The following is a 456,011-nucleotide window of genomic DNA, read 5'->3' on the forward strand; positions in this document are numbered from 1 at the left end:
TTGGCATTTGACAAGTGCACGCTGTTGAGTTCTCAAGGATCGGACGCACCTCCCACTCAGCTTCACAGCCTCGCCAGAAGGGCAACTTCACAATCGTAGCCACACCCTCTCACCCAAGTCAAATCGACTGGGCCGCAATCTCGCCGGCGCAAGCAGAAGCTCACACCAGCTCCATTCGGAGTGGCTGACCCCATGCAACCCGAGGGTTACAACATCGAAACGCAACCGAAGTTGGTGTTTTGAAGGGGGTTGTTCTCCGCTTGAGGGGGGTAAAGCCTTCCGGCTCTTCCGCGTCCCTGTGGGGCGAACAAGTAATAACTTACGCGCCAGATGAACATCGGGCAAATCTGAACTACCCCCCGGGCGTGTCGCACTCAGCCGGGTTGCACGCACCGGTGGCCGACGAGAAAACGAAGTGCTGATCGCGGCGAGAAAGAGCCGCAATGCGCCTCAGTCTCGCCCACCTGGGGGACCCAAAATGAGCAGAACTGCGAAGACCGTGACCACGCCTACGACAAGCAGCAATCCGAGAATCCATGGCTTGCGCAAGAACCAGCGCATCAGGCGATCGTGCCACGCAGCATCCCTTGGGTCATCCGTCTCTTCCCTTCGCCAGGCGCCCTCGAGTCGGCCGGTGCGATGCAGCCACAGCTCAGCCGGGATGGTTGCATACGGGATGATCGTGCTGACGATTGCGATCGCCGTCGCGCCAGCCTTCCAACGCTGATTCTTCGCGACGAGTACGGCCGTCACTCCGTAGGCAAGAAAGACGAAGCCGTGGATGCCGCCGCCAATCGACACTGCCCACGCCCAGTCGACGGTTGCTCGCAGGATCAACCCCGTGATGAGCAAGGTCCATGAGATCGCTTCGGCGATGGCAAGGGTACGAAAAAGGGTCAGGGGCGTGCGGAACACGTCTCTCCTTGGGTAGGGGGGAATCATTCGAGCCAACGAGCGACGCCGCGGTATGCGGCGTCGCTCATTGTGGTTACTGCTGTTCGGCCTGCGCCGCTTCTTGTTGCTGCTGCACCTGCGCACGCACCTCATCCATATCCAGTCCGCGCACTCCAGCAATCAGCTCATCGAGCTGAGGCGCAGGAAGAGCTCCGGGCTGGGAGAAGACCACAATTCCACCGCGGAACACCATCAGCGTCGGGATTGATGTGATCTGAAAAGCCGAAGCAAGCTCCCGCTCTGCTTCAGTGTCGATCTTTCCGAACGAAATGTCGGGGTTTGCTTCAGAGGCGGCTTCGAAGACCGGTGCGAACTGCCGGCACGGGCCGCACCATTCCGCCCAGAAGTCCAAGAAGACAATCTCGTTATCGGCGACGACGCTTGCGAGGTCGTTTGCGGTGATTTCGGTAGTGGCCATGGCTCGTGCCTCCTGGATCGTCGGTGCGCCACCGCGAAATACGGCGCCGCGTTACTCACTAGTCTGCCGTCTTTGATGCCACCGCGCCCCGGCGCCGCAGATCCGACGACCACAACCACAGCTGTGCGCAGCACAGCCGAGGCCCCGCCCACTACCGTGGAGTCGTGACTCTTTCGCTGGACGACCTTCGACGGTGGCCCGATCTTGAGGGGCCAGACCTGCAAGCGTCGGACGCCGCTGACCGGTTGCTTCTTGACGAATCCGAACACGCCCGCCGCGCCTCGAGCGCGACGGACATCGTCGTTATCGGCGACAACTATGGTGCGCTCACTCTCCGCACCGCGAGCGACAGCTTCCCCGCGGAGGGGCAAAAGATTCGAGTGCATCAAGATGCACTCACTGGCGAACGCGCGCTGGCGGCAAATGCAGCGCGCCTGGGTCTCGACGCGACTTTCACTTCCGGGCCGCTCGGCCCTGATCTTGTGCGTGGCGCGAAACTGGTTCTATTGCGCTTGCCCCGGTCGCTGGAAGCACTGCATGATATCGCGGGTGTGATCGCGATGGATGCTGCGCCTGACGTCGTCGTCTTTGCTGGCGGCCGCATCAAACACATGACTGTCGCCATGAACGATGTGCTTCGTGACCACTTCACAACGGTCGATGTGACCCATGCTCGGCAGAAGTCTCGGGTGCTCATCGCTCGTGGTCCGCACTCTGGCCGCGCGCCGTTGCCACAACAAGCTACGCACGGTGCTCTTGTGGTCTGCGCTTTCGGCGGGGCATTCGCGGGCACCTCTATCGACATCGGCACCCGGCTGCTGCTCGAGCATCTGCCGACCGCACTCCCCCACGACGGGACCGTGATCGACCTTGCCTGCGGCACGGGCATCGTGGCTACGACGCTTGCGAGGCGAACTCCGCCCCGAAAGGTGATCGCATGTGATCAATCCGCCATCGCGGTGTCGTCCGCGCGCGCGACCGCCCAAGCGAACGGCGTTGGCGACACCGTGACTGTCGTGCAAGACGACATGCTGGCGAGCCAACCGGATGCCGCAGCATCCCTTATTGCGCTCAATCCCCCGTTTCATGTGGGGGCCGCCATCTCAGAAGAAATAGCGCCACGAATGTTCGCCGACGCGGCGCGAGTGTTGCAACCGGGCGGCGAGCTGTACACAGTGTGGAACTCCGCGCTGAAGTACCGCGCATCTCTGGAGCGTCTCGTCGGCCCTACCCGTCAGCTGGCCCGAAACGCCAAATTCACGGTGACAGTCTCGACGAAGCGTTAGTCACGCTCGTTCAACGCGGGGTGCGCGTCGACCAGTATGCCCACGCGACGAGCACCGGCTGAAAGAACAATCGCACCAGGCGTTTGCGGTCTGAATCCAAGCTGAATCCATCGCGCCGCTTGGTGTACTGCTCGATATTGCCGGGAAACACCGCGACAAAAAAGCCTGCGAGAATCACGCCCAGCCTGCTGCGCGATGCAGGAAGCACTACCAGTGACGCACCCAACATCACCTCGACAACGCCAGAAGCCACGACAACCGCGTCTTTGTCGAGCGGAGTCGCCTCGGTCGTCCAGTCAGGCACCTGAGCTTGGAACTCTTTGCGTGCCCAAAACATGTGGCTCAGTCCAGCAAAAACCATTGCTGCGGCCAGCGTCCATCGTGCGATTGTCCTCATAGCAAGAGCGAACCACAAAAGTGACGTGGTCGGGGTAATCGGTGTCGATGCGCTAGTGGGCAATCCGCATGCCACCTCAGTCGGCGGTTAGTCGAAAAGCAAGAGATCGCTGGTGGGATGCTCGACGGAGACGCGGAAGTCGAGCTTTGGACCCGTGCGGGACACATCAAGGTCAAGCTGCTGAAGGGCGCCGACATGCGTCGGATCGACAGCCTTCAGGCAAAAGAGAACCCCCGAAGGCGACAAGCCCTCGGGGGTTCTTCTTGCGCTGCTAGAAGTCCCAGTCGTCGTCTTCGGTCGCTTCGGCCTTGCCGATGACGTACGACGAACCTGAGCCACTGAAGAAGTCGTGGTTCTCGTCGGAGTTCGGCGACAACGCCGACAGGATCGCCGGGTTGACGTCTGTCGTAGCCGCGGGGAACATCGCCTCATATCCGAGGTTCATGAGGGCCTTGTTGGCGTTGTAGTGCAAGAACTTCTTGACGTCTTCGGTGAGGCCGACCCCGTCGTAGAGGTCTTGCGTGTACTGAATCTCGTTGTCGTAAAGCTCATACAACAGCGAGAACGTGTAGTCCTTGATCTCGTCGCGCTCAGCCTGCGACACCTTCTCGAGTCCCTTTTGGAACTTGTAGCCGATGTAGTAGCCGTGCACAGCCTCATCGCGGATGATGAGGCGAATCAGGTCGGCGGTGTTGGTGAGCTTGGCGCGCGATGACCAGTGCATCGGCAGGTAGAAACCCGAGTAGAACAGAAAGCTCTCAAGGAGCGTCGAAGCGACCTTGCGCTTGAGCGGATTGTCGCCCTGGTAGTAGTCCATGACAATCTGAGCCTTCTTCTGAAGGTTCGGGTTCTCCACCGACCAGCGGAATGCCTCGTCAATCTCTTTCGTCGAGCACAACGTCGAGAAGATCGACGAGTAGCTCTTCGCGTGCACCGACTCCATGAACGCGATGTTTGTGTACACAGCTTCTTCATGCTGAGTGATCGCGTCAGGAATGAGCGAAACCGCGCCCACGGTGCCCTGAATCGTGTCGAGCAAAGTCAACCCGGTGAACACCCGCATGGTGAGCAACTGCTCTTCGGGCGTAAGGGTGTTCCACGATTGGATGTCGTTGGACAGTGGAATCTTCTCAGGCAACCAGAAGTTGTTGACGAGTCGGTTCCAGACCTCTACGTCTTTGTCATCTTCGATGCGGTTCCAGTTGATGGCCTGGACGTGCTTCAGGAGCTGAAGCTTTTCGGTCATGTCAGTTCTCTCTTGCAGACTTATGGATGAATGAGTGCTGGATCACAGCATGCAGCTGACGCACTCGGTCATGTCGGTGCCCTCGAGGGCCATCTGCCGCAGGCGGATGTAGTAGATCGTCTTGATGCCCTTGCGCCATGCGTAGATCTGAGCCTTGTTGATGTCACGCGTAGTGGCGGTGTCTTTGAAGAACAGCGTCAGCGAGAGCCCCTGGTCGACGTGCTGCGTGGCCGCGGCATAGGTGTCGATGACCTTCTCATAGCCGATTTCGTAGGCGTCCTGGTAGTACTCCAGGTTCTCGTTCGTCATGAACGCCGCCGGGTAGTACACGCGACCGAGCTTGCCTTCCTTGCGGATCTCGATCTTCGACGCGATCGGGTGGATTGAGCTCGTCGAGTTGTTGATGTAGGAGATCGAGCCGGTCGGGGGCACCGCCTGCAGGTTCTGGTTGTAGATTCCGTACTGCTGGATCGATGCCTTCAGCGCTACCCAGTCTTCTTGCGTCGGGATGTGCTTGCCCGAGAACAGCTCAGTGACTTTATCGGTCTCGGGAACCCACGCACGGTCGATGTACTTGTCGAAGAACTCGCCGCTCGCGTAGGTCGAGTCTTCAAATCCGTCGAATGCGTGGCCCTTTTCGATCGCGAGTTTGTTCGATGCCCGAAGGGCGTGGAACAGCACCGTGTAGAAGTAGATGTTCGTGAAGTCGATGCCTTCTTCTGAACCGTAGAACACGTGCTCGCGGGCGAGGTACCCGTGCAGGTTCATTTGGCCCAAGCCGATGGCGTGCGAACGGTCGTTTCCGTCTTCGATCGAACGCACTGATGCGATGTGGCTCTGCTCGCTGACCGCGCTCAGCGCACGGATAGCGGTTTCGACCGTCTGACCGAGGTCATCAGCATCCATCGACAAAGCGATATTCATTGAACCGAGGTTGCACGAGATGTCTTTGCCGATCTCTTTGTAAGAGAGGTCTTCGTTGTACGTCGTGGGCGTGTTCACCTGCAGGATTTCACTGCAGAGGTTCGACATGTTGATGCGGCCCTTGATCGGGTTGGCCTTGTTCACCGTGTCTTCGAACATGATGTAGGGGTAGCCCGACTCGAACTGAATCTCCGCGAGGGTCTGGAAGAACTCGCGCGCGTTGATCTTGGTCTTCTTGATGCGCGGATCATCGACCATCTCGCGGTACTTCTCGGTAACCGAGATGTCGCCGAACGGAATGCCGTAGACCTTCTCGACGTCGTAGGGCGAGAAGAGGTACATGTCTTCGCCATTCTTGGCGAGCTCGAACGTGATGTCGGGGATGACGACACCGAGCGAGAGCGTTTTGATGCGGATCTTCTCGTCAGCGTTCTCGCGCTTGGTGTCGAGGAAGCGGAAGATATCGGGGTGGTGCGCGTTGAGATACACGGCACCTGCGCCCTGGCGAGCGCCGAGCTGATTGGCGTAGCTGAAGCTGTCTTCGAGAAGCTTCATCACGGGAATGATGCCCGATGACTGGTTCTCGATCTGCTTGATCGGTGCGCCCGACTCGCGGATGTTCGACAGCAGCAGGGCGACGCCGCCGCCGCGCTTTGACAGCTGCAGGGCGGAGTTAATGCCGCGAGCGATCGATTCCATGTTGTCTTCGATACGCAGCAGGAAGCAGGAAACGAGTTCACCGCGCTGTGCCTTGCCCGAGTTGAGGAAGGTGGGCGTTGCCGGCTGAAAACGACCCGAGATGATCTCTTCGACCAGGTCGTGCGCGAGCTTCTCGTTGCCGTCAGCGAGGCCTAGAGCGGTCATCACGACACGGTCTTCAAAGCGCTCGAGGTAACGCTTGCCGTCGAAAGTCTTGAGCGTGTAGCTGGTGTAGTACTTGAAGGCGCCGAGGAAGGTCTCAAAGCGGAACTTCTTCGAGTACGCGAAGTTGTTGAGCTCTTGGATGAAGTCGAGCGAGTACTTCTCGATGATGGTGGGCTCGTAGTACTCCTTCTCTACGAGGTAGTCCAGACGCTCTTTGAGTGAGTGGAAGAACACGGTGTTCTGGTTGACGTGCTGCAGGAAGTACTCCCGCGCGGCACGCTTGTCTGCTTCGAACTGGATCTTGCCATCCGCGTCGTACAGATTGAGCATCGCGTTAAGGGCGTGATAGTCCATTCCCTCGAATCGCGCCTCAGTCTTGAATGTCGATTCGGTCACCACTGTGTCTGCCATCGTTCTAATCCCTCGCTCACACGTTCTACGTCTTCAGGCGTGCCAAATACTTCGAGCCGATACAAGTGCGGCACATTGCACTTGCGGCTGATGATCGTGCCAGCGAGCGCGAAATGCTCGCCAAAGTTGGTATTTCCCGCCGAGATAACGCCTCGGATCATGTCTCGATTGCGCTCGTCATTGAGGAATCGAATGACCTGTTTGGGAACGGCACCCTTCTCAACTCCCCGCCCTTGACCTCCGCCATACGTGGGGGTGATCAGGATGTACGGTTCATCGACGACGAGAGCCGGATCCGTTGAATGCAACGGGATCCGAACCGCTCGTGCGCCGAGCTTCTCCACGAAGCGTGCCGTGTTGCCCGACAGGCTGGAGAAGAAGACGACGAGCGGCGCCGCGGCTGCCCGGCTGGCAACCGCGTGACGCTCTGCGATCACGGTTGCCATGAGCGTCAGGCGAGGCGCGAAGCCAGCTCGTCGATTTTGTCGGGACGGAAGCCCGACCAGTGGTCTTCATCAGTGATGACGACAGGTGCCTGGAGGTATCCCAGAGCCTTGACCTGCTCGAGTGCTGCCGCGTCTTCTGACAGGTCGAGAATGTTGTACTCGATCCCCTTTGAATCCAGCGCACGGTATGTCGCGTTGCACTGCACGCATGCAGGCTTTGTGTAAACGGTAATCGCCATTGTGACCCCGTTCTCCCCTCAAATCTAATGTTCGTTCCGGCAGGCCCCCACCGGGAGTCCAATACTACATATGGGTACCGACATTCGATAGCACCACAAGGACTAGTAGTTACATCAATGTCATTTTCCACCGTTCTCCCCATGTACAACACAGGTTTTCCACCGATTCATCCACAGGCGCGCTGAGAGTCCGGTGTGCAAAAAGTCCCAGAATCACGCCGCAGTTGGGCGAGTCGAATTGATCTGTCCACAGGCAAGAAGAGTTAGCGATCCTCAGACAGGCAATCTGCCTGTGGACAACGTTTTGGGCGTGTCGCGGCGCGTCGCCAGATCGGGTCTCGGCGAAGCACGCTGAGACCACCATCGTGGCGCTAACGTAGTCAGGTGTCGCGCTACGGGGAACTGCTGAAGACGCCGGGCGTCGGGCGCATCATGGCCGCCCAGCTCACGGCTCGGTTTCCCAACGGAATGACCAGCCTCGCCGTCCTGCTGCATATCGAGCAGGTGACTGGCTCGTACGGTGCGGCGGGGCTTGTATTGGCGGCCACTTCTGTGGGGCAGGCGGTCGCGGGCCCTGTCACGAGCCGCTGGATGGGCGTGTGGGGCATGAGACGGGTGCTCACGGTGACGACCATCATCTGTGCCGCTGCGATCACTGCCATAGCGCTCGTTCACATGGTGGTCGCCGGCTACATGCTGGTCGGCTTGGTCGCTGGGCTCTCCACTCCCCCAGTGCAGTCCGCCGTGCGCACCATCTACCCCAAGATGGTGACGTCAAAACAGCTCACTCCCCTCTTCTCGTTGGATGCTTCGCTGCAAGAGCTGATCTGGGTGCTCGCACCGGTGGTCATCACCGTCGTAGCCACCCAGGTCGGCACGGTGCAAGCGCTCATCCTGATCGTTGCCATCTTGATCGGCGGCTGCGCCTGGTTCATCCTTTCGCCAGAAGTCGGACGTGTGCGCATCCCCCGAAGTCGTCGCCGACTCGGCAGAGTATTGCTGAAGCCACCCGTCATGCTCGCCACGGTGGTGGGGTTTCTTCTGATCGGCGCCTGTGCCGCGGTGGAAGCGGGCGTTGTCGCCACATTCGGTCACGACGGCATCGAAGCGGGCATCGTGCTGGCTCTGTTCGCCGTCGGCAGCCTGGCCGGAGGACTGAGCTTTGGGCATCTTCCCATCGGCCCCTGGGCGATGGCACGCCGATTCGCAATCGTCACCATCGGAATGACACTGGCGATGTTCTCACTCGACGTGTGGTGGATGAGCGGCACGCTGATCATCGCCGGCGCCGGAATCGCCCCCGCCTTTGCCGTGCTCTTCGCGATGACGTCGGTGAGCGTCAAATTCAGCGAGACCGCCGAGGCCTATGGCTGGATCGGCACCGGTCAGCTGATCGGCGCCGCAGCGGGCTCCGCTGTGGCAGGTTTCCTCATCGATGGCGTGGGCCCCGAAGGGGCGATCGCCGCCGCGGCCGGCTTCGCAGCCCTCGGCACGATCGTCGCCATTGTGTTTGTGCGCGGTTTTCCCGATCTGCGCGGACGAGACTCCACCCCGATACCTGATACCGAACCGGTGCAGACCATTACCTGAGCGTGATCGAGCGCAAGCGCGGCTTCTATGCTGTAGTCGTGCCCGCTCCCGTCGTTCTTCCTCGTCTGTCATGGGGATCTGCCCGTAGCCCCCGTCGCGCTCTGATGATTCATGGCCTCGGCTCAAACGGCGCTCTGATGTGGCGCTTTGGCACTGCGCTGGCCGAAGCGGGCTGGTATGCCCAGGCGGTCGACCTTCGCGGTCATGGCACGGCGCCGCGAGTGTTGGACTACTCCATCGCCGCTTACGCCGCGGATCTCGCCGAAACGTGCCCTGCACGCGGCGGCTCTTGGGATCTGGTCATCGGGCATTCGCTTGGTGGATCGACAGCCACGGTGGTGGCAGCATCCGACCCCTCGTGGACTAAGCAGCTAGTGCTCATCGACCCGGCGATACACCTCTTGCCCCACGACCGACAGACCGTGCGCAACAGCCAGGAGCAATCGTTCGCAGACCCCACGCGCGAGGCGGTGCGCGCTGAGCATCCGCACTGGCATGAGCATGACGTCGAGTTGAAAGCCCAATCGGCGCAACAGGTGAGTCGGTGGGCGGTGGAGCAAACCAGCGAGCAGAATTCGCCATGGGATGTTCGGGATGCTGCTGCGCGGCTGACTACTCCGACTCACGTGATCGGCGCAGACCCGAAGGTCTACTCGATCTTCACGGGCGAACTCGCTGCCGAAGTGCTCGCGGCGAATCCGCGTATCACCATGTCGATCGTGCCGGGGTCGGGCCACTCGCCGCATCGCGACAAGCCGGAAGCCACGATCGCGGCGTTACACCTCGCGTTGCGCGAGCGCTGACACCTACAACGGCGTCTGCCTTTTCGCGAGTTTCCTCGTCTGCCCGTGCCGCAGGAGGGCACAATGAGAAGGGTGAGCTCCGAATCTTTCGATCCGTCCGTGTACCTGCCAGATGAGCTGCTCGAGCGTATTCGCCAGCGAGCGGCTATCCACGATCGAGAGAACACCTTTCCCCAAGATGACTTATTGGAGCTGAAAGCCGCCGGGTATCTTTCCCTGCTCGTCCCCGCGGCCCTCGGGGGCGCTGGGCTGAGCCTTGCCGAGGTCTCGCGCTTGCAGCAGCGGCTGGCGGGCGCCGCACCGGCAACCGCGCTCGCAATCAACATGCACCTGGTGTGGACCGGCGTGGCGAAAGTGCTGGCAGATCGCGACATCAGCACGTTGCAGTTCGTGCAGGAGCGCGCCGTGGCCGGCGAGGTGTTCGGCTTCGGAATCAGCGAGGCAGGCAACGATCTGGTCTTGTTTGGCAGCAATACCGAGGCCACTCCTGATACAGACGGCTCATACGCCTTTTCCGGCACCAAGATCTTCACGTCACTCGCTCCGGTCTGGACGCATCTGGGAGTCCACGGCCTCGACACGTCCGAGCCCGACGACCCGCGAATGGTCTACGCGTTCATACCCCGCTCCGAAGAAGCTGCCGGTCGCGTGGTTGTGCGCGATGACTGGAATACGCTCGGCATGCGCGGCACACAGTCGCGCACGACCGAGCTTCACGGTGCAGTCGCGCCCGCCGACCGCGTCGTGCGACGGATCGCCCCTGGCCCTAACCCCGACGCGATCGTGTTTGGGATCTTCAGCGTGTTTGAGCTGTTCTTAGCGTCGGTTTATACCGGCATTGCGCGACGTGCGCTCGATGTCGCTGTGACCACCGCGGGAGAACGTCAATCGAAAAAGACCGGCAAATCGTATAGCCAAGACCCCGACATTCGGTGGCGGATCGCCAACATGGCGCTCGCCTACGACGCGCTGCCGCCACAGATCGAAGCTCTCTGCAACGATGTGGAAGCAGCGGCAGATCACGGGCCGAAATGGTTCTCGATGTTGAGCGGGGTGAAGCACCGCGCAGTGACCGCGGCAAAGGGGATCGTCGACGACGCGGTGCTCGTCGCTGGCGGCTCTTCGTATTTCGCAGCAGCCGAGCTGAGCCGGCTCTATCGAGACGTGCTTGCCGGGCTCTTTCACCCGTCAGATCCCGAGTCTGCACATTCGACAGCGGCCGCCGCATGGCTCGGTCCGGTGCAGGAGTAGCCCGGATCACTTCTTAGCGAGTGCGTCCCAGTCGATCTCAATGCAATGCGGATCTGACACCGAGACCCGCGCGGGCAGCACCGCCCCAACTTCGGGCCAGAATTGTCGCGAGGTGACCACCTCGGTGGTGACGCGAGTCGCGGGTACACCCTCAGCCGAGGCAACCACGTCAAGCTGACACGCTTGGTAGCGCGCGCGCCCGACCGGTTCTGACACCGAGATGACCAAAACGCTGCCTCTGACTGCGTCGGCCAGCGGATCGCGCACCAGCTTCTCGAGTTGGTGCGCCATCTCGTCGAACTCATCCATCTTTCGAGCCTAGCCCGACGAACACCGCCGCTACGCATGCGAGGATGACGCCATGGCACGGACACCGACCGAACTCCTGACACCTGCCGACCAGCAGCGTCGACATTCCCTTCGTCGCATGAAGGCTGTGGCGCTAGGCGCACTGCTTTTCATGGCGCTGGTGTTCGTCGTCTCTTTCGCATTCGAACAGGATGTGCCGGCGCTGGCATACGTTCGCGCGGCAGCCGAGGGCGGAATGGTGGGAGCGCTCGCCGATTGGTTCGCGGTGACGGCACTTTTTCGGCATCCACTCGGCATCCCGATTCCTCACACCGCAATCATTCCCAGCCGAAAAGACGAGATCGGTCAGACGCTCGGCGACTTCGTCGAAACAGAGTTTCTCCGCGGCGATGTGGTGCGAGACAAGCTCGAGAAGAGCGCGATCGCGGCGCGACTGGGCGAATGGCTCGCCGTGCCCGAGCATGCGGAGCGCATTGCAGCCGAGGGGTCGGTGATGGCCTCTAGCGTGCTGCAAGCCCTCAGCGACGACGATGTGCAGGGCATCATCGAAGACCTTGCGCGCGAACACCTGATCGACCCGGAGTGGGGTCCGCCTCTCGGCGATTGGCTGAATCGAATTGTGACGGCAGATGCGCACCGTAGCGCCGTTGATCTCGGACTCGACACCATCGCCACGTGGTTGGAAGCGAACCACACCTCCTTCACCGGTCTGTTCTCGCGTCGTCTTCCGGGCTGGGTGCCCTCGCTTGCGCACCGGTTCGTCGACGATGCCGTCTACAACGAGGCAATCAAGTTCGTCGCCGCTGTGCAGGCCGATCCGCACCACCCGGCTCGTGTTGCCATCGATGGCTATCTGGCGAGGCTGGCCGACAACCTGCAGCACGACCCGACAACGATCGGTCGGCTCGAAGATGCCAAGGTGTCAGTCTTCGACAGCCCGCGAGTGCGCCAGCTTGCAGGCGACGCCTGGAACACCGCCAAAACGGGCCTACTCACCTCGATGGCAGATCCCCAAAGCGCCCTTCGGCAGCGCGCGGCGGCGGCACTGAGCGAGATCGGCGAACGATTGACGACGGATGCAGCGCTACAGCGTCGCGTCGATGGGTGGGTCATCGACGCAGCCGTCTTCCTGGTGGATCGCTACCGCCATGACATCGCCTCGATCATCACTGACACGGTGGAGCGGTGGGATGCCGACGAGACCACCGAGAAGATCGAACTGATGGTTGGGCGCGACCTGCAGTACATCCGTTTGAACGGCACGATTGTGGGCGCGCTTGCGGGGCTTGCGATCTACACCATCGCTCACGCCTTCTTCCGCTGACACATTGAAAAATCACCCGTGCGTTAGGTGAGCATGGCGAGTAGCCTGGGCGCGTGGCCGCCGACCATCTTCTTTTCAGCTACGGGACGCTTTCGCGTCCCGAGATTCAGCTTGACACGTTCGGCCGACTGCTCGCGGGCGAACCTGACGCGCTTCCCGGATACACGATGGACTACGCACGAATCGACGACCACCGACTCGTTGATATCTCAGGGCAATCGATTCACGCGGTTGCGCGCCCGACGGGCAACTCTCTCGACAAGGTCGTGGGACGAGCGCTTCGACTCACCGAAGACGAGGTAGACGCCTGCGACGAATACGAAGTCGCTCTGTTTCGCCGCATTCAGGTGCGTCTGGCGAGTGGTCGCGAGGCGTGGGCCTACGTGTCGTCGTGACAGCACGACATCAAGGCGTAGCGATAGCGTCGAGAGCGTGACTCTTTCACGCGATGAACTCTGGCCTCGGGCGGGTCTGTGGGCGAGCTTCGATGACGCTCCAGGCCCGTGGGATGCCGCACTGTTGGGCGCTCCGGCTTTTCGAACGTCGCTCTCGCCCACGGGTGCCCACGCCACGCCAGCCGCGGTGCGTGACGCACTGCAGCGCTACAGTCCGACTCTCATGGGCAACCCGCCGGTTGATCTGAACGAAGTACTGCGGATCGCCGATGCAGGTGATGTGAGCTCGCCCGACGGCCCCGACGGTGAAGCTGCGCTTCGCGAACGGGTGCGCGAGCTTCAACGCCGCACGGAACTTATCATCGCTCTCGGCGGCGACAACTCCATCACCTATGCGGTGGCGCAGGGCGCAGATGCCCACGGACTCATAACCCTGGATGCCCACTTCGATCTACGCGACGGGGAATCGAACGGTTCGCCGGTGCGCCGCCTAGTAGAAGACGGGCTCGACCCGCACCGCATCGTGCAGATCGGCATTGCCGATTTTGCCAACTCTGCCGCATACGCGCGCCGAGCCGCCGAGCTCGGTATTGCCGTGATCACCCTGGACGACGTGCGTCGAGAAGGCATCGAAGCGGTGGTCGCGAGAGGGCTAGAGGTCGCGGGCAGCGCCAGTGGCAGAATCCACCTCGACATCGACGTCGATGTCTGCGACCGCTCCGTCGCGCCGGGTTGTCCGGCATCGGTGCCTGGCGGGCTCGCCGCATGGGAGCTGCGCACGGCCGTACGAGCGATCGCAAGCGATGCGCGCGTCGTCAGCGCCGACATCGTCGAAGTGGATGCGACAGCAGACGCCACCGACGCACGCACGGTGCGCCTCGCCGCGCTGTGTGTGCTCGAATTGCTCGCAGGAAAGGCAGCGCAAAAATGATTCAGCTCGCGCTCGTACGTCATGCCAAATCGGACTGGGGTAGCCCCGAACTCGATGACCACGACCGGCCCCTCAACGATCGCGGCCGAAGCGATGCTCCCAGCATGGCGTCCAAGTACGCGCGCGAGCGCTTCACACCCGACGTGATCCTGTCGAGCACCGCACTTCGCGCCTGCACGACCGCCGGCTTTTTCGCCGAGGCATTGGGCATGAGCCTCGAGCTTCAGGAACAGCTCTACGGCGCACCTGCCTCGCTATTGCTCACCGCCGCCGCGAAGAGCGGCCACTGCTCGGTGATGGTCGTCGCGCATGACCCGGGAATGAGCGTGCTCGCCAGCCATCTCTCGGGAGAGCGCATCCAAGCCATGCCCACGTGCGCGGTCGCCACTTTCGCGTGGGATGAAGACGACTGGAGCGCGGTAGACGCCCTCGAGCCGGTGAACTGGTCATTCAACACCCCGCGATAGCACGCGTGCCGCGCCTTGCCAACGCCCCAGCTAGAGCGTGATGCCCCCTCGCCACACTTGCGAGATGAGCGGCACGCCGGGCCGGTAGGCCAGGTGCACGCGGGTCGGCGCATTGAGAACAACGATGTCAGCGCGCGCGCCTGGTGAGAGATGACCCACGTCGTTGCGCCGCAGTGCACGGGCGCCGCCGGCGGTCGCGGCCCATACCGCTTCAGCCGGGGTCATGCCCATCTCGCGCACAGCGAGCGCGATCATGAGCGGCATAGAACTGGTGAAGTTCGACCCCGGGTTGCAGTCGCTCGCCAGCGCCACCGTGACGCCCGCGTCGATCAGCCGCCGCGCATCGGGGTAAGGCTGTCGTGTCGAGAATTCCACGCCGGGAAGCAAAGTGGCCACCGTGTCGCTGCTGGCGAGGGCGGCGATGTCGGCATCAGAGAGATATGTGCAGTGATCGACGGATGCGGCGGCTACCGATACCGCCAATGCCACACCGTCGCCGTGGCCAAGCTGATTGCCATGAACGCGCGGAAGCAGACCTTCGGCGATTCCGGCCTCAAGGATGCGCCGCGACTCTTCGAGGGTGAATGCGCCCCGTTCGCAGAACACATCGACCCAGCGGGAGTGCGGCGCACACGCGCGCAGCATCTCGCCGGTGACCAGCTCGACGTACTCTTCGGGGCGTTCGGCATACTCGTCCGGCACGACGTGCGCACCGAGAAAGGTCACTTCAGAGGTGACCTCAGCAGCGAGGCGTGCCATGCGCGTCTCGTCGGCAACGGTGAGTCCGTAGCCGGTCTTGATCTCGAACGCCGTGGTTCCCTGTGCGTGCAACTCAGCGACGAGCGCGGCGAGCCTGTCGCGCAGTTCGTCATCGCTGGCATCTCGCGTCGCCGCGACCGTGCGACGGATGCCGCCCGCGGCATACGGGGTGCCTGTCATGCGCGCCTCGAACTCGTCGGCGCGATCGCCGCCGAAGATCAGGTGGGTGTGGCTATCGACGAAACCGGGGATGACCGCTCGTCGGGCAGCATCCACCACTTCGTCGGCCGCGGGAGCGTCGGCGGCCGCACCGATCCAGGCGATAGCAGCGCCGTCGATGAGCATAGCGGCGTCGCTGAGGGTGCCGCAGGCGTCGCCCGGCGTCGCGACGTTGGTCGTCAGCTCTGCGATGTTGGTGATCAGCGTGGTGGTCATCAGAGCATCGGAACGTTCAGCCCGCGTTCGCGCGCCACCTCGCGCGCACGGTCGTACCCGGCGTCAACGTGCCGCATGACACCCGTGCCGGGATCGTTGGTCAGCACGCGCGCGATCTTCTCTGCGGCGAGCGCCGTGCCGTCAGCGACCGTGACCTGCCCCGCATGAATCGATCGGCCGATGCCGACTCCCCCGCCGTGGTGAATCGATACCCAGCTCGCGCCGCTTGAGGTGTTGAGCAGCGCGTTGAGCAGCGGCCAGTCGGCGATGGCGTCTGAGCCATCGGCCATGGCCTCGGTCTCGCGGTAGGGGCTCGCCACGGATCCAGCATCCAGGTGATCACGGCCGATCACAATAGGACCAGTCAGTTCGCCCGACGCGACCATCTCGTTGAACTTCAATCCTGCGAGGTGACGCTCTTTGTAGCCAAGCCAACAGATGCGTGCGGGCAAACCTTCGAAGTGAACGGTGTCGGCTGCTTTTTCCAGCCATCGGACCAGACCCGCGTTATCGGGGAACAGCGCTTTGACCGCATCATCGGTCTTGCGGATGTCTTCGGGGTCGCCTGAGAGCGCCACCCAGCGGAAGGGTCCCCGTCCCTCAGCGAATTGCGGGCGGATGTAGGCGGGCACGAAGCCGGGGAACGCGAACGCACGGTCAAAGCCGCCGAGCTGCGCTTCGGCACGGATCGAGTTGCCGTAGTCGAAGACCTCCGCACCCGCGTCTTGAAAGCCCACCATTGCCGAAACGTGAGCTGCCATCGATTCACGAGCCCGCACGGTGAAGCCTTCGGGGTCGCGCTCTGCCTCGGCGCGCCACTTTTCGTGGCTGATACCGACCGGCAAGTACGCGAGCGGATCGTGCGCGCTGGTCTGGTCGGTGACGACGTCAATCGGCACGCCGCGACTCAGCAGCTCAGGAAAGACCTCGGCCGCGTTGCCGACGACTCCGACAGAGAGTGCCTCGCCGGCGTCTTTGGCGGCGAGGACGAGGGTGAGCGCTTCATCGAGGTCGGTGGTGTATCGGTCGAGGTAGCCGTGGTCGACACGCCGCTTCAGCCGTGACTCGTCGACGTCAACGATCAGCGCCGCGCCGCCGTTGAGTGTGACGGCGAGTGGCTGGGCGCCGCCCATGCCGCCGCACCCAGCGGTAAGCGTGAGCGTGGAGGTGAGGTCTTCGCGTCCGAGAGCGCGAGCGACGGCGGCAAAGGTCTCGTAGGTTCCCTGCAGAATGCCCTGCGTGCCGATGTAGATCCATGACCCGGCGGTCATCTGGCCATACATCGTGAGGCCGAGCTCTTCGAGCTTGCGAAATTCGGGCCAGGTTGCCCAGTCGCCGACGAGGTTCGAGTTGGCGATAAGCACTCGCGGCGCCCATTCGTGCGTGCGAAATACGCCCACGGGCTTGCCGGACTGCACCAGCAGCGTCTCGTCGGGCTCCAACTCGTCGAGGGTGCGCACGATCGCGTCATACGCTTCCCAGCTGCGGGCGGCCTTGCCCGTTCCTCCGTACACGACGAGGTTTTCTGGGTGCTCAGCGACCTCGGGGTCGAGGTTGTTCATCAGCATGCGCTTGGCAGCTTCGGCGCCCCAGCTCTTGGCGGTGCGCTCCGCACCGCGGGCGGCCCGGATCGTGCGGGAGTCGGTGTTCATCGGTTCTCCTTGGGTTGAGTGGGAAGGGCGCCATAGGCGGCCTCGGCAACGGCACCCGAGAGAACAAGACCGGTTACGGCTTCCAGCTCGGGGCTGAGAAAGCGGTCGGGGCCGGGGCCTGCGGCAACGGTGCGCACGAGATTACGCACAGCACCGGTCGCAGGGCTGGGCTGCAGCGGCGAGCGCAGGTCGATCGCGCGTGCTCCGGTGAGCACCTCGATAGCGAGCACTCGAGACAGCCCATCGATGCCACGGCGAAGCTTGCGCGCGGCGGCCCATCCCATCGAGACATGGTCTTCTTGCATCGCTGATGACGGGATCGAATCCACCGAAGCGGGAGCGGCGAGGCGCTTGAGCTCCGAGACGATGCCGGCCGCCGCATATTGCGCGATCATCAGTCCCGAGTCGACGCCGACTTCATGTGCGAGAAATGGCGGCAGACCGTGGCTGCGGGTGGGATCGAGTGCACGGTCGGTGCGCCGCTCCGAGATCGAGGCGACATCTGCCACCGCAATCGCGAGAAAGTCGAGCACGTAGGCGACCGGCGCGCCGTGGAAGTTTCCGTTCGACTCAACGCGACCGTCCAAGGTGATCACGGGGTTGTCCACGGCAGAGGCAAGCTCACGCGAGGCGACCATTGCCGCGTGGTCGGCAGTGTCACGGGCGGCACCGTGCACCTGCGGCGAGCAGCGAAGCGAGTAAGCGTCTTGCACCCTGGTGCACGTGCTCGGGTCGCGGTGTGACTGGACGATGCCCGAGCCGGCCAGTAGGTCTCGCAGGTGAGCAGCCGATACCGATTGGCCATACTGCGGGCGAAGTGCCTGCAGATCTGCGGCGAACACCGCTTCAGTACCCAGCTGGCTCTCGACCGACATCGCCGCAGAGACGTCAGCGGTATCGAGCAGCACGCGCAGGTCGTGCAGGGCGAGCAGCAGCATCCCGAGCATTCCATCGGTGCCGTTGATGAGGGCGAGCCCCTCTTTTTCGCGCAGCACTAGCGGCGTGATTCCCGCCTGAGCAAGGGCGATGGATGCTGATACCTCGGCGCCGCTCGCATCGCGCACCGAACCCTCGCCGAGCGCGGCAAGAGCCACGTGCGACAGCGGCGCAAGGTCGCCCGAACAACCGAGCGAACCATACTCTCGGACAATCGGGGTGACACCGGCGTTGAGCATGGCGGCATAGGTCTCAACGACAACGGGGCGCACCCCGGTGTGCCCGCTGGCGAGGGTCTGCAGACGCAGCAGCTGGAGTGCCCGAACGACCTCTCGCTCTACCTCCTGACCGGTGCCGGCGGCGTGGGAGCGAATCAGGCTCGCCTGCAGCTGGTGCCGACGCTCGGGTGCGATGAACGTGGTGGCCAGAGCGCCGAAGCCCGTCGAGATGCCGTAGTGCGGCTGGGGGTCATCAGCGAGTTGCTCGACGAGCATGCGACTGCTCGACACTCGAGCCATCGCGGCGCTATCGAGTTCAACCTTCGCTCCATGGCGGGCCACCGCGACCACCTCTTCAGCGCGCAGCGGCGACGCTCCTACGAGAACGGTGAGATCGGTGTCGGTGGTCATAGGACGATTCCACACCGCGCCGGTCGTGTTTCACCGTGCTTCGTGGCATCCTGTGTCTGGGATGCCAGACAAAACAGCACGCGTACAAGTACCCGCCGCAGACCAGACACTGCGCATACTCGGCCTGCTCGCGCGGCAACGCGGCCCGATCGCAGCCAGCATGATCGCCACGCAGCTCGAGATTCCGCGCTCGAGCGTCTACCACCTGCTCGCCACGCTGGAAGAGCACGGGTTCGTGGTTCATATCGCCTCCGAACGTCGTTGGGGCCTCGGCACGGCAGCGTTCGAATTGGCCGGAGGCTACACCCGCCAGCAGCCGCTTGCGAGGCTCGGCAGAACGCTCATCGCCACACTCGCTGACCGCACCGGCGAGAGCGCTCACCTCGCGGTGATGACGGGACGGAATGTTCTCTACATCGTCGAGGAACGCGCACCCCGCAGGCCAGCGCTTATCACCGATGTCGGCGTGCGCTTGCCTGCCCACCTCACCGCCACCGGGCGCGCGATGCTGGCGGGGCTACCCCGCGAGCAGGTGCGGGCACTTTATCCCGACACCGCATCTTTCGCCGATCGCACGGGGCGAGGACCGCGAACGCCCCGCGAACTTCGGGAACTGCTGCGTGTCACGCGCAAGCAGGACTACGCCACGGAAGACGGTGAAGTCACGCTCGGATTGCGTTCGGTGGGGGTTGTCGTGACGAACCACACCGCCTGGCCGATCGCGGCGATCGCGGTGACATACCCAGAAGACACCACGAAAGACGCCGCAGCGCTGGCGAGCATCATCCGCATCTCGGCCGACGAGCTGAGCCGACGCATTCGTTGACGCTCAGGCGACGATGGCGACGGTTCCGGCCGTGAGAGCGACGAGCTCGTCGAACGTCAGGGGAAACAGTGTGTGGGGGGTGCCGCCTGCCGCCCAGATCTCAGCGTGCTGAGCGAGATCCTCATCCACGATCGTGGTCAGCTGCGTGGGGTGCCCTGTCGGCGCGACGCCGCCGATTGCCTGACCCGTCGCTTCCCTCACTTGCGCGGCGCTCGCCCGATCGATCGAAGCGCGCCCCAGCCTCTTGGCGAGCGCCACCGTGTCGACGCGATGAGCACCGCTGGTCATCACGAGCAACGGCTCGCCGTCTGAAATGAAAACGAGACTGTTGGCGATAGCACCCACTTCGATCTCGAGCGCTGCGGCTGCTGCGGCGGCGGTCGCAGCCGCATCGGGGAGCATCACGATCTGGCCGGTGATCCCGGCCTCGGTCAGTCGATCGGCCACGATTCTGCTGCGTGCGGGAAGCTCGGCGGTCATGGCCTCCAGCCTATTGGCGCTCAGGAGCGATGACGACTCAGCACAGCCTCCTTGCTGGCGTGCACGGCCGCAGTGCGCGAAGCTGAAGAGGTGCGACAGCTCATGCACGCTCTCACTCGCTATCCCGTCATCACGATGACGGCGATCGTCGCGGTCGTCGTGCTTGTTCTCGGCATCGCGGGACTGGCTGAGACGAGTCGTTGGTTCGCCACCATCTACGTCTCGGCGATCATCGTATGGACGCTCGTGGGCATGGTGCGCGACGTGCTACGCGGCCACCTCGGCCTCGATGTGTTGGCCGTAATCGCGATGATCGCCACGCTGGCCGTCGGCGAATATGTGGCATCGCTGATCATCGTGCTGATGCTGTCGGGCGGCGAAGCGCTCGAAGACTACGCCGCGCGCCGCGCGAAGAAAGAGCTGACGTCGCTGCTTGATCGGGCACCTCAGATCGCACATATCGTCGGCAGTGCAGACGCGTCTGGTTCGGATGCCATCACCGACGTCGCAGCCGACGACGTGCAGGTCGGCGATGTGCTGCTGGTGCGCCCATCAGAAGTGGTGCCAGCAGATGCCGTACTGGTGACTGACACAGCGTCTTTCGACGAATCGTCGTTGACCGGTGAAAGCATGCCGGTGACGCATGTCGCTGGAGAAGAAGTGCTCTCGGGAGCCCTCAACGGATCACAGGCTGTGCGTGTTCGCGCCATCCGCCGCAGCGCCGACAGCCAGTATCAGCAGATCGTTGCGCTGGTTCGTGAGGCACAAGAGTCACGTGCTCCGGTCGTGCGCCTTGCCGATCGTTTCGCTATTCCGTTCACCGCGGTGTCTCTGATCATCGCGGGCGCCGCATGGGCGATCTCGGGTGATCCGTCACGCTTCGCCGAGGTTTTGGTTCTCGCCACTCCATGCCCTTTACTCATCGCTGCCCCGGTTGCTTTCTTGGGAGGACTCTCTCGCGCCGCCAAAGCCGGCATCATCATCAAGAGCGGCGCGGTGATCGAACAGCTTGCGGGGGTGCGCTCGGCCGCGTTCGATAAAACCGGGACGTTGACCCAGGGCCGGCCGGCGCTCGTCGCGGTGCACACGCCCGACGAGTTCGACGACGATGAGGTGCTGCAACTGGCGGCGTCTGCCGAGCAGTACTCGAGTCACGTGCTCGCAGAAGGCATCCGCAACGCCGCGAGCGCACGAGGCCTCGCCCTGTCGACAGGTGCGAGCGCCAACGAGGTCGCCACCAACGGGGTCTCTGCGCTGATCGGCTCGCACACCGTGGTCGTCGGCAAACTCGTTTACATCACATCACTGGCACCCGATGCGCACACGATTGATCTTGCCCCCGGCCAGGCGGCAGCCTCTGTCGCCATCGATGGCCGCTTCGCCGGTGTGCTTGTGCTTGCCGACGATCCGAGGCCCGAATCGCGAGCGGTCATCAACTGGCTGCGCGAGCACGGGATCGAACGCGTCGCGATGCTCACCGGCGATGCTCAATCGACCGCCGACGCGGTGGCGCGCGAAGTCGGCATCACCGAGGTGCGCGCCGATCTGCTGCCCGGTGAGAAGGTGCAGCTGGCAACGCACATGCAACCGCGCCCGGTGCTTATGGTGGGCGATGGAGTGAATGACGCTCCGGTGCTCGCCGCTGCAGATGTCGGGATTGCGATGGGGGCCAAGGGCGCGACCGCTGCGGGTGATGCAGCAGACGCGGTGATCCTCAAAGACTCGCTGGCGAAAGTCGCCGATGCCGTGGCGATCGGATCGCACACGTTGCGCGTGGCGTTCACCGCGATCTGGATCGGCATCGCCATCAGCATCGCGCTCATGCTCGTCGCAACGACCGGCGTCATTCCCGCGGTCGTTGGCGCGCTGGTGCAAGAGCTCGTCGACCTGGCCACCATCCTTTATGCGCTACGGGCACTCAGCGGTCCGACCAGCGGGCTGGATGAGGCTTCCCAGAGCGATCCAGCAGCCACGGCGGTGCCGGAACGTCTCTAAGTCCCGATCCGCTTCCCATCAGCGCACGTTCTGCAATGACGGCGCGGCGAGTTGCTCGGGACCGGTCGGTTGCTGAGCAGTCGGTTGCTCCTCGCGCGAGGCTGTGGGGTCCGACGCGCTCACGCCCATTTTGCCGCCGAAGACGAAACGACGCTGCACCTGGTAGCTGGTGATGAACAGGACCGTCTCGGTGATGATCTTGGCCACGATCAGACTCATGCCCAGTTCGGTGAGCGCACTCATCCACACGAGGTTTGACGCGAGCAGCGCGATCGCAAGAATCGCATAGCGCGTCGCGTGTCTGCCCGCGTGCGGGCGACCTCGTTGCGCGAAGACGAACCGGCGGTTCACCAAAAAGTTTGCGGTGGCGCTCAACACTCGCGCCCCAACGATCGACACCGCGAGCCAGCTGCCGAGCCACGGCGACAGCAATGCGGCAAAGATCAGCAGTGCGACAGTATCGATCGCGAACGCAATCAGCGAAGAGCCCGCAAACAACAACATCGGCAGGGTGACGCGCAGCGAATCAGCAACCGGTCGAAAATGGCTCGACTCGTTCTGCTCGAGATACACCGTCTCGATGGCGATCTCACGGGCGCGGTAGCCTGCGCCACGCAAGCGCAACAGCATCTCGGTCTCGTATTCGAAGCGGTCGCCGGGCACTTCGAGAAGCCACGGCAGCATGTCGCTGGGCAAACCACGAAGGCCGGTCTGGGTGTCGGATGCTGACCAGCCAGCCGCCACCCGGAACAGTCCGCGCGACACATCGTTGCCCACGCGGCTGCGCAGCGGCACATCGCCGACGAAGTCGCGACAGCCGAGCAGAAGCGTGCTCTCGCCTGCCGCTCGGTCGACACGGAGCCCGTCTGCGACGCGCAGAATGTCAGCCACGGTGTGTTGCCCGTCGGCGTCGGCGGTGATCACATCATGACCCGGCCACTGTTCGAGCACGTCACGAAAGCCCGTTTTCATGGCCGCGCCCTTGCCACGGTTGTGGGCGCAGTGCACCACGTGGGCACCGGCGCGGCGCACTTCGTCGAACACCGAGGCGAACGCCGGGCCGCTGCCGTCGTCGACGACAAGCACGTCGAGCGTGACGTCGCTTTCGCGCAGCTGCCGGGTGAGTGGCGCGAGTTGGGCGCCGGGCTCGAACGCAGGAATGAGAACGATCATCGTGATGCCGTCGCTTTCTCAGTAGGCGACATAAAGAATGTCGCTGGTCGCTCGTTCGCCGTCGTTTGACGGCTGATTGATCACTTCTGAGTTGAAGTACATGGTTGAAGACCCGCCACCGTCGAGGTTGTAGGCGGTTTCTGCGCCGAGTCCGGTCATGATCTCGGCAAGCTCGGTGAGCGTTGCTCCGCGGCTGTAGCCGGGGTCGCGTCCATCGACGACGACGAACACGTAGTGGTTGTCGTCGAGGACGCCCACGGCAGTGCGTGGCTGCTCACCTTGGATGGAGTGGTTGCCGACGTTGGTGTCGATCTCGACGTCTTCGATGCCATCCACGACGTCACCGTCTTCGACGATTGCGGGCCCGAACGACAGTGTGTTCCACACGCCCGCGTCAAGCAGCTCCTGCGCAGTCGTGGTGGTTTCGTCATATACCTCGACGTGCCCATCGGTATAGAAAGCCAAACCCTCGCGCGCGCCCTCATCACGGTAGGCAACCCCGTTGCGCACCACGATCCCGGTGTCACGAAATCCGTAGTAATCGCCGTTGATGGCCAAGACAGCGTCATGCTCTTCGGCGATCTCGCTCGTCGTTTCGATGATGTTCTCACCGAACTGGTCTTTTGCGAACGCCGATCGCAGCTGGGTCGCATCCGATACGACGACGTCGGCAACGTAATAAGTCAGTGTGTCGTCACCCGAACCGGTGACGACCGTCGAGATCGTGATCTCAGAGTCACCGTCGGTGTACGAGGTGTCGGTGAGCACCGCGGACTCGCTGTCGCTGACATCGGCAACCGCTTCGGTGTCTACCGTGGAGTTTTCCGCTTCGTACGCCGAGACATCCGCAATCTCAACGTGCTCGATGAGAAAGCGATCCGCTGCCCACGCGACGGTGCCACCCACGCTGAGGACAACGACCAGGCCCCCAGCGACGAGCCCGTTGCGCAACCGCTTGCGTTGCGGCGCGCGGCGCTGGCGCCGTGTGCTGTGAACGGTATCGGTTGAAGTATCCATGCTTCATGGATACGCACCGGCCCTATGCCGTTTCTCGCAGCAGCTTGTGGATTCTCAGTGAGCCTTCCCGCTCAGCGCATCGACGGCAATCGAGATGCCACCTCGTCAAGCACCGCTCGATCGCCCGCATACAGACCGTGTGCACGGGGCCAATGAGTGACAACGTCGGTGAACCCGCGCTGCGCGGCTCGGCCGACGGCATCTTCGAAGGCTGCGACGCTAGAGAGGCTGTAGCGCGGGTCGGAATCCAGCAGCAACGTGCGCTGAATGCTCGCCGGGTCTCTGCCGGCGGTGACACACGCGTCGTCGAGGCGACGCGACAAATCACCCACGTGCGCCCACCACGCGTCGTCGTCTTCGATGGTGCCGGCTGTTGTGACCCAGCCGTCACCGGCGCGCGCGGCAAACGCAAGCGCCTTGGGTCCCTCTGCGGCGAGATGCAACGGCATCCGTGGCAGCTGTGCAGGCGCACCCACCATGCGCGCATCGACGGCGGAGTACCAGGTGCCGTCGCGCGAGAAGCCTGAAGCCGATGACTCGCTTTGCTCGAACCGCAGCAGCTCGTCGAGCATTTCGGTGAACTCGATGAAACGCGCGAGCCGATCGCGCGGCGTCAACTGCGCCCCGCCCAGTACGCGAGCGTCAAAACCCGTGCCACCCGACCCCAGCCCGAGCAGCAGGCGTCCGCTCGCGATCTGGTCGACGGTGGCGATGTCTTTCGCGAACGGCACCGGATGCCGATAGTTGGGCGATGCCACAAACGTGCCCAGCTTGATGCGCTCGGTGACCATAGCGGCAGCCGTCAGCGTGGGGATAGTCGCGTGCCAGCGCTCGCTGGCAAGCCCACGCCACGAGAGATGGTCGTAGGTCCACGCGTGGTCGAAGCCGTACTCTTCAGCGCCACGCCACAGCGCCGCCGCGGCCGGCCAGTCCTCTTGCGGCAAGATGCAGATTCCGAAGCGCATCCTCGGAGTCTAGAGGTCCCCTCTCACACGAATCATCGCCGCGGCATCCAGTTTCCGAATCTTTGAAACTGTGGCCCAAAACGACTCGTGCAATGGCAGGATGGGCCTCACCCGGCAACGTCGTCGGACCCGCAATGTCGCGGTGAGCAAGCGAAGGAGATGCCTCGTGTTCGAGAGCCCCCTGTCTGAAGTCAGCATTCCCGATGAGAGCGTGTTCGACTACCTGTTCGGCTCTCTGACCGACGACGAGGCGGCGACGACCGCGCTGGTTGATCCGGCGACCGGCGCTGAGACCAGCTACGGTGCACTGCGCGAGCAGATTGTGGCGTTCGCCGGCGCAATCGCCGCGCGCGGCGTTGCGCCAGGCACCGTTGTCGCACTGCTGTGCCCCAACGTGCCCGCGTTCGCCACCGTGTTCCATGGCATTCTGCGCGCTGGCGCGACGGTAACCACCATCAACTCCCTGTACACGGCTGGTGAGATTGAGAAGCAGCTGAAAGATGCCGAGGCTACTTGGCTGATCACCGTCAGTCCGCTGCTCGTGGGTGCCAAGCAGGCGGCCGCGGCGGCTGGCATCGCCAATGAGAACCTCATCGTGCTTGACGGCGCAGACGGCCACCCCGACCTGCGCGAACTTCTCACCTCGGGCGCGGCCGCTCCACAAGTCAACATCGACGCGGCGACCCAAGTCGCGGTGCTGCCCTACTCGTCGGGAACGACCGGCATTCCGAAGGGCGTGATGCTCACCCACCGCAACCTGGTGGCCAATGTGCAGCAGTGCCGCTCGGGCATCGATCTGCAAGCGAGCGATCGGGTGTTGGCCGTGCTGCCGTTCTTCCACATTTATGGCATGACGGTGCTGCTCAATCTCGCGTTGCGCCAGCGCGCCAGTCTCGTCACGATGCCCAAGTTCGACCTGGTCGAGTTTCTCACCAACATTCAGAAGTACTCGTGCACCTACCTCTACATCGCGCCGCCGATCGCGGTCGCGCTGGCGAAACATCCCGTCGTCGATCAGTTCGACATCTCGAGCGTGCACACCATCTTCTCGGGCGCGGCTCCTCTCGACGGTGACACCGCGAATGCTGCGGGCCGCCGCATTGGTGCGCGCATGATGCAGGGCTATGGCATGAGTGAGCTCAGCCCCGTCTCACACGCCATGCCGTCGGACCGCGATGACATTCCGGTCAGTTCGGTGGGAGTGCTGTTGCCCAACCAGCAGTGCAAGCTCGTCGACACAGAGAGCGGAAACGAGATCACCGAGTTCGAGTCCGACGGCAAGACGCTGCCGGGCGAGATCTGGGTGAAGGGCCCGAACGTGATGCTCGGCTATCTCAACAAGCCGGATGCCACCGCGGAGATGCTCGACTCCGACGGGTTCTTGCACACCGGAGATATCGGGGTGTACCACGAGGGCGGCTACTTCTCGATTGTCGACCGGGTGAAGGAGCTCATCAAGTACAAGGGCTACCAGATCGCGCCTGCTGAGCTTGAGGCGCTGCTGCTCGGGCACCCCAAGGTGATGGATGCTGCGGTGATCGGTGTACTCGACGATGACAAGCAGGAGATTCCGAAGGCATTCATTGTCGCGGCGCCAGAGTCGGGGCTGACCGAAGACGAGGTGATGGCGTTCGTTGCCGAGAACGTCGCCCCGCACAAGAAGATTCGTCGGGTCGAGTTCATCGAAACGGTTCCGAAGTCGACGGCCGGCAAGATTCTGCGCAAAGACCTGCGCGCCCGCGAAACGGCGAGCGCCTAGCCGCGACGGGCGGAATGAGCGATCACGTGGCGGGCCATTCGTCCGCCACTTTTCGCGTTCACCCCGCGTGATGCCAGACAGCGTCGGCGACGTCAGGCTCTTCGACGGTGCGGCCGTGGAGCACCTGGAGAGCCATGCGCACCTCTTCGAGGCGGCCCTCGACAGCAAGCTCACGAATGCGCACCGACGGCGAGTGCAACAGCACACCGGCGAAGTGACGCAGCGCAGATTCGACCTCTTCGCTTGCGCCCCGCTTATGCGCGCGGGCGATCTCGTTGTCGAGAACTCCCAGCACCTCTTGGCGCAGAGCGGTGATTGCCGGACCCGCCAAACGGTCGGCGGTGAACTCCGTGGCGGCGTCGCCCACGAGCGCCCGAGCGTCGTCGTGAGCGCGGAACTGCTCGAGCGGGGCGTGCAGGCGGATGGTCTCAAGGTCGAGCAGGTCGACACCGTCTACCTGGCCGACGTCGGGATCGACGTTGCGGGGCAGACCGAGGTCGATGACCAGCACGCGCCTGCCCGGCACGAATGCGTCAGCGTGCACAACAGCATCTGTGGTGCAGGTGATGACGATGTCGGCGAGCGCCGCTGCCTCGGCGAAGTCTTCACGCGGGGCGAGCGCGTAGCGAGCGGCGAAGGCAGCGGCCCGTCCGCTCGGCGAGAACACCCCGATGTTGATTGCGCCGCGTGCGCGCACCGCGTCGACAGTCACTGCCGCGTACTTTCCGGTGCCGACGACGAGCACGTTTGCCTGCGACCAGTCCGCGACCCGTGTAGAGGCCATTTCGAGCGCGAGACGCACCAGCGAACGGTGCTTGCCGCGCAAGCCGATGCGGTTTCTTACGCCGCGGCTGGTGTGCGTGGCCTTCTGGAACAGGCTTTCGAGTTCGCCGCTCGTGGTGCCTTCTTCACGCGCGGCATCGAGTGCGCGGCGCACCTGACCCGAGATCTCGTCTTCGCCGACGACGATCGATTCGAGCCCGCTGGTCACGGCGAAAAGGTGCGCGACAGCGTCTGACCCGTGGTGAACCTCAAGCGAGGCGCGAAGGTGGTCAACGGGAATGTCGCTGGCCGTGGCCATAGCGTCAACAACCGACTCGACCGCGACCACGTCGGCGCCCGTGAGCGGTTCTTCGATGTCGAGGTAGGCCTCGAAACGGTTGCACGTGGCGAGCACGACGGCACCCGCGACAAAAAGCTCGTCGTCGACGAGCGCGCGAGTAGCTTGGGGCGCCCCGATTGAGAGACGTTCCAAAATGTCTAGGCTCGCGTTGCGATGATTCGCGGTAAGACAAAGGAGCACAAGCATAATGTTAACCCTGTGTCTCTTCATTCTGCCCATCCCGCCGTAGTTCGTCGCAATACTCCCCCGTCATTGATTCGAGCGTTCCGCGGCGAACGCCCCGAGGTGACTCCGGTGTGGTTCATGCGCCAAGCAGGCCGATCGCTGCCGGAGTATCGGGAGTTGCGCGTGGGCACCGACATGCTCGATGCCTGCCTGACTCCCGAGCTCGCGAGCGAGATCACCCTGCAGCCGGTGCGCCGTCACGGAGTTGACGCCGGCATCTTCTTCAGCGACATCGTCATTCCGGTGCGCCTCGCAGGAGTCGGGGTGCAGATCGTAGCCGGGCGCGGTCCCGTGCTAGAGCACGCTGTTCGCAGCGCTGCCGACGTGGCCAATCTTCCTCCGCTTGATCCCACCGCTCTGGATCCGATTCGCGAGGCGGTCGCGCTCACCGTGGCCCAACTGGGTGACACCCCGCTCATTGGTTTCGCCGGTGCGCCGTACACCCTCGCGTCTTACCTCGTCGAGGGCGGTCCCTCTAAAGAGCAGCTCATCACACGCTCGATGATGCACTCCGACCCCGAATCATGGGCAGCGCTGCTGACCTGGTGCGCCCAGATCACGGGCGTATTCCTGGCCGCTCAGATTGAAGCGGGCGCGTCGGCGGGGCAGCTCTTCGACTCGTGGGCGGGTTCGCTGAGCGTTGCTGACTACACCGAGCGTGTGGCGCCGTATTCGTCACTCGCACTCGAACCGGTGCGCGCCCTTGACGTGCCTCTCGTGCACTTCGGCGTCGGAACGGGACCCTTGCTGCCCGCTATGAAAGCCGTCGGCGTCGACGTGATGGGAGTCGACTGGCGCGTGCCTCTCGACGATGCTTCTCAGCGTCTGGGGGGCGACGTGCCACTGCAGGGAAACATCGACCCGGCCCTGCTGACGGCGCCTTGGTCGGTGCTTGAGGCACACGTGCGCGACGTGCTCGATCGCGGCCGCGCCGCCCCGGCCCACGTCGTGAACCTCGGTCACGGCGTGCCGCCCGACACTGACCCGACTGTGCTGACGCGCATTGTGGAGTTCGTTCACTCGTATGAGTGAGTTCTCGGTCGTCGGCGGTGGCGTTGCGGGTCTCGTCGCGGCCCGCCGGCTGGCCGCGCTGGGTGCGACCGTCACCGTGTGCGAAGCCTCCGATCGTCTGGGCGGCACCGTGTCTGCGCACGAGGTCGGCGGCATCAGACTCGATGCGGGAGCGGAAAGCTTCGCGGTGCGAGGGGGCGCCGTCAGCGCGCTGGCCCACGAACTCGGGCTCGCCGACGACATCGTGTCACCGCGCCCAGGCCCGGCGTGGCTGCAACGCGCAAATGACACCGCGATTCCGCTTCCGGCGACGAGCCTGTTGGGTGTTCCCGGCGACCTACTTGCCGATGACGTGGTCTCGATCATTGGGATGGATGCTGCCACCCGCGCCGCTGCACTCGATCAGGCCGATATGCAATCCCCCCGCGCTGACATGGCGCTGGGACGGCTCGTCCGTGAGCGCATGGGCGATGCCGTGTTGACGGGGCTAGTGGCACCAGTGGTGCGAGGCGTTCACTCGATTCACCCCGACGACCTTCCGATCGATCGCGCGCACCCACGCCTTCGCGACGCGCTCGCTGATACCGGTTCGCTGGCCGCAGCAGTCACACAACTGCGCGCCGCGGCGCCGCCCGGGTCAGCGGTCGCGGGAATCCGCGGCGGCATCAACCGTCTGGTCACAGCGCTCACCGACGATCTCACCGCGCGTGGCGTGCAAATCGTGCTCAACCACCGGGTGACCGATCTCGTTTCACTGCCGGGCAGAGTGATCGTCGCATCGCCGGGCTTTTCGGCCACAGACGTTGCGAGGCCTGGTACGGCCGGGCGAGAGGTCACGCTCATCACGCTCGTCGTTGATCAGCCCGAGCTCGACGCTGCACCGAGGGGCAGCGGCCTGCTCGTCGCCGACGGCGCTGATGTGTCTGCGCGCGCTCTCACCCACGCAACAGCGAAATGGGAATGGCTGCAAAAAGCTGCGGCCGGGCGCCACGTGCTACGGCTTTCTTTCGACGCCCCACCCCCCGACGGAGTGGACACTGCGCGCCGCGACGCTGAGTCACTGCTGGGCGTCGCGATCCCCGACATCATCGACTCTGCCGTCGTCACCTGGACTCGTCCCATGCCGGCGACAGCGCCCGCTGGCATGACCGTGGTGGGCGAAACGGTCGCGGGTTCTGGGCTCGCCGGAATCGTCGCGCATGCAGAGCGCACTGCGTGCCAGATGATTCCGGCTCGCGGTTAGCCAGATGGTCAAATAGCGGCGAGGATAGATGCATGAGCAATGCGTCTGACCCGGCTGTCACCCCCGCAGCCACTGAAACCATCGGCTACACCCTCTGGGCAGTGTTTGCCCGAGATGGCGCCCACGCCGCACTCGAGAACGACCTTGCCGCGGCGGTCGCCGAGGTCGAAGCAATGGGCGTCACCGTGCGCGGTTGGTACGACGTGTCGGGCCTTCGTGCCGATGCCGATCTGATGGTGTGGCTGCACGGCGCCGAGCCCGAGGTATTGCAGTCCGCGCTTCGCATCCTGCGCAGGGCGCAGCCCCTCTCGTCGCTGCTGCCGGTGTGGAACGCCATGGGCGTGCACCGTGACGCTGAGTTCACGGCCAGCCACCTACCGGCGTTCATGCGCGGCAAAGACCCCGAAGCGTGGGTCACCGTCTACCCGTTCGTGCGCTCGTACGACTGGTACATCTTGCCCGACGACGAGCGGCGCGCAATGCTCGCCGACCATGGGCGCAAGGGTTCGGAGTACCGCCAGGTGCTCGCCAACACCGTTGCGTCTTTCGCTCTCGGCGACTACGAGTGGATTCTCGCCCTGGAAGCTCCTGAACTCGTCGATCTGGTCGATCTCATGCGCCACCTGCGCCAGACCGAAGCACGACGCCACGTGCGCGAGGAGGTGCCCTTCTTCACGGGCCGTCGCATCAGCATCCCAGAGATCAACGAGGTGCTTTCTTGAGCGCCGTTGTACTGCGAATCGGCACCCGAGGCAGCGCGCTCGCGCTTACGCAGACCGGAATGGTCGCCGACGATCTCAGCGCCGCCACCGGAGCGAAGACCGAACTGGTGACCATCACCACCGCGGGCGACCGCTCGAAAGAGCCGCTGTCTCGCGCGGGCGGGGTCGGGCTGTTCACCGGCGCACTGCGCGATGCTCTTCTTGCGGGCGAGTGCGACCTCATCGTGCACTCGCTGAAAGATCTGCCCACCGCCCCGCACGACCAGTTGACGATCGCCGCGATCACCACGCGCGTTGACCCCCGCGACGCCGTGTGCGCGCGCGACGGTCTCACCCTCGACACGCTGCCGCAGGGTGCGCGCGTCGGAACCGGCTCACCACGCCGCATGGCCCAACTCAAAGCAAAACGTCCCGACCTCGAGGTGATCGACATTCGCGGCAACGTCGATACCCGCCTTGCCCGGGTCACCGAAGGCGACCTTGATGCCGTTGTTCTGGCCGCCGCAGGGCTCGAGCGTCTCGGCCGCAAAGAGGTCATCACCGAATATCTCGACGCCGACGCGTGGCCGACCGCTCCCGGTCAGGGTGCGCTGGCAGTTGAGGTGCGAAACGGCGAAGAGCACCTCGTGGAGGCTCTCGATCACCCCGAGACCCGCGCTGCTGTGGAAGCGGAACGCTACGTTCTTGCGGCCCTCGAAGCCGGGTGCTCAGCGCCCGTGGGTGCGCGCGCTGTCGTCGACGCTGGGCTGCTGCTGCTCTCGGTCAGTGTGTACAGCCTCGACGGCGCCACCGTGCTCACCTCGTCGCACGGCGCCGTCTGGCCCGATGAATCAGCATCCCGTGATGTCGCCGATGGTGTGGCCCACGAGCTTCTCGCCGCGGGCGCAGCGGAGCTGACGGGAGCATCGTCATGATCGAACGTCCTCGTCGGCTGCGTTCAAGCCCCGCGATGCGGCGGCTGGTGAGCGAAACACGCCTGCACCCGGCTGACCTCGTGTTGCCGATGTTTGTGCGCGAGGGCGCGAGCGAGCCCGTCGCGATCTCGTCGATGCCGGGTGTCGTGCAGCACACCACCGAGTCGCTGCGCCCGGCGATCGCCGAGGCTGCCGCCGCTGGTGTGGGCGGAATCATGCTGTTCGGGGTTCCCGAGCACAAAGATGCCACCGGTTCTGGTGCGACCGACCCGAACGGAATTTTGAACGTCGCCACGAGAATTGCGGTCGCCGAAGCCGGTGACGCGCTCGTCGTGCAGACCGATCTGTGCCTCGACGAGTTCACCGATCACGGTCACTGCGGAGTGCTCGACGCGAGTGGGTACGTCGACAACGATGCCACCAACCAGCGCTACCGCGAGATGGCGGTGGCACAGGCCGAGGCCGGCTCGCAGCTGCTCGGCCTGAGCGGAATGATGGACGGTCAGGTCGCCGAAGTACGCGATGAATTGGATGCCGCCGGCTACGCCAATCTCGCTCTGCTCGGCTACGCCGCCAAGTACGCCTCCGCCTTCTATGGACCCTTCCGTGAGGCCGTGCAGTCGTCTCTCGAAGGCGACCGCCGCAGTTACCAGCTTGACCCCGGGAACCGTCGCGAAGGACTGCGCGAGATCGATCTTGATGTGGCCGAAGGCGCTGACATCGTGATGGTGAAGCCCGCGATGAGCTACCTCGATGTGTTGGCCGACGCGGCCGCATCCAGCCCGGTGCCCGTGTGGGCATATCAAGTCTCTGGCGAGTACGCGATGATCGAGGCCGCCGCGGCAAACGGCTGGATTGATCGGCGCCGTGCGATTGAAGAATCGGTGGTGAGCATCCGCCGTGCGGGTGCCGATGCAGTGTTGACCTATTGGGCAGTGGAACTAGCGGGATGGATCCGATGAGCACGAACGCGACAGAATTTGATCGCGCTCGCGCGGCTATGCCGGGCGGAGTGAACTCCCCCGTGCGCGCCTTCGGCTCTGTGGGCACGACGCCACGCTTCTTTGTTTCAGCGTCGGGGCCTCGCGTCACCGACGTCGAAGGACGCGACTATGTCGACCTGGTGGGCTCGTGGGGTCCTGCGATTCTCGGGCACGCACACCCCGCCGTGGTGAAGGCAGTTCAGGATGCTGCGACCCTCGGCCTGGGCTTCGGGGCGTCGACTCCGGGCGAGACGGAACTGGCTGAGCTCGTTGAAGCGCGCATCGCGCGTGACTGCATGCGCCCGATTGAGAAGCTTCGCCTCGTGTCGACAGGCACCGAGGCAACGATGACCGCGATTCGTCTTGCGCGCGGCGCCACGGGTCGGGATCTGATCGTCAAATTCGCCGGCCACTATCACGGTCACTCGGACGGCCTGCTGGCCGAAGCAGGTTCGGGAGTGGCAACACTCGCGATGCCGGGCTCTGCGGGCGTGCCCGCGCCCATCGCCGCTCAGACACTCGTCGTGCCCTACAACGACCTCGACGCGCTGCGTGAGGTCTTCGCAGCTCGCGGTGATGACATTGCCGCGATCATCGTCGAGGCGGCACCCGCGAACATGGGCATTGTGCCGCCCGCGCTCGGTTTCAATGCGCAGATCGCTGACCTTGCGCACGAGAACGGCTCGCTGCTCATTCTCGACGAGGTGCTTACGGGATTCCGCGTCGGCCCTGCCGGCTGGTACGGCATTGATCCGGTGTCGTTCACCCCCGACCTCATCACGTTCGGCAAGGTGATCGGCGGCGGACTCCCCCTCGCAGCTCTGGGTGGGTCTGCGGCGATCATGGATTTGCTCGCTCCCCTCGGCCCGGTGTACCAGGCGGGCACGCTCAGCGGCAATCCGCTGGCCGTGGCCGCAGGGCTTGCGACGTTGCAGCACCTCGACGCGAGCGCGTACGAACGAATCGACGCGGCATCTCACACGATCGCTGATGCGGCAGCATCCGCCCTCGCCGCCGAAGGCGTCGCCCACGTGGTGCAACGCTCAGGCAACCTGTTCTCGATTCAGTTCACCGACACGGCGCCAACTGACTACGACACCGTGAAGGCACAAGACGCGTTCCGCTACCCACCGTTCTTCCGAGCGATGCTCGAACAGGGCGTCTCGCTGCCGCCGTCGGTGTTCGAGGCGTGGTTTGCCTCAGCCGCCCACGACGACACCGCGGTGGGTCAAATCATCGACGCACTTCCCGCTGCCGCGAAGGCCGCGGCCGCCGCTACCGTCTGAGCAACGCCGAGCCACCAGCACATGAATAAAGCCTCCGCCATGCGGAGGCTTTATTCATTCGGTGGACCTGAGGGGACTCGAACCCCTGACCCCCTCGATGCGAACGAGGTGCGCTACCAGCTGCGCCACAGGCCCTGAACCTCAAGAAGATTATCACGCTCGCATGAGGCCTTGAATCCGTTCGGACGCTATTGCCCCGCCGCGCGCTTGCTCAGCAAATCACGCACGTGAGCCTCAATCTCAGCGTCGTCCACGTAGCCCATCCGCGAGTATTCGCTCGGCGCGTGGGCGGCATGAGCAGTGCGGGCGACAGCAATCGACGGTGGCCGCTGCGCCTCTGCGCGCTGGCGAAGATCTTCTTCGAGCGCGGCTTGCTTCAGCGCGGTGCGTGCCGCCTCAGCATCGAGCATTGATGCCGCCTGCGAACCCGCAGAGGCGGTCAGCGGCCTAGGCATGGTGCGCGGTGCCCACTGACGCTGCGGAGCGGTCTCAAGCGCAACATCTTGCAATGACACGGCGGGGCGCGCGGCAGCATCCATGGTTCGGGTGACTTCGCGAGCGCCCACGCGAGACATCCGCTGCAGCAAGAGTGCTGCGGTGCCGGCGAGTGAGAGACCTGCCCAAAGGAGCAACTGCGAGCCGGTCATCACGACCTGAACCGCACCCCACGCGGCAACTCCGACCGCCACGAGGCTGATCGACGTCAGTGCAAGGCGAAAACGTCGACGTGCACGCGCTTGCCGGGCACGAGGAGTCTGCGATGCGGCAATACGCTGCAGACGAGCTTCTTCAAGTTCGATCCTGGCCTGTTCGAGCGCCGACTGCTCACGCTGAGCAGACGCACGCTTGGCCAATCGCTGCTGAGCGGCCGCCGTGCGAGCGTTGAGTTCGAGACGTACTTCTTCGGGCGTCTCGCTGGTCTCGGCGAGAATGCGCAATGCCTGGTTCAGCCGCACTGCGTTGCGCTCCGCCGCGTCGTATTGACGGCGACCGTACCAAGACGGCACCAGGTAGACGAGCCACAAGAGCACGGCAACGAGAACGATGACTCCTCCGCCTAATACCTGCCCACCCATGATCTAAACCGTAGGCGACGGCGCAGCGTAGTCGTGGCAACCTGGCGCGTGTCGTTTTAAGGCTGCACCAGGTCTGAAGGCGGTATGGCTGCCACGTCCTGCGGCACCTGGCCTGAAACCCATCGATTGAGCACCCCACCAGGCACATCTTCACGCACCAGCGCAAAGCAGTAGTGGTCGCGCCAGTCGCCGTTGATGTGAATGAATCGCCGCCGCAGCCCCTCATAGCGGAAGCCCAACTTTTCGACCACGCGCAGACTGGCCACGTTCTCGGGGCGGATGCAGATCTCCATGCGGTGCAGGCGCATCTCGTTGAAGCAAATGTCGGTCGCCATCGCGACGGCGGCCGGTGTGATGCCCTTGCCCGCGAATCTCTGACTCACCCAGTAGCCAATCGTCGCTGAGCTAAGCGAACCGCGAGCGATGCCCCATACGTTCAGCTGGCCGGCGATTTCCCCGTTGTGCTCCATGACAAAGGGGATGCCTGAGCCTTCACGGTACTGCTGCAGCAGGCGCTTTACGCCCAGGCGCATGTCGAACGACACTGCCCCGTCGGGATTGGTTGCTTCCCACGGACGCAACCACTGTCGGTTCGACAGCAGCTCTTGCTGCAGCACGCGGGCATCACGCGAGCGAACCAGGCGAATCGAGACTGGTCCGTGAGCGCGGGGTGCTGTCAGATCCACAACGACCCCTTCGACAGCGCGGCGCTAGAGCGTGGCCGCGAACTCCTTGAACCAGGGTCGCAGCTCGGGGCCGAGATCTTCACGATCTGAGGCGAGCTGCACGATGGCTTTGATGTAGTCCACTCTATCGCCGGTGTCATAGCGACGCCCGCCGAACACGACGCCGTACACGCCGGGGCCCTCGGGGTCTGCTGCCATCTCTTCAAGAGCATCGGTGAGCTGAATCTCGCCGCCCTTGCCCGGTTCGGTGTGCTCGAGAATGTCGAAGATCGATGCGGGCAAGACGTAGCGACCGATAATCGCGAGGTTCGAGGGCGCGTCTTCTTTCGCGGGCTTTTCGACGAGGCCCTTGACCTTGACGAAGCCTTCGGTGTCGGTCGATTCGACGTCGGCGGCACCGTAAAGGTGAATCGCGTCGGGGTCGACCTCCATCAGCGCGATGATGGCTGCACCGGTGCGCGCCTGCTGCTCAAGCATGGTGGTGAGCAGCACGTCGCGCTCATCGATGAGATCGTCACCCAGAAGAACTGCAAAAGGCGAATCTCCGACGTGTGCCTTGGCGCGCAACACCGCGTGACCAAGACCCTTGGGCTCACCCTGACGGACGAAGTGGATGTCAGCGAGATCGCTCGAGTGCTGAACCTTCTGCAGCTTCGCGTGGTCGCCCTTCTTCTCAAGGGTTCGCTCAAGCTCGGGCACCGAGTCGAAGTGGTTTGAAAGGTTGTTCTTGTTGCGACCGATGATGATCAGAATGTCATCGATTCCAGCCTGTGTCGCCTCTTCCACCACGTACTGAATAGCGGGCTTGTCAACAACGGGAAGCATTTCCTTCGGCATCGCCTTGGTGGCGGGCAAGAAACGTGTTCCCAGGCCAGCTGCTGGAATAACTGCCTTGAATCGCGGTGAAGTCATAGATAACACTCTATCGATTTCAGAAGACGCTCATGTTTCCTGCGCAACACTTCGCCACCTAACTTCGCCACCTAATCGGGCACTTAGCCACAGCGTTTAGACTCAGGGCATGTCTGATGCCATCGCCGATGCGAAGCGCGCGTTGCGTGCCGAGCTTCGCGAGCGCCGCCATCTGCTCTCAGAAGCCGCGCTCGAGACGGCGGGCACGGGAATACGCGAACAGCTAGACGCTCTCGTCGAAAGACTCGAGGTGCGCTCGATGTCGTGTTACCTGTCGATTCAGACGGAGCCTGACACGCGCGAGTTCGTGGTGGAAGCGGTTCGGCGCGGCATCCGGGTGCTTCTGCCCGTCACCCGCGCGGACGGCCTGCTTGACTGGGCTGTCGCCACCGACGACGGCGACGTCGCCGAGGGGCTTTTCGGCCTGACAGAGCCAACTGGCGAGCTGCTCGGACCGATCGCGGTCAACGACGTCGACCTGCTGGTGATTCCCGCCGCGGCGGTCGACGCCTCGGGTATGCGCCTCGGGTGGGGGCGCGGCTACTTCGACAAGACGCTTGGCTCGATGGAGGGTTGCCCGCCGGTCTATGCCGTCGTCTTCGACACTGAAGTGCTCGACGAAGTACCCCAAGACCTCCACGATCAGCCAGTAACCGGAGTCGTCACACCGACCCGCACACTTACCCTCGCGCCCGCAGCGCGCTAACCGCCCGAAAGAAGCCATGCCTACATACGCCTACGCCTGCAAAGAATGCGGCCACAAATTCGACGCGGTGCAGTCTTTTGCCGACGCCACCCTCACTCAATGCCCCGAGTGTGGCGGCGCGCTGCGCAAGCAGTACGGTTCGATCGGCGTGACCTTCAACGGATCGGGCTTTTACCGCACGGACTCGCGAGCAGGAGCGTCAAAGTCGTCGGATGCTGCCGCCAAGCCCGCGGCGACCCCGGCGAAGTCGGAGTCGAAGCCGACTACCACAACGACCACACCGGCAAGCAACACGAACTGACCGGCAGCACTGCTGACGTTACGAGCGAAAGGTTCACTCATGATCAAGGGATTCAAAGAGTTCATCACCCGCGGAAACGTGATCGATCTCGCTGTTGCCGTCGTCATCGGCGCTGCATTCACCGCCGTTGTGAACGCGATTGTCGCGAGCATCGTCACCCCGCTGATTGAGATCGTGTGGCAGCCCGACGAAGAGGGCGTCGCGGGCTTTGAAGTTCCCGACCTGTATGGCGGAACCGTCACGTTCCCTGTCGGCGACCTGATCAACGCCATCATCAGTTTTCTCGCCGTCGCGATTGTGGTCTATTTCGTCTTCGTGGTGCCGATGAACAAGTTCAAAGAGCGCGCCGCCGCCGAGGCCGGGGTTGCCGAAGAAGAGGCAGCTGACATCCCCACCGAGCAGGAACTGCTCATCCAGATCCGCGACCTGCTCGCGAAGGACGACACACCCGCAAAGTCCTGACTCAGTAGTGCGGCGGAACGTCGCGGCGCAACTGATCGTCGTTGGGCCCCCGCGGGGCGGTGGATGCTGCTGAGTCGCCGGGTGCATCGCGTGCGCGCTCATCGCCGGGCACGGGTTCTGCTGTGGTGCCTGGTGCGGGGGTCAGCTTCGCACGGCGAGTTCCCGGCACACGGGTGATGCGCTGCCGATCATCATTCGAAGGCATCGATGGGCTGCGTGTCATTTTCTGCCCGAGGCGTTTCGGGTGCGACGCCGAGCAGCGTAGCGATACGCGATGCCACGCCCGCCGGGTCGGTGTACAGATCGAAGGAGTGCACGCGCACGTAGTGCCAACCGAGCCGGCGCAGAATCTGCGGGCGCAGTCGCAACGATTCACGCAGCGACTCCCCCACCGTTTCAGGGTCGCTCTCGACCACGACCGCCTTGCCAGCGTGCTGGGCGACGAGCGGCAACAGTCCGCGGTAGTCAACGTCAACCGCGAGACCCAGACGGCGCAGTTCGCGCGCGAGCGCGAGCGTGAGCGGATCGGCCAGGTCTTCAAGGCGGGCGTGGCGTGACCGCGCGGCGATATTGCCGAGAATCGACATCAGCGTCGCTGCGCCGTGCTCGAGTCGTCCGTCATCGAAGGCGGAAGGCCTAATCGACGAGATGATCACCATCGAACGGCGAGCACGCGTCATTCCCACGGTCAGCAGTCGTTCCCCGTCGGGCGTCGACAGGTCGCCGAAGTCACTCAGCACTCGCCCGTGCTTGGTCAGGCCGAAACCGAGCGAGAAGATGACACGGTCACGGCTCTCTGCGACAGATTCTTCGAGGGTGAGGACGGCAAGCGGCTCGGCTGTTTCGCGCGACACAAAACCGGCGACATCACTGCGGCCCGCGAATGCCTTTTCGACAGCGGCCCGCACACGCTCGGCGTGACGCCTGCTGGCGGTGACAACCATCAGCGACTCGTTGCCACGGTTCACCGCGTGCTCAACCACAAGGGTGACGACTCGCGCCACTTCAGCGTTGGGGCTTTCCACCGCGCCGCTGACAGGATCAGGCGCACCAGTGCCGCCCTCGACGTAGTCGACGGTGAGGCTGCCACGGCCGAGATATGACCCCGCCCACGGGTAAGAAACCAGCTCGCCACCATAGAAGGCATCGTTGACCAGTTCGGCGAGGTCTTCGCCTCCCGCCCGGTAGCTGCGCGTCAGAGTCTCAACGGGCAGCAGCTCTGCGAGCCGCTCGAACACGCTCACCGAGTCGAACGGGGTCGCCGGTTCAAGATCATCCTGAGCGGATCCCGCGGCAACGCGGAACGGCGTCGGCTTCTGCGTCACCGGATCGCCGAAAACGACGATCTGCCCCGCGCGCTTGAGCGCGGGGGTCGCTTCCGCCAGGCACAGCGAAGTGGCGTCGGCGATGATGACGACATCAAACTTCTCGGTGGCTGGCAGCGCGGGCACTTCGTAGGGTGAGGCCAGCCAGACCGGTGCGAGGGTGCGCAGCAGTGTGGGCGCCACGTCGTGGAGAACCGCCGGCGTGGCGTTGCCTGCTTTCAACGCGGATTTCAGTGCGGATGCTTCGTGTGCCTGATCAACAATGCCGATCCGCCACTGAGTGGCGAGTTGGCTCGCGAGCATGTGGCCAGAAGCTGCCGCGTGCGCCTCATCAACGAGGCGGAAGTCGCGTTCGAGTCGGTCGACGACGGCGGTGTTCGCACCGAGCAGAGCCCGATCGGTGCGCAGCAGGTGCTCAAGGGCGGACTGCCACCACGCGAACTCGAGCTCGTCGGCCACGCGATCTTCGGGAACGTGCCGCACCGATAGTTCTTGCAGCAGCGGGCCAAGACCGAGCGCGGCAAGGTCGCTGCGCAGAGTGGCGCGCTCGACCAGGTTGTCAAAGACGTCTGACTCGGCGGCAAGGGCAGCGAGTGTTCGCACCAGTTCAGCGACCGGCAACGCTGCCAAGCGGTCCGAGCCGCTGCGGCCGACGATCGCGTCAAGCTCAGCCAGATCAGCACCCACACGCTGCCAGGCAACCTGGGTGTCGGCCAGACCGGTGGGAACCTCGGGCACCACTCCAGCATCCACATAGCGCTGCCATTCAGTGCGCTGATGCTGAATGCGCACAAGGGCTTCGTGCATATCGGGCACGTGCACGCCGGGACGAATGTATTCGCGCGACAGACGACGAAGACGACGACGATTCGCACTGCTCATCGAGGGAGAGTCACGCCGCGGTCCGTGCGCCAGAATCAGTTCGCCGAGCGGGCGCTCAAAAACTGTGAGGCTGAACCGGTCGAGCGAGTCGCGAATGCCCTGCAGCAACGTCAGGTAAGCGCCCATATCGGCGACCGTGTCGAACGGCCGCATGTGGGTGCGGGAGATCAACGCGTAGCCGCGCTCGAGCAACGAGGGAACTTCACTTCGGTGCAGTTTTCCTGCCAGCGCGTGGGCTGCCCGTGCTTGCTCGGTGGTCTCGAAAGTGACGCCGTACCAGGGCGAGTCGTGTGGTCCGAAGCGGAACTCCCCCAGTCGGGCAGTCGCCGCCAGCGTGTCGGCCGCAGCAGTGCGGGCGTTTGCGAGCTTTTCCAGCGTGTCGATCTCAAAACGAGCCGGAGTCGACGGCGGGTTTGGCCGCCGGGCGAGCTGGGCGAGCGCACGCAGAATGTCAAGAACTGAAACGCCGAGGCTGGGATGCTGCGCCGTTACCGAGCCGCGATAGTCACGGAGCACTCCACGTAGCCGCACCAGCGCATCGTCGATGTCGGCGACCTTTGGCGCCTGCGCCTTCTCGTTGCGGCCAATCGCGCGAATCAGGTCGCGCTGCAGGTGTGCTGGCGAGACGGCCAGCCCGGGCAGACCGATGCCAGAAAGACGGTGCCGCACGCCCTCGAGGGTCGATCGGCGAGCGCTCACGACGAGCACGCGCTTGCCGTCGCGCACGAGAGCGCCCACGGCGTTGATAACCGTTTGCGTGCCGCCGGTGCCCGGCAGCGTGTGTACAGCCATCGATTGGCCGGCAATGATGCGACCCAAAACGCGCTCTTGCTCAGAATCAGCGTCAAGTAGCAGGGTGTCGGCAGCGGGTGGACGTTCGTCGAGTGGCGCGACCTCGGGCACATCACGCACCATGGTGAGCATTTCGCGGTCGTCGGGGTGACCGGCGAGCGCGTTGAGAATCGGGTGGTCGAGATCGCCGGCGTCACGTGACATCGCTGCGGCAACATCGACGAAGCACGACACGAGCAGCCGCGGTGCGACAACAAAGCTGTGGATCGAGCGGGTGAGCGCCCGAATGTGGTCGATGACGGGCTGCGGCTTGAAGATCCCGTCGTCATAGGCGAGCGCGGCAAGCGCACCGCCATCGATGTCGATGCCGAAGTGCACGCGCATGGCACGCACGAGTTCGGGGTTGACGAAGAACTTTCCCTGCAGTGCGAGTTCGAAATCTGACAGGTGGCGCCGAATGGCGAGCGGGCGCAGCAGCACGGGTGCCGTGCACTTCATACCGCCGATGCTCCACGACGCGAGCCCGACGCCCAGTCGCACAGATTCCAGACCACGTGTGGTGCGCAGCTCCACGTTCTTCGCCGTGATGCGCTCCGCCGCCAGGCGTGCGTTGCGCAGGGCTACCTCGTCACGGAAGAGCCCAGAAAGCAGTGTGGAGCGCCCAGTGATGAACTGCGGCAGGCTGCCGGGGTGCGCTTTGGTGATCTCAATCGCCGAATCCTGCGTGTCAGAGAAATGCAGCAGAGTGGAGCGTCCACCGAGCTCCGCGGACTCGTCACGCAGGCGATCGCGTTCAGACGCCGCGATATGCACCACGGTTGCATCGGGGTCGGCAACGCCAAGGTCGCTTGGGGTCACCAAATGCCCGACTCCCGCGCCTTTTGCGCCGGCCACGACGCTCTCTTCTGCTCGCCACACACGAGCCAGACTAGGCGCGACACGCGGAACCTACTTGCAGTGAGGGCGAGTTTCGCGGTATTGGATGCCCTATCGTCATCCCTCCCTCCCCAATGTCACCATTTGTCGCGTCGCTACCGTTGCCGCCGCGGTTCAGCGGCTGCGTGGTGCACACAGCAAAATGAACACATGACATCGCCCGAAACGCCCCGCTACCGGGTTTGCCCGTCCCCCATCGGCGACATCGTCATCGTCGAGCGCGAGGGCAGTCTCGTGACCGTTCACCCCTTCGACGGCCCGGTCTATGCCGAGGTGGCGCGGCTGTCGATGTGGCTACGAGCGGCGGTGCAGCAGCATCCCGAGAGCGAAACCGGTGTGATCAGCGACACCATCGTTCAACTCGAGGAGTACTTTGCCGGCGATCGCGAGGGTTTCGATCTGCCACTTGACTGGAGCACGGTGCAAGGGTTCACGCGTGATGCGCTGCAGGCGGTGTGTGAGATTCCCTATGGCGAAACGGCTGGCTATGGCGAAGTGGCCATTGCCGCGGGCAGCCCGCGTGCCGCTCGGGCGGTGGGCACCGCCTGCGCACACACGCCGTTTTCGATTGTGGTTCCGGTGCATCGAGTAGTGCGCTCTGACGGTTCGCTCGGAGAATACGGCGGACACCCCGAGGTCAAGAAGTACCTGATAGATCTCGAGCGGGGAACCAGCGCGTAGGCCGCCGCTTCGCTTGAGAACGAGACGGCCCGGGCGGATTGCTCCACCCGGGCCGTCATCCCCCTGATTCTGCCTAGTGCTCCGTAGCGTTCTCTGCCCCATAACCGGTGAGCGAACGTACGTCCATCTCAGCCGCCTTCTTCGGATCCTCTGCCTTCTTCGAGGTGACCGATCCGAGCCAGCCGAGGAAGAACCCGAGCAGGATCGACACGATTCCAGGGTTGTTCAGCGGCCAGATTGCGGTTCCGACATCTGTGAAGACGCTGGTGGGCGTGCCCCAGAAGACCGGCGAGAGAACGATCAGAATGATCGCAGAGCTGAGCCCGCCGTACATGCTCCACACTGCGCCGCGCGTGGTGAACTTGCGCCAGAACAGCGAGTAGAGGATGGTCGGCAGGTTGGCCGATGCGGCCACAGCGAACGCGAGCGCGACAAGGAACGCCACGTTCTGTCCTTGCACGCCGATGCCGCCGAGAACGGCGAGCACACCGATCACGATCACCGTGCGACGGGCAACCTTGACTTCGCCGTCGGCGGGCACGTTGTTCTTCTTCCACACGTTCGCGTAGATGTCGTGAGCAAACGACGCTGCCGCCGTGATGGTGAGTCCGGCGACCACCGCGAGGATCGTCGCGAACGCCACCGCCGAGATGAAGCCCAGCAACAGCGGACCACCGAGTTCGAAGGCGAGCAACGGCGCCGCGGAGTTGACCCCTCCGGGCGCGGACTTGATCACGTCAGAGCCCACAAGCGATGCAGCGCCGTAGCCCAGAACAAGCGTGAGCAGGTAGAACATGCCGATGAGCCAGATGGCCCACACGACCGAGCGTCGCGCTTCTTTCGCGGTCGGAACCGTGTAAAAGCGCATCAGCACGTGCGGCAGACCCGCGGTGCCGAGCACGAGGGCAAGTGCCAGCGAGATGAAGTCCCACGGGTTCGAGCCGTACTGCACGCCCGGTCCGAGAATCGCGTCTTTCGGGTCGGTGACAGAGGCAGCGACCGCGCTCTCGAGCAGCGTATTGAGACTGAAGCCGTTGATGGCCAGCACCCAGATCGTCATGACGATCGCGCCACCGATCAGCAGGAACGCCTTGACGATCTGCACCCACGTGGTGCCCTTCATGCCACCGATCAGCACGTAGACGATCATCAAAACGCCGACCACGGCCACCACGATCGACTGACCGAGTTCATCATTGATGCCGAGCAACAGTGACACCAGACCACCGGCACCCGCCATCTGCGCGAGCAGGTAGAAGAAGCAGACGGCCAAGGTGGTGAGAGCCGCTGCCATGCGCACCGGGCCCTGTTTAAGGCGGAACGACAGCACATCGGCCATGGTGAACTTGCCGGTGTTGCGCATGAGCTCTGCCACCAGCAGCAGTGCCACCAGCCACGCGACCAAGAAGCCGATCGAGTACAAGAAGCCGTCATAGCCGTTGATGGCGATGGCACCGACGATACCCAGGAATGACGCCGCTGAGAGGTAGTCGCCGGCGATCGCGAACCCGTTCTGCGGGCCGGTGAACGAGCGTCCGGCTGCGTAGTAATCGGCGGCCGTCTTGTTGTTGCGGCTGGCGCGAATGACGATGAACAGCGTGATCGCGACGAAGGCGCCGAAGATCGAGATGTTCAGGATTGGGTTGTTCTCTACCGTCTCGGCAGAGGCCTGGATGCTGCTCAGTACGACGTTCACTTGCTCGCCTCCTGCGCTTCAAGCTCGCCGCGGATCTCGCTCGAGAGTGGATCGAGCTTGCGGTTGGCGAATGCGACGTAGGTCATCGTGATCACAAACGTCGTGACGAACTGACCGAGGCCGAGGAGCAGACCCAGGGTGATGTCGCCCGAGACGCGCTGCGCCATGAAGTCGGGCGCAAACGAAGACAGCAGCACATACGCGAAGTACCAGAGCAAGAACGCGACCGCCATCGGAAAGACGAAGCTGCGGTGCCGCTTCTTCAACTCGACAAACTGCGGTGACTGTTCAACTGCGACGTAATCGATGCTGCCGGGCGGGGCTGATTCGGTGTCTGACATGTGGCCTCCTTGCCTCATGGTCAAGCGCGGCATTGCGCTCAGGGATACCGGGTCAGAAGCAAAAACGACGTGCCCGGTGGTATGGTCGACGCTACGAAAGCGGCACCGTTGCCGTTACCCCCGGAAGTAGGTAATGCGTGTGAGCACGCAATCTTCGATCGAGAACGCTCCTCACCTCGTTGATAACGCGGTGAGCGAGTTGGCACGTCGCACCCGGTTTCCCGTCGCCTTCGGTGGCCTCGAAACAGCGGGGGCTATTCACGTGACATCGGTGTTCGGCGCTCGCACCAAGAACCTCGAAGGTCTTGTCGTGCGCGCAGCGCGCGGATTGGGCGGTAAAGCGTTCGTCGAGCATCGTCCGCGCCTCGCGATGGACTACCGCTCTTCGCGCTCGATCACCCACGACTACGACACGAATGTGCTGGGTGAGGGCATCGCCACGCTGTTCGCCGTTCCCCTGATGGTGCAGGGCCGCGCGCGAGGCGTGCTCTACTGCGGGTCGTGGGGGCAGTCATCGGTCGGTGACATCGTCGCCAAGCCCGCTCTCGACGTCGCCCACGAGCTTGCCACCGAGTTGCGCATCTGCGAAGAAGTGCAGCGCCGCATCGGCGGTGTGCCTGCCGCGAGCGCGTCGGGCTACCCCGAAGTCGACATGTCTGCGTCAGTGCGTGAAGAGCTGCGACAGAGCTATGCCGAGCTGCGGCGCATCGGCGCCTCGGTCGCAGACAGCGGTGTGCGCGCCCAGCTCGCTCAGCTCGAGACCCGCCTGGCTGCGCTGTCGTCGGAATGCCCGAGCACCGCGTCAGTGTCAACGGTGCGCCTATCGCCTCGCGAAATCGATGTGCTCTCTTGCGTGGCAGTCGGTGCCACCAACTCAGAGATCGGCACCAGCTTGGGTTTAAAAGAAGCCACGGTGAAGTCGTACTTGCAGACCGCCATGTCGAAATTGGATGCGACGACGCGCCACTCTGCGGTCGCAAACGCTCGCATCGCGGGCATTCTGCCCTGAGCATTTCGGGCATATCGAACCGCGAACCTCAGTATCGCGTGTGAGAACGCCCGTATATGCACCGCAGGGTTGCGTCCATCGGGTTTTCTCGGAATCGTGGCCGGTCCGCAGTCCGCAACAGAAGGAGAAAGCCATGCTCACCCTTACCCCGACGGCGGCCGAGGCCGTAAAGAACATCGTGTCGCGCGTTCCGCAGATCGATGATGGCGGCGTTCGCATTCGCGACACGGGTGGCGAATCCGGTTTCGAACTGAGCGTCACGCCCACGCCTGAAACCGAAGACACCGTTGTTGTCACTGACGGCGCCCGCGTCTTTCTTGACTCGAAGGCCGCTGTTGCCTTGGACGATCGAGTGCTAGACGCGGAACTTGCCGGCGACGGTTCGGTGCGTTTCGCGCTCTCTGCTGCATAGCAGCCGTAGTTCTTGAGAAAGAGGGGTCCCGCCTGCGGGGCCCCTTTTTCGCGCGTGGCTGACGTTTTTCGCGCGTGAATAACGCCAGACACTACCTCTGTCAAGTGGGTGTGATGCGCGCGCGGCGGCTGTGACGCTGGAGCACATGGGCAAGTTCATCTATGACGGAACCCTGAAGGTGGACTTCGATGACCGCACGCTGGCACACCTTCAGATGGTGATTGGAACCAAGCTGCGTCGAGGCGAAGCGTTTCACTTCACGTGGAAAGACGACACGAGTCTCGGCAATGGCCGAACCTCAGTGTGGATGCATCCGCGATGTTCGCTGATCTACAAGTATTACGGCAGTCGCCGCCCGACGCTGAATCCGCGCTGGGTTGACGCGCTCGCGTTCACCGCTAACTCACCAAGCGGGCTCTACCTCGTGCCTGAACCGACCAGTTCTGATGAAAAGGAGCCAGGACCAACATGAAACGCATCGAAATCGTCTATGGCGGCGAACGCTTCAGCATTGGCGACCGCGACCTGGAGACGTTGAAGCAAGAGATCCGCGCGGGCCTCGCGACCGGTCACCACTGGCTGGTTGTGAATGATGGCGAGGGCGACTTTCGCAGTGCCTACCTGTCGATCAGCCCCGGCGTTCCGCTCGCGTTGATCCCGGTTCCCCAGCAAGAGCCGTCGGGCGACACAGAAGAGTGGGATGGACTCGGCACGGTGCCGACAACCGAGCTGTAGCCCGCCGTTGCGGCGGTGTCAACCCCCATACTGATTTCGGGCGCCACCTGCACTATGTCGATATGAAAACTCACACAGTGCACCAACTTCGACTCGAACCTCTCGGTGAGGGCAGTTGGCGGCTGTGCGATCACTCGCTCTCACCGAATGATCCAGGCTGCTTGATCGCCTATGTCGAGCAGCTGCGCGATGGCCCCTACGAGATCACCTGGGTGGCAATTGCCCGGCACCGCGAGATCTATGACTCTGTCACCGATGTACTTCGAGCAGCGAGCGCGTTGCTGAATGCTTCGGGAACCAGCGGTCCGCACAAGCCCGCTCCGATTCCCCACCGCCCGCCCCTTCTTACGCGATGACACGCGCCGCGGGGAGCCTCGCTCCCGAGGAACCTGACAGGCCTATTCCCATCGATGAAGAGTTTTGGGATGAGGCCGACGACTTTGAAGAGTCGCTACTGCGCGAGATGATTCGCACCGGTCGTATCACTCGCGCAACACCCGGCGGTGGATGAGCAACGGTCGATAAGCGGCGGGCTCGGGTAGCATCCGATCATGACCGACGAGCACCCTGACCTCATGACCGTCGCCGACGTGGCTGTTCGATTCGGCGTCTCAGAGTCGACCGTGCGCGTCTGGCTTACCCACCGTGATGCCGGCGCGACGGGCGGCGTACCGTCGGTGTTGCCGGCTCCCCTGGCGCGCGGTGTGGTGTGGATGACCTCTGAGATCGAAGCGATCGCCCCCATCGTCGAAGCACGAAGCCGCAAGGGCGGACGACCGCGCACTAAAGTTCAGCCCGAGAACGCGTCGCCCGAAAACACCGCGCACGAAACCACCGCGCACGAAGACACCGCGCGCACGGAGTGATCGCGCTCAGCCGGGGCTCTCGGTGACCTGAGTCTGCTCGTCGAGGTCGTCAGGGCTCAGCTGAGCGTTCTTGAACGCATCGGTGAGCGGTAGCCGCAGCTCAAGATCTGTGCCGCGACAGATTTCGACGGCGCCGGACTCGATGGTGAAATCGATCACGTGCCCGCCGTGCGTGTGCGCATCATCGACGTAGTGCACGTGGCCGCCGGGAACACTGATGCCGCGCTCATAGAGCGGAGTGCGAAATCCTGCCAGGGTGCCGGTGGTATCGGCGAAGGTAAGGGCAGGAATGTCGCGCACGGCCTCTCGCATTCCGACATACGGCTTGGTCTGTTTGACGACCGTGCGGGTTTCCACCTCAGAGAACCGTCCGCGCACACGCACCGCGAACAAGTAGTTTGCGGTGCCGACGGCCGACTCGATCATCGCGACGACTTCGTCTCTGGTCATTGCGTGATCGATCGGCAGCGTGATCTCGGGGGTGAACTCGGTGATCACCGCGAACGGGGTGAGCTCGGCAGCATCCACTTCAGAGACCGTGCCATCTGCGCGAAGTCGATAGCAGATGCCGTCGAGCACCAGCATTTCGCCATCAAGCCCGTTGAACGTGCCAAGCCCGAAGTCACCGTGTTCAAGCAGCTCCCCCACACTGAGGTTGCCGTCGTAGACGCCGTCGAGCAATGCGCTCAACAGACTCGCTTGAAAAACCTTGTGCCTGAGCATTGGTCACCCGTCAGTTCGTGTGACCAACACTCTAGGCAATCAGCTCATCAGATCTGCTCAATGTCGTTCGGAATCCAGGTCTTGTCGAACCACGAGCCCAACGGGCCGTAGAGACGAAGAATGCCGTACCAGCTCTTCGACGGAATGGTCTGAATCCAGTTTCCACCGTGCTCGTTGGGCCGCTCGGGACCGAAGTAGAGGTCGATCGAGCCGTCTTCGTTGTAGACGAGTTCGTCACGGTCCTTCTCGCTGCTGCGGCTGGGAAGCGCCTGGCCTGTCTGCAGCTCCGAGCGGGTCTGCGGGTCGTAGGCGATGACCGACCAGAAATCCTTGGCAGGAATGCCGGCGGGCAAAGTGAGTCGATATGTCTTGTCGCCCTGCAGGTAGTTTCCTGCTGAGTCGTGCTCCGCCAGCGCGTACTGCGAGCCGACACCGACCATCTCGAGTGCCATCGCCGGAGTGTTGAGTGTGGCCTGGTAGAAAAACAGCGTGCGGGCGTCCATGTTGCGGCCGCCGCGGCCGTCTTTGTCAAGCCAGCGGTAGTCGCCACCGACGAAGCCGGTCTTCCACTTGCGGTCGTCGTAGTAGTAGGCACGCGGGTCGCCGGTTTTGAAGCAGATCGCTCGGGCGGTGGCGTTTCCGACCGCCGCGGCCTCTGTCAGCAGGCCCACCATGCGCTCATCGGGTGCGAAGGGGTGGTCTTTGTGGATGCCGATGGCAGCGAGCAGTCCCCGAGTTTCTGGGTCAATCAGCTCGATAGGCTCACGCGTGATCACGTCAGCAACTTCTTCGTAGAACGAGCGATCGTTGGCGTGGATGGTGTTGAACTCTTTGCCCGAGATCGAGATGAACTCCATCGCGGGGCGTGCGCCCGCCGCGTTGAGCGGGTAGATCTTGACGCCACCCTCGAACATCGCCTTCGCCGCGTCGGTCTTGCCGTCGACGAGAAACCCGCGCAGTGCCAACAGGTTTGTGTAGCTTCGCGAGTGCGACACGTAGTAGCCGTCGGGAATGTCACCCTCGTATCCCGGAGGAACGAGCAGATAGCTGCCACCTGCTCCGCGGTCGGGTCCTGGTGCACCCATGTCGGTCACAAACCGGAACCATGCGTCGTTGACCGTGCCAGGACCGCAGCCCGGCGGGATCTCGACGACGGTGGGTCCGTCACGGTGCAGATCGAGCATGGCGAGCGCATACACCGTGTCGGTGTTGCCCGTCAGAAAGAGTGGGGTCGAATCGAGCAGCTGATCGGCGATCGCCATCTTGTGCGCTGCATCGCAGCCGATCTCTGCGAGGCCCGCACGCAGGCCCTCGAGCGATGCTGCCGGAATGCTCTGCAAGAACACTTCGACGCCGCGGGCGAAGTCGAGCTGGTCGAAGACCTTTGCAGCGGTGTCTTCGCTGGGAAAACCGTCAGTGAACTCGAGGGTGCCGATGCGGGTCTCGACCCGGTCGGGCGTCATGATCTTGCTCGGAATCGGCGTGTTGTAACCGGCAGGAACGTCTGCTGAAGTGCTCATGCTTTCACGCTAGCGGCGGCGGCGCCTGCGATCGTCACATTGTTGGGGTGAAACTCCCCCGCTCGCGACATCAGCCCTTGCGCTGCGTGACCTTGTAGACCTCCCCCTGCTGGTCGTAGGTCGTCCATTCACCGACCGGTTCGCCCGCTTCGAAGTAACCGGAGCGCTTGATAGTGCCGTCGAGGCGATACCACTCCCAGTACCCCACTGGCTGACCACTCTCTGTCTTGCCCTTTGACCAGCGGGTGACCCCGTTGGCGTGGTATTTGATCGTGTAGCCGTCGACGATTTCGGTCTTCTTCGCATCGCTCACCAGTCCATTCTCGCCCGGCGCAGCGAAGTAGCGCGAAGACAACGGGTGGGATGCTGCACGCGTCAGCATCCCACCCGTTGTCTCTTGCGTATTACTTGGGGTCGACCGTGATCAGCGATGCACCGGGCTCGACCGTTCCTTCGGTGACCGGGACGACCTCGCCGAAGTCATCGGCGTTGAGCACGATGACGGGCGTGACCATCGGATAGCCAGCCTTTTCGATGACGGATCGGTCGAAGGTCACCAGCGGGGTGCCGAGTTCGATGCGGTCGCCGTTCTTGACCTTCACGTCGAAGCCTTCACCCTTGAGGTTGACCGTGTCGATGCCCACGTGGATGAGCACTTCGAGCCCGCCATCGAGCACGAGGCCGAACGCGTGACCGGTTGGCTGCGCGGCGGCGACGGTTCCTGCTCCGGGCGAGTAGACGGTGTCGCCAGAGGGCTCGATCGCAGCGCCCGGCCCCATCACTCCGCCGGCGAAGACGGGGTCAGGAACTTCGCTGAGCGGCACCACGCGACCCGCGAGCGGGGCGGCGATGTCGAGCGCGATCCGCTCCGCAACCGCGGTGGCCGTGGCGACCGTGGCGACTGCGGCTGCCGGTGCAGCATCCGATGCGTCAATGACGCGCGGTTCAGCCGCTTCAACCGATGCGGGCGAGACCTTCTCAGCCGCGGCTTCTGCCTCGGCAGCGTCGCGGGCTACTTCGAACTCCGCCTGCTGCTCTGGCGTGCGGAAGTTCGAGCCGATCACGAGGAACATCGACGTGAAGAACGCACCGGCGATTGCGATCGCGTAGAGCCCGATCGGGTTGAACGCGGGGATCGTCAGCAGCGAGGTGAACACGAACGCCTGTGTGGTGATGCCGTTCTCGAGTCCGAGAACGAGACTGCCGACGCCGATGATCAGGCCGCCGACGAAGCAGCCGACGAGGAGGCGTGGATAGATGCGCTTGAACCGCAGATGGATTCCGTAGAGCGACGGTTCTGAAATACCTCCGAGCAAGCCGGCGGCGAGCGCACCGGTCGAGGTCTGCCTCATCTGGTGGTCGCGGTGGCGAATGGCGAGTACGAGCACACCAGCAGTGGCGCCGAAGCAGGCGAAGTTCCATGCGCCCATCGGGCCCTGGATGTAGTCGTAGCCGAGGGTCTGGATGTTCAGCAGCATGACCGCGTTGATGGGCCAGTGCAGGCCGAGCGGCACCATGAACGGGTATGCGAGCGGAATGACGATTGCGAAGATGAACGGTGAGAAGCTGTTGATCGCGGCGAGCAGGTTGGCGAGCGCGGCACCGGCGTAGACACCGATCGGGCCGATGATAAACGCGGTCATCGGGATCATCACCAGCATGGCAAGGAACGGCACGAAGATCAGCTGCAGGTTCGGCGGGATGATCTTGCGCAGGCCCTTATAGACCAGGCCCAGCACAGCCGCCATGAGTAGCGGCGGGAACACCTGCGAGCTGTAGTCGAATACGGTGAGCGGGAACCCGAAGATCGGCACGATCGTCACGTCAACCCCGAATACCACGGTCGGCTCGACGCCATCACCGAGGGCAAGGAAGCCCGGGAGCATCAGCACGGCCATGATGGCGAAGCCCACCCAAGGGTCTGCGCCGATCTTCTTCGAGGCGTTGTAGGCGACCATCAGCGGCAAGAAAATGAACACACATTGCCACATGAGGTTGATGAAGGCCCACGACGGATCGAGGGTCACACCGGGTGAGTTCCAGTCAGGAATGACGTCGAGCGTGGCCATGAGGGCCATGAAGGTGATGAAGAACGAGGCGCCGAGCAGTGCGCCGAGCACCGGGCGGAACGAGTCGGAGAGGAACTCGAAGAACGAGTCGATCCAGGCGACCTTGCCGCGCACGCCCTTCGAGCGTTCACGTTCTTTGATCGATGCGATGTCGTCGCCGCCGCCGTCCGAAGGCGCTGCGCCCCCATCGATGTCGGGGAGCGCTTTGATGTCGTTGTAGACAGATTGCACAGCGCCACCGATGACGACCTGAAAACGGTTGCCCGCTTGCGGCACCGCGCCCATTACGCCGGGGATTGCTTCCACCGCGTTTTGGTCGACTTTGCCCGAGTCGACGAGCTGAAATCTGAGTCGTGTTGCGCAGTGTGTGAGGCTCTCGATGTTGCCCGAGCCGCCGACACCTTTAACGATGTCGGCTGCGGTGCTGTCTGCCATGTCGATCTCCTCGGATGGATCAGTTTCAGATCTGTGGGGTGGCTGCAGTGCAGAGTGATGCCCGCATCGCTCGTGATCGTATCGCTCCGGTCGACGGAACACTACGAAATTGTGGACGAACAGGGATGTTGTCGGATCTGCGGTTGCCGGTAGGCCGGTTCCGTCCCGCGGTCAAGCCCGTTGTTGACCGAATAGAAGAAGTGGATGCTGATGTATACCCACAAGCAGAGGAGGACGCATGGCTACTGAACCGAGCGACGAGAAGATGCCCGCTGACGCAGAGCAGGTCGACGCAGAGCAGGCCGATACAGAGTCGACTAACGCAGAATCGACTAACACAGAATCGACTAACGCAGAATCGACTAACGCAGAGTCGGCCGACGAGATGCCCGCCGACGAAGACGTGCAAGAGCCCAGCACCGAGAAGGAGCCTGGCGACGAACCCAAGGCGGAGAAGCCCAGCCAGCCCGAGCCCAGTCACCAGGCAGTAGGTATTGGCGTCGTGGGGGCACCGCTCGTGGAGCCTGAGGAGCCAGCGGAGCCAGAGGCGCCCGTCGACGAGGATTGAAAGCTGCCGTCAGAACGGCTCGGGATCGAACTGTTAGAACGGCGCGGGGTCACATTCAGCGTCGGTGGCGAAGTGCACACCGCTCGACGAATGGTCGGGATAGACGCGGCCGGTGGGACTGGTCCACTCCATGATTCCGTCGGGCTTTTGCGTGACCCGCCACGGGGTGTGATGTTTCAGGGTGTGATGGCGCCGACACAGATGCGCAAGGTTCGAGACAGCGGTCTTTCCGCCATGCGCCCAGTCGACGGTGTGATCGACATCGCTGCGTGCGGTGGATTGCCTGCATCCGGGGAATCGACAGTGTTGGTCACGAACTGCCAGGAGTCTTCGCATCTTCTTCGTCGGTTGGTATCGGTCAACGGCGAGAACCGCGGCGGAGATCGGATGGGTGAGTATTCGGTCCCATGCGGGGGCGTGTCTCGCGAGTTCGCGCGCGGTGTCTGGGTCGATTGGCCCGTGACCGGCAAGAGCGATCGAGTCGAACGGGTCATCGACCGGTGAATCCAACAGGGTGAGAACCGGAACGGTGACTTGCACGGTAGCGCGGATGCTGCCAAGCCCTGTGTCGCGGGTGCCGATGTGCGCAACAGGGTCAGAAGCGAGGAGGAGGTCGGCGAGAAGGTCAGCGCGGATCGCGTCGAGGCTGCGGCGCGCGCTGCGGAGTTCATCGACGTAAGCCGTTGCACGTTGCACTCCACCCGCGGATGCCTCTTTCGTCGCAGCATGCGCAGCTTCTTGCTTCGCAGCGTGCGTAGCTTCTTGCTTCGTAGCGTGCGTAGCTTCTTGCTTCGCAAGGCGTGCAGCATCGCGTGCGTCGCGAATCGCCTGCGCATCGGCGTCAGCCACCTCGCGTGCCATCTGGGTGAGGCGGTCGTGGATACCGTGGATGATGACCGCCGGCCCCGTCACCTGCAACTCGGCCATGCCGTCGTCAAGATCACGCACCTGCACCGCCCGAGATACAGCCGCCGCGACGTGGCGTTCGCGGATCGTCTCGTTCAGAAACCACTGCGCACGCCGCTTCGCGACCGGGCGCAACCGGGTCACCGTCTCGGCTTCGGCGTACGGCAGAATGCTCGATTCGTACTCCGCGATCAACTCTGGTTCAGTGATGCGGTCGCCGGCTTCAACGATCGCCTTCGCGTGTGCCAAAGTGACACGCCCCGCCGCAAGCGCAGTGGTGGTTTCGGGAAACACCTCGACCATGCGCTCTGATTCACCGATCTGTCGTTGCACGGTGCGGTCAGAAACTCGCAATGCGGCAGCCAGTTCTGCCGCCACACTGCGGTGTGCGAAATCTGCGTCAGATTGGGAGGCTTCAGCATCCGCCCACTCTTTTGCAATCGCCCCCGCCTCGGCGAGCGCACGAGCCTCGCGTGCCTGCAGCCCCGCGATCTGGCGTCGAATCTCGACCACGTCGCGCACCACCGAAGCGAGGCGTGCGGTTGCTCGCTCAGCGGGAGCAGCAGCGGTGCGGGACATACCGCAATGATGACAGGGGCCTCGGACATTTGTTCGAATGTCGATGTGGGTTGGTTGAGATTGGGCGCGAGAATGCCGCGCCAGCGGCGAGCAACGCGAACGCCGCTTCTCACACCAACCCTCACCGGGCAGCATCCGAGCGGGGCGATACACCCCAGTCGCGATGCTTGCTAGGCAGTTCGGCGCCGACCGACCGCGATTGTGATTGCCGCACCGAGCAGCAGCAGCACAGTGGCTGCGAGTAGAGCCGAAGTCGGATTCACTCCCGACTCTGCCAGTGAAGCCGCCGCTGTGTCATCGACGCCCGACACATTCGTCGAGTCGACCGCTGCAGCGCTGGTGTCGGTCTCGGTATCGCCCTGCTCAGAAGCGTCAACTGGTGTTGATGTCGCGGGCGATGAGATCGCGACCGAGTATTCGACGGTGTCGTCTGGTGCTGTTCCATTGCTCGCCGTAATTGCGAAAACGAACGTTCCGGCTGCTGTCGGGGTTCCTGAGATCACACCGCTTGTCGGGTTCAACGTGGTGCCAGTCGGCAGCGTTCCGCTGGCGCTGTAGGTCGGTGCGGGTGTGCCCGACGCGACGATCGTGTGCGCGTAGGGTGTGCCAGTCTCGCCTTCACCCGGAGCGTCAGAAGTGATCTCTGGGCTCGTCGCCTCGACCGGCGTGGTGGTGTCGCAGGTTTCATCGACGCTGATCACGTTCGTGTCGAGAGTGACAGCACCGTTGAGCGCGAGAAGGCGCCCGTCGATGGTTGCGCCGGTGTTGGCTGTGATCGAGGTGTAGGCCAGCACAGTGCCGACAAAGGTCGCGTTAGTGCCGAGGGTTGCCGAGCTGCCCACCTGCCAGAACACGTTGCAGACACTCGCCCCGCCAGTAACGGTGATTTCTGAATTGGATGCTGCGAGCAAGGTTGACGCGGCTTGAAAGATCCAGACCGATTCGGCGGTGCCTTCAAGTACAAGCGAGCCGTTCAGCGAGATCGCGCCACCCGAATACACGCCCGGTGTGAGTGAAAGACCGTTGAGCTCGTCGCCGCTGAGCGGGGTGGGCGTCTGGCTGGCTGCATCGTTGTATGCGACGAGGGCGTCTGCTTGAGCTTGGGTCGCCACAGCGGTGGTTGCTTCAGTGACTCCGTTGACAATGCCGGGCGGAAAGCCGGTGATCGAGGTTCCCGGGCTGACACCGAGGTTTCCGTTGATCACGGTCGGGCCCGTGTTGGTGACGGCAGAGGCGCCAAGAACACCGAATGGTGCGGCGGTTCCGAGATCAAGCTCGGTGGCGGCGTAAGCGGCTGTGCTCGGGACGAGGGCCACGGCGAGCATTGCGGCAATAATGGCGGCGGAGAAGCGGACTTTTGAGGATGCCTTGAACAAGGTCGATCCCTTCCTGATAGGAGGGGCATCCAAGGTCAACGTGTTCAACAGCGTATGCGCCTAGGGCATGTCTACCAGTGAATCGTCTTGACCAGCCATTTCGTGACCTGATCGACGCAGAAGAGCGGGTCGCTGTAGTTGGCGGCACGTCAAACGAGGCGTTGCACCTCAGTCATTGTTCCGGCAATGCGTCGAGGCCGTCGCGTCGTTCAGACGAGGCGTTCCACCGAAGTATGCGCTTCCCGGTGCGCCATCAGCTGTATCGCTGCACAGCGACCCGAATGGCATCAGCATGCTCGTAAATCTCATCTAGCGTCGTCAGCGGGTGCCGTGTTTCGACCTTCGCCTCGTCAAGAAGGCCCAGGTACTTTAGCTTCCCGTTGAAGTGGAGCCGCGCAATTGGCTTTCGGTTGTTGTCATCGAGCAAGACCGCGAAATAGCTCTTCGCATCGCGTTGCGTTATTCGTTGAGGTTTCACCTCTCCGCACGCGATCGCCTTCACAATCTGATACCCCTCAAGTTCTTCGAGAGTGGTCTCGATTTCTGTATCACGATCAAGGTCTTCGGCAACCACGGGCTCACTCGTGACTGTCTCACTGTCGACCTGTGCAGTCGCTGCCCCCAGCGCACTCTTGAGTCTGTCGTTCACGCTTTCGGTGAGAAACTGCTTCGAGGCCTTGCCCACAAGCGATGTGAATTGTGCTCGAACTTTCTGCGTGAAAGCTCCTTCGTACACACGAGCGGTGAAGAACTTGATCCACTCATCCGACGGCTCCTTAAATTGAGCCGCAATCTCGCGTTTGAGGGCTCCGAGATACTTCAGCTCTTCCGCGGCGTTAATTATCGATTCAAGGTCGAAGGTGTCTCTGCTCAGTTTCTGGATTTCAGGGATGAGTGTCTCGTCGATGTCGAGCAGATCGAGCACGAGGAAAGGTTTCGAGTCCATACGATTCGGCGCGTCAAGATCGGTGTAGAACTGCCAGACGACACCGTTGGTGAGCACAGCGAGTCGCGCGTTTGTGACCGCGAAATAGCGGTACAGCTGAGATGCATGCTCGAGCGACAATTTGCCGAGCGAAGCTTTGCACTCGATTAAGATCTGCACCTCACCATTGCGCACAATCGCGTAGTCGACCTTTTCGCCCTTTTTGGTACCGACATCTGCAGTGAACTCCGGGACCACTTCGAGTGGGTCAAATACGTCGTAGCCGAGAATCGTCGAGATGAAAGGCATGACGAAAGCATTCTTCGTGGCCTCTTCGGTTCCAATTGCCGAAGCCTGGTTCTCTACTTTTGTTGCCAGCGCTGCGAGGCGGTCCGCAAACTCCATCGTTTCCCCCATTGTTCATTCAATGTGCGCGAATGAATGCGAGCGTATCGGAATACACGCGCGACATTCCTAGGTGCGCGACGAGTTCACCCGCTGCTTCCCCCGGAGAAGTCGTCGGGTGCGGAACCTCCCGCGGGAGCGAGCGCACGAATCATGTCTTTCAGTTCCGCGACTTCGCTACGTAGCGCTTCGACCTGCTGCTCGGTCGCAGCAACAGCGTTCTCTTCAACTTCTGCACGGCCTGCAACCTTCTCGACGATCCACGAGGCAAGCGTGGCCGTCACTACCCGGACGAGCGCAATGCCGCCGACCATCAGACCCGCTGCGACGAATCGCCCGTTGACGGTAAGCGGAAAACAGTCACCATAACCGACGGTGGTGATCGTTACGAAGGCCCACCATGTGTTCGACGAAACCCGAATGCCAGTTTGTGGATATGGCCCGGTCGCGTCCGACTCCCGCTACACAGCGCGGCCCACGGAGTGTTCGCCGAATCCGCGGTCTCGCCGGCAATAGGCTGCTGTGGAACCGGGGAGGGCATGTGAAGAAGCAGATTAACGTCGTGGGCGCTGTCATTGTCAGAGACGACGAAGTACTTTGTGCGCAGCGGGGACCCGCAGGCAGCCTTGCTGGAATGTGGGAATTCCCAGGCGGAAAGATCGAACCCGGGGAGACTGCCCACGACGCGCTGCAACGTGAGATCGTCGAAGAGCTCGAATGCGAGGTCGCCGTCGGCGACGAAGTCACGACGACCCGACACGAGTACGAATTTGGCATCGTCACGCTGACAACGTTCTACTGCAAGTTGGTAGCGGGCACACCGAGATTGACGGAGCACGCGGAAGTACGGTGGCTTGCGCCGGGCGCGCTGCACGCCCTCGACTGGGCGCCGGCCGATATCCCCGCCGTCAAGCGCATTGTGGCTGACCTCTCACATGCCAGTTGACTACCCTTGGGCCGCCGCACTCCGACCGGACATCGAGTACGGCTATCTCAATCGATCGATCGACGCGCCGAAACAGCTGAATCCTCAGGTCGTGCTGAACGATGACTCTGCGACAATGCTCCGAACTATTCGCGAAGAGTTGCGGCACTGCGAGAGTTTCAGCTTCTCCGTAGCTTTCGTGTCTCCTCGCGCCATCGCGTTGCTCAAGCAGGAGCTAGTCGACTATTCGGGCTCGGGAACGATCATTACGTCCAACTATCTCGGGTTCAATTCACCGGCGGCATTCGCTGAGCTGTTGAACCTTCAGACCATCGGCATTAGCACGCGACTCCATCCCTCAAAGGCCTTTCACCCAAAAGGTTATATTTTCGGCCATCGCGACCGCCTGACGGGAATTCTCGGAAGTTCCAATCTCACGGAGAACGCCCTCGTGCGGAACCATGAATGGAACCTCAAGGTCTCGGCTACGCGAGACAGCGATCTTGGAACGCAGTTCGTGCAACTCACCGACTCGCAGTGGCAAGAATCGATACCGCTCTCGGCAGAGTGGATCGAGGATTACTCCCGCACCTACTCGCCGCCATCGGGACCACGAACCACAGCTATGCCGGACCCTGACGGCGCATCGATCGGTGCAGACGCCCCAACGCCCGTCGATGATGCATCACCTCAGACAAAAGCCGTTCCAAGATCCGCCCTTTTGGTGCCCAATGACATGCAGCGGGATGCTCTGATCGCCATCGATGAGATGCGTCGCGATGGAAAGCGAAAGGCCGTCGTCATTTCGGCGACGGGAACAGGTAAGACCATCTTGTCGGCACTCGACGTGCGCGCAGTCAACCCTCGAAGGATGTTGTTCGTCGTGCACCGCGAGCAAATTCTTGATCGCGCCATCCAGGAGTTTCAACACGTTCTCGGGGCGCCAACGTCAGACTTCGGAAAGCTGACCGGGAGCCGCAAGGAGCGCGACCGGCGGTATCTCTTCGCCACGATTCAGACGCTCTCCCAACCCGACGTTCTCGCGTCCTTCACGCGAGACGAGTTCGACTATGTCCTGATCGACGAGGTGCACCGTGCCGGCGCGAAGTCATACGGCCGCGTGTTGGACTACCTATCGCCAGAGTTTCTTCTCGGGATGACCGCTACGCCCGAGCGCCCTGACGCGTTCAATATCTTCGAGCTCTTCGATTTCAACGTTCCGTACGAGATTCGCCTGAACCGTGCCCTTGAGGACGACATGCTCGTGCCCTTCCACTACTACGGCGTCGCGGACGCCACCTATGAAGACGGCAGCACCACCTCGAAGGACACGGATCTCTCGTATCTGAGCTCCCAGGTGCGGGTGGAACACATTCTCAATGCGATCAAGGTCTACGGACAGGCGGGGCTTAAAGCGCGCGGCCTCATCTTCTGCAGCCGCAAGGATGAGGCTCATTCGTTGAGTGCGAAACTGAATACCTCTTCCATTCGCGGGCATCAGTTGCGCACGATTGCTCTGACAGGCGACGACTCCATCGAGCACCGGGAGCGAGTCGTTCACCAGCTTGAAACTGGCGAACTGGACTACGTCCTGACAGTGGACATTTTCAACGAGGGAGTGGACATTCCCTCTGTCAACCAGGTGATCATGCTTCGGCAGACGCAGTCGAGCATTGTCTTCGTTCAGCAGCTGGGACGTGGACTGCGGAAGCATCCTGGCAAGGAATACCTCGTCGTCATCGATTTCATCGGGAACTACACAAACAACTACCTCATCCCAATTGCACTGTTCGGTGACGACTCGTTGAACAAAGAATCGCTGCGCAAGAATCTCATCGCTGCTGAAGAGACCGGCGTCATCGCGGGTCTCTCAAGTGTCCGATTTGACCGCATATCTCAGGAGCGAGTGCTTCGCTCAATCGTCGACACAGACATCAGCAGCAGACAGCGGTTGAAGGCTGCGATCGAGCTACTTCGAAATCGCCTGGGCAAGATGCCGATGCTGCACGACTTCCTCCGGTTTGAGTCAGTCGATCCGGTCATCCTCGCAACAGATGCCGACAACTACCCCACCTTGCTCGAGAAGCTGTTCAAGGTGAGCCCCGCTCTGTCCGATCGCGAGCTTTCCGCACTCACTTTTCTGTCGAAGGAAGCGCTCGCAGCAAAGCGTCCTCACGAGTTGCTCCTCCTGCGGTCTCTACTGGCTGATGGCGCACGGTCGCGCGAGCAAATTCAAAGCTCGTTCCAGGAAGCCGGGGTCTTGTCCTCCGCAAGGCACGTGAGCAGCGCTATCCGCACGTTGACTCTGGAATTTCACAACGAAGCAGAACGCCGCAAGTACAAGCATCCAATCGCAGAGTCCAACGCTGCCGGCAAAGTCGTGCTTGCTGATGCATTCCGCGCCGCCTACTCAGGCTCCCCCAAATTTAGGGAATCGGTCGATGACATCGTCGAGACGGGCCTTGACCTGATTCGAGACCGCTATCAGGCAGACAAGCCGTTCACAGCAGGTCGCCAGTACTCCCGAAAGGATGCTTGTCGGTTGCTGTGCTGGGAGAGCAGCGGTGCTGCCTCCACGATCTACGGCTACAAAGTTGATCAGCAGACCGCAACATGCCCGATTTTCGTTACGTACGACAAGGCCTCCGACGTATCCTCGAGTACTGCGTACGAAGACAAGCTGCTCGACCGTCAAACGATGGAGTGGTTCTCGAAGAGCAAAAGAAACCTCGCAAGCCCAGACGTTGCACCGATCGCCGCGAACAAAGTTCGGACATTCGTGTTTTCAAAGAAGCAAGACGCCGATGGTGCAGGTCACTATTTCCTGGGCGAAGCTACCGCCTCCAACGCAGAAGAAACGCGGATGCTCGACGGCCTATCGGTCGTTCGAATGCACCTTCGTTTTGACGCGCCGATTGACCACGCGGTGTACGACTACTTCCATCCCGCAGTCATGAACTAGCGGAGCACCGGAAAGGCGTCGCCTGCGCGTACACCGACTGCTTCCGCAATGTATTTGCGCAGCTCAGGATCGCAGACATAGATGTATGTGCCGCGTATTCCGCGCGTCAGTAGGACTCCGTAAATGTTGCGGATGAATTCGAGCAAGTCCTCATCGGAGTAGGAAATGCCGCGCTTCTTGTTGTTCTCTTTGCCCTTGGCATCACGGTATGAGGTGCGGTCGATGAACAGGCGACGCGTCGCGGGGTCATAACGCAAGTCGTTGCCGATGATGACGCCAGCGTAGTTGAGGTCGTATCCCTGCACAGTGTGGATGGAGCCGACCTCTTGGATCGAGCCTGCGGAGTTGATCCAGTCTTTCGCTTGGCTGTTCCAGCGCAGCTGCAGCCCCTCGATTTCGATATCAAACGCTTCTTTGTCGCGACTACTCTTCCACTCCCACGCGTATCCAGCGACCAGCCGCGCGAGGCCATGCTCGACGTTTCTGTCGAGAATCTCGCGCCGCATTTCAGAAAGGTCATCGAACACCCGCAGGTCGTACTCACCGAAGTCCGGTCGAGCTACTGCACCGAGCTCGCCTCGGAGCATCGCCCGCACGAACGCCACATAGTCGGTGCCCGCGCGCACGCGCATTTGAGTCACCAAGGGATGGTGCCGATGCGCTGCACGAGCATCGCTAACAAGCCTGCGCATGATCGTTTGGGGAAGGTCCGCTGGCCGCACCGTCTGCTCAGCATCCAACAGATAGATCTGGTGTGTGCTCTGCGCACGAATCCAATCAAGTTGAGTCTTCGATGGATCGTCGACGCCAAACAGTTTCTCGTTGATTGTCACGAAACGCTTGTTGTTCACGCCGGACGATTGGTTCGCTCGCTGGTTCAACCTGTGCGTCTCATCCACAACGAGCACGTCCCACGGCTCATCGGAAGCCCCGACATCGAAAGGCGTGAGGATCTGCGCCTCCGCAAGCTTCGGAGTCTTCTTGAATACGCGCTTGATCGACTCTCGCAGCGATTGTTGCGGCACGACGAATCCAATCCGCAGGCCGCTAAGGAGTTCACGATTCTCAGGCACAAAGAACTCAGCGAACATCGAGTCAGGCTCGACCTCATCGGCATCGTCATGGTCACGTATGTCGGCCAGCATTTTCATCAAATAGATGGCGACGATGGTCTTGCCTGTCCCCGGATTCCCCTCGATCACGCTCGTCGACGGCGCGCCGGTTGCGAGAGCTTCAAGCAGACCCTCCACGATGCCATCCACCGAAATCGCTTGTTCTCGCGTGAGTACTTTGAACGGCGAGAGCTTGAAAAGGTCACTGTTCTCTATTTCGGGGATGCTGCGTTGAAAGACTCCATCGGCGCGTAGCTTCTCGAATATCTCGCGGAATCCCTCACGGTAAACATTGCGCTCGTAGTAGCCGGAGTCGGTGACCCCCGCGAGGACGTTCATCACCGTGTACTGGCCGTCCCCCGCGAGCCACCGGATGAGGTGCGACTCCAGATCTAGGCATGCAGATTTATTGAAGGTCTCATCCATCACGACACGCACCCGACGAAAGCTGTTTCGCTTTTCGTCGTTCGCGAGGTGATTGTGGATGCGCGTTGCTGCCTGGATCGTTTCACCGACATACACGGCTGCTGTGCCCGGTACGGCCGCTCCGTCCAGCACATACACAACGGGCCAGTTCCGACGGCGTTCATCCTGCGCAGCCCATCGATCGACTCCTGGCTTGGTGAAATCAAACCGCTCGATCTCAGAGGGCGTCATACCTTGTGCTCCGCCCCTTCGTGCTTTCGACGGGATACTTTTCTTTGGTAACAGCCAGCTTCTCAAGCACGATGTCGTCTAGGTCAACGCCTAAGCGTTCGGCGAGAATCGTGCAGTAGGTCACCACATCTGCGAGCTCGGCTCGAACATGCTCCGGATCAGCGTCGTCGCTCCATTGGAAGCACTCCAGCAACTCGCCGGCCTCAATAGAAATGCTCTTCGCGAGGTTGGCTGGGGTATGGAACTGAGCCTAGTCTCGCTCTCGCACGAACTCCGTCAAGGCTTCCCGAACGCGCTCACTCGTCACAGTTGCGACCGTATCAGCTTGCGCCTTGCCAATTCAGTGCTCGCACTTGGGCGCGCCGCTTCGACTCCGCAGTTTCAAAATGCGCCGGCACCTGGCGTCAACGGTTGGATTCGCGCGCGCGGCGGCGAGTTAGATGACCGAATCGTGCAACTGATCTTTTAACTCGACCAGAAGAATCGCGTACCGATCCGGATTTGATTCCGGGACTTCGAGGCAGCCGCCTTACCGCTCGCACGCCCATCCATCGCCGTCTCGGTCTAGGCCATAAATATCGGTGCCAACCACCCGAGCAACGCCATCGAAATACGCTGGACCATTTCCGCTGCCCCAGGCGCAGTCGACGTCGCTGGAAACTGGCACGCATGCCTCGGCATAATTCGAATCGCAGTCCGACGCAGCAGGCGCCGCCGGGGCCGCCGGGGCCGCCGGGGCCTCGTAAGTACCGATCACAGTGACCTCCGTGACCGGATCGACGGTCACGACTTCAGCCTTAAGCTCTCGACCAGTTTCGACACCGTCAACCTGCGTAATCACGTAGGTGAGTGCGCGCTCTCCTAGTTGGCCGGCAACAGAGATAGACGATTGACCTCGCGGGAGGGTCGCGTCTTCGACGGACGTCTTCTCGAATGCAATAGCTTCGGTGACGACTTCCTCATGCGTCGTCGTCACAGGGGTTGGACTCGGGGTCGCCGTTGGTGTCGGCGAAGGCGTCCGTTTCGCGGTTGGCGTGGCAGCAGCCGTGCCGGTGTCCGTTCTCTCCGAACCTGCGAACCGAGAAGACCCGGCCGCCGCCGGGCTCTCCGTTTGATTGGCGAGCGCAGCCGCCGACACGCCCCCGGTGATAAGAAAGAGCGCCGCCGCACCGGCGGTAACCCCGAGAGCAGCGCGACGAGATTTGAGACGCAACCAAGTGCGCGACCCCTTGCTCAGTCCAAAGATTCCAGTGATCGTCACCACTAGCGCGATCGGTGCGATGACTGGGGAAAGCAGAAGTATCGGCACAAACATTAAGAGCCCGATCAGCACCCAACCCCAGATGGGCAACCGACGCCGACTCGCGGCGGGCTCAACTGTGAGTAGAGGCTCTTCCCAGACAGATCCGTCCCGGGCTACCCCAGCGGACCAATGTGCGCCGTCCCACCATCTCAACCTGCTGTGGTCGGCCGGATCCGGGAACCACCCGGGCTGCGAGTTCGACATTGATCTCCCCAATAGATTTCTAAGATGAGAACACTCTAATGAGAAGCGTCTCCCTTCACCCATTCCTCTAACGCTCAGCGCGCACGATGATTGGGCATGTCCCAATACCGAGGCCACGCGCAGGCGAGGAACGAGGTTGGTTCACCACGGCAGAATGCCCGAAGCACGCGAGCGAGCCAGCCCGCGGCGCTGCACATGACCTGCGCCACGCGGCCGTACCGGTCGCGATACCGATGTCGAGGCACGGAATGTCAGTGCTCAATCTGAGAGCCGAGAGCGAGAGCCGAGAGCCGAGAGCTCACGAATTATGACCAAAACAGGTCACGTCTCCGAAAAAATCCCTGGTCAAAGTTAAAAAACGACTGTGCCCCTGGAGGGACTCGAACCCCCAACCGTTTCCTTAGGACGGAACTGCTCTTCCATTGAGCTACAGAGGCTGGCGGCATCCAGTCTATCCGCACGTCCCCGGCCGGCCACACGCGACCGGCGAGCGCTACCGGTGCTGATCTACCAGAATCTGGTTGCCATCCGGGTCGACGATCACGAAACTCGCCGGGCCCGAATCGGGGGCATCGATCGTGCTCTCGAACGCAACATCACGCTCGGCGAGCGTCTTCTGCAGCTCACGAATATCGGTGAACGAATCGACCTCGTTGCCCACCGCATCCCACCCCGGATTGAAAGTCAGAATGTTCTTGGGAAACATGCCTTGAAACAGTCCGATCGTCGCGTTGCCGTTGTGCAGCACCAACCAGTTCTGTGACTGATCACCACCGACCTGCTCGAACCCGAGCTTCTCGTAGAACGCTCGTGATGCCGCGATGTCTTGTACGGCCAGGCTGACCGAGAACTTGCCGAGATCCATGTTGTCTCCTCTGTGACACAGCCAGACTGCTAGCCACGGGCGAGCGCGTCAACCTCGACAAATGGCCGGGGCGCGCAAAAAACCGTCCCCCGCGTGGAACACGCAGGGGACGGAAACACTCGGCAGGTCACCAGAGCCAGGTCTTGTCTCCGACGATCTCGCGCCACTTCGGAGCGAGGCTGAAGAGCTGACCGTAGACACCGAAGAACACGATTGCCATGACGGTGATGTCAGTGATGTGGCTGTCCATGATCGGGTTATTGGCCCCGGTCAGCGTCAGCGGGAACTTGGCGAGATACATGAAGAACAGCATCGCGGCACCAGCGATCGTGCCGATGCGAACGCCGATTCCAAGCATCAGCGCGACACCGACGCCGAGCAGGCCAGCCATGAAGATCACATTGACGATCGGGTTGCCTGCGATCGCGGCGAAGACGCTCGCAAGGGGGCTTTCAGTTGCGCCGGACAGGTAACCCAGTGTCGGGTTTCCTCCATTGATCCATGCGCGTTCGGCGGGCGTCGCGAAACCCAGACCGAACATCTTGTCGACAAAGGCCCAGAAGAAGTAGAACCCCATCAGAATGCGAGCGACCGCGATGGCAATCGCGAGGCCAGTGCGGGTTGCGACCGGAGCGTCAGCAGCTCGTGCACCGGGCAGGACGGGGGCGGCAGTGGGGGCGGACATGATGTCGACCTTTCTTTGTTAGGTTGCGTCGGATCCGGTGTGGCTGTCGCCTTCGGATGCCTCAAGTTTCGCGCAAACTGTGAGCAACCTGCGAAAAGTCCGTGCGAATCCTCAATGTGGTCTGACCACATGCCCTGCGATTTGTCGACACCCTACGAACAGGCCGATTTCTCGCTCCAAAATGCGTCTCTACGGTGGCGAACCGAGATCGATTGTGGGGTTTGGTACGCTGCCGCGTTCACCGGAAGTCCCGCGACTGGTGCTTCACACCCACTCGCAGATCTTCGAACCGGTCAGCCAGCAGATTCGTGACGCCCTCGACCGACCGCTCGAGAATTCCCCTCACGATCAGCGCCGGCGAATCACGCACCACCCGGCGATAGCGATTCCACACCCCGGTCGAGCAGATCACATTGACCAGCCCATGCTCGTCTTCGAGGTTCAAAAAGGTGACGCCCGCTGCCGTCGCCGGCCGCTGCCGGTGAGTGACAAGCCCAGCCACCTCAACGCGCCGCCCGGTCTCATGCGAACGCAAGCCCCGCGACGTGATCACACCTCGTGCATCGAGCCCTGAGCGGTAGTGCGTGAGCGGGTGATCATCCGTCGAGATGCCGGTCGCCCACAGATCCGCCGATAGCTGCTCATAACTGGTCTGATCGGCAAACAGCGGCGGTTGCACCGACACCAGCGAATCAGGCAGAAACTGCGCACGATCCTGCGCGGCAGCACCCGCCAGCCAGATCGCCTCACGACGAGTGAGCCCCAAGCACTCGAAGGCTCCGGCAGTGGCGAGCGCCTCGATCTGCGCCTCGGTTACATCGGTGCGCCGCACCAGATCACGCAGATCGACGAAGTCGCCCTCTGCCTCGCGCGACGCGACGATGCGTTGGGCGACCTTCGCACCGATCCCCTTCACCGCGGCAAGTCCCAACCGCACCGCGAAGTTGCCGTCACGGCGATGCGCGACATATTCATCTGGCGCATCGATGTCGAACAGACCCACCGGAGGTTGCAGGCGCTGCGCACACGCATCCAATCCCGTGGGTTCTTGCCCGGCGAGCGCATTCTCGTCCAGCGCTTCGAGCACCGGCTCCACGCCCGACCGAAGCAGATCAGGCCGGCGCACCTCCACGCCGTGGCGACGGGCATCAGCCACGAGCGATGCGGGCGAATAGAAACCCATTGGTTGAGCGCGCAGCAGCCCGGCGAGAAACGCTCCCGGGTAGTGCAACTTGATCCACGACGACGCGTACACGAGCAGCGCGAACGACAGCGAGTGCGACTCGGCGAACCCGAAGTTCGCGAACGCCTGAATCTTGGCGTAGATCGCGTCGGCTGCCTCGCCGACCAAACCGTGGCCCGCCATGCCCTCATACAGCTTGATCTTCAGCGAGTCGATGCGCTCCACCCCGCGCTTGGAGCCCATGGCGCGGCGCAAGAGATCAGCATCCTCACCCGTCAGCCCACCAATCGCCATGCCCATCTGCATGAGCTGCTCTTGAAACACCGGAATGCCCAGGGTGCGCTCGAGCACCGGCTTGAGCTTCGGGTGCGCATAGGTCACCTCTTCAAGACCCAACTTGCGCTTCACAAACGGATGCACCGCCCCACCCTGAATGGGCCCGGGGCGAATCAGCGCGATCTCGATCACCAGGTCGTAGAAGCGACGCGGCTGCAGCCGGGGCAGCAACCCCATCTGCGCGCGCGATTCGACTTGAAACACCCCGATCGAATCAGCACGGCAGAGCATGTCATAGACCGCGGCTTCTTCTTTCGGCAGGGTCGATAGCTCCCACCGCTCCCCCGTCGCGGCATGAATCATGTCGAAGCAGTACTGCAGCGCAGCGAGCATTCCGAGCCCCAGCAGGTCGAACTTCACCAGGCCCATCCAGGCGGCATCGTCTTTGTCCCACTGAATGACCGTGCGGTTGTCCATGCGGGCGTGCTCAATCGGCACCACCTCGCCCACAGGACGATCGGTGAGCACCATGCCACCCGAGTGGATACCGAGGTGTCGCGGTGCCTTCAGTAGCTCACTCGCGAACTCGATCACCTGCGCGGGGATGTTGTGCGAGGGCGATGGTTCAAGCGAAGCCCCCCATCCTTCGATCTGCTTCGACCAGGCGTCTTGCTGGCCCGGCGAATGGCCGAGCGCTTTCGCCATATCGCGCACCGCGTTCTTGGGCCGGTACTGGATCACGTTCGACACCTGCGCCGCGCGTTCGCGTCCATAGGTTTGGTACACCCACTGGATGATCTCTTCGCGGCGATCTGAGTCGAAGTCAACATCGATGTCGGGCTCTTCTTCACGCAGCGATGACAGAAACCGCTCGAACGGCAACTCGTAGGCGATTGCATCAACGGCAGTGATATCGAGCAGATAGCAGATGGCACTGTTGGCGGCAGAGCCACGGCCTTGGCAGAGGATGCCGCGCCGCCTGGCCTCTTGCACGATGCCGTGCACGATCAAGAAGTAGCCTGGAAAGTCCTTCATCTCGATCACGCCGAGCTCTTTGTCGATGCGGGCCCGGTTGTCTTCGGTGAGGTCGGGATATTTGCGCGGCACCGCCTCCCATACCAGGTGTCGCAACCAGCTCATCGGCGTGTGCCCGGCGGGCACATCGAGTTTCGGCAGCGCAGGTTTGGCGCGCCGAAGCGGAAACGCCAGCTCATCGGCGAGCGAAACAGTGCGCACCACGGCATCAGGATGCCGCACAAACCGCTCGGCCATTTCGGCACCAGAGCGCAGATGCGCGCTCGCGTGCGCGGGCAACCAGCCATCGAGTTCGTCGAGCCCTCGATTGGCGCGCACCGCGGCCACCGCAGCCGCGAGCAGCTGCCGCTCGGGAACGGCGTAGTGCACGTTGTTGGTGGCCACCGTGGCCAGACCGCGCGCTCTCGCGAGCGACACCAGCATGTCGTTGTGACGGCTGTCGAGTGGGCTGCCGTGGTCGATGAGTTCGACATAGACTCCGTCAGGCCCGAACAACGCCACCAGCTCGTCGAGCTCGCGTGCCGCGGCATCAACCCCCTCATCGGCGAGCGCGCGCCGCACCGCACCCTTGCGGCAACCGGTGAGCACTGCCCAATGATCACGCCCCTGCGACGATAACTCGTCGAGGTTATAGAGCGGCCTGCCCTTCTCTTCGCCCTGCAGCTGCCCGTGCGTGATGGCCTTGGCCAGCCGGTGATACCCCTCTTCGCCTCGGGCCAGCACCAGCAGGTGCGAGCCCACCGGGTCAGCTTCGCCCTTCTGCGGCGCGGGAAGCCCCAGCGACAGCTCGGCGCCGAACACGGTATTCAGCTGCAGTGATTCGGCGGCCTCGGCGAACCGCACAATGCCATAGAAACCGTCGTGGTCGGTGATCGCCAGTGCGTGCAGCCCGAGCCGCTCTGCCTCTTCGGCAAGGTCTTCGGGTGACGATGCCCCGTCGAGAAACGAGAACGACGAATGTGCGTGCAACTCGGCATAGGGCACCGTGTCTTCTGGGCGCTCAATCGTCGGCGGCACGTAGGGGCCGCGCTTGCGCGACCACGCCGGGCTGTCTCCGCCATCGGCGCCCGCGGGTGCGCCCCCTGGCCGCTGCCGATCGCTGAGCAGCCGCTCCATCTCTGACCACGAAACCGCGGGGTTGTTGAAGCCCATCAGCGCCACCGCCGCATCGCGCACTTACTCAGAGCGCACCGCCGCATCGCGCACTCAGCCAGAGCTCGCCGCCCACCCGAGACGTCAGTCATAGCGCGCCTCGGCCGTCCACGAACCGCGGTCGCATACGAGCAGCCAGCCGGTGCCGTCAGCATCCACCACTTGAAAGCGGTGCGCGCGGCGGGTGCGCGCGGCATCCCACCCTCGCTCCACCACCGGCCACGGCCCCGCCCACTCGGCGATCGCACGCTTGCGCCGGCCCTCGATGAGCAGCCCGGGCACCGCCGACATGGTGCCGCGCTCATCAACCTCGACGAGGTAGCCACCGAGTGAGGTCACCTCGACCGCGTGCGACTCGGGGAACACCGTCGCCGGCAGCGGATCAGGCAGGCTGCCCGGCCACGGCCTGGCGCGTTCTTTAGTCACCACTGTGCGATCACCCCAGGGCACCAGCACCTGGCGTTCTGCTAACCAGCGCCCGCCGCCCACCGCGGGAATCAGCACCCCACGGTGCCCCAGCATCGCCTGCACGCGAGAGAGCGCATGGTGCACGCGTTCTTCTGGTCCGGTGCCGAAAATAGCGGGGCGATGGTGCGAGGCAGCATCCACTGCTTCAGGAGAGATGCGCACCAGCGCCACCCCACTGCGCAGCCGTCCCTCGTCTTCGCCTAACTGCCAGCGCACCCGGTCAACGACCGCGGCCGCGTCAAACGATGCCGGGTGCAACCACACCCGTTCGCTGCGCTCACCCCGGTCTCCCAGAAGCTCCACCCGCAGCTCGGTGCACACCAGATCTGCCGCACCGATGCCCCCGATGAACTCTTCGGCAGTGATGCGCATGCCGAACGCCACCTGCTCAGCGATCTCAAGCGGCGGCTCGAACGCCACTTCACGGTGCAGCTCGGGCGGAGGCGTGCGGGGTTCGATCGCGCGTGAGTCGCTGCCCCCGGCGAGCGCGTGCAGCCGAAGACCCCGGTCGCCGAACCGCTCGCGCACCCGGTCTTCACTCATCGCCGCGAACTGCCCCAGGGTGTGCACGCCCAGCCGTGCCAGCAACCCGACCAGATCGGTGCCCGTTGCCGTCGCGCCCCGCGTGGCGCGCGGCGCCGCACTCAGCTCTGACATACCGCCGAGCACCCGCACTGGCAATGGTGCCAAGAACTGCGCGGACTCGCCCGTCAACACGATGCAGGTGGAATCCGCCGGCCGCGTGAGCCGTGCCGCCTGCTCGGCAGTGAACGGACCATCGGCGATGCCGGCGCGCACTCCCTCAAGGCCGCGCTCTCGCAACGCTTCTTGCAGCACCTTCGCCGCCTCTGCCTCGCCGCCGTAATATCGCGCGGGCCCCCGCACGCGCAGCGCGCACATTCCGGGGCGAATGATCTGCACCCCTGGCGCTTGCTCTTCGATGCTCGACACCACCGGCGAGAATGCTCGCTGATCACGCGCCGCATCGCTGGCAACCACGACAAGCCGCGGGCATCGGGCCTGCGCATCGCGGCGACGTTGGCCACGTTTTACGCCGTCGGCACGCGCTGCTGCGGAGCACGCGACCACGAGGTTGTTCTCAACGACCGCGATCGGGCGTTCAAGGTTCATCGGGTCTGGCCCATCGAGAGAAAGAGCCGTCACCGGCCAATCCGGAAACCACAGCACCAGGGTTCGCACCGCGGCCACCTCAGCCCACCGCCCGAATCGGTGCGGGAGCCATGTCGCGCGCTCTGTCATGCCACGACGAGACGGTCGCGGTTTCGGGTGCCGACACGATCGTGCCGTCAAGGTTCGGCAACATCATTGTGCGCCGCCGAGGCACTGGCCACCGTTTGCTCGATGAGGTGACCGTCAGCGTGCGCGTTGCGAGGTAGCCGTGGCCTTTACCCAGGCCTTCCCACCGCGCATCGCTCACCGCGAGCGTCGCCTCTGCCTGCGGCCAGGGGCCCTGCACGAGCATGACTCCCCCGCGGTCGCGCAGTCTCGCGCTCAACCGCGAGATCTCGGCGTTGCCCGCCCGCGAGAGCGGACGCACCGCCACCACGGGCAACACCTCAGCCAGCGTCGCCGCGACAGCAATCCACCGTTTGCCGGGCTCAGGCACCAGCACCAGCCGCTCCAGCTCTACTCCCAGCCGCTCTGCCGCCTCGATGCCGACCTCAGGCATGCCGATGACCCCGCACCACGAACCGTCTTGAGACGGCCGCGCGAGCAGCCCGAACAGCAGCGACGTGGCCCCGCTCAGCGAATAGACGCCGCCGGGCATCAGCCCGCCACCGGGAAGCAGCTCTGACAGCACCGGATGCACGGGCAACACCGGCGCATCCAGTTTTCTACCCTGCACACGCTCAAGTTGGGCGCGCAGAGACGCAAGATCTGCCTTCTCTGCACGTTCGCGCATGATCGCCGCCATTCAGTGATGATAGAACAGATGTTCTAATCTATCTACGTTCACGACAACGCTAAAACCACCCTCCGACATCAAAAGCCGAAGAATAAGAAGCTATGTTCTAGATTACGCTGATCCCGCGAGCATGTCGGCAGTGGTCGCGATGCGCGCAAACCCGCCACCCTGCAGGGTTACCGCGGTCGACGCCATCAGCTCGGCCGCCGTGCGGGTGACAACGCCCAGCCCAGGAATGTTCTCGCTGAGGTCGAAGGTGCGCGTCGCATCCAACACCACCGTGACTTCATAGCCGAGATTGCCTGCCATACGCGCGGTGGTCTCCACACACATGTTCGTCTGGATGCCACACACCACCAGCTCGCTGATGCCGCGCGCACTCAACCACTCGTGAAGATCGGGGTCACCATAAAACGCCGAGTTGACGTTCTTCGTGACAAAGAGCGCAGGCTCGACAGCGGCCACACCCGACACCAGAGCATTACCAGGCGATTCAGGATGCAGCGGCGATCCTGCCGCGCGAGAATCATGGCGCACGACCACGATCTCTTCACTCGAGGCCTGCCAGGCCTTCACCAGTGCTTCGACGTTCGCCTCGCACTCGGGGTTCGTTGTCTTGCCCCAGAACGACAGGTCATCAAAAGCGCGTTGCATGTCAATCACGATGAGTGCTCGGGTCATGTATCCATCATGACCACGCGACACAGACGCCGCACGCGTTCGCGCCTAAAATGGCAGGAAGATGCCTGATGCCCGCACTTCTGAACCGCCGTTTTCAGGCAACGCCGTGGAATATCTGTCTGCCGACCTTGTCGCGCGCCGATTCAATCCCCTGGTGCGCGCTGCGCGCTACGTCGCTGCGTTCGCACTCTCTGCCTTCGGCTTTGGCGGCGAAAGCGCGCTCCCCGGCTTCGAACTTGTTGTCATCAGGCTCGAAACAGGGGCTGAAGTGCTGCGCATTCCGGTGGGACAGTTCGAAGAGGCCACTCACGTGCTCGCCAATGTGCGTGATGACCTCTCGCGCCTGACGGTAGAGCAGTTCGTGCGCGAATGGCGTCACATCGACGCGTGAGTGGCGACTAGGCCGCAAGCTCCAGGTAGGGCTCCCAGCTGGGATCGGTGCGGTCAGTGCCGCGCACCGTCCACTGCGTGCCGCGCGGCGGGCGAGGAATGATGCGCAACGACCAATTCATCTCTTGCGGTGTGCGATCGCCCTTGACGTTGTTGCAGCGCAGGCAACACGCGACCAGGTTCTCCCAGGTGTCTGCTCCCCCGCGTGAGCGCGGCAGCACGTGGTCGATGGTCGAGGCCGACTTGCTGCAGTATGCACAGCGCTGACTGTCGCGGCGCAGTACGCCGCGTCTGGTCACCGGGATATTTCGTGCCCCGGGTACGCGCACATATCTGGTCAAAATGATCACCGCGGGGCGGTCATACGCCTGCTGTGTTCCCTTGATCGGATTGTCATCGACGTGCTCGATAACGGCGGCCTTCTCGTTCATTACGAGCACAATGGCCCGTTTGAACGACACAACAGCAAGGGGCTCATAGCCCGCATTCAGCACCAGAGTGCGCATTCATCATCCTCTCGAACGGCCGAGACGGCTTCTCGGCTCTTTCGACATGCAGACGTTCTTCTCATGCGCAGGGGTACAAAAAAGGCGCTGTCTTATAGACAGCGCCAGTGATCCACGGTCAACCCGTGGCAGTCGATCGTACGATGCCGAAGAACAAGACGGCCGAGCGCATCCATGGTTCGGATGCGTGGTGTCGTGCTCATCGGCTTCCCTCCGCGTGTATTGAGCGTCGGGTTCAGGGTAACCCACGTGTGCGAACAGCAGGCGAATGCGACCCTAAGGAATGCGAAAGGCGTGTCGCAGCAAATGCTGTGACACGCCTTTCGTGAAAAGAACTAGCTGGCGTTTGCCTGCAGCCACGCCCACGGGTCGACAACCGAACCACCGATGTGCACCTCGAAGTGCAGGTGGTTTGCGGTCGAGCTTCCGGTGCTTCCCACCAGTCCGATGAGCTGACCGGCAGAGACAGTCTGACCTGACGACACCTGACGACTGCCGTACGTCATGTGACCGTAAAGGGTCGACACGGTCTGGCCGTTGATGACGTGGTCGATGGTGACGGCAACGCCGTAGCCACCGTAGCTTTCTTGCGAGACGCGCACGACGCCGTCTGCGGCGGCATAGAGCGGCTCACCCGCATCAGCCAGCAGGTCAACGCCCTGGTGGTAACCGGAGTCCCACAGGCCGCGGCCGAGGGTGAAGTTAACAATGGGCCAGCGCACTTCGCCGCTACCGGGTGAAACCATCGTGACGTCGACGGCAGGTTCCTCAGTCGTGACGCTGGTGGTTGTTGCAACAACGCGGGCTCGGGCGGCTGCAGCGGCCTCAGCAGCAGCCTTGGCTGCGGCGGCTTCTTCTTCCGCTTTCTTCTCGGCGATCTCTTCTTCTGTGGTCGCGGAGTAGCTGTCGCGAGCCAGATCGTCGCCAGAGACGTCGGAGGCGACCACGAGCGACTGTGCGTCTTCGACGGCCATCTGCTGCACAGTGACGGCCTCTGCGTCAGGGCGCACCGCGGCAAAGGCGGGCAGCGCGACCGTCGCGACGAGGCCACCAACCATCGTCAACACAACAAGACTGCGAAGCGGTTTTGCGATTCGTCCGCCAGCGGTCGCGGCGGGACGGGTGCGTGGCTTAGCGGGGACTACTGCCTGCGAGCGGACCGTCATGCTGCGACGGGAGCGCGTGCGTCGCGGGGTCAGCGAAGCATCCTGCTCTTGCTCGCCCGCGGGCGATTCGTTCTGGTCAGCCAAATTATCCTCCGGCGCCTCTACGCCGGAGCGCTGACTCGTCGGCAATCCGTGTCGGGGCACGATCTGCGGTTGCACCGTACGAACGACGAGCCAGGGAGGCAATTCGTGCGGGGTCCTATGGCGGGCTTCTCACCTGGTGGACTCTACGAGGCTACCCGAAGGTAACGAATATGTCACGCTCAGCTGACGCTCTCGCCCTGCCTTCTCAGAAACCGGACTATTCAGCGACCAAGAAGACGTGCGAGGCAAGCTCAATTGGCAGCTCGAGACCCTCGGTGTTGCCGTCCATCTCGACCAGCACATAGCCCTCGTTGTAGCGGAAGCTGCCGTGCGCGCCGGGCATCACGCCGGCCGATTTGAGCTGCTGCAGAAGCTCGGGGTCGACCTGTGCTGGTTCGGCGAGACGGCGGACGGTACCGGTGATCGGACCGCCAACGGCGTTCATTTGGCGCACCAAGCCCACAACTCCCTGCTCAAAGGTGGCCGAAGGCACATCGCCGAGCTGGTCAAGGCCGGGAATCGGGTTGCCGTAGGGCGACTCGGTCGGGTGCCCGAGCAGTTCGACGAGACGACGCTCAACCTGCTCGCTCATCACGTGCTCCCAGCGGCAGGCCTCGTCGTGCACATAGGCCCAGTCCAAGCCGATGACGTCAGAGAGCAGCCGCTCAGCCAGACGGTGCTTGCGCATCACATCGACGGCCTTTTGCCGGCCAGCATCGGTGAGCTGCAGGCTGCGGTCATCTGAGACAACGACGAGCCCATCACGTTCCATGCGACCCACGGTCTGCGAAACGGTGGGACCTGAGTGCCCGAGGCGTTCTGAGATGCGCGCGCGAAGCGGGATGATGTTCTCTTCTTCAAGCTCGAGAATCGTGCGCAAGTACATCTCGGTGGTGTCGATGAGATCTGTCATGTTGCGGGGTCCTCGCCTGTCGAAAGGGGCACAGCAAGACTATCGAATCCCACAGACACGGGATTGCCGCCGGGCCCACACGTCACACTCGCGACACGGACAGCAACAGCACTCCCCCTCTTGCCTAGACTTAGCCCATGCCCCAGGTTGAGTTGCCCCGTGAACTGCTGCCCACCGATGGACGTTTCGGCTGCGGCCCTTCGAAAGTGCGCGCCGCGCAGCTCGAAGCGCTTGCGACCCGCGGCGCGACGCTGTTCGGCACTTCGCACCGCCAGGCCCCCATCAAGAATCTCGTCGGCTCGACCCGCGAGGGGCTTGCTGAGCTGTTTCGGATTCCTGAGGGATACGAGATTATCCTCGGCAACGGTGGTTCAACCGCGTTTTGGGATGCTGCCGCCTTCGGCCTGATCAACACTCGCGCACAGAACCTCGTTTCGGGCGAGTTCGGTGGAAAGTTCGCCGCAGCCGCCGGCGCCCCGTGGCTCGAAGCTCCCGATGTGCGCAAGGCCGAGCCTGGCAGCCGCGCATCGGCTGAAGTCGTCGCTGGTGTTGACGTCTACGCATGGCCGCACAACGAAACCTCGACCGGAGTCGCTTCTCCGGTCACTCGTGTGAACGGTGATGCGGGCGCGCTGACCGTGATCGACGCGACGAGCGCCGCGGGCGGCATCGACTTCGACGTCACCCAGGCCGACGTCTACTACTTCGCCCCGCAGAAGAACCTCGGCTCAGACGGTGGACTCTGGTACGCCGCCGTGTCGCCCGCTGCCATTGAGCGGATCGAGCAGATCGCTGCATCCGGTCGCTACATTCCTGAGTTCCTCAGCCTCAAAAACGCGGTCGACAACTCGCGTCTCAACCAGACGCTGAACACCCCGGCCGTGTCAACGCTGTTCCTGCTTGACGAGCAAGTGCGCTGGATTCTCGACAACGGCGGCCTCAGCTGGGCGGCTTCGCGCACGGCAGAGTCGTCGCAGGCGCTGTACACCTGGGCTGAGCAGTCGAATGTGGCAACGCCCTTCGTCGCGAACCCGGCCGATCGCTCTCCCGTCGTGGTCACGATCGATTTCGATGAATCGGTGGATGCTGCGGCTATCGCAAAGACGCTGCGCGCAAACGGCATCGTCGACACCGAGCCCTACCGAAAGCTCGGACGCAATCAGCTGCGCGTGGCCACCTTCGTGTCGATCGAGCCCGAAGACGTGCGCAAACTGATCAGCAGCATCGACTACATCATCGAGCGCTTCTAAGCAGCGCGAGCGGCAGTCGCCTCAGTCTTCGTCGGAGGCTGAGGCGACTTCTTCGTTGTCGCCTGAGACGGAAGCAGCCTCGTCGTCCGAGTCGTCCTCAGCGGAGTCGTCTTCGTCGGACTCGTCGTCGTCGGAGTCTTCATCGGACTCAGCATCATCCTCGTCCGAGTCATCCTCGTCCGAGTCATCCTCGTCGTCGGAGTCATCCTCGTCGTCCGAGTCATCCTCAGCAGAGTCGTGCTCGTCGGAGTCTTCGCCCTCGGATCGGTCAGCATCCTCGTCGAGTTCGTCAATGTCGACACCGTCGAGATCGCCCGAGTGCAGAATCGGTGAACCGTCGTTGTCGAAGTCAGCAGCATCCAAATCATCGATGTCGTCGTCAAGATCTGCATCTTCGGACTCATCAATGCCCTCAGCGTCATCGCCCGCGGGCGCTTCTTCGGCGAGCGCTTCTTGAGCGGCGTGGTATTCCGCCAGGCGTACCGCCCACGGCACCCATTCGGGCGCCACCAGGGCACCGTCGCTCGGCAGAAGCTCGACCTCAAGCACAGTAGGCTCGGCGCCTTCAACCCGCGCAAGACTGACCGTCCACAACCAGCCCGGGTACCCGGGCATGCGGTTACGGAAGCGAAGTGAAACGACACCGTCTGATTCGACGCGATAGTCGGCGGGCTCGCCGATAGTCGACGCCGCGGTGATCTCGCTGAGTGCAGCGATCGCCAGATTGTGAGCTGTCAGCAGCGCCTGATCGGGCTCGATCGGCGCGGCTGGCGTGGACTCAGACTCAGGCGTCAAGTTCATCCGCGACCTTGCGCAGCACTGCTACGACGGTTTTAGCGTGGTTGCCGCTGGGGTAACGGCCATGACGCAGATCGCCGCCGATGTTGTCGAGCAACTTCACGAGGTCTTCGACGATGACCGCCATGTCGTCAGCGGGCTTGCGTGACCGCTTCGACATGCTCACCGGAGCCTCGATCAGACGCACCGAAAGTGCCTGCAGACCGCGCTTGCCATCGGCAACGCCGAACTCAAGTCGCGTGCCGGGCTTGGGGGCCGCGGCACCTGCGGGAAGGGCAGTGGCGTGCAGGAAGACGTCCTGGCCATCATCGGTGGCGATGAAGCCGAACCCCTTCTCCTCGTCGTAGAACCTAACCTTGCCGGTGGGCATGGAAACCTCGCTGTAGCTGTTGCCCACGCGTGGCGGGCATAACGGATTGCGGGATCAACGGATCCCTCTACAAGACTAGGGCACGCACGGCGCGCGGTAGGCTATTGCGGATGAGCGAGCGCACCCCCGAGAACGATGTTCCGATCCGCAAGGTGGATCGGATCCTGGCATTCATGTCGCTGGGACTCATCGTCCTGTCGATCTTGTCGTTTCTCGCGGTGATGATCGGAAGCTCCGCGGGTGCGAATATGTCGACGCCGCTGTGGAATGCCGTGGGCATTGTCGTGATCGTCGCGCCCATCATTGCGTTCGTGCTGTTGCTGACGGTGCTCATCTCGAGCTTCGTGCGGAGGGCTCGGGCGAACCGAGGCGACTAGATGGTTTCTAACGAGCGAGGTCTCGCGACGTGGTTGGCCGCCCGCGACGACGCTCAGCTCGCCCAGACGCTCGCCGCGCGCGATGTTTCCCCGCACGCTTCGTGGGACAACTTCTTCGACGCTGCTGAGGCGATGCTTGATGCGGCGGCAATCGATCGCGCGCTGACGAGCCTGCACCGAAACGCGCTGTCTCATCTTGCCAACGGCGATGACGCCGAGTCGCAGCCGCATCTCGAGTTGCTCGCGCTCGTTGATGACACGGGCAGCCCATACGCAGCGGTCACCGCGCGCGTAGAAGCGCTGTCCGCCACGCAGCCCGATGCATTTCACCGCATCGCCCCGACCGAATCCTTCACCCCCGCCGATGCACAGCAGACGGCAGCGGCCGCTGAGCGCGCCTTTGAAGCGACAGGTTCTCTTGCCGACGTGCTGCTGGCATGCCTGCACTCCCCTATCACCCGGACGGGTGCGGGCAGCGTCAGCGCTGCCGATCGAAAGCGCCTGCTCGATTCCGGCGCAATCCGTTCGCAAGAAGACCTCGACGAGATTCTGACCGCCGCCGCTGCGGGTGGGCTCGCCTACGCTCACGATCGAGTGTGGACGGTAACGACCCGCGGCGAAGAGTGGCTTGAAGCGACCACCGTCAGCCGCTGGTCTGACATCGCCAGCGGCATTCGCTCGTCGTTGCCCGCGGGTCTGCGCACCGCAGCCGGCGGTTTCGCCGACTTCGCAGACTGGCCCGCACTGCACCCTCTCGACACCGACTGGCCCGCGCGTGCCGCGCAGTACCGACGTATTGCTGAGCGGTGGGGTTTTGTCGACGCCTCTGGCGCCGTTCCCTCCTGGACGATTGCACTGCGCGAAGGCCGTCCGCTCGACCCTGATGAGTTGGCGCAACATCTGGTGGCTGAAATCGATCGGGTGTATCTGCAGGCCGACCTCACAGCCATAGCGCCAGGCCCGTTGCATCCTGCCCTTGATCTTCGACTGCGCTCGATCGCCGAACGCGAATCGCGCGCGCAAGCGTCGACCTATCGCTTTACGGTCGACTCGCTCGGGGCGGGAATGACCGAGGGCGAGAGCGCGGTATCAATTCGTCAATTTCTGACGGAACTCTCGCTCACCGGCATTCCGCAGCCCCTCGAGTATCTGATTGAGAGCACCGCCAGCCGTCATGGACTCGTGCGCGTGCGTGACGATCACGCGAGCGACCGTACTCGGATCGAGAGCACCGACCGGGCGCTCCTTGAGACGATCGCCATCGATCAAGCACTGCGCCCGCTAGGTCTGCTGCCCGACGCCGACGCACTGAGCTCGCGCGTGGCCCGCGATGCGGTGTATTGGTCGCTGGCCGACGCACGCTACCCCGTCGTTGCGGTGAACAGCGACGGAACCCCCGAACCGGTGCGCCGGCGATCAGTGGGTGCCCCCGCAGAGCCAGCCACTGCGGCCCTCGACGTCTATGCCCGCCTCATCGAAACGTTGCGTAGCGGGCACGGCACCGAGGGCGAAGCGGGCTGGCTAGAGCGAGAGCTCGAGCAGGCGGTGCGTCTGCGCGGCGAAATCGAGGTCACCGTGCGCATGCCCGATGGCGCGGAACGCACGCTGACTCTTGAAGCCACCGGGCTCGGCGGTGGCCGCTTGCGGGGCCGCGACCGCGCCGCCGACATCGAACGCACCCTGCCGGTCTCAAGCATCGTCAATGTCGTCCCACTGACTCGTTGACGGCCTCGATACCCTGCCTCGGCGACCGGCGCTTCATTCCGTACCGGTAGACTGACCCGTTATGGCTGATGGCCCCCTGATCGTTCAAAGCGACCGCACTGTTCTGCTCGAAGTCGCGCATCCCGACGCTGAAAGCGCCCGCCACGAATTGGCGATCTTCGCTGAGCTCGAACGCGCCCCCGAACACATCCACACCTACCGTGTCACCCGTCTGGGGCTGTGGAACGCGCGCGCCGCGGGCCACGACGCCGAAGACATGATGGCCACGCTCGAGAGGTGGTCGAAGTTTCCGGTGCCTCCCTCGGTGTCGATTGACATCCGCGAAACGGTCGGCCGTTACGGCCGCCTCGTCATCGAACGAAACGATGACGGCGAGCTCGTGCTGAAGTCCACCGACTCTGCGGTGCTGGCAGAAGTGTCGCGCAACAAGCGCATCGGACCGCTGCTGATCGGTCACCCCACCCCCGACACCTACATCGTCGACGCATGGGCACGCGGGCAGATCAAGCAAGAGCTGCTCAAGATCGGCTGGCCCGCCGAGGACCTCGCTGGCTACACCCCCGGCACACCTCATCCCATCGAGCTCGATGAAGATGGCTGGTCGCTGCGCCCCTACCAGCGGCACGCGGTCGACATCTTCGCAGAGGGCGGCTCTGGAGTGGTCGTACTCCCCTGCGGCGCCGGCAAGACGCTCGTCGGGGCGGCAGCGATGGCCGAAACCAAGACCACCACTCTGATCCTCGTCACCAACACTGTGAGTGCGCGCCAGTGGCGCGATGAGCTGATCAAACGCACGTCGCTCACTGCCGACGAGATCGGTGAATACTCGGGACAGCTCAAAGAGGTGAAGCCGGTCACGATCGCGACCTACCAGATCCTCACCGCCAAGCGAAAAGGTCAGTACGCCCACCTCGCATTGCTGGATGCGCTCGATTGGGGGCTCATCGTCTACGACGAAGTGCACCTGCTGCCCGCACCCGTGTTCAAACTCACCGCCGACCTGCAGGCGCGTCGCAGGCTGGGACTTACCGCGACACTCGTGCGCGAAGACGGCCGCGAGGGCGACGTGTTCAGCCTGATCGGGCCGAAGCGCTTCGACGCACCCTGGAAAGAGATCGAAGCGCAGGGCTTCATCTCGCCAGCCGTCTGCTACGAGGTGCGCGTCGACCTTCCCTCAGGCGAGCGACTCGAATACGCAGCCGCGGCCGATGACGAGCGCTATCGCCTCGCTGCCACCGCGCCCGCGAAGATCGATGTCGTCAAGCGCCTCGTCGAACGGCACAGCGACGAGCGCATTCTGGTGATCGGTCAGTATCTCGACCAGATCGAGGTTCTTGCCGAGGCGCTCAACGCCCCGAAAATCACCGGCTCCACCCCCATCGATGAGCGTGAAGAGCTGTACCAGGCATTCCGCGTCGGCGAGATCTCGCTGCTCGTCGTCTCGAAGGTCGCGAACTTCTCCATCGACCTGCCAGAAGCATCCGTTGCCATTCAGGTCTCGGGCTCGTTCGGCTCACGCCAAGAAGAGGCCCAGCGGCTGGGCCGCCTGTTGCGACCGAAGCAGACCAGCAAGACCGCCAGCTTCTACACGCTCATTGCGCGCGACACCGTCGATCAGGATTTCGCTCAGAACCGGCAGCGTTTTTTGGCCGAGCAGGGGTACGCCTACACGATTTTGGATGCCGATCGGGTGGATGCTGCTTAGCAGCATCCACCAACTTCTCAAGGCTTTCCGCACGATATCCAGGCAGTCCATCAAGAACATCGCCATAATGAAGGCATGACTGCACCGCGAATCCTCGTAGTTGATGACGAGCCGAACATCCGCGACCTGCTCATGACGAGCCTCAAGTTCGCGGGTTACCAGGTCAGGGTCGTCGCAAATGGCGCCCAGACCATCTCGGCTGTCTTGGAGGAGGAGCCCGATCTCATCGTGCTCGACGTCATGCTGCCCGACATGAATGGCTTCAGTGTCACCAAGCGCCTTCGCGGCGCCGGTTACACCGCACCGATCCTGTTTCTGACGGCAAAAGACGAAGTCGAAGACAAGATCGCGGGCCTCAACGCGGGCGGTGACGACTATGTGACCAAACCGTTCAGCCTCGATGAGATCGTGGCGCGTATTCAGGCGATTCTGCGCCGCACCATGCAGGCCGACGAAGAGTCGATTATTCGCGCCGGCGAGCTCACGATGGATCAAGACACGCACGACGTGCGTGTCGGCGAGGTGTCGATCGACCTCAGCCCCACCGAGTTCAAGCTGTTGCGCTATCTGATGCTCAACCCGAACCGCGTGCTGTCGAAGGCTCAGATTCTTGACCACGTGTGGGAGTACGACTTCAACGGCGACGCAGGAATCGTCGAAAGCTACATCTCATACCTGCGCCGCAAGATCGATCCGCACTCGTCTGAAGCTCTCATCCAGACCAAGCGTGGTTTCGGCTACATGCTGAAGGCGGGCAAAACCGCCTGATCTGGCGGATTAGTGTGCGGTGCCCGCTGTGAGTAATAAGCCCGATGCGGTCACCCATTGGTGGCGCGGCATCAGCCTGCGCGCGAAGGTGACGGGAGTCACCGTCATGCTTTTGGCCGTGGGCCTATTCGCCGCGGGCATCGGCACCATGGCGTTTCTTCGTACGACGCTGATCGCAAGCGTCGACACGCAGGTGGCCGCTCTTGCGCGCACCGACGTGGGCGCGCCGCTGATGAACTTCGATATCGACGCCGACGGCAACTTTCAGGCATCGAGGAAAGACCAGGCACCCGCGACCGACTACTTCGTCGCGGTTTATGAGCCTGATGACGGACTGCTCGAAGCCACCGCTGGCGGCCGCGGCGCACCACCGCCGGACTTTCCGACCACCTACCCGCTCGACCGCGCGATTTCAAACGAGCTTCGCATCGTCAGCCTGATCTCCGAAGATGGTGAGGCTGAGTACCGCGCGACCGTGACGCTGCAGCCGTACGGCAACGGCTCGCTGTATTACACGCAGATGGTGGCGGTGCCCCTTGCAACCGTCAACCGCACGATCGCGTCATTCTTGGGCATTTACACTGTGCTGGCGCTCATGACGATCATCGGCGGTGCCCTGCTCACTCGATTCTTGGTGACACTCACCTTCCGCAGTCTCGGTGAGGTCGAATCCACCGCCGATGCGATTGCCGCCGGTGACTTCAGCCAGAGGATGACGCACGTCGAATCGGCCACCACCGAAGTCGGGCGCCTCAAGACCGCGATCAATGCGATGTTGGGTCGAGTGGATGCTGCAATTTCGCAGCGTGATTCGACCGTGCAGCAGATGCGACGCTTTATCGGCGATGCCAGCCACGAGCTGCGCACTCCTCTAGTCACCGTGCGCGGCTATGCCGAGCTCTACCGCATGGGCGCGGTGCACGGCGAAGAAGAAGTCGCCAAATCGATGGACCGTATCGAGAAAGAAGCGGTCCGCATGGGACTGCTGGTCGAAGACCTGCTTGCGCTCGCCCGCCTCGACGAGCGACGAGACGTCGTGATCGCACCCGTTGATCTGCGCCCAATCGCTCGGGACGCGGCCCTCGATGTGCGCGCCGCCTCACCACAGCGCCCGGTAACAGTGGTCGACACCACGCTTGAGACCGCCGCGATCCCCGTCGCGACCTCTTCCACCGACCCTGCGCCTACACGTTCGACTCGCACTGGCACCACCCGCACGTCGAAGCACGGTGGCGGTTCATCGTCGCGAGGAGCATCGTTTTCGTTACTCAGGCGCAAGCCGAAGCCAGTGCCGGCGGTGCCCGTAGTTGGCGAGGGACCTGCGCTGCCGACTCCTGCCGCTGAGACCGAGCCGATTGTCACCGCGTCTGCCTCGCGCCTGGAGCCCATCGTCGAAGGTGATGAAAACCGAATTCGCCAGGTCGTGACGAACCTTCTGGGCAACGCGCGTCGTTTCTCAGCCACAGACTCTCCCATCGAGCTGCGCGTCGGCGTCAACGCGCTGGCCCGCACGGGATGGGTCGAGATCGTCGACCATGGTGACGGCATTCCTGACCAGATCAAAGACAAGATCTTCCAGCGATTCTGGCGTGCTGACACCTCCCGCGCTCGAGAGACCGGTGGTACTGGGCTCGGCCTATCGATCGTGTCGTCGATCGTCGATGCGCTTCACGGCACCGTGGGCGTCTTCGATACGGAGGGCGGCGGCGCCACCTTCCGCGTGGAGTTCCCACTGGTGCAAAAGCGCGATGTCTCTGAGCACCTGCTGCTTGAAACGCAACCCATCGAGCGGCCCTCGGCCACCAACAGCTGACCGTTCCTCCACACGCGTCGCCCGGGCGTGCTTGTGCACACTCGGGCTCACCGCGAGGCAGGCGCGGGCCACATCGCCATAGCTTGGTGCGCACGCAGGCCAGGCACTTCCGCCGGCCGAAGGTTCAGAGGAGGACCCATGGCCGTATTCTCCGTCGACAGCGACGCCGTTCTCGCCACCACCGCCGCAGTGCGGGGAACCGTCGACAGGCTGAGCGCCGAATCAAACGCCATGCTCGCTCAGCTCACCCAGCTGCAATCTACGTGGACAGGGTCTGCTTCCGTGGCATTTCATGGTGTCGTCGAACAGTGGCGCGCGACGCAGCGCCAGGTCGAAGAGTCACTTGCCAGCATCAACGCTTCGCTCGCGGCGGCAGGTAGGCAGTACGCCGACGCTGAGATGGCGACCACCAGTCTGTTTCGGTGATCTGATTCGGTGGAGTACCCGATCATCCGCCGATTCAACGAGAAAGGCCCCCGACACCTTCGCAGGTGTCGGGGGCCTCTCTCGTAGATGACTTAGAAGTCCATGCCACCCGTGGGGTCGCCTGCCGGAGCAGCAACCTTCTCGGGCTTGTCGGCGACAACGGCCTCGGTGGTGAGGAAGAGACCAGCGATCGATGCTGCGTTCTGCAGCGCCGAGCGCGTCACCTTCACCGGGTCGTTGATACCAGCAGCGAGCATGTCGACGTATTCGCCAGTTGCAGCGTTCAGGCCGTGACCCGAAGGCAGGTTGCGAACCTTCTCGGCGACAACACCGGGCTCAAGGCCAGCGTTCAGCGCGATCTGCTTGAGCGGAGCGTCGATGGCGACCCGCACGATGTTCGCGCCGGTTGCCTCGTCACCCTCAAGCTGAAGGCCCTCGAATGCGGTCTTGCCAGCCTGGATGAGTGCAACGCCACCACCGGCGATGATGCCCTCTTCGACGGCTGCCTTCGCGTTGCGCACAGCATCTTCGATGCGGTGCTTGCGCTCCTTGAGCTCGACCTCGGTTGCGGCACCAGCCTTGATGACTGCAACGCCACCAGCAAGCTTCGCGAGGCGCTCCTGGAGCTTCTCGCGGTCGTAGTCGCTGTCGGTGTTCTCGATCTCACGACGGATCTGCGTAACGCGGCCTTCAATCTGCTCCGCGTCACCCGAACCTTCGATGATGGTCGTCTCGTCCTTGGTGATGATGACCTTGCGGGCACGACCAAGCAGATCGAGGGTGGCGTTCTCAAGCTTGAGTCCGACCTCCTCGGTGATGACCTGTCCACCGGTGAGGGTGGCGATGTCCTGCAGCTGAGCCTTGCGGCGGTCACCGAAGCCAGGAGCCTTGACGGCAACCGACTTGAAGATGCCACGGATCTTGTTGAGCACGAGAGTTGCGAGTGCTTCGCCCTCGACGTCCTCAGCGATGATCAAGAGTTCCTTGCCATCCTGGATGACCTTGTCGACGATCGGCAGAAGGTCCTTGATGTTCGAGATCTTCTGGTTTGCGATCAGGATGTACGGGTCTTCGAAGACCGCTTCCTGACGCTCCGGGTCGGTAACGAAGTAGGGGTTCAGGTAACCCTTGTCGAAGCGCATACCCTCGGTGAGCTCAAGCTCGGTGCCGAAGGTGTTGGACTCCTCAACGGTGACCACGCCTTCCTTGCCGACCTTGTCGATCGCCTCAGCGATCAGGGCGCCGATCTCAGCGTCGCCGGCCGAGATGGACGCGGTGGCAGCGATCTCCTCCTTGGTCTCAACCTCCTTGGCGTCGGCGAGAAGCTGAGCGGTGATGGCCTGAACGGCCTTCTCGATGCCCTTCTTGAGCGAGATCGGGTCTGCGCCGGCTGCGACGTTGCGCAGACCTTCGCGAACGAGCGCCTGCGCAAGAACGGTAGCGGTGGTGGTGCCGTCGCCAGCGACGTCGTCAGTCTTCTTGGCGACCTCCTTGACGAGCTCGGCACCAATCTTTTCGAACGGGTCGTCCAGTTCGATCTCCTTGGCGATGGACACGCCATCGTTGGTGATCGTGGGGGCGCCCCACTTCTTTTCAAGCACGACGTTGCGACCGCGCGGGCCGAGCGTCACCTTGACGGCGTCGGCCAGAATGTTGAGGCCGCGCTCGAGGCCACGGCGGGCCTCCTCGTCGAAAGCGATGATCTTTGCCATGTGTGTGTCGTCCCTCCCGGACGTTGGGCTTGCATTATTGGCACTCTACGAATGCGAGTGCTAAGCCATTCTGGCACTCGACCCCATCGAGTGCAAGCCACGCACGCGGTGTCGTGACACACAGAAACGCCGATACCTTTCGGTACCGGCGTTTCTCAAGTCGTTGCCGCTCGTCAGATGACGCGGACCGCCTCAGCCTGGGGCCCCTTCTGGCCAGAACCGACGGTGAATTCGACGGCCTGCCCCTCTTCGAGCACCCGGAAGCCGCTCATATCGATATTCGAATAGTGAACGAAAACGTCCTGTCCGTCGGTGACGGTGATGAATCCGAATCCTTTTTCAGCGTTGAACCATTTGACGGTGCCCTGAGCCATGCGATCTCCTGTGTGTGGTGCGACAGGATTATCGTATTGAGCGTTCGGCCGCGACCAACGCCAGATCGGCATCTGTTGACACGCGCGCACCAAAGTATTTACGCGGGCGAAACACATCGCCACGCGCACACGCGAGCCGACTAGGGCGTGGGCGTCGCGGTATCGGATGAGGTGCGGTCCGCACCGATAACGACGGTGAGTTGCTGCTCATCTGCTGTCGCGGGTTGGTAGACGTCGGTCTGCGCGACCGCTGCACCGCCAATGACATTCGCTAGGCCCAAAGCTGCCGCTTCGTCTTCGTCGTTCAAGTAGTAGACCGTCGTCTCGGCGAAGTCTTGTGAACCGGCTTCGCTCGCGGTGACCATCTCATCAGCCCATCCCGCGGCGACGACAACGTCTTTGAGCTGGGTCGCAAGGCCGCTCTCGGGCGTTGCGTTCAGGATCACCACATCGAATGACGTGTCGACTACCGCTTCAACCTCAGGGGTTGGCTCAACAGTCGCTGTTGGTTCGGGTGCACCCAGCTCGATTCGGCCGGAGGCGATCAGCGTGCCGAAAATACCGACAGTGATCAGCACGATCGTGGCAAGTGCCGCCCAGAGCAGAACGACCCACCCGCGCATGTGCGGGTTTTCCGCGCGGTGCGCGCCAATGCGTCCCGACTCGGGGAGGTCGTCGAAGCGATCCTTCGGCACAGACGTTTTCGGCACCAGAGAATGCTACCTGCCCACGTTATGAAGGCGTGTATCGCGTTGCCTGCGCAGTCGCTTCACCAGCATCGGGTCGAACTCCTGAGCGGGCACGGTATCGATGAGTCGTCCGAGCAGCTGATAGTAGCGAGCGGGCGATAGGGCAAGTTCCGCTCGAATCGCCTCTTCTTTCGCTCCCACATGCCGATGCCACTCACGCTCGAATTCGAGGATGGCGCGTTCGCGGTCAGTCAGGGGCACGCCACAACGCTAACGCGCAGCATGCCCCTCGTCCGCCCGCCACTCCACGTAGCCGCCAAGGGGATCCACATTCGCGATCGCTTCACCATTGCGCGAGAGAACGAATCGGTCCCACGAGCCGTCGAGAGCCGAATTGGCGAGCCGCGAGTAGAGGCTCGGCGGATCGATGCTGATCCATTCCGCATCCATCGCTCGAACCGCCTCGACAAGCCTCTCGCGGCCAGCGTGGGCGATATGTGGCAGCACACCAGGGGTCGTCACCACGAGCGTGGCGTCGTTCGGAGCCGACGCGACGGCCGTCTGCAACACCTCCGCATCTGTCGCATCCCCCGTGTCGATGATGAGACTCTCTCGTGCGGCAATATCGAGCGCGCCTGAGATCCTCTCGGATCGGCCGACCTCTCCCGGCCAGACGAGCGCCGCGAGGAAACCACGGTCATCGGGAAGCGACGCGTCGAGCGGTTGCAGGTCAATGCCACGACGCCAAACGATCTCTGGCAGTCGCAGCGATGGTTGACCGACGAGTTCGCAATCAAGCACCACTGTCGAGGCTCCTGCGCGAGGGTCGAGCTGTGCGAGGGCACCGTATCGATATGAGTAGCGGTCAGGCACGAGGCACAGTCCCGCGCTCGCACCGATCTCAAGCAGCGCGATAGGCCCTTCGATGACACTCAGTGCGGGCAGCAGTGCCGCACAGCGGAGCGGCTCATTTGTCTGCAAGCTGCGCCGAGATGCCTCGGTGACGAATGCTTCGGCGTGCTCTCGCAGCCACCGTGACCACTCGCCGAATGTGGACTCTGGAGCGCCGAGCATGCGGGCAACGGCGAAGACCAGCGGGGGCTGACGGTGCGTTGGCGCCAAACGCGCGATAGTGCGAGCAGCCGCACCACCCGCCGCGACACCCTTCGCCCACTCTTCATAGACCGCCGAGCGGCCGGGGGCCTCATCGCGCGCGAAGCGGCCGTACCGCGCCACGACGGTTTGTTCCGCAGACTCCGCTGATTCAGGCACTCCCCTATTCTCGTGGCGAATGCACAGCGCCCACGGAACATACGCGCACACCGTGCGGTTGAATGGACAAAGACCCAAGGAGGACTCATGAACTACGCCGTCAACAAGACTGACGCAGAGTGGCGCGCTGAACTCACCAAGGAGCAGTACGAAGTATTGCGCAAGGCGGGAACAGAGCGCGCGTGGACGGGCGAGCTTCTCGATGAAAGCCGCTCAGGCTTCTACACCTGTGCCGCGTGCAACGCGGAACTGTTCAAGAGCGGCACCAAGTTCGACTCCCACTGCGGGTGGCCGAGCTTCTACGAATCGGTGCGCCCCGACGCCGTCGAACTGCTCGAAGACAACGCCCACGGCATGCAGCGCACCGAGGTGCGGTGTGCGAACTGCGGCTCACACCTCGGCCACGTGTTTCCCGACGGATTCGGCACCCCCACGGGCGACCGTTACTGCATGAACTCGCTGTCGCTGAACTTCACCCCGGAAGCTTCTTAGTGAGCGACAGCGCGCCCGAGCGGGCAACCCCGGCGCTCGAAGCAGTCCGCGCTCGTCGCTCGTGGTCGAAAGTCACCGAATACGCGCCCACGCGCGCTGAGCTCGAGCCGCTGGTGAGTGCAGCCGGACGCGTCGCCGACCATTCGTCGATGCGACCATGGCGGCTGATCGAGTTGCGCGGCGCCGACCGTGACCGGCTCGGCAAAGCCATCAACAAGGCCGAGGGCCGCAAAGGCGCGTCAACCAAACCGTTGCGAGCACCTTTGCTGATCGCCGTCGTGGCGACGTACCGCAAGAGCGACAAGGTTCCGCGGTGGGAACAACAGGCCGTCGCCTCGGGCGTTGCCCACATGCTCAGTCTGTTGCTCGACGAAGCGGGCTGGGGCGTGCTGTGGCGCACCGGTCACTACACCCGCTCGAAAGCTGTTGCCAAGCTGCACGGTCTCGAGTCGAACGAAGAGTTGCTCGGCTGGCTCTACGTCGGTGGAAAGCCAGCGCGCGCTCGCATCGGTCGCCGCAAGCCGATTGAAGCGCGCAAGCATCTCTCGCGTCTGCCCAAGCCGAAGTCAAAGTCGAAGTCCCCGAAGAAGCAGTGAGGCTCTAGGAGCGTCGCAGCCGCCACGGTGCCGCCGCAACGACCACTGACAGCAGCGCGATGGCGACGATCACTATCTGAGTGAGCAATGGCGGGCTTGATGCCGCTGGCCAGATGGCATCCAGGGTCACGGCCGTGACAAGCAGCCCGACCACCGAGCCGAGTCCAAGCAACAGCACACCCGTGTGCTGTACGAGCGCTGCAGATAAGAAAATGTAGATGACGCCGAGCGCGCCGCCGGCATAGATCCATGCGTCAGGGGGAAACGTCTCGGGCATGCCGACGATGGCAACGTCGATCACTGCTGCGATAGCTAGAAACGTTGTGCCGCCGGCAAAGTTGACCAGGGTCGCCGTCAGCGGCGTGCCCACCTGCTGACGCAGACGGCCGTTGGTGGCTTGCTGCCAGGCGATACCGGCACCGGCAAAGAACGGCAGAATCAGCATCCACACCGGAATGCCTTGCACCGTGTCGCCCACGAACACCGAACCCACGGCAACGAGAGCGATCCCCGCCCCGATCACTCGCGGCATTGTCACGGCAACCACGCCACCGGGACCATAGCCGGTGCGGTCCAAGACGAGGCCGTTTACGGTTTGCCCGGCGACCATTCCGACGGTGAACAGACCCACACCGATGATGCCCACCGCCAGGCCTTGGGTGGCAACGGCGAAGGCCCCGGCGGCGCCGCCCAGCAGCATCCACCACGGAATCGTCGCGGCGCGCACACCGGCAATGAGGCGGCCCACTCCCCTGCGACCGGCGGGAAACAACGCGCTCAGCACGATCAGAATAATGAGCCCGGAGCCGAAGGAAATGACCGCGGCGACGAAGCCGTCGCCCAACGCGACGCCGAGCTGCCCGTTAACGCGCGCTTGCATGGCGGTGAGCACGCCCACACTGATCGCACCGCAAATCGCTACCCAAGCGGGCAGGATCCGCGGATGCTTCATCATTGAGCCGACTACGGGACTTGAACCCGTAACCCCCATATTACAAGTATGGTGCGCTACCAATTGCGCCAAGTCGGCAGAAAGACCATCTTACCGATTCGCGGGGATGGTGCTGTGCATTAAGAGCTCGGCGTCGGTGTTGGGGTCGGCGTCGGCGCTTCTTCGTAGTACGTGTCGCTCGCGATCGTCAGCACAAATTGCGCAAATTCTTTCGGGTCGGTGAGCTCTCCCACGTAGGGCTCACCGTTGACAAGCACCATAGGTGTTCCGGTCAACGCGAGACCATCTGTGTCGGGAATCTCCTGGAGCGCACGCTCGGTCGCGTCTTTTGCCCAGGCCGAGTAGTCCTGGTCTTCAATGCAGGCGCGCACAACTTTGGGGTTCTCCGCGCCGGTCGCAATCGCGAGCGCTGCGAGATCTTCATTGGCCATTCCGTCTGAATCCATCTCGGGCTGCTGCGCGAGCAAGGCGTTCGTGAAAGCGAAGAACGAATCAGGTGCATATGTGCCCACGCATGCGGCTGCGCCGGCAGCGCGCTGCGAGTACTTGGTGCCGTTCGACTTCGAAGTCAGCATCGCAACCGGATAGTACGTCACGGTCGCGGCTTCTTCAGTGACCCAGTTCGAAAGCTGTTGAACATTTGCAAGCTGGAAGTCACGAGCCCCGGCTGCGAGGTAGTCGACGTACACCCGCACTTCAATTGCGGGCAGATCGACGGCAGTCTCCGATGCCTCAGGAGTAGCCGTCGCCTCAGCGTCGTCTGTTTCTTCGACTTCTTCATCTGCGGTCACGCCGTCTTCGGCAGAAGCCAATCCGACGCCTTGTACACCGGTCACGGCAAAGCCATCGTCGGTGGCATTGGCGGGCTTGAGTGTCGGTTTGGATGCTTCAGAAGACACCGTCATCGTGATCGCCATTGCGCCAGCCACCACAACGGCGATGGCGGCAACCGCTATCGCCGACGCGCGAATCAGGCGTGATCGCGACTGGCGTGCACGAACCTGCTGCGCCTTTTCGCGGACCGCATCGCGGCGCTCGCTAGGTGCGGAAGCGTTCGGTGTCTCGTCGCTCGACATGGAACCTCTCGGTGCTGACGTGGCAGAAAATGGCGTGGACTCCGGGGGAAGGCCGTTGACGATGCTAACCAGGCAGTCTGGGAAATGACCAGACAGAGGCTCCACTTATGCCGTGCCATGGGGAGCTTTGCGAACGCCGTGTCATACTAGATGAGCGCCCAATGGCGGGCGTGTGGGAGTTCCCACATCCATCACTACGGATCGTCCGGCACGTACCTGCCGGTGAAGGAGAAGAAAACATGGCGACAGTCACGTTCGATAACGCCTCGCGCGTCTACCCCGGCGGCACCCGTGCCGCTGTCGACAAGCTGAACCTTGAGGTTGCAGACGGCGAGTTCCTCGTACTCGTTGGCCCCTCGGGTTGCGGCAAGTCCACGTCTTTGCGCATGCTCGCTGGCCTCGAAGAGGTCAACTCGGGCCGCATCATGATCGGCGACCGCGACGTCACCGATGTTCCCCCCAAGGATCGCGACATCGCGATGGTCTTCCAGAACTACGCGCTGTACCCGCACATGACGGTTGCTGAGAACATGGGCTTCGCGCTCAAGATCGCTGGTGTCAACAAAGACGAGCGTGCTGCTCGCGTGCTCGAAGCCGCAAAGTTGCTCGATCTTGAGGACTACCTCACCCGCAAGCCGAAGGCACTCTCGGGCGGTCAGCGTCAGCGTGTTGCCATGGGTCGCGCAATTGTTCGTCAGCCGCAGGTGTTCCTCATGGACGAGCCGCTGTCGAACCTTGACGCCAAGCTCCGTGTGCAGACCCGTACCCAGATCGCGTCGCTTCAGCGTCGCCTTGGTGTCACCACCGTCTACGTCACACACGACCAGACTGAGGCACTCACCATGGGTGACCGCATCGCGGTGCTCAAGGATGGCCTGCTGCAGCAGGTCGGCACGCCGCGCGACCTGTACGAGAAGCCCAACAACGTGTTTGTTGCTGGCTTCATCGGTTCGCCCGCGATGAACCTGTTCACCTCGAACCTTGCTGAAGGTGGCGTCGAATTCGGCACTGAGATCGTTCCGCTCGACCGCGACACGGTCGGCCGCGCGAACGGCAGCCAGGTCACCATCGGTGTTCGCCCCGAAGACATCGTCGTCGGCCCCGCCGACGGCAAGGGCCTCTCGGTGACCGTCGACCTCGTCGAAGAACTGGGTGCTGACGGCTACCTCTACGGTCACGCTGATGTCGCTGGCACGCGCACGGACTTCGTTGCTCGTGTCGACGGCCGCAACCACCCGAACGCGGGCGAGAAGGTTACCCTCGCGGCGACCGCAGGTCACGTGCACGCATTCGACGCTGAGACCGGCGAGCGTCTCAACGACAAGGCAATCGCTGCGGCGTAAGCATCGCCATCAGCAACGGCGCGGCGGGATCACTCCCACCGCGCCGTTGCTCATTCCCGGGAGAGTTGAATGTCTGAGGCATTGAGCATTACAGCGAGCAGAGTTGACCCTGCGTTGCTTGAGTTGCCATGGTCGACCCCGCTGGCTGAGTGGCCATCCAGCCATATCGTTTTTCTCCCCAAGGGCATTTCACGACACCTTGTGAGGTTCGCGAACCTCTCGGGTCGTGTGGTTGCGATCAAAGAGACCACCGAAGCAATGGCACGCCGCGAGTACGACATGCTGGGCAATCTCGATCGCCTCGATGTTCCCTGTGTGAACCGCATTGCCGTGATCGCCGGACGCACCGATGCGTCAGGCCAGCAGCTGCCGGCGGCCCTGGTCACCGAGCACCTCAAGTTCTCGCTCCCCTATCGCGCCCTGTTCACCCAGATCTTGCGTCCCGATACGGCCACGCGCCTCGTCGATGCCCTCGCGGCGCTGCTCGTGCATCTGCACAACATCGGATTCTTTTGGGGCGATGTCTCGCTGTCCAACACTCTGTTCCGGCGCGACGCGGGCGCGTTCGCCGCCTACTTGGTGGATGCTGAGACCGGCGAACTGCATGAGAGTGGTCTGACGCCCGGGCAACGAGCCCATGACCTCGACGTTGCACGCACGAATATCGCTGGCGAGATCATGGACCTCGAGGCTGGTGGCAGGCTCGAAGGCGGCGTCGATGCGATCTCAATCGCCGACGGCATCATGTCGTCCTATCACGCACTCTGGGCGGCGCTCACCGACAAAGAGACATTCCGAGCCGATGAGTCATGGCGACTCACCGAACGGGTGCGCCGACTTAACGATTTGGGCTTTGACATCGGCGAGATGTCGATCGAAACCAAGTCCGACGGCACGAAGGTATCGATCCAGCCGAAGGTCGTCGACGCCGGTCACCATCAGCGTCGCCTCATTCGGCTCACCGGTCTCGATGTCGAAGAGAACCAAGCCCGCCGACTGCTGAACGACCTCGACGAGTTTCGCGCGCGCAGTTCGCGCTTCTCTGAAGATGAAGAGATGGCTGCACACGAGTGGATCACTCGTGTGTTCGAGCCAGTTGTGAAGTCGATCCCGTGGGATCTGCGCTCCAAACTCGAACCCGCTGAGGTGTTCCACCAGGTGCTTGAGCACCGCTGGTACGTGTCACAGCGCACCGGACGCTCGGTGCCTCTCGCTGAGGTGCTCTCGAGCTACATCGATGACGTGCTGCGTCACCGCCGCGACGAAGCTACCCTGATGGCGCCGCTGACCGAAACTCTGTCGTTGCCGATCATCACAGACACGCACGCGATCATCGATGAAGACGACGGCGTCGACTGGCGAGACCTGGTCTAGTTCAGCCAGGAGTCTGTTACTGCGGAGTCTCGTGTCGCGCGAGTGCTTTAGTACCCGACGCTGAAACGCTCGCGCGAGTGCTTCGGCTGTTCGACCTCGTCGATCACGGCAACCGCGAGGTCGGCGCCCGAGAGAGACGACTCTCCGGCAGCATCCGTCACGATCACATCGCCACCGTCGCGGTAGCTACCCGTGCGCTCTCCAGGGTTCCACGCACCGAAGCCCCCGGCGGGGTGCACATAGAACCAATCGCGAGCGGCAGGGCCCGCTTGCAAGTCTTCGAGCACGCCGATGGCTTCAAGAGCCTCGGGCTTGTACTCGTCGCTGAAAGACTCTTGGTCAACAAGGCGCTCACCGCCAGGAGCGATAAGGCTGCCACCGGCGCCGCCGATCACCCCGAGACGAACCGCGCGGGGCAACTCGGCGGCCAGCTCGGCGAGGTTCACGCGCAGTCGCCCAAGCATGGCGCCACGGGCCGCCACCGCAGAAATCACCACGTCGACGCCTTCGAGCTCGTTGACGAGCCACGGCACGTCGAGCAGTGTGCCCTCGAGATAGGTGGCGCCAGCCACGCGCTCTGACGGCAGCGAGCGTGCCACCGAGACCACGGTATGGCCTCGACTCACCGCTTCGGCCACGATATGACCGCCTGCGTAGCCAGTTCCTCCGATGACCGCGATGCGTGCCATGCCGCGCCCTACTTCGTGAGCTCTGAACGCATCGTTGACACCTGGTACAGGGCCACAGATGCGGCGATCCCGGCGTTCAACGACTCGGTCGCACCCGAGATGGGAATCGAGACAATCTGGTCGCAGGTTTCGGTGACCAGACGCGAGAGCCCCTTGCCTTCGGAGCCCACGACGATCACAACCGGTCGGTCAGCAAGCCCCAGAGCGGGCAATGAGACGTCACCGTCACCGTCAAGACCAAGGATGAACACTCCCTGCTTCTTGAACTCCTTGAGCGTGGTCGTCAGGTTCGGCGCAAGAGCAACCGGCGTGCGTGCAGCGGCACCGGCACTGGTTTTCCATGCAGCGGAGTTCACGCTCGCCGAACGGCGCTGTGGCACGATCACGCCGTGTCCGCCGAAGGCGGCCGTCGAGCGGATGATCGCACCGAGGTTTCGCGGATCGGTAATGCCATCGAGAGCGACGAGCAGCGGAACCTGGTCTCTATCGATGATCTGCTCGAGCAGATCTTGCGGGTGCGCGTACTCGTAGGGCGGCACCTTGAGCGCCACTCCCTGGTGCACGCCATCGAACCCGGCCATGCGGTCAAGCTCGGGGCGGGTAACCTCAAGCACGGGGATGCTGCGGTTCGTCGCCAGCGAGAGCATCTCTTTCACGCGGTCATCCATCTCGACGCGCTGCGCGATGTAGAACGCGCTCGCGGGGATCTTCGCGCGAAGAGCCTCAAGCACCGAATTACGACCGGTCACCGTTTCGGTGTCGTCTTCTTTCTTCGCCGAGCGCTGACGTGATCCACTCTGGCCGGAAGGCTTCGGCTTGCCGCCAGCTGCCGCGTAGCGATCCGCAGCAGCCTTGCGCTTGCCGGCAGGATGCCATGCGCGGTCTTCGGCCTTGGGCGTCGGCCCGCGACCTTCGAGCGACCGCTTGTTCTTGCCGCCGGTGCCCTTAGTAGGGCCTTTCTTATTGCCCTTGCTTGCGCCGGGGCGTCCTTGCTTAGCCATCGAGACTCCAATGTGTTCCGTTTGCGCTGTCTTCCAGCGAGATTCCTGCCGCGGCGATCGCATCGCGGATGCGATCGGCCCCAGCCCAGTCTTTGTTTGCCCGCGCCTCGGCGCGTTGCGTGATCATCGTCTGCACGAGCGTGTCGAGCGCAGTCGCTTCAGCTGTGCCATTCGTCGCGGCCCATTGAGCATTCAATGGGTTGAGTCCGAGAATCTGAAGCATCTCATGCACCTGCACTGCCAACGCGTGAGCCGTGGCGGTGTCGCCCGAGTCGAAAGCTGAGTTGCCTGCGCGCACAGCCTCGTGCACGCAGGCGAGCGCCTGGGGCACACTCAGATCGTCGTCCATCGCGACAGCGAATGCCTCGGGGAGCGCTGGCGCGGCAGCGTCATCGAGCACAGCAACGCGACGGGCGCGTTCGAGGAACGTGCGCAGTCGTTCGAGCGCAGCATCCGCTTCTTCAAAAGTCTTGTCTGAAATGTCGAGGCTCGAGCGGTAATGGGCGGCGGCAAGCGCGTATCGCACCACCAGCGGATCGTGAGCAGCGAGCAGATCGCCCGCGAGCACGAAGTTGAACAGCGACTTCGACATCTTCTGCCCGTCAACAGTGACGAGACCGTTGTGCACCCAGTAGCGCGCGAACGCATCGCCGGCCGCCGTCGATTGGGCGAGCTCGTTCTCATGGTGAGGAAAGCGCAAGTCAAGGCCACCGCCGTGAATGTCGAACTCCGCGCCGAGGTAGCGTCGCGCCATTGCCGAGCACTCAATGTGCCAGCCGGGACGGCCGCTCCCCCATGGCGAGCTCCAGACAGCCGAAGCGGGCTCTTCGGGTTTACTGCTCTTCCACAGCGCAAAGTCTTGCGGATTGCGCTTGCCCCGCGCATCCGCGTCGCTGGCAGGCTCCATCGCATCGAGTGATTGGCGCGTGAGCTCACCGTAGGCGGGCCACGAACGCACGTCGAAATACACGTCGCCCGACACCGCGTAGGCGTGACCCGCGTCGATCAGTCGTTGAATGAGCTCGTGCATCTGAGCTATCGACGCCGTGGCTCGTGGTTCGTAGGTCGGCGCCTGAACGCCGATCGCCTCGTAGGCATGAGTGAACTCACGTTCCATGCGGTACGCGAGAGCCCACCACGGCTCACTGTCGGTGGCATTGGCCAGCACCTTGTCATCAATGTCTGTCACGTTGCGCACAAACGTCACTCGCGTATAGCGATACGCAAGCCAACGGCGAAGGATGTCAAAGCCCAGCGCGCCACGCAGATGACCGATGTGAGGACCCGACTGCACCGTCGGTCCGCAGACATAGATTGTGATGTTTTCGGGGTCGATGGGTACGAAATCGCGCAATGCCTGCGCCTTGGTGTCATAGAGCCGTACCGTCACCGCACCAGCCTACCCGCGGGGCCTGTGTCAACACCCGGAGCGACCAGCCGGTAAAACTATATGGTGCCCTATGTTCTCGCCGTTCTTGCCGCTGCCCTGCTATTCGGCACCACCGGCACGGCGCAGGCGCTCGGGCCTGACAGCGCCACGCCTCTTGCACTGGGGGTGATGCGAATGGTGTTCGGCGGTACCGGCCTTGCTCTGATCGCCTTCACCCTGGCAGCGCGAATGTCGAGGCGGCGAGTAGATGCAGCGCCGCGTCCGCGTCTCGGCGCTCGACCCCTCTCGCTCATGCTCCTGACCGGTGTATGTCTTGCGCTCTACCAACCGCTGTTCTTTCTCGGCACCGAGCGCAATGGCGTCGCCATCGGCACCGTGATCGCACTGGGCTCGGCTCCGATTCTCGCCGGGTTGTTGGAGTGGGCGCTCACCCGGCGCATGCCGTCGTTCACCTGGGTCTCGGCCACGGTGCTGGCAACTGTCGGCGTGGCGATGCTCGGAGTCGGTGGCGAATCGGGCACCGTCGGCACCGACCCTGCCGGTCTCGCCAGCTCGGTCGCCGCCGGCGCATGCTTCGCCGTGATCGCTAATTCGCAGCGCACGCTGCTTGACGCTGGATGGGACCCTTTCACAGTCGTCGGGGCGATGGGAGCAAGCTCTGCCGCGCTGTCGGTGCTGTGCGTGCCATTCGTTGATCTGGAGTGGCTGAGAACGCCGAGTGGCCTATTCATGGCGCTCTGGGTGGGGCTGGCAGCAATCTCCGTCGCTTATGTGCTCTTCACGTGGGGGCTGAGCGGTTTGACGGCGGCCACCGCCGCCACATTGACCCTTGGCGAGCCCCTCACTGCGACGATTCTCGGCATCACCGTGTTGGGAGAACAGCTGTCGCCGCTCGCCATTGTGGGCCTCATGATTCTCACCGGCGGCTTGGCACTGCTCGCGTGGGGCTCACGAACACAGCGCGACCCTGGTCCATACGCCGTGGAAGGTTGAGCGTCGCAGCTGAGCCAAAGAGCCCTGCTGCGCCGTTACGGGTGCTGAGCCTGTTTACGCCGGAACAATGAGTGCGACGGCGAACGCCGAGACGCCTTCGCCGTGGCCCGTGAAACCGAGCCCGTCAGTCGTGGTTGCCGTGACTGACACGGGCGCGCCGCCGAGAGCCGCCGACAGCACTGCTTGCGCGTCTACACGGCGCGCCGAAAACCGGGGGCGATTCGCTTGCACCTGCACCGAGACGTTCCCGATCCGCCAGCCAGCTTCAACCAGCAGCGCGCGGGTGCGGCTCAGAAACGCTTCGGCGTGTGCACCTGCATATTCGGGATAGTCGGTTCCGAAATGGGTGCCGATATCACCGAGACCTGCCGCGGCGAGCAGTGCATCGACGATTGCATGCGCAACAGCATCGCCATCGGAATGACCAGACAGAGCCCGCTCGCCAGGCCATTCCAACCCGGCAAGCCAAAGGTTGCCTTCACCACCGAACGCGTGCACATCGGTGCCGACGCCCACTCGTGGGATGACGTGCAGGTCGTTCATGACCCGATCAGGCTGTTCGATAGCAGATGGCGTGATGAGGCTCTGAGCGCGTTCCAGGTCGTCACGGGTGGTGATCTTGAACGAACGCGCATCGCCAGCGACCGTTGCTACCCGGTGGCCGGCCTCGGCAACGAGCGCTGCGTCATCGGTGAACTCGGCGGTCGCCGCGTGGTACGCGGCGTCGAGTACATCGCGACGGAACCCTTGCGGAGTTTGCGCCGCCGCGAGATGCGAACGATCGACGTGCCCGGTAATCGTAGATTCGTCGACACGCTTGATGGTGTCGACGACGGGCAGCACCGGGATCACTGCGACAGCACCCGCGTCGATCTCGGCGATCACTCGTTCAAACACTGCCGGGGGCGTGAGTGCCCTGGCGGCATCGTGCACAAGAACGATGTCGATATCAGCCCACAGCGCGGCGAGCCCTGCGGCCACAGACCCCTGTCTGGTGGGGCCACCGACCACGACGGAAGTGACATCCGCCTTGTCTGGCGCCACAGCCAGAGCGTCGGTAAGGGCGTCACCCGAGCGCGATTCGGGTGCAACGATCACGACCTGCGCGTTCGGCGCGCCAAAAACGCCATGAAGGCAGTGCCAGAGAATGCTGTGGCTGTCGATTCCGACAAACGCCTTCGGAGCACCAGCTCCCAGACGCGTGCCAGAACCGGCAGCGACGACGATGACAGCGACGCGCGGTACGGGTGTAATGCTCACCCGAGAAATCTAGCTTGCGAGAACCTCGTCGAGCAGAACACTGGCTTTTTCTTCGTCAGTCTTCTCTGCAAGAGCGAGCTCCGAGATGAGAATCTGCTTCGCCTTGGCGAGCATTCGCTTCTCGCCAGCGGAGAGTCCGCGATCTTGATCGCGACGCCACAGGTCACGAACGACCTCGCTGACCTTGATGACGTCGCCCGAGGCGAGCTTCTCAAGGTTTGCCTTGTATCGACGCGACCAGTTGGTCGGTTCTTCAGTGAACGGCGCACGCAACACATCGAAAACCTGGTCAAGGCCTTCTTTGCCAATGACATCGCGAACGCCGACCAAATCGACGTTCTCTGCAGGAACCTCAATAATCAGGTCACCCTGGGTGACGTTGAGCTTCAGATATTTCTTCGTCTCACCCCGGATGATCCGGTCTTTGACCTCGATGATCGTTGCTGCACCGTGGTGGGGGTAAACGACCGTCTCGCCAACCTCAAAAAGCATGGAGTTATGTCCCTTCGGCAACCTCCAGGATAACACAGGCAACATACGCTAAGGTACGCCGCCTACTCGCACACACCCCTTCTGCAGCGCGAGATGCCATGCCGACACCACGGGCGTTACGCGGAGACCATAGAATGCAAGAGTCGTTGTCACCCGCACTTGGAGGATCCGTGAAATCGCGCCTCATCGCGTCGCTCGCCGTAGGCGCTGCCCTCGTTGTCACTACAACGGGCTGCAGCATGATCGCTCCGCAGGCGACCACTATTCAATACGCCGCCGCAGAGGGCGTGAACGTTCCGGACTCCGGACCGATTGAGGTACGAAACGCCTTCATCGTTGCTACCGATGACGGCTCAGAGGGAAACTTCATCGCCGCGCTCATCAATGACACCGACCTTTCGCACACGTTGAGCATTCAGCTGGGTGAAGGCGCGACGAAGATCACCGAAACCGTGCGCGTTCCCGCACGCACCACCCTGAGTCTTGGTGCCGATGATGAGCCGCTGTTGCTCACCGATCTCGATGCGCTTCCTGGCACCGTCGTTCTTGGCTACTTCGAATCAGATGGCACCGGAAGCCCCATCGTCGATGTTCCCGTTCTTGACGGAGAGCTCGACTACCTCGCACCTCTGGTTCCGTAGCTAGACAGCCTCAGAACAACAATCGCGCCCCGTGATGATCACGGGGCGCGATTCGTTTTTGGTTCAGTCTTCGAAACGGTAGCCCAGGCCGCGGACGGTCACGAGCTTGGCCGGTACGGCGGGGTCTGCCTCAATGCGTGAACGGATCCGCTTGATGTGCACGTCAAGTGTCTTGGTGTCGCCGAAGTAGTCACTCCCCCACACCCGGTCAATCAGCTGACCGCGAGTGAGCACCCTCCCGGAATTGCGCATCAGCACCTCGAGCAGTTCGAATTCCTTCAGCGGCATGCTGATCTCGTTGCCCGCGACAGTCACCGAGTGCCGGTCGATGTCGAGCACCACGCGACCACCGTCAAGCACCCGATCCTCGAGGTCAGAATCAGGCACAGCCAATCGCCGCAGGACCGCGCGCATGCGAGCGAGAAGCTCCCGCGCCGAGTACGGCTTGGTCATGTAATCGTCGGCGCCCAGCTCAAGGCCCACCACGATGTCAACCTCGGAGTCCTTGGCGGTGAGCATGATGATCGGCACCGCAGAGGTGGTGCGAATCTGCCGGCAGACTTCGGTTCCAGGCATTCCGGGCAACATCAGGTCGAGCAAGACGATGTCGGCGCCGTCGGCGTTGTACGCAGCCAATGCGGCGGGACCGTCCTCCGCGATCTCGACTTCGTAGCCCTCACGTCTGAGCAGGTAGGCGAGCGGGTCGGACAGATCTGGTTCGTCCTCGACGATTAAGACGCGGGTCATTTGATGTCTCCATTCGTGGGACGTGCGGTGGCCTCGCCACCCTTGTCCTTCTTGTTCTTTTTTTTCTTCTTGCGCTGCTTCGGGGCTTCGTGATCAGGCGCGGCGATCTGCGGCAGCCGGATCGTGAACGTCGATCCCCGCCCAGGTCGAGACCAGAGTGCGACTTCACCACCGTGCAGTTGGATCGCGTGCTTGACGATGGCGAGCCCGAGCCCGCTGCCGCCCGTGCGCCGAGCGCGTGCGGGATCAGCACGGTAGAAGCGCTCAAAGACACGCGCCTGGTCCCCTTCAGCGATGCCGATGCCACGGTCTGTGATCGCAACCTCAACCACGTTCTCGACGGCCTTCACGCCCACACCAACACTCGAGTCTCGCGAGGAGTACACAATTGCGTTGGAAATGAGATTCGCGACAGCTTCGCTGAGGATCTGCGGATCGCCACGCACGTACAACCCGCGCTCGCCGCCACGCGTAATCTTGATGCCCGCAGCTTCTGCCTGCAACGCGTGCGCTTCAATCGCGCCCGCGACAACTTCGTCGACCGACACGTCACGTTGAGCGTTGATCACGTCGCCCGATTGAAGGCGCGAGAGACTCATGATTCGCGCGGTGAGGTTCGACAAGCGCCCCGCCTCAGCAAGAAGCCGCGTAGCGAAAACCCGCACCTGTGGCGGGTCGTCAGCAGCAGACTCAATCGCTTCCGCTAGCAAGCTCACGGCGCCGACCGGAGTCTTCAGCTCATGGCTGGTGTTCGCGACAAAATCGCGCCTCATCTGTTCCACGCGCTCGTTCTCTGTGATGTCGCGCATCACCAGCAACGTCAGCCGTGTTGAAATTCGCGTCGCACGAACGACGACAAGTCTGGGTTCTGCGGGCAACGCTCCCTTACGGATGCGCAATGTCTCGGTCGTCGCGGTGTCGACGGTGCGAACGTTGCGAACAACCTGCCGCAATTCGTCGTTGGCGAGAATCTCCCCTTCTTCCAACCCGAAGGGCACGGCCGGCCGAGATGCTGCCACGATTCGCATTGAAGAGTCGACGACTACTGCCGCATCATCGATAGCGTGCAAGACAGACGAGACGCCGTCAGGAACGTCCACGGAAACAGCTGCGAGAGCTCGGTCGCGGGCGCGGAGTGATGCGACAATGACGGCTGCCACAGATCCGCCGATGAAGATTCCCGCAAGAAGCGCGACCAACGCCAGTTGCGTTTCGTTCATTCTCACAGCGTATGGTGCCTGGAGGTGTGTGCACGTGAAAACGTCCCGTCACCGGTGTGACCGGGCTACTATTCACCGCGGCAGCACCATTCGTTAACCTTCGCGCGCCAGAATCACTGGCGTCGCGCGGGCGGATGCCTGCCAAAGATCATGAGAGGTGCATCAGATGCGCGAAGTATTCCATCAGTCGCTCGAAGACGTCCAAGACCGGATCGTCGAAATTTCAGAACTCGTTACCGTTGCCATCGACAAGGCGACGCGAGCCTTCGGCACCAGCGACGTAACTCTCGCTGAAGAAGTGATCGAAGCCGACGCGATCATCGACGAGAAAGCAATCGCGCTCGACGAGCTCGCCATTGAGATTCTCGCCCGCCAGCAGCCTGTCGCACGCGATCTGCGCGTCGTGGTGAGCGCATTGCGCACGAGCGCATCGCTAGAGCGCATGGGCGACATCGCCGAGCACATCGCACAGCTGACGCGCATGCGATTCCCTGAACGCGCCATCCCGAAGGGCCTCAAGGGCACCTTCCGGAAGATGGGCGAGCACGACGTCGAGGTCGCCCGCGCACTCACCGAGCTGCTGCGCACGCGTGACCTGTCGCTCATCGAGAAGTTGCGCGATGCCGACGACAAACTCGATGAACTGCACGCCTCGGTGTTCGAAAAGGTGTTGAGCGACAGCTGGCGGGGTGAGGCTGGCGCCACGGTCGATGCGACCTTGGCGAGCCGCTACCACGAGCGTTTCGCTGACCACGCGGTCTCGGTAGCGAAGAAGGTCGCCTACCTGACCACCGGAGACTGGGTCGTTACAACCGACACGATCGACATCGTCGTTGCTTCCGGCGCACAGCAGACCAACGCTGACTCGGTCGATGTGCTCGAAGTCGGCGACGTCGTCGAGGTCACCGATATCGACACCACTACTCAGCCGTAGCGGCTAGACATACGAAGAGAGCGGATGCCCTAGGGCATCCGCTCTCTTCGTATGTGCAACCAGGCGCTATTTGCCCTGGTTAGCCACGGCTGCAGCGCCAGCGGCAGCGGCCTCGGGGTCAAGGTACTCGCCCGGACCAAGCGGGTTGAGGTCTTCGTCGAGGCGGTAGACGAGCGGAATTCCGGTCGGAATGTTCAGCTCTGCAATGTCGTCATCGCTGATGCCGTCGAGGTGCTTGACCAATCCGCGTAGCGAGTTGCCGTGCGCGGTCACCATCACGGTCTTTCCTGCCTTGAGGTCGGGAACGATGTCACTCGACCAGTAGGGCAGCAAACGATCGATGACAAGCTTCAACGACTCGGTGTGGGGAATGTCACCGTCGATGCCCGCGTAGCGGGGATCGTTCACCTGGCTGAACTCTGAGTCAGCATCAAGCTCGGGCGGCGGCACGTCGAACGAACGACGCCACAGCATGAACTGTTCCTGGCCGAACTCTTCGAGCGTTTGCGCTTTGTCTTTTCCCTGGAGCGCGCCGTAGTGGCGCTCGTTCAGGCGCCAGGAGCGCTTGACGGGAATCCACAGTCGGTCGGCCGTATCGAGTGCGAGGTTGGCGGTTTGAATCGCGCGGCTCAGCAGCGAGGTGTGCAGGACATCAGGCAGGATGCCAGCTGCGGCGAGCAGTTCGCCGCCGCGGGCAGCTTCAGCTTTGCCCTTCTCAGTAAGGCGGACGTCGACCCAACCGGTGAAGAGGTTGAGTTCGTTCCACTCGCTCTGGCCGTGGCGGAGGAGGATCAGCGTATGCGGGGCGGTCATGTGCCCAATGATATCGGCTTGGGTCTCATCCATAGTTCTGCACACCATCGACCCTCATCCCCTCGACGACACGTCGTTCTACAAACGCGGCACAGCCTCACGCGCTTCGTTCGGGTTCACCCCAGCAGCAACCAGAAGATCGACCACAATCGGCCGAAGAGAGGCGATGAGGTTCTGATCCCCCAAAGATGCATCGGGGGCGAGCGTGCGCGGGTCAAGGTGCGCCGCTACGGCGAACAGTTGTGCGCGCGCCTCGGGTTCAACCGAGATGTCGGTCAGCGAGGCGCTGACGACGGCTGCACCCCGAAAAATGTCGCTCACCAGATCTGCGGCGAGCGGCCGCGCAAGCGCATCGTCTGACAAATAGACCGCACGGCGCGCCACCACCCGCAGCGTTCTCACGACGAGGTCCAAAGAGCTGTAAATGCGGGACTGCCTTTCGAGTTCGAATCGGCGGCGGCGCGTGAAGGGTGAGATCCGCGAGATCGCAAGCCCCGACTCGAGAGACTCTCCCCAGTTCTCCATCACCGGCTGCAGCCCGCGGGCCTTTTCCAGCGCGCGGGCCGCACGCATGCGGTCGCCACGACGCAGCGCCTGACTGAGGGTAGCTGCAGCATCCTGAACTGCCGCGAATGCTGCGGCGCCGTCGCGCAACGTCGCGCGCAAGGGATTGCGTGGAATGAGAGACGTCACCAAGACGGCGGCGATGCCGCCAATGAGCCCATCGAGCAGCCGCACGAACGGCACCCCGACCGGCAGAGCCATGACGATAATCGCCTGAATGGCTGCTGCGATCGCGAAGCTCGCCTTCGGCGAGATGAAACGAGCCACGATGAGCGCGACAGCCACCGACAGCCCAAGCTGCCACACACCAGAGCCTGCGAGGATCAACAGCAACTCTGCTACGAGAATGCCCACGAGCATTCCCACAATCGTCTCAACCACGCGGATCGGGCGAGCATCACGCACCAGCCCGAGGCTCGACACGGTCACAGTGGCTGCCAGAAGCGGGGTGGGGTGCCCCAGCACCTCGGACGCAAACCAATATGCGCAAGACGCTGCCACCACGATCTGTGTAATCGCGATGGCAGAGTCGCGTACGCGCCGCAATCCCGGTCGCGGGTCAAAGCGTGAATGCCAGCGGGTGGGGATTGTCGTCGTCTGCGGATCAGTCATCGACGGTGCCTAGCGGCGACGAAGCATCCGCCTCAATCATGTGGCGCGAGCACGCCGCGAGAGACGTGGCATACGAGGCACACCCGCGGTAGCTCCCGCCTCGGGCGGCACAATGATCTCTTGCGCGGCAGTAATCGCGCCGTTGTCGGTCTCTACGAGAAGAACTTCTTCGATCGGCGTCGTGCGCTTCACCAGCGCCAGAGCGATGGGCCCTTCTTCGTAGTGCAGCGCCACCGACGTGATGGATCCCACCACGGTTTCATCCTTCAGCACGTCTGCCCCCACGGTCGGCAGTGTGCTGCCGCTGCCATCGAGCTGCAACGCGACAAGGCGGCGAGGCGGATGACCGAGGTTATGGACCTTCGCCACGGTTTCTTGCCCGCGGTAGCAGCCCTTGCTCAAGTGCACCGCGGTTCGCAACCAGTCCACTTCGTGCGGAAGCGTCCGCTCGTCGGTTTCCATCGACCAGCGCGGCCGCCAAGCAGCTATGCGAAGCGCATCCGCCGCAGCAAGACCCGAGATCTCAAGATCGCCTGCCGCTGCAGCATCGGCAAGCCTCTTCGCTTCACCGTGAGTTGCGATCACTTCGACCCAGTCTCGGGCTGATCCAGGATGCGGATCGGCAACAGCGTAGGCCCAGCCTCCCACCGAGACGGTGGGCCACGGGTCGACCCACACCAGAGACACTCCCGCAGGCTCCGCCGCGGTGACGAGCTGCGCTCCTGACCTCGAGGCGCCAAAGACGCAGTACTCGTCACTCGCGTCGCGCACCTCAACCCGCAGCCGGAATCGCATGCGGGTGAGCCATGATGCCAGCGCCTGTGCACCACTTCGTTCGACGATGAGCCACGCTGTAACGCCGTCGTCGATTACCGACGCCGCGTGCTCGATATGACCGTGCGGGTCAAGAACGAGCAGTTCGCTGCTCGTTCCGGGAGCAAGTGCAGTGAGAGCCTGCGAAGTCAACGAATCAAGCCATGACAGCCGGTCTTCGCCCGATACCGCCAAGACCTTGCGATCGGCGAGCGGGGCAATCGACGTACCGCGAGCGAGTGAGCGTTGCTCGCCCAGCGGATTGCCCAGATGAACGAGCCCGCGCTCGTCAGCTACCGCCCCCGCGAGAGTGTGGAACACAGCGTCCATCACTCGAGCCGCGCAAGCCGCGCGGAGGCATGAGAGCTGAGCTCTTTTCCGAGAGCGGCGATGTCCCATGCCCACAGAAGGTGACCGTCTACGAGGCCATACATACGAGTTGCCGCGCCATAGGGTTTCGCACCCTCCGGGCGCACGATCGCGTCGGTTGCGATATCAACGCGAGGACCGGCGATCTGGCCGAGATACAACTCGCTTACGCCGTTGGAATGCACCAGCGAGACTTCGATGTCGAATGCTCCCGCATCGTTGCGAAGCTTCTCGATGTCGTCGACCGTGCGCACGAGGGGCGAGCCCAACGGGCTGAGCAGCGCGGGCCCCGCGTCGGAGTCCTCGGCGGGAAGCGCCAAGCGCCAATAGCCGACTTCAGAAACCAGCGAGGTGTGAGCGTCATCATCTCCGTGCAGCCACGCTGAGGCGGAGTAGTTCAAGAAGCTGCCACCATCGTGGCTGAAGCTCACCCGGTGGGTGAACTCACCCGCGAAATGGTGGTTCTCGGTCTCGTAGTCGATGACGCCGGTACCTTCCCAGACGCCGATCAGCCAAGAAAGCGGAGCCAGCTCGGCGGGAAGGTCAGTGGGCAAATCCAGCATCGCGCAGCCTTGCTCTAGCGCTGGCCGCGATACAGGTTCTTCAGCACGACGATCGAGACGAAGGCGATCGCAAGTGATGCGAGGCCCAGAAGTCCGACGAAGAACAATTCGAGCGCAACGAGATCCATGTGACTACCTTATCCGGGAACGACTTCTGCGAGCGCGAATCCCAAACTGATCACTCCGAGAACGAGCAGTGATCCGACCATGCTGCCGGCTACTCGAAGGATGAATCCGTCAGCGCGGCCAATCATGAGTTGCACGACGAAGGAGAGCATGAGGCAACCGCCGAGCGCCACTGCAAGCCATGCAGCACGCCAGTCAGCACCCACGAAGATGCCGATGACTACACCTGCAACCGCCGCCGCAAGCCACACGACCGCAATGGAGCCGAGAGATTGCCGCTGCGCGAGTTCTGGTTGGGACACATCACCATTGTGACGCACGTCGGCCACACGTGCACGAATCCCTAGAGGTAGGGGCGCGGGTGAACCCAAGATGAGCGTGCGTGTGAACATTCGCCGCCACGCTCTACACTGGGAGCACGGCGCGAGACCGGGCCGGAAAGGCACTCCTTTGGCACAGCTCCTTGTTTTGAGCTCCACGCACGGCGGCAGTCCAGTATTGCCGTCGCTGGAGCTGCTGAGCCATCGTGTTCGCCAGATTCCGGCGGAACCCGCCCAGCTCGTCAACGCTCCGAGCTCAGACATCATCTTTGTTGACGCGCGCGTTGACCTCGTCGGGGCCAAATCGCTCTGCAAGATTCTGAACACGACGGGCCTGGACGCTCCACTGCTGCTCATAGTCACCGAAGGCGGGCTCACGGCAGTTTCCCCTGACTGGGGCGTAGATGACGTCATTCTCGTCACTGCCGGACCCGCTGAAGTTGACGCACGTATTCGCCTCGCTATCGGCCGTCAATCGGCTGAGCAGGTTTCCACACGCATCCAAACCTCGGGGATCACGATCGACGAATCGTCGTACTCCGCCAAGGTTCACGGCAAACCGCTAGATCTCACCTACAAGGAGTTTCAGCTCCTTCACTTCTTCGCCACGCACCCGTCGCGGGTATTCACACGAGAGCAGTTGCTCAGCGAGGTCTGGGGCTACGACTATTTCGGCGGTACCCGCACGGTTGATGTGCACGTGCGTCGGCTGCGTGCCAAACTCGGTGATCTTGAGCAGTTGATCGGAACTGTGAGAAACGTCGGATATCGCTTCAACGTCTACGAAGAAGACCAAGTTCCCTCGCCGCGCGAGCGCTCAGAAGCCTAGGTCTGCAACCGTCAAACCGTGGTTCGTTCACGTGCGCGTCACCTGCGACTGCAATGATGAGTGGATGATCGAAAATGAGCCACTCGACGCTGGACTCGGCGGAGACGACGACGACGACTTCGACGTAACTGAGGAGTTTGACGCCCAGCTTCCTGAGCAGCGTTATCTTGACCGCGAGCTCAGCTGGCTTGCGTTCAACCAGCGCGTTCTTGAACTGGCTGAAGACCCAGCGGTACCGGCGCTCGAACGCGCGAACTTCCTCGCGATCTTCGCGAGCAACCTCGATGAGTTCTTCATGGTGCGCGTCGCTGGCCTGAAGCGCCGCATCTTGACCGGGTTGGCTGTTCCGACCAATGTCGGCCGTGCTCCCGCAGACGCTCTCGCTGATATCTCGACCGAAGCACACCGGCTGCAGCTGCGCCATGCGGACGTCTGGATGAACGAAGTGCGTCCCGCGCTCGCCGAATCGGGAATCGAGTTGGTCAAGTACGACTCGCTGAGCGACGACGACAAGACAACGATCTACGACTACTTCCACGCCCAGGTTTTCCCGGTCTTGATGCCGTTGGCCGTGGATCCCGCGCACCCGTTCCCCTACATCTCAGGCCTGTCACTGAACCTCGCCATCCGTATTCGCAATGCGCGCACCGGACGCCAGGAGTTCGCACGACTCAAAGTTCCCGCGATGCTCCCGCGCTTCGTGCCGTTGCCGTCACTCGATGGCCGGCTGCGCTACATGTCGATGGAAGACGTGATCTCCACCCATCTCGACGACCTGTTCCCGGGAATGGAGGTGCTCGATCACCACGCGTTCCGTCTGACCCGCAACGAAGACGTCGTCATCGAAGAAGACGAGTCCGAGAACCTGATCCAAGCGCTTGAAGCCGAGTTGCTTCGTCGCCGGTTCGGGCCGCCGATCCGCCTCGAGATCACCGACGACATGGACGATGTGACGCTGGATCTTCTGCTCAAGGAGCTTGAGATCACAGCGCAAGAGGTTTACCGCCTCACCGGTCCGCTTGACCTTCGGGGTCTTTTTGACCTGGGCCGCATTGACCGCCCTGACCTGCGTTACAAGCCGCATGTGCCCACAACACACCTGGCTTTCCAGCCGGGCGACAACAACGAGCGTCCCGATATCTTCGGCGCTATTCGCAAGAACGACGTGCTCGTGCACCACCCCTACGAGTCATTTGCAACGAGCGTGCAGGCATTTCTTGAACACGCGGCCAAAGACCCGCACGTGCTCGCAATCAAGCAGACGCTCTACCGCACTTCGGGCGACAGCCCAATCGTTGAAGCGCTGATCAACGCGGCCGAGGCGGGCAAACAAGTACTTGCCCTCGTAGAGATCAAGGCCAGGTTTGACGAAGCGGCCAACATCGTGTGGGCGCGCAAGCTCGAGAAAGCTGGCGTTCACGTGGTCTACGGGCTCGTGGGGCTCAAGACCCACTGCAAGCTCGCCCACGTCATTCGGGAAGAGAACGGCGTTCTTCGCAGCTACAGTCACATCGGCACGGGCAACTACAACCCCAAAACCAGCCGCATCTATGAAGATTTCGGACTGTTCACGGCCGATGATCAGGTCGGCCGCGATCTCACGCGTCTGTTCAACGAGCTCAGCGGCTACGCCATCGAGAAGAAGTTCAAGCGCCTTCTCGTCGCCCCGCTGCACCTGCGCAAAGGTCTGTTGCGGCTCATCGAAAAAGAGCGACAGAACGCGCTCGCGGGCAAAAAAGCCCGCGTGCGCATCAAGGTGAACTCCATGGTCGATGAACAGATCATCGATGCGCTCTACCGCGCCAGCCAAGCCGGCGTCTCGGTTGAGGTATGGGTGCGTGGCATCTGCTCGCTGCGGCCCGGCGTTGAGGGCATGAGCGAAAAGATCATCGTGCGCAGCATCTTGGGCCGGTATCTGGAGCACTCCCGCATCTTCTCGTTCGAGAACGACGGCGATCCGATTACCTACATCGGCAGCGCCGACATGATGCACCGCAACCTTGACCGCCGCGTCGAGGCGCTCGTTAAAGTCGTTGCTCCCGCACATCTGAAAGAGCTCCGTGACCTCTTCGATCTCGCGATGAGCGATGGCACCAGTTCTTGGCATCTTGGTGCTGACGGTGAATGGGTGCGACACTCTTTGGATGCTGAAGGCAAAGCGCTCGTCGACATTCAGGATCGCACCATGACCAACGTGCAGCGGCGACGCCGTGCACGGGCGGTGCGATGACCGACACAGCGGTATACGCTGCGGGCGGGGTGGTGTGGCGGCTTGTTGACGGCAAGCTGTATGTGCTGCTCATTCACCGGACGAAGTACCGTGATGTCACTCTGCCGAAGGGCAAGGTCGACCCCGGCGAGATGCTCGCCGAAACCGCCGTGCGCGAAATCTTCGAAGAGACCGGCATTCGTGTCGCGCTCGGCGTTCCAATCGGAGTGTCGCGCTACCACCTGCCCAGCAAGCGGCTCAAGATCGTGCACTACTGGGCGACAGAAGCCAGTGAAACCGCGGTGCGCGCCTCGGCCTTCGTGCCCAACCGCGAGATCGCGGCGATCGAGTGGGTCAGTTCGAAGAAGGCGCTCGGCCGCCTAAGTTACCCCGTCGACGTCGAGATCCTCGAGAACTTCCTCCACCTCGTCGATGACGGCGTCCTGGAGACCTTCCCGGTGGTCGTGTTGCGCCACGGACACGCAGTGTCGCGCAGCGACTGGGATGGCGAGGATTCAGACCGCCCGCTCAACCCCCGCGGCAAGAGCGAGGCGAAGACGATCGTCGGACCGCTTCTGGCTTTTGGCGCTGCCAAGATCGTCACCAGCAACGCCGTGCGATGCGCGAAGACCGTTGCCCCGTTGGCGAAGGCACTCGACCGCAAGGCAGAGAAGACCGAACTGCTCAGCCAAGCGGCGTGGGGGCGAGGCAAGGCCGATGTGAGAACGGTGATCGGTGAACGGGTGCGAGCACGCACGCCCGCGGTGATCTGCAGCCACCGCCCCGTGTTGCCCGAGATTCTGAGCGAGATCGCACTAGCGACCGGCACCCTTCCGGGCTCTTATCTCTCGAGCGCCGCGACGCTGGATCCGGCAGCTTTCTCTGTGGTGCACATATCGGCGCGCAACCCCGGTTCGGGCATTATCGCGATCGAAACTCACTCGCCCAAGGAGTAGGTCAGATGCCACCGCCCGGAGGACTGCAGATCCGCTGGGAGCGCGTTCCGCCCACCGAATCGCGCCGCGAGGTCGCATGGTCGCTGATTCGACGGACCGTGGGCGGCAGCATCCTGATCTCCAATCCTTGCGCGCGCTGCGGCGAACCTCATGGAGCCGTTCAGCTCTCAGACCCGCTCATGAACGCCAGCGTGTCATATGCCGGCGACTACGCCATTGTCGCGGTCGCGACCGGTGCTTTCGATGGCTTCGCGATCGATGCAGAACTGCGCGAGAGCGCGCTGCGGGATGACGTCGGATTCCAGGGCGTATTGCGCGACGACACCACCGCGACGATCAACGAGTGGGTGCGAGTCGAGGCCGCGCTGAAGGCAGACGGGCGCGGCCTGCGAGTAGATCCGGCCAGAGTTTCGCTCGAAGAACTCTCACCGCGACGGTGGACGGCGCACGTACCCGACAGACCAGCGATCAGCGGCTGGGATGTTGACGGCCCCGCTGGGGTGGTGATGGCTGCGGCCTACGCGCTCAGCGCGGCAACGCGGGAAGTGCGGTCTGATCCAGCCACGGTGTGAGCAGCTCGTTCGCTGATTCTCCGAGCGTGGCGCTCACGTGACGCCTAAAGTCTGCCGTCGAGACTGACTCTTCCGCGTGGGTGCCCGCCCACGCGCGCAACATCGCAAAGAAAGCCTGGTCGCCGACTGCGAGCCGCAGTGCATGCAGGGTCACCGCGCCTCGCTTGTAGACGCGGTCATCGAACATGAGTTCTGGACCAGGATCAGCCAACACAATGTCTTGCGCTGATCCCGCGAGCTTTCCGTAATAGTGGCGAACTTTCGAGCGCACCGAAGGACCACCCGACGCTTCGGACCACAGCCACTCTGCGTAGCAGGCGAAGCCCTCGTTGAGCCAGATGTCACGCCAGTGCCCGACGCCGACGCTATTGCCGAACCACTGGTGGGCAAGCTCGTGCGCGACGAGACGCTCACTGACACTGTCAAGGTGGTTGGAGCCGAACACGGCCATCCCTTGCGCCTCGAGAGGAATCTCTAACTCATCGGCGGTCACGACCAGCGTGCATGCGTCTTGCGGGTACGCGCCGAACATCTCGGTGAACACCGAGAGCATTCGTGGAACCGGAGTAAATGCGCTGTCGACAGCTGATCGCAGCGCGGGCGGGTTCACGATGGTGACGTTCGCGGGGGTGTCGGTAGCTTCTCGAGCCATCGAACGCGTCTCGTAGCGTCCGAAATGCAAGGCCGTCAGATAGGTAGCTGTTGGCACTTTCGAGGTGAAAGTGTGAGCCACCATTTGGCCTCGGCGCTCGGTGCTCACCGGAACGCCCGTCGACACTGCGGTATAGCCCGCATCGGTGGCCACCGTGATGGTGTAGCGGGCGCGGTCGTCGGGCCGATCGTTGCAGGGAAACCAGGTGCCCGCACCAATCGGCTGCGAGGCGACCAGGGCCCCATCTTCAAGCTCTTCGAACCCAAGAGCGCCCCACCTGGTGCGCCGAGGTGCCGGTGAGCCGCCATAGGTAACGTCGACAGAGAACCGCTCCCCCGGTTGCATCTGGCGCGGCAGCGTTACCCGCAGCTTTCGCGGACCTTGCTTGTGGGCGGTTCGGCGGTCGCCATCCGCGCGAACCTTGGTCGCGCGCAACCCAATCAGATCGAGGGCGATCGATGACGTGGCAGTGGCAGCCACGGCGTTGATAGTCGCCCGCGCGTCGAGCCGATTCGTTCGCACCCGGTAGGTGACGTCCAGCTCGTACGACTCCACGTCGTACGAACGATCGCCGCTGCTCGGGGTGTACTCGTCAGCGTCAGTCACGATGTCGACTGGTACGAACGCACCTTGACCGCGCGCCACGGTCCGATTGGGTTTCCGCTCCATCGAGAACCGACAGGCACAGTCTCACCGCGCATCACGAGCGAGGCCGGGCCGACTGTCGCATTCGCACCAACCGTCGCCCCTGGAAGAACCACGCTGTGCGGCCCCAGGGTTGCGCCTTGCTCGAGTTCCACAGAATCCATACTCATGATTCGATCATGGAAGAGGTGTGTCTGCACAACGCAGCCGCGGTTCACGGTCGATCCGTCGCCGAGGGTGACCAGATCTGGTTCAGGAAGCCAGTAGCTCTCACACCAGACGCCGCGACCGATCTTCGAGCCCAGCGTGCGCAACCAGACGGCGAGCGCGGGGGTTCCCGACGCCGCGCGCGCAAACCACGGTGCTGCCACCATCTCGGTGAACGTATCTGATACCTCGGTGCGCCATACAAAACTTGACCACAGCGGCTGCTCGCCCGCTCGGATCACACCGACAATCACCCACTTCGCGAGGGTTGAGACACCTGCCGCGACCGCGCCGGCAATCAGCATCACAATTCCCGACAGCAAGATAGTCCACACGCCACCAACGCTCTGCCACAGGGCGGCGAGAGCGAAGATCACGAGCAGTCCGATCGCGCACGTCACGATAACGGGCACAATGCGCCCGAGTTCCCACAGCGCCCGCGCAATGCGCAAGCCAGCAGTAGGACGGTAGGTGCGGCTCTGGTCACCCTCAGCGTTGAGCCTGCGCAAGCGCACGGCCGGAGAACCGAGCCATGACGAGCCTGGCTTCGCTTTCGCCGGCGCAGCCGAGAGCACAGCAACGAGCCCGTCGCGCGGCACACGGTGCCCAGGGGCCGCCATGCCCGAGTTTCCGAGGAACGCGCGCTTGCCGATGCGAACCGGTCCGAGGCGCAGCCAGCCGCCTCGCAGCTCATACGAGCCGACCATGGTGTCATCGGCGAGGAATGCCCCGTCGTCGATTCGCGTCATCGAGGGAATGAGCAGAACAGTGGATGCTTCAACACTCCGCCCGACACGCGCGCCGAGCATTCTCAGCCACACCGGCGTGAACAGGCTCGAGTACAGCGGGAACAAGACGCCACGCGCTGAATCAAGCAGACGTTCGATGGTCCACGCTTGCCAGCCGACGCGACTTCGCACGGGATGCATGCCCGCGTGGAGCCCGATCGACAACAACCGGACCGCGAGCACAACCGCCCCGGCAAACACGAGTCCCACGGTCAGCACAGCGGGAATGAGCCAGATGAAGGCGGCCCCGAGAGCTGACGAGAGATCGGCTGCTCCCTGAATTCCCAGTGCAAGAACCAGCGCCCCCACGGCGAACGAGAACAACGGGAGCACTGCCAGGGCAAGCGAAGACGCTGCGTAAGCCCACAACCATCGCCGAGGAGCGGGCGCGCGTTCGGTGGGCCACTCGGAGTTGACACCTCCCACTCGCACGGCCGGTGAACCTGCCCACGACTGGTCGGCGCGCACTCGTCCGAAGACGGCTGATCCCGGTGCTACCTCGGCGCGTTGGCCGATGCGGGTTCCCGGCGCCAGCGTGCTGCGCGCTCCGATGGTTGCATTTGCGCCGATACGCACCTGACCGATGCGCACGACGTCGCCGTCAATCCACGTGCCGGTGAGATCTACCTCCGGCTCCACCGCGGCGCCATCACCGATCTCGAGCATGCCGGTGATCGGCGGCAGCGTGTGCATGTCGACACCCTTGCCGATCTTCGCGCCGAGGGCGCGCGCATAGGAGAGCACCCAAGGTGCACCTGCGAGCCCGACAGCGTCAATCTGATCGGCAATCTGCTCGGCTAGCCAGAGTCGAAGGTGAACCGAACCACCGCGCGGATAATCTCCGGGGCGAACGCCGGCGAGAAGGATTCGAGCGCTGAGCGCGGCGATGCCCATTCGCCCGAACGGAGTAGCGAACACGAGGAGGCCGAGCAGCAGTGCCCACCACTCGACGGCCGGCAATGCATCGAAGCCTGGGAACAGGCGCAGTATCGCGCTGGCTGTCAACAGATAGAGCAGCCATCTCACCCCGGAAAGAATGAACAGCGGCACACCCAAGAGGGTTTGCACCCATTGGGTCGAGCGGGGCGTCGGCAGCGGCTTGTGATATTCCCCAGAAGCTTCTTCGGCGAGCGGCCCCAGCGCTTTGGCCATCGTGCTCAACCGTGGCACGTCGTAGACGTCAGCGACGGAGAACTCCGGAACTCTCGCGCGGATACGCGAGACGAGCTGTGCGGCCGCAAGTGATCCGCCACCCAAGTCGAAGAAGTCCGCTCTGCGACTGGGCACGGCAAGCCCGAGCACTGTCTGCCACTGCTCCGCCAGCCAGGTCTCAGTGGGCGATAGTCCTTCAATGGGCGAATCTACGCCGGGCAGCGGCCACGGAAGCGCGGCTCGGTCTACTTTGCCCGAGGTGCGCACCGGCAACTCGTCAACGATCGCAAGCAGCGGCACAATCGCGGCGGGCAGCTTCTCAGAGAGCAGGGCCCGCGCGTGCGAAGTGTCGAAGTCGGTGCCGACCTCATTGGCGACGAGGTAGCCCACCAGCACGGGCACACCCGCACCAGTGGTGCGCACGGCTGCGGCCGCGGCAGTGACGCCGGGTAGATCCTGAAGCGCGTTCTCGACCTCACCGAGCTCGATGCGGCGGCCACCGACTTTCACCTGGTCATCGGCGCGGCCGACGAAGAGCAGCCCTTCGGCCTCATAGCGAACGAGGTCGCCGGAGCGGTAGGCGCGGTCCCAGCCCAACGCGGGCATGGGCGCGTACTTTTCTGCGTCTTTGGCGGGATCGAGGTAGCGGGCGAGTCCGACGCCGCCGATAATGAGCTCGCCAGTTTCGCCTTCTGCGACCCGGCGCCCTTCAGCATCCACCACTGCCAAGACCCAGCCGTTGAGAGGAAGCCCAATGCGCACCGGCCCGGCGCCGAGCGGTGCGGCACACGCCACGACTGTCGCTTCGGTCGGTCCGTAGGTGTTCCACACCTCACGGCCATCAGCCGCGAGGCGAGCAGCAAGCTCGGGCGGGCACGCTTCGCCGCCGAAGATCAACAGTCGAACGTTCTCAATCGCGTCTTCAGGCCACATCGCTGCCAGCGTGGGAACCGTCGATACCACCGTGATGCCCTGGCGAATCAGCCACGGGGCGAGGTCAGCGCCAGAGCGAACGAGCGATCGTGGCGCGGGCACCAGGCACGCACCGTGTCGCCAGGCGAGCCACATCTCTTCACACGATGCGTCGAAAGCAACCGAGAGCCCTGCAAGCACACGATCCTGTGGACCAAGAGGCTCGGGCTGCAAAAAGAGCTGCGCTTCAGCATCGACGAAAGCGGCAGCCGAACGATGCGAGACGGCCACGCCCTTGGGCACTCCGGTAGAACCCGAAGTGAAAATGATCCAAGCATCGTCGGTGAGATCAGGCGGCGGCACTGTGACGATGGCGTGCGTGCTCGGGTGGGCGGCCGCGCCCTCGAACAGCCCCGACCCTGACAAAGGCTCGGCGGCTGCCGCAGGCGTGTAGATACCCGGGTCATTGATGATCCCGACGACGTCTGCCTCTCCGAACACCAGTCGGGCGCGCTCATCGGGGTCATCGACGTCGACCGGCACGTAAGCGGCGCCAGCGGCGAGGATAGCCAGAATCGACACGTACAGCTCTTTGGAGCCGGACGCCACACGCACACCGACCCGGTCACCACGACGCACCCCTGCTTCATGCAGCGCTGCCGCGGTTTGACCCACGCGGGCCATCAGTTCGCGGTAACTCAGCGCTCCCGAACCGTCATCAATTGCAGATGCTTCGGGATGCAGCTTGGTGGTCTCGCGAAGAATGTCAACGAGCGTGCGTTCGGGCGGGGTTCGCGGCGAACCATCCAGCTCGAGCTGAATGTTGCCCTCCGGGATCAACTCAGGAGAGGAGTTCAACGAGCTGCGCCTTCAACAGGCGTGAGTATCCGGTCTTTCCTTCTTCGCGCGCGCGCTGGCGCAGCGCGACCACCGTGAGGGCGGTCAGGTCGGTTGAGTCAGCTTCATCAGCCGACTCGACCTCATCTGCACTAGAGGACTCACCCGGTGCCGAGGGTTCCGCCGAGTCAGCTGGCTTGGCCGGAGTCGTACCCAGTTCAGCATCCAAGTTCGACTGAGCGTCGACAGACTCTTTCTCAGCCCGAGCAGCGGCTTTTTCAGCCTTGGCTGCTTCTTTCTTCAATGCCTTCGCTTCGCGCGCTTGTGACGCTGCTACTTCAGCCATCTGCCGAGCTTCTTCGGCGGCGCGATCAGCCTTGGCGCGCAGACGCACCTTCTTCTCGGCCTTCTCGAGCGCGCGCGCAGTGGCCTTGACCAGTGCATCCGTCGCGCGAGAGGCACGCTTAGCCACCTTCGCGGGGTGCTTGCGAACGGCCTTCTTCGATACGTCCGCGGCTTCGCGTGCGTCTTCTACAAGCTCACGCAACTGTTTGGCGGATTTCTTCGGCAACTGCTTCGCTACCTTCTTGCCCTGCTTAGCCGCTGCTGCGGCCTCATCGATCGCTTCGAGCGCCTTGCGCTCGGCCTTCGTTGTCTTAGCCATGGCCACAGACCATACAGCCCAAAGGTAAACAGAACGCGTAAATGTTGCTCGATGACGCGGAACGTTTTCCTGCATCGAGCCCGGAACCACGCAGATGTCGGTGCGCCGTTCACTTGCCGTTTACCAACGACCCCCACTCTCTTAAGGGTTCACGCCTACGTTTCAGTGCGTGCCCCGCACCGGGCATTTCCCGAAGCCCGAATTCTCGGGCCTCTTATCCCTGACACGTGAAGGATTCACATAGTGAAGATCTCCCGCATCGCCCAGGTGGGCGCTGTAGCTGCCATCGCAGCTCTTACCCTTGCTGGCTGCGCCGCTAACGAAGACACCTCGTCGGACAGCACCGACGACTCAATGGGCCTGTCCGGCACGCTTTCGGCTACCGGAGCCTCGTCGCAGACGGCCGCTCAGGAAGCATGGGTCGCCACCTTCCAGACCGCAAACCCTGACGTGACCGTCAACTACGAGCCCACCGGTTCGGGCACCGGTCGCGAGAACTTCATCGCCGGCGCGAGCAACTTCATCGGCTCTGACCGTGCGTTCAACGATGAAGAGGTCGCCGCTGGCGGCTTCGGCGCATGTGCAGAAGACGGCGCCGCAGGCATCGTCGAGCTGCCGCTTTACATCTCGCCCGTCGCTGTTGCCTTCAACATCGAGGGTGTCGACAGCCTCAACATGTCGGCAGACGTCGTTGCCGGCGTCTTCGCTGGCACGATCACCAACTGGAGCGACGACGCAATCGCGGCAGAGAACGACGGAGTCGACCTTCCCGACCTCGCTATCTCGCCCGTACACCGCTCGGACGACTCGGGCACCACCGAGACCTTCACCTCCTACCTCGAGGCTGCAGCCCCGAGCGTCTGGGAGTGGGAAGCTGACGGCGAGTGGCCGCTTGACTCGGGCGAAGCCGCACAGGGCACCTCGGGTGTTGTCGCCGCGACAACCGGTGGAAACGGCACAGTCACGTACGCAGATGCATCGCAGGTCGGCGACCTCGGAACCGTCGCAGTCGGCGTCGGTGGCGAGTTCGTTCCCTACTCGGCTGAGGCTGCCGCGATGATCGTTGACTCGGCACCGCAGGTCGAGGGCCGCGGCGAGGGTGACCTCGCACTCGACGTGGATTACTCCACCGAAGAGGCTGGCGTCTACCCCATCGCTCTCGTGAGCTACCTCATCGGCTGCGTCGAGTACGAAGATGCAGACACGGCAGAGCTCGTCTCTTCGTACTTCAGCTACATCGCCAGCCCCGAGGGCCAGGAAGACGCAGCAGCGAACGCTGGCTCGGCTCCGATATCTGACGAGCTGCGCACCGAGGTTGAGGCGGCGATCGCACTGATCGGCTGAGACTTCTCTCTCTGACACCTTGCCCCGCTCGCAGTCAACAGACCACGAGCGGGGCAAGGTTCAGCAGGGGAACGGGAACACCTGATACCCGAGCTTCTGCTGAGCCTTACCGCCCGACACAAAGGACACATGAATGGCGACTACGACTGACACCGTCAGGCCCGTGGCAAGCAAACGCAAAGTGCCCCGGCGACCGGGTGACCTCGCGTTCTCTGGCACCGCACTGGCGGCGGGAATCACGATCCTGGTCGTTTTGGCCGCGGTCGCAATCTTCCTCGCCATCGAGAGCATCCCTGCCTTCACGGGGGAGCCTGCCGAAAACCCGATCCTCAAAGGTGAATCCTTCTGGGCCTACGTCGGCCCGCTCGTGTTCGGAACAATCTGGGCATCGCTGCTGGCGTTGCTGATGGCGGCTCCGCTTGCTATCGGCATCGCACTCTTCATCTCGCACTACGCCCCGAAGCGGATTGCTTCGTTCCTCGGCTACATCATCGACCTGCTTGCGGCGGTTCCTTCGGTGGTCTTCGGTTTGTGGGGTGGCGTTACATTCGCCGGGATGGTGCAGCCGTTCTACGCCTGGCTCAACGAGTACTTCTCGTGGATCCCCCTCTTCAGCGGTCAGGTTTCAGCCACTGGGCGCACGATCCTCACCGCAGCCATGGTCTTGGCGATCATGGTGCTGCCGATCATGACGGCTATCTGCCGAGAGATATTCCTGCAGACTCCGAAGCTGCACGAAGAAGCAGCGCTCGCGCTCGGCGCCACGCGCTGGGAGATGATCCGCATGGCTGTGCTGCCTTTCGCGCGTGGTGGCATGGTGTCGTCCGCCATGCTCGCACTCGGTCGAGCGCTCGGCGAAACGATGGCGGTCACGATGGTCTTGTCAGTGTCTGGTGTGGTTACTTTCGAGCTGCTCACCGCAACGAACCCCACGACGATTCCCGCGAACATTGCGCTGTCCTTCCCTGAGGCATATGGCGACGGCGTGAGCGTGCTCATCGCCACAGGTTTGGTCTTGTTCGTTCTCACCTTCGCCGTCAACGCACTGGCGCGTTGGATTGTCAGCCGCCGTTCGGAATTCTCGGGAGCCAACTGATGTCGACTACCACATCCCCTCCGGTGAGGGTCAACGCCCTCACCAGCGGCAAGCTGCCCCGCTCCGTGCCGTGGCTCATGTTGGCCGGCTCGATGGTCATCATGTTCATCGTGTTCGCGGTCCTGAACCTCGGTCAGCCGATCGGCGACTTCAATATCGTCGCCGCGGTGTTCCTCGGCGCTGTGCTGTTCGTGTTCACCATCGGATTCGTCTCTAGAACCGTCGAAGGCGGGCGCAAAGCGGCCGACCGTGTTGTCACCGCAGTCGTGTCAGCGGCGTTCATCGTCGCGCTGCTCCCCCTGATCTCATTGCTGTACACGGTGGTCTCCCAGGGCCTCGCACGTTTTGACATCGACTTCTTCTCGATGAGCATGCGCAACGTCGTGGGCGCAGGAGGCGGCGCGGTACACGCGATCTATGGAACGCTGCTCATCACTGCGGCAACCACGCTGATTTCGGTGCCCATCGGCCTGATGACCTCGATCTACCTGGTCGAGTACTCACGCGGTGGCCGGCTCGCCAAATCGATCACCTTCTTCGTCGATGTGATGACGGGCATTCCCTCGATCGTTGCGGGTCTGTTCGCCTACTCCGCATTCGCGCTGTTCTTCGGCCCCGGCATCTCAATGGGAATCATGGGCGCTATCGCGCTCAGCGTGTTGATGATTCCGGTGGTCGTACGCTCGTCCGAAGAAATGCTGCGACTCGTGCCCAACGAGTTGCGTGAAGCGGCGTATGCCCTCGGTGTGCCGAAGTGGCTCACCATCGTCAAGGTCGTACTGCCGACGTCGATCGCCGGTATCACCACCGGCGTCATGCTGGCCATCGCCCGCGTCATTGGCGAAACAGCCCCGCTGCTCGTCACCGCTGGCTATACCCAGAGCCTCAACCTCAACCTGTTTGAGGGCGACATGATGACGTTGCCGGTGTATGTGTACAACCAGTACGCAAACCAGGGCACCAGCCCTGACGACGCCGTCGCCCGTGCCTGGGCAGGCGCGCTTACCCTCATCCTCATCGTCATGGTGTTGAACCTCGCGGCCCGTATGATCGCGAAGATCTTCTCGCCCAAGACCGGCCGCCGCTAGCCCGCGCTGGCGCAATCCAAAGAAAGAGCCCTTGTGTCTAAGAGCATTGAAGTCAACGACCTCAACGTCTACTACGGTGACTTCCTCGCCGTAGAGGGAGTGTCGCTGTCGATCGAGCCGCGCTCGGTCACCGCATTCATCGGCCCCTCCGGCTGCGGAAAGTCCACATTCCTTCGCACGCTTAACCGCATGCACGAAGTCATTCCGGGCGCCTACGTCGAGGGAGAAGTACTTCTCGACGGAGACGACCTCTACGGCCCGGGTGTTGACCCGGTGGCGGTGCGCCGCGATGTCGGCATGGTGTTCCAGCGTCCCAACCCGTTCCCGACGATGTCGATTCGCGACAACGTTTTGGCCGGAGTGAAGCTCAACAACAAGCGCATGTCGAAGTCGAACGCCGACTCGTTGGTAGAAGAGTCGTTGCGCGGCGCCAACCTTTGGAACGAGGTCAAGGACCGCCTCGATCGTCCGGGCTCGGGCCTCTCCGGCGGTCAACAGCAGCGTCTGTGCATCGCGCGTGCAATCGCCGTGTCACCCGACGTGCTGCTGATGGACGAACCGTGCTCGGCGCTCGACCCGATTTCGACCTACGCGATCGAAGAGCTGATCGGCGAGCTGAAGAACGACTACACGATCGTGATCGTGACGCACAACATGCAGCAGGCATCGCGTGTCTCGGACCGCACCGCCTTCTTCAACATCGCTGGCACCGGAAAGCCCGGCAAGCTGATCGAGTACAACGACACCAAGTCGATCTTCACCACGCCTGAGGTTCAGGCGACCGAGGACTACGTTTCGGGTCGCTTCGGCTGATCCGCCTCTGATTCCACTTCAACCGGTCGTCGCCTTCGTGCGGCGGCCGGTTGTTCGTTTCCGAACGCTCGTCGACGGGCGCGCTCGTGCTAGTCGCGCGGACTCAGCAGGTATTCGTTGATGGATGCTGTCAGCTCCCGGTCGACGGGAACCTCCTCGCCATCGATTGACGTGATGGGCGCGGCAAGTCGAACGCTTGAGAGTAACCAAGCGGCATCCGCTTCTGCCATGAGCGACACCGGCACGACCTCATAGCCAGTCTTGAAACCCTGCGCGTCGAGATGCTCGAACAGACTCAGCTGAGTAGTTCCGTGCAGAATTCCGCCGTTCGGCGCCGGCGTCACAAATCGTCCGTGAACGCGCAGCACGAGCGACGCGGTCGGCGCTTCGAGCACGAACCCATCTGAGGTCACGAAGATCGCATCGTCCGCACCGCGACGCTTGGCCTCGCGCAGCGCCGCCATGTTCACCGCGTACGAGAGCGTTTTCGCTCCCAGCAGCAGCCAGGGCGCGCGTCTCGGAACATCGAGAGCGTAGCCGCGGTCCAGCGTGACGACGCGCACGCCGTCAGCACGCGGCAGGGCGAAGTCCGGTGCTGAGCCAGAGGTGACCCAGGCGGTAGGCGCGGGGCCATGCTCGACGCCGCGGCTTAGGATGAGCTTGATCACGCCCTCTCCCCTGCGCGGGGTGTGCTCGGCTGCCGCGATGACCGCTTGGCGCCACTGCTCACGGTGCGGCACTGGCAGATCGCAAATCTTGGCAGAGTGCGCGAGCCGGTCAAGATGCGCGTCCACTTCTTGCGGGTGGCCGTCGACGACACCCACCGATTCGAAGATTCCATCACCGCGCTGCGTGCTGAGCTCTCCGACGCTGAGAGCTGGCGCTGTGGGGTCGATGACGGTAAAAGTATCGGCAAAAGCGGTTTGAGAGCTGTCGGATGCTGCGGGCTCAATCACCAGCGCGAAGTGCCAAGTCATGCCCTGAGCCTACGCCGCGAGTGCATGTCACAGCCGCATTGCGCTGCATCCGGGAATGAAACTCCTGGAGGCACTTGTTACACTATTTCAGCCGGGCCGCAGTAACCCCGGGCTCCAAATTTTGCCGCTTAGAGCGGCCTCGCGCCGAGAGGCGTTTCTGCGGCCCGGTACTTCTTTGCCCGCTGCAGGCCCGACGGCACTTCTTCAGTTCAGAGCCTCGCGGCGCCACAGCGCCGCACAAGCCGCTAGGTCGCCCGCATACGTCGAGAGTCGTAGCGCGCGAGTGGTGAAGCCGGAGGAGCGGTCAGGCTCGGTCGACTCGTAGTCATCGGCGAGATGTGTAGACCCAGCGGCCTCGACCCTGCAGAAAGCGGCATCGCGCTCGAGGGCGACCGCAAAGTCTCCCTGGAACAGTCCGCGCAGAATCGTATTGATCAGCGCGACGAGTTCTGCCGGCCCCGCGGGTGCCGGTGCCCCGGCGACGACGGAATCCACAGAGTCCAGCGCGTGACGGCCTCGCTCGTAGAGCAACGCGGCCGAGTGTGGGTCATCGTGGATCATCAACTGCAACAGGTACAACCGCCACAGCGCACCGGGCAGTGACTTCGCAGGCGACCGTGACCACAACTCAGCAACGTCATCGATTCCATGCTCGCCGGTGAATGCGATCAACCGTTCGACAACGGCATCGTCGGGCTCCGCTCTGACCCTCGCTACGAGCGCGTGCGCGGTTGAATGCGCAACCCGCGACACCTCGGCGGGGTCTTCCGCGGCAAACAGCCGATCGAAGGTCTCGGCCGGGCGTTTGACCGGTTTGTGAAAGTCGCGGGAGTCATCAGTCATCCGCTACAGATTACCGTCCAGCGATGCGAGGGGCGTCGGACTCAGCGCTCAGGCTGTGGCGATGACGATGATCGGATCAGTGGTGGGTTCACCCGTGGGTGAGCCGCCCTCTTCTTCGATGGTGACCGCAATGACATCGCCGGGCTGCATGGTGCCTTCAAATTGCGCAGTCGCTGAGTTGTCGTTGCCTGCGTCAAAGGTGCCGGCGGCAATCGGTGGCTCATCGCCTCGAATAAACCACAGCTCGAACGCCTGATCTTCTGAAATCGAAGGCAGCCCGTCAGAGACGAGAACAACTTCGCCCACGGACTCCGACCAGTGCACGGTTGCCACGCCTCCGTCGGCGACCTCGACTGATGCCTCCTGAGCGTCGGGAGCGTCTTCAATCTGCTCTAGCGCGACGACGGCCGGCGACGGTCCAATCATCTCGCCGATCGTCGCGGCGCCTAGACCGAGGGCGACGAGGAACACCAGAGATGCAGCGAGCCCGAACAATCCTCGAGTCCAGTTGCGGCGCTCAATGGCCTGAACCGTTGTTGTCGTAGGCGCGGGCTCGACAAATATCGTGTCGATCTCGGCATCCGCTTCGTCTAACGACGGTTCTTCCGCGTTCGCGGCTGATGGCTTCGCCTCGCCCTGCGGGGTAGCGGCAATCTGTGCGAGCAGCGCTGCACGCACGCTCGCGGGCGGCGAAGTTGCTTCGACACCACCCGCCAGCTCGGCGACAGTCTCGACGTCATCGTCGAGAAGCCTCTCCCATTCGGGATGCTGCTCACGTGCGTCATTGAAAATCTTTGCGTCTTCGGGCGACAGCGCTCCTAAGGCGTAGCCCGCTGCAAGTTCAGCGAATTCGTTCTCGTTCATGCCGTCACCCCCATTTCAGTTCGTAGTCGCGATAGTCCATCGCGCATTCTTGTTTTGATCGTGCCCAGTGGTGCACCGACGAGCGCGGAAATCTCGCTCTGGCTGTAACCACCGAAGTACGCGAGCGTGATCGCCTCGCGCTGCGGGTCAGGAAGTGTCGCCAATGCGGTCGTCACTTTCTCCCCCTCAATACGCAGTTCAACCTGCTCAGATACTCCATCGTGAGCGACATCAAGATCGCGCACTCCAACCCGCACATCGCGGTCGCTGCTCGCTTGTGACGAGCGCACCCGATCTACGGCCCTTCGGTGAGCGATCGTGAGAACCCACGATCTGCCTTGACCCTTATTCGGAACGAACTTAGAAGCGGATTGCCACACCTCAAGGAAAACCTCTTGTAGCACTTCCTCGCTCTGCGATCGATCTACAAGAACTCGCAAGATAAGACCGAACACGCGCGCCGAGAGCATGTCGTACACGCGCGCGAACGCGCCTTGGTCTCCCGAGGAGATCTGTTGCAGCAACTCTCCTATGTGGTCAACAGAATCGGCGCCGCCCTCGGGCACATCGACTCCATCAATAACCATGAGTACCAGCATGCCGCACGTCGCGTGAATCCCAGGTTTTTGGGACCGACGAAACACCGACTTGACAATTTCCAATCCGATTGCGGCGCTCCTCCGAATGCCTATTTGTAACCGCCCAAGCGGATGCAAGCCCCACCGGGCACCTGTAGATCACGGTCCACTCGGACCCCATAGAGGAGGAACTCATGTCACGCATCACCAAGAAGCGCGTCTCAGCAGGACTCGCACTCGCCCTTGCTGCATCGTTTGCATTGAGCGCATGCTCTGCAGCATCCACCGAAACCGAGTCGGATGAGCCCGACACCACGATGAGCGAAGAAGCTGAAGAGCCCATGGCTGATGAGTCCATGGACATGGACCCGGCCGCGTATTTGGTCGGTACGGGATGCGCAGACTACGCAGCCGCAGTTCCGGATGGTGACGGATCGGTCGCCGGTATGGCGCAAGACCCGGTAGCGGTCGCAGCATCCAATAACCCGCTCCTTACCACCCTGACCGCAGCTGTCAGCGGCGGACTCAACCCCGACGTCGATCTGGTTGACACGCTCAACGGCGACGAGTTCACCGTCTTCGCACCCGTCGACGAGGCATTTGCCGCAATCGATGCCGACACCATCGAGTCACTCAAGACCGACTCCGAGACGCTGACCGCGATCTTGACCTACCACGTTATTCCCGGCCAGATTCTGCCTGAGGACCTTCCTGGCACCCACACCACCGTGCAGGGAACCGACGTTGAGGTCACCGGCAGCGGCGACGACCTGACGGTCAACGGCGCAACTGTCATCTGCGGTGGCGTTCAGACGGCCAACGCAACTGTCTACCTGCTTGACACGGTGCTTCTCCCGTAAGCCTGGGCACCCGATCTCGGGCGGTGGGGCCGCCGTCTCCGTGTCATGCGGAGACGGCGGCCCCTCCCTATGTGCACGGGCACTGCTCATCTCAAAGTAGGCTTATACAACAAGGGCCTCTAGCTCAGTCGGTAGAGCATCGGACTTTTAATCCGTTGGTCGTGGGTTCGAGCCCCACGGGGCCCACCAACACCGCAGTACTCCCACTCAGTATTTGCGGTGTTTCACACTTAGCCGTCCGCAGTCGGACACATCTGAACAGGCAATCTCGTGCGCTTCACGACGAGATGCCCCATTCGAGACGCGGGAATTTCTGTCGAGGCACTTTGCGCAGATATGATGTAGAGAGGGGAGCATAGTGCACCGCACTCCAAGCCGTTTCGGCAACGCAATCGTTGCTGTGCGCCTTACCCCGCAAACCGACGGGGAGAACGCAGACGTGTACAACGCCACCAGCAGAGAGCCAGCTATGTCTGTGCACCTTGCGGGCGTATCGCGCGTTCGATCTGACTATTCACGACCACAAATCGATGGTCATTCGCAGGCTACCGCGCTCCAAATCATTCGAAAATGTTGACGCTCGGCGGGGCATTTCAGCATGTGTGGGCGTCGGTTCTCGCAGTGTCAATGCCGCTCACCGCGTTTTTAGGCGGCGTAAGCACCGAAGTCCCGTCCATCACTGACAGCGCGGTTGCCATCGAGGTCGTTCATCACACCACGTCGACAGATTGCATCAACGACATCGACGAGCTCGAGATCATCGGCGGAGTCGGCTTTGACGAGCAACGCGCGACGACCGGGACGGACGTGCCTCTTGCGAAACCCGTGGTGCTCGTGCACGGCTGGGCAGACAGCGGAGCGGTCTTCGAACAGGAAGTGGAATGGGTTGGCACGGATCTGACGACTGCCGTGGGTGCCGCCGAGCAGGCGTCTATCGTCGACCGTCTCAGTGAGCTCGATGGCGTGAGCCTCTTTTCCTTCGACTACAGCGAACAATCTGCGCAATGGGTGGCAGGGCAGAGCGGGCTCGATCTCATGCGCGCAATCGACTGCCTGTACACGCTGTCTCACCAATCGGTCACCGTCGTCGCTCACTCCATGGGCGGTCTGGCACTGCGGTTCGCCCTAGACGGGCAAGACGACCGCGGAGAGATGGTCGACCACGTCATCACGCTCGGTACCCCGAACACCGGGTCTGACGTCGCCGCTACGTTGGCGACCCCCGTAGAAACGGTGATGGACGTGCTGCGACAGCCCACCAGCAACGTCCTGCTGTGGATGGGCGTCAAAACGATCGACTCCTGTGTCGACGCAAACTACCAAGACTCATGGGACACCTGTGGTTGGCAATCAGACGTCTTACGGCCTGCGATCGGCATGTTTGGCCAAGCAGGGAAGGCGCTCCGCACAAACTCAAGTGAACTCGCGCAGCTCGCACCTTGGCCGTCAAATGTCGAGGTCACGGCGGTCGCCGTCGAACAAGAACTCGACCTGACCAGCCTGCTGCCGTCAACCATCGCCAGCTCCCTTCCAGTGACCGCAATCGCGGCGGCCAGCGGGCTGAACGTTCTCTCTATGGGCGATCAGCTCGTGTCAGTTGCATCGGCTACAGACCAAGCGACCGACAGTGAAGTGTTCCGTTGTGGCGAACCCGTTGATATCGACGAGCTCGTGCCGGTGCTCTTCGCGAATCCTTGCTTCCACGGAACGATGACCCGGAACCTGCAAGTGGTGAACTTCGTAGTGTCCGCAGTCGACGCTACCGAGAGGCTCACGAGCGAGAACATTGCCTCGATCGACTACTCAGTTCGCACAGGCGCAATAGCGACTGCAAGTCGTGTTCGTTCCGTGAGCACGTCCGTGGCGGAGCAGGCCCCGACAGTGAGCGCGATGGGTGTCACTGATCCGGATGCGGCCTTGCTGGCCGTGACAGGTTAGGCCCCTGCCACGGCGCAGCTACGGTCACGCGTAACCCGGCGTTGGCTAGATCTCGGAGCTGCCCGACTCGTCGAGCTCTGCCCCCGCGTGAGCAAGTTCAGCAAGAGCCGCCTCACTTGAGGCTGGAGCCACGCCTGCGACGAGGTCAGTGAAAATGCGAACGCGACGGCCATGCTCAATCGCGTCAATCGCAGACGCGCGTACACAGTGATCAGTCGCGAGACCAGTCACGTCTACAGAAAGCACACCGTGTTCATCGAGCAGCGCTGCCACTGACTGCCCTTCGTCTGTCGTGCCTTCGAACAGTGAATACGCGGGAACGCCCTGCCCCTTCTTGACATGATGGCTGACCGCGCTGAAGTCGAACCCTGGGTCGTACTCCGCCCCGAACGACTCCGCAACGCAGTGCACTGGCCAGGTGTCAACGAAGTCAGGAGCCTCGCTGATATGACCGCCATTGTCGCTGTCAGGGTCATGCCAGTCGCGTGACGCGATGATCAGCGCGTATTCCCCTGCGTGCTCACCGAGGTAGTCGCTGATCCGCTGCGCGACCGCATCCCCGCCGACTACGGCCAGCGCACCACCCTCGGTGAAGTCGTTTTGGACATCGACAATGAACAGTGCTCGACTCATGACTCGAGGGTACGCCGGTACTCGTCTCGTGTCAGGGTGTGACCGTCATCTGCGATCAGATCAGGGTCGGTGGATGCCGGAATCACCGTCTCAGCCGACTCTTGAGTCTCAACGCCATGACGCCACAGTTTCGAGGGCCACCAGATCGCGCGCCCGATGTCATAAGACAGAGCCGGCACGAGGAAGGAGCGCACCACGAAGGTGTCGAGGAGCACCCCGAAGGCGACGATGAATGCCAGCTGGGCGAGGAACAGGATTGGGATCACTCCCAGCGCGGCAAAGGTTGCTGCCAGCACCAGTCCGGCCGAAGTGATGACACCTCCGGTCGCGACCAAACCACGCAAGATGCCGCGTCTGGTGCCGTGCACGAGCGACTCTTCTCGCACTCGCGACATCAAGAAGATGTTGTAGTCCACACCGAGCGCAACGAGGAACACGAAGCCGTAAAGCGGAACAGCGGGGTCTCCGCCCGGGAAGTTGAACACGTTGTTGAAGACAAGCGCGCTCACGCCCAGGGCGGTGCCGAACGAAAGGATGACGGTGGCAATCAGGATCACCGGCGCCAAGATCGATCGCAGCAACAGCATGAGGATGAGCAAAATCACCACGAGAATCACCGGAATGATGAGGGTGCGGTCTCGAATCGAGGTGTCATTGCTATCAATGTCGGTGGCTGTCTCGCCGCCCACAAACGCCGTGCCAGCGCCCAGTTGCTCGTCGAAGTCCGCGCGCAGCTCTCGCACGGTGTCTTCCGCGTCAAGCGAGTCGGAAGCGTCGGTCAACGTGCCGGTAACGAGGACGTCACCGTCGGCGACAGTCGGCGCGGGCGCTTCCGTTCCGGGAGGCCCGATGGCGGTGAATACCGCTTCGCCGTCTTCGATGGTGACCTGAACGGAGCCGGTTGGTGAGTCGTCACTCGAAAGCGCGATCGAATCGATGCCAGAGGTGTTTTCCATGATGTCGACGGTCTCGACGATGTCATCCTCGGGAACCACCACATAGACAGGGCTGCCCGATCCTGCCGGAAAGTGCTCCGCAAGCGCATCTTGACCGTCACGTGCCTGACTTTCGCCGAGTACAAGGTCGCTGGACGGCACGCCGTCTGCTTGAAGCTGTGTCACTCCGACAGCACCGCCGACAAGCACGATCGTGCATACGATCCATACCGCGCGAGCGTGGCGCGCGACAAAGCGTGCCTGACGCGGCCACAGCCCCTTCACCGGTTGGCTAAGGTCATCTGGAATTTCAGCGACGCCGTGCTTGGGGATGAATGGCCAGAACGCCACGCGGCCGAACAGCGCCAGGAGGGCAGGTAGGAAGGTCAGCGCCGAGAGCATCGAGAATGCGATTCCGATGGAGGCGATCGGGCCAAGCGCGCGGTTTGTCGCAAGGTCGGAGAGCAACAAGCACAGCAGACCCGCGATCACCGTTCCGCCTGAAGCCAGAATGGGCTCAAATGAGCCACGCCACGCCTGCGTGGTTGCAGCCCAGCGACGCTCACCGCGAGCGATCGACTCTCTGAAACGAGCGACGTATAGCAGCGCGTAATCAGTCGCCGCACCGATCACCAGAATGAACAAAATCCCCTGCACCTGACCGTTCAGCACGACCACACCGGCGTAGGCCAGCCACCACACTGTCAGCAGCGCCACGCAGAGTGCGAACAGGGATGTCATCAGCACCAGAATCGGCAACAGCGGGGAGCGATAGACGATGATGAGAATGACAAAGACGGCCAGAAGGGCAACTCCCAACAGCAGTCCATCAATGCCGAGGAATGCGGCACTGAGATCAGCGGTGAAGCCGGCCGGCCCTGTCACCCATCCTTCGAGGTCCGACGGGAGCTCTGCCTCGAGCAACTCGCGCATCTCGACGACGATGTCGCCGACATCACCGTCTGCATCGATGGGCATGAATATCTGAACTGCCTCGCCGTCGTCCGAGACTACGGGCGGCGACACCCCGTCACTCACTCCGTCGAGGTCGGCAATGTCGTCAGCAAGCGTCTGCATGTCGGCCAGCTGGTCTTCGGAGAGTTCGCTGTCGCTCGCGACCACCACGAGGGCCGGGATGCTGTCATCGCCGAGAAAGTCAGGAAGGCGTTCGTTGACCTGTGTTGCGTCAGCACTCTCGGGCAAGAATGAGGATCGATCGTTTGACGACACCTCATCGACCTTGCCGAAGTACATGCCACCAACAGATCCGCCCACCAACCACACGAGAACGAGAAGTGCGGGAATGGCCACTCGTAGCCATCGGGTGGGCTGCTTGCTCGCGTGATGTGGCATTTGCATAGTCGCTAGCTTATCTAGCGAAATCGATGCTCGCGACCACCTTTATGCTGAGAGTCGATGTTTTCTGCCTCTCTCGCCCTACTTGGCGCTCTTTTTTATGGTTCCGCTGATTTTCTGGGTGGACTAGCGGCCCGTCGACTTCGATCGATAGTCGTCACGGCAATCGCGGCAGCATCCGGGCTCATGGCTTTCGCGGTGGTGCAGCTCTTCGTAGGCGGAGCATGGACCGCCTCGGACGTCGGATGGGGTATCGCGGCAGGAGTGGTGGGCGTCGTGGCGCTGATGCTTCTCTATGCCTGCCTGGCCATCGGTCCGATGAGCATCCTCTCGCCGTTGACCGCCGTAGTCTCTGCCATTGCGCCGATGCTCTTTGGCCTCTTTGCCAAAGGCGAGACGCTGTCTGTCGTGGGCTATCTCGGGCTTGCGGTCGTCCTCGTGGCTGTCGTACTGGTGGGTTTCATCCCGGGCGAAAAGACCGTGCGCCCCTCAATTCGCGGTGTCGTGATGGCAGTGGGTTCGGGCCTGGCTATCGGCGGATTCTTGATCATCATCGATCAGACCAGTGCTGAGAGCGGGCTTATCCCTCTTATCGTCGGACGCGCCACTAACACCCTCATCACGGGCGTCATCATCGCGGCTATCGTCGTCATGGCGGTGCGCAGGGGCAATAGAGCTTCGAGCGCGCTCGATGCAAGCGGTTTCGCCGTCGGCGGCACCCCCACTGGCCACGTCGATCTGGAGCACGCCACCGGGCCGATCGCAATCGCGATCACACGACGCAACGCCGTCTTGCTCGCGGTGGGGTGCGGTGTGCTCGATGCCACGGCGAACGCCCTTATCTTGTTGGGCTTGCGCGTGGGCGACCTCACAGTGGTCTCGGCGCTTACCGCGCTCTACCCTGCCGGAACCATTCTGCTCGCTGCCGTCGTGCTGCGCGAGCGAGTCGCGCCGGTGCAGTGGGTCGGACTCGCGCTCGCGCTGACCGCTGGCGGGATGCTGGCACTCGCGTAGCCGACGCTCGGGTCTCAACGCTCGGTGCTCAACGCTCGGTGGTCAACCTCTTGCGAAGAGAATGATCCCCGAAGCAACCAGCGCCAGCATGCCGAAGCTGATCAGGCCAAGAGCGAGTAAGAGCACACCACGCACGATGGGTGAGCCCCTCGTGAGTCGCACGTGGCCCGTGGTGCCGCGCCTGTAGAACACATCCGCTTCGTCTTTGCCCGCGAGAGCGTGATCGAGATCGTGAGAAAGGTGTGCCGACCCTACTCCCCCATCAGCATCGAACCATCTAGCGATTCGACCACCGGGCGAGTCTTCGAGTAGTGCGCGAACCGGCAGCCAGGTGCCGTCAGCGAGATACAGCACCACCGCAACCAGTGCCAGCAGAGCACCGAGTCCGAACCCTGCCCATCCGAATATCTCAAGAACGGCGTCGAGGGTGCGATCCGACACTGCCACACCACCGTTCTGCGGATATAGGGAAGGCCCGCACAAGGCGGGCCTTCGGTATCTGAGCCACCTGAGAGAATCGAACTCTCGACCTATTCATTACGAGTGAATCGCTCTGCCATCTGAGCTAAGGCGGCGAACATCCCCGAAGCGATGCACGATCATCAATCCTACAGGCTACTGTGACGCGGCGCGAACTGATAACGGGCCGTTACTCGCAACGCAGCCCGTCTTCGGGTGGCGTGCCGTCGATCAGATAGGTCTCGATCGCACCGTCGACACACGCGTTGCCCTTGTTGTATCCGGAGTGCCCCTCGCCTACGCGCGTGACCAGCACGCCTGACGACAGTTGCTCGGCAAGCGCAACGGACCACTCATACGGGGTTGCCGGGTCGTTCGTCGTGCCCACAACAACAATGGGCGCAGCACCGTCAGCCGAGATAGGTTCGCGCACACCTGACGGCGGATAGGGCCATTCGTCGCATCCATCGGGTCCGCTCCAATAGGGAGCGACTGTCGGCGCTTCGGCCTCGAGAAGCGCCTGTGAAGCGGCCTCATCTTCCGGAGTGGAGTCGTTCGGATAGTCCAGGCAGTTGTAGGCGCTGAACGCTTCTGTCTGATTGTCGAGATACACCCCGCCTGAGCGGTTGTAGTAGAAGTCAGCCAGGGTAAATGCCAGCTCAGGATCGCCCGCGAGGGTGTCGGTCAACGCCGCAGTCAAGTATGGCCAGCTGTCTTCGGAATACAGCGCGGCGATGATCGCGGTCAGCAGCGTGTCTGCTCCCAGCAAGCGCCCGTCTGCGCCTTGTTGAGGGAACCGATCGGCTCCTGCCAACAGCGTGCCGAGGTCAGCCATCCCTTGGTCGACGGTGCCGCGGAACGGGCAGTCGCTTCCTTCGATACAGTCCGCCATGTACGCACGCAGTGCTGACTCGAATCCGACGCCCTGAGTCGTGCCCACCTCAAGTCCCGAGACTGAAGGGTCAATAGCAGCATCGAGAACGAGCCGCCCGACACGTTCCGGGAACAGTTTCGCGTACGTAGCACCCAAGAAAGTGCCGTACGAGTAGCCGAGATAGTACAGCTCGCTATCGCCGAGAACGCCCCGCAACAGATCCATATCGCGCGCTGACTGGTCAGTGGTGATGTACGGCAAGATGCCGTCGCTGTTTGCTTCGCAGGCTGCTGCGAACTCCGCGCTGCCAGCGAGCAACTCGTCACTCCACGCGTCGGATCCGCGCGAGTTCTCGGGAATGTCAAAGAGATAGGAATCCATGTTGGCAGTGTCTGTGAAGCACGTCACTGCCGTGGATTCGCCGACGCCACGAGGGTCGAAGCCGATCACGTCGAAATTCTGGCGCACGTCTTCACCCACGGCGTAGCTGATCGAATCGCGAATGAACCCGAGACCACTCGCACCTGGTCCACCCGGATTGGTCAGCAACGATCCGATGGCTTCACCACCGGTCGCACGACTACGAATAATCGCCAGCTCGATCTCGCCGAGACCGGGATTTTCCCAGTCCAGCGGCGCGGTAACGATCGCGCACTCCATGGCGGTTTCACAAGAGTCCCATTCAAGCGTCTGCTCATAGAAGGGCAACAGATCTTCGGCGATGCCGTCGGTTTCGGGTGTCGGGCTCGCCGACGACTGGGGTTGCTCAGCGGGAATCTGCGAGTACAAGCATCCTGAAAGGACGAGCGAAGCGGACAGCAGTCCGGCAAAAGCGGCGAGAACACGCCGAGGAGTTCGAGCAACCATCGAGGTCACGGGATCCTTCCGTTCGAAACGGTAACGAGCATGCTCTCAAGCGCCAGCAGCGGCGCAGCGTTCTGCTCGATATTGCGCCGAGTTTCGGCAATACGGTCCACAAGCACCAGCGTGCGCTCGGGCTGCCATGCTGTCGCGAGCGCGCGCAGATCTGGCTCAAGTTCTCGGTTGATCAATTCTCGATCATTGCCGAACTGAATCATCAGCACGTCGCGGTACATCGACTCAAGATCGGTGAGCACACGATCAATGCCATCGCGAAGGCTGCGCGTGCCGCGCCGCTTCTGATCGTCTTGGAGCGCCGAGACCTGCGACCGCACCGCTGGCGGCACTGCTTGGCCCTCGGCGATGCCGAGGGTTCGCAACAGCGCGGCGCGTTCGTCTTCGTCGCGTTCAGTCGTGAGCGCCTTCGCGTCTTCTGTCGCTGCCTGCACGATCCGACCAGCGACATCAACAGCGTCTCCGACGCTGCGCACGTGCAATACCGCACGTAATGTCTCGTCTCGCCTCGCCCGCGAGGCGTCGTCTGTCGCCAAGCGTTGCGCCATGCCGATGTGCCGCTGTGCGTGCCGGGCAGACTGCTCTGCCACCGCATAGTCGATGCCGGAGCGCTCGGTAATCAGCCGGGCGACATCAGTCACGTCGGGCTCGCGAAGGCGCAGCGTGCGCACTCGCGAGCGGATCGTGGGAAGCAAATCTGCATCACTCGGTGCGCAGAGCACCCAGACGGTGCGCTCGGGCGGCTCTTCGAGCGCTTTCAGCAGAACATTGGAGGTTCGCTCGGCCATGCGATCAGCGTCTTCCATCACGATCACGCGATAGCGGCCCAACGAGGGAGAAAAGTACGAACGCTCCACGAGCGCTCGCGCGTCTTTGATCGAAATGATCACGCCCTCAGTGCGCAACGCCGCGAGGTCAGGATGTGTGCCGGCGAGCACCTGCCGCATCACGTGGGTATCGCCGGGCTCTGCGATCAACGCCGCGGCGAATGCGTAGGCGAGCGTAGAGCGCCCAGAGCCCGGCGGTCCGGTAATGAGCCAAGCGTGGGTCATCGAACTGGGGTCGGATGCTGCTGCTTGCAGCGTTGACACTGCGACATCTTGGCCCCATACGTTGCCCCAGGGCAACGTATTGAGGTCGGCCTCAGCCGATGCCGTGGCATCCATACGGCCCAGCCTAATGCGGGGCGCGGACGTCACCGATGAGCGTACTCACTCGATCGCGGACGGCCGCGGTCAGTTCGCTTGCTGGCAGGGTGGCGTCCAACACCAGAAACCGCTCAGGCTCAGCCTCGGCGAGAGCAAGGAATGCTGTGCGCACGCGCGTGTGGAAGTCGAGCTTCTCGGCTTCAAGTCGATCAAACGGTTTGTCATCCGCATCTAGCCGCTCGCGCGCGCGGACTGGATCGAGGTCGAGGAGCACCGTCACATCGGGCAGCGCGTCATCCGCGGCCCAAAGTGACAAGTTGCGCACCTCGTTCGGGTCGAGCACTCGGCCCGCGCCTTGGTAGGCGACGGATGAGTCTAAATAGCGGTCTTGGATGACCACCTCACCCCGAGAAAGCGCAGGCCGCACCAAAGTTTCGATATGGTGCGCGCGATCAGCGGCGTATAACAGGGCCTCCGCGCGTGGCGCCACGTCACCACGGTGGTGAAGAACGATGTCGCGAATCAGGTTGCCGACTTCAGTGCCACCAGGCTCGCGAGTTCGCAACACGGTTCGACCCTGCGACTGTAGCCATTCTTCGAGAAGAGTCGACTGCGTGGTCTTTCCCGCGCCGTCCCCACCCTCGAACGTGATCCACAGTCCTCGGGGCGCGCTCGAGGTCACTTCGCTTCCGGGGCCTTCTTAGCGGGCGCCCGCTTTGCCGTGGTCTTAGTCGCAGCGGTCTTCGTAGCAGCCGATTTTGCTGCGGTTGACTTCGATGCGGTGCTCTTTGCAGCAGCGGTTTTCGTAGCGGTTGCTTTCGTGGGAGCTGATTTCTTTGCAGGTGCCTTCTTCGCGGGTGCCTTCTTTGCCGGCGCCTTGCGAGTAGTCGTGCGCTTCTGAGCAGGACCCTTCGCGCGCTTGTCAGCAAGCATTTGTACGGCGATCTCGTAGGTGATGTCGTCGGGAGTCTGGCCCCGAGGAATAGTCACGTTGGTCACGCCGTCAGTGACATACGGTCCGAACCGGCCGTCTTTCACCTTGATCGGCTTCTCGCTCACCGGGTCTGCTTCGAACTCCTTCAGCGCACTGGCTGCCGCGCGTGCACCGTACTTCGGTTGCGCATATACCGCGAGCGCTTCTTCGAGGGTGATGTCGAAGAGCTGTTGCTCGTTCTGCAACGTTCGCGAATCGGTGCCCTTTTTGAGATACGGGCCGTAGCGACCGTTTTGAGCTGTGATCGGCGTTTCGGTCTCAGGGTCGATTCCGACCGTGCGGGGAAGATCGAGCAGACGAAGTGCGGTCTCAAGATCGACAGTATCCACCGACATCGATTTGAACAGCGACGCCGTGCGCGGCTTCGGAGCGGCGGTCTTCTTAGCACCACGCTTGGGTTTTTCTACGGGCGCCGCCTCGACGACTTCGCCAGTTGCTTCGTCGACAGACTCTTCCGCAGGCGGGTCCACTTCTTGCACATAGGGACCGAACCGGCCGTCCTTCACGACAACGAGCTTGTGAGTCTCTGGGTTCTCACCCAGCACTCGATCGCCCGCGACAGGAGCGTCGATGAGTTCCTGCGCCTTGGCCACAGTGAGCTCATCTGGTGCGAGGTCTTCAGGAATGTTGATTCGTCGCGGGTCACCCTCGGGGTTTTCAGCGTTGGGGATCTCTAGATACGCACCGTATTTGCCGAACCGAAGGGTCGCCACGCCGCCGATCGGTGTCGAGTTAAGCGCACGGGCATCGATTTCGCCCAGATTCTCGACGATGTTGCGCAGACCGACGTGATCTTCAGAGCCGAAGTAGAAGTCTTTCAACCAGTCAACACGTTGCTGCTCGCCTCTCGCGATCGCATCGAGATCATCTTCGAGCGCCGCGGTGAAGTCATAGTCGACGAGATCAGCGAAGTGCTCTTCGAGGAGACGAATAACGCTAAAAGCGAGCCATGTCGGAATCAGTGCTTGACCGCGTTTTGTGACGTAGCCACGGTTCAAAATGACGTCGATGATGCTGGCGAAGGTCGATGGGCGACCAATGCCCTTTTCTTCGAGCGCCTTCACCAAACTCGCTTCGGTGTATCGAGGCTTCGGGCTCGTCGAGTGGCCCTTGGGCTCAATATCGCTCAGGTGCAGTACGTCGCCGGCGACAACAGCAGGCAACGACTGATCTTCGTTCTTGTCGTCATCACTGCGCTTTTCATCACGGCCCTCTTCATACGCTTCAAGAAAGCCCTTGAAGGTGTAAACAGTGCCGGATGCGGTGAACTCTGCGCGCTTGCCAGCTGCGTCTGCCTCAAGTGTGACCGTCGTCGTTTCATACTTGGCATCAGACATCTGGCTGGCCATGGTGCGCTTCCAGATCAGGTCATAGACGCGAAGCTCATCGCGGTCAAGCTCGCTCGACACCGAGGAAGGAGTGCGGAAGGTGTCGCCCGAGGGACGGATCGCTTCGTGCGCCTCTTGCGCGTTCTTCGACTTGCTGCGGTATACCCGAGGCGTCGCCGGGACGGCCTTGTCGCCGTAGAGAGCGACGGCCTGCTCTCGTGCCGCTTCAACAGCTTGCTTTGACAGCGCAGTCGAGTCGGTTCGCATATATGTAATAAAGCCCTTTTCGTACAAGCGCTGCGCCACGCTCATGGCGTGCTTCGCGCTCATCGAAAGCTTGCGGCCGGCTTCTTGCTGAAGAGTCGAGGTGGTGAAGGGAGCTCGGGGGCTGCGCGTGCCCGGCTTGGCTTCTACGCCCGAGACTGTCGCGGTGCCCGTGTTCTCAATAGCAGCGGCGAGTTCGCGAGCTGCTGCTTCGTCCAGCACCAGAACGGCTTTTTTGAGCACACCCATGTCGTCGAAGTCGGTACCCCGCGCCAGAGGCGCACCATCGACGCGCACCAGACGTGCGCCAAACGAATCGGTCGCTTTGGCTGCGACGGTATCGATGCCCCAGTACGACGCTGATACGAAAGCCATCCGCTCGCGCTCGCGCTCAACGACCATGCGAGTCGCGGCTGACTGCACGCGGCCTGCAGAGGTGCCTTGCTGAACCTTGAACCACAGCACGGGGCTGACGTCCCAGCCGTAAAGCCGGTCGAGAATGCGACGGGTCTCTTGAGCATCCACCAGTGCCAGATCAAGCTCGCGAGTGTTCTGCACCGCTGCTTCAATGGCGTCCTTGGTGATCTCGTGGAACACCATCCGTTTGACCGGAACTTTGGGCTTCAACGTCTCGAGCAGGTGCCACGCGATGGCTTCGCCCTCGCGGTCCTCATCAGTCGCGAGCAGAAGTTCGTCTGCACCTTTCAGCGCGCGCTTCAGTTCGGTGACGGTCTTCTTGCCGCGGTCACTCTCGACGTAGTACGGATCAAATCCGTTGTCGACATCGATCGAGTATTTGCCGTAGGCCTGCTTCTTATCCGCAGGGATACTCTTCTTATCCGCGAGATCTCGAATGTGTCCAACCGAGCTGAGAACTTCATAGCCGTCGCCGAGATAACCCTGGATCGACTTCATCTTGGTGGGTGACTCAACGATGACGAGCTTCTTGCCTTCTGCCAACGGGGGCGTCCTTCCTTCGTCGCAAACCATACACGTCAGAACCGGACGTGATCTTTGTGACCGACGCTCAGCGTGGCGGACCTGCCCGCGCAGAGGCCTCCGCGGGCAGACCAGCAAACGTGGTCACCACGGTCACCGTGGCAACCAGTTCATCGAGTTGACACTGAGAAATCTCAACTCCGAGCGCCTGCCCGATCTGGCTTGCGCGCTCGCACGGAAGGCCGGTCGCGGCGCCTGAAGCCGCATCGGCGGCGGCGAGCGCTGCGGAGTCAGCAGCTGCCGCGACGCGTTGTGACACCACGTGCGCAGACCCCGCTGTCACGAGCGCTACAGACAGCGCAGCTGTCAATGCGACGACGCCCGTCGCAGCCACTGCGCCAGCCATCACCACCCTCCTTCGAGCGCACAGCCGGTGGCGGTGAGTTCGACAAACAGGGCCGGCGCTGTCGCGTTGACACAGACGAGTCCATCGCCGCGACGATCGATGCCGCCCGTCGCCGCCGCCGCGGAAAGCGCAGCGTCAACGCGCTGGGCGCTCTCACCGCGTGCTGCCAAGCGTGCTGCATCGGCAGTGGCGTCTTGCAGTCGCACCTGACGTGCGCAGACATTCAGCGCGCCCGCCGCCAACATGATGACAACGACAATTGCGGGCAGCGAGACCGCGAACTCAGCGGTCACTGATCCGCGATCCGCGAAACGTCGACCGCCGAGTCCGCGGGCATTCATTGAACGCTCAGTGCGCGGCGCACCAGGTCGGTCAGAATTCCACGCACCTCATCGCTGCGCATAATCACCACGAGCAGCCCGGCGAATGCGACCGCAGCCATTGTCGCGATCGTGTACTCCGCGGTCGCTGCACCGGCATCGTCTGCGAGCCTGTCGGCGAAGAGCCGCTCAGCCCGACGGCGAGTGAGGGTAGGGATTGTCATAGGTGTTCTCCTATCGGTGGGTGAAGTGGGCACGGTCAGAGGCGAATACTGACGCTAGACAGCACGCCAAGCAGCATCGGCGCAACCCCCAGCAGCAGAAAGGCTGGCAGGGTGCACACGCCAAGAGGCAACAGCAATCTCGTCGACAAGCGCGCGGCCCGAAGCCTGCCGTCAGTTCGAGCACGATGACGAGCAAGCACAGCCGACGCTCGAAGCAGTTCAAGCGCGGGGACGCCGGCCGTGCGCGAGAGGGCGAGGAGCGAGTTGGTGTCGTCGTCGATCGCAAACCCTGCTTCGTTGACAATCGATCGTGCCCGTTCAATCGCTACGCCCCCGCTGAGCGCGATAGCGACCAGTTCGGCACCGAGACCAGGTAACGCAACATCAGCGGCAGCCGCTCGCGCGAGAGTCACGGTCCATCTTCGTGCAGCCAGCACGAGAACAATTCCTCCCACCAGACATGCAATGCCGATGGGATTGGTGAACAAGACGCCGACGGTGTCAACGCCGAGCGCGAATCCGAGCCCAATTGCGACGAGCGGAAGCCAGCCCATGAGCTTGGCAGTGCCCGCAGGCTCAGCGAGCGCGACCCGCACCTCATCAGCGACATCACGGGTGTCACGCATTGCAACCGCAATGTTGCGCAGACTCTGCGCAAGGGGCGCACCCACCGTGGTGGCGATAGACCAGGCTACCGACACTTCACCCCACGACTGCTGGCCAGCGTTACCACCCGCGCCCGCAATCGCGTCAACAAGCTTCTCCCCCTGCTGGCAGGCAACGAAAACCGTGACTGCCTCGCGCTGACCCGAGGAAGCGAGGTACTGCCACGCCCGTAACGGCGGCAACCCCGCTTCGAGGAGCACGGCCAAGTGCAGGACTACTTCAGCGGAGTCGGCCGCGACGTCGACGCTCACTCGTCTGCCCATGGCACCTTCTTAATTGAGAGACGACCTGACGCGGCGAGCACGGGCCGTCCGATGCCGTCGACGCGGCGATGCCCGTCGTCGCCGCGACGAACATGAATCACACAACCGATCGCGCTCGTCACTTGGCGGGCGAGCGACACGTCGTCGAGACCGGCAAGAGCGCCCAGTGCTTCGAGCCGCGCGCTGACATCGTCAAGGCTGTTTGCATGCACTGTGCCTGCGCCACCGTCGTGGCCTGTGTTCAGTGCCGAGAGCAGCTCCCGGATCTCTGGTCCCCGGCACTCTCCGACCACGAGTCGGTCAGGACGCATGCGCAGGGCCTCTCGCACCAGCTGAGCCATTGCAACCTTGCCCGCACCCTCGAGATTTGCCTGCCGAGACTCGAGCCGCACATGGTGCGGATGATTGAGACGCAATTCGGCAACGTCCTCAATGGTGATGATGCGCTCTGTGGTACTCACCGCGGAGAGCATTGCCCCCAAGAGAGTCGTTTTTCCTGCTCCTGCGGCTCCAGTGATCAGCACGTTCTCCCGGCGCTCGACCAATCGGTGCAAATGCCCACGAAGCGCTTGCGAGAACATCTCCGATTGCTGTAGATCGGCGAGACTTGGTCGATCCAGCCGTGGAATTCGTATCGACACTGCCGTGCCTCCGACGCAGACAGGTGGCAACACCGCGTGCACACGAATGCCACCCTCGAGCCGAACATCGACACACGGGTGCGCGTCATCTATGTGACGATCGCCCAACGCGATCAGGTCTATGGCGAGGGCGCGAACTTCTTGTTCCGTCGCGTGCCACCCGTCGACCCCGCAAGGCCCAGAGCCTTTGTCGACGAATAGCCGCTGGTCGGGATTGATGAACACGTCTGTGGTGTCGGGGTCGTCGAGAAACTCAGCCAATGGCTGCATCGCCGGCGGCAGTGTTGCCACCCTGCGCGCAGCAGACGGCGCCGCGACCGTAGACGCGCCGCCAGACAAAGCCGCTCGCGGACGAACGACAAACGCTTCAGGCATGCAGCGACGCTAAGGCTCACAGCCGTGCCGGCACCTCGCCACCATCTGACAAGCAGACAGCACCGTCTGCGTAGCTGTTGGGGAGGAGGCGCAGCGCTCGGGCTGAGAGCGCTACCAAGAAACGGGGGCGGCATCCCAAGGGGGGATTGGGATGCCGCCACGCGCAGCGTCGCTAATCGGGGGTGAGGTGGACGCTGCGATTGCACGAATCAAAGTTCGGACGATCATGAGCCTAGGCGACAACAGGGTCGGTAACCAATAAATCGCTCGCGTTGCGCGTTCCTAAGTCGGCTTCAGACCGAGATTTCCACGCTCCCTACTAACGGAGGTAGTCACAAGCTCCGCTCGAATGTAGATTTCACACAAGCTCACCGGCACCCCGGTGCTTCACTTACAGCCCGCAAAGGAGCGCGCTCACATGAGTAGCCAGATTGACCACCTCCTGAACGAAAACCGCAAGTTCGCGCCCTCGGAATCTTTCGTTGCCAATGCCATCGGCACTACCGAGCTCTACGAGCGCGCCAGCGCTGACCGAGAAGCCTTCTGGGCAGAACAAGCCCGAGACCTGCACTGGCACAAGCCGTTCACCGAGGTATTGGACTGGTCCAACCCTCCTTTCGCAAAGTGGTTCAACGACGGAGAACTGAACGTCGCTTACAACTGCCTCGACCGGCACGTCGACGCCGGAAACGGCGACCGTGTCGCGCTGTTGTGGGAGGGCGAGCCCGGCGATGAGCGTCGCATCACCTACGCAGAACTCACCGACGAGGTGAGGCGCCTTGCGAATGTACTCACCGGCCTCGGCATCGGCCAGGGCGACCGTGTGGCGATCTACCTCCCGATGATCCCCGAGGCAGTTGCCTCGATGCTCGCGGTTGCTCGCATCGGGGCGATCCATTCGGTCGTCTTCGGCGGTTTCTCTGCCGACAGCCTGCGCTCGCGGATCGATGATGCCGGAGCGAAACTGGTCATCACCGCCGATGGCGGCTACCGCAAGGGCAAAGTCTCGGCGCTGAAGCCGGCTGTCGACATGGCACTCGCCGATCGAAACGGTTCAGGGGCCCAAGAGAGCGTCGAGAACGTGCTGGTCGTGAAACGTGGCGGAAACGACGTCGATTGGGTTGAGGGTCGCGATCTGTGGTGGCACGACGTCGTGCCTGCAGCATCCAAAGATCACGCAGCGCAGCCGTTCCCGGCAGAAAACCCGCTGTTCATCCTCTATACGTCGGGAACCACGGGCAAGCCCAAGGGAATTCTGCATACCTCAGGCGGCTACCTTACCCAGGCGACGTTCACCAACAAGGTCGTTCACGATCTGCACCCAGAGACCGACGTGTTCTGGTGCACAGCCGATATCGGGTGGGTGACTGGCCACAGCTATGTGACCTACGGCCCCCTCTCGAACGGCGCCACACAGGTGTTGTTCGAAGGCACCCCCGACTCGCCACACCCGGGCCGCTGGTGGGAGCTCGTCGAAAAGTATGGCGTGACGATCTTGTACACCGCGCCGACGGCGATTCGTTCGTTCATGAAGCTCGGCCGCGCCATTCCGAACAAGTTCGATCTTTCGTCATTGCGTCTGCTCGGTTCGGTCGGTGAACCGATCAACCCTGAAGCATGGATGTGGTACCGAGAGATCATCGGCAACAACCTGACACCCATCATCGACACCTGGTGGCAAACCGAAACCGGCGCGATGATGATCTCGGCGCTGCCGGGTGTCACAGAGACGAAACCAGGCAGCGCTCAGGTGCCGGTGCCCGGAATCAGCATCGACGTGGTCAACGAAGACGGCACCCACGTCGGCAACGGAAACGGCGGTTTGCTCGTCGTCACCGAGCCGTGGCCGGCGATGTTGCGCGGAATCTGGGGCGACCCCGATCGCTTCGTTGAAACATACTGGGAGAAATTCCAAAAGCAGGGTTTCTATTTCGCAGGCGACGGTGCGCGCCTCGACGAAGACGGAGACGTGTGGTTCCTCGGCCGCGTTGACGATGTCATGAACGTGTCGGGACACCGGCTGTCGACCACCGAGATCGAGTCGGCGATCGTGGGGCACGAGGCGACCGCAGAAGCCGCAGTCGTGGGCGCCGCCGACGAGACCACCGGCCAGGCTGTTGTGGCGTTTGTCATCATCAAGCAGTCGTACCTAGACGCTCATACCCCCGAGGGACTCGGCCACTCGATTCGTAGCTGGGTGGGAGAGCAGATCGGTCCGATCGCACGACCTCGCGATGTGTACATCGTCAACGAGCTGCCGAAGACGCGTTCGGGAAAGATCATGCGGCGCCTGCTGCGCGATGTCGCCGAGGGGCGCGAGGTCGGAGACACGACGACGCTCGCCGACACCGCTGTCATGAGCGTCATCTCGGCTCAGGTGAAGTAGTCACTCACAAAGACGAAAGAGGGATGCTGCGGCGCAATACGCGTTGCAGCATCCCTCTTCTTGTCGATCAAGCGCGAGTGAAGATGACCTCAACCTCGACCGGTGAATCAAGCGGCAATACCGGCACACCGACAGCCGAACGAGCGTGAACACCGGCGTCACCAAAGATCTCGGCGAGGATCTCGCTCGCACCGTTTATGACGCCTGGCTGACCGGTGAACTCCGGAACCGACGAGACAAAACCCACCACCTTGAGCACACCCGTGAGCTCGTCAACACCGTCGGCGACAGCGGCGGCGGCCGCGATGGCGTTCAGCGCACACTGGCGGGCGTAGCTCTTGGCGTCTGCCGGCGACACAAGCGCATCGCTCTCGCCAACCTTCCCGGTCGCGGGAAGCGCGCCTGCAATCATAGGAAGCTGACCAGAGGTGAACACCAGATCGCCGTGGACCCTAGCGGGGATGTATGCGGCCACAGGTGGCACCACATTCGGGATCTCGATACCGAGCTCAGCCAGTCGTTCAGAAACGCTCACCGACATCAGCTCTCACCGAACTGCTTTGCAGCCTCTGCCGCGGCACCGAGTCCAGCGTTGGCCTCCCCGCCACCGGTCGGACGTTTGAAGTACGCCACCAACCCACCTTCGGGACCGGGCACCACCTGCACGAGCTCCCACCCTTGCTTTCCCCAGTTGTTGAGAATGGCAGCGGTGTTGTGAATGAGTAGAGGTGTTGTGAGGTATTCCCACGTCGTCATTGCGACTCCTGTCGAAGACTTTGAATATCAGGCCGGTAAACGCTGGGAATCAGCCCGTGAGCGCTTTCCTGTAAAGGGATCGCCCAGGGTTCTCCCCTACGATCAAGCCTATGCCTGGAACCAAACGAACAGCTAGTGGTGTGCTCGGAGGCCTTGCCGGAATCATCGGCCTCAGCGCCGTAGCCGGAATTCTTATTAGCGCGACAGTGACCCCTGCCATCGCGCTCTCTGGCAACGCAGCATCAAGCGCTATCACGCTCTTCGACAATCTCCCCAGCGTGCTGGAGATCGACGAGCTGATGCTGCCGACAACCATCTACGCGAAGGACTCCGAGGGCAACGACAAGGTGCTCACGCAGTTCTACGACCAGAACCGCTCCCCCGTCGAGTACGACGAGGTAGCGCCCGCGATGTACGACGCCGTGCTCTCGAGCGAAGACCCTCGCTACTACCAGCACGGTGGCGTTGACCTCATCGGCACCAGCCGCGCGTTGCTGAGCAACATCCAGGGCGGCGGCGAGACCCAGGGCGGATCGACGATCAGCCAGCAGTACGTGAAGAACATTCTCGTGCAGCGCTGTGAGGCCGAAGCGAGCACGGAAGAAGAGAAATACAACTGCTGGAGTGAAGCGACAACCGCCGCCGGCAGTGATGGCATCGAGCGCAAACTCCAGGAGATGCGCTATGCCATCGCCCTCGAGCAGAAGTATTCGAAGAACGAGATTCTTCTCGGGTATCTGAACATTGCAAACTTCGGTGGCACCACCTACGGCATCGATGCCGCCGCCCAGTATTACTTCGGGGTCTCAGCAGCCGACCTCGACTACGCGCAGGCAGCCACTCTCGCCGGCATGGTGCAGAACCCGAACACGTACCGCATCGACATGGCCGGTGGAACCATCACCAACTCTGAAGGCGTTGCACTCAACTCTGAAGAAGACGGCTACGCGCTGACCAAGCAGCGTCAGCAGTACGTGCTTGACCGCATGCTCGAGGATGGGAAGATCACGCAGGAGCAACATGACGAGGCCTACGACGCGGCGATCGTGCCCAACATCACGACCCCGAAAACCGGCTGCACCGCTGCAACAGGCGCGGAATACTTCTGCCAGTACGTGCGGTATGTGATCGAAGCCGATCCTGCGTTCGGCGAGACGGACGAAGAGCGCACCGAGTTGCTGCGTCGTGGCGGTCTCAACGTTTACACGACGCTTGACTGGGAGCTTCAGAACGCTGCCCAGACCAGCGTGTCGACGTGGACCCCCACATCGCTCAGCGACACGAAGTTCGGCGCGGTGGCTACCAACGTCGAGCCCAGTACCGGACGCATTCTGAGCATCGCTCAGAACACGAAGTTCAGCGAGTCGATCACCGACGATCCTGAGTACACGTCGATCGTGTATGCCGGCGACACGGAGTTTGGTGGATCGGCCGGGTTCAGCGTCGGTTCAACCTTTAAAATCTTCACGCTGATCGACTGGCTTGAGCAGGGCCGTTCCGTCAACGAAGTGCTCAACGGACAGGTGCGAGAGATCGACAGCTTGACCAACTCGTGCGGCGGCGACTGGGTCAACTACAGCGGCGACACCATCTTGAACTTCAACAAGCAATCCGGCTATGTGGGCACCCCGATGAGCTTCACGAAAGATTCGCTGAACTCTGGATTCTTCGCCATGGCAGAGCAGCTTGACCTCTGCGATATCAAGAACGATGCCACGAAGATGGGCGTGACGCTGGGCAACGGTGAAGAGGTCAAGGTCGATACTCAGTTCTCGATCATCGGCTCGAACGCCGTGTCGCCGTTGGCTATGGCGAGCGCGTACGGCACCGTCGCGAACAACGGTATCTACTGCGAGCCTCGCGCAATTGACAAGGTGACCGATTCCAACGGCAACGATATCGCGTTGCCAGAGCGCACCTGTGAGCAGGTGCTTGATCCCGCCGTCGCGGCAACCGCAGCGTATGCACTTGAAGGTGTTATGGCCTACGGCGGCACCGGCGCGCAGGGAAACCCGTTCGATGGCACGGCAATGCTCGGAAAGACAGGTACCCACGAGAACCTGCAGACCTGGTTGGTGTCGTCATCGACGGCGGTCGCCACGGCGGTCTGGGTGGGTAACGCCGACGGAAAGGCGGATGTTTTCAACGCCTGGTACGACGGATTCCAGCTGTCGCAAGCTCGCTACTTGATCACCAAGGACGTCGCCAGCGTTGCGAACCGTCTCTACCCGGGAACTGCGTTCCCGTCACCAGACAGCAACCTGACGCGCACCGTCTACACGACCCTGCCCAGTGTGGTCGGCATGTCGATCGAAGATGCCACAAGCACGCTGGAGGCCGCGGGATTCTCGGTAAGCGTCGGTGACGAGGTTGATTCGGCCGAGCCAGAGGGCCTTGTCGCCGAGCAGAACCCCGGCGCTGGTCGTGTCGCTGGTGGTTCCGTAGTGACCATCAATCCGAGCAACGGGCAAGGCGCGACCGTGCCGAGTGTCAGCGGAACAGTCTCAAACGCGGAGTCCGCACTGCGCGCGGCCGGTTTCAGTCGAATCAGCTCGTCGTGTTCTGAAGATTCGAATGCGAACGGTGAGTCGGTCACGGGTACGTCGCCCGCCGCTGGCGAAGCTGTGACCCAGAACACGAGCATCACCATCAACTACGTTTCGCCTGATTGCGATGGCAACGGCGGCGGTCAAAACGATGAAGACGATGAAGACGATGAAGACAATGGCTAAGCGATGAGCCCCGCCCGTACCGCCCTCACCGCGCTTGGCGCAGTGGGGGCGGTCGGCGCGGGTGCTGCGGTGTGGGGCATCGGCATCGAACGGTACCTGTTCACGGTGCGCGAGCACGATGTACGAATCCTCCCGGTGGGCGCTTCGCCGATCCGTGTGCTGCATCTCTCGGACGCGCACATGGCACCATGGCAGCACCATAAGCAACGGTGGATCTCACGGCTTGCCGCGTTGAAGCCCGACTTGATTGTCAACACGGGCGACAATCTGGGCCATTCCGAGGGCTTGTACGGTATTCGTACTGCGTTCGCGACATTGCAGGGAATTCCCGGTGTCTACGTGCACGGATCGAATGACCACGCCGCGCCGTCACCGCGCAACCCGTTCAAGTACTTCACCGGGCCTTCAAAGGTGACCGTCGCCGAAGAACCTCTCGATACCGGTGCGCTCGACGCCTATTTCACCGATGAGCTCGGCTGGCTCCCGCTGAACAACGCGGCCCACACGATCACTGTCAATGACACGGTCATCGACACCTTCGGTATCAGCGACGCGCACCGCGGTTGGGACCGCCTCGATCTGCTCCCTGACGCGCTCGAAAAGATGCGCGCCACCTCTGACGCGAAGCTGACGCTCGGGGTCACTCACGCGCCCTACCGCGCTGTACTCGACGAGTTCACCGATCTTGGCGCGGACGCGCTGTTCGCAGGCCATACCCACGGCGGACAGGTGCGCCTGCCGGGCTATGGCGCGCTCGTCGCAAACTGTGACATTCCGCTCGGTCAGGCACGCGGTCTCAGTACTTGGTCTCACGGCGGCCGTTCGGTCCCCCTCAACGTCAGCGCGGGACTAGGGCACTCGATCTTTGCCCCGGTCCGATTCGCGTGTCGGCCAGAGGCATCTCTTATCACGCTGCTACCGCGCACGAGCGTCTCGGGTCGGGGCATCGGTTCGGCGCAGCCCGCGTGATCGGGTAGACTCGCAGGGTTGCCACGGGGTGTGGCGCAGCTTGGTAGCGCGCTTCGTTCGGGACGAAGAGGCCGCAGGTTCAAATCCTGTCACCCCGACACAACAACAGGGCCCTACCGCAAGGTGGGGCCCTTTATTCTCCCCGACACGCAGGAGTTCTGATGACCGCCGGCACCATCCCTCGCCTCGTCGCATTCGATCTGGACGACACCCTTGCACCATCCAAAAGCGCGATCGACCCTCGCATCGGCGCTCAGCTGATCGCACTCGCCGAACGCGTCGAAGTAGCAATCATCTCGGGCGGGCAGCTCGCGCAGTTCACTGCCCAGGTTGTCGACATGCTTCCGAACACCACCCCAAATGTTCTTGCACACATCCACCTGCTTCCCACATGTGGCACCCAGTACTACTTGCTCAACGAGGCCGGAATCCACACCGTCTACGCGCACTCGCTGACCGACGATGAGAAGTCGCGCGCACTTGCCGCCGTCGAAAGCGAAGCCCGTCGACTGGGACTGTGGGCAGAAGAGACGTGGGGCGCCATTCTTGAAGACCGCGGCTCGCAGATCACCTTCTCGGCGCTGGGCCAAAAAGCTCCGCTCGAAGCTAAGACCGCGTGGGATCCCACCGGCGAGAAGAAGAACACTCTGCGCACCGCCGTCGCTGCCGCCATCCCTGACCTCGAAGTTCGCTCTGGTGGCTCAACCTCTGTCGATATCACGCACCGGGGCATCGACAAGGCCTACGGGATGAACCAGCTGTCTGAAGCAACAGGCATCCCGCTCGACGACATGCTGTTCATCGGCGACCGCCTCGATCCGGACGGCAACGACTATCCCGTGCTCGCGATGGGCGTTCCCTGTCACGCAGTCGAAGGTTGGGAAGACACCGCCACATACCTCGACGCGCTGCTTCCGACGCTGCCCGCCCGCTGAGACCACCGCGCCCTGTGCCGCCTCGAAGTGAGACGGCACAGGGCGCGATGGCGTTCAGCAGTGGTTAAGCCTTCTTCGCCGCGGCTGTCGCGCGGGGCGTGCGGCGCGCTGCGGGCTTGCTCACGGGCGCGAGACGCTGTAGCTGCGTCACGTGCTTGGGCTCAAGCTCATCGAGTGACGCCACACCAAGCAAGCGCATCGTGCGCTCGATCTCGCTGCGCAGAATGTCGATAGTGCGGTCAACGCCCTGACGACCGCCAGCCATCAGGCCATACAGGTATGCGCGGCCAATCAGGGTGAATTTGGCGCCCAGAGCAATGGATGCCACGATATCGGCACCGTTCATGATGCCGGTATCGACCATGACGGTTGCGTCCTTGCCGACTTCGCGCACGACCTGGGGTAGCAAGTGGAACGGGATCGGTGCGCGATCGAGTTGGCGACCGCCGTGGTTCGACAGAATGATGCCGTCGACGCCAGCGTCGATGAGTCGCTTGGAGTCTTCGACGTTCTGCACGCCCTTGACGACCAGCTTGCCCGGCCACATCTCGCGAATAACGGCGAGGTCGTCATAGCTGATGGTCGGGTCCATCGCAGAGTCAAGCAGCTCGCCGACGGTGCCACCGGTGGTGCTGAGCGAGGCGAACTCGAGTGATGGCGTGGTGAGGAAGTCGATCCACCACCACGGACGCGGAATCGCATTGACGATGGTTCCCAAAGTCAGCTGCGGCGGGATGGAGAATCCGTTGCGCTTGTCACGAAGTCGCGCTCCAGCGACCGGAGTGTCGACGGTGAACTGCAAGGTATCGAAACCAGCCTCAGCGGCGCGGCGCACCAGGCCATACGAGATCTCACGGTCGCGCATCACGTAGAGCTGGAACCAGTTGCGCCCGTGCGGATTTGCCGCTTTCACGTCTTCGATCGACGTCGTACCGAGCGTTGAGAGGGTGAACGGAATTCCTGCCGCGGCAGCAGCTCCAGCACCGGCGATCTCGCCCTCGGTCTGCATGAGCCGTGTGAAGCCCGTGGGCGCGATTCCGAATGGAAGAGCGCTACGGCCACCCAGGATCTCTACCGAGGTGTCAACGTCGGGTGCGGGGCGAAGAATGCCAGGGTGAAACTCGATGTCTTCAAATGCCTGGCGCGCACGAGCAAGTGAAAGCTCGCCTTCGGCGGCGCCATCGGTGTAGTCAAACGCAGCCTTGGGCGTGCGACGCTTTGCGATGCTGCGCAGGTCGGCGATCGTCAGCGCGGAATCGAGCCGGCGCTTGCGGCCATCGAGTTCGGGCTTTTTGAACTGCATCAGTTCAAGAAGCTCTTTGGGGTTGGGAACTTGCCGGGTGACCATGTGGTGCCTTTCGATGCGAGGGTTCACTGCACGTCGCGCGCTAAGCCCGCGTGCGCGTAGTAGCCGGTGATGTGATCGTGGATGAGAGTGACAGCACGATCAGAGTCGTGCGCGTCGATGGCGTTGAGAATGGCGTGATGCTCTTCGCGCAGGCGGCTGGCGGTCGCATCCCAGTCTGAGATTGCGGCCGCCCCGGCCTGCACGTATGACTCAATCGCTACGCGCAAGCCGGCCATCATGGCGGCGATGACAACGTTTCCGGATGCTTCGGCGAGCGCGAGGTGCAGCTGAGCATCGAGCACGAGAAATTCGGCAGTGGTGAGTGTCTCGCTGTCCATCGCCGCAACGACAGCATGCACTGCCCCAATGTCAGCGTCCTTGCTCGTGGCCAGTGCGCGCGCAACCGCAGATTCGAGCACAAGTCGTGTCTGCACAACGTCATCGAGGGGAAAGCCCTGTGCCGCTACTTGCAGTCTGAGTAGCGCAGCCATGCCGCCCTGCGGGGTCGCGATAATGATGGCGCCGGAGGAGGGGCCTGAGCCTGTTCCGGTACGGATGAGCCCCATGACTTCGAGCACGCGCAAAGCCTCACGCACACTTGAGCGACCGACGCCAAGGGAGGTCGACAGTTCTCGCTCGGGGGGTAGGCGATCACCCGGCGAAAGTCGACCTTCGAGCAGGTCCGACTCGATTTTCTCGAGAACAACCTGCCACGCGCGCACAGTGGTGGGCACACAGACTCCTTCGTAATGGTATGACCACACTAGCGGGTGGTCAGACCACACTCAAATCCTATGAGCCCGCGTAGCCGCTCGGGTTTCGCGTCTGCCAGTTCCAGTAGTCGCGGCAGGCGTCGTCAATGCCGAGCTTGGCCACCCAACCGAAATCACTCTTTGCCTTCGCAGGGTCGCAATACGTGGCCGCCACATCGCCCGGGCGCCGATCGAGAATGACCTGGGGCAGTTCCCGCCCGGCAGCCTTCTCAAACGACGCGACAAGTTCTCTTACGCTCACCGGGGTGCCCGTACCGAGGTTGTACACGCAATACCCGGGAGCTGCTTGCTCTAGCGCGACGACGTGACCTTCGGCCAGATCAACGACATGGATGTAGTCGCGAAGTCCGGTGCCGTCTGGAGTGTCATAGTCATCGCCGAAGATTCCCACGCGCTCGAGCGAACCCACAGCCACTCGTGACACGAAGGGCATGAGGTTGTTCGGGATGCCTGCGGGGTCTTCGCCGATTAGGCCACTGGAGTGAGCGCCGACCGGGTTGAAGTATCGCAGCACCGTGAAGTTCACGTCAGGATTGACTCTCGCGACGTCTTCGATGACCACCTCGTTCATGCGCTTGGACTTGCTGTAGGGGTTGGACAGATCAACGCTTGTCGTCGAATCCTCGGTGAAAGGGAGGTCTTCCGGGTCGGAATACACGGTTCCCGTGCTCGAGAACACAAATGACCGGATGCCTCGACTAAGCCCTACGCGCAATAGAGCGTAGGTCGTGTCCAGATTGTTCGAGTAGTACTCCAGCGGCTTCTGCGTTGACTCCCCCACCGCTTTGAAGGCCGCAAGGTGAATGATCGCGTCAAAGGGTCCGTGCTCATCAAATGTTGTCGACACGACCTCGTCGTCAGCTGCGTCTCCGATGACCAGCGGAACTTTCTTGCCGCTAATCTGCTCGACGCGCTCGGCCGCGACCGCGTGAGTGCCCGAGAGGTCGTCGAGAAGCACTGCTTCATGCCCGTTGCTGAGAAGGGAGATCGCGGTGTGGGTACCGATATAACCGGCACCGCCGGCAAGAAGAACGCGCATGGTCCCAGCCTAGTCAGCCGAGGAGGCCGCCAGACTCCCGCAAATAGCAGTCCGCGCACATCGACTCGTATGTCACTCGGTCGGCCGTCAACTCGTCAATGGCCACCTGATCCCCATCGAAGACAAACCGTCCACCGACAAGCCGAGCATTGAACAGCGCCTTACTTCCGCAACGACAGATGGTCTTCAGTTCTTCGAGACTGTGCGCCAGCTCGAGCAAACGACGTGACCCAGGGAATGCCTGAGTTTGAAAGTCGGTGCGAATACCGTAAGCCAAGGCAGGGACGCCGTCTAAGACCACGATCCGCAGCAGGTCATCCACCTGCGCGCGCGTCAAGAACTGCGCTTCATCGACGAGAAAGCAGGCGATATCTGCCTGCAAGGCTTGCTCCCCTTCTTCCGGTATCAATGTTTCTGACGCTGCTTGCCGCGCCCGCGCTCGGTGCTCGTTGAACAATGCTCGCAGATCGTCGCCAGGACGAATCAGAAAGTCCACCGTGCGCTTCACGCCCAGGCGACTGTCGATCTGATCGGCGCCTTTGGTATCAATCTCGGGCTTCGCCAGCAACACGTGCTGTCCGCGCTCTTCGTAGTTGTACGCGGCCTGAAGAAGTGATGTCGACTTGCCGGAGTTCATCGCTCCGTAGCGAAAGTACAGTTTGGCCACTCGCAGAGTCTACGGAACCGTCGGAGCACTTGTGTCAGCCTCCGCCGAATCTGGCGAACCTAGGCGGTGAGCGAAAGCGTCTCCGCGGTCGCGCCAAGCACCTTCTTCGCTACGGCGGGTTGCGGATTGAGCGACTCGCCGAAGTGGGGAATGAGCTCTCGCAGCCGAGGCTTCCACTCCTCGATCCGATCAGGGAAGCACGTGCTCAGCAGGTTCAGCATGATCGACACCGCCGTCGACGCGCCCGGTGAAGCACCGAGCAGACCCGCGATCGAGCCATCGGCTCCGGTGATGACCTCGGTACCGAACTGCAGCACACCGCCCTTGGCTTTGTCCTTCTTCATCACCTGCGCGCGCTGGCCCGCCTGAAGAAGCTCCCAGTCCTCGTCCTTTGCCGTGGGCACAAAAGTGCGGAGGCTGTCGACTTTGGCTTTGTGGTTCTTGGCGAGCTCGCTCACGAGATAGGTGATGAGGCTCGGGTTATCGATGGCGACCTTCAGCATGGGCCACAGGTTGCCTGGGCGCACCTGCGTGACTATGTCGAGTATCGAGCCATTCTTCAAGAACTTCGGGCTGAACGTCGCAAAAGGTCCGAACAGCAGCGAAGTTTCGCCATCCACCACGCGGGTGTCGAGATGAGGAACTGACATAGGCGGAGCACCGACTGAGGCCTGCGAATAGACCTTGGCTTGGTGTTGAGCGACAAGCTCGGGATTCGACGTCTTGAGCCACTGCCCGCCGATGGGGAATACGCCATAGCCCGAGATCTCAGGAATTCCCGAGCTCTGCAGCAGTTTGATCGCCCAGCCGCCGGCTCCCACGAACACGAAACGCGCATTCGTCTTGCCGGGAGTGCGGCCCAGCGAATTGCGCCAGTGAATGTCCCACGTGCCGTCCTTCAGCCGCTTGAGCTTTCGCACCTCGCGGTTGGTGACAACGTCGGCGCCCTTCGCCTGAAGGTTCGTGAAGAGTTGGCGGGTGAGCGCCCCGAAGTCAACGTCGGTTCCTGCCGGCACGCGTGTGGCTGCGAAGGGCTCATCAGCCTTGCGACGCTTCTGCATCAGCAATGGCGCCCATTGGTTGATGACCCGCGAATCTTCGGAGTATTCGATTCCGGCGAACAACGGCTCCTTTTTGAGCGCTTCGTAACGCTTCTTGAGGTATGCCACATCTTTCTCGCCACGGACGAACGTCATGTGGGGAGTCGAGTTGATGAACGTCGTCGGCGCATCGAGCACACCTTCGTCAACGAGCGTCGACCACAGCTGACGACTCAGCTGGAATTGCTCATTGATCGAGATTGCCTTCGCAGCATCGACTGAACCGTCTTTGCCGGCCGGCATGTAGTTGAGCTCGCACAGGGCAGCGTGACCGGTGCCCGCGTTATTCCAGGCGTTCGAACTTTCGAGCGCGACGTCGTGCAGACGTTCGTAGACGGCGATCTTCCAGTCTGGCTGAAGTTCCGCGAGGAGTGTTCCCAGCGTGGCGCTCATGATGCCGCCACCAATGAGAACGACGTCCACCGTCTCGTCACGCCCGTGGGTGCTGTTCACAGGAGTATCGGTCACCGAACAATTCTAGGCGCGCTCACAACACTCACTGACCGCAATACGCACTCAGACGAGGAAAGGTTGTCGATTCTTATTCGACAACCGAACTTCAGACTGTAGCGGGAGCCGACAAATTCGCCGCGACTAGCTCGGCGATCTGCACGGCGTTCAGGGCGGCACCCTTGCGCAGGTTGTCGTTGGAGATGAAGACTACGAGGCCTTTACCTTCGGGCGCGGACTGGTCTGCGCGAATGCGACCCACGAAGCTCGGGTCTTTGCCCGCTGCCTGCAGTGGGGTTGGCACCTCGTCAAGGACAACACCCGGGGCTTTTGCGAGCACCTCGCGCGCACGATCGGGCGTGATGTCTCGATCGAACTCAGCGTGAATCGAGAGCGAATGGCCGGTGAATACAGGCACGCGCACGCAGGTTCCGGCAACGAGCAGATCGGGCAGCTCGAGAATCTTGCGGCTTTCGTTCCGCAGTTTCTTCTCTTCGTCGGTCTCGTTGAGCCCATCGTCGACGAGGTTCCCGGCGAGCGGAATCACGTCGAACGCAATGGGCGCAACGTATTTCTCTGGTTCAGGAAAGTCGACCGCTGACCCGTTGTGCACGAGGTCAAGCGTGTGTCCCTGAGCGAGCACGCCTTCTACCTGCCCGAGCAGTTCCTGGGCACCGGCAAGACCCGAGCCCGACACCGCCTGGTACGTCGAGACGATGAGACGAGACAGGCCTGCTTCAACATGCAACGGCTTGAGCACCGGCATCGCGGCCATCGTGGTGCAGTTGGGATTCGCGATGATTCCCTTGGGCGGGTTCACGATTGCGTGTGGGTTGACCTCGCTGACCACGAGCGGCACCTCGGGATCCATGCGCCACGCGCTGGAGTTGTCGATGACTGTCGCGCCCGCCGCGGCAAAACGAGGAGCGTGGGCGCGGCTGCCTGTCGCGCCAGCGCTGAACAGCGCAACGTCAATACCTGCCGGGTCTGCAGTCGCAACGTCTTCGATGATGATCGTTTCCCCGGCAAAGTTGACCGCTGTGCCCGCGGAGCGGGAGGTAGCGAACAACCGAAGCTCGCGAATGGGAAAGCTACGCTCAGCCAGAATCTCGAGCATGACTGTCCCGACCTGGCCGGTGGCGCCGACGATGGCGACCGAGATTCCTGATTCAGAGATGCGGGTCATGATGGTTCCTTGCGAATATGGATGTGCGAAATGCTGATTCTACCGGCCGGTACCGGCGTGGACGACGACGTCGACGTCACCGTCGAGCCCGTACGCCGTGTGCACGAGCCGCGCTGCTTCGGCGAGGTCGTCACCGCGCAGCACCACCGAAATGCGGATTTCTGAGGTCGAGATCATCTCGATGTTGATCCCCGAGACGCTCAGCGCTTCGAACAGCGTTGCGGAAACACCGGAGTGGGTGCGCATTCCAGCGCCGACAACAGACAGCTTTCCGATCTGGTCGTCGTGCACCAAACTCGCGAAGCCGACCTCATCTTGCTCTGCGGCGAGGGCCTTCATGGCTGTTGCTGAGTCGGTCTTCGGCAGGGTGAACGAAATGTCGGTCCGCCCGCTGGTGGACACCGAGACGTTCTGCACGATCATGTCGACGTTCGCGCCCGACTTGGCGACGATCTTGAAGATCTCAGCGGCCTTGCCCGGCACATCGGGAACTCCGATAACCGTGATCTTGGCCTGACTCATATCGGTCGCAACTCCCGCGACAACTGGCTCTTCCATCTTTTCTCCCTCTACGCCATCGGGAAGCGACATTCCCTCGCCGAGCACGTACGTGCCGGTGCTTGAACTGAATGTAGAACGCGCGTGAATCAGCACGCCGTGACGACGGGCGTATTCAACGGCCCTGATGTACAGCACTTTCGCGCCGTTTGCCGCGAGTTCGAGCATTTCCTCTGCCGAAACGACACCGAGCTTTCGCGCCTTCGCGACGACTCGCGGGTCGGCAGTGAAGATGCCGTCGACGTCGCTGTAGATCTCGCAGACGTCTGCGTTGAGCGCCGCAGCAAGGGCCACGGCGGTGGTGTCGGACCCACCGCGTCCAAGCGTCGTGATGTCGCGAGTATCGCGGTTGAATCCCTGAAACCCGGCGACAATGACGATCGCGCCTTCATCGAGGGCTTCACGCAGTCGAACCGGTGTGACATCCACAATGCGCGCAGCGCCGTGCGTAGCATCCGTGATCATTCCAGCTTGACTGCCGGTGAACGAGCGCGCCTCGAACCCCATCGAGTGAATAGCCATCGCCAACAACGCCATCGAGATGCGCTCGCCACTCGACAGCAGCATGTCTAGTTCGCGCGGCGCCGGCATGGGCGCAACCTGCGAAGCGAGATCAAGCAGCTCGTCGGTGGTGTCACCCATCGCGCTGACGGCGACGACCACATCGTGTCCGGCCCTGCGCGCATCGACAATGCGTTTGGCAACACGTTTGATGCTCATGGCATCGGCGACAGAGGAACCGCCATACTTCTGGACGATCAGGGCCACGTTGAAACTCCTGGGGGTGCCGAACGGCACGCGTGGTGGGGGTTGAGGAGAGCGATCGGATGCCGCGTCTCAGCATCCATCCTATTCAGGCCCTCATGCACACTCGTTCATGTGACATTTTGTGTGCGTGTGAGCAGGACGCTCCGTTACGATCAGGGGCGAGTTCCAAGTCAACGAAAGTGAGCGGTAGCGATGCCCCCACAGCGCCGCAGGATTTTCACCTCACTCGGCGGTCTGGTGCACACCAATGTCGCGTCGACGGCGCTCACCGAAGCTCTTCCCGTCGTCGATGAAGCGTTGGCCGTTCGCATTCTCGATCTCGCGATCCGCATCGGCGAGACGATGCTGGTCTCGGGCGCGCCTGCGAGCGAGGTGACGCTGACCATCATTCGCGTTTCAGGGGTCTATGGCCTCGATCCCGTGCACGTTGATGTCACCTACAACTCGATCACGGTTGCTCATCATCAATCAGGAGCGACGCGACCGATCACCTTGATGCGGGTCGTGAAGGGGGCGGTGACCGACCACGACAAGCTCCAGCGGCTGCAAGCGCTGCTTGCCGACATCACCACTGGCCTGCCCCTGGATCAGGCAATTGAACGCTATCGCCAGATCCGTCGCACACCCTTTCTGTATCGGCCGGCAATCGTGGTCGCCGCGCAGGCACTTCTCGCTGTGGGCGTCGCCGTGATGTTCGGCGGAAACTGGCTCGTCATGGTGCTGGCATTCATCGCCGCCGGAGCTGCAGCACTCACTCAGCTGGGACTCGCCCGAATACGTGTTCCCCACTTCTTCAGTCAGATCGCCGGCGCGTTCGTGCTCACCATGGTGGCGGCCGTCGCACAGCTTTTGCGCCTGACCGGTTGGGCCGATGCCGATATGGTGCGCCCATCGATCATCGTGGCGTCGGGAGTCGTGCTCATGCTGGCGGGGCTCACTGTCGTGGGCGCCGCCCAGGATGCCATCGATGGCTTCGCGCTGACGGCAACCGGACGCATCCTGGAGCTCATGACACAAACCTTGGGCGTGGTGCTGGGGATTCTGGTGGGTTTGCAGACCGCACGTGTGGTCGGGCTGGGCATGGATGCGCCCAATGATGCGCTCCCCCTCGGGCCAATCCCCCTGCAGTTTGCTGGGGCCGCGGTGATCGCGGTTTCCGTTGCGATCTTCAACGGTGCACGCTCACGAATCATCGTCGTCAGTGCGGTCTTGAGCTTCGTCGCGTGGCTCGGCTATCTTGCGTCAAGCTCGATCGGATTCGATGCCGCTACGGCCGCTGGCATTGGCGCCTTCGCTGGCAGCGTCGTGGGCATCATGGTGGCTTATCGCTTGCACGTGCCCTCGGTCGCTATCACCACCGCTGCGATCTTGCCCCTTGTTCCCGGCGCCGCTGTTTTTCGCGGTTTGCTGACAATCGTCGAGGCGAATGCCACCCCGGAGCTGATTCTGACCGGCTTCGGCATTCTTGTCGGTGCCGCAGTGGTGGGCATTGCCCTCGCAGTGGGCGCTTCGCTCGGAATCTACGTTGGTCAGCCGCTACGAGGCACCCTCGCCAGCGTCACCCGCCCGCGCTCCCGCGCGCGTCGTTGACAGACAACGTCGCCGACCACGCTGCCGGAGCGCGGGCAGCAGCGCTGAGCGCCAGCCGTGAAGAAATCGTCACACAGAGCGACGGCCTTCGAACGCGCGGCCGAGCGTCACTTCATCGGCGTACTCAAGGTCGCCGCCGACGGGAAGGCCTGAGGCAAGGCGCGTCACACTGATTTCGAGGGTGTGCAACAGTCGACTGAGATAGGTCGCCGTTGCTTCGCCCTCAAGGTTGGGATTCGTCGCGAGAATCACCTCTTGCACAGTGCCGTCGGCGAGGCGCTGCATCAGTTGAGTGACGCGCAGATCGTCGGGGCCAATGCCAGCAATCGGGCTGATTGCTCCGCCGAGCACGTGATACAGACCGCGAAACTCGCGAGTGCGTTCGATCGCGGATACGTCTTTCGCGTCTTCGACCACGCAGATCAACGTGTTATTGCGGCGCGGGTCACGGCAAATCGAACAACGATCTTGCTCTGAGACGTTGCCGCAGATGTCGCAGAAGCGTACTTTGTCGCGCACTTCACTCAGCAGCAGTGCTAGATGCGACACATCGAAGTTCGGAGACTGCAGAATATGGAACGTGATGCGCTGCGCTGACTTCGGTCCGATTCCGGGGAGCCTGCCGAACTCATCGATGAGGTCTTGAACGATGCCTTCGTACATGGGCTAGTTGAACCTCGTTGGGGATTCGTACGGCTCTTCGCGCACAAACGTCGCACCGAGCACCTGTCGTACGACGGCTTCGCCGTATCGCTGCACACCATCGACGCGTGAGGTCACCGTAGGGGCAAGCGGAGGGGCGACAACGGGAGGAATCGGCATCTGTGCGGTGCGGTCGGTGTCGAGATCATCATCGTCATCGCGCCCAGGCGCAACGTCGATATCACGCGCGGGGAGCACGCCGCCTTCAGGCGGAGCAATCGTGGCAACAGGCGCGTATGCGGAACCGGGCCGGGCATCTTCGGGTTCGTCGTCGACCGCGAACTGCGCGGGCGGTTCTGTAAACGCGGCCGGGCCCGGGTCAGGAGGCGGTGCGTCGGCGTCGGAGGGGATCGAGGCAACGGCCCACTCTGTGACCGGAGCCGCAGCGCTGGGCGACGCGCGCGGCGTGGGCGACGGGCGTTGTGCGCTCGGGCGCGGTGGGGCTGCGGATGTCTGCGGCGGTGACGCGGGTTGAGAGGGCCTCGCGGCGGGCCGGTCAGCAGCATCGTCGGGCATGCCGGAGGGTGTCGCCGGCGGACTCGGCGTCATCGGCGGTGGGCCCTGATCGGGCGCGTGCTTCGCGAGGTATTTCACGCGAAGTCCGACGACGCCGACAATCGCCTGACGAAGGTCTTCACTCGGGCCTTTGCCCGCCTTCAGCTTTCGGAACTTATCAATATCGCCCGGGCTGCTGAATGTCAGTGTGAGCACGTCGTCGGCGAGGTCTGCGACCTGAGCGTTGGCAACGAGCAACCACGATGTGCGGCTGATCCCCTCGAGCGCGCCCATAATCTGCGTCCACGACTCGCGCATGCGCGCGAGGGTCACAGGGCCAGCGGGTGCGGGTGCGGGTGTAGTGGGTGACGGTGCGCTGACCGCGGGTTCCGGTGCGGGGGGTGAGGCCGTCGCAGGCGCAGGAGCGCTCGGCGCCGAAGCGGGCGCAATCGGTTCTGCTGCTGCCGCTGGCATTGACTGATGCCCCGGTGCTGGCGCCGCGGGCGCAGCGGGTGCAGGGGGTGCAGACGCTGGTGACGGTGCGTTCGGCGCCGAGCTAGTAGCGCCCGTCGTGGGCGCCTGCGACGCGGCAGCAGCTCTGGCGAGCACCCGTGCGACCATCAGCTCGAGCTGCAACCGCGGCGATGTGGCGCCGGTCATATCGTCGAGCGTGCCAATGACCAGATCGGCTGTCTGCGACAGACGGGCCGCACCGAATGCGTCGGCTTGGCCCTGCATGCGAACCAGATCTTCGGCGGAAACGCCGCGTAGCACCGCGGCTGCTCCTTGCCCCGTCGCCGCCACGACAATCAGATCGCGCAACCGCTCAAGAAGGTCGTCGACGAACCGGCGGGGATCTTGACCTGTCTGCACGACACGGTCGACCGCAGCGAACGCTCCTGCTGCGTCACGAGCGGCGAATGCATCAACAACCTCGTCGAGCAACTCAGCGTGGGTGTATCCAAGCAACGCAACGGCGCGCTCATACCGCACCGTCACCGAGCCTGATTCGTCGGACGGATCAGAGCCGGCAATCAGCTGATCGAGAAGTGACAACGTGTCTCGTGGCGAACCGCCGCCGGCGCGAACGACGAGTGGCAATACGCCCGCTTCGACACCGACCGACTCGGCTTCACACATCTGCTCGACATAGTCGAGCATCGCGGCCGGAGGAACAAGGCGGAAAGGGTAGTGGTGGGTGCGGGAGCGGATCGTGCCGATGACCTTCTCAGGCTCGGTCGTCGCGAAGATGAACTTGACGTGATCCGGGGGCTCTTCGACAAGCTTCAGCAAGGCGTTGAAGCCCTGGGGTGTGACCATATGTGCTTCGTCGAGGATGAAGATCTTGAAACGGTCTCTCGCTGGCGCGAACACCGCCCGTTCGCGCAAGTCACGCGCGTCATCGACTCCGTTATGCGAGGCCGCGTCGATCTCTACGACGTCGAGCGAACCGCTCCCGCCGCGACCGAGCTCCACGCAGCTGTCGCACTCTCCGCATGGCGTATCGGTCGGGCCTTTTGCGCAGTTCAAACAGCGCGCGAGAATGCGCGCTGAGGTGGTCTTGCCGCAACCGCGTGGCCCAGAGAACAGATAGGCGTGGCCTACACGATCACCGCGCAGGGCTGTCATCAACGGGTCGGTCACTTGTGACTGACCGATCATCTCGCCAAACGCTTCAGGGCGGTAGCGGCGGTACAGAGCTGTGGTCACGGCACCAGCCTACGGCGTGGCACCGACACGGTGACTGCTACGTCGCTTTCTAGGAGCAACAAGCAATCACGCGTCAGCGCCGCGCTCAACATCTGCGGGCGCTCCGATGATCGGCATCGAGGTGGTCACCGCTGGCACTGAGGCCGAAAGCAACGACCCGTCTTCTCGACGCTGATTGGCGAAGTCACCCAAAGATGGCTTGCCTTCGATCACAGGACCCTGGTCGTCGAGCGCCACACGCACCGTCTCGCCAGCGCCGACCACATATCCCGTGCCGCGGACGCTGAACGAGACCGACGCACCCTCACCTGCGGCGACAGAAATCTCATCACGCGTGATGCTCACCTCAAGCCGTGTGCCGCCCCAATGCAGCGGGAAGGTAAGTGAGGGCCACGCATCAGGAAGACGCGGATCAAATGACAGTTCGCCGAAGTGATCCCGCATGCCGCCGAAGCCAGAAACTAGCGCAGTCCACACACCGCCGGCAGATGCCACGTGCACCCCATCCGAGGCGTTGTTGTGAAGATCGGCGAGGTCGACAAACAGCGACTCGCGGAAGTATTCCAGAGCGAGGTCTTGGTACCCGACCTCTGCCGCAAGAATCGCCTGCACAACCGCAGACAATGTCGAGTCGCCCGTAGTAAGTGCGTCGTAATATTCGAAGTCGGCGAGCTTCTCTTCGGGGGTGAAGTGATTGCCCTGAAGGAACAGGGCAAGAACGACGTCAGCTTGTTTGAGCACCTGGTATCGGTAGATGACCAGCGGGTGATAATGCAACAGCAACGGGTGCTTGTCTGCGGGAGTGTTCTCGAGATCCCAGATCTCGCGTTCGAGGAACACCTGATCTTGGGGATGGATGCCGAGGCTTGGGCTGAATGGAATGTGCATCGCTTCGGCGGCGCGATCCCATGCCAAGGGCTCGTCTTCGTCGAGGTCGAGCCGGTCGACCATTCGGCGGTACACCTCGCCATCAACTTCCGCCATCTCGCGAATCGTCCGCGCGGCAAACCGAAGGTTGAAGCGCGCCATCACGTTCGTGAACAAATTGTCGTTCACAACCGTGGTGTACTCGTCTGGGCCGGTCACGCCATGGATGTGGAATGTGTCGCCCTCGCTGCGCGCCTCACCGATGCGCCGGTTCTCGCCCGTGCTTGAGCGCCAGAAGCCGAGGGTCGCCCACAGACGTGCCGTTTCCACGGCGATATCCACGCCCTCGCGATGCAGAAACTCTTCATCACCTGTGGAGCGCACGTACTTCGCCAGCGCAAAACTCACGTCGGCGTTGATGTGATACTGAGCCGTGCCGGCCGCATAGTATGCCGAGGCTTCTTCCCCGCTGATGGTGCGCCACGGGAAGAGCGCGCCGGCCTCGTTGAGCTGATAGGCGCGACGGCGGGCTGCGGGAAGCATGAGGTAACGCATGCGCAAAGCGTTGCGAGCCCACACTGGCGTGGTGTACGCGAGGAAAGGCAAGACATAGATCTCGGTGTCCCAGAAATAGTGTCCTGAGTAGCCCGACCCGGTCACGCCCTTTGCAGGCACACCCTGGCCGTCAGCTCGTGCGGCGGCTTGAGCAAGTTGGAACAGGCACCAGCGAGTGGCCTGTTGCAGCTCGTCATCCCCGCCGATCTGTACGTCGGAGCGGTGCCAGAAAGCATCGAGCCACGCGCGTTGTTGCACAAATTGCGGCTCAATCCCTTCGGCGAGCACTCGATCGATCGAACGTCGACAACGATCGACGAGTTCGCGGGCGGGCACGCCGCGCGAGGTGTGATAGCTCACAATCTTGGTGACGCGCACGGGCACGCCAGCCTTCGCACGCACACGGAAAACATTCTTAGCGATGTCCGGTTCGATCAAACGCCGAGCCGAGAACTCGTTGTCTGTGTCGATGACATGGTCGGCGACCACAGCGATCGTCATTCCCGACTCCGAGACGCGATATGACAGCGCTGAACGATCGCCGTCCTGCCAGTACTCCTGCGGTTGCAACACGCGCTCGCTGATGCGCTCGGCCTTGCGGGGGTCAAACCCGGCCTTCTTGGGTGCTTTGGGCGTCCCACCGTATACGTCTTCGCCGTCTTGACGGTTGAGCAACTGACAGCTCACCGTCACGGCTGCATCCGAATTAAGCACGGTCACGTCGACCGACATGATGACGAGGTGCTTCTCCTCGAACGACACCATCCGCTCGAAATCGATGCGCACGTCTTTGCCAGACGGTGTCGTCCAGCGGATGTTCCGGCGCAGAACTCCGTCGCGCATGTCGAGAGAGCGTTCGTATTCGCGCACGTCGGCGAGATCGAGCGACAACGGCTCCTCGTCAACATAGACGCGCATCACCTTCGCATCGGGGGCGTTGATGATCGTCTGGCCTACCTCGGCGAAACCGTATGCCTGCTCGGCATGCCGGATCGGGAACGTTTCGTGGAATCCGTTCACAAAGGTGCCGTACTCGTGGCCGTGGCGCCCTTCCGGGTGGTTTCCACGAAGTCCCAAGTAGCCGTTGCCGGTGGCAAAGAGCGTTTCGGTGACGCCGGAGCTGTCGAGGTCGAAAGATGACTCGACGAGTCGCCACGGGTCTACCGGAAAGCGGTCGCGGTTGATCATGCAGTTGGCTCCTCATCGGCCACGCTCGGTTGAACAAACTCGCCAAGGTCATTCACGACGATGTGGGCGCCCGCGCTGAAGAGCGCTTCGGCGCCGGCGCCGCGGTCTACCGCCACCACGAGGCCAAACTTGCCCGCTGCGGCGGACTCGACCCCGCTCAACGCATCCTCGACAGCGACGCTTCGGGCCGGGTCCACGCCCATCATGCGCGCCGCTTCGACGAAGACATCAGGAGCGGGTTTCGACGACAGATTGTCGCGTTCCGCAATGACTCCGTCCATCACCACGGGAAAGCGGTCACGAATTCCGGCGACGGTGAGCACTTCTTGGGCGTTCTTCGAGCTGGAGACCACCGAAATGGGCACTCCCGCCGCATCCAGCAGATCCATCAGTGCGAGCGAGCCGGGGTAGGGCGCGATTCCTTCATCACGCAAGACAGCTTCGAAGTATGTGTTCTTTCTATTGCCGATGCCGCAAACGGTGTTGGCCGTCGGGTCGTCATCGGGATGTCCCCATGGCACTTCGATATCCCGCGAGCGCAGCAAGCTGGCGACTCCGTCGTAGCGCTTCTTGCCATCGAGGTAGTCGAAGTAGTCGCGTTCGGTGTAAGCGGGGGTGACTTCCCAATCAGTGAAGAGTTGGGTGAACATCGTCTGCCACGCGTGCATGTGCACTTCGGCCGTAGGAGTGAGCACTCCATCAAGGTCGAAAAGTACGGCGTCGTAGTCAGTCAGGTCGGGCAGTGCATTCGCGGTCACGAAGCCTCCAGCGATGTGTGGATGTCGGACGTCGGCTCGCCTTCGCGCCGTCGTGCCAGCGTAGCGCGGCACGGGAGCGCGGCGTCAATCATGATCGGGCCACGCTCAGCGTCTGGCGAGCGATCTCAAGCTCTTCATCAGTGGGTACAACCAGAACGGTAACGGGCGAAGCATCCGTCGAGATCACGCGGGTGCCACGCTCAGGGGAAAGATTGCGCTCACTATCGATCTCGATTCCTGCAAAACCGAGGGTCTCAAGCGCACTCGACCTGACCAGCGGTGCATTCTCGCCCACGCCCGCGGTGAACGAGATGACATCGACACCACCCAACTGTGCGAGGTAAGCCCCCGCATAGGCACGAAGCCGGTGAACATAAACCTCATAGGCAAGGAGCGCGTGCCGGTCACCGTCTTCAATCGCCGCTTTCAGATCGCGGTGATCTGACATGCCTGCCATACCGATCAGCCCACTGCGCTTGTTCAGCAGGTCGTCGAGCTCGTCGATGGTCATGCCTTCGCGTCGTGCCAGATGAAACAGCACAGCCGGATCAAGATCACCCGATCGAGTGCCCATCACCAACCCCTCCAAGGGGGTGAGCCCCATGGAGGTTTCGACTGAGTGCCCGCGATCTATCGCCGTTACTGATGCACCGTTGCCGAGATGAAAAACGATCTGACGCAGCTCGCTGTTGGGGCGACCGACGAACGCGGCTGCGGCCTCGCTGACGAACTTGTGCGAAGTGCCATGAAACCCGTAACGGCGGATGCGGTGTGTCGCGGCGAGCTTGCGATCGATGGCGTAAGTGTAGGCAGCCGGAGGCAAGGTCTGGTGGAAGGCGGTATCGAACACCGCGACGTGGGGCACATCAGCAAAGGCTTCGCGGGCTGCCACGATGCCGGCGAGGTTGGCCGGGTTGTGCAGCGGAGCGAGCACGGACAAATCAGAGATGTTGATCTCGACGAGGGGCGTGATGAGCGTCGGTTCGAAAAAGCGCGCTCCCCCGTGCACGACACGGTGCCCAACTGCAATCGGCGGATGATCTGCGAGTGCTGGCCCGTTCGCTGCGAAGGCATCGATCATCACTTGGAAACCGGCAGTGTGATCGGCGATCGGAATCTCTTGAACGTAGGAAGCGTCGACAACCGCGGGAGCGTTTGCGCCAAGCGCCGCGGCCGGATAGACCGTGTGTTTAGCCCTGCCGATGTCTTCGCCAATGCGCTCCACGAGCCCCGAGGCGAGCGTCGCCTCGGTCTGCATATCAATGAGCTGGTATTTGAACGACGACGAGCCGCTGTTGACCACGAGCACGGGAATCACGAGGAGCTCTTTTCCTGCGCCTGGATCGCGGTGATCGCGATCGTGTTCACGATGTCAGACACGAGTGCTCCGCGCGACAGATCGTTTATCGGTTTGTTGAGGCCCTGCAGCACCGGCCCCATCGCCACGGCTCCCGCCGAGCGTTGCACCGCTTTGTAGGTGTTATTGCCGGTGTTGAGGTCGGGAAAGATGAACACGGTGGCACGACCCGCCACCTGCGAAGTCGGCATCTTGGCCGCCGCAACCGCTGCATCGGCTGCGGCGTCATACTGAATCGGCCCTTCCACCAAGAGCTCGGGCTGGCGTTCACGCACCAATGCGGTCGCTTCGCGAACCTTCTCAACGTCAGCCCCAGTGCCTGACTCCCCCGTTGAGTACGAAAGCATCGCCACTCGCACGTCGATTCCAAATTGGCTGGCCGTCGAAGCTGACGAGATCGCGATATCGGCCAGCTGGCCGCTCGTCGGGTCGGGAATCACCGCGCAGTCGCCGTAGACGAGCACGCGATCAGCGAGCGCCATCAAGAAAACGCTTGACACCACCGATACGCCAGGCTTCGTCTTGATGATCTCGAACGCGGGCCGGATCGTGTGGGCTGTTGTATGCGCGGCGCCTGAGACCATTCCATCGGCGAGACCCATGTGCACCATCAACGTCCCGAAGTACGACACATCGGTGACCGTGTCAGCTGCCCGTTGCACCGTCATGCCCCTGTGAGCACGAAGCTTCGTGTACTCCTCAGCAAACTTATGCACGTAAACAGCATCGAAAGGCGAGAGTATCTCAGCGCCGTTCAGATCAAGTCCCAGCTCGAGCGCCCGTGCGCGCACTTCGATCGGCTCGCCGAGAATAATGAGATCGGCGATGTCGCGCTTGAGCACGGTCGCTGCAGCGCGCAATACGCGATCGTCGGATCCCTCCGGCAGCACGATCTTGCGACGCTGCGAACGCGCGCGCTCGATGAGTTGGAACTCGAACATCAGCGGCGTTACCACGGTCGCTTCTGCCAGACCGAACGCGCGACGCAGCTCGTCGGTGTCAACGTTCTGTTCAAACAGCGCCAGGGCGGTGTCGTAGCGGCTGCGTGAGTCAGCGGCGAGGCGTCCACGAGTCGACATGATGCGCAAGGTTGTTTCATAGGTGCCGTAGTTGGTCGTGATGATCGGCAAACTCGACCCGAGCCCGTCGAGAAGCTGCATCACGGGCTCAGGCACATCGAATCCGCCGTTGAGCACAATGCCCGCAAGCGACGGGAAAGTTCCAGAAGCGTTCGCGAGCAGCGCCGCGAGCAGCACCTCGGTGCGGTCCGCGGGAATCACGACGACTGCGCCGTCAAAGAGGCGTGGCAACACGTTGACCATCGACATGCCCGCGACCACGACCCCGAGCGCCTCGCGCGTGAGCAGCGTGGGGTCGCCCGAGAGCAATTCGCCCTCCACAGCGCGTTGCACGCCGCGCATTGAGGGCGACACCAGAATGCGGTCTTCGGGAATCGTCCAAACCGGGACGGTCTCCGAGCGGCCGAACGCCGAGACCCCGATTGCCTGGTTGATCGCCGACACCGTCGCATCCATCTGATCGGGGTCTGCGCGATTCGCGACAACAGCGAAGAGCTCTGCGCGACCATGCGCGAGCTCTGCCAGCGCGAGGGAAGCGATCTGGCCCATTTCCGCCGCTGTGCGCGGAATGCTTGAACCGAGTTGCTCGGGCTGGCCCTGCGCGGCACGCCCTCCGAGCACAAGGACGACCGGAGCACCGAGGTTTGCCGCGATACGCGCGTTGAAGGCGAGTTCGGCGGGGCTCCCGACGTCGGTGTAGTCGCTGCCGACGATCACGACCGCGTCGCACTGCGCCTGCACGGCCTTGTATCGTTCCACGATCGTGGCGAGCGCCGCTTCGGGATCAGCGCGCACATCGTCGTATGTCACCCCAACGCAATCGTCGTACGCGAGGTCAACACCGTCATGAGCCAGGAGCATCTCGAGCACGTAGTCGCGTTCGATCGTCGAACGCGCAATCGCTCGAAACACCCCCACCTTCGGCGTCGCCGCGCTAAGCGCGTCGAGAACCCCCAAGGCAACGGTTGACTTTCCCGAATGACCTTCGGCTGACGTGATAAAAATGCTCTGCGCCACGGCCCCAGCCTAGAGGCTGTCATCAACGCAAATCGCGGATATGCCTGCACAGCGGATATACCTGCACAAAGAGTAAGACTCTCCGCGAACCCGGCAGAGCCTGGTTACCCTTGCTACGTTTCCGTCCTGGGGGAGTTGGCCTGGATGCCGCCTCGCGGAGAGCTGCCACAAGTCTAACCCGAGTGCGGGGGCCATCAGCACGCCGAGCGAGTTTGACGGCTGTTAATCACACCCGGCCCGCGCACTCACCGTGATTGTTACGATTGCGTAAAGGGCGACGCTGCCCGATGACCGTCACCCGAGACGGCACGAGGGAGGTCACGGTGGCTGACACCACGATGACGAGCACCGAGGTGGATCTGTCTGGCGAGATGAACCCGGGCAAATTCTCGGATGCTGCGGCAGCCGTCGTCGCATCCGTAAGCACCGTGATCGACGGCAAACCCGACGCGGTGCGCAGCGCATTGGTCTGCCTGCTCGCCGAGGGACATCTGCTCGTCGAAGACGTGCCGGGGGTCGGCAAGACGATGCTCGCCCGTGCACTGGCTGCATCGGTCGATGCCACGGTGCGTCGCATTCAGTTCACACCTGATCTGTTGCCCGGCGATGTCACCGGTGTCAGCGTGTTCAATCCGGTCGAGCGCGAGTTCGAGTTCAAGCGAGGGGCGATCTTCGCGAACATCGTCATCGCTGACGAGATCAATCGGTCGTCGCCCAAGACCCAGTCCGCGCTGCTTGAGGCGATGGAAGAGATTCAGGTCACGGTCGACGGGCACACTCACCATCTGCCCAAGCCGTTTCTGGTGGTCGCCACTCAGAACCCACTCGAGATGGAGGGCACGTACGCGCTGCCCGAGGCGCAGCGTGACCGATTCATGATGCGCGTCTCTATGGGCTACCCCGATCAGAAATCGGAGCAGCTCATGTTGCGCCAGCGTGACACGGTGAACCCGCTCACGAATCTCATTCCCGTGGTGACGGCAGAGCAGGTCAGCATTCTCATCACGTGGGCACGATCCGTGCACGTCTCCCCCGCGGTCGAGGAATACGCTGTCTCGCTGGCCCACGCCACGCGGCATCACTCCGATCTGCGTCTGGGAGCGAGCCCGCGAGCCACGCTCCAGCTCGTGCGGGCCGCCAAGGTATGGGCCGCGCTCGATGGTCGAAACTTCGTGATACCCGACGATGTGGCAGCGCTGCTCGTTCCCGTCTTCGCACATCGGCTCATCCCCACCCGCGCCGCTGGCGCAGGACGAGCCCGTGGTGGCCCCGACGCTGTCACTGTGATTCTCGAACGAATCGTGGCCAGCACACGAGTGCCCATCGCACCGAGGCAGTGACGGCCAAATGGTTCGCTGGTGGCCGCTGACAGCGCGAGGTACGGGGGCGCTACTGCTCTCAGGGCTGTGCTTTGTGCTTGCCCACGAGCTCGGCGTCACCGAGTTGCTCTACTTCGGTGTGTTGTTGCTGGCTGTGGTGCTCGCGAGTCTCGCCGCTGTGTCTCTCACCCGACGCACAGACACGGTCGCGAGAACGATCAATCCCGAAGTCGCACAGGTAGGCGAAGCGAGCATCGTCACCACTCGTGTGGGAGTACGAACCGCCGTTCCTACACCGCCTGGAACCTGGCATGACACTATGCCGAAGGGCCTCGCTGGCGCAGCCGACGGCGTGCTCCCGGCGATCAGCTCTGCCTTTCGCAACGGTGAACGCACGGTTGAAGTCACCTATGAGGTGACGGGCGAGATTCGCGGAACCCGTTCGATCGGCCCGTTCTTCATCAAGACCAGCGACCCGTTCGGGCTTGCCGTGCGCCGCACACGCTTCGATACCCGCACGCTGGTCACTGTCGCTCCTGCCTTAGTCGATGTGTCCGCGCTCAGTCACTTCACCGGGGAATCCGGCGGATTGCTGCATAGCGAAACTACGCAGCTCGGCCAGGGCGCCGACAATCTGGTCGCGCGGCCGTATGCCTCTGGCGATTCCATGCGCCGAATCCACTGGCGGGCTACCGCACACCGCGACGCCCTCATGGTGCGCCAAGAAGAGCAAGAATCCACGCCTGAGGCCACAGTCGTGCTCGATCGAAGTGGCGAACGGTGGGGCCGCCAGGCCCGCTATGCGCCAGGAGGTGACGACGCATTCGAGGCGGCCGTGTCAGCATGTGTGTCGGTCGTAGCTCGGCTCGTGCGCGACGGATACACCGTCGAGGTGATCGACAGCGACGGCACCGTTTTGATCGAGCGAATTAACGGAGGCGACGTGGCCGAGCTCGACGAGATGCTCACCCAGTTCGCCGACGTCACTGCACGCCGCGGCGATGACCTTCCCGACCTTGCCCGTTTGTTTGCCGGGGCAACAACAGGCCCGGTCGTTGTCATTACCGGCCAACTGTCGTCGACGGATGCTGATGCTCTCGCTCCGGCCGTGCACCACTCCACTTTGCCCGTTTTGTTCGCAGTGATCCCCGATGCTCACGCCCTCGCAGCAGCATCCGACAGCGGCTGGCACGTCGGCCAGATAGAGGTCGAGGGCGATTTCGCCGATGCATGGCGCGACGCGACCGGTCAGGGAGCAAGCCATGTCGTGGCGTAACGCGACCTCGTCCACCGTGACGTCAGACCCTGCCGAGACGCGAGTGTCTCGACGCGGCGCCCGAACGCTCACCATCGCGGTCTACGCAGCTCTCACTGCCGCGCTTCTGCCCGTGCTGAACGTGGTCGAACCGAGCGGGTGGCTGTTTGGCGCACTCGTGCTTGCCGCTGCGATCTTGACGGCCGGGTACTTCGCCCGCCGCATCGGGGTGCCCGCGATCGCGGTCTCACTGATTGAGATCGTTCTTTGGGCGCTGTTCATGTCTGGCGCCTTTTTCAGCAACACTGCGTTGCTCTGGGTCGTGCCGACACCCGCGACGCTCGAAGCGTTGCCCGCGGTGTTGGCCGCGGCTCAAGACGAAATCATCCAGGGAGCAGCGCCGCTGGAGCCCTCGCTCGCGCTGTCGGTCCTCATCGTCGGTGCGATGGGTCTGTTGGCGATCATCATCGACCACGTCGTGATCACGGCACGGATGCCTCTGCTTGCGTCCGTCGGCTTGATTGCTGTCTCGCTGATTCCCGCGATCATCGTCAGCGATGAAGCCGACGTGATGTCGTTCATCTATTTGGCCGCTGCGATTCTGTTTTTGCTCCGCGCCGAGACGCGATCACGCGAAAAGCCCGCTGAACAGCAAGCCGAACGGACAGCTGGTGTACCCGCGACAGCCATGGGAATCGCCGCAATCGCCGTGGTCGTCGCCGTAGCAGCATCCCCCCTGCTGCCTGAACCTACGGTGCGCGTGGGCTCGGGATTCGGAGCAGGCCCGGGCATCGACGCGTCGCTGTCGCTGGGCGATGATCTGCGCCAGCCCGACCCAATTGAAGTGATTCGGTACCAATCGAATGCATCATCGCCCCCGTATCTTCGAGCCACAACGCTCTCGCAGTTTGACGGGGCCGTATGGGAGCCCGATCCATTGCGAACAGTGCCGCTGGAGAGTTCATCGGGGTTGGTCGAACTGAACGTCGACGAAGACGTGCTCATCGCGCCCTCCGAGACCTCAGTTTCTGTGGTCAACCTGGTCTCGTATTGGTTGCCGATCCCGTGGGCGGCAACAGCCGTGACCGGGCTTGAAGGTGCGTGGTCTGCCGTGCCAGCGAATCGCACTGTGGTGTCACAGTCGGCGACCACTCAAGGTCAGCAGTATGCGGTTTCGTCGCTCGCGGCGCGTCCGACTCGCGAGCAGATTCGTGCCATGGATGCTGCGCTAAGCCCGCGTATCGATGACGCGACCGTTGCCCTTCCCGATGAGCTGCCGCCCATCATCGGAGAGCTCGCTATTGAAGTCACCGAGGGCACCACCAATGACTACGACGCACTGATCGCCTTGCAGCGTTGGTTTCGTGGTGGCGAATTCCGGTACTCCCTCGATGCTCCGGTCGAAGACGGCTTTGATGGCAGCGGCGCCGATGCCGTGGCACAGTTTCTTGAGGTTCGCGAGGGTTACTGCGTGCACTTCGCCGCCGCATTCACGATGATGGCACGCACTCTTGATATGCCGACACGTATTGTCGTGGGCTACCTGCCGGGCAACGTGACAGGCGAGATCGAAGACGGCGAACCGGTGTATTCAGTGATGAGCGACACCCTGCATTCATGGCCAGAGGTCTACTTTGAAGGTGTGGGATGGGTCGGCTTCGAACCGACAGCCGGCCTCGGCACGCCCACCGCCTTCGCACCGGAGTCGTTCACCCCCGGCGCTAGCGATAACTCGTTGACCGCGCAGCCCGAGGACCGTCCGACTGCGACATCGACGCCGGGCGCAGATCTGCAAGATCTGAATGTTCCGTTAGACGGCGCAAGCGGAGTAATTCGCGATGCGGAGACGAACTTCTATCCGATGTTCGGTGCGATCCTGCTCGTTCTGGTTGCGCTTACTGCACCGGCCATAATTCGCGCGGCAAGACAACGGTCGCTCACTCGGTCAGCGAACGACGGAGATGCCCTGGCCGCGTGGGCCACCGTGCAGAACACCGCGATCGATCTCGGTATTTCGGTTCCCGGGGCTGAAACACCCCGGGCATTTGCGGCCCGCCTGGTGAGTGAACACGGAGCTTCCCGTGACGCTATGCAAACCCTGGTCTACGCAATCGAGCATGCGAGCTATTCCGGAACGATCGGTCGCAACTACGGTTTGACCGACGCGGCGGCTGCCGCAGCGGTCGAAGCGAGTGCTTCCTTGTTCACTCACGTTGCGGCGTCGAGGCGTATTCTTGCCGTCGTCGTTCCGCGTTCTTTGCTCGTTCGACCAGGCAGTGTGTACGCGGGGGCAACCGGTCTTCGTCAGGAGTGACAGTCGGCCAGCGCAGACAAGGTAGGATTGTCTGCGGCCCTCACGGGCTGCTGGAGGATTCGCCTAGTGGCCTATGGCGCACGCTTGGAAAGCGTGTTGAGTGAAAGCTCTCAGGGGTTCGAATCCCCTATCCTCCGCCAAAAATTCTTCGTCGCATCCCACGCAGTCTGCGGGAGGTGCCTATCGCGTCAGTCAGCGCCGACCACGGTACTTCGCCGCTCAATCAAGACGGTGTCTCGCCATGTTCCGGCGGCTGGTCCGACCCCCGCACGCGCGACACGCTGCCTGGTGCCGACGACGCGAAAGCCCAGCGACTCATGCAGACGCTGACTGGCGACGTTCTCAGCAAACACGCTCGCCTGAATAGTCCAAACGCCTTCTTGCTCGCACGCGTCAATGAAGGCTTCAAGGAGGATCCGACCAATCCCGCGCCCCCTCGCTGTCGGTGCGACATAGACGGAATGCTCGACGACGCCGCGATAGGCAGGCCTGGACGAAACGCGAGATGCTGCCACCCATCCGACGACCGCGCCAGCATCATCGACGGCTACGAGGCGCCCCTGTCGCAACTTGCCCGCATCAAATGCCGCCCAGCTTGGCGTGGAGGTCTCGAAAGTCGCCTGACCGTCATTGATCCCCGCCGCATAGATCGTCTCGACGGCCGGCCAATCAGCAGCATCCATGCTCCGCACCTGCGTCATCAACCGAGCCTCCTCATGCCAGCCGCGTACCTACGAGACCTCCACAGTATCGGCGCCCCAGACGAACTGTCGGCCGCCATGTGAATACTCCCTATGCGGGGCGCGGCTCGGTCTCGGTCGTCAGCACTTTGATGACAGCGCCGGTGTCGACGTGTTCAAGGCTCTTGCCGACGGTATCGATGCGAAACTTCCAGGTAATGACAGCCCCGAGCACCGATGTCGCGACAAGCACTGTAAGCAGTACTCCCTGACCCCAAACGTCGAGCAGGGTGGGAAACAGAAACGCCGTCAGCACGGCTCCTACCTTTCCCATAGACGCCGCGAACCCTGCGCCTTTTCCCCGCACCCGCGTGGGAAACACTTCACCGGCGAGCACGTAGGTCATCGTGTTCGGGCCGAGGTTGGTCGAGAAGTTGAAGATCATGAAACCCGCGAAGATTGCAAACGTCGGGTTTTCGAAGAATACCGACGACGCGGCGATCGCTAGGCCGACACCGCAGCCGATGAATCCGAAGACTTGAAGCCGGATGCGCCCGACTCGGTTGACCAGTATTAGTGCCACCGCAAGGCCGACGAGCAAGAAGGTGTCGATCACGAACGCCCCCTCGGCCCCCTGGAGGTCACTCGCGATTACGCCAGAAACGGTGTCTTCGAGACCTGTCGTGTCCGTGCCGAGCGTGGTCGCGATAACAATGGGGGTGAATATACCGATGCCATATGTCCCGAGGTCCTGCAGAAACCAGGGCACGCTGGTCAGGATCGTCGCGCGGCGCAGCGGACGCTTGAACAGCGTCTTTAGGCTCGACTGCGACCTTTCTCGGTCGCCCTTCACCATGTCGACGACCGGCACCTCACGCGTGATGCGCAAGTCGCCCGCCGGGTGGTCTCCGAAACAGAGCCTCGCGAGCACCGATTCGGCTTCGTCATAGCGACCCTTGGACGCTAGCCAGTGCGGGCTCTGCGGGGTGAAAATCCGCGCGATCGTTACGACGAACGCGGGAATGATCACGAGGGCGAACATGATGCGCCAATCGGAGAGTTCTTCGCGCTGGCTGAGCACCAGCATCCCCACGCCAGTACCGGCGACCGCTCCGACCGCTTGAAAGCCAAACGCCCCGAGCACTCGGCGACCGCGAATCTTGGTTGGAAGCGTCTCAGAGATCATCAAATGCGCGACCGGATAGTCCGCGCCAAGCGCCATGCCCGTGCCGAGGAGAAACAGCAGGAAGATGGGCAACGAATCGCTGAACGATACGCCGACGAGGCACGCCGTGAGCAGTGCCATCTCCCACAGGAATAGCGGGCGTCGGCCCACCTTATCGGCGAGCCCGCCGAGAGCAGAAGCACCGATCAGAATGCCCAGCAGGGGCATCGCGGTGACCAACCCGATCTGCGCGGTTGACAGCGAGTATTCCGCGGCGATCAGCGGCGTTGCCACACCGACGAGAAAGACGATCATGCCTTCGAAGAACTTGCCGGCAGCAGCCAAGAACCAAGTGCGCTGTTGCAACGCGGTAAGTCCGGCCCGTCCCGCCTCGTCAATATGTTCCGAAACAGTGCGAGTCACGGGTGCAACTGCAGCCATTGGCGTCTCCTAGGTCCCAAGCATCGAGTCGACCCAGGTTGCGGTATCAGTATTAACAGCGGGCGAACGGCAACTCACGCGGCAACAGTCGCAGGCGTCTCAGCGCGAGGGCAACGTTGATCCCCGCAAGAACCGGATGGGCTCTGGGTCAGCCGGATACGGCGGTGTCATGCGCGAGAAGGTCGAGCACGATCTTGTCGCCCTTCGCCTGCGAGGACAACCAGGAAACCGAGCCGTGGAGCTCAACGACGTGCCCAGTGGGACGATCGGTCAGCGTCACGTGTCGACTGAGGCCGATGTTCGCGATGTCGATGTCCACGGCGTCGCGACGGAAGGTCGCGACTTCGGAGCGGAGGCGTCCGCCAGTGTCGCGGTTGAGTAGGTGAATTTTCTCCGGCGTGATCGCGACGATCATTTTCATCGTGACGCCCTGCGCTTCGGCGGATGCTTTTACGGCCGCAAGTCCGCCGAGTCCGACACCAAGCGCGGAGCTGAAACTGTTAGAACCTGTGACGCTCTCTGTGGCGATACCCCCCGCAGTGCCACCGGCGATCTGGGCGATGATGAGGTTCGCGAGACCGAAATGTCCGGCCGCGAGGATCTCTTCCTGATCGCCCAGGATCTGATGAGCCTCGGCAACGATCTCGGATTCACTATCCTTGGCCACGGACTCCTCATCTCCCGCCGAACTCAGCGCTCTATTGGGTCCGACCATAGCAGTCAGGCTCAGCTCAAGACCGCTTCGGGCCTGACCTGCATTTCGCGCGGGAACACTCGCAGGCGTCTCAGCTGGTGCCCTCGACACCAGACCAAGATGCATTCAATGGAATGGATGCCACTGGCGTACCGTTGCATCAACTATGCAAAGCTTCGGCACTCTCTCATTCGGACACTATGGCCCTCTCGGCGGCGGCCGTATCCTGACCGCTGGCGACTCGATGAAACAGGCCATCGACCTTGCGCAGGGCATGGACGACCTCGGCGCGAACGGCGTCTACTTTCGGGTTCACCATTTCGCTCGCCAACAGGCTTCTCCTATGCCTCTGCTCGCTGCGATCGCTGCCACGACCAAGCGCATCGAGATCGGCACCGGTGTTATTGACATGCGATACGAGAACCCGCTGTATCTTGCAGAGGAAGCTGCCGCCGTGGATCTAATCAGCGACGGAAGACTCGCGCTCGGCGTCAGCCGTGGCTCACCCGAATCGGTCGTGCGCGGCTACGAGGCGTTCGGCTACACCGGCGCGAACGACCCGCGCGGCGCTGACATCGCTCGCGAGCATTTTGGCACCTTCTTGCGCGCGGTCGAGGGCGAGGGAATGGCAGAGCGCGATCCGCACTCCCCTTTCGGAGGCGGCACCGGACCGCAGCGCATCGAGCCGTACTCGCCAGGGCTGCGCTCACGAATCTGGTGGGGTGCGGGCAACAGCGACTCAGCCGAGTGGGCGGGGCGAAACGGCGTCAACCTGATGTCGTCCACCCTGCTCACGGAGTCTGGCGATGTGCCCTTTGACGAGCTGCAAGCGCGGCAGATTGACGTCTTTCGCAACGCGTGGCGCAACGCAGGACACGCAGGAACGCCCCGGGTCTCGGTGAGCCGGTCGATCTTTCCCATCACGACTGCCGAAGAAGACATGTATTTCGGAGGCCGCCAGGATGGTGACCAGGTTGGCGTGATCGATGGCATGCGATCGACGTTCGGCAAAACGTACGCGGCAGCGCCAGACGTGCTTGTCGAGCAATTGCTTCAAGACGCGGCGATTCAGAGCGCCGACACCCTGATGCTGACCATTCCGAGCCAGCTGGGCGTCGAATTCAACCTTCGCATTGTGGAGTCGTTCGCGAAGCACGTTGCTCCCGCGCTGGGTTGGCAGCCACCGCGCGTCTGAATCAGCCGCGAAAATCGTCGGGGTCGACATTCTCTAGGAAGCGCTTGAACTCGTCTACGCGTTCTTCGGCCACAGCCGGGTCGACGACTTCGGGATCAACAGCGCCGTGTGCGACTTCTTCATCGTCGGTCACCTCATCTACGATCCCTGCCTGAAGAATCACCTCGTCAGCAACCCAGAGCTCGGCGCCGACGCGGGAGGCGAGCGCGATCGCATCGGATGGCCGCGCATCAATGCGATGGGTGCCGCCACCAGTCGTGAGGACGATCTCCGCGAAATACGTGCCCTCGGTAATACGGGTGATCTCGATGCGCTGCACGATCGCATCGAGACTCGCCAGCATTGAGCGCATCAGATCGTGCGCAAGCGGCCGCGGCGTCTCGGCACCTTCCACCGCGACGAGAATCGAGGTTGCTTCTTGTGCCCCTATCCAAATGGGCAGAATCTGACCTTCACCTGGCGACTCATCGATCGGTTTGAGCAATATGACATGTTGTCCTGCCGGATCGAGGGCGATACCGGCCACACGCACCTGAACCATCAACACTCCCTCCGCGGTAGCGGTCGGTGTGATGCCAGGCTAGTAGGTGCCGACTGCTTCGCGGTCCTCGAGAATGGCGCGCGTGCTTGACAGGCCCAAACGCGTGGCGCCTGCAGCGATCATCGCCTCAGCGTCAGAGCGACTGCGAATGCCACCGGACGCCTTCACTTCGAGCCGGTCGCCCACCGTCTGTTTCATCAGTGACACCGCGTGAAGCGATGCACCGCCCGCTGGGTGAAATCCTGTCGAGGTCTTCACGAAGTCGGCGCCAGCCGCCTCTGCCGCGCGGCAGCTCGCGACAATCGCCTCGTCTGAGAGCGCAGCCGATTCGATGATGACCTTGAGCACAACGGGCTTGGGTGCTGCCTCGCGCACTGCGCGAATGTCGGCCTCGACAGCGTCGTAGCGGCCTTCGATGGCGGCGCCAAGATCGATCACCATGTCGATCTCATCGGCGTGGTTGAGCGCGGCCAGACGAGCCTCGGCCGCTTTGATCTCGCTTTGGTGCTTGCCACTGGGGAAGCCCACCACGACGGCAAGCTTCAAGCCTTCCGGCAGCTCAACCGGCAGCGCCGACGGTGAGAGACAGACGCTGTAAGCACCCAGCTCTGCGGCTTGAGAGATAGCTGCGTCGATATCGGCTGTTGTCGCTGCGGGCGCGAGCAGGGTGTGATCGACGTACGTGGCCAGATTGGCAATGGTCATGAAGTGTCTCCTTGGCGCATATCAGGCGGCGAGCCCACGGGAGCGGGCTGACAAACCGGTGCTGACGACGACGATGGCGACAACGAGGCCGATTCGCGCACTGTTCGGCCACCGTTGAGTCTAACGGTCACGCCTGGACGGAGGCCGACCCCGTTACGAGCGGCGTGCGGGAGGGGGAGGAACTTCTTTAGCCGCAATCACGGCGCCGCGCGGAATCGTCACCACGCCGCGCTTGCCATCGACCACAAGCGTCTCGTCGCCTGCGCTCAGCAACTCACCTAATGCGTCGGTCGCCTGGCCCGATGGCAAGATATAGCGAACCACGACACGAGCCCCAGGTGACGGCAGGTTCACGACAGCATCACCACTGTCCGCGCTCGTAGTCCTTCAAGAAGACACCAAACAGGTCTTCGCCGTCTTCGCCACGCACGATGGGGTCGTACACCCTGGCAGCACCGTCGACCAGATCGAGCGGAGCATGAAAACCTTCCTCAGCCAGCCGCACTTTGGTGGGGTGAGGACGTTCGTCGGTAATCCAGCCGGTGTCGACGCTGGTCATCAGAATCTGGTCGTTCTCGAACATCTCCCGCGCGCTCGTGCGGGTCAGCATGTTGACCGCGGCCTTTGCCATATTGGTATGAGGGTGACCGGGGCCCTTATAGCCGCGGTTGAAGACACCCTCCATCGCGCTGACATTCACGATGTATTTACGACGCGCAGGGCTTGCGACCATTGCCGGGCGCAGTTTCGAGATCAGCAAGAACGGCGCGGTCGTGTTCGCCAGCTGCACCTCAAGCATCTCGAGCGGATCGACTTCTTCGACGCGCTGAGTCCACGAGTTGATGTCATGAAGATCGGGAATGAGACCACCCGCATCGATCGCCGTGCCTGCATTGAGCCGCTCAAGCGAGCTGGAGCCGGCAGCCATTGCTTGCTCGGTGAGTTCGTCGGCTCGAGGCGCGGCCGCCGCGAGCACGGGGTGCGCGGCAACGGAACGCTCAAGGGCCTGCGGGTGCTGATCGTTGGTATGCCCAAACGTCACCAGCTCCGGAAGGGGCCCGTCAGGCAGCGGAGAAAGTTCCGCATCGACCAGCGGCTGATAGGCACCCGGCGAGCGCCTCACGGTTTGAGTGGCGTTGTTGATCAGAATGTCGAGAGGCCCCGCCGCTGCGACGTCTTCGGCGAGGCCGATCACCTGCGCTGGGTCCCGCAGATCGATGCCGACGACCTTGAGACGGTGCAGCCACTCTGCGGAATCCGGAAGGCTCGAAAAGCGGCGCACTGCGTCACGCGGAAAACGAGTCGTAATTGTTGTGTGCGCACCATCTCGCAGCAGGCGAAGCGCAATGTACATTCCGATCTTCGCCCGCCCGCCGGTGAGCAGCGCGCGGCGATCGCTCAGATCCGTTCGAGCGTCACGCTTGCGGTGGCTGAGCGCCGCGCAGTCGGGGCAGAGCTGGTGGTAAAAGGCGTCGACCACCGTGTAGGGCTTCTTGCAGATGTAACAGCCGCGCGCCTTGATCAGCGTTCCCGCCGTGGGCGCAGTGGTTGCGGTGCTGATCGGGATGCCGCGCGTTTCATCGTCGATGCGGTCGGGCGCTCCCGTAGCAGTCGCTGCCACGACGGCGCGATCGGCGTCAGCAACCATCGCTCGAAGCTCTCGACGCCGTTCCCGCTTCACCGCCTTGAACATCGCGGCGGTGGCTCGGCGCACAGTGATGTAGTCGGGGTGTGCCTCGTTCATCTGCGCCATGTTCTCGAGCACGCGAAGAGTCGTCGCGAGATCGTCGGCATCGATGCCGTCACCAAGGTCGTCGGGCAAAGACTCAGCGGGGTCGGTCGGCGAAGAAGGCACACACAAGTGTATTGCGAGGGATGCTGAAGGTGCGGTGACTGTCAGTCTGTTGGCGGCTCAAGCGAAAGCACTCGAGTGGCATCCCACTGTTCAGTCCATCCGAGAGAATCGAAGACAGCGTCAAGCACCAGGGCGGTGAACCCCCACACAAGGTGCTCGCCGCCGGCATATCTAGCGATGAAGCCTGGACCGCGCCACTCGTGACCATCACGCCGCAAGACGGTGACACCACGGTTGGCGGGATCGAGCAGATCTGCCACCGGCACACGAAAAACGTCTGACGACTCAGCCTCGTCAACGACGCCCACTGCCGTCGGACGTCGCCACCATCCGACCACGGGCGTCACCAGATGTCGCGAGAAAGCGAGCGGCACCTCTGGCAACTCGCCGAGCACCTCGACCCCCGCCGGGTCAAGCCCGGTCTCCTCCCTCGCTTCGCGAAGAGCCGCGGCAACGACTGAGTCATCTTCCGGATCGACTCGACCTCCGGGAAACGCCACTTGGCCGGCGTGGGAGCGCAGCGTAGACGCGCGTGCCAACAGCAACACGTCCAGGTCTTGCGACACGGCTGCGTCTTGTGCGTCATGTCTGCTTGGCAAGGAATCGAGCACACCGAACAAGATCAGAACAGCAGCCTTGCGCGAAGCCGCCGCCTCGGGCATTCCCTCGAAAGCGTTGAAGACATACGCGGCGTTGTTGACGAGAGCGATGAGCGCATCGCGGGCGCTCAGCGAGCGCTGACCAGCAGACATCTTTTCAGGCTACGCCGGACAGCGTCGCGGCGTTGAATCAGCAGCTGATTCGTCCGTGCCGCATCGAGTCATCAGGAGCATCCTTCGTAACGAGCGACTTGAGCATGCCCGCCGCCATCACGACCTTGCCGTGGGCGGGCTCCCAAAACTCTGTCTCGACGGGAGTTACGCGAAGCAACGCGATGTCTGGGGTGTCGAGCCCGTCCTCGAACCAGATGTCGAGTGACTGCGTGTAGAGCTCCTCCATCTTGGCGCGATCGTGCACGATACGAGCGCGTCCGCCGATGGACACGAATCGCATGCCCTTCGCATCGCAGTACGACAGTCCAACATCGCTGTCTGCGTCAACTTCATCTGCCTTCTTGCTGTCGTCGGCGGTGAAGAAACAGATATCGCCGTTCTCATCCATCTGACGCGTGCTCATCGGACGACTCACCAGCGTGCCCCGATCGTCGATGGTGGTGAGCATCGTGAAGTCGATGTCTTCGACGAGCTCTTTCACTCGTGCGGATGCGTCAGCTGCCGAAAGCTCGGTCATTTGCGTCTCTGTCATGCACCCAGGTTTTCACCAGCGCAACGAGCACACGAGGGGCTTGACAGTGACCGATGGCCGCCCTACTCAGCATCCGTGCTACGCTGATGGTTGCCCATTCGGGTATGCGTCACATTCCTCAATGCCTCACTGTGGAGTAGCAGACAGCCTGACGCCCGGATCGTCACTATGACATCCGCCTCACACCTTCGACTTTTGCGCACGAGCGTCTGTATCGCCGCGCACCACCTGAAAGCTGCATGACCCTCGTAATTCCCACCCTTTCGTCATCACGCCCAGCGCTCAGTTGGCGACAAGCTGATAACGATGTTTTCGTCGCAACCGCTGCAGGCGAGTACGCTGGCTTTGTCGGCATTACTCCGCTCGGATACGAAGCGCATGGCGCGCAAGGCGAAGATCTCGGTATACACGGCACAAGTGAACTCGCCCATGCAGTGGTTGCGGCATCCGCAGCCCCGATAACACCACTCGCGGATATTCCGCGTCTCATACGCCCGCTCCGCACACGTCGGCGCGGCACTCCCGGTCGCTCACGCGGCCCACAAAGTAAAAGGAAAGACACGATGGCCACTGGCACCGTGAAATGGTTCAACTCCGAAAAGGGCTTCGGCTTCATCGCTCCTGACGATGGCGGCGCCGACCTGTTCGCGCACTTCACCGCGATCACGGGCGACGGATACAAGGAGCTCCGCGAAGACCAGAAGGTCGAATTCGAAGCGGAGCGTGGCCCCAAGGGCATGCAGGCCGCTAACATTCGCCCGCTCTGATTTCATCCGTTGGCCGGGGTTGCGTAAGCGCCCCGGCCAACGAATGGGCGTTCGTGCCCCCAGATTGAGCATGCTCCTGTCTGGATGTCGAACGCAGCCACACTCTTTGAGCGGCGACTAGACCGCTCAGATCAACGAGCCACGGCCTGAACTACTTGTGTCGCGCCCTCGTTGAATCGAATCGTTCGTCCGATCGTCGAATCGTCCGCGAGCACAGCCGCAATGACCGCGGCCACATCGCCACGCGACACCTTCGACGGCGCATCAGCGTCTACCTCGATCTGACCTGTCGGTTCGTCATCAGTCAGCGTGCTCGGTGCGACGATGGTCCAATCGAGACCACTCGCTCGCAGATGTTCGTCTGCGGCAGCCTTCGCCTCTGCATACGCGAAGAACGAATTGTCACGCGGCACACCGTGATCGGCGCCCGCACCGAAGTACGACACCATCACATAGCGCGAGACGCCCGCAGCCACGGCAGCGTCAATCGAGCGGATGGCCGCATCGCGATCTACCGCGTACGTGCGCTCCTCGCTACCGCCTCCCGCACCGGCAGCCCACACGACGGCGTCATTTCCGCTCACCAAGTTGGTCAGCTGTTCGGTATCAAAGGCCTGCACATCAGCCACGAGCGGTGTTGCTCCGGTCGCTGTCACTTCTGCCTCGTGATCGGGATTCCGAACTACCGCGGTGACGTGGTCGCCTCGGCCCGCCAGGAGCGGTTCCAGAAGCAACGCGATTTTTCCATGCCCACCGATGAGCAAAACTCGAAACATAAAGCACTCCAATCGTGATCCCCTCGAGCCTACGTTCCATGGGGGGAACTCCGGCTCCGAGAGCGGATCAGCGCAGGAAGCTGTATGGGTCGTACTCTTCGATCGGAATGACGCGCACGCGGGGCAGCGGCGCGTCGAAGACCTCGGCATCGAATTCAAGGTCGAATTTCTGCAGCCCTGGTATCGCGCTAAAGCCGATATTGCGAAACTCGGCGAACGCAAGCAGGCCGACGCGACGCTCTCCATCAATCAGCGCTTCGATGTCTTCGAGAAAATCGCCGTCGTGGCTGACGAGAATCACGTCACCCTCGCGCTGACGCAACGCTTGCAGGGTGCGCTGGATGGCGATGTCGACGACCTTTTCGTCGGGCGCACCCGACAGCGGAACCACGCGATAGTCCATGGCTTTGAGCGCCTGCACGAAAGACATCGGGATGCCGCTGGATGCATTGAGAAAGAACAGTCCCTGCACATCTTGGCGCCAGGTTCGCCGGGCGAACGCGATCAGACGGTCCCAGCGTGGGCGCTCGTCAGGCTGCGGACGTCGGCCGAGGATCGACGAGCCCAAGGTTGCGTCGATGTTCTCGCCGTCGACCAGCACCCAGGTGATGCGTTCTTCGCCTTCGCTCACGGGTCTCCCTTGATCTGCCGCGACTCGCGACCTGCATTGATCCTACGGGCACCGTGCGCTCGTGCTCTCACGGCACCGATCAGCATGCCGCGCGTCACCCGACCAAGGTGGTTGCCCGCGGATACGCTGGCCGTATGGTTGCCCCCAATTCGCGCCGCGCTCGCGCACAGCGGCGACGCGTGAAACGTGTCGCGTCTTCAGGCAGCGATCTGACCGATGCGCAGTGGGCCGCGATCTCTGAGGCCTGGGCCCAGTGCGCATACTGCGGCAAAGCGGACGGCCCATTTCAGCGGGACTGCGTGCTGCCGATATCGCGTGGCGGCCGCTACACCCTCGATAACGTCGTACCGGCGTGCCGGTCGTGCAACGCAAGCAAGTCGAACGACGAAGTCACCGCGTGGCTCCGTCGCAAACGGCTGGATGAACCCGCGTTTCTGTTGCGATTCCGCCAGGTGGTGCGTGAACTCACTGACTGAGTGCGCTCACCGTGGCACCCCGGGCCAGACGCATTCCGTCTCAATGTCTCGAGCCGCGCGCAATGCCAACTCGTCGCCGTTCATCGGGCCGATCACCTGCACACCGGTGGGAAGAGACGCAGCATCCAGCCCGGTGGGTACCGCGATCGCTGGCAAACCGAGAAAATTCGCGGCAAGGGTGAGCCAGAGTGACCGCCAGGCTTCCGCCGCCTGCGACTGACCGCCAAGATCGAAATCCACGGCAGGAATCCCCGAGGCGAGCACCGGCCCCAGTATCAGGGGCGTGTCTTGTTGCAACTGCCGCCATTCGGCCGCGACGACCACCCGCTGCGCCCAAGCGCCTGCATAATCGCGCGTTGTCTCATAGGGGCGTGCCGCAGCCGTGCTGTCGCGCATGAACGCCGTAGCCGCGTCTCCCAACGGCACCGAGAGATCGGCAGGATCAAAGGTGAAGAGCATGTCGGTGCAAGCGAGCCGGCGCCACAGCGTCGCCGCTTCTTCGAGGCGCGGCAGCTCAATCTCGACCACATCCCACCCTGAGACGATCAACGCGTCGACGGCCTTGTTGATGGATGCTGATACTCCCGGCTCGACATCCCATGTCGCTGTCCCCTTCACCACGCCGACGCGACGTGGTGCGCCATCAAGGTCGACCGCATCCGCGTCGACCGAGATGCCATCGCGCGGATCAGATCCAAGCAGCACCTGAAACGCCAACTCAAGATCAGCGATATTCCGAGCGATGGGGCCGTTCACTGAAAACTGTTGCAACGTCATGGCGACAGGTGCGCCACGGACGGCTGATCGAGGCACCCGGCCGAATGAGGGCCGGATCGCACACACACCGGCGGCATGGGCGGGAATGCGCAACGACCCGCCAAAGTCGTTGCCTAAACCCAGAACCGACATTCCCGTTGCAACCGCCACCGCATCACCGCCGCTCGATCCTCCCGCGGTGCGGCTGAAGTCCCACGGATTGAGCGTGCGACCGAAGAGCTCGTTGTCGGTGTCCCATCGCATTCCGAAGTCGGACATATTTCCGCGTCCGATCGGAACCGCACCGGCGGCACGCATGCGCGAAACGATCACCGCGTCGTCTGGTGCGACGTAGTCCACCGCCCCACGCCAACCGTTTGTGGTGGCCGACCAGGTCAGGTCGATGTTCTCTTTCACCGTGAACGGCACGCCCGCGAGCGGGCCCGGGTCGAGGCCTGCCGATACCGCTTCGTCGATCTCACGTGCTGCCGCGAGCGAGCGATCAGCAAAGATCGCCGTGACCGCGTTGATCGAGTCATTGATCGCTGCGATATGAGACAGATGTGACTGCATCACGTCGACAGCACTCAGTTGCGCTGCACGCACCGCGCCAGCAATCTCACGCGCGGTGCGCGGCGTGTGCACGGGCTCTCTGCTGGTGGGGCTCACATTCCGAGGCTAATGCGTGCCGTATTGGTCGACGTAACGGTGATGAGGCTGAGTTGTGCCTTGTGACCTACTAAAGTTCTGCGTATGGCTTCAGAACAGCAAGAACACCATGGCGGCGCGCTGAGCGGAAACGGCAGCCCAGGACTGTGGGGTGCGCTGTTCGGTCTGATCATCGCTGCGTTCATCGCGATTCCCCTCTCGGCGGCATTCTCTTTTGCCACGAACCCTCAGACTCAGCAGCTATTCGGTGGGCGCCTCAGCGAGGCAACCGAGGGGGGTTACGTCGCTTTCTGGTGGATTGTGGCGATCTTCTTGGCCGCGCTGCCGTTCTTGGTCGGCTTTGCCGTAGCCAAGATGTCGGGAAAAACGCTCGCCATCGTTGGCGCAATCGTCGCCCTCTTTGTGATCGCGGTGCTCGTAATGGGCCAGCTCTTCGTTTTCTAAGACTCTCTCTGCAGAGCTGGCTGGCCCACGGGTTGCCTAGTGCGCGGGGTTGCTTAGTCGACCAATATTCGTTCTGCCCGTGAGTAGACGTTCATTGTCGTGCCTCGCACGAAGCCCGCAAGAGTAAGCCCTGATGTGGTCGCCAGCTCGGCGGCAAGGGTTGACGGCGCTGAGACGGCCGAGAGAATCGGAACGCCGGCCATCACCGCTTTCTGAACCAGTTCAAAGCTCGCGCGGCCCGACACCTGCAACACGACGCCGGTAAGCGGCAGGCGGTCGTTCAACAGCGCCCAGCCGATGACCTTGTCGACGGCGTTGTGTCGGCCGACGTCTTCGCGCACCACGTACCGTTCCCCCGACACGGCGTCGTATAACCCTGCGGCGTGGAGCCCACCTGTTCGGGCGAACGCTACCTGATCTTCACGCAGACGATCGGGCAGCTCGGCGAGAGCCGCGGCTGAAATGGTCACGCGGTCAAGCGACGGATCAAACTTCGATGCCGTCTCGATGGCTTCGATGGAGGCCTTGCCGCACACTCCGCATGAACTGGTGGTGTAAAAATTGCGTGCTAGTTCTGGTGCGGGAAGCGTGACGTCGGGAGCGAGTGCCACGTCGAGAACGTTATAGGTGTTGCCCTCTGCGGTGCCGCTGAGCGCGCCGCCGGGCGTGCCAGGACCACCACAGTGGATGGCGTTGCGAAAGTGGTCGCGAATCGAGATCACGCCCTCCGACACCAAAAAGCCAGCGGCAAGCTCAACGTCGTGTCCCGGCGTGCGCATCGTTATCGCGAGCGGCTCGCCCATCACGCGAACTTCAAGTGGTTCCTCGACTGCGAGGTCATCGGCTCGCTTGCGCGTTGCAGAGCCCAGGGTGATCTTGATGACCGGTCGGCGTGCGGTGATGCGGCCCACCGTTCAACCGCCGATCGCGTTCATGCCACGAGCGGGCTGCAGGAAGGTGGGATCGTTGATCGCGTGGCCGGGCAGTTTGCCGCGCACGCAGGCACGAAGCATGCGATCAACTGCGATCTCACGGCTGTTATCCGGTTCATCTTCTGCCGCTCGAAGAATTGGAAGCAGGTCGTACTCAGTCTCAGAAAAAAGGCAGTTGCGAAGCTGCCCATCGGCAGTGAGCCGCAACCGGTCACAGTCCCCGCAGAACGGCGCCGTTACCGAGGCAATGACGCCCACCGTGTGGTCGGTGTCGTCGAGCGTCCATCGCTCGGCTGGCGCACCGCCGCGACCGGGAATCGGAGTGAGGGCCCACCTGGCGGCGAGGGTCTCGAGAATCTCTTCACGCGTGACCATGCGGGTGCGGTCCCAGGTGTGGCCCGCATCCAGCGGCATTTGCTCGATGAAGCGCATCTGCGCTCCGTGCGATACCGCGAACTCGACGAGGTCAACCAGTTCGTCATCATTGACATCACGCATGGCGACCGCATTGATTTTCAGCGGGCGAAGAGTGGATGCTGCCGCGGCTTCGATCCCTGCCAGTACATCATCGAGGCGATCGCGTCGGGTCAGCTCGTGGAATCTCTCGTGCCGAATCGTATCGAGAGAGATGTTCAAGCGGTTGAGGCCGGCATCGATGAGGCCGGGCAGCTTCTCAGGCAGGCTAATGCCGTTGGTCGTCATGGCGAGTTCGACAGGTCGCGCATCGGGCCCACGGATCTCGCCCAGTCGGCGCACCACCTCGACGATGTCGGTTCGAAGCAGCGGCTCACCCCCGGTCAATCGAAAGGTGGTGATTCCATTTGATGCCGCAATCGTCGCAATCTCAACGATCTCGTCGAGGGTCAAGATGCTCGTGCGAGCCAGCCATTCGTTGCCCTGTTCTGGCATGCAATATGTGCAACGCAAGGAGCAGCGATCCGTGAGAGAGATTCGCAGGTCTCGATGCACACGACCAAAGGTGTCAACGAGCGGCTCGCCAGGCGACGCCGAGGGCATATCTCGTTCGTCGAGATCCGAACGGATCCCAATCGTCACCGGCACCGCGCTCACGCGCGAATCTCCGCTGAAACGATGCTGACCATACGTCGAGCCTAATCGTCACAACCTCGGTGCGGGCCGTGTGCTCTCCCTCCGCAAGGGGCACGACGGCCGCCCCCAGTTCGCGTGCTTTCTTGACCCCGCGACGGGGGTTGTGCGAACAGCCCGTCTACTGGGACGGTGAATCAGAACGCAGGCGCCCGTGCGTTGGCACAGAATCCCAAGAGCCTGCTATGGTGTGGTCAGACCACATCGTTTGATCGATCGGAGCGCATCCCGTGGACCTTCTGGATCCCCTGTTACTCGCCCGCTGGCAATTCGGGCTCACCACGCTCTACCACTTCCTGTTTGTGCCGCTCACGCTCGGGATGGCGCTCACTGTCGCGATCTTTCAAACGGCGTGGTTTCGCACGGGCAAGGTGAAATGGCTCCACCTGACGCAGTTCTTCGGCAAGATCTTCCTCATCAACTTTGCGATGGGCGTTGTCACCGGAATCGTGCAGGAGTTCCAGTTCGGCATGAACTGGTCGTCGTACTCGCGATTCGTCGGCGACGTATTCGGAGCGCCCCTCGCATTCGAGGGTCTGATGGCCTTCTTCTTCGAAGCAACCTTCATCGGATTGTGGATCTTCGGATGGGACAAGCTCCCCAAGGGTTTGCACCTCGCCAGCATTTGGATCGCGACGATCGGGGCATGGTTCTCGGCCTACTTCATCCTTGCCGCGAACGCCTTCATGCAAAACCCACTCGGGTATCAGATGGCAGAAGACGGCAGCCGAGCCGAGATGACCGACTTCCTTGCCGTACTGACTAATCCTGTCGCGCTCGCAGCACTCCCCCACACCTTGGCAGCGGCATTCATGATGACGATGGGTGTCATCATCTCAATCTCTGCATGGCACCTCGTACGCGGGCAGAACATCGAAATGATGCGTTCGTCCTTGCGGTACGGACTCTGGGGCATGATCATCGCGTTCGGCGGCACCGCACTGTCAGGTGACCAGTTGGGCCTGGTGATGGTGGAGACGCAGCCGATGAAGATGGCCGCAGCTGAGGCCCTGTTCGACACCGCCTGCGGAGCCGATGCTTCATTCTCGATCTTCACGTTGGGAACGCCTGACGGCACGAGCGAACTGTTCTCGATTCGCATCCCGTTCTTGCTGTCGTTCCTTTCCACCCACACGCTCGACGGTTGTGTCGAGGGCATCAATGATTTGAACATGCAATACACGACCGAACTGTTCCCCCAGTTCGCAGACCAGGTCGACGGCAACTTCGCCCCGATCCTCTGGGTCACCTACTGGTCGTTCCGCTGGATGATCGGCCTTGGTGGCATCGCCGCTCTGACCGCCGTCGTGGGCCTGTGGCTCACGCGCAAGAAGGCAAAGCGCGACGTGCCCACCTGGGCATGGCGCCTCGCCATCTGGGCATGGCCGGCATCGCTGTTCGCCATCTTGGTGGGCTGGGTCTTCACCGAGATGGGCCGTCAGCCCTGGATCGTGTTCGGTCTGATGCTCACTGAAGACGGAGTATCGCCGAGCGTTCCCGGCTGGACAGTTCTTATCTCGCTCGTCTCGTTCACGGCGATATACGCCATCCTCGCAGTCGTCGAAGTCGGTCTCATCATGAAGACCGCGCACGCCGGGCCCGCGCCGTTACCCGGACCAGACGACCCCGATCCGCGTGAGCGGTCGGTCGAAGACACCCCCACGACGGTCTACTAGGAGAGCGCCATGGATCTCGCATACATCTGGTTCTTCATTGTCGGATTTCTGTTCGTCGGCTACTTCGTGCTTGACGGCTTTGACTTCGGCGTCGGAATGTCGTTGCCCTTCCTGGGCAAGAACGAGGTTTCGCGTCGGCAGGTCATCAACACGATCGGTCCGGTCTGGGATCTCAACGAAACGTGGGTCATTGTTGCTGGCGCGTGTCTGTTCGCGGCGTTCCCGGAGTGGTACGCCACCCTGTTCAGCGGCTTCTATTTGGCTCTGTTGCTGATTCTGCTCGCGCTGATCTTGCGCGGTGTCTCGTTTGAGTACCGCCACCAGCGCGACAGCGTGAAGTGGAAAAAGGGCTTCGACACGATGATCGTGGTTGGCTCCGCCGTACCCGCGCTGCTGTGGGGTGTCGCCGTTGCCAATATCGTGCAGGGTGTTCCGATCGACGCAAACCATGAGTTCACCGGGTCGTTCCTCACGTTGCTGAACCCTTACGGCCTGCTGGGAGGACTCACCACCTTGCTGCTGTTCTTCACCCACGGCGTGTACTTCGTGGCACTGAAGACCGATGGTCAGGTGCACGCAGATGCACGCGTGCTCGCTCGCCGCTCAGGCATGTTGACTGTCGTGGTCGCAGCCGCATTCTTGATCTGGACGATCTTCATCGCCGCCGGTCACGGTGCTCCGCTGATGGTGCTGGTCATCGCAGGTGCCGCTATCGCCGCCGTCGCATTGATCATGTCGCTCATCTTCAATATGCGAGATCGCGAAGGTTGGGCGTTCGGCTTCGGAGCGCTCACCATCGTCGCGGCCGTGCTCACGCTCTGGTTCGCATTGTTCCCGAACGTCATGCCCTCCTCTACAGACCCTGCCTTCAGCCTGACGATCGAGAACGCATCGAGCACCGACTACACGCTCACGATCATGACGTGGGCAGCGGTGATCTTCCTGCCGCTCGTTCTGCTCTACCAGGGCTGGACATACTGGGTCTTCCGCAAGCGCGTGACCCGGTCGCGCATCGAAAAGGCGTCTGCCGTCGCACATTGAGCTCAGGAGCACACGAGGGTCACGGCGGTAGAGTCAGAGGGTTGTGAATCACGAGTCGGATGCTGAAGCGCCCCCGCGCACACGGGGCGCCCCCGTCGATCCGCGTCTGCTGCGCTATGCGAGAGCGTCTCGCGCATTCTTCGTTGCGATCGCTATCGTCGCGCTGCTTCACACCGGCTTGATCGTTGCCTTCGCATGGTTGCTCACGCAGGCGATCGTCGCGGCGATCGAAGGCGAATCGGTGTCGGCATTGGCCCCGACCCTCGCCCTTCTCGCGGCGGTGGTTGCCGCACGCGCTGTGTTGCTGTGGGCACGGGAATCGATCGCGGCCCGCGCAGCATCCAGAGTGCAAACACAACTGCGCGCTGCGCTGGTCACCGCAGTGGGAGAGCTTGGCCCCGGTTGGCTGGGGCGCCGCAACTCCACCGAGTTGGCAGTGACGGCAGGGCGGGGCCTCGACGCGCTTGAGGCCTACTTCGGTCGCTACCTACCGCAGTTGGTGCAGACCGCTGTCGCCACTCCCCTGCTCATCATCGTGATGTGGTGGTCTGACTGGATTTCAGGGTTGACCGTCGTGTTGACGCTTCCGCTCATCCCGATCTTCATGGTGCTGATTGGTCTCGCTACTGAAAAAGTGCAACGGCAGCAGTGGAAGACGCTTCAGCACCTCGCCTCGCGATTCGCGGACACGGTGCAGGGCCTGTCAACGCTCAAGATCTTCGGTCGGCAACATCGCGCGGCGGCTTCGATCGAGCGTGTCACCGATGACTACCGTCGCGAAACCATGCGCGTTCTGCGCGTGTCATTCCTGTCAGGGTTCGCGCTTGAGTTCTTGGCCAGTATCTCGGTGGCGATTATCGCCGTGTCGATCGGTTTCCGTTTGATTGACGGCGCAATGGTCCTCGCCGTCGGCCTCTTCGTGCTCCTTCTCGCTCCCGAGGCGTATCTGCCGCTTCGGCAAGTCGGCGTGCAGTTCCATGCCGCGGCCGAGGGCGTCGCTGCCACTGATGATGTGTTCGAAGTCTTGGATGCTGCCCGCAAGGGTCGCGCACTCGAGGCTCCGCCCTCACGCCAGCAACCGAACGCGCTGCCGGTGCCAACTACCGCACTGCGCGTGTCGAGCCTGCAAGTCTCCTACGGCGACCGCGTTCTGCCGCCCGTGTCATTCGCCGCGACACCAGGCTCTGTAACTCTCTTCGAGGGCCCCAGCGGAGCAGGCAAATCGAGCATCTTCGCCGCGCTGCGCGGTGCCGCGGCCTTCAGCGGGAGCGCATGTCTTGGCGACACAGGAGTCGACGCCCTCGCACCGTCGGAGTGGCTTGCCTGGGCAGGTCAACAAGCCGGACTGCTCGCTGGTACCGTGCGTGAGAATGTCGTACTCGGCGATCCAGCCATCGACGAAGCGATAGTCGAGAATGCGCTGGCCCTTGCGTGCGCCGACGAGATTCACCCCGACGTTGCGCTCGGCGTGCAGGGCGCGGGGCTGTCGGGCGGCCAAGCACACCGAGTTGCTGTCGCTCGGGCGTTCTACCGACACCTGCGCGGGTTTGCCGATGTCATCGCCCTAGACGAACCGAGCGCTGCGCTCGACTCCGACACCGAGAACAGACTCTGGCTCTCGGTGCGCACACTCGCCGATCGCGGCGCAGTTGTGCTGCTGATCTCTCATCGCTCAACCGCCCGAAAGATTGCCGATCAGACTGTGCGTCTGGCTGCGTCTCCCGTCGCACCCTTAGAGGTGGGCATATGACACAGATGACACAGATGACATCTCAGACTGACCGGCACACTGCTGCAGACGTGCTGCGAGGCGCGATGCCCCCGACGCGCCGGTTCTGGTGGTCGTTGGCTGCGGGGTTCGCCTCAGAAGCCTCGGCGGTCGCACTGCTCGCCGTCAGTGCCTGGCTCATCGTGCGGGCCGGTGAACAGCCGCCCGTGCTATATCTGTCGGCCGCGGTCGTTGGGGTGAGATTCTTCGCGCTTTCTCGTGCCACCTTCCGCTACCTAGAACGTCTGACCGGCCACGACGCCGCCCTGCGCCAGCTCGCCACGACCCGAGCTTCGCTTGTTCGCCGCTTGATTCCTCTCGCGCCTGCGGGCCTTGCCCGCTCTGGCCGCGGTTCGGTGTTGGGCGCGCTGGTCGATGACGTCGATGAGTTGCAGAATCTTCCGCTGCGGGTCGTGCAGCCGCTCGTGTCATCTGCCGCAGTCGCTGCGGCAGCTGTGGTGCTCGTCGCCTTTGTCTGGTGGCCGGCAGCACTGACATTGCTCGCATGTCTCGTCGTGGCAGGGCTCGTAGCAGCGCTTTGGGGCTGGGCATCAGGCGCGCGAAGCGAACGAGCGATCGCGCCACTGCGTGCCCGCTTGGCCGACGCCGTGACGGATCATCTCGGAAGCCTTGATGTACTCATCGCATTCGGCGCCGAGAGTCAAAGCCGCGATCGCATCGTCGAGGCAGATCGTGCACTGGGCCACGCGGTGGTGCGTCGCGCTGCAGCACAAGCAGGCACGACGGCGATCGTGTCACTGATGGCGGGCGCTGCGTCGATTGCGGCCGTGCTCGTCGCTGCGCCGGGAATCGCCGCAGGAAACCTCACTGGCCCGTCACTCGCGGTTGCGGTGTTGATACCGATGGCCGTGTTCGAAGTGTTCACCGCCGTGCCGATGGCTGCGTCATCATGGCGGCAGGTCCGCGCCTCCGCCGAACGCATTGCCGACTTGGTGCCGACAGAGTTACCGCGAGAGATGGTGAATGACACAATCGCGCCCACGAGCGATGTCCCCGCGCTCGGCGACGGGGTGCATCTGCGCGACGCCACGGTTTCATGGCCCGGTGCAAGCGCACCGTCACTGCGCGGCATCGATCTGGACGTTCATCCCGGCGAGCGCCTGTTAATCATCGGCTCCAGCGGCTCTGGAAAATCCACGCTCGCGCACGCTTTGGTGCGTTTTCTCGAGACCGAAGGCCGTTACGACATCGGCTCACAGCCAGTCGCTGATCTCGCCAGCGATGATCTGCGTCTCGCCGTCGGCCTCTGCGAACAACATCCCATGCTCTTCGACGAAGATATCCGTCAGAATCTGGTGTTCGCCAAACCGCGCGCGACCGATCAAGAACTTGTCGCCACGCTGGAACGCGTCGGACTTGGCACCTGGCTCATTGAACGCGGTGGTCTTGACGCGCGGGTCGGCGAGCGCGGCTCGCTCGTATCTGGCGGGCAAGCTCAACGCATCGCGCTCGCTCGCGCGCTGCTGCGCGGCTTTCCGGTCCTGGTGCTCGACGAGCCCACGGCAGGCGTCGATGCTGATGCGTCAGATGCCCTGCTCACTGACCTGCTGTCCGCTGTCGGTGACGACCAGGCCGTGGTGCTGATCTCACATGTGACTGTGCCTGCTGGTTTGGTCGACCGCGTGGTGCGCCTTGACGGCGGCCGCCTGGTGGCTGCGCGCTAGTTCAGGTGCATTCCGAACGCCTGTACACCCGCGTGTGAGCGGAGCGGGGCAAAGCCGAGCCGCTCGTAGAAGGCCAGCGCACCGAGATTGTCAGCCGAAGCGACAAGGTGCAGTCCCTGCACATCACGCGAGCGGAGTTCTACACAAAGAACGTCGATGAGCTTGCGGCCCCATCCCTGCCCCTGCAATTCGGGGAGGAGGTCGATGTGCAGGTGCGCTGGATAGTCGTCTCCGTACGGTTCGGCGCCGCCACGACGGCTATAGGCATAGATCAGTGTGCCGTCTTGCCGGGTGGTCTCTTTCACCGGCCGCGGCCACCGATCGGCGAATTGCGGCCACCATGACGTGGCAAACCAATCTTCAAAGCTTCTCGTGTCCGTCGCACCCACCACGTATCCCGCAACTCGCCCGTCGTCAGTTTCTACAACAAAAGCCAGTTCGGGATGCTGCGCGACATACGGCAGCACGAATACTTCTGCCCAGATCTCGTCGTCGTCAAAAACTCCGGTCGCGTCGGTTCCTGCATCGGCGGTCTTGAGACAGATACGGGCGAGAGCCGGCTCATCACCTGGGCGAAATGGTCGAATCTGGGTCACTCGGCGAGTCTAGAGGTGTGCTGAAGCGAATGTCAGCGGGAGCAATACGAAGCCGAACCGGCAAACCGGGTGCGATGCCGAGTCCGGCGATGCGGTCCGCTGACAGATCGACGATCACTTCGGGCTCTTCCGTACGCACACGCACGCCCGACGGCGTCTGCTCAAGCCGCGTCACTCGCGAGATCCATTCGCCCTCGCGTGCTTCAATACGGCCTGACAACCGTAAGGCCCCGGTCCATGTGGTCGCCTCGATCGCTTCCAGGTGCACGTCAGCAGGCCGGAAAATAGCCGTGCTTGCCCGCGCCGATTCATCATTCCCGCGCTCGATCCGCAGTGGGCCGCTGTTCCACACACCCCCGCTCACCGTTCCCTGCACTCGATTGAGCCCCGCCACGACAGCGGTGAAGCGTGTGGCGGGCTCGGCGAGCACTTCACGCACGGGCCCCTGCTGGGTCACCTTGCCCGCTTCGAGAACGATGAGGCTAGTCGCCAGAGATACGGCATCGACTGCGTCATGCGTCGCGACGATCGCGGTCGCACGGGTTGCTGTGAGCTGCTCGTGCAGGAGCGCCCGCACATCTCCTGCCGTCTCGGTGTCGAGCGATGTCAGCGGTTCGTCGAGCAATAGCACCGAGGGCGAAGTAGCGAGCGCTCGCGCAAGTGCGACCCGCTGCTGCTGCCCGCCCGATAGCGCTGCAGGGCGGCGCTCGCCCATCCCCGCGAGGCCGACACGCCACAACCACTCGTCTGCTGAAGTGTTTGCTGTAGCTGCAGGCACGCCGCGTACCCGCAGTCCGAACGCGATATTCGTGTGTGCGCTGAGGTGAGGGAACAGTCTCGGCTCTTGGCTGAGCAGCACAACGCGACGTTCAGGTGGGGCAATATGCGTGTGCGGGCGGGGCGCCGCATCCAAAACCCGATCGCCCACTGTGACCTCGCCTTCGCCTAAGCGAGTCAGACCGGCGAGCACGCTCAGCAAAGTAGATTTTCCCGCGCCACTCGGGCCCATCAGCGCCGTTACTTCACCGGCCGCTACGCTCAACGATGCATCGAGGGTGAAGCCGGCTCGCTGAACTAAGACTCGCGCGGAAAGCGCCTCGCCCGTCATCGCTGGGCCTCCGGCCGCCAGGCTCGAACGAGCAACAGCACGGTGATCGCGGTAATCAGCAACAAGAGCGAGAGTGCGACAGCGGTGCCCTGGGTCACGCCTGCCCCGTTGAAAGCCGTATAAATGGCGAGCGGCATCGTCTGAGTGACACCCGGAGCGTTTCCCGCAAACAAGGCGGTGGCACCGAACTCGCCCACCGCGCGTGCGAAGCACAGCACGACACCAGCGATCAAGCCCGGGGCGGCGAGCGGCAGGGTGATCCGCCGAAGCACAGTCCAGCGCCCCGCCCCGAGAGCAGCGGCAGCCTGCTCGTACCCCACTCCTGTCGCACGCAACGAGCCTTCGAGTGCCAGCACGAGAAAGGGCAATGCAACGAAGGCCTGGGCGATAATGACCGCCCCGGTGGTGAAAGGCACCTGAATGCCCCACTCTCCGAGAATGCCACCGAGCCAACTGGTGCGGCCGAAGAGAAACAACAGCGCCACGCCGCCAACCATCGGCGGAAGCACGAGCGGAATGGTGACGAGCGCACGCAACAACGCCGCCGTACGAGAACCGCTTCTTGCAATGACAAGGGAGAGAGGCACCCCGACGACGACACACACGGCAGTGGCAACCAAGCCCGTAAAAAGCGAGAGTCCGAGCGCCGACAAGGCCTGGGCAGACGTGATGTCACTCAAGAGCGTCGACCACTCGACACGCCCAACGAGCGCGACGAGCGGCAGAATCAGCAGCGCAAGACCGACGACAGCAGGGATGGCGAGCACACGAGGGATGAATCCGCTGTGGTTCATGGCGTGTCGAATCCCCACGACTGCAGCACAGCCTGCCCATCGTCGCTCAGCACGTAGCCGATGAATGCCTGAGCAATCTCGGGATCAGACGCATCAAGAAGCGACGCGATCGGGTAATGGTTCACAACGCTCTCCGCGCCCTCTGGCACGATCACCTCGACGTCGTCGCGACCCTGCACATCGCTGGCGTAGACGAGCCCCGCGTCGGCTTCTCCCGCGGCGACCTTGGTGAGCACTGCGGTGACGTTCTGTTCAAGACTCGCTGCGACCACGTGCACGTCGCCATAACCAAGCAGAGTTTGCGCGGCCGAGCCACACGGCACCTCGGGCGCGCAGAGCACGACCGTCAAATCGGGATCCGCAAGATCCGTGATGCTCGTCACCTCGCCTGGGTTGGTGGACGGAACGGCGATCACCAGCGTGTTCGAGGCGAAGAACTGAGCGTTGTCAGCCAACGATTCGCCGACGACTCTGATCATGTTTCTCTCGTCGGCAGAAGCGAACACGTCAGCCGGGGCACCCTCAATCAGCTGTGTAGCCAGCACACTTGAACCGTCATACGAGATCGGCCGAATGTCGACAGCGGTATGCATCTCTTCGAACTCACTCGCCAACTCATTGAATGCAGCGCCTAGCGACGCCGCGGCGAAGATGGTGAGCTCTCCATGCAACTCGGCGCCCGGGTCGTCGACCGAGGTCGCGTCACCGTTGCCACAGCCGACAATCGCAAGGCTTATTGCCCCGGCAACAAAGGCTGCTGGCAACCGACGAAGTCGCTTCGACACGTCACTTCCTCGGCGATTCGATGATCACGTTGGTCGCTTTGACGACGGCTACCGATAGCGAGCCAACCTCAAGCCCAAGATCATCAACCGCCTCGGCCGAGAGCAATGAGACGATCCGCTGGGGTCCCGCTTGAATGTCTACCTGAGCCATCACGCCATCACGTTGAATGCGAGTAACGATGCCCACGAATCGGTTCCGAGCACTGGAGAGCACGTCGGTGGGGTCGCGTGGCGCCTTCGCGAGCTCCGCCGCGTGTGCGGCCACGACCTCGCCGGCGATCTCTGCGGGCGACGCTCCCGTCGTGGCCAGAGTGCCGGCGTCAACCCACCGGCGAACTGTATCGTCACTCACGCCGAGAAGGCGCGCAGCTTCGGCGATCTTGTAGGCGGGCACAGAGAGCAGGTTATCACCGCAAATGCGGATGAAGATTCATTTTTGTTCCGCATGTGCGTTCGATAGCCCCTCTGCCTCGACTGAGGTTTACCCTGGGGGAATGCCCCTGCCTCCCCTCGTTGACCCCCTCGACATGCTCGATGCCGATGAGGCTGCCCGCACTGCGCGGCACGCGATTCTCGCCGGTTTCGGCGACGTCGCTCAACGCCGACTCGCTGCCGCGCATGTCGCGGTGATCGGCGCGGGCGGCATCGGGTCACCCGTCGTGCTCGCCCTTGCAGCCGCCGGCGTCGGCGAGCTCACCATCATTGACGACGACGACGTCGAAGTGTCAAACCTGCAACGGCAGATCATGCACCGTCGAAGCGACGTCGGGCATCCGAAGGTCGACTCGGCGAGGCGCGTGGCGCAAGACCTCTCACAGAGCGTTGTGCACACCGTCAGGGAGCGGGTCACCGCAGCGAATGCCTCGGCAATGCTTGCGGGCGCTCATGTGGTCATCGACGGTACCGATACCTTCGAAACGCGCGAAGTCGTCGCTGCGGCGTGCGAATCGCTCGGCACTCCCCTTGTGTGGGGGGTCGTGCAGGAGTTCCACGCGCAGGCCACCGTGTTCTGGTCATCACCGCCACCGGGAACGCCCGCGGTGCTGTTGCGCGATCTGTACCCTCCGGAATCGGTGGGCACCGTGCCGAGTTGCTCTGAAGTGGGCGTACTGGGGTCGCTGTGCATGCAGGTCGGCGCGCTCCTGGCCACCGAAGCGATCAAGCTGATCACCGGCACGGGCGAGCCGCTCCTGGGTCGAGTGGTGATCATCGACGCTCTTCGTGGTCGCAGCGACGAAGTGCCACTGCGGCCATCGACGGCGGCAGCGAACAGGCACACGCCACCGCTTCCGCTGGTGGCGCAGCTGACCCCCGTTGAGGCGCTGACTGCCCAGCAGGCCGGCGCCACAATCATCGACGTGCGCGAACCCAGCGAGACTTCCGCGGGAATCATCGCGGGTGCCACGCGGATACCGCTACAGCAGCTTTTGCAGAACCCCTCGCTTGCTGGCACCGGTGCGGTTGTCATTGTCTGCAAAGGCGGCATGCGTGCGGAACGAGCCGCGCATGCTCTTATCGCTGCGGGCCACTCGGCGAGTGTGCTCGAGGGCGGCATGGATGCGTGGTCTGTCGCGCAGCGCGAGGTTGTTCCCGCATGAGTGACGACCGCAACGATCTGATCGAGATCGCCGACCACCTCGCAACAGTGCTTGACGCCGTGCGAGTGGTTGACGCTGAGTCGGTTCCCATCGCCGACGCGTGCGGCCGCACCTTGGCCGCACCTGTTTTCGCCGCGGTTGATATTCCGGTATTCGACAACTCCGCGATGGACGGCTTTGCGGTGCGATATGAAGATGTGGCCGCAGCTTCGACAGACCATCCGGTGGCATTGAGCGTTGTCGCCGACCTTCCGGCGGGTACCGCACTTGATCCCGCAGTGGCGTCTGGCGAGGCCGCACGCATCATGACTGGCTCTCCCCTGCCGAGCGATGCAACGGCGGTCGTGCCGTTTGAAGATACTCTCGACGGACTCAGCGACTCGCTCGGTCAGATCACCGTGTTGCACGCCCCGCGGGCTGTAGGCGCTCACACGCGGCGGCGCGGCGGCGACGCCGAAGTGGGAGATGAGATTCTCGCACCGGGCATCGTGCTCGGCCCTCTCCAAGTGGGCGCGGCAGCAGCAGCGGGCGTAGCAGAAGTCACCGTTGCCCAGCGCCCCCGGGTTGCCGTAGTTTCCACCGGCAGCGAGCTGGTGCCACCCGGGGAGCCGTTGCTGCACGGACAGATTCCCGAATCAAACAGCGCACTGCTCGCTGGGCTTGTGGTTGAAGCGGGCGCCGAACTCGTATTGCGCACCACGGTGACAGATGACGGCGACGGACCGTTGCGGGCCATTGCCGAAAGCGAAGCCCTCGGCGCGGACGTCGTCGTATTCACGGGTGGCGTGAGCGCGGGTGCCTACGAAGTCGTCAAGAATACGCTCGGCGAGCAGATGACCTTCAGCAAGGTGCGCATGCAGCCGGGCAAGCCTCAAGCGTTCGGCACCTCGCCGCAGGGCACATTGCTCTTTGGGTTGCCGGGCAACCCTGTCAGTGCCGCAGTATCCTTCGAGGTCTTTGTGCGGCCCGCAATCTCAGCCATGATGGGCAGAACTTCTCTCACCCGCCACGTCATCACGCTTCCGGCGGCATCCGCATGGCGAACGCCGCCCTCGCGGGCACAGTTCTTGCCTGTCACCATTGATCGTTCGGATCCGAGTGCATGGAAGGCGGTGCCTGCCACGAGCGGCGGGTCTCACCTCGCTGGTGGGCTCGGGCGCGCCGAAGCGTACGCATTCGTTGCAGCCGATGTGCCGGCAGTGAACGCTGGCGACCCGGTCGATGTCATGCTTTTGTCATGAGCTTTACTCATTTGGATGCTGCGGGCCACGCTCGCATGGTCGATGTCACCGAAAAACAGCCGGCTGTTCGCGCTGCGACGGCACGTGGTTTCGTGCGTTGCGCCCCCGAGGTGGTCGCTGCCTTGCGCGACGGGAGCGTGCCCAAAGGAGACGTACTCGCCGTTGCCCGAATCAGCGGCATTCAAGCGGCCAAGCGCACACCTGAGCTCTTGCCACTGGCGCATGTGATCGGTGTTCACGGAGCTACCGTTGACGTCACCATTGAAGATGGCGGAGTGTCGGTGGAAGCAACTGTGCGCACCGCCGATCGCACGGGCGTCGAGATGGAAGCTCTCACGGCCGTCGCCGTTGCCGGGCTGGCCATCGTTGACATGGTGAAGGCGCTCGACAAAGGAACGTCGATCGAGAATGTCCGCATCACACACAAGACCGGCGGCAAGAGCGGCGACTGGGTGCGCCCCGGCGAATGACGCCGACGCTGGGAGCCATTTTGCTCGCGGGGGGCAGGGCATCCCGCGTGGGTGGAGCCAGCAAACCGCTGTTCGAAGTGGGCAACGAAACGCTTTTGCGCGCAACGTATTCCGCCGTCGTCGAAGCTGACGCGCGACCGATCATTGTGGCTGGTGACGTTCTAGACCACGCACTCGAGGTTCAGTGGGTTCGCGAGGATCCCCCGTTCGGCGGACCGGTGGCTGGCACAGTCGCGGCCATCGAGTCATGGTCCGATAACACAGACCCTGCGTGGGTGTTTCTGCTCGCGTGTGATCTGCCTCAGATCCACACCGCCGTCGCGCGACTGCGCGAATCGCTGCCACTGTTACCAGACGACTCAGACGGTGTGTGCCTCGGCGATCAATCATCGCGACCGCAGTGGCTGATCGGAATCTATCGCATGAGATCGTTGCGCCGCGCAGCAGCTGCGCTACCTGATCGAGGACACAACACCGCCGTCCGGTCTCTCATGCACGATCTTGCCATTACGGTGCTGGGCGCTCCTGCGGCCCTGACCGAAGACGTGGATACGTGGGAAGATCTTGCAAAGGCACGCGAGCGTGCCTGCCACTCAGTTGATCGTCGCGAGGAGCCACAATGAGCGAGCAACCCCGCACTCTCCCACCCGAAGCGTTGAGCGACTGGGCAGCCGCGCTGCGCACGCAGTTCGACCTGGCTCCCGAAGACGTGCCGATCTCGCTGATTCTCGATCTCGCGAAAGACGTTGCCGTTGGCGTAGCGCGCCCTGCGGCGCCGTTCAGTGCGTTTGTCGCGGGTCTCGTCGCGGGACGCGCGGGCGGCAACCCTGCTGACGTGGCTGCCGCTGTCGCGACGATCACGGCGTTGGCGCGCACCTGGAATACCGAGGAGACTGCCTGATGGCTCGCGTTCGATACTTCGCCGCCGCGGAAGAGCTCGCGGGGGTGAGCGAAGAGTCGCGCTCTGAGCCGACACTCGCCGCCTTGCGCGCCGCTCTCACCTCCGAGCGGCCGGGACTCGGTAGCATCCTTCCCCGGTGCGCTGTTCTGGTCGGCGGCGCACGGGTCGATGATGAGATCGCCCTCGCTGACGATGACCTCGTCGACGTACTGCCCCCATTCGCTGGCGGCTGACAGCCTGGTCTCGGCGCTACCCGCCGAGACCTTTCCACGCGGTCGTGCCGTCGCTTTCCACCTGCCGCTTCCACACCGGCAAATCTGTTTTGATCGACTCGATCACCTTGCGGCATACATCGAAGGCCTCGGCGCGGTGGGAGGACGTCACAGCGATCACGACGGCAGCGTCACCCACACTCAACCGCCCCACCCGGTGGCTCACCGCAACGAAAGCACCGGTATGAGCGATCGCATCGTCGGCGATACGGCGCAGCGTCGCCTCGGCGTCAGGGTGCGAGCTGTATTCGAGGGCAACCACGGGGGTGGTGGCATCGGGATCGTGATTTCTCACTCGCCCGACGAACGTGGTCTCGGCGCCTGCGCTGGCATCTGCGACGGCCTCGAGGTGTGCGTCGAGGTCGAGCGGCGATTCTGAGATGGATGCGAGCCGAACGGGCATCAGTGGTCTCCCCCGCTGAGCTGGTCGGCGACGTGCGTCGCCACTGACAAGACCACCGGCATGCCTGAGCGCACCGCTGCGCTCGAGCCTGGCAGGTTGACGATGAGGGTGGCGCCGACAACACCCGCGAGGCCGCGTGACAACATGGCCGCAGGCTTTTCGGCCAAACCAAGGCGGCGCAACTCTTCGACGATGCCGGGAATCTCGCGCTCGATGACCCGCGCCGTTCCTTCTGGAGTCTGATCTCGCGGCGCTATGCCCGTGCCGCCGGTCGTGACGATGAGGGCGGCCCCTGTAGCCACGATCGATCGAAGCGCCTGTTCAACGCTGTCGGCACCGTCAGGCACCACGACAGCGTCGTCGCAGTCAAAGCCACCGTCGCGCAATGCAGCAACCGCCGCCGGACCACTGGTGTCGGTGCGCTCACCTCGCGAAGACCGATCAGAGACCGTCACCACGGCCGCGCGCAAACTCATTCCTCCAGCGTAGGTCTATGCAACCGACCTCGGCCTCATTCCAGGTTTTCGGCTGAAGACGCCTCTGCTGCCGCGGTGATGCGACTGGCCATTCCTTTAAAGATGAACCCGTGAAACGGCAGCACTGCGAGCCAGTAAAGCCGCCCAGCGAGACCGTCGGGAAAGAACACCGCGCGCTGGTGGTAGATGGACCCTTCGGATGACGCGGTGGCCCGCAGCTCGAGCCAGGCCAGGCCAGGCACCTTCATCTCTGCGCGCAGCCGCAGAAACTCTCCCGACTCAATTGCCTCGACTCGCCAGAAGTCGAGCGCGTCACCGACCGATAGTCGAGCGCGGCTTCGCCGACCACGGGCCAAACCGATCCCCCCGACCAGGCGGTCCATCCAGCCTCTCACCGCCCACAGCACTGGCGATGAATACCACCCGTTGTCCCCACCAATGCCCTCAATCACCCGCCATAGCTCCTCGGATGATGCGGGCGTGGTGACCCGCTGCTCATCGACGAACACGACTCGACCTGCCCAGTCGGGGTCGCTCGGCAGGGGGTCGCTGGGCACTCCAAGAACTTCGCTGTCTTGCCAGCTCGTCTCAACGGTGTCGTCATTCACACGACCGAGCGCAAGACCGACCGCTTGACGATAAGGTGTCAGCCCGTCTGCCGGCGGTGGAATGAGGTCGTCGACATCGTGATCCTTCATCACGCACTCGTTCTGCAGCGACGCGACCAATGGCCGCGCGATCGATCGGGGAATCGGTGTGACAAGGTTCACCCAGTGAGAAGCGAGCCCCGGAGTGAACACCGGGAGGGATGCGATCGGCCGTTGTTTCAATCCCGCCTCGACGGCGTAGCCGTTCATCATCTGGCCGTACCGCAAGACATCCGGGCCGCCGACGTCGACGGCACGATTCACCTCTGATGGCACCCGCGCGGCACCAAGCAGATAGTGCAGCACGTCGCGCACCGCGATTGGCTGAATGTGGTTGCGCACCCAGCGCGGCGCGGGCATGTACGGCAGCACATCGGTGAGATGGCGCACCATCTCGAATGATGCCGAGCCAGACCCGATCACGACGCCTGCCTGCAAAACCAGAGTCGGCACGCCACTGGACAGAAAGACCTCACCGACAGCGACCCGCGAACGCAGGTGTGGCGACAGGTCGACCCCGGCAGGATGGAGGCCGCCGAGATAGACAATCCGAGAAATGGATGCGCCAGCTGCCGCGCGCGCGACGTTATGCGCCGCAGCCAGATCCGCATCTTCGAAGCCGCTGCCCGCAGCCATGGAATGCACAAGATAAAACAGCACGTCGACGTCGCTCGCTGCCTCGCGCATCGCCTCGGTGTCTTCAGCCGCTCCCTCGACAATCTCAACCTCGTTGCCCCACGAGAATGAGGCCGCGCGCTTCGCGTCGCGCGCGAGCACGCGAACGCGGTATCCCGCTGCGAGTAGCCGAGGAACGAGGCGGCCTCCGATGTAGCCAGTGGCGCCGAGCACGAGTGCCCTCGGGACGTCACCGTTCTCGCGCGGCATCGCGCGCAACGGCTCTTCGCGGCCAGTCGGTGCTGTCAGTTCACTCATGGCCTCATGTTAGGCACCGATTCACCGCCGTAGGTTCGGGCTGATGCGAACGGGAACAGTACGCTACCCTGCGCCCTGGCCAGGGTGCGCATGCTGGGAGGCATTCAGCCTCGATGCTCCAGCCTGACTATCACCGACTTCGACGTAGGCGTGCCACTCACGTCTGCGATCGAGTCAAGGGGCACCAGGACGTTCGTCTCGGGATAGTACGCGGCGGCGTTGCCGCGCGGGGTGGAGTACGCCACGATGCGGAACTCGTCGGCGCGACGCTCTTGCACGGCGCCATCGGGACCCGTCCACTCCGACACCAGATCAACAATGTCTCCGTCAACAAAACCGAGTTGCGCTATGTCGTGCGCATTTACCATCACCACTCTGCGCCCGCCGTGAATGCCTCGATAACGGTCGTCTTTGCCATAGATCGTGGTGTTGTACTGATCGTGTGACCGCAGAGTCTGAAGGAGCAGACGGCCGGGTGGTATCACCGGATACTCCAGCGTGTTCGTGGTGAAATGTGCCTTGCCATCGCTCGTGTCGAAGCGTCTCTCATCGCGCGGAGCGTTGGGCAAGAAGAAAGTGCGTCCCTTGTCAATCCGCTTCTCATAGTCTTCGAAGCCGGGAATCACTCGTGCGATGTGCTCCCGCACCCGCGCATAGTTGCTTTCAAGCGACGCCCAGTCGGCACGCGGAGCATTGGCCGGGAGTGAACTCGTCGCCGGTCGCTCCCCGAACACGTACGCGCAGATGCGCGCCACGATGGCGACTTCGCTCAGCAGTTCCTCTGACGGCGGCGCTAAGCGTCCGCGCGACGCATGAACCGCCCCCATCGAATCCTCCACCGACACCCGTTGATCGCGTCCGCTGCGTTGGTCTCTGTCTGTGCGACCGAGGGTTGGCAGAATCATCGCGCGCTTGCCGACCACCGTGTGGGAGCGGTTGAGTTTGGTCGACACCTGCACCGTCAGATCAACGGAACGCATCGCCGCCTCGGTCACGCCCGTGTCGGGTGTTGCACTGACGAAGTTGCCGCCCATACCCATGAAAAAGCGCACCTTGCGGTCACGCATCGCGCGGATGGCCTCCACCGTGTCAAAGCCATGCTTGCGAGGCGCCTCGAATCCGAACTCCCGGTCAAGCGACTCAAGAAACGTTTCTGAGGGCTTCTCATAGATGCCCATGGTGCGATCGCCCTGCACATTGGAGTGTCCGCGCACGGGGCACACTCCAGCTCCGGGTCGCCCGATATTGCCCTGCAACAGCAACACATTCACGACATCGCGCAGGGTCGCTACCGAGTGCTTGTGTTGGGTGAGGCCCATTGCCCAGCAGACGATGGTCGCCTTTGACGCGCGTACGGTCTCGCCCAATCGCCGCAACAACTCCTCGGGCAGACCCGTCGCCGCGACAAGCTCGCTCCACTCAGCATTCATCATCAAACGCCGATAAGCGTCGAGACCACTGGTGTGGGCATCAATGAACTCATGGTCAAGCACGTCGCCTGATTCAGCTTCGTACTCGAGCAGGTGTTTGCCGATCGCTTGAAAGAGAGCCTGGTCGCCGCCCAGGCGAATCTGCAAGAAGCCGTCGGCGAGCGTGGTGCCACCGAAAGCGACGCCGCGAACCGTTTGCGGGTTCTCGAACCGCATGAGCCCCGCCTCAGGCAGCGGGTTGACCGCAATGATCGTGGCCCCACGTTGCTTCGCTTTTTCAAGGGCGCTGAGCATGCGTGGATGGTTCGTGCCCGGGTTTTGCCCCGCAACGATCAGCAGATCAGCATTGTGAATGTCGTCGATCGACACTGTCCCCTTACCGATGCCGATCGTCTCAGTCAGGGCCGATCCCGATGACTCGTGACACATGTTCGAGCAGTCAGGAAGATTGTTCGTACCAAGACCTCGCACGAGAAGCTGATAGAGGAAAGCGGCCTCATTCGAGGTGCGCCCCGACGTGTAGAACACCGCGTCATTCGGGTCCTCGAGAGCGCTCAGCGCATCGCCGATATCGCGTAACGCGTCGTCCCACGAGATGGGGCGATAGTGAGTCGCACCCTCGTCAAGCACCATCGGATGAGTGATTCTGCCCTGCTGCCCGAGCCACCAGTCATCGTGAGAGTCGAGTTCTGCTACCGAGTGCTCAGCAAAAAAAGAAGGACCCACCCGCCGCAGAGTCGCTTCCTCGGCCACAGCCTTCGCCCCGTTCTCGCAGAACTCCGCGAGATGGCGCTTGTCTTCTTCGGGCCAGGCGCACCCGGGGCAATCGAAGCCATCCTTCTGATTTACCTTCAGCAGCGTCTGAACGCTGCGCCCCACTCCCATCTGGTCGTTTGCGATCTTCAGGGCGTGCAAGACCGCCGGCACGCCGACCGCAACCTTCTTGTTGGCGGTGGTGCGCAGCTTCGCTTCGTCGATGTCACGGGTGGGCGGTTTCCTCGACATATGCCAAGGGTAAGGGTTCACCGGCGCCCGGTGCCGAAGATCCCGCGGATCACTCCGTTCAGGATTGTCTGCGTGGATTTCGATCCCAGTACTTGTTCTATCGGCGACTTCTGTGTGCTGCGCGTAGTGCGTGAGGAGGTCTTCTTCAACAGACGCTCGTACTCTCGCTGCGCTTTCTTGTCAGCCGCCGCTTGAGCCTTGTCTATGGCTGCCTGTTGCTTCGCGAACTCGGCGTCTACCTTTGCCTTCTCGGCCGCGGCCGCGGCCGCGGCTTGTGCTACCGCAGCATCTGCCGCCGCCATCTTCGCGCTGAGGATCTCACGCGCCGACTCCCGGTCAATTGCAGTGCCGTACTTCGCCAGCAATGGTGACGCCTCGATCGTGGTGATGACCGCTGACTCAGGCGTCGGAGACATCAGCCCTTGCGGTGCCCGCAATCTCGTCCATGCCACGGGCGTTGGCGCGCCCTTCTCGCTCATGACGGTGACGATCGCTTCACCGGTGCCCAGCTCTTGTAGCACCCGCTCAAGGTCATAGCTTGACTTCGGGTACGTGCCCACTGAGGCGCGCAAAGCCTTGGCATCGTCAGGGGTGAACGCGCGCAACGCGTGCTGCACCCGCGAACCCAGCTGTCCGAGCACATCCGAGGGCACGTCTTTGGGAGTTTGCGTCACAAAGAAAACGCCGACACCCTTCGACCGAATCAATCGCACGGTCTGCACGATTGCCGCGATGAAGTCTTTGGATGCATCCCGAAACAGCAAATGCGCCTCATCGAAGAAGAAGACGAGCTTCGGCTTGTCGAGATCGCCGACCTCCGGCAAGGTCTCGAAGAGTTCGGCCAGCAGGTACATCAGAAAAGTTGAGAACAGCGCTGGTTTGTCGATGATGCCGGGAACTTCGAGCAGGCTGATGATGCCACGACCGTCGCTCGCCGTGCGGAGAAAATCCATCACGTCAAATTCGGGCTCGCCGAAGAAAACGTCTGCCCCGTCGTCGGCAAATGTGATCAGCTCACGCAAGATGACCCCGACTGTCGCTGGCGAGAGTCCGCCCAGCTTCTTCAACTCGGCTTTTCCTTCGTCGCCCGTCAGATAGGTGAGCACTGCGCGCAGATCCGATAGGTCGACGAGCGCGAGACCGTGCTGATCGGCATAGTGAAAAACCAATCCCAGACTCGACTCCTGAGTGTCGTTGAGCCCAAGCACCTTGCTCAATAGCAGCGGCCCGAACCCCGAAACAGTCGCGCGCACCGGCACGCCCGTTCCGACACCGCCCAGCGCAAAATACTCGGTGTGGGATGCTTCGGCTTTCCAGTTGTGGCCAATCGCTTCCGTACGGGCAAGGAGTTTCTCGCTCGGTTCGCCCGGTGTCGCGACGCCAGAAAGGTCGCCTTTAATATCAGCCGCGAACACGGGCACGCCCTGTTCCGCAAGTTGTTCTGCCAGTCCTTGCAGGGTGCGTGTCTTGCCCGTTCCCGTGGCGCCGGCGACCAGGCCGTGACGGTTCATCATGCTGAGGGGGATGCGCACCTGCGCCTCGGGCACCGCCTCCCCGTTGACCAGCGCGCCAAGATCAAGCGTGGCGGCGTCGAAGGTGTAGCCAGCGACTATGGCTGCTATCCCTGCGGCGTCGAGCGGTCCAGACGTTGTCGCTGACTCAGACTCAACAACCGTGTCCGGTGTTGGTGCCGGCACTGCCCGCTTCGGTTGCGGCGTTGCGTCTGTGTCGACTGCGCTTTCGTTCGCTGTGTTCGCTGTGTTCGCTGTGCCAGCGGCGCGCATCCGGGCTGCGGCGGCTTCCGCCTCGGCGAGCGCTGCGCGCGCTTGGGCTGCCTTCAACTCTGCCGCTGCCGCAGCTGCGTTGGCTCGCAACAGTGCGATTTCGGCTTGGGCTGCTTCGGATTCGGGAGTGGCGCTACTCATACGTTCAGCCTATGCGCGGGCCGCCAGCGTCGTCTCGGTGCGCGCTCGGGCTTCGACAGCGAGTTTTCTCACGAACAGTGCCGCGACGATCAGCGCTGCACCCCCACCCACGCATGCACCGCCGAGGGTATCGCTCAACCAATGCGCGTGAACATATGTGCGGCTGAGCGCCATCAATGCCACCCACGCCGTTCCCACGACGAAGACCCACAGCCGCGGAAAGATCACCAAGAAGGCGACCGACATGGTGGCCGCGTTCGCGACGTGCCCTGAGGGAAACGAACCGTGATCAGACAGCACGATGATCTCCTCCGGCCGAACGCGCCCGAAAAGGTGCTTGAGAATCTGCACGAAGCCCGCTGAGGCGATGAGTGCGACCAGCAAATAGAACGCTCCCCAACGATGCCCGGTGACGAGCAACGCAAGTGTCGAGCCAATCGGCACCACGAGCACGCCGAACCACCCACCGCCGACAAAATTCATGAACAGCGAGAAGCCGAGCATGAACGACGACTCCCAACTCACCACAATGGTGTTCCACCACACGTCGACAGCGAACGGATCATCGCCCAGAGAAAATGCCCAGGCTCCCAGCGCGGTGGCCGTCACCACGAGTACCAGTCCCGCCAGCACGAGCCAGAGTCGAGTGGCGTCTAGCTGCCGCCTGGCTGCCGGGTCTGCGAACGTTTCGTCGGTCATCGCCCTATTGTGCACGCGTTGTGACACTCACGGGGCAAGGCGCTCCACCGTGCGTGGCCGAACAATGAACCACAGCGAGAGCACGGCAACCACGGCGCAGCCGACCATGACCGACGCCATCGTGGTTGCTGAGATACCCGAACCGACAGCAAGCCAGCCCACAATCGGTGAGATGAGCCCCGCCACACCAAAGTTTGCCGCCCCGACGATCGACTGAGCCGTTCCCGCTGCTTTGCCGTGGCGATCAAGAGCGAGCACCTGCGCGCAAGGGAGCGTGAATCCGCAGCTGGTCATGAAGAAGAAGAGCGGGATCATGGTGCCCCAGATACCGAGGCCCAGGGAGTCCGCCACGATTATCGCAGTGCCGGTGAATGCGAGAGCGCCCGTCGAGAACGCCAGCACCCACTGAGGGCCGAAGCGGGCGGCCAGGCGAGATCCGATCTGCACGCCGACGACGACGCCTACGGAGTTGACCGCGAAGAGCACCCCGTATTGCTGTGCGTCGAACGCGTACTCCTGCTGGAACAGGAAGGGCGAGGCAGAGAGGTAAGAGAACAAGCCGCTGAATGTCATCGCGCCAATGATCAGCACGCCAACGAACACGCGGTCGCTGAAGACACTTCTGTAACGCTGCCAGACCGTGGTCGAGCCCATTTCGTGACGCCGCTCGCGCGGCAGCGTTTCAGGAATGAACAGCGCCGCTGAAATCAACATCACCGTGCTGTACGCAGCGAGCACGAGAAAGATTCCCCGCCACGGCATGACAAGCAACAGCGCCGACCCCAGCAGCGGAGCGAGAACCGGCGCAACGCCAGACACCAGCGCCATGCGCGAGAGCATCACCACCAGTCGCTTGCCCCCGAACAGGTCACGTATCACGGCTGCCGCGACGACACCGCCCGCCGCAGCGCCAGCTCCCATAAGCACTCGTGCGACCGTCAGCAGCTCAAGCGTCGGGGCAAGGGCCGCGGCGACACTTGCGACAACGTGAAGGGCGGTCACCGCGATCAGTGGGACACGGCGCCCGACCTTGTCACTGAGTGGGCCGACAACCAGCTGACCCAACGCGAACCCGATCATGGTGCCTGTCAGCGTGAGCTGAATCGCGGCCGCAGTGGTATGAAAATCCTCTTCCAGCACGGGGAATGCCGGCAGATAAAGATCGATTGTGAACGGGCCCAGCGCCGTCAGCGCGCCCAACAGAATGATGTAGAGAACCCGGCGCCGAGTTGAAATCGAGTCGCCCGGATGCAGCACGATGGGCGCTGTAGCTGGGTTCGGCCCGAGGGCGCGGATCGCATCGGTGTGAGTCGCGGGTGTGCGCCGACCGTCGAGGGAAGTTGCTTGGGTAGGAATTGACGCGGTGTCGAGCAAAAGTAATCTACGTTTCGAAGGAGAAGAGAGGTCAGAAAACGAGGAAAGTCGAATCGATTCGACTCATCCATGCTAACCGACGAGAATCTCAACGGCTCCCAGCCGACACCATGTTTAGCCCGCATAGGATGGCTCTGTCCCGACCCCGCCCGCACTTTCCGCGGGCCCAACGAGCCGAGATCACCCATGAGTTCGAAGTCCTCTTCGTCGCCCAATAAACGTCAAAGCGGCAACCCTGCAAAGCAGGCTGACATCAATTTGTCAGTCAAGCAGCAGCGAGAAGCGAAGCGCCAAGAGAAGCTGGCCGAGTATCAGCGCCAAATGGCCAAGCGCAAGCGAAGCAAGCTGGTCTGGTGGATCGTCGGAGCGACGGGGGCGCTTGCTGTCGTCGCTCTCGTCGCAGCATCCGTCGTGTTTGCACCCGACCCCCCTCAAAGCTATGAAGCAGGCAGTGAGGGCGTTGAAATCGCCGGCGTCGAGGAGTTCGCCCATACGACCACACACGTGGAGGGCATCGTGGACTACGACCAGTCGCCGCCCGCCGGCGGTGAACACAACTCGATCTGGTTGAACTGCGGCGTATACAGCGAAGCGGTGCCCAATGAGAACGCGGTGCACTCGATGGAGCATGGCGCCGTCTGGGTAACCTACGACCCCGACGTCATCTCGGGTGACGATCTCGAGTCTCTCAAAGCGGAACTTCCGTCGTCATACGCCATTCTCTCGCCCTACCCGGGCATCGATTCGCCGATTGCGGTCTCGGGCTGGAATCACCAGCTCAAGGTCGACTCGGTCGACGACGAGCGCATTGGCGAGTTCTTCGAGGAGTACTGGCGCAGTCAGAACGTGCCCGAGCCCACCGCCGTGTGTGCGGGTGGACTCGATGCTCCCGGCAAAGAAAGCTAGAGATACGGGTGAGCGCCGACGAGCCCGTTTCGCCAGCGTCGCGCTGGCGATGGTGGATGATCACGCTCGCTGTGCTCGGCATCATGGGTCTGGCCTTCGCCATCGGTAGATTTTCTACTTTCGGCGCAAACAGTGTTGGCGCGCATCCAACCTCGTCGTCCGCTGAAGCAGGCTTCTCGCGCGATATGCAGGTTCACCATGCACAAGCCATTGAGATGGCCATGGAGATCTACCGCAAGACTGACGACGATGAACTGCGAGTTCTGGCCTACGACATCGCTACCGGCCAAGCCGGGCAGCGCGGTGAAATGTTCGATTGGCTTGTGCAGTGGGGGCTACCCCAGGGCGGCGGGTCAATGATGGCGTGGATGGCGGCCTCCGAAGCTGGCCATGACCACGGGGTTCCGGCAGACGAGCCGCTCACCGATGCGGAGGCCGAGGCCGTTATGGGTATGGCATCGACCGTGGAACTCACCGCGCTTTCGGCTGCTACCGGTCTTGAGGCTGACTGTCTGTTTCTCGAGTTGATGATTCGACACCACGAAGGCGCCATTCCCATGGCCGATGCGGTGGTGGAGCTTGGTTCCGATGCTCGCGTACTCGAAGTAGCCGGTTCGATCATCGCTGGCCAAACCGCCGAGATCGACGCGATGGAGTCCATTCAGACTCGCATCGGCTGCACGAGCTAGCCCGCCGATAGGGTGGTGGCGTGACACTCGACGATTCCGGCCCTGTCCGAAGCGCGCACCGCCCCGCCGTCGTAACGATCAGCGTCGTCCTGATCTACGTCAGTGCGCTGGTGAACATTGCGCTCGGCATCCTGATCTTGCTCAGCCGCTACGAGTTGGCTCAGGGAGACAGGCTGGGGATTTCCCTGCTCGGTTCCGCGGGCATTCTGTTCGGGTTGCTTATCCTCGCCGTTGCTTCAGGGGTATCGCGAGGAAGCAACCTCTCACGAGTCCTCACAACCGTCTACTTCGGCGCTCTGATGGTGTTGAATATCGTGGCGATCGCAGCTACTGACGATTGGGATTGGTCGTTGGTTGTTCAGACCGTTGCCCAAGCGTTCATCCTGGTGTCGCTATGGGCACTGCCAAGATCTCGTCAGTTCTTTCGTTCTCACGTCGCAGCATCCGTCTGACGAAGCGATGCCGCGACGTATCGACGGTGAATGAACCGCACAATCTCAATACCCGCGATTGACAGCACGGTGACCGCAACGACAAGCCAAGCGGCTTGTTCACCGGGGTCGACAAGCTCGAAGAACTCTGTCGCGAGTGGAATAGTGAAGACCCCGACCAGCCCAATGAACATCGCACCGATGACAAGTGTTTTGAATCGAGTGATTGGCCTCGACAGAACAGTGAGCACCCAAATACCCACAACGGCAAGGATGATCGTCGCACCGGTACGAAGCTGAGCTTCGGGAACTTCGAGCCTGGTCGCAGCCACGGTGTAAAAAGTCAGACCGGCAGCGATAATTGCGCCGGCTGGGATGGCAAAGGTGAGCGATCGCTTGAGGAAACCCGGCACGTAGCGCTGAGTGTTCGACATCAACGCTAGGAAGAAAGCCGGAATGCCGATCGTCAAACCATCAGTGATCGACAGCTGCCGCGGCAAGAACGGAAACTCGAGAACGAGTAGCCCAAACAGTAGCGCGAGTCCCGTCGCATAAGCGGTCTTCGTCAAAAAGAGCATCGACACGCGTTCGATGTTCGCAATCACTTGACGGCCTTCTGCGACGACGTCGGGCAGATGGGAGAACTGGCCGTCAAGCAGTACCAGCCGAGCCACAGCCTTCGTTGCGGCCGCGCCCGAGTTCATGGCGATACCGATATCAGCGGTTTTGATGGCCAGCGCGTCGTTGACGCCGTCACCCGTCATTGCGACAACGTGCCCACGGCTTTGGAGCGCGACGACCATGCGCTTCTTTTGTTCAGGCGTCACCCTGCCAAACACCTGGTGCCGGGCCAGCACGTCGGCCAGATCGGCATCATCCTCGGGAAGGGCGCGCGCGTCATACCCTTCGTGCACTTCAACTCCCACTTCGCGCGCGATCGCTGCCACGGTGCGCGGATTATCACCCGAGATCACACGGATACCGACTCCTTGCTCCCGAAAGTACTCAAGCGTCCGTGCGGCGTCCGCGCGCACCTGCTCACGAAACGTGACGACGGCGGCGCTCTCAAGCCCCATGGGCAACGACTCGGCCTCGACATCGGCAGCACCCATTACTACGGGCGAGAAGGCAAGAACGAGCGTGCGTCGGCCCGTCGAAGCCAGCTCGGTGACGACCGCGCCCAACGGCGTCATTGGATCGGATGCTAGGTCGCCAAAGATCATCTCGGGCGCGCCGAACACCCATGTTCCCACTGGGCCATCAGCGAACGAAACTGCGCTCCACTTTCGCGCCGAAGAGAAAGGCACATAGGCAACGGCGTCAAGCCGCTGGGCAAGAGGGAAAGGATCGCGAAGACACTTGGCTGTGGCGTTCGCGTCGGGGGTAGTACCGAACCAGGCCAGGGCGGAGGTGGCGCCATGCCCAGCGTCCGGTAGCTCATGCACCGCATCAAATGCGATCTCTCCGGCAGTGAGTGTTCCCGTCTTGTCAAGACAGATCACATCAACCCGAGCGAGTCCTTCCACCGCTGGAAGCTCATTTACCAAGACCTGCTTGGCCGCCAGCCGCGATGCGCCCACCGCAAAAGCGATTGAGGTCATCAGCACGAGGCCAAGAGGGATCATTGCTGTGAGGGAAGCGATTGTGTTCACCACCGCCTGCACCCAGTCGCCGCTTTCCCACGCTTTGATCCACCCTCCCGCAACCATCATTTGCGCGTTGAGCACAAGCAACCCCATGGGACCAATGATCCAGCTCATCCATGTCAGCACACGATTGATGGAATTGCGCAGCTCTGACGATACGAGCGAGAAGCGTTTAGCTTCGCCGGCAAACTTGTTCGCGTACGAATCTGCGCCGACCCGGTTGACTTGTGCGTCGCCCTCGCCTGCCACAACGATCGAGCCTGATAGGGCTTCGTCGCCGGGATGTTTGTCGACCGCGTCGGACTCGCCGGTGAGCATCGACTCGTCAATCTGCAGCGCTCGTGTCGTGACGATGACAGCATCTGCAGGAACCTGATCTCCCGCGCGCAGGACGAGGATGTCGTCCAACACCACCTCGCCCGGAACGAGCTCCAGTTCTTCGCGCTCGCGACGGACCCGCGCGCGCGGTGCGTTGAGTAGCGCCAGTTTGTCGAGCGCTGATTTCGCGCGAAACTCCTGTACGCAGCCGATAATCGAGTTTGCAAATGCGGCGAGCCCGAACAGGGCATCTTGCCAGCGCCCCAGCACAAACAGGATGAAAAAGCACGCGAAAACTATGCCGTTGAAGAGCGTGAAGACATTCGCACGAACGATGTTCCATGCGCTCCGACTTGAGTCAGCGGTGAATGCATTTATCAGGCCTGCAGAAGTTCGTTCGGCAACGTCGCTGGCGGAAAGCCCGACGGCCGGGTCGATCAGCGTCATCGGTGAGGCATGAGTGGGAGCATCCATGGCTCGAGGTTAGCGACTATCTGAGGTCGCCTGACGCAGCGTGACGCACGGTCTGCCGTGCACCACGCTGCGTCAACCGGCGTCAGCCCTTGGTAGAGCCCGCGAGAAGACCTCGCACGAAATACCGTTGGAGCGAGAAGAAAACAATCAGCGGGACGACAATCGACACGAACGCGCCAGCCGTCAGCAATTGCCATTCGTTGCCTCGTGTGCCCGTGATTTCAGCGAGCAGCTTCGTAATTGGCGCGACCGGACCATCGGCGAAGATCAGCGCGACCAACAGATCGTTCCACACCCACAGGAACTGGAAGATCGCGAATGATGCGATCGCCGGCATGGTGAGCGGCAGCACGATTCGATAGAAGATCTGACCACGCGTCGCGCCGTCGACCCGAGCAGCCTCGATGATGTCTGCCGGAATCTGAGACATGAAGTTGTGCAGCAGATAGATCGCCAGTGGCAACGCGAACATCGAGTGTGCAATCCACACCTGCGCGTAGCCGCCTGAGACACCTAGTGGCCCCGTGATCTGCACACCCAAAATGTTGATTCCGCGAGAGAACGAGCTCAGGAGCGGGATCAATGCCATCTGGATCGGCACGATTTGAAGAGCGAACACGAAGATGAACAGTGAGTCGCGGCCCTTGAAGTCGATCCACGAGAACGCATACGCGGCGAAACACGCGATCGCCAACGGCACGATCGTCGCCGGGATGGTGATGGCGATCGAGTTGACGAACGCGCCAGCCATAGTCAACTGTGAGTTGCCAGCCTGTAGCACCTGCACGTAGTTGTCGATCGTCACTTCCGGGTCGGCGAAGAACGTCCACCAGCCGGTCGTCTTGATCTGCGCCTCTGGGCGGAACGACGACACCAGCAGACCGAAGGTCGGTATGGTCCACAGCAATGCGATGACGATCGATGCGGCCGACGCCCACGGGTTCGAAAGCGCCTTCTTGGTTCGACTCCAGATGCTCTCAGAGCGAGCTGCACCTCGCGCAAGCTCTTCTTTGGTCTCGTCATCGACGGGAAGGTCGATTGGCATTACCCCGCTCATCGGATCTCCTTCTGCAGGCGGATCTGTCGTGCGTTATAGATCACGATCGGTAAGACCAGCACGAACAAAATCACGGCAAACGCCGCTGATCGGCCAGCTTCGAACTTCGTAAACTGGGTGTACATCTCGTTCGCGATCACCGACGTGTCAAAGTTTCCACCCGTCATGGTCCGAACAATGTCGAAAACCTTCAATGACGCAATCGAGATCGTTGTCAGGACCACGATGATCGCAGGGCGGATCGCAGGAACGGTCACGTTCCAAAACGACTGCCATGCGTTCGTGCCGTCAAGTTCGGCAGCCTCAAGCTGCTCGGTGGGCACGCCCTTGATCGCGGCCGACAAGATGACCATTGCGAAACCAGTTTGCACCCAGATCAGCACGACAATCAGGAACAGCGTGTTCCAGGGCGCTACCAAAAGCCACTGTTGCGGCTCCCCGCCAAACCAGACGACGATCTGATTCAGTAGACCGATCTGTTCGAACTCGGCCGCGCGATACTCGTACACGAATTTCCAGATGATGCTGGCGCCCACAAATGAGATCGCCATCGGCATGAAGACGAGCACCTTGTAGATCTTCTCGCCACGCGTCTTGTCGATGAACACGGCATATGCCAGGCCCACCGCCGTCGACACCGCGGGTGCGATCAGTACCCACACGATGGTGTTCGCTACGGTGCGAATCCCGTCGGGTTGGGTGAACACCCATACGAAGTTGTCGAGACCGATGAACTCTTTGCCCGAGGAGTTCATGAAAGCTGCGACGAATGTCTGAATGGACGGGATGATGAGCCCGATCAGCAATAGCAACGCTGCCGGGGTCAAGAAGGCGATGAGCTGAATCAGGTAGCCCCTGCCCTGTCGGGCGCGATAGTCGAGCAGAAACAGAACGGCGCCGACGACCGCAGCGGCCGCGGCCGCCCACCATGCCGAGTTGAAGGCGACGAATAGCGCAACAGGGATCAGAACGCACATCGCGAGGCGAATCCAGGTGTACATCTTCCCGGAGCGTGGCGCAATATCGATGAAAAAGAGGATGAGCGCCACCACCGCAAGGAACGCCACCACCACCAGGATTGCCTGGACTACCGGGGGGAAGGTACCCACCCACGTAAAGAAAGCGGTCATGTCGCTCCTTTCGAGTGCGACGACGGACTCAAGACACGAATCCGAGACAAATGAGTCACTGCGTGAGCAGAACGAGCCGCCCCGCGAGTGCGGGGCGGCTCGTGAGCGTTGCTAGCTTGGCCAGCCCGACTCGATCTGCTCGGTGACCTCGTTCACTGGCGTACCGCTGATCCACGAGACCATTCCCTTCCAGAACGTTCCGGCACCGACAGCACCCGGCATCAGGTCCGAAGCGTCGAAGCGGAAGGTCGTGTTGGGGTCCTGCAGAATCTCGATCGCCTGCGACAGAATTCCTGAGGATGCGCTCGAAGAGTCAAGCCCCGTGTTCGCCGAAATCACGCCACCAAGCGCAACTCGGTTGTTTGCCCACTCGGGGCTCGAGAGGAACTCGAGCACCTGCACGGTGTCGGCGTCAGAGTTGAACGCGCCGACGATCTCGCCACCACCGGTGACAGCAGAGGCACCAGCCTCGACACCCGGCATGATGAACGCCCAGACGTCTCCGTCTTCAGCCACTGTTCCACCGGCATCCTCGATGAATCCCGAGTAGAACGAAGCCTGGTGGTGCAGCGCGCAATCGCCTGAGACGAGTGCGCCTGCGGGGTCGCCGAACTCGGTTGAGTTGATCGACTGAACGTCGCCGAAGCCCGCGTTGACGAGGTCTTCGTTGAGCAGGATCTCGCCAGCTGAGTTGAACGCGTCCACGATAGGTGCGTCCGTGAACGTAACCTCATTCGCTACCCACTGGTCGTAGACCTCAGGGCCAGACTCTCGCAGCACGTAGTCTTCGATCCAGTCGGTTCCGGGCCAGCCCGTGGCATCGCCGGAGCCGAAGCCGACGCACCAAGGTGAGGTGCCGGTCTCTTCTTGAATGGTGTTGGTCAACGCCATCATCTCGTCAAGAGTTTCTGGCACGGTCACACCCCATTCCTCGAACTTCGCGGGCTGATACCAAATGAAACCCTTGACGCTCGCCATCAGCGGTGCGCCGTAAAGTGTGCCATCGACGGTGCCGTAAGTAGCCCAGTCTTCGGTCCAGTAGTCCTCGACGTTCGCGACAACTTCTTCAGGAGCGGGCGCCAGATAGTCACGACTGGCCAGGTCAGCAAGAAGGCCCGGTTGGGGGAAGATTGCAATGTCGGGCGGGTTTCCGCCCTGTGCGCGAATTCCGATCTGCGATTCAAACTCTTTGGAGGCTTCGTACTGGATCGTGATCCCAGACTCCGTCTCAAAGTCAGCCCAAGATTCCTCGAGCAGCTCGGCTTCAGTGTCAGAAATGGTGCCGTAGACCGTGACGGTGTTGTCGCTCTCGGCCGCGTCTGAATCGCCTCCGTCCGCGCTGCAACCGGTTATCGCAAGACCCACGACCCCTGCCAGGGCGATGGGTACCATCACACGACTCCGCTGTGATCTCACCATGTGTTTTCTCTCCTCGTTGAGTGCGTGGGCGACATAGCCCGACCAACACGTGTTTCACGGCATCCTCGGGAACCGCTTCCAGCCCAAGCTACCTTGCTACCAGTCCGCACACAACGCAACTGATTGTTACAACTCGATAACTCAATGAATTTGTGCACACGTGCGACGCGCGATCCGAATGGAACCGGTTGCTGACGATCGTGCGCTCAGGTACGGTTTACGCAATCCCCTCCACCTTCAATGACGAAAGCCCACGGATGAGCGGTATTGCCGATGTTGCCTTGCGCGCGGGTGTGTCTAAATCGACCGCGAGCCGCGCACTGAGTGGTGCTGGCCATACCTCAGAGCGCACCCGCGCCCGAGTACTGGCGGCAGCCAATGAGCTTGGCTATGTTCCATCCACCAACGCTGTAAGTCTCGCGACCGGGCGCACGCGCAACATCGGTGTGGTGATGCCTTGTGTTAATCGATGGTTCTTCGCCGAAGTGCTTGAGGGCATTCAAGCGACTTTGCTCGCAAGTGGGTACGATCTCACGCTCTACGACGCCAAACCAGGTTCACCCGCACGAGCGCGGGTCTTCGCTGAGTTCCTCGCGCGCAAGAGGTTCGACGGGCTCATCGCGGTCGGCGTTGAGCCCATCGACGATGAAATCGGCCAGTTGAAGTCCATAGGAAGACCGATCGTGAACATTGTCGGAGCCCACGATCAACCCGGCGTGGTCGGAATCGATGATGTCCGCGCCGCGAAGCGCGCAACCGAGCATCTGCTGGGATTGGGGCATCGCGACATCGTGTTCTTGGGGGCCGGAGACGCGGACGTATGGGCCAACGTCGACCGATTGCGACTGGAGGGCTACCAAGCTGCAATGAGCGACGCTGGCCTCACATCAGCTGCCCGGCACGTGCCCTCGCCAGTCACATTGCCCGGTGGCTATGCGGCAGCAGTTGATCTTCTCAGCGATGACGGCCGCCCCACAGCAATACTCGCGGTGTGCGATGAGGTAGCGATTGGCACACTCACCGCCGCACGGCGACTCGGCATCGCCGTTCCCGCGTCGCTGAGTGTTGTGGGCATCGACGATCACGAGTTCGCTGAGATGTTTGCGCTAACCACCCTGAAACAGGAACCGCGGGAGCAAGGCGCACTCGCCGCGCGCGTCTTGCTCGATACCTTGCAGCACCCAGACAGCCCGACCCTCATCGAACCGATGCCTGCGCGATTGATCGTGCGCAACTCAACGGCGTCGTTGGATCCTTCACAGAACTGACACACGCTCACGCCGACAGCAGTCTTGAAGAATGCTTGAAGCCCCGGATGCCTAAGCATCCGGGGCTTCAAAAGATAACCCGATCGAACCAGCCGATCTGAGCGTTCAGCGGACGATCATAGATCGTCCGCCTCGGCTCACTTGAGGGTTACGGTCGCGCCAGCGGCCTCAAGTACTTCCTTCGCCTTGTCGGCAGCTTCCTTGCTTGCGCCCTCGAGCACAGCCTTGGGAGCACCGTCGACAACAGCCTTGGCCTCGCCGAGACCGAGCGAGGTGAGCTCGCGAACGGCCTTGATGACCTGGATCTTCTTGTCGCCTGCAGCCTCGAGGACGACGTCGAAGGAGTCCTTCTCCTCGACCTCTTCAGCAGCGCCTGCGCCACCGGCGCCAGCAACGGCGACGGGAGCAGCAGCGGTGACGTCAAACTTCTCTTCGAATGCCTTCACGAACTCGCTGAGTTCAACGAGGGTCAGGTCGGCGAACTGCGACAGCAGTTCCTCAGTGGTGAGCTTCGCCATGATGTATCTCCTAGATAAATGGGGGTTTGTGTTGAGAAAAAGCCAGACGCTTACGCGGCGTCGGCAGTCTCGAGCTTCTCGCGAAGAGCATCGATGGTGGCCGCAGCCTTGCCCATCGTGGCCTTCATCATGCCCGCAGCCTTCGCAAGCAGAACCTCACGGCTCTCGAGCGAGGCGTACTTGTTGATCTCGTCGGCGCTCAGGAGGTTTCCCTCGAAGACACCGCCCTTGATCACGAGATGCGGGTTGGCCTTGGCAAAGTCACGCATAGCCTTCGCGGTGGCGACGAAGTCACCGTGCACGAATGCGATAGCTGACGGCCCCTTGAGGTCGTCATCCAGACCAGAAACACCAGCGTTGTTCGCGGCGATCTTGGTCAGCGTGTTCTTCACCACGGCGTATTCCGCGTCCTGACGGATGCTGTTGCGCAGCTCCTTGAGCTGTGCAACCGTCAGACCGCGGTACTCGGTAAGCAGGACGGCGTTCGAGCTCTCGAAGTTCTTCGTGAGCTCGGCAACCGATGCATCCTTCTGCGCCATGGTCACTCCTTGTGTGTATGAGACGCTCCGCGGCGGCGGGGCATCAGCTTCGGCATCCGATCATTCGATTTCTACCCCGACATCAAAAAAGCTCCGGCGCAAGCGCACGGAGCTGGATTCTCGAAGAGATTCATTCGTACACCTGCGCGGGCCCCTGCAATGCAGTGTTTCAATCTTCGTTCGCTTGCGCGCACGTTGATGACCAGCGGTCTTTGGCTAACGTCAAGACTAAGCGATCAAGCACTCTCTGCCAAATCAGGCGATGCCGACGAAGTCGTACTCCTGAAACTCGGCGACCTCGGCGCCCCATCGGTTCGCAACGAATGCGACGTGCTCGGGGTGATTGTTGTAGCCGTCGTACCCATCCTGATCTGCAAAAGTCATTGAGAACTGGTGGGTCAGCGTGCTTTTCGCACTCACCTGTCGTGCGACAGCAAAGTTCTGCACGCCCGGAATCGAGGCGAGGATCCCGGGAGCAGCGTCCAGAAACGCCTGTTCTTCGACCGAGCCCTCGGGGTGCACCAGGCGGAAGACAACGGTGTGCTGAATCGACATGTCTCCATCTTGGCAGGTGACACGACTGGCTGCGAGTGTTGCCGGCGCAAGACTCGACTGCTCCCGGGGTGGATCTTGCTCCAACGAGCGTCGCGGGGGGCTGACCGCGATCAGCGGGGTTACGCTCGAACGGTGAATCCCGAACTTGCCGCGCGAATCGTCGCAGATTCCCGCGATCGGGTGGCGTGGATGAGGGCTCGATCGCGCGGTATCACTGCAACCGATGTGGCGTCTCTCACCTCAGCGAAGTCGATCGCGCGCGCGGCTGACTCCAAGCTCATGGGTTCCGGATTCTCTGGCAACGCTTTCACCGCACATGGCAAGGCACGCGAACCTGAGATCGCCGCGTGGGTGGCGGCGACCCATGGAATCCAGCCGTCATCGGCTCTGTTTCACGCGGTCGTCGAGAAGCGGCACCTCGCGACTCCCGACGGGATAATGGTCGACTCCGCACGTCGTGTCACTCTCGCCGAGATCAAGACGACGAACAAGTCGTGGCGTAGCGTTCCACGCACATACCTTCGTCAGGTCTGGTGGCAACAACACGTACTCGGGGCGGAACGCACCCTCGTCGTTTGGGAAGAGCACAATGACTTCGTGCCGGTGAGCGACGAGCCGCGTTGCGTGTGGATCGATCGCGATGAGCACGAGATCGCGAAACTGGTCAACCTCGCAACATCGCTCATCGACGAGCTCTATCACCGCACCACAGGCGGACGCCCCTCTGTCGTTGCCCCCGCCGCGCCTCGCGATGAGTCACGCCAGCCTTTCCGCTCGCTGGCACTTGCCGACCTGAACTGAACTACGCCGCACCGCTCTGAACTGCACTGCAGTGCACGGCACGGCACGGCAGACGGTCTCGCTCCTGCTCGCGTATTTAGTTGACACCAATCAACGATCTTTATATAGTTGACTCTTCTCAACTATTGACTTAGATCAACCATCTCGCGTCATCGTCGCCGCCCACACCGCGAAGGACTTTTGTGTCAGCATCCACCAGTGCGGCTCACACCGCCGCCACTCCCCCTGTAGACCCTGCTCAGAAGCGCCGAGTTCTTCAGGCACTTATCGGTCTACTCCTGGGCATGTTTGTATCGATGCTCGCGTCGACGGTTGTCTCATCGTCGTTGCCGGTGATCATTCACGACCTTGATGGCAACCAAGTGGCGTTCACCTGGGTGATCACTGCGACTCTTCTGACCACGGCAATCTCGACCCCCATCTGGGGCAAACTCGCCGACCTTTTCAACCGCAAGATCCTCATCCAAACGGCCATTGTCATTTTCGTGCTGGCGACCGCAGCGGCGGGCTTTTCTCAGAGCACCGACATGCTGATCGCATTCCGTGCCGTGCAGGGCATTGGAGCGGGCGGTCTGGCTGCTCTCAGCCAGGTGATTATGGCCGACATCATCAGCCCTCGTGAGCGCGGGCGGTACATGGGATTATTTGGGGCGGTCATGGCGCTCGCAACGGTCGGCGGCCCGCTCCTCGGAGGCGTGATCACAGATACGCTGGGCTGGCGCTGGAACTTCTTTGTTGCCCTGCCCATCGCGGTCGTAGCGTTGATTATTCAGCAGCGCACCCTGCACCTGCCCGTACGCCCGAAGAAGAAGGCGCGCATCGACTACCTCGGCATTGTGCTGCTGTCTACCTCGGTATCGCTACTACTTATCTGGATCACCAACGCTGGCTCGACCTACGACTGGCTCAGCACCGAGACCTTCCTCATGGTGGGCGGCGCAGTACTCGGCGCTGTCGCGTTCGTCATCACGGAACTGCGTTCCAGCGAACCGCTGATTCCACTCTCGCTGTTCCGCAACCGCACCTTCACCCTGTCAGTACTCGCTTCGATCGCTACGGGTATCGCCATGTTCGGCTCGGCCGTTTTTCTCAGCCAGTACATGCAGCTGGCGCGAGGCGCGACGCCTACTGAGGCTGGTCTGATGACGATTCCCATGATGGCGGGGTTGCTCATCTCGTCGACAGTGGTCGGGGGCATCGTCACGAAGTACGGGCACTGGAAGCCTTACCTCATCACAGGCGCCGTTCTGCTCATCGCGGGTTCTTCACTCCTCTCGACCATTCATTACGACACGAACTTCGCGTTGGTCTCGCTCTACATGTTCTTGCTCGGATCGGGCGTCGGCATGACCATGCAGAACCTCGTGCTGGTGGTACAGAACACCGCAAAACCTGAGGAGATGGGCGTCGCCAGCTCAGGCGTCACGTTCTTCCGCAGCCTCGGCGGCACGATCGGCGTATCGGTGATGGGTGCTGCACTGGCTTCGTCGGTCACCACGCTCACGGTCGCAGCAAAGGCAGATATTAGTGCAGCGCTCGCTGCGCTGGGCGAGCCGGGTCTGGCGATCGCAGAGCAGCTGCAGTCCGGAACGATCCCGCAGGTTTCGGCGTTGCCAGAAGGAATCCGCATCATCATTGAAGATATCTACGCGCAGTCGATTGCTCAGTCCTTCCTTATCGCGGTGCCGTTCGCCATCCTGAGCTTGATCGCAATCGCACTGTTGCCGAACCACCCCCTGACACGCATGACTACCAGCGAACGCGTCTTGGCGAGCGAGGCTGATCTGGCAACAGTCTCCACTGCCCAGGGCATGGATGCGCTGCGGGCAACGGGCGACGATCAGGAACTCAATGCCGGCGAGCCCCGCCCTTCGCAGCGCAACGGATAGTGTCGACAGTCATGGACACGTTCGACACCCCAGAGGCGCGCACGGCTGCCGTGCGTGCCCTGGAGACCGAATTCAGCGAGCTCATCTCCGGCTTTCGGCGCGTGCTTTCGGAGAACGCCAACAGGGTAAGCCCCGGCATGTTGCCGGGGGCATACAAAGTTCTCACCACCATCGCGCGGAAGGAACAGGTCACTCTCTCTGCGTTAGCCGACTGTTTGATGGCCGACAAAGGCCAGATCAGCCGCGCGGTGCGCGAACTTGAGTCGTTGCAACTCGTCACCCGCACGCCTGATCCCGATGATGGGCGATCCAGCCTCATCTCAGCCACAGAGTTCGGCGTGGAACGACTGGCCTTCGCACGCGCTCCCCAAGAAGACATGCTCCTCAGAGCGCTTGAAGCGTGGTCGCTCGCAGACATTCAGAATCTCTCCCGCATGTTGCATGCATTGAGCGCAGGCGAAACTCCATAGTTCGCTCGACTCTCGCACGCGACGTTCGCGACACGGTATCACCCGCGTAACACGTGCGAGACATTCACAAGGTTGACTGCTCCTATCACCAATTCACGTGCGGTCGTCGTCGACTGCACACGCGGAAGGAGCCATCATGCGAGCGCGACCTCTGCGAACCGCATCAGCGCAACGCCCCGACACCACCCCGGTCGGTGAAACGCCCGAGATCATGCGCGCCGCTGTCTTCGATTCACCCGGTGACGCGAGCGTGTTGCATATCGACACCTTGGCTGTGCCGAGCCCGGTGATCAGCGAACTACTCGTCAGAGTGCATGCCGCGGGAGTGAATCCGATCGATGCCAAGACTCGCGGCGGCCGAGGGGTCGCAACAGCGATCGGCTCGTTTCCTTCGACGCTCGGTTTCGACTTCAGCGGTACCGTTGTGTCCTCGCCGTACGAATCGCACCCGTTCCCCCCGGGCACGGAGGTGTTCGGCATGACGCACTTTCCCCGTTCTGGCGGAACCTACGCGGAATACGTGGTCGTGCCGACGCTGTCTGTAGCCCGCAAGCCCGCAGCGTTATCGCACGTTGAGGCGGCGGGCGTGCCCTTGGCGGCACTCACTGCGTGGGGCCTCATCGTTGAAACCGCTCACGCGCATGAAGGTCAACGCATTTTGATTCACGCCGGCAGCGGAGGCGTCGGGCACTTCGCGGTGCAGTTCGCGGCCTATTTCGGCGCACATGTCACGGTCACGGGGTCAGACCACAATGCTTCGTGGCTTCGCGAGCTCGGAGCATCTGTCGTCATCGACTACAAGACGACACGCTTTGAAGATGTTGTGGCCGATGTCGATGTCGTCATCGACCTGGTCGGCAACGTCCACGATTCGACAGGCAGTCGCTCGCTTACCGTGCTGCGCCCTGGCGGGCTCTACATCCTCGTGCCCACCGGATCCTGGCCCGAGTACTCCCAAGCAGCGACCGAAGCTGGCGTGCGTTCAACCAGTTTCAAGGTGAACCCTGATGGCGCTGCTCTCGCGACGATCGCACGCTTGCTCGACTCAGGCTCGGTGCGGGTGTACATCGACCAGATCTTTGAACTCACCGATGCCGCTGCCGCGCATCGCGCGATTGAAGAGGGTCACACGCGCGGCAAGATCGTTCTGCACGTCAACGAAGGCTGAGCGCCGAGCACGTTCTTAGAGACCGGGTCTTTCGAGCACCGTGGCGGCTGCCTTGGCGACCGTGTCCGCAATTGCGTCGAGCAGCTCGGACCGCAGATTCCACTGTTGCCAGTACAGCGGCACGTCCACGCAATGATTGTCGAGCTTTACTAGGCTGCCGTCGTTGAGACCTTCCGACGAGTGAAACGCTGGCAACAGGCCCCATCCCAGCCCCAACGTCACGGCGTGCGCGAAGTCGTTCGACGCTGGCACATAGTGCCGCGGCGCAGTTCCTGCGCTCCCACGGGCTCTTAGCCACCGTGTCTGCAGATCATCTCGTCGGTCGAACTCGACCACGGGCGCCACATCGAATGCCGCCGCCGTGGGGCCATCTGGCATCCATCGCGCCATGAACCCTACCGCCGCAACTGCGTCGTAGCGCATGATTCCCAGCGGCATCACTTTGCACCCCGACACCGGTGCGCGCCGCGAGGTCACCGCGCCCATGACCGTGCCCGACTCCAGCAACGAAGCAGTGAAATCCTGGTCGTCGCGGTGCAGATCGAACACGACAGGATGCCGCTCAGCCAGGCGCGCAAGTGGCTGCAAGAACCACGTGCCTAGTGAATCAGCGTTGACCGCGAGTGGAATGCTGACCGGAGCGGAGTCATCACCGACGCCCATCCGGGCAAGCGCGTCGTGCTCGAGAAGTGCGATTTCGCGCGCAAAACGCACCACGGCCGTGCCTGCTTCGGTTGCGCGCGCTGGCTTCGCTCGCACGAGCACGACCCGCCCAAGTTGCGCTTCCAGAGCTTTGATGCGCTGACTGACTGCAGATGGGGTTATGTGTAACAGTCTCGCTGCAGCGTCAAGCGTGCCTTCGTCAACGACCGCCAGAAGCGTCTCGGCCAGTTCCCGTGAAATGTTCATCATTAGCAAGGCTAATGTGCCGTGAGAATCTTTAGCTGGTTTTACTCACGGGGCTCCCGTAGCGTCGTCGTGTGCCCCTCGCCTCGATACTCGCTGGATTCACCCTCGGACTCTCGTTGATCATTGCGATTGGCGCGCAGAATCTGTTCATCCTGCGCCAGGGAGTGCACCGGCAGCATGTTGTGATGGTGGCGGTCATTTGCGCCGTGTCAGATGCGATACTGATCGTGTTTGGCGTCGCAGGCCTTGGCTTCATCATCGAGGCAGCACCCTGGCTCATCGACGCGGTGCGCTGGGCAGGCGCCGCCTTCTTGTTCGCCTACGCCCTCCTCGCCGCTCGGCGCGCATGGCGCCCGAGCAAGACCGGGCTTGACGTCTCGGCCGCTGCGACGGCTTCGGCTCTGTCCTCGGCCACCGGCGCTGTGTTCACCGAAACCAAGACGAAGGCGCTACCCCTCGCGCTCACCTGTCTCGCGCTCACCTGGCTCAACCCGCACGTCTACCTCGACACAGTATTCTTGCTCGGCTCAGTAGCCAGCACGCACGGCGACCTGCGTTGGCTGTTCGCTCTGGGGGCTGTCATTGGCAGCGTTGTGTGGTTCAGCGCTCTGGCCTTCGGCGCACGCTACCTCAGCCGCTGGCTCTCAACTCCACAAGCCTGGCGAATTCTCGATGGAGTGATTGCGGTCGTGATGACGGGTTTGGCGATCAGCCTACTGATTGCGCACTAGCCCGGCGGCGGCTAGCACGCGAGCGTGCTGCGGGGCTTCAACCGTCGATCTGCGCCCGCCGCGTGTGCACCATCGTGCGCACCGCAGCATCAGGGATGGGTTGTTCAGGCTGGAATCGCACGGTGCCCTTGTCACGGTCGAAGCCGACCAACTCATCTGCGGCCGCCGCGATCGCTTCGGGGCTGAACGGATACACCCCGATATGCTTCGCGTTGCGCATCACCGAGATCAGGGACTTGCCTTTGTACACCAAGGCGGGCATACCGTAACCCTTGCCTTGCTCGACGTCAGGAACCAAATCGCGAGCGATGTCGTAGACATGCTCGATCACCGCACGATCACTCTCGGTCTGCTCGGCTAGATAGTCATCAACTGTTCCCATAGCGCCATCATGCCAGCACTTGGCTGGCTGCAACGTTCGGTGCGCACAACAAGAAGGGCCCCACCCGCAGGTGAGGCCCTTCTGAGAAGTCAGTCAGACTCAGATGGAGTTGACGTCCAGCGGGATGCCAGGACCGAAGGTGGTCGAGACAACAGCCTTCTGGATGTAACGGCCCTTCGAGCTCGACGGCTTAAGGCGCACGATCTCTTCGAGTGCCGCGAGAATGTTCTCATCGAGCTGCTCGGCTGAGAACGATGCCTTGCCGACGATGAAGTGCACGTTGGCGTGCTTGTCAACGCGGAACTCGATCTTTCCGCCCTTGATCTCCTCCACGGCCTTGGCCGGGTTGGGAGTCACGGTGCCGGTCTTCGGGTTCGGCATGAGGCCGCGGGGGCCGAGCACCTTACCGAGACGACCAACCTGGCCCATGAGCTCAGGAGTCGACACCGCGGAGTCGAACGACGTGTAGCCCTCGGACACCTTCTGGATGAGTTCAGCGCCACCGACCTCGTCTGCGCCTGCGGCGAGAGCGGCCTCAGCGGCCGGGCCCGTCGCGAAGACGATGACACGAGCGGTCTTACCGGTACCGTGCGGCAGGATGACAGTGCCGCGCACCATCTGGTCTGCCTTGCGCGGGTCAACGGCAAGCTTCAGCGCAACCTCAACGGTCGAGTCGAACTTTGCGGAGCCGGTTTCCTTAGCCAGAGTGACAGCTTCGGTCGGCGTGTAGAACTTGTCTGCCTCGATCTTGGCAGCTGCGGCCTTGAAGGCCTTTGACTTGGTAGCCATGATGTTTATTCCCCTCAGTCCTCAACCGTGATGCCCATGGAGCGGGCGGTGCCGGCGATGATCTTCGAGGCAGCCTCGATGTCGTTTGCGTTCAGGTCCGGCTCTTTGGCTTCTGCGATTTCGCGAACCTGAGCCTTGGTGAGCTTGCCAACCTTGACCGTGTGAGGCGTTGCTGAACCCTTCGCAAGGCCAGCGGCCTTCTTGATGAGCTCTGCTGCCGGCGGGGTCTTGAGAATGAACGTGAAGCTGCGGTCCTCGTAGACGGTGATCTCTACGGGGATGACGTTGCCACGCTGCGCTTCAGTTGCCGCGTTGTACGCCTTGCAGAACTCCATGATGTTGACGCCGTGCTGACCAAGCGCCGGACCAATCGGCGGCGCGGGGTTAGCGGCACCAGCCTTGATCTGGAGTTTGATCAGGCCGGTCACCTTCTTCTTGGGTGCCATTTCCTTTTCCTTTCATCGAGCGGAATTCCGCCAGGCTGCGCCCGGACGAGTTCCGTTCTCCCGCACGCTCGGCATCTCCGAGCCGCGGTTTTCCCGGCGATCCCGGGAAGTCTTAGTGGTGATGTATTAGAGCTTCGTGACCTGGTCGAACGAGAGCTCGACCGGAGTCTCACGCTCGAATAGCGATACGAGAACCGTGAGCTTGCCACTCTCGGGCTTGATTTCGCTGATTGTTCCAGGAAGACCCGCGAACGAGCCCTCTTTGATCGTGATCGTCTCGCCAACTTCGAAATCGACCTCTGCGGGGATACTGCGCGCGACGGGCTGGTTGCCCTTGGTCGCACCGGTCTTTGCCGGAGCAACCTCTTTGATCTCCACGAGGCTCTTCAACATGTTGAATGATTCTTCGAATCGCAGCGGCGTCGGGTTGTGAGCGTTGCCCACGAAGCCGGTCACACCGGGGGTGTGACGCACGACCGACCAGGTGTCTTCGTTGAGCTCCATGCGGACGAGAACATATCCCGGGATACGGACACGCGTGACCATCTTGCGCTGGCCATTCTTGATCTCGACGACGTCCTCCATCGGGACCTCGATCTGGTAGATGTCTTCTTCTACCTCAAGCGTCGATTTACGCTGCTCGATGTTCGCTTTCACCTTGCGCTCAAAGCCGGCGTAGGAGTGGATGACGTACCACTTGCCCTCGAGCGCGCGCAGTTCTGCGCGGAACACGTCGTAGGGGTCTTCTTCGCCGTCATCGTCAGACTCAGCTTCGGCAACGCCTTCGTCACCGTTTACATCTGGTCCGTCGTAGGCGGCGACCTCGTCAGCGGCTTCAGCGGCGTCTTCTTCTGCCTCTTCAGCAGCCGAGTCGTTCAGCACCTCAGCGGCAGCTTCAACCTCAGCGGTCTCGTCAATTTCGAGAGCGTCATTCACGATTGCGTCTGCTTCCGGGTCGTTCACTTCGACGTCATCCATTTCGGACTCGTTTGAGTTGTCGCCATCTTCGTCAACAATGTGAATTGCGACGTGCTCGGCCGACGTGCTTGCGCGCTCTTCTTCAGCGAGAACGTTGCCTTCTTGGGCTTCGTCGTCTTCCGAGGACTGCTCTGCAGCGGTCGCCCAGTCGGCGTCGTCGACATATCTTTCAGACACTTGGGATTCTCTTCCGTTTCGTCGCGGGGGTGTAATCCAACCGCGTCGCCACTTGGTGATTCAGGGACGTAGGTAATTCAGGTTTAGGACGGGACGCCGAACACGTATTGCGCCATCAAGACGAACACGAAGTCGAGTCCGTAGACGATTGCCATCATGACGACAACAAAGCCCAGTACGACTGCCGTGTACTTCAGGAGCTCTTGACGGGTCGGGGTGACGACCTTGCGAAGCTCGGCGAAGACCTGGCGGATGAAAAGAGCAAAGCGTGTGAAGACGTTGGACTTCTTCTCACGAGTGCCGCCTGAAGCGACGACTTCACCCTTCGGTTCGTCCTGAGCCATCGATGTCACCTGATTACTTTCCGCGCCTCGACATTTGCCGAACCACTGTGTTGTCAACCGTTGACACCGTACTGTCAACGTTTGCTGACGCGCAGGGCGGACAGGAATCGAACCTGCAACCTGCGGTTTTGGAGACCGCTGCTCTGCCAATTGAGCTACCGCCCTAGAAGCTCTAAAGCCTCGAGGCCCGCAAACTTCTGCCGCACTTTGTGAGAGCTGGAGTGCCACCCATTACAGGGCACGGCGAAAGAATGCAGATTTGTACTGCACGTTCAAGTGTACGGCATGCCCTCGCAGGCCGCGAACCAGTCCAGCGCCGTATGCGGCGCCGACCTGGTTCGCGATCCGTTTCACACGGCGGTGCGAATGAGCTTCTTGTTGACGAACTCGTCTGCGGCCAGCAAGCCCATTTCGCGCGACGTGCCAGAGCGCTTGACGCCTCCGAACGGGAGAGCAGGCTCATCGGCAAGAACGCAGTTGATGTAGACCATGCCGGCGTCGATCTGATCAGCGATACGCGTCGCCTGCGCGGAATCCGTCGTGAAGATGTATGAGCCCAAGCCGAAGCTTGTGTCGTTGGCGATCTCGACAGCTTCTTCTTCGCTGGTGACGCGGTACACAACGCCCACGGGACCGAAGAACTCCTCGCGGTACGCATCCATATCGCTGGTGACGCCGGTCAGCACCGTGCCGGGATAGAAGGCCCCGTCACGAACGCCTCCGGTCACCAGCGTCGCGCCCTGCGCGACCGCGTTATCAACCTGCGCCGCCAATCGCTCGGCCGCGGCGAGCGACGAGAGCGGCCCGAGCACGGTGTCTTCGGCAAACGGGTCTCCGACCTTTGCCGCATCCATCGCAGCGGTGAACTTCTCGACGAACCCTTCATAGAGGTCGTCAGCCACGATGAAACGCTTCGCGGCGTTGCAGGACTGGCCGTTGTTGTCGAGACGCGCATCGATACCGGCCTGCACCGCAGCATCCAGATCATCGGTCGACAGCAAAATGAACGGGTCAGATCCGCCAAGTTCGAGGGCGACCTTCTTCAAGTGGCGCCCCGCCAATTCGGCCACCGCCGACCCGGCACGCTCGGAACCGGTGACAGATACGCCCTGCACGCGTCGATCCGCGATGACCGTCGCGGCTTGGTCGTTCGTGGCGAGGATGTTGACGTACACACCTGCGAGGCCCGCATCGCGGTAGATCTTCTCAATCGCTTCTGCCGACTCGGGGCACTGCGGGGCGTGCTTGAGCAGGATCGTGTTGCCCACGACGATGTTGGGAGCTGCGAAACGCGCGACTTGGTAGTAGGGGAAGTTCCACGGCATGATCCCCAGCAGCACACCAATCGGCGAGCGTCTGATGATCGCCTCTCCCTCACCCTCGATATCGAGCGGCTGGTCACCGGTGATCTTGTCGACATGGTCGGCGTAGTACTCGGTGATATCAGCGGCAAAGTCGACCTCCCCGAGCGCTGCTTCTAAGGGCTTGCCCATTTCACGCACAATGATGTCGGCAAGCTCGTCGCGGCGCTCACGGTGAAGTTCCGCGACCCGACGGATTCCTGCAGCACGCTCGGTCGGCGAGACTGTGCGCCATGTGCGATACGTCGAATCGGTCGTCGCGATGGCCTCTGCGAGCGCCTCGTCGGTGATCGTCGGGTAGGTGGACAGCGTCTCGCCGGTGGCGGGATTGATGACGGCGTAGTCAGCCATGAGTGTTCTCTCCGATCAGAAGGATGGGTTAAGTCTGCCGTTATCGCTTCGCGCGACGAAGGCTTGGCGGGGATTCGAGCGAAAGTGTCTCACCACGGAAGAATGCCGGACGCTTGATCGCCTGCCAGATCATGACGATCACTCCCAGGAGAATGACCCCCATGCCGAGTACGAAGACAAGCCCCACGCCAGCGATGTTCGAACCGCTGCCATAGTCCGGGTCCATGCTGTCGACGAGCGTGATGACAAACAAGGCTGCCAAGATCGCTCCGCCCACGAGAGGAAACAACAGCGTGAAGAAGAGGTTCCGTGTGCTGTCAAGCCACTGCCTGCGGAAATACCAGACGCAGGCAAACGCGGTGATTCCATAGTAGAAACAGATCATCATTCCCAGCGCTGTGATGGTGTCCCACAGCACGTTTTCGCTGATGAGCCTCATGACCGTGTAGAAGACCGATGCGACTATCGCCGACACAACCGTGGCATATCCGGGCGTGAAGAAACGCGGGCTGATCTGAGCAAACTTCTTGGGCAGCGCTCCGTAATGCCCCATGGCGAGCAAGGTGCGCGCTGGGCCCACGAAAGTGGATTGGAGCGAGGATGCTGAGCTCGTCAACACCGCGAGTGATACCAGGAACGCCATCGGGCCGAGCACGGGTCCAGACAGGTAGAAGAAGACGTTGTCTTGAATATCGGGGTTGCCAAGCCCGAGGCCTTCTGCTCCGGTGCCGGCGAACATCAGCAGAGCGACCGCGATCAGCAGATAGAGCACAACGATGGTGATCACCGTCAGCGTCGCGGCTCTGCCAGGCGTCTTTTCGGGATCTTTCGTTTCTTCGTTCATGGTGAGCGTGACATCCCACCCCCAGAAGATGAAGATCGATAGTGACAACCCGGCCACCACCGCTGTCACAGAGCCGACAGCGAAGGGGTTGAACCACGAGAGTTCAGGAAGGCTGGCATCGAAGGCATTGCCCTGTGCAACTTGCACGAGTGCGGTGATCGAGAAGATCAGCAGCACAGCAACCTGGAAGGTCACGAGCACGTACTGCAACTTTTGCGTCGTCTGCATATCGCGATACGACACCAATGTCGCAGCAAGCATGAATAGCAAACACACCGCGACGTTGATGAAGGGGTTGAATGCCAGCGCGGCGATTGTGCCGGGACTTCCCGCAATCTGGTCAATGAGCAGGAAAAGAAACTCGACCGCGATGCCGGCCAAATTCGACAACACAAGGATGGTGGCTGCAACCAGTCCCCACCCTGCCATCCATCCGATCCACGGACCGAAAGCCCGCGACGCCCAGGTGAACGATGTTCCACTGTCTGGCATCGCGCGGTTGAGTTCCCGGTAGCCGAACGCGACAAGAAGCATCGGGATGAAGCCGACGAGAATGATGGCCGGAACCTGAAAGCCGACTTCAGACACGGTAGGGCCGAGTGCCGCCGTGAGCGTATAGGCAGGTGCGATGCACGAGATGCCGATCACGACCGCGCCAAGCAGTCCGATCGTGCCGGCGCTCAGGCCCTTCTGTGACAGGCCACCGGTGGCGACGGCATCTGTCTTCGGCACTGACGCCTCTGAGGGAGCACTCATTGCTGCCCGCTTTCTGTGGAGCGCGTACGCGGAACCACGACCATGGGTACCGGCAACTCGTGCAGCATTTTCGCTGCGGTTGAACCGAGGAAGAGTCGACGTGGCTGCGCCAAGCGGCTAGAGCCGACCACCGCGAGTTCACCAGGCTCCCAGCCGAGGTGCGAGACAGCGTCTTCGATGCTGTCACCGCGAGCGACAATAACTTCAGCATCGATGTCGTCGGGCAACGCAGCCAACGCCTGCGTGAGCACGTCGTCGGCGTGCGCGGCCCCGGCGATGCGGATGACGCCCGTGTTCACTGACGCAGGGAGGTCGACCGAAACCAGTGAGATCAAACGCAGTTCGGCGCCGGTCGCCACGGCGAGCGCAATACTCTCCTGCAAGAGCGCGTCTGCGCCCGGGCGCGTTCCGACAGCGGCGGTAATCCTGCTGATGCCGGCACTGGCCTCGGTGCGCCTGGCCCCCTCTGGCGCCAGCACGACGGGAATGTTTGACGAGTGTAGAAGCTCATCTGCGACAGTGCCCAGTCGATGGCGACCGCGAAGACCGCCGTTGGCTGCGCCGACGACGATGTACGACGCTTCAAAATCGGCCGCCGCGGTCACCAGACCCTCGGCGAACGAATCTGCGTATCGCACGTGCGTGCGCGCGTCGATGCCCTCGGGCACCTGTTCAGCTGCCTGGCTCAGCCACGCTGAGGCTTGATCGCGCAAGTAGCGGTCGTAGGCGGCATCTGGAGGTGTGATTACGCTGCGACCATCAGCCGGCAGCACCACGACCAGGTCAACTGCGCCTGCGGATGCGTGAGCCAAACGAGCACCCAGTGCTACCGCATCGGCCCCGGCACTCGTCGCGGTATAGCCCACGACGATACGTGCGGTCATGAATGCGCCGCCGCAACGATGTTCGCTGCGACCAGACGCCCCATGCGAATCGCTCCGTCAACGTGCTGGTAGCCAGCACCGGCCATGTCACTGCAGGCGAAATAGATGGGACCCACCGGCGTGCGCAGATCTGCTCCGTAGCGAGCAAGCCCACCCAAGTCGAAGCTCGCCGCGTAGGCTCCGCGAGTCCATTCTTCGGCCCCCCAGTCGCTTTCGAAGTAGACCAGCGGCTCTTTCGCCTGCGGTCCGTAGTAGTTGGCCAGTGAGGCGAGAATTCGCTCTTTGCGCTCCTCAGCAGACACGCGGAAAAGGTCATCGGCATTGCGATCCGAGACGAATCCCACCAGCGTGCCGCGCTCGTCACCATGGTTGGTGTTGTCGTAAGCCTCGTGCGAAATTTCGTACGGGCTGAAGGCGGTGCCCGAAAGTCCATCTTCTCGCCAGAACGGTCGGTCGTACACCGCGTGAACCTTGATCACAAACCCCATTGAGATGTGTTGGTGCATCTGCTGCTTGAGACGCGGCAGCGGCGGGCTGAAGTCGATCCACGGATACAGAATCGGGGCGTGAGCGAGGATGACGAAGCGCGCGTGCACGGTCATATCACCGTCGGTGATGACGGTCACGCCGTCATCGTGCCACTGCACCGTGTGCACTGGTTGCCCAAGAAAGACGTCATCGCCCAGTCGCTCCGCGAGCAGCAACGGCACTTGCTGAAGACCACCGACAACTCGCTCGTCCAAGATGTAGTCCGCATCGACGAGGTTTGAGAAACTGCCCGCGCTCGCCGCCATCAGCAGCGCCTGCAGGGCAGAGAAGGCGTAAGCCGGTTTGGTGAGCATCGCCCCCGCGATAAAGAGCGCGATGTTGTCTCGCGCCTCTTGATCTTCAGTCTCTTCTTCCAGCCAAGCTTCAAATGAGATGCGGTCAAGCGCCTCTGCATCTGGGTGTTCCCAAGGCTTGTCGGGATCGATGAGCGCCACCATCGCGTCGAGTTTCTCGATAAGTCGAACGAGCTCCTTCTCGGTGGTCTCAGGCACCGGAAAGATCTCTCCCGTGAAACGGGTGAGGTCGCCGGTCGCGTTGATATAGACCGAGTCCCCCTCGCGATAGCGACGATAGGTTTCGAGCCCGAGCTCCTCGATCGTCTCTTTGAGCGCTTCTTGGTCAGGCGATACCCACTGTCCGCCGACTTCGAGCATCGCTCCGTCGACGACGTCGGTCCATAGCCGACCGCCCACGCGGTCTCGCGCTTCAAGAACAGCGACCGACAGACCGGCCTTCTTCAGCTCGTTCGCTGCGGTGGTTCCGGCGGCGCCGGCACCAACGATGACGACGTCTCTCGTGATCTCAGTCATCTCACTCCTGTGTAATCGTGTTGGCGCGCGAAAGCGGCCAGGTCAAGCTGCGGCGAGAGCTGCAGCGACGACGTCGAGTCCCTCGTTGAGCAGCGTGTCAGAGATCGAAAGCGGCGGCAGGAAGCGAATGACGTTTCCGTAGGTACCGCACGTCAGGACGATGACGCCTTCGGCGATGCACGCTTTCGCCACGGCCGCGGTAAGGGCTGCATCCGGATCGCCCGTGGCAGCATCTACGAACTCGGCGGCAATCATCGCGCCGTGGCCACGGATGTCGCCGATGCGGGCGTCTCGGGACTGCATGTCGGTCAGGCGTGAGATCAGGATGCTGCCGATCTCACGCGCCCGCTCAATTACGCCGTCGTTCTCGAAAACATCGATCGCAGCGATGGCTGCGGCGCAGGCGATGGGGTTTCCTCCGTAGGTGCCGCCGAGACCGCCGGTGTGCGACGCATCCATGATCTCGGCACGGCCGGTCACGGCGGCCAGCGGAAGCCCACCCGCGATTCCCTTCGCCGTGGTGATGAGATCAGGCACGATCCCCAGGAGCTCACTGGCGAACATGGCACCGGTACGAGCGAAGCCGGTCTGAATTTCGTCGGCGATGAAGACGACGTTGTTCGCGCGCGCCCATTCAACAAGTGCCGGCAGGAAGCCCTCTGCGGGGACGATGAACCCGCCTTCGCCCTGAATGGGTTCGATGATGATCGCCGCAAGGTTGTCAGCGCCTACCTGCTTCTCAATGATCGATATCGCGTTCTTGGCAGCAGCTGCGCCGCTGAGGCCGTCGCGATAGGGATACGACATCGGGGCGCGGTAGATCTCTGAGGCGAACGGTCCGAAGCCGCTCTTGTAGGGCATCGATTTTGCGGTGAGACCCATGGTGAGGTTGGTGCGCCCGTGATAGCCGTGGTCGAATGCGACGATGGCCTGCTTCTTGGTGAATTTGCGGGCCACCTTGATGGCGTTCTCGACGGCTTCCGCCCCGGAATTGAACAGCGCGCTCTTCTTTTGGTGGTCGCCTGGAGTGATGCGGTTGAGCGCTTCGGCAACTTCGACATAGGACTCGTAGGGCGCAACCATAAAGCAGGTGTGGGTGAACTGGGCAACCTGTTCTTGCACCGCCGCGACAACTTTGGGGTGTGCGTTGCCAATGCTGGTCACCGCAATGCCCGATCCGAGGTCGATCAGCGAGTTGCCGTCGGCATCGACAATGACTCCCCCGCCAGCGGCAACGGTGTGCACGGCGGCTGTGTGTCCGACTCCCGCTGCGACCGCGGCGGCTTTGCGTGCGATCAGCTCTTGAGAGCGAGGGCCCGGAATGCTGGTGATGAGGCGGCGCTCCTGCGGCAGGGAGGGGCCACCGAGGGGAACGTGAGTGAAGGTTTCGGTTGCGCTCATAGTGGCGAGCGTAGGGCGCGCGCCACGCGCATTGCACCTGCCCTCATGTACATTGTGCATACCTTGTTGTACCTGTCGTACACGAGGACCGCTTGCGTATTCAGGAGCATCATGGCCGCCGCCCCCGAGACCCCTACGCTTCGCGCATTGCTCAGTCGCCAGGATCTTCAGCTGAAGCTCGATGACGCGAGCGCGCGCCACAGCAGGATGCTGGACCGCGCGGTGCGATGGGTGCACAACTCAGACCTCGCTGACCCCACGCCATTCTTGTCAGAGGGCGTGGTGTTGCTCACGACGGGCACCCAATTCGCTGAGGGTGTCGACAGCGACGCCGACGTTCGCGCGTACGTGCTGCGTCTCAAGGAGCGTGGCGTGGTCGGACTGGGTTTCGGCACCGAAGTGGTGCGCGACGGCATCCCGCCGCAGTTGGTCAGCGCATGCCGCGAGACAGAAACGCCACTGTTCGAAGTGCCGTATCGCACCCCCTTCATCGCCGTCGCACGCGCGAACGCCGAAGCGATTGCCGCGGCGTCGTATGCGCGAAGAAGTTGGGCGTTGGCCGCACAACGCGCCATTGCGCTTGCCGCGCTGAGAGCCGACGGCCTGGGCGCCACGGTGGCAGAGCTTGCCCGCCAGCTTGACACCTGGGTGGGATTGTTCGACGCCGCTGGCGAGCTTTCTCGCGAGCACCCTGCCGGTGCGCTCGACGCGCCCACGGCTGACTCGCTTCGATCCGAGGTGATTGCGGTGTTGCATCGCGGGGCTCGTGCGGGGTCCTCCTTGCCGATCGGCGACACTGCCTTCTCGCTGCAGACGCTCGGCAGAGGTGGGCATCTGCGCGGTGTGATCGCGATCGCCGCGGGTGACCTCGACCAAGAAGGACGCCGGCTTGTGACATCGGTGATCGCGATGGCTGGGCTGGCTCTTGAGCAACAACAGGGCCTCAGCAAGGCGCGCAACTCGTTGCGGGCCGGGCTCGCTCAATCTCTGCTTGGCGATGACCCGTCTCTCGCTCGACGAATCTCAAAAGACCTATGGGGCCCGCTGCCGGCCGCGCCGGTGGTTCTCGCCGTCACCGACCTTGCCTCAGCCCGCGTCGATGCTGTCTCTGAGCGCCTGGAGCTGCGTGCAGAAGAACGCCGCGGTTCGGTGTTCTTCGGGCGCACCGATGACGGGCTCGTCATGATCGCTCCTGCCGCCGACCGCGCGCCCATTGTCGAGGTCGCCGAGCTTTTCGGACTTCGCGTGGGGGTGTCTGAGCCGACTACCTACGAGCACATCTCCTTGGCGATTGGACAAGCACGCCTCGCACGCGATCGCGGATTGACCGGCATAAGCAACTTCGCAGACGTCGCTCATGGCGGAGTGTTCTCAGCGCTCACTGATGACGCGCGCAGCCTCGCCCGCGCTGAACTGGCACCGCTAAGCGACTACGACGCCCAAAATGGCACCGAACTCGTCGAGATGGTGCGTATATGGCTCGACAATGATTGCTCGCACGAAGCCTCAGCGCGTGCCCTTGGTGTTCACCGCCACACGGTGCGCACGCGATTGGCGCTCACCGAGAAGCTGCTCGGGCGAGACCTATCGTCGTTCGCGACCCGCGCCGAACTGTGGGCGGCACTTCGCGTCGCCCGGTAGCCAGACACGGTGACGCTTTCGTTCCCAATTCGCGACAGCTTGGCGGCGTCGAGCCCGCCGCACTGCGAGAAGATGATCGGGTGAGTGAAGACAGCGCGACAGTAAACGGCGACGTCTCTTGGTGGTGGCGTGATGCGGGTGGGTTGCCGACGGTGCGACACGCTCTACCTGGATCGATTGACGTTGACGTAGCTATCGTCGGGGGCGGCTACACCGGACTGTGGACGGCGTACTACCTGAAGAAAGCTCAACCAGATCTGCGTGTTGCAGTGCTGGAGCAGCGCTTCGCGGGTTTCGGGGCGTCGGGCCGCAACGGCGGCTGGCTCACCAACTCGGTGACCGGAGGGCGTGCCCGGTACGTCGACACACATGGGCGTGATGCTGCGATTGCTCAGCAACGCGCACTCAACGAGTCGGTCGACGAAGTAATCGCCGTCACCGCACACGAGGGCATCGATGCCGACATCATCAAGGGCGGTGAGTTCGAGGTGGCCCGCACGCCCGCGCAACTGGCGAGGTTGGAGGCCTCTGCCGCGCACGAGCAAGCGTGGCCCCACACCGATCTTGAATTATTGGATGCTGCCGCAGCCGCAAGGCGAATCTCTGTCGAGGGTGCGCTCGGCGCCACGTGGCACCCACACTGCGCCCGCGTGCACCCGGTCAAGCTGGTGAGCGGCCTTGCCGCTGCGGTCGAACGCCTCGGTGTGGCTATCTACGAGAACACTCTGGTGTCAGAAATCAGCCCTGGCCACGCGGTCACCGACCGTGGAACGGTGCGCGCCTCGCATGTATTGCGCGCGACCGAGGGCTTTACCCCTGATCTAAAAGGCGAGCACCGAACCTGGCTCCCCATGAACTCGTCGATGATCGCGACCGCTCCCCTACCCGCGTCAGCGTGGGATGCGATCGGCTGGAACGGTCGTGAAACTCTCGGCGATTTCGCTCACGTGTATATGTACGCCCAGCGCACGGCCGACGATCGCATAGCCTTCGGCGGTCGAGGGGTGCCGTACCGCTACGGTTCACGCGTCGACACCGACGGAGCTACCCAGCAACGCACGATCTCCTCCCTAACCGCGTTGTTGCACAGCTTCTTTCCCGCGGCGGCGGACGTACCGATCGATCACGCTTGGGCGGGAGTGCTTGGTGTGCCGCGAGACTGGGCGGCCACCGTGGGGATGGACCGCACGACCGGATTGGGCTGGGCGGGCGGCTATGTCGGCACGGGAGTGACAGCGACCAATCTTGCCGGGCGCACTCTCGCTGATCTTGTTCTCGGCAACGACTCCGAACTTGTTCGCTTGCCGTGGGTGGATCACCGGGCGAAGCGGTGGGAGGTCGAGCCCTTGCGCTGGCTTGCGGTGAATGCGATCTACACCGCCTATCACGCGGCCGACCGCACTGAAGCATCCAACTCCTCGACGCGGACGGCGTGGCCCGCAAACATCGCCGGGTGGATAGCTGGTCGCTGAACAAGCATCAGCCTGGTGCGTGAGCTTGGAGGAACTCGTATACGTCGGTCGTGTCGACCCCCGGAAAGGCACCGGTCGGCAGCGTAGCGAGAAGCGTGCGGGGCGTACGGACGTTCGGCCATGAGTGCTCCCGCCACGCGAGCTCAAGATCTGCCGGAGCCCGACGACAACACGTCTCGACGGAGTGCTTGGAAACCCCTCGGTTTGTCGTGTCTCGCCCCAAAAACCACTTAGTGTCGTCGAAACGCACGCCGACGCTGACCGAGTGTGCGCCCTCGCTGGAGAGCTCGACTCGCGCTGTGCACCAGTACGTTCCGTTGCCCGTATCGGTGTACTGGTAGTACGGATTGAAGTGATCATCCACATCGAACACCACACGAGACGTCCACTTGCGACAACACATCTGGCCTTCGATTGCGCCTAGACGATCAGTGGGAAAGTTCACGTCGTCGTTCTCATAGGCCTTGGTGATCGTGCCCGACTCATGCACCTTGAGAAAGTGCACGGGAATGTCGAGGTGACGCGTCGCAAGGTTCGTGAAGCGGTGCGCTGCGGTCTCGTACGAAACCGAATAGGCGTCGCGAAGGTCTTCGATAGAGATGGCACGGTCGTTCTTGGCTGCCACGAGAGCGGGCACCACGTGCGCTTCGGGAATCATCAGCGCACCAGTGAGGTAGTTCGTCTCCACTCGCTGACGCAAGAACTCCGCGTAGCTCTTGGGCTCCTGATGCCCGAGAATCCGGCTCGAGAGCGATTGCAACACGGCTGTACGGGGGTCTCCCTTGGTGGCCAGCCTGCTTGACAGATATAACCGACCGTTCTTGATGTCTGCGACGCTGCGGGTAGTCTGCGGCAGATCTGGCACATAGTGCAGCGTGAAACCAAGATGCGCCGCAATGTCGCTCGCCGTGCGCTGTGTCAGGGGGCCACCGGGGTGATCGACTGCATCCAGTACACGTCTGGCGTGCTGCTCGAGATCTTCGAAGTAGTTGCTCTGGGTGCGCATCAGCTTGCGCAACGCCACGTTGGCGCGACGAGCCTCCTCGGGCGTCGCCGCGCGTTCGTCGCGCAGCCGTTCGATCTCTCCCTGCAGCGACAGCATGGCTTTCAGCGCGTCGGTGGGAACCGACTTGGCGATGCGAAACGGGTCGATGCCGAGCGCTTGAAAGGTCTGGCCGCGCATCGCACGCTCAAGCGCGATCTCCAGAGTCGCGCGCTCATCCAACGGTTCCGACTCCAGGAGTGCATCCAGAGAGGATCCCAAGGCACGCGCGATCGCCTGCAACAGCGTGAGCTTCGGTTCGCGTTTGCCGTTCTCGATCATCGAGAGCTGGCTGGGAACGCGATCAACCGCCGCGGCGAGCTCGTCGAGTGTCATGCCTCGGTCTGTGCGCAATTGCCGAATTCGTCGGCCGATAGTGAGTGAGTCCACTTCATCATCGTCGGGCAGATCAGTCACCGGTTCACGGCCCAGAGTCGTCGTCATACGTCAATTCTGTCACGAAATGAGAATTTTCTCTAAACTTCACACCCATTTTGGCCGGAGAAGGGCAGGAAGTTCACTGCAGAGTGGAGGTACGACAACCGCAGAGGCCGAAAGCCGAAGCATCCAATTGATCCAACGCAGGAGAACCGCCATGACGATCCAAGCCACCCCCGGCCAGCCGCCGCTTCGTGCAGGCGACCAGACGCAGACCGCTGCCGAGCTTCAGGAGATCTGGGACACCGATCCTCGTTGGCAGGGCATTGAGCGCACCTACTCGGCAGAAGATGTCGTCGCGCTGCGCGGATCCGTCCGTGAAGAGTCGACGCTCGCGCAGCGCGGCGCGGAGAACCTCTGGAACCTCTTGCACACTGAGGATTACATTCGGGCCCTCGGTGCATACACCGGCGGTCAGGCAGTGCAGCAGGTTCGTGCGGGGCTGAAAGCGATCTACCTGTCGGGATGGCAGGTAGCCGCCGATGGCAACCTCGCCGGCCAGACTTACCCCGACCAGAGCCTGTACCCAGCCAACTCGGTGCCAGCCGTTGTGCGCCGCATCAACAACGCGCTGATCCGCCAAGACCAGCTCGAGCACGCCGAGGGCGAAATCACCCAGGACTGGTTGGCACCTATCGTCGCTGACGCCGAGGCTGGTTTCGGCGGCCCGTTGAACGCCTACGAACTCGCTCAGTCGCTGATTTCTTCCGGTGCCGCGGGCATCCACTGGGAAGACCAGCTCGCAAGCGAGAAGAAGTGCGGACACTTGGGCGGAAAGGTGCTTGTTCCCACGCAGCAGCACATACGCACCTTGAACGCCGCTCGGCTCGCCGCCGACGTTGCCGGCGTGCCGACGGTCATCATTGCGCGCACCGATGCGCTGGCTGCCGATCTGCTCACGAGCGACGTCGACGAGCGCGACCAGCAGTTCACAACCGGCGAGCGCACGAGCGAGGGCTTCTACCGTGTCAGCCCCGGTCTTGACGCAGTGATCAGCCGCGGGATGGCATTCGCACCCTACGCTGACCTCATCTGGGTAGAGACAGGCGAGCCTGACATCGAGCTTGCTCGCGAGTTCGCCAAGGCGATTCACGCGAAGTACCCGGGCAAACTGCTCGCGTACAACTGCTCGCCGAGCTTCAACTGGAAGCGTCACCTCAACGACGAGCAGATTGCCACCTTCCAGCAAGAGCTCGCCGACCTGGGGTACAAGTTCCAGTTCATCACCCTCGCAGGCTTCCACGCGTTGAACTACTCCATGTTCGACCTTGCCCGCGGCTACGCCGATCGCGCTATGAGCGCATACGTCGAGCTGCAAGAAGCTGAGTTCGACGCCGAGAAGGACGGCTACACCGCTACGAAGCACCAGCGCGAAGCGGGCACCGGCTACTTCGATCGCGTCTCCACCGCGCTCAACCCCGACAGCGCCACCCTCGCCCTGGTCGGTTCGACCGAGGCGCAGCAATTCCACTGATCAAGTGATCGGATGCTGCGGCCACCCAATCCGGGTGGCCGCAGCATCCTTCCAATACTTCGCACGACCCACACACAGATAAGGACAGGGCAATGACTCCGACCGCTACGGGCATCGCGCCCGAGACAAACTCCATCCCGACGACGACCACCCCGAGCATCCAGATCCTCGGTGAAATGCGTCCTCGCTACGACGAGATCCTCACGCCCGAGGCCGTCGCATTTCTCGCCGAATTGCACCACCGATTCTCGGGACGCCGTCACGACCGGCTCGCTGACCGCATGCGTCGCCGCTACGAAATCGGCAACGGGCACGACCCGCGCTTCCGCGACGACACCGCGCACATTCGCGAAGACGCCGAATGGCAGGTTGCCGGCGCGGGCCCGGGCCTCGAAGACCGTCGCGTCGAGATCACCGGACCCACCGATCCCAAGATGACCATCAACGCGCTCAACTCAGGCGCGAAGGTATGGCTCGCCGACCAGGAAGATGCCACAAGCCCCACCTGGAAGAACGTGATCGAAGGTCAGCTGTCGTTGCGCGACGCGATCCGTGGCGAACTCTCGTTCACGAGCCCCGAAGGCAAGACCTACGAAGTCACCGCCGAAGAGACTCCGACGATCGTGATGCGTCCGCGTGGATGGCACTTGACCGAGAAGCACCTGCGGTTCACCGACCGTTCGGGGCGCGAGATGGCGACCTCAGGTTCACTGGTCGACTTCGGACTGTACTTCTTCCACAACGCCAAGCAGCTCATCGCGAACGGCCGTGGACCGTACTTCTACATCGCGAAGCTCGAGAGCGCCGAAGAGGCCAAGCTGTGGGATGACGTATTCACATTCTCCGAAAAATACGTCGGCATCCCCCACGGCACGGTGCGCGCGACGGTGCTCATCGAGACCCTGCCGGCAGCCTTCGAGATGGACGAGATCCTGTTCGAACTGCGCGACCACTGTGCGGGTCTGAACGCGGGGCGCTGGGATTACATCTTCTCGATCATCAAGAACTACCGCGGCCGCGGCGCACGCTTCGTGCTCCCTGACCGCAGCGAAGTGACGATGACCGTTCCGTTCATGCGCTCGTACACCGAGCTGCTCGTGAAGACCTGCCACAAGCGGGGCGCCTTCGCAATCGGCGGCATGAGCGCGTTCATCCCGAATCGGCGTGACCCTGAAGTGACTGCGCGTGCCTTCGAGAAGGTGTCGGCTGACAAGAACCGCGAGGCCGGCATGGGCTTTGACGGCACCTGGGTAGCGCACCCCGATCTGATTCCCGCCGCAATGGCGGAGTTCGATGCGGTGCTCGGCGACAAGCCGAACCAGGTCGATCGTCAGCGTGACGATGTTGAGGTCACCGCGGCCGATCTGCTCGACGTGCACATTGGGCGCCCGATCACGGCGCAGGGCGTGCACGACAATGTGTCGGTGGCGATCCGCTACATCGAGGCTTGGCTGCGCGGGCTCGGCGCGGTTGCGCTCGACAACCTGATGGAAGATGCCGCCACCGCTGAGATCTCGCGATCGCAAGTGTGGCAGTGGATCCACCAGGATCAGCGAACAGCTGACGGCGCGTTGATCACTCGTGAGTACGTCGAGGGGCTCATCACACGGGTGCTCGGCGAAGTTGATCGTCATGAAGGTGACCGATTCGATGACGCGGCAGCAATCTTCCGCGAGGTCGCCCTGGGCAGCGAATTCCCCGCGTTCTTGACGTTGTCGGCCTACGCCAACTACCTGACCGAAGTCGACTAGCCGCAGCTATTGAGACGACGCGCCGCGTTTCTGCCGTAGAGCAGAGACGCGGCGCGTTGTTGCCCGTATCGACCGAGCGTGTCTAGCCGCTGCGGCGATTCCAGCGGAAGGTAAGAAGACTCAAGACCGCCCCGACAACGAGCCAGATCAAGAGAGCGACAGCCACCCAGCCGAGCTCCCATGCACCAGCAGGCTCGAGGGTCGCAAAGTCCTCGGGCAGAAACACCGCGCGCATGCCCCGCGCCATCCACACCAGCGGGAAAAGGCTGGCGAGATTCTGCAACCAGTCGGGGAGCAACCAGAAAAACAGGTAGACCCCCGAGGTGAACTGAAGAATGAGGGCCACCGGCACGACAACGGCGACGGCGCTCTTTCCGGTGCGAGGCACGGCTGACATCGCGATTCCCAGCAAAGCGGAAGTCAAAATGCCGAGTACGAAGACCCACGCGAAGGTGGTCCATGACTCAATCGACGTGGGCAATTCGACACCGAAGCCAAATGCGGCCACCAGCAACAGCAAGGTTGCCTGCACGATTCCGGTGGCGAACACCTGACCGAACTTGCCGAGAAAGTAGCTCAATGGCGACAGCGGGGTACCACCAAGCCGCTTGAGAGTTCCATCAGAACGCTCCATAGCGATGTCGGTCGCGAGGTTCTGAAAACCAGAGAGCAGCAGCCCAGCGGCAAGCATTCCCGGTAGATAGAGCTGAGCTGCCGAAAGAGCCTCAACGTCGGGCCCTACGACGAGATCTCCGTCGGCGCCAAAGATAGAGCTGAAGAGGGCGAGCATCATCACCGGAAAGAAGAAGGTGAACAACAGCGTGTCTGGTGCCCGAAAGTATCCTCGAATCTCGTAGCCAACTCGCGACGCGCCTAGTGCCAGTACGCTCATCGCTTGGCCTCCGCTTCGGCAGATTCTTCGATCATCGAAAGATAGATCTCTTCAAGACCGGGTCTGCGAATCTCGAGACCTTCAGGCTCCGAGCCCAGCCGATCCGCAAGCACATTTGCGAACGCGAGGGGATTCGCCGTGGTCTCAATGTGTTCCTCTCCTGCCTCAAGCCAGCGCACGCGTGGTGTTCGCGCTCCTTCACCGCCGAAGGAATCGATAGGGCCAATAGCGTGCACGACACCCGCCGCGATGACCGCAACACGGTCTGCCAACTGAGCGGCTTCATCAAGATAGTGAGTGGTCAGCACAATCGTCGTTCCTTCGGATTGCAGCCGGCGAATGAGTTGCCAGAATTCCCTGCGCGCATGCGGGTCAAACCCTGTCGTAGGTTCGTCGAGAAAAAGCACTTCAGGTCGCCCGATGATTCCGAGTGCGACATCGACGCGACGTTGTTGGCCGCCGGACAAACGCGAGATGCGGGTGCGGGCCTGCTGTTCCAGGCCGACCGAGGTGATCACCTCTTCAACATCGCGCGGATTCGGGTAGTAGCGGCTGAACTGCTGCAGCTGCTCACGCACGGTATAGGCGCCCGCCTGCCCTGTCGACTGCAGCACGATGCCCAGCCGAGCCTTCCATGACAAGCCGGCAGAGGCCGGATCTGTGCCGAGCACACTCACGGTGCCGCCGGATCGGGCGCGGTAGCCTTCCAGAATCTCCACGGTGGTGGACTTTCCTGCGCCGTTCGGACCGAGCAAAGCGAACGTCTCGCCCTCCTCGATATCGAACGATACGTCACGCAGCACTTCCCGCTCACCGTACGACTTTCGAAGGTTTCGGACGTGAATCGCTGACGTGTTCATAGACACAGTCTCGTGGGTTCTCTACAACGGCACAAACCAACATCCGTGATGGTGCACATTCCGTGGCGCACGATGCGCGACTACGCTCGTAGATGTGACCGAACGCGCACCACTCTCCCGCAAATTGTCCGCCATCGCCGAGTCTGCGACCCTCAAAGTCGATGCCAAGGCCAAGGCCCTTCAAGCCGCGGGCCGTCCCGTGATCAGCTACGCCGCGGGCGAGCCTGATTTCTCGACACCGCAGTTCATTGTGGATGCTGCGGCCGAGGCTTTGCACAACCCCGCGAACTTCCGGTACACGCCAGCCGTAGGGCTGCCTGTGCTGCGCGAAGCCATCGCTGCGAAGACGCTGCGCGATTCTGGTCTCAAGGTTGACCCGTCGCAGATCATCGTCACCAACGGTGGCAAGCAGTCGGTTTACCAAGCTTTTCAGGCGGTCGTGAACCCAGGCGATGAGGTGCTGCTACCCGCTCCCTACTGGACCACCTACCCCGAGGCGATCGCTCTCGCGGATGGCGTTCCTGTGGAAGTCTTCGCCGGAGCTGACCAGGACTACAAGGTGACAGTGGCGCAGCTGGAGGCGGCACGCACCGACAAAACCACCGTGCTGGTCTTCGTCTCCCCGTCGAACCCAACAGGTTCGGTCTACACCCCCGAAGAGACCCGTGCGATCGGACAGTGGGCCGTCGAGCACGGCATCTGGATCATCTCCGACGAGATCTATCAGAACCTCGTCTACGAAGGCGCCCGCGCAATGTCGATCGTTGAAGCGGTGCCCGAAGCCGCAAACCAGACCATTCTTGTCAACGGCGTCGCCAAGACCTACGCGATGACGGGTTGGCGTGTGGGCTGGATGGTCGGCCCAAAAGACGCGATCAAGGTTGCGGCAAACCTGCAGTCTCACCTGTCGAGCAACGTCAACAACGTCGCCCAGCGTGCCGCCGTTGCCGCTCTCACCGGCCCGCAAGATGAGGTCAAACAGATGCGCGAGGCGTTCGATCGTCGGCGTCAGCTGATCGTGAGCGAGCTGAACAAGATCGATGGGGTTCATACGCCGAACCCGCTTGGCGCGTTCTACGCGTACCCTGACGTCACCGGCCTGCTGGGAAAGTCCTGGGCAGGAAAAACTCCTACGACCTCACTTGAGCTTGCTGATCTCATCTTGGAAGAGGCTGAGGTTGCTGTCGTTCCGGGCGAGGCATTCGGCCCGAGCGGATACCTTCGCCTGTCCTACGCGCTCGGCGACGACGGCCTGCGTGAGGGCATCCAGCGCATGCAGCGGCTGTTCACGGCGTAGCGCCGAGCAACGCATCGCTCGTCAGAGATCCACTCCGACGAGCACCGGCTCCGGTTGCAAGACCAGGCCAAATTCGGAGTACACGCGGTTTTGAATGAAACGGGCAAGCTCGGCGAGCTCTCCCGCCGTCGCGTTGCCTCTGTTCGTAAGGGCAAGTGCGTGCTTGGTCGACAATGAGGCTCGGGATCGCGGCAATTTGAAGCTTTTGCCGATGCCAGATTGTTCGATCAGCCAGGCCGAGCTGACCTTAACTTCGTTCTTCTTGGCTGCTAGCTTCGGCACGTAGCCGTCGAACGACTCCAGCGGAATGACGAGCACCGGATCGAGGTCTGGGGCAACAGGCCAGCGAGGGCAGTCGGCCGGAAGCGTGCGGGCGAACGATTCAGACACCACAGCATTCTGAAAGAACGAACCTGCGCTGTATGTGTCGGCGTCGGCGTCATCGAGCACCATGCCTTTGCTGGCACGGGTCTCAAGCACGTGGTCACGAATCCACCTGAGGCTGACGCGATCGTCTGGGCCCAAACGCAAGGCGGAGCGCAACTGCTCACCCGCGATCGGGCGATCGCCGTGCCCAACTTCTGCGAGCTCAAGGGTCACAGAGATGATCACTGCGCGACGCGCTGGGACTGATCCGTAGTGCTGCTTGAGCACTGAGGTACGAAAGCCGAGTCCCAGTTCTTCGGCCGACACCGTCGAAACATCGCCAGTTGACTCATCGATGAGTTCCGCCTCGACGAGCGTTTGAACGATCTCTTGCCCGTACGCACCGACGTTCTGCACCGGGGCCGCACCGGCTGTTCCGGGAATGCCCGACATCGCCTCGATGCCGGCAAGTCCGGAAGCGACAGCGAAGGCGACAAGCGCATCCCAGTTGTGTCCCGCTTGCACTCTTACGCGCGCGAAACCAGGACGAGTTGCAGGCAGACGTTCGATGCCCTCAGTGAGAATGCGAACCACGGTGCCCTCGAATGGCTCGTCGCCGACAAACAGATTCGACCCGCCGCCAAGCACAAACCACTCCTCGCCGGTACCCCACACATCATGCAGAGTACCGATCAGCTCGTCCCTTGTCGTCGCGTCGAGCATGCGTGTCGGCGCGGCACCCGTACGCAGGGTTGTGAGCTGTGAGAGCGGGATCGGTGTAATCTCGGGCACGACTCAACCGACCCGAACTCGCACCTGAGCTTTGCCCAGCACCGTCGTGTCAGCGTGAGTGACCGTCAGGTCAACGCGCACCGCGTCTTCTGTGATCGCGCCGACTTTGGCAACAACCGACACCTCGGCGCCGGTCGCGGCATCGACAAGCACAGGGCGTGTGAAGCGGACTCCATACTCAAGAATGCGTCCCGAGTCACCTAGCCACGGCACGATCGTCTCAACGGCAAGGCCCATTGTCAGCATGCCGTGTGCCAGCACGCCGGGCAGTCCGACCGTTTCGGCGACGTCGTCGCGGTAGTGAATGGGGTTGAAGTCTCCGGATGCTCCGGCGTACCGCACGAGCGAATCGCGGGTGAGATGCACAGTTCTTTCGGCGACTACGTCTCCGACGGCAAGAGCGCTCATTCGCTTGCCTCGCCGACCAGCAGCACCGACGTCGCTGTCACAACGTGCGCCCCGTCAGCATCCACTACTTCAGCATCGCTCGTCACCATGGCGTTGCCACCGAGCGTGCGGATGCCCTTTACCGTCAGCTGGGCAGTCAGCTCATCTCCCGCAACGATCGCACGCGTGTAACGAAAACGCTGCTCTGCGTGAATGACCCTTGAGAGCACGATGCCCGAATCGGGCGCCGCAATCAGCTGCTGCAAAGTGAGGTCTTGCACCACCATGGCGAACGTCGGAGGAGCGACTACATCGGCATAGCCGAGCGCTTGAGCCGCTTCAGGGTCGACATGCTGGGGATCGCTCGCGAAGACCGCGCGAGAGAACTCACGCACCTTCTCACGACCCACGAGGTAGGGGGCAGTCGGCGGAAAGACACGACCGACGATCTCGGGGTTCACTGGCACATCTTCATTGTACCGAGCCAGTCGTCTGGCTTCGATTGCGCATAGACGGCACTGTCCCGCCAGTTGCTCAGCACGGACGCAACTAGCGGGACAGTTTTGCCTTAGCGGTCCGAACGCATCAGCGAGGCGCGACGTCGGGCCGCGCCGACCCCAACGGCCCCAGCCATCACTAGCGCGAGTGCCCAAGCGAGCGCTGCCAGCGGCGCCTCACTACCGGTGACTGCGAGACCCGAATCTGTCGCGGTCTCTGACTCCGTCGGCGTAGCTGTCGGCACGGTCGCGGTTGGCGTCGCGGTTGGCGTCGCGGCTGCTACGACCGGTCCGACAGGTTCACTTGTCTCGCTCGACGGGAGGTAGCCGGCCTTGGAACCCGTCACGGTCACTGTAATCAGTGACCCGAGGGCGGACTCTGGCACCACGAAGGTGTGTGAATCGCTCCCGGGCGACGCTTCACCGTCTACTGCCCACGAGTACTCGAACTCCGTGCCCTCAGGCCAGCCATCCGTCGTTGCGACAAGCGACTCTGCGACCTGCGCAGTGCCAGAGATTCCGGGTTGCGCGGCTTCGAGCGCATACTCCGATAGCGCCAAGCTCGACACACAATCGACACACGTGCCGCCGAGGCTCGCAACCTGTGAGGTCGCTCTCAGCGTGCCGCCGGATGCTGTCGCCGAGACTGCAACTTCGAACGAAGTCGCCGCGATCGGCTCAGTGACAGGAGTCTCTGGAATCGACCACGTCAGAATAGCGCCGTCAATGCTGACCCCTTCTGCAAGCGTGGCAGTGTTGATCTCGGCTTTGCTCAGCACCTCTGACAGATCAACCTGAACCACGGAGGCGCTGAGGGACGAAAGACCCGTGTTGGTCGCTGTCAACGTATAGCTGACATCGTCATTGCGCTCAAGCGTGACATCGCTGGGCGCGGCACTGAGCGTCAGGTCAAGCTTGTCGGGCCACGACGGCTTGCCAGCATCGAGAATCCAGTTCTGATAGAAATCGGTGATGTCTAGACCCGAAATCTCCTCGACGAGAGCCTTTAGATCTGCACCCGTCTTGCTCTGGCCTGCATACCGCGTCTGCCACTCACGGACAGTTTCGAAGAACGCTTCATCTCCCACCGCGATTCGAAGCGCCTGCCAGAACTGCGCACCTCGCGTGTAGGTCTGGTAGCCGTAGAGGTCTGTGGAATCGGTTTGCGCTCCCGGTGCGATGCTCCAGTTGCCACTGGTTGATGCCGTTCGATTCCACGAGTTGTAGTAGCTCAACTCTGTGGATGTCGCGCTCGTACCGAACCCCTCGGCCGAGTTGTAGTAGGTGGGTGCCCAGGTCGCCATGCCCTCACCGATCCAGATATCAGTCCAGGTCGTCGGAGCTACGTTGTTGCCGTACCACTGGTGCACTAGCTCGTGGATAAGGGTGTTTCCCGCCACGGAGTTTGTCGACGGGAAGAACGAGCGATCCTGCGTTTCCAGCGCATAGTTGATGCCGCTCGGCACGGTGTCGACCAGCACCCCCGTGCTGAGGCCCGGGTACGGTCCGAAGACGGTTTCCAAATTCTGGATGATGGCCTCGAGCTGCGCAACGCGGTTCGTGATCGTCGTCTTGTTGGCAGCAGACAAGGCCGAGTCCATGAACGACCATGACGGTATTTGGCTGCCGTCGCTCAACTGAACCTGCGACTCGATCACGTCGAAACGGCCGATAGAGATCACAGCGAGCTCCGAGGCCATCGGCTTTGTCTGTCGCCAGACCCAAGTGGTGCGAGTTTCATCGGCAGATGCCGTCTTCGAAACGAGTTCACCGTTGCTGACCGCTGCGGCTGTGCCAGGCGCTGTACCCGCGACGGTGTCCAAGATGGTCGGAATATCGAGCGTGAAGGTATAGGTCGCCTTGTCTGCGGGCGTGTTGTTGTGCGGGTACCCCGTCATCGCGCCGATCGGCTGGCCGAGCATCGTGGCACCGTCGTTGGTGCGGTTCCATCCCTCAGACGAGCCATCCAAGTCAGTGTGTGAACTTGGCACACCCGAGTAAGCGACAGTGGTGGTGAATTCACCGGTGACCGGAGTTGCCGGGGTGACGATCAGTTTGTATTTGATCGCGCCAGCATCAATGTCGCGCGACCACGCGGCGGCAACGCCGTTGACGGTTACCGTGTCGACGTCAAGGCCCTCAAAGTCAAGAGAGAAGCTCTTGAGCGGTTGCAAAGCCTGCGCTGTCATTGTCGTGGTGGCTTCGATGGATCCTGCGATGTACGTTCCTGCTTGGATTGCATCGGGCGTCCACGCAATGTCGACGTCGTAGTCGAGAGCGTCGTAGCCACCGTTGCCGACGTTGGGGAACATCGGATCTGTTGAAGTGCGCGCTCCGTCGATCACTTCGTCGACCGCTGCTGCGGCAGAAGAGGCGGCTACGCTCAGCCCCGCGACAAGAAGCATTGGAAGCGATATGGCTAGAATCCGCCGGTGAATTGGAACACGGGAAAACGATGATCGTGGCGCCATGTGCTGCTCTCGTCTGTAGTTTTGTTCCGCCGCGAGTGGCGGGATTGCCTCACTGTATGGTTCCGATGTTTCCGCCGTATGACGGTCTGCTGGCAGTATCTCGGCGATCTCGCCAATCGCTACAAGCTACGGCTTTTTGCGCTGTGCTTTGACGGCCTTCACGCCCATTTGAACGGCGATGAAGGTGAGGAAGAACGCGAAAAGGATGTTGGCTGCCATCGGATCAAGAAGGGTGGCGAACCAAGCACCAATAGCTGTCGTGGTACACGCAGCGCCACCGATGATCAGCGCAGCGACAAGGTTGACATTGTTGCGGCGTAGGTTGCCTACCGTGCCAGAGATCGCAGTCGGAATCATCATGAGCAGGGAGGTGCCCTTGGCGATGAGGTCACTCGTTCCGAAGAGGAGGATGAGCGCAGGCACCACGATAATTCCGCCGCCCACACCGAGCAGGCCAGAAAGCACGCCGGTGATGAGACCGACTGCGGCCAGGCCGAGCCCGTTCCACCAGTCAAGCTGCAGCCCTGCATCGCGGGAAGGGATCACCAAGAAGAGACTGACGATGACGATGCCGAGAAATCCGATAAACGACCATCGAAGAATGGTGGCCGACAGCCGCGCCAGAAGCCATGTGCCCACCTGAGCGCCGATCACCGCGGTCGCGGCAAGGATCAGTGCGGGAATCCACGCAACGGAGTCCGACATCGCGTACGAGATGACACCGACGGTGGCGGTAGGCACGATCGCTGCGAGCGAGGTGCCCGCGGCGAGGCGCTGCTCAAAGCCGAGCAGCAGCACCAGCAACGGCACGATCACTGTGCCACCGCCGACGCCGAAAAGGCCCGACATCAAGCCGGCGGTGAGACCGATGCCGATGCACGCAGCGATAAATCGGAAGCTTTTGGGATTCTTGATAGTTTCAGGCACGCGTCACCGATCGTTGATGCTGTCGATTGCCCAGTCGCCGTTGGCTACAACGACCAGATACTCGTATTCATCAACGACGGTGTTGTCTGAATCTGTCGGATTGCCCTCTTCGTCAAAAGGCACTTTGTATGTTTCGTCGGTCGCGACGAATATCGCGCCCGGCTCTTCGTCGATGCTGACCACGGTTACTCGATACTCCGACGATGTCGCATCGAAGTCTGCGACCAGCTGAGTGAAGCTGACGCAGTCCACCACACCTTCACTTGCGCGGAAGGACTCGGTTGTAGATTCAAAATAGCTCTCGCAGTCCGCACTCGCCCATGCGTGGTCGTACAACAACACCGCGTCGACAGCCGCCTGCTGGTCCGCGCCTTCAGCGACCACTGACGAATTGGCCTCGGATGAGCCACCTGACGTCGACAAGCTGAATATCAGCAATGGCACGACAACCGCGATCGCAATGACGATGCCCAGCATCACAACGGCGAGCACGACCCAGACCACCCACAACTTCGATTTGCCCGGCTCAGTGGCTGCTACGAACCCTCCGCTGTATGCGGGGGCTTCCGCGCCGGGCACCGCACCCGGATACCCATCGGGCGCGTGCACGTATTCCGGCGTTTGGGCGGCATCGGCTTCCATCGCGGTCATGAAGTCCTCAACCGATGCAGGACCCGCTGGTTCTACATCGGCGGCGGGAGTCGGCTCTGCGATACCACTCTGCTCTGCGTTGGGGACGGCAACATGCTCAGTCCACTGCGCGCCATCCCACCAGCGCATTGCGCCGTGTCCGTCGTCATACCAGCCAGGAGGGGTCGTCGTCATCCTCAAACCCTATCCGTCTGCCAACGCTAGGCACGCACGCGGGCATGAAAAAGCCCCGACCGTTACCACGCGGCCGGGGCGAGACGAATGAGATGTTCGCCTATCACGTACACCGTACCCCGCCAGGCTGGCAATTGGCCTTACGCGGCGACGTTGGCGCAAGAAGAACCTAGCTCGTCACTTCGCCCAGCCAGCCGATAGTGGCCTCGAGCGCTTCTTGCGCTTCGGGTCGGTCTAGGTGGAATTGATACTCATGAGGAAGCGCGGGCTCGTGCTCAGCAGGCCAGAACAGCTCGGTGACTGGTACGCCCGCGGCCTGAAGCGCCGTACTCATCGGTATTGACTGCAACCACGTGAGCCCATCGCCGTTGCCACCGCTGATGTAGGTCGGAGGAAAATCGGACGTAACGAAGTCGAGGCTCGACATCGTCGCTCCCTCGTAGGTTGCCGACCAGTTCTTCGTGCCCGTGTATGCCCATAGCGACGTCTGAAGTCCCCAGGCGATGATTCCGTCGAGCTCGGCCATCGAGGCCAGGTCATAGACGCCGCAGTTGAGGAGAGCCCCGCTGAGCTGATCTGCTTCGAGGGCGGGGGCGATTCCCATCAGATTTGCATAGCGCTCGTCGGTGATCAGCGTCGCGAGCTGGCTAGCAAGCTGGGCGCCTGCCGAGTCGCCGGCCAACACGATCTGCGAGCTGTCAATCCCGAGCTCATCAGCGTGATCATTGAGATATCCGAGCGCCTCGTTGAGCTGGTTCACGGCCGCGGGGTAGGTTGCCTCCGGTCCAAGCCCGTAGTTGACGCCCACAGTCGTATAGCCTTCGTTGGCTAGCAGTTTCAAGTAAGGGTTGACGTTTGCGGAAGATCCAGAGACCCACGCCCCACCATGAATCCACACGACTGTGGGGAGCAACTCACCCTCCGTGGCATTGCTGAACAGGTCTAGTGTTTCGACCGGGTCGACTCCCCCGCCGTAAGCAATGTCGAACATTTGCGTTGCCGGTTCAACCGCCACATGCTCCTGCATCTCTGCTGCCCTAGCCGCGCCGTCTTTCACAAACAAGCTGCGAATGATCAGTGCCGACGGAGCCGGTGTCACCGAGCCGACGATGGCGACCGGGACCATGACGAGCAACAACGGCCCCACGATCCACGCCGCCACGCGCCAACCGCGATGGCGGCGCCTCAAAGAGTCCGAGGCAGGTGCCTCGCCGGCTGTCTTCGAAGGCTTGCTCATCAACGAAGGCTACCGGGCGTGGAGTGCGCGAAAGTCCGCAGGGAGCCTGAGAGCGTCCCTGTGCGGCGGACATCTGATGAGAACGGTGTGAGAATCCGCGGAAAGCGTCAGAAAACAAAAAACCCTCGGAAAACCGAGGGCTTCAATCTGTAGCGGGAGCGGGGCTTGAACCCGCGACCTCACGATTATGAGTCGTGCGCTCTCACCAACTGAGCTACCCCGCCGCACCGTTTTCGGACCATTGATCCGAATACTACGAGCCCCGAGACAGGTTTGAACTGTCGACCCCTTCCTTACCATGGAAGTGCTCTACCACTGAGCTATCGGGGCGTAGCTGCCTGAAACAGGCAACTAGAAGAGGATATCAGAGCATCCGCTCGTTACTGAATCGGCGTCACTATCCAGCGTGCTCCTGCAGCCAGACAAGCGGGTCGATTGCTGTTGTGCCGTTCATGAGGATCTCAAAGTGCGTGTGCGCGCCAAACGAGTAGCCCGTGTCGCCCGTGTTTCCGATGACCGTGCCTACCGTGACTTCCTGCCCAGCCGAGACCTGCAGCGAACCGTAGAGCATGTGCGCATAATGGCTCGACACGAGCACTCCGTCGACTTCGTGATCGATGATCACGTGCACGCCGTATGCCCCACCGGCTTCGGTTGCCACGCGCACAACCCCGTCTGCAATCGCCTGCACAGGCGCACCCTCACCGGGCGTGAAGTCCACACCCTCGTGCATGGTGCCCGAGCGCATGCCGAAGCCGTAGCTCATCGGAACACCGACAGCGAATGGCCATTGGATGGCGGCGTTGGGGTCGTTGACAAAAAGATCAGAGACATTCGAGATGCCAGAGTCAGAAGCAACTTCTGCCACCGTGACGCTGTCGTAGCCGCCCTCGCGGTCAAGCGTGGCGTTCTCGATGGTCGACGGTGCAACGTACGCCTGGATTTCGCCGTCATCAGTCACGTCGACATCGCCCGCGGGAACCGTTGCGATTTGCGAGCCAGACGACATCGCCGCCATCGCTTCAGCAGGGGTCGTCATACCGACGGTGAGCAAGCCGACAGCCCCCATCACTCCGACCGAGAAAGAAAGGGCTGTGACTCGTTTGAGCGCGCCGCGGCGGCTGACTCGGCGCCTCGCGGCAGCGGTGGCACGAGTAGTCGTGTCCACCACGACGGTTTCGGCGTCATCAGTCTCAGCTGCTTCCTCGCGCACCGGAAGTTCGCCCGTGAATGAGAACAGGCGTGCCGACGCAGCGAACGCGTCATCTTCGGTTTCATGCGCATCCGGCGCGATGTCAAGGGGCTCTGCGTTGACGGCCTCAGAGTCGTTGTCGACTGCCGGTTCTGCGAGCTCAAACGAACCCGTCTCGGTGACCGCGGGGGTGAGCACGGGAGCCGGCGCATCTGGGATCACTGCTTGCGACGCGGTCGCGGCGCGACGAGCACGGCGACTTATTGGTGCGGTCGGCGGGTGACCCGGTTCCTCGGCATGCACGGAATCAGCGATTGAAACCGCACCCCTGTCTGCCCCTGCTCGCTCTCGCCTTTGCGCGCGCGACAACACCGGGTCGGCAGCAGAAGGCTGCACCGGCGTAGCGGCTGTTCGGCTGGAGCAACGCGTGGGCGCGTTCTCAGCCAGAGGGGCTTCGGCAGACAAGCGGGATGGAGCTCTCGGGTCGTGTCGCTTCGGGGGCAACGGTACGGTCTTCAGGCTTACGAGGTCACCACTGGTTCGGGCCAAAGGTAACGATCGGATAAACAATACCCGGGGAGGCCTGAGAATGCCATGTGCGCGGCGCGCGGGTCGTGCGATTCGTTCGCGCTCTTTACTTTGCGGTTAGTTCCCACTCGCAGAGGTGAAGAGCCGGTCGAAAAGCAAGGAGTTGGATGCTACGACAAGCAAGCGACCGAATTCGTCTTCCTCGCTGCCAACGCTCACGCGACCACCTGCCTCGGTAACGATCAGGGCGCCCGCCGCGTGATCCCACGGTTTCAGCCCGCGCTCGAAGTACCCGTCAAGTCGGCCTGCCGCGACTGAACAGAGATCCAGAGCTGCCGAGCCGAACCGACGAATGTCACGAGCGAGCGGCATGACTCTCGCCACTCGTGCCAAATCCCCCGCATGAGAGCGCGGGTCATAGCCGAAGCCGGTGCCAAGCAGCGCACCTGCGGGCGATAGCGCATTGTTCACAGCGATGCGCTGAGCGCCCAACCAGGAACCATTGCCGAGTGAAGCGTGGAAGCTCTCGCCCGTCACCGGATTGAATACCACCCCCGCAAGAGCGGTCCACTGGTCCGGCTCGGGGGTTCCTCGCACGGCCGCGATACTGACCGCATAGGCCGGAATCCCATAGGCGTAGTTGACGGTTCCGTCGATGGGATCGACGATCCAGGTAATCCCGCTCGTACCGGGCTCAGGTTCGGATTCCTCACCGACAAACCCATCTTCGGGTCGCATCGAACGAAGTCGATCGCGAATGAGCAATTCGACCTCGCGATCTGCTTCGGTAACGATGTCTGCCATCGAGGACTTGGTCGCCGCGATCTCGACGCCTTGATCTCGGCGTTGCTTTGCCAGCGCTCCCGCTTCGTGAGCAATCTCAATCGCAATGTGCGCTAGCTCAGAGGCATCAGTCATACCTCCACGCTAGCGGAGCATCCGTGTCCGATAGCGTGAAGCATGACCATCGCACCTCCGGATTTCAGTCACGACGTCGTCATCGTTGGCGGCGGCCACAATGCGCTCGTCGCAGCCACCTATCTTGCCCAAGCGGGCGTGTCGGTTGTCGTTCTCGAACGCCTCGAGGACGTGGGCGGCGCGGCAGTCTCGGAGCGGCCGTGGGGCGGTGTCGACGCAAAGCTCTCGCGTTATTCGTACCTGGTCAGCCTGCTCCCCCAGCAAGTCATCGATGATCTGCACCTCGACGTCAGGCTTGAGCGCCGGCGGTTTTCGTCGTACACACCCGACCCAGATGACCCGACGATGGGGATCTTGGTCGACAACGAAGATGCCGCTGCTACGGCAGCATCCTTCTTGCGCGTGACCGGCGACGGCTCAGAAGCTGCGCGTTTCGAGGAGCTCTACGCCCACATTGCGCCAATCGCCGCAGCGGTGTTCCCCTCTGTCACCGAACCGCTGTTGCGCCAGGGTGAGGTTCGTGAGCTTCTGGACAACGAGGCGCTCTGGCACGACCTCGTGGAGCGCCCGCTTGGCGACATGCTCAACCGCGCTCTGGGGACTGATATCGCGCGCGGTATCGCCCTCACCGACGGGCTGATTGGCACCTTCGCCAGCGCCGACGACGAGTCTCTGCGTCAGAATCTCTGTTTCCTCTACCACGTGATTGGTGGCGGCACCGGAGACTGGGACGTGCCCATTGGTGGGATGGGCATGGTCAGTGGAGCGCTCGAGAGCGCAGCACGCGCGGCCGGCGCCGAGATCCGCACCTCCGTCAATGTGACATCGATTGACCCCGATGGCAGCGTGCATGCGGCGGACGAAGAGTGGCGAGCACGACTAGTGCTGAGTGGAGTGGGACCTGCAGTGCTTGACCGGCTCATGGGAACCAGCGACGCAGACATCACAATGCCTGAGGGTGCGCAGCTCAAGGTGAACATGTTGCTGTCGCGACTGCCACGTTTGCGCGATGAACAGATTTCAGCCGAGGCTGCATTCGCGGGAACGTTCCACGTCAACGAGACGATGAGCCAGTTAGAGGATGCGTTCGCTGCCGCGAAGGCCGGCAGCATTCCGCATCCCTTGCCCCTAGAAATCTACTGCCACTCATTGAGCGACCCGACAATTCTCGGCCCGCAGCTACGTGACTCAGGTGCGCACACCCTCACGCTTTTCGGGTTGCATGTGCCGCATCGACTCATTGCTGGCAAGGATCCTGATGCGGTGCGCGCGACGTTACTCGAGGCCGCTATGAGCTCACTGGATTCTGTGCTTGCAGAGCCCATCGCTGACTGCCTTTACCTTGCACCAGACGGAACGCCCTGCATCGAAGCGCGCACCACGGCTGACCTAGAGGATTCACTCGGGATGCTCGGGGGCGACATATTTCATGGCTCGCTGTCATGGCCGTGGGCAAGTGATGAGGAGCCCTTGGACACCCCGGCGCGGCGATGGGGTGTTGCAACGAGTCACGACGCAGTGCTGATATGCGGGTCGGGCGCACGTCGCGGTGGCGCTGTCAGCGGTATAGGTGGCCACAACGCGGCGATGGCAGCGCTCGAAATTCTGCGGGGCTAGTCCGGCTCAGGGGCGAGGCGGCAACGGCGGGGGCGGCGGAAAGTTGCGGTAGTCGATGTCGTCGACTGGCGCAGTTGCGGACTCAGGCGTCACTGCTGGTGCAGCCTCGGCGCTTGCGTTCGCGTCTGCCGGAGCTGCAGGAACATGTGCGGCGGGTGGCTGCTCACTGGCAGCCTCTTCAGCGGCGGCTGGTCCAGACTCGGATACGACCAGCGACGACTGGGCAGGCGTGGGAAAGACATAGGCGCCCGCGCTGGGCTGACCGGAGTAGTAGGCATTCCAGTCGGGTGATCCGTCTGGAAGCATCGGCAGCGGCGTCTTGCCGTCTACGTAGTACGGCCACGGCAGCGGCTCAGGCGCAGGCGCCGCGGCAATCGCACCGTAATGAGCGTCGCCCCCGGCGTAAGCCAGCTGCGTAGGACGCCGTATGCGTGGCGTGAACAGCACGTTGACCAAGGGCAGCAACGCCGTGCCCACGGCAGCGAGAATCGCAACCGCCACGACGACTCTGCCGTACAGGTCGGAGAAGTACACCCACTCCGAGAACATGAGCGGCAGCGTGAGAAGCACTGCCAAAGTGACGACAAGCACGATCGTGACGATCGCGACCACCTGGGTGAATGTCGTGACCCGCCGAGCGAGAGCCTTTGCATAGAGACGCACGTGCAATAGCACTAGCTGGAAAATCAACACGATGATCAGAAAGTTCACGAACCGCGACGCGAGCCACCAGGTGCGCTCGGGCATCCAGATCATCACCGCGCCGATAAGCAACAACACGATCCACGTCGCCATGCTTGCCAACGCAAACCATGAAGGGCGACGCGGGGCGAGATGAACATCAAGAATGGTGACGCCCGCGAACGAGGCCAGCAGAAGAACCGTGGCGAAAGCTCGGCCGATGATCCCGTTCTGCTCGCCGACGAGCACCCACACCACGCACACCAGTGCGGCCGCGATGAGCGCACCGATCGCAACCCAAATTGCAGCACGCATCAGGGGCGGCAACGCCTGCTCTTCCTCTGAAGCAGCAGCGGGTGCGGTAGCCAAGGAGTGCTCTCGCGCAGTCATGACAGTCCTCTCTCATAAGGAGATCGTTCGAAAGCCATCCTGACACGGAGTGATCAAAAGGCAGAGGGGCAGAGCACATGCGCATGCCCAAAACTGCACTACCCGCAAAGTGGCGGTGTAGGTACGGTGGTTTGGTGGCTCATATTGATCTTCGTGAACTTGGTGACGACGATCTCGACGCAACCTTCGAGATGATGCGAGATAGCGCCGCCGTCGAGCTGGCTGCATTCACCGCTTCAGATCCGAATGATCGCGCCAGATTCGACGAGTGGATAGCCCGCGAGCGTAGCAACTCGGATGTCAGCTTGCATGTGGTCACCGAAGCCGGTGGGTTCGCAGGAACCGCGGCGACCTTTATGACCGACGGTGATCGCGAGGTCACCTTTTGGATCGCGCGCCATGCCTGGGGTCGCGGGGTGGCCACCGCCGCGCTGCACCTCTTGGTATCGCGAGAGCCCACGCGGCCGCTCTTCGCGCGCGTCGCATCGCACAACGTCCCATCCATCGCGGTGCTCGAGAAGTGCGGATTTACCGAAGTCTCACGCAATACCGACTTCGCGCCGGGCCTCGGCCGTCACGTCGAAGAAATCGTCTTCACCCTCGTCCCCGCGCTTGATGGGAACTGAATCGCGGGTTTAGAGCGTTCCTACCAGCGAAATGTAGGTGGCGCACTCTTCGACCAGGTCGATGGTCAGCTCACCAGTGAACTCGCGGCCGTCTTCGGTTTCGGTACGAACCTCGACGTTTGACTGCTCGCCGCTATCTTCGACGCTGATGATCTCGACCACCGTGTACGACTCACCGCCCATGTCACTGGCACAGAGCCCCTCACCGTTGGTGAGCACGCGTTCGGCAATAACGCCCGCAGCGTCTTGCTCGTCCTCTTCCTCAGCAGTTGTGGAGCAAGCGGATACGGACAGCATGGTGACTGTGACGGCGGCAGCGGCAATGATGCGGTTCATGCTGGCACGGTATCGCGCCCACGTTAACACCGCGTTGCGCACCACAGCCTTTTGGCACAGTGCGACCGGCGAAAAGTAAAAACGCCCCACACGATGAGGCGTTTTTCTCAGAATTTTGGTGGCGAGTGAGGGATTCGAACCCCCGAATGCTGAGCAGTCTGATTTACAGTCAGATCCCTTTGGCCGCTTGGGTAACTCGCCAGGTGCGCACCCGCCCAGGCTTTTTCAGTCGACCGGAGGCGCGATCCACAATATTACCCCCTGCGAGGCACTGCCAGAAATCGAGTGCGCTTAGGTGCCGATGCGATCAAGATCCAGATCGTCCAACGCCGACGGAAGCCGCAGCAGCGCACCCTCGAATCGACAGGTGGCAGCGGCAGCATCCATCGCGTCATGAAGAACTTCGGTCCAAGTGTGAACGGCGTTAGGCCACTGGTTGATGACCGCTGCGATGACCGAGGCGAACACCGCATCACCCGCCCCCATCGTGTCGATGATGGAACCGGGCAGTGAAGAAATTGGCGCTGTTGCGAAGTCGCCATTCGACTCGACAGATGCTCCGGCCGCCCCCTCGGTAGAGAGCACGGCGCGTGCGCCATGCTCGAGCAGTCGCGCGCTCAGAGCGTCGACGGGCACGTCGTAAAGCAGTGTGGCGTCGTCGGCGCCGATCTTCACCAAATCCGCGTGAGCGGCCAAACGCTCAAACCCGCTGACGAACAGCGAGAAGTCCCGCATCATGCCTTCGCGAGGATTCGGGTCAATCGCGAGCATCGCACTGCCACCGGCGAGCGCTGCCGCTAAGCCGAAGACCTGGTTCGGGTCATCGAGTGCCATGCAACTGACGGCCACCAAGGGTGCCTCGCGAATCGCTTCGGCCGCATCGGAATCGAATTGGATGCTGCGCTGTTGCGCGGCTTGGTTGAAGACGTACTCAGGTTCGCCGCCCGCGCTGCGAGTACTTACCGCGCGCGCAGTGCCATAGGGTGCGGGTGTCGCGATCAAGTCGACGCCGTAGTCCTTCAGGTAAGACTGGATGCGCTCCCCCTCGTCGTCATCACCCACCATGGCAATCAAGACGACGGACACTCCGAGCCGTGAAAGCCCCACGGCGACGTTGAGCGCCGCGCCGCCAACGAACTCCCTTACCCCGCGGTCGTCGCGTATCTCGTCAATGAGAGCGTCGCCCACCACTGCTACGCGGTTCATGAAACGTCCACACGTGAGTCGAGCACGCTAGCGACGAAGCTTTCCACGCGTCGGCGGGTTCCATCGATCTTCATATCTACACTCGCTCTCATTTCGCTGGGGGCCAGCGGCGCCGCCAAGCGTACATTCTCGTGGCAAGACAGATCGGCACAGATGTATGTGCCAATGCTGTCTCCTCGCTCACCCGCTCTGCCACCCTTGCGTGCACTGAACAGTGACACCTGATCGCCGGGCTGCATCGTGTGGCAGAGATTGCACAGTCCCGACCGCGCTCGCGAAGCGGTGTCGGCCGCGCGCACGATCACACCCTGCAACTCACCGCCGATTTCAGCAAAGACATAACCTCGCCCGCGGGTTTGAGGGTCGCGCCAAGCGTAGAAATCGAGATGATCCCAGTCGGCGAACAAGAAATCGGCTGGCAACGCCAGCAGCTGCATCTCGTCAGCAGTGGCGTTCTGAAGTGCCGAGCGCACATCGCTGTCGATGAGTGGGCGCATTGCAACCTCCTGACTGTCTCCACCCAGTCTACGAACGCGCGCGACTCTTAGCTCTGCGGCGGCGCACTCGCGGTTTTCACGTCACCGTCATTCGCAGCAGCGCGATCACGAATTAGGAAGCCAAACCCGAAGGCGATGAAGAACATCAATACGCCGTACACTGCCGCCGGCAGGCTGAGCTCGGTCGAGCCCAGCACGGTCTGCGCGATCACGATAGCGAGCGTTGCGTTGTGGATGCCGATCTCGAACGATGAAGCGATCGCTTGAGGTCTGCCAATCTTGATCGCGCGGGGTACCAGGTAGCCGATCGACAAGCTGATGAGGCAGAACACCACGGTAATCAAAGCCAACTGGGCAAAGTTATCGAGCAGCAACGCCCAGTTCGATGCCACGGCACCCGCGATGACGACAACCAAGATGACCACCGAAGCGACTCTCACGGGCCTATCCATCGCGTCTGCAAACTTCGAGGCGAAGCGACGAATCAACATGCCGACCGCGACGGGCAACAGCACGATCGCGAAGACCTCAAGCGTCTTTGACCATTGCAACCCGAGCTGGTCATCGAATGGATTGAAGTAGACAATCGCGAGATTCGTAATCAACGGCAGGGTGACAACAGCGATCACCGAGTTCACGGCGGTGAGCGAGATGTTTAATGCGACATCACCGCGGAACAGATGGCTATAGAGATTGGCGGTCGTGCCACCGGGCGACGCAGCCAGCATCATCATGCCGACGGCGAGTATCGGTGGCAGTTGGAACAGCAGAACGAGACCGAAACACACCGCGGGAAGCAGGAGCAACTGGCAGGCAAGAGCAACTATCACCGCCTTTGGCTGTTTCAATACCCGTGCGAAATCGCCGGGGGTAAGACTGAGACCGAGGCCGAGCATGATGATGCCCAGGGCCACGGGAAGGCCGATTGTGGTCAACGCTGACATGAACCTCAGTGTGCCCGATGGAAGGGCGACGATTCACCATCCGCGCACCACGCGTATCGCATCGGCTGCTACAGCTGCGGGAGCTTCACCCCTGGCAACGACCAGACAGCGAACGCTGGGCCCTCTGCTGAGATAAGCACAGACCCGTCGTCCGAGACGGCGAGCGTCGCGTCGCCGTAGAGACCTTCCGCCGCTGCGACTCCCGACAGCATGCCCGCCTTGATATCAGCGTCGGCGCCCTCGCGCGTGGCCAGCACGAGCAACGTCTCATCCGCCGATTCACGTACGAAAACCACACTTTGCTCATCAACATGAACCCAGCGGAGCCCGCCAGTTGCGAGCGTCTCGTGCGCACGCCGCAGGCGAATCAGATTTCGGTACAGCTCCAAGCGCGCAGCGACATCAGGTGTCTCCTCGCTCCCCCACGGAATCGGACTGCGACTCCACTCGCCGTCAACGCCGGTGAGGCCGAACTCATCGCCAGCGAAAACGACGGGAAGCCCCGGAAGCGTCATGGCGAGCCCGACGGCGACGGGCACTGTTCCTGGCGCTGCATTCGTGGCGAAGCGCGCCGTGTCGTGGGTGTCGAGTGGTTGCATGTTTCCCAATCGCACTCGCCAGGGAATTCCTCCGTTGAAACGCACCACAGCGTCGACAAACTCTCGTGCCGAGTAGCGGGGAATCCCGCCTAGGGGCTGACCGAAGAACCACGGTTCGGTCAGCGTGTTCGCATCGCCATCGAGATAGGGCTCGTACGTGGGCTCGCTGAGCCACCCCCACACCGGACGGGTGAATGAAGGGTAGGTCATCGCACCATGCCATCCGTCACCCTGCAGGTCACTCGCAGCGTCATTGGTCGACTCGCCCAACAGAATGGCGTCGGGGTTGATGTCATGCATGGTGTCACGCAGCAGTCGACGCACATCCCCGTTGAGGTCGACGGCCCCCAGTCGTCCGGTCATATTCGCAACATCGATGCGCCAGCCGTCGGTCGAATAGGGCGGCTTGAGCCACTTTGCCACCGCAGACTGTTCGCCCGTGATGAAGCGCTCGCGCAACTGCTCTGAGGCCCAGTTGAACTTGGGTAGGCTCGGATACCCAAGCCACGAGACGTACTCCGTGTTCTCGTCGTTCTCGAAATAGTAGAACTCCGATTCCGGTGCTTCAGGGTGTGAGAAGGCCGACTGAAACCACTCATGTTTGTCGCCCGAGTGGTTGCTAGTGAGGTCGCCGATGATTCGCATGCCCCTGGAATGAACTGCCTCGATCAGCCGTTGGTATGCGTCTGCGCCACCGAGAAGCTCGTCGATCTCGTCGAAGCTCGACGCGTCGTAGCGGTGGTTGGATGCTGCCGGGAATACCGGCGTCAGGTAGATGAGATTGACGCCGAGCTGCTCAAGATGGTCGAGCTTCTCGATGATCCCGTCGAGGTCACCACCATAGAACTGGTTCGTGCGGTGCGGCATCACGCCGTTGACCGGATCGTCCCATTCGGCGGGAATCGCCCACTCTGGCAACTCACGTCCCTCGGCGTCGGCTGAGCGCGCGAAACGATCCGGAAAGATCTGGTACATCACGGTTTCGTTCAGCCAGGCCGGAGGGGCGGCGTTGGCGACGAGGGCGAAATCCTCAGCATCCAGTGTCTCGATGTGGTGAAGACCGGTTTGATTGAGCCAGATTGCCTCGCCCTCTTGCTGCACGAGCAACCACCGGTAGCCGTGCCGAGGGTTAGCAACGACGATTTCCGCTTGCCACCAGTCCCAGCCGTCGACCGCACCGAGAAGCTCAGCTTCAGCCCATGCCGGCTCGTGGTCAGGGTTGGAGCGCACGCGCACCGCAGATAGCGGCGCATAGCTGCTCGGCACGCGCAAGCGAACAGCGACCCGATCGCCAATGGCCGGCTCAAGGTTCGATACGTAGAGCGGCGAACCGTCGTGGTGAGGGTGGAGGGTTGTCATGAGGGTGCCTTTCGTGTGAGTGATCGACGTGGTTGCACGGCAGCCGCCATGACAGAGCCCTTGAGTTGTTGTTCAGTTGTGGAAATCAGGATGCCGCGCCGCGGTCACCGGTAAATCGCAGCGGCCGGGACCGACTGAAAGTCGAACACTGCCTCGCCACTCACTATCGAGTATCGCGCGCCAGCGCACGAACGCGCATCGTCCGCCCATGTTCGTTCATGATCGCAGCGCGGTCGTCGCAGCCTGCTCTCTCAGTGGGCATCGATATGGGAATCGGCTACTTCACGCTCCCCGCGGTGAGGCCTCCCACAATGTAGCGCTGCAGCGCGAGGAAGAGGGCGACCGGAAGGATCGCGGCGAGCACGGCCCCGGCGGCGAACACGCTCCAGTTCTTCGAGAACTCGTCAGAGATGAACTTGTACAGTCCGACCGCGAGTGTCTGCTTCTCAGGGTCGATGAGAATAACGCTGGCGAGCACGAACTCGCTCGAGGTGCCGATAAAGCTGAGAAGCCCGACGACCGCGAGAATCGGCGCGACGAGGCGCAGGATGATTGTGAAGAAGATGCGCGCGTGGCCGGCGCCGTCGATCTTCGCGGCCTCGTCAATCGACGACGGCACCGTGTTGAAGAAGCCGTACATGAGGTAGGTGTTCACACCCAGCGCGCCGCCGAGATAGATCATGATGAGACCGATCTGACTGTTGAGCCCGATCGCAGGGAAGACATCACCGATGGCGACCATCAACAGGAAGATGGCTACCATCGCGAGCATCTGTGGGAACATCTGCACCACGAGCAACGTCGTGAGACCGAATCTGCGCCCGGTGAACCGCATGCGCGAGAACGAATACGCGGCGAGTGCCCCGAGAAGAACGGTGCCCGCGGCCGTTACCAACCCGATGATGAGTGTGTTGATGTACCACGCGCCGTACGGCTGCCGCTGGCTCGAGAACAAGGTGATGTAGCTGTCGATACTCGCGTTGGAGAACAGGGAGTTCGCCGTCAGTAGGGTGCCACCGGGATTGAGCGATGCCGACAAAACGTACAGCAACGGGAAGATCGCGAACAGCGAGATGGCAATTGCCACAAGGTGTCGCCATCCGGTCTCGCGGAAGTAGCGTTTGAACGGGCGGCGGGGGGCTGCGGCGACACCGCGCACACCCGCCTTGCCATGCCCCGAAGTGCTGGTTGCCAGTGCGTCGTCTTGGGTGGCGACGTTGTCGATGAGTCCGCGTGCCGCGGGGGCACCGGGTCTGAGGTTGCTCATGTCAGTTGATCTCCTCAAGTGCCTTGGTGCGCCGGAAAGCGATCACCGAGATCGTGCCCACCAACAGGAAAATAATGATCGAGAACGCGCTGGCCAGACCGTAGTCGGCCGTCGATCCGACGAACGCCACCTTGTAGACCATCGTGATGAGAATGTCGGTCGCGCCCACGTTGACACCGGCCGCCGCATCGCGAGGCCCGCCACCGGTGAGCATGTAGATCAGACTGAAGTTGTTGAAGTTGAAGGCGAACGACGCAATCAACAGTGGCGCGACCGCGACGAACAACAGCGGCAGCTTGATGTTGCGGAACACTTGCCACGCGCTCGCGCCGTCGACTCGCCCTGCCTCCTGCAGCTCGTCGGGGATCGATTGCAACGCTCCGGTGCAGATGAGGAACATGTAAGGAAAGCCGAGCCACAGATTCACCAGAAGGATGCTGAACTTCGCCAGCCATTCGTTGGTGAGCCACGGAACGTCGGCGCCACCGAGAAGTGCGACGTTGATGAAACCGAACTCTTGATTCATCATTCCGGCCCAGACCAGCGCCGAGAGAAATCCGGGAAACGCATACGGCAGGATCATGATCAGTCGGTAGTACTTCTTCGACGTCATGCGTGGGTCGTTCAGCACGACTGCGAGGAAGAGTCCGAGGACGAATGTCGTGGCGACCGAGAAGAACGCGAAGACAAACGTCCACACCAGCACCGACAAGAACGGACCACGAATCGATTCTTCGGTGAACGCGCGCACAAAGTTGTCGAAGCCCACGAAGATCTGCCAGCCCGGCCTTAGCTCGGAGCCATCGTCCGCGACGAACGCACCGGTCCCCTGATCCGAATACACCGTGCCGGTGCGGGTGTCGGTCATCGTGTCAGCTTGCTCGTCGTAAATGAGCTTCGACGTGTAGACGTAGGCAGACGACCCATCGGGGGTGCGCAGTGCGCCGTCGTTGGGGTCTTCGCTGAGCGGCACTGCCATGTCGGCGATGGCCTGTTGGTTGGCTACGATCTCGGCAAAGCCGAGCGAGGTATACCCGCCGATGCCAACCGCTTTGCTGCCGTCCATCTCAACATCTGTGGCGGGTTCTAGGGGGCGTTCTTCGCCGCCGATCTCGACCGTGCCGTCGGGATCGGTGACCAAGAAAGAGAACTCGCCGAGTCGTTCGACAACCGTCAGCCCGTACGTGGGCGAGTCGGGCACGCGTTCCTGTGCCGACAGCATAAGCGAGTTGACCGCGCTGTCTTTGTCGCTGTTGTGACCGGTGCCGTAGTTCGTGAATGCAACATAGCCGGTGTAGCCCGCTGCAAATATCTGGAACACAAAGAGGAACACCAGGCCCGGAATCAGGTACTTCGCAGGCAGATGACCGCGGCTGAGGTATATCCAATTGGCATAGGCGGTGACAGCGAACACGACACCAGCGGCCACCCACTGGTCGCTCTGCAGCAGCACAAGGATCGAGTACACCGCGAGCGCGTCGATGACGCCCAGTGCGACGATCTTGACCAAGAGCACTTTCCAGCCGACCGCCGCGGCATCGGCCATGCGTGCTGCTCGTGCTGAGCGCTTCGCCCGCTGGGCGTCGACCGCGGAATCGCGGTCCTCAGTGGTGGGGGTCGTCATTGCCATCCCTCGACTCGGAGACTTCAGGGGCGGAACAGCGGGGCGACACCGACGGCGCCGCCCCGCTGAACGAATGCTTACTCGATGGCGCTCTGCACGTCGGTTGCCATCTGGTCCCACAACGAGACGGGGTCGCCGCCGTTGATGATGGCCGCTTCTGTGACGCCCCAGAACTCCCACACCGAGCCCATCTCGGGGATCGACGGCATCGGCACGGCATTTGCGCCAACTTCGCCGAACCCTGCCACGACGGGGTCGCTGGCGACTGCTGCGTCGAATGCCGAGGTGAGTGCAGGAGCACGTCCGCCGACCTCATAGAGCGCGGTCTGCACCTCTTCGGAGCCGATGTAGTTCACGAGGAACTCGTTGGCGGCGAGACGGTTCTCGCTCTCGGAAGAGAGGAAGAAGCCCTGCACACCCGCAAACGGTTGCGCATCCTGGCCACCGGCAGAAGGAACGGGGTCGACAGAAAAGTTGATTCCGGCTTCTTCGATCGCCGGAACGTTCCACGGACCGGTCAGGTAGAACGGCGCGCCGCCGCCCGTGAAGTTTTCGAGTGCGAGTTCACCCGTGATGTTGGTGTTCAGGATGCCTGCGGCGCCTTGCTCGCCGAGCCACGTCGCGAATGCATCGCCGCCGTCGTTACCGAGTTGCAGGTCATCAGCGTTGTAGCTGCCGTCGGCGTTGTTGCCAAAGACTGGAGCGCCGAACGACGTCTGGAACGGATACAGGTGGTACGGGTCGGCAGCCTCGGGGTCGAGACCCACGAGGAACTCGTACTCGGTGCCTGCGGCTTCACCCATGGCGATCATGTCGTCATAGTCGGCGGCAACCTCGGGCGCGAGATCGGTGTTGCGAATCAGGGCGATGTTCTCGATGGCGTACGGTACGGCGTATGTCTGGCCGTCGTAGGCCCATGCGTCGATCGCGACCTGTTCGAAGTCCGACGACGTGTCGCCGAGTTCCACGGGCGCGACCACGCCGTTGGTGACGAGCACTCCGAGCCAGTCATGGGCGCCCACGGCAATATCGGGTCCTTCTCCTGTGGGAACCTGCTGCACGAACTGGTCGCGGATCTCGGCGAACTCCTTCTGGATGAGCTCGACGTCGACGCCGGTCTGCGCCGTGAAGTCAGCGGCGGCGTCTTCGAGGACTCCCGCCCGGTCTGCATCCACCCAGACTGTGATGGAACCGTTCATCTCAGGAGCCGATGTCTCGTCGTCCGTCGTCGTGGAGCTTCCGCCCGAGCAGCCCACGAGGGCCAGCGACGAAACGGCCGCGATCGCGCCGAAGGTCACGATGCTCTTCTTGTTCACCTTCATTGGTGTGCCTCTCTCAAAGTGCAAGGTATGCGACCGGCCCACGCCAGTGCCATAGCACTGCCTAAGGCCGTTCTTCTGCTCGCGTATGCAAGCGCTTACATTTGTATCATGAGATTCAGCTCCAAAGAATCAGGAACCTGATTCGATATCGTCCTGTGATCTAAGGTCACGCTGGAACCGCTTGCATAGATCCAGCGCGCAACAATCGCGCGTCGCGGATAGACTTCCGCGCATGGCAGATTCATCATTCGACATCGTGAGCAAGGTCGATCACCAAGAGGCTGAGAACGCCCTCAATCAGGCCCGCAAGGAGGTCGAGCAGCGCTACGACTTCAAGGGCACTGGCGCCTCGGTGGAGTGGAGCGGCGAATCGATTCTGGTCAAGGCAAGCACCGAAGAACGCGCGAAGGCCGTTCTCGATGTCTTCCAGTCCAAGCTCGTCAAGCGCGGCATCTCCCTGAAGAGCCTTGAGTCCGGCGAGCCTTTCGCCAGCGGCAAAGAGTTCCGCATCGTCTCAACGATCAAAGACGGCATCTCGTCAGAGAACGCCAAGAAGATCAGCAAGCTGATCCGCGACGAAGGCCCCAAGGGCGTCAAGTCACAGATTCAGGGCGACGAGTTGCGTGTGCAGTCGAAGAGCCGCGACGACCTGCAAGAGGTGCAGCGCCTACTCAAGGCAGCCGACCTCGAAGTCGATCTGCAGTTCATCAACTACCGGTAGCTCACCACAGCAAAACCACAGTGGTGCGATCTACCGTATCGGCGATGGCTCCCCAGGCCATCGGCGGCAGCGATCGCATCCGACACGACCCCCAGCGCCCTAGACGCTGGGGGTCATTCTTTTCTGCGTGCATAAGAGTCGTCCACTCACCAGTGGACGATCTCCGGATGTTGCGCAGGAAGGGCTCTACCTCAATCCAACGAGCCAATGATCGAGCACCTTGTATGCCTTCTGCCGCGGTTGCGCGCGTGACAGAAACACATCGTGAATCGCACCATCAACGCGCGCGATCGTCACGAGATCGCCGATGCGCGTCGCTGCCTTAGCGATGTCATCGACGATCAGCACCGAATCCGCGTTGGTCGCGCTATCGGTCCACGTGAACGGCGACGCGGAGTGGGCAGACAGCATCACGAGCGCCGGGCAGCCTACGTCGATTCCTCGCGCGATGCGTGCATGGCCATGCACGACCGCTTCAAGCCATCCGGGTTTGGTCGGAAACCCAAACTCTGGGCGCCAATCCTCGCGATAGTGCGGTACCGGCAGCGATCCCACTTCTTTCTGCGCGCGAGTGTAATAGCCCAGATCGACAACCGGGTTATTGCCCCGGGGGTCAACGCGTGCACGCATGCCGACCAGCGGTGCCACAACCTGACGACCAATCGCGCCGATCTGCAGCTCTAGCCACGGACTGTTGAGAACGAGCGCACTCGCACGACCGGAATGCCGTGCGGCCCACAGCGTCAGAGTAAGACCACCCGTCGAGTGCCCCAGCAACACCAGCTTGCGCTTCGGATCAGCATCCACCCCGTGCCCCATGGCTTCGAGCGCAAGTTCGATCTCGAGGTCATAGTCGTCGAGCGACCCGACGTATCCGCGCGTCTGCCCTGGCCGAATACTTCGCCCGTATCGGCGCAGATCAAGCGCATAGAACCGCGCACCGCGACTCGTGTGGAAGTGGGCGAGTTCCGTCTGAAAAAAGTAATCTGACCAGCCATGGATGTAGAGAACATCGACGTCGGCGAGAGGCTTCGCCCAGGCAGCCAAGTGATTCGGGATGCTACGCACGAGCGTTGCGTCGAGGGGGCCACTCTGACCATCGACGCCGAGCGGGAGGGTGAGCTGCTCGAAGCCGTCACCGAGAATATCGGGAACCCACTCTTCAGCCATGCGAAGAGCATATGTGATGCCGCCGACTGGCGGCTGGGCGCTAGTTTCCGCGCGAAACCCGCACCATCTCATCACGTGGCACGACCTTGACGCGCGCGCGCTGTTGGTCAGCGCCCAAAGCGATCTCATGTTCGTCAAGCCGGTGCCAACCCTCAAGGTCAGTCCACTTCACGCCGCGCGTGGCAAGCAGCTCAACAATCGCTTCTTCTGACGGATCAGCGGGCTGCCACCACGACCCCTGGTCGTTGATGATGTGGCGCACGGTTTCCATCGCGTCAGACTTGGTGTGGCCGATGAGTCCGACGGGCCCGCGCTTGATCCACCCGGTGGCGTAAACGCCAGGAACACGTTCGTTCGAGTCTTTGCGCAGTACCTGTCCCTCGTGATTGGGGATCACGCCATGGCGTTTATCGAAGGGCACACCGGGCAGCGGCGAGCCGAAGTACCCCACCGCGCGGTAGAGCGCCTGCACCTCAAGTTCTCGAATCTCTCCGGTGCCGACAACGCCGCCCTCGCCGTCTGGACGAGTGCGCTCGTACACGAACGCCGTCACCCGACCGGAAGCATCTTTCTTCACCTCGACAGGCTTGGCCCAAAAGTGGAGGTGTAGGCGTCGCGAGCAGTCGCCACCCTCATTGTTGACAGACGGGCGCTTCCGCCATGACTGCAGAATTCGGTCGATCACCATGACCTGCTTATTGCTGGCGATGGCGGCCTTCGAGGCTTCGTCGTAGTCGAAGTCTTCGTCGTACACAACGGTGTCGACGTCGCGCATCTCGCCAAGCTCACGCAGTTCGAGCGGGGTGAACTTCACCTGAGCCGGACCACGGCGACCGAATACGTGCACATCGGTGACCGGGGAACTCATCAGCCCCTCGTGCACATTGGCGGGAATCTCGGTGGGCAGCAAGTCGTCGGGGTGCTTGGCCAGCATGCGTGCGACGTCGAGCGCCACATTGCCATTGCCGATGACCGCGATGGACTCTGCATCGAGCGGCCATTCGCGAGGCACATCGGGGTGCCCGTCGAACCAGCTCACGAAATCCGCGGCGCCATAGGAACCGTCGGCATCGATACCCGCGATATCGAGATCGGTGTCTCGAATCGCTCCCGTCGAAAAGATCACCGCGTGGTAATGGTTCTTCAGATCTTCAAGCGTGATGTCCTCGCCGAAACGCACGTTGCCGAACAGTCGAATGTCGCCTCGGTCGAGCACGCCTCTCAACGCAGTGACGATCCCCTTGATGCGTGGGTGGTCGGGGGCTACGCCGTAGCGCACCAGTCCATACGGTGCGGGCAGCTGCTCGAACAGATCGATCGACACATCAAACTTGCGCTCTGCTTTAAGGATGATGTCGGCGGCATAAATGCCCGCAGGCCCGGCTCCCACGATTGCGAGTCGTAGCTTCGTCATGATTCCCCTTTGATCACTGAACCAGCGGTAGATCAGCGAGAACGATCGACGACTGCCCGCGCAAAACGGGTCAGTGCGTCGCGCACTGCGCCATCGGGCAACGGTGCCAACGCTTCAATCGATTCAGCCGACCAGCGGTGGGCGAGATAGAGCGTTTCCTGCGTCGATTCGTGGTCGCGCAGCTCGGCAAGCGCATCGTCTAACAGCGCCGGATCAGCGCCGTCGGCGATCTGCGTGACACCTTCATCAATACGCTCGCGAAGTGCGAGGGCCGAGGCATCTGAGCGCTGAGCGAGCAGAAGGTACGGCATCGTCGGAACCCCCGCGCGCAAGTCGGTGCCAGGCACCTTGCCCGTTTCGTCTGGGTCAGCCGACAGATCGATCACGTCGTCGAGCAGCTGGAACGCCACACCGACCTTCTCTCCGAACACCGTCAACGCGCCGTCGAGCTCGGCGGGTCCGTTCGAAAAGGTGAGGCCAGTTCGCGCTGATGCAGAAATCAACGAACCGGTCTTATCGGCCAGCACCCGCAGATAGAACTCGACCGGGTCATCGCCCTCTTGGGGACCAGTGGTCTCGTGCATCTGCCCGATCACGAGCCGTTCAAAAGTGTCGGCCTGCAGGCGAATAGCCGCTTCACCGTGACGCGCCATGATCTGACTCGCACGCGAGAATAGAAGGTCGCCGGTGAGAATGGCAATGTTATTGCCCCACACTTCGTGCGCGGCGGGAACCCCTCGGCGCTTGTCTGCAGCATCCATCACATCGTCGTGATAGAGCGAACCGAGGTGAGTCATTTCCAGGGCTGTGGCCCCATCAATTACCTTGTCGGTTGCGCCGTCACCAAGTTCACAGGTCAGCAGAGCGAGCATCGGACGCACGCGTTTTCCGCCTGCGTCATAGAGATAGCGACTGGTCGCATTCGCGAGAGAATCTGCCATGGCAAGCTCACGCACAAGCGCCGCGTCAACGCGCTCAAGGCCTGCCTCCACGGTCGACAAAAGTCGGCGCGAGCGGGGACCGGCAAAGATTCGGTCGCTCAAGCCCAGCTTGCTCGCGATGTGCGTGCTTGGAGCCGACGATGTCACCACTCCAGCCTAGCGGTGGTACGGCTAAACGAGATCAGCTTGCACCACTGGGCTTTTTGCCTCGGTGAAGCGCGACGATCCCCATTGAGAGGTTTCGGTACGCAACTTCACTCCAGCCCGCTTCACGCAACCACGCCGAAAGAGTCGGCTGGTCGGGCCAGTCTTTGATCGATTCGTTGAGGTAGTCGTAGGCGTCAGCGTTCGAGCTCACTGTTTTCGCAACCACCGGAAGAATGCGGTCGTTATAGAAGCGGTACAGTCCACGGAATGCGGGAGACGGCGGCTGCGAGAACTCGCACACGACAATTCGACCGCCCGGTTTGGTCACGCGCAACAACTCGTGCAACGCCTTCTTCGGCTCGTTGACGTTGCGCAGACCGAACGACATGGTGACCGCGTCGAACTCGTTGTCCGCGAAGGGCAGATCAGTCGCGTCAGCCTGCACGAACGTGAGGTTGTCGATGCCTCCCCCCGCCGCTGCCGGTCCATAGCGACGAATGCCCTCAGCGATCATGCCGCGCGAGAAGTCGGCGGCAACGATCGTCGCTCCGCTTCGCGCCAGCGCCGCACTCGATGCGCCGGTGCCTGCTGCAAGATCGAGAATGCGCTGCCCGGGCTTGGGGGCAATTGCGCGGGTAGTTGCAGCTCGCCATAGCCGGTCGTTGCCCATGCTCAGCACCGTGTTCGTACGGTCATAGCCCTCGGCGACTTCGTCGAACATTCCGCTGACGCGCGCCGGGTCTTTGTGAAGATCAGCGCGGTGAGATTCTGGCGAAGAAGCGTCGTTCGAGGTCACCCGTTGAGTCTAGGCCGTCATGCCCGCGTGCCGGCCGGGGGCGAGCAGGTGCTACTCAAGTTTGAGCGCAGCCAGCTCATTCAGCCAGTGGGCCACAGTCGCATCGTCGAACGGAGCCGTGCGCGCGGTTACTTGGCGCTCCAAGTCGCTGGCAAGCGCATCGAGAAACTCGACCACATCAGCGGGGTAGCCGTAGGCGACGCGGTGCTCATCCCACTCATCGCGGTCGTCAATATAAACTCCGCCGTCGACGCGGTCGACCACATCAAGATCCATATCGATACCTGTCGGTTCTCCGTCGCTCCAGCGCAGGTCCCATGCGAGATCTATATACACGCGAGTGCGGTGCGGCGCGGCGTTGTGCGTGAAGGCATAGTCGCCACTCGGTGGCACCAGCGTGACATTGGCATGATCGGCAACAAACGACCGGGCCGGTCGAGAGCTCCCCCACCCCGGGATCTGCCCCAACCAGTCACCCCACTGATCCTGACCCAGGTAGACGCAATCGTGCACCCAGTGCGCGCCACCATCCCACTTACGCCATCGAAACTTGAGGCGAGTGCCCGGTGCAGGTCTCTGGATCGCGGATTCAGTCACGCGTGCGAGTCTAAGCGTGCCGGACGCGTCTAGGCTGAGAGGTGTGACCGACCCGCCTCGCCTCCCGCGACTCGTCGTCACAACTCGCGAGATCGAACCGGTCGACGACCTGATTGAGTTTGCTGATCCGACCTCACCGCTCGCGTGGTTGCGACGAGATCGCGGAATCGTGGGAGTCGGCATCCCGCTTGTTGAGATCTCTCTTTCAGGAGTGGATGCCACACCCGAGCACTTTGCCGCCACCTGGCGCGAGCTTGCGGCGGCTACTGAAATCGACGATGCCGTGAACCTTCCTGGCACGGGCCTGGTCGGTTTCGGCACCCTGGCTTTCGACCCCGCGGTATCGGCGGCGCCAAGTGTGCTGCTCGTGCCGCCAACGGTAATCGGTCGCGCCGGCAATCGCGCGTGGCTCACCTCAATTCGTCGGGTCGATGACATCGCGGCCACCGAAGCACCCACCGCCCGACCCTACGGTCCGCTGTGGTCGGCCAGCCTCGGACCGGGCACGCAAGGCCCAACCGGCTATCAAGCGTCGGTGAGCAGTGGGCTGTCTGCGATCGCAAACGGCGACTACGAGAAAATCGTGCTCGCGCGCGATGTGGTGGGCACGATTCCTGCGGGCGCGGATCTGCGCAGACTCGTGCGCGCTCTGGCCAGCGAGTATCCCGACACCTGGACGTTCGCCGTCGACGGTCTCGTCGGCGCGAGTCCCGAGACGCTCGTGACCGTGCACGGCGGCCGGCTCACGGCGCGAGTGCTCGCGGGCACCATTCCTCGTGGCACCGATGCAAGTGACGACGTCGTGGCGTCTGATGCACTTGCTCACAGCGCGAAAGATCTCAGCGAGCACCGCTTCGCGGTGCGCAGCGTGCTCGAGACTCTTGCGCCGCATGCCACCAACCTGCACGCCGATGACGAGCCGTTCGCGCTCGAGCTGCCGAATCTCTGGCATCTGGCGACGGACATTGCTGGCGACATCTCTCACCACGCTTCAGCACTCGATTTGGTGGGAGTCATGCACCCCACCGCTGCTGTGGCGGGCACGCCCACGCAGACCGCGATTCGCGCGATCCGCGATCTCGAGCCGTTCGACCGGGGGCGCTATGCGGGCCCGGTGGGCTGGGTCGACGGCAACGGTGATGGTGAGTGGGCTATCGCGCTGCGGTGTGCGCAGATCGGCGAGCCTGACGACGAGACAATCCCCGTCGTCGCCCATGCCGGTGCGGGCATCGTGAGCGGCAGCATCCCCGAGTCGGAACTGCTTGAAACGCGTGTCAAACTTCGCCCCATCATCGACGCCCTCGCCTAGGCCGAAGTCAGCTCGCGGCGAGCCGCGCTTTTTCAGCCTCGACATCGAAGGTCGCGGCGGGCCAGTGCGGATCGATGTCTTCGAGCGCCTCAAGCAGCAGATGCTGCACAGCGAGACGGGCGTACCACTTGCGATTCGCTGGCACGACGTACCACGGCGCATGGTCAGTTGAGGTGCGCTCGAACATGGTTTGATACGCCGCCATGTAGTCATCCCACAGCTGTCGTTCATCGACGTCGCCTGGGTTGTACTTCCAGTATTTGTCCGGCCGCTCTAGCCGCTCGGCGAGCCGAGACTTCTGTTCGTCGCGAGAGATGTTCAACATGACCTTGACCACCCGGACGCCAGAGTCGGTCAACCGCTTCTCAAAGTCGTTGATGGCACCATAGCGACGCTCAATCTCGTCGGCCGTGGCGAGTTCGCGCACTCGTCCGATAAGAACGTCTTCGTAGTGCGAGCGGTCAAAGACTCCGATAAAGCCGGGTTTCGGCACGCGCTGTTCGATACGCCAAAGAAAATCGTGGGAGAGTTCTTCCTTGGTCGGCTTCTTGAAGGCGGTCAACGCCACGCCCTGCGGGTCTACCGACCCGACAACGTGTCTGACGATTCCGCCCTTTCCCGCCGAATCCATGGCTTGAAGTACAAGCAGAACCGAAGCGTTCGTGGCGTCAACGCGACTCTGCGCAAACAGTCGTTCCTGGTATTCGTCGAGTTGCTCCGCCCCCGAGACCAGATCGTCTGCCGCGTGTGCCTTGTTGTGATCGTACCCCGGCGTCGACTGCGGGTCGACGTCTTCGAGGAGGAACCCTTCGCGTACCCGAAGCAACTCGGCTACATCGTCACTCCAGTGTTTCTGGCTACGGGCGATCATCGTGTTCTCCTTGAGATCATCTAGTCAGGATGCCAGGGGCTACCGCTCGAGCGATACCTCAATAATCTGCATTCCTCCGACCGGCGACGTAAGCGCTTGGTCGAGGGCAGCTCGGGTCTTGACGTGGTGGTATTCCCAGCCGTAGGCATGCGCCAGCGAGTCGATGCGCACACTCTGCGGAGTGTAGAGCACTCGGTTCATCGCATCGTGAGAAGCAACCTCCGCAACCTCCAGACTGTCGAAGATCGTTCCCCCACGGTCGTTGCCAATAACCACTTGGATGCGCGGCTCGGCCTCGCTCGGCGCAGTCAGCATCGCACCGACGTCGTGCAGGAAAGCGAGGTCGCCAAGCAACACGCGAGTCACCCCGGCAGCGCCGCCGGCTTGGCTGGCCAAGGCGACCCCGAACGCTGTAGCGACAGTGCCATCGATGCCTGCGAGACCCCGGTTGGCGTGCACCGGCACCTTCTTGCCCCCAAGCACAGCATCGGCGACTCGGACGAGCCGCGATGAACCGAAAAACAATCGGTCGTGCGGCCACGTCGCGCGCCACACTGCATCGACAAGCGACTCACGATCCAAAGGCGCACGAATAACTGCCAGCTCAGCAGCGACTGCGGGAAGGCGAGTATCGCGCTCGGCTGATGCCAGCGCTCGCGCGTTAGGCGCGGGCGGAGTGAGGTCTACCGCCAGTTCTCGCGACGCCGCCATCCATGCGCCGAGCCACACACGATCGCTCGGACCGGAGCCGACAACCACGGCATCAGCCGCCATGGTCGCGCCGTTGAGGTTGAGAGGTTCGCCGGGGCCCCGCAGCGCGATCACCTCAACGGTGGCGCTGGCCAGTAGCGCCGCGACCTCGCGGCTGAGCGTGGGGTGACCAAGCACGATGGCACGCTCGATCTTGCCGCCAAGGTCAGCGTCAGCCAGCAGCGATCGGTAGCCGTGCACAAGCTGTCGACCGAATCGTGCCCCGCTGACGATCTCGGCGATGAGTGGCCAGCCGCCGAGATGCGCAAGCTCTTCAGCGTCTGCACCAGCATCGGCGCCGGCAATGACAACCGTTCGCGGCCCCCGCTCGATGACAAGCGGAAAGGCGCCGGGGTCACCGGGCACGTTGGACTCGCCGATGCCCCCACCGCCCTGATAGAGCGCGCCCGACATATCTTCATCGTGCTCATCTGCAGGCTCGGAAGCGTCAGGAAGAGCGTCTGTCGCAGCAACGGCCTCGGCGGCGACAAGACCGAACCACTTGGGAAACTCGCCAGCGAGAGGCTCACGGTAGGGCACATTCAGGTGCACTGGCCCCGGCGAGCGCAGCCCCTCGCCAAGGGCAGCAGCAAATGTCTGGCCGGCAATCTGACGCAGCATCACGCTTTGCTCGCCGTCACCGCTCTCGTCGATCTCGGTGGGCACCGGAAGATCCGCCTCGAATCGCGCGTCGGGAGCGAACATACCGGGTTGATGGGTTGTCTGGTTTGCCCCGATGCCGCGCATCTCGGGCGGCCGATCGGCGGTGAGCAGAATCAAAGGCACACCGGAATGGTGAGCTTCTAACGTCGCCGGTAGCAAGTTCGCCACCGCGGTGCCCGACGTGCAGATGACAACCGCGGGCATCTTGCTCTCTCGGCCGATGCCCAGGGCAGTGAAGCCAGCAACCCGTTCATCGACGCGCACATGCAATGCAATGCTTCCGCGGCGTTCCAACTCGGCTGCAGCGAGAGCCAGCGGTTGCGAGCGCGACCCCGGGCTGACAACTACGTGGGTGACACCCAGTTGCACCAAGCTGCCAAGCAACGCCGCAGCGGCATCGGTCGCGGCTGCCGCGATCCGGTGATCGTGCGGGCTCATTTCAGCCGACGGCACCGCGGTGACCGCGGTTGTCGTCGTCGCCGTCCGAGACGTGGGGCGGAGAATCTGACTCGCCCACCGTGTCGGTCGTGTCAGCGCTCGGCTGCGGGTCTTCTGCAACGACGTCGTAGTTCATATTCCACCTCGGGTCGTCGTCTTCGCTGTCAAGCTGTGCGAGCTCTTCTTCGAGGCGGCGGATGCGCTCATCTTGCTGACTTGACGAGCCGAGCTTGCCGAGAAACTCGGGGTCATCGTCGGGAGCATGACGCTCGGCGGCTGTTGCCGCACGCATTCGTCCCACACTCAACCAGAGCAGTCCACCCAACACCGGAAGCAGCACGACGATCAAAATCCACACTGGCTTTGACACACCGCGATGACGAGTCGGAGGCTGGACGGCGCAATCAACAATGGTGAAGACCCAGAACGCGGTCGCCACCAGGGCCAGAATCAGCAGCACCCGAGGCATCTCCCCATCCTATGCGCCAGAACGCGCTCGCGGACCGCGCTTGACGTAAGGCACGCTGTGTGTTCGCACCGCGGCCTAGAATGAAGGAGTGAAAGCTCGCTCCGCCCTCGTTTATTCGGTGTTGCGCCTGCTCGCATTTCTCGTGCCGTTCGGCGTGCTCATGCTGTTCCCGATCATGCGCGACTATTACTGGCTGGCCGCAATCTTCGCGGCACTCATCGGGCTGAGCCTCTCGATGATCTTCTTACGGCGCCCCCTCGAAGACATGGCTATTGGCATGGCGGAACGTCGTGCCCGAGCGAATGCTCCTGTCACAGACGAAGACGTGGAAGATGCCGCGGCCGATGCCGTGGACTCAACCAAAGACTGACGTCGCTCAGCCCACGAACGCCCAGCACAGCACCGCGCCGTACGCCAGCGAGGTGAGCGAGGTCACGCTCAGCGCGACGACAAGCTCACGTGGGTCTCGGTACGTCCACACAATCAGGATTGCCGCGAGAGCCGCCACCATCGGCAGCAGGCTCAGCCATGCGATCGGATAGACCAGAGCGAGAAAGATCGCGATGGCAAAAGGCAGCAACACGAATACGGTGAACAGCCACCGGCTGGCCGTTCGCCCGATCAATACCGTGAGAGTGCGTTTGCCCGCTTTGCGGTCCTGATCGATGTCGCGCAGGTTGTTGGCGAGCAGAACCGCGCACGCAAACAGTCCTGCAGCGATGGCACCGAACCATGCTTCCTGAGGGAGCGCGAACGCCTGCACCCATGTTGTGCCCAGTGTGGCAACGAGACCGAAGAAGACGAATACGACGACTTCACCGAAGCCGTAGTAGCCGTAAGGGCGTTTACCCCCGGTGTAGAACCAGGCAGCGATGATGGATATCACGCCTACCAGCAGCATCCACCACTGTTCGGTTCGAATGACGATCGCAAGCCCCGCGACAGCGGCAAGCGCAAAGAACGACAGTGCGACAAGCAGCACTGTGCGTGGCTTCGCTTTTCGCGCTCCCGTCAGCCTGGCCGGGCCGACACGATAGTCATCGGTGCCGCGAATGCCGTCGCTGTAATCGTTGGCATAGTTGACGCCGATCTGCAGCGCGATGGCGACCACAAAGCAACACAGTGCGATCACCCAGTGAAAGGCATCGGCGACCACCAGGGCCGCACCCGTGCCGATCAGTACCGGTGTCGCCGCGAGCGGAAGGGTGCGAAGGCGTGCCGCCCCAATCCAGTCGCTCGCTCGCGCTTTCTCAACCCGCGCCGGACTCTGCGATTGGGGCGTCTTTTGCGGGTTGCCGCGAGAGACGTGCTTCTTAGAGCCCGGACGTTTTCGCTTCTTGCTGGAGGTGCCTGCCACGAGTGGTCATCTTAGACGGCGAATCAATGACCTGGCGAAGCAGAGGCCGCCCGGTCGTCAACGCAGAGCATCAACGGCACGCCGAATCGCTTCTCGGTCGGGCTTGCCTGAGGGCAATGTGGGCAGTTCATCAACAAGCACAAGTCGCGTCGGTCGTGCATGGGCGCCCAGCTGTTCGGCGACGACGTTACGGGCTTCCTGCAACTGCACCGCTTCGCTGCGGCGCAGCGATTCGCCGCGCGCAGCGACGACAACCGAGGCTTCTCCCCATTTCTCGTCGTCGACCGCAACGACGACCGCACCGTGCAGGCCCGTGATCGAGCGCACCGCATGTTCGACGCGGTCGAGCGAGATATTCAAGCCGCCCGAGACAATCACATTGTCGATGCGTCCATGGATACGGAGTACTCCATCTTCAATAAGACCGGCGTCGCCGGTTCGATACCAGCGCGTGCCGTTCTGATCGCGCACAAAAGTTCTCTGGGTGAGCTCATCATTGCCGAGATACCCGTCCGCGAGGGGCGGCCCAGCCACCTGCACCTCTCCCTGCTCGACGCGAAGCGCCACGCCTCGCAGAGGCGACCCGTCATAGACGCAACCGCCGCTGGTCTCGGTCGAGCCATAGGTGCGCACAATGCGCACCTGCGCAGCTTCGGCCCGTTCGCGCATCACCGCCGGCAGCGATTGGCCGCCGATAAGGATCGCTTCAAACGAACGAAGCGCCGCGCGTACCGCGTTGTCGTGTTCTGCGGCCTCGAGCAGTTTCGCCAGCTGGGCGGGCACGAGCGAAGTGTAGGTGGGAATCCGCTCGCCTCGATCAGTCGACACCATCATGAGGGATGCTGCGGCGAAGCCTTGTGGGGTGAATGAGCCACTCATGATGGCGGGTTCGCGATCGGCAACGATCGAGCGCACTAACACTTGCATTCCAGCGACGTAGCTCGCTGGCAACGCGAGCAACCATGCACCCTCACCGATTCGGTCAGCGGTCGCCAGCGCGCTCGACGTCAGAGCGTCTCGCCCTAGCGCGACGCTCTTTGGGATCCCCGTGGAACCTGATGTCGCTACCACCACCGCGGTGCCCGCCGGTACATCAGTGGGCAGCGATGCCACAGCGCCCAGAGCAAGCGCGGGGCCAGCGCCATGCAGCGCGGAGCGCACAGCACGTAGCACCTCGCGGGGATCATCCCCGATGACGGGCTGAAGCTTCATCACCGCACCATGCGCGTCAGAAGTGCCAGGGGTAGGGTGACCAGTCGGGTTCACGCTTCTCGAGAAAAGAGTCACGACCTTCGACGGCTTCATCGGTGCCGTAGGCGAGGCGAGTCGCTTCACCGGCGAACACCTGCTGGCCGACCAGACCGTCATCAACCGCGTTGAAAGCGAACTTCAGCATTCTGATCGCGGTCGGTGACTTGGTGAGAATGGTACGAGCCATCGCAATGGCCTCGTGCTCGAGTTCGGCGTGCGGCACAACCCGGTTGACCGCACCCATCTCGTACGCGCGCTGGGCGGAGTACTCCTCAGCAAGAAAGAAAATCTCACGCGCGAACTTCTGCCCGATTTGGCGAGCGAAATAGGCCGAGCCGTAGCCCGCATCGAACGAGCCGACATCCGCATCCGTCTGCTTGAACTTGCCGTGTTCAGCGCTCGCGATCGTGAGGTCGCATACGACGTGAAGAGAGTGACCGCCGCCAGCGGCCCAACCAGGCACGACAGCAATGACCACCTTGGGCATGAAACGGATCAACCGCTGCACTTCGAGAATGTGCAGTCGCCCGGCACGCGCGGGATCGGTGACCGAGTCGGTTTCGGAGTATTTGTAGCCATCCCGGCCACGAATGCGCTGATCGCCGCCCGAGCAGAACGCCCAGCCACCATCTTTTTCGCTCGGACCGTTGCCCGTGAGCAGCACCACACCGATGCGTGGGTCCTGCCGCGCTGTCTCGAGCGCGCGGTATAGCTCGTCTACCGTGTGTGGGCGGAAGGCGTTGCGCACCTCCGGTCGGTTGAAAGCGACGCGTGAAATGCGTCCATCGAGGGAGACATGCGAGGTGATATCGGTGTATGCCTCTGCGCCAGGCGCCAGCATCCACTCACTCTCATCGAACAGATCGGAAACGCTCACCAGCCCAGCCTACGATGCACGCCAGAGTTCACGGTGAGACACATAGCAAAGCAACCAGGCTTGGGCGCTCTAACCTGGAATCGTGACCATGACTCTGCGCGCTTTTTCGGCCTCTGCTGCCGCTGCCCTTCTTCTTTCCCTCGCTGCGTGTTCGTCTGCCGACACCACTGCAACGCCCGAGGCATCGGCGACCGCCGAAGCCGCGTCTGGCGAGTGCGCTGGTGTGACAATCGTCGTCGAATTACCTGAAATCGACGTGGCATACTCCGCTGCCGGAACCACCTGTATCGAAACGGATGAAGCGATCGCCGCCAGTGAGGCCGTAGCTGAGGCAGATCTCACTACTGAAGGCACCGCCGAGTATGGCGACCAAGTGATTTGCCGTGTCAACGGTTTTCCCGCCGCCGACTATGCACTGACCGCAGAAGACGGTTCTGACTACTTCGAGACGTGCGAGTCGATGCCCGCCGCGTTTGCGTACTGGTCGATGTGGGTGCAACCCGCTGACGGCGAGTGGGGCTACGCCCAAGAAGGCCTCGGCACGCTGCAGTTGCAGCCCGGTGAGAGCCTCGCCCTGCTGTTCACCCTGAACGGCGAGCCGGCGGCACCGAGCTCTTGAGCACCGAGCTCTTGAGCACCGAGCTCTTGAGCACCGAGCTCGTAAGAACCGAGCTTTCAAAACAGAGCGACTACACACCCACCGCCTAACGTGACCTTTCGATCCGGACCCCCTCGTGCCGCCGCGGCTCTCGCCGCAGGCTTCGTTGGGGTTCGGGTCGTTTACCGCGTTCTCTTTCACGGCGCAGATGGGTCGGGAACAGTGGTGCTCGCCCTTCCCGAATACCGCCTGCCTGCTCCACTCAACCATGTCGTGCTGTTGGGGCCAGCCACGACAGATGGCCTATGGATTGCTGCGGCGAGCGCAATGCCGATCGCCATCACTATTCTGCTGTTCGGCGTCATCAATGCGATCGTCGATGTACCTCGCCTGTTTGCCCGAGGATCACGGCGTGGCCCACTCAAAGGGATCGCGCGCACACTCGCTATAGCCTGGGCCGCGCTACCAGCCCTGGCCGATTCGGTGCGCCGGGTGCGCTTCGCGCAGCGGTTGCGGGGCGAACGAGGAGGGCCGCGCCTGCTTGCTCCCGTGCTCGAGCGCACTCTCGAACGTGCCACGGCCATCGCGGCTGCGCTGGAGCTTCGCGGCTTGGCCGGAGTGGCAGCCGAGGGCGATTGCGAGCATCCCGTGAGCGTGCTCAACGTAGCGCTCAGGCACCATGGCCTGCCCGCGCCAGCGGTATGCATTGACTCCCTCGAACTGGTGCCGGGCCGACTGACACTCATCACTGGCACCACCGGCAGCGGCAAGTCAACACTGCTGCGCGCATTGGCGGGGCTTCACAGTCATGTCGATGGTGGAACCATCAGCGGGCGTCTCAACGTCGTCGGCCATGATCGCGTCGCTACACCACCGCGCAATACCGCTCGACTGATCGGCGTCGTGCTGCAAAATCCCCGCGAGGGCTTCGCCACTGAGCGTGTCCGCGACGAGATCGGCCTGACGCTCGAGCTGCGGGGGGTTTCTTCCCTCATTGTGGCCACGCGTGTCGATGAGATCGCCAACCGCATCGGCATCGAGTCCTTGCTGGACCGAGATGTTCGAAGCCTCTCCGCTGGCGAAGCCACGCTGGTGGCGATTGCCGCTGCGATTGTCGAGCATCCGATTCTGCTGCTCGTCGACGAGCCCCTCGCCGATCTTGATTCGCGGTTTCGGCCGCGAATTGTCGAGCTTCTCAGCGCGCTTGCGCACGACGCGGGCATGAGCGTCGTGGTTGCCGAGCACCGCCATACAGACTTTTCGAGTGTCGCCGATGAGCGTCTCGACATCAGCGACGGCACTGCTGCCGCGGTGCCGATGCAGGCGGTGGCATCGGCCATTCCGATGCCCGCTCGCACGTCGACATCGCGCGAGACGGTGGCGTTGAGCGCGAACGACATCACCGTGACTTACGGTGACACCAACGCCGTACGAGGCGTCTCGCTGAGCGTCGCGGTCGGCGAGATCATCGCACTGCGGGGCGCCAATGGTGCCGGCAAGTCGAGCCTGCTCAACGCGATCGCGCTACCGCCCCGTGAGACACACATCACCGTCACGGGCGTCGCGGCGACGCGGCGACAGATTGCGCTGGTGCCCGATGCTTCCGATGACTTGTTCGTCTGCACCAGCGTGGGTGCGGAGTGTGCGAGAGCAGACCGCCGTGCACGCGTGCCGCAAGGCACGACTGCAGCGCGGTTCGCCGATTTTCTCGGGCACGAAGTCGGATCGGCCGCCTTCATCACGCGCGTAGCGCAGCATCCACTCGATCTCTCCCTCGGCGAACGCCGATGCTTGGCGATCTCGCTGCAACTGGTGACAGCACCGCCGGTTCTGCTCATCGACGAGCCCACGCGAGGGCTCGACCCAGCGGCAAGCGTGCTCGTTTCTGCAGCACTATCTCGCGCGGCCCGTGACGGCGCCGCGGTGCTCATGGCCACCCATGACAGTGATTTCGCTGCCGCCCTCGCCGACCGCACTCTGACGATGGAGAACGGGACCGTCTCAGACGAACCGCAGGCCTCAACCTCTCGTGCGACGCGGAAACCGCGCCAGGATGCTTGGCCGGAGCCGCAGCCCGCTCCCGCCCAGCAGGTTGCGCCCCGCGGCACCACCGGCGGGCCACTTCGTTCGCACAGATGGCGAATCTCGGCTGGGTGGGTGGCTTTGGCCGCCGCAAATCTCGTGGCCATCGCCGCGTTCGCGTGGCCGCTCGTGGCATACGCGGTGCCGTCTCAGTCGGCTGACGCTGTTCCGGTTGCGGCCTTCGCGCTTGCCCCTGTAGCCGCCATCGTCGTGCTGATTGCCCTCGATGGCTCGGTTCGAGGGGCGCACACCCTCGCACTGTTGGGCACATTGGCAGCGATCGGGGCCGCAGTGCGGATCGTGGGCACCGGAGTCGGTGGAGTGGAAGCCGTCTTCATTCTGCTGATCCTCGCCGGGCGCGCCTACGGTGCGCGATTTGGGTTGCTGCTCGGGCTGCTGACCATCGCGCTGTCAACCGTTGTCACAGGGACGTTTGGCCCGTGGACACCATTTCAGATGTTCGCGTGCGCCTGGGTCGGCGCCGGGGCTGGTCTGCTCCCCCGCAGGATGTCTGGGCGCGCCGAGATTGCAATGCTCAGCGTTTACGGGGTGTTTGCCTCTTACGCCTTCGGTCTGATCATGAACCTCTGGTTCTGGCCATTCGCGATCGGCACGGGCTCGGGAGTTTCCTACGAAGCTGGAGCGCCCATCGAGCAGAACCTCGGCAGCTTCTTTGTCTACTCCCTAGTGAGCTCCACCCTCACGTGGGACACCCTGCGAGCGATCACCACGGTGATCGGTCTGCTCGTGGTGGGAAGCGCCATATTGGCAGCCTTCCGACGCGCGAAACCCTTGACTGCGCAACAGAGCACACAACGAAGCGGTGTTGAGAAGCCACTGCGCGTGGGAGACTAGAGCCAGGTGACTCCCCATTCGGGTCGAAGCCGCCGAAAGGACTCCCCCGATGAAAATCACCACTTCCTCCGACTGGCGCGACGAGATGCCGTTCGACGTTCCAGTCTCGGCGTCCGAGGTACTGCCAGGCGAGCCGACCCGCTGCGCTGGCTGTGGATCAGATGCTTCTCTGAACCCGCGCACGGTGATGTGGGCGGTCAAGCATCGGCATCCCAACAATCACGCCGGCTTTGTGCGCCTGTACTGCAGCGTGCATGTGCCCAAGCCCCCCGCACGAGCACCTGAGCTTTCGGTGACGAAGAAGCGCGAACGTCGCCCCGCAGCTCGCAAGGCGGATGCGGTTCCCGAGCGCCCGAAGATCCTTTGCCCTGACTGCTACGTTGAAGTGCCATCGCACGGCACCTGCGGAATGTGCGGCCAGCAGGTCGCAGGCTAAGCAGCCGCGGCCGGCTCACCGGCAATACCGATGCGCCGTCTCACACCGAGAAGTACTTGGCCTCGGGGTGATGGAACACGAATGCGTCAGTGGATTGTTCGGGATGCAACTGCAACTCGTCGCTCAGCTCAACGCCCATGCGCTCTGGCTTGAGAAGCTCGACCACCTTTCGGCGATCTTCCATCTCAGGACAGGCCGGGTAGCCGAGCGAGAAGCGCGCGCCGCGGTATTCGAGTTTGAATAGGCCCGCGACGTCCTTCGGCTCTTCGTCAGCAAAACCCAGCTCAGCGCGAATGCGTGCATGCCAGTATTCGGCAAGCGACTCGGTCAACTGCATCACGAGACCGTTCAGCTCGTAATAGTCGCGATAGCGATCTTCGGCAAACAGCTTTGCGGTGACCTTGTCGATAGCCGCGCCGGCAGTGACAAGCTGCACCGGCATCACATCAATTTGGCCAGACTCCTTCGAGCGAACGAAGTCTGACAAGCACAGGTGGCGATCGCGGCGCTGACGCGGAAAATGGAACCGAAGTCGTTCGGTGCCAAGCTGACCGTCAGAGCCACCATCTGGAGCAAGCAGGCCCGCGGCGCCAAGCGTTCCTTCGCGGTCATCGCCGTGGTGAAGCACGATCAAGTCGTCGCCCTCACTCTGCACCGGAAAGTAGCCGTAGGCAACCGAGGCATCGAGCATGCCTTCAGACAAGATGCGGTCAAGCCAATAGCGCAAACGAGGGCGCCCCTCGGCCTCAACCAGCTGATCGTATGAAAGACCGTCTGCGCCACGACCCGGCTTCAGCCCCCACTGCCCCATGAATGTGGCCCGCTCGTCAAGGAATGCCGAGTAGTCGGCGAGTGCGAGACCCTTCACAATGCGGGTGCCCCAGAACGGCGGCACCGGCACCGGGTTGTCGGCCAGAACGTCGGAGCGCGCGGGCATTTCTTCGGGCTCGGTGAGCGTGAGCTGGGTTCCCGAGCGATGAATGCGCTTCTTGAGCGGCGGCAGGCCCACTTCTGCCGGGTCGGCGCCGCGGGCAATCGCCACCAGCGGCTCCATCAGGGTTAGTCCCTCGAACGCGTCTCGTGCGTAGCGCACGTCACCGTCGAAGAGACCAGCAAGGTCATCTTCCACGTAGGCGCGGGTGAGGGCAGCACCGCCGAGAATGATCGGCCACTTCTTTGCGAGACCTCGAGAAGAAAGCTCCTGCAGGTTCTCTTTCATCACGACGGTGGACTTAACCAACAGTCCTGACATGCCAATCACATCAGCGTTGTGCTCTTCAGCGGCCGCGATGATCTCAGCGATCGGCTTCTTGATCCCCAGGTTCACGACGTCGTAGCCGTTGTTCGTGAGAATGATGTCGACAAGGTTCTTGCCGATGTCGTGCACGTCGCCGCGCACGGTGGCGAGAATGATCTTGCCTTTGCCCGAAGCATTGGACTTCTCCATGTGCGGCTCAAGCAGGGCGACGGCCGCCTTCATCGTTTCTGCTGACTGCAGCACGAAAGGCAGCTGCATCTCACCCGAACCGAAGCGCTCCCCGACAACCTTCATGCCCTCGAGCAGATGTTTGTTGATGATCTCGAGCGCCGTCAACCCGCTCTCACGGGCGAGATCTAGATCGGCCTCCAGCCCCTTGGCTGCGCCGTCGATGATTCGGCGCTCCAGCCGCTCCCCGACGGGAAGTGCTTCGAGTTCGGCGGCACGCTGATCGCGAAGCGCTGCGGTGTCGACTCCGGCGAAGAGGTCGAGCATCACAGCGAGCGGGTCGTAGGTGAGGTTGCCCTCCGCGTCATGTTCGCGGCGGTCCCAGACCAGATCGAGCGCGACCTTTCGCTGATCTTCTGACAGCGAAGCGAGTGGCACGATTTTCGCGGCGTCGATGATTCCTGAAGTCAGACCCGCTTCGACGGCTTCATGCAAGAAGACCGAGTTGAGCACGCTTCGCGCCGCCGGGTTGAGGCCGAACGATACGTTCGAGACTCCCAACGTGGTGTGGATGCCCGGGTACTTGGCGGTGAGCCGGCGAATGGCGTCGATCGTCTCAATGCCGTCGCGTCGCGTTTCTTCTTGCCCGGTTGCGATCGGAAAGGTCAGACAGTCAACGATGATGTCTTCGACACGCATGCCCCAGTTCTGCACCAGGTCGTCGACGAGGCGAGACGCGATACGCAACTTGTCATCGCCGGTGCGAGCCTGCCCCTCTTCGTCGATGGTGAGCGCGATCACCGCAGTGCCGTGCTCTTTGACCAGCGGCATGATCCGCCCGAAGCGGCTCTCGGGCCCCGCACCGTCTTCGTAGTTGACCGAATTGACGACCGGTCGCCCCCCAATGAGCTCGAGCCCAGCGGCGATCACGGCCGGCTCAGTCGAATCGATCACGAGTGGCAGGGTAGAGGCGCTTGCGAAGCGTGAAACGATCTCGCGCATGTCGTTAACGCCATCGCGCCCCACATAGTCGGTGCAGACATCAAGCAGGTGCGCACCGACGCGAATCTGGTTGCGGGCGATATCGACACAGTCGTCCCATCGCCCTTCAATCATCGCTTCGCGAAACGCCTTCGAGCCGTTTGCGTTGGTGCGCTCGCCGATCGCCAGGTACGACGCATCCTGGTCGAACGGCACGTGTTGGTAGAGGCTCGCGATACCCGCTTCGGGAGCGGCGCTCTGCTTGGTTGAGGCATCAACCAAGCGCAACCGTTCGACGACAGCGCTCAGGTGCTCGGGCGTCGTCCCGCAGCATCCACCCACTAAACCGACACCGAATTCACGCACAAACTGCTCATGAGCCGTTGCCAACTCATTTGGCGTCAGTGGGTAGTACGCCCCGTCGGCGGTGAGCACGGGCAAGCCCGCGTTCGGCATACAAGCCACCGGCACATTGGAGTGCTTCGACAAATGCCGCAAGTGTTCGCTCATCTCGGCCGGGCCGGTGGCGCAGTTTAGACCGATCGCATCGACTCCGAGAGGCTCGAGTGCAGTGAGCGCTGCGCCGATCTCGCTTCCCATCAGCATCGTGCCCGTGGTCTCAACGGTCACCTCAACGAAGATGGGAAGACGGATGCCGCGACTGACGATCGCCTGCTTGCAGCCGTTGATTGCGGCCTTGGTCTGGAGCAGGTCTTGTGAGGTCTCAACGAGAAAGGCATCTGCGCCACCGTCGATCAGCCCTTCGGCCTGTAGCGCGAAAGTCTGCTTCAGGTGCTCATAAGTGGTGTGCCCAAGACTCGGGAGCTTGGTGCCCGGCCCCATGGATCCGAGAACCCATCGTGTGCGACCGTCGGTAGCTTCGGCCGCTTCGACCTGCTGGCGAGCGATGCGTGCACCGGCGGTGGCGAGCTCGAGAATGCGATCATCGATGTCATAGTCCGACAGGTTCGACCAGTTCGCGCCGAAGGTGTTGGTTTCGATCGCGTCGATGCCGGCAGCGAGGTACTCGTCGTGGATAGCCGCGATCATGTCGGGACGCGTGACGTTGAGAATCTCGTTGCAACCCTCAAGCTGCAGGTAGTCGTCGAGTGTCGGCTCATGCCGCTGCAGCATGGTTCCCATCGCGCCGTCGGCGATGACGACGCTGCTCTGCACAGCGTCAAGTAGCGCCTGCGCACGCGCGGGGCGCGGTACCGCCTCGATGTCGAGGGCGAAACGGGACGAAGTGCTCTGAGCGGTCACTCAGGCGAGTTTACTCAGCACGTCGCCTTGCGGCTGGTGTGAGTCTGACTGAGTCAGCCGTTCTTCGCGTCACGCCAACGTAGCCATGACCTGACGATGTCGTAGTCATAGTCGGGGCCACTGAAGTTGAGGGTGAACAGTCTCGTCCCAGCGGCATACAGCTCGTCGGCGCCGTCTTCACTGCGTCGATGCAGCTCATTCGAGACCACCAGGCTCGACAAGTCACGCTGCTCTTTGTCTGCCCACCGTTCGATAACCTCAAGCTTGTGAGGCAGCTCTTCAGCGCCCACGAAGCTATGCCAGATATCTGCGTGCCTCGCGACCAGGCGCAAGGTCTTCTGCTCGCCCTTGCCGCCGATCATCACGGGGATTGCGCGCGTCGGCGCCGGATTCAGCTTCTTCCAGCGGTCTTCGATGCGCGCCAGACCTTCGGCCAGGTCGTTGAGACGTGATCCGGCGGTGCCGAACTCGTAGCCGTACTCGGCGTAGTCGCGCTCAAACCACCCCGACCCCGTGGCGAAGATGAAGCGTCCTTCGCCGCCGCGCGCCGAAATGTGATCAATCGTGCGCGCCATGTCGGCTTGCAGATCAGGGTTTCGGTAGCTGTTGCAGTTGACGAGCGCGCCGAACTCGACGCGCTCTGTCTGCTCAGCCCACGCGGCAAGCATGGTCCAAGACTCGTAGTGAAGCCCCTCAGGATCGCCCGATAGGGGAAAGAAGTGGTCCCAGTTGAAGAGGATGTCCACACCCATGTCTTCGAGCTTGCGCACGGCATCGCGCATCTGGGGGTAGGTCACATGTTGAGGTGCGAGCTGAACGCCCAGCCGCACAGGAGTGTCTAGAAGCATGTTTGCCAGCCTATGAGGATGGATGCTGGTGCGGGCCGATCAGCGCGCGCTGTGTTATCTCTATCCAAACCGTTATTGGCATGAAAAAATAACGAAAAGGAGACCCCCATGAGCATTCGTTCGATCGCTATCCGCGTCAAGCACGCAATCTTCGGCGCACCGCTCACGCATGAACAGCAGCAGGCGAAGAACGCCGCTGAGCGTGCGAGCGGTCGGGTGAGCAATGCCGCCGCCAACGAGGCTCGCGCGCGCTCAGTTCAAAACCAGGGCTTCCACTTCTAACCGAATCCTTGCATCCGGCTGACGGTTTGCAATGATGAGCACATGACACTCCCCCCGCTCGCCGACATCCTCGCGAGCACGCGCACTGTTGCGCTCCCGCTCGCTACCCCGTTTCGTGGCATCAGCGTTCGCGAAGCGACACTCTTCGAAGGCCCCGAAGGCTGGACCGAGTTTTCGCCGTTCATCGAATACGACGACGTCGAATCCGCAGCGTGGCTCGCAGCGGCAATCGACTTCGGATGGATGCCTCAACCCAAAGCACTGCGGCATGAGATTGCCGTCAACGCAACCATCCCTGCCGTGAGCGCCATCGGCGCGACGGAGATCCTTGCACGCTTCGACGGGTGCCGCACAGCAAAGGTCAAGGTCGCCGAACCAGGTCAAACACTTGTCGATGATGTCGAGCGCGTGCGCGCCGTCCGTGGGGAAATGGGTTCAGAGGGCCGCATTCGCATCGATGCCAATGGCGGCTGGAACGTCGACGAAGCCGAGCATGCCATCCATGCCCTGGCCGAGTTCGACCTGGAGTATGTCGAGCAACCGTGCATGAGCGTGGAAGAACTTGCCGAGATCCGACGGCGGGTCAAGTACATGGGCATCCCTATCGCGGCCGACGAAAGCGTGCGCAAAGCCACCGACCCCATCGCCGTTGCGCGTGCTGGCGCAGCTGACCTTCTCGTCGTCAAAGCACAGCCGCTCGGGGGCGTGCATCGCGCACTCGAGATCATCGCTGAAGCGGGCCTGCCCGCCGTCGTGTCCAGCGCGCTAGACACGTCCATCGGACTGTCGATGGGCGCCACCTTGGCCGCATCGCTTGAGCAACTCGACTATGACTGCGGTCTTGGAACGGCAGCGTTGTTCACCAGCGACATAGCCTCGCCCACGCTGGTCCCCAGCAACGGCGTTCTCACGGTGGGCAGGATAGCCCCTGATCCCGCCCTGCTCTCGGCGAATGCGGCAACATCAGAGCGAGTCGCGTGGTGGCGCGAACGCATCACCCGGTGCCACGCGCTACTCAGTTCTGGGGTGACTGAATGACCAGGTGTGCGGCGATCGCAAGCTCGGTGCTCACCGCTTCGCGCATCTGCGCCTGACTCAGTCCAGCCATCACCGCACGCACCGACGCGCTCTCCCAAGCAGTGAGCATCACGCGTGCGGCATCGCGCGCAGGCAACGTAAACGCCAACGTTTTGGCTGCAGCAATGTCGTCGACGATCTGAGTGACGCTCTCCAGGAGCTCCGATTCTTGGGCGAGGTAGGCGGTTGCAAGTGCGGGGTTGCGCAGCGCATTAATGCGGATCTCGCTCATCAACAGCACAGCAAGACGGTCCGAGGCGGTGGTGTCGAGAACCTGCTCAATGATCAGCAACGCATTGGCCGGCGTCGCAGTCAGCGACCCGTCGCATTCGAGCTCTCGCACCCGAGCGCGCACGACCTCGACCCTCGAAAGAGATACCCGCGCGGCGAGCTCAAGAAAGAGTTCGTCTTTCGAATCGAAGTTGGAGTAGAAGGCGCCGCGGGTAAACCCGGCGCGCTCGCAGACCTCTTCGACCGATGCTGCGTCGAGACCTACCTCGGCGAACACCTGGGCCGCAGCATCCAGCAACTTCTGCCTCGTCGCCTCTCGTCGGCGCGAGGGCGACGCCATGCTCTCTGACATTCCGTCTCCTTGCTCTCATCCTCACACGAGTTGTTCAGCTTGATCGCATCAAACGCGCCTACGATACACTGACGTATCCGATACGGCGCTGTATCTGTTTTGTTTGACACCCTTATTCTCGGAGGCGCTGTGTCCACTCTGCTGTACTCGCTTGGACGCTGGTCATACAACCGTCCGTGGCGAGTTCTTATCGGCTGGCTCCTGCTGCTCGCGATCGCAGGCGGCAGCGCCGCCATCTTCATGAAGGGCACCGACAACTCCTTCAGCATTCCGGGCTCAGAGTCGCAAGAGGGCATAGAGCTGCTGAGTCGCAGCTTTCCCTCTGCCAGCGGCGCGAGTGCGACCCTCATTATCGGTGCGGCCGAAGGCGACAGCATCACAGATGCTCCGTACGACGAGATCATCGCCGACACGATCGTCGAACTTGAAAACCTCGACGGCGTGGCAACGGTCGCCGACCCGTTCGGCGACCTTGTCGACGGCACGATCGCAGATGACGAATCTGCTGCCATCGTCAGCGTGCAACTTGACGGTGACGCCACCACGGTCTCGGCGGAAACAACGACGGCGCTCACAGATATCTCAGCGGAATTGAGAGAGACCCTGCCCGAAGGCTCAAGCGCTGCGATGGGAGGAGAGCTCTTCGCCGCTGCGATTCCCGCATTGTCGTTGATTGAAGCGGTCGGAGTGCTCATCGCTCTCTTTGTGTTGATCGTCACATTCCGCTCGTTTGCTGTCGCGTGGTTCCCGCTCGTGAGTGCCCTGATCGGCGTGGGGCTGGCGATCGCGCTGATCTACGTGTCAACGGCATTCGCATCGGTCTCGTCAACAACGCCCATGCTGGCAATCATGCTGGGGCTGGCCGTCGGCATCGACTACGCCCTGTTCATCGTGGCGAGACATCAAGACCAGGTACGCGAGGGAGTCGACCCCGAAGAATCGGTCGCGCGTGCCACCGGCACTGCTGGCTCTGCGGTGGTGTTCGCTGGCGTCACAGTGCTGATCGCACTCATCGGCCTCAGCTTCGCGGGCATTCCCTTCCTCACCACAATGGGTATTGCTGCCGCCGTCGCCGTCGCGATCGCGGTGGTCGTTGCCGTCACTCTCACACCGGCACTACTGGGCTTCAGCAAGGGCCGCGTCGTCGGATGGGGCTTCGCCAAGAACAAGCCCGTGCAACCAACCGACGACAGTGACGAGCAGGAACCCTCAACCCCTGTCTCTGCACACACTCCGCCCAAATCGAATCGCTGGGTGATGCTTGTCACGAAGCACCCACTTGTTACGACCATCGCGGTCGTGGTGGGCCTGGGAATTGTGGCGATTCCTGCCAGCAGCCTCGCGCTTGCCCTTCCCAACGCGGGCGTACAACCAACCTCAAGCGAAGCGCGCCAAGCATACGACCTCACCGCAGAAACCTTCGGGCCGGGGGCAAACGGACCGCTCATCATGACCGGCACCATCGTGACGTCAACGGATCCGGTCGGGTTGATGGACGACTTGGCGGCCGAAATCGAACAGATCCCCGGCGTCAAAGAAGTAGCGCTGTCAACGCCCAACGAGTCAGCGGACACCGGACTCATTCAGATCATTCCTGAGACCGCTCCGGATGACCCCGAAACTGCAGAGCTTGTTCGCACGCTACGCGACCAGCACGATCGTCTGCTTGACGAGTACGGTGTCGATCTCAAGGTCACCGGGTTCACCGCCATCGGCATCGATGTGTCAGACCAGCTTGGTGCCGCACTCGTTCCGTTCGGCATCTTTGTGGTGGGCCTATCGCTGATCCTCCTGATGATCGTCTTCCGGTCCATCTGGGTTCCGCTCATGGCTGCCGGCGGCTATCTGTTGTCAGTGGCTGCATCGTTCGGCGTTGTAGCGGCGGTGTTCGAGTGGGGATGGTTCGCCGACGCACTACACGTCGCCAAGGTGGGGCCCATCATCAGCTTCATGCCCATTCTGCTCATGGGAGTGCTGTTCGGCCTAGCGATGGATTACCAGGTGTTCTTGGTTTCGCGCATGCGCGAGGACTACGTGCACGCTGTGCGCGCGCCCGGCGGCAAAGCTGATCGAAAGACGGCGCTCGGTGCGGTTCGGTCAGGCTTCACCGCCTCGGCGCGGGTGGTCACCGCGGCGGCCGTAATCATGTTCGCGGTATTCGTCGCGTTTGTACCGGAAGGTGATTCCTCGATCAAGCCCATCGCGCTCGGACTCGCCGCAGGTATCGCCATTGACGCCTTCTTGGTGCGAATGACCCTGATCCCGGCACTCATGGCGCTCCTCGGCGAGAAGTCATGGTGGATTCCGCAGTGGCTCGAGAAGGCCCTTCCACACTTCGATATTGAAGGCGAAGCCGTTCAGCGTGAACTTGAGCTTGCGAACTGGCCAGAGCCCAATACGTCAGCGGCGGTCGTGGGTGAGGACGTCGCCGTTCATGCCGACGGCGGCAACCGAAGCGGTGAAGTCACGCTCTTCGCTGGCGCAACCTTCCGCGTCGAACCGGGAGCCGCACTGGTTGCGACTGGAGACGCCCGCGCCGGAAGAGCCTTTGCCCTCGCCGTGGCGGGTCGAATCACTCCCGATCAAGGGTTGCTGCGCGTCGGAGGCCACCTACTCCCAGGCCGAGCTGCCTGGGTGCGCGCCCACGTCGGCGTCGCATTGCTTTCTGCCGCTGAGCACCCTGTCAAAGAACTGCGCAGCGCGCTGGCAGGGAACACTCGCACCATCGTGATCGAAGCGCCAGAGGTCTTAGAGGGCGCGGAACGTGACCAGGCTGCCGCGGTTCTGCGTGACGCCGTCGAGCGTGCATCCGAGCGCGGCGCCGAACTCACGGTCGTGACAGTCTCGCGTGCCGAGGGCCCGGCTCTTTCTCTGCTCGCTGACGCGAGGCTTGTCGACATCACGTCGATCAGCCTCACCCAGCATCCTTCTCCCGCTACTTCCACCGCCGAGGTGAACGCATGACTCTCCCCCTTGAACGCTCTCAATCCCGAAGTCCCATCACGTGGCTGACGCTGATCGGTGTCTTGCTATTGCCCGTCATCATCGGCGGCATCCTGATCTCTGCGCTCTACAACCCCACCGAGCGCCTCGACAATCTGAACGCCGCAATCGTGAACAACGATGAACCGGTCGATGTTGACGGTCAGCTGGTTCCGTTGGGACGTCAACTCACCGCCGGTCTGGTCGAGGGATCAGACAGCCTCGACAGCAACCTCACATGGACACTGTCGAACACCGACGACGCGGAAGCGGGCCTCGCCGACGGCACGTATGCCGCAGTGATCACGATCCCCGAGAATTTCTCCGCTGCTGCCCTCTCGACGCGGCCCGGAGAAACTCCAGAGCAGGCGACCATTGACGTCACCACTCCCCCAGACAGCTTGATCGTCGACGACGCGATCACCGCGCAGGTGGCCACCGCTGCCGCATCACTCATGGGATCCGAGCTGTCGACGGTGTATCTCGAAAATGTCTTCCTCGGCTTCACGACTCTGGGAGAACAACTCGGCGAGGCTGCAGGCGGCGCAGAGGAATTGGCCGATGGGGCCACTAGCGCGGCTGAAGGCACCGTCAGCCTGGCTGACGGCGTCGACCAGTTGGCAAGCGGCGCCACGGAGCTTTCAGCCGGTGCAAGCGAAATCTCGTCGGGCATTGGCGAACTCTCAGGCGCTGCCGGAGACCTGGCAAGCGGCGCAGGCGAAATCTCATCTGGCATCGGCCAGCTTTCCAGCGGTGCAGCAGAACTCTCCGACGGCGCCGACGAAATCTCAGACGGCACGAGTGGAATAGCCACCGGCGCGGCGGGGCTCGCGGCAGGAACGACAGAGGCCGCTGAGGGCCTTGACAGCTGGGCTGCCGGCGCACATGCGAGCGCCGGCGGTGCTGAACAACTCGCCGAGGGACTCACCGTGATGGCTGACGAGGTGGCTGCCCTCCCCGATGTTCCCGAGGAGCTTGTGACCGCATCGCAAACCCTCGCCGACAACAGTGCGCAGATCGAGGCAACCGTGACAGACGCCGCGACAGAGCTCACCACCTTGGCCGCCAACTGCCTCGCTGAGGGCGGTTCCGCCGCACTATGCGCTGCTGTCACAGACGTTGCCAACACTGCCAACGATGCGCTGCCCACGATCACCGGCATTCTCGACGACTCGCAGAATATTGCCGATGGAATCGCTGGCCTTGCCGAATTCGAACCGCAGCTCGTCGCCGCATTGCAACAGTCCGCGGCGGGTGCCGACGCGCTGGCCACTGGCGTAACTGCGCTAGCAGACGGCGCAAGCGAAACAGCGACAGGTCTGGACGACCTCGCTTTCGGGATGGGTGCGCTCTCAGCGGGCGCCGGCGAACTGGCTTCCGGTACCGCGACGTGGGCAGACGGAGCTAGCACATGGGCTGCGGGCGCCTCTGAGGCAGGCGCCGGAGCCAGCGCATGGGCAGACGGGGCGTACCAGTGGGCGAGCGGTGCGACCACCGCCAGCGCGGGCGTGAACACGTGGGCATTCGGCTCAAGCGAATGGGCTGGTGGAGCGACCGATGCTGCCACCGGAGCAGACGACCTGGCAGACGGCGTCGGTCAGCTTGCCGACGGCACCAGCGAACTCGCCAGCGGCCTTGCGACGGCAAGCGAAGAAATCCCCACCTACACCGACGATGAAGCCGATGCGCTGGCAACCGTGGTTGCTGATCCGGTTTCGGCTGAGGGCACCGGCAACGAGCTGTTCGGCGCGTCGGCGATTCCTCTGCTCGCAATGCTTGCCCTGTGGTTCGGCGGCGTAGGAAGCTTCATTGCGCTGCAAGCCGTGTCGCGACGTGCGCTGAGCTCCCGCAGGCCATCTGCGCTGCTGGCTGCCCGCGGGTTGGCGCCAGCCGCTGCCATCGGTGCCGTGCAGGGTTTGCTCGTGGCTGCTGTGGTGCAGTTCGCGGCCTCATACGAGTGGTCTACCTGGTTCGCATTTGCCGCAATGGCGATCGTGGCGGGCGTGGCCTTTGCGGCAGTGAACCAAGCCCTCGTGGCTGCGCTGGGCGGGGCCGGGCGCTGGGTAGCCGCCATGATCGGGGTGCTCGCGCTCGCTACCGGCATCGTGTCGACAGTGCCCGGAGTCCTTTCCGACTTCGCCTCACTCTTGCCGACCACCCCCGCATACAACGGCATGCTTGCGGCGCTCACAGCCACCACCGGCTTCGGCGCAGCGTTTGCGGGGCTAGTCATCTGGTCGCTGATCGGCTTCGCGGTCACAGTGCTAGCGGTGGCGCGGCGCCGCTCAGTCTCATCCAAGAGCCTGTTGGCACCCACAGCCGCCTAGTAGCGGGTGAAAACGAGAAGGGCCCGTCGCTCATCGAGCGGCGGGCCCTTCTCATGGGCGGAATCAGCTCAAGCCCGAATACGCGTGCAGGCCCTTGAAGAACATGTTCACGATGGTGAAGTTGAACAGCACAGCGGTGAACCCGATGATCGACAGCCAGGCCGAGCGCGACCCCCGCCAGCCGCGGGTGGCACGCGCGTGGATATAACCGGCGTAGAGCACCCAGATCACGAAGGTCCACACTTCCTTCGTATCGAAGCCCCAGTATCGACCCCACGCATCATTCGCCCAGATCGAGCCTGCGATCAGAGTGAATGTCCAGAAGATGAACCCGAGAATCGCAAAGCGATAAGCGAGTGATTCAAGCGCCTCGGCGCTAGGAACGGTGCGCAGGAATCCTGGGCCCGTTTTGACGGCAGTGGTGGATGCTGCGGCTGCTGCAGCTACTTTCTGTTCCCGTCGCGCCTGCATCAGCTGCAGCACCGAGAGGCCGAATGCAATCGCAAACAGCGCCGTGGCCAAAGACGCCACAAAGACGTGAATGACGAGCCATACGCTCTTGAGCGGATCCATCAGAGGGGTGATTTCGACGTAGAAGTTCATCGCCGAAGCACCGAGCAGAACGACTACCAGGCCGGTGATGAAGGAGCCGAGAAAGCGGAGATCGTAGCGCAACAGGGTGACGAGGTAGACACCGACGACAAGCAGCAGGCCCGTGAGGGCAAACTCATACATGTTCGACCAGGGCACGCGACTCGAGGCGATGCCCCTCGTGACATCTCCGCCGAGGTGAAACAAAAAGCCGAAGACAGTCAGCGAGGTGCCGATGCGCGCCCAGAGGTATCGGGGACGCTGCGAGGGTGAAGCGTTCAGCGCGACCTCGGCGGCGTTCTCTTCGTCGCGTAGTTGCGTCATCGCGTTCGCGCGTGCTCCCGCCGCTGCACCGACCAGTTCGCGTTCGCGCAGAGCGGCGTCCTTCTGGTCGACGTTGCTGGCCGAGCGTGTGGCGAGATCTACGGCGTAGGCGATGAACGCGAGCGCGTAAACCGCGATCGCTGTCCACACCAGCAACACTGAGATCGACTCGAGTGAGAGAGCGGCGGTTTCCTGCATCGTGCCAGTCTACGTCGCGGGAGAGGCACTCTGACCGGCGCTGAGCGACGCCCTGTGCTTGGCTGCCACCTGGTCAACCGCGCCCATAAGCGTCGGGTCTTCGCCGCGCGCAAGGCCGGCGTATTCCACGGTGAGGGAACCTGGTTCTGGCGTGATCTTCACCCACATGCGACGGCGTGGCACGAACAGCGCCACCATCAAGCCGGCTGTCGCGAGAATCGCGAAAAGCAGCACCCAGGTTGCGCCCGCATCACGATGCACGGAGAGCGACACGTAGCGCTTCACCGACTGCTCATAGCCCGCGGCACCAGCGGGCGATTCGTCTTCGAACGTGATCGTGCCATACCCGTCTGGCAGATCAGCTGTCTCACCCGGAGCCAGCTCGATCGATTCGACATCGGTATCGCGTCCGGTGAGCTTTTCCATTCCCGTCGGATCAAGTGTGTACACCGAGCGAGGAATGCCGTCGTTGATGCCGAGGTCGCCGGCATAGACGTCAAGGGAAAGCACGGGGTTCACAAGCGCGGGGTACGCCGAAGAGAAGGCCCCCGTGGTGAGCGGCGCTTGCGTGGGATAGAAGAAGCCCACCAAGCCCAGCTGATCCTCAAGACCATCGGCGATCTTCACGACGCCGAGCGACGTCATATTGGTGTCTTGCGGCAAAAACGGCACGGACTCTGAAAACACGACCTCGCCGTCGGAGTCCTTCACGGTGATCGTCGGTGCGTAGCCATTGCCCAGTAGATACACGCGGTCGCCATCGATCTCGAGTGGGTGATTGACGCGAACCTCGGCTGCGACGGGGTCGCCGCCCGCCTCTTGCACAGTGAGGTTCGCGACGAAGTCGCCAGCCTGGCCCGCACCGGGGGTGTTTGCGGGTTGATAAGTGACGTCAAAGCTGTCGAGCGTCATCGCGTACGGCGAGAGCTGCTCTTCATCGACGAAGCGACCGGGGTTGAACGATGCATAGTCGAGCAGCGTGTTGACGAAGGTGCGACCCTCGATGATCACGCTCTGGCCGGTGTGCGTGAACCCGCCGCCCACTCCGACAGCGATAAGGACGCCTACCAGCGACGCATGGAAAACGAGGTTGCCGGTCTCTCGCAGATAACCCCGCTCGGCAGACACCGACATTGCACCGCGGCCGTCATAGCGCTCAACGCGATAGCCCGAGCTCTTGAGCTGCTTTTGCGCGGCGGCAATGGCAACAGACGCTGCGGAATCAGCATCCTGCCCTTCACCGAGGGCGACAGTTTCAGATCGGTACGCGTCCAGACGAGAGAGCCGCGCCGGAGTGCGCGGCGGACGCGCGCGCAGGGCCTTCCAATGGTGCTTGGTGCGTGGAATCACACAGCCGATCAATGAGATGAAAAGCAGCAGATAGATCGCGGAAAACCAGGGCGATGTGTAGACGTCGAACAGACTTAGGTTGTCGAGAATCGGCGCAAGATCGGGATTGTCAGTGAAGTACTGCGTGACGCCGTTGGGGTCGGCACTGCGCTGCGGCACAAGCGAACCGGGAACGGCGGCGATGGCGAGCAGCAGAAGCAGCACCAGGGCCGTGCGCATCGAGATCAGGTGGCGCCAGCCCCATCGAAGCCAGCCGATGAGCCCGAGCGAGGGGTTCGTAATGTCGGTCGCCGCCGACTTCGTTTCGTCAGACGACGAGTCCGCGTGATCGGCAGGGCGTAACGGCTCGCCTTCAAGCATGTCTGCGTCAGATGGGGAGCGGGACACTTGCAAACACCCCCTGCAGCTGAGCCATGATCTGAGTCCATATGCCCGTGACCATCAGCAGGCCAAGCACGATGAGCACGCTACCGCCAATGATGTTGACGGTGCGGATGTGTTCGCGCAAGAACGCGACTGAGGCAGTTGCCCAGCCGAAGCCAAGTGTCAGCAGCACGAAGGGAATGCCCAGACCGAGCGAGTAGGCGAACCCGAGCAGTGCGCCGCGCCATACCGAGCCGCTGTCAAAGGCCATACCGAGAATGACCGCGAGGGTCGGACCGATGCACGGCGTCCACCCAATGCCGAGGGCAACACCCAGCAATGGTGCTCCCACAAGGCCCACGTTGTTCTTCACCTGCGGGCGCATCGTGCGCTGCGCGACGCCGAAGATACCGATGAAAACGAGTCCCAGCACGATGATGATGACGCCGAGAATGCGTGTGATCGGGTCGGCGTATTCGAGCAGGAACTTGCCGAGGGTCCCCCCCAGCATCGCGACGCTCATGAAAACGACGGTGAAGCCGCCGATGAAAAGCAGTACCCCCAGCAATAGCCGACTTCGCGCGGGAGCTACAGTGGCCACTGCCGCAGAAGCAGAGGCGTCGGGAGCAAGCCGAGCGTTCTCAGAAGACTCGCCGGCAGAGATCTGACGCGGCGCCGCAGCGCCCGCGATGAAACCGAGGTATCCGGGAACGAGCGGAAGAACGCAGGGCGACAGAAACGAAATCAGCCCGGCAAGCACAGCGATAGGAATAGCCACGAGCAGGGTGCCGTCAGCAACAAGGGCGCCGGGGTTCACGATTCGTCCAGCGTGTCGCGCACCAGCGTCTCGAGAATTGACGCACTCTCGACAACTCCGATGATGCGCACAGCCACGCGCCCCTCCTGGTCGAGCACAAGGGTGACCGGCACCGCGTTCAACGGGGTCTTGCCCGCAAAAGCAAGCTTGATCGAACCGTCCACGGTGGTCAGGGCGCTCGGATACGTGATGCCGTAAGTATCGGCGAAGGCCTGTGACTGTTCGGCGCCGTCGTAGAGATTCACGCCGAGAAACTCGACCTCATCATCGATGAACTCTTGGTGAGCGGCCTCAAGTTCAGGGGCCTCAAGTCGGCATGGCGCACAAGCGGCATACCAAAAATTCACGACGAGCACCTCGCCGAGGTAATCGTCGCTCGTCACGGTCTCGCCGTTATCGAGCACAGCGTCAAACTCGACAGGTTCGGTGCGCTCTTCTTCGGGAATCTCTACGACGCGAAAGCCATCGGCGGCGATGAAGCCGTTGTTACTGCCCTCACGGTACGCCTCAGCGAGCGGGTCACTCGAGCACGCGGCGAGAGAAGCCACCATGGTGAAAGCCAAGGCGATGGATGCAGCTGCCTTCGCAAACTTCGATGTCATACGGCGCCCACGTCGACAGCGCCCTCGGTGGTTGCAGGTTCCGCGTAGGACACTTCCGCCCACTTGCCATCGGGCATTTCAAAACTCGTGACGCTCGACAAAGCGCAGCGACGCTCGCGGGGATCGTGGCGCGAGGGTAGTCCCGCTACCGCGAGGTGCGTCACCCAAATCGGCAACTGGTGCGAGACGATCACCACATCGCCCGAGTCAACCGACTCCCACGCGGTCGTCATCGCTTTGTTCATGCGCGCAATCACCTGAGCGTAGGGCTCGCCCCAACTGGGCAGCGCGGGGGTGCGCAAATGACGCCAGTTCCACGGGTTCATCAGCGATCGCACCATACGCCGACCCTCGAACACGTTCGTGGGCTCGATGACTCCCTCATCGATTACCGGGTCCAAGCCAAACAGCTCAGTGAACGGTTCAGAAGACTCCCGCGTGCGCTGCAGCGGCGAACACACAAGCGCAGTGACGGGGCGATCGAGCGTTTTCACGTACTCGGCGGCTTGTTGCGTCATGCGGCGACCAGCATCGCTCAATCCGAATCCGGGGAGCCGGCCGTAGAGCACGCGGCGGGGGTTATAGACCTCCCCATGACGCACGAGATGAAGGCGATCGGCAGGCACCCACACAGTCTACGCGGCCTCGGTCTGTGGGGCGGCTGAGCGTCAGTCGTCGGGATGCTTCGCAGGCATGTCCGCAACGACCGAGGCCTCTGTGGCCGCGAGGTGACGTCGCTGAATGACGCGCTCGACCGCGATCATGCCGAATACGATCCCGGCGCCGAGGATCATGAGCAGGATCGGGCCAGCCACCGGGTCATAGGGGGCAACTGGAGTGCCGACGCCGTGCGAGTCATCGCCCGTTGCCTGCCATGGCCACAGAGCCCGCAACGAGCCCAACATCAGACCGGCCATCGCCAAAAGCGTGATGCGTCGATGATGATCGAGTAGCCACTTCATGAGCTGCACGATCGTGATCAGCCCGACAAGCGCGCCCGTTGCGAACACCGCAAGGTACGAGAGGTTGCGCTCATCGACGGCAATCAAGGTCGGTGAGTACAAACCGATCGCCAGCAGAAAGAAAGACCCTGACACTCCGGGAACGACCAGCGCACAAACGGCGATCGCCGCCGCGATGAAGACCACCCACAGCGGCGGTTCGGCCGAGAACGAGCCACCCGCCAAGTCGATGAGAACAAACGCCACGACCGCGGCTGCGACAAAAACGAGTACCCCGAGGATCTTGGATGCGAACGCACGCTGCACTTTCGGAATGAGCTGCAGAGGCACCACGATGCTCGCGGCGACAAGCCCGAAGAACAAGCCGCGGGCGAGTTCTGCGTTGTTCGCCACCAGCGACTCGATCATTCCGGCGAGGGTCAGCACCATCGCCGCCATGCCGACGACGACAGGGATGACCAGCCACCAGTCGACGGCGCGGAACTCACGCATGAACCCCTCACGGCGCTGTGGTCCGAGCACGAGCCGCTTGACCGCATTGACCCCGTGCGAGGCGGAGTCGATGAGACGCTCATACACACCAGTGATCAGCGCAATGGTGCCACCCGAAATGCCCGGAAGCAGTTCGGCGAGGCCGACCAGCCCACCGCGCAGCGCGTTCAACAGGACTGCGGGGATGCGAGCGGAGGTTGTGCCGGAAGTGCGGCTAGGTGGCGGCGAAGCGGGCGTCGTCATGCCTCGACGATACGCGCTCAGCACGACCACTTGCCCACAGTCAGATGACGCATTGCGCGAGGACGATCCTGACAAGCGCTCGGATGCGTCACAGGTAGACTGCCCTGCGTGAATGAACGCGTCCTCGTAAAGCACCTGCAGGACCTCGCCGACGGTCCCGTTTCCGTCTCCGGTTGGGTCGAAACCGTCCGAGACCAAAAGAAGGTGCAGTTCGTCATCCTTCGTGACGAGTCGGGTGCCGTTCAACTGGTCAACCCGGCAACCCGAGAGGTCGGCGAAGACGCCACACCAGAGGCGACCGCTGCTCTTGAGCTGACCGAAACGATTTCGGCTCTTGCCACGGGCACCTTCTTGACCGTGACCGGTCAACTCAAGAAAGACGAGCGTGTGAAGCTGGGAGGGCTCGAAGTCAAGCTCTCGGGCCTTGAGATCGCCGCGGCAGCTCTCCCGGAGACGCCCATCGCTGCCGATAGCGCTCAGGACAAGCGAATGGACTGGCGCTTCCTTGACCTGCGCCAGGCCCGCAACAACCTCATCTTTCGAGTGCAGACGACCCTTGAGCACGCGATGCGCACCTACTGGATCGAACGTGACTACATTGAGATCCACTCGCCCAAGCTGATGGCCTCAGCAAGCGAGTCAAACGCGGAATTGTTCGCCCTCGAGTATTTCGGTGAGCAGACCGCGTACCTGGCCCAGTCACCCCAGTTCTTCAAGCAAATGGCTCAGTCTGCCGGCTTCGGCAAGATCTTCGAGATCGGCGATGTGTTCCGTGCGGACCCCTCGTTCACGAGCCGCCACGCGACGGAATACACCTCGATTGACGCCGAGATCAGCTGGATCGACTCGCACGAAGATGTAGCGACAATGCAGGAAGAGCTGCTCGCGTTCGCCTTCAAAACCGTCGCTGACAAGCACGGTGCCGAGATCAAAGAACTGTTCGACATCGACGTCGTCGTGCCGACCGTTCCGTTCCCGCGCATCCCGCTCGCCGAGGCAGTCGAGATCGTGAAGGCCCGCGGCTACGACATCCCGCGCACCGACGGTGACCTTGACCCCGAGGGCGAACGCCAGATTTCGGCCCACGTGCAAGAGACCTATGGGCACGAGTTCGTGTTCATCACGGACTACCACCCCGAGATCCGCGCGTTTTACCACATGCGCAATGACGAAACCGGCCTCACCAAGAGCTACGACCTGCTCTTCAAAGGTGTCGAGATCACGACGGGCGCGCAGCGCGAGCATCGCGTCGAGGTTCTTGAAGCGCAGGCGCGCGAAAAGGGTCTCGACCCCGAGCACCTCGACTTCTACCTGGATTTCTTCCGCTATGGCGTTCCCCCGCACGGTGGATTCGGAATGGGCCTTGCCCGAGTGCTCATGCTGATGTTTGGGGAGTCCTCGATCCGCGAAGTCACGTACCTCTTCCGCGGTCCCACCCGCCTGGCCCCGTAGGAACACCGCTTTCGGGCTGCGCCGCCGCAGAGTCTCTCGAGCAGATTCAGGCCGTCGCGCCAGCGCTGCGCTCGATCTGGTCGGGCTTGAGCATCTTGCGCAGCGCTATCCGCATCAGCTGTCAGGCGGACAGCAGCAGCGGGTCGCGCTCGCTCGCGCGCTCGTTACGGAACCGCGCGTGCTGCTGCTCGATGAACCGCTTTCTGCACTCGATGCAAAAGTCCGCGTGCAATTGCGCGACGAGATTCGTCGCATTCAGCTGCGGCTCGGCATCACGACGGTATTTGTCACGCACGATCAAGAAGAGGCACTCGCGGTTTCCGACCGCATCGCGGTGATGAACGCTGGTCGGATTGAACAAATCGGAACGCCCGAAGACCTTTATCTGCGGCCCGCAACGGCGAGCGTTGCCTCGTTCGTCGGAGTCTCTAGCTTGGCACCGGGCGTCGTGAGCGGTGACAGCGTCACGGTGTGGGGCTTCGTGTTGCCACTTCAGACGGCCACAGCCGAAGGCCCGGTCGAGGTGTTCCTTCGACCAGAGGATCTCAGACTGGTGGATTCCACCGCGCCAGGCACAGATGCCGTCGTTCAGGAGAGCACGTTCCTGGGCAGCTTTCGACGAACGCTCGTCCGCACGGCAGACGGCACACTGGTTCGCGTGCAACACGCAGCGACGGCACGCGTCGACTACGGCGATCGTGTTCGCATCGCCCTGTCGTCGCACCCTGTGTCGGTTCGTCCGCTCAGAGAAAACAGCGCGGACTAGGCCGACGCGAGAGCGGCCCGCAACCGATCAGGCGAAACGCGCCAATGCGCGTGAAACTCTCCATCGACCAAAACGACGGGAATCTTCTCCCACCACTGCGCATAGAGTGCTGGATCGCTCTCGATCGAGAGTTCGTCGAGCTCTACTGCGTTTTCAGGGAACTCGTCGGCGACCTGCTCAATCACGTCGCGCGCCACGTCACACAGGTGACATCCTGGCTTGCCGATGAGTGTGACGGTCTTCACCGCGCTCAATTCTCGATTGGGTACCCGGCGGCTATCCACTCGCCGGTACCGCCGTCAACGTTCGTTGCTTCGTAGCCGCGGGTATCAAGAGCCTCAACCACTCGACCTGAACGGCCACCCATCTGGCAAATCACGTCAAACGGGCCGTCAGGCAGTTCACCGAGCCTGCCGCCGATGCTTGACATTGGAATGTTCACCGCTCCGGGCACATGGCCCCGTGCAAACTCGTCTGCTTCACGCACATCGATGAGTGGAGTATTCGCTCGCTCGCGCAGCTGGTGCACGCTGATGCTCTGCATGGGGCTGTCCTCTCACCGGCGAAGCCGACGGTTGGCGGGGTCAACACGAAGCGCCCGTCCGAGGACAGGCGCTTGGTGTCTAGCCGCTGCTACTTCTTGTTGCGGCGCTGGTGGCGGGTCTTACGAAGCAACTTACGGTGCTTCTTCTTCGCCATGCGCTTGCGGCGCTTCTTAATAACTGAACCCACGGAAAACCTCACAATGTCGGGGTCTGGGCGCAGCTCGTGCGCGCCCGGGAACGGCAATATGCAAAAATGCCTCTCGTCAGTCTAGCCGACGTCTGCGATAGGTCGTTGCAATGCTTCGGTTACAGCAGATTCCGGCACGCGATAACTGCGCCCGAAACGCACCGCCGGCAATTCCCCCGCGTGCACCAGGCGGTAGACGGTCATCTTTGACACGCGCATGATCGCGGCAACTTCAGCGACCGTCAGAAATCTGACGTCAGGCAACTCAGCCATAGCGATCCCTTTCCCCAGAGTCTCTTTTCACACTCTAGAGCGGGATCAGTGCGCGTGTAAACCCGAGTGGCGCTTGAGGCAGGTGTGAAAACGGCGTCAGCGGCCGGGAAGCTTCTTGAGTGCACTTTCAAGAGCGTGCTTGGCGGATGCTGCCGCGCGGCCCACCACCTCGGCTGCGTGTGCCGCGGAATCCGTCAGTGTGGATTCAGCGACGAGATCGTCTTCGCCGCTGCCGAGGAACGGCACCAGCCAGTCATCAATCTGGTCAAGCGGCGCGGCTGACAGGCTGTAGTAACGGTGCTGGCCCTCTTCGCGCACCGACACCAACTGAGACTCACGCAACACCTTCAAATGTTTGGAAACAGTGGGTTGGCTGACTCCGAGTTCGTGAACGATATGCGAGACGCTAGTCCCACGTTCACCCTCGTTGACGCGATCGAGAAGTAACCTCAGGATGTCGCGGCGCGTACCGTCCGCAATCACGTCGAAGATGTCCGGCATGACTTCAGAGTAGTCGGGCTACGCGACGAGTACCATGACTGAGGTCCACGAAGGAAAAGAGGCGACGCATGGCGACTGGCCCCGCAGCGTCATTCGCGCGCCGAATGCGGGCCGCCGCGAAAGCGACCGGCGACACCTTGCGCTCTGCGACAACCTCGTCGCCCGCACGGTTTGCGGTCGTGGTCTTTCTGTTCCTCATCATGCTGTTTACCGCGCTGCTGTCGCTTCCGATGGCGGCAGCACCTGGCTATCGCGTTCGTTTCGCCGATGCGGTATTCACCGCGGTATCAACCATCTGCGTGACGGGCCTCACCACCGTCGACATCGCCACCACGTTCTCAGGGTTTGGCAAAGCCGTGATATTTGTCGGCGTCAATATTGGCGGCATGGGCGTGTTGACCCTTGCGTCCATTCTGGGCCTGGTGATTTCCAAGCGTTTGGGACTGCGCGCGAAACTCATGGCAGCGGGCGACTCGAACCCCCTGCGTGCACACGGTGGGCCCGTGAACGAGGGCCAGACAGTTCGGCTAGGTGAAGTCGGTCAGCTTCTTCGCACCGTCGCTCTCTCAACCTTGCTGATCGAGGGGCTCGTAGCGATTGCCCTCTATCCGACACTGGTTATGGCCGAAATCAACCCGCTGGACGCACTGTGGGAAGCACCGTTCTATGCGGCGATGGCGTTCACAAACACCGGCTTCACACCGAACCCAGGCGGCCTTACCGCTTTCGCCGATGACTACGTTCTGATGACCATTCTGATGACTGCCGTATTCCTCGGCAGCATCGGCTTTCCGGTTATCTACGCGCTGTGGAAGAACCACTGGCATGTACGTCGGTGGCCGTTGCACACCAAGCTCACCATCATCACCACGATGCTGCTGTTCTTCGCAGGCGCTATCGCCTTCCTGAGCCTCGAGTTCAACAACCCGGCAACTTTCGGCGCGATGGATGCGTGGGATACCACGTTCCAAGCCTTCTTCTTGTCTGCTATGACCCGCTCTGGCGGATTCTCGGTGGTCGACGTCGGTGAACTCTACGGCTCTTCGCTCGTTGTGGGGTCGATGCTGATGTTCGTGGGCGGCGGATCAGCATCCACTGCCGGTGGAATCAAGGTGACCACCCTCGCCGTGCTTGCCCTGGCGGTGTGGTCAGAGGCAAAGGGCCGCACCTCGGTGGAAGCATTCGGACGCCGCATTCCCAGCGATGTGCAGCGCGTCGCACTGTCTGTTGTCGCGTGGGGAGCGACTTTGGTGGCGCTTTCGACAATCGTGATCGCACAGATGAGCAAAGCACCCATTGCCGACGTGCTGTTCGACGTGATCTCTGGCTTTGCCACGGTGGGACTGTCGACAGGCCTCACCGCTGACCTTGACGACCCGGCGATCTACGTCATGGCGGCAACCATCTTCATGGGTCGCATTGGTACAGTGACACTCGCCGCGGCTGTGGCAGCAACATCTCGATCGCAGCTTTACTCGCTGCCTGTGGAAAGGCCGATTGTTGGTTGAGCGCATTCGGAGCGATGCTCCCGTCCTAGTGATCGGCCTCGGTCGTTTCGGTGCCGCGTGTGCGGGCGAACTTGACCGACTCGAGCGCGAAGTGCTCGCCATCGACGAGAACCTCGATCTTGTACAGAAGTGGTCTGAGCGCGTTACGCACACCGTACAAACCGATGCTCGCAACATCGACGCATTGAAGCAGATTGGCGCTCAGGACTTTCAAGTGGCCGTGGTCGCGGTGGGTTCGTCTATCGAAGCATCCGTGCTGATCACCGCCAGCCTCGTCGATCTCAAAGTGCCGCAGATCTGGGCGAAGGCTGTGTCACAGTCTCACGGCAAGATCCTGGCCCGTGTTGGTGCCAATCACGTAATCTATCCCGAACGAGAAGCAGGCGAACGAGTCGCGCACCTCGTCAGCGGCCGCATGCTCGATTTCATCCGCTTCGACGACGACTTTGTTCTCGCCAAGATGTACCCGCCGAAGTTCATTCGTGGGGTGGGCCTGAACGAGTCTGGCGTCCGCACAAAATACAGCGTTACCGTCGTCGGCGTGAAGAGCCCCGGTCGCCCGTTCCGCTACGCCGAAGCAGACACGATCGTCACCAACCACGACCTCATCATCGTTTCGGGCACCAACTCCGACATCGAGCGCTTCGCCGCGCTCGACCGATAGAGCCTCGCCGCTACGAGCCCGCAGCGAGCTCTTTTGCCCGAGCCAGGGCGGCATCGGTGGCGCGCGCAAAAACATGGTCAAGGTTCGCATCTTGCAAGACCGCAACCGCACGTTCTGTCGTGCCCTTGGGGCTGGTGACTCGGCGGCGAAGCTCGGCCGGATCGTCGTCTGAGGCCTCAAGCAGTGCGGTCGCACCGATGAAGGTCTGTTCCACCATGCGCCGTGCCTCATCGGTGGTGAAGCCCTTGGCTACGGCTGCTTTGGTGAGCTCCTCGATGAGCAGAAAGACGTACGCGGGGCCTGAACCTGAAATGGTTGAGAGTGCGTCGATCTTCGTTTCGGACACTTCGATTACCTCGCCACACGTTTCGAACAACGCCCGCACAAGCGATATCTGCTCGGGGGTTGCCGAGTGCCCGGCAGCGATGCCCGTCACGGCCTTGCCGACGAAGGCGGGAGTGTTCGGCATTGAGCGCACGACAGACACGTCGTCGCCAAGAATGCTCTCAAACGTTGCGACGGTTACCCCAGCCGCCAAGCTCACGACAATAGTGCCGGGCTTCAGGCTCGGGGCGATTTCGCGCAACAGGTCGGGCACCATGGCGGGTTTTACGCCGACCAACACGATGTCTGCCGACGCAGCTGCGTCGGCGTTTCCCGTGGGCTGAGACTCCAAAGCGATGCTGCTGACTCCGTCAAGCTCCGCGAGTTCACTGGCTTTGGCTGATGTTCTATTGGTCACGGTGATGCCCGCCGCGGCAAGCTCAGACCCCACCAGACCACGCAGAATTGCGCCACCCATTGAGCCGGCGCCGAGGATCGCGATTTGTAGAGAAGCCATCTTGCAATCCTAGAAGCCACTCACCTTCGAGGATGCGTCAGGATCGGGCGTTTCCCCTGGCAGTCACAGCCCTCGCATCCGTAGACTCAAGCCATGAGTGCATCTGGTGGCGGCAAGGCGATTCTTGCGGCGTTCCTCGCGAACCTGGGGATCGCCATCGCAAAGTTCGTGGCGTACTTTGTGTCGGGCTCGGCCTCGATGCTGGCCGAGGCGATCCACTCGGTCGCAGACTCCGGAAATCAGTTATTGCTCATGTTCGGGGGCAGACAGGCTCGGCGACAAGCAGACGCAGAGCACCCGTTCGGCTACGGCCGCGAACGCTACGTCTATGCGTTCGTCGTCTCGATCATCCTGTTCTCTGTGGGTGGCGTCTTTTCCATCTACGAGGGTGTTGAGAAGATCACCGATCCACATGAGCTCACCAACGCGTGGCTTCCCATCACAGTGCTGCTCATCGCAATGGTGCTCGAGTCGTTCTCGCTGCGCACAGCGGTGAAAGAGAGCAACCGGGTTCGCACCGAGGGTCAGTCCTGGATCGCGTTCGTGCGTCGCGCGAAGGCGCCTGAATTGCCCGTCGTACTGCTCGAAGACGTCGCAGCGCTGACCGGATTGTTTTTCGCTCTGCTGGGCGTGGGACTTACTGTCATCACCGACAACCCGCTTTTCGATGCGATCGGCACGCTGATGATCGGCACGCTCCTCGTGCTGGTGGCAATCTTGCTCGGCATCGAGACCAAGAGCCTGCTCGTGGGGGAAGGGGCAACTGTTGCCGACCGCGACCGCATCGTGGCAGCCGTCCTCGACGGACCCGAGGTCTACAAGATCATCCATATCAAGACGCTCTATCTGGGTCCTGACGAGTTGCTCGTGGCTGCAAAACTTGCCTTTGCCGCAGACAAGTCGCTCGGCGACGTCGCCTATGAAATCAATACGATCGAAGAGCGCGTGCGCGAGGCCGTGCCCACAGCGCGCGTTATCTACTTCGAACCCGACATCTACCGCCCAAGCCTTGACCCGGCACCACCCACCGAAGAGTTCTTCATCCGCTCGGTTGATTGACCTCGGTGGACCGAACAGGAGAAATACCAACGATGGAATATTGCCTCTTCACGGAACCTCAGCAGGGTGCCACGTACGACGACCAGCTCGCATTTGCACAGGCAGGTGAACGAACAGGATTCACTGGCTTCTTTCGTTCCGACCACTACCTGCGCATGGGAGAGGGCGATCCCTTCCCCGGTCCGACGGATGCGTGGACAACGCTCGCGGGTATTGCTCGCGAGACCTCGACGATCCGCATCGGCACACTGGTTTCGTCTGTTACATATCGCGTGCCAGGCATTCTCGCGATACAGGTCGCTCAGATCGATGCGATGTCAGGGGGGCGAGCAGAACTGGGGCTAGGCACCGGCTGGTTTGAGCAGGAACACCTCGCGTACGGCATCCCGTTTCCATCCAAGCGGTTTGATCTTCTCGAAGAGCAACTTGAACTCATCAATGGCCTGTGGGCGACCCCGGCAGATGAAAAGTACAGTTTCGACGGAGCCAACTACCAGCTGAAAGACGCCCCTGCCCTGCCACGAACAGTGCAAGAACGAATCCCCGTCATCGTGGGTGGCAGCGGCCCCCGGCGCACCCCAAACCTCGCGGCGCGGTTTGCCACCGAGTTCAACATGGGCTTTCAAACCGAGAGCGTTATCGCCGAGAAGTTCGAGAACGTACGAAAAGCCTGCCAAGGTGTGGGGCGTGACCCCGAGAGCCTGAAACTCTCTGTCGCGCTTCCTACGCTAGCTGCGGCGTCTGAAGCGGAGCTCGAGCGTCGGGCCACAAACATCGGCACCACGCTGGCAGAGTTCCGCGGTGAGACAAACATCACCGGTGGCGCCGAGCAGATCATCGAGAAGGTGGGCAGACTTGTCGACCTCGGTGCACAACGGATCTACTTTCAGCTGCTCGACATGCGCGACATCGAACAGGTCGAGTTTCTCGGCGCTGAGGTACTTCCCCACCTGCCGCGCTAGTCAGCGTTTGGCGTCGAAGAAATCGCGCAACAACGAAACAGCGAGGTCTTCGCCAACTCCGCCAACCACCTCAGCGCGATGCGGCAGCCTGCGGTCACGCACCACGTCATACACAGAGCCGGCTGCCCCCGCCTTTTCATCCCACGCGCCGAACACCACTCTGCTCACTCTTGACTGCAGCAGCGCACCCGCACACATGAGACAGGGCTCCAAGGTCACGACAAGGGTGCAGCCGTCGAGATTCCACGAATCGATGGATGCAGCCGCCTGTCGCATCGCCAAAATCTCCGCGTGCGCCGTCGGGTCATTCGTCAGTTCGCGTAGGTTGCGGCCCTCGCCGATCACCGCGCCGGCAGCATCCACCACCACTGCCCCGACGGGAACATCACCAGCTGCGCCCGCGACGGCTGCCAAATCAAGGGCTCGAGTCATTGCAGCGACGTCGGTCGGGTCAAAGTTCACACATCGAGACTACGACCCCGACTAACCTGGGCATATGCGCCTGCACGTCGCGGAACACCCGCTCATCACCCACAAGCTCACTGTGCTCCGCGACGAGAGCACTCCGTCGCCAGTATTTCGCCAACTCACGGAAGAACTCGTCACGCTTCTCGCGTACGAAGCGACTCGGAACGTTCGCGTTGAGCCACACGAGATCCAAACCCCAGTCACGACCACAGTCGGTGTGAAAATCAGCGAGCCTCGCCCGCTTGTCGTTCCCATTCTGCGCGCTGGACTCGGCATGCTCGAAGGCATGGTGAAGCTCATCCCGACCGCCGAGGTCGGGTTCTTGGGCATGGTGCGCAACGAGGAGACCTTGGAGCCGTCCACCTATGCGGAGCGACTCCCAGACGACCTCAGCGACCGACAGTGCTTCGTGCTCGACCCGATGCTCGCGACTGGTGGGTCACTCGGCGCCGCGATTGAGTTCTTGTTCGAACGCGGCGCACAGGATGTCACCGCGATCTGCCTTCTCGGAGCGCCCGAGGGCGTGGCAGCCATTGAAAAGCAGGTTGCTGGGCGAGACGTCACTCTCGTTCTTGGAGCGATGGACGAACGCCTCAATGAAAAGGGCTACATCGTGCCAGGGCTGGGCGACGCCGGAGATCGCCTCTACGGCACAGTCTGACCTACAGCAAAGTCTGATCGGTTGGCTCGGTCATCGGCGCCCGCTCTCAGTCACCGATGATGGGATCGGTCGACGAACGTCGACCGGTCTCGCGTTCCCAGAACTCCAGTTGTTGCGTGAGAGCCTTCGCGAGCTCGAACACCTGCTCGGGAGGAATCCGTATTCGACTGACAACCCGGGCGGGCACTGTTGTGCGTCGTTTTCCGGTGTCGGGGTCAACCTCTTCGCGCGGTGGGTGCGAGAGGCTGAGAAAGTCCATCACGAAGACGTTGGGCGTGTGCCAGACGTTTGCGAAGTCGGCGTACGACCCCGCGATCTGCTCGGGAGGCAGGTCGATGTCAAATTTTCGTGATGGGTCGTCGGTCATGGTTGTCTCCTCACCGGCACGCGATCGTGGTTGGGTCAGTCGAGCGCGAGTCTACGCGCGCTTCATCCCCGGCCTATCAGTCGGGCGAAGCCGCTGAGACGCGCCATGCCTTCGGGCGTATACGGCAGGTCGTCGAGCAGCGCCGGAGAATGCACGATGTACGCGGTGTGCTCGGCTCGGGAAATCGCGACGTTCAGGCGATTGCGCAGCAAGAGAAATTCGAGACCACGCGGCGCATCTCGCCCGGCTGATGCAGCCAGCGAAAGGATTGCGACGGCTGCTTCTTGGCCTTGGAACTTGTCGACGGTGCCCACGCGAACAGCAGCATGTCCAGCGGCTGTGAGCGCTTCTTCGACGGTCACCTGTTGAGCGTTGTAGGGAGTGACGACGATGATGTCAGCGGCGTCAAGCGGTCTGGGCTGCTCAACGTTGATCTCTCCATCGGCGCCGACGGTCACGTCAGTCCACTCTCGCCCAATCAGGTCAGTCACAAGTCGTACAACTACCTCAGCCTCTTCGATCGAAGCAGTGGCGTTCCCGCGGTGCCGGATGGGCACGGGAATGACGCCCGACGATACACCCGCAATCGAACGATGCGCGGTCGATGGGTGAGCGTTCAACTCGCCGCGGTATGACAGCCTCGACACTGGTTGGGCGACGTCGGGGTGCATGCGCCAGGTGCGCCCGAGAAAGTAGCCGTAATCGGCCGGGATGACGTCTGATCCGTCCATCACCCATCCGAGCGCTGACGTGTCGACTGGCTCGGGATGAGTCCCCTGACTCACCTGCGGCAGTTGCTGTGGGTCGCCGAGCAATAGCAACCGCGATGACGCCAAAGACACGGCGATTGTCGACGCGAGCGAGAACTGACCCGCCTCATCGATGACAAGCAGGTCGAGGCTGCCTCGTGGCACTCGAGCTTCGTGGGCAAAATCCCACGCGGTGCCGCCGATCACATAGCCGCTCGCCTCGTGCTCTGCAGCAAATTGAGCGATGCCGGTTTTCTTGAGCACCGTAAATGGGTGACCGGGTGCGAACGGATCCTTCGGTGCCTTACCCACGAGCGAAGGGTCAAGGCCCGCAGACACCACGCGACCGAGCATGTTTTCAACGACTGCGTGAGATTGTGCCACAACGCCGACCTTGAAACCATGCTCCGCGACGAGGCGCGCAATCACGTGCGAACCAACGTACGTTTTGCCGGTTCCCGGAGGGCCCTGCACCGCAAGATAGCTGCGATCAAGGTCGATGATGGCATGGGTGATGGCGTCGACATCGTCACCGTGTGTCGGTGGAAGCTTGGCGGACAGCGTGCGTGGTCGCCGTCGGGCGATCAGATCAGTCGCCGCACCCGCGGGGAGGTCGGCGGCAGAGTCGATCAGTGTGTCAGCCCAGGCGTCAATCGCCAACTGTTGATTCGCCGCGCGCGGCGGCGGTGCAGGGGTCAGCGCAATCGGCAAGTCATCCCACATCTCACCGCTGATCGCGGTCTCTTCAACAATGGCGCCGTCGTCGAGCGATTCGATGATCGTGATTGCGTGATCCGCATGGATGAACCGTGGTGATGCAGCGAATGGAAATGGAGCCGGAAGCTCGTACAGCGCAAACGGCTTCGAGCCTTCGCCCAGCCGCGTGCCGGGCGCCAACTCACCACGCAATTCGATGATGCGGCGATCCACTCGGTGTCCTTCGGCACGATGCCAATCTTCGAGCACACGCGAGCGCGCGGAATCCACCACGACGACATCGCGAGACTCTTGCCACATTGAGACGGGTTCACGAAGACGCAAGAAATGCATCGCCCAGAAGCTCTTGGCTTCGCGCGGGTAATAGTCGATCGCAGCCGCGGCCATGCGCAGTGATTGCGCTTGAGGTGACGTGGGATCGTGTTCGGAGGCAAAACCATTGAGCAGCACCGACCGAGCCGACGGCTCGTAGACAGTCTCCGATGGGTCTTGGTTTGCGGCAGGGCGAAGATTGACTTCACGGGCGCGGTCGACCAACCAATTGCGCAAGCGACGGGTCGACACACAGTCATATCGGTTGTAGTCGGCGAGATCATCGAATACGGCACGAGCTTCATCGTGTGCGCCGTCCGCGGCGAGCGCACGCGCTTCGACGTAACGGACGATCGAATCGTCGCCCTTTTGCACATCGCTTGTGCGCACATCTGCGCCCATGTACAGCGGCTCGAGCTTCTTTATCGAGTACGACCGCGAGCCCACTCGCAGCGCCCGCCGAACCACGGGGTAAAGATCGACGAAGATGCCGTCAGCAAGCAGACGATCCACGTCGGCTTCACGAGTGCCGTACCGCGCCGCCATAGCCAACAGGTGCGTTGGCTCGTAAGGAGCGTAGTGATAAATGTGCATGTCAGGATGCTCACGCCGCCGCATCGCGACGATGTCGAGGAAGCTCTCTAGCGCATGCTTTTCTTCGTCGAACGAGTGAGCCCAAAGCGCGGTGTATTGGTCGAGGTTGTCAACCCAACCGAACAGGTAGTCAATGCCCCACAGCGTCGGATCAGTGTCGCTTGCCTTCGGCTCGGAGTACAGCGGGTCGCCTTCGAAGTCGAAGAAGAGATCTCCCACGCTGGGCCTCGGCAACGCAGCAAGCGCAGTCGGAGCTACAACCTCGAAGTTGGGAACCGGCGGCCCATCCAACTGTTCATGCGGTTCTGCCGATTGCTCGACCACGCCGCCCGCAGGGCTAGCCAGCTGAAGCCGCGCCTGGGTACGAAGCATCGAGAAAGCATCGACACTCATGCCCTTCGGCGCGCGAGTGGCCGCCGCGAGCTCATCGACCGTCGTGACACCGTCGTCTCGCAGTCGTGCGCGCTGCACGGGACGCATTCCTGCAACCAACAGCAGATCACGCGCCGCGACGACTTCGATATCGCACGTCGCGCAACGACCACAGGCGAACACATCCAATTCACCGCGAGCGTCTCCCCAGGCAATTGGGTCACCCGCTGCACCTGATTCGAGCCCGCGATCGGCGATCAGCGCAAAGAGCCGCTCACGCCGAAGAGCGAATACCGGCATGAGATCGTCAACCTCGTGTTCGCTGACGCTCCCGTCTCCGAGGAGGAGCTGCACTCGATCAGAGCGGGGTACAGCAAGCCGATCAAGCTGATCGACGTACGCGGCCAGCTGCATGAGCGCGGTCGCGCGCGCGCGTCGTGCGAGCTTGGTGTCTTGCACCAGCCATCTGCCGGTTTCATCGCGCACTAAGAAGTCAGCGAAGCCGACGAATTCTTCGGTGGCAAAGGCCGCTTGAAAGATCACGGCAGCCTCAGAGGCGAGGGCCGCGTTCGTTTTAGCAACAGCATCGGCTAGCCCGTCGGCGTTTGAGGATCGCACTTCGGGAATCACCGCTACTCGGTCACCGAACTGGGCGATGTACTGGTCGAGCACACGATGTTCGTGCACCGTACCCAATCGGCCAGCGCGCTCAAGCGTGAGGTCTTCAGGTTCATCGACAGCCGCCGTCCTCCCCAGCCGCACGTCGATGCCTCGCACCCAGGCGAACTCGCACTCCGCCGCCGCCTTCAGGTCACTGGCACTCCAGATAATCCGATTGTCTTGCTCGATGTAGCGCATGCATCCCCTTCTTTCACGACACTAGCCTCGAGCCCCGACATAGTCAGGCGTGCCCTCGCCCGGCGCACCTGACAGACTGGAGGAGTGAGCATCAGCCTCCCCTTCGAAAGCGCATACCGGCACGGCTTCGCCCGCGTGGCCGCGTGCACCATTCCGGTCGCTATTGCCGATCCTGCTTCCAACGCGAAAGCCGTTGTCGAATCAGCTCGGGAATGCGATGCCGAGTCTGTCGCAATCGCGGTGTTTCCCGAATTGTGCCTCACCGGCTATGCCATCGATGATCTGGTCATGCAAGACGCAGTTCTCGACGCGGTCGCCGTGGCCATCAGCACGATTGTGGCGGCATCCACAGATCTTTTCTCGGTCTTGGTGGTGGGTGCACCATTGCGTCACCGCAATCGTCTCTACAACTGCGCTGTGGTCATCCACCGCGGAGAGATACTCGGGGTCGCACCCAAGGCGTTTTTGCCCACCTACCGTGAGTTCTATGAGCGTAGGTGGTACGCGCCTGGCGAAGAGTGGTCTGGAGAGACTATTCGGATTGGCGAAAACGAAGCTGTCTTCGGCACCAACCTGCTCTTCGACGTTCGAGATGTCGAGGGGCTGACGTTCCACGCTGAAGTCTGCGAAGACATGTGGGTGCCGATCCCGCCGTCGTCAAAGGCGGCACTGGCCGGCGCGACAGTACTGCTGAACCTCAGCGGTAGCCCCATCACAATTGCGCGCGCCGACGACCGTAGAACACTTGCACAATCCCAGTCGTTGCGTTGCCTCGCGGCTTATGCCTATGCGGCGGCGGGCGCAGGCGAATCCACGAACGATGTGTCGTGGGACGGGCAGACGATGATCTACGAGGGCGGGACGTTACTCGCGCACACCGAGCGTTTCCCTGATGGGCCGCGCCGGTCGGTGGCCGATGTCGACCTCGACCGATTGCGTCAGGATCGGCTGCGCCAAGGCACTTTTGATGACAACCGGGTGACGAACGACAGTCCGTTCCTCACCGTCGAGACCTACCTTCGGCCACCAGCGACCGACGTCGGCTTGAAACGACCGCTGGACCGGTTTCCGTTCGTGCCTGACGACGCGGCGCGCCTGGCGCAGGATTGCTACGAAGCGTTCAACATCCAAGTCTCGGGGCTCGTGCAGCGACTAGAGGCGATCGGCCGCCCGCGTCCCGTCATCGGCCTCAGCGGAGGCCTTGATTCCACCCATGCACTGCTCGTGGTGGCAAGGGCGATGGATCGCATGGGGCAACAGCGCAGCGACATCCTCGCCTACACGATGCCTGGCTTTGCCACCAGCGACCACACAAGGTCGAACGCCATTGCACTGGCTGAGACCGTCGGCGCGTCGATCGAGACCATCGATATCCGGCCAGCAGCCACCGAACTTCTCAAGGGAATCAAACATCCGTTCGCGGGCGGTGAGCCCCGCTACGACGTCACATTCGAGAACGTGCAGGCCGGAGCGCGCACTGACTTCCTCTTCCGACTCGCGAACCAAAACGGCGGCATCGTGATCGGAACCTCTGACCTCTCCGAATTGGCACTCGGATGGTGCACCTACGGCGTCGGCGACCAGATGAGTCACTATGCCGTCAACTCAGGGGTTCCCAAGACGCTCATCCAGCACCTCATCCGGTGGGTGATCGCCGAAGGGGAGGGTGTCAACGAAGCCGAAGCGGCAGTATTGCAATCCGTGCTCGACACCGAGATCTCACCGGAACTCGTGCCAGCGGCTCAAGACGGGAAGCTTCAGTCGACCGAAGACCGCATCGGGCCGTACGCGTTGCATGACTTCGCACTTGCGCAGGTGTTGCGCTACGGTTTCCGCCCGTCAAAGATCGCATTCCTCGCAGCGCACGCCTGGGCAGACAAGGATGAAGGAGCTTGGCCGCCTGGTTTCCCCGCCGAAGATCGCTACGCATACGATCTGCCGACAGTCACGAAATGGCTGACCGTGTTTTTGAAACGCTACTTTGGGTTCGCTCAGTTCAAGCGCTCAGCTATCCCCAACGGCCCAAAAGTGTCGGCATACGGTTCACTGTCCCCGCGCGGTGACTGGCGAGCGCCGTCTGACGGCAACGCGAAAGTCTGGCTCGCCGAGCTGGCAGCAGCACTGCCTGATCTCGCCGACGAATAGAGGACTACTCCGTTGGCATCAAGTACGCGAGCGTGATGATCCAGCTATCGCGAGAGAGATCGGCGAGTGTGTAGTACACCCGACGATCAGGGACCCAACCCTTAGTCAGTGGCGAGTCGAGCCGCACCAGCTCGCCGGCGACGCGTGACCCGCGACCGTCGGCGTCTCTCACCGCTTGCACTCGGGTCCAGTGCTCAACGAGCTTAGGAATATTGTCTTCGTCGAATAGATGCGAATGCCGTTGCATCTGGTGAATAGTGGCGTCGTCGGGGTGCGCGTCACGCAAATCGATGCCGACGACAATCGACGGGTCGTAGACCGCGACAAGGGTGGCCGCACGATAGCTGGCGTTGCGAATCGAGAGCGGAACCGGCTCACCGTTGACCTCGGCGCCGAGCTGGGTGTGGAATCCGAACTTTCCCGGCAGTTCGCGCTCTACCCGCACTTTGCGCTCCTCAACGCCAAGCTTGGGGGCGATGATTTCGCGTGCCAAGGCCCGCTTGCGGTCGTGTTCGCTCATCTTTGGGTCCCAGCCAAGCCGCGCGATGATGCCCGCAGGAGTGTCAAGAAGCACAGACTGCATATTCCACCTCGTTCCGCGGCGGGCGCCGCACACTCATCCTGTCTCAGCACAGCCGCAGACGAAAGCGCGCCACGCAGGGTCGCCGCACAACAGGATCAGCCCCTTCGCCTGTCGGGATACGCTCGTAGGCGTGAGCAGCCCTGACAAAGAATCGAAGAAGCCGTCCTCCGCACGCATTATCCTCTGGATCGTCGCGGGTAGCGTCGGGCTTTACATGGTTGGTTCAGGCGTCATTGGCCTGATTTCAAACGGCGGCTGACAGCCTGCGCTATGACGAAGTGCTGTTAGCGAAGAAGTAGCGCAGCGCAAGAAAGACCAGCAGTGCGACTACTGCCACAACGAGAAGCTTGAAGACGACGCCGATAAGCGCGAACAGTGCGTTCACCAGCACCCAGGCGATGACAATCGCCACAATCACGCCAACAATGGTCCAGATGCTGTTCTTGGTCACTCCTACAGCGTAATCGCGGCCGCCTTCGCTTTGGCCGCTTCAGCTCGGGATGTCAGCCCGAGATCGCAGCTGTTTGCCGGATGATGCTCGGTCCAGCTGCAGACGCTTCAACGTCAAGGTGCGAGGTGATGCGCTCCTTCATCGCGGCGACATGGCTGATGATTCCGACGGTACGTCCGCCTTGGTGCAACTCATCGAGTGTTGCCATCGCAAGCTCAAGCGTTTCGGCATCAAGTGAGCCAAAGCCCTCGTCGATAAACAGAGTGTCAAGCTTCACTCCGCCAGCGCGTGCTGTCACGACCTCAGCAAGACCCAGCGCGAGCGCCAAGGATGCGAGAAAGGTTTCGCCTCCGGACAGAGACTGCGGCGACCGTGCCTTTGCGGTGTGAGCGTCGATGATCTCGAGTCCCAGGCCAGACGCCTTGTTTCGCGCTGCGAGAGCATCGGTGTGCCGCAGCCGGTATCGCCCACCCGACATTTCTTCCAGTCGACGCGCTGCGGCGATGACGATTTCTTCGAGCTCAGCCGCAAGCACGAAAGTTTCGAGGTCCATCTTCTTCACATTGCGCCCTGCAACCGCGTCAGCGATCCCTGCGAGCACCTGATGCTCAGCTGAGGCGACGGACGTTGCAGCGTGCGCTTCCACGGCGCGCGCATGCACGTCGCTCAGTCGACGGGCTGTCGCAACCGCCTCGGTCGCGAGCTCGGCGTGACTGTCTCGGTCTGCTTGCGCAGCGGCCAGCGCCGACTCCGTTTCGTTCGTGTCGGCGAGCATCTCTGGCGCGCCTGCCAGCTCTACTTCAAGCACACGCAGCGTCTCACGCTGACCGGCGAGCTCGGCTTCGAAAGCACGAATTCGATCATCAATCTCTGCACGAACCTCAGCTCCAAGCAACGCGGCCGAGGCCTCGGCTGCATCGGCGAAGCCCGAGTCCGTGATGCGCTGCTCAAGATCGGTCGCGGCGACCACGAGCGCACGATCAGCGACGACCACTTCAGCCCGCGCCGCCACGCAGTCACGCGCGCGATCGCGTCGCTGTCGTGCGTCTTCAATTCTTTCGTTGATCGACGAGAAGTGTCCCCGCGCTGAACGCACTGCCGCGTCGGTCGACTCAATCTGGGCGGCGAGGTGCGCGCGCTTCTCACGCGCAGCAGAGATGCGCTGGGCCGCTGCGCCGCTCGATGCCCGACTTCGCTCTGCTTCGGCGCGCAAAGCCGATAACTCATCAGCGCGCATCTGCCGCTCGCGCGATGCGGTTTCGGCGGCACGCACCATGGCTTCAGCCTCTGTCAGCAGAGCTGTCAACTGCTCGCAGCTTTCACTGCCTGCGCGTGCGATTGCATCGGTGAGGTCCGCACGCGCTCTACGTGCTGCCTCTGAAGCGAGCCGTGCCGCGGCCGCTGCTGCCTCAGCGGCTTCTTGCGCCGCGGCAACGTCATCTTCGCTGATGCGCTGCTCGAGAGGCGCCGCGGGCTTGGGGTGTTCAATCGATCCACAGACTGCACAAGGTTCACCCGCGCTCAGGTTCGACGCAATCTCGCCAGCCGCTCCCTCAAGGCGGCGACGCAACAGTGAGCTCACAGCGGCTACGGCATCGGAATGTTCTCGTGCCGCAATCGCTTCTTGAGCGTCAGCCTCGCGCGAGATCGCCCGAAGCCGCTCAGCGTCGTCGGCAGCAGCAGAGCGGAGGCGCAACGATGCGACCCGTTCCTCAGCCGCTTCACGCCGCGCGGCTTCTGCCTCAAGCGGAGGCAGGACAATCTCGACTTCAGGTATGCGCGCAGCCACCTCTGCCAGCCGTTGCGCGACGGCTGCGAGTGCTCGTTCGTCGCTAGCGAGGGCTTCATCGAGCGTAGCCAGCTCGGCAACGTGCGCGAGCATCTCATCTTCTGTGGACGCAGCCGCCTGCCAGATTGCAAGCTGCCCGGTGATTGTCTCAATCAGCTCCGTGAACTGATCATCGGTGAGGTCGGTGTGGCCGGGCAACGCGCGCCACCGGCTTGCCGCCTCCATTTCAGCACGTCGCAGCTTTTCCAACACCTTCTGTGCGCTTGCGACGGTCTCGAGCGAGGCTCGCAAACCCTCGGCCTCGATGGCTCGCTTTAGCCGAAGTCGCTCTCCCGCGATGGAGGCGCTCCGCGCTTCTAAAGCGGCCAGCGCTTCTCGTGCGACCGCGCGTTTCTCTTGCTGATCACGCAAGTGCTTTCGCGCGCTATGCGCCGCTTCGGCGCCCTGATATGCCTCGTTCGCTACGGCGCGAGCGAAATCCGCCTGTTCAACGGCATATCGCGCGCGCTGAACTGCTCTCTCAATCGCAGTGAGGCGAGCTGCCGTTTGCGGCGCGACGCCGCTGGCTATCGCCGACTCATCCTGCGCATCGCCGCTCAGTCGATGCTCGGCGATGAGTCGCTCGGCATCGTTCAGAAGAAACTCGACATGGTTGCCGTGTTTGTCGAGCCGGCGTTGCGACTCGCGCCGACGGGTATCGAGCGTGAGCTCGTACGCACCGTACGTGCGGGTTCCGAAGAGGTTGCGAAGAAGAGCCTGTCGTTCATCATTTCCGGCGAGAAGAAACTCGGCAAACCTGTTCTGGGCGAGAAGAATGACCTGAAGAAACTGGGATCCGGTGAGACCCACGATCTCTTCCGATATCAGCGTGCCCGCCTCTTTGGCGTTCGTCGTCAATGCTCGCCAGACCCCGCCGTCTTTCACAGAGACCTCGACGCGTGCCTTCTCGCTGGTGACGCCCTCCCCCCGAGCCTTGGGTCGCTCGTACTCCGGTGATCGCACGACTCGATACAGCTCGCGCTTCGCTGAGAACTCCAGCAAGACCTCAGTGGGCTCAGCTGGCGCGCTGAAGTCGCTGCGCAATCGCCGCCCGGCACCGTCATACCTGGGCACCATCCCGTAAAGAGCGAAACACACGCCGTCGAGAATGCTCGACTTGCCCGCGCCCGTGCGTCCCGAGATCAGAAAAATGCCGCCGTCATCGAAAGCGTCGAAGTCAACGACTTGGCGCTGACGGAATGGTCCGAAGCCCTCAAGCTCTAGCCGGTGCAGTTTCATCCAGACACTTCGGCCAGCGACCGCTCCGCGACCAGCTCTCGGATGATGTGGGACTCTGCCTCGCTGGCACCGACCCCGTTTCTGACGTGAGTGAGAAACGCTTCGAAGAGCTCGGCGTCGTTTCTCACAGCACGAACACGAGCACCGAACGAGTCGGCGTGGTCTTCGTGCACGACCGAGGGCGCGTGGACCACCTTGGCGCAGTGCGGAAAGCGTGCCTGCAACCGGCGCATTGGGTCTGCCTGCGGTGCGGTGTCAGTGTAGCGAGCGAAAACCCAAGCAGATGTGGCCTCAGGAAACAGATCAGGATCAAGCAGATCTTCGAGCGGTGCCGTGAGAGTTACCAAAGCACGCGGCACCGGCAGCTCGAAAGGTGAAACCGTCGAGAGTCCGTCGGCATCCAGTTCCACCAGCCACCCGCCGCGCGGCTTGTCGCCTTCGCCGAAGTTGTAGTGAAGTGGCGCGCCTGCGTATCGGACGTGGTCGCTGAGTCGCTGGCGCCCGTGAATGTGACCTAGCGCGGCGTAATCGACGCCGGAAAAAACCTCGATTGGCACCACGTCGAGCCCACCTTGTTGGATATCGCGTTCCAACTGCGGCGTCGGGTCAACGCCTGCCGCGAAGCAGTGAGCAATCGCCACCGAGCGGCCGGAGCGTGTCTGCATATCTTCTCGCACTCGTTCCATGGCATGAGTGAGAGTGTCGCGTTGCGACCGCAACGGCAGATCGTTCCAGATGTGGCGCACGAGAGAGGGCTCCAGGAAGGGGATTCCGTAGAAGTTCACCGGCCCGAACTCGTCGTCGAGGGTGACGGGAATCCCTACCGAACGCGGGTCAGTGACGATGAAGATGCCGTCGCGCAAGAGTTTCGATTGAAAACCAAGCCGCGCCGCTGAGTCGTGGTTTCCGCTCGTTACGATCACCTGCGCATCAGCGTCACGCAGCGCAACCAGTGTGTCGGTGAGCAACGTGTAGCAGTCTGCGGCGGGCATGGCCGAGTCGAACACGTCACCCGCGACGATCACCACATCGACGTTGTTTTCACGTACTTGATCGACGAGCGCCGCGAGCACACTACGGAGCGCATCGAGCGTGGAGCTGCCATGAAAGGTGCGCCCGATGTGCCAGTCAGAGGTGTGCAAGATCCGCATAACTCAACCGTAGGCAGAGCCTCCGACATCGCCGCCAGGGCGCTCCGAAAGCGCGGGATTGACCGACGGAAGATGACCTGCGCGGGTTGGAAGATGCCGACGCAAAAGGTGTTTCCCGACGCGCGCAGCTACCTATCAGCCCCGCCCAATGCGTGGTACATCAACTGGAACTAGTGAGAAATGTTTGCTGCGTACCGCGCGACCTCTTCGGGTGACACTTGCACGCCCGCCTGCTCGAAGCGTTGACCAAGCACTTCGGCGATGCGATCAGCCGATTCGCTGGCGAAATCAGCACGAGTTTGCGCGACGATTCCAGCCACCTTTTCATCGCGTGAGGCGTTGTTCTGATCCATAGCCGGCAGAGTCTGTTCCTTGCCCGCACCCAGACCGTTCTCCGCACGCTGCGCTGATGCGGCGTCTAGACTTTGCCGACCTTCATCTTGCCCGTGGTGATCTTTGTTGCTCACTGCGCCCCCTTATTCGTGTTCAACCCACTTTCGTCGCTCGACGTGGGCGCGGCGAACGGCTTGACAGCACGAGCTGTGCGGCCTAAGAGCGAGTGCGGCCCTGCAGAACGTCGCTCCGCCCGGGGTGCGCAGCAAACCAGTCTGCGACGTACCAACACACCGGGCTGACCTTTCGCTCACCAGCGCTCTCTATTTCGGCGACCGCTCGGTCGACGATTTCTCCCGCATAGCCGTGACCTCGGAAAGTTGGCACAGTGTATGCGCGAGTCAAGGCAACGATTTTCCCGTCATCGCGATAGTCCAGCGCGCTGACAAGGTCGTCACCGCGGTGAAGGGTGTAGCGGGAAGAGTCCGGTTCGTGAGCAAATCGCAGGTCAACCATGTCGTCAGGCTACGCCCGATCAGAGCGTGTGGCCTTGATGAGCCCGCGCGCCATGGATCCGCCACCAGGCCGGTAGCGTCGTAACAATCTCATTCGGTGCTCACCGACGTGGTAGGGATTTGACGTATGGCGACGCACTGCGTCATAATCAGCCACATGACTGACAACGCACGCGTACTGTCCGCCTGGGAGGCGAACGGGGCTGCCGGCATGATGATGGCCGGCCGCGGTGCTACTTGTTGTCGAATGTGCCACTAGCACGGTGAACCTGCTGGACTCTGACGACGCTGTTAATCGCGTCATGCCTCTGAGTCCCCGAAGTGCCGAAGTCGCGCGTCGATCACGTGCGGCCGGATGCTTCGCTTCCCGCCCCATGCTGGGCACCGCCCCACAGGGCAACAAGACTCGAACCCTTCATCTGTCGGCCTCGGCCAGGGTTCCTCTCCCGCTAGGAACATCATCATGTCAACCACTGCACTCCTCGAACGACCGACCACGACTCGTCACCTTCGCGCCGTGACAGCGCCTGCCCCGCAACTCGCGCCCGAGCCTGCAGCGTCGCAGCGGGCGGTTCCCACCGGAACTGCTCCCCGCGGCTTTGCCCTTTACGTCGGCCTGGATGAAGCTAAAGCAGCTGCAGCCGGCGTCAGCCTCGGCACGATCGTCGACGCGATTCGACGCACCATCGGTGAACTTGCTCCCGAAGCTGAGACCTACGCCACCGTCGCTCTCGCCCCAGTCGGGGCCGGCGGCCGGGATGTCGATGTGGTGCGCCTCGCGCTGCACGAGCCCTCAGCAGTCGCTCGCACCAAGCCCGAGGACCCCATCGACGATGAACCCGTCGACGGCGGCGTTGTCGTCGACATCTCACGCAAGCGTGTTCTCATCGATGGCGAATCGGCCGCCTTCACGTTTAAAGAGTTCGAGCTGTTGCAATACCTCGTGCTGCGAGAGGGCCGCACAATCGAGCGGACCGAACTGGTGAACTCGCTCTGGCAGGGTGCCACAGAAGACGAGGCCCCGGGCGAGCGCACGATCGATGTGCATGTGCGCCGCCTGCGCGCCAAACTCGGCCGCTACGAAGACATCGTGCGCACGGTGCGCGGAGTCGGGTACCGCTTCGATCGTCACGCCGATGTCATTATTCGCTACGGGCACGGCACGCCGTCACCTGACCGCTTCTGATCGCCTACCGCCTATCTGGGAGGCCTTGCGAGCAGGTTTCCACGTGTCAGAAGGGCGGCGTAGGGTGTGGGCATGAGCCTGGAAGCACCCGCGGCGCATCGCGTCTCTACGCGCGAAGCGTGGCCCGAGCGTCCGGTGCAGACGGAGTATCGGCCGCGGGGCCCACTCGATCTGAGGCGCACAGTGCTCGCTCAGCGCCACGGCGCGGGTGATCCCACGTTCTTTGTGACGCCGAATGTGATCTGGCACGCGTCGCGCAGCCCCGAGGGCATCGCCACACTCGCGCTTCGGGAGACGTCGCGCGGTGTGATTCGGGCCGCCGCATGGGGTCCGGGCGCTGCGTGGGCGCTCTCGCAGATGCCCGCACTGTGCGGGCGCGACGACTACGCGCCAGATTTTGACGCGGCGTTGCATCCGCTCATCGCTGCAGCACACCACGACAACCCGGGTCTACGAATTGGTCGTACTGATCTCGTATTCGACGCGCTTGCGAGCGCGATCATCGAGCAGAAAGTCACGGGAAAGCAGGCCTTTGGTGCCTGGCGACACCTGGTTCGGGCTTTCGGCACTCGCGCGCCCGGACCGACGCCTGTGCCGCTTTACGCTGCCCCCTCAATCGAACAGTGGCGCTATATACCTTCATGGGCATGGCACCAGGCAGGGCTCGAACCGCCCCAATCGAAGACCATCGTTCGAGCCGCGCGACGCGGCCAAGCGCTCGAGCAGAGCGTTCTCGATGCCGTCGATGGGGAGGCCGTCGACCGTGTGCTAGTCAGCCAGCCCGGTGTCGGCGCGTGGACGTCTGCTGAAACGCGAATTCGCGCACTCGGAGATGCCGATGCGGTCAGCGTCGGTGATTTTCACCTTTCCCATCAAGTGGGTTTCGCGCTCACGGGAATGCGGGTAGATGACGACGGGATGCTACGACTTCTCGCGCCCTGGTCCGGTCAGCGACAACGGGTGATCCGGCTCATCGGTGCGAGCGGAATGGTCGAACCCCGCAGGGGTGCGCGACTTCATCCCGAAGACCATCGAGCGCGCTGACTCACGTCCAGCGGTAAGCGCTGTCGTCGATTGCTTTGGGCGCCGACCCGAGTGCGGTAATTGCTCCCCACACCTCATCAGGCACCGACTCGGCAAGCAAACCGTTGAGTTGCTGGAGTCTCCCAGGAGACGCCACACCGACGATGGTGCTATCAATATTCGGGTTGCGCAGCGAAAAGTGCAGTGCCACCGCGGGCAGCGTGACCTCGTAGAGTTCGCAGATCGCAATCGCCTGCGCGACCCACGCTTGAAGCTCTTCGCTCGCAGGAGCGTAGTGATACTGCGAGCCCGGCCCCTTGGCGAGCAAGCCTGAACCGAATGGTGCGGCGTTGAACACCGTGAGCCCTTGCTCCTTGGCCGCGGCAAACATCAGTTCGGCCGACTGATCCACCAGGTTGTACCTGTTGTGACAGAGCACTGCGTCAAAGACCTGAGTCTGCAAATAGCGTTCGATCATCGGAACGGGGCCTGCCGCAATGCCAATCGCATCAACCTGGCCCGACTCCCTCAGCTCGATGAGAGCCTCTAGCGCACCGCGTCGGCCGACCGCTTCTTCAAACGACACGGTATAGGGATCGTGAAAGTGCAACAGCGGCAAGCGCTCGACACCGAGTTTGGCTTTCGTTTCGTCGAAGGACCGCAACACGCGGTCGCGGTCAAACGCTCCCGTCTCAGGATCACGGTCGACCTTCGAGATCACCCGATAGCGCGATTCTTCTCCCACCTGCCGCAACGCTCGACCGATAACAGACTCGCACCGACCACCCGCGTAGTTGTTTGAGGTATCTACGAACGTGTGTTCGCTGGACAGCAGATCGACGGCAACGCCCACCGCTGCTGACTCCTCGGCCGATCCCGGCAGGCTATCGCGACCCAGACCAGAAGTGCCGAGAGTGAGCGGGCTGACGTTCAGGGTCATGAGCGATTCCGTTCTATGCGAGCAGGCTTGTCTACTCTACGGATGCTGAGGCAAACGGTTCCCCGTATGCTGGGCCTATGGCTTCTACACGCAGCCGCGGCTGGACACGCGGACACTCTGGATGGGCTGTCGGCACAGTTCTCATGTTCACGCTCGGCATCATCTTCGGAGCAATCTGGGGAAGCCTGCTGCTCGGCATCATCCTTGCCGCAGCTGTCTCAATCGGTTGGCTGATGGCCTACGAGTCGTGGCGCGGCAAGAACGTAGGTCTCGAAAACCGGGAAGACGACGGCGCGCAACTCTAGCGACTACCTGCGACCCCGGTAAGCGGGAAGAGGATAGCGAAATTCTCCTCGTGTGAATTAGGTTAGGCTTACCTACATGCACAAGAGAATTCGTTTCGCAGCGCCCCTCGCGGCGATTGGCATTTCAGCCCTTGCACTCGCTGGTTGCTCCAGTTCAGACGACGCAGGCACGGCGGCACCTGACACCACCGCTGTCGTGGTTGTCGAGAACGCGAAGCCCACCCTGGTGTTCGTCGAAGAAGAGGGCGAGTCGTACTACCAAGAAGACACCGAGGTTGCGCGTGACGCGGTAGAGGTGGTTGCGAACCCCGAGACAGTGGTGACCTTCGATATTGCCACTCTCGACACGCTCGACGCGATCGGCGCTGGCGACTCGGTCGTGGGTATCCCCGATGTTGCTCTGCCTGACTACCTCGCACAATACGCCGACCTTCCCAAGGTCGGCACGCTGTTCGAGCCGGACTTTGAGGCAGTCGCCGAGCTGGAACCTGAACTGATCATCACCGCTGCCCGCAGTACCGGGCAGTACGACGAGCTCTCGGAGATTTCGACGACCATTGACCTCACAGGCGCCTACGCAGGAGCCTTCGATCCCAGTGCTGGCCTGGAGCGCGCCGCACAGCTCGGCGAGATCTTCGGCGCCGAAGAAGAGGTCGCTGAGCTCACGGCAAATATTGAAGAACTTCAGTCAACCATCCAGTCCGAGGCAAACGGCACGGCGCTCGTCCTCTCCATCTCGGGCGGTGAGTACGGTGCATTCGGCGAAGGCTCCCGCTTCGGCTACTTCTACGACGAACTTGGATGGACGCCTGCCGTCGTCGCCGCAGAACTGCCGGGCGCCGAAGGCTCAGCGCACGGTGACACTGTCACGAACGAGTTCATCCTCACCGCCAACCCAGACTGGATCTTTGCCTTCGACCGCGGCGCGGCAACCGGCGAAGGCTCTTCTGCAGAAGAAACTCTCGACAACGAGCTTGTCGCCGAGACCACCGCAGCGCAGGAAGACCAAATTGTCTACCTGCCCGCCAGCGAGCTTTACATCGTGATCAACGGCCTTACGGCGATCGACAACGTTCTCACCACGATGCACGAAGCGGCTGCCAACTAACTTGAATGATGGTTGACCGCCCCAAAGCGGGGAGCGCGGAGTTCTGAGACGCGTCTCTCCCACGATTCTGATCGTCGCGGGGGTGGCCCTTGTGGCCGCCCTTGCGACGATTTCACTGTTCATCGGTGTCGCCGAACTCGATCCCTTCATCCTGTTCGCAAGCCGCGTGCCTCGCACCGTTGCCTTGGTCCTTGCAGGTTCCGCATTCGCGATCACCGGCCTCATCATGCAGTTGCTCGTGCGCAACCGGTTTGTTGAACCCGGCACCACTGGTGCGACGGATGCTGCCAGTCTTGCCTTGCTCGCAGTACTGCTGGCCGTGCCGGGCTTGCCTATCGCGGGCAAAGCGGTGCTCGCCGCTATCGGCGCGCTCGTAGGAGTTATCGGCTTCTTGATACTCGCCCGCCGAATCCCGGCACGCTCAAGCGTGCTCGTGCCGATTGTTGGCATTCTCTATGCGGGCGTCATCGGGGCAGTGACAACCTTCATCGCCTACCGCGGCGACATGCTTCAAGAACTGCTCAGCTGGGGAATCGGCGACTTTTCAAGCATTATGCGTGGGCGCTATGAGATCCTCTACTTCGCCGCGGCCGCTGCTCTGATCGCGTGGATCGCCGCAGACCGCTTCACAGTCGCTGGGCTGGGCGATGACACCGCCCGTGGCCTCGGTCTAGAGACACGGGCGGTCATGGGCCTCGGCGTGACGATCATCGCGGTCGTTTCCGGAATCCTCATGGTCGTCACTGGCATCCTCCCATTTCTTGGCTTAATCGCCCCCAATATCGTCAGCAGGCTCATCGGTGACAATATGCGGCGCGCTGTTCCGCTGGTCGCTCTCTTGGGCGCAGCGATTGTGCTGCTCTGCGACATCATCGGTCGAGTCGTCCGATTCCCCTACGAACTGCCGATCTCGATCGTTATGGGCGTGCTCGGTGGAATCATCTTCCTCTGGCTATTGCTCAGTACCGCCCGCCCCGTCGATGACGCCGCATCCACCCGCCGTCGACGCAAGCCGAAGACATCGACCGCGGGGGTGACTCGGTGACCGCCGCATTCGTCGACGGCGCACGGCGCGCGGCCAGCCAGCTAAGACACCCGACCGGAGCACTCATCACGCTCGGCGCGGTCGCCGTAGTGGTGATGGTGGTGTTTCTCTTCATCGACCTGCCCGGCAAATGGGAATATGCGCTGGGGTTGCGCAGCCGCACCGTCTTTGGAATGGTGATCGCGGCAACTGCTATCGGCGCGGCGACCGTGCTGTTTCAGACCATCACTGCCAATCGAATTCTCACCCCGGGAATCATGGGTTTTGACGCGATATTCCTGGCGATTCAGACGCTGGTGGCCTTCGCTATCGGCCCGGCCATTCTGGTCTCCGCCCCACCACTGGCTTCTTGGGGAGTGGAGCTCGTGTTGATGATGGGCTCGATCGTGCTGCTGTACTGGTGGCTGTTTCTCAAACGCCGACTCGATCTACACGTGATCGTGCTGGCGGGCCTCGTTCTCGGTGTGCTGTTTCGATCGGTCACAGGCTTTCTGCAACGACTGCTCGACCCCGACACTTTCGCGATCGTTCAGAACCTCGCATTCGCGAGCTTCACCTCTATCGACCGCGAATTACTCGTGCCGACAGCGATACTGGTCGCGTTGGCGCTGGCGTCGCTGTGGCCGGTTCGGCGCGAGCTCGACGTGCTGTCACTTGGCGAGACCACCGCGATCTCGCTCGGCGTCAACCATCGCCGTGTGGTGATGCACGTGATCGTCGCGATCGCCGCCATGGTGGCAGCGTCCACTGCCCTCGTCGGCCCGGTGACTTTCTTCGGCCTGATCGTGGCAAACCTCGCCTACGGCGCAGTCGGGCACCGTCACCTGCGCAGCATCCCCGCTTCTATCGCGATTGGCGTGATCACCCTGGTCGGCGGACAGCTCATCCTTTCGCGCGTTCTGGGCTTCGGCACCGAGTTGCCGATCGTCATTGAATTTGTCGGCGGCATCTTCTTCATCGTTCTCGTACTCTCTGGAAAGGCTCGCTGATGATCAGCACCGACTCTGTGGTCAAACGCCACGGCGCGCTCGTTGCCGTCGACGATGTATCAGTCGACATTCGACCTGGTGTCACCGCGATTATCGGTCCCAATGGCGCGGGCAAGTCGACCCTGCTGGCCGCAATCGGGCGACTCATCGGCACCGACGCGGGCGACATCACTGTTGACGGCCTCGACGTGCTGACGACAAAATCACGCGTTCTCGCACAGCGGCTCGCGATCTTGCGTCAAGATAACCATCTCGCCATCCGACTCAGCGTGGAGGATCTCGTCGCCTATGGACGCTTTCCGCACGGCGGGTCCGGGCGCACACCCGACGATCGAGCACACGTCGACGCCGCAATCGAGCTGCTCGATATCGGGAGCGTGCGCACGCGTTTTCTCGACGAGCTGTCGGGCGGTCAGCGACAGCGCGCATTCGTGGCGATGGCGCTCGCCCAAGACACTGATCACCTGCTTCTCGATGAGCCCCTCAACAACCTCGACCCGCGTCACTGTGTGGCCCTTATGAAACTTGTTCGCAGGCTCGCTGATGAGCGAGGAATGACCGTAGTCGTCGTCTTGCACGACATCAATGTGGCCGCCCAATATGCAGACGACATCATCGCAATGCGCAACGGGAGTGTCGTGCACCACGGTCCGGTCGCCGAGGTCGTCAGCGCCGAACATCTGAGTGCCCTCTACGAAACCCCCGCACGTGTCGCCGAGATCGATGGCCGACCGATCGTGCTGTGGGGATAGCCCCTCTTCACCGACACCAGGACACCACCATGACTTCATCTGCCTTTAGCTTCACCATGCAAGGGTTCGACCTGCACTTTCGCAAGGCCGCTCTCGTACACCGCGAGTGGCTCACCGAAAGCTACGTGCGCGTGCGTCTACGCGGCGATGAACTGCTGGGATTCGAATCGCTGGGGTGTGACGATCACGTGCGAGTCTTCTTTCCTGACGGTAACCCCGACACGATCGAGCAGCTGCGCGCCGCACCCAGTCGCGAATACACACCGGTCGCGTGGGCCGATGACTGGCTCGAACTCGAGTTCGCCGTGCACGGCGACTCTGGCGTCGCCGCTCAATGGGCAGCGAAAGCGCCGCTCGGCTCGATTGCAGGCGTCGGTGGACCTCGAGGCTCGAAGGTACTCGAGGGTAGCCCCGACGCATGGTTTCTCGCCGGTGATGAGACAGCCCTCCCCGCTATTCGACGGTTCGCGCAGCTAATGTCTGCCACTGCGACTGGCCGCATTATTTTGGAAGTGACCGATGCCGCACACGAAATGGTGATCGAGGTGCCCGAAGGAGTGACCGTCGAACAGGTGCATCGCGGTGACACGCCGCCGAGCACTGCTCTGATCGCACGCCTTGATGAGCTCACTGTGGATGACCGGCCAAACAATGACGTGCTTGGCTTCATTGCCGCCGAGCAGTCTGTCGTGAAGCCCGGCCGGGCACTCCTCTTGGATCGATGGGGACTCGATGCTGATTCCGTGATCGTCAAGGGCTACTGGAAGCGCGGCGATACCGAGTATCACGCTCCGCACTGAGCACCCGAGGCGCCGCTACATTTCTTCGTGGGTGAGCGGATCGCCATCCCACAAACGCCCCCGCTCAAGAGCTGAAACAGCGGCTACCTGATCGTCAGTCAGAGCGAAGCCAAATATATCCGCGTTCTCCCGCTGTCGGTCAGGGTCACTCGACTTCGGTATCGGTGTGCTGCCCAGCTGAACATGCCACCGCAGCACGAGTTGCGTTGGCGTCACCGCGTGCACTACCGCGAGCTCTTGGACCAGCTGCTCGGCGAGAAGCTCGCTGCGACGCGCCAACGGACTCCAACTCTCGGTGCGAATGCCATGCTCCGCATGGAATGCGCGCAGAGCCGCCTGCGGAAAATAGGGATGCAGTTCGACCTGGTTGACCGCAGGCACGACTCCCGTCGCGTCGATCAGTTCGGTGAGCATCGACTCCGTGAAGTTGGAGACCCCGATCGAACGAACCAAACCGCGTTCGCGAGCATCGATGAGCCCTCTCCAGGTATCAACGTACTTGCCGACACTCGGGTTCGGCCAGTGGATCAATTCAAGATCGAGATGGTCAAGTCCCATTGCTCGCAATGAGCTCTCGACGCTGTCAACCGCTTCCGCCCGACCGTGGCAGCGACCGGGAACCTTTGATACAACATGCAGATCGTCGCGTGCGACTGTTGAGCCGCGCACTGCCTCGCCTACCTCGGCTTCGTTCTCGTAGTTGACCGCCGAATCGAGCAAGCGATAGCCGGCATCAATCGCTGTCTGAATCGCGGCCGTTCCCTCTGGGCCGCGCAGGTTGTATGTGCCGAGGCCGAGCTCGGGAAATGGGAAACCGTCGTTCAACGTCACAGCAGGAATGTGGGTCATACCTCCATCCTGCCCGCACTGTGACGCATGGCGGGTGAGTAATCACTCATAGACTCCCCCCATGACTTCGGCGCGCGAACCTTCAGTCGTCGGCAGACCCAATGCGTCAGTTCTCGACCGAGTGAAGTGGTGGGCCGCCGACTACGGATATGCGCTCGGGCGTCAGCTCGCCATCTTGGCACCCCCGTGGACGCTCCGCCGACGCCGGCGCCCGCCGCGGGCGTGGCGGCATGATTCGGCTACGCTGCCGGAGATCGTGTTAGTTCCAGGCGTATATGAGCACTGGACATTTCTGCGTCCTCTTGGAGACGCACTCGCGAACGCTGGCCATCGCGTACGGGTGGTACACGGGCTGGGCATCAATCGGCGCCCAATCGCTGCAACCGCCGAGTACCTGGGCGAGCAACTCTCGACGCTACCGGTGCCAGATGCTGGGCGGGTGCTGGTTGCGCACAGCAAGGGCGGTCTGGTGGGCAAGCACCTGCTGATCAACTCGGGCGCTGCGCACCAGGCCGCGGCAGAAGCTGCAGTTGGCGGCGACCCCGCGGCAGCAGCGACCGAGGCAGCGCCCGTGCTAGGCCTGCTGGGAATGGTGGCGGTGTGCACGCCCTTTCACGGGGTGCGGCTCGCGAAGCTGTTTCCTGATCCCAGCATCCGAGCGTTTCTGCCTGGCGACGAAACGATCGTCTCGCTGGGACGCGACACATCGGTCAACGGACGAATCGTCTCAGTGTTCGGTCCTTTCGACCCACATATTCCTGAGGGAAGCGCCCTTGACGGAGCGACAAATGTGCTCGTATCAGCGCCAGGTCACTTTCGCGTTCTCAAGGCCCCAGCGACACACCAGGCGGTCATCGAGGGCGTCGCACACCTCGCTCAGCGCTGAATCGCGGCTACTCGCCGCCGCCGAGGTTGCCGCTGAGGCGCAGGTGAAGAGCCTGAGTGGCTTCATTCATTCCCTCGATGAGCACATGCTTGCCGCGCTGCTCATACTTCGTGCTGATCGCGTCGAGTGCCGCGACCGTTGATGCGTCCCAGATGTGAGAGCGCGACATGTCGATGACGATTCGATCAGGATCGGCGGTGTACTCGAACTGAGTCGTGAGGTCATTGCTAGACGCAAAGAACAGCTCGCCCTCGACGGCGTAGTGTGCGGTGTCTTCGGTCACGGTGCGGGTCACGTTGGTGAAGTGCGCAACACGGCGAGCAAAAAGCACCATCGCGGTGACAACGCCCAGAGCTACGCCGATCGCGAGGTTGTGGGTCCAGACCGTGACGATGACGGTCACGAGCATGACACTCGTCTCACTCCACGGCATGCGCTTCAGCGTCGACGGGCGAATGCTGTGCCAATCGAACGTGCCGACCGACACCATGATCATTACGGCAACGAGCGCCGCCATCGGGATGATTGCGACGATATCGCCGAGGGCCACAACAAGAATCAGAAGGAAGACACCCGCCAGGAACGTCGAGATGCGCGTACGCGCTCCCGAGACCTTCACGTTGATCATCGTCTGGCCGATCATTGCGCAACCGCCCATTCCGCCGAATGCGCCCGACATGATGTTCGCCACACCCTGGCCCCATGCTTCACGTGTCTTGTGCGAGTGGGTGTCGGTGATGTCATCAACGAGCTTGGCGGTCAGCAACGATTCGATGAGCCCGACCAGTGCGATACCCAGGGCGAACGGGGCGATGATTGCAAGCATGTCGAAGGTGAGCGGAACATTCGGAATCAGCAGCTCAGGCAGGCTTTCGGGCAGCTCGCCTTGGTCACCCACCGTCGGAACGTTCCACGCGAACGCCACCGCGGCCACGGTGACAAGCACGATCGACACCAGGGGCGCTGGAATGACCTTGGTTACTCGCGGCAGCAGCACGATGATCACAAGGCCGACCACAACCATGGGATAAACCAGCCACGGCACGTCGACGAGTTGCGGCACCTGAGACATGAAGATGAGAATCGCGAGCGCGTTGACAAACCCCACCATCACGCTGCGAGGAATGAATCGCATGAGTTTCGCGACGCCGAGTACGGCGAGCACGATCTGCAGTAGGCCTCCCAGCAGCACCGCCGCAATGAGGTAGTCGACCCCATACTCGCGCGCCAACGGCGCAACCACGAGAGCAATCGCGCCGGTGGCTGCTGTAATCATGGCGGGACGCCCGCCCACGAAAGCGATCGTGACAGCCATTACGAACGAAGAGAACAGCCCGACTCGAGGATCGACGCCCGCAATGATGGAGAATGCGATGGCCTCGGGAATCAGCGCGAGCGCGACAACAAGCCCTGCAAGCACCTCGCGTGTGAGAAGTCGAGGGCTCTTCAGCGCCTGTAGCACGGTGGGCTCAATGCGGTAGCGCGCAGCAGGATCTTTGGATGGGATGACGGCAGTCATGGCACTCCGATGAATTCGGTTCGCACGTCACAACGCACGCAAAGAGGGGGTGGATGCTGCAGCTCGAGCGGCCGCAGCACCATCCACTCTAAACGGCGACCCCAAATCGGCCGATTTGTCAGTCGCGCGAACGCCGTCCGAGCAGGCCAGCGAACATGGCGTGCAGCAACGGCAGAACAGAGACAATCATGAGCATCGTGCCGAAAACGGGATCGCTGGCGCGCAGCAACACGCCCGCCAGCAGCAATGCCATGAATATGACCGCTGACACGATGCGACGAGCTGTGCGCTCAAGCGTTCGCAGGCGCCTCTCGGTGGCTGGCGCCTGCACCGCGAGCTGGCCACGCTCGGCCCGTGTCGCGAGCTCGTCCATGCGGCGTGGTAGTTGCGCCATGACGCCGACGATCGATACGGCTTCTTTTGCAAAGCCTTTGACCGTCCCTGCGCCCTGTTGACGCATGAGGGAGTTGGCGAACGGCTCGACCGCCGTCCACATGTTGAAGGTTGGGTTGAGTGCGCTGCACACGCCCGAGACCAACGAAATGGTGCGGATGACCAGCAAGAAGTTCTCGGGCAGTTGAAACGGAAGCTCGCGAATCGTGTCGCCGAATCGATCGGCGAAGTCGACCATCTCGCGAGGGTCAACGTCTTGAAGCTCAGTCATCGCCATGCCGCCGAAGCGGTCGAACAACTCGGTCATCGCCCGTTCGAGATCGACGGTGTCCGCCGCTGGCAGCAGCACGCCAATGTTCTGCATGCCTGCGACAAGGCCTTTGCCGTCTCGGGCAACCACCGCAACCACTAGCCGCTGAAGTCCACGGCGCAGCGCATCGGGAATCTCGCCCATCATGCCGAAATCGATGAAGGTCAGGTCCCATTCACGCCCGGCACCTTCGACCGCGGACTCGCGCGGGGTAACGAAGATATTGCCCGGGTGGGGGTCTGCGTGAAAGAAGCCAGCAATAAAAAGCTGCTCGAATGTGACACGGGCCAGCTCGTCCGCCACTTGCGCGGGGTCAATCCCCGCCGCCCGAAGCCCATCAAGGTCGTTGATCTTGATCGCGGTGACGTCTGACAGCGTGAGCACGCGCCGGGTGGTGCGCTCCCATCCGATCTTCGGCGTCGCGACGCGCGTCTCGTTTGCAAAGTTACTGGCGAACCTGTCAGCGTTCGAGCCCTCCTGCAGATAGTCGATCTCTTGCAGGCTGGTCGCAGCGAACTCTTCGACCACCGTGGGCATATCAGCGTGGTCTGAAACGATCCGAACTCGTGACAGCCACCGGGCGATCTTTCGAAGGGCGGCGAGGTCGACTTCTACGATGGTTTCGATCCCCGGTCGCTGCACTTTGACCACCGCCGCGCTGAACCCGGCGTCGGCGGCGAGCGTCGTCGAAAGCTGCGCGCGATGCACCTGACCGAGTGAGGCAGCAGCGATGGGGCTCGGATCAACCCATGCATACGCCTGCGCCAGCGGCATCCCCAGCTCTGACTCGGCGAGGGCGCGAATGCTCTCGAAGTCAACGGCGGGTACTTCGTCTTGCAGCCCCTCCAGCTCGCTGGTGATCTCGGGCGGAAGAATGTCGAGGCGCGACGACATGAACTGTCCCACCTTGATCATGAGGCCACCGAGATCTATCGCGAGGGCGTGAAAGCGCTGCGCAAGATGTTGCATGCGCGCGTTGCGTCCGCGCGCCGCCAGCGATGACATCCCAAAACGGGGCAAGACGAGTTCAAACCACCACGCTTGCACCATGAAGCGCGCCGCAAACCGCATGATCCGCCGGTATCGCGCCCTTGCCCGTCGGGGCGTGATCTCAGCGAGAGCGTGAGGTTGGCCGGATGTCGGCACGCTCAATCCTCGGCGAGGATGGAGTACATCTTGCGACGCGCGTCATCAATTACGGCGACCGCACGCTCAACCTGTTGGGGAGTGCCGCCGCGCGAAACCTGCACGATCGCCTGTGCGAGCTTGGCCCCGGCCTTTGGCAACGCAGTGGAGTGTTCTGACTGGCGAAAGGTAGGCGATTCCCAAGGGAGCGAACCGTCCGATGCTGCGGCCGCCTCTCGACCGCTCTCGGTCAGCGAATAGGTCTTGCGCTCCGCAGTCTCTTCTGCGTGGACCAGTCCCTCATCAGACAGCAACTGCAACGTCGGGTACACCGAGCCTGGGCTGGGTTTCCATGCGCCGCCGCTGCGCGACTCGATCTGCTGGATGATCTGATATCCGTGCATAGGCTCTTCGGCGAGTAGCGCAAGAATGGCGGTTCGCACGTCTCCTCGTCCCATTCGGGGCGTAGCCATGCGGACCCCCTGACCGAGAACGTCGCGGAGACCCTCAAATGCCTCCCACAGGCCCAAGCCGGCCTCGCCACTGAATCCTCGGGGCCGTTGCGACCCACCGGGCTGATTGCTTGAAGTCGACTCGTTCATCATTTCCTCCTGATCGCATCGGTGGCCGAATCCGACCGACGATATATCTACCGATACTCAACGATACATCGCTAAGTGGCACAGGGGGTGATATCGACGTCCTCATACCACCTGGTCGCGCCGCCACCAATCCGTTCCGGAATGGGCTACGAATGAATAAGCACACACGCTAATCGGCGTGCATGCGAAAGGAACTCACGGTGCAGGACTCCGCTACAGCGCTCTTGGTCGATGTCAGCGACCACCGAAACGTCACTGATTTACTCACTCGGCGAGCGCTCGCGGCACCTGAGCACATCGCATTCGAGGTAGCGCCGCCGCAGGCTGACGTCGACGCCGCGTGGCGCCAAGTGAGCACGCGAGAGTTCCTTGACGAGGTGTGCGCGCTCGCTAAGGGCTTCATCGCTGCTGGGGTGCAGCCAGGCGACACGATCGCGATCATGGCTCCGACGCGCTACGAATGGGCTGTGTCCGATCTGGCATCGTGGTTCGCTGGCGGCGTGGTGGTGCCGATCTATGACACCTCGTCTGCGGCTCAGGTCGCGGCCATCGTGGCTGACGCTGGTGTCGTGCTCGCGATCGGCGGCAACACTGCACAGCTCGATCTGCTCGACGACGCGTTCGCCAAGACCGGTGCCGGTGCGCTTGGCGCGTGGGCGATGGATTCGACGTCTTCCAGTCAGCCACGAGCGAGCATCGCAGACCTTGCCGCCCGCAGCGGCGAGGTCAGCGACCGACAGCTCGAAGATCGTCGTCGCCTCGCCGACCTCGACTCCCCCGCGACTATCGTCTACACCTCGGGCACCACTGGCGAGCCCAAGGGCGCAGTACTCACCCACCGCAACTTTCTCGGCCAGGTGCTCAACATTGCCGCAGCGTACGGCGAGGTGGTGCACTCAGGCGGCAACACGATCATCTTCTTGCCGCTCGCGCATGTACTCGCTCGAGGGCTCCAGCTCATCTGCCTGGCGAGCGGCATGCGCATTGCCCATCTGTCAGACACCAGCGCCGTGGTGAGCACCCTTGCTGTGTTGCGCCCAACCTTCATCGTGGTGGTTCCTCGCGTATTGCAGAAGATCCAGGCTGCCGCCGCGAACAAAGCCGCAGACCGCGGGCTGTCGAAGGTGTGGTCTGCCGCGGTTGAGACAGCCGTCGCGTGGGGAGAGCTGAGCGAACGACGCGAAAGCGATAGTCGGGCGCCGTCGAGTCTGTCGCTCCGACTTCGTCATGCGTTCTTCGATCGCCTCTTCTACCGCCGATTGCGCGAAGTCATGGGCGGACGCGTCGACTACATTCTCTCGGGCGGCGCTGCGCTTGATGCTTCACTTTCTCAGTTTTTCAGGGGCATCGCAGTCCCCGTCATCGAGGGCTACGGCCTGACTGAGACGACCGCTCCGCTGACCGGAAACCTGCCAGGGAACATTCGCTCGGGCACCGTCGGACCGCCTCTGCCAGGAACAGCGATTCGCATCAGCGAGCAGGGCGAAGTGCTGGCCAGAGGCGTCGGCGTGTTCGTCGGCTACCGCAATCCGCGACACAACGAGGCCGCGTTCATTGATGGCTACTTTCGCACTGGCGACCTGGGCAGCATCGATGCGGAGGGCCGATTGGTGCTTGAAGGCCGGCTGAAAGACGTTATCGTGACGTCAAATGGCAAAACCATCGTTCCCACCCTCTGGGAGAGCGTCGTCGAATCAAGCCCGCTCGTCTCTCACGCCGTGATGGTGGGCGAAGGGCGCTCGTACCTGTCGGCGCTGTTGCTGCTAGATGCAGAAGAGACGGCGAAGTGGGCGGATGCTGCCGGCGTCGCGCTTGTTGCGCCCGATGCCACGATCCTCGATGAGGTTGCCGATGCCCGCCTGCGCGAGCACATCCAAACCACCATCGATGCTGCCAACGCACTCGTCGCCCACAGCGAGCAAGTGCGCCGATTCACGCTGGTTGCCACCGACTTGGCCGACACAACGTTGGTGACGCCCACGATGAAGATCAAACGGAACGTGGTGTTGCAACGCGCAGCATCCACCGTCGAAAACCTCTACCGCTGACCGATCCCGAAAGAACACGCAATGGACTCTAAGAACCGCGCCTCACTGATCGCCGTTATCGTTGCCATCGTCGTCGGTGGTCTTGTCGCTTGGGTAGGAAGCCAGGGTGGCGCCACGGTCGGCGGATTCCCCCTGTTCGCCCTGGCCGTCGCGGCCGCCTTCATCATTCAGGTGATCGTCTACATCCCTTCGATGCTGGCCAAGACAGAACGCTTCTTCGATCTGACCGGAAGCCTCACGTTCATCAGCATCTCGGTCGGGTTGCTACTGCTCGCTCCGGCGCCTGATGCGCGCACCTGGATCTTGGCGGCAATGGTCATTCTGTGGGCGGCGCGACTCGGGTCGTTCTTGTTCATGCGCATTCACAAGGCCGGCTCTGACGATCGCTTCGACGAATTCAAGAACTCGCCGCTGGTGTTCTTGCGAGTGTGGATGCTGCAAGCCCTATGGGTCAGCCTGACCGCCGCCGCCGCATGGATTGCGATGAGTACCAGCGCGGAAGCGCGTGAACCGATCGGCTGGCTCGCGATCGTCGGCATCGTGGTGTGGCTGGTGGGAATCATCTTCGAGATCGTCGCCGACCTGCAGAAGTCCGCGTTCAAAGCCGATCCCGCCAATGAAGGCAGCTTCATTCGCAGCGGGCTGTGGTCGCGTTCGCGTCACCCCAACTACTTCGGCGAGATTCTGCTGTGGATCGGCGTCACCCTCGTAGCCGTTCCCGTGTTGAGCGGCTGGCAGTGGGTCGCCCTCATCTCGCCGCTTTTTGTCATCTTGCTCTTGACGAAGGTGAGCGGCATTCCCCTGCTCGAGGCGAAGGCCGATAAGCGCTGGGGCTCGAACGAGGACTACGCCGCCTACAAGAAGCGCACGCCTGCGCTCATTCCACGCTTCTCGGCGTAGCGCGGCCTGGCGCTCGCATAGGAGTTTTGAGACAGGCTCACGCGAGCAAATGAGCTCAGCCCCGCGGCCGCCTAGTAGCGCTCATGAGCGTCCGCGGCGCTTAAAGAAGACCTCGCGTGTTCAGTTGCTCCAAGAAGCGTGCATATCGCTCATTGAGTGGTTCGATCTGGCGCGGATCAGGGTCGGCGGTCGTTTCCACTGCAGCCATCCGTTGAACCGTGTCGTTGAATGGACGGTCGGCCAGCGCCGCGGCTGCGAGTATTGCCGCGCCGAACCCACTGGAGCGCTCTCGCGGAACGAAGAGCTGCGTGCCGATCACCGACGCGCGAATGGTGTTCCACACGACACTCGAGCTCGCACCCCCGCTGACGAAGTGCGCGCCAGCTGGCACCCCTAGCCGTCGCAGCCGCTCGAGACCCAGCCGCTCGACAAACGCGATGCCTTCGAGATCGGCACGATGTCGCTCTATGGGAGTATTCGCCGTTGCCGGAGCGCCTGTCTTATCGACAGTGAACCCAGAGAATTTGCTTGAGACGACTGGGAATCGCTCTCCAGTCCCCGCGAGCGGGTAACTGACCAACTCCATTGCTGTAACGTCCGCAGCGGCGGTGTCAGCCTCGCGCGAATCCACTCCGAGTGCATCATGCCGCTGCAACACCCCGCCCCCCGTATTGGATGCCCCACCGGCCCAAAAGAGACCGTCGGGGGCGACGTGTGAATACACGCCGAAGGCCGCGTCAGTAACGTCGCTTGCACCTGACGCTTTGATGACGAGAGTTGTTCCGAGAATCCCGACCGTTTGTCCCTCTTCGACTGCTCCTGTCGCGATCTGAGAAGTGCAACCATCGGTCATGCCGGCGATGATCGCCACGCCACGCGGCAGTCCGCAGGTCGCGGCAACCGACTCGTCCACGGTGCCAATAGCTGTGCCCGGCGCAACGAGAGGCGACAGTGACTGCTCCGGCACGCCGAGCGCGTCAAGTGCCGCGTGATCCCATGTGCGAGCTATCGGGTCGATGCCGCTCTTCAGCGCGTGCGAAGTGTCCGTTGGCAACACGCGCCCTGCGAGCGCAGCGTTCACGACGTCGGGTGTGAAGAGGTACAGCCGCGATGGTCGGTGGCGTTGCAACCACGCCGTGCGCAGCAACGCGCCGTTAGGCCGACCGCCGGTGTGAGTAGCGCGAATCGAGTCAAGATACTCGCCGCCGCGCGCATCGTTGTAGAGCAACGCCTCAGCAACGGGGTGTCCGTCACTGTCTGTCGGGACGACCGTGCCCGATGTTCCCGTTGTGCAAATCGCGCGAACTTCGCTCGCCTGTTTGCCGAGATCTTGCACCACAGCAGCGACTAGAGCGATAACGATATCGCTGTACAGCGGAGCCTGTTCACGTACGCCTCCTGCGCCGTGTGGCACCGGAAGCGACCGCGATCTCGTGGCGATCGTCGCGCCATGCTCCATATCGACCGCCACGACTCGGGCATTTGCTGTCGCGAGATCAACTCCTAGAACAACGCCTGAACCCGTCATATCGAATAACTCTGCAAGGCAGTTTGCGCGTCAGGTGAGAAAGGATCATCCGAGAGCAGACAATCTGCAAGGCCCACAAGAACTGTCACGGCGATGTCAGGCTCACGCAGTTGCAAGTCGGTGGGCCGTTCAGGTGCCTCGCCGCGAAGAATCCACGCGGTACGCAGTCCGAGCGACTTCGCAGGACGCACATCAGTATCCAGACGGTTTCCGACATGAATGGCGTTGCCGGGCTCAACCCCAGCCTCACGCATGCACCAACGAAACAGCTCAGGTGAGGGCTTCTCATACCCCACGACGGCCGAAACGCCCCACACATCAACCATCGAGCCGATGCCATCACGCTCAAGAGCATCGATCACGGCAGCCTCTTGGTTGGCAAGGATTCCGATCGTGACTTTGCCTGCGAGGGCCTGAAAGAACGGCAACGCGTCGTCGTACATCGTGCCCACGGGGTGCACCCAATACTGTCGGGTGAGGTCGTGCAGTTCGCCTTTGCGCCCAGCCTCGCCGAGGAATGTCTGTGCCAGCGCGGAGCGAAGCGAGCCACTCTGCTGATTGAGAATTTGTCGGTACACGGCGCGGAACGTGGTGCGATCCGCGGCGGGCTGGCCGTCGGCCGCGCGCAGTTCATCCAAGGCTGCGAGCACTGCTACGACGAAGTTCTCATCGTCATAGATTGGCCCGCCCACGTCGCAGAATACTGCGCTGATGGGGCCTGCCATCACGCGGTCCCGGCGAGGTTCTTGCGACGTTCGTGAAAGTCTTCCCGCTCGAAGTAGTGCGCGACAGATTCTGCGCTGAGTGCGGCCACCCCACCCGCTGCATAGGCAGCTAGTCGCACGCGTGCCCCCTTGACTGCCATCAGCGAGATGGCTTCTGCCCCCGCAGCGCTCGACGCAATCGCCACGATTCCGTGGTTGCCCAACAGCACGAGTGAGGGCAGCGAGCCCTCACTCTGCGCATACGCATCAAGTCGGTGAGCGAAAAGCTGTCCCAGTTCGATTCCGGGTTGCGCATACGGCACGAACAGTGGCTTGCCCGTCACAACAAGTTCATCGCTGTACACCGGACGATCAAAAGCTGTCTCAGCGTGCACGCTCGCGAGCAACGACACGACCGCGGTCGGATGCGTATGCGCTACGAACGCGGTCGGCGCAATCGTCTGTACCGCAACATGAATGAGGGTCTCAATCGACCCGCGTCGTCGCGCTCCTTCGTGTTGACCAGCATCCAGGGCGCTCGTGAGTTCTTCCTGCGTCGTCGCCGACGAGGCAATCATCGCAGCGAGCGGTGGCACTTCAGCGATCACGAAGTCATCACGCGTAGAGGTTGCCATATTGGCGCCAGAGGCCTTTACCGCGATCCGACCGTCATCAAGCCGTTGCGAGGTATTTCCCTCAGCGAGGATGACGAGGTCGTGAGCAGGGTCTCCCAAGCGACGGGTGAGCGTGATCAGCTCATCGCTAACGAGCGCGGGGTTCCATTCGGCGGTCATCTAGATTCCTCCATATTTGCGTTTGGTAAGCCCGTTGAGCAACGAAGCAAGAATAAGCACCGCGCCCAGGGCAAAGAGCTGGAACTGCGATCCTTCGTTGCCCGGCAGAGCGAGCAGAATTCCAGCGTTGATCCAGACGATCAGAAGGGCAGCCAGCACAACACCGGCAACTCGGCCTATTCCACCGGTGATGGCCACGCCTCCGAGCACCGCGATCGTGATCGCTGGCAGCGCCATTCCGTTGCCGCTGTTGCCCGCATCGGGACGAGCTGATGCGAATTGGGCAACCGTGACGACGGCGACCAGCCCAGAGATCACCCCAGACAGAACATAGACAGCGAACCGGTTGGTCTTGGTGTTCACTCCCGACCATTTAGCTGCCGTATCGTTCGTGCCGATCGCGTAAATACGTCGCCCGAAGCTCGTCTTGTTGAGAATGATCCACACGATCACGATCGTCGGTAGCAGGAACGTAAAGATGCCGAGCGGAACGAGCGGCAGCGATCCTCCGATCAGCGGAAGCTCGATTGATTGCGCCGCCGAGTAGAAGTCTTGAATGACCGGCGAGTTGATCGGCTTCTGGTCGCTCACTACTAGGGCGAGCGAACGAAATGCATAGAAGGTCGCCAGCGTAGCGATGAGCGGCGGAAAGCCGATGTAGGCGACGAGCGCGCCGTTGACCGCACCACATGCTCCGCCGACGACAATCGCGACAATCAGCGAAGCGAGGAAGCCCCACTCCCAGATGCCATAAGCGAGCCCGAATGCGATGCCGGTGAGCGAGACGATCGATCCAACCGAGAGATCGATGCCACCACGCCCCGACAGAATCACCAGCAGTTGCGCCAGCCCCAACATGGCGAGCGGCACTGCGCCGATCAACGACGCCATCATGTAGTCGGCGTCGAACGAACCGCTGAGGCCTCCTGCCGCATCCAGAATCGACATGAATGCCACGACGACAATGAGCAATACTGCAAGCAGCACGATGCGCTGGGTGAGCAGCGCCTCAATCGCCCGTGAGATCGGCGACCGTTTGACAGCGGGTGACTTCTTCCGTTCCATGGCCGCTGGCGGCGGCGTCTGCGCGGTAGTCATGCTCGTCTCCTTGCTCGTTCGCGGAGTAGATCCGTTCCGACCGCCACGATGATGAATATGCCAACGAAGAGGTTGGCCAGTTGTGATGGCCATCCCAGCTGGGTAACTCCAGAAGTGACCGTTTGCACCAGCAGCGCACCGAGGAGCGTGCCGATCACAGACCCGCGGCCACCAAGGATGGACGTCCCGCCGATAACGACAGCGGCGATCACTGCCAACTCTCGGCCTGAACCAACAGCCTGGTCCAAGGTCGAAGTACCCGAAGCAAGAATGAAACAGGACCCGAGCCCGACCAACGCCCCGGTTACGGCGTATGCCATGACGACCCGCGGCTGCACCTTGATGCCGGCCAAACGTGCGGCTTGCGCATTGCTGCCGATCGCGAACAGGTTGCGGCCGCCCGAGCTGTGTCGCAGATACCACCATGCGAGAGCGACAATCGCTAGCGTTATCGCGAAGCTGTGCGGAATTCCGAAGGTTCGGCCTGCCTCTCCTCGACCGAATACGTCGAGCGTGCTGGGAATGCCGTTGACGGTGGATGAACCAAACACCCGCAGGGCGAAGAACTGGAAGATGTTCGCGGTTCCGAATGTGATGATGATGGCGTGCACTCGCCCGTAGGCGGTAAGCACACCGTTGATGACACCAAGCAGCGTTCCGAGGACGACCGACAGCAGCACGGCCACCAGCAATGGAACATCAAAGTTCACGAGCATCTTGGCGGTCACGACAGCGCACAGCATAATCGCGCCGCCCACAGAGACGTCGATTCCTGCCGTGATGATCACGAACGTCATGCCCACGCCGATCAACGCGATGGGCGCCACCGCGACGAGAAGGGGCTGAATCGATCCGGGCGTAAGGAACGCGGGAGTGAACAAGCCAAGCAGCATCCACAGCACCGCAACGACACCGAGAAGTACAATTTCTTGGCCGGTCAACGGTGGTGGAAGGATGCGGCGAGCAGTGGCGTGCTGCGGAGCTTTCTCAGCAGTGGCGCTCGTATCGATGGTCATGCGTTGTCCTCTGAATCTGAAGCGTCAGCTACCGACGGGTCAGGCTCGGACCACTCGCCAGCGGCCGCCGCGAGGATCTCTACTTGGGTAGCTTCGTTCGTGAATTCGGCAGCGATCTCACCGGCTTTTACGACGATGATTCGATCCGAGATGCGCAGCACTTCTCCGAGGTCGCTGGTGACAACGAGCACGGCCGTGCCCTGGTCAGCCAGTTCAGAGATAATGCGGTGGATTTCTTCTTTGGCGCCAACATCGACGCCCTGAGTCGGCTCAGCGAGGACAAGCACCTTCGGTCTGCGGACTAGCTGCCGCGCCAACACGACTTTCTGGGCGTTTCCGCCCGACATTGCGCTGATTGGTTGCCGTTCACTCGGCGTCTTAATAGAGAGCCGTTCGATGAAGTTCTTTGCGATTTCTCGCTCTTTGCGTTTGGTCACCCAACCGGGCAGCCTGCTGAGCATCTCAAGCTGGCCGATGGTGATGTTGAACGCGATGCTCTGGAAGGAAAACGAGCCCTGCGCCGAGCGGTTGGCGGGCAATAAATAAATACCGAGACGCTTCGCGTGGGTGGGGTTCTTGACTGCGGCGCTATCGCCCTCAAGCAACATCCGACCGGATGTTGGACGGTCGATGCCGTAGACGACGCTCGCGATATCACCGGCTCCGGAGCCAACCAGCCCGTAAAGACCTACGATCTCACCAGAGCGCACCGACAGATCGATATCGTTGAAGTGGCCCTTCCTCGACAATGATTCGAGTTGGAGCACCGTCTCGCCAGCGTTGCCGGCGTCTTTGGGGCGCGACTCACTGACGACGCCACCGACCATCAGCTCGGCGATCTGGCGCACGGAGAGTTCATCGATAGGTTTCGTGGTGATCGTTTCGCCGTCGCGCATGACCGTCACCTGATCAGCGATGCGAAACAGCTCGTCGAGGCGGTGCGAGATATAAATGACAGCGACGCCTGCCGCTGTCAAACGTCGGATGACGGTGAAGAGCACCTCGATCTCAGAATCGGTGAGGATCGCTGAAGGCTCGTCCAAAATGAGTATCGATGCTTCACCGGCGAGCGCCTTGGCGATCGACACCTGCTGCTGGGCGGCAATTGACAGCGTTCCGACCGTAGCCAGTGCGGTGTGTTCTGACAGACCGACGGTATCGAGCAGTCCATGCATCTGGTCTGCTTGACGCGACCAGTCGATGCGCATTCCCCTCTTGAGCTCGCGTCCGACGAACACGTTCTCCGCGACGGTCAGATCGGCGAAGAGCTGGGGTTCTTGGTAGACGGTTTGCACTCCAAGATCGATCGCATCGCTCGTCGAGGCGATGTTGACGCGCTTGCCGTCGAAATCAATGGTTCCGGTGTCGGCACGCTCTGCTCCCGAGAGGATCTTGATCAGCGTCGACTTGCCCGCGCCATTTTCTCCAACAAGGGCATGCACGGTGCCGGGTCGGATCGAGAGTTCAGCATGCCGGATGGCGCGAACGCCGCCGTAGTTCTTCGTGACGTTCCGCATTTCGAGCCGAAAGTTCTCGGTCGAATCAGTCGTGAGATCTGCGCTCATTGCGTACTCACTCCTCGCTTTTCCATGAATGGGGGGATGAGCGGGTGGGGACCCGAAAGGATCCCCACCCGTGACCGATTAGTAGTCGAACGAGTCGACGTTTTCTGCGGTGATCTCGAGAGCCGGCCCCAGCAGGAGCACCTTGGTCTCGGAGTCGAACTCCACAGCAGGAAGGTCAGCACTCACGTCGTTGCTCGCCTGCAGTTCGTTGCCTTCAGCAAGCTGCAACCCTGTCCATGCGGTGAGGTAACCCAGTGCTTCCACATCCCAGAGAATCGACGCGCTGGACGAGCCATCCTTCAGGTAGGGAGCCATCGACATCGGTGTGCCGAGTCCGTTGGTGAAGACCTCGCCGATCTTTCCGGCATCTTGCACCGCCTGCGCGACACCTGGCGCCGACGAGGTGCACTCGCCCACGAGACCCGTGAGGTCAGGGTGCGCGTTCATGAGGTCCGTTGCCATCGAGGTCGCGGCAGCCTGGTCTTCACCTGCATAGACGATGTCGACGATCTCCGCGTCTGGGTAGTTCTCCGCCGTGTAGGTCTCCTGCACCTCGATCCACGAGTTCAGGTTCGCAGCCGTCTCACCGCACGAGACGATCGCGTACTTGCCCGAACCGCCCATCGCACTCAGCAGCGTGTCGGTAAGAGCGTGAGCAATACCTTCAACAGAGGCCTGGCTGACGAACACTTCACGTACCGAGTTCGGCGCGTCGGTGTCAGACGTTGCGACGCTGATACCAGCATCGGCGGCCTCCTGCAGGAGCGGTGCCATCGAGTCGGGGTCGTTTGGCGCAACAATCAACGCGTCAACGCCCTGCTGAATGAACGACCGCACAATGTCAGCCTGCGCGGCAGCATCCGCCGTTGTCGGCCCCTGGTAGAGCCATTCGATGCCCAGTTCTTCTGCGGCAGCCTCGCCACCCGCGTTCATGGCCTCGAAGTAGGGAATACCCTGAAGCTTGGGAACGAACGCCACCGTGACCTGTTCTTCAGAGCTGGAATCAGAGCCCGACGTATCGGTGGTGTCATCGTTTCGGCTCGTGCACCCCGCAAGCGCCATCGCGGTGATTGCGGCTATGGCTCCAAAGACAAGCGCCTTCTTTGACTTCATCATCGTGTTGCCTCCTTGTGATCGCAGGGCGTCTATGCCCTGTGGTTGTCCGAAACGAGTGATGTCGGTTCGGTTTCCTCGAGCCCGCGGCGACGCGCCTCGGCACGCTCCAACTGTCGAAGCTTGTGTGCACCCTCGTGCCAGCGGTGGTGTGCCGCTGGCTCATAGGTGTGTGTCTGTGTGCTCGCGCGAATGACGTCCCACATCTCTCGCTGCGAGTTAAGTTCGCCGAGCGTGCGAAGTTGGCTGACCGCATTGCCCAGGGCGGTGGCTTCCCTCGCCCAGCAAACGACGGGCAGCCCGGTCGCGTCAGCCGTCGCCTGTTGCAACAGCCCATTCGCCCCACCGCCGCCGACAACGGCGATCGAGTGGAGAGGAGTGCCGGTGATTGAGGCGATGTCTTCTGCAACCAGGCGATACGACAGTGCGAGCGAGTCGATGATTGTGCGCGTGATCTGCCCGACGGTCTCAGGCACGGCAATGGCATTCGCCCGGCAATAGTTCTGAATTCGACGCGGCATGTCGCCCGGTGCAAGAAAGTCGATCGCGTTCGTATTGATAACGCTGCGCAACGGCGCTTCTGCCGCAGCGAGGTCTACCAGCTCTTGGTAGCCGAATGTTTGGCCATCGCGTTGCCACTGACGGCGGCACTCTTGAAGCACCCACAGTCCCATGACGTTGCGCAGGAACCTGGTGGTGCCGCCGTAGCCACCCTCGTTGGTCATGTTCGCGCTGCGCGCCGCGGCGTTGATGATCGGCGCTTCGAGAACAACGCCCACGAGCGACCATGTTCCCGACGAGATGAACAAGGTTTGGCGCCCAGCATCCGGAATCGCAAGAACTGCGCTCGCTGTGTCGTGGGCGGGAGGCGCGATCACCCGAGTTTCGCTCAGGCCACCCACTGCCAGGTCACCAACTACGGCACCGATATCGGTGCCGGGGGCGACGACCTCCGGCATGATGTGTGCGGGCAGTTCAACAAGGTCAAGCAGTTCTGTTGCCCACTCTCCTCGTCTGGTGTCGAACATTCCCGAGGTGGATGCTGCGGTGTACTCAGTGACACTGCTGCCGCTGAGCAGGCGATGCATCACGTCGGGCATCATCAGAATTCGATCAACCTTTGCGAAGTGTTCGGCGCGATTGGACTTTTCTGCCATGAGGCCGAACAGACTGTTTATCTCCATGAGCTGAATGCCCGTGGCGTCGTAGATCGTTTGCGGACCGAGCGTTCGGATGGCGTCATCGAAGCACTCGACTCGGTGAGCGTCGCGGTAGGCAGTCGGTGCACCCAACAGTTCGCCCTTGCGCCCGTAGAGTCCGTAGTCCAGCCCCCAGGTATCGACGCCGGTAGAGGCAACAGCGCCTCGACCAGCTAAGTTCGAAAGCCCTTTCTGCACGTTCGCCCAGATCTCATCGAGGTCCCAGTGCAACCATCCGGAGGTGGTGCGAGGCACGTGCGCGAATCGGTGGGCGATCTGAAGCTCGAGCGTTGCGCCATCAAAGCTGACCCCCGCGACCCGTCCGCTTTCAGCCCCGAGATCAATCGCCGCTACTACGACGCTCATTCGTCGCCGCTTTCGTCTCGCGACCGTCCGTTGACGGCCTGCTGCGCGCGGATGCTGTCGTCGAGGATTGCGCCGGTGCCCGCGACTCGGTGCACGGGAACCCCGCGGGCTTCCCATTTCGACACGAAAGAGTCGTCGGCGTGCTCGTCGGTGTACAACCCGGCGAGCGTGTCCACGTCCGCGAAGGTATGCAGACCAAAAGAGTTGATCTTCGACGAGGTGAACAATCCATAGACCGCGTCAGTCGCGGCGACCAGGCCCTGTTTGGTGAACGCTTCTTCGTTCGAAAGCTCAAGCAACCCGAGCTCTAGAGACAGCGAAGCCACTCCGAAGAAGCCCATGTCAATGCGACCGCGCCCCTCCATGACATTCGAAATCGCTCCAACCATTGAAGCCGATGCTCGTCGAAGAACTCCGCCCGGCATGATCACAGTTGCACGAGAGTGGTCCATGAACAGGGTCGCTACTCTCATGCCGTAAGTGATGACGATCAAGTCACGTCGATCGAGCAATTCCAGCGCCATGTAGTAGGTCGTCGTCGATGAATCCATCGCGATGACGGATCCGTCTGGCACCAGTTGCGCCGCTTCGCGAGCGATCTCGCGCTTGGTGTTGGCGTCCTTACGCAGACGTTCAGCGAAGGCGCCTTCCTCGCCGGTCGACGAGGCCACCGCACCACCGCGGACGCGCCGTAACAGTGAGCGTTCCTCGAGGGTTGCGAGGTCTTTGCGAATCGTTACCGCTGACACTCCAAGACGCTCGGCCAGATCGTTCACGACGACTCGGCCGTGGGCGTTGAGATCTTGGAGGATGCCTTCCTCACGCACAAAGTCGTACCGCTGTGACACTTTGGCTCCTGAGGATCGACGACGCTGACGAACAAAGCTGAACGCTCTGTGTAGAGGACGCTAACCCAAATGGTCGTTTGCCGTCAAGAAACGAAAGCAAAAAGAAACTAAATCGCTTTCGAACGAAGATATTCAGTTGACTTGCGGCTTTTTCATTCCTACAGTGATCGCAAGACAACTCACGATGCCCAGCAACTATTGGCGGCTGTGGGTTACCCACTCGGTCGAGGACGATCAGTAGCATGCGCGCCTCGAATACAACGCGATGCGGCGGGCATCAGGGAAGCAGGCGAAGTGTCTATCGGATGCCATGGCCCCGGTTTAGACCAGCACTTCTTCGCCGCGCGCGCATACGGTTGTCGCAACGCACACCGACGAGTCGCCCTCGCCGCACCGACCATCTCTTTGCCCTGACGCCTATCCCCACTGACGAAGGATCTACCATCATGACGAATCAGGCAGCAGCCGAGCTCCTCGCTCGCTCCAATCGACTTGGAGCCGACCCAAAGAACACCAACTTCGCAGGCGGAAACACCAGCGCCAAGGGATTCGAACGGGATCCCCTCACCGGAGAGCCTGCGCAACTGATGTGGGTCAAGGGCTCAGGCGGAGACCTCGGAACACTCACCGAGTCGGGATTGTCCGTGTTGCATGTGGAACGCCTAAGGGCACTCACTGATGTCTTCCCCGGAATCGACCGAGAAGACGAGATGGTGGCCGCGTTTGACCACGTGCTATTCGGCAAAGGCGGAGCAACGCCGTCGATCGATACCGCAATGCATGGTTTGGTAGATGCAGCGCACGTCGATCATCTTCACCCAGATTCAGGAATCGCCATTGCCGCGGCCGCAGACGGTGAGAGCCTCACGGCAGAGATCTTCGGCTCGAAAGTGGCCTGGGTGCCGTGGCGACGGCCCGGCTTTCAGCTCGGTCTCGACATCGCAGCGATCAAAGAGTCGTCGCCCGAAGCAATCGGAGTCATCCTGGGTGGTCACGGAATCACTGCGTGGGGAGACACCAGCGACGAGGCAGAGGCAAATTCTCTTTGGATCATTGAGACAGCCGCCGACTACATCGAGAAGCACAGCAAGGCGGAGCCATTCGGACCAGCCCTGGCCGGCTTTGAAGCCCTACCCGAGCGGGAGCGCCGGGCAAAAGCGGCCGCTCTCGCGCCGGCGATTCGCGGGATGGTCTCGAGCGACCGACCAATGGTTGGCCACTTCAGCGACGGTTCCGTCGTTCTGGACTTCCTCGCCGCAGCGGAGCACCCGCGACTCACGGCGTTGGGAACAAGTTGCCCCGATCATTTCCTTCGCACCAAGGTAAAGCCGCTGGTGCTTGATCTGCCAGCCACCACCAGCGTTGAGGACTCCGTGGCGCGCCTGGCAGAGTTGGTCGTCGAGTATCGCCGCGACTACCAGCACTACTACGAGCGCCATGCCACGGCACAGAGCCCTGCAATCCGGGGTGTCGATCCGATGATTGTGTTGGTGCCCGGGGTGGGCATGTTCAGCTTCGGCGCCAACAAGCAGACAGCGCGCGTTGCTGGCGAGTTCTATATGAACGCCATCAACGTCATGCGCGGCGCCGAGGGAATCTCGACCTACCAGCCGATTAGTGAATCAGAGAAGTTTCGTATCGAGTATTGGTCACTCGAAGAAGCCAAGCTCCAGCGCATGCCAGCTCCCAAGCCGCTCGCTTCACGGATCGCGTTTATTACGGGTGCGGCGGGCGGAATCGGCAAGGCCACCGCAAAGCGCCTCGCAGCCGAAGGTGCGTGTGTTGTCGTCGGAGACCTCGACCTTGAACGAGCAACGGCCGCTGCCGCGGAAATCGGGTCGACAGATGTTGCCATTGGTGTCGCCGTCGATGTCTCCGACGAAGACGCAGTGAAGGCGGCAATTGACCGCACCGTGTTGGCCTTCGGCGGACTCGATCTCGTGGTCAACAACGCGGGGCTTTCACTGGCCAAGTCGTTGCTTGAGACGACGGAGGCAGACTGGGACCTGCAGCACAATGTGATGGCCAAGGGCTCGTTTCTGGTTTCCAAAAATGCCGCCCGCGTCATGATCGCTCAGAACCTGGGCGGCGACATCGTCTACATTTCGAGCAAGAACTCGGTATTCGCTGGCCCTAACAACGTCGCATATTCAGCAACGAAGGCCGATCAGTCGCACCAGGTGCGATTGCTCGCGGCAGAATTGGGAGAATTTGGAATCCGTGTGAACGGCATCAATCCTGATGGCGTCGTCCGCGGCTCCGGCATCTTCTCCTCCGGTTGGGGAGCGAACAGAGCCGCCACCTATGGCGTCGACGAAGCCGACCTCGGAAATTTCTATGCGCAGCGAACCATCTTGAAGCGCGAAGTTGTTCCAGAGAACGTTGCGAATGCCGTGTTCGTGCTGTGCTCGTCTGACCTGTCGCACACGACTGGCATGCACATACCCGTGGATGCAGGGGTGGCCGCAGCGTTCTTGCGCTAGCGCGCGGCGGCTCGTGCCCAGGCGACCTCTTGTCGACCCTTCGATCGTAGGATGAGCGAAGACGACTGAGCGCACTCAGTGCGCACGATGATGGGGTGCTCATGGCAGACGACAGGGACTCGTTGCTCGAAGCCCGAGCCGTCAGCGTCGTCATCGATAACCAGGTACTGCTACCTGAGACGTCGTTGTGCGCATCCGAGGGAGAAGCCGTTGCGATCCGCGGGCAGAACGGCGCAGGCAAGACCACCTTGCTTCGCGTTCTCGGCGGCTTGACCTCGCCGAGCAGCGGTCAGGTCAAGCTTCGGGGCGAACAACTAAGCACCCGCAAGGCGAGTCACCGCGCGGCCATTGCCGCCATGATCGGCTCCCCGCCATTCGCGCGCGACCTGACATTGCGAGAACAACTGAGATTCGTTCGTGCGACCTGGGGCGATTCCGCTGAGGCGGGCGAGGCCACGGGCTACGCGCTTCTCGACGACTTCAACATCACCCCGCTCGCGGAGCGCTACACGCACGAGCTCTCGTCTGGGCAACTCCAGCTATTCTCGCTCGCGCTCACCCTGTCGCGTCCGTGCGATGTGTATCTTCTCGATGAACCAGAACAGCGGCTAGACGCCTCACGGCGAGCCCTCGTCGCTACTGCGATTCGTCGTCGGTTGACCGACGGAATCGGCGTCGTATTCGCGACACACGATGCCGCACTCGTAGATGCAGTCGGCGCACAAGCGATCACCGTCGGCGAACCGGTGTGAACATTTCACCCAGCCGCTCCGACCGCGGCCGAGTCCATGCCGCACACGCGGTATGGCGCGCCCGGTCTGACCGCCCTTCGGGTTGGAACATGGCGTACGTCGTCTATGTGGGCGTGCTCGTCGGTGCCGTGCTGGGCGTCCCGATTGTCCACGCTGTGGTCCTCACGCTGGCTCTACCCGCCGCGCAAGAGGCAATGCTCAACGAATCAGCCCGCACAATCATCACCGTCTTTGCGTCCGGACTGGGGTGTCTTGCGTTGGCAGGCGGTCGGGTGCGCGGCCCGGTGGCCCCCGCTCCCTTTGTCGCGAGCACGCTCGGTAACAGCTCGATTGCGCCTCGAGTCGCCTGGGGCCGTCAGTTGACGTTTGCGCTCGTGAGCACCATCTTGCTTTTTGCTGCCGTCGCCGCATTGGCCGTTACCGGGTTCGTCGCTGGCAATCAAGAAATTGGCGCCAGCCTGAGTTTTGTCGCTGGTATGTGCCTGGTGGCGGTGTTGTTCGGGATGCTGTGGCTTATCGGTCAGGCCTTGCCCCGCTGGTGGACAGTCAGCATCGGCGCAGCAGTGGCGGGTAGCGCGGCGCTCGCCATCTTCATACCCTCAGCGTGGGCATCTCCTTGGTCGCTGCTTGCTGCTCTTTGGCCGTCGACAGCTCCGGCAAGCGTCGATTCGAGGCTCTCATTGGCCGTGCTCGGCGTGCTCGCACTCGTTTCGCTCGCGTTGGCGCTCGTTCTCGTCGAGCGGCTTGATCCACGAACCGTAGTTCTGCATGCGGAGCGGTGGGAGGCTCTCACCCAGCTCGTACGCACCGGTGATTTTGCGGGCGCCTTCGACCGTTTGCGAGCGGTTCCTGCTGTCGGTCGGCGAGTGCGGATTCCGCTGGACCAGCCCCTCGCCCTCGCTGTCTTGCAACGCGATGCAATCGGTCTAGCGCGCAATCCGATACGCCTCGCTGTGGCACTTGCCACGCTCGCGCTCGCTTTGTCGGGTGTCGCGTGGAGATGGATGCACGTCGCCGCTGACGGAGTGACCTGGGCATATGCGCTAGCTGCTGGGCTGCTCGCTTTTGCAGCACTGGGAGTCTTCTCTGATGGTTTTCGCCATGCCGCCGATACCGCTGGCCGACCGTCGTTGTTCCGTCAAACCCCAGCGGAACTGTTTCGGCTACACACCATGCTTCCTGCCCTGGCGATCGTCATTCCCACAATCACCGCCGCGCTAGCCGGTGGCGCGGCGACAGCTGCGACAGCGGTAGCCCTCTCGGCGACTCTTGTTGCAGTTCGCGCCTGCGACGCGGCAAAGGGTCCGATGCCAATCGAGCTCCTGATGCCAGTGCCCACCCCGGCCGGAGATGCATCTTCGATCGGCGCGGCTTTCTGGCAGGCTGATGCACTGATCATCGTGGGTGTTCTCGCCGTCTGGCTCGGTGCCGGATCTGCGAATAGCCCCACCGTGCTCTTTTGGGTTGTCCCCATCATCGCCCTGCTAGCTCTGCTGACTTCGGGGCGGCTGCGCCGGTCGATGTCTCTGACGTAGAACGATCGTTAGCGCGCGCGCCGCTCTCACCCAGCTCTAGACAGGTTGCAGCACCGACTCCGTCTCAAGCAGCTCATTCGCGCGATCGCCGAGTGCGGCATGCAAGGTGAGGATGCCACCCGAAAGCGACGCCGAATCCATACCCGCCTGGGTAACGACGCGGTGAGCGATCGCCGAGCGCACGCCCGACGCGCACATCACGCGCACCGGCCGCCCGGCGGCCTGCTCGCGAACCTCGTCGATTCGTTCGCGCAACTCTGTGTGCGGAATGTGCAGCGCGCCGGGAAGGTGACCTTTCACCCACTCATCAGGGCGACGAACGTCGAGCACGAGAGAGGTGTTGAGCACCTCGTCGAGGTCATCGGCGTACCAGAGCTTGAGGGTGCCGTTCAGCACGTTCTCGCCGACCATGCCGGTGAGGTTGACGGCGTCCTTCGCCTGGCCGTATGGGGGCGAATATGCCAGGTCGAGATCGATCAGCTCGTCGACGGTCATGCCCGCACGAATCGCGGTTGCCAGCACGTCAATGCGCTTGTCGACGCCCTCGAGGCCCACTGCCTGCGCGCCGAGAATCAGGCCGTCTTCGGGAGCGATGTGCACAACCAGGTGCACTTGGGTGGCGCCGGGAAAGTAGCCTGCATGCTGATTCGCGTGCAGGTGCAGCGTGCGAAACTCGACACCCGCGTCAACGAGTGCTCGCCGATTGGCGCCGGTGAGTGCTGCAGCCAGCGAGCCGACCCGCACGATGGCGGTGCCGACCGGCTGCGGAATCTCACGAGCGAGATCCGGACGCAGAATGTCATCGGCGACCAGACGGCCAGCGCGGTTCGCGGGGCCCGCGAGCGCCACCGGACGCCGAGCGCCGGTAACCGAGTCGACGCTGAGCGTGGCGTCGCCGACCGCCCAAATGCCGGGCACGTTGGTGCGTCCGTGCGAATCTACAATGATTGCGCCGCGCTCGCAGGCGACTCCGGCCTGCTCGAAGACCTCGGTGTCGGGGCGGACTCCGACCGAAACGACGACCAGGTCAGCATCCACTCGGGAGCCGTCGGCGAGAACGACGGTGTCGCTATCGACGCCTGGTTCGATGGATGCTGCAGCTACCCCGACGCGCAGGTCGATGCCGAGCTGGCGCAACTCTTCGGTGATCAGCCAGGCCAGTTCGGGTTCCATGGGAGGCAACGGCTGAGGAGCGAGTTCGACGACCGTGACCTCCAGGTTCTGGGCCGCGAGCGCTTCGGCTGCTTCGATTCCGATGAAGCCTGCGCCGAGCACGACAGCGCGCCGCGCTCCCCCGGTGACCATGTCTCGCAGATCGGTGGCATCGTTCACAGTGCGCAGTGTTCGCACGCGCGGCGAGTCGATTCCTGGCAGAGGTGGCACGAATGCGGCGGCACCCGGCGAGAGCACGAGCGCGTCAAAGCCGATGTTCTGTTCGCCCTCCGCGGTGTGCACCGTGACGGTCTTCTTCGATGCGTCGAGGCCGACCACGTCGTGGCCGGGTCGTACGTCAAGGGCGAGCGCGGCATGAAGCGATGCGGGCGTTTGCACGAGCAGCGCGGCAGGATCTTCGATCTCTCCCCCGACGAAGTAGGGCAGGCCGCAGTTCGCGAACGAGACATGCTCGCCGCGCTCGAGAACGATGATGTTGGCAGACTCGTCAAGGCGGCGGGCTCGGGCAGCGCAGCTCATGCCTCCTGCAACGCCGCCAACAACAACGATGGTCTTCGGCTGAGTCGCATCGACGCGATCAGGCATTGTCGTGCCCCTGGCAGCGCTGCTCGGCGGGAACGCCGGCGAGTGCTTCTTCAATGTGTTGGCCGCAGCCATCCCACGTCGCCTTGCCGCAGATCGGGCAAGTAACTCGCATGCACATGGTTGGTCCTCTCGGTTGCCTATACCAAATCTAGCATACCCTGGGGGGTATGCTTGGTTAGGTGCGCCGCGGCCATCGCGGCAGATTAGGGGCTCGTTCAGCGCACCGCATTCCAACGTAGGCGCTGCGGATCAGCATCCCACTCTGCAAGGATCTGCTCCACCGACACCACCGGAAAGGTTGTGACGAGCAAGCCATCGACCGCGTACACGAGCGCCCACTCCTCCGACTGCGACGTGCGCTCGAGCGCAAGTGTTGCACCACCAGCTTCACGAATACACGCGGCACGCGACAGCGCTGAGTGCGCCGCCTCGCCGACGCGCTCAAGCAGTGTACGAGGCGAGGCCCACGGCACAAAGGCGTCGGCGGGCAGCCCGCATGCGATTGCAAGGTGTCCGTTCATCCAGCGGGCACGCTTCAGTCCGTAGGGCGTCTCGGCTCTTGAGAGCAAGTACCCGTAAACGTGCAGTACCCCGGCATTGCCCACCGGCCACTGCGCTTGTAGTTGGGCACGATCGTGGAGCGCATCGAAGACCGTTCGGCTAATCACGGCCGCGCCGATGTTCTCGTCGACGACCGTGGACGCGCCCCACTCGGCAAAGCGCCCGGCTGTGGCGTCTGCGTCGATTGCGGCACCCAGCCACGGGTACTTGTCGAGCGTGGCTACGGCGTCACGCTCGGACTGCTGAGCGGCAGCATCCAGAGCATCGATCACAAGGCACCAGCGTACGTGCGTTGCTCGTAGAGCGGAGTTCACACACTGTTTACGCAGGATGGTCGCTTCGTCCACATTCGTGGGTAATCATGGACGCAACGTCCACACCGGGTTGGAAAGCAGTCCGGATGAGAAGGAGAGCCGTGAGCCCCACCATATTTTTCGATTTCGATGGCACGCTTGCACTCGGCGATGGCCCCATCACGGCGTTCGCCCGCGAGATTTCGGCACGCATGAACGATGCCGAGTTCATCGACCGAGCGGATGCTGCACTGGCAGCCTTCGCAAGCGGAGAGCACAGCTACCGCGACGGATACGACGCCGTGACAAGCGTCGCGCTGGCAGAAGGAGTCGACCGAGACGTCATCGGCGCCTCGTACAACGCATCACGCGCCATCCTGGGGTCTGACGGCGCCGCGGTCGCCCCACCCTCGGGTCTCGCCGAGTTCTTCGAGCGCGTCGGCGCGCAAGCGAACCTCGAACTGGCCACCAACGCACCAGGGAGCGGCGTCGTCGCCGTGCTCGAATCCTGGGGTGTCGCCGACGTGTTCGACGCGATGCACTTCAGCGTCGGCAAGCCCGAAGGGCTGGAGCCAGTGCTGACCGCCGCTCTCGATCGCGGCCCCGTGCTTTCCATCGGCGACATTTTCGAGTTCGACCTTGCGCCGGCGAGCCGCCTGGGTGCCGACACCGCGCTGGTCGGCGCCACCGCATCAAGCTCAGCTGTCGCCACCACGATGCGAGGCGCTAGCCTCGCCGACCTCTACGACGAGATCATCGCCTGGGTCGCAGCCTCTACTTCTTCTTCCGCCATCCCGAACACCACGTCCCCCGAAAGGTCCAACTGATTATGCGCAAGTCCCTGCTCATCGCGGGTGTCGCGGCTACCGCCGCCCTCACCCTCGCCGGCTGCAGTAGCAGCTCCGACACCGCGTCGACCGAAGAGGTCACCGAGTGGCCCGAGTCGATCACGATCTCTCTCGTGCCGTCGGTCGAGGGTGAAGACCTCGCCGAAGCACTCGACCCGCTGACGACTTACCTGTCTGACAACCTCGGCATCGAGGTCAACGGCGTGGTCGCTACCGACTATGCAGCCACGGTTGAGGCGCTCGGCGCCGACCAGGCGCAGGTCATCATCACCGACGCTGGCTCGCTCTACAACGCCACCGACCGCTACGACGCCGAACTGGTTCTTCGTGACGTGCGCTTCGGTGCCACCTCGTACGCGTCTGTCGCATTCACGAATAACCCCGACAAGTACTGCGCCGACGAGCCCGTGATGTCGACTTATGCGGCGAGCGACATCGAGCTGTCGTACTGCAACGGCATCGAAGCGGCCGGCGAGGCTGCCATGGGCCAGGGCGCAGCAGGCCTTGACTCATTGGCTGAGATCAGTGACGGAACCATGGTTGCCCTGCAGGCAGCAACGTCACCTGCCGGTTACCAGTACCCCGTCGTTGCAATGCGCGAAGCAGGCATCGACACCGATGCAGGAATCACTCAGGTTCCCGTCGAGGGCAACAACAACGCGGTGCTCGCGGTCTACAACGACGACGCTGAAATCGGCTTCGCCTACTGGGATGCCCGCACCACGGTCACCGAAGAAGCACCTGACATCGCCGAGAAGGTCGTAGCTTTCGCCTACACCGACATGATCCCCAACGGCGGCGTGGCTGTCTCGAACACCTTGCCCGCTGACTTGGTCACTGACCTGACCGAACTGATGGACGGCTACGCCGATTCATCCGAAGAGGCAGCGAGCGTCATGTTCGACCTCGTTGGTCTCTCGGACTGGACGAGCGAAACCGCTGAAGACGAGATCGCCCGCTACGGCGAGATCCTCGCTCAGTTCTCGAACTGAACAACTCACTGAAAGAGTCGATGCATGCACATTGACCCGCATCGCGCGGAGGCCGGGATTCACCCCTCGGCCTCCGCGTCGTGGTCCATCAGTCTCGACGACGTGTCGGTGACTTACCCCAACGGCACCCGCGCGCTACGCGGAGTGTCACTCGACATCGCCGCTGGCGAGATGGTCTCGATCGTCGGGCTTTCGGGCTCAGGAAAGTCGACGCTCATTCGCACGATCAACGGTTTGGTCGGCGCGACCAGCGGCATCGTCACCGTCGGACCGCACACGGTGACGGGCATGCGGGGGCGCGAGCTACGCCGCTTGCGTGGGCACATCGGCATGATCTTCCAGGGATTCAACCTCGCCGACCGCACGAGTGTGTATCGCAACGTGCTCGTCGGCAGGTTCGCGCACACGCCGAGCTATCGCACGATGCTTGGCATCACCACACACCACGACCGCGAGCTCGCACTCGGCGCGCTCGATTCAGTCGGCATGCTCGAAAAGGTATGGATTCGCGCTGGCCAGCTCTCGGGCGGCCAGAAGCAGCGCGTCGCGATTGCTCGCGCCCTCACCCAAGAGCCGAGTGTCATGCTCGCCGACGAGCCGGTTGCGAGCCTTGACCCACCGACCGCGCATACCGTGATGAACGACTTGCGTCGCATCAACACCGACGCTGGCCTCACTGTGCTGGTCAACATCCACCTGATGGATCTTGCGCGCACCTACACGACGCGAATGATCGGGTTGCGCGACGGCGAACTGGTCTATGACGGCTCCGCGGCAGATGCCACCGAGAAGGATTTCGAGCAGATCTACGGTCGGCCGATCCAGCCAGACGATCGGCTTGGCTCGTGAGCGCGCCCGCTCGCGAATTCACACTTCCGCCCAAACCCACGGCGCGGCTGCGCGTCGCTTTAATCGTTGCGGCATTCGTCGCCTTCACTATCGCTACGTGCACCCCTGCCATCGGCGGCATCAACCTCGACTTCGGTGCGCTCATTCGCAATTGGGACAACGGCTCGGGCTTGATGGCGCAGCTGTTCCAGCCCGATTTCTCGTTCATCCCGCGCACCATCGAGCCCATGATCGAGACGCTGCAGATGGCGCTGATCGGCGCCGTCGCGGCCGCGATCGTCTCGGTGCCGCTCACACTGTGGGCGGCGTCTCCGACCAACCCGAACTCTTTCACCCGCAATACCGTCCGCACGGTCATAAATGTCGTGCGCGCAGTCCCCGACCTCGTCTACGCCACGATCCTGGTCGCGATGGTAGGCGTCGGGGCTCTGCCTGGCCTCATGACGTTGTTCTTGTTCGACATCGGCATCATCGTGAAGCTGGTCTCTGAAGCAATCGACTCGGCTGACCACCACTACATGGAAGCGGGTCACACCGCGGGTGGCACACAAGCACAGATCAACCGCGTGACGGCGCTGCCGCAGTCATGGCCGCTCTTTGCCAACCAGTGGCTCTACACGCTCGAGCTCAATGTGCGTATCTCAGCCATCCTCGGAATCGTCGGCGCTGGCGGCATCGGCCGGCTTCTCGACGAACGACGCGCTTTTTATGCATACGACGATGTCTCGATCATCATTCTCGAGATTCTCGTCGTGGTGATCCTGATCGAAATCGCGTCCAATGCACTCCGGAGGCGTCTCGTATGAGTCATCAGCACACCGACTTCGCCGTGCCACCGCGTCCGTCACGTGTGGTGCCCGCGCTATGGGCACTGGTTGCCGGCGTGATCATCATCGTCGCGGCTGCGGGATTGCCCATCGACTGGAGCGATCTGGGCGCCGTGCCTGGACAGGTGTGGCACTACTCCGTCTTGATGTTCGAGAACCCAAACTGGGAGAAGTTGCCGCGCGCACTTTTCGAGATGTGGCGATCGATCTCGATGGCATGGGTGGGCGCGATCATGTGTGTGGTCGTCTCCATTCCTCTAGGCATGCTGGCCGCCCGCTCGGTCGGACCCGTGTGGATACGGCTGCCGCTTCGCTGGCTGTTCGCGGTGATCCGAGCAGTTCCTGAGGTGATCATCGCCCTGATCCTGTTGACCATCACTGGCCTCACTCCGTTCACCGGGGCACTGGCGCTGGGTATCGCGGGAATCGGAACACAGGGCAAGTGGGTCTATGAAACGGTCGAGTCTGTGCAAGAAGGGGCGTCCGAAGCCGTCCGCGCCGCGGGCGGTGGCACTGCCGAGGTGACCCGTTGGGCTTTGTGGCCCGCCGCAGCACCCACGCTGATGTCGTTCGCGCTGTACCGATTCGAGATCAACATTCGCACCTCGGCTGTGCTCGGCCTTGTTGGTGCCGGCGGCATCGGCACCATGCTCGCGAACTACACGAACTTTCGCGAGTGGGATACGGTCGGGATGCTGCTGATTGTGGTCATCGTCGTCACGATGCTGATGGATGCTATCTCTGGAGCAATCCGGCGACGAATCATGAACGGCGCACGCATGTCGACGAAGGCCCCCGCCAAACTGAAGAGAACAAGGAGTAGCGATGTGGTCAGGGTCAGCTGAGGCGCCTCCTACCGTGCGGATCGCGATGCTCGCCCCTTCGCTGCAGCCCAGCGAGCGACGTGTGGCCGAGGCGATAGCCGGCGACGCGGAGAACGCGATCGAACGCACCGCTCAAGAAATCGCGGACCTCGTCGGGGTGGGTCGGGCCACGGTTGTTCGCACCGCTCAATCGCTCGGCTACGACGGCTATCCGCAGCTGCGCGTCGCACTCACACGGGAAGTGGCGCTTGGCGGGTCGTCCGCACCGGATGCTTCAGATGGAACGATGCTCGGTGCCGTCAGGGCATCGATCGACCGAGTAGCGGGCCGGCTTAGCCAAACGACCTCTGCGCTCACCGAGGAGTCACTGGAAGAGTTCGTGCGCGTGCTGGACGAGTCGCACCGGGTTCTTGTCGCGGCGAATGGTCTATCCGCCCCGCTCGGCCTTGACCTTGCCATGCGGCTGGTGTCGAGCGGGCGATCCACCGAGTATATGTCTGACACCATGGGCCAGCAGATCACAGCAGCTCAGCTCGGCAAGGGTTCAGCCTGTCTTGTTATCTCGGGCTCCGGGGCAAACCGCGCAACCCTCGAGGTAATCGATACGGCGCGAGCCAGCGGCGCAACCGTGCTGGTGATTACTTCGTTCCCGCGATCTGCAGCCGCTGAGCGCGCTGATGTGACACTCGTCGTCGCGCCCATCGATGACTCGTTTCGCGAAGAACTTGTTCACACCTCACGCGCCGCCCTCATGCTCATGACCGAGTCGGTCGTGGCGCTGCTCGCCGCTCGTCGCGGAGTCGCAGCCCGCGAGGCACGCGCGGCAACGCTGTCTGTTCTCAGTCGGTCGCTCTCGGAGTAGGTCTAGTCCGCGGCTTTCGCGCTCTTGTTGTTGTGTCGGCGAACTTCAAAGAGCTCGCCCCCCGCGGACAATACGCAGGGCTGTCACCAGCGCCACTCCGCCCAATAGGTTGAGCGCCAGCACAGGGAAGAACCACCCCGCCCAGTCGAGATAGCTGATGTCGGCGCCACTGACGATCGCCCCGAAGGCAAACAGCGAATCCAGGATCGAATGAAAGAGTTGGAACCCCGCTAACACGAACCCTCCGACGACGGCGGCAGCGATCTTCGGCATCTCAGAGTGGGCGCCCTCCTGCATCCGAGTCATCAGGGTGATTACTGCGCCGCCCAAGATGGCGAGTGCCACGAACTGCCAATCAAAAGGCGCGTCAATAAAGTGGTGCGCTGTTTCGGCGAGAAGATCGTGCCATTCAGGGAACGCGGTCACGATGATGAGCATCATCAACCAGCCACCGAAGAGATTGGCGATCAGCGTTCCCGTCCATAGCTTGACCAGTTGCAAGACCGTTCCTTCTCGAGCAACCAGCGCCGCAATCGGCATGAGAAAGTTCTCGGTGAACAGCTCGCTGTGGGCCAAAAGCAGCGCAACCAGGCCGACGCTGAACGCCACACCGGCGAGCAGCTGATCGCCCGTGGCATAGAGCACGCCCAGATATGCGAGCACGCCAATACCCACCTCGATACCGCCGAGAAAGCCTGTCACAAGCGTCGCGCGAAAAGTGCGGTGCAGGCGCTCAGCGCCCTCACCTACGACATCTTCGAACTCGACCTCAAGCTCTTCTTCGACGGGCCCCTCGTTATCACCATCGGCACGTCGTTCGTCGGCTCGGTTCTCGCGATCGCTAGCCATGCTCCGATCTTCGCACCCACGCTGTCTGATCTCAGTCGAGTTGACAGAACGCGAACCGAGGGATCTGGGCGTTTTCTCACCACAGTTGTCGCCGCGCCCGCAGCGCCCTCGAACCAGTTTGGTGACGCTGCGGGCATAGCTGCTCGGCGCGCTCAGTCGTCGGTGACGGTGACGTTCACGACGATGTTGCCGCGGGTTGCGTTCGAGTATGGGCAGATCTGGTGCGCGGCGTCTGCAAGCGCCTGCGCCGCGTCGTGTTCAAGTTCGGGGATAACTACCTCAAGGTCTACGGAAAGCACGAAGCCGCCCTCGCCGTTGGGCTCGATGTGCACGCGACTGCCTACTGAGGTGTCTGCGATGGCAACCTTCTGGTTGCGAGCAACGCTCTGCAAAGCAGAGTGGAAGCACGCGGCGTAACCCGCCGCGAACAGCTCCTCAGGGTTCGCGCCGTTTCCGGACCCGCCCATCTCTGTCGGGATGGCCATGTCGAGATTGACGTGACCCGATGTCGTGGCGACGTGACCATTGCGGCCAGCGCCGGTCGAAAGAGCTTCAGCGGTGTAGAGAACGCTCATGTGGGGATTCCTTTCAGAGAGACGATTTCGCTCAGAGAGACGATTTCGCGTCGAAACACCGACAGATGCCGGTGTATTTCAGGGGTAGGGGTCGTGGATGCTCAGGCAGGCGCCGGGGAACGAAGCGATGTCGTGAGCTCTCCCATGTTTACTGTGATGCGATGCAACTGGTCGAGCAAGCCAACAATCTCGTCGCGCTTGATGCCGTAGGCCTCGGGTAGGCACTCGACCGCAAGCGAGACGTCGCGGCGGAGCGCGCGGCCTGCCTCGGTCAGCGCGACCACCACCACCCGTTCATTGCCGACTCGTCGTTCTCGCGTCAAGAAACCGCGCGATTCGAGCCGTTGCACGAGCGGCGACAGCGTGCCTGAGTCGAGTTGCATCGCGGCCCCCAGCTCTCCTACCGACAGCTCGCCAGCGTGATCCAGCGATATGACTACGAGAAACTGCGGGTACGTCAGGTCGAAATCGGCGAGTACTGCGCGATAGGCCTGGGTGACGGCTCGGGATGCCGCATACAGCGAAAAACAAAGCATGTCGTCGAGTGATTCCTTGGCCATGGCTCAACTATTGCACGCAATTAGATTGTGCACAACTTTATGGAATGACGCCCCGCCACCGCATCTCGCTAGGCGCGGGCATCAACAGAATCGGCATCAGGCTGCCACGCCTGACAACTAGTCGACACCATGCTCCGAAAATAATCACAAACAGATAACGCCAAACGCTTGCCGCCGTTATCTTTCCGTTATAGAGTTCAGGAACGGTAGTTGTTTTGCTGTGGCAGCTACCGACATGTGATTGCAGGACACTCTTGGTGCAAGGGACAAGGCCCGGTCAGAAGCCTCTCTGACCGGGCCTTACTTTTGCCTAAAACTGATGGATGCTGCACTGACGAAGTGGCTCACACTCCGCCGCCACCGCCACCGCCGCCACCGCCGCCAGCTGAACCGCCACCACTCGAGCCACCCGACGTCGATGACGACGAGGCTGTGCTGGCCGAAAGCGTAGAGATTCCACTCGAGAACGATGCTGCGTTGAACCCGGCAGCGCCCACGTACCAACCTGGCGAGTTGCCCACGCCATACAGAACCGCAAGCTCTTCAGCCCATTCCTTTTCTTGACCGAAAACGACCGCGAAAGGCAACAGCTTCTCGTAAAGTCGCAACATCTGTCGCGAGTCTGTGGTGTCGACGGGCGACCGTTCCGCACCGGCGGGAGACTGCAGCATCCGGATGCGATCGGCCTCAGCCCACTCGATGAATACTTTGAGTCCCTTGAGGTGATCTCGCACCTCAGCACCCTTGGCGGTCAACGGCTTGCGCGTCAGTAGAGCAATGACCACGAAGAACGCGGGGATCGCCGCAATCAACAGCACGAACAGCAGCAGGCCGTCAACGAAGTTGGCGATCGCGATGAGCCCGAAGAACAGCACCGCACCTGCAGAAACCGCCGCCAGCAAGATGGGCAAGGCGCGCACGCCGGCGGGCACTTCACGACGAAGGCCACGGTTGACGAGCTCTTGTTGTGCGGCCTTCAAGATCTTCTGAGCCGCTGACGAGAACCGAGTGTCGCTGCGACCAAACTCGAACTCGTCGCCGGGCTGGCCATTCGGAAAGAGGCCCCTCAAGAGCATCCGTCCATCACCATCTGCCCTAGACGGGTCGACCAATTGCGCGATGAGCTTTGCGCCCCCGAAGAACTTGCGCTCACCCTCAATAATGCGCAGGCTTCCCACCACGGCCTGTTCAAGAACCTCTGCCGGAATCGCCTTGGCCGTAAGGCCCAATAACACCGCACTCTCGAGCGCGTCGACCACCGGCGGCGGAGTGAATTCGGCGATGATGGTGGGCCGCCCGGGGGCATCTCGCAGGAACCGTGCCCGATTTACGCCAGCCCACACCACCGAACCGATCAGCGCGAGCGCCGCGAGCAATTGCGCCCACCCCCAACCCGACGCAAACATCGACGGGTTGAAGGCGCTGAACGTTCCCGCTTCGAAGCCGATCGCCACGGTCATCGTCTGGTAGGCCAGCACGTTGGATGCCCCGGCTGCGAGAGCGTCACCCTCGTCGGCAATCGCACACACTGTGGTGTCGTTTGCGTAGCCCACGTAGCAGGCCTGCTGGCCGGTGCGCGCGGCGTTCAACTCATCGGCCATCGTCACCCGCGCGGTGACCTGCCCAAACGGCTGACTCCACTCGGTGCCGTTCACATTCCAATAGAACTCATCGGAGCCAGTGTTCTCGAAGTATCGGGTGACGTTTGTCAGCGTGTAGGTGAACACGTAAGTCTGCGACCCATACACATAGTCGTCTGACCTCGATGTCATCGAGAAGTAGCCGTCTTCGTGGTCAGTTTCGCTCGGGCGAAGGTTTCCGTTGCCATCGGTAATCGAGATGAGCTCAGGATCGGTCGGGGAGCCTAAATACGAATCTGGGATGCTGCGCCGCATGCCGCGGTTCTGGTCATACTCAGGAAACAACGCCACGAATGTCTCGGTCACCAGAGCCGTGCTGGTGCCGTCATCTGCACGGCCAAGCTCGTACTCGACGTCCAAGCTCTGAAAGGTGAAGTCATCGACGCCGGCAATCACCACACCAGAGGCGATCTGCGCGTCGGCGAGCGCAGGCGCCGCCGCGCCGCCCACGAGCAACACCGATAGCAACGTGACGAGCGCGCTTAGGCGAACCCATCGGGAGCGTATGCGCCCCACGCGCTGTTGTTCCCTTTGCTTGTCGATCACCCGCCCAGCCTACGACCAGGCGGCAAGTCGCTACTCTGAAGTCATGACCGATCGTCGTCTTGCTATCGATGCGTGGGAGAGTCTGTTTCGCGCTCAGCACGGGGTATTCGCCGAGATCAGCGATGACTTCGACGACACCCTCTCACAAGAGGAATACGACGTGCTGTTGACCGTCACGCGTGGCGAGGACCTCACCGCGCGCCTGCGAGATGTCACTGGCAACATGCTCATCAGTCAGCCCAGCGTGTCACGTCTCGTTGATCGCATGACAGCCCGAGGCCTGCTGACCAAGTGCCCCGATCCGCACGACGGACGCGGCTCGCTGGTTCGCGCAACTGACGAAGGTTCGGCCTTGTTCCGGCGCATCGCGTCGCGCCACGGAGCATCCATTGCCCGCAGGATGGCAGTGCTCAGCGACGAAGAACTCCAGCAGCTCCGCGCGCTGACTACGAAATTGCGACACGTCACACCCGACGACTGAGTCCGTTGCTAGGGCGTTCTGCGGCGCAGTGTTAGCGGCGCAAGAACCAGCGCACCAATGGTGAAAGCGGCAACCACGAGCATCGGACCGAATACGTCCCACCCCTCATCGCCGACGGTCACCGCGTTGATGGTGTCGATCGCATAGCTGAGCGGCAGAAAGTTCGAGATCACATAGAGCGCGTCGGGCATATCTTCGCGGGGCATGAACAAGCCACCCAGAATGATCTGCGGGAACACTAGCAACGGCATGAACTGCACCGCTTGAAACTCAGTGCGCGCGAAAGCGCTCGCCAGCAGCCCGAGAGCGGCGCCGAGAACCGCGTCGATCACCGCGACCAAGCCGAGTTGCCACAGCGGACCATCGACGGTGAGTCCGCACACGAACACGGCGAACGAAACCGTCACGACTGCTTGAATCGCGGCCATCAAGCCAAATGCGAGGGCGTAGCCAAGAATGAAGTCCGTCTTGCTGATCGGCGTCGTCATCAACCGTTCGAGCGTGCCCGAACGGCGTTCACGCAGCGTGGTGATCGAGGTGATGAGAAACATCACGATGAAAGGGAATAGCCCCAAAATGGCGCCGCCGAAGGTGTCGAACACTCCCTCTTGATCGACAAAGAGCCAGGCGAACAATCCCACCAGCAGGCTTGGTGCGATGAGCATCAGCGCGATCGAGCGTGGATCATGACGCAACTGGCGCATCACCCGCCCCGCGGTAGCGAACGTGCGAGCGCCGTTCATTGCTCGCTCCCTGATTGTTCGCGTGCTTCTCGGCGAGTAGGTGGTGTGACTGGGGCCTTGGCCGGCGCAGGCGCAGCTTTCTTCGATGCGGAAGCTGTCACGTCTGTTTCTGTCGGCGGGGATGCTGCAGCATCCCGTTCGATCAAAGCCAAGAACGCAGCCTCGGCATCGCTCGTGCCGGTGTCTCGCAGCACCTGCTGGGCTGTGGTGTCAGCGATGACCCGACCTGCTCGCATCAGAAGCAGGCTGTCGCACCGCGTGGCTTCATCCATCACGTGGCTGGAGACGATCAAGGTAGTGCCTGCGTCGGCGAGCCCGCGGAAGATCTGCCAGAGTTCGGCCCTCAGCACCGGGTCGAGACCCACCGTTGGCTCGTCAAGCACAATCAGCTCGGGCTCACCGAGCATGGCGACCGCGAGTGAGACGCGGCTCTCTTGCCCTCCACTGAGTGAATCGATCGTCTGGCTGCGCTGCGTGCCGAGACCCACCTGCTCGATTACCCGGTCAACGTCGCTCGACCCAGCGGCGATGAGGCGTGCGAAGTACTTGAGATTTTGTTCGATGGTCAAGTCGGAGTAGACCGAGGCCGCTTGAGTGTCGTAGGCAACGCGGTGGCGCAGGTTCTTCGCACCGGCGGGGCTCCCGAGCACGGTGATACTGCCGCCAGCTACCTTCTGCACCCCGACGATTGCACGCATCAGCGTGGTCTTGCCGCACCCTGACGGGCCCAGCAGCCCAGTGATATGCCCCCGCGCGATGTCGAGGTCAAGCCGGTCGAACACTTTCGTGGATCCGCGAGACACTTCAAGGCCTCTCACCTGCACGGCTGGCGCATCTGCTGCACCAGGCGACTGCGATGAAGCATCCGCCAATTTATTCATCATGCGATGAATTATTCCGCGTGAAGGATAGAGCGTCAAGAGCTTGCGGGATTCGTAGCCTTTCCGTCCAACCAAAGCTCATCCGAAACATCGGAATGTGCACCTGCCGTGCCGACATGTTTCGCCGCGATCTTGGGGCCCTTGGTGATCACGTGCACCAAGGCCATCGCATGCCCTCGGCCGAGCCCATAGTCGTCGGCAAGCCATGTGACTATCTCGCCAGCCTTGGCGCCAGGCCCGAACCCTTTCGCAGTGGCGAGGTCGACAAATTCACACGGGGTGATTCCGGTCTTGTCCTCGGTGTTGTCGAGGTATGCCTGGAAAGACATCTGCGTCCTTTCACTGCGAGTTCGGGTCAACCGTAGAGATAGCCCTGAACGGTCGGTCCAATTCGTCCCACCAGTTCGTCGACAGAGGCATGCGACAGCGCTGGCAGCTTGATGACGTAGCGCGCAACGATCAAGCCCGCGATCTGCGATGCAACCAGACTGGCTCGCAGCTGCGCGTCGTCGCTATCGAGCGTGCCTGATACTCGGCCGATCACCTCGCGAGAGAGAAAGCCTGCGAGCAGCGGTGTGGTGAGCCGGTTGCCGAGCGCTGTACGCATGAGGGCCACGCCTCGCCGTTGCACCTCGGGCTTGTCCCACGACTCAAGCAGATATCGGATGATCCGCTCGCCCACCTCGGATTGAGGCCCGGCCAGAATCTCAGGCAACGCCACATCGGGTCGCATAGGTGCACCCACCGCTTCGCCGAACAGGTCAGCCTTCGTGCCGAAGTAGTGATGCACGAGGGCAGCGTCCACGTCTGCGCGCGCCGCAATGGCACGCATCGTGGCTCCGTCGTAGCCCGCCTCGCCAAACTCGTCGATCGCGGCATGCAGAATGCGCTCGCGTGTGTTCGACTCGCCGGCGGGTGGGCGGCCGCGGCGCCGTTTCGGCGTGGGAACGACATACTCCTTCACGGGGCCAGCCTACGCAGGCGCGAGCGGCGATGCGGGTGATCTGCGCGCGTCAGCACTCGATGACGTTGACGGCGAGGCCGCCTTCACTGGTCTCTTTGTATTTGGTTGACATATCTAGTCCGGTTTGGCGCATAGTCTCGACAACCATGTCGAGCGAAACGTGGTGCGATCCGTCGCCGCGAAGCGCGAGGCGTGCGGCGGTGACCGCCGTCGATGCGGCAATGGCATTGCGCTCAATGCACGGAATCTGCACCAGCCCGCCGACCGGGTCACACGTCAACCCCAGGTGGTGCTCCATGGCAATTTCGGCCGCGTTTTCGATCTGACGGTTGGTGCCGCCCATCACCGCGGTGAGGCCCCCTGCAGCCATCGCGCACGCCGAGCCGACCTCAGCCTGGCATCCACCTTCAGCTCCCGAGATCGAGGCGTTCGCTTTGAAGAGCGACCCCAGAGCTGTCGCAGTGAGCAGAAACCGACGGATGCCTCGGCGACGATTCGCCTCGGCGACCGCAGCATCGTCAGCCACCGCCTGAGCATGCTCCACAGCGCCAGCGATCTCGCCCGAGAACCCGAGCAATGCACTGCCCACGAGCTCACCATAAGGAGTTACCGCATTGCCCGCGCCGAGGCCAGACTCTGCCAGGAACCGCCACCAGTACATGGCCACTGCCGGAACAATGCCAGCAGCGCCGTTGGTAGGCGCAGTGACAACACGTCCCCCCGCGGCATTCTCTTCATTAACCGCGAGCGCGAACGCCCCCATCCACTCCCCCGGTATCTCTTGATGCCCCTCGGCCTCGGCAGCATCCAGTTGACCCCTGATCATTGATGCGCGCCGCTTCACCTGCAACCCACCGGGCAACATGCCATCAGCGTGCAACCCGGCTTCGACACTGCCCGCCATGGCCTCCCAAATCGCGTCGAGGCCCGCAGCGATCTCGGCATCGGTACGCAACGCTTCTTCGTTCAGACGTGCGGCTTCGGCGATCGTGATGCCCCGCTCGTCGCAGGTGGCAAGCAATTCATCTGCAGAAGAGAATGTCAGCGGAAAAGCGTGCGACTGCACCCGCGCCGGCTCGCCTTCCCGCCGGATGAAGCCGCCTCCGACCGAGTAGTAAGTGTCATTGAGCAACATGGCGTCGTCGCAGTCGAGCGCCGTCATCGTCATCGCGTTCGGATGAGCGGGCAAGCGGGTGCGCGGCAGCATCTCGATGTCGCTTCGTGAGAACACCACCGGGTGCGAACCGTCGATGAGCAAACTCGCACCATCAGTCCACCCCGACCACGCCCGACGCACATCGGCCGGGTCAACCGTCTCAGGCTCAAGCCCCTTGAGCCCAGCCACGACAGCATCGGGTGTGCCGTGGCCGATGCCCGTTGCACCCAGCGACCCGTACAGGGAGCACGTCACGCGCGAAACCGTATCGAGTAAACCACCGGCGCGCAGGCGCGCGGCAAAATCGCGGGCAGCCCGCATGGGTCCGACGGTATGGGAGCTCGAGGGTCCTACTCCAACGGAGAACAACTCGAACGCCGAAACGTATGCGCTCACCACCTCAGGCTACGCCTCACTGTGAACTCCGCAGTGCTCAGTACGCCTGGACCAGCCGCGAGGCTGCGACGGGCTCAGCCGCAGCAAGCGAAAGAGCATGAGCCGCATCGAGAGCTGCCATGAGGTCATCGGTGAGGTCGTCGACATGTTCGAGCCCGATCGAAAGGCGAACGACTCCCGCTCCTGGTTTGGCAGAACCAGCGACCGGCCGGTGGGTCAAAGAGGCCGGATGCTGCACCAGCGAGTCGACGCCGCCGAGCGATACCGCGTGTTCGATCAGCGCACAGGATTCGGTGAAGCATGCTGCGGCATCGTAGCCGCCAGCGAGCTCGATAGCGACGATCGACCCTGCGCCGTCGAGCTGCGTGCCTAGCAACCCGTTGGGATCTTGTCCGGGCAGTCCCGGGTAGAAGACACGGCGAACGGCGGGGTGCGCGCTCACTCGCTCAGCCAGCACGGCCGCTGTTTCTTGCTGAGCCCGAACGCGAAGTGGCAGCGTGCGTAGACCGCGGTGCAGCAAGTATGCGCCCATCGGGTGAAGCAGCCCACCGGTTAGTGCACGCACTTGACGCAAGCGCTCGACCCAAGACTGATCAGCCGCGACAACACCACCCATCGCGTCGCCATGACCACCGAGGTACTTGGTCGCGCTGTGCAAGACCATGGTGGCGCCGTGGCGCTTTGGCTTCTGCAACACCGGGGTCGCGAATGTGTTGTCGACAAGCACTGGCACATCGCCAGCAGCAAGCGAGACCTCCGCGAGGTCGACGAGCTCGAGAGTTGGGTTCGCGGGAGTCTCGACGATCACCAGCCCGGTGTCAGGACGAATGGATGCTGCGATCTCGTCGACGCTCGCCCAGGTGACGGTGGTGCCCAGTAGGCCGCTCGCCAACACGTGGTCGGTTCCGCCATAAAGTGGCCGGACCGCAACGATGTGAGGTTTACCAGCGGTCACCGACGCGATCAGGCATGCCGAGAGTGCGGCCATTCCACTGGCAAATGCCACAGCGCCATCGGTTTCTTCGAGCTCGGCGAGCGCGTCTTCGAATCGAGCAACTCCGGGCTGCCAGAGCCGCTGGTACACCGCGCTTCGCCCAGGGCTGAGGTCTTGGCCGGTAGCAAGCTCTTCATACGCCAGACCACCGGAGTCAACGTCAGGCAATGGGTATGTGGTGGAGAAATCGATTGGAGGAACGTGCGCTCCGCTCTCTCTGAGTCCATCCATGCCTGCATGCACGGCCCGGGTATCGAATCGTTGCTGTCTGTTGCCCATCGAGCCAGAACAACAGATTATGGACGAAGTAGCAATTGCATCTGAAGCATCCAGATTGATTGCGTTGTGACGTCGAATATCCTGCGTACCGATGCTTCTGGAGGAGCCGAATGGCGAAGGTCCTTGATCTCGACAAAACCGACCGAGCGCTACTGCGCGCGCTCACGGCCAATGCACGGGCATCTGGCTCGTCACTGGCCTCGACGCTGGGCATCGCAGAATCGACGGTATCTCTGAGATTGCGCCGTTTGCAGAGCAACGGGGTGATTCGGCGCTTTCGCGCCGAAATCGATCCGACTGCGATCGGCGCCACAGTGCAGGCGCTCGTCGCCGTTCGGCTGGTCAAACACGCACGCGAAGAGATTGAGGCGTTTCGGCGCGCAGCCCCAAGCCTCCCGGGAGTGCTCAGTCTGTTCCATATGGCTGGCGCTGACGACTACCTGCTGCACGTCGCTGCTCGCGATTCTGGCGAGTTGCGAGAGTTCGTGTTGGCTCATCTGACCGGCCACCCCGCGGTGTCGCACACCGAAACCAACCTGATCTTCGAGCACGCCGAGGGCGACGGGTGGGAGCTGCTGCTCACGTAAGCCACTAGCAACAGCAGTTGCGGCTGCCACAGCTGCAAACGCCCGCGGCGGACGTCGCGCTATGGGATAGTTGAGCCGATCCCACTCCCCGACTCACAGGAGCACCGTTTATGCACGCTCGCCCGTCACGAGACTCTCCCCGCGCCGACGATGGCTATTTCGGACCCAAAAGTGCCACCTGGAAGGTGTATTCCGACTCGGGAGCGACGCTCGGAGCGGTTGCCTCTGTGCTGTTGCAGGCCCTCGACACGGGGATGCTCAATCACTTCGACCACGTCTCCATCACTTCGGAAAGCCCCGAGGCCGGTCAGGCCCGGTTCGATCGCACCGGCGACTTCATCATCACCTGTGCTTTCGGCGACAAAGCGCACGTAGACGCAGCCACAGCGCACGTCGACATGTTGCACGAGCGTGCCACGTGGACCAACCCTGAGACGGGAACCGAACATGTTGCGAAGTGGCCCGAGTGGCAGCGATGGACGATGTACACCTTCATCTGGGGCTCGCTTGAGGGAGCGCTCAAGTTCGGTGTAAACCTCAGCCAAGCTGAACAAGACGCGTTCGTAAAGGAACAGCAGATCATCGCTGAGAAGCTCCATGTGCCGGGGCCTCATCCAGAAACCAAAGCAGAACTTGATGCGTTCATCGAAGACGGCAAGAAGACGAAGGCGCTTAACTATCTCGGGGCTCAAGCTGCTCTGGGGCTGCGCAATCCGCCGAAGACGAAGAACCCCGTCAACAACTGGATCTCGCGCGCCGTGCTCAACGGCATTTTGTCACTCCTGCCCTTGTGGGCCCGTCAAATCTATGGCGTAGAGAACATCAGCGAACAGCAACTCGCTCGCTCACAGCGCACGACCGCGCGCTTCCTCGCGATTGCTCGCAAAAACAAGACGCTGCAAGACATGGTCGACAACGGAATCGCGCACGCAACCGAGCACCCCTACCGCAAGGTGCGCGCCAAGGCTTAGCGATCCGGCGCTCGCCCGTCCCTCACTTGCGTAGCATCTGACGCAACGACCTGGAGGGATCGGCGAGCGCTCTTGCATCCACACGCATTTGGCGGTCGATGATACGTCGCGCAGCGCGCACTGTCATCGGATCATCGATTGACGCTGCCCCCAGCATGATGTCGCCGTCAACGCGAAACACCGCGCTGCCGGCACGTAAAACGTCCACCGCGGAACCACTCCGGCCCGTGCCAACCAAGTCGCCCACCACTTCAATGTGGTGATCGTAGCGGTCAGTCCAGTACCAAGCTGCTCCTCGGGGCGACGGCTCTTGACCCAGTAGGCGCGCCGCTGCGGCTTGCCCATCAAAACGCGCAGCTTCCCAATGAGCGTCGGGAAGAATGCGCAGCCCACGCGGAAGCATCAACTTCTCAGCACCAGGCAACACGCGGGGAGTAACACCGACCCCCGCCACCACGAGGTCAGCGACCACGTTGGTGCCGTCAGCGAGTGCGACCATCAATCCGTCGCGAGACTCGTCATCGGCGATCGCCTCAACTCGTGTCTGCCTCACATCAACACCGTGCGCGGCATGCATGTCGTGCAACCAGCCGGCAAGAGTCTCGCCGAGAACATGAGAGCCCGGGCGCTCGTGCGGATCGACGAGAACCACCCGCGTCTCAAGTGCCGCCAATGAAGCTGTCACTTCCGCGCCAACAAAACCGCTGCCCCACACAAGCACGGTTCGACCGCGCCCAGCAGCGGCTCGTATGCGCATGGCATCGTCGTAGCCACGCAACGTCACCACATTTGGATTGTCAACCGCGACGGGCCGATTCGGTTCTGCCCCGATTGCAACGACAATCGCAGCGGCACTCCAAATCGATCCGTCTGCGAGCTCTACCTGCCCCGCCGTCGCGTCGACGCGAATGGCCGCACAGCCGCTAACGATACGAATATCGAGCTCTGAAGCACTCTCAGCAGCAAGCAGATCGAGTTCTTCGCGGTCGCACCCAGTGACAAGCGCTCGCTTGGATAGCGGTGGATGATCCGTGCATCTCGGCTCGGATTCAATCAGGGTGATCTTTCCCGCGTAGCCAAGCGCCCGCAATGCCGTCGCGGTTGTGACGCCTGCGATTCCACCGCCGACAATAAGTACGTCTGCCGGGTGCGCGTCGCTCACGCGAGTCGCGCGGGATTTGGAATCAGAACGACGTCGTTTCCGTCGATTCGCACCGCGTGCGCGGCGACGCCAGTGGGCGCGGGCGGCGCGAGCACCGCGCCATCAGCGAGACGAAAGACAGCGCTGTGCAGTGGGCACTCCACGCAACCGTCTTCTACCCAGCCATCAGCCAAATTGGTCTCTTCGTGGGTGCAGGTGTTGTCCAGGGCGAAGTAGCGGCCGTCATCGTTGAATACCGCGACATCGTCGAGAGTCCCCGCCCGTTCGCGCGGTACCTTTATTCCGGTCCCATCTTCGATGGCACCCACCTGCGCGACCACTATTTCTCTGTTGCCGCCACGGTCAGTCATGAGCACCACTTTAGCTTTCCACGGCCACCACGTTTTGCAACGCGACCACGGATCCACTGGCGGTCATCGTCGAGCGATGCCTCACAGCAAACGCCGACACCATTTAGTCACGCAGCAGAGTGATGTGCGCCACGGCAAACCCCGCGAGCAACGCGCCGACGCCGCCCACCGCCATGTCGCCGATCGTGTCGCCATAAGCCACAAAGATGTCGTCACTGATGAATGTGAAGCCGATCCATTCGACCATTTCCCACACCGCACTCAGCGCGAGTCCGAAGGCGGTCACCACCACGACCGCCCCCGCCGGCACGAAACGCTCGCTCTGTGGATTGGGAAGAATCTGCAGTCGCGCGAGCAACACATACAGCAGCGCGGCGACGACGCCCGTGCACACCAAATGCACCGCAAGGTCCCACCACGCCACACTCGTGTAGAGGTCGAACACATTGCTCCATGCCGCGACCAGCAGCGTGACCCCGCACGTGATGTCGAACCATGACCGCACACCCACAAAGCGAGGCGCGACCAATCCCGGCAACGCGAATGCCAGCACCCCTGCGTCTGTGAGGTCGAACCAGATAGCGGCGGCCACCACGCTGAGCGCGCCGACCACTCGAACCGCGTCTGCGGCCACCTCACCGAGAGTCTGCGGGCGCCGCAAGAAGTTCTCGATCATTCGATTCGCTCCTGTTGGGTAGCATCCACCATCGCATGAACCGGAAGGTGATCCGAGCCCCACGCGCCGCTGTACTGTCGCGGATTGATCGCTGCTCTCCGCACCGTGATTCCTCGTGTCGCGGCGATCATGTCGATGCGCTCGCCCTCACGACGCGGTGGGCGATAGTTGGCGTAGGTCGTCCACTCCTCGCTCAACTGCGTGTGCGCGGCCGTCCACGTATCGACCAATTCGCCGTTGCCGAGCATCTCGCGCACTTCAGTCGAGTGCGGGCGGGCGTTGAGATCCCCCATCACCACTGCTGCATGCCGTTGGCTAAGTGCGTGCTGTCGCACCATCCGCGCCGAGCGCACACGAGAGCGTTTCGAAAGGTGATCGAAGTGTGTGTTGATCACAGACAAGGATGCTGCCGTGTCGCGGTCGCGAAACAACGCCGTCACCATGATCCGCGGGAATATGTTGCCCCACGACATCCACGACGCTGACCCTGGCTTGTGCGGGCGGTCAGAGAGCGCCAGTTGCTCCCATGAGACCAACTCGAGTCGATCGGCGTCGTAAAACAGTGGGCAGCCTTCGCCGCGACCGCTGCGACTGCGTCCGACGCCGATACTTCGATAGCGATCGCCGAGGGAATGCGCAACAAACTGCGCTTGGCCAGCGAGCGCCTCTTGCACCCCGAGAATCGTCGGGCTTTCGGCGCGCAATAGCGTCGCGACTGACGGGGCCCTGTGAGACCAGCGGTCTGCTTTGCGCCAATGAGGCGATGGCACCCGACGACGGATGTTCCAACTCATCAGGTGCAGCGCTGGCGGGGCAGCGCGCCCAACAAGTGGCGACGCTTCGCGATCAGCATCCTCGTTCATGCGCCGATGCCTTTTCGTCGCGTCGGTTTGACGACCGTGCGATAGAGAACGAGCTTCACCCATCTGACCGGCGCAAAGTCTGCGGGCCAATGGATCAGCACGGTGCGAAAGCCGCGATACATGCGCAGCGCAAACGAGCGCGCGCTGTTGAACGGTCGCATCGACATCCCCATAGACGCGTCGGCGAGATAACGAATGCGGTGTCTCTCTCCAATGTGGAAGGCGAGATCAAGGTCATCGTGAACGTGTGGATCGTGACGATGCACGCTCGACCTGGCTGCGCGCCACACCTCTCTGCGCATTGCGAGGTTCGATCCGAACACAGGAAGGTGCCCGAGCGCGGGCAGCGTGGTGGCGAAATAGCTCACCAGGTAGACAGCCGCGATAGGACCACGCAGCGCCTTAGGCCCGTCGACGAAGCGCGCGCCACCCGTGAAAACGGCGACATCAGGGCGTCTAGCAAAAGCCTCGCAGATCGACTCCACCCAGAATCTCGACGGAACGCAGTCCGCGTCGAGGCGCAGAATGAAGTCTCCACTGGAGTGGTCGTAGCCGCGCGCGCTCGCTGCGGGAATGCCCGGCTCTGCACATGCCAGCACCGTCGCCCCCGCCTCTAGAGCCACCCTTGCAGAGGAATCACACGAACCGTTGTCAACGACAATCAGCTCATCGATCGCGCGCGTCTGCCGTTTCAACGCGCGCAAGCATCGCGCCAGCTCGACGCTGTCGTCTTTCACGGGAATCACAACCGAGACCGTGGCCCTTGCGGGGCCTGGCCGGGCGCTGTTCATCTCACCTCGGGCATGCTCTCGACCCTACTTGGGGTGTCGCCAAGGCGGACGATGGTGCCCGGCTCGGCTATGCTTCGCTAGCTCGCGCCGCTCTCGGGCATAAAAAAAGAGCGTCGGGTGACCGACGCTCTTTCTCAATTACTGTCTCAACACAGTGTGCGCCCGAAGAGACTCGAACTCCCAACCTTCTGATCCGTAGTCAGATGCTCTATCCATTGAGCTACGGGCGCATGGCGCTTGCTCTCACAAGCACCGAGAATCAAGAATACCCCACGGGCGCGTTACTCGCGAATCGGGGCAGGATGCCGCGGAACGGCGCCGGCTCAGGCGTCGAGTTCGCTCAGATCGACGCCAGCACGACGGGGCGCGGGCGCACTTTCGATCGGCCCCTGGTCACTCGCATCTGCCGATTCGCCTTCTTTCAGATGGCGTCGGTGGGCGGCGAGTTTGGGCAGGTCAACCAGTCGCAACGACTGCATTCTGGCGTTGCGCATCATTTGATAGTTAGGGTCCAGATCGGGGCGCATACCCTCAACATTGAGACGACGCTCGAGGTTCGCCGCGACATCTCCCCACGCGGCATCGCGCGATTGCTCTACGAGCACTCTCACCGCGTGAGGGTCTTGCGCCTGCAGACGCAGCTGTTTGGCTACTCCCCGGTATTGCTTGCGCCGTTTGCGAAGGTTCCTCGTGTCACGATCGCGATAGTCATGGGTGCCGCCCGAGTCGCTGAACTTGCCCCAGGCCCTTTTGACTTGACGCCTGGCAAGCTCGGCGGCTTCTTCTTGCTCCTCTGCGAGGTGGTTGAGCGTCTCTTGGGCGAATGAGGCGAATCTGGCCGCGTCGAAGTCTTCGCCGCGAGCGATTGTGCCCACCAGAATGCGGTTGCGGATCGCTAGTTTGGCAGCGGCATAGGCAATGGCGACGCCTTCAGCAATCGCATCCGCTGTCTTTCCCATCACAACCTCCAACCTGAAGGCTAGCGTCAGTAGCACCCGGTTCCATCAGTGAGAATAGACGGCGACCCTCTTCAAAGACGACAAGGTGAAACTGTGGCCAAGAACAAGCCCCTCCAAACGCGCGACAAGACGACCGTGATCACGGGCGCTGCGAGCGGAATGGGAGCTGACGTCGCCCGAGATATCGCTCGCCGTGGCGGCAGAGTTGCCCTGCTCGACCGCAACGAAGAAGGTCTCGCTGCGATCCTCGCCAGCCTGCCTGGCACCGGCCACACTGCCCATCTGATTGACCTCACCGACGACGACGCCGTAGTCACCGTGGCAGCGGACATCGAAGGGTCTCACGCTCACGTTCAAGCGCTGATCACCTGCGCTGGATCGTCGATGCTCGGAAATATCGATCAACTGTCCATGGCTGAGATGCGTTGGCTGATGGATGTCAACCTCTGGGGAACCGTCAACATCACGAAGGCGCTAATCCCTGCGATGCGCCGCGAATCCGCCGCTCACATCACTCATCTGGTCAGTATCTACGGGCTCGCCGCGCCGGCTGGCCGCATCCCGTACGCGATGAGCAAATACGCCGTACGCGGGTTCACCGAGTCGCTGCGACACGAGCTAGAGGGTTCGACGGTGACCGTCGGCGGTGTGTACCCCGCGGGAGTCAAGACCGGCATCATTCTGCACGGCCGCTATGCCGCGGCGCTCGATCCCGCGATCGCGCAACGTGCCGCGCACGCCCAGGCGAAGATGTACCACACCGAGCCCGCAGACGCTGCGCGCACCATCGTCGATGCCACAGTCAACCGGCGTGCGCGCACCTTCATCGGTCGTGAAGCGCGACTTGTTGACGCGATCACCCGCATTGCACCGAGTCACTATTGGTCGGCCATGCGCAAAACACTGCGCGAGGCGGTCGACACCACAACGCCAATCAATGGGTAGACACGCACCCGCACGTCGTTTACCAATTCGTAACTCTTCGTTCAATCAAAGATCTGTCATAGCAAGCACATAGGCGCGGGGCCCTCAATAGGAATGTAACGAATTCCCGGAGGACACCCCATGAGTCAACTCATCGTCATCGCCATCGATCTGCTCGCGATCGGCCTGCTTGCTTTCGCGGTGTACTACCCCCGCCATCGCCGGCGTGACCTTGCCGTCGCGTTTGTGGGCATCAACGTCGGCGTGCTGGCCGTCGCAATGGTTCTCGGCTCATCCACGATCAGTGCTGGCCTCGGCCTTGGGCTGTTCGGCGTGCTGTCGATCATCCGGCTGCGGTCGCGTGAAATCGAACAGAGCGAGATCGCCTACTACTTCGCAGCCCTGGCTATCGGCCTCATCGCCGGCATCTCGGGTTCGATCACCTGGCTGAGCGCATTGCTCATCGCGCTGGTTGTCATCGTGATCTCGATTGTGGACTCCCCCCAGCTGCTTCGCCGCTCGCAGGAACGTTCCTTGACGCTGGACCGCGCATACCTCGACGATGCTGAACTACAGACAGCCGTCGAAGAGCTGCTCGGTTGCGAGAAGGCTACTGTCACCGTGCGTTCGATCGACCTCGTGTCAGACACCACCTCGGTGAATGTCCGCTACAACGCACCACGAGCACCTCGCCAAGCAACACCAAGCGCTCCCGCCGCCCCCGCGGCACCAGCCACCAGCCCCTCGGCAACCATCACGTCGGCAACGGGCACGCTCCAGGTGCAGCGATGAGCGCCGCGATCGCGCAGCTCAGCGCACTGCCTACCGTCTCACTCGCTGACCTCAACGAGCAGGCGTCGCTGCAGACGCGAGTCGACCGCAAATACATCTTGCGTGCGGCCGACGTCGCAGCGGTGCTGGCCGAGCTGCCCGAAGGGGCCGCGATCCTCGAGATCGATGGCGAGCGAGCCTTGCGGTACGCCTCGCACTATTACGACACCCCAGGCTTCGACAGCTATCTCGGCGCGGCGCACGGCCGTCGCCGCCGGTTCAAGGTGCGTTCGCGCACGTACGTTGACTCGGGTGGCTCGTTTCTTGAGGTGAAGACCCGCGGCGGCCGCTCAGCCACAGTCAAGGACCGTGTGCCGGTGATCGACGACTCGCTCGACGACAACGGTGTGCGCTATGCCGCCGACATGCTCGCAGATGCGGGCATCCCCGCGGCCGATCGCATTGCCCACGGGCTGCAACCAGTCCTTGAAACCCGCTACCGCCGAGCCACGTTGCTTCTCGCACCCGAGGCAGGCGACGCATCCACCGCGTCACGCGCGACAATCGACATCGAACTCGAGTGGGCCGATGTGAACGGAACTCAGATGAGACTCCCCGACGCGGTCATCATCGAGACCAAGTCTGGCCAGCGCGCGGGAGCTCTTGACCGGGCGCTATGGCGTCACCACCACCGGCCCGCCAGGATCTCGAAGTACGGCACCGGTCTTGCTGCACTTCGTCCTGATCTGCCCTCTAACAAATGGCGCCGGGTGCTCACGGAGCATTTTCCTCAAGCGATCGCCGCGTAGAGGCTGCTCTCCCGCTCCAACCTTTGAAGAGAGCCTCAGGCGTCTCGCCCCAACGACGAAGGCCCGTATGCACTGAAGTACATACGGGCCTTCCGAAGTCCAGCGCTTACAGGGGCTTGGTGTAGGTCTCCTTGCCGAAGCCGATGATGAAGTACCCAATGAATGCGAACATCCAAAGCAGGAAGAACGAAAAAACGCCTCCCTTGCCGAACGCAAGCCCTACGCGAAGCGCGACGATGATCGAGAACACGATGTTGACGATCGGCACAAGGAAGAGCAGACCGAGCCAGGCTGAGAAACCCGCGATCTTCGTGAGAATGAAGAAGTTAACGATCGGGATGATAGCGAGGATTCCTGGGTATCCTGCCTTGTCGAATACCCTCCACAGTGCGACAGCAACGAGCACGTAGACGATGATTCCGGGGATCGAGATTGACCCGAAGAGCGTGCCAATGTCTGCGGTTGACGTGACAGAGTTCATGTTCAGCATATTCACAGCATATGGGTGATCGGGGGCGCACACCATGACCCCGACCGCCGAGCACCAATCGGCGCACTTTCCAGTGTGTAGCAAGCCAAGGCGATCGACGCAAGGGCCTTGCGCGCGTTGATGGGCGTTTCTAGCGTGGACGAGCGAGATCAACCCCGGAAGGAGCGCGACATGGGATTCATGGACGATGCCAAAGAGACAGCAGAAGCGGTCGGCGAAAGTATCAAGCGTTCTGCACATGACACTGCCGACAAGGTCGGCGACAAAGCTGACGAGATGAAGGCCGACGCCAACGTCAAGAAGGCTGAAGCGGAGCGCGACTCGGTCGAGACCCGCAACGAAATCAAAGACGACCTTCGCGACAACTGATCGCCGTTCGGCCGTTGTAAGCGGTGCATCGCGTAGGGCCCTGGATAAGAATCCAGGGCCCTACGCAGTGCGAAGCCTGGTCACCCGCGTCAGAGCGCGCTGATTCTCCAGGAGGCCACGGTCGTGCCGCCGGGTTCAATCACAATCAGCCCGGTGTCGTAGTCATATACAGCGTCGTTGAACGCATCGGGCGCGCAGGTCATCGGTTCGACTGCCAGACCGATTCGGTGCGTCGCCGGATTGCCGGTGTCAGTGGTGTGCACCTGAACCCACGGACAAGAGGCATCCCACGACATCGACACACCCCGTCCGTGCGGATCCCTGAGATTAACCGTCGCACGGCGTTCGGCGTCGCGGACGAGACCGGTGTACGCGTGGTCGATTTCAGCAGCGCCGATCGTACGAGGCACCCGAAAGTCGAATCGCGTGGCATCAACCGCATCGACCTCTTCAAGACGCTCGGGAATCAGCCGATCCTGCGTGACTGCGAGCACCTGTGATGCTGGCAGCTCGAGCACCCACTCGTCGACGCAGCCCGGTCCAGCCACCAGATACGGATGCGGGCCGGTGCCGAAAGGCGCAGCATCCCCCGCCTCATTCGTTGCCTCGACGTGTTGTGTGAGCCCTTCGCTGGTGAGCGTGAAGGTCGTGCGAATCAAGATGCGCCACGGGTACGACGTCTGTGCGGGGATTGTCGCGGTCAGAGCTACGTGGCTGGGCCCCTTGTCGATTGCTTCGAAGTCGAGCCATGCCGCGAGGCCGTGCAGGGCATGGTTTCGAGCGGGCTCTGTCAAAGCGAGTTGATAGTCGGCGCCATCAAATCTGTAGTGCCCGTCGGTAACCCGGTTCGGCCACGGCGCAAGGGTCACGCCTCGATATGCGGGGCGCACTTCGTCTGCGGCGAACGGCACGACAAGGTCGCGCCCCTCGAATGTGAGTGTGCGAAGCGTCGCGCCCACACTGGCGATGACAGCTTCGTAGTCACCAGCGCGAAGCGCATGCTGCGTGCCGGAAGTTGGGGTGCTAGACATTGATGTGGTCCCTGAACGAGTCGATAGTGATACGGAATAGACCGCAACCCGCTCGGAGTGCGCAGGCTGTGGGAGCCGGGCGCGACGTAGCGTGACGCAGCATCCATGCATCGACGTTACTGCGGGGCACCAGATCTACATGGCCCGGCACGCGTAGGCTTGAGTTGCTCAACGCAATTGAAGGGACCCCCGTGGCACGTTTTCCCTCGTTTGTATACGGCCGCGGTGATGAACCCGACGCACGCTTCACCCTCGCAAACGAACGCACCTACCTCGCCTGGATTCGCACCGCGCTCGCGCTCGTCGCTGCCGGCGTGGCGCTAGAGGTGCTCGGCCTCGACCTCAATCCCGGCTTGCGCCTTGCCGCATCGATTGTGCTGGTCGTCGCTGGAACGCTCGTTCCCGCACTCGCGTGGATCAGTTGGGCACGCACCGAGCGCGCTCTGCGCGAAGACAAGGCACTACCAGCCTCGTTGCTCGGAACGGTGCTGATGGTTGCTGTGACCGTTGCCGGGGTGCTCGTCACCCTCGCCGTCATCATGCGATGAAACCATCAGACTTCGACCAGGGCCTACAGCCGGAGCGAACCGAGCTCGCCTGGCGGCGAACGATGCTGTCGATTGCCGTCGGCTCGATCGTCGCGATGCGGTTGCTCCCGACCATCTTGGGCAACCCATTCTGGTTTCTCCCCGGTCTCATTGGTCTCGTTGGTGCCGTCACCATCTGGCGAATCTCAGCACATCGCTATCGACGTGTGAGCCACGCGACCATCACGCACGGTGACCGAGCAATTCTGCCCGACGGCAAACTCACCCTCGCGCTCACGCTGATGGCGTGTGGTATCGGCATGTTTGGCCTCGTCGTCATCGCGCTGGTCGCCGTCCACGCGTCGCACTAGCACAGAAACTGAGGCCTTACCCAGGCGATTTCGATACACTCGGTCCACGATCCTTTTCGTGCATCTACCTCGCGCTCTCGGCGGTCCAAGGCGGCACATTGACACCGCCCTGGAGCAAAGATGACAAACACCCTTACGAGAGTTGCACCACGCCCGCCGACGCTTGTAGGCGAAGCCGGTTTGGGCTACTTTCCGATCGCACTCACCGCGCGGCTGCCGTTCGCCATGATGGTGGTCGGCGTCCTCACGCTCATCGTGTCTGCCCGCGACTCATTAGCGCTCGGTGGCATCACTTCAGCGATGACTGGCGTGGGCACAGCGCTGTTCGGCCCGCTGCTCGGTGCGGCTGCCGATAAGTTCGGCCAGCGGCGCGTGCTGTTGATCACGGGCACCGCGAACAGCCTCTTGCTCATCGCTATTGCCTGGCTCGCGTTCACAACCGCTGGCGATGGTGCACTTCTCGCTCTGGCGTTCTTGATCGGCGCCACGATGCCTCAGGTCTCTCCGCTTTCTCGAAGCCGACTGGTCGGGATCATCCGTCGCACGTTCGAAGGACACCGCAAAGCGAGAGTGCTCAGCGGCACAATGGCCTATGAATCCGCTGCCGACGAGATCGTGTTCGTGTTCGGTCCGGTCGTTGTCGGCTTGCTCGCGACCACGCAAGGACCAGCGGCACCGGTGATCGGCGCTGCTCTGCTTGCCCTCGTCTTCGTGACGGCTTTTGCACTGCATCCGACCGCGAAGACTCCCCCGTTGCGCGACGGCGAAAGCGCCGAACTACAGGCTCCCGCCAAACAGCTATTCCGTCCAGAGCTGCTCGTCACGGCAGTCGGGGCGATGGGCATGGGGCTGTTCTTCGGCGCAATGCTCACTTCGCTCACGGCTTTCATGGCAGAAAGGGGAGTGCCTGAGCAGGCCGGCCTGGTCTATGGCGCGATGGGAATCGGATCTGCGATCTTTGCCCTCGGCGTCGCTTTTCTGCCGGTGCGCTTCAGCCTGCATGCCCGCTGGCTCACCTTCGGAGCGATTCTGTTCACCGCCTCACTCGGGTTGATGCTGGTCACCAGCATCACCGGGATGGCACTGTGCCTGTTAGTGATCGGCATTGGCATCGGACCCACGCTCGTCACCCAGTACAGCCTCGCGGCCGCGCGCAGCCCTTGGGGCCGATCGGCGACCGTGATGACGATGCTGGGTTCGGGCGTGATCGTCGGTCAATCTGCCGCGACGGCACTCACGGGAATCGTCGCTGAAGCATCCGGCTGGAACACTGCTTTGATCGCGCCGATCGGCGCGGCAGCTGTCGTGCTCGGCGCGGGGATCGTCAATCACCGAATGTCCCTGCGGCAGGTACCCCCGCTCAGCTGAGCATGCGTCCGAGCCAGTCGCGAGCGCGACCGGTTAGACGTTTCGCAAGCGCGGTGTCTGCGGCCCACGATTCGAAGCCATGCGGCGCCCCTCGCACTATCTCGAGAACCACATCGACCCCTGCTGCGCGAAGGCTGCGTGCGAAGTCAACATCTTCATCAAAAAAGAGCTCGATGTCGGATGCGTAAACCCACGCGGGCGGCAGTCCTGACAGGTCTTTGCGACGCGATGCGACTGCATAGGGCTGCGTTGCGCTCTCGTACTCCTTGCCCAGGTATGTCGTCCAGCCGACAAGGTTTGCACGGTTATTCCAGATCAGGTGGCCTGTGGCGTCCAGTGACCGATCCGCTGCCGTCCGATCGTCGACCATCGGGCAGAACAGCCACTGCGCGGCGACGTGATCACCGCGGTCGAACAGCTTCTGTGTGAAGGCGGCGGCGAGGCCTCCCCCGGCACTCTGGCCGCCGACGGCGATTCGTTGCGTGTCGATGTGCAGCGCCTCGGCATGAGCCTGCAGCCACTGCCACGCAGCATCAAGATCGTCGAGCGCGATTGGGTAGCCGTGTTTGGTGCTCGCTCGATACTCCACCGACACGACGGTGATCCCCAGCCGGGCAGCCGTCTCCCCGCAGAATCGATCGTCCATCTTGGCAGCGCCGATTACGAGCCCACCACCGTGAATCCAGAACAGCCCACCCGCTGGTGCTCGCTGTCCCGAAGGCTGATAGATGCGAAGATCCACGTTTTGCTCACGCACAACACGACGTTTGACGCCCGCGACGTTGACGGCAGGCACCAGTTTCGAACCGTTCACAAAGATCGCTCGCATCAGGCGGTTCTCTAGCCGAATGTTGGGAGTACGCCGAGCAAGAGTCTGCAGCTCGGGCGCGACGTCGGCGCGGGTCACCGGACTGTGGGAAGAACGACGTGGCCACCCTGCAAGGACCTCGTCAATCACAACCCGTGGATCCTGGGCGACATCCACCACGACACCGTGCTCATCGGAGGCGAGCGGTTCAAGTGCGTCTAGCTGTGCGCTCAGCACGGATGCTGATACGGGGTGACCATCGCACGTAGCCAGTCGCTCTGCGAGCAAGTCGCGAGCGCCGACCAAATGCGCAAAGGTGAGATCTTCAGCGTGAGCGCGAAGGATGTCGCGCTGCTCTCGGCGCAACGCTGAGCAGGCGACAACCACATACTGTCCCCTCGTAGCGCGGCGAGAGACCTCGTCGCCGACAGTAGCGAGCCAATGCCGACGGTCGACATCGGTCAGCGGCTCGCCAGCGACCATCTTCGCGATGCTCGACGCGGGGTGAAAGTCATCGGCGTCGAGGAATACCGCCCCCGCGTCGGCAGCGACTCCTTCGGCGATTGTGGACTTACCTGAGCCGGATACGCCCATCACGATCAGCGGCACAGAGACTCCAGAGGTGTCGACGGCAGCGGGACTCCGGTTGCCGAAGCATCCAGAACTTCAGTGTAGGGAACCACTCCGCTCACAGGGCGAGCAGGCGGTCGATGTCGCCGAAGACTTCGAGGCCCGCACACTCTGCGACGCCTTCCATGAGCACGGTGCCATCTTGGTCGACGTGACGAAACTCAATGCGGGCATCAAGACTCTCTTCGACGCGCTCGTGCATAGCAGTGCGCAGAGGCGCGTGCAGAAGTCCACCGCGAACGCGCTCTGCGGTCAATTCGAGTGTGCCATCAGCGCCAGTGACGGACCACCGTACGTAGGAGTCATCGATCGACAGCGCGACTTCTTTGGATCGGTTGTACGTGGTCCACCTATGCAGGCGTCCACTGTGGTGAAAGCCAATGATTGATCCTCGAAACGACCCGCCAAGCCACGGAATGATGGCGACCGAAGCGATCAGGGATGCCCCGGCACCATCTCCTGTCGTAGCATCCACATGATTCGACGCGAGCCATACATACCCGGAAGGGAATGCTTCTCCCCAGTCCTTCTCGATGTAGCCGCGACCACCGTTGAACGAGGTACGGACTCCCCCGATTTCAAGAGCGCCCTCCAGTGAGTGACCAAAGGAAACGATGCCGTGAAAGCATTCCATGAAGGGAACGAGGCCATACCACCCCATGATTCCGGGAGCTGTTAGCGTGATCGGCCACGGCACAAATCTGCTGGTGTAGTCGATCCGTCCGCGTAGCTGCGGCAGATCGAGCGTGACTCCGGTCGGCGAGAAATGATTGGGGCCGACCCATACGTCGAATCCGCTATCAGAGGCACGAAACTCCGTTGCCTCGAAACGGTGATACCAAGATCTCCCGGTGAGTCCGTCAAGCACCTGCACGAATGCTTCGTCACGCGCACCACCGTCACTCACGAGTCCGCGAAAGATACCCGGGATCACCGCCCATCGCTCAGAGCGATCTTCGGAGACAAGCTTGATGTACCAACCCTCAAAGAATTCGCGGCTGACTCCGTCGCCGTGGAATGCTTCGGGATGACGGACGCCTCGCGCCCATGCCAAAGGGGATCGCATGCGCCCACCCTATGCGGTGCGCTGCGCAGCAGCGCCAGCATTGCTACGCGTTCGAGTAAAGCGCTATCGGGCTACTTGCCCGGCGCCGCCGAAACATCGAGTAATTCTTTGCCTCCGTGCGATGACCAGGCGCTGGCCACGCCTTTGGCCGCATGGGTCGATGCCCGCACTGCCCGCTCATCAGCCCATTCGTTGAGCACATGACCCGCGTGCCCGCGCACGTGCTCGAGCACAACATCGGGCATTCCTGCCTCGCGCCGCGCATCGCGCGCCACAATCAGCTGCTCGAGAATCTCGCGGTTCTTTGTGGGAGCTCCGGTTGAAGTCTTCCAACCGCGGCGGCGGTGGCTGTCCATCCACGATTGGTAGGTGTCGATGGCGTACTTCGAGTCTGCCTGCACAACCAGGTTTTTCACGCTCACGTGGTCTTCGATCGCGTGGAGCAGCCCGAGGAGTTCGCCGATGTTGTTCGTGCCCTGCGGAATCGAGCCCGCTGCCCAGTGTCCATCTTCAGCAACCCATGCCCATCCCGCCGGCCCAGGGTTGCCCTTGCATGCCCCGTCGGTGGCCACGGTATAGGTCTGCTCATCAGTCACCGAGCAAGGCTAACCCGTTTGGCGGTCGGGCGCTGTGGCGCACGGGAGTCGCTACCGCCGAAACGAGCTTTCGTCGTCAAGATGCGGGTGGCGCATCCTTGGGCTCCGGCGAAAGGGTCAGCCCTGAGGGGCTACTCGCCGAGAGCATCAGCTCGTCGACCCACAGCCGGTTGATGGTCTGGGGGCGGCGGTCGATGAAGTGAAACTGGAGGGGCACAGAGGCATGAATCCAGAAGCTGCGACGCCCCGTGCCGTCTTTGAGTTCATGATCGAACATGAATGATTCCGACCGGCGGAGCTTGTTCATGACCACCAATCGAAGGTGCGCAAGGGTTCGATCGTCGATCTCGATCGCATTCGCTGAGGTGTCATAGATGAATCTGCCCACACAGAGACAATAACCTGTATCTCGACCGGCTACTGTGAGCGTGTGGGCACCATTTACTACGGCGGTTCGGCAACGCCGATTCATATCGAAGATCGCGCGTTGGCGCATCTCAAAGTTGTCATCGCCACCAAGCTCCGCCGCGCGGAGAGTTTCACCGTCTCGTGGGTGCATCCCGATGACCAGCCACGCGGGCGCAGCACAATTTGGCTGCATCCCTCGATTCCCCTGCGCTTTGTGTTTGACGATCCCGAACCGACCCCACTCAGTCGGGAATGGATCGAGGAACTCGCCAACACCGCCAGCTCGACCGGCGGCATCACGTTGGTCGCCGAGCACTTCGACACGAAGCCGGCCTCGGTCGCTGACGATGCTCCACAGGTTGTCGAAGTAGTGGTCGAAGAAAAGTAGCCCGCCGTCTCAGCAGGTTGCCTCGACGATCTCGAGGGCGGCTGCGATGCCATCTTCGTCTGCCATGCGCTCAGCGAGCGCCCGATTTGCTGATTCATACACAGGCACGGCATCGAGCGCTGCACCAATCGTGGCGGCCGAAACTCTGCGATAGGCGACGGGTGCCGGCGCGAGTCCCGCATCGTGAAGTTGCTTTCCCCAAAACGGTTGGTCAGCGATGAATGGCACGACGATCGACGTGATACCCGCCCGGGCTGCGGTATGCACAGTGCCAGCACCGCCATGATGAATCGCAGCGCTCGCACGCGCCATCACCTGCGCGTGCGGCACGGAGTCGGTGACAAAGACGTCATCACCACGAAGGTCCTCACTCACGTCAATGCCGCCCCAACCTGTGGCAATCAAGGTTCGGATGCTACGTGCCCGCGTCGCTTCGATGATGCTGCGACCGCGATCCGCGGCGTTGCCCGCCGCCATCGAACCGAAACCCGCGTAGACGAACGGTTCCGCGATGAATTCATCCAACGCCGCATCGAGCACAGTCCGTGATGCGGGCACCATCCACGGCCCGGTGAGATGAACGCGCTCTGGCCAATCTGCGGGACGCGCCAACAGGTGCGGACTCACCGTCACCATGGTGGCCGAGGGGTCCGATGTCTTCGTCGCTGAACTGCCAAGCAACGCGGCTGCCTCGGCGAGTTCTTGGCGGAACATTCCGCCCGCCGCCCCCACGGCCTTGTAGGTGAGCTTGTTGACGGCGCCGCCGAGGTTTGCCGTGATCGTGCCCGGAGCGGGAAAAGCTCGCGTCGGGGCGGTGACCGGCACCGCTTCCACCATGATGTGAGGAATACCGAGGTGGTCGGCGATGAGAGGCGCCGAGACAATTTTGGGGTGGTACATCAGCACATCAGGCGCGAATTCAAGCGATTCGCGCACGCTGTTCACGATCACGGCGCGCATCGCCGGCTTCACCGTGGTGCGGAAGGAACGCATTGCTGCGAGCGGCGATACTCCTTGATCAGCGATCATCGCCGAGAAGTCGGCGCCGAGGCTGACCGCGTCAAGCGCCGAGAGATCCACACCGGAGTTATCGGGAACCGCGAGTCGTACCTCGTGCCCCGCTGCGTGGGCACCGCGAGCGAACGCGGCAAAAGGTTCGACATCACCACGCGAGCCCGCGGTGATCAGCATTATCTTCATCGAGCAACCCTAACGAATGCTGCTACGTGGTGGGCGTCAGGGCGAAGGTATGCCGCCGTTCACGTTGAGCGTCTCACCGATCACATACGATGACTCTGCCGATGCTAGAAACACGTATGCTGGCGCGAGCTCGGCGGGTTGCCCCATCCGCCCCAACGGGGTGTCTTCCCCGAAGTGGGCGATCTTCTCTTGCGGTTGACCGTCAGTGACTTGCAGCACCGTCCAGATCGGACCAGGTGCCACCGCATTCACTCGAATTCCACGCGGTGCCAGCTGCTGCGCAAGTCCCTTCGTAAACGCATTGATCGTCGCTTTGGTCGATGCATAATCGACCAGCACGACTGACTGCTTGTAGGCCTGAATCGAAGTGGTGTTGATGATGGACGCGCCCGCCGGCAGGTGTGCGAGCGCTGCTTTGGTGATCCAGAACATCCCGTAGACATTCGTCTTGAACGTGTCGTCGAACTGTTCGTCTGGGAGCGTTTCGAGGTCTTCGTTGAAAACCTGTTTTCCGCCGTTGTTCACCAGAATGTCGAGGCCCCCCAACTGGTCCGCGGCGTCAGCGACGAGTGCGCGGCAATACTCAGCATCCCGAAGATCACCGGGCAATTGGATTGCCGCCACACCGGCCTCGCGCACCAGCTCGGCGACGCGGTCGGCATCTTCGGCCTCGCTTGGCAGATACGACATCGCCACCGCTGCGCCCTCTCGCGCGAATGCGATGGCGACTGCGGCACCGATGCCCGAGTCTGCACCAGTGATAAGCGCACGTCGTCCCTGTAGGCGCCCAGTTCCACGGTAGGTGCTTTCGCCGAGGTCGGGCTTTGGCTGAAGGTCGGCTTCAAGGCCAGGTTCGCGCTGATGCTGCTTCTTCGGGTCGTACTCGGCGTAGAGCTTGGCAGGGTCAACAAGGGTGTATTGATCGCGTGTCATTTTTACCTCCGCGGCAACGGTAGCCAGCGCCGCCCGCGCACCGCGAGGGGGTTGACAGCTCTGCAGGATCGACTACACGTTGGACCGCGCGGTATCAGCTCAAACAAGGCTTCCCGCCTGCTACCCGGGGCCCTATTGCGGTTGACGAGCCGCGACGCGCAATCGAAGGGCACCGACGAACCCGAGCAGCAGGAACGCCGAGGCAACGAGAAGCGACCAGCGCGTGCCATCTGCAAAGCCAGTCGCCAGAGCGTCGATGGCGGCTGCTGTCTGATCGCCGAGCGCGCTTGCGCTGCCTTCCGCGCGAAGTTGGGTGATTGTGGTTCCCGCAGATTGGCGCGTCGTCTCAGCGAGTGTGTCGGCGGCATCACCGCTGATCCCCGCATCCGACAGCGCGGCCGGCAGGGTGAGCGCCAGCGACACCGACAACGCTGCTCCGGCAAAGGCCGTGCCGAGCGCCGACCCGACCTGACGCACCGTACTTTGCGTGGCAGAGCCTTGACCCGATACTTCTACGGGCACATCGCGCAGCACTGTGCCGGTGAGTTGAGCCGAAGCGAGACCCAGGCCCAATCCGTAAACCACGAGCGGTATCGCCACCAACCAGCCTGGCGTGGAGCCGTGAATGAGCAGTGCCAGCACAACCACGCCCCCCAGTTCGAGAGCCAACCCGATCAACACGGTGCCTGGAGACCCGAAACGCGCAGCGAGATGGCGGGCTGAGGCACCGGAGAAGAAGGCACCGAGTGCCATCGCAGCGAGCACTAGCCCCGCACCGAACACGTCAAGCCCCAGCGCATTGATCAGATAGAGCGGTAGTACGAAAATGATCGAGAACTCACCGACGGCGACCATCGCGGCAGTGAGGTTGCCCCACGAGAAGGTCGGCAGTTTGAACAGGTTGAGGTCTAGCAACGCCGACCGGCGAACCTTTTCGCGGTGCCGTTCCCACACGATGAACAGCGTGAGCGCGACCGCAGCAATTGCGAGCGTGATGGGGACGATCGAGATCGGAGCGGTGGTAGGCCACCCCCATCCGAAGATCGCCAGTTCGCTTGTGGGCGTCCACCAGCCGAGGTTGGGGCCCTCAATCACGCTGAATACAAGCGCACCGAAGCCAATGCCACTGAGCAACGCGCCGTCCACGTCGGCGCCCGGGCGACCCCTTGCCCCGCGAGATTCGGGAACGGTCAACCACGCACCCACGAAAACGATCAGACCAAGCGGCACATTGACGATGAAGATCCAGTGCCAAGACGCCCACTGGGTGAGCGCGCCGCCAGCGAGCGGACCGATCGCCGCAGCCCCTGAGATCACCGCGCCCCATACGCCGAAAGCCGCCGCACGGTAGCGCCCCCGGAACATCGCGTTGACGCTAGACAGCGTGGCCGGCATGATCATCGCCGCCCCGACCGCCTGCACCGCACGAGCGCCGATCAGTGTGCCAGCTACATCCGAAGCGGCCGCCATGATGCTACCCGCCACGAAGATAACGATGCCCACGAGGAACAGCAGCTTTCGGCCCCACCGGTCAGCGAGTCGTCCCGTCGAGAGCAGCAACGCCGCCAGGATGACGGCGTAGAGACTGTTTACCCACTGGGCGTCGGTCAGATCGAGGCTCAGGTCGCTGATGATGTCGGGAAGTGCGACACCGACGATCGTGCCATCGAGAACGATGAGGCCGAGGCCGGTAGACAAGACGGCAAGCGCCAGCCAATCCCGACGGGTGGGGGCAGGGGATGTGTCAGGCACGGAGGATGGTGAGCTCACCATGCCATGATGGCGCACCCGCGCCCCCTTCCCCGCGGCGCTACGCCGAAATCAGTTCGGACTCCATCCGCGCGTAGCTCGTTTCCATGCCGTCCGTCATGCCGGTTGACAGCACCATGTCTCGCACCTCGACGCTCGGGTAGGTGATCAGCACGCTCAACAGCGTCCCATCGTCGACCGGCGTGAGGGTCATCTCGTTGATCGTGCCTGCACCTTCCATACCGATCATTCGTTCTGTCGTCACCTCGCGGTGTGGGGCATCGGATTCGAGCACCTCACCCTCGAAGCCGAAGCCCTCGGCGCCGTCGGCCGCTCCGCCGGCGATGGGGGCCCACTCGTAGCGATAGCCGTCACCGATTTCGGTCGCAAGATGGCACGTTGTCATCGCCCAACCGTCAGGCCCCAGCATCCACTTCTTCATAGGAGCAGCGTCATGGTGGGCGCGCCACACCTGTTCGACGCTTCCTCGAATCACACGGGAGACACGAACGTGAGTGTCATCGAGAATTTGCGTAGCGATCCCGCGATCTTTCGCGAACGACGCCAAGTCGGCCAACACCGTGTCGATCTGGCCCATCGCCTGACGCATGCCTTCTTCCATACCCATCTCGATCATCTGCTCGAGACCTTCGAGCGAAGGGAAGTACGTGGTTGTCGTGAGGCGAGAACCAGCATCCATCGGTTCGAAAGTGAAGGTCATGCGAACGGCGGGCATGTCGGCGTTCTCGGTGCCGTCGTCGCTTGCGAAGCCGTCGCGCACCTCGAAGCTGCGGCCTGGATCAACGGCAAGAAACTCCCAGAAGCCACTCGAGCGCTCTCCATCTGGGCCAGTCATTGTGTAGTGCGAGCGCCCGCCCGGGTAGACGTCATGACGGTAAAAAGTGGCCGGCCACGTGGGCGGACCCCAAAAGCGCTCGATCTGACGAGGGTCGATGTACGCGTTCCAGAGCCGCTCGACCGAGGCGGCGAACTCCGCGATCACAGTCATCGTGAGCGCTTCGGTGTCTTTGTTGACTGAGGTGATGGGCATGATTTTGCCTTTCTGCGTGGGAAGAATTCAGTTGTTGGGATGCTGCTCGTCAGCGAGCAGTGCGTCGAGGCGATCGATGCGGGCACGCCAGATCTGCTCATAGCGATCGAGCAGCAGTTGTGCGCGGCGGATCGCCTCAGGGTTACCGCGGACCATGCGTTCTCTGCCGTGTGGATGCTTGGTCACCAGGCCCGCCTCCTCAAGCACTGCAACGTGCTTCTGCACTGCGGCGAACGACATGTCGTATGAGGTCGCAAGCTCCGAGACCGAGGCCTCGCCACCAAGCGTGCGCCGGATGATGTCTCGCCGCGTTGTATCGGCCAGGGCCCGAAAGATCCGGTCGACTTCATCATCAGAGAGTTCTATTTGTACAACCATTTGGTTGTACATTATGACCGAGCGGTGAAGGTGTCAACCCCTACCTGAGCCTCGTCCGCACGCGCATCGTTCAGCGAAACATGAGTTCGTGCTCGAGACATGGCCCCCACGAGCCTGTTTCGTGCACGAACTCATGTCTCGCAGGTTGGCGGTGGCGATGAGGGGCGGATGCTGCGCAGGGCGAGACGCGGAGACGGGCGCGCTACGCGCCTGGCGCGAGCAGGCCCGTCTCATAGGCGAGGATCACGAGCTGCGCGCGGTCGTGTGCATACACCTTGGCCATAATGCGGTTGACGTGCGTCTTGGCGGTGTGAGGAGAGATGACCAGCGACTCGGCGATGTCTTGGTTCGAGAAGCCTCGCGCCACAAGAAGGAGCACTTCACGTTCACGATCAGTGAGCTGCTCGAGTTCTCGCGGAACCGGAGCCGTCGATGCCTCGGTCTGCGGCAGGACGAACTTCGTGATCAAGCTCCGGGTCGCAGCCGGCGAAAGAAGCGACTCCCCCGCATGTATCGCGAGCACCGCGAGCACAATGTCTTGAGGCTCCGAGCCTTTGCCGATGAAACCGCTCGCTCCCGCGCGCAACGCCGCCAGCACGTACTCGTCTTCTTCGAAGGTGGTGAGAATGAGCACCCTCGTCGCGCTTAGCTCTGGTCGTGCGCAAATCGCCGCGGTCGCCGCGATTCCGTCTTTGCGTGGCATCCGGATGTCCATCACGACCACATCGGGCTTCACTCGAACGGCTTGCTCGATGGCGTCCTCACCATCGACGGCTTCACCCACCACATCAATGCCCTCAACCTGGCTCAAGATGTCAGAGACCGCTTGCCGAATGAGGGCTTGGTCGTCTACGACAAGCACCGTGATCACCGTGAAAGCTCCTCCGTGTTGAGTGGAACAACCGCTGCGAGCCGCCAACCGCCAGGGAACGGCCCCGTCTCCACAGTGCCATGCACGGCGGATACACGTTCACGCAGCCCCACGAGTCCGAGTCCTGAGCCGATTGCCTCAGAATCACTCGCCTCGCGCCGCCCAACCGGTGCCGCCGGGTTGGTGATGACCACCGAAAGCATGCTCGCCGTGGCCTCGATGAGCACATGAGCGCGATGCTCGGCACCGTGTTTGTGCGCGTTAGTGAGCCCCTCTTGCACAACCCGGTAGGCGACGAGATCGGCCGCAGTAGGCACCGCTGACAGATCGCCATCAACGCGAACAGTAACCGCCAATCCCGCGGCGGCGAACGGCCGCTCAAGGTCAGCGAGGCGGGCCAAGCCCGGTTGCGGACTGGCATCACTTGGCTCGTCTGCGCGCAATACCTCGAGCAGGTCACCGATTTCACCCAGCACGGTGCGCGCCGCGGTTCGAATCGTGCTGAGTGATTCTTCCGCCTTCTCAGGCTGACTCGCCATAGTGGAGGACGCCACACCCGCGTTCAGGCTGATCACGGCGATCTGGTGCGCCATGACGTCATGCAGATCCCGCGCGATGTTCACCCGTTCTTCGGCGACGCGGCGCTTCGCCTCAGCCTCTTTCGTCGCTTCTGCGCGCTCCGCACGCTCAACCATCGCTTGAACGAACTCGCGCCGTGAACGAGTAGCGTCACCCGCTGCCGCGGCGAATGCCACCGTGATCACAACCTGGAACACGCGCGGGTCGACGACCCCGGCTGCAGGATCGAAGAGCGCGATCAGCGCGATCGCGATCACCGTCAGTACACCGACAAGCAACGTCATGCGCCTGGTCGAGCGGTTCGCCACTCCGAACGTCGCGATAGCGATAGCGATCACGATGCCCGCTGCAGGGACGCTCCAGAAGACCGCGATCGGATACAGCAACAGGCAGGCCACCAGCACGGCTTTCGGCCAACGGCGACGCAGCGGCAATAGCGCAACGGGAACAATCGCCACGGCGTATACCCACATGTTCGTCACCGCAGCGCCGTCTATGGAGATGAACGGGGCCGCGGCGATGAACAGTCCGGCGACGACGTCACCTACCCACAGCGGCACGCGTCGCGTTATGCGCGCCGGGTCGGGCAGTCTCGTTTCGGGCTGCGTCATGCTCCCAGTGTGGCGTGCGGCCGCCGCACACGCGTCACCCACGCGCGGCATCGCATGTACTGCGACTGCGGTACACGCAGTGTCTGCGACGGGAGGATGCTCACCGGTAGCCGAAAGGCGAAGCTTGGTGCAAGCCAGCAGCATCCGAACAAATGGAGCAATATGACCACGCCGATTCTTTCGGTCAAGGACGTACACAAGTCCTATGGCCGTGGACAGAACCGATTCAATGCGCTCAAGGGGGTGAGTCTCGACATCGTCAAAGGCGAGAGCATCGCCATCGTCGGCAAGAGCGGATCAGGAAAGTCCACTCTGATGCACGTGTTGGCGCTGTTGGATGCAGCGTCGGCAGGATCGGTCGAACTCGACGGCGTCGACACCGCCTCGCTGCAGGGCCGAAAGCTCAACCGCACGCGCAACAAGACCTTTGGGTTTGTGTTTCAGCAGTTCTTTCTCACCGGAAACCAGACCGTCCTCGAGAACGTGATCCTGCCCTTGAAGATTGCCGGGGTCGGACGAACAGAACGCAAACGGCGCGGACTAGCGGCGCTGGTGCAACTGGACCTCGACGACAAGGCGAAGAACAAGGCGGTTAACCTCTCTGGCGGACAGAAGCAACGAACCGTCATCGCTCGAGCACTCGTCAACAATCCGCAGATCATCTTCGCCGATGAGCCCACGGGAAACCTCGACTCTGCTACCGGGGCGGTTGTCGAAGACATTCTCTTCACTCTGAACCGCGAGAATGGCATCACCCTCATCGTGGTCACCCACGACGAAGATCTGGCCAGTCGATGTGATCGGCGCATTCTCATTCGAGACGGCGAGATCGTCGAAGATTCCGCGACGGTGGCAGCATGAGAACGTCAGACCTCGTCAGCTCAGCTGCCGCGAACACCTTCCGCTCGAAGACTCGCACGCTGCTCACGATTCTCGCCATCTTCATCGGCGCCTTCGCCCTCACCCTCACCAGCGGCCTGGGCACAGGCATCAACGCCTACATCGACGACACCGTCACTTCGATCGGCGCGACCGATGTGATGACGGCGACCAAACCGGCAGACAGCGCAGGCGGAGTCCCCGGTTCAGACACCGGGCCCGTTGAATACGACCCCGACGTCGTGGCTACCGGCATCCCCGGCGCTTCGGTCGTGGCTCTCACTCCCGACGATCTCGATGCACTAGCTGACATCGAAGGCGTGCTAGAGGTCGAGCCGACCCGCTCGATCTCACCCGACTACATCGAGGGTGCAAACGGAGACCAGTTCGTGGCGGGCGTAGGCACGCTCATTCCCGGCATGACCGTTCAGCTCGAAGCCGGCACCGTTCCCGACGACGACGCCACAGAGTTCGAAGCTGTGCTGCCGTTGTCGTACGTCGAACCAATGGGCTTCGACGACGGTGAATCCGCCCTAGGCGAGAACATCACCATCGCGCTTACCGACGCGGAACGCACCACCCACCTCATCGAAGCCACAGTCGTCGGAGTGGCTGAAGAAGCACTCGCTGGCCCCACGGGCGAAAGCGTGCTGCCCAACGAAGCTCTGACGGACGCGCTGTTCGAGGCGCAGACCACCGGTCTTCCCGACGACGAGGTTGAGCGTTACCTGCAGGCAAGCGTCTGGTTCGACCCCAACGCTACCGACGAGGAGATCACCGAACTGAAGGACCTCCTGGCCGAAGAGGGATACACCGGCACCACCGTCGCAGATCAGCTCGGTGCCTTCACCACCATCATCGATGGCATCGTGCTCGTTCTCAACGCCTTTGCGATCATCGCTCTGCTAGCCGCGAGCTTTGGCATTGTGAACACCCTGTTCATGTCAGTGCAGGAGCGCACGCGCGAGATCGGGTTGATGAAGGCGATGGGCATGGGCAGTGGCCGCGTGTTCACGCTGTTCAGCCTCGAAGCGACGTTCATCGGCTTCTTGGGCAGCGCGATCGGGGTGGGCATTGCAATGCTCGTTGGCACTGCTGCGAGCAATGCCCTGTCAACGACGTTGCTCTCGAACCTGCCAGGCCTGACGCTCATCGCGTTCGATCCGATCTCGGTCACCGTGATCGTTCTGATCGTGATGCTCATCGCCTTCTTAGCTGGCACCCTGCCCGCAGCGAAGGCTGCGCGCGCCGACCCGGTGGAGTCGCTGCGCTACGAGTAGCTTCCGACGCCGCGCAGCCCGGCCTCGAGACATGAGTACGTGCGCGAGACATAGCCCCCAAAGCTCTGTCTCGCGCACGGCATCATGTTTCGGGCGCGAGCACGTTTCGACGGGGCCCTCCTCGTCACGGGAACGGCGGTCGTGGTGTTGCTCGTCGGCATCGTGGTGACCACCATCTCGGCAGTTTCGCTCGGTAGGCGGCAACCGGAGAGCTGACACAGGCATCTCAGGTGCCGAGGAAGGATCGGGCCACAGGTTTGGCTCTTGCTCGGCACCCGCATGTGACGGATGCCATCACCGGCGCCATCGCCCGCGAGACATGAGCTCGCGCACGAAACATGGCGCCCGCGGGCCTGTCTCACGCACGAATTCATGTCTCGCAGGGTGGTGATTGAGTGCGAGCGAGTTAGATGGGCACAACGGATGCTGCGCCGGGTGCGAATCTGAAACGCACCACATCTCCGGGTCGCGCCGTGTCGCCCGGCGGAAGATCAGCAACCAGCTCTGCAGATTGACACGCGATGGTAGCTTCACGACGCGCGCCCTTGCGGGCCACGTGAGCGATCACGCCGGAGAACTCCGCCGCATCGGCGATTTGCACGCACTCTTGCCTGATGACCAGCAGCCCTTCGCCGTCCGGCGTATCGGCGTCTACGACGACGGGCCCCAGCACAGAGTGATGCACTCCGTCGGCAACGATCCCAGCGATGGCCGTGCGCCCACCCATGAACTGCGCCACCGCGAGAGAGGCCGGACGGTGATAGATGCGATCAACGGTGTCGTGTTGCAGCACTGCGCCATTCGAAAGAACAACAATCCGCTCGGACACGGCGGCTGCTTCGTCACGGTCGTGTGTCACGACCACCAGGGTCGATGGCAACTCGGTTCGCAACTCGGCAAGCAGAGCATGCATGTCTGCACGCAATGCGGGGTCTAGTGCGCTGAAAGGTTCATCGAGCAACAGAATCGACGGCTCAGCGGCCATGGTGCGTGCAATCGCTACCCGCTGCTGCTGACCGCCTGACAGCGAAGCAACCGAGCGCGAACTGTACTCGCCAAGCTGCACGAGATCGAGATAGGGCTGCGCGCTCCGGCGCGATTCGCTGCGGGATCGCCCGCTAGCGCGCAGCGCAAACGCTACGTTGTCGAGCACCGAGAGATGCGGAAATAGCAGGGCACGCTGAAACACCATTCCGATGCCGCGTCGTTCGGGCACGACTCCGGCGACATCATCGCCGTTGATCAGAACGGTGCCGGTGGTTGGCTCATCGAGTCCCGCGATGAGACGAAGCAACGTGCTCTTGCCTGACCCGCTCTGCCCCAGGATTGCGGTGCGTGTTCCTGTTAGAAGCTCGAGATCAACGTGGTTCAAAGCGGGCGCCTGACTCCCACTGAATTGCTTGCTGACGCCGGCCAACGTGATGGCAGCGCTCATCGTGCAGCCTCCTTTCGCGAACGCCCTTGAACAATGATCGATAGCAGCACAATCGGTGGCACGACGGCCGCGAGTGCGAGCACCGCCACCATGGCATCATTTCCTATTCCGGATGCTGCCGCCGCCGTGATCAGCGGAAGCGTGACGATCTGGCCGCCGCCGATGATCACTGTGACCACGTAGTCACTCCACCCGACGAGAAACGCCAGGAAAGCCGATCTCGCGAGTGCAGACGAAAGCAACGGGAAGTGAACGTGCCACAGCACGTGTCTGCGCGATGCGCCAAGAATCCGAGCCTCTTCTTCATAGCCGATGTCGTGTGCGGCGTAGGCAGCCCGCATCGAGAAAGTCGTGTACGGAATTGCCATCACCACGAGAACCCACACCACGCCCAGCAGTGCAGGAATGTGCACCCGCAAAAACAGCACGTTGATACCCAGAGCAGCCGCGAACGGTGGCAGCAGCACCGGAGCAAACAGAAGAGCGGTCAACAACCGTGGGAACGGAGCCCACCCGTAGACCAGCCCCCGTGCCGCGAGCGCGCCGAGCGGAGTCGCGATGACAGCAACCACCAGCCCCAAGGTGATCGAACGCACGAAGGCTTCACCCCCACCTTGCGCAACGGCTGAGGTCAGCCCGTCTAACCCCCACTCGGTGGGGAGTCGCGCCGGGTACGACCAGCGGTCTGCGAAGGCCCAGAGCACCAGCGGCACAAAGGGCAAGATGAACCACACGACAAGCAGCGCTGCCACCACTCGACTCAGCCAACGAGTCGACGCCGATGCGGTCATCGCCACACCGCCGATTTGCGAAGCAGCGTGAAAGCGATGCCGCCGGCGACGGCCGCCAGCGCCACAGCCGTCAACGCCACGGCAGCTGCTTCGTCTCGCGCCGCGAGATTGGCATCGTTGTAGAGGCGAACCGCCATCACCGACAACGGTTCGGGGTACGTGCGCCCAAGAAGCCACGCCACCTCATATGAGCCCAGCGTGTAGACAAACGTGATGGCACCCGAAATGATGAGCGCTGGTGTGGCTAACGGCAGCCACACCAGGCGCAGACGCGTGCGCCGCTCTGCCCCTAGCAGCGCGGCAGTTTCGTCGAAGTCAGCGACGCGGGTGATCAGCGTGCCCGCAACAACCAGCGCCACGAACGCGGACTCTTTCCACGCGTACTCAATGATGACGGCGCCCCACCACGGACCCCCAACAAACGAAGGCCACGCTTCGGGCGGGATAGAAAGCGCTCTGGCGAGCACTCCTGAATCAGCGAGTAGCAGCCCAACGGCGGCCGCTCCGATGAGGTGGGGAACGGTGACTGTCACCGCTCCTGCGGCGACAACTACCTTCGACGACCAGCTCCCGCTCGTAATCAGAAGCGCAGCGGCGCCACCCACCAAAATGGCAATCAGAGTGGATGCTGCGGCAATGCCGAGCGGTACGGCGGCTGATTGCGGCAAATCGCCAGCGGTGGTGCTATAGGCCTCAACGCTCAGTGCGGCGGTTCCGACGAGCGGCATCAGACCAAGACTCTGCAACAGCATTGAGACCAGGCCACCTATTACGACGAATGCTGTGGGGGCGGCAACGGCCACCACCAGCATCCATGGCCCTAACCTCTTCACCTGCTCGCGGCGACCTGGGTGCGCCAGCCCTCATCGATCGCTCGCACCCAATCCGCCTCAAGCTCCGGGTTCGCAGAAGCCGATAGTTCTTCAAACGACGGCACGACAGGTGAGGCCGGCAAGCTGTCGAACTCGCCGCGCTCGTCGTCGGTCAATGCGTCGTAGTCGAGCACGGTGAATTGGCCCCAGGTCGCCGGGTCTGCCTTCGCCACCTGTTGATCGACGCTGAGAGCGAGGTTGGCTACCACCATGGCGCCAGCGGCGTCGGCGGCGTTGGCGGGGATGGCGAGAAAGCTTGCGTTGCCGAGGGTTCCTTCTTCGAGCGTGAGCACTTTTGTGCCTGCCGGGTAGGTGCCGTCGGCCACCAACTTGGTGAGCGTTGCCGGGCCGTAGGTCATCGTGAAATCCACTTCACCATCTGCATACAGGCTGTTGAGCTGTTCTGAGTCTGCGGGATACGTATCACCGCCGCGCCACAGCGAAGGAGCGATCTCTTCGAGTGCGGCGTACAGCGCGGGAGAGAGCGTGTTGAAAGCCTCATCGCTGTACTCGGACGCGACCTCGTCATGGCCCCCAGTGGTGCTGTAGAGCACCTGTCGCAAGAAAGCAGAGCCCGTAAAGTCTGGCGGCGCGGGGTACGTGAACCGCCCGGGGTTGGCATCGATCCACTCGAGCAGTTCAGCCATCGTCGAGGGTGGATCGTCGACGGCATCCGAGTCGTAGGCAAAGGTGAACTGTGCTTTGTTCCAAGGTGCTTCGCAGCCGTTGACCGGCGCTCCGAAGTCTTCGGTGACGAGGGGGTCGGATGCAGAGACTTTCGCCATATTCGGCAGCAGTGGCGTCCACTCACACAACCACGCCCCTGCCTGCGACCCGGTAAGAAAATTGTCACCGTTCACCCAGATCAAATCGACGGACCCATCGTCTGACCGCCCCGCCTGCAGTTCCGTCAGCACACGATTGAGGGCGTCGGCGGTGTCGGCGATCGGGACCCGTCGCAGAGTCACGCCTTCTGCTGCCGCGGCGGGCGCGAGCACAGTGTCGACGTAGTTGTTGCCCTGTTCGTCACCGCCCCACATCCACAAGTCGACGCTCTGGCCTTCGGCGTCGCTCGCGACAGCGCTCCAATCCGAGAACGCGGTCGCGGACGGGGGCGGGGAGGGCGCTGAACACGCGGTGAGAGCAAGAAGGCTCGTCATGCCCAATGCGGCACCCAATATGAGCGAGCGCCGCCGAGGAAAGGGGGGACGCGGCACAGCGAAGCTCCTTGGGTCAAAGGCGGGTGTGAGCAAGGCTAGTTGCCAACGTCACCATCGGAAGGTGATCTATGACACAGACGGATCTCTGGTATGCGACCTAGCATGTCTAAAATGCGGATCTCGAAAATCAGCGCCAGATGGCGCATTGTCATATTTGCCGCATTCCTCGCCACTGTTGTTGCGATTGGCCTGCTCGTGCCACTGCCGAGCGTCGAAGAGATCAGGGCTGTGGCTGACGCTGGCGGGATCTGGGTGCCGATCGTGTTCGCGATTGTCTACGCCTTCGCAACCCTCACCCCCATTCCCAGCAGCGTAATGAGTATCGCGGCTGGACTCGTGTGGGGACTCGGGGTGGGTTTCCTAGCGGTATATGTTGGCGCGCTCGGCGGCGCAATGATCGCCTTCACCGCCAGCCGCGTGCTCGGACGCGAATCAATCGAGCGAATCACCGGAGCACGCGTCGCCGCCGTCGATGACCTATTGCGCAGTCGCGGGATGGCCACGGTGATCGGAATGCGTCTGGTGCCGTTGTTTCCGTTCGCCGTGCTCAACTACACCGCTGGGCTCACGAGCGTGCGCCGTCGCGACTACGCCATCGGCACGATGATTGGCATCGTGCCGGGAACGCTCGCCTATGTCGCCGTCGGTGCATACGGGTTCAGCCTCGAGTGGCCGTTTTTCATCGCAATGGCTTTCCTCGGAATCCTCACGATCGGTGGCGCTGTGCTCGCCGTGCGCATCCGCTCACGTTCGCGGGCGACCGCGGCGAACATCGACTCAGAAACTTCAGCTGACTCCCCCGCCGCCACCGGTTCTGCGGAATGATCGATTCTCAGCTGCGGCGGGCGCTGCAGCGGCCACTGGAGTGGGGCGCACGGGCGATCGATGTCGCGTGGGTGACACCGAACCGGCTCACAATGGCGGGGATGCTGCTCGGGCTCTCAAGCGCGACACTCGCGGCTTTTCAACTGTGGATCCCGGCGCTTGTCGTTTGGCTGCTGTCACGGATTCTTGATGGTCTCGACGGGACGTTGGCCCGTCGCCGTTCGAAGCACGGCTCCGCCAGCGAAGTGGGAGGGTTCCTCGACATCGTCGCCGACTTCGTTTCCTACGGCGCGAGCGTCGTCGGCGTCGCCATCGGAGCGGCCGCCGCCTTCGATGCGCCGTGGTGGCCATTCCTCTTGGTGCTGTTCGCCTACTATCTCAACGGCACAACTTTCCTGGCGTTCTCGTCGATCGCTGAACGTACCGGCCGGCGCATCGACGATGGACGATCGCTGTCGTTCCTCGGGCGCATCGCCGAGGGGGCCGAGACCATCTTCGTCCACAGTTTGTGGTTGATCTTGCCGTGGTTTGCATGGCAAATCGCGCTGGTGTGGGCGGCCGTGGTGTTCGCCAGCGCTGTGCAACGCGTTGTGCTCGCGGTACGAATTCTGCGCTAGCGAACGCGGAGCGCGCGCAGTCGGCGCAGCGCCTGAACCGCGACGGCGAAAACGCCTCGACGCAGCCGGTACCGCACATCTGCGACCGCGGTGTTCCACAACGGGTCGTTGAACGTCGGATACGGGTGGATCGCTCCCGCCAGCACGCTGGTTGACAGATTGGCCTTCATCGCAAGGGCCAACTCTCCCATCGTTTCGCCGGCGCGAGGGCCGACGATTGTGCCGCCGAGAATCTTCCCTCGACGGTCGACGACGATGCGGGCGAACCCTGCGGTGTTGTTCTCTGCAATCGCACGGTCGGAATGTTCGTGGTGCCAGGTCACAACCCGATGGCGCCCGGCTGTCGCATCAGCGCTTTGGAGGCCGACGGCGGCAACCTCGGGTGCGGTGAATGTGACGCGTGGCACGACGCGCGTCTCCGCCTTTCGGCGCAGTCCCAAGATGGCGTTGGTGGCCGCCACACTCCCATTGACTCCGGCAGTGTGAGTGAACTGCGCCAACCCGGTGATGTCGCCTGCCGACCAGATTCTGGGGTTTGTGGTGCGAAGGCTGTCATCGACTTCGACGTATCCCTTTGCATCACGATCGACGCCCGCAAGCTCAAGACCGAGCGAGTCGGCTCGCGGAGTTCTACCAAGCGCCGCGACGATCGCATCGAACGCAACCTCAGCACCATCATCCAAGGTGACGACACCAGACTGTCCATCGGTCGAGCGAACGGCCACTGCCGAACGCCCAGTGAGCACGGTCACGCCGTCGTCGGTCATGGCCCGCTGAACGATCTCGCTGGCTTCTTCGTCTTCTTTGGGGAGCAGCCGTGAGCCTCGGTGAACGATCGCCACCTGAGATCCCAGTCGCGCCATGGCTTGACCAAGCTCACTGCCGATCGCTCCCCCGCCCAGCACAACGAGGCGCGGTGGGAGGGCGGTGAGGTCCCAGAAGTCTTCGCTCGTGCGCATCTGCACTGTTTCGGCGCCTTCGATGTTGGGCAGAGCGGGAGAGCTGCCTGTGGCGACAACGGCCTGACGAAAGGTCACCTTCTGACCGTTCACATCCAGCGTTTTTGCCGATGTGAAGCGAGCATCGCCGATCATGACCGAAACGTTCTCGGCTTCAAGCGCTTCAGGGGAATCCACGGGGGCGATGGTCGTGATCGCTCGCGTCACCGACGACATTGCGCGCTCAAAATCAGATTGCGCAAGTTCAGGGTCTGAAGGCCCGCTGCGCCCGGCGCGGCGGGCCGCATCGACGTCGTGCGCGACCGCGATCAGCGTCTTTGAAGGGACGCAGCCCATCCAGAGGCAATCGCCACCGAGACGATCACGCTCGATCAGAAGAACCTTCGCGCCGAACCCTGCCGCTGTCTTGCTCGCGACCAGTCCGGCACTGCCCCCGCCCACGACAACAAGATCCCACGTGCCAGATTTCAGCATCCGATTCCCTTCACAGCTTGCGCACTGACGTGCTGTATCTGTCTAACAGGGCGAAGCCTTCTGCTCTGTAACCGACAACACAGATAAGAGCTTTCGTGCGGCGTAGCATCGGCCCCATGAGCGCTACACAAGAACCATCCGCCGAATATTCCGACCTACGGGCAGTGTTCATCAACTGCACTCTGAAAAAGAGCCCCGATCAGAGCCATACGCAGGGCTTGATGGATCGAAGCATCGCGCTGATGCGCGCGCAAGGTGTCGACGTTGACAACATCCGCTTGATTGATCACGACGTCGCCACAGGCGTTTACCCAGACATGCGCGAGCACGGTTGGGCTAAAGACGCGTGGCCCGACGAGATCTGGCCAAAGATCGACGCCGCAGACATCCTCGTGGTTGGCGGTCCGCTGTGGCTTGGCGACAACGCCTCGACGACCAGACAACTCATCGAACGGCTCTACGCCATGAGCGGGCTGTTCAACGACAAAGGTCAGTATGTCTACTACGGAAAAGTCGGCGGCACGCTAATCACAGGCAATGAAGACGGTGTCAAGCACGCCGCCATGTCGACTCTGTACAGCCTGCAGCACATCGGTTTCACCATTCCTCCTGCCGCAGATGCTGGCTGGATCGGCGAAGTGGGCCCGGGGCCCAGCTACCTCGACCCCGGCTCGGGCGGTCCCGAGAACGACTTCACCAATCGCAACACCACATTCATGACGTGGAATCTGCTTCACCTTGCACGCATGTTGAAAGACGCCGGCGGCATACCCGCGTACGGCAACCTTCGCGAGGCGTGGAACGATGGCGAACGCTTCGGCTTCGACGCCAACCCGGAGTATCGCTAAGGGGCGACAAACAAGCTCATGAGTGGATTACCAGGTGGGGGCTCCATGATTAGTGAGTGCGGTGCCAACGTCGTGGCAGCGCCGCTCTCGGGTCAGCGCCCGTGGGCCCCTACTCAGCGAGAAAGCAACCCCTTGGTACCTGCCACCGATGAGCCCTTCAACTGCTTAAGCGCCGTCGAACTCTTTGCCGACCTTTCGCCAGATGAACTCGCCGCGATTGATCGGATGGCACCGTCTCGCACCTATCGCACGGGCGAACTCGTGTTCAGCCAGAGCCAACCGGTTCATGCGCTATTCGTGTTGCAATCTGGGCGCGTTCGCGTCTTTCGCGTCACCGAAGACGGCAAAGCGCTCACGATGGCGATCCTTGAGCCCGGCGCCGTGTTCGGCGAGATGATGCTGGTCGGCCAGCGCATGTACGACAACTATGCCGAAGCGATCGAAGAGACCCTGCTTTGCGAGCTGAGCGTCACCGATGTGGAACAGCATTTGCTCTCAGACCCGCGCATCGCGATTCGCATCTCTCGGCACCTCGGCGAACAGGTTGCGCGCCTCGAAGAGCGCCTCACCGATCTCGCGCTGCGTCCGCTGCTGGCTCGCCTAGCGAGCACGCTCGTGCGTTTGGCTGAACCGCAACGTCGCTCGCGGACCGGGCACGTCACAATCAGGCTGACGCACGAGCAGCTCGCCGGGTTGCTCGGCACCACACGAGAGTCGACCAGCAAAGCAATGTCTGATCTGGCGTCGCGCGGCCTCATTAGGCAATCAAGGGGGCGAATCGTGTTGCTCGATGTGCCGGCGATGACCGCGCTGTCTACAGCGACTGCCTAAGCGGCGCCTAGGCGCCACAGTTGGGCGCACAGTTGGGCGCCACAGCGCGGCCAGCCACCGTTGGGCCACAGTTGGGCGCCACAGCGCGGCCAGCCACCGTTGGGCCACAGTCGGGCACCAGAGCGCGGTCAGCCACCGCGGGTCAAGCCACCGCGGGGTGCCCGCCGCTCGCGCGACGGGCACCCATCAGTTCTCAGATGCTGCGGTGGTCCTGCACGGCTGCTTCCATGTCAGCGAGTCCAGGCACGATCATCGCGTCGACGGCCAAGGAGTCAGTCGCGTTGAGCTGCTGCATGCCTCGCGCCGATTCGGGTGTGACGTTGATCTCATGCTTGTCAGCGGCGAGAGCGGTCATCAGCATGTTCACCACATCTTCGACCGATGCGGTTTCCCAACCGGCGTTGTTGGTGGTCATCATCGCGGTGTCGGTTGCTCCCGGGTACACAGTGGCGACGTGAACACCAGTGCCGTGAAGCTCGCGGCGCAGCGATTCGCCGAATGCTGCCAACCCTGACTTTGCCGCTGCGTACACAGCGTAGAAGGGCATCGCGACGAGAGCGATCGAGCTGGAGATATTCACGATGACGCTGCCGTCTGCTGCGCCGCTCGTGCGCAATTGGGGCAGAAGCGCCCGTGTCAGCAGGATCGGCGCGCTGAGGTCAAGATCCAGCATCGCGCGCACGTCATTCTCGCTTGAGTTCTCGAGACGACCGGCACGCACGTTGCCGGCGTTGTTGACCAGCAAGTTCACGGCGTCCCACGAGGCAACAGCCTGAGCGACCGCGTTAACACCGTCCGCACTGCCGAGGTCTTGGGCCAGGATCTCGGCGCTACCACCCGCAGCCTCGACGAGCTGAGCGGTTTCATTCAACGTCTGTTCGCGACGGCCTACGAGAAGCAGGTGTGCGCCCTCGGCAGCAAACTTGAGAGCAATTTCTCGACCGATTCCTTGGCCTGCGCCGGTGATGATTCCGCGACGGTTGCGAAGTTCCATGGTGATCCTCTTTCTCTCGACTGGTACGAGCGGGCACACGCCATCGCCGCACAAGATGTATTCGGTACCGAACGGTAACATAGTTCGATCAGCTTTGCTACCGAACGGTTTCAAAGTCGCTGACATCGGCGTAGAGTGTCGCTATGAGCGCGATAGTCAGCACCCCCGTCGGCCGGCCACGCCTCTTCGACGAAGAGCACGTGCTGGCGGAGCTCACCGCGCTCTTCTGGCGCAAGGGCTATTCCCAAACCACGATGAGCGACATCGTTGAGTCCAGCGGAATGCACAAGCCGAGCCTCTATCGAACCTTCGGCAGCAAAGAAGCGCTGTTCGCGATCGTGCTGCGCCGCTACCTCGCGGAGCGGATGCAGATGTTCTCCCAACTCATCGCCGAATCTGGCAGCGGCATCAGCGCCGCTCACAAGTTCCTCACCCTGTTTGAGATCGATGCCGTGTCAGAGCGTGGCCGCGATGGATGCCTGATGGTGATGGCTTCGAACGAGCTGCGTGGCGCGCTGCCCGGCTATGACTTCGCATCCGATTACCGCCAGCAGATGCGCCAACAGCTGTCGACGCTTGTCGCAGCGGCGTGGCCCGGCGACGAAAGCGAGGCTGAGTTCGCGCGGGCCCGCACTGATGTGCTCACGACCTACCTCCTTGGACTCCACGTCGTGATGCGCTCGGGCGCAAGCGCGGAAGAGATCCACGAGTACGTGCAGGCGATGCACCTCACCGTCGACGCCTGGTAGCGACTCGCGAGTACCGCGGTGATGCGCACCGCACGCGCGGGCGAACCCGACTTTCACCCAAGCATGACCTCGTGCGCGAGACGAGCCGTCGTGCAGCCTGCTTCGTGCACGAAGTCATGTTTCGCGGAAGTGGATCAGCCGCGTTCTCACGCTTTTACCAGCGCTCACAAGGGGTTCGTCCAGAGCGAGCGCCCAGACTCGTTCACGTGCGCCTCACCCGACGGCGCACCTGCCGCGGAGTTCGGCACCGAGTCCCCTCAGAAAGAACACCTCCCCCTATGCTCTTCCCCCAGCCTGATCGCGCTGAAACTCACTCACTGCGAAGCCTGACCACCACTCGCGCCGCAGCCTTCGGGTTGAGCCTCTCGCTGCTGATCGCCGCTGGCATCGCCACAGCCACCCCCGCGACAGCGCAGACTCTCACGTCGGCGTCGACGGTCACCGCGCTCGCTGATACGAACGACGACGCACAAACTCTCGACGACATCTCCGTCCAAGCGCAGTCTGCCCTCGACGCAGCCAACGCCACGCTGACTGCGGCTGCGGCGGTAGTCGGTGATGTGGCAGCATCCGACCTCGAACTCGACACCGATGACACGTCGATCGACACAACGGCGCTTCGCGATTACATCGAGAAGTTCGATGGGCTCGAAGTGCTGCCTTTGCTGATCCTTCCCGGGCTCACGGATGACACCGTTGCTGAGACCGAGCGCGTGCAGGCTCGAGCAGATGAGCTGAGCGGTCATCTGGCGGACGCCGAAGCAAAGAAGGCAGCCGAAGAAGCCGCCGCCGCGGCGAAGAAGGCCGCAGAAGAAGCCGCCGCGAAAGCCGCGGCTGAACAGCAGGCTGCCGAAGAGGCCGCGGCCGCCGAAGCCGAAGCGGCGGCAGCGGACGAAGCGTCAGCATCTTCGAGCACTGGCACTGGCGCCGCAGTTGCGTCTACGGGTTCGAACTCTGCTGGCGATGCGCAAGCCTACGCACAGGAGCTGGGCGCCTCGCAGTACGGATGGGGCGCTGACCAGTTCTCGTGCCTCGTGTCTCTGTGGAACCGCGAATCGGGCTGGAACTACCAGGCCTACAACGCCAGCAGCGGAGCGTTCGGCATTCCACAGTCGTTGCCAGGTAGCAAGATGGCGAGCGCCGGTGCGGACTGGCAGACGAACGCAGCAACCCAGGTTGCCTGGGGCCTCGGATATATCTCTGCGGCCTACGGCACGCCTTGCGGCGCCTGGTCACACTCTGAGTCTGTCGGCTGGTACTGATCTCGCTAGTCGCGCACCAGTTCGAGCAGCGACGTGACATCACTGAGCCGCTGCTCGGGGGTGTCGCCGACCGGCGCGAGCAAGAGCGTGGTGACACCGGCAGCTTCGAACGCCGCAATGCGGCGCTTCAGCTCGTCAGCATCGCCGAACAGCGCAACGCCGTACAGGAGTTCGTCTGGCACGGCCGCGATCGCCTCGGCTTGACGCCCCGAAAGGTATAGCTCCTGAATCTCGGCCGCTTCAGCCTCGTAGCCGTAGCGCACAGCAATGTCGTTGTAGAAGTTCTTGCCCTTCGCGCCCATGCCACCGATGTAAAGCGCTAACTGCGCACGCACCGCCATAAGCGCCTTCGGTGACGGGTCGCCGAAGGCGAAGAAGACCTGCACCTGAATCTGCAACGTGCCGAGCTCAGCGTCGCGCCGAGCCAATCCCTGCTCCAGCGACTCGCCCCAGACACGGTCGGCACGGTTCGGGTCATAGAAAATGGGCTGCCATCCCTCAGCGATCTCGGCAACTTGGGCAACGCTCTTGCTGCCGAGCGCCGCGATCGAGATGGGGATGTTCGTGCGCTCGGGAGTATTGATGAGCTTGAGAGGCTTCCCCATGCCGGTGCCTCCCTGCTCTCGCGACAGCGGCACCGAATAGTGCCGCCCGTCGTGGACGACCGGGTCACGCCGCCACACCTGGCGGCAGATGTCGACGATCTCACGGGTGCGACCTAGCGGGGCGTCGTACTTCACGCCGTGGAAACCTTCGATCACTTGGGGGCCCGAAGCGCCGAGCCCGAGGGTGAACCCCCCACCGGCAAGCGAATCCAGACTTGCCGCGGTCATCGCGGTGAGACTCGGCGTGCGTGTGTAGAGCTGAAAGATGTTTGACATCAAACCGATGCGCGTCGTCTTGGCTGCGAGGTACCCCAGCCGGCTCACCGCATCGAAGGAATACGCCTCGGCGACAGCGATCGTGTCAAGGCCAGCCGCCTCATACGTTTCCACCGCATCCGCAATCTCATGAATGTCGGTCGAGTAGTTCTGAATGAGTCCGAACTGCATCATTTCGCCTTTCGTCGAGGGCCCGCCGCATTGCTGTGCCCGTGGGGAACGATACCCGACCGATGTAGCGCTCCTTTTTGCGCATTCACAGCGTTCTGTAAGGTAGTGAGATCGATTCGCGACGAATGAACGAACTAGCCGGAGTTCCAACCACGTTGGAGCACGCAGAGGAGACACGTCGATGACCGCACAAGATAGCTCGGATGCACCTGAAAAGGTCACCCCGAAAAAGATCCTCAAAGAGGTGACACACCCAGCGCTGATCCCGGGAATCGGTGTTGAAGACACGCCTCGCCAGTTCAGCACAAACTGGCCAGTGTTCGGGATCGCCGGCGCCCTCGTGCTAGCTGTGGTGATCTGGGGTTTTATCGCGCCAGACAGCATCAGCACCGTTGGGTCTGTGTCACTTGCTTGGGTAACGACCCACTTCGGCTGGCTGTTCTCATCGCTCGCGATGGTGACGATCGTTTTCATGTTCGTGCTCGGCTACGGCCGCACCGGGGGCATCCGCCTCGGCGCTGACAACGAAGCACCCGAGTTCTCGACCGTGTCTTGGATCGCCATGCTGTTCTCGGCTGGCATGGGCATCGGCCTGATCTTCTGGGGTTCGGCTGAGCCGCTCTTCTACTTCAACAATGTGCCTCCCGGGTTCGGTTCCGAGCCAGGCACCGAAGGCGCAATGCTCGACGCACTGTCGCAGTCAATCCTGCACTGGGGGCCTCTAGCATGGGCCTTCTACGCGCTCGTTGGCGGTGCGATTGCCTACGCCGCCTACCGGCGCGGACGTCGCCCGCTCATCTCGGCGATCTTTCAGCCGATCTTCGGAGACAAGACCGACGGCCCACTGGGCGCCATAATCGACGTGTTCGCGATCATCGTTACGCTGTTCGGAACCGGTGTCACGCTCGGCATGGGAACGCTTCAGATCGCCAGTGGTGTGGAGTTCGTCACCGGCGTCGGCCCACTCGGCAACAGCGCGATCATCATCATCGTCACGGTGCTGACCGCCGCATTCGTCGTGTCTGCTGTCTCGGGCATCAAGCGCGGCATCCGTGCACTGTCGAACATCAACATGGTGCTTGCGGGCGTCATCGGCCTGTTCGTGTTCATCATGGGACCGACGCTGTTCCTGCTGAACATCATCCCCGCCAGCGTGCCGGCCTTCATCAACGACCTGTGGATGATGCTCATGCGCAACCCCGCGCAGGGTGAAGATGCCTCCGCCTTCATGTCGAGTTGGACGAACTATTACTGGGCATGGTGGATTTCGTGGACGCCTTTCGTCGGAATGTTCATCGCAAAGATCTCGCGCGGCCGCACGCTGCGCCAGTTCGTGACCGTCGTGATCATCGTTCCCTCGGCAGTCTGCATTGTCTGGTTCGGCATCATGGGCGGCACCGCCATGCTTATGGAGCTCCAGGGCTTGGGCATCAGCGAAGCGGGCGGCTCACAGGCCGTGCTGTTCGCCATGCTGTCGAACCTGCCGTTCGGTGGCGTTGTTTCCGTCATCGCCATGATCTCGATCGTGCTGTTCTTCGTGACATCGGCTGACTCCGCTGCGATCGTGATGGGCTCGATGAGCCAACGAGGCAAGCCAGAGCCTTCGACCTGGGTGACCATCACCTGGGGGCTGCTGCTGGGCGCCGCGGCTCTCGCGCTGCTCTTGGCTGGCGGCGAGACGGCGCTATCTGGTCTGCAATCGATCATGGTCGTCACGGCGCTGCCGTTTGCCATTATCGTCATCGGCATCATGTTCGCGTGGGGCCGAGAGCTGCAGACTGATCCGTACATGTTGCGCCGCCGCTATGCAAAGGCTGCGATCGCACAGGGTGTTCGACTCGGTATCGCCGAACACGGTGACGACTTCGTGTTCGGGTCCACAGAAGTGGGCGCAGACGAGGGCGCGGGAGCTGGATTCGATTCCGAAGACCCGGCACTCACCGAGTGGTACGACACCGCAACCGGTCAAATTGCAGTGGTCACTGCCGACGACGTGCGCCGCACGCTCGAGCCAGGCCGTATTGAGCCCAAGGGCCCCGAGAACCCGCGTCACACGGCGTCGGGTGATGCATCGCTCACGGTCGGCGAGAACCGACGCGCAGAGCGCGAGCAGCGCAAGCGCGAGAAGGACGAGAAGGACAAAGAGTAAGTACGAGAAGGTCGGGGTGAGGCGCACGCTAGGTGTGCGTCACCCCGACCTTTTTAGCGTCGCGCGAGGGCATGCATCGTGGGCGCGGTGAGGTCGCCCAATGAGGTCCATAGCCCGAACGCCTCGTCGTAGCGTGCGACCAGCTCAGCGACCGGGTCGATGGTTTCTCCCGCTTCGATGAGTTCGAGGGGCGCACGCCAATCAGCGAAGGCTTCCGTGCCCGTTCCCGCCGCGAAGGCAGCGCCCAACGATGCTCCAGGATGGTTGCGAACGGTGCGCAACGGCACTCCCAGAACCGAAGCGTGAATCTGCTTCCACAACAGCGACGTCGCGCCGCCGTTGGTGACCGTCGCCTGATCCATTGCGATTCCGCGCGAACGCATGACGTCGGCATTGTGCCTGAACCCAAATGCGATGCCTTCGAGAGCGCTGCGGTACAGATCAACCGCGTCGTGCCCGAGATGCATCCCTGCGAAGACCCCCCGAAGGTCGGGGTCGTTACGCGGACTCTTCTCGCCGAGAAAATACGGCAGGCACAGCACCTCTGCTGCTCGCCTGTCGGTCGCCTCAGCATCCATCGCCGAGAGATCAGCAATACTGAGCAGCTTCTGCACCCAGCGCACCAGGCTTCCGCTCGTTGCCATGCAGCCGTTGGGGAGCCAGAGGCCTGCAACGGGATGCCGATCGAGGAAAAACCTCTCGTCAACGATCGGCGCCTCAGCCACCGCGAGAATGTCGCCGGCGCCTCCCAGCTTCACGAGCCAGTCCCCGGTTTCAACAAGTCCCGCACAATAGGCGGAGAGGACGTGATCAGCTCCACCCGTAACCAGCGGAATTCCGCGCGCGAGCCCGGTCTGATCCGCCACACGCGGATCGAGTTCGCCTATGATCTGACCCGGCTCTACTACCGGCGGCAACCGTTCAGCAAGACCCCGCACGTAGTCGTTGACGGGCAAGAAGGCATGCCCTGCGAGATCGAACAGACCAGATTCCAAGGCCCAATTGGACTCGACATGCACCTGCGCCCCGAGCGCGGTCAGCAGCCAATCGTACGAACCGACTATCCAGCGAGTCTCTGACCAGGTGTCAGGCTCATGCTGAGCCAGCCACATCGCTTTCGGCGCCACAGACTGCTGGCTAGGAACCGATCCAGTCGCGTGGAGCAGATTCGAACCAGTCGTCGCCCTCGCGAGTCTGTCGACTTCTGCGCTCGCCCGCGCATCGTTCTGGAGTATCGCGTTACGCAAGGGATTGCTGGCTGCATCCAAGCAGACGACTGCGGGCACCATTCCCGTCGTCGCGATCGCTCTGACGCTGCGCCCGGCCGCAAACGCTGCCAGTTCGGCAAGCGTTTCGAGCACGTTTGAGAGCCACACGCCGGGGTCGGCTTCAGCCCAGCCAGCATGTGTCGATATCAGCGCATTGGATCGGGTGGACTGTGCGATGACTCCCGCGCCTACGTCAACCAGTACGGATTTCACACCGGTCGTGCCAATATCGACTCCGATGACCAGCTGTGAGTCAGTCACGTTCTCTCCTGATCGTCGACTTTCGCTCAGGAGCGAGCCACGTCGACAAAGCGTCGTGCACGATCACGATCGACCGCGTTCCAGGTATTACCATCAATCTTCAGCGAAGATCCGACGATACAACCATCCGCGATCGTGAGCATCTCAGCAATGCTTTCAGCTCGCGCTCCGGTGTTCAATAGAACGGGCGTCTCTTCAGGGACGGCAGCCCGCACATCGCGCAACAGTGTGGTCGATGGACCAGCGCCCGCCATCGGCCCTGACACCAATATGCCGTCTGCCAAGGATGAAACCACCGTGGACTTGGCAATCTGCGAAAACGTCCTGTTTCCGATCGGCGAAGCGAACTCGGGCGAGATGTTCATGAAGATCGCAATGTCGTTGGCGTCGAGCCGGCGGCGCTCACGCAGGGTTTCGGCCGCATCGGTATTCCACAGCCCCATATCGGACTCCCACACCCCCGTAACGACCTCGCGCATAAAAGATGCTCCCGTAGCAACCGCGGTCGCCAGCGCAATGCTCGGGTCCCATAGATAGTCGACCCCGAACGGGATGGACGATGGTCGACACTCTGTGACAACACGTGCCATCACTGCCGCCGCCTCTGGGCCCGCCTTGAGTTGGTACGGTCGGTCGTTTTCGTTGCAGAACATCACGGCATCGAACCCCGCGTCCACGAGAACTTCAACATCGCGCGTCACCTGAGCCACCAGCCCGTCGACGCCTTCGGCTGCGTTGTAAAGCGGAGTGCCAGGCAGCGCTGGCACGTGAGCCATAGCGATGAGAGGTTTGGTCTGCGTCGGGAAGACGGCGCGAAAAAGCGAGGACATGCGACTCCTAGGTTTAGAGAGAGGAAAGTGTGCGAAATGCGATCAGCCGAGAGCGCTTGAGCCAGGCGGCGTGGATTCCGCCTCGGCGAAAGTGATGTTGACCCCCTGCTCGCGCAGCTCCACGATCGTGGGGTGCTCGGGAGACGCATCGGTGACGACAACTTCTACGTCACTAATCGGCGCGACGCTGACGAGGTGCGTACGACCGAACTTGGCCTCGTCCGCACCGACAATGATCCGACGAGCAACTGCCGCTGCGGCTCGTTTCACGGCGGCTTCTTGGGGGTGATACTCCGTCAAACCGCGGACAGGGTCTATACCTGAGATGCCAGCGATATAGGTGTCGCAGTTGTACTGAGAGAGAAACCGCTCTGCCTCTGGCCCGATGAGGCTGAGCTCGCCGGGACGGACGAGTCCTCCGGTCAAAATCACTGTGGTGTCCGGTTCATCGGCAAGGATCGATGCAACCGTCAGAGAGGGCGTCACCACGATCAGCCCCAGGCCCCGCCCTTGGATCGCATGCGCGACGGAAGCGACCGTCGACCCGCTGTCCAGGATGACCGACTCGCCGGGAGATAGGAGATTGACGATGGTGGTAGCAATATGCGCCTTCGGACCCGCAGCTCGCCCAGCGCGTGCGCCGTAGGAAGGCTCAAATGCCGTGCCACCGTGTGCGATCGCTCCACCTGAGATTCGTCGCACGACTCCGGCACTGCTCAACGCCTCGATGTCGCGTCGGACAGTCATCTCGCTCACGCCGAACTGCAAAGCAAGTTGCGCAAACTGAACCTCGCCGTCGCGAATAACCAAGTCTTCGATCGCGCCGCGTCGCTCATTGACGTCCATGGTCTGCCCCACCTGCCATCCGCCCTACGAGCACATCGTAGTCACGCTGCTGCTGCTCTCGTTGCCCCTTGAGGTCAATGGTAAGGAGCTGCTTGTCTCGCATCAGCCACCGCCCCGCCACCATTGTGTCGGTGACAGATGCTCCGCTCGTGCCATACACGAGTGCGGCTTCGAGACTCTGGGCGCCAATCGGTCCTCTCGCGATCTCGCGAAGAGGCAAAGCGATCAGATCCGCAACAGCGCCAGGTGCGAGCGCACCATCAACCGCGGCGCCGCCCAGTGCCTTGTGACCGTTGCGCGTCGCGATGCGCAGAATCTCATCGGGTGTCACGTTGTTCGGCGTGCGCGACGTGAAGGCGGCGAGTTTACCCAGCATGCGCATCTCTTCGAACAAGTCGACGTTGGTGTTGTTGCACACGTTGTCGCTACCGAGAGTCACGTTCACGCCTTGATCGAGCGCATCCCGAACTGGAGCAGCTGGCGCGCCCGATTGCATGGCCACCGAGGGGATCACTGCCATAGAAGCTCGGGTTCCCGCGAGCAGACTCAGCTCTTCAACGGGCACGGTGTTGCAGTGCGCGAGGATGGTGGGCACGTCAAGCATCTGCATCTGAACCAGCTTGCGCAATGACGACATTCCGTAGTGTTCGGCGCAGTATTCATCTTCTTCGCTGGAGGTCGAGTAGTGAGCGTGCATGCCCACTCCGAACTTCTCAGCGAGGTCGCGCGCGGCGACCATTGCATCCGGCTGATTGTCGACGAAGAAGGCGTGCGGACCTACCCAGCCTCGAACAAGATCCGAGGCGCCGCTCATCGCCGACACAAACTCGGCTGTTGATCGAAGTTCTCGGGCGCGCGCGTCGTCATCACCGAGTTCGACAATTCCCCATGCGATGGCGGCGCGCAGGCCTGACTCGATCACGGTCGGCGCGATTTCATCTGCATAGAAATACTGATCGGCAAACGATGTCGTTCCATGTTGAACGAAGTCGGCGCAGCTGACAGCCACTGATGCTGGAACGAGGTCGGGTGTGAGATGCGCTTCGCGATTGCGCAGGACGCCCAAAAACCCCTCCATGGACAGCAACGAATGGCCTTGCGCCACGCCGCGCATGAGCGACATCGGCGTGTGGGCATGCGTATTCACAAGCCCTGGCATCACGAGAGCTTCTCCAAGGTCAATGACATGCGAACCTGTGGGCCGTTCGCCCACCAGCTGATGCGCATCAACAATGATGCCGTCCTCAACCTCGATGACCCCGGGCGAAAGCACCCGACCGTCACCTGTCCAGACCACGTCAGCAACGATAATTCGAGGCGATTCCTGCGCAGTTTTCACGATGCGTCCTCTCCACTAGCCATGATTCTTCCCACTCGCTCACGTGTCATCTGCTCTCGGGGGAACGGACCGACGAGCTTTCCGCGATACATCACCGCGATGCGATGAGAGAGGGCAAAAATCTCATCAAGCTCGGTAGACACCAGCAGTACACCTGCGCCGTTGGCGCATGCTTCTAGGAGCACGCTGTGGACGAACTCGATCGATCCGACGTCCAGGCCGCGTGTCGGCTGGTTGGCGAGAACGATCGACGGACGGCCTGCTAGTTCGCGGCCGATGACGATCTTCTGAAGATTGCCGCCCGAGAGAGACGCGACGGTCCGCGTCGGGGCGGCGCCGCGCACCTCGTAGTCCGCGATGAGCTTTTCAGCGAATCGGCGCCGCGCGCGGCGTTTGATCACGCCGAATCTGCTGAACATGCGGGAACGAAATGCAGTGGCTGCGGCGTTTTCTTCAAGGGTCGCTTGCACATTGAGGCCAACGTGCATGCGATCCGCTGCGATATGGGCGACGCCTGCGTCGCGAATGCGCGAGGGCCGTGCGTTGGTTAGATTCTGGCCGCGCACACTCACTGTGCCAGCGTCGAGCGCACGCAACCCGGCGAGCGCTTCAATGAGCTCATCTTGACCGTTTCCACTTACCCCAGCCACTCCCACGACTTGTTGCTCGTGCAGGTCGAAAGAGATTCCTGAATCATCTGTATCGCCAACTCCTGGTAGCCGCGCGCCTGCGACATGAAGCACAACACCACCTGGTGTTTCGCGAGGCGGCGCGGTTTGCAGCTGCACTTCTCGCCCCACCATCAGACGAGCCAATTCCGCGTCATCCGCTTCACCGCGGCGAAGATTCGCCACCACTTTCCCTTGCCGCATGACAAGGATTCGGTCTGCGACGGCCTGCACCTCAGGCAGCTTGTGCGAGATGAACAGAACCGCACGACCTGTATCTGCGAGACGGCGCATCATCAGGACCAGGTCATCGGCCTCCGCAGGGGTCAGCACTGCGGTCGGCTCGTCAAAGATGAGAAGCCGCGCGTCTGCCGCAAGTGCCTTTAGAATCTCTACCCGCTGCTGCGCGCCGATCGTAAGGCTGCCGACTCGTTGAGTGGGCGAAAGCTCAAGTCCGGACTCGGATGCAAGCTTGGCAACGCGCTCATTTGCCGCGCGATCGTCATAAAAGCCACCACGCGCTGGTTCCCGCCCGAGAAGCACATTCTGTGCCACGGTGAAACTCGGAACGAGCTCGAAGTGCTGATGCACCATACCGAGTCCCATATCGATCGCGTCTTGGGGGCTTTTGATATCGCGCTGCTGACCATCGACGAGAACGGTTCCAGCATCGGCAGGATGAACCCCGAACAGCAGGTTCATCAGTGTGCTTTTGCCCGTTCCGTTCTCGCCGATGATCGCAACGACTTCACCCGGCCAGACCTCTAGCGACACATCGGCGACAGCGAGCACGCCGGAGGAAGCGAAGTACTTGCGCATTCCACGTAGCTCGAGTCGTGGTGCGTCTGCTGAGGTCTGGCTCATGGGTGAATTCCTAACCGGCCGGGGGCGCCAGTCAGCCTTCCAACCCGAGCGCGGCGCATGCGTCGCTGCTCGGATCGTTGAGTGCATCGCAGACTTCGAGGTCGCCAGCGAGGATCTGCTCGGTGAGATCTGCAATCTCAACCTCAAGGTCAGGGAGCTGTGCTGTCAAGGCGGCAGGTCCCTCGTCAGCAAACACCGTTGACCCGTCGTCCCATGAAAGGCCCGTGACACCGTCTGCCATGCCTGCGGCAACGAAGCCTGCTGTGAAGTCGCCGTTGAGCGCCGCGTTGATGAGATTGTACGTAGTCATATCGACCCGCTTCATCACTGACACGATCACGCTACCGGCCGCGTCTGCGTCCTGGTTCGAATCCACGCCGATCGCGTAGGTTCCTTCTTGCTCTGCTGCAGTAAACACGCCTTGTCCGGACAGACCGGCTACCGCGAAGACGATGTCGTTGCCGTCTTGGTACAGCGCGAGAGCTGCTTCCTGTCCAACCGATGGATCAGCAAACTCACCATTCAGGTAGGTCGGCGTCACGATGCAGTCGGCACAGGCGGCAAGGACGCCCTGCTCGAATCCGTAGAAGAACTGGTTCAGGCCCGGGTTGTCGATGCCCAGGACTGCGCCGACCTTCTTGGTCTCCGATAGCGATCCAGCCACATAGCCGCCGAGGAAGCTGGACTCGTGCACGTTGATGGCGAAGGCCTGCACGTTGTCTGGAAGTTCGTCGACGTAGATATCACTGGGCACCCCGAACAACTGGTCCGGGTTCTCCTCGGCAACCGCCAGCAGCGAATCTGGGTCAAGGCCCGGGGCCAGGATGATGTCAGGCTGAGTGGCGACTGTCGAGCGCAATACTGACTCTTGCTGTGAGACTGACTCGGCCTCGACAACCCGACCGGTTACGCCGAGTTCAGACTCTGCCAGAACCGTTCCTGCGATCGCGGAGTCGATGAAACCGCCATCACCCGCAGCGCCGGGTGTGACGAGAGCGTACGTGAAGGTCTCTTCGCTGGCATCAGCGGTCTCGTCGGATGACGCGGAGCATCCGGCGAGCGCGATGACCGAAGTAAGGGCGAGCGCAACGCCCGCGATGGCTCGTGTTCGGGTGATTGACATTTGTGTCTCCTGGTTGGTGGTGCAGTTCAGTGGTGCATCGAGGTGGAGCGTGAAGGGGGACTTTCGTCGGGTGGTGATTCGGGAGGATCATCTGTTGGCAGTTCGCTGACAGTCGTCGCCGCTTCGTCTGGCGGTCGCAGGCGGCGACGAGGTAGTGCGAGTGGAATCTTGGAGTTGCGCTCCCACAGGCGGAGCAGACGTCCACGAGACTTCGCTTGCAGTCCGACAATCACCAGGGCTACGAACGCTGCTCCCTGTGGGATGAACTGAGTGAGGTTGGAAGGAACGTCAAACTGCTGCAGGCGAATGCTCGCTGCACTTGCCAGACCGAAGAGTCCAGCGGCGGGAATGAGAAGCGCGGGTTTGTTCAACGCGAGCAAGGCTGCGGTAATGCCGATCCAGCCTCGATCGCCACTCATGTTTCGGGTGAACAGCCCGAGTTCCCCCACCGACAGGTATGCCCCGCCGAGACCAGCGATCGCCCCGGCTGCGACCAAGGTAAGCAGTTGTGCACGATCGACCTTCAACCCCGCGCTTGCCGCAGCCCCCGGCGCCTCGCCGACGGCAAGCAGATGACGGCCGCTACGGGTGCGAAACCAGATGGCGATAAGGAGCACCAGAAAGAAGGCACTGTATGCGAGCCAATTGAGTCGGCTGAGCAGACTGTCAAGCAGCGGAAAGGCTTCGACAAAAGGCAAGACGATCGTGGGGAGCGTCTCAATGTCGGGCTTGAATGTGCCCACACCGCCCAGGTACGAGCGCATCAGAAACACTGTGAGCTGCAAAACCAAGATATTCAGGCCGATGGCAAGAACCACTAGATCCACGCCGAAACGGTGCGCAAGAGCCATAATGACACCGATCACCGCGCCGGCGGCGGCAGCCGCTACGACTCCGACGAACGTATTTTGGGTGCCTGCGGCAACGAGAATTCCCACGAATGCGCCGATGAGAACCTTGGACTCGATTGCGAGGTTGAGAATCCCAGCGCGCGCTGACAACATCGACGCGATCGCTGCGAACAGAATCGGAACGGTAAGGCGAATACCGGAGTTGAGGAAGTCCGCCAACATGATCATCGTGGGCTCCCGGCTTTGACGGTTTCGCTCGACGCGCTGTTAGATCTGTTCGCCCGCCGTTTGTCGATGGCACGCTGAATCCTCACCAAGAGTGGGGCCTGAATGGCGACCAGCACGATCATCAAAGCGAGCACGGTCGAGCCGATCTCGCGGGGCACGCCCAGCGCAATTTGCAGTCCGTTCACAGCGCCAACGGTGACCCCGGCGTAGAACACGCCGACAATTCCGGCACCGATAGCGGTAGTTCCGCCAAGGATCGCAGCGGTAAGGCCAGTGAACCCAGTCCCGTCGCTGAATCCTTCGATCACGCGGTAATTCGACCCGATGACTTGGACACCGCCACCAATGCCTGCGAGTGCACCTCCGATGAGGCCCGCTCTCAGAACGCTCGCGGTGGCCGACATACCTGTGTACCGGGCAAACAACGTCGCCTCGCCGCTCATGCGCTGCTCATATCCCCGCGTCGTGCGTGACAGGTAGAACCACACGAGCACGCAGGCAATAACAGCAAGCACGAACGCGAGTCCGAACTTGGTGGACACATCCCAAACCGGCAGCTTGGCTTCGTCGCGGATCGTCTGCGTATACCCCACTGTCGAAGCTTCCGCGCGAAGCGGGTAATTCACCAAGAAGTCGACCAGCAGGCCCGCCATCGCGTTCAACACGATGGTGATGATCAGCTCGTTGACGCCGAGATAGACCTTGAGGATCGCTGGGATCACGCCCCACGCGGCGCCGACCAACGCCGCAGCGAGCAGGCACAGAATCGGGCTGAGCACAGCGGGAGCCGGAATCGAGTAGCCGATCACCGCACCAGCAAGTCCGCCGAGCGCGTATTGGCCTTCCTGACCAATACTGAACAGCCCACTGCGCAAGCTGACAACCGCACCTAGCGCACAGAAAATGATGGGGCTGGCTAGAGCAAGCGTTCCTGCGAGCGAGCAGTGCGTTGACGAGCAACTGAATCCCGCTTCGATCACCGTGCCCGCAGCGTCGAACGGCGACACGCCCAACGTTGACACGAGAAGACCGCCAAAGACGAGTGCGATCACCACCGCGCCTACAGGCAGAGCCAGGCGCAGTGCGCCTCGCTCGATGCTGTCGCGGTCCACGTATGCTCCCTGAGATCGAATCACCCGTCGGGCGACTGTTTCACAAAGCATGCGACCTGAATGTTGCTAATTCACATTCAAAGAGTTTCTTGGATGTTACAAATTCACATGAATGACAGATCGTCACACCGGCAGAACGCGTGTGACCGTCCAATAGAGGCCGACCAAACCGACTGCGACGCAGACCGCAATTCGCACATACTCAAGCTGTCGGGGCAAGAGCCAGCCCAGAAGCGCGTAAACCGCGAGCACGATTGCGACAACTGCCAGTTGCGCGACGTCAATGCCGAGGTTGAACATCAGCAGCGCCACAATGTGGTTTTGGGTCGCGAGGCCCAACCCTGCCAGGCTCGACGCGAAGCCGAGCCCGTGCACGAGCCCGATCACACCGGCGATCCACCACGGATGCTTGCCCAGCCTGCCCAGCGCGGCGAGCGCTGCCACGGCCACGATCGATAGCGCAATCGCGGGCTCAACTATCTCGGCGGGCACCGGAAAGATCTCAAAATACGCCAAACACAGGCTGATCGCGTGTCCCACGGTGAACGCCGTCACAAGCTTCACCACCCGCCACATGGTTGAACGATCGACGCGCGCGCCAACCACGCCCAGCGCAAGCACAATCAGGAACAGCGCGTGGTCAAGGCCCAGCCGAATGTGCTCAATACCTTGGAAGAAGAAGGATGCTGCGGTCGCCCACCCATCAAGGGTGAAGGTCACGGCACCGTCATCGCTCAAGTGCCCGATAACCAGCTCGTCGTTTTGCGAAACCACGACACTGTTGGTCGGTGAGGTGAACTGCCACACGACCTCAAGTTGCGCAACATCTTCGTCGCCAAACTCTGCCGTCGCGAACGCAAGTCCGATGTACTCAGAAGCAACGACCGACTCGTCGGCGCCGAGCCCAGCACCAATGATCTCGACCGCACCACCGTTGACGGTGAGCTCGACGTTGTCTTTGACAATCGATACCAGGTTCTCGGCAAGCGCTGACTGCTGCGCGCCGATCTCTGACTGATCGATCAGCCCGTCACCAGACGTGTCTTCGAGGCCCACGTCTTCGAACGCGACGAGTCCCGTTCCAACGATTCTTCCATCCTCGACGGCGAGCGTGAGGGCGATGGTTCCATCGTGCGCTGCCGCAGGAGAGGCGATCGTGAGGAGCCCCAGGAGCATCGCCACACCGATCAGTACCGACACACCACGGCTTCTCGTCGTGGGCTCAGTATGAAACGAATTCACCTATCAGCCGTTCCCACCGGGAGGCCCGCCGCCGCCGTCGGGGCCGCCGCCTTCGCCGTCAGGTAACGCGATGTTGTCGCCGTCAGGACTCGACAGCTTGCCGTCGGCTGCCGCACCAACCCGACACAGCGGCAGGTTGGGCGAGTCATACGACAGGTGATAGTGGTACACCTCACCGAACTCATCCGTGTCTGAGACGTGTCCGCCACAGGCATCGAGATCGCTCGGCACCGCACCGTCTTCTTCTGGCCCGTAGATGACGTAGCCATCAAACGCGAGTCCGATCGGGGCCTCTACGTCTTGGGTGACGTCGCAGATGAGGCCGGTGTCGGCGTCATCGAGGTTCGTCTGGATCGACTCAGCACCGAAATGCCAGTGGTAGTAGCCGCTCGGGTCAATATGTCCGCCACACGCGTCCAACGCGGGTAGACCACCACGGTCTGCGACAGAGGGCGCATCACCAAAGATCGTGACACCGTCGAACGCAAGCCCGATCTGCGAGATCTCCGTGAGGTCTACCGGCTCATCAAGCAGCTCCGGTGCCGTAGGAATCAACACTTGCAGGTGGTACGAGCCATCGGGGGTCGCTTCCAAGCAAGAGTTCTCAGTTGCAGTCTCTGAGGGCGCGGCAGGGTCAGAGATCGAGATGTTGCCATCAGCATCCACGAAGTCATAGCCTTGCGCCGACATCATGTCCCAGTACTCGCTGTCGAGTGCGTAAAGTCCGGGATCATCTCCGTCCCAGACCCAGATCCCGCCAATGTCACTGGTGGTCGCCGGGCAGTACGGTCCGTCTGTTTCGACCGTGGACGGCAGGCTCGCGACCTCGAACTGGTAGCACGTCGTGTCGGTGCCGTTTTCGAGCGTGCAGTCGACGGTGGTTGCTTCACTGGTGAGGGCGTCATCGCCAAACAGGCTGACCAGCTCGACCTGCGTGGACTCAGGAGTCTCAACCGTGACGGACTCGGAGTCCGAGGTCTGCGTCGAAGCATCCGTATTCTCGGCTGCACACGACGCCAATAGCAACGCCGAACAGGCAATCGGAACGAGCAGAAGTTTTGAAGAAGGCTTCATTGTTGATCCCTTGGGTTGCAATCAGGCGTCAGCGCTAGCCGTTGGGTCCACCGGCGGGCGGCCCGCCAGCGCCCTCTTCGCTAGCGACTACCTGACCGACAAAGCACTCGATGACGAGATTCTCTTCGATGGCGTTGGCGTGGTAGTGATACCCCTCGGCCTCGGTGGTATGCCCGTTGCATTCGTCCAACTCAACGGACTCGAGCTGCTCTTCGGTGTAGGGGCTGAAGACCGGGTAACCATCCATGGCATAGCCGAACTGTCCGGTTTCGTCTTCGCTGGTGGACTCGACTTCTGAGCATCCGGCCGCACCATGCAGGTGATAGCCCTCAAATGGGTTGTAGTGTCCGCCGCAGTCGTCGAACGCGGCGATCGTGTACGCGCCGAGGATCGCGTCGACAGGAGCCGACAACGCAATCACGACGCCATCTAGGGTCACCCCGAGGTTGCCCTGCGTTGACGACGCTGCAGACGCGGCGACGGGTTCCGCTGGGATCGTCACGGTCGTTTCGATAGGCTCGCTGTTGTCGAGAAAGTCGATGCTGCCCTCGATGCAGTAGTTCTGGTATTCCGGATCGACGTCGGGCCGAGCGGCTGCCTCGAAGGCCTCGATAGTTTCGGTTACATACACGTTGCCGTCTTCGTCATACATCTGCCAGCCGCTGCCGTACAGATCTGCAAGACCAGCGATGAACTCGCCATCGAGATCGTAAACGTCTTCCCCATCGAACCAGATACCCGCATCGTCAGCACTCGTTGTGATGGTGTCTGGACAGAATGGGCCGGTCTCGTAGGTGCTCGGGTAGCCCGAGATCGTGAACTCGTAGCACGTGGTTTCGGTGCCTTCGCTGAGGGTGCAGTCAACTAGCTCAGGCTCGCCGACGATCGCGTCGTCGGCGAAGAGCGTGAGGTCAATGCCGGTCGGAGCGACAACGGTTTCGGTGGCAGTGTCGCTTGCTTCTGACGTGGCAGACGACGACGAAGAGGCTTCTTCTTCGCTCGCCGCACATGAAGCAGCAAGAAGTGCCACAGTGGCCGCAAGACCTGCGACGAGGAGTGTGCGGGAGACCCGGCGTGAGCGAGAGAGCATCATGCCCACAGCATGCCGCTTGTTGCTGTGGCGACGCTGTGGCTGTGCTCCTCGTGATTGCACTTGCTAGGTTCAAACCCGTGACCAGTGAAACCTCTGCAACGCCTCGCCATCGCGTTCTGGTCGTTGAAGACAACGTAGCGATCAGCGACGTCGTCGTGACCGCGCTGCAATTTCAAGGTCACACCGTTTCGCACTCGGGCGACGGATTCGATGCACTGACACAACTGCGAGCCCAACCAGTCGACCTGATTGTGCTCGATGTCATGCTCCCGGGGCTCGACGGATTCGAAGTCTGCAGGCGACTTCGCTCAGCTGGCACAGATACCCCGATTCTGTTCCTCAGTGCTCGCGCTGATGCCGACGATCGCATTCGAGGATTCGCGACCGGCGGCGATGACTACCTCACCAAGCCGTTCACGGTCGACGAGTTGGTCTTTCGGGTGGCGGCAATACTGCGTCGCAGCTATCCCTCGCCTGCCCACGGCCTGCTGCAGGTGGGATCTCTGACACTCGACCCAGCAGCGTACGAAGTACGCCGAGCCGGAGTGCCGGCTGATCTTTCGGCCACTGAGCATCGCCTGCTGCAGTACCTCATGGAGAACCGTGGCGTCGTGGTGTCGAAGTCCCAGATCTTGGCCGAAGTCTGGGGGGAAGACTTCACGGGCAGCGAGAACGTTGTTGAGCTTTTCATCGGCTATCTGCGTCGCAAGGTTGATGACGGGCACCCGCCACTCATACACACCCGGCGGGGCGTGGGCTATGTGTTGCGCGAGGAGCCACGGTGAGAAGGCTTTCTCTGCGATGGATGCTGCTGATTCCGATCGTCACCACGATCACCGTCGGCTTCATCGCTTTCGCGTGCTTTGTCGACGCTAGTGAGCGCTCACAACGGCTTGATGAAATCGACCGCGAGCTCTCTCGCGCTGAGCTCACACCGCTCTCGGCGTTCGTGCCGATTGATCCCAACGCACCGCTCGAACAAGATGACCCAGTCTCGACTCCCCCGCTCGGCCCCACCGGCGCTGCTGAGTTGTCCGATGATGCACTGCCCGTTCAGCTCGTAGTGACAAGTGGCGGCGAACTGCTCGCTCAGCGGGGTGGAACGAATCCCTTCTCGACCGAAACGTTGACGCAACTCGCCACCGAGCCGTTCGGCAGCACGCTCAGCACCGACGGATACCGCGTGTTGGTGTCACCGGAGAATGACGAACTGACACGAATCACAGCGCTCTCGCTCAGCAGCTTCGACTCGGCGATCATGAGCTTGCGACAGAGGTTGCTCGTCGGGGGAATCGTCATCGTGATGCTTGAGGCGACAATCGTCTGGGGTGTCGCGGGGCGCCTTTCCCGACCGCTCACTGAGACCACTGCCGCGGTGAGTCGTATCGCAGCCGGTGAGCTTGACACCGTGATCAAACCGTCGAACGGATCGCGCGAGACCGCCGAGCTCACGGCAGACCTCGGCCGAATGGTTGATCACCTGCGCACGGCGATCGCGGCGCGGGAACAATCGACGAGCGACGCGACCCAGGCGCGTGACGATATGCGCCGACTGCTGGCCGATGTGTCACATGAGATTCGCACTCCCCTGACAGCGCTCAAGGGATACGCCGATCTCTATGCGCAGGGCATGCTGAGCGGCTCAGAAGCGCTGGATCGCGCGATGTCGCGCGTGGGCGATGAGAGCATCCGGCTCAACGAACTGGTGACCTCGATGATGCGTCTTGCCCGAGACGGCAGCCCGTTGCCGGTCGAGCAAAAATGCGTCGACCTGGCCGTGCTGTCTCGCAATGTCGTTGATGATCTGCGCGTTGCATTCCCCAGCCGCAACATCGAATCGCAACTGCCTCCAGCGCACACAGCGCTTGTTACGGGCAATCCGAACCGGCTCCACCAGGCGATGCTCAACCTGGGCGGCAACGCCTGCACCCACACTGCAGTCGACAGCGTCATTCTGATCGCCGTAAAGCAGGATCAGGATGCTGAGACAGTGACCGTGTCGGTCGTCGATCATGGACCAGGCGTCGACGTGGGAGAACGCAACAAGATCTTTCTGCCCTTTTATCGTTCAGATCCATCACGAACAAGAGTGCACCACGACGGCACTGGGTTGGGGCTCGCGGTAACCCAGCAAATTGCGGCCGAACATCAAGGATCCGTGACGGTTCACGAAACCCCGGGCGGCGGAGCGACCTTTGAGCTAGAGCTCCCCCTCGCCAAGGCTAGTCACGCACACTGACGCCGACATGCTCGGCGAAGGCAGCAGAAAGCTGCACGAGCTGATGCGCATTGATAATCGCCCCGCGCAGGTACTCCACGCCCGTGATCGATGACAAGTCCGCACCGCGAAGATCGAATGCCTGCAGTTTCGCCGCGGTCACGTCAAGACTGCCCACCGCCGTGTCGACGAACTCCACACGCTTCGCAGTTGCAGCGCCAAGGTCGAGCTCGTCGATCGTGCAGTTGGTAAAACGCACGTCTTCCAGCCGCGCCCCGCGCAAGTTCACGAAACCTAAACGACAGTCGATGAACTGCACCCGTTGCAGAGAGCTATCGAATAGGTCGGCCGACCCGATGCGCGATGACTGCCATTGCACACCGCGAACCTCGCTGCGTCCCGCAGTGAGCACCGGTAAATCGATCTGGTCAACAAGACACTCGGTGAGGGTGAGCCCGCGCAGGCTCACGTCCATGCCTTTCACCTTGCTCAACCTGCACTCGTCAAAAAACAGGCCGTCGAGATGCATCCCGCTCAGATCTGCGCCCGCTACGTTCATTGCTTCGTATCGGGTGTGGGGGCGCAGCTCTGTTCCAACGAGCGACTCGAGTTCGGGCAGCACCGGCGCCACAACGCGCGGCGCTTCACGAGAAATCGGCATCGCTCCATTCTGCCCCAGTCAGGATCGAGCAGGTGCATCATCCTGTCGGGTGTGCGACATCACCCCGACAGGATGATGACAAAATCACGCATAGGGCAGAAGCTGGGGTGTACCCACAACTGCTGACCTACGGAGGTCTCGCCCATGACCACATTCGACTATGGCCCCATCGAGTTCTATACGATCGGATTCGATGGCGATCGGCCCGGTCCGGCCGTTCTGCAAGCGATTGATGACCTCGTCGCATCAGGCACCGTGAACCTGCTTGATCTGATTTTTGCGACGCGCGACGCGAACGGTGAACTCACCATCGCCGAAATCACCGACACCACCAACGATGCCGGCGTCCCTGCCCTCGATCTCGCTGGCTTGGCGAGCGAGGAAGACATCGAAGCGCTGGCTGAAGCAGTTCCTGCGGGCGCATCGGCCGCGATCCTTGTTGTCGAACTGTTGTGGGCTAAGTCGTTCGCGGGAGCCCTCTATGACGCAGGCGGGTTCGTGGTGAGCAGGCAGGGCATTCCCGCGCCGCTCGTGAACGCTTACCTGTCCGAACACCTCGATTGAAGGAGAAATCATGATGAGAAGAATGGGTCGTCCAGGACTAGTCGGCATGGCTGCACGCACGGCGGTCGTCGCCGGCACCGCCACTGCGGTGTCAGGCGGCATGCGCTCCCGCCAAGCCAACAAAGCCAACCAAGCCGCTGAAGCTCAGGCCTGGGAAGCACAGCAACAACAGGCCGCGATGGATGCGGCCGCTGCACAAGCCGTCGCCAACGCTCAGCCTGCGGCGCCCGTTGCGGCACCCGCAGCTCCCGCCAGCGGTGGATCCGACCTCATGGCTGAGCTCACCCAGCTTGCAACGTTGCATTCGCAGGGCATCCTCTCTGATTCGGAGTTCGCAGCCGCGAAGGCGAAGCTGCTCGCATAGCGCAATGCGAAAAGTGTGAGCGCCCGATGATTCTGGGCGCTCACACTTTGTTGTTGCCTTAGGGCTTTGACCCGCTGCGGAACAGTCCGAGCCCCAATGCTGTGGCGACATCTGCAATGGCCGCTTGCGCGCGCACGCTGTTGCCTGCCTCATCAAGAGGCGGCGAGAACGCAGCGATCGCGAGCTGGCCGGGGGCCACAGCGACTACGCCGCCGCCCACGCCGCTTTTTCCGGGCAGGCCGACGGTGTATGCCCAGTCGCCCGAACGCGTGTACATGCCTTCCATCATCATTTCTGCAAGCAGGTGAGGTACGAGTTCGCTGTCAACGACCGTTGCGCCAGTGACTGGGTTGACGCCGTCAAAGGCGAGCGTTGCCCCCATCGTCGCCAGGTCAACCGCCGAGATCATCGTCGAGCACTGCCGCGTGTAGATTTCCACAGCTTCCATGGGGTCGCAATGCATGGCCCCGCCTCCGTAGAGCAACCATGCGATTGCGCGATTGTGAAAGTTGGTTTCCTGCTCCGAGTCGTTCACCACGTCGCTCATCTGCAGGTCACGGCCGGTGAAGTCGCCCTGCATCTTCAGGATCTGTCGCCAGCGATCCTCTGCGTCATTTGCCACCACCAGGCTGGTCGACGCCATCGCCCCCGCGTTGACCATCGGCGAAAGCGGAAGGTCGCTGTGCATTTCCAAGGCCATCACCGAGTTGAACGCCATGCCTGTGGGGTCAGCGCCCACTTTGGAATGGAACGCATCGATGCCGACTTGACTCATTGCGAGCGCCATCGTCGTGAGCTTCGAAATTGACTCGATCGCAAAGTCAACGTGCGCATCACCTGCAACGTGCACACTGCCGTCGACGGTGACAACCGCAACCGCGAACAGCGATGAGTCGACAGAAGCTAAATACGGAATATAGCTTGCGTTCGCACCGCCAGTATCTGAGCGATGCGCGGTGTATGCCGCCGTGACAGCGGCTGCGATCTCAGCGTCAGTAAGGGAATTCTTTTCAGCGATGGTGATCTCCTATTGCTGCGACATTGCGACGCGCAGGCGTTCCTGCGGGTCGACCATGTGGTTGTGGTCGTCATCTCCCAGGTCGATCTGCACCCAGGCGATCTTTCCCGTGAACTTGCTCGACTTCGCGTCATAGTCCGACGAGACCATGGTGCCCGTCTCGTGACCGACGTCGGTTGTCTCATCTGCGGAGAAGATCAGCGCTTGCGTCGCCGCAACCGAACCGGAACCGGTCTGTTCGCCGTCGTAGTAGAGCGTGACGTCGCCGCCCTTGCCGAGTCCACCGCCCGCATAGTCGAATTCCATCCGCACCTGGTGAGTCCCGGCCGGAATGACGCCGTCGGCGACGGTGGCGAAGGAATGAATGCCGAGCACGTTGTAGACGAAGGTGAGTCGGCCGTCTTTGACGTACAGCGACCACCCACCGAAGCGGCCGCCCTGAGCAATGATGACCCCCTCACCCCCGCCGGCCGGCACCGTGACCTCGGCCGTCACCTGGAAAGACTTGTTCTTGATGCTCACAACGCTGTTTTCAGAGAGGCGGCCCATCCCGGGGTACAGCCGCTGAGAGTTACCGTGGATCAGCGTCGGCCTACCCGCAAGACCCGGTTCAAGGCGTTCTGCACCACGGTCATCGATAGGCAATACGTTGTACTTCGTCGCTTCGATAATCCACAGCCGCTGGAGCTTTTCAAGCATCTCGGGGTTGTCTGCAGCGAGGTCTCGCGCCTGTGAGTAGTCGCTCTTGCCGTCGTAAAGCTCCCACACGTCGTCGTCGAACGCGGGAAGGTCTGCACCCACCATCTCCCATGGGGTGTGGTGCTTGGTGACAGCGCTCCATCCTTTGTAATAGAGGCCGCGATTGCCGAACATCTCGAAGTACTGCACGTCGTGCTTCTCCGGAGTTTCCGGATCGTTGAGGCAATAGAGCATCGACGTGCCTTCCATCGGCGACTGCTGCACACCGTTGACCATTGTCGGCTCCGGTAGTCCAGCCGCTTCAAGAATCGTCGGGGCAACGTCGATCACGTGCGTGAACTGCTCGCGCACGCCACCGGGGTCGCTGATCCCATTGGGCCAGTGCATGATGGTGCCGTTGCGTGTGCCGCCCCAGTGCGACGCGACCTGTTTTGTCCACTGAAATGGCGTGTTCATCGCGTGGGCCCACCCCACGGCGTAATGGTTGTAGGCCGACGGGGTGCCGAATTCGTTCATCTTCGACTGCATGAACTCCGGCGTCTCGAGAGCTGCCAAGCCATTGAAGTTTGCCATCTCGTTGAACGCGCCATTCAAAGTGCCTTCGGCCGAAGCACCATTGTCTCCGATGATGTAGTAGATGATCGTGTTGTCGAGTTCGCCCAGCTCTTCGATCACATCGACGATTCGTCCCACGTGATGATCAGTGTGTTCCAAAAAGCCCGCGTAGACCTCCATCTCACGCTCAAGCACCGGCTTCATGTCATCAGGCATGTCATCCCACGCCGGGATCTCGTCGTGTCGAGGGGTGAGCTCCGCATCCGGTGGGATAACACCCATCTCTTTCTGCCGAGCGAAAGTGGTCTCGCGCACGCTGTCCCAACCGCCGGCGAACTTTCCCTTGTACTTGTCCGACCATTCCTTCGGCACGTGGTGGGGCGCGTGCGTCGCTCCGGGCGCAAAGTAGACGAAGAACGGCTTGTCGGGCATGAGCGACTTCTGCGTGCGAATCCATGTCACGGCGTTATCGGCGAGGTCTTCGGTCATGTGGTACCCCTCTTCGACTGTCGCCGGCGGCTCGACCGGTGTGGTGCCGTTATAGAGCGCAGGCTCCCACTGGTTGCTTTCGCCACCGATGAAGCCGTAGAAGGTCTCGAACCCGCCGCCGGCTGACGGCCATGAATCAAACGGCCCCATTGGCGATGACTGCCACACGGGCACCTCATGGCACTTTCCGAACTGAGCAGTGGAGTATCCGTTGAGTTTCAGCGTCATTGCGAGCGGCGCTTTGGTGTTGGGACGAAGTGAACTGTTGCCGGGTGCTGAAGTCGCGGTCTCGGTGATGCTGCCCATGCCCACCGAGTGGTGGTTGCGACCGCTCAGCAGTGCAGCGCGCGTCGGGGCGCACAGTGCGGTCGTGTGGAATCGGTTGTACTTCAATCCGCCGGCCGCGAGTCGCTCAGCGTTGGGTGTTGCACACGGGCCTCCGAAGGCGCTCGATGCACCGAATCCAGTGTCATCAATCAGCACGATGAGAACATTCGGCGCACCTTTGGGTGGCTGCAGTGGCTCGATCGGTGGATACGCCGTATCAGGGTCCTTCGCGTCGTACGTGGTCAAACCCGACGCCGGCCGATCCGGAATGGGCAACATCGTGCGAGCGTGACGATCCGGAATCATGATCTCTCCTTGCATAAGGTACTGCCCCAGCAAACCATCAACCGCGTTCGCACACGTCATGCAGAATGCATGATGCGCCGCGAATGTCAGCGCCGTAGCGTCGGGCCCACACTAGTTGAGGTGAGGATGCTAATGCCTACGTATCGCGATCGACTGCGGTCTCTGTCAGTGAGCGACCCCACCACGGCGAACAGTCACTCGAGTCTGCGTGGTGCGGTGACGCCGAAAACGATAGCGCTGGCGCGACTTGCCGCTTTGGTCGCGATAGGAGGCGCCGGCGCATCTTTCGGCGAGCACACCGACGCGGCGATCAGCGCCGGGGCGAGCCCGGACGAAATCGTCGATGTTCTTGTCGGAGTAAGCGTCGTTGTCGGTGCACCCAGGGTCGTCGATGCCGCCCCCAAAGTCGCATCGGCGCTCGGCTACGACTTAGACGAGTCCTGACGAGAACGCCGGGGTTGCAACCATCAGCTCACGCCCCGAGCAACCCGACATCAATCGCGCGGTTGACCGCATCCATGCGAGAGGAAACCCCGAGTTTGCGATAGATCGCACTGACCTCGGTGCTGACCGTGTTCCGCGACACAAACAAGCGCGCGCCAATCTCTGGATACGTCAAGTGCGTTTGAAGATAGGGAAGCAACCTCAGCTCGGCCGGCGTGAGCGGTGGTCCGCTCAGCGCCTCGGACGAATGCGCGTCAAGTCGAGACTTGAATCGCTCGACCTCATCGACGAGTACGCCTAGTTTCGGTCGTTGCGCAATGATGTCGTCGATTTCACGCGCGAGGTGGCGTGCGGTCGCAACGTCGCCCAGCGCTACATATGTGTACGCGGTATGCAAGCGCAACCTAACCGCGAGCATCGGCAGAACATGAGTACAAATGGTGCGTACGCGCATCGCCGAGGCCAACTCCCGCTGTGCGTCTGTCGTGCGGCCCTGATGCAACGCGAACCGAGCGGCCACCGGAAAGACCATTGCAGCGGCGGCATAGTCTTCAAGATGGTGCTCCGAAACCGTTGCGCGCGATCGCTTCACCACTGTCTCGGCGATATCCCAGTCCCCCGCTGTCATCGCAATCAAGCCAATCTCCGCATCGCAAATCGCGCCGATCTCTTGATTGCCTCCCGTGCGGGCAACCTCAGATGCCTCAATGAAGTGGGCCTTCGCCGTACTCACATCTCCGAGCGCAAGACACGCTTCACCCGCAACGGCGAGCGCGAGGTCGCGCCACGGACTCCACGAGGGTTCTTGGGCGAGGGCGAAATCGGCGTCTTGTCGCGATTCTTCGGGGCCATTAGCACACAGATAAGAGCGCAGCATGGCGCGCCCCGACGCAAAAGAGGCCGTGCCATCCGCAGGAGTTGGGTCAAACGTCGCATGCTCGACAAGCGCCGCCCAGCGCTCGGCTTCACGGGTCTGGCCAGTGAGCGCCATAATCCAACCCGCCATGGTTGCCATGGGCGGGTACTCGGCAATCGCATCATCGCCCAGCACCGACAACCAACGTTGCACGGTGACGACCTGGCCTGACTCGTAGGTCGGCAGCATGAGCTGCGCGATTACCTGCACCGCGCGGGCGACATCTTCTGCTTCCAAGAGATGCTCGACTGCCCGAGCTGGTGAGCCATGACGCTCGTGCCAATCTGCGGCACGAGCGTGCAGCTGAGCAGCTCTTCCGGGTTCGAGGCGGTCAAGCTCGCTGAGCAAAAATTCCTGAAACAGCGCGTGATAGCGAAACCATTGGCGCCGACGATCCAAGCGGATCAGAAACAGGCCGGATGCCTCAAGCTCGAGCAACTTCGCTTGTGAAGACGATTCGTTGAGCACGTAGTCACACAGCGGCCCAGACATTCTCTCAAGCACTGCTGTTCGACGCAGGAACTGTTGTATCGGCTCGGGCAGCAACGTGAGCGTGGTGCGGTAGAGGTAGTCCGCGATGGTGAGGTCGTCTCCGGTGATCGCGGCGATGTTTCCTCCGTCACGCGAAAGGATCGCGGCCAGTTGCATGCCCACCGGCCAACCCTCCGTGCGCAACACGACCTCTTGCGAGTCGTGCGGCGAGAGTTCAACCCGCGATGCCGCAAACACCTGCGTTGCTCCCGAGGCATCAAGCGCCAAACTCTCCATCCCGACTTCGACGACGTCGTCATCGGGACGCAGCCACGCAACATGCGGCTGCTCGTGTCTGCTGGCCGAGACGAACAATGAGCCAGCGGGCATATTGCTGATGATCACGCTCATCACGTCATGACAGTCAGGTGATGTCAGCTCGTGCAAGTCATCGATCATGAGCACAAATGGTGTGGTGCTGTTTCGAAGTACAGCTGCCACCAGCGGTGCTGATCGACCCAACGCTGCCGTTCCGCGACCCTGAACATCCGCAATGACCCGGGCATCCCCTCCAACCGAGGCGATAAAAGCCGAGATGATCAAGGCGAGCAGGGTGCCCGGGTCATTGTCGTATCGATCAAGCGACACCCACGCCACCGGCCGCTTCTCGATCGCTGCCCACTCCGCAAGCAAGCTCGACTTTCCGTAACCAGCTGGCGCCGACACTGCTATCGCGCGGGCAGGTGAACCACGCAACTGCTCGATGAGTTGACCCCGACTGACGAGCCCTGTGCGCGGCACCGGCGCGCTCAGCTCCGCGCCGCGAGAAGCTCGCGAAGCTCGGCCAGCGCTGCCTCCGACTGACCAAGCAACTCACGCACGCGTTCGTCACGCGCGTCATCGTCGGGATCGTCGGCCCCACCGGCTCGCATGCCTGCCGCTACGGCCCCAGAAGTCGCTCCACCGGCGACGCCACGGGCGGGCGCGGAGTCCTCCTCCGCTACATCGTCCGCCTGCGCACCGGCAGCATCCGTCTCGGAATCATCGTCGGAACGAGACCCGAGAAACGCGTTGGCGAGATAGCCGGTGAACGTACCGAAGATACCCACACCCACAATGATGATGAGCACGCCGATCAAGCGACCTGCCTCGCTCACCGGATACTGGTCGCCATAGCCGACCGTCGAGATCGTGACGACCGTGTACCAGAGCGCGTCTGATGCGCTCGTGATGTTCGCACCCTCAACACCATCTTCGGCTGCGAGAATCGCGAGGCTGCCGAACTGAAGCACAAACACTCCCATGAGCAGCAGCGTCATTAGGGCGCTGTCGGCGCGATCGCTCAGCAGCGTGCGCAGCACGGTTCGCGCGCCGATATCTCGCAGCAATCGCGCGACGCGCACGAGACGGAATACACGAAGGATCTTTAGCTGCGGGAACGGCAGGCTCGCAAGCAGGTCAGCCCAGCCGAAGGATCGGAAGAAGTACGTCGACGCCGACTTCGCCGTGGTGATGCGGTAGATGAAGTCGCCGAGAAAGATCAGGCTAAAGAGCCCATTCATCACGTTGAGCACAATGCGCATCGCTTCGTCATCGGCGAGCGCGTACACCAGCACGATGTTGACGATCGATAGAAGCGAGAGAATTCCAATGAAGATCTCGTAGGCGGTGTCTTTCAACTCGCTGCGTGCGCCTTCACGACGCTCCTGCTGGCTCTGCTTGCTCGCTTTCATCCAACCAAGTCTGGACGAATGCGCGCTGCATCCACGCTCTGCTTACCGCAGAGAGCCGGAAAAACACCGAAATTCCTGCGCCGATCAAGCGATCATCGGCGAAAATGGCAGTATGAGCTGCACCAACCCGGCGAGCGAGTACGAGGCCCTGTTGTACCTCGCGCAGCGTCTTGAGTTGCGCTTTCCCTATCTCGACGAGACGGAGATACTGGCGATGATCGCCGAAGAGCTTGAGCCATTCAGCAACGTGAAGATGCGCTACTACGTGCCTCTGCTGGTCGAGCGCAATCTCGTTGAGCGGTTGCGGCGCACGCCGTTGCTCGTTTCCTGAGCGCTACGCTTCCTCTGCGCGAGCAGCACCGGGAATCTCACGTCGGCGCCGCGGCACAATGGTCGAGACCGCCTCCGCCGCATCCGGAGTTCGAGACGAGTGAGCCGAGTACCAACGGTGGTACGCCGCCACCAGTGGGACCGATGACAATCCATGCAGCAGGATGCTGAGGGCGACCGTCACGACGACGGTCGTGAGCACGACTTCGGCCTCAGGAATTCCACGCTCAAGAGCGAGCAGAGCAAACACCAGCGACGCCAGTCCGCGCGGACCGAACCAGCCAATGAACGCGACCGTTTGCATTCGGGCACCACGACCAGCGAGCGCAATCGCAACCGGCAACATGCGCACAACGGTCAGGCTGAGGATCGCGTAGACAACCACCTGCCATGTGATGTGCGGGATGGCAAGCGACAGCGCGAATGCACCGAAAGCGATCCAAGTGATCGCGGCCAAAAGATCGCCTGCCTGTTCGGCGAGCATGCTGACGACCGAGCGCACGGGCCCCACCGTGTAGCCAAAGGTAATTCCACCGACAAACGCAGCGATGAACACGCTGCCGCCCAGTTGGAACGCAATGGCATACGACAGCAACGCTGAAACCAATGCAAGAATTTGGCGCCAATCCGCAGCGATCCATCCCTGACGATCGCCGAGGCGAAACAGCAAGCCACCGAACATACCCGCGGCGAGTCCTGCCGCCACGCCCCAGCCGATCTGCAGGGCCATGTTCGTGAACACGGCAGTCGTGAAGCCGGTTTCGAGCTCTGCGTTAGCGATCGCAAGTGCCACCAGGAAGAACGGCACCCCGAGTCCGTCGTTGAGTCCGCTCTCGACATCGAGCGCCTGGCGCACGCGTGGCGGAACCGAGGTGTCGGAGATCACTTTCTGTCCGAGTGCGGCGTCGGTCGGGGCCAGCATGGTCGCAAGAAGAAACGCCGAAGCGACGGCTATACCCGGGAATACCACTAGTCCGATGCCGAATCCAACCAGAATCGACAGCGGCAGGCCGATCAGCAGCAGTCGGGTCGGCCAGCTCAGTTGGCTACGCAGGGCACGCAGGTTCAATCGGGTGGCGTCGCTGAACAACAACAGCGCAAGGCCCACCTCGGCGATACGTTCGGCTGCCAGAGCTTCGAGCCGAATGTCGAGCACGTGCGGGAGCAGAAGGGCAACGAGAAATCCCACCACCACGAAGAAGAGCGCCGAGGTAATCCCCCGGCGATCCAACGGCGAAGACACCGCGCTCCACACAATGATGATGACCAGCACCGTTGTCACCGCGACCATACCGACTCCGCCCCTGGGACTGTTCCCTGGGTTCAGTATTGCGTAGCGCGGGCACGAGATGCGCCGACCCGCTCCGCGACGCTACGATCGACCCAAAGAGAGGGTAGAGGTCGCAATGTTCGTTCTTTACATCGTTTTGTTCCTCGCGGGGTTCTATCTTTTTGGCGCCGCTTTTACCGCGGAGTACTGGCAGGGACCGATTTTCATCGCGGGAATCTTGTCGATCTCATTGGCGGTGGGAATCCTCTTCCATTGGCGCAAGTCTTAGCCAGCCGCAGGCCCTCAGGTATTCCAGCGGATCACCGCTGCTGATTCTTTCTCGTACCCCAAGATCGAGACGCTAGCGACCTCCACGGGAAAGCTCTGCCCAAACACCAGTGGAAAGTCCAACCACGTGAGTGCCAGTACGCGAAGCGCATGGCCATGGGCGAAGCAGATCGCTCTGTCGACGCCCGACTCGCGAACGCGAGTCATCACCCGCGTGAGCCGGGCTCGCACCTGGTCCTGAGATTCGCCCCCCTGGCAACCGTTGAACCAGATTCGCCAGCCATGATGAATCTCACGAATCTGATTGCTCGTCATGCCTTCGAAGTCGCCGTAGAACCACTCGGCGAGATCATCATCGATCTGAGGATCAGCGAACCCCGCTAGTTCAGCAGTGCGTCGCGCGCGCAAGCGTGGGCTAGACAGCACCAGCCCGAACTCGTCGGGGGTCAGTCTCGAGCGCAATGATCGCGCCTGCTCGATGCCTCGTTCAGTGAGATCCAGATCGGTCACCGACGTGTGCCTCCCCGACCTACTCCACTCCGTCTCTCCGTGGCGGACCAAATAGAGCTCTGTCATGTGGGCACTCCTTCGTTCGGCGAAATCGCGTGCAGCTATGGCAGCGCGTTCACGGCTGCCAGAATATCGGCAGGCGCGGATCGGGTGCTGTAGTCGGGGTGCACGTCAATCCAGCGGATGACACCAGATGCATCAACAACGATCGCCGTGGGATGCACTAGGTCGGTCGTGCCGTCCGCATTGACTTCGGTGAGGTCAAGTCCGCGCTCGAGCCGCGCCGCGGTGCGTTCAGCGGATTGCGGCGCGACGATCCCAAGGGCGCGCGCAATCGAATTGCCAGGATCGCTCATCACGTCGAAAGTGAGCTCGTCTTTCTCTGTCAACGTCATTGACCCATCGGGCTTTTGCGGACTGATTGCAAGCAAGGCGGTATTGGTTCGGCCGAGCGGGCCAACAAGCGACGACTGGTATTCGCGCAACGCGATGTTGCAGAAAGGGCACCAGGCGCCACGGTAGAACGCCACGACCGCTGAGCGTCCCGCGACTGTCTGCGCGAACGTCGTTGGAGCGCCGTTCACATCCAGCAGGGCGGCGTCAGGAAACGCTCGGCCGATAAGTGTCGCCGTATCAAAGTCGGCCGCTCCGTAGGTGACGTGGTGGTCTGAGCTCACGAGCTTGTCCTTTCGACTGTGCGAGAGACGCAGCAACGCAGGCCGACGCCATCCGAGTCGCCAGCCTACGTGAGCTCAGCCGCCGCTAGGCTGCATCCATCGAACTGCGCTTGGCGAGACGGAGCCACGTTTCAACGACGGTGTCGGGGTTGAGCGACATCGATTCGATGCCCTGGTCCACGAGCCACTCGGCGAGGTCGGGGTGATCGCTGGGACCCTGTCCACAAATGCCGACGTACTTCTCGGCCCTGCGGCAGGCCTCGATCGCCATCGACAGTAGCTTCAGCACGGCAGGGTTGCGTTCATCGAACGTCTGGGCCACCAGCGCCGAGTCGCGATCAAGGCCAAGCGTGAGCTGCGTCATGTCATTAGAGCCAATAGAGAATCCGTCGAAGTACTCAAGGAACTCATCGGCGAGCAGGGCGTTCGAGGGCAGCTCGCACATCATGATGACTCGCAGACCGTTCTCACCACGCCGCAGACCGTTCTCACCCAGCAGTTCGATAACCGACTGCGCTTCGGTCACGGTGCGAACAAAGGGCACCATGATCTCGACGTTGGTCAACCCCATCTCATCGCGGACATACTTCAGCGCCTCGCACTCCAAGTCGAAACACTCACGGAAGTCTTCGGAAATGTAGCGCGAAGCTCCGCGGTAGCCGAGCATTGGATTCTCTTCGTGCGGCTCGTACAGTTCGCCGCCGATCAGGTTGGCGTATTCGTTCGATTTGAAGTCCGACAGGCGCACGATCACCGGTTCCGGAGCGAACGCTGCCGCGAGCATCGATACTCCCTCGGCAACCCGCCTGACGAAGTACTCGCGCGGCGACTCGTATGCGGCAATCCGCTCGGTGATCTCGCCCCTCAGCTCAGGCTCGAGCGTGTCGTACTCCAGAAGCGCCCGCGGGTGAATGCCGATCTGGCGGTTGATCACAAACTCGAGGCGAGCAAGCCCCACACCCTTGTTCGGGAGCTTTGAGAAGGCGAATGCCTGGTCGGGGGTGCCCACGTTGAGCATGATCTTGGTCGGGCTCACCGGCATGTCGTCAAGCTTGGTGATGATCTCTTCGAAGTTCAGAATGCCTTCGTAGACGAAACCTGCATCGCCCTCGGCGCACGAGACCGTCACTTCGCGACCGTCCTTGAGCATTGTGGTGGCGTCTCCCGTGCCCACTACCGCAGGAATGCCAAGTTCCCGCGCGATGATCGCGGCGTGGCAGGTGCGCCCACCACGGTTGGTCACGATCGCCGACGCCAGCTTCATGATCGGCTCCCAGTCGGGATCGGTCATATCGGCGACGAGCACCTCGCCCTTTTTGAACGTGTTCATCTGATCAAGTGAACTCATGACGCGCACGGCGCCAGCGCCAATCTTCTGCCCGATTGCGCGGCCGGTCGTCACAACTGGCCCGTGTTCGTGCAGCGCGAAGCGTCTGGTTACGTTGCCGTCGGCCCGAGAAACGACTGTTTCAGGGCGCGCTTGCAGAATGTAGAGCTTGCCGTCGATGCCGTCTTTACCCCATTCGATGTCCATGGGTCGCCCGTAATGCTTCTCGATTACCAGTGCTTGGCGGCCAAGCTCTTCCACTTCGGCGTCGTTAATGCTGAAGTGCGCGCGCTCTGCGACGGGCACGTCGGTGAAGACCGTGCTGCCGCCCGCGTGACTACCTCCGGCGTAGACCATCTTGATGGCCTTCTCACCCACCGAGCGCTTGAGCACTGCAGGCCTCCCTGCTTCCAGCGCGGGCTTGTAGAGGTAGAACTCATCTGGATTGACCGCGCCCTGAACCACTGCTTCCCCCAGTCCGAACGAGCTGGTTACGAAGACGGCACGGTCGAACCCTGATTCAGTGTCGACGGTAAATAGCACTCCCGATGAACCGAGATCTGAGCGCACCATCCGCTGCACGCCAGCCGACAACGCAACGTCGTGGTGGTCGAAGCCGTGGTGCACGCGGTAGGCGATAGCGCGGTCGTTGTACAGCGACGCGAACACCGTGCGAATTGCGGCCAGGACGTTATCGATGCCGCTGATGTTGAGGAAGGTCTCTTGCTGACCTGCGAATGACGCGTCGGGAAGATCCTCTGCCGTCGCGCTCGAGCGCACCGCCCATGACACCGACTCAGGTTCGGGGTCACTGCTCACGAGCTGCTCATATGCCGAACGAATGTCTGCTTCGATCTGAGCAGGCAAAGGTTGCTGTTCAATCCACTCGCGTACGGTCGCGCCGACGCGAGCCAGATCGGCCACGTCACTTACGTCAAGCGCTTCGACCGTGGTGCGGATGCGGTCGTACAGGCCATCCGCGGCGAGAAACTCACGATAGGCGTCTGCGGTGGTGGCGAAGCCTCCCGGAACGCTAACGCCGGCATCCGAGAGATTGGAAACCATCTCGCCGAGGGAGGCGTTCTTGCCTCCCACGCGGTTGACATCTGCCATGCCGATTTCTTGGAACCAAAGGATGTTCGTCATATCAGTCTCCGAAGTGGTGTGCGTTGTGCGCGTTGGGTGAGAGAAACGAAAGGTCAGCTGCGTAGGCGCATCGACTGCATGATGACGGCCGACATCTCTTCCACTGACTTTGTGGAGGAGTTGAGGAACGGCACGCGATTGCGTCGATACAGGTCTTCGGCTCGGCGCAACTCCAAAGTGCACTGAGCAAGGCTGGAGTACGTCGAATCAGGGCGCCGCTCATGGCGCACCTGGCTGAGCCGCAGGGGCGTCGTGGTCAGGCCGAAGCATTTGTCGACGTATCGAGACACGGTGCGCGGCAATCCGTCGGAGGGAAAGTCGTCATCGGTCAACGGGTAGTTCGCTACCAACAACCCATATTGCAGGGCGAGGTACATCGTGGTGGGGGTTTTTCCGCAGCGCGAGGGCGCAATGATGATGATGTCGGCGATATCGAGAGCCCGCATGCTCTGGCCGTCGTCGTGCTCGATGGCGTATTCCACGGCTCGCATTCGAGCGAAGTAGCGTCCGATGTCTCCCACCCCGTGGTACTGCCCCAGTTGCTCAGAAGCTGTCGTGCCCAGAGCCGCTTCAAGCTCGCGCAAGTGACCGCCCAACAGGTCGATGACCACCGCGCCCGAACTGTTGAGTTCTTGAAGGATGTTGGCCGATTTCACGGTTGCGAACACGATCGGCGCGTCGCCCTCGCTCGCGGCTCGTTGCACGTCGTCAATCACGCGCTGCGCGCCGGCAGCAGTGTCGACGAAGGGAATGGTGTGACGGCGAAAGTTCACGCCGGGAAAGTTTGCGAGCAGCGCGCTGCCGAGGGTCTCTGCGGTAATGCCGGTACTGTCAGACACGAAGTACGCCGCGCGAGTGCGCAGATCGGTTCGGCTGACTGGTTCCACAAGATTTGGGATATCCACTCATCCAGGCTACGAAGAAACAATCGTTCATTCAGCACATCGAGCGTTTAAGAACTTGTTAATTTAACAAACGAGTAATCACGAGCGTCGGTCTCACACCGACCGGCTGATTGACGCGCTGCCCCGTCGTCCGATAGCTTCAGCCCACAAACGAGGGAGTCGACCCATGCTTGAGGCCGCACCGTGGCTGACGTTTCTTCCCCCCGTGGTGGCAATCGTCCTGGCCATCATCACGAAGAAGGTCCTGCTGAGTCTTGGTGCTGGAATCCTCGCCGCGGCGTTGCTGATCACAGAATTCAATCTGCTTGAGACCGCCCAATTGATTTGGCAGTCTTTCGCAGTCTTGTTCTGGGATGACGGCGCACTGAACACCTGGTACATCTACATTCTGCTGTTCATCGTCTTACTCGGCGTCATCGCCGCATTCATCATGATGTCTGGCGGAACGAAGGCGTTCGCCGACTGGGCGGTAGTACGCATCAAAACTCGCCGTGGCGGTCAGATTCTGCCGGCAGTCCTCGGCATCGTCATTTTCATCGACGACTACTTCAACGCACTCGCGGTCGGCCAGATCAGTCGGCCCGTGACGGACCAGCACCACACGTCGCGCGCCAAGCTGGCCTATATCGTTGATTCCACCTCGGCTCCGGTCGCGGTGCTGGCTCCGTTTTCAAGCTGGGGCGCATACATCATCGGCATCCTCGCGCCGATTGTCGCAGCGTCGACACTGACGGTAAGCAGCATTGAGGCTTTCCTGGGTGCAGCCGCGTCGAACTACTACGCGATCGCCGCCGTGGTGTTGGTATGGCTCGTGGTTCTCTTTCGAGCCGACCTCGGAGCCATGCGCCGGGAAGAACGTCGCGCCATCGTCGAAGGACGCCCTTACGCCGACGGCGAGGTGGTCCCGGGTCAGTTGAGTGATGATCTGCCGGTGCACGAGCCGGGTGCCAAGCGCGCGATTATCGTTCCGTTCGTCGCGCTCGTTGTTGGAGTCTTCATCGGAATCACGTGGACCGGCTACCAAGCCTCCGGCTCGTGGGATCCTGTCGAAATTCTCGCTGCCACCGACCCGAGCACGGCCTTGATCTTCGGCGGGTTGCTCGGCCTCATCTGCGCGATTTACTATTACGTTCGCTACACCAATGAGAATCCCAAGTTTGGCTGGCGCACCTTCGGCCGCGGTTGGGTAGGCGGAGTCAAGGCCATGTCTCCTGCGATCGGCATTCTGGTCTTCGCTTGGATGCTTGGGGGTCTGATCGACAGCCTTGGCACCGGCGTGTTCTTGGGCGAGCTGGTGGAGGCCTCTAGCCTTCCCGCAGCATGGCTCATTCCGATTGTGTTCGTGATCGCGGCCGCGATGGCATTCGCCACTGGTACCTCTTGGGGGTCGTTCGGACTGCTCCTGCCAATCGCTGGAGGCATCGTGAACTCGGTCGACGCACCTGAGCTCCTGTTGCCCATGCTTGGCGCGGTGCTCGCTGGTGCTGTTGCGGGCGACCACGCGTCACCGATTTCAGACACCACGATCCTTTCAGCGACAGGTGCGGGCTGCAACGTCATTACCCACGTGGTCACCCAGCTGCCGTTCGTCGCCGTGGCCGGACTCTCGGCCGTCGCTGGCTACTCGATGCTGGCAGCCACCGGCGTCATCTGGCTCGGTTTGGTGACGACACTCGTGCTGGTGATCGCCACCGTTGTGGTCAGCAGGCTGTTGCTCACCCCCGTCGAGGTCGAGTCCGCAGAGCCTGCCCTCGACTAGGCCGCGTCGTTCATCAAACAGGGCGCCGTCTATTCAACCGAGGAGTTTTAGGTGACCGATCGGGTAGATGTTGTAGTCGTCGGCGCCGGCATCGCCGGGCTGAGCGCCGCGCGCCAGGTTATCGCGGCCGGAAAGAGCGTCCGCGTGCTCGAAGCGCGCGACCGCGTGGGCGGACGCACGATGAATGGCGCTTTCGCCGACGGGCACTGGATCGAGTTGGGCGGCCAATGGATCGGCCCGACGCAGGATCGCATGTATGAGCTGATCGAAGAGCTTGGTCTGGTCACTATCCCGACATGGAATGAGGGAAAGACACTCATCAAGCTGGGCGGCAAGCTCACTCGAATGGATGCGGCCAAAGGCGCCATCCCAAAACTCAACACGTTCGCTCTCGCTGATCTTGCGCAGGGGCTCACCCGTTTTGCGGCGATCGCGAAGCGGGTGGATCTCGATTCCCCGTGGGCAACGCCCAATGCCAAATTGCTCGACGGCCAGACATTTCGCACCTGGATTAACCGCAACCTGCGCACCACCGCTGGGCGCGAGTACTTTCAGATCGCGTGCGAAGCAGTCTTTTCCGCCGACCCCGCAGATCTGTCACTGCTCCACGCGGCGTTCTACACGAAATCCGGCAGCGACCTCGAGACGCTTATGGCGGTGGATCGCGGCGCACAACAAGACCGCGTGCTGGGTGGCTCCGCGCTCATCAGCGAGAAGATGGCGGAGCAGTTGGGCGCTGCCGTCGCCCTCGGATCCCCCGTGCGCAGCATCCATCAGCTCGACGATGGGGTTCGAGTTGTATGCCGCGACGCAGGCGAAACGCTCGCGGAACGCGTGATCGTCACCCTGCCGCCATCACTTGCAGGACGGCTCGAGTATTCGCCACCGCTGCCCAGTTGGCGAGATCAGCTCACGCAACGCGTGCCCATGGGGTCGGTCATCAAAATGTATGCGGTGTACGAGAGCCCGTTCTGGCGAGATGCGGGATTGAACGGGCAGGTCGGAAGCGACTCCGGGCCAGTGAAAGTCGTCTTCGACAACACTCCACCCGGCTACGCCAAAGGGGTCTTGCTGGGGTTCATCGAAGGCAACGACGGTCGAGAATGGGCGCGCCGCACCGTCGACGAGCGTCGCGATGCGTTCGTTGACTGTCTCGTCGGCTACTTCGGCGAGCAGGGTCGAAACCCTATCGACTACCTCGAACAGGACTGGAGCGCCGAAGAGTTCAGCAGGGGATGCTACGGGGCACATTTCACCACTGGCACGTGGACTTCTTACGGACCCGCTCTGCGCGAGAGCTTGGGCCGCATTCATTGGGCAGGCGCCGAGTACTCCCCCGTCTGGAACGGATACATGGAAGGCGCCGTGCGCTCAGGGGAAGCAACCGGCACCGAAGTGCTCGCGGAGCTGAACGGCTCGTGAACTCGTATTGCGAAATTGATCCGATGTCTGTAAGGATTCCCGTAGACAACCCGGGCAAGAACTGACCGGTTCTCGATAGACAGCAACGTGGCTCTGGAGAAACATCCGCTCTCTGCTATCGCGAGTGGCGCAGTTCAATTCGCCCGGCCGTGAGCAGTGCTGCCACGTGAGAGCGAGGCAGCCGAGAGGAGATCCTGGCCATGACGCGCTCTTATGAGAACTACATCGGCGGCGAGTTCGTGTCGTCGAGTGTGCACCACGACGTAGAGAATCCCGCGACGCACGAGGTGATCGGCACGACGCCCGATGCGGATGCTGACACCGTGGGCGCGGCGGTGGCGGCGGCGCGCGCTGCGCAACCCGCATGGG

General features: G+C 62.2%; 434 protein-coding genes, 12 tRNA genes, 1 other RNA gene and 3 pseudogenes (1 of these 450 running past the window's edge). 168 read left to right on the plus strand and 282 right to left on the minus strand.

Going from position 1 to position 456,011, the window contains the following annotated elements:
* Positions 1-450: 450 nt before the first annotated feature.
* Both AB0O81_RS04735 and trxA read right to left on the minus strand, forming a co-directional pair.
* Entirely contained in the window at positions 451-915 is a 465-nt protein-coding gene (locus AB0O81_RS04735) for a DUF3817 domain-containing protein (protein WP_363581798.1), read from the minus strand.
* A 73-nt stretch (positions 916-988) separates the two neighbouring features.
* Positions 989-1,372 carry a thioredoxin gene (gene trxA / locus AB0O81_RS04740; protein WP_363581800.1) on the minus strand — a complete coding sequence of 128 codons (384 nt, stop codon included), beginning with the start codon at positions 1,370-1,372 and terminating at the stop codon, positions 989-991.
* Between the two features lie 164 nt (positions 1,373-1,536).
* Here trxA and AB0O81_RS04745 point away from each other — a divergent pair, with 164 nt between their 5' ends.
* Positions 1,537-2,658: a methyltransferase gene (locus AB0O81_RS04745; RefSeq protein ID WP_363581801.1), complete on the plus strand. Its 1,122-nt coding sequence runs from the start codon at positions 1,537-1,539 to the stop codon at positions 2,656-2,658.
* 10 nt (positions 2,659-2,668) lie between these two features.
* Here the strand turns inward: AB0O81_RS04745 and AB0O81_RS04750 are convergent, their stop codons facing one another.
* Complete coding sequence (locus AB0O81_RS04750) at positions 2,669-3,055, minus strand: hypothetical protein (protein ID WP_363581803.1); 387 nt, start codon at positions 3,053-3,055, stop codon at positions 2,669-2,671.
* Between the two features lie 114 nt (positions 3,056-3,169).
* On the opposite strand from AB0O81_RS04750, the pseudogene AB0O81_RS04755 reads away from it, so the two are divergent.
* A pseudogene (locus AB0O81_RS04755) lies at positions 3,170-3,277 on the plus strand (PH domain-containing protein); the annotation flags it as partial.
* A gap of 49 nt (positions 3,278-3,326) precedes the next feature.
* Here the strand turns inward: AB0O81_RS04755 and nrdF are convergent.
* The 4 genes from nrdF to nrdH are packed head-to-tail and all read right to left on the minus strand — an operon-like array spanning position 3,327 to position 7,185.
* Complete coding sequence (gene nrdF / locus AB0O81_RS04760) at positions 3,327-4,301, minus strand: class 1b ribonucleoside-diphosphate reductase subunit beta (protein ID WP_363581805.1); 975 nt, start codon at positions 4,299-4,301, stop codon at positions 3,327-3,329.
* A 42-nt stretch (positions 4,302-4,343) separates the two neighbouring features.
* On the minus strand, positions 4,344-6,500 hold the full coding sequence (gene nrdE, locus AB0O81_RS04765) for a class 1b ribonucleoside-diphosphate reductase subunit alpha (RefSeq protein ID WP_363581807.1): 2,157 nt from the start codon (positions 6,498-6,500) through the stop codon (positions 4,344-4,346).
* Positions 6,482-6,946, minus strand: a complete 465-nt coding sequence (gene nrdI, locus AB0O81_RS04770; protein ID WP_363581809.1) for a class Ib ribonucleoside-diphosphate reductase assembly flavoprotein NrdI — start codon at positions 6,944-6,946, stop codon at positions 6,482-6,484. Before nrdI ends, nrdE begins: the two co-directional genes overlap by 19 nt.
* Positions 6,947-6,951: 5 nt before the next feature.
* Positions 6,952-7,185 (minus strand): glutaredoxin-like protein NrdH, encoded by a 234-nt coding sequence (nrdH, locus tag AB0O81_RS04775; RefSeq protein ID WP_363581811.1) that lies wholly within the window; start codon positions 7,183-7,185, stop codon positions 6,952-6,954.
* Between the two features lie 384 nt (positions 7,186-7,569).
* Here nrdH and AB0O81_RS04780 point away from each other — a divergent pair, with 384 nt between their 5' ends.
* The 3 genes from AB0O81_RS04780 to AB0O81_RS04790 all read left to right on the plus strand — a co-directional run bounded on the left by AB0O81_RS04780 (position 7,570) and on the right by AB0O81_RS04790 (position 10,829).
* Positions 7,570-8,775: an MFS transporter gene (locus tag AB0O81_RS04780; protein WP_363581813.1), complete on the plus strand. Its 1,206-nt coding sequence runs from the start codon at positions 7,570-7,572 to the stop codon at positions 8,773-8,775.
* A 38-nt stretch (positions 8,776-8,813) separates the two neighbouring features.
* The gene (locus AB0O81_RS04785) at positions 8,814-9,578 is read left to right on the plus strand and encodes an alpha/beta hydrolase (protein ID WP_363581815.1); all 765 of its coding nucleotides are present in this window, start codon (positions 8,814-8,816) and stop codon (positions 9,576-9,578) included.
* Between the two features lie 72 nt (positions 9,579-9,650).
* Entirely contained in the window at positions 9,651-10,829 is a 1,179-nt protein-coding gene (locus AB0O81_RS04790; RefSeq protein ID WP_363581817.1) for an acyl-CoA dehydrogenase family protein, read from the plus strand.
* A 6-nt stretch (positions 10,830-10,835) separates the two neighbouring features.
* On the opposite strand, the gene AB0O81_RS04795 is transcribed toward AB0O81_RS04790, so the two are convergent.
* Positions 10,836-11,138, minus strand: a complete 303-nt coding sequence (locus tag AB0O81_RS04795; protein ID WP_363581819.1) for a hypothetical protein — start codon at positions 11,136-11,138, stop codon at positions 10,836-10,838.
* A 52-nt stretch (positions 11,139-11,190) separates the two neighbouring features.
* Between AB0O81_RS04795 and AB0O81_RS04800 the strand changes: the two genes are divergently transcribed.
* Genes AB0O81_RS04800 through AB0O81_RS04815 form a run of 4 tightly spaced genes read left to right on the plus strand, consistent with a single transcriptional unit; the run spans position 11,191 to position 14,255 of the window.
* The gene (locus AB0O81_RS04800) at positions 11,191-12,462 is read left to right on the plus strand and encodes a DUF445 family protein (protein WP_363581821.1); all 1,272 of its coding nucleotides are present in this window, start codon (positions 11,191-11,193) and stop codon (positions 12,460-12,462) included.
* 53 nt (positions 12,463-12,515) lie between these two features.
* Positions 12,516-12,857 (plus strand): gamma-glutamylcyclotransferase family protein, encoded by a 342-nt coding sequence (locus AB0O81_RS04805; RefSeq protein ID WP_363581823.1) that lies wholly within the window; start codon positions 12,516-12,518, stop codon positions 12,855-12,857.
* A gap of 37 nt (positions 12,858-12,894) precedes the next feature.
* Positions 12,895-13,788, plus strand: a complete 894-nt coding sequence (locus tag AB0O81_RS04810) for an agmatinase family protein (protein WP_363581825.1) — start codon at positions 12,895-12,897, stop codon at positions 13,786-13,788.
* Positions 13,785-14,255 carry a histidine phosphatase family protein gene (locus AB0O81_RS04815; RefSeq protein ID WP_363581827.1) on the plus strand — a complete coding sequence of 157 codons (471 nt, stop codon included), beginning with the start codon at positions 13,785-13,787 and terminating at the stop codon, positions 14,253-14,255. The genes AB0O81_RS04810 and AB0O81_RS04815 overlap by 4 nt, the downstream gene beginning before the upstream one ends.
* Positions 14,256-14,285: 30 nt before the next feature.
* On the opposite strand, the gene hutI is transcribed toward AB0O81_RS04815, so the two are convergent.
* From hutI to hutH, 3 genes are read right to left on the minus strand one after another with little or no spacing between them, the layout of a single operon-like run.
* On the minus strand, positions 14,286-15,449 hold the full coding sequence (gene hutI / locus AB0O81_RS04820; RefSeq protein ID WP_363581829.1) for an imidazolonepropionase: 1,164 nt from the start codon (positions 15,447-15,449) through the stop codon (positions 14,286-14,288).
* Positions 15,449-17,101 (minus strand): urocanate hydratase, encoded by a 1,653-nt coding sequence (hutU, locus tag AB0O81_RS04825; RefSeq protein WP_363581831.1) that lies wholly within the window; start codon positions 17,099-17,101, stop codon positions 15,449-15,451. The genes hutI and hutU overlap by 1 nt, the downstream gene beginning before the upstream one ends.
* Positions 17,098-18,666: a histidine ammonia-lyase gene (gene hutH / locus AB0O81_RS04830; protein WP_363581833.1), complete on the minus strand. Its 1,569-nt coding sequence runs from the start codon at positions 18,664-18,666 to the stop codon at positions 17,098-17,100. The genes hutU and hutH overlap by 4 nt, the downstream gene beginning before the upstream one ends.
* A 61-nt stretch (positions 18,667-18,727) precedes the next feature.
* Here hutH and AB0O81_RS04835 point away from each other — a divergent pair, with 61 nt between their 5' ends.
* On the plus strand, positions 18,728-19,492 hold the full coding sequence (locus AB0O81_RS04835) for an IclR family transcriptional regulator (protein WP_363581835.1): 765 nt from the start codon (positions 18,728-18,730) through the stop codon (positions 19,490-19,492).
* A 3-nt stretch (positions 19,493-19,495) separates the two neighbouring features.
* Here AB0O81_RS04835 and AB0O81_RS04840 read toward each other — a convergent pair whose 3' ends face one another.
* A complete protein-coding gene (locus tag AB0O81_RS04840) occupies positions 19,496-19,972 on the minus strand; it encodes a YbaK/EbsC family protein (protein ID WP_363581837.1) in 477 nt (158 codons plus the stop codon).
* 102 nt (positions 19,973-20,074) lie between these two features.
* On the opposite strand from AB0O81_RS04840, the gene AB0O81_RS04845 reads away from it, so the two are divergent.
* Positions 20,075-21,967, plus strand: coding sequence for a heavy metal translocating P-type ATPase (locus AB0O81_RS04845; protein WP_363581839.1), 1,893 nt, complete (start codon positions 20,075-20,077; stop codon positions 21,965-21,967).
* 18 nt (positions 21,968-21,985) lie between these two features.
* On the opposite strand, the gene AB0O81_RS04850 is transcribed toward AB0O81_RS04845, so the two are convergent.
* The 3 genes from AB0O81_RS04850 to AB0O81_RS04860 form a co-directional block, all read right to left on the minus strand.
* Entirely contained in the window at positions 21,986-23,140 is a 1,155-nt protein-coding gene (locus AB0O81_RS04850) for a bifunctional glycosyltransferase family 2/GtrA family protein (RefSeq protein WP_363581841.1), read from the minus strand.
* An 18-nt stretch (positions 23,141-23,158) separates the two neighbouring features.
* Positions 23,159-24,157 (minus strand): phosphodiester glycosidase family protein, encoded by a 999-nt coding sequence (locus AB0O81_RS04855; protein WP_363581843.1) that lies wholly within the window; start codon positions 24,155-24,157, stop codon positions 23,159-23,161.
* Between the two features lie 71 nt (positions 24,158-24,228).
* Complete coding sequence (locus tag AB0O81_RS04860; RefSeq protein WP_363581845.1) at positions 24,229-25,122, minus strand: LLM class flavin-dependent oxidoreductase; 894 nt, start codon at positions 25,120-25,122, stop codon at positions 24,229-24,231.
* A 166-nt stretch (positions 25,123-25,288) separates the two neighbouring features.
* Here AB0O81_RS04860 and AB0O81_RS04865 point away from each other — a divergent pair, with 166 nt between their 5' ends.
* Positions 25,289-26,881: an AMP-binding protein gene (locus AB0O81_RS04865; protein WP_363581847.1), complete on the plus strand. Its 1,593-nt coding sequence runs from the start codon at positions 25,289-25,291 to the stop codon at positions 26,879-26,881.
* A 58-nt stretch (positions 26,882-26,939) separates the two neighbouring features.
* Here the strand turns inward: AB0O81_RS04865 and AB0O81_RS04870 are convergent, their stop codons facing one another.
* Positions 26,940-28,223 (minus strand): glutamyl-tRNA reductase, encoded by a 1,284-nt coding sequence (locus tag AB0O81_RS04870; protein WP_363581849.1) that lies wholly within the window; start codon positions 28,221-28,223, stop codon positions 26,940-26,942.
* On the opposite strand from AB0O81_RS04870, the gene hemE reads away from it, so the two are divergent.
* The 6 genes from hemE to hemL are packed head-to-tail and all read left to right on the plus strand — an operon-like array spanning position 28,203 to position 34,388.
* The gene (hemE, locus tag AB0O81_RS04875) at positions 28,203-29,261 is read left to right on the plus strand and encodes a uroporphyrinogen decarboxylase (protein WP_363581851.1); all 1,059 of its coding nucleotides are present in this window, start codon (positions 28,203-28,205) and stop codon (positions 29,259-29,261) included. The two genes, AB0O81_RS04870 and hemE, sit on opposite strands and share 21 nt — an antisense overlap.
* Positions 29,254-30,483, plus strand: coding sequence for an FAD-dependent oxidoreductase (locus AB0O81_RS04880; RefSeq protein ID WP_363581853.1), 1,230 nt, complete (start codon positions 29,254-29,256; stop codon positions 30,481-30,483). The genes hemE and AB0O81_RS04880 overlap by 8 nt, the downstream gene beginning before the upstream one ends.
* Before the next feature lie 32 nt (positions 30,484-30,515).
* On the plus strand, positions 30,516-31,205 hold the full coding sequence (hemQ, locus tag AB0O81_RS04885) for a hydrogen peroxide-dependent heme synthase (protein ID WP_363581855.1): 690 nt from the start codon (positions 30,516-30,518) through the stop codon (positions 31,203-31,205).
* Positions 31,202-32,119, plus strand: a complete 918-nt coding sequence (gene hemC, locus AB0O81_RS04890; protein WP_363581857.1) for a hydroxymethylbilane synthase — start codon at positions 31,202-31,204, stop codon at positions 32,117-32,119. Before hemQ ends, hemC begins: the two co-directional genes overlap by 4 nt.
* Positions 32,116-33,081 (plus strand): porphobilinogen synthase, encoded by a 966-nt coding sequence (gene hemB, locus AB0O81_RS04895; protein ID WP_363581859.1) that lies wholly within the window; start codon positions 32,116-32,118, stop codon positions 33,079-33,081. Before hemC ends, hemB begins: the two co-directional genes overlap by 4 nt.
* The gene (gene hemL, locus AB0O81_RS04900) at positions 33,078-34,388 is read left to right on the plus strand and encodes a glutamate-1-semialdehyde 2,1-aminomutase (protein ID WP_363581861.1); all 1,311 of its coding nucleotides are present in this window, start codon (positions 33,078-33,080) and stop codon (positions 34,386-34,388) included. The genes hemB and hemL overlap by 4 nt, the downstream gene beginning before the upstream one ends.
* A 62-nt stretch (positions 34,389-34,450) precedes the next feature.
* Here the strand turns inward: hemL and AB0O81_RS04905 are convergent.
* The 4 genes from AB0O81_RS04905 to galU all read right to left on the minus strand — a co-directional run bounded on the left by AB0O81_RS04905 (position 34,451) and on the right by galU (position 37,062).
* A tRNA-Ala gene (locus AB0O81_RS04905) sits at positions 34,451-34,523 on the minus strand.
* Between the two features lie 53 nt (positions 34,524-34,576).
* A complete protein-coding gene (locus AB0O81_RS04910) occupies positions 34,577-35,464 on the minus strand; it encodes a large exoprotein (protein ID WP_363581863.1) in 888 nt (295 codons plus the stop codon).
* Between the two features lie 56 nt (positions 35,465-35,520).
* Positions 35,521-36,150 (minus strand): GNAT family protein, encoded by a 630-nt coding sequence (locus AB0O81_RS04915; RefSeq protein WP_363581865.1) that lies wholly within the window; start codon positions 36,148-36,150, stop codon positions 35,521-35,523.
* A gap of 24 nt (positions 36,151-36,174) precedes the next feature.
* A complete protein-coding gene (gene galU, locus AB0O81_RS04920; RefSeq protein WP_363581867.1) occupies positions 36,175-37,062 on the minus strand; it encodes a UTP--glucose-1-phosphate uridylyltransferase GalU in 888 nt (295 codons plus the stop codon).
* A gap of 109 nt (positions 37,063-37,171) precedes the next feature.
* Here galU and AB0O81_RS04925 point away from each other — a divergent pair, with 109 nt between their 5' ends.
* Genes AB0O81_RS04925 through mscL form a run of 3 tightly spaced genes read left to right on the plus strand, consistent with a single transcriptional unit; the run spans position 37,172 to position 38,531 of the window.
* Positions 37,172-37,768 (plus strand): 5-formyltetrahydrofolate cyclo-ligase, encoded by a 597-nt coding sequence (locus tag AB0O81_RS04925; protein WP_363581869.1) that lies wholly within the window; start codon positions 37,172-37,174, stop codon positions 37,766-37,768.
* A gap of 16 nt (positions 37,769-37,784) precedes the next feature.
* Positions 37,785-38,069 (plus strand): FmdB family zinc ribbon protein, encoded by a 285-nt coding sequence (locus AB0O81_RS04930; RefSeq protein WP_363581871.1) that lies wholly within the window; start codon positions 37,785-37,787, stop codon positions 38,067-38,069.
* Positions 38,070-38,108: 39 nt separating this feature from the next.
* On the plus strand, positions 38,109-38,531 hold the full coding sequence (gene mscL / locus AB0O81_RS04935; RefSeq protein WP_363581873.1) for a large conductance mechanosensitive channel protein MscL: 423 nt from the start codon (positions 38,109-38,111) through the stop codon (positions 38,529-38,531).
* Position 38,532: 1 nt separating this feature from the next.
* Here the strand turns inward: mscL and AB0O81_RS04940 are convergent, their stop codons facing one another.
* Entirely contained in the window at positions 38,533-38,736 is a 204-nt protein-coding gene (locus tag AB0O81_RS04940; protein ID WP_363581875.1) for a hypothetical protein, read from the minus strand.
* Positions 38,723-42,424, minus strand: a complete 3,702-nt coding sequence (locus tag AB0O81_RS04945; RefSeq protein WP_363581877.1) for an AAA family ATPase — start codon at positions 42,422-42,424, stop codon at positions 38,723-38,725. Before AB0O81_RS04945 ends, AB0O81_RS04940 begins: the two co-directional genes overlap by 14 nt.
* A 192-nt stretch (positions 42,425-42,616) precedes the next feature.
* On the opposite strand from AB0O81_RS04945, the gene AB0O81_RS04950 reads away from it, so the two are divergent.
* Positions 42,617-43,147, plus strand: a complete 531-nt coding sequence (locus AB0O81_RS04950) for a methylated-DNA--[protein]-cysteine S-methyltransferase (RefSeq protein WP_363581879.1) — start codon at positions 42,617-42,619, stop codon at positions 43,145-43,147.
* Positions 43,148-43,220: 73 nt separating this feature from the next.
* Here the strand turns inward: AB0O81_RS04950 and AB0O81_RS04955 are convergent, their stop codons facing one another.
* Both AB0O81_RS04955 and AB0O81_RS04960 read right to left on the minus strand, forming a co-directional pair.
* Positions 43,221-44,843, minus strand: coding sequence for a sodium/solute symporter (locus AB0O81_RS04955; protein WP_363581881.1), 1,623 nt, complete (start codon positions 44,841-44,843; stop codon positions 43,221-43,223).
* Entirely contained in the window at positions 44,840-45,184 is a 345-nt protein-coding gene (locus AB0O81_RS04960; protein ID WP_363581883.1) for a DUF485 domain-containing protein, read from the minus strand. The genes AB0O81_RS04955 and AB0O81_RS04960 overlap by 4 nt, the downstream gene beginning before the upstream one ends.
* 133 nt (positions 45,185-45,317) lie before the next feature.
* Between AB0O81_RS04960 and AB0O81_RS04965 the strand changes: the two genes are divergently transcribed.
* From AB0O81_RS04965 to AB0O81_RS04995, 7 genes are all read left to right on the plus strand, one after another.
* Complete coding sequence (locus AB0O81_RS04965) at positions 45,318-46,193, plus strand: LuxR C-terminal-related transcriptional regulator (RefSeq protein WP_363581885.1); 876 nt, start codon at positions 45,318-45,320, stop codon at positions 46,191-46,193.
* A 133-nt stretch (positions 46,194-46,326) separates the two neighbouring features.
* Positions 46,327-46,605, plus strand: coding sequence for a Fe-S cluster assembly protein HesB (locus AB0O81_RS04970; protein ID WP_337337583.1), 279 nt, complete (start codon positions 46,327-46,329; stop codon positions 46,603-46,605).
* Between the two features lie 145 nt (positions 46,606-46,750).
* The gene (locus AB0O81_RS04975; RefSeq protein WP_363581887.1) at positions 46,751-47,077 is read left to right on the plus strand and encodes an ATP-dependent DNA ligase; all 327 of its coding nucleotides are present in this window, start codon (positions 46,751-46,753) and stop codon (positions 47,075-47,077) included.
* Positions 47,074-47,340: a hypothetical protein gene (locus tag AB0O81_RS04980; protein WP_363581889.1), complete on the plus strand. Its 267-nt coding sequence runs from the start codon at positions 47,074-47,076 to the stop codon at positions 47,338-47,340. The genes AB0O81_RS04975 and AB0O81_RS04980 overlap by 4 nt, the downstream gene beginning before the upstream one ends.
* Positions 47,341-47,402: 62 nt before the next feature.
* Entirely contained in the window at positions 47,403-47,696 is a 294-nt protein-coding gene (locus tag AB0O81_RS04985; protein WP_363581891.1) for a hypothetical protein, read from the plus strand.
* Positions 47,693-47,851, plus strand: coding sequence for a hypothetical protein (locus AB0O81_RS04990; RefSeq protein WP_363581892.1), 159 nt, complete (start codon positions 47,693-47,695; stop codon positions 47,849-47,851). The genes AB0O81_RS04985 and AB0O81_RS04990 overlap by 4 nt, the downstream gene beginning before the upstream one ends.
* Before the next feature lie 40 nt (positions 47,852-47,891).
* Positions 47,892-48,206 carry a hypothetical protein gene (locus tag AB0O81_RS04995; protein ID WP_363581894.1) on the plus strand — a complete coding sequence of 105 codons (315 nt, stop codon included), beginning with the start codon at positions 47,892-47,894 and terminating at the stop codon, positions 48,204-48,206.
* Between the two features lie 6 nt (positions 48,207-48,212).
* Here AB0O81_RS04995 and budA read toward each other — a convergent pair whose 3' ends face one another.
* The 4 genes from budA to AB0O81_RS05015 form a co-directional block, all read right to left on the minus strand.
* Positions 48,213-48,929, minus strand: a complete 717-nt coding sequence (gene budA, locus AB0O81_RS05000; protein ID WP_363581896.1) for an acetolactate decarboxylase — start codon at positions 48,927-48,929, stop codon at positions 48,213-48,215.
* Between the two features lie 47 nt (positions 48,930-48,976).
* Entirely contained in the window at positions 48,977-50,449 is a 1,473-nt protein-coding gene (locus AB0O81_RS05005) for a DUF1254 domain-containing protein (RefSeq protein WP_363581898.1), read from the minus strand.
* A gap of 70 nt (positions 50,450-50,519) precedes the next feature.
* On the minus strand, positions 50,520-50,762 hold the full coding sequence (locus AB0O81_RS05010) for a hypothetical protein (protein WP_363581900.1): 243 nt from the start codon (positions 50,760-50,762) through the stop codon (positions 50,520-50,522).
* Between the two features lie 91 nt (positions 50,763-50,853).
* The gene (locus AB0O81_RS05015; protein ID WP_363581902.1) at positions 50,854-52,953 is read right to left on the minus strand and encodes a glucose PTS transporter subunit IIA; all 2,100 of its coding nucleotides are present in this window, start codon (positions 52,951-52,953) and stop codon (positions 50,854-50,856) included.
* Between the two features lie 238 nt (positions 52,954-53,191).
* Between AB0O81_RS05015 and AB0O81_RS05020 the strand changes: the two genes are divergently transcribed.
* Positions 53,192-53,521 carry a hypothetical protein gene (locus AB0O81_RS05020; protein ID WP_363581904.1) on the plus strand — a complete coding sequence of 110 codons (330 nt, stop codon included), beginning with the start codon at positions 53,192-53,194 and terminating at the stop codon, positions 53,519-53,521.
* A 33-nt stretch (positions 53,522-53,554) separates the two neighbouring features.
* On the opposite strand, the gene AB0O81_RS05025 is transcribed toward AB0O81_RS05020, so the two are convergent.
* The 4 genes from AB0O81_RS05025 to AB0O81_RS05040 all read right to left on the minus strand — a co-directional run bounded on the left by AB0O81_RS05025 (position 53,555) and on the right by AB0O81_RS05040 (position 58,134).
* The gene (locus AB0O81_RS05025; protein ID WP_363581906.1) at positions 53,555-55,006 is read right to left on the minus strand and encodes a DUF222 domain-containing protein; all 1,452 of its coding nucleotides are present in this window, start codon (positions 55,004-55,006) and stop codon (positions 53,555-53,557) included.
* Positions 55,007-55,176: 170 nt separating this feature from the next.
* A complete protein-coding gene (locus AB0O81_RS05030) occupies positions 55,177-56,382 on the minus strand; it encodes an ice-binding family protein (RefSeq protein WP_363581908.1) in 1,206 nt (401 codons plus the stop codon).
* A gap of 253 nt (positions 56,383-56,635) precedes the next feature.
* Positions 56,636-57,712 carry a type I restriction endonuclease gene (locus AB0O81_RS05035; protein ID WP_363581910.1) on the minus strand — a complete coding sequence of 359 codons (1,077 nt, stop codon included), beginning with the start codon at positions 57,710-57,712 and terminating at the stop codon, positions 56,636-56,638.
* 86 nt (positions 57,713-57,798) lie between these two features.
* Entirely contained in the window at positions 57,799-58,134 is a 336-nt protein-coding gene (locus AB0O81_RS05040) for a potassium channel family protein (RefSeq protein WP_363582610.1), read from the minus strand.
* Between the two features lie 119 nt (positions 58,135-58,253).
* Between AB0O81_RS05040 and AB0O81_RS05045 the strand changes: the two genes are divergently transcribed.
* Together AB0O81_RS05045 and AB0O81_RS05050 are read left to right on the plus strand one after the other, a co-directional pair.
* Positions 58,254-58,658, plus strand: a complete 405-nt coding sequence (locus AB0O81_RS05045; protein WP_363581912.1) for a (deoxy)nucleoside triphosphate pyrophosphohydrolase — start codon at positions 58,254-58,256, stop codon at positions 58,656-58,658.
* Positions 58,648-61,599 (plus strand): DEAD/DEAH box helicase, encoded by a 2,952-nt coding sequence (locus AB0O81_RS05050; protein WP_363581914.1) that lies wholly within the window; start codon positions 58,648-58,650, stop codon positions 61,597-61,599. The genes AB0O81_RS05045 and AB0O81_RS05050 overlap by 11 nt, the downstream gene beginning before the upstream one ends.
* On the opposite strand, the gene AB0O81_RS05055 is transcribed toward AB0O81_RS05050, so the two are convergent.
* The 11 genes and pseudogenes from AB0O81_RS05055 to AB0O81_RS05105 all read right to left on the minus strand — a co-directional run bounded on the left by AB0O81_RS05055 (position 61,596) and on the right by AB0O81_RS05105 (position 73,147).
* Complete coding sequence (locus tag AB0O81_RS05055; RefSeq protein ID WP_363581916.1) at positions 61,596-63,368, minus strand: DNA/RNA helicase domain-containing protein; 1,773 nt, start codon at positions 63,366-63,368, stop codon at positions 61,596-61,598. The genes AB0O81_RS05050 and AB0O81_RS05055 overlap by 4 nt on opposite strands.
* Complete coding sequence (locus tag AB0O81_RS05060) at positions 63,355-63,582, minus strand: MazG-like family protein (protein ID WP_363582612.1); 228 nt, start codon at positions 63,580-63,582, stop codon at positions 63,355-63,357. The genes AB0O81_RS05055 and AB0O81_RS05060 overlap by 14 nt, the downstream gene beginning before the upstream one ends.
* A 315-nt stretch (positions 63,583-63,897) precedes the next feature.
* Entirely contained in the window at positions 63,898-64,344 is a 447-nt protein-coding gene (locus AB0O81_RS05065) for a G5 domain-containing protein (protein WP_363582614.1), read from the minus strand.
* A 441-nt stretch (positions 64,345-64,785) separates the two neighbouring features.
* Positions 64,786-64,938, minus strand: a pseudogene (locus AB0O81_RS05070) (DUF2510 domain-containing protein); the annotation flags it as partial.
* 302 nt (positions 64,939-65,240) lie between these two features.
* A tRNA-Arg gene (locus AB0O81_RS05075) sits at positions 65,241-65,312 on the minus strand.
* 56 nt (positions 65,313-65,368) lie between these two features.
* Positions 65,369-65,740, minus strand: coding sequence for a VOC family protein (locus AB0O81_RS05080; protein WP_363581918.1), 372 nt, complete (start codon positions 65,738-65,740; stop codon positions 65,369-65,371).
* A 127-nt stretch (positions 65,741-65,867) separates the two neighbouring features.
* Positions 65,868-66,425 carry a hypothetical protein gene (locus AB0O81_RS05085; protein ID WP_363581920.1) on the minus strand — a complete coding sequence of 186 codons (558 nt, stop codon included), beginning with the start codon at positions 66,423-66,425 and terminating at the stop codon, positions 65,868-65,870.
* A 238-nt stretch (positions 66,426-66,663) separates the two neighbouring features.
* Entirely contained in the window at positions 66,664-70,071 is a 3,408-nt protein-coding gene (locus AB0O81_RS05090) for an error-prone DNA polymerase (RefSeq protein WP_363582616.1), read from the minus strand.
* 84 nt (positions 70,072-70,155) lie between these two features.
* Positions 70,156-71,799, minus strand: coding sequence for a DNA polymerase Y family protein (locus AB0O81_RS05095; protein WP_363581921.1), 1,644 nt, complete (start codon positions 71,797-71,799; stop codon positions 70,156-70,158).
* Complete coding sequence (locus tag AB0O81_RS05100) at positions 71,750-72,475, minus strand: hypothetical protein (protein ID WP_363581923.1); 726 nt, start codon at positions 72,473-72,475, stop codon at positions 71,750-71,752. The genes AB0O81_RS05095 and AB0O81_RS05100 overlap by 50 nt, the downstream gene beginning before the upstream one ends.
* A gap of 102 nt (positions 72,476-72,577) precedes the next feature.
* On the minus strand, positions 72,578-73,147 hold the full coding sequence (locus AB0O81_RS05105; protein WP_363581925.1) for a cysteine hydrolase family protein: 570 nt from the start codon (positions 73,145-73,147) through the stop codon (positions 72,578-72,580).
* A gap of 61 nt (positions 73,148-73,208) precedes the next feature.
* On the opposite strand from AB0O81_RS05105, the gene AB0O81_RS05110 reads away from it, so the two are divergent.
* Positions 73,209-73,538 (plus strand): hypothetical protein, encoded by a 330-nt coding sequence (locus tag AB0O81_RS05110; RefSeq protein ID WP_363581927.1) that lies wholly within the window; start codon positions 73,209-73,211, stop codon positions 73,536-73,538.
* A gap of 7 nt (positions 73,539-73,545) precedes the next feature.
* On the opposite strand, the gene AB0O81_RS05115 is transcribed toward AB0O81_RS05110, so the two are convergent.
* The 3 genes from AB0O81_RS05115 to AB0O81_RS05125 form a co-directional block, all read right to left on the minus strand.
* Positions 73,546-74,043: an HNH endonuclease gene (locus tag AB0O81_RS05115; protein WP_337337540.1), complete on the minus strand. Its 498-nt coding sequence runs from the start codon at positions 74,041-74,043 to the stop codon at positions 73,546-73,548.
* A 335-nt stretch (positions 74,044-74,378) separates the two neighbouring features.
* Positions 74,379-75,293: a M23 family metallopeptidase gene (locus tag AB0O81_RS05120; protein ID WP_363581930.1), complete on the minus strand. Its 915-nt coding sequence runs from the start codon at positions 75,291-75,293 to the stop codon at positions 74,379-74,381.
* A gap of 217 nt (positions 75,294-75,510) precedes the next feature.
* Positions 75,511-76,206, minus strand: coding sequence for an iron dependent repressor, metal binding and dimerization domain protein (locus AB0O81_RS05125; RefSeq protein ID WP_363581932.1), 696 nt, complete (start codon positions 76,204-76,206; stop codon positions 75,511-75,513).
* 137 nt (positions 76,207-76,343) lie between these two features.
* Here AB0O81_RS05125 and serC point away from each other — a divergent pair, with 137 nt between their 5' ends.
* Positions 76,344-77,456, plus strand: coding sequence for a phosphoserine transaminase (gene serC, locus AB0O81_RS05130; protein WP_363581934.1), 1,113 nt, complete (start codon positions 76,344-76,346; stop codon positions 77,454-77,456).
* Positions 77,457-77,477: 21 nt separating this feature from the next.
* On the opposite strand, the gene AB0O81_RS05135 is transcribed toward serC, so the two are convergent.
* Entirely contained in the window at positions 77,478-78,257 is a 780-nt protein-coding gene (locus tag AB0O81_RS05135; RefSeq protein WP_363581936.1) for a DUF3027 domain-containing protein, read from the minus strand.
* Positions 78,241-78,624, minus strand: coding sequence for a cold shock domain-containing protein (locus AB0O81_RS05140; RefSeq protein ID WP_363581938.1), 384 nt, complete (start codon positions 78,622-78,624; stop codon positions 78,241-78,243). The genes AB0O81_RS05135 and AB0O81_RS05140 overlap by 17 nt, the downstream gene beginning before the upstream one ends.
* A 110-nt stretch (positions 78,625-78,734) precedes the next feature.
* Between AB0O81_RS05140 and AB0O81_RS05145 the strand changes: the two genes are divergently transcribed.
* The 6 genes from AB0O81_RS05145 (at position 78,735) to AB0O81_RS05170 (ending at position 85,438) form a co-directional block, all read left to right on the plus strand.
* On the plus strand, positions 78,735-79,001 hold the full coding sequence (locus AB0O81_RS05145) for a multidrug ABC transporter ATPase (protein WP_363581940.1): 267 nt from the start codon (positions 78,735-78,737) through the stop codon (positions 78,999-79,001).
* Positions 79,002-80,726, plus strand: a complete 1,725-nt coding sequence (locus AB0O81_RS05150) for a helicase-associated domain-containing protein (protein WP_363581942.1) — start codon at positions 79,002-79,004, stop codon at positions 80,724-80,726. It begins immediately after the preceding gene.
* A gap of 61 nt (positions 80,727-80,787) precedes the next feature.
* The gene (locus AB0O81_RS05155; RefSeq protein WP_363581944.1) at positions 80,788-82,431 is read left to right on the plus strand and encodes a DNA repair helicase XPB; all 1,644 of its coding nucleotides are present in this window, start codon (positions 80,788-80,790) and stop codon (positions 82,429-82,431) included.
* A gap of 75 nt (positions 82,432-82,506) precedes the next feature.
* Entirely contained in the window at positions 82,507-83,199 is a 693-nt protein-coding gene (locus AB0O81_RS05160) for a response regulator transcription factor (protein ID WP_363581946.1), read from the plus strand.
* Positions 83,200-83,227: 28 nt separating this feature from the next.
* Positions 83,228-85,012, plus strand: coding sequence for a HAMP domain-containing sensor histidine kinase (locus AB0O81_RS05165; RefSeq protein ID WP_363581948.1), 1,785 nt, complete (start codon positions 83,228-83,230; stop codon positions 85,010-85,012).
* A gap of 138 nt (positions 85,013-85,150) precedes the next feature.
* Positions 85,151-85,438, plus strand: coding sequence for a WXG100 family type VII secretion target (locus tag AB0O81_RS05170; RefSeq protein WP_337337529.1), 288 nt, complete (start codon positions 85,151-85,153; stop codon positions 85,436-85,438).
* 92 nt (positions 85,439-85,530) lie between these two features.
* Here the strand turns inward: AB0O81_RS05170 and groL are convergent, their stop codons facing one another.
* From groL to AB0O81_RS05195, 5 genes are all read right to left on the minus strand, one after another.
* A complete protein-coding gene (groL, locus tag AB0O81_RS05175; protein ID WP_363581951.1) occupies positions 85,531-87,150 on the minus strand; it encodes a chaperonin GroEL in 1,620 nt (539 codons plus the stop codon).
* A 173-nt stretch (positions 87,151-87,323) separates the two neighbouring features.
* A complete protein-coding gene (locus AB0O81_RS05180; protein ID WP_363581953.1) occupies positions 87,324-87,524 on the minus strand; it encodes a cold shock domain-containing protein in 201 nt (66 codons plus the stop codon).
* A gap of 140 nt (positions 87,525-87,664) precedes the next feature.
* Entirely contained in the window at positions 87,665-88,234 is a 570-nt protein-coding gene (locus AB0O81_RS05185; protein ID WP_363581955.1) for a LytR C-terminal domain-containing protein, read from the minus strand.
* Positions 88,235-88,243: 9 nt separating this feature from the next.
* Positions 88,244-88,474: a DUF3263 domain-containing protein gene (locus AB0O81_RS05190; protein ID WP_363581957.1), complete on the minus strand. Its 231-nt coding sequence runs from the start codon at positions 88,472-88,474 to the stop codon at positions 88,244-88,246.
* Positions 88,475-88,483: 9 nt separating this feature from the next.
* Positions 88,484-89,485, minus strand: coding sequence for a DUF2332 domain-containing protein (locus tag AB0O81_RS05195; RefSeq protein ID WP_363581959.1), 1,002 nt, complete (start codon positions 89,483-89,485; stop codon positions 88,484-88,486).
* An 87-nt stretch (positions 89,486-89,572) separates the two neighbouring features.
* On the opposite strand from AB0O81_RS05195, the gene msrB reads away from it, so the two are divergent.
* A complete protein-coding gene (gene msrB, locus AB0O81_RS05200) occupies positions 89,573-89,977 on the plus strand; it encodes a peptide-methionine (R)-S-oxide reductase MsrB (RefSeq protein WP_363581961.1) in 405 nt (134 codons plus the stop codon).
* Positions 89,977-90,573 carry a nitroreductase family protein gene (locus AB0O81_RS05205; RefSeq protein ID WP_363581963.1) on the plus strand — a complete coding sequence of 199 codons (597 nt, stop codon included), beginning with the start codon at positions 89,977-89,979 and terminating at the stop codon, positions 90,571-90,573. The genes msrB and AB0O81_RS05205 overlap by 1 nt, the downstream gene beginning before the upstream one ends.
* A gap of 4 nt (positions 90,574-90,577) precedes the next feature.
* Here AB0O81_RS05205 and AB0O81_RS05210 read toward each other — a convergent pair whose 3' ends face one another.
* From AB0O81_RS05210 to AB0O81_RS05220, 3 genes are all read right to left on the minus strand, one after another.
* Positions 90,578-91,528, minus strand: coding sequence for a DMT family transporter (locus AB0O81_RS05210; RefSeq protein ID WP_363581965.1), 951 nt, complete (start codon positions 91,526-91,528; stop codon positions 90,578-90,580).
* Positions 91,529-91,530: 2 nt separating this feature from the next.
* Positions 91,531-91,603: transfer RNA gene (locus AB0O81_RS05215), tRNA-Thr, on the minus strand.
* Positions 91,604-91,644: 41 nt separating this feature from the next.
* The gene (locus tag AB0O81_RS05220; RefSeq protein WP_363581967.1) at positions 91,645-92,601 is read right to left on the minus strand and encodes a thioredoxin domain-containing protein; all 957 of its coding nucleotides are present in this window, start codon (positions 92,599-92,601) and stop codon (positions 91,645-91,647) included.
* Positions 92,602-92,840: 239 nt separating this feature from the next.
* On the opposite strand from AB0O81_RS05220, the gene ugpC reads away from it, so the two are divergent.
* Together ugpC and AB0O81_RS05230 are read left to right on the plus strand one after the other, a co-directional pair.
* The gene (ugpC, locus tag AB0O81_RS05225) at positions 92,841-93,944 is read left to right on the plus strand and encodes a sn-glycerol-3-phosphate ABC transporter ATP-binding protein UgpC (protein WP_363581969.1); all 1,104 of its coding nucleotides are present in this window, start codon (positions 92,841-92,843) and stop codon (positions 93,942-93,944) included.
* Positions 93,945-94,013: 69 nt separating this feature from the next.
* Positions 94,014-95,318, plus strand: coding sequence for a DUF4032 domain-containing protein (locus AB0O81_RS05230; protein WP_363581971.1), 1,305 nt, complete (start codon positions 94,014-94,016; stop codon positions 95,316-95,318).
* Between the two features lie 47 nt (positions 95,319-95,365).
* On the opposite strand, the gene AB0O81_RS05235 is transcribed toward AB0O81_RS05230, so the two are convergent.
* Genes AB0O81_RS05235 through cysS form a run of 3 tightly spaced genes read right to left on the minus strand, consistent with a single transcriptional unit; the run spans position 95,366 to position 98,398 of the window.
* Positions 95,366-96,007: an NAD(P)H-binding protein gene (locus tag AB0O81_RS05235; RefSeq protein ID WP_363581973.1), complete on the minus strand. Its 642-nt coding sequence runs from the start codon at positions 96,005-96,007 to the stop codon at positions 95,366-95,368.
* Positions 96,008-96,015: 8 nt separating this feature from the next.
* Positions 96,016-97,008 carry a 23S rRNA (guanosine(2251)-2'-O)-methyltransferase RlmB gene (rlmB, locus tag AB0O81_RS05240; RefSeq protein WP_363581975.1) on the minus strand — a complete coding sequence of 331 codons (993 nt, stop codon included), beginning with the start codon at positions 97,006-97,008 and terminating at the stop codon, positions 96,016-96,018.
* Positions 97,001-98,398, minus strand: coding sequence for a cysteine--tRNA ligase (cysS, locus tag AB0O81_RS05245; RefSeq protein WP_363581977.1), 1,398 nt, complete (start codon positions 98,396-98,398; stop codon positions 97,001-97,003). Before cysS ends, rlmB begins: the two co-directional genes overlap by 8 nt.
* A gap of 60 nt (positions 98,399-98,458) precedes the next feature.
* Here cysS and AB0O81_RS05250 point away from each other — a divergent pair, with 60 nt between their 5' ends.
* Complete coding sequence (locus tag AB0O81_RS05250) at positions 98,459-99,391, plus strand: DMT family transporter (RefSeq protein WP_363581979.1); 933 nt, start codon at positions 98,459-98,461, stop codon at positions 99,389-99,391.
* A 54-nt stretch (positions 99,392-99,445) separates the two neighbouring features.
* On the opposite strand, the gene ispD is transcribed toward AB0O81_RS05250, so the two are convergent.
* On the minus strand, positions 99,446-100,651 hold the full coding sequence (gene ispD / locus AB0O81_RS05255) for a 2-C-methyl-D-erythritol 4-phosphate cytidylyltransferase (RefSeq protein ID WP_363581981.1): 1,206 nt from the start codon (positions 100,649-100,651) through the stop codon (positions 99,446-99,448).
* A 9-nt stretch (positions 100,652-100,660) separates the two neighbouring features.
* Positions 100,661-101,143 carry a CarD family transcriptional regulator gene (locus AB0O81_RS05260; protein ID WP_363581983.1) on the minus strand — a complete coding sequence of 161 codons (483 nt, stop codon included), beginning with the start codon at positions 101,141-101,143 and terminating at the stop codon, positions 100,661-100,663.
* Positions 101,144-101,313: 170 nt separating this feature from the next.
* Between AB0O81_RS05260 and AB0O81_RS05265 the strand changes: the two genes are divergently transcribed.
* The gene (locus tag AB0O81_RS05265) at positions 101,314-101,784 is read left to right on the plus strand and encodes a DNA modification methylase (RefSeq protein ID WP_363581985.1); all 471 of its coding nucleotides are present in this window, start codon (positions 101,314-101,316) and stop codon (positions 101,782-101,784) included.
* A gap of 63 nt (positions 101,785-101,847) precedes the next feature.
* Here AB0O81_RS05265 and AB0O81_RS05270 read toward each other — a convergent pair whose 3' ends face one another.
* Entirely contained in the window at positions 101,848-102,531 is a 684-nt protein-coding gene (locus AB0O81_RS05270; protein WP_363581987.1) for a response regulator transcription factor, read from the minus strand.
* A complete protein-coding gene (locus AB0O81_RS05275; protein WP_363581989.1) occupies positions 102,528-103,751 on the minus strand; it encodes an ATP-binding protein in 1,224 nt (407 codons plus the stop codon). Before AB0O81_RS05275 ends, AB0O81_RS05270 begins: the two co-directional genes overlap by 4 nt.
* A 166-nt stretch (positions 103,752-103,917) precedes the next feature.
* Between AB0O81_RS05275 and phoU the strand changes: the two genes are divergently transcribed.
* A complete protein-coding gene (gene phoU, locus AB0O81_RS05280; protein ID WP_363581991.1) occupies positions 103,918-104,685 on the plus strand; it encodes a phosphate signaling complex protein PhoU in 768 nt (255 codons plus the stop codon).
* A gap of 66 nt (positions 104,686-104,751) precedes the next feature.
* On the opposite strand, the gene AB0O81_RS05285 is transcribed toward phoU, so the two are convergent.
* The 5 genes from AB0O81_RS05285 to AB0O81_RS05305 all read right to left on the minus strand — a co-directional run bounded on the left by AB0O81_RS05285 (position 104,752) and on the right by AB0O81_RS05305 (position 108,847).
* Positions 104,752-105,498, minus strand: coding sequence for a phosphoglyceromutase (locus AB0O81_RS05285; RefSeq protein WP_363581993.1), 747 nt, complete (start codon positions 105,496-105,498; stop codon positions 104,752-104,754).
* 78 nt (positions 105,499-105,576) lie between these two features.
* Positions 105,577-106,674, minus strand: coding sequence for an FUSC family protein (locus AB0O81_RS05290; protein WP_363581995.1), 1,098 nt, complete (start codon positions 106,672-106,674; stop codon positions 105,577-105,579).
* A gap of 36 nt (positions 106,675-106,710) precedes the next feature.
* The gene (locus tag AB0O81_RS05295; RefSeq protein ID WP_363581997.1) at positions 106,711-107,817 is read right to left on the minus strand and encodes a folate-binding protein; all 1,107 of its coding nucleotides are present in this window, start codon (positions 107,815-107,817) and stop codon (positions 106,711-106,713) included.
* Positions 107,817-108,419, minus strand: a complete 603-nt coding sequence (locus AB0O81_RS05300) for an FABP family protein (protein ID WP_363581999.1) — start codon at positions 108,417-108,419, stop codon at positions 107,817-107,819. Before AB0O81_RS05300 ends, AB0O81_RS05295 begins: the two co-directional genes overlap by 1 nt.
* A gap of 137 nt (positions 108,420-108,556) precedes the next feature.
* Positions 108,557-108,847, minus strand: a complete 291-nt coding sequence (locus tag AB0O81_RS05305) for a hypothetical protein (protein WP_363582001.1) — start codon at positions 108,845-108,847, stop codon at positions 108,557-108,559.
* A 148-nt stretch (positions 108,848-108,995) separates the two neighbouring features.
* Between AB0O81_RS05305 and AB0O81_RS05310 the strand changes: the two genes are divergently transcribed.
* The 4 genes from AB0O81_RS05310 to AB0O81_RS05325 all read left to right on the plus strand — a co-directional run bounded on the left by AB0O81_RS05310 (position 108,996) and on the right by AB0O81_RS05325 (position 113,431).
* A complete protein-coding gene (locus tag AB0O81_RS05310) occupies positions 108,996-109,694 on the plus strand; it encodes a response regulator transcription factor (protein WP_363582003.1) in 699 nt (232 codons plus the stop codon).
* 64 nt (positions 109,695-109,758) lie between these two features.
* Positions 109,759-111,924: an RNA degradosome polyphosphate kinase gene (locus AB0O81_RS05315; RefSeq protein ID WP_363582005.1), complete on the plus strand. Its 2,166-nt coding sequence runs from the start codon at positions 109,759-109,761 to the stop codon at positions 111,922-111,924.
* Positions 111,921-112,859, plus strand: a complete 939-nt coding sequence (locus tag AB0O81_RS05320; protein ID WP_363582007.1) for an NUDIX domain-containing protein — start codon at positions 111,921-111,923, stop codon at positions 112,857-112,859. The genes AB0O81_RS05315 and AB0O81_RS05320 overlap by 4 nt, the downstream gene beginning before the upstream one ends.
* 5 nt (positions 112,860-112,864) lie before the next feature.
* Positions 112,865-113,431, plus strand: coding sequence for a chemotaxis protein CheY (locus AB0O81_RS05325; RefSeq protein WP_363582009.1), 567 nt, complete (start codon positions 112,865-112,867; stop codon positions 113,429-113,431).
* On the opposite strand, the gene AB0O81_RS05330 is transcribed toward AB0O81_RS05325, so the two are convergent.
* From AB0O81_RS05330 to AB0O81_RS05340, 3 genes are read right to left on the minus strand one after another with little or no spacing between them, the layout of a single operon-like run.
* On the minus strand, positions 113,385-114,689 hold the full coding sequence (locus AB0O81_RS05330) for a M1 family metallopeptidase (protein WP_363582011.1): 1,305 nt from the start codon (positions 114,687-114,689) through the stop codon (positions 113,385-113,387). The two genes, AB0O81_RS05325 and AB0O81_RS05330, sit on opposite strands and share 47 nt — an antisense overlap.
* Positions 114,686-118,627, minus strand: coding sequence for a Pls/PosA family non-ribosomal peptide synthetase (locus tag AB0O81_RS05335; protein WP_363582618.1), 3,942 nt, complete (start codon positions 118,625-118,627; stop codon positions 114,686-114,688). The genes AB0O81_RS05330 and AB0O81_RS05335 overlap by 4 nt, the downstream gene beginning before the upstream one ends.
* 1 nt (position 118,628) lies before the next feature.
* On the minus strand, positions 118,629-119,288 hold the full coding sequence (locus AB0O81_RS05340; RefSeq protein WP_363582012.1) for a hypothetical protein: 660 nt from the start codon (positions 119,286-119,288) through the stop codon (positions 118,629-118,631).
* Between the two features lie 243 nt (positions 119,289-119,531).
* Between AB0O81_RS05340 and AB0O81_RS05345 the strand changes: the two genes are divergently transcribed.
* The 4 genes from AB0O81_RS05345 (at position 119,532) to pstB (ending at position 123,629) form a co-directional block, all read left to right on the plus strand.
* Positions 119,532-120,632 carry a phosphate ABC transporter substrate-binding protein PstS gene (locus tag AB0O81_RS05345; protein WP_363582014.1) on the plus strand — a complete coding sequence of 367 codons (1,101 nt, stop codon included), beginning with the start codon at positions 119,532-119,534 and terminating at the stop codon, positions 120,630-120,632.
* A gap of 133 nt (positions 120,633-120,765) precedes the next feature.
* Positions 120,766-121,728, plus strand: a complete 963-nt coding sequence (gene pstC, locus AB0O81_RS05350) for a phosphate ABC transporter permease subunit PstC (RefSeq protein ID WP_363582016.1) — start codon at positions 120,766-120,768, stop codon at positions 121,726-121,728.
* Complete coding sequence (pstA, locus tag AB0O81_RS05355; RefSeq protein WP_363582017.1) at positions 121,728-122,816, plus strand: phosphate ABC transporter permease PstA; 1,089 nt, start codon at positions 121,728-121,730, stop codon at positions 122,814-122,816. The genes pstC and pstA overlap by 1 nt, the downstream gene beginning before the upstream one ends.
* 33 nt (positions 122,817-122,849) lie before the next feature.
* Positions 122,850-123,629 carry a phosphate ABC transporter ATP-binding protein PstB gene (gene pstB, locus AB0O81_RS05360; protein ID WP_337337493.1) on the plus strand — a complete coding sequence of 260 codons (780 nt, stop codon included), beginning with the start codon at positions 122,850-122,852 and terminating at the stop codon, positions 123,627-123,629.
* 89 nt (positions 123,630-123,718) lie between these two features.
* Here the strand turns inward: pstB and AB0O81_RS05365 are convergent, their stop codons facing one another.
* From AB0O81_RS05365 to sigK, 4 genes are all read right to left on the minus strand, one after another.
* Positions 123,719-124,606 (minus strand): aminodeoxychorismate lyase, encoded by an 888-nt coding sequence (locus tag AB0O81_RS05365; RefSeq protein ID WP_363582019.1) that lies wholly within the window; start codon positions 124,604-124,606, stop codon positions 123,719-123,721.
* 204 nt (positions 124,607-124,810) lie between these two features.
* The gene (locus AB0O81_RS05370; RefSeq protein ID WP_363582021.1) at positions 124,811-125,449 is read right to left on the minus strand and encodes a DNA-directed RNA polymerase subunit beta; all 639 of its coding nucleotides are present in this window, start codon (positions 125,447-125,449) and stop codon (positions 124,811-124,813) included.
* A 48-nt stretch (positions 125,450-125,497) separates the two neighbouring features.
* Positions 125,498-126,313, minus strand: coding sequence for an anti-sigma factor (locus AB0O81_RS05375; protein ID WP_363582023.1), 816 nt, complete (start codon positions 126,311-126,313; stop codon positions 125,498-125,500).
* Positions 126,310-126,912, minus strand: coding sequence for an ECF RNA polymerase sigma factor SigK (gene sigK / locus AB0O81_RS05380; protein ID WP_363582025.1), 603 nt, complete (start codon positions 126,910-126,912; stop codon positions 126,310-126,312). Before sigK ends, AB0O81_RS05375 begins: the two co-directional genes overlap by 4 nt.
* Before the next feature lie 173 nt (positions 126,913-127,085).
* On the opposite strand from sigK, the gene AB0O81_RS05385 reads away from it, so the two are divergent.
* The 3 genes from AB0O81_RS05385 to AB0O81_RS05395 all read left to right on the plus strand — a co-directional run bounded on the left by AB0O81_RS05385 (position 127,086) and on the right by AB0O81_RS05395 (position 129,689).
* Complete coding sequence (locus AB0O81_RS05385) at positions 127,086-127,751, plus strand: fasciclin domain-containing protein (protein WP_363582027.1); 666 nt, start codon at positions 127,086-127,088, stop codon at positions 127,749-127,751.
* 113 nt (positions 127,752-127,864) lie between these two features.
* A tRNA-Lys gene (locus AB0O81_RS05390) sits at positions 127,865-127,940 on the plus strand.
* 381 nt (positions 127,941-128,321) lie between these two features.
* Positions 128,322-129,689 carry a hypothetical protein gene (locus AB0O81_RS05395; RefSeq protein WP_363582029.1) on the plus strand — a complete coding sequence of 456 codons (1,368 nt, stop codon included), beginning with the start codon at positions 128,322-128,324 and terminating at the stop codon, positions 129,687-129,689.
* A gap of 45 nt (positions 129,690-129,734) precedes the next feature.
* Here the strand turns inward: AB0O81_RS05395 and AB0O81_RS05400 are convergent, their stop codons facing one another.
* A complete protein-coding gene (locus tag AB0O81_RS05400) occupies positions 129,735-130,322 on the minus strand; it encodes an isochorismatase family protein (RefSeq protein WP_363582031.1) in 588 nt (195 codons plus the stop codon).
* On the minus strand, positions 130,319-132,616 hold the full coding sequence (locus AB0O81_RS05405; RefSeq protein ID WP_363582033.1) for an efflux RND transporter permease subunit: 2,298 nt from the start codon (positions 132,614-132,616) through the stop codon (positions 130,319-130,321). The genes AB0O81_RS05400 and AB0O81_RS05405 overlap by 4 nt, the downstream gene beginning before the upstream one ends.
* A gap of 57 nt (positions 132,617-132,673) precedes the next feature.
* Between AB0O81_RS05405 and AB0O81_RS05410 the strand changes: the two genes are divergently transcribed.
* Positions 132,674-133,627: an EamA family transporter gene (locus tag AB0O81_RS05410; RefSeq protein WP_363582035.1), complete on the plus strand. Its 954-nt coding sequence runs from the start codon at positions 132,674-132,676 to the stop codon at positions 133,625-133,627.
* Positions 133,628-133,669: 42 nt separating this feature from the next.
* On the opposite strand, the gene AB0O81_RS05415 is transcribed toward AB0O81_RS05410, so the two are convergent.
* The 11 genes from AB0O81_RS05415 to AB0O81_RS05465 form a co-directional block, all read right to left on the minus strand.
* On the minus strand, positions 133,670-134,068 hold the full coding sequence (locus AB0O81_RS05415) for a hypothetical protein (RefSeq protein WP_363582037.1): 399 nt from the start codon (positions 134,066-134,068) through the stop codon (positions 133,670-133,672).
* 61 nt (positions 134,069-134,129) lie between these two features.
* Positions 134,130-134,202, minus strand: a tRNA-Thr gene (locus tag AB0O81_RS05420).
* Positions 134,203-134,276: 74 nt separating this feature from the next.
* Complete coding sequence (locus AB0O81_RS05425) at positions 134,277-135,827, minus strand: alpha/beta hydrolase (RefSeq protein ID WP_363582039.1); 1,551 nt, start codon at positions 135,825-135,827, stop codon at positions 134,277-134,279.
* 5 nt (positions 135,828-135,832) lie between these two features.
* A complete protein-coding gene (locus AB0O81_RS05430; RefSeq protein ID WP_363582041.1) occupies positions 135,833-137,002 on the minus strand; it encodes a DNA polymerase III subunit delta' in 1,170 nt (389 codons plus the stop codon).
* Between the two features lie 10 nt (positions 137,003-137,012).
* Positions 137,013-137,666, minus strand: coding sequence for a dTMP kinase (tmk, locus tag AB0O81_RS05435; RefSeq protein ID WP_363582043.1), 654 nt, complete (start codon positions 137,664-137,666; stop codon positions 137,013-137,015).
* Positions 137,663-140,530, minus strand: coding sequence for a type I DNA topoisomerase (topA, locus tag AB0O81_RS05440; RefSeq protein WP_363582045.1), 2,868 nt, complete (start codon positions 140,528-140,530; stop codon positions 137,663-137,665). Before topA ends, tmk begins: the two co-directional genes overlap by 4 nt.
* A gap of 67 nt (positions 140,531-140,597) precedes the next feature.
* Positions 140,598-140,915 carry an Rv3654c family TadE-like protein gene (locus AB0O81_RS05445; protein WP_363582047.1) on the minus strand — a complete coding sequence of 106 codons (318 nt, stop codon included), beginning with the start codon at positions 140,913-140,915 and terminating at the stop codon, positions 140,598-140,600.
* Complete coding sequence (locus AB0O81_RS05450; protein WP_363582049.1) at positions 140,915-141,256, minus strand: TadE family type IV pilus minor pilin; 342 nt, start codon at positions 141,254-141,256, stop codon at positions 140,915-140,917. The genes AB0O81_RS05445 and AB0O81_RS05450 overlap by 1 nt, the downstream gene beginning before the upstream one ends.
* Positions 141,253-141,459 carry a DUF4244 domain-containing protein gene (locus AB0O81_RS05455; protein WP_363582051.1) on the minus strand — a complete coding sequence of 69 codons (207 nt, stop codon included), beginning with the start codon at positions 141,457-141,459 and terminating at the stop codon, positions 141,253-141,255. The genes AB0O81_RS05450 and AB0O81_RS05455 overlap by 4 nt, the downstream gene beginning before the upstream one ends.
* A gap of 35 nt (positions 141,460-141,494) precedes the next feature.
* The gene (locus AB0O81_RS05460) at positions 141,495-142,388 is read right to left on the minus strand and encodes a type II secretion system F family protein (RefSeq protein WP_363582053.1); all 894 of its coding nucleotides are present in this window, start codon (positions 142,386-142,388) and stop codon (positions 141,495-141,497) included.
* On the minus strand, positions 142,373-143,404 hold the full coding sequence (locus AB0O81_RS05465) for a TadA family conjugal transfer-associated ATPase (protein WP_363582055.1): 1,032 nt from the start codon (positions 143,402-143,404) through the stop codon (positions 142,373-142,375). The genes AB0O81_RS05460 and AB0O81_RS05465 overlap by 16 nt, the downstream gene beginning before the upstream one ends.
* A gap of 418 nt (positions 143,405-143,822) precedes the next feature.
* Here AB0O81_RS05465 and acs point away from each other — a divergent pair, with 418 nt between their 5' ends.
* Entirely contained in the window at positions 143,823-145,790 is a 1,968-nt protein-coding gene (acs, locus tag AB0O81_RS05470) for an acetate--CoA ligase (RefSeq protein ID WP_363582057.1), read from the plus strand.
* 67 nt (positions 145,791-145,857) lie between these two features.
* Here acs and AB0O81_RS05475 read toward each other — a convergent pair whose 3' ends face one another.
* Entirely contained in the window at positions 145,858-146,331 is a 474-nt protein-coding gene (locus AB0O81_RS05475) for a RidA family protein (protein WP_363582059.1), read from the minus strand.
* Positions 146,331-146,546 carry a hypothetical protein gene (locus AB0O81_RS05480; RefSeq protein ID WP_363582061.1) on the minus strand — a complete coding sequence of 72 codons (216 nt, stop codon included), beginning with the start codon at positions 146,544-146,546 and terminating at the stop codon, positions 146,331-146,333. The genes AB0O81_RS05475 and AB0O81_RS05480 overlap by 1 nt, the downstream gene beginning before the upstream one ends.
* Positions 146,547-146,656: 110 nt before the next feature.
* Here AB0O81_RS05480 and AB0O81_RS05485 point away from each other — a divergent pair, with 110 nt between their 5' ends.
* From AB0O81_RS05485 to AB0O81_RS05500, 4 genes are all read left to right on the plus strand, one after another.
* The gene (locus AB0O81_RS05485) at positions 146,657-149,278 is read left to right on the plus strand and encodes a transglycosylase domain-containing protein (protein WP_363582062.1); all 2,622 of its coding nucleotides are present in this window, start codon (positions 146,657-146,659) and stop codon (positions 149,276-149,278) included.
* A gap of 3 nt (positions 149,279-149,281) precedes the next feature.
* Positions 149,282-150,247: a metallophosphoesterase gene (locus AB0O81_RS05490; RefSeq protein WP_363582064.1), complete on the plus strand. Its 966-nt coding sequence runs from the start codon at positions 149,282-149,284 to the stop codon at positions 150,245-150,247.
* Between the two features lie 24 nt (positions 150,248-150,271).
* Positions 150,272-150,345: transfer RNA gene (locus tag AB0O81_RS05495), tRNA-Pro, on the plus strand.
* Between the two features lie 63 nt (positions 150,346-150,408).
* Positions 150,409-151,182 (plus strand): HAD-IIB family hydrolase, encoded by a 774-nt coding sequence (locus tag AB0O81_RS05500; protein ID WP_363582066.1) that lies wholly within the window; start codon positions 150,409-150,411, stop codon positions 151,180-151,182.
* A 64-nt stretch (positions 151,183-151,246) separates the two neighbouring features.
* Here AB0O81_RS05500 and AB0O81_RS05505 read toward each other — a convergent pair whose 3' ends face one another.
* The 7 genes from AB0O81_RS05505 to AB0O81_RS05535 form a co-directional block, all read right to left on the minus strand.
* A complete protein-coding gene (locus tag AB0O81_RS05505) occupies positions 151,247-152,530 on the minus strand; it encodes an alpha-hydroxy acid oxidase (protein ID WP_363582068.1) in 1,284 nt (427 codons plus the stop codon).
* A gap of 23 nt (positions 152,531-152,553) precedes the next feature.
* The gene (locus AB0O81_RS05510) at positions 152,554-153,264 is read right to left on the minus strand and encodes an FCD domain-containing protein (protein ID WP_363582070.1); all 711 of its coding nucleotides are present in this window, start codon (positions 153,262-153,264) and stop codon (positions 152,554-152,556) included.
* A 58-nt stretch (positions 153,265-153,322) separates the two neighbouring features.
* Positions 153,323-154,342, minus strand: coding sequence for a UDP-glucose 4-epimerase GalE (gene galE / locus AB0O81_RS05515; protein ID WP_363582072.1), 1,020 nt, complete (start codon positions 154,340-154,342; stop codon positions 153,323-153,325).
* Between the two features lie 13 nt (positions 154,343-154,355).
* Complete coding sequence (locus AB0O81_RS05520; RefSeq protein ID WP_363582074.1) at positions 154,356-155,009, minus strand: thymidine kinase; 654 nt, start codon at positions 155,007-155,009, stop codon at positions 154,356-154,358.
* Positions 155,010-155,068: 59 nt separating this feature from the next.
* Positions 155,069-156,577 (minus strand): malate:quinone oxidoreductase, encoded by a 1,509-nt coding sequence (locus AB0O81_RS05525; RefSeq protein ID WP_363582076.1) that lies wholly within the window; start codon positions 156,575-156,577, stop codon positions 155,069-155,071.
* Positions 156,578-156,668: 91 nt separating this feature from the next.
* Positions 156,669-157,745: an aspartate-semialdehyde dehydrogenase gene (locus AB0O81_RS05530; protein WP_363582078.1), complete on the minus strand. Its 1,077-nt coding sequence runs from the start codon at positions 157,743-157,745 to the stop codon at positions 156,669-156,671.
* Between the two features lie 39 nt (positions 157,746-157,784).
* Positions 157,785-159,071 carry an aspartate kinase gene (locus tag AB0O81_RS05535; RefSeq protein ID WP_363582080.1) on the minus strand — a complete coding sequence of 429 codons (1,287 nt, stop codon included), beginning with the start codon at positions 159,069-159,071 and terminating at the stop codon, positions 157,785-157,787.
* A 192-nt stretch (positions 159,072-159,263) separates the two neighbouring features.
* On the opposite strand from AB0O81_RS05535, the gene AB0O81_RS05540 reads away from it, so the two are divergent.
* Positions 159,264-160,661 carry a threonine/serine exporter family protein gene (locus AB0O81_RS05540; protein WP_363582082.1) on the plus strand — a complete coding sequence of 466 codons (1,398 nt, stop codon included), beginning with the start codon at positions 159,264-159,266 and terminating at the stop codon, positions 160,659-160,661.
* A 69-nt stretch (positions 160,662-160,730) separates the two neighbouring features.
* Here AB0O81_RS05540 and recR read toward each other — a convergent pair whose 3' ends face one another.
* The 7 genes from recR to ffs form a co-directional block, all read right to left on the minus strand.
* Positions 160,731-161,324 carry a recombination mediator RecR gene (recR, locus tag AB0O81_RS05545; RefSeq protein ID WP_363582084.1) on the minus strand — a complete coding sequence of 198 codons (594 nt, stop codon included), beginning with the start codon at positions 161,322-161,324 and terminating at the stop codon, positions 160,731-160,733.
* Between the two features lie 3 nt (positions 161,325-161,327).
* Positions 161,328-163,568, minus strand: a complete 2,241-nt coding sequence (locus AB0O81_RS05550; protein WP_363582086.1) for a DNA polymerase III subunit gamma and tau — start codon at positions 163,566-163,568, stop codon at positions 161,328-161,330.
* Positions 163,569-163,634: 66 nt separating this feature from the next.
* Entirely contained in the window at positions 163,635-166,178 is a 2,544-nt protein-coding gene (locus AB0O81_RS05555) for a glycosyl hydrolase family 65 protein (protein WP_363582087.1), read from the minus strand.
* The gene (locus AB0O81_RS05560; RefSeq protein WP_363582089.1) at positions 166,175-166,936 is read right to left on the minus strand and encodes an HAD-IA family hydrolase; all 762 of its coding nucleotides are present in this window, start codon (positions 166,934-166,936) and stop codon (positions 166,175-166,177) included. Before AB0O81_RS05560 ends, AB0O81_RS05555 begins: the two co-directional genes overlap by 4 nt.
* Positions 166,937-167,024: 88 nt before the next feature.
* Positions 167,025-168,254 carry an acetate kinase gene (locus AB0O81_RS05565; protein WP_363582091.1) on the minus strand — a complete coding sequence of 410 codons (1,230 nt, stop codon included), beginning with the start codon at positions 168,252-168,254 and terminating at the stop codon, positions 167,025-167,027.
* Positions 168,251-170,389, minus strand: a complete 2,139-nt coding sequence (gene pta / locus AB0O81_RS05570; RefSeq protein ID WP_363582093.1) for a phosphate acetyltransferase — start codon at positions 170,387-170,389, stop codon at positions 168,251-168,253. Before pta ends, AB0O81_RS05565 begins: the two co-directional genes overlap by 4 nt.
* Positions 170,390-170,459: 70 nt before the next feature.
* Positions 170,460-170,556, minus strand: an RNA gene (gene ffs / locus AB0O81_RS05575) — signal recognition particle sRNA small type.
* A gap of 204 nt (positions 170,557-170,760) precedes the next feature.
* On the opposite strand from ffs, the gene AB0O81_RS05580 reads away from it, so the two are divergent.
* The 4 genes from AB0O81_RS05580 (at position 170,761) to AB0O81_RS05595 (ending at position 175,417) form a co-directional block, all read left to right on the plus strand.
* Positions 170,761-171,729, plus strand: coding sequence for a MoxR family ATPase (locus AB0O81_RS05580; RefSeq protein ID WP_363582620.1), 969 nt, complete (start codon positions 170,761-170,763; stop codon positions 171,727-171,729).
* Between the two features lie 7 nt (positions 171,730-171,736).
* Positions 171,737-172,984 (plus strand): DUF58 domain-containing protein, encoded by a 1,248-nt coding sequence (locus tag AB0O81_RS05585; RefSeq protein ID WP_363582095.1) that lies wholly within the window; start codon positions 171,737-171,739, stop codon positions 172,982-172,984.
* Positions 172,971-175,277, plus strand: a complete 2,307-nt coding sequence (locus AB0O81_RS05590; RefSeq protein ID WP_363582097.1) for a DUF3488 and transglutaminase-like domain-containing protein — start codon at positions 172,971-172,973, stop codon at positions 175,275-175,277. The genes AB0O81_RS05585 and AB0O81_RS05590 overlap by 14 nt, the downstream gene beginning before the upstream one ends.
* Positions 175,278-175,329: 52 nt before the next feature.
* Positions 175,330-175,417: transfer RNA gene (locus tag AB0O81_RS05595), tRNA-Ser, on the plus strand.
* Positions 175,418-175,465: 48 nt separating this feature from the next.
* Here the strand turns inward: AB0O81_RS05595 and AB0O81_RS05600 are convergent.
* The 3 genes from AB0O81_RS05600 to AB0O81_RS05610 form a co-directional block, all read right to left on the minus strand.
* Entirely contained in the window at positions 175,466-175,978 is a 513-nt protein-coding gene (locus tag AB0O81_RS05600) for an N-acetyltransferase family protein (RefSeq protein WP_363582099.1), read from the minus strand.
* A gap of 91 nt (positions 175,979-176,069) precedes the next feature.
* Entirely contained in the window at positions 176,070-177,563 is a 1,494-nt protein-coding gene (locus tag AB0O81_RS05605; protein WP_363582101.1) for an MFS transporter, read from the minus strand.
* Between the two features lie 148 nt (positions 177,564-177,711).
* On the minus strand, positions 177,712-178,230 hold the full coding sequence (locus tag AB0O81_RS05610) for a hypothetical protein (protein WP_363582103.1): 519 nt from the start codon (positions 178,228-178,230) through the stop codon (positions 177,712-177,714).
* 193 nt (positions 178,231-178,423) lie between these two features.
* Here AB0O81_RS05610 and AB0O81_RS05615 point away from each other — a divergent pair, with 193 nt between their 5' ends.
* Positions 178,424-179,452 (plus strand): LLM class flavin-dependent oxidoreductase, encoded by a 1,029-nt coding sequence (locus AB0O81_RS05615; RefSeq protein WP_363582105.1) that lies wholly within the window; start codon positions 178,424-178,426, stop codon positions 179,450-179,452.
* Between the two features lies 1 nt (position 179,453).
* Here AB0O81_RS05615 and AB0O81_RS05620 read toward each other — a convergent pair whose 3' ends face one another.
* The 6 genes from AB0O81_RS05620 to AB0O81_RS05645 all read right to left on the minus strand — a co-directional run bounded on the left by AB0O81_RS05620 (position 179,454) and on the right by AB0O81_RS05645 (position 183,858).
* The gene (locus AB0O81_RS05620; protein ID WP_363582107.1) at positions 179,454-179,993 is read right to left on the minus strand and encodes a bifunctional nuclease family protein; all 540 of its coding nucleotides are present in this window, start codon (positions 179,991-179,993) and stop codon (positions 179,454-179,456) included.
* A 39-nt stretch (positions 179,994-180,032) separates the two neighbouring features.
* Entirely contained in the window at positions 180,033-180,698 is a 666-nt protein-coding gene (gene deoC / locus AB0O81_RS05625) for a deoxyribose-phosphate aldolase (protein ID WP_363582109.1), read from the minus strand.
* Between the two features lie 153 nt (positions 180,699-180,851).
* Complete coding sequence (locus AB0O81_RS05630; protein ID WP_363582111.1) at positions 180,852-181,022, minus strand: hypothetical protein; 171 nt, start codon at positions 181,020-181,022, stop codon at positions 180,852-180,854.
* 37 nt (positions 181,023-181,059) lie between these two features.
* Complete coding sequence (locus AB0O81_RS05635) at positions 181,060-182,520, minus strand: SDR family NAD(P)-dependent oxidoreductase (RefSeq protein ID WP_363582622.1); 1,461 nt, start codon at positions 182,518-182,520, stop codon at positions 181,060-181,062.
* A gap of 74 nt (positions 182,521-182,594) precedes the next feature.
* Complete coding sequence (locus AB0O81_RS05640) at positions 182,595-183,215, minus strand: CoA pyrophosphatase (RefSeq protein WP_363582624.1); 621 nt, start codon at positions 183,213-183,215, stop codon at positions 182,595-182,597.
* 127 nt (positions 183,216-183,342) lie between these two features.
* Entirely contained in the window at positions 183,343-183,858 is a 516-nt protein-coding gene (locus tag AB0O81_RS05645; RefSeq protein WP_363582113.1) for a pyridoxamine 5'-phosphate oxidase family protein, read from the minus strand.
* Positions 183,859-184,421: 563 nt separating this feature from the next.
* On the opposite strand from AB0O81_RS05645, the gene AB0O81_RS05650 reads away from it, so the two are divergent.
* Positions 184,422-184,625 carry a cold-shock protein gene (locus AB0O81_RS05650; RefSeq protein ID WP_337337445.1) on the plus strand — a complete coding sequence of 68 codons (204 nt, stop codon included), beginning with the start codon at positions 184,422-184,424 and terminating at the stop codon, positions 184,623-184,625.
* Positions 184,626-184,756: 131 nt separating this feature from the next.
* On the opposite strand, the gene AB0O81_RS05655 is transcribed toward AB0O81_RS05650, so the two are convergent.
* Together AB0O81_RS05655 and AB0O81_RS05660 are read right to left on the minus strand one after the other, a co-directional pair.
* Positions 184,757-185,401: an SDR family oxidoreductase gene (locus AB0O81_RS05655; protein ID WP_363582115.1), complete on the minus strand. Its 645-nt coding sequence runs from the start codon at positions 185,399-185,401 to the stop codon at positions 184,757-184,759.
* A gap of 67 nt (positions 185,402-185,468) precedes the next feature.
* Complete coding sequence (locus AB0O81_RS05660) at positions 185,469-186,032, minus strand: NYN domain-containing protein (RefSeq protein WP_363582117.1); 564 nt, start codon at positions 186,030-186,032, stop codon at positions 185,469-185,471.
* 134 nt (positions 186,033-186,166) lie between these two features.
* Between AB0O81_RS05660 and AB0O81_RS05665 the strand changes: the two genes are divergently transcribed.
* The gene (locus AB0O81_RS05665) at positions 186,167-186,508 is read left to right on the plus strand and encodes an HNH endonuclease signature motif containing protein (RefSeq protein ID WP_363582119.1); all 342 of its coding nucleotides are present in this window, start codon (positions 186,167-186,169) and stop codon (positions 186,506-186,508) included.
* A gap of 6 nt (positions 186,509-186,514) precedes the next feature.
* Here AB0O81_RS05665 and AB0O81_RS05670 read toward each other — a convergent pair whose 3' ends face one another.
* Positions 186,515-187,933 (minus strand): amidase family protein, encoded by a 1,419-nt coding sequence (locus AB0O81_RS05670; protein WP_363582121.1) that lies wholly within the window; start codon positions 187,931-187,933, stop codon positions 186,515-186,517.
* Positions 187,934-188,017: 84 nt separating this feature from the next.
* On the opposite strand from AB0O81_RS05670, the gene AB0O81_RS05675 reads away from it, so the two are divergent.
* Complete coding sequence (locus tag AB0O81_RS05675) at positions 188,018-188,377, plus strand: hypothetical protein (protein WP_363582123.1); 360 nt, start codon at positions 188,018-188,020, stop codon at positions 188,375-188,377.
* 53 nt (positions 188,378-188,430) lie between these two features.
* On the opposite strand, the gene fdhD is transcribed toward AB0O81_RS05675, so the two are convergent.
* Complete coding sequence (gene fdhD, locus AB0O81_RS05680; protein ID WP_363582125.1) at positions 188,431-189,288, minus strand: formate dehydrogenase accessory sulfurtransferase FdhD; 858 nt, start codon at positions 189,286-189,288, stop codon at positions 188,431-188,433.
* Between the two features lie 3 nt (positions 189,289-189,291).
* Positions 189,292-190,326: a GTP 3',8-cyclase MoaA gene (gene moaA, locus AB0O81_RS05685; protein ID WP_363582626.1), complete on the minus strand. Its 1,035-nt coding sequence runs from the start codon at positions 190,324-190,326 to the stop codon at positions 189,292-189,294.
* 320 nt (positions 190,327-190,646) lie between these two features.
* Here moaA and AB0O81_RS05690 point away from each other — a divergent pair, with 320 nt between their 5' ends.
* From AB0O81_RS05690 to cydC, 4 genes are read left to right on the plus strand one after another with little or no spacing between them, the layout of a single operon-like run.
* Positions 190,647-192,092: a cytochrome ubiquinol oxidase subunit I gene (locus AB0O81_RS05690; protein WP_363582127.1), complete on the plus strand. Its 1,446-nt coding sequence runs from the start codon at positions 190,647-190,649 to the stop codon at positions 192,090-192,092.
* A gap of 9 nt (positions 192,093-192,101) precedes the next feature.
* Complete coding sequence (cydB, locus tag AB0O81_RS05695; RefSeq protein WP_363582129.1) at positions 192,102-193,133, plus strand: cytochrome d ubiquinol oxidase subunit II; 1,032 nt, start codon at positions 192,102-192,104, stop codon at positions 193,131-193,133.
* Between the two features lie 43 nt (positions 193,134-193,176).
* Positions 193,177-194,883 (plus strand): thiol reductant ABC exporter subunit CydD, encoded by a 1,707-nt coding sequence (gene cydD / locus AB0O81_RS05700; RefSeq protein ID WP_363582131.1) that lies wholly within the window; start codon positions 193,177-193,179, stop codon positions 194,881-194,883.
* Positions 194,884-194,897: 14 nt separating this feature from the next.
* Complete coding sequence (gene cydC / locus AB0O81_RS05705; RefSeq protein ID WP_363582133.1) at positions 194,898-196,586, plus strand: thiol reductant ABC exporter subunit CydC; 1,689 nt, start codon at positions 194,898-194,900, stop codon at positions 196,584-196,586.
* Here the strand turns inward: cydC and AB0O81_RS05710 are convergent.
* The 5 genes from AB0O81_RS05710 to AB0O81_RS05730 are packed head-to-tail and all read right to left on the minus strand — an operon-like array spanning position 196,583 to position 200,263.
* Positions 196,583-197,182 carry an N-acetyltransferase gene (locus AB0O81_RS05710; protein WP_363582135.1) on the minus strand — a complete coding sequence of 200 codons (600 nt, stop codon included), beginning with the start codon at positions 197,180-197,182 and terminating at the stop codon, positions 196,583-196,585. The two genes, cydC and AB0O81_RS05710, sit on opposite strands and share 4 nt — an antisense overlap.
* The gene (locus tag AB0O81_RS05715; protein ID WP_363582137.1) at positions 197,151-198,290 is read right to left on the minus strand and encodes an ABC transporter ATP-binding protein; all 1,140 of its coding nucleotides are present in this window, start codon (positions 198,288-198,290) and stop codon (positions 197,151-197,153) included. The genes AB0O81_RS05710 and AB0O81_RS05715 overlap by 32 nt, the downstream gene beginning before the upstream one ends.
* A complete protein-coding gene (locus AB0O81_RS05720) occupies positions 198,287-199,084 on the minus strand; it encodes an ABC transporter permease (protein WP_363582139.1) in 798 nt (265 codons plus the stop codon). The genes AB0O81_RS05715 and AB0O81_RS05720 overlap by 4 nt, the downstream gene beginning before the upstream one ends.
* The gene (gene modA / locus AB0O81_RS05725; RefSeq protein ID WP_363582141.1) at positions 199,081-199,869 is read right to left on the minus strand and encodes a molybdate ABC transporter substrate-binding protein; all 789 of its coding nucleotides are present in this window, start codon (positions 199,867-199,869) and stop codon (positions 199,081-199,083) included. Before modA ends, AB0O81_RS05720 begins: the two co-directional genes overlap by 4 nt.
* Position 199,870: 1 nt before the next feature.
* Positions 199,871-200,263 carry a TOBE domain-containing protein gene (locus AB0O81_RS05730; protein WP_363582143.1) on the minus strand — a complete coding sequence of 131 codons (393 nt, stop codon included), beginning with the start codon at positions 200,261-200,263 and terminating at the stop codon, positions 199,871-199,873.
* Between the two features lie 100 nt (positions 200,264-200,363).
* On the opposite strand from AB0O81_RS05730, the gene AB0O81_RS05735 reads away from it, so the two are divergent.
* The 6 genes from AB0O81_RS05735 to AB0O81_RS05760 are packed head-to-tail and all read left to right on the plus strand — an operon-like array spanning position 200,364 to position 204,312.
* A complete protein-coding gene (locus AB0O81_RS05735) occupies positions 200,364-201,467 on the plus strand; it encodes a ThiF family adenylyltransferase (protein ID WP_363582145.1) in 1,104 nt (367 codons plus the stop codon).
* Positions 201,464-202,708, plus strand: coding sequence for a gephyrin-like molybdotransferase Glp (glp, locus tag AB0O81_RS05740; RefSeq protein ID WP_363582147.1), 1,245 nt, complete (start codon positions 201,464-201,466; stop codon positions 202,706-202,708). The genes AB0O81_RS05735 and glp overlap by 4 nt, the downstream gene beginning before the upstream one ends.
* Positions 202,705-203,178, plus strand: a complete 474-nt coding sequence (moaC, locus tag AB0O81_RS05745; RefSeq protein WP_363582149.1) for a cyclic pyranopterin monophosphate synthase MoaC — start codon at positions 202,705-202,707, stop codon at positions 203,176-203,178. Before glp ends, moaC begins: the two co-directional genes overlap by 4 nt.
* Positions 203,175-203,801, plus strand: coding sequence for an NTP transferase domain-containing protein (locus AB0O81_RS05750; protein WP_363582151.1), 627 nt, complete (start codon positions 203,175-203,177; stop codon positions 203,799-203,801). The genes moaC and AB0O81_RS05750 overlap by 4 nt, the downstream gene beginning before the upstream one ends.
* Positions 203,798-204,079 carry a DUF6457 domain-containing protein gene (locus AB0O81_RS05755; protein ID WP_363582153.1) on the plus strand — a complete coding sequence of 94 codons (282 nt, stop codon included), beginning with the start codon at positions 203,798-203,800 and terminating at the stop codon, positions 204,077-204,079. The genes AB0O81_RS05750 and AB0O81_RS05755 overlap by 4 nt, the downstream gene beginning before the upstream one ends.
* Positions 204,079-204,312 (plus strand): MoaD/ThiS family protein, encoded by a 234-nt coding sequence (locus AB0O81_RS05760; RefSeq protein ID WP_363582155.1) that lies wholly within the window; start codon positions 204,079-204,081, stop codon positions 204,310-204,312. Before AB0O81_RS05755 ends, AB0O81_RS05760 begins: the two co-directional genes overlap by 1 nt.
* Before the next feature lie 16 nt (positions 204,313-204,328).
* On the opposite strand, the gene AB0O81_RS05765 is transcribed toward AB0O81_RS05760, so the two are convergent.
* The 7 genes from AB0O81_RS05765 to AB0O81_RS05795 form a co-directional block, all read right to left on the minus strand.
* Positions 204,329-204,757, minus strand: a complete 429-nt coding sequence (locus tag AB0O81_RS05765) for a molybdenum cofactor biosynthesis protein MoaE (RefSeq protein WP_363582628.1) — start codon at positions 204,755-204,757, stop codon at positions 204,329-204,331.
* Complete coding sequence (locus tag AB0O81_RS05770) at positions 204,754-205,230, minus strand: MogA/MoaB family molybdenum cofactor biosynthesis protein (RefSeq protein WP_363582157.1); 477 nt, start codon at positions 205,228-205,230, stop codon at positions 204,754-204,756. Before AB0O81_RS05770 ends, AB0O81_RS05765 begins: the two co-directional genes overlap by 4 nt.
* Positions 205,231-205,265: 35 nt before the next feature.
* Entirely contained in the window at positions 205,266-206,810 is a 1,545-nt protein-coding gene (locus AB0O81_RS05775; RefSeq protein WP_363582159.1) for an SDR family oxidoreductase, read from the minus strand.
* Between the two features lie 104 nt (positions 206,811-206,914).
* Positions 206,915-209,245, minus strand: coding sequence for an FdhF/YdeP family oxidoreductase (locus AB0O81_RS05780; RefSeq protein WP_363582161.1), 2,331 nt, complete (start codon positions 209,243-209,245; stop codon positions 206,915-206,917).
* A 17-nt stretch (positions 209,246-209,262) separates the two neighbouring features.
* Complete coding sequence (locus AB0O81_RS05785) at positions 209,263-211,170, minus strand: helicase HerA-like domain-containing protein (protein WP_363582163.1); 1,908 nt, start codon at positions 211,168-211,170, stop codon at positions 209,263-209,265.
* A gap of 9 nt (positions 211,171-211,179) precedes the next feature.
* Entirely contained in the window at positions 211,180-211,869 is a 690-nt protein-coding gene (locus AB0O81_RS05790; RefSeq protein ID WP_363582165.1) for a phosphatase PAP2 family protein, read from the minus strand.
* A 27-nt stretch (positions 211,870-211,896) separates the two neighbouring features.
* Entirely contained in the window at positions 211,897-213,225 is a 1,329-nt protein-coding gene (locus tag AB0O81_RS05795) for a multidrug effflux MFS transporter (protein ID WP_363582630.1), read from the minus strand.
* A gap of 204 nt (positions 213,226-213,429) precedes the next feature.
* Here AB0O81_RS05795 and AB0O81_RS05800 point away from each other — a divergent pair, with 204 nt between their 5' ends.
* From AB0O81_RS05800 to AB0O81_RS05810, 3 genes are read left to right on the plus strand one after another with little or no spacing between them, the layout of a single operon-like run.
* The gene (locus tag AB0O81_RS05800; RefSeq protein WP_363582166.1) at positions 213,430-214,149 is read left to right on the plus strand and encodes a DUF3105 domain-containing protein; all 720 of its coding nucleotides are present in this window, start codon (positions 213,430-213,432) and stop codon (positions 214,147-214,149) included.
* A gap of 8 nt (positions 214,150-214,157) precedes the next feature.
* Positions 214,158-214,838 (plus strand): DUF305 domain-containing protein, encoded by a 681-nt coding sequence (locus AB0O81_RS05805; protein WP_363582168.1) that lies wholly within the window; start codon positions 214,158-214,160, stop codon positions 214,836-214,838.
* Positions 214,839-214,858: 20 nt separating this feature from the next.
* The gene (locus AB0O81_RS05810) at positions 214,859-215,290 is read left to right on the plus strand and encodes a hypothetical protein (RefSeq protein WP_363582170.1); all 432 of its coding nucleotides are present in this window, start codon (positions 214,859-214,861) and stop codon (positions 215,288-215,290) included.
* Here AB0O81_RS05810 and AB0O81_RS05815 read toward each other — a convergent pair.
* The 4 genes from AB0O81_RS05815 to AB0O81_RS05830 form a co-directional block, all read right to left on the minus strand.
* Positions 215,269-217,707, minus strand: coding sequence for an HAD-IC family P-type ATPase (locus AB0O81_RS05815; protein WP_363582172.1), 2,439 nt, complete (start codon positions 217,705-217,707; stop codon positions 215,269-215,271). The genes AB0O81_RS05810 and AB0O81_RS05815 overlap by 22 nt on opposite strands.
* An 82-nt stretch (positions 217,708-217,789) precedes the next feature.
* The gene (locus AB0O81_RS05820) at positions 217,790-218,764 is read right to left on the minus strand and encodes a carbohydrate ABC transporter permease (protein ID WP_363582174.1); all 975 of its coding nucleotides are present in this window, start codon (positions 218,762-218,764) and stop codon (positions 217,790-217,792) included.
* Positions 218,761-219,894: a sugar ABC transporter permease gene (locus AB0O81_RS05825; RefSeq protein WP_363582176.1), complete on the minus strand. Its 1,134-nt coding sequence runs from the start codon at positions 219,892-219,894 to the stop codon at positions 218,761-218,763. Before AB0O81_RS05825 ends, AB0O81_RS05820 begins: the two co-directional genes overlap by 4 nt.
* Before the next feature lie 111 nt (positions 219,895-220,005).
* Positions 220,006-221,286, minus strand: a complete 1,281-nt coding sequence (locus AB0O81_RS05830) for an extracellular solute-binding protein (RefSeq protein WP_363582178.1) — start codon at positions 221,284-221,286, stop codon at positions 220,006-220,008.
* Positions 221,287-221,570: 284 nt separating this feature from the next.
* Here AB0O81_RS05830 and AB0O81_RS05835 point away from each other — a divergent pair, with 284 nt between their 5' ends.
* Positions 221,571-222,581, plus strand: coding sequence for a LacI family DNA-binding transcriptional regulator (locus AB0O81_RS05835; RefSeq protein ID WP_363582180.1), 1,011 nt, complete (start codon positions 221,571-221,573; stop codon positions 222,579-222,581).
* A gap of 137 nt (positions 222,582-222,718) precedes the next feature.
* On the opposite strand, the gene rplL is transcribed toward AB0O81_RS05835, so the two are convergent.
* From rplL to AB0O81_RS05850, 3 genes are all read right to left on the minus strand, one after another.
* A complete protein-coding gene (rplL, locus tag AB0O81_RS05840) occupies positions 222,719-223,099 on the minus strand; it encodes a 50S ribosomal protein L7/L12 (protein ID WP_337337412.1) in 381 nt (126 codons plus the stop codon).
* Between the two features lie 50 nt (positions 223,100-223,149).
* Entirely contained in the window at positions 223,150-223,638 is a 489-nt protein-coding gene (gene rplJ / locus AB0O81_RS05845; RefSeq protein ID WP_337337411.1) for a 50S ribosomal protein L10, read from the minus strand.
* A gap of 255 nt (positions 223,639-223,893) precedes the next feature.
* Entirely contained in the window at positions 223,894-224,193 is a 300-nt protein-coding gene (locus AB0O81_RS05850; protein ID WP_363582183.1) for a Dabb family protein, read from the minus strand.
* Between the two features lie 132 nt (positions 224,194-224,325).
* On the opposite strand from AB0O81_RS05850, the gene AB0O81_RS05855 reads away from it, so the two are divergent.
* The 4 genes from AB0O81_RS05855 (at position 224,326) to AB0O81_RS05870 (ending at position 228,521) form a co-directional block, all read left to right on the plus strand.
* Positions 224,326-224,994, plus strand: a complete 669-nt coding sequence (locus AB0O81_RS05855) for a YqaJ viral recombinase family protein (protein WP_363582185.1) — start codon at positions 224,326-224,328, stop codon at positions 224,992-224,994.
* A 182-nt stretch (positions 224,995-225,176) separates the two neighbouring features.
* A complete protein-coding gene (locus tag AB0O81_RS05860) occupies positions 225,177-226,883 on the plus strand; it encodes an MDR family MFS transporter (RefSeq protein ID WP_363582187.1) in 1,707 nt (568 codons plus the stop codon).
* A gap of 11 nt (positions 226,884-226,894) precedes the next feature.
* Positions 226,895-227,353 (plus strand): MarR family transcriptional regulator, encoded by a 459-nt coding sequence (locus AB0O81_RS05865; RefSeq protein WP_363582189.1) that lies wholly within the window; start codon positions 226,895-226,897, stop codon positions 227,351-227,353.
* 136 nt (positions 227,354-227,489) lie between these two features.
* Complete coding sequence (locus AB0O81_RS05870) at positions 227,490-228,521, plus strand: NADP-dependent oxidoreductase (RefSeq protein WP_363582191.1); 1,032 nt, start codon at positions 227,490-227,492, stop codon at positions 228,519-228,521.
* A 15-nt stretch (positions 228,522-228,536) separates the two neighbouring features.
* Here AB0O81_RS05870 and AB0O81_RS05875 read toward each other — a convergent pair whose 3' ends face one another.
* Positions 228,537-229,430 (minus strand): LysR family transcriptional regulator ArgP, encoded by an 894-nt coding sequence (locus tag AB0O81_RS05875; RefSeq protein ID WP_363582632.1) that lies wholly within the window; start codon positions 229,428-229,430, stop codon positions 228,537-228,539.
* A 71-nt stretch (positions 229,431-229,501) separates the two neighbouring features.
* On the opposite strand from AB0O81_RS05875, the gene AB0O81_RS05880 reads away from it, so the two are divergent.
* Positions 229,502-230,161, plus strand: coding sequence for a LysE/ArgO family amino acid transporter (locus AB0O81_RS05880; protein WP_363582193.1), 660 nt, complete (start codon positions 229,502-229,504; stop codon positions 230,159-230,161).
* 37 nt (positions 230,162-230,198) lie between these two features.
* On the opposite strand, the gene AB0O81_RS05885 is transcribed toward AB0O81_RS05880, so the two are convergent.
* The 11 genes from AB0O81_RS05885 to gabT all read right to left on the minus strand — a co-directional run bounded on the left by AB0O81_RS05885 (position 230,199) and on the right by gabT (position 240,232).
* Positions 230,199-230,543 carry a DUF1801 domain-containing protein gene (locus AB0O81_RS05885; RefSeq protein ID WP_363582195.1) on the minus strand — a complete coding sequence of 115 codons (345 nt, stop codon included), beginning with the start codon at positions 230,541-230,543 and terminating at the stop codon, positions 230,199-230,201.
* 99 nt (positions 230,544-230,642) lie between these two features.
* Positions 230,643-231,332 (minus strand): 50S ribosomal protein L1, encoded by a 690-nt coding sequence (gene rplA / locus AB0O81_RS05890; protein ID WP_363582197.1) that lies wholly within the window; start codon positions 231,330-231,332, stop codon positions 230,643-230,645.
* Between the two features lie 14 nt (positions 231,333-231,346).
* Entirely contained in the window at positions 231,347-231,778 is a 432-nt protein-coding gene (rplK, locus tag AB0O81_RS05895) for a 50S ribosomal protein L11 (protein ID WP_363582199.1), read from the minus strand.
* 126 nt (positions 231,779-231,904) lie between these two features.
* Complete coding sequence (nusG, locus tag AB0O81_RS05900) at positions 231,905-232,933, minus strand: transcription termination/antitermination protein NusG (protein WP_363582201.1); 1,029 nt, start codon at positions 232,931-232,933, stop codon at positions 231,905-231,907.
* A gap of 83 nt (positions 232,934-233,016) precedes the next feature.
* Entirely contained in the window at positions 233,017-233,277 is a 261-nt protein-coding gene (gene secE, locus AB0O81_RS05905; RefSeq protein WP_363582203.1) for a preprotein translocase subunit SecE, read from the minus strand.
* A 92-nt stretch (positions 233,278-233,369) separates the two neighbouring features.
* A tRNA-Trp gene (locus AB0O81_RS05910) sits at positions 233,370-233,442 on the minus strand.
* Positions 233,443-233,627: 185 nt separating this feature from the next.
* Positions 233,628-234,989 (minus strand): NAD-dependent succinate-semialdehyde dehydrogenase, encoded by a 1,362-nt coding sequence (locus AB0O81_RS05915; protein WP_363582205.1) that lies wholly within the window; start codon positions 234,987-234,989, stop codon positions 233,628-233,630.
* A gap of 40 nt (positions 234,990-235,029) precedes the next feature.
* Positions 235,030-236,589 carry an APC family permease gene (locus tag AB0O81_RS05920; RefSeq protein ID WP_363582207.1) on the minus strand — a complete coding sequence of 520 codons (1,560 nt, stop codon included), beginning with the start codon at positions 236,587-236,589 and terminating at the stop codon, positions 235,030-235,032.
* The gene (locus AB0O81_RS05925; RefSeq protein WP_363582209.1) at positions 236,586-237,473 is read right to left on the minus strand and encodes a universal stress protein; all 888 of its coding nucleotides are present in this window, start codon (positions 237,471-237,473) and stop codon (positions 236,586-236,588) included. Before AB0O81_RS05925 ends, AB0O81_RS05920 begins: the two co-directional genes overlap by 4 nt.
* Positions 237,470-238,831: an NAD(P)/FAD-dependent oxidoreductase gene (locus AB0O81_RS05930; RefSeq protein WP_363582211.1), complete on the minus strand. Its 1,362-nt coding sequence runs from the start codon at positions 238,829-238,831 to the stop codon at positions 237,470-237,472. The genes AB0O81_RS05925 and AB0O81_RS05930 overlap by 4 nt, the downstream gene beginning before the upstream one ends.
* Positions 238,832-238,873: 42 nt before the next feature.
* Complete coding sequence (gene gabT, locus AB0O81_RS05935; RefSeq protein WP_363582213.1) at positions 238,874-240,232, minus strand: 4-aminobutyrate--2-oxoglutarate transaminase; 1,359 nt, start codon at positions 240,230-240,232, stop codon at positions 238,874-238,876.
* Between the two features lie 111 nt (positions 240,233-240,343).
* On the opposite strand from gabT, the gene AB0O81_RS05940 reads away from it, so the two are divergent.
* Together AB0O81_RS05940 and AB0O81_RS05945 are read left to right on the plus strand one after the other, a co-directional pair.
* Positions 240,344-241,873 (plus strand): PucR family transcriptional regulator, encoded by a 1,530-nt coding sequence (locus AB0O81_RS05940; RefSeq protein WP_363582215.1) that lies wholly within the window; start codon positions 240,344-240,346, stop codon positions 241,871-241,873.
* An 80-nt stretch (positions 241,874-241,953) separates the two neighbouring features.
* Positions 241,954-243,345, plus strand: coding sequence for an FAD-binding oxidoreductase (locus AB0O81_RS05945; RefSeq protein ID WP_363582217.1), 1,392 nt, complete (start codon positions 241,954-241,956; stop codon positions 243,343-243,345).
* A 7-nt stretch (positions 243,346-243,352) separates the two neighbouring features.
* Here AB0O81_RS05945 and AB0O81_RS05950 read toward each other — a convergent pair whose 3' ends face one another.
* Entirely contained in the window at positions 243,353-244,831 is a 1,479-nt protein-coding gene (locus AB0O81_RS05950) for a helix-turn-helix domain-containing protein (RefSeq protein ID WP_363582219.1), read from the minus strand.
* 151 nt (positions 244,832-244,982) lie between these two features.
* Between AB0O81_RS05950 and aceA the strand changes: the two genes are divergently transcribed.
* Both aceA and aceB read left to right on the plus strand, forming a co-directional pair.
* The gene (gene aceA / locus AB0O81_RS05955) at positions 244,983-246,299 is read left to right on the plus strand and encodes an isocitrate lyase (protein ID WP_363582221.1); all 1,317 of its coding nucleotides are present in this window, start codon (positions 244,983-244,985) and stop codon (positions 246,297-246,299) included.
* A gap of 92 nt (positions 246,300-246,391) precedes the next feature.
* Positions 246,392-248,050, plus strand: a complete 1,659-nt coding sequence (aceB, locus tag AB0O81_RS05960) for a malate synthase A (protein ID WP_363582223.1) — start codon at positions 246,392-246,394, stop codon at positions 248,048-248,050.
* A gap of 82 nt (positions 248,051-248,132) precedes the next feature.
* Here aceB and AB0O81_RS05965 read toward each other — a convergent pair whose 3' ends face one another.
* Positions 248,133-248,942: an ABC transporter permease gene (locus AB0O81_RS05965; protein ID WP_363582225.1), complete on the minus strand. Its 810-nt coding sequence runs from the start codon at positions 248,940-248,942 to the stop codon at positions 248,133-248,135.
* Positions 248,939-249,802: an ABC transporter ATP-binding protein gene (locus tag AB0O81_RS05970; protein WP_363582227.1), complete on the minus strand. Its 864-nt coding sequence runs from the start codon at positions 249,800-249,802 to the stop codon at positions 248,939-248,941. The genes AB0O81_RS05965 and AB0O81_RS05970 overlap by 4 nt, the downstream gene beginning before the upstream one ends.
* A 94-nt stretch (positions 249,803-249,896) precedes the next feature.
* Between AB0O81_RS05970 and AB0O81_RS05975 the strand changes: the two genes are divergently transcribed.
* Complete coding sequence (locus AB0O81_RS05975) at positions 249,897-251,099, plus strand: pyridoxal phosphate-dependent aminotransferase (RefSeq protein ID WP_363582229.1); 1,203 nt, start codon at positions 249,897-249,899, stop codon at positions 251,097-251,099.
* A gap of 21 nt (positions 251,100-251,120) precedes the next feature.
* Here AB0O81_RS05975 and AB0O81_RS05980 read toward each other — a convergent pair whose 3' ends face one another.
* The 11 genes from AB0O81_RS05980 to AB0O81_RS06030 form a co-directional block, all read right to left on the minus strand.
* Positions 251,121-252,257, minus strand: coding sequence for a UDP-N-acetylmuramate dehydrogenase (locus tag AB0O81_RS05980; protein ID WP_363582231.1), 1,137 nt, complete (start codon positions 252,255-252,257; stop codon positions 251,121-251,123).
* A gap of 3 nt (positions 252,258-252,260) precedes the next feature.
* Positions 252,261-252,665: a MaoC/PaaZ C-terminal domain-containing protein gene (locus AB0O81_RS05985; protein WP_363582233.1), complete on the minus strand. Its 405-nt coding sequence runs from the start codon at positions 252,663-252,665 to the stop codon at positions 252,261-252,263.
* Positions 252,662-253,111: a MaoC family dehydratase N-terminal domain-containing protein gene (locus AB0O81_RS05990; protein WP_363582235.1), complete on the minus strand. Its 450-nt coding sequence runs from the start codon at positions 253,109-253,111 to the stop codon at positions 252,662-252,664. Before AB0O81_RS05990 ends, AB0O81_RS05985 begins: the two co-directional genes overlap by 4 nt.
* 101 nt (positions 253,112-253,212) lie before the next feature.
* On the minus strand, positions 253,213-255,546 hold the full coding sequence (locus tag AB0O81_RS05995) for a M1 family metallopeptidase (RefSeq protein ID WP_363582237.1): 2,334 nt from the start codon (positions 255,544-255,546) through the stop codon (positions 253,213-253,215).
* 192 nt (positions 255,547-255,738) lie between these two features.
* Positions 255,739-256,539, minus strand: a complete 801-nt coding sequence (locus tag AB0O81_RS06000) for a sulfite exporter TauE/SafE family protein (protein ID WP_363582239.1) — start codon at positions 256,537-256,539, stop codon at positions 255,739-255,741.
* Between the two features lie 3 nt (positions 256,540-256,542).
* Positions 256,543-257,364 carry a DUF2510 domain-containing protein gene (locus AB0O81_RS06005; protein ID WP_363582242.1) on the minus strand — a complete coding sequence of 274 codons (822 nt, stop codon included), beginning with the start codon at positions 257,362-257,364 and terminating at the stop codon, positions 256,543-256,545.
* 169 nt (positions 257,365-257,533) lie between these two features.
* Positions 257,534-258,601 (minus strand): alpha/beta hydrolase, encoded by a 1,068-nt coding sequence (locus AB0O81_RS06010; protein WP_363582244.1) that lies wholly within the window; start codon positions 258,599-258,601, stop codon positions 257,534-257,536.
* 150 nt (positions 258,602-258,751) lie between these two features.
* A tRNA-Met gene (locus AB0O81_RS06015) sits at positions 258,752-258,825 on the minus strand.
* A gap of 34 nt (positions 258,826-258,859) precedes the next feature.
* Positions 258,860-258,931: transfer RNA gene (locus tag AB0O81_RS06020), tRNA-Thr, on the minus strand.
* Positions 258,932-258,998: 67 nt separating this feature from the next.
* Positions 258,999-259,991 carry a M23 family metallopeptidase gene (locus tag AB0O81_RS06025; RefSeq protein ID WP_363582246.1) on the minus strand — a complete coding sequence of 331 codons (993 nt, stop codon included), beginning with the start codon at positions 259,989-259,991 and terminating at the stop codon, positions 258,999-259,001.
* Positions 259,992-260,438: 447 nt separating this feature from the next.
* Positions 260,439-261,239 (minus strand): inositol monophosphatase family protein, encoded by an 801-nt coding sequence (locus AB0O81_RS06030; RefSeq protein WP_363582248.1) that lies wholly within the window; start codon positions 261,237-261,239, stop codon positions 260,439-260,441.
* Positions 261,240-261,281: 42 nt separating this feature from the next.
* Between AB0O81_RS06030 and AB0O81_RS06035 the strand changes: the two genes are divergently transcribed.
* A complete protein-coding gene (locus AB0O81_RS06035) occupies positions 261,282-262,856 on the plus strand; it encodes an NAD(P)/FAD-dependent oxidoreductase (RefSeq protein WP_363582250.1) in 1,575 nt (524 codons plus the stop codon).
* Positions 262,857-262,862: 6 nt separating this feature from the next.
* On the opposite strand, the gene AB0O81_RS06040 is transcribed toward AB0O81_RS06035, so the two are convergent.
* On the minus strand, positions 262,863-263,927 hold the full coding sequence (locus tag AB0O81_RS06040) for a DUF2304 domain-containing protein (protein WP_363582252.1): 1,065 nt from the start codon (positions 263,925-263,927) through the stop codon (positions 262,863-262,865).
* A gap of 134 nt (positions 263,928-264,061) precedes the next feature.
* Between AB0O81_RS06040 and AB0O81_RS06045 the strand changes: the two genes are divergently transcribed.
* Positions 264,062-264,553: a GNAT family N-acetyltransferase gene (locus AB0O81_RS06045; protein WP_363582254.1), complete on the plus strand. Its 492-nt coding sequence runs from the start codon at positions 264,062-264,064 to the stop codon at positions 264,551-264,553.
* Between the two features lie 9 nt (positions 264,554-264,562).
* On the opposite strand, the gene AB0O81_RS06050 is transcribed toward AB0O81_RS06045, so the two are convergent.
* The 9 genes from AB0O81_RS06050 to AB0O81_RS06090 all read right to left on the minus strand — a co-directional run bounded on the left by AB0O81_RS06050 (position 264,563) and on the right by AB0O81_RS06090 (position 273,707).
* Complete coding sequence (locus tag AB0O81_RS06050; RefSeq protein WP_363582256.1) at positions 264,563-264,889, minus strand: hypothetical protein; 327 nt, start codon at positions 264,887-264,889, stop codon at positions 264,563-264,565.
* 116 nt (positions 264,890-265,005) lie between these two features.
* Positions 265,006-265,090, minus strand: a tRNA-Tyr gene (locus AB0O81_RS06055).
* 90 nt (positions 265,091-265,180) lie between these two features.
* A complete protein-coding gene (locus AB0O81_RS06060; protein WP_363582258.1) occupies positions 265,181-266,095 on the minus strand; it encodes a PfkB family carbohydrate kinase in 915 nt (304 codons plus the stop codon).
* Complete coding sequence (locus tag AB0O81_RS06065) at positions 266,092-266,592, minus strand: FBP domain-containing protein (protein WP_363582260.1); 501 nt, start codon at positions 266,590-266,592, stop codon at positions 266,092-266,094. Before AB0O81_RS06065 ends, AB0O81_RS06060 begins: the two co-directional genes overlap by 4 nt.
* A 47-nt stretch (positions 266,593-266,639) precedes the next feature.
* Positions 266,640-267,536 carry a bile acid:sodium symporter family protein gene (locus tag AB0O81_RS06070; protein WP_363582262.1) on the minus strand — a complete coding sequence of 299 codons (897 nt, stop codon included), beginning with the start codon at positions 267,534-267,536 and terminating at the stop codon, positions 266,640-266,642.
* Positions 267,537-267,604: 68 nt separating this feature from the next.
* Positions 267,605-269,494, minus strand: a complete 1,890-nt coding sequence (locus AB0O81_RS06075) for a glycoside hydrolase family 13 protein (RefSeq protein WP_363582264.1) — start codon at positions 269,492-269,494, stop codon at positions 267,605-267,607.
* A 277-nt stretch (positions 269,495-269,771) separates the two neighbouring features.
* Positions 269,772-270,761 carry a sugar ABC transporter permease gene (locus tag AB0O81_RS06080; RefSeq protein WP_363582266.1) on the minus strand — a complete coding sequence of 330 codons (990 nt, stop codon included), beginning with the start codon at positions 270,759-270,761 and terminating at the stop codon, positions 269,772-269,774.
* A 1-nt stretch (position 270,762) separates the two neighbouring features.
* Positions 270,763-272,385: an ABC transporter permease subunit gene (locus AB0O81_RS06085; protein ID WP_363582268.1), complete on the minus strand. Its 1,623-nt coding sequence runs from the start codon at positions 272,383-272,385 to the stop codon at positions 270,763-270,765.
* Positions 272,386-272,462: 77 nt separating this feature from the next.
* Positions 272,463-273,707, minus strand: a complete 1,245-nt coding sequence (locus AB0O81_RS06090; RefSeq protein ID WP_363582270.1) for a maltose ABC transporter substrate-binding protein — start codon at positions 273,705-273,707, stop codon at positions 272,463-272,465.
* A gap of 232 nt (positions 273,708-273,939) precedes the next feature.
* On the opposite strand from AB0O81_RS06090, the gene AB0O81_RS06095 reads away from it, so the two are divergent.
* Entirely contained in the window at positions 273,940-274,428 is a 489-nt protein-coding gene (locus AB0O81_RS06095; protein WP_337337367.1) for a YajQ family cyclic di-GMP-binding protein, read from the plus strand.
* Positions 274,429-274,614: 186 nt separating this feature from the next.
* On the opposite strand, the gene AB0O81_RS06100 is transcribed toward AB0O81_RS06095, so the two are convergent.
* The 5 genes from AB0O81_RS06100 to AB0O81_RS06120 are packed head-to-tail and all read right to left on the minus strand — an operon-like array spanning position 274,615 to position 279,493.
* Positions 274,615-275,598, minus strand: coding sequence for an alpha/beta hydrolase (locus AB0O81_RS06100; protein WP_363582272.1), 984 nt, complete (start codon positions 275,596-275,598; stop codon positions 274,615-274,617).
* 40 nt (positions 275,599-275,638) lie between these two features.
* Positions 275,639-277,012, minus strand: coding sequence for an FAD-dependent oxidoreductase (locus AB0O81_RS06105; protein WP_363582274.1), 1,374 nt, complete (start codon positions 277,010-277,012; stop codon positions 275,639-275,641).
* A gap of 32 nt (positions 277,013-277,044) precedes the next feature.
* A complete protein-coding gene (locus AB0O81_RS06110) occupies positions 277,045-278,100 on the minus strand; it encodes a polyprenyl synthetase family protein (RefSeq protein WP_363582276.1) in 1,056 nt (351 codons plus the stop codon).
* 34 nt (positions 278,101-278,134) lie between these two features.
* A complete protein-coding gene (locus AB0O81_RS06115) occupies positions 278,135-278,896 on the minus strand; it encodes a demethylmenaquinone methyltransferase (RefSeq protein WP_363582278.1) in 762 nt (253 codons plus the stop codon).
* 51 nt (positions 278,897-278,947) lie between these two features.
* Positions 278,948-279,493, minus strand: coding sequence for a DUF402 domain-containing protein (locus tag AB0O81_RS06120; RefSeq protein WP_363582280.1), 546 nt, complete (start codon positions 279,491-279,493; stop codon positions 278,948-278,950).
* Positions 279,494-279,536: 43 nt separating this feature from the next.
* Here AB0O81_RS06120 and AB0O81_RS06125 point away from each other — a divergent pair, with 43 nt between their 5' ends.
* Positions 279,537-280,802 carry an isochorismate synthase gene (locus AB0O81_RS06125; RefSeq protein WP_363582282.1) on the plus strand — a complete coding sequence of 422 codons (1,266 nt, stop codon included), beginning with the start codon at positions 279,537-279,539 and terminating at the stop codon, positions 280,800-280,802.
* Between the two features lie 7 nt (positions 280,803-280,809).
* Here the strand turns inward: AB0O81_RS06125 and AB0O81_RS06130 are convergent, their stop codons facing one another.
* From AB0O81_RS06130 to AB0O81_RS06140, 3 genes are read right to left on the minus strand one after another with little or no spacing between them, the layout of a single operon-like run.
* Complete coding sequence (locus AB0O81_RS06130; RefSeq protein ID WP_363582284.1) at positions 280,810-281,673, minus strand: polyphosphate kinase 2 family protein; 864 nt, start codon at positions 281,671-281,673, stop codon at positions 280,810-280,812.
* Between the two features lie 39 nt (positions 281,674-281,712).
* Positions 281,713-283,524: a 2-succinyl-5-enolpyruvyl-6-hydroxy-3-cyclohexene-1-carboxylic-acid synthase gene (gene menD / locus AB0O81_RS06135; RefSeq protein WP_363582286.1), complete on the minus strand. Its 1,812-nt coding sequence runs from the start codon at positions 283,522-283,524 to the stop codon at positions 281,713-281,715.
* A 1-nt stretch (position 283,525) separates the two neighbouring features.
* Positions 283,526-283,993, minus strand: a complete 468-nt coding sequence (locus tag AB0O81_RS06140; RefSeq protein WP_363582288.1) for a PLDc N-terminal domain-containing protein — start codon at positions 283,991-283,993, stop codon at positions 283,526-283,528.
* Between the two features lie 88 nt (positions 283,994-284,081).
* Between AB0O81_RS06140 and AB0O81_RS06145 the strand changes: the two genes are divergently transcribed.
* Positions 284,082-284,363 (plus strand): DUF4229 domain-containing protein, encoded by a 282-nt coding sequence (locus tag AB0O81_RS06145; RefSeq protein WP_363582290.1) that lies wholly within the window; start codon positions 284,082-284,084, stop codon positions 284,361-284,363.
* Positions 284,364-284,369: 6 nt separating this feature from the next.
* Here the strand turns inward: AB0O81_RS06145 and AB0O81_RS06150 are convergent, their stop codons facing one another.
* The 3 genes from AB0O81_RS06150 to AB0O81_RS06160 are packed head-to-tail and all read right to left on the minus strand — an operon-like array spanning position 284,370 to position 287,478.
* Positions 284,370-285,350 (minus strand): 1,4-dihydroxy-2-naphthoate polyprenyltransferase, encoded by a 981-nt coding sequence (locus AB0O81_RS06150; RefSeq protein WP_363582292.1) that lies wholly within the window; start codon positions 285,348-285,350, stop codon positions 284,370-284,372.
* A 57-nt stretch (positions 285,351-285,407) separates the two neighbouring features.
* Complete coding sequence (locus tag AB0O81_RS06155) at positions 285,408-286,562, minus strand: AMP-binding protein (RefSeq protein ID WP_363582294.1); 1,155 nt, start codon at positions 286,560-286,562, stop codon at positions 285,408-285,410.
* A gap of 16 nt (positions 286,563-286,578) precedes the next feature.
* A complete protein-coding gene (locus tag AB0O81_RS06160; protein WP_363582296.1) occupies positions 286,579-287,478 on the minus strand; it encodes a 1,4-dihydroxy-2-naphthoyl-CoA synthase in 900 nt (299 codons plus the stop codon).
* Positions 287,479-287,566: 88 nt separating this feature from the next.
* Here AB0O81_RS06160 and AB0O81_RS06165 point away from each other — a divergent pair, with 88 nt between their 5' ends.
* The 3 genes from AB0O81_RS06165 (at position 287,567) to AB0O81_RS06175 (ending at position 291,449) form a co-directional block, all read left to right on the plus strand.
* On the plus strand, positions 287,567-288,097 hold the full coding sequence (locus AB0O81_RS06165; RefSeq protein ID WP_363582634.1) for a hypothetical protein: 531 nt from the start codon (positions 287,567-287,569) through the stop codon (positions 288,095-288,097).
* Positions 288,098-288,187: 90 nt separating this feature from the next.
* Positions 288,188-291,013: an ATP-binding cassette domain-containing protein gene (locus AB0O81_RS06170; protein ID WP_363582298.1), complete on the plus strand. Its 2,826-nt coding sequence runs from the start codon at positions 288,188-288,190 to the stop codon at positions 291,011-291,013.
* A 49-nt stretch (positions 291,014-291,062) separates the two neighbouring features.
* On the plus strand, positions 291,063-291,449 hold the full coding sequence (locus tag AB0O81_RS06175; RefSeq protein ID WP_363582300.1) for a glucose-6-phosphate dehydrogenase: 387 nt from the start codon (positions 291,063-291,065) through the stop codon (positions 291,447-291,449).
* Positions 291,450-291,489: 40 nt separating this feature from the next.
* On the opposite strand, the gene metH is transcribed toward AB0O81_RS06175, so the two are convergent.
* On the minus strand, positions 291,490-295,119 hold the full coding sequence (gene metH, locus AB0O81_RS06180; protein ID WP_363582302.1) for a methionine synthase: 3,630 nt from the start codon (positions 295,117-295,119) through the stop codon (positions 291,490-291,492).
* Positions 295,120-295,172: 53 nt separating this feature from the next.
* Entirely contained in the window at positions 295,173-295,967 is a 795-nt protein-coding gene (locus AB0O81_RS06185) for an LLM class F420-dependent oxidoreductase (RefSeq protein ID WP_363582304.1), read from the minus strand.
* A gap of 108 nt (positions 295,968-296,075) precedes the next feature.
* On the opposite strand from AB0O81_RS06185, the gene AB0O81_RS06190 reads away from it, so the two are divergent.
* Positions 296,076-296,249, plus strand: a complete 174-nt coding sequence (locus tag AB0O81_RS06190) for a hypothetical protein (RefSeq protein ID WP_363582306.1) — start codon at positions 296,076-296,078, stop codon at positions 296,247-296,249.
* A gap of 42 nt (positions 296,250-296,291) precedes the next feature.
* A complete protein-coding gene (locus AB0O81_RS06195; RefSeq protein WP_363582308.1) occupies positions 296,292-297,287 on the plus strand; it encodes an o-succinylbenzoate synthase in 996 nt (331 codons plus the stop codon).
* On the opposite strand, the gene AB0O81_RS06200 is transcribed toward AB0O81_RS06195, so the two are convergent.
* Positions 297,265-297,909, minus strand: coding sequence for a helix-turn-helix domain-containing protein (locus AB0O81_RS06200; protein WP_363582310.1), 645 nt, complete (start codon positions 297,907-297,909; stop codon positions 297,265-297,267). The two genes, AB0O81_RS06195 and AB0O81_RS06200, sit on opposite strands and share 23 nt — an antisense overlap.
* Positions 297,910-298,038: 129 nt before the next feature.
* Here AB0O81_RS06200 and AB0O81_RS06205 point away from each other — a divergent pair, with 129 nt between their 5' ends.
* Together AB0O81_RS06205 and AB0O81_RS06210 are read left to right on the plus strand one after the other, a co-directional pair.
* Positions 298,039-300,873: an MMPL family transporter gene (locus tag AB0O81_RS06205; protein ID WP_363582312.1), complete on the plus strand. Its 2,835-nt coding sequence runs from the start codon at positions 298,039-298,041 to the stop codon at positions 300,871-300,873.
* The gene (locus tag AB0O81_RS06210; RefSeq protein ID WP_363582314.1) at positions 300,870-303,218 is read left to right on the plus strand and encodes a YhgE/Pip domain-containing protein; all 2,349 of its coding nucleotides are present in this window, start codon (positions 300,870-300,872) and stop codon (positions 303,216-303,218) included. The genes AB0O81_RS06205 and AB0O81_RS06210 overlap by 4 nt, the downstream gene beginning before the upstream one ends.
* A gap of 63 nt (positions 303,219-303,281) precedes the next feature.
* Here AB0O81_RS06210 and ccsB read toward each other — a convergent pair whose 3' ends face one another.
* Genes ccsB through AB0O81_RS06240 form a run of 6 tightly spaced genes read right to left on the minus strand, consistent with a single transcriptional unit; the run spans position 303,282 to position 309,160 of the window.
* Complete coding sequence (ccsB, locus tag AB0O81_RS06215; protein ID WP_363582316.1) at positions 303,282-304,331, minus strand: c-type cytochrome biogenesis protein CcsB; 1,050 nt, start codon at positions 304,329-304,331, stop codon at positions 303,282-303,284.
* 9 nt (positions 304,332-304,340) lie between these two features.
* Complete coding sequence (locus AB0O81_RS06220; protein ID WP_363582636.1) at positions 304,341-306,041, minus strand: cytochrome c biogenesis protein ResB; 1,701 nt, start codon at positions 306,039-306,041, stop codon at positions 304,341-304,343.
* Positions 306,042-306,048: 7 nt separating this feature from the next.
* Positions 306,049-306,861, minus strand: a complete 813-nt coding sequence (locus AB0O81_RS06225; RefSeq protein WP_363582318.1) for a cytochrome c biogenesis protein CcdA — start codon at positions 306,859-306,861, stop codon at positions 306,049-306,051.
* The gene (locus tag AB0O81_RS06230; RefSeq protein WP_363582320.1) at positions 306,858-307,463 is read right to left on the minus strand and encodes a TlpA disulfide reductase family protein; all 606 of its coding nucleotides are present in this window, start codon (positions 307,461-307,463) and stop codon (positions 306,858-306,860) included. The genes AB0O81_RS06225 and AB0O81_RS06230 overlap by 4 nt, the downstream gene beginning before the upstream one ends.
* Complete coding sequence (locus AB0O81_RS06235; RefSeq protein WP_363582322.1) at positions 307,460-308,089, minus strand: histidine phosphatase family protein; 630 nt, start codon at positions 308,087-308,089, stop codon at positions 307,460-307,462. The genes AB0O81_RS06230 and AB0O81_RS06235 overlap by 4 nt, the downstream gene beginning before the upstream one ends.
* A gap of 42 nt (positions 308,090-308,131) precedes the next feature.
* Entirely contained in the window at positions 308,132-309,160 is a 1,029-nt protein-coding gene (locus tag AB0O81_RS06240; RefSeq protein WP_363582324.1) for a DUF368 domain-containing protein, read from the minus strand.
* A 108-nt stretch (positions 309,161-309,268) separates the two neighbouring features.
* Here AB0O81_RS06240 and aspS point away from each other — a divergent pair, with 108 nt between their 5' ends.
* The gene (gene aspS, locus AB0O81_RS06245) at positions 309,269-310,612 is read left to right on the plus strand and encodes an aspartate--tRNA(Asn) ligase (RefSeq protein WP_363582326.1); all 1,344 of its coding nucleotides are present in this window, start codon (positions 309,269-309,271) and stop codon (positions 310,610-310,612) included.
* Positions 310,611-311,378: pseudogene (locus AB0O81_RS06250) on the plus strand (ABC transporter ATP-binding protein); the annotation flags it as partial. The gene aspS and the pseudogene AB0O81_RS06250, both read left to right, overlap by 2 nt.
* On the opposite strand, the gene AB0O81_RS06255 reads toward AB0O81_RS06250, so the two are convergent.
* From AB0O81_RS06255 to AB0O81_RS06275, 5 genes are all read right to left on the minus strand, one after another.
* The gene (locus tag AB0O81_RS06255; RefSeq protein ID WP_363582328.1) at positions 311,375-311,623 is read right to left on the minus strand and encodes a glutaredoxin family protein; all 249 of its coding nucleotides are present in this window, start codon (positions 311,621-311,623) and stop codon (positions 311,375-311,377) included. The pseudogene AB0O81_RS06250 and the gene AB0O81_RS06255 overlap by 4 nt on opposite strands.
* Positions 311,624-311,628: 5 nt before the next feature.
* Entirely contained in the window at positions 311,629-311,922 is a 294-nt protein-coding gene (locus AB0O81_RS06260; RefSeq protein ID WP_363582330.1) for a rhodanese-like domain-containing protein, read from the minus strand.
* Positions 311,923-312,011: 89 nt separating this feature from the next.
* Entirely contained in the window at positions 312,012-312,110 is a 99-nt protein-coding gene (locus AB0O81_RS06265) for an AURKAIP1/COX24 domain-containing protein (RefSeq protein WP_003792170.1), read from the minus strand.
* Between the two features lie 81 nt (positions 312,111-312,191).
* A complete protein-coding gene (locus tag AB0O81_RS06270; RefSeq protein WP_363582332.1) occupies positions 312,192-312,383 on the minus strand; it encodes a helix-turn-helix domain-containing protein in 192 nt (63 codons plus the stop codon).
* A 96-nt stretch (positions 312,384-312,479) separates the two neighbouring features.
* Positions 312,480-312,884, minus strand: coding sequence for a metalloregulator ArsR/SmtB family transcription factor (locus AB0O81_RS06275; RefSeq protein WP_363582334.1), 405 nt, complete (start codon positions 312,882-312,884; stop codon positions 312,480-312,482).
* A gap of 104 nt (positions 312,885-312,988) precedes the next feature.
* Here AB0O81_RS06275 and AB0O81_RS06280 point away from each other — a divergent pair, with 104 nt between their 5' ends.
* Together AB0O81_RS06280 and AB0O81_RS06285 are read left to right on the plus strand one after the other, a co-directional pair.
* Positions 312,989-314,392 (plus strand): potassium transporter TrkG, encoded by a 1,404-nt coding sequence (locus tag AB0O81_RS06280; protein ID WP_363582640.1) that lies wholly within the window; start codon positions 312,989-312,991, stop codon positions 314,390-314,392.
* Positions 314,385-315,056 (plus strand): TrkA family potassium uptake protein, encoded by a 672-nt coding sequence (locus tag AB0O81_RS06285; RefSeq protein ID WP_337337333.1) that lies wholly within the window; start codon positions 314,385-314,387, stop codon positions 315,054-315,056. The genes AB0O81_RS06280 and AB0O81_RS06285 overlap by 8 nt, the downstream gene beginning before the upstream one ends.
* A 10-nt stretch (positions 315,057-315,066) precedes the next feature.
* Here the strand turns inward: AB0O81_RS06285 and proC are convergent, their stop codons facing one another.
* Entirely contained in the window at positions 315,067-315,897 is an 831-nt protein-coding gene (gene proC / locus AB0O81_RS06290; protein ID WP_363582336.1) for a pyrroline-5-carboxylate reductase, read from the minus strand.
* A gap of 93 nt (positions 315,898-315,990) precedes the next feature.
* Between proC and AB0O81_RS06295 the strand changes: the two genes are divergently transcribed.
* A complete protein-coding gene (locus AB0O81_RS06295) occupies positions 315,991-316,956 on the plus strand; it encodes a cation diffusion facilitator family transporter (RefSeq protein ID WP_363582338.1) in 966 nt (321 codons plus the stop codon).
* A gap of 32 nt (positions 316,957-316,988) precedes the next feature.
* A complete protein-coding gene (locus AB0O81_RS06300) occupies positions 316,989-317,918 on the plus strand; it encodes an LLM class F420-dependent oxidoreductase (RefSeq protein WP_363582340.1) in 930 nt (309 codons plus the stop codon).
* Here the strand turns inward: AB0O81_RS06300 and AB0O81_RS06305 are convergent, their stop codons facing one another.
* Positions 317,919-318,350: a nucleoside deaminase gene (locus AB0O81_RS06305; RefSeq protein ID WP_363582642.1), complete on the minus strand. Its 432-nt coding sequence runs from the start codon at positions 318,348-318,350 to the stop codon at positions 317,919-317,921.
* A 64-nt stretch (positions 318,351-318,414) separates the two neighbouring features.
* On the opposite strand from AB0O81_RS06305, the gene upp reads away from it, so the two are divergent.
* A complete protein-coding gene (gene upp / locus AB0O81_RS06310) occupies positions 318,415-319,047 on the plus strand; it encodes a uracil phosphoribosyltransferase (protein WP_363582342.1) in 633 nt (210 codons plus the stop codon).
* A gap of 46 nt (positions 319,048-319,093) precedes the next feature.
* Here the strand turns inward: upp and AB0O81_RS06315 are convergent, their stop codons facing one another.
* Both AB0O81_RS06315 and AB0O81_RS06320 read right to left on the minus strand, forming a co-directional pair.
* Complete coding sequence (locus AB0O81_RS06315; RefSeq protein WP_363582344.1) at positions 319,094-319,414, minus strand: DUF3467 domain-containing protein; 321 nt, start codon at positions 319,412-319,414, stop codon at positions 319,094-319,096.
* Between the two features lie 62 nt (positions 319,415-319,476).
* The gene (locus AB0O81_RS06320) at positions 319,477-323,016 is read right to left on the minus strand and encodes a TM0106 family RecB-like putative nuclease (protein WP_363582346.1); all 3,540 of its coding nucleotides are present in this window, start codon (positions 323,014-323,016) and stop codon (positions 319,477-319,479) included.
* An 84-nt stretch (positions 323,017-323,100) separates the two neighbouring features.
* Here AB0O81_RS06320 and AB0O81_RS06325 point away from each other — a divergent pair, with 84 nt between their 5' ends.
* Entirely contained in the window at positions 323,101-325,161 is a 2,061-nt protein-coding gene (locus AB0O81_RS06325) for an NAD(+) synthase (protein ID WP_363582348.1), read from the plus strand.
* A 4-nt stretch (positions 325,162-325,165) separates the two neighbouring features.
* Here the strand turns inward: AB0O81_RS06325 and AB0O81_RS06330 are convergent, their stop codons facing one another.
* A complete protein-coding gene (locus tag AB0O81_RS06330) occupies positions 325,166-325,744 on the minus strand; it encodes a hypothetical protein (RefSeq protein WP_363582350.1) in 579 nt (192 codons plus the stop codon).
* Positions 325,745-325,874: 130 nt separating this feature from the next.
* Between AB0O81_RS06330 and AB0O81_RS06335 the strand changes: the two genes are divergently transcribed.
* Entirely contained in the window at positions 325,875-326,003 is a 129-nt protein-coding gene (locus AB0O81_RS06335; protein WP_363582352.1) for a hypothetical protein, read from the plus strand.
* Positions 326,004-326,012: 9 nt separating this feature from the next.
* On the opposite strand, the gene AB0O81_RS06340 is transcribed toward AB0O81_RS06335, so the two are convergent.
* The 5 genes from AB0O81_RS06340 to AB0O81_RS06360 all read right to left on the minus strand — a co-directional run bounded on the left by AB0O81_RS06340 (position 326,013) and on the right by AB0O81_RS06360 (position 331,262).
* Positions 326,013-326,195, minus strand: a complete 183-nt coding sequence (locus tag AB0O81_RS06340; RefSeq protein ID WP_363582354.1) for a hypothetical protein — start codon at positions 326,193-326,195, stop codon at positions 326,013-326,015.
* Between the two features lie 52 nt (positions 326,196-326,247).
* Positions 326,248-329,262: an AAA family ATPase gene (locus AB0O81_RS06345; protein ID WP_363582355.1), complete on the minus strand. Its 3,015-nt coding sequence runs from the start codon at positions 329,260-329,262 to the stop codon at positions 326,248-326,250.
* The gene (locus AB0O81_RS06350; RefSeq protein ID WP_363582357.1) at positions 329,259-330,413 is read right to left on the minus strand and encodes an exonuclease SbcCD subunit D; all 1,155 of its coding nucleotides are present in this window, start codon (positions 330,411-330,413) and stop codon (positions 329,259-329,261) included. Before AB0O81_RS06350 ends, AB0O81_RS06345 begins: the two co-directional genes overlap by 4 nt.
* A 170-nt stretch (positions 330,414-330,583) precedes the next feature.
* Positions 330,584-330,880, minus strand: a complete 297-nt coding sequence (locus AB0O81_RS06355) for a hypothetical protein (protein WP_363582359.1) — start codon at positions 330,878-330,880, stop codon at positions 330,584-330,586.
* A gap of 82 nt (positions 330,881-330,962) precedes the next feature.
* Positions 330,963-331,262, minus strand: a complete 300-nt coding sequence (locus AB0O81_RS06360; RefSeq protein WP_363582361.1) for a GNAT family N-acetyltransferase — start codon at positions 331,260-331,262, stop codon at positions 330,963-330,965.
* A gap of 462 nt (positions 331,263-331,724) precedes the next feature.
* On the opposite strand from AB0O81_RS06360, the gene AB0O81_RS06365 reads away from it, so the two are divergent.
* Both AB0O81_RS06365 and AB0O81_RS06370 read left to right on the plus strand, forming a co-directional pair.
* Positions 331,725-332,447, plus strand: a complete 723-nt coding sequence (locus tag AB0O81_RS06365; RefSeq protein WP_363582363.1) for a winged helix-turn-helix domain-containing protein — start codon at positions 331,725-331,727, stop codon at positions 332,445-332,447.
* Between the two features lie 72 nt (positions 332,448-332,519).
* Complete coding sequence (locus tag AB0O81_RS06370; protein WP_363582365.1) at positions 332,520-333,491, plus strand: DNA-3-methyladenine glycosylase 2 family protein; 972 nt, start codon at positions 332,520-332,522, stop codon at positions 333,489-333,491.
* Between the two features lies 1 nt (position 333,492).
* Here AB0O81_RS06370 and AB0O81_RS06375 read toward each other — a convergent pair whose 3' ends face one another.
* The gene (locus AB0O81_RS06375) at positions 333,493-334,410 is read right to left on the minus strand and encodes an aldo/keto reductase (RefSeq protein WP_363582367.1); all 918 of its coding nucleotides are present in this window, start codon (positions 334,408-334,410) and stop codon (positions 333,493-333,495) included.
* 77 nt (positions 334,411-334,487) lie between these two features.
* On the opposite strand from AB0O81_RS06375, the gene AB0O81_RS06380 reads away from it, so the two are divergent.
* The 6 genes from AB0O81_RS06380 (at position 334,488) to AB0O81_RS06405 (ending at position 339,409) form a co-directional block, all read left to right on the plus strand.
* Positions 334,488-334,715 carry a hypothetical protein gene (locus AB0O81_RS06380; protein WP_363582369.1) on the plus strand — a complete coding sequence of 76 codons (228 nt, stop codon included), beginning with the start codon at positions 334,488-334,490 and terminating at the stop codon, positions 334,713-334,715.
* Between the two features lie 76 nt (positions 334,716-334,791).
* On the plus strand, positions 334,792-335,823 hold the full coding sequence (locus AB0O81_RS06385) for an ABC transporter substrate-binding protein (protein ID WP_363582371.1): 1,032 nt from the start codon (positions 334,792-334,794) through the stop codon (positions 335,821-335,823).
* Positions 335,824-335,905: 82 nt separating this feature from the next.
* Positions 335,906-336,868, plus strand: coding sequence for an iron chelate uptake ABC transporter family permease subunit (locus AB0O81_RS06390; protein WP_363582373.1), 963 nt, complete (start codon positions 335,906-335,908; stop codon positions 336,866-336,868).
* On the plus strand, positions 336,865-337,857 hold the full coding sequence (locus tag AB0O81_RS06395) for an iron chelate uptake ABC transporter family permease subunit (protein ID WP_363582375.1): 993 nt from the start codon (positions 336,865-336,867) through the stop codon (positions 337,855-337,857). The genes AB0O81_RS06390 and AB0O81_RS06395 overlap by 4 nt, the downstream gene beginning before the upstream one ends.
* Complete coding sequence (locus AB0O81_RS06400; protein ID WP_363582377.1) at positions 337,857-338,609, plus strand: ATP-binding cassette domain-containing protein; 753 nt, start codon at positions 337,857-337,859, stop codon at positions 338,607-338,609. Before AB0O81_RS06395 ends, AB0O81_RS06400 begins: the two co-directional genes overlap by 1 nt.
* Positions 338,610-338,638: 29 nt before the next feature.
* Positions 338,639-339,409 carry a siderophore-interacting protein gene (locus AB0O81_RS06405; RefSeq protein ID WP_363582379.1) on the plus strand — a complete coding sequence of 257 codons (771 nt, stop codon included), beginning with the start codon at positions 338,639-338,641 and terminating at the stop codon, positions 339,407-339,409.
* Positions 339,410-339,424: 15 nt separating this feature from the next.
* On the opposite strand, the gene AB0O81_RS06410 is transcribed toward AB0O81_RS06405, so the two are convergent.
* Positions 339,425-340,258 (minus strand): aldo/keto reductase, encoded by an 834-nt coding sequence (locus tag AB0O81_RS06410; RefSeq protein ID WP_363582381.1) that lies wholly within the window; start codon positions 340,256-340,258, stop codon positions 339,425-339,427.
* Positions 340,259-340,319: 61 nt separating this feature from the next.
* Here AB0O81_RS06410 and AB0O81_RS06415 point away from each other — a divergent pair, with 61 nt between their 5' ends.
* Positions 340,320-341,144 carry a hypothetical protein gene (locus AB0O81_RS06415; RefSeq protein ID WP_363582383.1) on the plus strand — a complete coding sequence of 275 codons (825 nt, stop codon included), beginning with the start codon at positions 340,320-340,322 and terminating at the stop codon, positions 341,142-341,144.
* Positions 341,145-341,151: 7 nt separating this feature from the next.
* Here AB0O81_RS06415 and AB0O81_RS06420 read toward each other — a convergent pair whose 3' ends face one another.
* The 3 genes from AB0O81_RS06420 to AB0O81_RS06430 all read right to left on the minus strand — a co-directional run bounded on the left by AB0O81_RS06420 (position 341,152) and on the right by AB0O81_RS06430 (position 344,964).
* Complete coding sequence (locus AB0O81_RS06420; protein ID WP_363582385.1) at positions 341,152-342,663, minus strand: SulP family inorganic anion transporter; 1,512 nt, start codon at positions 342,661-342,663, stop codon at positions 341,152-341,154.
* Between the two features lie 118 nt (positions 342,664-342,781).
* Complete coding sequence (locus tag AB0O81_RS06425; protein WP_363582644.1) at positions 342,782-344,437, minus strand: AarF/UbiB family protein; 1,656 nt, start codon at positions 344,435-344,437, stop codon at positions 342,782-342,784.
* A 77-nt stretch (positions 344,438-344,514) separates the two neighbouring features.
* The gene (locus AB0O81_RS06430; protein WP_363582387.1) at positions 344,515-344,964 is read right to left on the minus strand and encodes a PadR family transcriptional regulator; all 450 of its coding nucleotides are present in this window, start codon (positions 344,962-344,964) and stop codon (positions 344,515-344,517) included.
* A gap of 329 nt (positions 344,965-345,293) precedes the next feature.
* Here AB0O81_RS06430 and AB0O81_RS06435 point away from each other — a divergent pair, with 329 nt between their 5' ends.
* Positions 345,294-347,141: a long-chain fatty acid--CoA ligase gene (locus tag AB0O81_RS06435; RefSeq protein WP_363582389.1), complete on the plus strand. Its 1,848-nt coding sequence runs from the start codon at positions 345,294-345,296 to the stop codon at positions 347,139-347,141.
* Positions 347,142-347,162: 21 nt separating this feature from the next.
* The gene (locus AB0O81_RS06440) at positions 347,163-348,041 is read left to right on the plus strand and encodes a DUF1295 domain-containing protein (protein WP_363582391.1); all 879 of its coding nucleotides are present in this window, start codon (positions 347,163-347,165) and stop codon (positions 348,039-348,041) included.
* 100 nt (positions 348,042-348,141) lie between these two features.
* Here AB0O81_RS06440 and AB0O81_RS06445 read toward each other — a convergent pair whose 3' ends face one another.
* The 9 genes from AB0O81_RS06445 to AB0O81_RS06485 form a co-directional block, all read right to left on the minus strand.
* Positions 348,142-349,569 carry an FGGY family carbohydrate kinase gene (locus tag AB0O81_RS06445; protein ID WP_363582393.1) on the minus strand — a complete coding sequence of 476 codons (1,428 nt, stop codon included), beginning with the start codon at positions 349,567-349,569 and terminating at the stop codon, positions 348,142-348,144.
* A complete protein-coding gene (locus AB0O81_RS06450) occupies positions 349,566-350,294 on the minus strand; it encodes an HAD family hydrolase (protein WP_363582395.1) in 729 nt (242 codons plus the stop codon). Before AB0O81_RS06450 ends, AB0O81_RS06445 begins: the two co-directional genes overlap by 4 nt.
* Positions 350,294-351,067, minus strand: a complete 774-nt coding sequence (locus AB0O81_RS06455; protein ID WP_363582397.1) for a class II aldolase/adducin family protein — start codon at positions 351,065-351,067, stop codon at positions 350,294-350,296. The genes AB0O81_RS06450 and AB0O81_RS06455 overlap by 1 nt, the downstream gene beginning before the upstream one ends.
* Positions 351,068-352,165 carry an ABC transporter permease gene (locus AB0O81_RS06460; RefSeq protein WP_363582399.1) on the minus strand — a complete coding sequence of 366 codons (1,098 nt, stop codon included), beginning with the start codon at positions 352,163-352,165 and terminating at the stop codon, positions 351,068-351,070.
* Positions 352,162-353,181, minus strand: a complete 1,020-nt coding sequence (locus tag AB0O81_RS06465) for an ABC transporter permease (RefSeq protein ID WP_363582401.1) — start codon at positions 353,179-353,181, stop codon at positions 352,162-352,164. Before AB0O81_RS06465 ends, AB0O81_RS06460 begins: the two co-directional genes overlap by 4 nt.
* On the minus strand, positions 353,178-354,746 hold the full coding sequence (locus AB0O81_RS06470; protein ID WP_363582403.1) for a sugar ABC transporter ATP-binding protein: 1,569 nt from the start codon (positions 354,744-354,746) through the stop codon (positions 353,178-353,180). The genes AB0O81_RS06465 and AB0O81_RS06470 overlap by 4 nt, the downstream gene beginning before the upstream one ends.
* A gap of 78 nt (positions 354,747-354,824) precedes the next feature.
* Entirely contained in the window at positions 354,825-355,862 is a 1,038-nt protein-coding gene (locus AB0O81_RS06475; RefSeq protein ID WP_363582405.1) for an autoinducer 2 ABC transporter substrate-binding protein, read from the minus strand.
* A 29-nt stretch (positions 355,863-355,891) separates the two neighbouring features.
* Positions 355,892-357,424 (minus strand): rhamnulokinase family protein, encoded by a 1,533-nt coding sequence (locus AB0O81_RS06480; protein WP_363582407.1) that lies wholly within the window; start codon positions 357,422-357,424, stop codon positions 355,892-355,894.
* Positions 357,421-358,272 (minus strand): DeoR/GlpR family DNA-binding transcription regulator, encoded by an 852-nt coding sequence (locus AB0O81_RS06485; protein WP_363582409.1) that lies wholly within the window; start codon positions 358,270-358,272, stop codon positions 357,421-357,423. Before AB0O81_RS06485 ends, AB0O81_RS06480 begins: the two co-directional genes overlap by 4 nt.
* 446 nt (positions 358,273-358,718) lie before the next feature.
* On the opposite strand from AB0O81_RS06485, the gene AB0O81_RS06490 reads away from it, so the two are divergent.
* The 3 genes from AB0O81_RS06490 (at position 358,719) to AB0O81_RS06500 (ending at position 363,042) form a co-directional block, all read left to right on the plus strand.
* Complete coding sequence (locus tag AB0O81_RS06490; protein ID WP_363582411.1) at positions 358,719-360,755, plus strand: bifunctional aldolase/short-chain dehydrogenase; 2,037 nt, start codon at positions 358,719-358,721, stop codon at positions 360,753-360,755.
* A gap of 101 nt (positions 360,756-360,856) precedes the next feature.
* Positions 360,857-361,507 (plus strand): ABC transporter ATP-binding protein, encoded by a 651-nt coding sequence (locus tag AB0O81_RS06495; protein ID WP_363582413.1) that lies wholly within the window; start codon positions 360,857-360,859, stop codon positions 361,505-361,507.
* A gap of 89 nt (positions 361,508-361,596) precedes the next feature.
* Positions 361,597-363,042, plus strand: a complete 1,446-nt coding sequence (locus tag AB0O81_RS06500) for a hypothetical protein (RefSeq protein ID WP_363582415.1) — start codon at positions 361,597-361,599, stop codon at positions 363,040-363,042.
* 36 nt (positions 363,043-363,078) lie between these two features.
* Here AB0O81_RS06500 and AB0O81_RS06505 read toward each other — a convergent pair whose 3' ends face one another.
* Both AB0O81_RS06505 and AB0O81_RS06510 read right to left on the minus strand, forming a co-directional pair.
* Positions 363,079-364,800, minus strand: coding sequence for an FAD-dependent oxidoreductase (locus AB0O81_RS06505; RefSeq protein WP_363582646.1), 1,722 nt, complete (start codon positions 364,798-364,800; stop codon positions 363,079-363,081).
* A 215-nt stretch (positions 364,801-365,015) separates the two neighbouring features.
* Positions 365,016-365,633, minus strand: coding sequence for an amino acid deaminase (locus AB0O81_RS06510; RefSeq protein ID WP_363582417.1), 618 nt, complete (start codon positions 365,631-365,633; stop codon positions 365,016-365,018).
* Positions 365,634-365,776: 143 nt separating this feature from the next.
* On the opposite strand from AB0O81_RS06510, the gene AB0O81_RS06515 reads away from it, so the two are divergent.
* Genes AB0O81_RS06515 through AB0O81_RS06540 form a run of 6 tightly spaced genes read left to right on the plus strand, consistent with a single transcriptional unit; the run spans position 365,777 to position 370,856 of the window.
* Positions 365,777-366,481, plus strand: a complete 705-nt coding sequence (locus tag AB0O81_RS06515; protein ID WP_363582419.1) for an HAD family hydrolase — start codon at positions 365,777-365,779, stop codon at positions 366,479-366,481.
* Between the two features lie 2 nt (positions 366,482-366,483).
* Positions 366,484-367,494, plus strand: coding sequence for a phosphate/phosphite/phosphonate ABC transporter substrate-binding protein (phnD, locus tag AB0O81_RS06520; RefSeq protein ID WP_363582421.1), 1,011 nt, complete (start codon positions 366,484-366,486; stop codon positions 367,492-367,494).
* Between the two features lie 24 nt (positions 367,495-367,518).
* Positions 367,519-368,343, plus strand: coding sequence for a phosphonate ABC transporter ATP-binding protein (phnC, locus tag AB0O81_RS06525; protein ID WP_363582423.1), 825 nt, complete (start codon positions 367,519-367,521; stop codon positions 368,341-368,343).
* Positions 368,340-369,149, plus strand: coding sequence for a phosphonate ABC transporter, permease protein PhnE (gene phnE / locus AB0O81_RS06530; protein WP_363582425.1), 810 nt, complete (start codon positions 368,340-368,342; stop codon positions 369,147-369,149). The genes phnC and phnE (AB0O81_RS06530) overlap by 4 nt, the downstream gene beginning before the upstream one ends.
* The gene (phnE, locus tag AB0O81_RS06535) at positions 369,146-370,015 is read left to right on the plus strand and encodes a phosphonate ABC transporter, permease protein PhnE (RefSeq protein ID WP_363582427.1); all 870 of its coding nucleotides are present in this window, start codon (positions 369,146-369,148) and stop codon (positions 370,013-370,015) included. Before phnE (AB0O81_RS06530) ends, phnE (AB0O81_RS06535) begins: the two co-directional genes overlap by 4 nt.
* Complete coding sequence (locus tag AB0O81_RS06540; RefSeq protein WP_363582429.1) at positions 369,996-370,856, plus strand: MurR/RpiR family transcriptional regulator; 861 nt, start codon at positions 369,996-369,998, stop codon at positions 370,854-370,856. Before phnE (AB0O81_RS06535) ends, AB0O81_RS06540 begins: the two co-directional genes overlap by 20 nt.
* Before the next feature lie 45 nt (positions 370,857-370,901).
* Here the strand turns inward: AB0O81_RS06540 and AB0O81_RS06545 are convergent, their stop codons facing one another.
* From AB0O81_RS06545 to AB0O81_RS06560, 4 genes are all read right to left on the minus strand, one after another.
* On the minus strand, positions 370,902-371,705 hold the full coding sequence (locus AB0O81_RS06545; RefSeq protein WP_363582431.1) for a formate/nitrite transporter family protein: 804 nt from the start codon (positions 371,703-371,705) through the stop codon (positions 370,902-370,904).
* Positions 371,706-371,857: 152 nt separating this feature from the next.
* Positions 371,858-372,280 carry an organic hydroperoxide resistance protein gene (locus tag AB0O81_RS06550; protein ID WP_363582433.1) on the minus strand — a complete coding sequence of 141 codons (423 nt, stop codon included), beginning with the start codon at positions 372,278-372,280 and terminating at the stop codon, positions 371,858-371,860.
* A gap of 101 nt (positions 372,281-372,381) precedes the next feature.
* On the minus strand, positions 372,382-372,840 hold the full coding sequence (locus AB0O81_RS06555) for a MarR family transcriptional regulator (RefSeq protein ID WP_363582435.1): 459 nt from the start codon (positions 372,838-372,840) through the stop codon (positions 372,382-372,384).
* 344 nt (positions 372,841-373,184) lie between these two features.
* Entirely contained in the window at positions 373,185-375,026 is a 1,842-nt protein-coding gene (locus AB0O81_RS06560) for a DUF2207 domain-containing protein (protein ID WP_363582437.1), read from the minus strand.
* A gap of 43 nt (positions 375,027-375,069) precedes the next feature.
* On the opposite strand from AB0O81_RS06560, the gene AB0O81_RS06565 reads away from it, so the two are divergent.
* Positions 375,070-375,507, plus strand: coding sequence for a MarR family winged helix-turn-helix transcriptional regulator (locus AB0O81_RS06565; RefSeq protein ID WP_363582439.1), 438 nt, complete (start codon positions 375,070-375,072; stop codon positions 375,505-375,507).
* A gap of 8 nt (positions 375,508-375,515) precedes the next feature.
* On the opposite strand, the gene AB0O81_RS06570 is transcribed toward AB0O81_RS06565, so the two are convergent.
* Genes AB0O81_RS06570 through AB0O81_RS06595 form a run of 6 tightly spaced genes read right to left on the minus strand, consistent with a single transcriptional unit; the run spans position 375,516 to position 380,920 of the window.
* Positions 375,516-376,250 carry an ABC transporter permease gene (locus AB0O81_RS06570; RefSeq protein ID WP_363582441.1) on the minus strand — a complete coding sequence of 245 codons (735 nt, stop codon included), beginning with the start codon at positions 376,248-376,250 and terminating at the stop codon, positions 375,516-375,518.
* Complete coding sequence (locus AB0O81_RS06575) at positions 376,247-377,134, minus strand: ABC transporter ATP-binding protein (RefSeq protein WP_363582443.1); 888 nt, start codon at positions 377,132-377,134, stop codon at positions 376,247-376,249. The genes AB0O81_RS06570 and AB0O81_RS06575 overlap by 4 nt, the downstream gene beginning before the upstream one ends.
* Positions 377,135-377,166: 32 nt before the next feature.
* Positions 377,167-377,460, minus strand: coding sequence for a DUF4287 domain-containing protein (locus AB0O81_RS06580; RefSeq protein WP_363582445.1), 294 nt, complete (start codon positions 377,458-377,460; stop codon positions 377,167-377,169).
* A 26-nt stretch (positions 377,461-377,486) separates the two neighbouring features.
* A complete protein-coding gene (locus AB0O81_RS06585) occupies positions 377,487-378,095 on the minus strand; it encodes a TetR family transcriptional regulator (RefSeq protein WP_363582447.1) in 609 nt (202 codons plus the stop codon).
* Positions 378,096-378,144: 49 nt separating this feature from the next.
* Positions 378,145-379,647 (minus strand): L-serine ammonia-lyase, iron-sulfur-dependent, subunit alpha, encoded by a 1,503-nt coding sequence (locus AB0O81_RS06590; RefSeq protein WP_363582449.1) that lies wholly within the window; start codon positions 379,645-379,647, stop codon positions 378,145-378,147.
* A 37-nt stretch (positions 379,648-379,684) separates the two neighbouring features.
* Entirely contained in the window at positions 379,685-380,920 is a 1,236-nt protein-coding gene (locus tag AB0O81_RS06595; protein WP_363582451.1) for an aminotransferase class I/II-fold pyridoxal phosphate-dependent enzyme, read from the minus strand.
* A gap of 110 nt (positions 380,921-381,030) precedes the next feature.
* Between AB0O81_RS06595 and AB0O81_RS06600 the strand changes: the two genes are divergently transcribed.
* Positions 381,031-381,507, plus strand: coding sequence for an Lrp/AsnC family transcriptional regulator (locus AB0O81_RS06600; RefSeq protein ID WP_363582453.1), 477 nt, complete (start codon positions 381,031-381,033; stop codon positions 381,505-381,507).
* 110 nt (positions 381,508-381,617) lie between these two features.
* Complete coding sequence (locus tag AB0O81_RS06605) at positions 381,618-382,478, plus strand: oxygenase MpaB family protein (RefSeq protein WP_363582455.1); 861 nt, start codon at positions 381,618-381,620, stop codon at positions 382,476-382,478.
* A gap of 22 nt (positions 382,479-382,500) precedes the next feature.
* On the opposite strand, the gene AB0O81_RS06610 is transcribed toward AB0O81_RS06605, so the two are convergent.
* The 7 genes from AB0O81_RS06610 to AB0O81_RS06640 form a co-directional block, all read right to left on the minus strand.
* Positions 382,501-383,640 (minus strand): FAD/NAD(P)-binding oxidoreductase, encoded by a 1,140-nt coding sequence (locus tag AB0O81_RS06610; RefSeq protein WP_363582457.1) that lies wholly within the window; start codon positions 383,638-383,640, stop codon positions 382,501-382,503.
* Positions 383,637-383,990: a Rieske 2Fe-2S domain-containing protein gene (locus AB0O81_RS06615; RefSeq protein ID WP_363582459.1), complete on the minus strand. Its 354-nt coding sequence runs from the start codon at positions 383,988-383,990 to the stop codon at positions 383,637-383,639. Before AB0O81_RS06615 ends, AB0O81_RS06610 begins: the two co-directional genes overlap by 4 nt.
* Before the next feature lie 103 nt (positions 383,991-384,093).
* Positions 384,094-384,666 carry a hypothetical protein gene (locus AB0O81_RS06620; RefSeq protein ID WP_363582461.1) on the minus strand — a complete coding sequence of 191 codons (573 nt, stop codon included), beginning with the start codon at positions 384,664-384,666 and terminating at the stop codon, positions 384,094-384,096.
* Positions 384,663-385,529, minus strand: coding sequence for an endonuclease/exonuclease/phosphatase family protein (locus tag AB0O81_RS06625; protein ID WP_363582463.1), 867 nt, complete (start codon positions 385,527-385,529; stop codon positions 384,663-384,665). The genes AB0O81_RS06620 and AB0O81_RS06625 overlap by 4 nt, the downstream gene beginning before the upstream one ends.
* On the minus strand, positions 385,526-386,320 hold the full coding sequence (locus AB0O81_RS06630) for a glycosyltransferase family 2 protein (RefSeq protein ID WP_363582465.1): 795 nt from the start codon (positions 386,318-386,320) through the stop codon (positions 385,526-385,528). The genes AB0O81_RS06625 and AB0O81_RS06630 overlap by 4 nt, the downstream gene beginning before the upstream one ends.
* 157 nt (positions 386,321-386,477) lie before the next feature.
* Positions 386,478-386,550 (minus strand) — tRNA-Arg (locus AB0O81_RS06635).
* A gap of 93 nt (positions 386,551-386,643) precedes the next feature.
* Positions 386,644-387,279, minus strand: coding sequence for an asparagine synthase (locus AB0O81_RS06640; RefSeq protein ID WP_363582467.1), 636 nt, complete (start codon positions 387,277-387,279; stop codon positions 386,644-386,646).
* A gap of 93 nt (positions 387,280-387,372) precedes the next feature.
* Between AB0O81_RS06640 and AB0O81_RS06645 the strand changes: the two genes are divergently transcribed.
* From AB0O81_RS06645 to AB0O81_RS06655, 3 genes are all read left to right on the plus strand, one after another.
* Complete coding sequence (locus AB0O81_RS06645) at positions 387,373-388,224, plus strand: SDR family NAD(P)-dependent oxidoreductase (protein WP_363582469.1); 852 nt, start codon at positions 387,373-387,375, stop codon at positions 388,222-388,224.
* 120 nt (positions 388,225-388,344) lie between these two features.
* Positions 388,345-388,995, plus strand: a complete 651-nt coding sequence (locus AB0O81_RS06650) for a DUF4956 domain-containing protein (protein ID WP_363582471.1) — start codon at positions 388,345-388,347, stop codon at positions 388,993-388,995.
* Entirely contained in the window at positions 388,992-389,783 is a 792-nt protein-coding gene (locus AB0O81_RS06655) for a polyphosphate polymerase domain-containing protein (RefSeq protein WP_363582473.1), read from the plus strand. The genes AB0O81_RS06650 and AB0O81_RS06655 overlap by 4 nt, the downstream gene beginning before the upstream one ends.
* Before the next feature lie 106 nt (positions 389,784-389,889).
* Here the strand turns inward: AB0O81_RS06655 and AB0O81_RS06660 are convergent, their stop codons facing one another.
* Positions 389,890-390,273, minus strand: a complete 384-nt coding sequence (locus tag AB0O81_RS06660; protein WP_363582475.1) for a DUF5684 domain-containing protein — start codon at positions 390,271-390,273, stop codon at positions 389,890-389,892.
* Positions 390,274-390,444: 171 nt separating this feature from the next.
* On the opposite strand from AB0O81_RS06660, the gene AB0O81_RS06665 reads away from it, so the two are divergent.
* Complete coding sequence (locus AB0O81_RS06665; protein WP_363582477.1) at positions 390,445-390,642, plus strand: hypothetical protein; 198 nt, start codon at positions 390,445-390,447, stop codon at positions 390,640-390,642.
* Positions 390,643-390,731: 89 nt separating this feature from the next.
* Here AB0O81_RS06665 and AB0O81_RS06670 read toward each other — a convergent pair whose 3' ends face one another.
* Positions 390,732-391,673, minus strand: a complete 942-nt coding sequence (locus tag AB0O81_RS06670) for an aldose 1-epimerase family protein (RefSeq protein WP_363582479.1) — start codon at positions 391,671-391,673, stop codon at positions 390,732-390,734.
* Between the two features lie 191 nt (positions 391,674-391,864).
* Between AB0O81_RS06670 and AB0O81_RS06675 the strand changes: the two genes are divergently transcribed.
* From AB0O81_RS06675 to AB0O81_RS06685, 3 genes are all read left to right on the plus strand, one after another.
* A complete protein-coding gene (locus AB0O81_RS06675) occupies positions 391,865-392,221 on the plus strand; it encodes a DUF202 domain-containing protein (RefSeq protein ID WP_363582481.1) in 357 nt (118 codons plus the stop codon).
* On the plus strand, positions 392,218-392,571 hold the full coding sequence (locus AB0O81_RS06680) for a DUF202 domain-containing protein (protein WP_363582483.1): 354 nt from the start codon (positions 392,218-392,220) through the stop codon (positions 392,569-392,571). Before AB0O81_RS06675 ends, AB0O81_RS06680 begins: the two co-directional genes overlap by 4 nt.
* Positions 392,572-392,691: 120 nt before the next feature.
* Positions 392,692-393,939 carry an MFS transporter gene (locus AB0O81_RS06685; RefSeq protein ID WP_363582485.1) on the plus strand — a complete coding sequence of 416 codons (1,248 nt, stop codon included), beginning with the start codon at positions 392,692-392,694 and terminating at the stop codon, positions 393,937-393,939.
* On the opposite strand, the gene AB0O81_RS06690 is transcribed toward AB0O81_RS06685, so the two are convergent.
* The 4 genes from AB0O81_RS06690 to AB0O81_RS06705 all read right to left on the minus strand — a co-directional run bounded on the left by AB0O81_RS06690 (position 393,932) and on the right by AB0O81_RS06705 (position 397,427).
* A complete protein-coding gene (locus AB0O81_RS06690) occupies positions 393,932-395,356 on the minus strand; it encodes a gluconokinase, GntK/IdnK-type (RefSeq protein ID WP_363582487.1) in 1,425 nt (474 codons plus the stop codon). The genes AB0O81_RS06685 and AB0O81_RS06690 overlap by 8 nt on opposite strands.
* A 79-nt stretch (positions 395,357-395,435) precedes the next feature.
* Entirely contained in the window at positions 395,436-396,443 is a 1,008-nt protein-coding gene (locus AB0O81_RS06695; protein ID WP_363582489.1) for a tocopherol cyclase family protein, read from the minus strand.
* A 71-nt stretch (positions 396,444-396,514) separates the two neighbouring features.
* Positions 396,515-397,039, minus strand: coding sequence for a ribonuclease H (locus AB0O81_RS06700; protein WP_363582491.1), 525 nt, complete (start codon positions 397,037-397,039; stop codon positions 396,515-396,517).
* A gap of 76 nt (positions 397,040-397,115) precedes the next feature.
* Positions 397,116-397,427 carry an ATP-dependent DNA ligase gene (locus AB0O81_RS06705; protein WP_363582493.1) on the minus strand — a complete coding sequence of 104 codons (312 nt, stop codon included), beginning with the start codon at positions 397,425-397,427 and terminating at the stop codon, positions 397,116-397,118.
* A 42-nt stretch (positions 397,428-397,469) separates the two neighbouring features.
* Between AB0O81_RS06705 and AB0O81_RS06710 the strand changes: the two genes are divergently transcribed.
* The gene (locus tag AB0O81_RS06710) at positions 397,470-397,835 is read left to right on the plus strand and encodes a hypothetical protein (protein WP_363582495.1); all 366 of its coding nucleotides are present in this window, start codon (positions 397,470-397,472) and stop codon (positions 397,833-397,835) included.
* A gap of 9 nt (positions 397,836-397,844) precedes the next feature.
* Here the strand turns inward: AB0O81_RS06710 and AB0O81_RS06715 are convergent, their stop codons facing one another.
* From AB0O81_RS06715 to AB0O81_RS06745, 7 genes are all read right to left on the minus strand, one after another.
* On the minus strand, positions 397,845-399,035 hold the full coding sequence (locus tag AB0O81_RS06715) for a glycosyltransferase (protein WP_363582497.1): 1,191 nt from the start codon (positions 399,033-399,035) through the stop codon (positions 397,845-397,847).
* Positions 399,036-399,071: 36 nt separating this feature from the next.
* Complete coding sequence (locus AB0O81_RS06720; RefSeq protein ID WP_363582499.1) at positions 399,072-399,968, minus strand: SDR family oxidoreductase; 897 nt, start codon at positions 399,966-399,968, stop codon at positions 399,072-399,074.
* A 132-nt stretch (positions 399,969-400,100) separates the two neighbouring features.
* Positions 400,101-401,741, minus strand: a complete 1,641-nt coding sequence (locus AB0O81_RS06725; protein ID WP_363582501.1) for an MFS transporter — start codon at positions 401,739-401,741, stop codon at positions 400,101-400,103.
* Between the two features lie 37 nt (positions 401,742-401,778).
* Complete coding sequence (locus AB0O81_RS06730; protein WP_363582503.1) at positions 401,779-402,768, minus strand: SRPBCC family protein; 990 nt, start codon at positions 402,766-402,768, stop codon at positions 401,779-401,781.
* 27 nt (positions 402,769-402,795) lie between these two features.
* Positions 402,796-403,146, minus strand: a complete 351-nt coding sequence (locus AB0O81_RS06735) for a metalloregulator ArsR/SmtB family transcription factor (RefSeq protein ID WP_363582505.1) — start codon at positions 403,144-403,146, stop codon at positions 402,796-402,798.
* A 202-nt stretch (positions 403,147-403,348) separates the two neighbouring features.
* Positions 403,349-404,017, minus strand: a complete 669-nt coding sequence (locus AB0O81_RS06740) for a response regulator transcription factor (protein WP_363582507.1) — start codon at positions 404,015-404,017, stop codon at positions 403,349-403,351.
* Entirely contained in the window at positions 404,014-405,207 is a 1,194-nt protein-coding gene (locus AB0O81_RS06745; protein WP_363582509.1) for a histidine kinase, read from the minus strand. The genes AB0O81_RS06740 and AB0O81_RS06745 overlap by 4 nt, the downstream gene beginning before the upstream one ends.
* Before the next feature lie 162 nt (positions 405,208-405,369).
* Between AB0O81_RS06745 and AB0O81_RS06750 the strand changes: the two genes are divergently transcribed.
* Positions 405,370-406,068 carry an ABC transporter ATP-binding protein gene (locus AB0O81_RS06750; protein WP_363582511.1) on the plus strand — a complete coding sequence of 233 codons (699 nt, stop codon included), beginning with the start codon at positions 405,370-405,372 and terminating at the stop codon, positions 406,066-406,068.
* On the plus strand, positions 406,065-407,366 hold the full coding sequence (locus tag AB0O81_RS06755; protein WP_363582513.1) for an FtsX-like permease family protein: 1,302 nt from the start codon (positions 406,065-406,067) through the stop codon (positions 407,364-407,366). The genes AB0O81_RS06750 and AB0O81_RS06755 overlap by 4 nt, the downstream gene beginning before the upstream one ends.
* Before the next feature lie 406 nt (positions 407,367-407,772).
* On the opposite strand, the gene AB0O81_RS06760 is transcribed toward AB0O81_RS06755, so the two are convergent.
* The 4 genes from AB0O81_RS06760 to AB0O81_RS06775 are packed head-to-tail and all read right to left on the minus strand — an operon-like array spanning position 407,773 to position 411,681.
* Positions 407,773-408,801, minus strand: coding sequence for an ABC transporter ATP-binding protein (locus AB0O81_RS06760; protein ID WP_363582515.1), 1,029 nt, complete (start codon positions 408,799-408,801; stop codon positions 407,773-407,775).
* The gene (locus tag AB0O81_RS06765; RefSeq protein ID WP_363582517.1) at positions 408,798-409,592 is read right to left on the minus strand and encodes an ABC transporter permease subunit; all 795 of its coding nucleotides are present in this window, start codon (positions 409,590-409,592) and stop codon (positions 408,798-408,800) included. The genes AB0O81_RS06760 and AB0O81_RS06765 overlap by 4 nt, the downstream gene beginning before the upstream one ends.
* A complete protein-coding gene (locus AB0O81_RS06770; protein ID WP_363582519.1) occupies positions 409,589-410,395 on the minus strand; it encodes an ABC transporter permease subunit in 807 nt (268 codons plus the stop codon). The genes AB0O81_RS06765 and AB0O81_RS06770 overlap by 4 nt, the downstream gene beginning before the upstream one ends.
* A gap of 26 nt (positions 410,396-410,421) precedes the next feature.
* Positions 410,422-411,681, minus strand: a complete 1,260-nt coding sequence (locus AB0O81_RS06775) for an ABC transporter substrate-binding protein (RefSeq protein ID WP_363582521.1) — start codon at positions 411,679-411,681, stop codon at positions 410,422-410,424.
* Between the two features lie 114 nt (positions 411,682-411,795).
* Between AB0O81_RS06775 and AB0O81_RS06780 the strand changes: the two genes are divergently transcribed.
* A complete protein-coding gene (locus AB0O81_RS06780; RefSeq protein WP_363582523.1) occupies positions 411,796-412,509 on the plus strand; it encodes a TVP38/TMEM64 family protein in 714 nt (237 codons plus the stop codon).
* A complete protein-coding gene (locus tag AB0O81_RS06785; RefSeq protein ID WP_363582525.1) occupies positions 412,506-413,126 on the plus strand; it encodes a CDP-alcohol phosphatidyltransferase family protein in 621 nt (206 codons plus the stop codon). Before AB0O81_RS06780 ends, AB0O81_RS06785 begins: the two co-directional genes overlap by 4 nt.
* On the opposite strand, the gene AB0O81_RS06790 is transcribed toward AB0O81_RS06785, so the two are convergent.
* Positions 413,123-414,559: an FAD-dependent oxidoreductase gene (locus tag AB0O81_RS06790; RefSeq protein WP_363582527.1), complete on the minus strand. Its 1,437-nt coding sequence runs from the start codon at positions 414,557-414,559 to the stop codon at positions 413,123-413,125. The two genes, AB0O81_RS06785 and AB0O81_RS06790, sit on opposite strands and share 4 nt — an antisense overlap.
* 116 nt (positions 414,560-414,675) lie before the next feature.
* Between AB0O81_RS06790 and AB0O81_RS06795 the strand changes: the two genes are divergently transcribed.
* Together AB0O81_RS06795 and AB0O81_RS06800 are read left to right on the plus strand one after the other, a co-directional pair.
* Positions 414,676-415,407 (plus strand): flavodoxin family protein, encoded by a 732-nt coding sequence (locus AB0O81_RS06795; protein WP_363582529.1) that lies wholly within the window; start codon positions 414,676-414,678, stop codon positions 415,405-415,407.
* Between the two features lie 45 nt (positions 415,408-415,452).
* Positions 415,453-416,238 carry a Crp/Fnr family transcriptional regulator gene (locus AB0O81_RS06800; protein WP_363582531.1) on the plus strand — a complete coding sequence of 262 codons (786 nt, stop codon included), beginning with the start codon at positions 415,453-415,455 and terminating at the stop codon, positions 416,236-416,238.
* Positions 416,239-416,431: 193 nt separating this feature from the next.
* Here the strand turns inward: AB0O81_RS06800 and AB0O81_RS06805 are convergent, their stop codons facing one another.
* Positions 416,432-417,232, minus strand: coding sequence for an SDR family NAD(P)-dependent oxidoreductase (locus AB0O81_RS06805; RefSeq protein WP_363582533.1), 801 nt, complete (start codon positions 417,230-417,232; stop codon positions 416,432-416,434).
* Positions 417,233-417,375: 143 nt separating this feature from the next.
* Here AB0O81_RS06805 and AB0O81_RS06810 point away from each other — a divergent pair, with 143 nt between their 5' ends.
* Both AB0O81_RS06810 and AB0O81_RS06815 read left to right on the plus strand, forming a co-directional pair.
* Positions 417,376-417,981, plus strand: coding sequence for a TetR/AcrR family transcriptional regulator (locus AB0O81_RS06810; protein WP_363582535.1), 606 nt, complete (start codon positions 417,376-417,378; stop codon positions 417,979-417,981).
* A gap of 278 nt (positions 417,982-418,259) precedes the next feature.
* Positions 418,260-419,243, plus strand: a complete 984-nt coding sequence (locus AB0O81_RS06815) for a hypothetical protein (RefSeq protein WP_363582537.1) — start codon at positions 418,260-418,262, stop codon at positions 419,241-419,243.
* A gap of 5 nt (positions 419,244-419,248) precedes the next feature.
* Here the strand turns inward: AB0O81_RS06815 and AB0O81_RS06820 are convergent, their stop codons facing one another.
* Positions 419,249-420,298, minus strand: a complete 1,050-nt coding sequence (locus tag AB0O81_RS06820; protein WP_363582539.1) for an LLM class F420-dependent oxidoreductase — start codon at positions 420,296-420,298, stop codon at positions 419,249-419,251.
* A gap of 178 nt (positions 420,299-420,476) precedes the next feature.
* On the opposite strand from AB0O81_RS06820, the gene AB0O81_RS06825 reads away from it, so the two are divergent.
* On the plus strand, positions 420,477-422,444 hold the full coding sequence (locus tag AB0O81_RS06825) for a BCCT family transporter (protein ID WP_363582541.1): 1,968 nt from the start codon (positions 420,477-420,479) through the stop codon (positions 422,442-422,444).
* 53 nt (positions 422,445-422,497) lie between these two features.
* Here the strand turns inward: AB0O81_RS06825 and AB0O81_RS06830 are convergent, their stop codons facing one another.
* The 11 genes from AB0O81_RS06830 to AB0O81_RS06880 all read right to left on the minus strand — a co-directional run bounded on the left by AB0O81_RS06830 (position 422,498) and on the right by AB0O81_RS06880 (position 435,243).
* Positions 422,498-423,973 (minus strand): FGGY family carbohydrate kinase, encoded by a 1,476-nt coding sequence (locus tag AB0O81_RS06830; protein WP_363582543.1) that lies wholly within the window; start codon positions 423,971-423,973, stop codon positions 422,498-422,500.
* 26 nt (positions 423,974-423,999) lie between these two features.
* Positions 424,000-424,803, minus strand: a complete 804-nt coding sequence (locus AB0O81_RS06835; RefSeq protein ID WP_363582545.1) for a BtpA/SgcQ family protein — start codon at positions 424,801-424,803, stop codon at positions 424,000-424,002.
* A 42-nt stretch (positions 424,804-424,845) separates the two neighbouring features.
* Entirely contained in the window at positions 424,846-425,649 is an 804-nt protein-coding gene (locus AB0O81_RS06840; protein ID WP_363582547.1) for a DeoR/GlpR family DNA-binding transcription regulator, read from the minus strand.
* Complete coding sequence (locus tag AB0O81_RS06845) at positions 425,636-426,988, minus strand: amidohydrolase family protein (RefSeq protein ID WP_363582549.1); 1,353 nt, start codon at positions 426,986-426,988, stop codon at positions 425,636-425,638. The genes AB0O81_RS06840 and AB0O81_RS06845 overlap by 14 nt, the downstream gene beginning before the upstream one ends.
* The gene (locus AB0O81_RS06850; protein WP_363582551.1) at positions 426,985-428,520 is read right to left on the minus strand and encodes an ABC transporter ATP-binding protein; all 1,536 of its coding nucleotides are present in this window, start codon (positions 428,518-428,520) and stop codon (positions 426,985-426,987) included. The genes AB0O81_RS06845 and AB0O81_RS06850 overlap by 4 nt, the downstream gene beginning before the upstream one ends.
* A gap of 31 nt (positions 428,521-428,551) precedes the next feature.
* A complete protein-coding gene (locus tag AB0O81_RS06855; RefSeq protein WP_363582554.1) occupies positions 428,552-429,643 on the minus strand; it encodes a BMP family ABC transporter substrate-binding protein in 1,092 nt (363 codons plus the stop codon).
* A 26-nt stretch (positions 429,644-429,669) separates the two neighbouring features.
* Positions 429,670-430,722 carry an ABC transporter permease gene (locus tag AB0O81_RS06860; protein WP_363582556.1) on the minus strand — a complete coding sequence of 351 codons (1,053 nt, stop codon included), beginning with the start codon at positions 430,720-430,722 and terminating at the stop codon, positions 429,670-429,672.
* The gene (locus tag AB0O81_RS06865) at positions 430,719-431,834 is read right to left on the minus strand and encodes an ABC transporter permease (RefSeq protein WP_363582558.1); all 1,116 of its coding nucleotides are present in this window, start codon (positions 431,832-431,834) and stop codon (positions 430,719-430,721) included. Before AB0O81_RS06865 ends, AB0O81_RS06860 begins: the two co-directional genes overlap by 4 nt.
* A gap of 123 nt (positions 431,835-431,957) precedes the next feature.
* Positions 431,958-433,034 carry a HupE/UreJ family protein gene (locus tag AB0O81_RS06870; RefSeq protein WP_363582560.1) on the minus strand — a complete coding sequence of 359 codons (1,077 nt, stop codon included), beginning with the start codon at positions 433,032-433,034 and terminating at the stop codon, positions 431,958-431,960.
* 45 nt (positions 433,035-433,079) lie between these two features.
* Complete coding sequence (locus tag AB0O81_RS06875; protein WP_363582562.1) at positions 433,080-434,150, minus strand: YHYH protein; 1,071 nt, start codon at positions 434,148-434,150, stop codon at positions 433,080-433,082.
* A gap of 34 nt (positions 434,151-434,184) precedes the next feature.
* Positions 434,185-435,243: a YHYH protein gene (locus AB0O81_RS06880; protein WP_363582564.1), complete on the minus strand. Its 1,059-nt coding sequence runs from the start codon at positions 435,241-435,243 to the stop codon at positions 434,185-434,187.
* Between the two features lie 77 nt (positions 435,244-435,320).
* On the opposite strand from AB0O81_RS06880, the gene AB0O81_RS06885 reads away from it, so the two are divergent.
* Both AB0O81_RS06885 and AB0O81_RS06890 read left to right on the plus strand, forming a co-directional pair.
* A complete protein-coding gene (locus AB0O81_RS06885; RefSeq protein ID WP_363582566.1) occupies positions 435,321-436,028 on the plus strand; it encodes a response regulator transcription factor in 708 nt (235 codons plus the stop codon).
* Positions 436,025-437,482: a HAMP domain-containing sensor histidine kinase gene (locus AB0O81_RS06890; RefSeq protein WP_363582568.1), complete on the plus strand. Its 1,458-nt coding sequence runs from the start codon at positions 436,025-436,027 to the stop codon at positions 437,480-437,482. Before AB0O81_RS06885 ends, AB0O81_RS06890 begins: the two co-directional genes overlap by 4 nt.
* Here the strand turns inward: AB0O81_RS06890 and AB0O81_RS06895 are convergent.
* The gene (locus tag AB0O81_RS06895) at positions 437,466-438,122 is read right to left on the minus strand and encodes a pentapeptide repeat-containing protein (protein WP_363582570.1); all 657 of its coding nucleotides are present in this window, start codon (positions 438,120-438,122) and stop codon (positions 437,466-437,468) included. The two genes, AB0O81_RS06890 and AB0O81_RS06895, sit on opposite strands and share 17 nt — an antisense overlap.
* A gap of 144 nt (positions 438,123-438,266) precedes the next feature.
* Here AB0O81_RS06895 and AB0O81_RS06900 point away from each other — a divergent pair, with 144 nt between their 5' ends.
* Together AB0O81_RS06900 and AB0O81_RS06905 are read left to right on the plus strand one after the other, a co-directional pair.
* Positions 438,267-438,686, plus strand: a complete 420-nt coding sequence (locus AB0O81_RS06900; RefSeq protein ID WP_363582572.1) for a DUF6325 family protein — start codon at positions 438,267-438,269, stop codon at positions 438,684-438,686.
* A gap of 22 nt (positions 438,687-438,708) precedes the next feature.
* A complete protein-coding gene (locus tag AB0O81_RS06905; RefSeq protein ID WP_363582648.1) occupies positions 438,709-439,050 on the plus strand; it encodes an SHOCT domain-containing protein in 342 nt (113 codons plus the stop codon).
* 58 nt (positions 439,051-439,108) lie between these two features.
* On the opposite strand, the gene glsA is transcribed toward AB0O81_RS06905, so the two are convergent.
* The gene (gene glsA / locus AB0O81_RS06910) at positions 439,109-440,074 is read right to left on the minus strand and encodes a glutaminase A (protein ID WP_363582650.1); all 966 of its coding nucleotides are present in this window, start codon (positions 440,072-440,074) and stop codon (positions 439,109-439,111) included.
* Positions 440,075-440,077: 3 nt separating this feature from the next.
* Entirely contained in the window at positions 440,078-442,444 is a 2,367-nt protein-coding gene (locus AB0O81_RS06915; RefSeq protein WP_363582574.1) for an arylsulfatase, read from the minus strand.
* A gap of 132 nt (positions 442,445-442,576) precedes the next feature.
* Between AB0O81_RS06915 and AB0O81_RS06920 the strand changes: the two genes are divergently transcribed.
* Entirely contained in the window at positions 442,577-442,888 is a 312-nt protein-coding gene (locus tag AB0O81_RS06920) for a carboxymuconolactone decarboxylase family protein (RefSeq protein WP_363582576.1), read from the plus strand.
* Positions 442,889-442,916: 28 nt separating this feature from the next.
* Here AB0O81_RS06920 and AB0O81_RS06925 read toward each other — a convergent pair whose 3' ends face one another.
* Together AB0O81_RS06925 and AB0O81_RS06930 are read right to left on the minus strand one after the other, a co-directional pair.
* Positions 442,917-445,076, minus strand: coding sequence for a LuxR C-terminal-related transcriptional regulator (locus tag AB0O81_RS06925; RefSeq protein WP_363582578.1), 2,160 nt, complete (start codon positions 445,074-445,076; stop codon positions 442,917-442,919).
* Between the two features lie 8 nt (positions 445,077-445,084).
* The gene (locus tag AB0O81_RS06930) at positions 445,085-446,008 is read right to left on the minus strand and encodes an ion transporter (protein WP_363582580.1); all 924 of its coding nucleotides are present in this window, start codon (positions 446,006-446,008) and stop codon (positions 445,085-445,087) included.
* A gap of 112 nt (positions 446,009-446,120) precedes the next feature.
* Here AB0O81_RS06930 and AB0O81_RS06935 point away from each other — a divergent pair, with 112 nt between their 5' ends.
* On the plus strand, positions 446,121-446,339 hold the full coding sequence (locus tag AB0O81_RS06935) for a three-helix bundle dimerization domain-containing protein (RefSeq protein WP_363582582.1): 219 nt from the start codon (positions 446,121-446,123) through the stop codon (positions 446,337-446,339).
* A gap of 3 nt (positions 446,340-446,342) precedes the next feature.
* Here the strand turns inward: AB0O81_RS06935 and AB0O81_RS06940 are convergent, their stop codons facing one another.
* A complete protein-coding gene (locus AB0O81_RS06940) occupies positions 446,343-447,629 on the minus strand; it encodes a cation:proton antiporter (protein WP_363582584.1) in 1,287 nt (428 codons plus the stop codon).
* A gap of 115 nt (positions 447,630-447,744) precedes the next feature.
* On the opposite strand from AB0O81_RS06940, the gene AB0O81_RS06945 reads away from it, so the two are divergent.
* Entirely contained in the window at positions 447,745-447,897 is a 153-nt protein-coding gene (locus AB0O81_RS06945; RefSeq protein WP_363582586.1) for a hypothetical protein, read from the plus strand.
* A 14-nt stretch (positions 447,898-447,911) separates the two neighbouring features.
* On the opposite strand, the gene AB0O81_RS06950 is transcribed toward AB0O81_RS06945, so the two are convergent.
* The 4 genes from AB0O81_RS06950 to ppsR form a co-directional block, all read right to left on the minus strand.
* Positions 447,912-448,472 carry a histidine phosphatase family protein gene (locus AB0O81_RS06950; RefSeq protein ID WP_363582588.1) on the minus strand — a complete coding sequence of 187 codons (561 nt, stop codon included), beginning with the start codon at positions 448,470-448,472 and terminating at the stop codon, positions 447,912-447,914.
* A gap of 35 nt (positions 448,473-448,507) precedes the next feature.
* A complete protein-coding gene (locus AB0O81_RS06955) occupies positions 448,508-449,083 on the minus strand; it encodes a peroxiredoxin-like family protein (RefSeq protein ID WP_363582590.1) in 576 nt (191 codons plus the stop codon).
* 85 nt (positions 449,084-449,168) lie between these two features.
* Positions 449,169-451,556 carry a phosphoenolpyruvate synthase gene (gene ppsA / locus AB0O81_RS06960; protein ID WP_363582592.1) on the minus strand — a complete coding sequence of 796 codons (2,388 nt, stop codon included), beginning with the start codon at positions 451,554-451,556 and terminating at the stop codon, positions 449,169-449,171.
* 53 nt (positions 451,557-451,609) lie between these two features.
* Positions 451,610-452,461 (minus strand): pyruvate, phosphate dikinase/phosphoenolpyruvate synthase regulator, encoded by an 852-nt coding sequence (gene ppsR, locus AB0O81_RS06965; protein ID WP_363582594.1) that lies wholly within the window; start codon positions 452,459-452,461, stop codon positions 451,610-451,612.
* Between the two features lie 166 nt (positions 452,462-452,627).
* Here ppsR and AB0O81_RS06970 point away from each other — a divergent pair, with 166 nt between their 5' ends.
* The 3 genes from AB0O81_RS06970 to aldA form a co-directional block, all read left to right on the plus strand.
* Positions 452,628-454,220, plus strand: a complete 1,593-nt coding sequence (locus tag AB0O81_RS06970) for a Na+/H+ antiporter NhaC family protein (protein ID WP_363582596.1) — start codon at positions 452,628-452,630, stop codon at positions 454,218-454,220.
* A 51-nt stretch (positions 454,221-454,271) separates the two neighbouring features.
* On the plus strand, positions 454,272-455,642 hold the full coding sequence (locus AB0O81_RS06975; protein ID WP_363582598.1) for a flavin monoamine oxidase family protein: 1,371 nt from the start codon (positions 454,272-454,274) through the stop codon (positions 455,640-455,642).
* 200 nt (positions 455,643-455,842) lie between these two features.
* Positions 455,843-456,011: the 5' portion of an aldehyde dehydrogenase gene (gene aldA / locus AB0O81_RS06980; RefSeq protein WP_363582600.1), read on the plus strand. It continues 1,262 nt past the right edge of the window; only the first 169 of its 1,431 coding nucleotides appear in the window; its start codon is at positions 455,843-455,845; its stop codon lies off the right edge, out of view.

This window comes from Microbacterium sp. NPDC076911 (assembly GCF_040687125.1).
Lineage (GTDB): Bacteria > Actinomycetota > Actinomycetes > Actinomycetales > Microbacteriaceae > Microbacterium.

Excerpts from the sequence above, each read along its gene's own strand:
- AB0O81_RS06800 (WP_363582531.1), top strand. The coding sequence starts at position 415,453 with ATGATTAGTGAGTGCGGTGCCAACGTCGTGGCAGCGCCGCTCTCGGGT.
- hemL (WP_363581861.1), top strand. The coding sequence starts at position 33,078 with ATGAGCACGAACGCGACAGAATTTGATCGCGCTCGCGCGGCTATGCCG.
- AB0O81_RS06550 (WP_363582433.1), bottom strand. The coding sequence starts at position 372,280 with ATGAGCGTTCTCTACACCGCTGAAGCTCTTTCGACCGGCGCTGGCCGC.
- AB0O81_RS06695 (WP_363582489.1), bottom strand. The coding sequence starts at position 396,443 with ATGCGATCCCCTTTGGCATGGGCGCGAGGCGTCCGTCATCCCGAAGCA.
- AB0O81_RS05290 (WP_363581995.1), bottom strand. The coding sequence starts at position 106,674 with ATGACTGATCCGCAGACGACGACAATCCCCACCCGCTGGCATTCACGC.
- AB0O81_RS05455 (WP_363582051.1), bottom strand. The coding sequence starts at position 141,459 with ATGACAATCCCTACCCTCACTCGCCGTCGGGCTGAGCGGCTCTTCGCC.
- AB0O81_RS05025 (WP_363581906.1), bottom strand. The coding sequence starts at position 55,006 with ATGTCCCGCACCGCTGCTGCTCCCGCTGAGCGAGCAACCGCACGCCTC.
- AB0O81_RS06725 (WP_363582501.1), bottom strand. The coding sequence starts at position 401,741 with ATGGTGAGCTCACCATCCTCCGTGCCTGACACATCCCCTGCCCCCACC.
- AB0O81_RS06765 (WP_363582517.1), bottom strand. The coding sequence starts at position 409,592 with ATGACCGCATCGGCGTCGACTCGTTGGCTGAGTCGAGTGGTGGCAGCG.
- galU (WP_363581867.1), bottom strand. The coding sequence starts at position 37,062 with ATGACTTCACCGCGATTCAAGGCAGTTATTCCAGCAGCTGGCCTGGGA.
- AB0O81_RS05995 (WP_363582237.1), bottom strand. The coding sequence starts at position 255,546 with ATGCTTCTTGTCGCGGGGCTGAGCGTAGCCGCCTCTTCTGCCGCAGCA.
- deoC (WP_363582109.1), bottom strand. The coding sequence starts at position 180,698 with ATGACCATTGCCAATCTGGCCACGTACGTCGATCACACCCTGCTCGCG.
- AB0O81_RS06105 (WP_363582274.1), bottom strand. The coding sequence starts at position 277,012 with ATGACGAAGCTACGACTCGCAATCGTGGGAGCCGGGCCTGCGGGCATT.
- secE (WP_363582203.1), bottom strand. The coding sequence starts at position 233,277 with ATGGCTCAGGACGAACCGAAGGGTGAAGTCGTCGCTTCAGGCGGCACT.
- menD (WP_363582286.1), bottom strand. The coding sequence starts at position 283,524 with ATGAGCCCGCACGATCACCGGATCGCGGCAGCCGCGACCGATGCCGCT.
- AB0O81_RS06380 (WP_363582369.1), top strand. The coding sequence starts at position 334,488 with ATGGCTTCTACACGCAGCCGCGGCTGGACACGCGGACACTCTGGATGG.
- AB0O81_RS05555 (WP_363582087.1), bottom strand. The coding sequence starts at position 166,178 with ATGATCAACCGCGACCGCTTTCCGGTAGACCCGTGGCGACTCGTCGAG.
- serC (WP_363581934.1), top strand. The coding sequence starts at position 76,344 with ATGCCCCAGGTTGAGTTGCCCCGTGAACTGCTGCCCACCGATGGACGT.
- AB0O81_RS06620 (WP_363582461.1), bottom strand. The coding sequence starts at position 384,666 with ATGATCGAGAACTTCTTGCGGCGCCCGCAGACTCTCGGTGAGGTGGCC.
- AB0O81_RS05375 (WP_363582023.1), bottom strand. The coding sequence starts at position 126,313 with ATGAACGAGAACGAATTCGCTGAACTTGCAGCGGGCTACGCCTTAGGA.
- AB0O81_RS05835 (WP_363582180.1), top strand. The coding sequence starts at position 221,571 with ATGAGCGGTATTGCCGATGTTGCCTTGCGCGCGGGTGTGTCTAAATCG.
- AB0O81_RS06805 (WP_363582533.1), bottom strand. The coding sequence starts at position 417,232 with ATGGAACTTCGCAACCGTCGCGGAATCATCACCGGCGCAGGCCAAGGA.
- AB0O81_RS06570 (WP_363582441.1), bottom strand. The coding sequence starts at position 376,250 with ATGAACGGCGCTCGCACGTTCGCTACCGCGGGGCGGGTGATGCGCCAG.
- AB0O81_RS06555 (WP_363582435.1), bottom strand. The coding sequence starts at position 372,840 with ATGGCCAAGGAATCACTCGACGACATGCTTTGTTTTTCGCTGTATGCG.
- AB0O81_RS06820 (WP_363582539.1), bottom strand. The coding sequence starts at position 420,298 with ATGATGCAGTTCGGACTCATTCAGAACTACTCGACCGACATTCATGAG.
- AB0O81_RS05585 (WP_363582095.1), top strand. The coding sequence starts at position 171,737 with ATGGTTCGCTGGTGGCCGCTGACAGCGCGAGGTACGGGGGCGCTACTG.
- AB0O81_RS06465 (WP_363582401.1), bottom strand. The coding sequence starts at position 353,181 with ATGACCATCGATACGAGCGCCACTGCTGAGAAAGCTCCGCAGCACGCC.
- AB0O81_RS06230 (WP_363582320.1), bottom strand. The coding sequence starts at position 307,463 with ATGACATCGAAGTTTGCGAAGGCAGCTGCATCCATCGCCTTGGCTTTC.
- AB0O81_RS05615 (WP_363582105.1), top strand. The coding sequence starts at position 178,424 with ATGCAAAGCTTCGGCACTCTCTCATTCGGACACTATGGCCCTCTCGGC.
- AB0O81_RS05490 (WP_363582064.1), top strand. The coding sequence starts at position 149,282 with ATGAGCCCCGCCCGTACCGCCCTCACCGCGCTTGGCGCAGTGGGGGCG.
- AB0O81_RS06005 (WP_363582242.1), bottom strand. The coding sequence starts at position 257,364 with ATGACGACGACCCCTCCTGGCTGGTATGACGACGGACACGGCGCAATG.
- AB0O81_RS06860 (WP_363582556.1), bottom strand. The coding sequence starts at position 430,722 with ATGATCATGTTGGCGGACTTCCTCAACTCCGGTATTCGCCTTACCGTT.
- AB0O81_RS06405 (WP_363582379.1), top strand. The coding sequence starts at position 338,639 with ATGACTTCATCTGCCTTTAGCTTCACCATGCAAGGGTTCGACCTGCAC.
- AB0O81_RS04970 (WP_337337583.1), top strand. The coding sequence starts at position 46,327 with ATGCTCACCCTTACCCCGACGGCGGCCGAGGCCGTAAAGAACATCGTG.
- AB0O81_RS06970 (WP_363582596.1), top strand. The coding sequence starts at position 452,628 with ATGCTTGAGGCCGCACCGTGGCTGACGTTTCTTCCCCCCGTGGTGGCA.
- AB0O81_RS06140 (WP_363582288.1), bottom strand. The coding sequence starts at position 283,993 with ATGCCTCGGGTGCTGCTGATTCTGGCCCTGGTGGCGACCGCGTTCTGG.
- AB0O81_RS06315 (WP_363582344.1), bottom strand. The coding sequence starts at position 319,414 with ATGACCGACGACCCATCACGAAAATTTGACATCGACCTGCCTCCCGAG.
- AB0O81_RS06275 (WP_363582334.1), bottom strand. The coding sequence starts at position 312,884 with ATGCCGGACATCTTCGACGTGATTGCGGACGGTACGCGCCGCGACATC.
- AB0O81_RS05530 (WP_363582078.1), bottom strand. The coding sequence starts at position 157,745 with ATGACCCGCATCTCTGAATCAGGAATCTCGGTCGCCATCGTCGGCGCC.
- ccsB (WP_363582316.1), bottom strand. The coding sequence starts at position 304,331 with ATGCAGGAAACCGCCGCTCTCTCACTCGAGTCGATCTCAGTGTTGCTG.
- AB0O81_RS05650 (WP_337337445.1), top strand. The coding sequence starts at position 184,422 with ATGGCCACTGGCACCGTGAAATGGTTCAACTCCGAAAAGGGCTTCGGC.
- AB0O81_RS05315 (WP_363582005.1), top strand. The coding sequence starts at position 109,759 with ATGATCGAAAATGAGCCACTCGACGCTGGACTCGGCGGAGACGACGAC.
- AB0O81_RS05800 (WP_363582166.1), top strand. The coding sequence starts at position 213,430 with ATGAGTTCGAAGTCCTCTTCGTCGCCCAATAAACGTCAAAGCGGCAAC.
- galE (WP_363582072.1), bottom strand. The coding sequence starts at position 154,342 with ATGCGCGTTCTTCTTGCCGGCGGTGCCGGTTATATCGGTACCCACACC.
- AB0O81_RS05210 (WP_363581965.1), bottom strand. The coding sequence starts at position 91,528 with ATGATGAAGCATCCGCGGATCCTGCCCGCTTGGGTAGCGATTTGCGGT.
- AB0O81_RS05095 (WP_363581921.1), bottom strand. The coding sequence starts at position 71,799 with ATGACAGAGCGCGCGACATGGCTCCCGCACCGATTCGGGCGGTGGGCT.
- AB0O81_RS04985 (WP_363581891.1), top strand. The coding sequence starts at position 47,403 with ATGAAAACTCACACAGTGCACCAACTTCGACTCGAACCTCTCGGTGAG.
- AB0O81_RS05170 (WP_337337529.1), top strand. The coding sequence starts at position 85,151 with ATGGCCGTATTCTCCGTCGACAGCGACGCCGTTCTCGCCACCACCGCC.
- AB0O81_RS04835 (WP_363581835.1), top strand. The coding sequence starts at position 18,728 with ATGCCAGACAAAACAGCACGCGTACAAGTACCCGCCGCAGACCAGACA.
- AB0O81_RS06220 (WP_363582636.1), bottom strand. The coding sequence starts at position 306,041 with ATGCTTGAAGGCGAGCCGTTACGCCCTGCCGATCACGCGGACTCGTCG.
- cydC (WP_363582133.1), top strand. The coding sequence starts at position 194,898 with ATGACATCTCAGACTGACCGGCACACTGCTGCAGACGTGCTGCGAGGC.
- acs (WP_363582057.1), top strand. The coding sequence starts at position 143,823 with ATGAGTAGCCAGATTGACCACCTCCTGAACGAAAACCGCAAGTTCGCG.
- AB0O81_RS06065 (WP_363582260.1), bottom strand. The coding sequence starts at position 266,592 with ATGCGCCCACTCATCGACAGCGATGTGCGCTCGGCACTTCAGAACGCC.
- AB0O81_RS06600 (WP_363582453.1), top strand. The coding sequence starts at position 381,031 with ATGGCGAAGGTCCTTGATCTCGACAAAACCGACCGAGCGCTACTGCGC.
- AB0O81_RS06200 (WP_363582310.1), bottom strand. The coding sequence starts at position 297,909 with ATGTCAGAGAGCATGGCGTCGCCCTCGCGCCGACGAGAGGCGACGAGG.
- AB0O81_RS06400 (WP_363582377.1), top strand. The coding sequence starts at position 337,857 with ATGATCAGCACCGACTCTGTGGTCAAACGCCACGGCGCGCTCGTTGCC.
- AB0O81_RS05140 (WP_363581938.1), bottom strand. The coding sequence starts at position 78,624 with ATGCCCACCGGCAAGGTTAGGTTCTACGACGAGGAGAAGGGGTTCGGC.
- AB0O81_RS06580 (WP_363582445.1), bottom strand. The coding sequence starts at position 377,460 with ATGTCTTTCCAGGCATACCTCGACAACACCGAGGACAAGACCGGAATC.
- AB0O81_RS06375 (WP_363582367.1), bottom strand. The coding sequence starts at position 334,410 with ATGACCCTGAACGTCAGCCCGCTCACTCTCGGCACTTCTGGTCTGGGT.
- AB0O81_RS06470 (WP_363582403.1), bottom strand. The coding sequence starts at position 354,746 with ATGAGCGCAGATCTCACGACTGATTCGACCGAGAACTTTCGGCTCGAA.
- AB0O81_RS06595 (WP_363582451.1), bottom strand. The coding sequence starts at position 380,920 with ATGGGCAACAGACAGCAACGATTCGATACCCGGGCCGTGCATGCAGGC.
- AB0O81_RS06035 (WP_363582250.1), top strand. The coding sequence starts at position 261,282 with ATGACCATCGCACCTCCGGATTTCAGTCACGACGTCGTCATCGTTGGC.
- AB0O81_RS06305 (WP_363582642.1), bottom strand. The coding sequence starts at position 318,350 with ATGACTCGAGCCCTTGATTTGGCAGCCGTCGCGGGCGCAGCTGGTGAT.
- AB0O81_RS05720 (WP_363582139.1), bottom strand. The coding sequence starts at position 199,084 with ATGAACCACAGCGGATTCATCCCTCGTGTGCTCGCCATCCCTGCTGTC.
- rplK (WP_363582199.1), bottom strand. The coding sequence starts at position 231,778 with ATGGCACCCAAGAAGAAGGTGACCGGCCTGATCAAACTCCAGATCAAG.
- AB0O81_RS06280 (WP_363582640.1), top strand. The coding sequence starts at position 312,989 with ATGCGGGCCGCCGCGAAAGCGACCGGCGACACCTTGCGCTCTGCGACA.
- AB0O81_RS06735 (WP_363582505.1), bottom strand. The coding sequence starts at position 403,146 with ATGGTTGTACAAATAGAACTCTCTGATGATGAAGTCGACCGGATCTTT.
- AB0O81_RS06840 (WP_363582547.1), bottom strand. The coding sequence starts at position 425,649 with ATGGACGTCAATGAGCGACGCGGCGCGATCGAAGACTTGGTTATTCGC.
- AB0O81_RS05445 (WP_363582047.1), bottom strand. The coding sequence starts at position 140,915 with ATGGCTGGCGCAGTGGCTGCGACGGGCGTCGTCGCATTGACAGCTGCG.
- AB0O81_RS05260 (WP_363581983.1), bottom strand. The coding sequence starts at position 101,143 with ATGCTTTTTGAGGTTGGCGAGACGGTCGTTTACCCCCACCACGGTGCA.
- AB0O81_RS04965 (WP_363581885.1), top strand. The coding sequence starts at position 45,318 with ATGCGTGTGAGCACGCAATCTTCGATCGAGAACGCTCCTCACCTCGTT.
- AB0O81_RS06940 (WP_363582584.1), bottom strand. The coding sequence starts at position 447,629 with ATGGTCGCGGTGACAACGGTGCTGGTCATCATCATTGTGTGGAGCGCG.
- AB0O81_RS04980 (WP_363581889.1), top strand. The coding sequence starts at position 47,074 with ATGAAACGCATCGAAATCGTCTATGGCGGCGAACGCTTCAGCATTGGC.
- AB0O81_RS04840 (WP_363581837.1), bottom strand. The coding sequence starts at position 19,972 with ATGACCGCCGAGCTTCCCGCACGCAGCAGAATCGTGGCCGATCGACTG.
- AB0O81_RS05465 (WP_363582055.1), bottom strand. The coding sequence starts at position 143,404 with ATGCCTGAAGCGTTTGTCGTTCGTCCGCGAGCGGCTTTGTCTGGCGGC.
- AB0O81_RS06450 (WP_363582395.1), bottom strand. The coding sequence starts at position 350,294 with ATGGCAGGCCCCATCAGCGCAGTATTCTGCGACGTGGGCGGGCCAATC.
- pstC (WP_363582016.1), top strand. The coding sequence starts at position 120,766 with ATGGCGACTACGACTGACACCGTCAGGCCCGTGGCAAGCAAACGCAAA.
- AB0O81_RS06165 (WP_363582634.1), top strand. The coding sequence starts at position 287,567 with ATGACTCTGCGCGCTTTTTCGGCCTCTGCTGCCGCTGCCCTTCTTCTT.
- phnE (WP_363582427.1), top strand. The coding sequence starts at position 369,146 with ATGAGTCATCAGCACACCGACTTCGCCGTGCCACCGCGTCCGTCACGT.
- nrdH (WP_363581811.1), bottom strand. The coding sequence starts at position 7,185 with ATGGCGATTACCGTTTACACAAAGCCTGCATGCGTGCAGTGCAACGCG.
- ugpC (WP_363581969.1), top strand. The coding sequence starts at position 92,841 with ATGGCGACAGTCACGTTCGATAACGCCTCGCGCGTCTACCCCGGCGGC.
- AB0O81_RS05875 (WP_363582632.1), bottom strand. The coding sequence starts at position 229,430 with ATGAACATTTCACGGGAACTGGCCGAGACGCTTCTGGCGGTCGTTGAC.
- AB0O81_RS06360 (WP_363582361.1), bottom strand. The coding sequence starts at position 331,262 with ATGGTTGACCTGCGATTTGCTCACGAACCGGACTCTTCCCGCTACACC.
- AB0O81_RS06640 (WP_363582467.1), bottom strand. The coding sequence starts at position 387,279 with ATGGGAAAGACAGCGGATGCGATTGCTGAAGGCGTCGCCATTGCCTAT.
- AB0O81_RS06210 (WP_363582314.1), top strand. The coding sequence starts at position 300,870 with ATGACTCTCCCCCTTGAACGCTCTCAATCCCGAAGTCCCATCACGTGG.
- AB0O81_RS05460 (WP_363582053.1), bottom strand. The coding sequence starts at position 142,388 with ATGGGCAGACGAGTGAGCGTCGACGTCGCGGCCGACTCCGCTGAAGTA.
- groL (WP_363581951.1), bottom strand. The coding sequence starts at position 87,150 with ATGGCAAAGATCATCGCTTTCGACGAGGAGGCCCGCCGTGGCCTCGAG.
- AB0O81_RS06190 (WP_363582306.1), top strand. The coding sequence starts at position 296,076 with ATGAGCATTCGTTCGATCGCTATCCGCGTCAAGCACGCAATCTTCGGC.
- AB0O81_RS06240 (WP_363582324.1), bottom strand. The coding sequence starts at position 309,160 with ATGACGACGCCCGCTTCGCCGCCACCTAGCCGCACTTCCGGCACAACC.
- AB0O81_RS06155 (WP_363582294.1), bottom strand. The coding sequence starts at position 286,562 with ATGAAGCTTCAGCCCGTCATCGGGGATGATCCCCGCGAGGTGCTACGT.
- AB0O81_RS06950 (WP_363582588.1), bottom strand. The coding sequence starts at position 448,472 with ATGACAGAGCTCTATTTGGTCCGCCACGGAGAGACGGAGTGGAGTAGG.
- AB0O81_RS06095 (WP_337337367.1), top strand. The coding sequence starts at position 273,940 with ATGGCAGATTCATCATTCGACATCGTGAGCAAGGTCGATCACCAAGAG.
- AB0O81_RS05825 (WP_363582176.1), bottom strand. The coding sequence starts at position 219,894 with ATGACCGCTTTCTTTACGTGGGTGGGTACCTTCCCCCCGGTAGTCCAG.
- AB0O81_RS05145 (WP_363581940.1), top strand. The coding sequence starts at position 78,735 with ATGAGCGAGCGCACCCCCGAGAACGATGTTCCGATCCGCAAGGTGGAT.
- AB0O81_RS05920 (WP_363582207.1), bottom strand. The coding sequence starts at position 236,589 with ATGAGTGCTCCCTCAGAGGCGTCAGTGCCGAAGACAGATGCCGTCGCC.
- AB0O81_RS06945 (WP_363582586.1), top strand. The coding sequence starts at position 447,745 with ATGTTCGTTCTTTACATCGTTTTGTTCCTCGCGGGGTTCTATCTTTTT.
- AB0O81_RS06730 (WP_363582503.1), bottom strand. The coding sequence starts at position 402,768 with ATGCCCATCACCTCAGTCAACAAAGACACCGAAGCGCTCACGATGACT.
- AB0O81_RS06010 (WP_363582244.1), bottom strand. The coding sequence starts at position 258,601 with ATGAGCAAGCCTTCGAAGACAGCCGGCGAGGCACCTGCCTCGGACTCT.
- recR (WP_363582084.1), bottom strand. The coding sequence starts at position 161,324 with ATGTACGAAGGCATCGTTCAAGACCTCATCGATGAGTTCGGCAGGCTC.
- AB0O81_RS06755 (WP_363582513.1), top strand. The coding sequence starts at position 406,065 with ATGAGAACGTCAGACCTCGTCAGCTCAGCTGCCGCGAACACCTTCCGC.
- AB0O81_RS05055 (WP_363581916.1), bottom strand. The coding sequence starts at position 63,368 with ATGACGCCCTCTGAGATCGAGCGGTTTGATTTCACCAAGCCAGGAGTC.
- AB0O81_RS05870 (WP_363582191.1), top strand. The coding sequence starts at position 227,490 with ATGCGAGCGCGACCTCTGCGAACCGCATCAGCGCAACGCCCCGACACC.
- AB0O81_RS05930 (WP_363582211.1), bottom strand. The coding sequence starts at position 238,831 with ATGACTGAGATCACGAGAGACGTCGTCATCGTTGGTGCCGGCGCCGCC.
- AB0O81_RS05605 (WP_363582101.1), bottom strand. The coding sequence starts at position 177,563 with ATGGCTGCAGTTGCACCCGTGACTCGCACTGTTTCGGAACATATTGAC.
- nrdI (WP_363581809.1), bottom strand. The coding sequence starts at position 6,946 with ATGGCAACCGTGATCGCAGAGCGTCACGCGGTTGCCAGCCGGGCAGCC.
- AB0O81_RS06685 (WP_363582485.1), top strand. The coding sequence starts at position 392,692 with ATGACAAACACCCTTACGAGAGTTGCACCACGCCCGCCGACGCTTGTA.
- AB0O81_RS05820 (WP_363582174.1), bottom strand. The coding sequence starts at position 218,764 with ATGAGCGGGGTAATGCCAATCGACCTTCCCGTCGATGACGAGACCAAA.
- AB0O81_RS04930 (WP_363581871.1), top strand. The coding sequence starts at position 37,785 with ATGCCTACATACGCCTACGCCTGCAAAGAATGCGGCCACAAATTCGAC.
- AB0O81_RS05325 (WP_363582009.1), top strand. The coding sequence starts at position 112,865 with ATGCCACCGCCCGGAGGACTGCAGATCCGCTGGGAGCGCGTTCCGCCC.
- AB0O81_RS06760 (WP_363582515.1), bottom strand. The coding sequence starts at position 408,801 with ATGAGCGCTGCCATCACGTTGGCCGGCGTCAGCAAGCAATTCAGTGGG.
- aceB (WP_363582223.1), top strand. The coding sequence starts at position 246,392 with ATGACTCCGACCGCTACGGGCATCGCGCCCGAGACAAACTCCATCCCG.
- AB0O81_RS05770 (WP_363582157.1), bottom strand. The coding sequence starts at position 205,230 with ATGAGTTTGCGCGCGGCCGTGGTGACGGTCTCTGATCGGTCTTCGCGA.
- AB0O81_RS06790 (WP_363582527.1), bottom strand. The coding sequence starts at position 414,559 with ATGCTGAAATCTGGCACGTGGGATCTTGTTGTCGTGGGCGGGGGCAGT.
- hutU (WP_363581831.1), bottom strand. The coding sequence starts at position 17,101 with ATGAACACCGACTCCCGCACGATCCGGGCCGCCCGCGGTGCGGAGCGC.
- AB0O81_RS05180 (WP_363581953.1), bottom strand. The coding sequence starts at position 87,524 with ATGGCTCAGGGCACCGTCAAATGGTTCAACGCTGAAAAAGGATTCGGA.
- AB0O81_RS05020 (WP_363581904.1), top strand. The coding sequence starts at position 53,192 with ATGGCTACTGAACCGAGCGACGAGAAGATGCCCGCTGACGCAGAGCAG.
- trxA (WP_363581800.1), bottom strand. The coding sequence starts at position 1,372 with ATGGCCACTACCGAAATCACCGCAAACGACCTCGCAAGCGTCGTCGCC.
- AB0O81_RS06270 (WP_363582332.1), bottom strand. The coding sequence starts at position 312,383 with ATGGCTGAGTTGCCTGACGTCAGATTTCTGACGGTCGCTGAAGTTGCC.
- AB0O81_RS05750 (WP_363582151.1), top strand. The coding sequence starts at position 203,175 with ATGACGCCGACGCTGGGAGCCATTTTGCTCGCGGGGGGCAGGGCATCC.
- AB0O81_RS05540 (WP_363582082.1), top strand. The coding sequence starts at position 159,264 with ATGCCCCCACAGCGCCGCAGGATTTTCACCTCACTCGGCGGTCTGGTG.
- AB0O81_RS06745 (WP_363582509.1), bottom strand. The coding sequence starts at position 405,207 with ATGACGCAGCCCGAAACGAGACTGCCCGACCCGGCGCGCATAACGCGA.
- AB0O81_RS05755 (WP_363582153.1), top strand. The coding sequence starts at position 203,798 with ATGAGCGAGCAACCCCGCACTCTCCCACCCGAAGCGTTGAGCGACTGG.
- AB0O81_RS05620 (WP_363582107.1), bottom strand. The coding sequence starts at position 179,993 with ATGGTTCAGGTGCGTGTGGCCGGTATCGCCCTCGATCCGGCAGGACAA.
- AB0O81_RS05320 (WP_363582007.1), top strand. The coding sequence starts at position 111,921 with ATGACCGACACAGCGGTATACGCTGCGGGCGGGGTGGTGTGGCGGCTT.
- AB0O81_RS05830 (WP_363582178.1), bottom strand. The coding sequence starts at position 221,286 with ATGGTACCCATCGCCCTGGCAGGGGTCGTGGGTCTTGCGATAACCGGT.
- AB0O81_RS06795 (WP_363582529.1), top strand. The coding sequence starts at position 414,676 with ATGAGCGCTACACAAGAACCATCCGCCGAATATTCCGACCTACGGGCA.
- AB0O81_RS05925 (WP_363582209.1), bottom strand. The coding sequence starts at position 237,473 with ATGACCGCACGTATCGTCGTGGGCTATACCGCGACGAGTGCCGGGGCC.
- AB0O81_RS06615 (WP_363582459.1), bottom strand. The coding sequence starts at position 383,990 with ATGACTGACCGTGGCGGCAACAGAGAAATAGTGGTCGCGCAGGTGGGT.
- AB0O81_RS05340 (WP_363582012.1), bottom strand. The coding sequence starts at position 119,288 with ATGGCTAAGACAACGAAGGCCGAGCGCAAGGCGCTCGAAGCGATCGAT.
- aceA (WP_363582221.1), top strand. The coding sequence starts at position 244,983 with ATGACGATCCAAGCCACCCCCGGCCAGCCGCCGCTTCGTGCAGGCGAC.
- AB0O81_RS06445 (WP_363582393.1), bottom strand. The coding sequence starts at position 349,569 with ATGACGGGTTCAGGCGTTGTTCTAGGAGTTGATCTCGCGACAGCAAAT.
- AB0O81_RS05450 (WP_363582049.1), bottom strand. The coding sequence starts at position 141,256 with ATGAATGCCCGCGGACTCGGCGGTCGACGTTTCGCGGATCGCGGATCA.
- AB0O81_RS05675 (WP_363582123.1), top strand. The coding sequence starts at position 188,018 with ATGGCTTCAGAACAGCAAGAACACCATGGCGGCGCGCTGAGCGGAAAC.
- AB0O81_RS06030 (WP_363582248.1), bottom strand. The coding sequence starts at position 261,239 with ATGACTGATGCCTCTGAGCTAGCGCACATTGCGATTGAGATTGCTCAC.
- AB0O81_RS06565 (WP_363582439.1), top strand. The coding sequence starts at position 375,070 with ATGACCGATCGTCGTCTTGCTATCGATGCGTGGGAGAGTCTGTTTCGC.
- AB0O81_RS05505 (WP_363582068.1), bottom strand. The coding sequence starts at position 152,530 with ATGGTCACCCGGCAAGTTCCCAACCCCAAAGAGCTTCTTGAACTGATG.
- mscL (WP_363581873.1), top strand. The coding sequence starts at position 38,109 with ATGATCAAGGGATTCAAAGAGTTCATCACCCGCGGAAACGTGATCGAT.
- AB0O81_RS06920 (WP_363582576.1), top strand. The coding sequence starts at position 442,577 with ATGCCTACGTATCGCGATCGACTGCGGTCTCTGTCAGTGAGCGACCCC.
- AB0O81_RS06085 (WP_363582268.1), bottom strand. The coding sequence starts at position 272,385 with ATGACGACCCCCACCACTGAGGACCGCGATTCCGCGGTCGACGCCCAG.
- phoU (WP_363581991.1), top strand. The coding sequence starts at position 103,918 with ATGCGCGAAGTATTCCATCAGTCGCTCGAAGACGTCCAAGACCGGATC.
- rplA (WP_363582197.1), bottom strand. The coding sequence starts at position 231,332 with ATGGCTACCAAGTCAAAGGCCTTCAAGGCCGCAGCTGCCAAGATCGAG.
- AB0O81_RS06195 (WP_363582308.1), top strand. The coding sequence starts at position 296,292 with ATGACACTCCCCCCGCTCGCCGACATCCTCGCGAGCACGCGCACTGTT.
- AB0O81_RS05885 (WP_363582195.1), bottom strand. The coding sequence starts at position 230,543 with ATGGGAACAGTTGATGACTATCTAGCCGAGCAGACCGAGAGTGATCGT.
- AB0O81_RS06420 (WP_363582385.1), bottom strand. The coding sequence starts at position 342,663 with ATGACTGCCGTCATCCCATCCAAAGATCCTGCTGCGCGCTACCGCATT.
- AB0O81_RS04870 (WP_363581849.1), bottom strand. The coding sequence starts at position 28,223 with ATGGGCAGAATGAAGAGACACAGGGTTAACATTATGCTTGTGCTCCTT.
- AB0O81_RS06785 (WP_363582525.1), top strand. The coding sequence starts at position 412,506 with ATGATCGATTCTCAGCTGCGGCGGGCGCTGCAGCGGCCACTGGAGTGG.
- AB0O81_RS05410 (WP_363582035.1), top strand. The coding sequence starts at position 132,674 with ATGTTTTCTGCCTCTCTCGCCCTACTTGGCGCTCTTTTTTATGGTTCC.
- AB0O81_RS05940 (WP_363582215.1), top strand. The coding sequence starts at position 240,344 with ATGGCCGCCGCCCCCGAGACCCCTACGCTTCGCGCATTGCTCAGTCGC.
- budA (WP_363581896.1), bottom strand. The coding sequence starts at position 48,929 with ATGCTCAGGCACAAGGTTTTTCAAGCGAGTCTGTTGAGCGCATTGCTC.
- AB0O81_RS06080 (WP_363582266.1), bottom strand. The coding sequence starts at position 270,761 with ATGAGCAACCTCAGACCCGGTGCCCCCGCGGCACGCGGACTCATCGAC.
- AB0O81_RS06750 (WP_363582511.1), top strand. The coding sequence starts at position 405,370 with ATGACCACGCCGATTCTTTCGGTCAAGGACGTACACAAGTCCTATGGC.
- glp (WP_363582147.1), top strand. The coding sequence starts at position 201,464 with ATGAGTGACGACCGCAACGATCTGATCGAGATCGCCGACCACCTCGCA.
- AB0O81_RS06460 (WP_363582399.1), bottom strand. The coding sequence starts at position 352,165 with ATGACTACCGCGCAGACGCCGCCGCCAGCGGCCATGGAACGGAAGAAG.
- AB0O81_RS06330 (WP_363582350.1), bottom strand. The coding sequence starts at position 325,744 with ATGCAGTCTGTGCTTCTTGACACTCCTGCGGGCATCATCGCGCGGCTT.
- AB0O81_RS06415 (WP_363582383.1), top strand. The coding sequence starts at position 340,320 with ATGACTTCGGCGCGCGAACCTTCAGTCGTCGGCAGACCCAATGCGTCA.
- AB0O81_RS05580 (WP_363582620.1), top strand. The coding sequence starts at position 170,761 with ATGAACCCGGGCAAATTCTCGGATGCTGCGGCAGCCGTCGTCGCATCC.
- msrB (WP_363581961.1), top strand. The coding sequence starts at position 89,573 with ATGAACTACGCCGTCAACAAGACTGACGCAGAGTGGCGCGCTGAACTC.
- AB0O81_RS06300 (WP_363582340.1), top strand. The coding sequence starts at position 316,989 with ATGGAATATTGCCTCTTCACGGAACCTCAGCAGGGTGCCACGTACGAC.
- AB0O81_RS05090 (WP_363582616.1), bottom strand. The coding sequence starts at position 70,071 with ATGGGCTTCAACAACCCCGCGGTTTCGTGGTCAGAGATGGAGCGGCTG.
- AB0O81_RS06370 (WP_363582365.1), top strand. The coding sequence starts at position 332,520 with ATGAGCCTGGAAGCACCCGCGGCGCATCGCGTCTCTACGCGCGAAGCG.
- AB0O81_RS05590 (WP_363582097.1), top strand. The coding sequence starts at position 172,971 with ATGTCGTGGCGTAACGCGACCTCGTCCACCGTGACGTCAGACCCTGCC.
- AB0O81_RS06850 (WP_363582551.1), bottom strand. The coding sequence starts at position 428,520 with ATGAGCCAGACCTCAGCAGACGCACCACGACTCGAGCTACGTGGAATG.
- AB0O81_RS06495 (WP_363582413.1), top strand. The coding sequence starts at position 360,857 with ATGGCAGACGACAGGGACTCGTTGCTCGAAGCCCGAGCCGTCAGCGTC.
- AB0O81_RS05285 (WP_363581993.1), bottom strand. The coding sequence starts at position 105,498 with ATGACCGCCCCGCATACGCTGATCCTCCTCCGCCACGGCCAGAGCGAG.
- AB0O81_RS05985 (WP_363582233.1), bottom strand. The coding sequence starts at position 252,665 with ATGAGCGCTCTTGCCGTCGGAGACGTAGTCGCCGAAAGAACTGTGCAT.
- AB0O81_RS06100 (WP_363582272.1), bottom strand. The coding sequence starts at position 275,598 with ATGGCTGAAGAGTGGGTTCCCGATATTCTCGGTGACGGCTTCGAGCAG.
- AB0O81_RS06480 (WP_363582407.1), bottom strand. The coding sequence starts at position 357,424 with ATGAGCGTCGTAGTAGCGGCGATTGATCTCGGGGCTGAAAGCGGACGG.
- AB0O81_RS04975 (WP_363581887.1), top strand. The coding sequence starts at position 46,751 with ATGGGCAAGTTCATCTATGACGGAACCCTGAAGGTGGACTTCGATGAC.
- AB0O81_RS06175 (WP_363582300.1), top strand. The coding sequence starts at position 291,063 with ATGAAAATCACCACTTCCTCCGACTGGCGCGACGAGATGCCGTTCGAC.
- AB0O81_RS04800 (WP_363581821.1), top strand. The coding sequence starts at position 11,191 with ATGGCACGGACACCGACCGAACTCCTGACACCTGCCGACCAGCAGCGT.
- AB0O81_RS05050 (WP_363581914.1), top strand. The coding sequence starts at position 58,648 with ATGCCAGTTGACTACCCTTGGGCCGCCGCACTCCGACCGGACATCGAG.
- AB0O81_RS05035 (WP_363581910.1), bottom strand. The coding sequence starts at position 57,712 with ATGGAGTTTGCGGACCGCCTCGCAGCGCTGGCAACAAAAGTAGAGAAC.
- AB0O81_RS05295 (WP_363581997.1), bottom strand. The coding sequence starts at position 107,817 with ATGGACGCTGTGTTCCACACTCTCGCGGGGGCGGTAGCTGACGAGCGC.
- AB0O81_RS04750 (WP_363581803.1), bottom strand. The coding sequence starts at position 3,055 with ATGAGGACAATCGCACGATGGACGCTGGCCGCAGCAATGGTTTTTGCT.
- AB0O81_RS06900 (WP_363582572.1), top strand. The coding sequence starts at position 438,267 with ATGACCACATTCGACTATGGCCCCATCGAGTTCTATACGATCGGATTC.
- AB0O81_RS06505 (WP_363582646.1), bottom strand. The coding sequence starts at position 364,800 with ATGCCTGATCGCGTCGATGCGACTCAGCCGAAGACCATCGTTGTTGTT.
- cydB (WP_363582129.1), top strand. The coding sequence starts at position 192,102 with ATGGATCTCGCATACATCTGGTTCTTCATTGTCGGATTTCTGTTCGTC.
- proC (WP_363582336.1), bottom strand. The coding sequence starts at position 315,897 with ATGGCTTCTCTACAAATCGCGATCCTCGGCGCCGGCTCAATGGGTGGC.
- AB0O81_RS06915 (WP_363582574.1), bottom strand. The coding sequence starts at position 442,444 with ATGATTCCGGATCGTCACGCTCGCACGATGTTGCCCATTCCGGATCGG.
- nrdE (WP_363581807.1), bottom strand. The coding sequence starts at position 6,500 with ATGGCAGACACAGTGGTGACCGAATCGACATTCAAGACTGAGGCGCGA.
- AB0O81_RS06345 (WP_363582355.1), bottom strand. The coding sequence starts at position 329,262 with ATGAAACTGCACCGGCTAGAGCTTGAGGGCTTCGGACCATTCCGTCAG.
- AB0O81_RS04960 (WP_363581883.1), bottom strand. The coding sequence starts at position 45,184 with ATGTCAGACACCGAATCAGCCCCGCCCGGCAGCATCGATTACGTCGCA.
- AB0O81_RS06365 (WP_363582363.1), top strand. The coding sequence starts at position 331,725 with ATGTCAACCACTGCACTCCTCGAACGACCGACCACGACTCGTCACCTT.
- AB0O81_RS05475 (WP_363582059.1), bottom strand. The coding sequence starts at position 146,331 with ATGTCGGTGAGCGTTTCTGAACGACTGGCTGAGCTCGGTATCGAGATC.
- AB0O81_RS04795 (WP_363581819.1), bottom strand. The coding sequence starts at position 11,138 with ATGGATGAGTTCGACGAGATGGCGCACCAACTCGAGAAGCTGGTGCGC.
- AB0O81_RS04855 (WP_363581843.1), bottom strand. The coding sequence starts at position 24,157 with ATGGATACTTCAACCGATACCGTTCACAGCACACGGCGCCAGCGCCGC.
- rlmB (WP_363581975.1), bottom strand. The coding sequence starts at position 97,008 with ATGGCTAAGCAAGGACGCCCCGGCGCAAGCAAGGGCAATAAGAAAGGC.
- AB0O81_RS05600 (WP_363582099.1), bottom strand. The coding sequence starts at position 175,978 with ATGACGCAGGTGCGGAGCATGGATGCTGCTGATTGGCCGGCCGTCGAG.
- AB0O81_RS05865 (WP_363582189.1), top strand. The coding sequence starts at position 226,895 with ATGGACACGTTCGACACCCCAGAGGCGCGCACGGCTGCCGTGCGTGCC.
- AB0O81_RS06715 (WP_363582497.1), bottom strand. The coding sequence starts at position 399,035 with ATGAAGATAATGCTGATCACCGCGGGCTCGCGTGGTGATGTCGAACCT.
- AB0O81_RS05085 (WP_363581920.1), bottom strand. The coding sequence starts at position 66,425 with ATGTCCGCCCCCACTGCCGCCCCCGTCCTGCCCGGTGCACGAGCTGCT.
- AB0O81_RS05395 (WP_363582029.1), top strand. The coding sequence starts at position 128,322 with ATGTTGACGCTCGGCGGGGCATTTCAGCATGTGTGGGCGTCGGTTCTC.
- AB0O81_RS06670 (WP_363582479.1), bottom strand. The coding sequence starts at position 391,673 with ATGTCTAGCACCCCAACTTCCGGCACGCAGCATGCGCTTCGCGCTGGT.
- AB0O81_RS05235 (WP_363581973.1), bottom strand. The coding sequence starts at position 96,007 with ATGGCACGCATCGCGGTCATCGGAGGAACTGGCTACGCAGGCGGTCAT.
- AB0O81_RS04940 (WP_363581875.1), bottom strand. The coding sequence starts at position 38,736 with ATGCCTTCGAATGATGATCGGCAGCGCATCACCCGTGTGCCGGGAACT.
- AB0O81_RS06895 (WP_363582570.1), bottom strand. The coding sequence starts at position 438,122 with ATGCCGATTTCTCGTGAAGCGCCGCGCGTTGTGGCGCCGGTGCTGCCC.
- rplL (WP_337337412.1), bottom strand. The coding sequence starts at position 223,099 with ATGGCGAAGCTCACCACTGAGGAACTGCTGTCGCAGTTCGCCGACCTG.
- AB0O81_RS05780 (WP_363582161.1), bottom strand. The coding sequence starts at position 209,245 with ATGTCGAGGAAACCGCCCACCCGTGACATCGACGAAGCGAAGCTGCGC.
- AB0O81_RS05105 (WP_363581925.1), bottom strand. The coding sequence starts at position 73,147 with ATGACCCGAGCACTCATCGTGATTGACATGCAACGCGCTTTTGATGAC.
- AB0O81_RS05250 (WP_363581979.1), top strand. The coding sequence starts at position 98,459 with ATGGTGCCCTATGTTCTCGCCGTTCTTGCCGCTGCCCTGCTATTCGGC.
- AB0O81_RS05385 (WP_363582027.1), top strand. The coding sequence starts at position 127,086 with ATGTCACGCATCACCAAGAAGCGCGTCTCAGCAGGACTCGCACTCGCC.
- AB0O81_RS05015 (WP_363581902.1), bottom strand. The coding sequence starts at position 52,953 with ATGGCAGACAGCACCGCAGCCGACATCGTTAAAGGTGTCGGCGGCTCG.
- moaA (WP_363582626.1), bottom strand. The coding sequence starts at position 190,326 with ATGCCCTCGGCGTCGCCTGGCGAGCCGCTCGTTGACACCTTTGGTCGT.
- AB0O81_RS06665 (WP_363582477.1), top strand. The coding sequence starts at position 390,445 with ATGGGATTCATGGACGATGCCAAAGAGACAGCAGAAGCGGTCGGCGAA.
- gabT (WP_363582213.1), bottom strand. The coding sequence starts at position 240,232 with ATGAGCGCAACCGAAACCTTCACTCACGTTCCCCTCGGTGGCCCCTCC.
- AB0O81_RS05715 (WP_363582137.1), bottom strand. The coding sequence starts at position 198,290 with ATGACGGGCGAGGCGCTTTCCGCGCGAGTCTTAGTTCAGCGAGCCGGC.
- AB0O81_RS06060 (WP_363582258.1), bottom strand. The coding sequence starts at position 266,095 with ATGAACCGCGTAGCAGTGGTGGGCGACGCTCTCATTGACGAGATACGC.
- AB0O81_RS05155 (WP_363581944.1), top strand. The coding sequence starts at position 80,788 with ATGGCTGATGGCCCCCTGATCGTTCAAAGCGACCGCACTGTTCTGCTC.
- AB0O81_RS05110 (WP_363581927.1), top strand. The coding sequence starts at position 73,209 with ATGCCTGATGCCCGCACTTCTGAACCGCCGTTTTCAGGCAACGCCGTG.
- hemQ (WP_363581855.1), top strand. The coding sequence starts at position 30,516 with ATGAGCAATGCGTCTGACCCGGCTGTCACCCCCGCAGCCACTGAAACC.
- nrdF (WP_363581805.1), bottom strand. The coding sequence starts at position 4,301 with ATGACCGAAAAGCTTCAGCTCCTGAAGCACGTCCAGGCCATCAACTGG.
- AB0O81_RS06090 (WP_363582270.1), bottom strand. The coding sequence starts at position 273,707 with ATGAAGGTGAACAAGAAGAGCATCGTGACCTTCGGCGCGATCGCGGCC.
- AB0O81_RS06680 (WP_363582483.1), top strand. The coding sequence starts at position 392,218 with ATGAAACCATCAGACTTCGACCAGGGCCTACAGCCGGAGCGAACCGAG.
- AB0O81_RS06425 (WP_363582644.1), bottom strand. The coding sequence starts at position 344,437 with ATGCGGTTTGCGGCGCGCTTCATGGTGCAAGCGTGGTGGTTTGAACTC.
- AB0O81_RS06260 (WP_363582330.1), bottom strand. The coding sequence starts at position 311,922 with ATGCAGAGCATCAGCGTGCACCAGCTGCGCGAGCGAGCGAATACTCCA.
- AB0O81_RS05115 (WP_337337540.1), bottom strand. The coding sequence starts at position 74,043 with ATGCGCACTCTGGTGCTGAATGCGGGCTATGAGCCCCTTGCTGTTGTG.
- AB0O81_RS06540 (WP_363582429.1), top strand. The coding sequence starts at position 369,996 with ATGTGGTCAGGGTCAGCTGAGGCGCCTCCTACCGTGCGGATCGCGATG.
- AB0O81_RS06905 (WP_363582648.1), top strand. The coding sequence starts at position 438,709 with ATGGGTCGTCCAGGACTAGTCGGCATGGCTGCACGCACGGCGGTCGTC.
- phnC (WP_363582423.1), top strand. The coding sequence starts at position 367,519 with ATGCACATTGACCCGCATCGCGCGGAGGCCGGGATTCACCCCTCGGCC.
- AB0O81_RS06815 (WP_363582537.1), top strand. The coding sequence starts at position 418,260 with ATGCTCTTCCCCCAGCCTGATCGCGCTGAAACTCACTCACTGCGAAGC.
- AB0O81_RS05300 (WP_363581999.1), bottom strand. The coding sequence starts at position 108,419 with ATGCTGGATTTGCCCACTGACCTTCCCGCCGAGCTGGCTCCGCTTTCT.
- AB0O81_RS06930 (WP_363582580.1), bottom strand. The coding sequence starts at position 446,008 with ATGAAAGCGAGCAAGCAGAGCCAGCAGGAGCGTCGTGAAGGCGCACGC.
- AB0O81_RS06130 (WP_363582284.1), bottom strand. The coding sequence starts at position 281,673 with ATGATCGCCCGTAGCCAGAAACACTGGAGTGACGATGTAGCCGAGTTG.
- rplJ (WP_337337411.1), bottom strand. The coding sequence starts at position 223,638 with ATGGCGCAGAAGGATGCATCGGTTGCCGAGCTCACGAAGAACTTCGAG.
- AB0O81_RS04925 (WP_363581869.1), top strand. The coding sequence starts at position 37,172 with ATGTCTGATGCCATCGCCGATGCGAAGCGCGCGTTGCGTGCCGAGCTT.
- AB0O81_RS06655 (WP_363582473.1), top strand. The coding sequence starts at position 388,992 with ATGAGCGCCGCGATCGCGCAGCTCAGCGCACTGCCTACCGTCTCACTC.
- AB0O81_RS05500 (WP_363582066.1), top strand. The coding sequence starts at position 150,409 with ATGACCGCCGGCACCATCCCTCGCCTCGTCGCATTCGATCTGGACGAC.
- AB0O81_RS06625 (WP_363582463.1), bottom strand. The coding sequence starts at position 385,529 with ATGAACGAGGATGCTGATCGCGAAGCGTCGCCACTTGTTGGGCGCGCT.
- AB0O81_RS05965 (WP_363582225.1), bottom strand. The coding sequence starts at position 248,942 with ATGAGCGTACTGGCACTAGGCGCGTCGCGAGTTGGCTACGAGATTCGA.
- AB0O81_RS06050 (WP_363582256.1), bottom strand. The coding sequence starts at position 264,889 with ATGAACCGCATCATTGCCGCTGCCGCCGTCACAGTCACCATGCTGTCC.
- AB0O81_RS05400 (WP_363582031.1), bottom strand. The coding sequence starts at position 130,322 with ATGAGTCGAGCACTGTTCATTGTCGATGTCCAAAACGACTTCACCGAG.
- AB0O81_RS05365 (WP_363582019.1), bottom strand. The coding sequence starts at position 124,606 with ATGACTTGGCACTTCGCGCTGGTGATTGAGCCCGCAGCATCCGACAGC.
- AB0O81_RS05735 (WP_363582145.1), top strand. The coding sequence starts at position 200,364 with ATGCCCCTGCCTCCCCTCGTTGACCCCCTCGACATGCTCGATGCCGAT.
- AB0O81_RS06935 (WP_363582582.1), top strand. The coding sequence starts at position 446,121 with ATGAGCTGCACCAACCCGGCGAGCGAGTACGAGGCCCTGTTGTACCTC.
- AB0O81_RS04850 (WP_363581841.1), bottom strand. The coding sequence starts at position 23,140 with ATGATCGTTCTCATTCCTGCGTTCGAGCCCGGCGCCCAACTCGCGCCA.
- AB0O81_RS06720 (WP_363582499.1), bottom strand. The coding sequence starts at position 399,968 with ATGACACGCGATCAATACACCCTTGTTGACCCTGCCAAGCTCTACGCC.
- AB0O81_RS06075 (WP_363582264.1), bottom strand. The coding sequence starts at position 269,494 with ATGACAACCCTCCACCCTCACCACGACGGTTCGCCGCTCTACGTATCG.
- AB0O81_RS04880 (WP_363581853.1), top strand. The coding sequence starts at position 29,254 with ATGAGTGAGTTCTCGGTCGTCGGCGGTGGCGTTGCGGGTCTCGTCGCG.
- AB0O81_RS05125 (WP_363581932.1), bottom strand. The coding sequence starts at position 76,206 with ATGACAGATCTCATCGACACCACCGAGATGTACTTGCGCACGATTCTC.
- AB0O81_RS06070 (WP_363582262.1), bottom strand. The coding sequence starts at position 267,536 with ATGTCAGCGTTGACCACAATCGGCCTTCCCGTGGCCCTGGGCATCATC.
- upp (WP_363582342.1), top strand. The coding sequence starts at position 318,415 with ATGCGCCTGCACGTCGCGGAACACCCGCTCATCACCCACAAGCTCACT.
- AB0O81_RS05160 (WP_363581946.1), top strand. The coding sequence starts at position 82,507 with ATGACTGCACCGCGAATCCTCGTAGTTGATGACGAGCCGAACATCCGC.
- ppsA (WP_363582592.1), bottom strand. The coding sequence starts at position 451,556 with ATGACGAACATCCTTTGGTTCCAAGAAATCGGCATGGCAGATGTCAAC.
- AB0O81_RS06810 (WP_363582535.1), top strand. The coding sequence starts at position 417,376 with ATGAGCGCGATAGTCAGCACCCCCGTCGGCCGGCCACGCCTCTTCGAC.
- AB0O81_RS06545 (WP_363582431.1), bottom strand. The coding sequence starts at position 371,705 with ATGGCTAGCGATCGCGAGAACCGAGCCGACGAACGACGTGCCGATGGT.
- AB0O81_RS06880 (WP_363582564.1), bottom strand. The coding sequence starts at position 435,243 with ATGATGCTCTCTCGCTCACGCCGGGTCTCCCGCACACTCCTCGTCGCA.
- AB0O81_RS06350 (WP_363582357.1), bottom strand. The coding sequence starts at position 330,413 with ATGCGGATCTTGCACACCTCTGACTGGCACATCGGGCGCACCTTTCAT.
- AB0O81_RS05275 (WP_363581989.1), bottom strand. The coding sequence starts at position 103,751 with ATGAACGAAACGCAACTGGCGTTGGTCGCGCTTCTTGCGGGAATCTTC.
- hutH (WP_363581833.1), bottom strand. The coding sequence starts at position 18,666 with ATGACCACCGACACCGATCTCACCGTTCTCGTAGGAGCGTCGCCGCTG.
- AB0O81_RS04910 (WP_363581863.1), bottom strand. The coding sequence starts at position 35,464 with ATGGGTGGGCAGGTATTAGGCGGAGGAGTCATCGTTCTCGTTGCCGTG.
- AB0O81_RS06875 (WP_363582562.1), bottom strand. The coding sequence starts at position 434,150 with ATGAAGCCTTCTTCAAAACTTCTGCTCGTTCCGATTGCCTGTTCGGCG.
- AB0O81_RS06430 (WP_363582387.1), bottom strand. The coding sequence starts at position 344,964 with ATGGCTACGCCCCGAATGGGACGAGGAGACGTGCGAACCGCCATTCTT.
- AB0O81_RS05005 (WP_363581898.1), bottom strand. The coding sequence starts at position 50,449 with ATGAGCACTTCAGCAGACGTTCCTGCCGGTTACAACACGCCGATTCCG.
- AB0O81_RS05815 (WP_363582172.1), bottom strand. The coding sequence starts at position 217,707 with ATGGATGCTCCCACTCATGCCTCACCGATGACGCTGATCGACCCGGCC.
- AB0O81_RS05220 (WP_363581967.1), bottom strand. The coding sequence starts at position 92,601 with ATGTCGAGCGACGAGACACCGAACGCTTCCGCACCTAGCGAGCGCCGC.
- AB0O81_RS05645 (WP_363582113.1), bottom strand. The coding sequence starts at position 183,858 with ATGACAGAGACGCAAATGACCGAGCTTTCGGCAGCTGACGCATCCGCA.
- AB0O81_RS06185 (WP_363582304.1), bottom strand. The coding sequence starts at position 295,967 with ATGCTTCTAGACACTCCTGTGCGGCTGGGCGTTCAGCTCGCACCTCAA.
- AB0O81_RS06780 (WP_363582523.1), top strand. The coding sequence starts at position 411,796 with ATGCGGATCTCGAAAATCAGCGCCAGATGGCGCATTGTCATATTTGCC.
- AB0O81_RS06630 (WP_363582465.1), bottom strand. The coding sequence starts at position 386,320 with ATGAACAGCGCCCGGCCAGGCCCCGCAAGGGCCACGGTCTCGGTTGTG.
- AB0O81_RS06295 (WP_363582338.1), top strand. The coding sequence starts at position 315,991 with ATGAGTGCATCTGGTGGCGGCAAGGCGATTCTTGCGGCGTTCCTCGCG.
- AB0O81_RS04845 (WP_363581839.1), top strand. The coding sequence starts at position 20,075 with ATGCACGCTCTCACTCGCTATCCCGTCATCACGATGACGGCGATCGTC.
- AB0O81_RS05150 (WP_363581942.1), top strand. The coding sequence starts at position 79,002 with ATGGTTTCTAACGAGCGAGGTCTCGCGACGTGGTTGGCCGCCCGCGAC.
- AB0O81_RS05790 (WP_363582165.1), bottom strand. The coding sequence starts at position 211,869 with ATGACCGACGAAACGTTCGCAGACCCGGCAGCCAGGCGGCAGCTAGAC.
- AB0O81_RS05950 (WP_363582219.1), bottom strand. The coding sequence starts at position 244,831 with ATGACGACGACTCTGGGCCGTGAACCGGTGACTGATCTGCCCGACGAT.
- AB0O81_RS06650 (WP_363582471.1), top strand. The coding sequence starts at position 388,345 with ATGAGTCAACTCATCGTCATCGCCATCGATCTGCTCGCGATCGGCCTG.
- AB0O81_RS05485 (WP_363582062.1), top strand. The coding sequence starts at position 146,657 with ATGCCTGGAACCAAACGAACAGCTAGTGGTGTGCTCGGAGGCCTTGCC.
- AB0O81_RS06835 (WP_363582545.1), bottom strand. The coding sequence starts at position 424,803 with ATGTCCTCGCTTTTTCGCGCCGTCTTCCCGACGCAGACCAAACCTCTC.
- AB0O81_RS05370 (WP_363582021.1), bottom strand. The coding sequence starts at position 125,449 with ATGACTGATGACTCCCGCGACTTTCACAAACCGGTCAAACGCCCGGCC.
- AB0O81_RS05665 (WP_363582119.1), top strand. The coding sequence starts at position 186,167 with ATGGTTGCCCCCAATTCGCGCCGCGCTCGCGCACAGCGGCGACGCGTG.
- AB0O81_RS05640 (WP_363582624.1), bottom strand. The coding sequence starts at position 183,215 with ATGCCCGAGGCGGCGGCTTCGCGCAAGGCTGCTGTTCTGATCTTGTTC.
- moaC (WP_363582149.1), top strand. The coding sequence starts at position 202,705 with ATGAGCTTTACTCATTTGGATGCTGCGGGCCACGCTCGCATGGTCGAT.
- AB0O81_RS06040 (WP_363582252.1), bottom strand. The coding sequence starts at position 263,927 with ATGACTGCGCGAGAGCACTCCTTGGCTACCGCACCCGCTGCTGCTTCA.
- AB0O81_RS06660 (WP_363582475.1), bottom strand. The coding sequence starts at position 390,273 with ATGCTGAACATGAACTCTGTCACGTCAACCGCAGACATTGGCACGCTC.
- sigK (WP_363582025.1), bottom strand. The coding sequence starts at position 126,912 with ATGCTGGTACTCATGGTTATTGATGGAGTCGATGTGCCCGAGGGCGGC.
- AB0O81_RS06490 (WP_363582411.1), top strand. The coding sequence starts at position 358,719 with ATGACGAATCAGGCAGCAGCCGAGCTCCTCGCTCGCTCCAATCGACTT.
- AB0O81_RS06385 (WP_363582371.1), top strand. The coding sequence starts at position 334,792 with ATGCACAAGAGAATTCGTTTCGCAGCGCCCCTCGCGGCGATTGGCATT.
- AB0O81_RS05655 (WP_363582115.1), bottom strand. The coding sequence starts at position 185,401 with ATGTTTCGAGTTTTGCTCATCGGTGGGCATGGAAAAATCGCGTTGCTT.
- AB0O81_RS06500 (WP_363582415.1), top strand. The coding sequence starts at position 361,597 with ATGGCGTACGTCGTCTATGTGGGCGTGCTCGTCGGTGCCGTGCTGGGC.
- AB0O81_RS05405 (WP_363582033.1), bottom strand. The coding sequence starts at position 132,616 with ATGCAAATGCCACATCACGCGAGCAAGCAGCCCACCCGATGGCTACGA.
- AB0O81_RS05100 (WP_363581923.1), bottom strand. The coding sequence starts at position 72,475 with ATGGCGGCGATCATGCGCGAACGTGCAGAGAAGGCAGATCTTGCGTCT.
- phnD (WP_363582421.1), top strand. The coding sequence starts at position 366,484 with ATGCGCAAGTCCCTGCTCATCGCGGGTGTCGCGGCTACCGCCGCCCTC.
- AB0O81_RS06410 (WP_363582381.1), bottom strand. The coding sequence starts at position 340,258 with ATGACCCACATTCCTGCTGTGACGTTGAACGACGGTTTCCCATTTCCC.
- AB0O81_RS06855 (WP_363582554.1), bottom strand. The coding sequence starts at position 429,643 with ATGTCAATCACCCGAACACGAGCCATCGCGGGCGTTGCGCTCGCCCTT.
- hemB (WP_363581859.1), top strand. The coding sequence starts at position 32,116 with ATGATCGAACGTCCTCGTCGGCTGCGTTCAAGCCCCGCGATGCGGCGG.
- pstA (WP_363582017.1), top strand. The coding sequence starts at position 121,728 with ATGTCGACTACCACATCCCCTCCGGTGAGGGTCAACGCCCTCACCAGC.
- AB0O81_RS05850 (WP_363582183.1), bottom strand. The coding sequence starts at position 224,193 with ATGTCGATTCAGCACACCGTTGTCTTCCGCCTGGTGCACCCCGAGGGC.
- AB0O81_RS04860 (WP_363581845.1), bottom strand. The coding sequence starts at position 25,122 with ATGCGCTTCGGAATCTGCATCTTGCCGCAAGAGGACTGGCCGGCCGCG.
- AB0O81_RS04815 (WP_363581827.1), top strand. The coding sequence starts at position 13,785 with ATGATTCAGCTCGCGCTCGTACGTCATGCCAAATCGGACTGGGGTAGC.
- AB0O81_RS05970 (WP_363582227.1), bottom strand. The coding sequence starts at position 249,802 with ATGAACACGTCAGCGATTCACGTCCGAAACCTTCGAAAGTCGTACGGT.
- AB0O81_RS05230 (WP_363581971.1), top strand. The coding sequence starts at position 94,014 with ATGTCTGAGGCATTGAGCATTACAGCGAGCAGAGTTGACCCTGCGTTG.
- AB0O81_RS05760 (WP_363582155.1), top strand. The coding sequence starts at position 204,079 with ATGGCTCGCGTTCGATACTTCGCCGCCGCGGAAGAGCTCGCGGGGGTG.
- AB0O81_RS05135 (WP_363581936.1), bottom strand. The coding sequence starts at position 78,257 with ATGAACTTGACGCCTGAGTCTGAGTCCACGCCAGCCGCGCCGATCGAG.
- AB0O81_RS06455 (WP_363582397.1), bottom strand. The coding sequence starts at position 351,067 with ATGACCGCCGAATGGAACCCCGCGCTCGTTAGCGATGAGCTGATCACG.
- AB0O81_RS04990 (WP_363581892.1), top strand. The coding sequence starts at position 47,693 with ATGACACGCGCCGCGGGGAGCCTCGCTCCCGAGGAACCTGACAGGCCT.
- AB0O81_RS06320 (WP_363582346.1), bottom strand. The coding sequence starts at position 323,016 with ATGCGCTACATCGAGCAAGACAATCGGATTATCTGGAGTGCCAGTGAC.
- AB0O81_RS05785 (WP_363582163.1), bottom strand. The coding sequence starts at position 211,170 with ATGAGTAGCGCCACTCCCGAATCCGAAGCAGCCCAAGCCGAAATCGCA.
- AB0O81_RS05480 (WP_363582061.1), bottom strand. The coding sequence starts at position 146,546 with ATGACGACGTGGGAATACCTCACAACACCTCTACTCATTCACAACACC.
- AB0O81_RS06605 (WP_363582455.1), top strand. The coding sequence starts at position 381,618 with ATGCACGCTCGCCCGTCACGAGACTCTCCCCGCGCCGACGATGGCTAT.
- AB0O81_RS06825 (WP_363582541.1), top strand. The coding sequence starts at position 420,477 with ATGACCGCACAAGATAGCTCGGATGCACCTGAAAAGGTCACCCCGAAA.
- AB0O81_RS06440 (WP_363582391.1), top strand. The coding sequence starts at position 347,163 with ATGGACTCTAAGAACCGCGCCTCACTGATCGCCGTTATCGTTGCCATC.
- AB0O81_RS05425 (WP_363582039.1), bottom strand. The coding sequence starts at position 135,827 with ATGGTTGCTCGAACTCCTCGGCGTGTTCTCGCCGCTTTTGCCGGACTG.
- AB0O81_RS04995 (WP_363581894.1), top strand. The coding sequence starts at position 47,892 with ATGACCGACGAGCACCCTGACCTCATGACCGTCGCCGACGTGGCTGTT.
- AB0O81_RS06575 (WP_363582443.1), bottom strand. The coding sequence starts at position 377,134 with ATGATGAATAAATTGGCGGATGCTTCATCGCAGTCGCCTGGTGCAGCA.
- AB0O81_RS04950 (WP_363581879.1), top strand. The coding sequence starts at position 42,617 with ATGACATCGCCCGAAACGCCCCGCTACCGGGTTTGCCCGTCCCCCATC.
- AB0O81_RS05430 (WP_363582041.1), bottom strand. The coding sequence starts at position 137,002 with ATGGATGCCACGGCATCGGCTGAGGCCGACCTCAATACGTTGCCCTGG.
- AB0O81_RS06475 (WP_363582405.1), bottom strand. The coding sequence starts at position 355,862 with ATGATGAAGTCAAAGAAGGCGCTTGTCTTTGGAGCCATAGCCGCAATC.
- AB0O81_RS05080 (WP_363581918.1), bottom strand. The coding sequence starts at position 65,740 with ATGGATCTCGGCAAGTTCTCGGTCAGCCTGGCCGTACAAGACATCGCG.
- AB0O81_RS05775 (WP_363582159.1), bottom strand. The coding sequence starts at position 206,810 with ATGAGTGAACTGACAGCACCGACTGGCCGCGAAGAGCCGTTGCGCGCG.
- AB0O81_RS05915 (WP_363582205.1), bottom strand. The coding sequence starts at position 234,989 with ATGGCTGACTACGCCGTCATCAATCCCGCCACCGGCGAGACGCTGTCC.
- hutI (WP_363581829.1), bottom strand. The coding sequence starts at position 15,449 with ATGACCACCACGCTGATCACCAACATCGCAGAGCTGACGACCAACGTC.
- AB0O81_RS05270 (WP_363581987.1), bottom strand. The coding sequence starts at position 102,531 with ATGACCCGCGTCTTAATCGTCGAGGACGAACCAGATCTGTCCGACCCG.